We start from the raw sequence: 460,564 nt of genomic DNA, 5'->3' as shown, positions 1-460,564 counted from the left end.
AGGGGGGGGGGGGGGGGGGGGGCGCCGGAGGCCCCACGACCCTCCTTGTGCATGGGCGATGTCGTTAGCAGTCGGAGGGGGCTCAGATGACCACGATCACAAGGCTGTCGGTTCGCGACATCCGGTTTCCGACCTCACGGTCACTCGACGGCTCCGATGCGATGAACACCGCGCCGGACTACTCCGCCACCTACGTCACGCTCGAAACCGATGCGCCGCACGCGCTCACGGGCCACGGCCTCACCTTCACCATCGGACGCGGCAACGAGATCTGCGTGAGCGCGGCCCAAGCGCTTGCGCCGCTTGTCGTCGGCAGAACGCTTGAAGAGATCGCTGCGAACATGGGCGCGTTCTGGCGCGCGATTACCTCGGACAGCCAGTTGCGCTGGATCGGCCCGGACAAGGGCGCCATTCATCTGGCGACGGCGGCCGTCGTGAATGCGGCCTGGGACCTGTGGGCCAAAGCGCAAGGCAAGCCGGTGTGGAAGCTGCTGGCCGACATGAGCCCTGAAGAGCTCGTGCGTTGCCTCGACTTCCGCTATGTGACCGATGCGATCACTCCGCATGAAGCGATTGCCATGCTGCACCGCCACGCCCAGACCAAGGGCGAGCGCGAAAAGGAAATGCTGGCGCACGGCTATCCGGCCTACACGACTTCGGCCGGCTGGCTCGGCTACGACGACGACAAGATTCGCCGGCTCGCACGCGAAGGCGTCGCACAGGGCTGGACGCACTTCAAGCAGAAGGTGGGCGGCAATCTCGCAGAGGATATGCGCCGGGCCCGCATCCTGCGCGAAGAAATCGGCGCGGACCTGAAACTGATGATGGACGCCAATCAGGTGTGGGACGTCGATGAAGCGGTTGCGAACATGCGCTGCCTCGCGCAATTCGATCCATGGTGGATCGAGGAACCCACGAGTCCCGACGACATTCTCGGCCACGCGGCGATCCGGCAGCGGCTTCGCCCAATTGGCGTCGCCACGGGCGAGCATTGTCATAACCGCGTGATGTTCAAGCAGTTGCTGCAGGCGCATGCGATCGACTTCTGTCAGGTCGATAGCTGCCGTCTGGGCGGCCTGAACGAGGTGATCGTCGTCTTGCTGATGGCGGCGAAGTTCGGCGTACCCGTGTGTCCGCATGCGGGCGGGGTCGGTTTATGCGAGTACGTCCAGCATATTTCGCTGTTCGACTATATCTGCGTGTCGGCGTCGCTAGAAAACCGGGTGCTCGAATATGTGGACCATCTGCATGAGCATTTCGTCGATCCTGTCGTGATTCGCAACGGCCGTTACATGCCGCCGCAACGCCCCGGCTATAGCATCGAAATGCATGCAGCCTCGCTCGATCAATACGCCTTTCCCGAGGGGCCAGGCTGGCGGGTTTGAGACAGAATGTAGCGAGCCGCTGCGGTTTTGCCACAGCGGCGCGGCACCCTCCTTTACCGTTGGCAATCGCGCGCCGGCCGCCGGATAGCACGCCTCCACGTATGCGCATGCTTAGGCTTGCCAGGCATCCCCTCGTCGAGCGTCACGAATGCGCGTAGTAGCCGGGCTGGGCGATGTCGGTCAGCAGGTCCGGGCCAGCCGGCCGCCAGCCCAGCAGTTCGCGTGTGCGCTGGCTGGACGCGGGAATGTCCACGCCCACGAACATGCCGAACCAGCCAAAGTGCTCGCTGACTTCCTCGGGGCGCTTGCTCACGACCGGCACGTTCAGACAGCGGCCGATCACCTCGGCGATCTCCCTGAACGGCACACCCTCTTCGGCAATCCCGTGATAGCGCGCTCCGGCCTCGCCCTTTTCGAGCGCAAGACGGAACAGATGGGCGGCATCGAAACGATGCACGCCAGGCCAGCGGTTGAGTCCATCGCCCACGTAGGCCGACACGCCTTTCTCGCGAGCGATAGCGATGAGTCTGGGCACAAAGCCATGATCGCCTTCGCCATGCACCGACGGGGCAAGGCGCACCGCGCAGGCACGCAGGCCGCGCGTCGCGAGCGCAGTCACCATTTCCTCCGGCACGCGGGGAATGGCGGGGTTGGGAGCACGGACATCCGCCTCGGTCGAGACACGGCCCGGCGCCAGTAGCGCTACCCCGGAGGTGACGATCACCGGCCGGTTGGAGCCTTCGAGCGCGTCGCCGAGAGCCTCGAGGGCGCGCCGTTCCGTTGCGCAGTTCTCGGCGAATTTCGAAAAATCGTGGTTGAAGGCCGTATGGATCACGCCGTCCGCCGCCAGCGCGCCGCGGCGCAGGCCGTCGAGATCTTCGAGCGCGCCGCGCTGCACTTGCGCCCCCGCCGCCGCCAGCGCCGCGGCCCCCGCCTCCGAGCGCGCGAGACCGAGCACCTCGTGCCCCGCTTCGAGCAATTCCTTGACGACGGCAGAGCCGACGAAGCCGGTTGCACCGGTCACAAAAACTTTCATGGAAACTCTCCTGATCCGAAGTGGACAGGAGTGATTCTTGGCGCGTACTCTATCAGGGTAAAGTAGTGACGCTATACAGGTATACCGACTAACAGGCTACGCATGGCGGACGCAAACGAAAATCGGCTTGGCGCTTACCTCAAGGATCGCCGCACCAAACTGGACCCCGCGACCTTCGGCTTCGAGCTGACGCGCCGGCGCACACCCGGGCTGCGGCGCGAGGAAGTCGCGCAACGCGCCAATGTCAGCGCCACCTGGTACACGTGGCTCGAGCAGGGCCGCGGCGGAGCGCCGTCGGCCGAGGTGCTCGAGCGCATCGCCCGCGCGCTGCTGCTGACGGACGTCGAGCGCGAGCATCTGTTTCTGCTGGGCCTGGGCCGCCCGCCCGAGGTCCGCTATCAGGCAAGGGAGGGTGTGACGCCTCGACTACAGCGCATACTCGACGCACTCGATCCCAGCCCCGCCGTGATCAAGACCGCCACGTGGGACGTCGTCGCCTGGAACCGCGCAGCCGCCGCGGCGCTGATCGACTACGACGCGCTCGCGCCGCAGCAACGCAACCTCCTGCGCCTGGTCTTCTGCGACCCGCGCATGCGCGCCGCGCAGTTCGATTGGGAAAGCACCGCCCGCTTCGTGGTGGGGGCGTTCCGGGTGGATGCCGCGCGCGCCGGGGCCACCGGTCAGGTGGCCGCGCTGGTGGACGAGCTCTGCCAGGTCAGCCCCGAATTCGCGCGCATGTGGCGTGACCATGACGTCCACGCTCACGGCGAGGGAATCAAACACCTTAGGCATCCGATCGCGGGTACGATCGCGTTCGAATACTCGACCTTTGCTGTCGACGGCCGGCCCGATCTCAGTCTGGCGGTCTACAACCCGGCAACGCCGGCCGACATGGAGCGGGTCAGTTCGCTGATCCGGGCACGCTCCGAAACGCCCCGGCCGCTTCCTAATGGTGAGTCTTCGCTTTAGCCGCGGCGTTGATTCCCCCTGCGATGAAGGTTCGCGCGTGCTTCGCCAGATCCATGCCGTCGTCCCATAGGTTGCGCCAGATCGCCAGCGCGTTCGACAATTGCTCGTTCACCACGGTCGACGAAAAGCTCTCGAACGTGATCACGCCCTGGTAATCGATCATCGCCAGTGCATGGAAGAACTGCGAAAAGTCGATGGTGCCCGAGCCCAGATAGCCGCGGTTGCTTTCGCCGATATGGACATAACCCAAACGTTTTCCACAGGCGAGCACCGGCTGCATAAAGTCGGATTCCTCAATATTCATGTGATAAGTATCGAGATGCACGACCACGTTAGGCGCCCCCACCTCGTCCAGCATGGCCAGCGCTTGCGATGCGGTATTGAGCAGGTTGCTCTCGTAGCGGTTCACCACCTCGAGGCCGAGGGTGATATTTCTCTTGTGCGCGAAATCCGCCACCCGCTTCAGCGCATCGACCGCGTTGCGCCGCCCTTGTGCCGTGAGCGGTGCGGAATACTTCCCCATTGCCCCGTAGAGAATGCCGCCGAAATAATTGCCGCCGAGTTCGGCCGTAATGCCGATGCCCTCCTCCAGCAAGGACAGGCCGCGTGCAACAGAAGCGGGATCGTCGCTGGAGACGTCCGCATCGAAGGTCAGGCCGCGCGAACAACCGAGTTTCAGACCATGCTCCTGCAGGAGATCGCGCGTGAGCGCAAGATCCATGACCTTCGGCCCGTGCAAGGACAGTTCGACGAGATCGAAGCCCGCGGCTTTAGTCTGGCTGATCACCTTGCGGGTCGACTCCGGCGTCAGATCGCCGGACCATACCAATGCGTGAACGCCTAGCGTATTCATTGAGTGACTCCTCGTGATGCGGTCACGCGCGCGCGGACCATGGACTGAAAAGAACCGTGCGCCCAAGCCCAACGGATGAGCATGACGGCAAGCAGAAACACACCCCACAAAGCGGTCGCAAGGTGCTGGCTGGCGCCGAGCAGGTTGAGGCCGGAGGCGATCAACTGCAGGATGACCAGCGCAATCACCACTGGAACGACCCGTCCGAAGCCGCCGAACGGGTCGACGCGGCCGAGGAAGCATGCGAGCACCGAAATCAGCAGGAACGCCTCGCCATGGCCCACCCGCACCGAGTTGAAGCTGGCGAGCATCACCACGCCGGCGACGCCGCACATCAGGCCGGAGAGCATATAGATCCGGGTGACCGCGCGGGTGGTCGGGATACCTGAATAGCGGGTCGCCTCGAGATTCGAGCCGATCATGCGGGTGGCGAAGCCCAGCCGGGAGCGTGTCATGACCACATGCCAGAGAGCCGCGCAGCCGGCGAAAATCCACAGCGGCACCGGCACGCCCAACATGAGCCCGTTACCCATCGTCAGCACGGCTGGCGGAAAGCCTGAAATATCGCCGCCGTGGGTGAGGAATTCGCCTAGCCCACGCAGGAAGATCATCATCGAGAGTGAGACCAGAATCGGGCTTGCGCCGGTCCGCGCGATGATGGCGCCCATGATCCACCCGGAAACGGCGCCCGTGGCCAACGCCGCGGCGATTCCCAATACGACGGCGCCCGCGCCGGCGTTCACTCCGCCATGCGCATGCAGCACCCACGCCATCGCAAGGCCCGCGATATTGGCGGTAAAGGTCACCGCGAGGTTGAATCCGCCGGAGACCAGCGGCATCAGCATCGCCAGCGTGAAGAGCCCGAGTTCCGGCAGTTGAAAGGCCACCGAGACGAAGGTATCCGCAGAAAAAAAGCGCGGCGCCGCAAGACTCATGGCCACAATGACAAACACGAGGAATCCGAGCAGACCCGCAACGTCGGCAGGCACGTGCGGGACGAAGGAGCGTTGCGAGGAAGCAGGTTTCATGACGAGGCCTTTGCGCGTAGTGGCGTGAAGCGCGTTTCGACGAGCCTGGCGAAGCCACCGCTGGACAAGGTGATGGCGATCAGGATGATGGCGCCGATGATCATCTTGAAGGCGTAAGGCGAAATCCCGAGCAGGTTCAGTCCGTTGGCGGTGATCGCGGTCAGGAGAATGCCGAGAATCGCACCGAGGATCGTGCCGCGCCCGCCTCCGAGCCGCGCGCCGCCGAGCACCACCGCAGCGAGCACCTCGAGTTCGCGCCCATACAGCGCATTGGGCACGACTTCCTGGACATAGTGGGCCTGCATCAGCCCGGCGACGCCGGCCATCATGCCGAGCCAGCCGAACGCCACGTAATGCATGGTGCCGAGGTCGATGCCGACGCGGCGGGCCGCCTCCGGGTTGTCGCCCATCGCGTAGAGCTGCCTCCCGGTCGTCGTGCGCCGGAGCAAAAACCAGGTGGCGCAAACCATCACGGCCATCACCGCGACCGGCAGCGCAAGATCCGCCACGCCGCTCGCGGTCTTGATCTGGATCAGCGAGATCCGGTCCATCCACCAGTCGGGCAGGTCGTAGATCGACACGCCGCCCGTGAGGAACATCAGGCCGCCGAAAAAGATGTTGAAGGTGGCGATGGTCACCACGATCGAGACAATGCGGAAGCGGTAAATGAAGGTGGCGTTGATCGCTCCAAGCAGAAAGCCGAAGCCGGCCGCGGCAATGAAACCGGTCGCCCAGTTGCCGCCGCCAAGATGCATGACGCTCAGCGCGGTCAGGTACTGAACCACCGACGCCCCTACCGCAAACGAAATGTCGATCCCGCCCGCGATCAGCACGACCAGCAAGCCGACCGCGAAGATGATGTTCACGGCGCTCTGGTTGAGCAGATCGAACAGGTTGGGCAGCGTCAGGAACGTGGTGGTTGAAACGCTGAGGCCGATCACCATCACCGCGATGACGAGGATCAGCAGGGCCTCGGTCGAACCGATCCCCCATTTGCGCAAGTCAGGCATGGATGTCTCGCTCGATCTGGTCGATGGTTGCAGCACCCGGTACGTATTGCGCCACGAGACGGCCATTGCGCATGTGCAGGATACGGTCGGCGTTGAAATAGACTTCCGGGATTTCGTCGGAGATCAGCAGGATGGCCATGCCCTGTTCAGCAAGTTTGTGGATGATCGCAAAGATCCCCGCCCGGGCGCCCACGTCCACCCCTACCGTGGGCGAGTCGAGGATCAGCAGCTTCGGGTTGGTCGCGAGCCATTTGGCGAGCACAATGCGCTGCTGGTTGCCGCCCGAGAGGGTCGACACCGCGTCGTCGGGCTTACCGATCTTGACCGCCAGCCTGTCGATCCAGCCGCGAATCAGAGCGTCGCGCTTGCCCGGCGCAATCAGATGGGCGGCATCGAGCAGGTCGTCGAGTACCGCGGCCACGGTGTTGTCGCCAATCGACTGTTGCTGCACCAGCCCGAGCTGCAGGCGATCCTCGGAAACATAGGCGATGCCGGCGCGAATTGCATCGCGATTGGTGCGAAGCGCTATTTGCCTGCCGTCGAGCGTAATCCCACCCGCATCCGGCCGGGTCATGCCGAACAGCGAGAGCGCGAGTTCCGTTCGCCCTGCGCCAAGGCGGCCGGTCAGGCCAAGTATCTCCCCTCGCTTTACGCTGAACGACACGCTGTCATATTCGCCGCGCCGCGATAAACCATCAACCTGCAGCACGACGGGCGCAGCCGACAGATCCGTCGTGCGGACGGCATAGTCGAAAGTGCGCCCGGTCATGAGTTCGGTCAGGCGGGTTTGCGTCATCCCGGCGGTCGGGAAGGTGCCGACGAACTGCCCGTCGCGCAGCACCGTCACGCGGGTGCAAACATCGAGCACTTCCGCAAGGCGGTGGCTGACGAAAACGACAGCAATTCCATCCGCCGAGAGACGGCGGACAATCTTCAGGAGTGCTGCGGTCTCGGCGTGACTGAGCGAAGCGGTCGGCTCGTCCATGAATACCAGACGGGCCTCGGCAACCAGTGCGCGGGCGATCGCCACGACCTGGCGCTGCGCAATCGACAGCGAGCGCACCGGCCGGCTCAGATCGAGATCGACGCCCAGCCGCTCGAGGATGCGCCGAGCCGCGATTTTCATCTTGCCGTAGTCGACGAGGCGCGAGCGAGGACCGAGGTTCTGCTCGAAGGCAATATTCTCGGCAACCGTCATCTCGGGAAACAGCGCGAGGTCCTGCCAGATCACCTGAATGCCCAGCTCGCGCGCCTTTGCCGGGTCCAGCCCTTCGATCGACTTGCCGTCCATCAGCATCACGGCATCGGGCTCGGGCCGATAGACGCCGCTGATGACCTTGATCAGGGTGCTCTTGCCGCAGCCGTTTTCTCCCGCGAGACACAGCACCTCACCGGGCATGACGTCGAACTTCACCGCCTGCAGCGCCTTTACGCCGCCGAATATCTTGGAGATATTGTCGAGCTTGAGCAGCGCGGCGCGGCCGGTGTCGGAGACGAGCGCGACATCATCGCCCGCGCGGCCCCGCTCGGGCGCGAGGCGAACCGTGGAAGCTGATGGATTCATGAAAACACTCCGGTCCTGCGGGCAAGCAGGCTGATCTGACGCAGGCTTTATCGGCCGGTGAAGGGCCTGCTCGCAAGCCCCTCACGCATTGCCCGCTAACGTCGCGCTCAAAGACCCGACTTGGCGAGAGCGTCGACGGTATTGGCGTTGAGGTCCACAAGCTGGTCGACGATCAGGTTATGGCCATCGGGATGAACCACGCCCAGACCCGGGATATTCGTGCCGTCCTTGATCGGTTGCCCCTTCGCAACCATCACACCCAGGGTCACGAATACTTCGCCAGCCAGTTCCGGATTCCACATATAGCCGCCGGTCAGGATGCCGTCGTGCACCAGACGCCTACCCTGCCCCGGCGAGAACGGCCCAAGCACAAGGACCTTGCCCTGCTGGTGATTTTCCGCCACTGCGCGCGCCGCCCCAATCGGCCCCTGGCTGCCGAACGCAAGAATGCCCTTCAGGTCGGGATGGGCCCGCATCAGATCGAGCGCGGTCTTGCGCGAAGCGTCGACGTCCTCCGCCACGCCATAGCGGTCGCCCACCAGCTTCATGTCGGGATAATTGGCCTTGAGATAGGCGATGGCGGCGTCGGCCCATGCGTTATGCAGGGGAACCGTCAGAGAGCCGACAAAGACGGCGTACTCGCCCTTGCCCCCTAACGCGGTAGCGAGGCGTTTGGCATAGGCTTCGCCGAAACCCTTGACCGAGGCAAGCTCGAAGTCCCAGTCCGTATTCTGCTGCTTCGGCGATTCGTGCGTGATGACCTTGATGCCGGCCGCGCGGGCGCGCTGCAAGACGGGTTCCAGCACCTGGGCGTCGTTAGGCACCACGCCGATCACATCCACGTGCTGCGCGATCAGGTCTTCGATGGCGCGCACCTGCAACGCCGGGTCCGCACTGGTCGGACCGACCATGAAGGCCTTCACGCCTAATTGGTCGGCCTGCTTCTTGATCCCCGCCTCCATGGCGTTGAACCACGGGATTCCTCCGATCTTGACCACAACGCCGATCACCGGATGGTCCGGCGAGGCCAGCGCCGCGCCCGTGCTCATCGCAAATGCCATGACGCCTGCGCACAAGGCGCCTACCAAGCTCTTTGACATGTCTCCTCCGCTGGAACGCCGGCAGTCCGCGCCAATCGTCCAATCAGGTTTTGGGAATTTCGCTGTCCGCCCGGCGCTGTAATTTGCTGAATCCATTCAGCAACCGGGTGAGAGGAATGCTGAATCCATTCAGCAGATGCGTCAATTCAGTGGATACCCTAAGATGGCTTTGTGCGACGAAAGGACTACCTTCTGCGCAACATGAACGAAAGTGCTTTTCGGAGTGACCCGCAGATGGCCCGCACCAACACGAACCGCAAATCCACGATCTACGACATCGCGAAGGCGACAGGTTCCTCGATATCCGCGGTGAGCATGGTGCTGAACGGCACCTGGGCGCGCTACCGCATCAAGGAGGAAACGGCCAAGCGGATTCTCGCGAGCGCGGAACAGTTGGGCTACAACGTCAATATGAAGGCGCGCGGGCTGCGGCTGTCCCGCTCCGGGCTGGCCGGCATGATCCTGCCGCACTATCGCAACCGCTTCTTCGCGGGGCTTGTAGAGAACTTCGAGGACTACGCGAGAAGCCGGGGGCTGTGCCCCATCGTGGTCAGTACCCAGCGCGATCCGGCGGTGGAACTGAGCGTCACGGAGACGCTCATCTCGCAACAGGTCGAGCTGCTGTTCATCGCCGGCGTGCGCAATCCGTCGCCGCTCAATGCCCTGTGTGCATCGGCGGGGATTCCCTGCATCAATGTCGACCTGCCCGGCCCGGATGCACCGTCAGTCGTATCGGACAATCGCGGCGGCGCGCGTGCGCTGACCGACGTGCTGATGGAAAAGATGACGGCGCGCGGCGCCTCTGCCGATGAATTGCTGTTTCTTGGCGGCGTCGTCGACGAGTATGCGACGGACATGCGTATCGCCGGATACCGCGACGCGTTCGAGGCTCGCGGCATCAGCCCGGCGGCCGATGCTATCGAGTGCTTCGGCTATGACGCGTCGTCTGCGAGGCAGGCGCTTGCGCGGCGCTACGAGAGCCTGGGCCGGCTCCCCGCCGGCCTGCTGATGAATTCGATTACCGCGTTTGAAGGACTGGTTCAGTTCGCCTCGGGTTTGCCGCGCGACGCCTGGCAGTCAACCGTTGTCGGGTGCTTCGACTGGGATCCGTTTGCGGCGCACCTGCCGTTCGAGGTGACCATGATGCGTCAGGACGTACAGAAGATCATCGCGGAGGCTTTCGCATTGGCCGACGCACACGACACAACGGCTCATCCGCTCGTGATCGTACCGACGGGCTTCGGCCCCATGTCCGGCGAGGACGATCGAATCGTCGAACCCGGCGGCCCCGGCAACATCGAAGTATCGACTCGCGCACGCCCCTAGGCTGCTCGCTGTGCCTCCTGCGCACGATACCCGTTGCCCGGTGGAAACCTCAAGCGAGCAGACGTCATCGGCTTCCATGGTCCTAACATCTCGTTAAACTTGTGATAATGCGAACTTGCCTTGCCGCGCCGGCAAGACCGCCAGCCTTTCATTTCAGTGCTCACTATGCGAATTCTCCTTGTCGAAGACGACGATCTGATTGGCAGCGGCGTCGAGGCCGGGCTTCGTCACGCGGGCTTTACGGTCGACTGGGCTCAAGACGGCCACAAGGCGAAGCTCGCGCTGGAAACCACCGGCTACGCACTGGTCGTGCTGGATCTCGGACTGCCCCGGATCTCCGGCAACGAACTCCTGAGGTGGCTACGTGCCGGCGGCAAGGATGTGCCGGTCCTCGTACTCACCGCGAAGGGGACGGCTGCCGACAAGGTGGACGGCCTCCAGGCCGGCGCGGACGACTACCTTGGCAAACCTTTCGATCTGGCTGAACTGATCGCGCGCTGTCGTGCGCTGTTACGCCGCTCGCAGGGGCGCAGCGTCGAAGTGCTCCGGTATGGCGCTCTGACCGTCGATCCGGCCGCGCAGACCGTGTTGCGCAACAATGTCCGGATTCCGCTGACCGCACGCGAATGGGCGTTGCTGTTTCAGCTACTGACGCACCAGGGTGTGCCGCAATCGAGATCCCGCCTTGAAGAAAGCCTGTATGGATGGCAGGAGGAAGTCGAAAGCAACGCGATTGAAGTCCATATCTCCAACTTGCGTAAAAAGCTGGGCGCGGATCTGATCAAGACCGTCCGCGGCATGGGCTATGTGATGGAGCGGCCATGATGCCGGGATCGATACGCGGCCGGCTCGCGCTGCTGGTGCTCGCGAGCATCGCGCTGGTGTGGACGATCGCCCTCGTCTGGAGCTACCGTCAGGCGACGGGCGAGGTGGCGGAATGGGACGATGCGCGTCTCGTCCAGCTCGCGCAGTTCATTGTCCTGCTCGATCCAACCGACCTCTCGGTTCTGTCGAAAACGCGTATCGACGCCCGCAACGAATACAGCGGTCACCCAGGCCGCGCCACCGACACGGACGGCGACGAAGCGCCGCGCGAGGCGCTCTTCCAGGTCCGCGACAAAGACGGCCGGGTGCTCGCCAGCAGTGCCAAACTCGCGCCATTGGGCGCGTTCGGGCTGGACGCCGACGCAACGCCGGGTGCGCGCATCGTGACGCTTGGCGGCCAGCCGTGGCATAGCTATATGCTGCTGGACAGTGCGACGGGCCGGACCGTGCGCGTGCTCGAACCGAGCAATAGCCGCAGCGATCTGACCACCGAGGTCGCGAGCCGGATTGCGAAGCCGACCGCTCTGGCGTTACCGGTTCTGGCGTTGCTGGTCTGGATCAGCATCGGTCACAGCCTCGCGCCTCTGCAGGCGCTCTCGAAGGCAATCCGCACGAGAGACGCCAGCAAGCTCGAGCCGATCGGGATAGGGCCGACTCCGCTCGAAGTGCGCCCGCTCGTCGATGCCATCAATCAACTGCTGTCGCGACTGCAGCTTTCTATCGACCGCGAACGGGCCTTCACCGCAGACGCGGCTCACGAGCTGAAGACTCCGCTGGCGGCCATCAAGGTGCAGGCACAAGTGGCGCTCGTGGCGCAAGACGTTGCCCAGCAGCAGCTCGCCATGCAGCGCGTCGTACAAGGTGTCGATCGCAGCGCCCATCTCGCCGAGCAATTGCTCCTGCTGGCCCGGCTCGACGAACATCGCACGATACCGGCCCAGCCCGTGGCACTCGCGGCGCTCGCCCAGGACGCCATTACCGCCAACGCGTCCGATGCCCAGCGAAAAGGCATGAGTATCGCGCTGCTCGGCGATACGCACTCCGAAGTCATCGCCGAGCCGGTGCTGATGGACATTCTGCTCGACAACCTGATCGACAACGCGATCAAGTACTGCGCTGCAGGCGGCCGGGTCGAGGTTGCCATCCGGCGTGACGCGCATGCGGTCATGCTGACGGTTGGCGACAACGGTCCTGGGGTGGCGCCGGAAGACATCGCTCGTCTGACCGACCGCTTCTTTCGGGTGACGGGCAACGGTGCAAGCGGCAGCGGGCTGGGCCTTTCAATCGTCGCCCGCATCGCGCAGTACTTTGGCGCCAAACTGGACTTCAGTACAGGAATCGGCAACCGCGGGCTGGCGGTCCATGTTTCGTTTCCCCTCCCTGCGGTCGAGTCTGTCCCGATCGCGACGTCTGCCGGATGCTAGCGCGTGGCTCGTGAACGGCGCAGCAGCGCCTGAACTGCTCTCTTGCGGCTTGCGATGCCACTCACCGCTCAGGCGGTGCAGATCACCATATGCCGCCCAGCGCCTTCACCAGCAACACACTTGCGTCCATCCGGCGGCGCGCCAGATCGACCGCGGTGCGCTCGTTCGCCAACGCCGTACTCTGCGCGCTGACCACCTCCAGATAGCCCACGGTTCCGATCCGGTATTGGTCCAGTTCAAGCTTCAAGGTCTGTTTGGCCGACGCGACCGCCTGGTCCTGCGTGCTGGCTTCCTGCTGCAGGATGCGCAACGACGCGAGGTTGTCTTCGACTTCCTGGAACGCTGTCAGCACGGTTTGCCGATAGTCCGCCGCACTCGCGTCATATTGCGCCTGGGCCTTCTCGGTCAGCGCGTGCCGCCGGCCGCCGTCGAACAGCGTGCCGATCAGCGCCGGTCCGATGGTCCACATCCGCGACGGCGCAGCGAGCCAGTTCGCCAGCGTCGAACTCTCAATGCCGCCGGTGGCCGACAACACCAGATCAGGGTAAAACGCGGCCTGGGCGATGCCGATCTGGTCGTTGGCCGCGGCCGCACGGCGTTCCGCGGCGGCGATATCGGGCCGGCGTTGCAGCAGTTCGGAAGGCACGCCCACGGGGATGACCGGTGGCGTGAAGTCGGTCGTGGCCGGCGCTAACGAAAACGTCGACGCCGGGACGCCGGTCAGTGTGGCGATGGCGTGCTCGTACTGCGCGCGGGCGACGCCCAGGTCGATCTCCTGGGCTTCAGTCGACTGCAACTGCGTCTGGGCCTGCGTGACGTCGGCCTGCGACGACACGCCAACGGCAAAACGGCTCTGGGTCAGATCGAGCGTCTGGCGATAGTCCGCAATCGTCTGGTCGAGCAGGCGCTTCGAGGCATCGAGTCCGCGCAGGTTGAAGTAATCGACTGCGAGTTCGGCCTGCACGCCAAGCTGCACGCTGGCGAGATCGGCGGCGCTTGCCTGCGCACCGGCGCGCGCCGCGTCGTTCTCATGCGCGATTTTGCCCCACAGGTCCGGCTCCCAGCTCGCATCGAGCGCGACGGCATAGTCGTTGAACGACTTGCCGGCTGTCTGCTGATGGCCGATCACGTTTGCCGAGTCGTGTTCGCGGGTCGCGCTCGCTCCCACGCCGATCGTCGGCAGGTAAGCGGCGTGGGCGGACTGGACCATCGCGCGTGCCTCCTGAAGCTGCGCGACGGCCTTCTTGATCGTCTGGTTCGACACGTTCACGCTTGCTTCGAGCGTGTTCAGTTCAGGGTCGCCGAAACAGGTCCACCATGCGCCGCGCGGTTCGGAATCGGCGGGTGTGGCGCTGCTCCACCCTGAGGTGGTTTGCTGTGCCGTGGCCGCGGCCGGTTTGCCCGCGCTTGTCGCGAGCACGCCGGTGCTGGACGCCCCGCCGTTTTCCTTGAAAGCCGCAGGCACCGTCACCGAAGGCCGCACATAGTCCGGCCCGATCGAGCAACCCGCCACGCACAGCACCGTCGCCGCGCAGACGGCGCCAAGCAGCGGCGAGCGAAACGCGCGCCACGGCATCAGATCAGGCAGCCTGCGCTTCATGACTTGCTCCCTGCCCCGTTTGCCGTCGCCGTCGATGCACCGGCATTGCCGCTGGCTGAGACCTGCACGGCTTGACCGTTGGTAATCGAGTCGGATGGATTGAGGATCACCCGGTCGGTCGCGGCGAGCCCCGACTGCACTTCGATACGCGTGCCGAAGTCGCGCCCTGGCTTGATGGTCTTCAGGACTACTTTCCGCTGTGCGTCGACGGTGGCCACCTGCAACCCTTCCGGCCGGTATAGCAGTGTGTTCACCGGCAGCGACAAGCCCGGGGCAGCCGCGCGCAGCGATACGCGCACCTGGCCGAACGAACCCGGCAGCACCGAGCCGTCGGCATTAGGCACGTCCACTTCGATACGCAAGGTGCGCGTGACCGGATTGATCGCGCCGCTGTTGCGCGCCACCGTGCCCGGGACGCAGCGCCCCGGCAGTTGTGCGACCGCGAGGCAGGCCGGGGTGCCGTCGAGCGGCGTGCCCGCGTAAGCCTGCGGCACATCGGCGTACACGCGCAACACATTGGTCTGCGCCAGATCGAACATTTCCTTGGCAGGACCACCGGCGCTGCCCGCATCGATCAACGCACCCACGTCGACATTGCGTGCCGTCACCACGCCATCGAACGGCGCATAGACTTTTTCATACGATTGCAGTTGCGCAAGGCGTGCGACGTTCGATTGCGCCGCGGCGAGCGCCGCGTGTTTGGCCTGCGCGTCACTCTCCTTGGTGTCGGTTTCCTGCTGCGAAACCGCGTGTGTCGCCACCAGTTGCTGCCAGCGCGTTGCCGTCACCTGGGCCAACTGATCGTTTGCCTGCGCCTGCGCCGCATCCGCGCGCGCCTGGCGTAACTCGGCGTCCACTTCCGGCGCGTCGATCGTTGCCAGCAACTGGCCTGCTTTCACATGCGTGCCGATATCCGCGTACCAGGCCTTCAGATAGCCATTGGTGCGGGCGAAAATGGGCGTCTGCTGATAGGCCTCGATATTCGCCGGCAACACCAGCGCCTGGTCCGGCGGTGCGACCGTGGGCAGCGTGACCTGCACGGTCGGCTCGGCAAGCGCCGCGGTCTGCTGCCGCAAGGCGGCACGCGCATTAAGCCGCGGCACGATGCCCGCAGCGAGCGCCAGCGCCAGGCCCGCTGCAAGCGCCGCGAGGCGCACCGCACGATGCTTGCTGCGGAGCGCAGCCCGGTTCGCCGGGGCTTGAGGTGTGTCCGCCGCGTGAGGCGCGTCCGAAGTACCGGACACGTCCGAGGCTTGCGGTGCGGACTCGGGATATTGTTTAGACATGCGACGTACTCCGGTCATTTCAGAATATCGAGTTCGGGCTGCGGCGCACCATAGGGACGGCGCTTCGCAAGCCAGCCATGCACCAGTGCAAACACGACCGGCAAGAACATCAGCGTGGCGACCGTGCCGACCATCAGACCGCCGATCACGGCACGCCCCAACGGTGCGTTCTGCTCACCGCCGTCGCCCATGCCGAGCGCCATCGGCACCATGCCGATCACCATGGCCAGCGCAGTCATCAGCACCGGCCGGAAGCGTTCGACGCCCGCGGCGAGCGCCGCCTGCAGCGGCGCCATGCCTTGCGCAAGCCGCTCGCGTGCGAAGCTCACGACCAGAATGCTGTTCGCCGTCGCCACGCCGATACACATCATCGCGCCCGTCAGCGCGGGCACGCTCAGCGTGGTATGCGTGACGAACAGCATCCACACGATGCCGGCCATCGCCCCTGGCAAGCCGGCGATAATCACGAGCGGATCGAGCCACGACTGGAAATTCACCACCATCAGCAGGTACACCAGCAGCACGGCGAAGGCGATGCCCAAGGCGAGGCCGGCGAAGGAATCCTGCATGGTCTGCACCTGGCCGCGGATGACCACCCGTGCGCCGCGCGGCAGATCCGCTTTCGATGCATCGACGATGCGCGTCACGTCGGCCGCCACGCCACCCAGGTCGCGGCCCTGCACCGAGCCGAAGATATCGATCACCGGTTGCACGTTGTAGTGCGAGACGACCGCCTGCTGCGTGGTGCGCGAGAACGTGCCCAGCGAGCCGAGAATGCCGCTCACGCCGCCTGCATTGCTGCCCGAGCCGCCGGTGCCGGGAGTGAAGGTCGCGGCCAGCGGGATATTGGCGAGCGCCTGCAAGGAGTTGATGTCGTATTGCGGCGCCTGGGTCATCACCGGATAGCTCACGCCGTTCTGCGGATTGAGCCAGAAATTCGGCGAGGTCTGCGAACTGCCGGACAGCGCGATCAGCAGGCTGCGCGCGACATCCTGTTGCTGCAGGCCGGCTTGCAGTGCCTTGGTACGGTCCACGTCGACATCGATGGCCGGTTCGTCGTCCGGTTGCTGGATGCGCAGGTCGACCAGTCCCTCTACGCTGCGCAGCTTCGTCAGCAAGGTGTCGGCAAAGGCGCGGTTGTCGGCGAGGTTGTTGCCGACCACCTGAATGTCGATCGGCGCCGGCAGCCCGAAATTGAGGATCTGGCTGACCATGTCGGCGGGCAGGAACGAAAAGGTCACGGCCGGGAACTGCGCGTCGAGCTTCTGCCGCAGTTCGGCGACGTATTGCGCGGTCGGCTTGTGGTGCGCGTCGAGCGTAATCAGGATGTCGGCATCGGCCGATCCTATCGGTGCGGAACTGCTATACGACAGGTTGATGCCGCTGGTCGGCAGGCCGATGTTGTCGACGATGGTGGTCAGTTCGCCGGCTGGAATCACGGTGCGAATGCTGTTCTCGATTTCGTCGGCAAGTCGCGCGGTCTGTTCAATCCGCGTGCCGGTCTTGGCCCGCATATGCAGGCGGATCTGCCCGGAGTCGATCTGCGGAAAGAAATCGCGGCCCAGGAACGGCAGCAGCGCGAGCGAACCGAGACACACAATCAGAAACGCAGCCACAAAGCGGCGCGGCTTAGCGAGCGCGCGTTCCAGCACGCCCTGGTAGCGTGCGCGCAGCCCCTCGAAGCCGGCTTCGAAACCTTTCTGAAACCGCTCGAAGCGGTTCAGCGGCCGCACATACTGAATGCCCTCCTCGCCCGCCGGGCGCGAGTGGCGCAGCAGATACATGGCGAGCGTCGGCACCAGCGTGCGCGAGAGGAAATACGAGGCCAGCATCGCGAACACCACGGCTTCGGCGAGCGGCGTGAACAGATAGCGGGCCACGCCGGACAACAGCAGCATCGGCACGAACACGATGCAGATCGACAGCGTCGAGATCAAGGTCGGCACCGCGATCTCGCCGGAGCCGTCGAGAATCGCCTGCAGCAGCGGCTGCCCTCGCTCCAGATGGTGCGTGATGTTCTCGATCGCGACGGTGGCGTCGTCGACCAGAATCCCCACCGCGAGCGCCAGGCCGCCGAGCGTCATGATATTGATGGTCTGGCCGAGCACCGACAGCATGATCAGCGACGAGATCATCGCCAGCGGAATCGAAATGGCAATGATCAGCGTGGCGCGCCAGCTACCGAGGAACAGCAGGATCATCACCGCGGTCAGGCCGGCGGCGATCAGGCCTTCGCGCACCACGCCCTGCACGGCCGATTTGACGAAGATCGACTGGTCGGTGACGGTCTGGATATCGAGCGCCGTCGGCATCTGCGCACGAATCCGCGGCAACAGGCTCTTGATATTGGCGATGATGTCGAGCGTCGAGACATTGCCGCTCTTTTCCACTTCGAGCAAGGCGGCACGCTGGCCGTCGTGGCGCACGATGTTGGTCTGCGGTGCGTAGCCGTCGCGCACGGTGGCGACGTCGTGCACATAGGTGACGGTGCCGTCGGGCTGGGTGCGGATCGGCAGCGCATTGAGTTCGGCCACCGAGCGCGCCGCGCCGTTCATGTTCACGTTGTATTCGAAGGTGCCGATCTTGGCCGTGCCGCCCGGCAGCACCAGGTTCTGCGCGTTGACGGCGTTGACCACGTCCGAGGGCGTCAGATGCTTGGCCTGCAGCGCCTGCTGATCGATATCGACCATGATTTGCCGCACCTTGCCGCCGTACGGAATCGGCACGGCCGCGCCTTCGACCGTCGCCAGTTGCGTGCGGATAAAGTTGTTGCCGAGGTCGTACAGCGTCTGCTCAGGAAGTGTCTTGCTCGACAGCGCCAGTTCCATGATCGGCACCGTCGATGCGTTATACGTCAGCACCATCGGCGGCAGCGTACCGGGCGGCAAGATGCGCAGCAGCGACTGGGCGCTCGTCGAGGCTTCCGTCATGGCCCGGGTGATATCCGCGCCAGGATGGAAAAACACCTTGATGACCGCCACGCCGTTGAGCGACTGCGATTCGATATGCTCGATATCGCCGACATCCGAGGTCAGCGCACGCTCGTAAGGGGAGACGATGCGGTGCGCCAGATCCTCCGACGACATGCCGTTGTAGCTCCACACCACGCTGATCACGGGAATGTCGATGTTCGGAAAGATATCGACGGGCGTGCGCAGGATCATCAGCGGCCCGATGATCAGGAGCAGCACCGCCAGCACGATAAACGTGTAGGGGCGGCGAAGAGCGACTTTGACGATCCACATGAGAAGACCACGCCTGAAGGGGAACAATGGCGGCAGTCTATGAGCGCGGCCCTTGCGCCGGGATTGCGCACAGATGACAAACCCGTAATGAACCAGGGCGCCTCACGCAGGTATCATCGACGCATCGGCGAAGTACGAATTCATGGCAAACCGAGGCCAACCCCAGATAAGGCGACTGCGATGAAGATCCTCGTAATCGAAGACGAACCGAAGGCCGGCGATTACCTGAAGAAGGGCCTGGAAGAATCGGGCTTTGTGGTGGACGTGGCGCGCAACGGCGTGGACGGTCTGCATCTGGCGCTCGAGGAATCCCACGACGTGATCGTGCTCGACGTGATGCTGCCCGGCATGGACGGCTGGCAGGTGTTGCAGCAACTGCGCGGCCGCAAGGACACACCGGTGCTGTTCCTGACGGCGCGCGACGAAATCGAAGACCGCGTGCACGGCCTCGAACTCGGCGCCGACGACTACCTGATCAAGCCGTTCGCGTTCGTCGAACTGCTGGCCCGGGTGCGCACGCTGGCGCGCCGCGGCCAGGCGCGCGAGAGCGATACGCTGACGATCGGCGACCTCGAGATCAACGCAAGCCAGCGCAAGGTGCGGCGCGCCGGCCAGCGCATCGACCTCACGCCGCGCGAGTTCGCCCTGCTGCATCTGCTCGCGCGACGCAGCGGCGAAGTCCTGAGCCGCACGCAGATCGCCTCTTATGTGTGGGACATGAACTTCGATAGCGACACCAACGTCGTGGACGTGGCGATCCGCCGGCTACGCTCGAAGATCGACGACAACTATCCGGTCAAGCTCGTGCACACCGTGCGCGGGGTCGGCTACGTGCTCGAAGTAAAGGACGCGTGATGCGGCGGATTTCGCTGACCGCCAGGCTCGCGGCCTGGTTCGCCCTGATCACCGTGCTGGTGTTCGGCGCCGGCGGCGGCGTGCTGTACCGCGCGCTAGCCCAGCAAATCCGCACTCAGGACGACATCGACCTGGTGCTGACGGCGCGCCATCTGCGGCGGCTGGCAAGCGAGCTGGATTCGCCGCAAGGCATCGTCCTTCACGAGTCCCGGCTCGATAGCCTCGTACTCGGCAATCAGGCCTTCTTCCTGAGAATGCAAGACCCCAGCGGACGCGTCCTGCTCGAACGCAATCCCTCGCACTTTGCGATTGACGACTTAAGGGAAGTCAAACCGTCGAACCGGATTCTCGAGCATGACGTGCAGGAGTGGCATACCGCCGATGGCCTGACGATGCGCGGCGTCGCCACGGATATCGAGCTGACCGACGGCTCCGTGGTCGATGCGGTGGTCGGACGTGAAATGAGCGATCGCGAGGCGCTGCTGGCCCGTTACCGGAACACGCTCTACTTCACGACGCTCTGTGCGTTGCTGGCGGCAGCGGCGCTGGGCTACCTCGCCGTGCGCAGCTCGCTGCGTCCCCTGCGCGGCATTGTCCGCAGCGCCGCGCACGTGACGGTGGGCAAACTCGATACGCGCATTCCGTCCGGGCACGCGCCGCACGAACTCGAGGCGCTGATCGAGGCGCTGAATTCGATGCTCACGCGCCTCGAACTCGGCTTCCAGCGGCTCTCGCAATACACGTCCGATCTCGCGCACGACCTGCGTACGCCGCTTGGCAACATGCGCGGGGCAAGCGAAGTGGCGCTCGCGCGCTCACGCTCGGCCGACGAGTATCAGGCCGTGCTGGTGTCGAATATTGAAGAGTGCGAGCGTTTGTCGCGGATGGTGGAAAACGTGCTGTTTCTCGCTCGCGCCGACAATCCGCATTATGTGACGACCGCGGTCGACTTCCCGGTGCGCGACGAACTGCAGCGCGTGGCCGAATACTTCGAAGGCATCGCGGACGATGCGGGCATTGCGATTCAGGTCGAGGCGAGCGGCCAGTTGCATGCCGACGTCGACCTGTTCCGTCGCGCCGTCAGCAACCTGCTGGCGAACGCGCTGCGCTATACGGCGCGCGGCGCTGCCGTCTCCATCACGGCATACGAAGCGCCGGAGGGCGTCACCATCACGGTCGCCAATCCCGGCACGCCGATCGCGCCGGAACATTTGTCACGACTCTTCGACCGCTTCTATCGCGTCGACGAATCGCGCAGCAATTCCGCCGACTCGACCGGCCTTGGCCTCGCCATCGTGCGGACCATCATGGAACTGCACGGCGGCAGCGCCAGCGTCGAGAGCGACGCGGCGGCCACGCAGTTCCATCTGCACTTTCCATCACGCTGAGCATCCACGCCGGTCCCGTCAGTTCGATACCGTGCTGACGTGATCGTCCATGTGGGCGGCCTGATATTCCGCACGGTTGCGGGCGATGGTCTGCGGCGTCGGCGGGTAGTCGTTCTTCGAGATGGGGACCAGCCCTTGCTGTTCGGCCTGAATCAGTTCGGCGCGAACCTCGGCGCGCGTCTTGCCGGTGTTTTGCTGAGCGGCGGGAGCGGTCGCGGCGACACCAGCGACACCGGAATCCGCGCTCTGCGCGAACGCCGCTTGACCGAACGAGAACATCGCACCCATGACGGTGGCGAGTACGGCATAACGAATGGGTTTCATGACAGGCTCCTGAGTAAGGTTGTGCCGGCCCGGCGCTTACGACGCCTTTCGCCGGTTCCACGTAGCAGCGAGGCTACGAACCCATTCTCGGCCGCGGCGGTTTGCGCTGCGGTTACGCGTGCATGACGAATTTGTCATCTCGCGTCGGGATGCGGCGCGGAAAACGGCGCATCCCGCCTGGTCCGGATCTGCCGCTAGCAACGGGGAGCGCTTTCAGACCCGTTCGGCAAGATACCGCTACAATCCAGCACTTCGATTCGACAACGTGATTGCGCCATGAAATACCTTCTTGCATCGACACTCGTGGCAGTCATCGCGGCTGCAGGCACGGCCGCAAACGCCGCAACATCCGGGGGCGGCGATACACCCAAACAGGACTGCGCGATGGGATATGTCACCGGCGTCGGTGGATCGGCGCAGAGCGTTCGCGACTACCTTGCGAGCCCGGACCGCGACAAGTATCGCTACCTTGCCGACAACCCGATCCAGTGCCAGATCTCCGACGAGGGCCGTGCGTCCGCCTGTACCGGCATCACCAGCCTTCGGCATGAAAAAGTCAGCGTGTACGACGATAGTGACAGCACGACGACCACCGTGGTCGCCCGCGTGGAACTCGACCGCGGGACCTATCCGGTGATCATTGTCGTGCCGAAGCAGGATGTGCAATGCGGGGAGTGAATGGCCTGTGCGGATGTCCGCCTTGCTGGATGACCTCGCCGGTCACCACGTGATCCGCTGCAGCACCTTGTCCTTGAGCACGAAGCGATGGAACAGCGCCGCCCCGATGTGCATGCCGATCAGCGCAAGCAACACCCAGGCGAGCACGCCGTGAATATCGCCCATTGCATGGCCCACCGTCGACCCCGTCGATGCAAGCGCGGGCAGAGGTAGCGCGCCGAACAGATTCACCGCCCAGCCGCGCGACGAGGCATTGGCCCAGCCGAGCAGCGGAACCGCAAGCAGTGCGGCATACAGCAGGAAATGCGTGACCCGCGACACGATCCCGACCAGCGGCGGCAGGTCACTCGGAGGCGGCCGGTGCGTCAGCCGCCAGACGACGCGCAAGGCCATGGCCGCGATCAGCGCCGCACCGACCGCAAGATGCCAGGCAATGAGACCGAGCGGTTGCGTGTCGCGGTGCACGTCAGGCATCGTCCAGCCCAGCACGAACTGCACCGCGATCAAGACAACGATCAGCCAATGGAGAAGACGCGCGACGAGCCCATACCTCTCGTTGCCAGACTGTGCCGTACTGGACATGGTTACCTCCCGAAGATCTTAGTGGCGTGCATCTTGACCAGGCACCCTTAACTTTACCTTAAGGGACCCTGCCGCTTGCGAAACTTCGCCAGGTTGCGGCTCAACGCGCTCCTCGCTCAGAATCGTTTCGAAAAGCCGACCGTGAATCCGCGCGGCAGGATCTGCACAAAAAGCGGCGTTTGCCAGCGCGTGGTCAGATACCCCACTGCGGTACCGAGCGCCCAGCCGGCCAGCACGTCCGTTTGCCAGTGCGCCTGGCTCTTCATGCGCGCGACGGCATCGTAGGCCGGCAGCAATTCAAGCCCCCATACCCAGGGATTGCGGCCCCCGTAATTGACAATGAAAGGCGTGACGAAGCTCGCCTGAAGGGTAACCTCGCCGCTGGGGAAACTGTCCCCGCCGCTGAACCATTGATTCGGCCCCTTGCCGGCGGACGGCCGCTGGCGACCGAATGCGTACTTCAGTCCCTGCGCCGCCACGGCGGAGATCGCGGACGCATCTGCGGTCTGCCAGAACGTATGGCCCAACTCGTTGTCGTTGCCGAGCCAGAATGCGCCACCCACCTCGGTAGCCACTACGCCATATTCGAGTGCAAGCTGGACGCTACGGCTCCAGATACCGCTCTGATCGCGGCCCCACTCGTGATCGATGCCGAGGAAGCCGCTGCCCGCATGGGCGGTGGCAAGGCCGGTCCACAGCAGTACGGCGAGGCTGCCACGAGTAAACAAACGACGAAATCTGCCGGCTCCCGAACGCATGTGGACCTCGCCGAACGCTAGCGGCGGCTGGCGTCAAATAATCGACACCAACGCGAAAAGACGTCACGTGACAGGCATACAGCGCTACTGGGCGATCCTACCCTTCGAGCCTGAAGAAAACCTTAAGCTTGCCTTTGGTTTGCTGAAACTTGCAGATGGATCTGGTCAATACGTTCTGCAAATACTGAAGTACTTAGATTCTCATTGCGTTACGACGGCTCCGTTAATAACGCCTGCGATATTTTCGATGGAGAAGCTATTTCTAGCCTAGAGTTATTGAAAATCGCCGCGACTTGATCGCGACAGAATAGATCAGTACCCCATCGCACCATTCACGGGGCGTTCTGCTGTCGACGCGGTCGAACACCGTTGTTCCGTTTTGCGTCAATACTGCAAGGAGATTGCAAAATGAAAGTTACGTACGAGAGTTTTGGATTAGCCAACATCCTGCGCATCGTAGACGAACAAGGAACTCCGATTAAGATCTTGATCGACGGCAACGACGGCGGAATAGTTGGTGTCACTGCGTCAGGGCAAATTATTCATATCCCGCCTAATAGTCCTGTAGAAAACGACAAGGCCGTTGTTGAATATATGCGGACCGCCAGGAACGCGATGCTTCCTGGTGGTGAAGTCCCGTTTCTACAGCCTTGCGACCTGATCAACTCGCGGATCGCAGCGCTCGAAATGACGATGGCAAATATCAGGAGGGCTGGAGGCGATCCCTCATCTTTGGATGGGTCGCTTGTTGCGCTCCAGAAAGAAGCGCAACGCGAACATTGTTCAGCCGTCCGCATCCCTGTCAACCATCCCCAGACCCCGTAAGCCGGAGACGTTCAGCGACCGGGTCGCCGGTCGGTGGCGTGAAATTGCACACGCTCCGACATACGAGGGGAATGCATGCTCAATACGGTGTACGGCCGATACGCCTGCGATATTGCGCCATGCCAGCTCGCCGGACGGGCTCGGCGGCGAGCGTGGCTTTCATTGCCGCGGCGTGGCTCTCAGAGCCCTCATAGAACTTCGTGAGATCGGCCTTCATCGCGGCTCTTGATTCATCGTCAAGATAGACCATATGACCAGACGGGTAGTTTCTGATGGTCAGGTTATCCAGGGCTTGCAAGCTGGCAAGCGGCATGTTCCGGAAATTGAGTATCGTCTGGAAGAACGGCGTGACTGCGTCGAAGTAGCCATTTGCCGAAAACACCCTCAAATACGGATTGACCGACATTGCAGCCGCGAGATCGCCGGCTGTGTACAGGCTGGCGACACCCCCCTTCTCCGTTCCCGTCGGATCGATATGGCCGAAATCCCAGTTTTCGAACGCCTGGTCGTTCGAATCCAGGAATGGCGCGGTCGCCATGTATTTCAATTCTTCGTTAAGGTACACATTCCACATCGTGGTGTACACGCCTCCAATGGCTGTCATGGTCGGATCGTTATTGCCTGAATCGGGCGAGAGGTATTCGGCAATGCCCGTATTGGCACCCGTTACACGTCCGTCGTAGGAGCCCAGGGCAAGTCCCTTGTCGACAAGCAGGCTTGTAAGGAAGACAGGGCCATTCCCCGATGCTGGATCAAGCTGCCAATACTTGAGTACCACTGGCGGAATACCGAGGATTTCGCCCAAACGTTTCAGGACGTTCTCGTCAACTTCGGGAAACGAATTTATCGCGTTTCGATACTCATCCAGCGCAAACGCCTGGACTTCCTCCATGAAGGTCGGAAGATCGGCTGGAGGCGGCGACACCGTCACCTTTTTGTGACACCAGGTGTCGGCTGCGAACGTCGGCAGGATTCCGACCGGGTTGGCTCCCTGGACTGCGTCACCAGTCTGGGAATAGTCCAGCACCGACGACTGCAAGACGATTCCGTTCAGGTCCACACCATCTTCATGAAGCATCCACGTGAGAACGCAGGTGCGCGGTGTACCGTATGACTCCCCGAACAGATACTTCGGCGAATTCCACCGCTGGAACACAGTCAGGTAGCGCTTGACGAACTGCTTGATGCAGCTTGCGTCCTGATCGACGCCCCAGAAATCCTTGTTCGTTTTTGGCGCAATCGCTGTCGAATATCCCGTTCCGACCGGATCGATAAATACCAGGTCGCTCTGGTCGAGCAATGTCTGCGCATTGTCCTCCATGGAGTACGGGGCCGGCGGCGTGAAATCGGGCATGCTGGTCTTGATTCGCCTTGGTCCGAATGAACCGAGAAGCAGAAAAACCGAGGAAGATCCGGGGCCGCCGTTATAGAAAAAGGTAACGGGGCGGGTAGACGCATCCGAGTCATTCGCGGTGAAGGCCACATAGAATAGTTTGGCTGCAGCCTGCGCATTGTTGGTGTCTGTGGTGACAAGATGGCCGGCTCTCGCCGTATAGGCAATCGACTTGCCATTGATATTCAACGTGTGCTGAGTGATCGCCGCCGCCTCGCTGACATCGGTGATGGAATCGTCTCGCCCGTATCCATAGGGTGTCGTGTCGGTGAGCGGCTGATCGGCTGGAAGTTCATTGAGTGTCGTCGAGTTCATCGAAATCTCCGTATAGGTCGAGGATGCTGGTAATGCTCCTGCGGGTTCGTGCAGCGCTCAGTGCATCGAGAAGTGCCGGCCCTCTGCCAAATGCAATCGCGCCGGAAATAAGCAGTCACACTGCCCGTAGTCCCGGTCCGGGTACGTTTCAAACGCCCGGATAGCATTGCCATGCTTTGTGGGAAGGACATTATCGAAACGCCTATCCGCGCGTTGTAATTGCGCGGGGTAACGACAAATCAAGTGTATGTACTGATCGTGCGTTTGAACAAGGTGATGAACCGACAAACAATAGTGCGGTGCAGCGTCCGCCGTTAGGCGATGATTCATGGTATTGACCATAAATCACCTCCATAAGCAATGAGCCGGTTTCCAGATAAACCAGCAGCCGTAAAAAATACTTCACAATCCTGACAAAAATGCCACTGTTGTCAAAATCGAAATAGCGGCTCACGAAATTACGCTCAGCAATCAATCACTTTTCATCGGCAAGGCCCGCGCGGCGGAGTATCGATCGGCTCCTCGCAGGCGGGTGCGCCGACGAATGTCGCGGGTACTCGCTCAATCTACTTTGGTCACTAAGCCACAGCCTTCGCGTGATGGCGTACTCGACCTGCGCGTGCCGGAATCGCATCTGAGCGCACGCGCAGGTCCGCGTACTCAAGCGCCGGCCATGTTGCAGTCGCGCGGACATGGAAGTCTCGCAAGACTAGTAGGCGCGTTTGCTCCTTTAAAGAAGCGACCTGAACTTGACCTCCAGGTCGGCGAGCGTTTCGGGCGCCACCGTTGCGGCTCGTTCAACCAGCATGCGCGCGAGCTTCATCTCTTTCACCAGGCTGCTTACGGGCCCGAAATCGCTGGCCCCGACAAGCCGGCCGCTAGCGTCGAGATTGAAATGGATCTCGGCCGCGCCTGGAAGTGCCCTGGTCACGCATTGCTCTCCGAGCACCGGCTCGCCAGCCACCTGCAACTGTCGATGGTCTGTGTCAATTCAAGGTGACGGCCGATCAACCGCATTCTTAAGTGAGTTCCTGACGCAAGCCGGAAACATTCGTCCTGCTGACGATACCGTGGGCAACTACTGGATTGCGAGGTCGAACGGACTGTTCAGGCCACTCCCCGCCGAGGTGACACAAGCAGTCAGTTGACCGTTCGCCGCCATCGTGCACTGTGAAATCGTATTGCTGCTTCGGTTCAGAACGTAGACATAGCCACCGAATAGCGTGATTCCGGTCGGACCGTCGAAAATGGCGCCCACGCCGGAATCCACACAAGCGGTCAGGGCACCTCCGCTACCGATGGAACACTGCTGCACGGAATTCTGCGCGTACAGCGTTACATATGCGCTGGTTCCACCGAAAGCCACTTTCCCCACAGGCGTGCTAAAGGCAGTATTCAGGCAGGTCGATATCACACCGGCCACCACGGAACAGGTCGTGACATTCGAAGATACGCCGTTCGACATGTAGAGAGTCGAGTCGTTAAAGGACATCAGATTCACGGTATTCAGAAACGGGGTGACAACCGTGGCGATAGCACAACCGCTCAATGTTCCGTCGGAATCAGCGGTACACGTTTCGACGTCATTACCACCTTGATCCGCGAGGAACGCGACATTCCCGTCGAACACGATCGATGACAGTTCGTTCGACAGCGTTACCGCATTTGTGCAGCCGGACAAGCCCGAGGAGCCGACATTGCAGACGCTCACGCTGGCCGTGCCTGCCTCCGTAATGTACGCGCGCGCGCCGTCGATCGCGATACCCGCCGGGGTGTCGAACAGCGGCGAAGTGAACTGCGTGCAGTTGCCGGGGAGGCCTGTCGTGTCCAGCGCGCATTGCGTCACCAAGTTTGAGCCGGTGTCGGTGATGTAGGCCATATGAGGCACGGCGCTATAGGGGATGCTGAGCTGACCGGTACGAGCCTCTCCGTAGTTGTCGGTATACGCGTACTGAAGCACCAGGGTCGATGCAGAAGTGGTTGCGCTCGGCGCATAGTCGAGCGTCGCCTGGCACGTGCTGCCGCTGCTGACCTGCGCACAGGGCAGCGTGCTTCCGGCGAGCGTCCAACCCGTGGGCAGCGTCGACGTGATCTGGAGGTTCGTCGCGGCTCCGCCCGTGGCGCTGAAAACCACGCCCACGGCCGCGGTCGAGCCGATATAGGTGGCGCTCGCGCTCACCGGCGTCGCCGCCGCCGTCACGGCGGCCGGCATTACGGCGCTGTAAGCGATGGCGACCGAACCGGTACGCGCAGCGCCGGCGTCGTCCGTGTAGCTGAAGTCGAGCGTGAGCGTGCTCGACGCCGCAGCCGCGGTGGGCGCATAGGCAAGCTGCAGTTGGCAACTGCCGGCGCTCGTCACCGTTGCACACGGCAGCGCCGAGCCTTGCACGCTCCAGCCCGATGGCAGCGAGCCCGTATCCGTTACAAGCGCCAGATTGGTGAGCGGCGAGCCGTCGCCCGATGCGAATGTCACGCTTAGCGTGTTGGTCGTACCCACAATGCCCTGAACCGGGCCGGTGGGGGCGACACTCGTCGTCACCGAATTGGCGGCCGCCGACGAGTACGGAATCCCGACACTGCCTTGCTGCTGTTTGCCCTGGCTGTCCACGTAAGTGAAGCCGAGTGTCAGCGTGCCGGACGCGCCGGCCTTGCTGGGATCGTAGGTCAGCGTCAGGTCACACGCGTTCGCCGTATTGACGCTCGCGCACGAAAACGACGGCGACGCGACGCTCCATCCCGACGGCAAGGACGAAAGGCCCGTGGTAACCGTCAACGCTGTCGCGCTCCCGCCACTCGCCACACTGAACGCGACCTTGACGGCTGTGCTGTTGTTTAGAGGCACACTGCTGAGGGTGCTGGCGGTGACTGCCGTCGACACGCTGGACGCGGTCGGTGTCGTGCTGCCCGAACTGGTCGAAAGACTTACCCTACCGCACGCACCGAGCGCCAGGATCGAAATCAGACAAAGCAAACGATTCACGAGTGACATTTTTTCCCTCTTTTTTCTTTTTCACTGCATCGAAGTCGACACTAATACTCTCGCTTTCCGAATAAACCGCATGCTATCTGGCAGGCATTGACGCGCCTATGCTCCTCGAAAGCACGGAGGCCGGTCAGTCGGACCGTTGTGCACTATAGCCCCGCAGAATTACGCCGTTTTGAAAAACATGCAGTTTGACAGGATTTTCCGCCTGGCTTTCACCGCCGCCTAACCAACGGCTTCCAGGGGCACAGCGGTCATTCATTCCTTCGGGTGGCAAGGTTTTCAGACATTGCCGCTCCAACCCGCCACCAGACATTTGGGCAATGCGCATCTGCTCACGGCGAAAGGCAAGCGTTATACAAAGATGACATAAACGTAATGCGGGCGTCAGGATTGCGAAACCACCCTCCGTACAGAATAAACGTAACTCATCTCCTCACGGTTTGGTGGTGAGTCCCGAGGCTTCATTCGTAGCGAGTGACGCCGACCACAGTCTAGTTCAGGAGGCAATTCACCATGAAGACCTTAATCTATGCAGCGCTGGTTGCCGGCGCACTGGCCGCCCCGGCGCTTTCCTTTGCACAGGACGCTAATGCGCCGATAACACGTGCCGAAGTGCGGGCGGACCTCGTGCGCGTCGAACAGGCCGGGTATCGCCCGAATATCAACGATGTGCACTATCCGGCCGATATTCAGGCTGCGGACGCGCGTCTCGCAGCACAGGACCCGACGACGCAGCGTGACACGTCAGTCGGCGGAGTATCGATCGGCTCCTCGCAGGCGGGTATGCCGACGCATGCCGCAGGCACTCGCTCAATCTACTTTGGTCACTAAGCCGCAGCCATCCGGGTGATGGCGTATTCGACTTGCGCGTGCCGGATTCGCATCTGACGGCACGCGCGGGTCGGCTGCTTGGCGCGGCTTTCCGCGCCGTTTTGGAGATTGTGCGTGGCAAGCGAGCTATTGCTAGAAATATGAAATGTCCCGCATCTATCTCCGCTTCTGCTCCGAATCATCTCGGCACCACGCGCTCACTGCGCTCGAGGCGCTGGCATTGCGTGGGTTAACACCCACACTGAACACAGTGTCAACCTTTGTCAAATGACGCACTGCCTGAGGCGATTCAGTCAACGGCACGGCTTTGTTGTCCGTTGAGGGAGGACCGGCGAATCATCTGCCGTGCATCGTCGCTGCGGCGAGAGGCCCAGTGCATTCATCGATTTCTGTTTCGGAGTACGGTATGAAATATCCTCTCTTGGCATCGTTGGCCGTGAGCCTTGGCATTGGTCTGTCGGGTGCGGCCCACGCGGTCGATCTGAGCATCAACGTCGGCACGCCTGCCCCTATGGTCTCGGCACCCGTTGTCATTCAGCAAGGGTGGCACGGCGACCGGTATTGGGATGGCCACCGCTATTGGGAACGCCAGGAATGGGAAGCACACCAGCACGGTGCCCCGGTAGTAGTCGCCCAAGCACCGGTTGTTATTGGCTGGCATGGGGATAGGTATTACGACGGCCATCGTTACTGGGAACGAAATGAGTGGGAAGATCATAACCGCCACCATGACGATCACGACCACTGCCCTCCAGGACACGCCAAGAAGGGCGAGTGCTAACACAGCATCGCATAGCAGCCAAACCACTTTTACGGGCCGCGAGGCCCGTTCTTTTGTATACCAATCTCACCCAACCCTGAAAGAGTTGCGCTATACCGCAGGGTGGCGCAGTAAAAGCTGTCGGGACCCAACACGCAGCACTCGACATAAGTCTTCGCGGGATCAAGGCTCAACTGACGCCCGTGTCCCTCCCGCTGTCAAAACAAAATCTGCACATACAGGGTCGCGCCAGTACATGTCGCTCACTTTCATGTTCTTGTCGAACCGCACCTGATACTGACACGCCACAACCTCCCCCTTGCGACGAAAATCGAACAGGTAGTTCCAGACATGGCCGCCGACGAACCACTCGTGGAAATGAGGCGGTCCGAGCAGATCGAACATCTGGTCCTTCGTGAGGCCTGGCCCAACGTTGCGCAGGTTATCCAGTTTGACGAAAGTACCTCCCGCCGGCGTCGCCGATCGAGGGTCCGGAAACTTCGGTGATCCATCGGCCACGCAGCCGGCGATCAGTGAAAGCAAGCTGATACTCAGAGCAAGATCCCATCGGTTTTTCATGTTTGCTCTCTCATCGAACAGGCAGCAGCACGCGAGATGGCTCGCAGCGAGAAACGGAATAGCGTCATCTGTGGTTACCGCATGGACGCTCATTTAAATTTTCGTTATGCACGATTACCATTGATAACCCGCACCCACGACAGCGCCATAGTAGCCTTGCGTATTGGTCGATACCGCAGCCTTGTAGATCCAATGATTGTTATCCGAGATTGTGGAAACTCCGATCGCCTGTCCTGATTGGCCTCGATAAACGCTGCCGGCGACCGATACCATGCTTTTTCCCGGCCCCGAGGGTTGCGGCAACCCTGCGACAGCCATCGCAGTGGCGATTCCGGAATCCGCATCACGCTTGAGCTGTTGAATCTGACTATCTGTATACGCGTTTGCCTGTGCAACAGCGCTCCCCACTCCGGCGTTCAACTGCTCCACGTTGACGGCGTCGGTGAGTGCGGTACCCTCAGCGACGTTGGTGACTTGCCGCGTCGAATCGGCGGCCCCTACCGAGACGACATTACTGCGCCCCCCGTCGTTACTGCCGGCGCCGACGGCGACCGAGTTGGACCCTGACGACGTCGCCCCCTGACCCAGGGCCGTCGAGCTGTTGGCGGTTGCCTGCGAGTTGTTGCCTACAGCAGTGCTGCTGCTCCCCGAAGCAACGGCCCCCTGCCCACCCGCCGATGAATTGGATCCCGTTGATGAAGAAGACGTTGTTGTCCCAGTAGTGGACGAAGAGCCGCCACTGCCACCACTGCCGACATTCTTGTTATTGATCAGCGTGGTCAACTGCGTCTGAACTGCTTCGAGCTGGCTCACGTTGACTGCGTCGGTCCCCACACTGCCAGCCGCCACACCCGTAATCTGCCGATTGCCGATATTGACTTCCCCCGCCGAAGACTGCGGGCTGCTCAGACCATAAGCAATGTAGTTCGACAGTGCCCCGACGGTCGTCACCGACCCTGCTCCCAGTGCGACACTGTTCGCATAGGTTGCGGATGCTCCGGCGCCAAGCGCTACTGCGTCGGTCGCGCTGCTTTGTGCGCCGGAACCCAGCGCCACGCCGCCCGCAGCCGTTACGGCAGCATTCGCGCCCTGCGCGACAGACTGGGCGCCACTTGCGGTCGCACCGCTACCCAGCGCGATCGCGTCGGCCTGATTCGAACTTGCTGCCTCGCCGATCGCGACACCGCCCGGCGCGGTCGAATTGACAATGGCGCCATTGCCAATCCCCACACCGCTGTCGCCATTCACCACCGTGGTCGGTCCAACCGCAATCGACTGGCTGCCTACGGCCAGCGAATCCGCTGCGGTCGAATTGGCGTGAAAGTACTCGGTGGGCGTCACCGCGAACGAAGACAACGCGCCGGCAAGTTGCCGCACGGTGACCGCATCTTGCTGTTGCGTCCCGTCTGCGACATTGGTCAACTGGCGATACGAATTGGTGGTTCCGAACGACACCGCACCCAGCAGCGTCTCATTGGTGGTGTTATAGGGAATCACGTAACTGCCGCTCGTAATCGAACCTGAAGCGGGCGCAATCGCGCGGCTGGACACTGATCCCGAGCCTATTGCAATCGCGCCCGCTATAGACGCAGTTGCCTGTGCTCCCAATGCCATTGCATTGGCAGCCGTTGCCTGTGCACCGTTGCCCGCAGCGAAGCTGCCCGTTCCACTGGCTACCGCCTCGGGACCGACGGCGATACTGTTGGTACCCGTTGCCTGGCTATCGGCTTCCGTGGAGTCAGCATGGAAGTACTCGATGCCCGCGCCGTTGTTAATGCTGCTTAACGAGTTTTCGACGTTAGTCAGGCCAGTATTCAAACCGCCAAGCGCACCGCCAACGTTGTTGTAGGTGCTGCCTTGCACTGTGTAGCTCGGTGCCGATACGCCACTGCCCGGCGTGTATGTCGAGCCTCCGCCCAGTGCAGAAGCAAGCGTCGTCCCGGTCGCGTTGCCCGCGCTCGCCACAGAAAACAGTTGCGAGCCGTTGACGGCGTCGGTCGAGCTGCTCGACAGGACACCGGCAGCAACGTTCTGGAGTTGCCGCTCCGATCCGGCTGTGCCGATCGAAACGACAGAGGTAGGCGCGGTTGCCGCAGCCGTACCGCCCGTCATGTCGAACGTTCCGGTATGCGTTCCCGCTGCTGTGGCCCCGGCTCCCAGAGCGACATCATTCGCATTGCTGGCTTGCGCACCATTACCGACTGCAACCGAGGCCGCTCCGGCGGAAACCGCAACCGGACCGACTGCGATGCTGTTGGTACCGGTCGCCGTCGAATCCGCCAGAGTCGAGTTCGCATGGAAGTACTCGATCCCGCCGCCGCTCAGTGAGTTGCTGATGCTTGTCAGCGCACTGCCAACGTTGGTGTAGGTATTGCCTCCGACCACATAGCTCGGCGCACCAATAGCTCCGGTCGAACTGTTGTAAACCGCACCTCCGCCCAGCGCGCTCGCTGTCGCGCTACCCAAGTTGTTGACGCCGGTGGCGACCGAGAACAGTTGCGATCCGTTGATCGCATCGGTGCTGCCCGACGAGATCACCCCTGCCGCCACGTTCTGGATCTGGCGCTCGTTGCCCGCGCTGCCTACCGAGAGTACTCCCGAGGCTGTCTTCGCCACACCGGCTGCGGTGCCGCCGAACAGTGCGGTCGTGCCTGTGTCGGCTGCCGCCGTGGTCGAGCCGGTGCCCAGCGCCACATCGTTTGCATTGGTTGCCACAGCGTTAGCGCCTAACGCCACGCCGTTGCCGGCCGTCGCCTGCGCACCGTTGCCTGCAGCGAAGCTCCCCGTTCCGCTCGCTACCGCCGCAGGGCCAACGGCGACACTGTTGGTGCCGGTCGCCTGGCTATCCGCCAGGGTCGAGTCCGCATGGAAGTACTTGATGCCGCCGCCGCTCAGTGAGTTGTTGATGCTTGTGAGCGCACTGCCAACGTTGGTGTAGGTATTGCCCTCGATCGTATAGCTCGGCGCACTGATAGCTCCGGTCGAACTGTTGTAGGCCGCACCTCCGCCCAGCGCGCTCGCTGTCGCGCTGCCCAGGGTGTTGACGCCGGTTACGACCGAAAACAGTTGCGATCCGTTGATCGCGTTGGTGCTGCTCGACGAGATCACGCCTGCCGCGACATTCTGGATCTGACGCTCCTGCCCGGCCAGGCCGACCGACACCACGCCATTGGCCGCGCTCGCGATACCGGCCGCCGTGCCGCCGTACAGCGCAGTGGTGCCCGTACTTGGCGCTGCAGTTGTGCTTCCGGCACCCAGCGCCACGCTGTTGGCGTTGCTTGCGGTCGCGCCCGACCCAAGCGCCACCCCGCTCGTCGCCGCGCTCTGGACAATGGCGCCGTTACCGATCGCCACCGAACCGGCGACATTGGCCTGTGATGCATTACCGAGCGCAACCGACCCAAGTCCCGTCGCCACGTTCGTGTTACCCAACGCGACTGCGCCATTGCCGTTTGCGGTGTTGTCGGCGCCCATCGCCACTGCGCCATTACCGGTGGCCGTGTTCGGATCGCCAATCGCCACTGCGCCGTTGCCGCTTGCCGTCTGGCCTTGGCCGAGCGCTACTGCGCCCGTGCCGCTAGTGACTTGCGAGCTGTGTCCGCCGGCAATCGAGCCGGTGCCAGCCGCTGCGGCCACGGTGTTGCTGTCGCCGAGAGCAACGGTCGAGGCGGCAAGCGCCTGCGAAGCGTTGCCGATGGCCGTGGCGCCCGCCGCTGACGCCAGCGTCGAGGTGCCAAAAGTGGCCGAGTTGCTGCCGCTCGCCGTACTGCTAAAGCCAATGGCGGTTGCCTGCAAGCCGGAAGCCTGCGTACCCGAGCCTGGGACACCGGCCGTGCCGCCCACCCCGATAGCGACCGCTGCGGTACCGGACGCGCCGCTGTTGACGCCGATCGCGACGCCGGACGCGCCACTGGCCGAAGCACCCGATCCCAGCGCCACCCCGGCAGCAGCGGTACTGGTCGTAATCGCCTCATAGCCAATCGCGACCGAATATCCGCCGGTCGCAGTCGACTGCGTGCTCAACGCAGTCGAATGATCTCCCGAGGCAATGGCACTGGCGCCGAGCGCTGTGGCGTAAGCGTTGCTGGCGGTCGTCGACGGCCCGAGCGAAACGCTGAATGAACTGCTCGATATTGCATTGAAGCCAAGGGCTACCGCTTGATTCCCCGAAGCATTAGCGCCCGCGGCCAGTGCTATCGCTCCCGCGCCGGTTGCCTGTGCGAGATTGCCTATTGCCACGCCGTATATAAGGGAAGCCGTTGAGTCGGGACCCATCGCAATGGTGCTCGTCCCAGAGGCCGTCGAACTCAAGCCTAACGCGGACGCATACTGTCCGCTCGCAATGCTGCCACTGCCGATGGAAATCGAGTTGCCCCCTGACGCGGTGCCGCCGTCGACCGCATATTGGGCGTGGGCTTGCTGGCCGGACAGCCCAAGACAAACTGGCACGGTAAGGCCGAGGAGAATCCGGGATGTCCGGTGCAGCGCGGTCAGCGTGCTGTGCTCAATTTTCCGACCGTCACATACGGCGCCCGATGCGCCGGATTTCCCTTTGCCACACGATTTACCGAACTCCGATGCAGCCACAAAAACGCCCAATGCCTTATTCCATACCGTTCTGTAAATCCTGTTCATTGTTCAAATTCTCATAGAATGATTGATTCAGAACTGAGTCAGTTGAAATCAACGTGAAACGAATCGATCAACGTGTTGGAATAAGTGAACTCTGTGTCACAGAATAAAAAACCAGGATATCGCGGCGCCCCTCTGCACGGGATCCAGTTTATGCACGATGAATAATAATCAGCTATTCAAATTTATTAGGCGAAGCAAATCCCCCGAAATCCCATCATTCGGGTTTATTTTTCAAAATACCTAATTAGCCGACAATCTGTAATGTCAAGAAAATACAAATTCTTCAGATTGTTACGGCGGAGTAAACACTAGGAGATAGCGTTTGTTTTGTCTAGAGAATATTTGATGAACGTCAACGAGCCGGAATGCGCAAATGTGCATCTCGGTCCGGAACAACGAACTGCCCGTTGATGGGCGAGTCCGTTGTTCCGATGTCAGTTCGTCCTTACCACTGGTAGCTGACACCGCCGCCGTAGGTGGTCCCCGCGCTGCTCGTGCTCGCGCCGCCTCTCACCTTGATGTTGTTGCCAATGCGTGCGGTAAAACCGAGTGCGACAGCGCCGTAGCCCTGGTAGCCCCCCGAGCCGATGCCGACCGAGATCACCTTGCCGGCATCGACGTCCGGGATCATCGAAAGCGCGACGGCGCCCGCAACCCCCGAATACGCCTTGCGAGCGATAGAATTCACGCTGTCCTGCACACCTTGCAACTGCGACATGTTCACGGCGTCGGTCGGATCCACACCCGCCGCGACATTCGTGATCCGACGGTCGTTTCCGGACGAGCCCACCGAGACGGTATTCGCCTCGTTTGCAACCGAACCCTCACCCAAGGCAACCGAGTTCGCGGCGCTCGCAGTCGAGTTCGCGCCCACGGCTGTGCTGTTGGACCCAGACGCCGTGCTACTCGCACCGACAGCGGACGAGTTCGTGCCGGTTGCGCTCGACTGAGCACCCAGTGCCGTGCTGTTGGTGCCGGATGCCACGCCACTGGCGCCCACCACGGTACTGAAATTAGCCACGGCGGTTGCGCCTGATCCGTTAGCCGTGCTTCCAGTTCCCGTTGCCGTCGGCGCAGTTGCTGCCGTACCCGTGGTCGTCGCCGTGGTCGTCGCCGTACCTGTCCCCGCCCCAGAGGTCAGCGACGCGACTTCACTCGACAACGTATTGACCGCCGAATTCGTCGCAAACAACTGCGAACCGTTCACCGCATCCGTGCTGGTCGCCGAAATCTGCCCGGCCGCCACATTCGTGACCTGACGTTCCGCGCCAGGCGCGCCGACGCTCACCACGCTCGTTGGGTTGGCGCCCGCGAACGAATAGGTCGTGCTACCAATCGTTGTGCCGGAGGTCGGGTTTGCCGCCGCCGTCACGCTACCGGCACCGAGCGCCACATCGCCCGGATTCGTCGCGATCGCACCATGACCGAGCGCCGTTGCGTTTACCGCGTTCGCGAATGCCGCGTTGCCCAATGAGGTCGCCTGATTGCTCAACGCCTCCGCACCCGCACCGATGGCGACGGATTGTGCGCCTTCGGAACTCGATGTGTTGCCGATCGCCACGGCCGAATCGCCCGATGCCAGTGCGCCGCCTCCCAGCGCCACGCCTACACGGCCCGTCGCCGTCGCGCCTCCGCCCGCCGCGAGGGACTCGGTTCCGGTTGCCACGGTGCTCGTACCCAATGCCGTTCCGTCCGCGTTGGCCGTTGCCAGGATACCCAACGCAGTGTTGCCTGCCTGTACCGTAGAGAGGCGACCCGTGCTGCTTGACGCCCAGTTATCGACCAAAGAGGCCACGCTGGATACGGAGCCCGCATTCGCTCCAAAACCAATCGCGACACCACCGCCTGATAAGGTGGTCGAGGATTGACCGACTGCAACGGACGACGCCCCGGTCGCCACGCTTGTGTTGCCGATCGCCACCGAGCTGCCGCCGCTTGCCGTCGCTGCCACACCCACTGCCGTGGCGGCGCCGACTGAGCTCGCCCCGGCACCTACGGACACAGCACCTATACCGCTTGACGTCGCAGTCGAACCGATCGCTACTGCGGATGCCGCAGAGGCCGTTGCCTGAGCCCCGATCGCCGTCGTGTTGGCGCCGGTCGCATTCGACGCACCGCCATACGCCACGGCATTGGCGCCGTTCGCAGTGGAAGTGGCACCAACTGCAGTCGCGTTAGTGCCGGTTGCTGTGACGGTGTCGCCAACCGCTGTCGCTTGTCCGCCGTTGGCAGATGTATTTATACCGAACGCCTCGTCTTGACCCGTACCATCCGTCCCGGCGGTTGCGGGGAGTGTTCCGCCTGAGCTGGCGGGAGGCGACGTTGCAGCGCCCCCGACCGTTGCAGTTATCGCGCCGCTTTCGCCGCCGACAGCAAGGTTATCTGCATACGCCTGCCCGACCGGCAGCAGCATCAACGCCGCCAATATCGCAAGCGACGCCTTTGATTTCAGTGGGCTACCGGCCTGCCCCATTTCCGCTTGCCCGGGCTCGCCCTGCACGCCACGTTGCGTCTCACCTGCCGCTATCAGCGTGCCAAGACGGCGATTCCAAACCAACCTATATCGGCCCTTGTTCATTACGTTTTTCCCTTCACACTTATCTAGTCGACAATAAAAAGATTCATAGTTGGTCTCCGTCACGCTTTACCCGACGCTTTAGCCCGTTCGATGTCGCCTGGCTTTTCCCCAAGCCCGGTTCGATCCCGCCGTCCCGGTGCGGCTGGTCGTTGCACGGTTGTGATCGCGACACCGGACCGAATACCAGGTGCCGCGCGCACCCCAAAGCAATGGCGTTTTTGGTGAAGCACACAGGCAATATCGTCTGTCGAGGCGATGCGCCGGCCGCCACAGTCAAAGCCATGTGTTACCTACTGCCGAAATAGTAGGAATTGGAAACTTTATGTAATTAGTATGAGTAGCGTGACTGGCACATGCATTTGCCCGGGGGACGAAATGCTTTGCGTGAGGGAAAATTTTTGCTGTCCGCTTAGCGATAAATCGGGTTCAAAAGCGGAATACGCTGGGCTGCCTGTCGGCAAAATTGGAGATGGTTCGGGCCCGGGCTGCCGAGCCTGCTTGCGTGAGCGGCAGAAGACCGCTATGTGGGATCGACTGCACGAACTGCTGCTCTCGAAGTTCCGCGAGGCAGGATGCGGCTAACACTCCGAACCACATCGCCACAACACGCCACGCCCAAAAGAGACTCGCGCGAGCAGCTCGGCCCGTGACCCGGTTTCAGATACCCCTACGTTTTTCAAGCTCAAGTTGGTTGCCGGCGTGTCGATATACGGTCGGTGTACGTTCGCACATCTGGCGTCACGCCGACGCCTGTCCGCGGCGGCGCGCCTCGATCAGGCTTTGCCCGCTAGCTTCATAAAGGCATCCGCCAGAAACGAAGCAGCATTAAAAAGCATCAGATCGCAACATCCTTTCAGCCAGCGAAATGAGGGGTGTTCGTACCTTCCGTGCAATTCACGGCGGCTTCACCCTAACAATCGTTAACGATCAATGACTTACGCATCCTCGAATCGCGCGCAACCCGTGGCGCCGCTGGGCCTTGCTGCAAGCGGTTCTGCAAGCGATAACCGCCGGACTTCCCACGCTTACGTTTTGATAAACGATCAGGCAGAACGGGCCGCCAGCATCGTAGAGCAACGAAAGATAGAGAGGGCACCGTGCACAGGACGACATGCGATCGCTGCGGGGGCAATATTTTGTACAGCAGCGGCCGGCCATGCGTACGCGCAGGCGACACAGCCGGCGAGTGATACGCAAGCGACGGACGCCGTGGTACAAGCCGATGTGGCGCCTGGCGTCGCGCTGCCGGAGATTACGGTGAAAGGTGTGGCGAACCCGCCATCAGTCGGGCTCGTGGGTAAACGCACCGCGACAGGCACGAAGACCGACACGCCGATCAACGAGATTCCTCAAACGATCAACGTCGTCACTGCGCAGCAGATCGAAATGACCGGCTCGACCGACCTCAACCAGGCGCTGCGCTACGTGCCGGGCTTCGCATCGTCTGGATCCGACAACCGCACCGACTTGTATGCGACGCTACGCGGCTTTTCTCCCGCTTTGTTCGTCGACGGATTGCAGGCGCCGAATACGACGACCATCGCGGCCTGGCGTGTCGACCCGTATATGATCGACAGCCTCGCTGTGCTACGTGGACCAACGTCGGTGCTGTATGGGGCCGGAGATCCGGGCGCGCTCGTCGACGTGCAGACGAAGCAGGCCGACGGCGAGCGCGTGCGCGAGGTTGGCATGCAGGTCGGCAACTACGCGCGCAAGGAAACTACGTTCGACATCGGCGACAAGCTCGACTCCGACGGCGAGTATGCGTATCGCTTTGTCGGCGTCGCGCGCGACGGCAATGCGCTGAGCGGCCCGAACGCGGACCAGCGCGTCGCGCTTGCGCCGTCGCTGCGCTGGCGGCCGGATTCCGACACCTCGCTGACACTCACTGCGACCTACCTGCAGGACTGGAGCGATTTTGCGCACAACTTCCTGCCCGCGCAGGGCACCGTACTGCCGAACCCGAATGGGCAGTTGTCACAGGACGTCTACACGGGAGACCCGACATTCAATGACTACCGGAAGAAACAATGGTCGCTCGGCTACCAGCTCTCACACGACCTGAATTCGGTGTGGACGTTGCACCAGAACTTACGCTGGATGCACCTGTCGCTTGACGACGCGTCGGTCTTCGGCGGCGGCCTGGCCGAGGGCAGCACGACGGACATTACGCGTTACGCAGGGCTGTTCCAACTGAACTACAGCCGCTTCGACATCGACAACAACGCGCAGGCGCGTTTCGGCACGGGGCCGCTAGAGCATACGGTGCTGCTCGGCCTGCAGTACAACCGGCAGACGACGACCGACAGCGAGTGGCTCGCGCTGGCGCCGGACCTGAACCTCTACAACCCGGTCTACACGCCGGTCACGACTGCGATCTTCTCGGGCCCGACGTCGCTCGGCCACCCCGACCTGTACACGGCGATGAACACTTTCGGCGCGTACGCTCAGGATCAGGTCAAATGGAACCGCTGGACCTTGACGCTCGGTGGCCGTGAGGATTGGGTCAACATGCGTCAGGACGACCGCGAGGCCAGCACGCAGACGGAACAGGATGTCAGCGCGTTTTCGGGCCGCGTCGGCCTCACGTACCACGGCGACTACGGGCTATCGCCGTACGTCAGCTATTCGACATCGTTCAATCCGGTCATCGGCGTGAAGATGTTCGGCGGTGGATTGCCTGAGCCGACGCGCGGCAGGCAGACCGAGGCGGGCCTGCGCTGGCAGCCGCCCGGCAAGAACCTGATGTTGAGCGCAGTCGTCTACCAGATCAACCAGACGAACGTTGTGACACCGGCGCCGACGAATCTCGATCCCACCGGCACGTCCTCCGTGCAGACCGGCGAGGTACGTTCGCGCGGTATCGAGTTGAGCGCGCTCGGAAACGTGACGCGCGAGCTGTCGATTGTCGCGTCGTACATCTATCAGGACGTGAAGAACGTGCAGGCGAACGGCGCATCGCTGAACAAGTGGCCGGTCGATATTCCGCGCCCGCGCCAGATGGCGTCGCTGTGGGCCGACTGGAGATGGTATGCAGGAGCGCTCGAGGGTTTCGGGATCGGTGGCGGAATCCGCTACCAGAGCGCGTCGGCGGGTGCGCCGGACAACTCGCTGACGGTCGCAAGCTATACGCTGTACGACGCGGCGCTGCGCTATGACATCCGCAACTGGCGTTTCTCGCTGAACGTGGAAAACCTGTTCGACCGACACTACATCAGCGGTTGCCAGTCGTACTCGGTCTGCTTATTCGGCAACGAGCGAACCGTGCTTGGCAGCGCGAAATACACCTGGTGATAACGCATCTTGAATTTGACATTTTGATCAGGCGTGCGCAGCGAACACGCTCTTGCGATCGGGATGAGCGTAACCTTCGGCTTGCCCACGATTTATACATTTCTGGAATTGAATTGAAATATTGATCTGATATTCTTCGCGGCTTTACATGATCGAGACTCCGCAAGCCTCAACTTGCGCACTCTGCCGCCGATAACCAGCAAGAACGCCACTCGCCAGCTCCTTTTGCATACACAATGCCGCTCCGACATACCGCCCTCACGGACGCCCATCTTCTGGTGGTAGACGACCAGCCGGAACAGCTTCAATTGTTAATTGGCGTGTTGCGCAATGAGGGATACCGGATCAGCGTTGGATTCGACGGATCGCAGGCGTATCAACGAGCACTGGCAATTTCACCCGACCTGATCCTGATGGACGTGCGGATGCCGCGGCTGGATGGATTTGCCGCGTGCCGGCTTCTTGCAGCGGACCCCCGCACGAGTACGATTCCTGTCATATTTCTTACCGTGGCCGGTGAGCTTCACGAGCGCCTCGACGGTCTGACAATCGGCGGCGTCGACTACATCCTCAAACCGTTCGAACCGGCCGAGGTACTCGCACGGATTCGCGTTCACCTCGCCCGGGCGAACGGCAACCGGCATGTCGAAGAAGAAGAGGATGAGTCCGCTTCGGACATGACAGGCAACAATGTCATCGTTCGCGCGGCCATTCAGCATTTGTCGCAAAGGCTGAACAATCCGCCAACGGTCGAACAACTGGCCCGCCTTGTGGGTACCAATGAAAAACGACTGTCGCGCGCGTTTCGGGACAACCTTGGCCGGACCGTATTCGAGTATCTCCGGGACGAACGCTTGCGGATTGCGCAAAGGTTGTTGAGCAGCACGTCATTGAGTATCGCCAGCATCGCCGAAGAAATCGGTTTTTCCAGTGCGGCGAATTTCGCCACGGCGTTTCGCGAGCGATTCGACACGACTCCCTCGGCCTATCGGGAAGATCTTCGTTTTGGGAACCTGACTAACACCCAGGAACCCGTCCTCGATACCGAGTGACGTCAACATGACAACAGCCAGGTGGCGCCGTTTGCTGCTCTTATGTCTGAGCTGGTGGACAACTTACTCGTTGGCTGCCGGTCTTGACCCGCTTGGGAAACAAACCCAACCGATCCCCCCCCTGGGGCAGGTACAGACGTTCGAAGACATCTCGGGCAGGATGAGCCTGGACGACATACTCACATTGCCCGCAGCGAACCCACGCGGCTTCCTGCCCGTCCAGCGGGGTCGATTAAAGCCAGGTTTCACTCACTCCGCATGGTGGCTACGCGTGGCAGTGAGCAACCCAGGTTCAACCGCCCTCCCGCTCGTTCTCGAGTTCCCGAACGCGCGCCTTCAGCACGTAGACTTTTACATCGGACGCGACGGCCACTGGACACGCGACGGCACCGACCCCGCCGGCCCGGCAATCAGGCCATCTTCGTCCCGCTATCCCCTGGTGAATTTCACGCTCGCTCCCGGTGAACACCTTCTATTCCTCATCCGCGCGGCCAGCGACACCGCACTCACTCTCGAACCGAGGCTGTATTCAACAGAGGCCTATGACGCGTTGGAGAAACGTGCTGCGCTCTGGGACGGAGGATTGATCGGCGGAACGCTGGCACTGGCGTGGTGCGCGTTGCTCATCGCCTATTTTTCCCGCAGCGTCTCGTTTCTCGTGCTAGCGGGCCTTTGCGCCATGACAGCGCTATTTGACGCTGCGGATCGCGGGTATACAAAAATATATTTATGGCCGCACGCAACCGAGTGGAGTTCCAGAAGCGTGACGGTGTTCGGATGCTTTGCCGTGCTGCTGTTCATCGCCTTCATCTTGCGCATCGCACACCGCGAAAAGGCGAACCTGCCCGCCCGCTATGTATTGTTCGGGTTCGCGTTGCTGGAGTGCGTCGCAGCGACAGGAGCCGCTTTCGGCAATCTGTTCGTCTTCGCGCAACTCGGCTTGCATCTCAACGCGCTGTTCAGTGTTGTCACGGTGGTCGTTGCCGCAGGCCTCGCGCGTCAGTCGACACCCGCCGCGCGGATCATGCTGCTCACCATGGGCTTCTCGCTGTTCAACTTTGCGTTGCGTATGCTCGAAGAGCTCGGCTCCTTGCCGGCCGGCCTGGCGTGGCTGAAGTCCGATATTCATCCGAACCCGGTTATCGCAATCATTAATCTCGCCAACAATCTGATGGTGCTTGCGGCGTGGATCAACCACGTTGGCAAGCAGCGCATCGCGGCAAGAACTGAACTCGCGGACTGGCAAAGAACCGAACACGACCGGCTGCGAGACCAGGTTGCGCAGCGCACCCTGGAGCTGAACGAGGCCTTGCGCTACGCGGAAGAGAAAAACCAGCAACTGATCGAAACCTTGGGTTTTGTCAGTCACGACCTCCGTGCGCCACTCGCCACCATTACAGGTTACGCCAGACTGCTGCTGAATCAGGCGAATTCGAAACAGGAGAGCCTGATCCACTCAATCGAGCGCAGCGTGAACTATCAACTCGGTCTGATCGACGAGCTGGTCGGGTATGCGAAGGCCGAGTTGCAACCCCTGGAGATCGTGCCTGCCGCAACCGATCTGCCCGCCCTTCTCGATGACATTGCCGAATACGCGCTTGCACTCTGCCTGCAACTGAACAACCAGTTCCACTATCAGGCACTCACTTCGTTGCCCCGTCGACTGACGATCGACGGCCAGCGCTTGCAACAGGTTTTGCTCAATCTGCTGTCCAATGCGTCCAAGTTCACCCGCGACGGCGTCGTCATGATGACGGTGAGAGCACGTCAGCAGAATGATCGATGGCACATGGGTTTTGAAGTCTCCGACACCGGCATCGGTATCGACATCGAAAAGCAGTCGAAACTCTTTACGGCTTTTCGCCAGATTCAGTCCGTCAACGGCAGCACGGGTCTTGGTCTTTTCATTGCTCAGCGCATTGTCAACACAATGGGCGGCGATTTGCGCGTTTCAAGCGCGCCGCAGCGTGGCACCACATTTTCTTTCGAACTGATCGTTCCCACTGCTGAAGATCCCGATGCTTCGCTGTCGAACGTCGTACCGTATTCTTCCAACGGCTCTTCCCAGATCCGCCCGCGATTCAAACGCCGGCTCGCCGTTACCGTGCCTCCGGAGAGCGATCGCCGGGAACTGGCCGTTCTTGCGAAGGACGGACGCCTGACTGACATCGAGCGATGGATCGACGACATGATCGGGATTCACCCCTCATGCGCAGCGTTTCTGACTGAAATGCGGCGTTGCCTCGAAGCGCTGGATTTCGCAGGTATCGAGGCTCTTGCTCTTGCGCCGCACGAAACAGACTCGGGAGCGGTTGTTCGCTGAGTGCGGTTCAGGTGAGGGCCGACGACGCGACGGCATACTGGACATGGCGAACGTCGGCAGACTGAGTGAAACCGACGTCTGTCTAACAAGGCCGGCTCGGATTAACCCAAAATGATCGATTGAGGTCAGGAAATCGGCCGCTGCGCAGGTCACCGTGCTACGCGGGTATTTAGAGTTCCAGCACCAGATCTGACGTCGGGCGGCTGCAGCACAACAGGCGGAACCCCTTCGTAACCTCGCGCTCACGGATGCCGCCGTTGTGCTTCATGTCCACCGTGCCTTCGAGCACCCTCGTCTTGCATGTCCCACACACGCCCTGGCTGCAGGAGGAAGGAATCGCGACACCCGCTTTCTTCGCCGCTGACAGCACTGTTTCGGATGCGCTCATCGTGAAGGTTCTGGCGGAGCGGCAGAGGCGGACCGTGAAGGTCTCCAAGCCAACTTCGGATTGCGAAGCGATCGGCTCCGGCGCGGCGCCGGCGGCAATGTTGAAGCTTTCCTGGTGATAATGGGCCGGGTCATGGCCGCCTTCGCGCAGCAACGCGCGAACCGCGCTCATGTAGCCGGCGGGACCGCAGGTGAAGACTTCGCGCTCGCCGTAGTCCGGCAGCCATCCGGAAAGCAGCGAGAGACTGAGTCGCCCGGTCGCGCCGCCCCACCCCGGTTCGTCGCCGATGCTCTCGCAAACAAAAAACAGCCTCAGGCGTGGCGAGAGTGCTGCCAGTCGCTGCAGCTCCTCACGAAATACGACGTCGGCGGGTGTTCTAGCGCTGTGCACGAATGCGATATCCCTGTCGAGGCCCAGATCGATGCTGGCTCGCGTCATCGACATCAACGGCGTTACCCCCGATCCCGCAGAGAGATACAACAGCTTCGACGCCGGCGCCAAGGTCGGCGTGAACGCGCCCGATGGTCCGTATGCCTGGAGCCGGTTTCCCGGCACCATGTTGTCATGCAGCCAGTTCGACATCAGGCCGCCCGGCACGCGCTTGACGGTGATAGCCACGAGATAGGGGCGCGTGGGCGGCGATGCAATCGTGTAGCAACGCTCGACTGTCTTTCCCTGGATGGTCGCCGACACCGTCATGAACTGGCCGGGCTCGAAACGCACCGGCTCGCCATCTTCGGTGCGGAACTCGAAGGTGCGGACGTCGTGGGTTTCGTCGATCGTGCGGCAGCAGGTCAGCGTCTGCTGTTCGTTGCCCGGCCATGACCTTGCGCCGTGTTCCCACGTGGCGCTACTGGTGAGTCGGTCGAGCGCCCCGTGCGCCTCTGCGAAAAAACTTTCGACAGCATTTGTCACGATCGATCCGCTCAGAGGCCGTGGGCATTCAGTCTGGCCGCATACCAGCGTGAAAACTGGTCGACGTAGGCTTCCGTGAACGGCGAGAAGTACCCCGGTAGGTACGCCGGGTCCTGCGTACCCTCATGGGTAATTTCGACGAGGTGCTTGTCCTGCGTATTCGTCGCCACCCACACTTCGGTCAGGTCATTGATGTCGTAGTCGACACCCTCGAGCGCATCGGCGTGGACCAGCCACTTCGAGCGCACGAGCGTCTTGTCCGGCGCCAGCGGGATGATGTACGTAATGACCGCATGGTCGCTCATGACGTGCGTCCACGAGTTGTGCGTCCAGAGGTGCTGGTCGCCGAGGTCGCGGCGGGTGAGATTGCCGAACAGCTTCGCGCAGGCCACCTGGGTGCTGACGGTTTGCGACTCGCCAGCGCCGGCGATCACCAGTTGCTGCGTACGGAACTGGGTGACTGCGTCTTCGTCGAGCCACTCCACCGTTTCTCCGATGAATCCCTCGCTCTGCCAGCTCGCCTGACACGCAGCATTGCGCGCCTTGTAGGCATCGAGCGCGCAGAGGGATTCTTCGCTCAGGTTGTCCGGGCAAAAGCCGAAGTCTTCGGGAAGGAACGACGCCGTGAGCTCCGGATGCGTGGCCTGGCAGTGGTAGCACTCGCGGTTGTTTTCGATCACGAGCTTCCAGTTGCCGTGCTCGACGATTTCCTGCTCGAACGCAATCTTCGTGTTCTGGAGTGCGTAGGGAGCGAAGCGCGGTGTCATCGCCGCTTCCAGCTTCGCGATGTCCTCGGGTGCCTGCTCGTCGAGACAAGCGAAAATGTGCGTACCGACAATCTTCGTGTGAACCGGAATCAGGCTGCGGCAGCTCGGGTCAAAGTCCTTGCCCATATGATTCGTGTGGCGCAGGCTGCCATCCAGGTCGTAGGTCCACTGGTGGTAGGGGCACACCAGCATGCCCACGGTCGACTTGCCAGCCTCCTTCAGCCGCGCACCGCGATGCCGGCAGACGTTCCGATACGCCCGGATGTGCTCGTCGTCGTCGCGGACAATGAGGATCGACGCCTTGCCGATGTCGACGGTCGACACATCACCGGGCTCGGGAACGTCCGCCGTCACCCCGACGAGAATCCAGTGCTTGTGGAAGAACACCTCGACGTCTTTTTCGAAAACATCCTGGCGTCCGAAGAGTTCGCCGGGCATGCCGTGGCCGGGTTCGCGGCTGCGGATGAGTTCACCGTGAGTCTTGCTTCGCACTTCCGACATCGTCGCTCTCCAACACTGAAGGGTGCGGGACTTCGAGTGTTCCCGCCATGAACCGAGTATTGGATTGACGAAAAAGAGCGTCAACGCGCTTTATTTTCGCTCTGGCATTACTTTGGGTTATGCGAAAGCGCAAGGCCGAGAGCCCCGCCCTGCTTGGGCGTAGATGGCTTCACTCCTGAATGGCGTCGTTCCGAAGCTGCTCGATCAGGTCGCCGATGGCCGGCGTGATGGTCCGCCCATGTGGAACGACGACGTAGTACGAGTCGCTGACCTTGAGGGACGCCACCTCGACCCTGACGAGTTCTCCGGCGGAGAGCATGTCGTGCACCAGTCGTCCCCAGCCGAGCGCAATGCCCAGGCCCTGGCGCGCGGCCTCGATGGCGTCGGTGTAGAGACTGCAACGCAACGCGAAGTTGAGCCGGAGGGGCCTGAGTCCAACCGCATTGAGCCAGTCCTCCCACGTCATCCAGCCTTCCGAGGTCGAATCCGACTCGACGAGTGGAGCATCGACAAGTTCCTGCAGCGACTGCGGTGCGGGCTGCGTTCGCAGCCAGGCCGGCGAGCAGACGGGGAAAACCGCTTCGTCGAACAGCAAGGTGGCCGTGCCGTCGCCCCATCGGCCATTGCCGAAGCGTATCGCGACGTCGATCTCCTTGTGCCGTAGATCTGCCGTGAACATCTGCGTAGAGAGACGCAACTGAAGCTGCGGCTGCACCTGTTTGATCGCCGCCAGTCGAGGCAACAGCCGCAAGTGCGAGAACGCGGCGGTAGCGGCCAGCACGAGTTCCTGCTGCGCTGGGCCGCTGGCCAGCCGATCGAACACGCCGGCGATCTTCTGCATGGACTCCGCGACGACCAGATACAGCGTCTCGCCTTCGGCGGAAAGCTCGATCGACCGATGCAGGCGGTGGAACAGGCGACACCCGAGTGTGTCTTCGAGAAACTTGACCTGCCTGCTGACCGCGGCCTGAGTCACGCCCAGCTCATGCGCGGCCAGCGTGAAGCTGCCGGAACTCGACGAGCGCGGTCACTGAAGGGATGAGTCGGCGATAACCTTTGGGCAGTGTCGACATGTGCTTCATCAGGCATATGGAATGGATTCGCCGAGCACGATCTTGCGTCGGAACCGCATATTCAAAGCGTCGACTCTGTGTTCGTGACGACGAGTGCCGTGCATCCCGCCCGCGAGTGGGACCAGTGCGACGTGCCGGCCGGATACGTGACCACCTGCCCGAGTGCGATGTCGGTCCCATCCTGGTCGGTGTACACGCCGTCGAGGATGAAGAGCAGCTCGGTTGACGTGTGAGTGTGCAACAGCGAGCGCGCGCCGGGATCGAGGCGCATCCAGTATCCGCTCCATTGCCCGCTCTCGTCGTCGACGATCGGGATGATCCAGAACCCAGGATGCCGCTTTCCCTCGATCATCATAGGCTGCCAGTCGGCTTCCCGGATGGTGTGAATGAGGCGACCCGCGGGGGCTGCCGCCTGATCGGGTCCGAGTGCGTGGGTCACGGTTTTTTCTCCTTGAAATCAGTGGATCACGGTGTTTGCATCAGGCCTGCTTCAGGCTCGACCGTCACGCGAGCGGTGCGATATGCAATCGGCGACGTGCCAAAGCTTTTCTTGAACTCTCTGCCCAGGTGCGAAGCGTCCGAGAAGCCGCACGAGGTCGCAATATCGGCCACCGTTCGGTCCGAACTCGTGAGCAGCCAGCCCGCAATCCCGAGGCGCATTTGCCGCCAGTAGGCGACCGGTGGCTGTCCGATCTCTGTCGTAAACAGGCGTTCGAGCTGGCGCACCGACATATCCAGTCGTCCCGCCAGATCGCCCAGACTGTACGGCTGACCGATGTGCTGTTCCATCAACAGGATGGCCCTGCGGACTTTGGGGTGCGTCGCGGGTTTGAGACCCAGCGGATGAGGTTGCGGGGCGTTGCCCTTCTGGGCATCGTCGACCAGCAGGATGCGCAGCGCCTTCTGGACGATGCTGGCTTCGACATGACGGAGCAGTATCGCAGCCGCTACGTCGATCGAGGCCCGTCCTCCTGAACAGGTGATGCGGCGCCGGTCGATCACGAACAGCCGGTCCGCGACCAGATTCTCTTCGGCGGCGTTCGGGAATCGCTCGAGGAAGTCCCAGTAGTGAAACCAGCTCACGCAGATCCGGTATCCGTTCATGATGTCGGCGCGCATCAACGCGAACACGCCGGTGCAGATGCCGACCATCGTGGCGGAGCGCTCGGCCGCCGAGCGGATAAAGCGGATCGTCGCATCACTGGCGCTCGGGCCCGAGTGCAGGAGTCCGCCGACCACCACGACATAGTCGAACGACCCGACTTCGTCGAATGTGGCCCACGGTGTCACCTGGATGCCGCAACTGGCTCTGACCGGCACCATCGATTCGCCGACGACCATCCAGGAGCACCGGACCGGACGGCTCATGTCGCCTTCGTCGCTGGCCAGCCGCAACAGGTCGACGAAGCCGGAGAATGCGGTCAACGTGAAGTTCGGCAGCAGCACGATGCCAAAGGTGATCTTGCCTCCGGTATCCGCTTCGATATTAGATGGATTCCTAACCATAAAGTGTGGCGCCAGAACGCGGCAGCGTGAAACGTGAGGTCGGCAAGCTTCCTTTTGCGGTCCGGCATGGCGCGCGGCGAGCTACGAAGACACGCGTTCCTCGACTTCCTCGTGCCAGCTCGACATCATTTCCTTGACTTCGCCAAGGAGCCATTCGTAGAACAGCGGGTACTCGGGACGTTGTCTTGCATTCTTGTGGGTGACCAGGTAGTGGTAGCGGTCATGGAAAACCAGGCTTTCCCGCACAGGCCGCACGAGCACGCCCTGCTCGACCTGCCTGTGAACGAGGTGATGCCATCCGAGCAGCGTGCCTTCGCCCGCTTCGGCCTGCGAAACCAGCAGCCGATAGTCGTTGCTTTCGAGCTGCTCGTTTTCCGCGAAGCGCTCACTGGTATCGCCGGGCTGGAACCAGTTGCGCCACACGCGCCAGTCGACGTGCTCGCAGACCTGGGTGCGGCCGAGCGGAGAAAGGTTGAGCGTAGGATGCGAAAGCAGTCCCAGTGCGGAAATCTTGTGCCCCTGATAATGCTTCTCGAAGAACGATTTGCTGCAGACGGGGTACACCACGTCATGGAAGAGCGGCTCCACTTCGTATTCCGCCTCGCGCGGCGGGTTCTTCGTGATGATGACGTCCGGCTCGATGAGACGGTCCAGTTCCATGAAGTGGTCGGTGACCGTCACATGCAGCCTGAAGTCGGGGAATTGCCTGCGGAATGCCGGCAGCCGGGCGGCCAGCCAGAGCGCGGAGAAGGTGTGCGACACGCAGACGGTCAGCGCCTGGCGCCCCGAGCGCCTGACCGCCTCGACCGTCTCCGCGATATTCATGATGGAGAGATAGGAGGCGTTGTACAGGATCCGCCCGGCGTCGGTCAGCGTAATATGCCGCCCGGACCGGTCGAACAGCGAGACTTCGAGCGAGTCTTCCAGCTCCTTGATCTGCCGGCTGATGGCGGCCTGCGTGACGCACAGAACCTCGGCGGCCTGGGTGAAGTTCTCGTACCGCGCGGCGGTCACGAAGCATCTGAGCGCCCGGAGCGAAGGCATCTGGGCGAGCAGTCGGTCTGCGAAAACCTGCTTTCTTTGCATGATTCCCTACCCTTGTGTGGCCGCAAACCGAAGCTGGAACGCCTGTCGTTGCACGAGCAATCCGCGGCACCGGCTGAACACCGGATATAGCCGATCTATATTAACGCCAATACTTTTCGCGGGTTGCTGCAAATGCTTCCGACACCCCACCGGGTTGAGACCGCCCTGCCGCGCTGCCAGCGTCAATCGCCTTGCGCCGGTCACGCCGACGTCAGCCGGTTCCACACCTGGTCGAGTGCCGAGCCGACCTGCCCGAATAGCGCCGCGGACTCCATGTGCCGATGCATCAGTTCGTTGATGCCGCCTTCGGTCGTGCAAGCCTTCGCCAATGCCGAAAAGGCGTTGTCGTTGCCGTCGGCGAGATGAGCCAGCCCGACGAAGTATCCGGCGAGGAAGTCCCGGGCTTTCCCGTAGGGGATGCCTTTTCCCGTCAGCCACTGAGCCTGGGCCTCCACGAAATCATAGTAAGTCGACATGGTTGCGGTCACCGCCGAGAAGGCGTCGAACTGCCTTTCATCCGTGACTTCGACGACGACGCCCACGGCCGCAAACATCCGCGCGGCGGTCTGGTCCGGCGGATAAACGACCGTGCTGCCGTTGCATTGAGCAGCCGCAGGCAGCGGAATCGCTCGCGCGATAGTTGCGTCGGAGCCGATCAAGCTGCGCACCTCGTCCACCGTCAGGCCAGCCACGAAGCTGATGACCTTGTGGTGCCCGCGAAACGTCAGGTCCCGCAGCACCTCGGCGGCGACGGACGGTACGACTGCGACGCAGATAATGTCAGACGTATCGAGCACGTCCTGGTTGTCCTTACAGACACTGACGCGAGCGTCGAGTTGCGCGAGCGCCGTGGCCACGTCTCTATTGCGGGGCGAAAGCCGGATGCACTCGAAGTCAGCGTTCGAGCAGCAGAGCCCGGTTACCACGGCCTGGGTGATCCCGCCGGTACCTATGAAACCAATGCGCATGTGAGTCCATTCAATCCAGTTGCAGATAGAGCCGTCTCGTTGCTGCATCACTTCGATCCGGCCCGCGTGTTGCGACTCGACAGCCCATCAGTCTTCGAGCTTGATCCAGGTCGTCTTGAGTTCGCAATACTGGTCGTGCGCGTACACGGACTTGTCGCGACCACCGAAGCCGGACTGCCTGAAGCCACCGAAGGGAGTCGAGAGGTCGCCTTCGCCGAAGCAGTTCACCGTCACCGTACCCGCGCGGATGCGAGCCGCGATCTTGTGCGCCTGGCTGACGTTGTCGGTCCAGAGCGACGCGGCCAATCCATAGCAGGTATCGTTCGCGATACGGACCGCGTCTTCGACGTCTTCGTACTCGATGAAACAGAGGACCGGGCCGAACACCTCTTCCCGAGCGATGCTCATTTCAGGCGTGACTGCGTCGAAAATGGTCGGCTCGACGAACCAGCCGCCGGTTTCAGTGAGAGTGGCTCCGCCGCCGCAGACGACCCTGGCCCCCTCGTCCCTGGCCTTCGCGATATGCGACAGCACCTTCTCGTAGTGAGCAGCCTCGATCAACGCACCAAGCTTCACCTCCGGGTCCAGCGGGTCGCCGGTTTTCCATCCCTGCAGCACGGCTTGCACTTTCTCGAGCAGTTCAGCCTTTTTGCTGGACGGCACGATGATGCGCGACCCGGCGCTGCAGTTTTCGCCCATGTTCCAGAATGCCGCCGCGACGGCGTGCTCGGCCACCGCGTCCAGGTTTGCGACGTCGGGCAGCACGACCTGCGGATTCTTGCCGCCGCACTCGAGGACGACCCGCTTCAGGTTCGAATCCGCGGCGTAGCGCAGGAAGCGCTTGCCGGTCTCGGTCGAGCCGGTGAAGGCCACGAGGTCGACGTCGGGATGCAGTCCCAGCGCCTGCCCGGCACCTTCGCCGAAACCGGTGACCACGTTCAGCACGCCTGAGGGAAGACCGGCCTGGGCCGCCAGGTCCGCGATCCGCAGCGTGGAGAGCGAGGTCTGCTCGGCCGGCTTGATGATGACGCTGTTGCCGACCGAAAGGGCTGGTCCGATCTTCCATGCGAGCATCAGCGCTGGGAAATTCCAGGGCAGTACGCCTGCCACCACGCCGATCGGCTCGCGCGTGATCATGCTCACCACGCTTGCGCCGGAAGGAGACAGCGCGTCGTAGCGCTTGTCGGTGACTTCCGCATGCCAACGGATGCAGGCGGCCGACTCGGGAATGTCGAGGCCCATGCATTCGCCGATCGGCTTGCCCGCCTCGAGCGCTTCGAGCAACGCCAGTTCCTCGGCATGCTCGTCGATCAGTTGAGCCAACCGCAGCAGCACCGCCTTGCGTTGCGCCGGTGTCGCCTTCGACCACACCCCGCCGTCGAACGCTTGCCGAGCCGCGACGACCGCGCGGTCGACGTCTTCCTGTTCGCACTTCGCGACGTCCGCAAGGATCTTGCCGTTGGCCGGGTTCACGGTTGTGAACGTCGCGTTCGACGCAGCCGCACAACGCTGCCCGCCGATAAACGCGCGTCCGTCGAGCGAGATACCCTCGGCCCGCTGCTTCCATTCCTGATAAGTGCTCATGCTTGACCTCGAAAATTAGAGCTCGGCACCTGCCGAGAATTCTTTGACCCAGATGGCTGCTGAAACCGCAATGTCGGAGATCGGACGGGAGGGCAAACGGCGCGGCTGCGGATGACTCAGCGCCTGCTGGATGAGGTCGTTCGACTTGCCGACGGCGTACTCGGCAATCAGCTTGCCTGCCGACGACCCCCGGCTGAGCCCCAGTCCATTACAGCCGAGCGCCTGGAAAATGCCGTCGTCGCGCTGGCCGAACAAAGTACCACTGTTTGCCGACAGGCAAAGCGCCCCACCCCACGTGTACTCGAACTCGAGATCCTTCAACATCGGAAAGCGGCGCTCGAACGAGCGTTGATGCAACGACTTCGCTTTGGCCAGATCGGATTGAGAAACGCTGAGCCCAGGCCGGAACGCGAAATGATTGCGAACGCAGATACGGTTGGTGATCAGTCGCCGAACCGTCGAGCCGACCGGGTCCGCTGGTATCAGTGCCCAGGAGGGCAAGCCACCAAGCCGGGCCACCTCATCCTCGCGCATGACCCTTGTCATCGAACCAAAAGTGTAGACCGGCAACAGGCCATTGGCGTCCTTCCCGAAGGTCGCGGCGTATGAATTCGTGCACAGCACGACCTGCCGTACCTCGATTTGTCCGTTGGCAAACCTAAGCGTCTTGCCGAGGGGGCCTAGCTCGATATCCTTGACCGCGCTCAGCTCGAACACGGACACATTTTGCGGCAGCGCTGCGGCGAGACCTCGCATCAGTGCAGCCGGCTGCACTGTGCTGCAACCCGGTGTCAGCACGGCACTCCGGTAGAAAGCGCTGCCGGTGACGTTGCCGATGGCCCGCTCGTCCAGCCACTCGAACTGCTCGCCGATTCGCTTCAAGCCCGTCACGAAGTGTTCGAGCGCGGCCTCGCCGCGCTTGTTGACCGCGGCGTGATACTTGCCGTCGTCGCGCCAGTCGCAGTCGATCGCGTGCTCGATCACGGCCGAACGGACGTATTCGATTCCGTGCCGTTGCAGCCGGATGTCCGCCTTGTCCTCTTCGACACTTCGCGAGTAGCTTTCGCTGCTGATGTCGTGTGGCAGGTCGACGAAGAAGCCGGAATTGCGTCCCGCCGTGCCGCGTCCGATCCTGTCGGCGTCGACCAGCGCGATCGACGCGTCCGGCAGGAGCTCCGCCAGACGCCTGGCCGCACAGAGTCCCGTGATGCCGCCGCCGATGACGACCCAGTCGAACCGCAGGTTCGAGGCGACCTGAACCACGTCCGTCGGCGGTGGAAGGGTTTCCCACCATCCGTTCACGCCATCGGGGGCCGGGATGTGCCCGAAGTGCAATCTAGCGCTCATTCCGGTCACTGCCCCTTGCGCAGCAGCGGTTGCACGACCGACGCGAAGGCCTGCTTTTCCGCCGCCGTCAGCGTGCCGAGCGGCGCGCGCGCGACGCCGACCGGTACCCCGGCCAGCTCGCAACCGTAGCGTACGTACTGGATGAACTTGCCGCTGCGTTCGAGCAGCTCGAGCACCGGCAACAGTTGGGCCATCAACGCCCGTCCCTTGCCGAAGTCGCCTGCGACGCAGGTCGTGAGCAACTCGACGTGTGCCTCCGGCAGGAAGTTCGCTGCCGCGCCCACCCAGCTCCTCGCGCCCCAGGCGAAGAACTCCAGCGCCTGATCGTCCATCCCGCAGCTCAGCACCAGTCGGTCCTTGAATTCGGTCGCGAGGTAATGCAGGTGGCCGACGTCGCCGGTGCTTTCCTTCATGGCCTGGAAATTCGGCCGCTCGAGCAGCCTGGCGAGCACCGGGTCGCTGATTTCCGTGCCGGTTCTGGCAGGGAAGTTGTACAGCATGATGGGCAGATCCACCGCGTCGTCGACTTTCAGAAAGTGAGCAAGCAGCTCCTCCTGGGTCGGTTGCGCGTAGTAGGGTGTGGCCATCAGCAGTGCGGACATGCCCGCGCGTTTCGCCTCAAGACCGAGATGAATCACATCCTTCGTGGTCGTGGCGTTGATGCCCGCCGTCAGGTACGTCTTGCCGCCGACCGCTTCGGTCACGGTGTTGAACGTCCGCACGCGCTCGTCGAGCGTGAGCGCGTAGTACTCGCCGGTCGTGCCGCCGACGCCGAGCCCGGCGAGCCGTCCCACGAGTCCCGCCGCATGACTGGCCAGCAGCTTGTGGTCAATCTCGCCGTCCGTCGTGAACGGCGTTACCAGCGGGGCATGCACTCCTTCGAAGCTACTCATCATCGATCTCTTTGGGTTGGTTAGCTGTCAGCGCCTGGCTGCCAGCAAGGATGGTTGGGTTTCACGACGCCGGCGCGGCACGGCACGCGCTGACGGTCGGTCTAGACGAGCGCGTCGGCCGGCGCATAGATCGGGAACTGGCTGCACAGGTCGCGGACCCGGCCACGCACCGAGCGCTCGACTTCGCCGTCGCCTTCCGGATTGCGCTCGAGCGCACCGAGCACTTCGAGGATCATTTCCCCGACTTGCCTGAATTCCTTCTCGCCGAACCCGCGCGATGTGCCTGCGGGCGTGCCGAGACGGATGCCGGAGGTGACGGTCGGGTTTTCCGTATCGAACGGGATGCCGTTCTTATTGCACGTGATGCCCGCGCGTTCGAGCGCTTTCTCGGCCTGGGTGCCGGTCAGCCGCTTCGAGCGCAGGTCGACGAGCAGCAGATGGTTGTCGGTTCCGCCGGTCACGAGACGCAGCCCTCCGGCGAGCAGCACGTCGCCCAGTGCGACGGCGTTGCGGAGCACCCGGTCGATGTACGCGGCAAACTCCGGACGCAAGGCTTCGCCGAAGGCCACCGCCTTGCCCGCAATCACGTGCATCAGCGGGCCGCCTTGCAGTCCGGGGAACACCGCCGAATTGATCTTTTTGGCGAGCTCGCCGTGGTTCGTCAGGATGAAGCCGCCGCGCGGCCCGCGCAGCGTCTTGTGCGTCGTCGATGTGACGACGTCTGCGAACGCGAGCGGATTCTGATGCCGGCCTGCGGCGACGATGCCGGCAATGTGGGCCATATCCACCATCAGCAGTGCGCCGACGCTGTCCGCGATGCGCCGGAACGCAGCGAAATCGAGCGCACGCGGATAGGCCGAGTAGCCCGCGATGATCAGCTTCGGACGATGCTCGTCGGCCAGCCGTTGAACCTGTTCGTAGTCGATCCGGTAGGTGTCCGGATGCACGCCGTACTGGACAGCGTTGAACCACTTGCCCGACAGCGCGGGCCGCGCGCCGTGGGTCAGGTGGCCGCCGGCGTCCAGCGACATGCCCATGACCGTTTCGCCCGGCTTCACGAGGGCGAGCATCACGGCGCCGTTGGCCTGAGCGCCGGAGTGCGGCTGCACGTTCGCGTATTCCGCTTCGAACAGCGCCTTGACGCGATCGATCGCCAGCGCCTCGATGCGATCGACGTGCTCGCAGCCGCCGTAGTAACGCTTCGCTGGATAGCCTTCCGCATACTTGTTGGTCAGCACCGTGCCTTGCGCTTCCATGACCGCGGCCGAAACGATGTTTTCGGAAGCGATCAGCTCGATCTGGGTCTGCTGGCGGCGCAGCTCCAGCGCGATCTCAGAAGCGATCACGGGGTCACGGCTCTGAAGTGTCTCGGAAAAAAATCGTGCGTTTTCATTCACGTCTGCTACTCCGCAACTATTCGTATGAATTCGACCGCTTGCGACTTCGAATCGACTGAACGCCACGCCGCAGCGCGCAAGCTTCCAGTCGACCCGTCCAGCTACGCCCTGCCGCGGGAGGGATGTCTCTCCCGCTGAACGGGCGCGGACTCGCTTACTGCTGGAGCCACGACGTCACAAGGTCCGGGTGTCCGTCGACGAACTTCTTCGCCGCGCCTGCCCAGTCGTTCGTCGAATTGCCCTCGAACTCGATGGCTTCGACGTCGGCGAGGCTCAGCTTGAAGTGGTGGAAGAACACGTCAGCCCGCGGGAACTTGCCCGCAAACTGCTTCGACGCAAAGCCGTGCACCAGTTCTTCGCCGCCCAGCACGCCCTTCGGATCCTTCAGGTAGCGCATCTTCCACTTCTGCCACAGCCAATGCGGACTCCAGACCGTCACCACCACCCAGCTCTTCGACTGATAGGCGCGAGAAATCGACGCGAGCATGCCGGCTTCGCTCGACGACTGGAGGTTGTAGCCGTCGAGGCTGTATTCCTTGATCGCCTTTTCGGAGGCCTGCATCAGGCCGCCCCCCGGTTCGATGCCCTGAATCGTGCTGTTGAGCTTGCTCTTGACGTCGGGCTTGTTCAGATCCTGGATCGACGACAGCGCGCTTTCGGGCACGTAGTCGGGCACAGCCCAACCGTTGCGGCCGCCGCTGTAGATAATCCCGGTGTCTTCCATGTCGTTCTTGTAACGGGCGTAGTAGGTGGCGTGCGTCACCGGCAGCCAGCCGCCCACCATGATGTCGAGGTCGCCGCGCGCGACGCCCTGATACTGGATCCCGATGTCGGCCTGGACGAAATTGACCGGCTGCTGAAGCTTGTTCTCCAGCACGTATTTCGCTACGTTCGCGACGGCCAGCACGTCGGCCCAGTTGGTCACGGCAATCTTCAGAGGCTCGGCCGCGCTCGCCGAGACGGCGACGACGCAGGTCGCGACGGCCAGCATGGTTTTTCCGACCAGTCTGTGTATAAGACCGCTTTTCATGTAGTACTCCTGCAAGATCTATCTGCTTGTTGAAAATGACTCTTGAACCAGTCCGGTCTCCGAGCTACCCGTATTTCGCGCGTTAGGTGCTACCCACACGCCATGCTGAAACATCCAACCCTTCTCATACAGGGACCGGCCGCTCACCGGTCCGCTGTTCCGTCAGGCGCCGGCCTGGGTACTCGCACCTTGCTTGACGGATTTCACCGGCTTGCGGGGCTTCCTCGACCTGACACCAAAGCTTTCGGTCAGGCGGTCGAGTACGATCGCGAGCAGCACGACGCCGAGTCCGCCTTCGAAGCCGATCCCGATGTCGAGCCTCTGGATCCCGCTCAACACATACTCGCCCAGCCCGCCTGCGCCGATCATGGAAGCCACGACCACCATTGAAAGGGCCATCATGATGGTCTGGTTGATTCCGGCCATGATGGAAGGCAGTGCGTTCGGCAACTGGATCTTCCAGAGAAGTTGCGTGTCGGTGCTGCCGAAGGCTTTGCCGGCCTCGATGAGTTCCTCGCGGACCTGACGGATGCCGAGGGTCGTGAGGCGGACGACTGGCGGCATCGCGAACACGATCGTCGCGATGACGGCCGGCACGCGCCCGAGGCCGAACAGAATCACCGCTGGAATCAGATAGACGAACGCCGGCATCGTCTGCATGAAGTCGAGCAGCGAGCGCAACACCATCTCCGCGCGCTTGCTGCGCGCGCCCCAGATGCCCAGCGGAATCCCGATCACGAGACTGAAGAACGTCGCGGCCACGACCAGCGCGAGCGTCGTTACCGTCTGCGGCCAGAGCCTCATGTAATCGATCAGATACAGCGCGATCCCCACGAAGGCTGCGAAGACGATGCCCCGGCGCCATAACGCGACGGCCACCAGCAGCACCAGCATCGCGAGGAACGGGACGGCACCGAGGCCGTCTTCCAGCAACTTGACGAACGCGCCCAGTGCGGCCGAAAAGGCGTCGAATCCGCCGCGGAAATGCTCGAACAGGAAATTGACGGTTCTTTCGGCCCATTGCCCGATGAATGACGAGTTCATGCTGCTCTCCGTTCCAGCACCTGCTTGAGAATGGCTCGACAGGACACGACGCCGGCGAACCGGCCGCTGTCGTCGACGACCGGGACGTCGTATTCGCGGCCAAGCGCGACTGCCGCGAGTTCGTGCAGGTCGGCATCCGTCGTGACGGCGTGGAGGTCGGGATGCAGGACTTCGCGTAGCGAGCGGCTGCCGCTCCTGTGCAACCGTTCCAGCGTCACGCAGCCCGCGAACCGCCCGGACTCGTCGCAGACATACGCACAGTCGAGATTGGCGTCGATCATAGGATTGAGGTACTGCTGCGCCGACGTGCCGAGGTCGCAACAGAAGACCCCGGCTGCGGGCCTGCTCAACAGGCTCGACGCCTTCAGGAAGCGGGAAACGTCGACGTTGCGGAAGAAGTCGCGAACGTAGTCGTCGACCGGGGACTGGATGAGCTCGGCAGGCGTACCCACCTGGATCAGACGGCCGTCCTTCATGATGCCGATCCGGCCACCGATCTTGACGGCTTCCTCGATGTCGTGCGAGATGAAAACGATAGTGCGCTGCTCTTCCTTCTGCAGCCGCAGCAGCTCGTTTTGCATCTCGAAGCGGATCATCGGGTCCAGCGCGGAGAATGCCTCGTCCATCAGCAGCACGGCAGGGTTGACCGCCAGTGCGCGTGCGAGACCGACGCGCTGCTGCATGCCGCCGGAGAGCTCGCCTGGCAGCAGCTTCTCGTACGAACCGAGGCCGACCCGCGTGAGCGCGGCCCGCGCCGTCTCGTAGCGCTCAGCCTTTTTCTGTCCCGCCACTTCGAGGCCGTAGGCGATGTTGTCGAGCACCGTGCGGTTCGGGAGCAAGGCGAACGACTGGAACACCATCGCCATTTTCCGGCGGCGGACTTCGCGCAGCTCCGCCGTCGACATCGGCGCGATGTCCCGGCCTTCGAGAATCACGCTGCCGGAGGTCGGCTCGATCAGGCGATTGAGCAGCCGTACCAGCGTGGACTTGCCGGAGCCGGACAGTCCCATGATGACGAAGATCTCTCCGGAGCGCACGCTCAGGCTGACATCGTCGACGGCGACCATGTTGCCGGTCATGTCGAAGATCTCGTTCCGGCCGCGGCCCTGCTTCATCAGTTCGGCGGCGCGCTCCGGTCTGGGACCGAAGATCTTCGAAAGGTTTTTGACCTGGAGAATGTCCGCGGCGAACGTTGCCCCTACCGCCCTACCGTCGACGGCAGGTACCCGGGGGCCACGCGCCTGTGCGACGTCTTCCGGCGCAAAGGTCAGATTAGGTGTCATCTGGGTTTCCGACTGATTTCAAGAAATCGGCGTGCACGGCGTTCACCGCGCGTCGGCTGCGAAAGTCAGGGAGATGAGAAGGCGCTGGAGACATCGCGTGTCGAGTCCAATCCGGCGCCGGCCAGCATGCGAACATGCTCTAACGACCGCGGAAATTGCAGAAAACGCTGATAATCAGACAATTTCAGCAATATATGGCTATCTCTCCGTCATTTCCCGTAAATTCATGCTTGACTGGAAGCGTATCAAGACAAATAGAAGGTGCCAGATACATTTCCTTGGGCCTACCCCATACTTTTGGTAATGGTAGGTCGGTGCTGATCCGGGTGCCTGGAGCAAGCGCATTCGCTCAAAGGCCACCAGGCCTTGGGAGGCGGGGCTTCGAGGCTGGCGACTAACCACGCAGCCGTAGGCTTCGCGAGGCGGGTCGGCGACGTGGACCAGGGAATGTCCCAGTCTCGCGGCCCGGAAGGGACACGCGATCACGCCGAAACCGGCCAGTCGTGCTGTCACGTGAGGGTACGGACGACCGCTCCGGATGCCGACGCGAGATACATGCGAACGAGTTCGCGGATTTCAGCCAGGATCATGGCTTGCATCGCAGGCGCTTCGTTGGCGGTACTAATCACGCCCTTAAGCATGTGGAGCAGAACGACCGCCATGACCTTCGCCTTTGCCGGGCTGAGGCCGGAAACCGCCTTGCGCAGGATGTCCGCCACGCGCAAACGCGTGCGGTTCGAAGAAAACCTCGCATCGTCCAGCGTGAGCCTGACACAGACCGAGCTCGCCGCGATCGAATCTGCCATTGCGGCGCACGCCGTGGAAGGCAAGCGCTACGGCGACAACGAAATGTCGATGCTCAATCTATGACGAGCGCCTTGAGCCGGCGCGCGAATTCGACGGTGTCATCGGGTGTCACGCCATCGCGCGCGCCATCGACCGCCGATACACGCACGAACGAGTGAACGTGGCGCGCCGGCCGGCGGCGCGCCGCTTACCTGATCCCGCGTACGCGATACGGTCACCTCAGGCGATCGAGTAGCCGCCGTCGGCGACCAGCGAGTGGCCCGACACGTAGCTCGAGTCGTCCGATGCCAGGAACGCCACGATGGTGGCCATCTCCTCGGCCGAACCCCAGCGCCCCGCCGGCGTGCCGGCTGCGAACGACTGCTGCACTTCCGCCGAAGGCCAGATGCCCCGGTGATGAAAGGGCGTCTCGATCAGGCCCGGGCACAGCGCGTTCACGCGCACGCCGCGGCGGAACCATTCGATCGATGCGGTCTTCGTCATGCCGACCACCGCGTGCTTGCTCGCGATGTACACCGACGCGTTCTCGAAACCGATCACGCCGCCCATCGACGCGTTGTTGATGATGCTTCCTGATCCCTGCTTGAGCATGACCTCGGCTTCGTACTTCATCGCGTTCAGCACGCCGCGCACGTTGGGCTCGAACACCATGTCGAAGCGCTCGGCATCCTGTTCGAGGAGCGGCGCGAACACGCCCTCGGTGCCCGCGTTGTTGAAGGCGATGTCGAGTCGCCCGTAGGTCGATACCGTGAAGTCCACCAGCTTTCTGAGGTCTTCTTCCTTCGAAACATCTACCTTGATCGCCGCGGCATTGCCGTGCGCAGCGGTTATTTCCTGAACCACCTGCTCGAGTTCGTCCTGGCGACGGGCTGCGACCACCACCTTCGCGCCGCGGCGGGCCAGCTCCAGCGCCGTTGCGCGCCCAATGCCCGAACTTGCCCCGGTGACCAGCGCTACCTTGCCTTCGAGCTGACGTTGCGTTGTCGTGACTGCGTTCATGATTTCATCCTTCCTTTGCTGTGGCGTTGCCGCCGATGGGTTGAGTGAGCGCGCGGCCTATCGATCAATGTCGCCTCACGCTTGCAGCAAAGTATGGACAGAAAGAAGATGGATTTAAATGGAACAGTCAGGTATTTAAAATTCCTACCAAAGGAATTAATGAAGCTCCGCTTGACCGTAGATCCGGACATTATGAGAATAGGAAGCTGGAACGATAGAACCAGCGTCGTTCTTCCAGTTGGAATAATGGACACCTCTACGCGATGCTCAACCGACTCGAAATCCTGAAGATCTTTGCAGCAACGTCGGCTTCGCCGACATTTCGCGAAGCGGCGAGACGCCTCGGCGTTTCGCCCCAGGTTGTCACTCGCGCGGTGCGCGAACTGGAACAGTCACTGGGGGAAACGCTTTTCCACCGGAGTACCCGGCGCATCCAGATCACCGCATTCGGCCAGTCGTTCGCGCTCAAGGCGCAGGCGGCGCTGGGTGCGGTCGACGGTCTCTTCGACCCGCTGGCGCTCGGCTCGGACGAAGCGACCGGCACGGTCAGGATCACCGCGCCGAGTGGACTGGGACGGCACTACGTCCAGCCTCAACTGAACGATCTCATGACGCGCTACCCCGCTCTCGTCCTCGACCTGCGGCTGTCCGATACGCCGTCCGCTGTAGTCGACGAGCAAATCGATATCGGCGTGCGGGCCGGCATGATGGGTGACAACCGCTTCGTCGCGCGCGTGCTCGGACCACTGCCGATCTGGGTAGTCGGATCGCCCTCATTGATCGAGCGGATCGGGGAGCCCAAGAACCTGAAGGATCTGGAAGCGATGCCGGTCACAAGCCTGATCGACCGCACGAACGGCCGGCCCTGGCCATGGATTTTTCGAGGCGAGAGGCATTTCCTGCCGCATTCACCCGCGTTCGTGACAGACGACACGGAAGTTGAAATCGAGGCTGCGTGCGCCGGCATCGGCTTTAGCCAGTGCACGGAGTACCTCGTGAGGCCGCATATCGAAAGCGGCCGGCTGGTACGCATACTGCGGCGCCTCGAGCCCGAGCCGTGGAAGCTGCATGTGTATCGGCCGCAGCGGGGACCCGTGCCGAAACGGATACGACTGGTGTTCGACGAACTGGTTACGAAACTTCCGTACGCCACACAGCGTGATTGACGATCGCCACGACACGATCGGTTGTCATCGGATCAGACCTCGATCAGGATGCGGCCGGCTTCGATCTTCGCCGGATAGGTCTTGAGCTTCTCGCACACAGGTGCGCAAAGCGGACGGCCATCGCGGATGTCGAAGCGTCCATTGTGCTTCGGGCATTCGATCGTATGATCCATCACGAAGCCGTCGCTGAGATGCGCTTGCTCGTGCGTGCACAGTCCATCGCTCGCATAGACGTTATCGCTGACGCGATAGATCGCGTAGGTATGGCCGGCGTGATCGAAGCGCATGACGTCTTCATCTTCGATATCGTTCAGCGCAACTGCATCGATCCATTGTGGCATGGCGGTTGTCTCCGGGTTTTGTGCTGGTATCGGCTTCTTTCAGGCCTGCGTGGCGGCGGGTAGCGGACGAACGACGTGGTACGAAGGATCGCTCGTCTGCCGTACCAGTGCCGGAATGATCTCTGCATAGGCGGCAAGACTGCTGCGATACGGCGGCGGCATATCATGCTTCACCGTTTCGTGTAGCTGCGCCAGCGCATGGAACGGCACCATCGGAAACATGTGATGTTCGACGTGGTAGTTCATGTTCCAGTACAGAAACCGGAAAACCGGATTCATTAAAATGGTTCGGCAGTTCTGGCGGTGGTCAAGCACGTTTTCCGGCATCCCGGCATGCTGGGTAAGGCCAAAGTACAGATAGAGCCAGCCGCCGTACATGCTCGGCAGCCCGATGTAGAGAAGCGGCAGGATCGTACGGAAATAAAAGCTTGCTCCAATCACGGCGGCGTAAATGGCAAGAGAGACGCGCGCCTCGCGAAACACTTTTGGCCATTCCGAAGCCGGCACGAACGTTTTGTCATCCTCATTGATGCGGCCAAACGCGGCGGCTACCATCTTCGGTAATTCACTCCAGACATGCTTCAGCGCGAAGATATTCAGTACCAGACCCAGCCAATCAGTCGGGCGTGGCGCCGCGATTTCCGGATCGCGTCCAACCACCAGGGTGTCGGTGTGATGACGGGCGTGACTCCAGCGCCACACCGTCGCACGACGGAACACCTGAAACGACGCCATCTGATACAGCGCATTGTTCATCCAGCGCGTCTTGAAGGCGGTGCCGTGTCCTGCCTCGTGCCAGCGCGAATCGGCCGGGCTGCAGTAGAGCGTGCCATAAAGAAAAAACGCTGGAATCGCCCATAGCGAGTGCGCATGCCACGCAAACCCGGCAAGCGCACCGCTGCCGATAATGGCCGCATACCAGACGAGGGTGTCGCGAATCGCGCGGGCGTCGCTGCGTTGCATCAGTTGCTTCATCACCGGGCGCGGCACCGCACATTTGTACCACTGCGCATTGACGAGACCGGCAGCCCGCGCGCGCTCGCCTGCTCCGCCGACCAGCCGATACTCCTTGTGCCGCACAGTCGAAGAATCTTCGCGAGAGCGATCGTCCATGTTTGTCACGTGCGTCTCCGTCATATCCCGCTCTGCGTGATGCGGAACGTCTACGCGTCAAAAATAAGCGCTATTCGCCCGTCGCTCAACGGAAAGATTGACGATTTTTCGTCAATCTTCTAGCGTAGGAAAGCAGCAATAAAAAAGTGATGCACTGCACAAGGAGACAACCGTGATCAATGACGCAGCAACCGGTCGGCGTAAGCGCTCTGCGCGGTTCATCGAAATTGCGCAACTGGCCGGCGTCAGTGCGTCGACCGTCGACCGCGTCCTGAACGAGCGCGGCAGCGTATCGGATGCGGCACGCAAGCGCGTCGTGGCGGCTGCCCGGGAGTTGGCCGTGCCGCGCGTGTTGCCTGAAACCCGTCATGGACTCGTCCATGTCGACGTTCTGTTGCCCGATAGCCAGGCACCGTTCTTCAAGCGTCTGGATCAGGCGCTCCAACGCGCCATGCAGATGCTGGATCGCCGCGTTGTCGTGCATCGCATGGTGCTCCCGGCGGCCGACGACGACGTGATCGCGGCAGCCATTGCGCAGTCCCGTCGTCGACGCGCAGCGCTCATCATCACGACGCACGACACGGCCCCGGTGCGCGACGCACTCAGATCGGCGATCGCGCGCGGGGAACAGGTGATCACCATGGTCACGGACATTCCCGATACCGGAAGACTGCACTACGCGGGTATCGACAACCTGTGCGCGGGCCGCACCGCGGGGTATTACATCGGCCGGCTGGCGAGCCGCCCGGGACGCGTGTTGTTGCTATGCGCCCGCATGGACTACCGGGCGCATGTGGACCGCATGAGCGGCTGCCGGGCGCAGATCGAGGAAGCGTTCGCCCATCTGACATGCGAACAGGAGCCGATCGAAACGCAGGACGAGGACGACCGCTGTTATCGCGCCGTCACAAAGGCGCTCGGACAAGGCGACGTCAGCGCAATCTACAACAGCGGCTACGGCTCGGCTGGCGTAGAAGCGGCGCTGCGTAAATTCGGTGTGGCGAACGAGGTGGTGTGGGTCGGCCATGAAATGCTCAGTCTGCATCGTGACTACATCATGGCGGGGAGCATGGATATTGCCATCGACCAGGATCCGGACGGACAGGTCATCGCGGCCTTGCAGCATGTTCTCCATGCGTGCGGTATCGTCGATACCGCACCGCAAGCCGAACCGGTCGAGTTCCGCGTGTTCTGCTCGGCCAACGTGAGACATAGTCCCTACCTGAGCGATTGAAGACCGAACCGGTATGGCATCACGAAACCGCATCCGGGGCCGAGGATCGCCGGCAAGAGGCTTGCCACCTGCACTTTGCCCGCAACCCAGGCCTCAGCCAATGAGATCGGCACCTGTCGTAAGGACAATCTTTCCGAAGTGTGTGCCGGAATCGATCAACTCATGAGCGCCGCGAGCGTCGGCAAGCGCAAAGGTCTTGTAGACAACCGGCTTGATCTCGCCGCTCTCGATGTGCGGCCAGACCTGCCGCTCCAGTTCATTGATGATGGCCGCCTTGTCCGCGGATGTGCGCGATCGCAATGTCGAGCCCATATGCGTTAGACGCTTCGTCAACATCGGCACGATGTCGAGATCCTTCGCCGGCCCCTTGATCACGCCCACCTGGAGAATCCGTCCGTCCATGGCTGCGGCGTCGTAGTTTCTGGCCACGTAGTCGCCGGCAATGATGTCGAGGATCACGTCGACGCCTCTTCCATCGGTAGACCGCTTCGTTGCGGCGACGAAATCGTCCTCGCGGTAGTCAATCGCGACGTCTGCGCCTAGCGCCAGGCTGGACTCCCGATGCGCCTGCGAACCAACTGTCGTGATGATTTTCGCAGCGCCGAATGCCTTCGCCAGCATGGTCGCCGTGGTGCCGATACCTGACGCGCCGCCATGGATCAACACCGATTCGCCGGCAACCAGCTTGCCGCGCTGGAACAGGTTCAGCCATACCGTCATAAACGTTTCGGGCATGGCCCCCGCTTCTACCAACGTCAGGCCTTTGGGGATATGCATCGTGTTGCAGGCATGCGCGACTGCGTATTGCGCGTAGCCACCACCGGGAATCAATGCACACACCAGTTCGCCGATCCGGAATTGGGCCACGTCTGAGCCAACGGCAACCACTTGGCCCGCCACTTCCAGGCCTGGAATGTCCGAAGCGCCGGGGGGCGGATCGTATAGCCCTTTGCGCTGGAAAACGTCTGGGCCGTTTACAGCAGCCGCGTGGATGCGGATCAGAACCTGGTCGGCGGCGGGCATCGGCACCGGGCGCGTAGCCGGCACCAGCACCTCAGGACCGCCGGGCTGTTTGATCTCAATGGCCGTCATGGACGACGGCAGACGAAAAGTTGCAGCAGACATGGATACCACTCCTTCTATGGATGAGGCTCGACTGATCCGGGCGGATCATTGAACGAGGAACTCCTGGGTTCAGTATAGGCATCGACATTGATGAATAAGTGCAGCATTACTCACGCTGTGAGATGCAAATTTGCATCAGGAGGGCGGCACGATGAACTGGGATGACGCGCGCGTGTTTCTCGCGGTGGAGCGCGAAAAAACGCTCCGGGGAGCGGCCAGGACGCTCAATCTCGATCAGGCGACGGTCGGCAGGCGGATTGCGGCACTGGAGCACGCCCTGCGTGCAACGCTCTTCCTGCGCAGCTCCGAGGGTTACGCGTTGACGGCCGCGGGCGAGGCCGCGCTACGATCGGCAGAGAAAATGGAACACTCCGCGCACGAGCTCGTCAGACGAACTCAAGGTACGGATACACGGCTTGCGGGCGATGTAAGAGTCACCAGCACCGACTCGCTCGCGCTCGAATTCCTGCTGCCCGCCATCGAGCGCCTGCATGCTGCGCACCCCGACGTGCGCATCCTGCTGGACACGTCGACGCGCATGCTCAATCTGGCAAAGCGTGAAGCGGATATCGCGGTCCGCTCAGTCAGGCCGGAAAATCCCGATCTCGTCGCGCGGCGCCTGGCTCGCTGGCCCATGGCGCTCTTTGCATCGAATGCCTATCTCGAGCAGCACGGCAAGCCTACCGCTGGCTCCGCATTCGCGGGCCACGATCTTGTCGTCTATCAGGGAAACTGGACCGGTAATCGATCACCGACGCTTGCCGGCGAACCGGTACACGCGGGGCGCATCGTAGCGACCTTCAATTCCAGCCTCATGCTGCGTACCGCGGTAAAGGCCGGCCTCGGCATCGGTGAGCTTCCGATACATCTGGCTGAACACGACGGCCTCGTGCAGATATGGCCGGCACCCGCACGTGGGGCGGTCTACGAAATCTGGCTCGTCACGCATCAGGATCTTCGGCATACCGCACGCATTGCAGCAATGATTAACGGCATCGTCGCCGCATTCGAAGATCACACCACCCACACAACTTAGTCACGCACGGCCTGGCTACGCTCGAACAGCCGGCGGCTTTCCCGTCACAAGGAACCGTCGAGACGTCCCGAAAGGAAAAGGGCCAACTAAGCGCGGAGATCTCCGCCGATATACGCGGCAACCGGCCCTGTCAATGCGATGCCGTGCAATTCGTCCGGCGCTGCCAGGTGCGCCGCGATGATCTCACGATTATCAAGCCGCAGCTCGGGGATGTAATCGAGGTGCAGTTCAAAGAAATGCACCCGGTCTCTTCGCCCGTCCCAGGTGCCGCTGGCGCTGCCCGCGGGGAGTAATGAGTACGACGACAAACCGATCTCCTCCTCCATTTCGCGCTGCGCCGCTGCATCAGGCGTCTCCCCGGGCCGGACACTACCGCCGGGAAAATTCCACTCGGCCCGGTACGACGATTTCACCAGCAACAGCGCCCGCCCGACGTAGATGGCGACTAGCGCGCCCTCATGGCGAGGTCTTCGGAGGTGCCACCAGACGCGAGCGAACCGGAATCCGAGGCGAAGCGCCGTGCGCCAGACTGCGTCGATAAGCAAAGCCGGTCGCGCTCGCTCAAGGCTCGGCATGAGGCCTCTCCTTTTCTTTCATGGTCAAAGGATTTCGATCTACGTGGCGATCGATGCTTCACCTAGTGCAACACTGCCCAGGCAAGAGACAACGAAAAGGCAGCCAGAACGATCGACGCACAACGTTGTACTTGTCCCGGACTAATTCGCAACCGCTGGCCGCTGCCGATTTCTGCGCCGAACGCAATCCACGCAAGGCCAATCGGGACGAGCAGGAGCGTGAAGATTGCCATTGCTTCGAGATAGGCCGGCACACGCTCGAACGCGGTCACCGGAAAAATCGTGCCTGCGAACAGGATTGCTTTCGGATTGAGCAATGTCGCGGTGAAGATCACTCTCGCGCCGAGCGCCCCTTGTGCCACCGAAGGAAACGAGTTCGCTGCCTGCCACATGCGCACTGAGAGGAAGGCAAGATATAGGCTGCTCGCAATACGCAAGAGGACCGGCAGCCAGGTCAGCGAGTTCGACGTCTGCGAAAGAAGATATCCCCAGCCTGAAATCGACAGAAGGTAGCCAGCAAATTCGGCGCCGGTCAAATGGACCGAGCGCCTGATACCCCACCTCAGACCAGCGGTAGCGAGTAACGTGTTTGTTGGGCCAGGCATGACAAGCACGATCACACAACCAAACGCCATCAGAGTGGCACTTGAAGTTGAAAGCATAGGCTGATGACAGGAGCGCTGGGCGCAGATTATCGAAAAACAGGGAATTTCCGCATTGTCAGCGATCTGAACCGCAATGTCGAATGGCCGGTTGTGGCCAAACCCGGAAATTCGGCCAGCGCCCGTCAGTCACCAGCCCGGCCTCGACGCGCCCCTCCCTTGCCGACCCACCGCGGACCTTCGACTTTCTTCAAAGCGGACATCCGCGGGTCGCACGCATTCATTCAGCAGCGCTTCCAGCAGCAAGAGCTGGATGACGCATCCGAGATTCCCTAGCTGCGCTCACTCAGGATGACCCGGTCCGGATAGAGGCCGCTCTCTCTGGCGGTCTCTTCCACAGCCTGCGACGACGCGCAGTTGCCGATAAAGCCAATTTCGGTGCCACAGATGAACAGCCTGCCGACCCATAGGCCTTCTGGGTCGCGGTAGATGTGCAGCACAGTTGTGTCGTCGGCCCTTGGCGCAAATTCATCTTCCCGCCTATAGGTATCGTTCATGACGCAGTTCTCCCAGAAAACAAATGTCGCTCGCGGCAAGCGTCCGGAATCATCCCGAGGTGCGGCGGCGAAGTCCCTGTCGCCGGGCAGGCGCAAACGGTCCGGCTGTCGCGCGCAAGACGCGTGACGTGCACCACCATTCAGATCCGGCGCGGCTGGAATCAGAATCCTTGCCACGTAAAGGACTCACCCGATTGAACGTCGACGCCTATCGGACCAGCCTGTGAGTGGTGACTGAACACGATCGCGCGCGAGTGTGCCCCAGAGAACCTTAAGAACGTAAGAATTGCATCGCGCTGCTGCTTGCCACGATAAGGAGAAACCTTCATCTTCTGTTCGTCTGATCGCACGATTACCACGTCGTTATGTTTGATCAGTCTCTCGATTTCATCGAATCTGAACGATGTCACGTTGATCCTCCATTAGCGGCAACCCGCCGCATGAATGATCGCTATATCGGTCACCGGTTTAATCAGCTTGAGTAGCTGAAAGTTGCCGTAATGATGTCCTCCGAGGGAATATTTGGACGATCCCGATGGCTTTGTCACGTCCGCGATACGGTCGGCTGAAAGTGCGCTATCCCAATGCGGGGGCCGCCCTGCGCCTCGCATCCGTAGTCAGCAGCAACAACATGGCGGCGGCCAGCACGGCGAGCACGCACCAGTTCAGTGCCGGCATCCGCCAGTGGATGCCCAGGTCGAACAGGGCTCCGGCCACCAGGCTGCCGCACATGACGCCAATGTTTTGATAGAAGTGTTGGCGCGCCATCATTGGGCCGGTTTGCATGCCGTGCGCCTTTGCATAGCCAGACACAATCACGTCGAACGAGGGTACGTAGAAAATTTGCCCCAATGCCAAAAGCACGGCTGCGCTCATTACCAGCCAGGCCTGATTACCCGCCAGGGCCATCACGGCGAAGCTCGCCAGCAAACTGCCGTAGCCGAAAAGCAGGAATCCCAGGTGGCTGTCGGCGCTTTTGGCCATCCGTGTCACCCGCATCTGCAGCAGGAGCACCGTGAGCGACGAAATCCAGAAGGTCGTGGATACCGACATGCCCGGCACAAAGCGTGGAACGTACAGCGTCAACGCTACGGTCGGCTGGATAGTGAGGAACCAGAATACGAGGTTGGACAGCAACAACGAACTTAGCGTCGGCCGGCGCGTCTCCATGGAAGCGGTGATGGGTTCCGCAGCCGTCGTCGTTGAAGCTAGCTCTTGTGGCGCTTGCGGTTCCGACGGCGGGTTCGCAAGGATGTCGCCGATGGCCAGCCGCATGAACGTCGCATAGCCAATGAACATCACCAGGATCGCCGTGAATACTGCTGTCATGTGGCGTGCGGTGACGAGCGCACCGCTGAGGTAGCCGAACAACATGCCAAGCCGGATCGCCATCGAGAGACCGGCGAACAACCGCGCGCTGTCGAGGTCTTTAAGCTTGAGCAGATAGTTCTTTAACCCGGGAAAAGACAGGCCACTGCCGAGGCCGGCCGCCAATGCCACGGTAGCAAACGCCCATGGCGCATGCAGAAACGCCATGCAGAATAGCGCGACACCTTCCAGCATGATGGTCGAGACGATGGCCGCCGGGCGCTCCGTGAAGAATGGATGGCGGCTCGCGAAATGCGAGCCCATCGTTCGGCCGAGATTGGTCGCAAAGAGGATGGACGCCGCCCACACGCCGGAGAAGTGCTGCCCGACCTGCGACAGCATCAACGGTACATAGAAGGCCACGCCCCCGGCGCCAAGGGCGACGCCCAAATACATGAGCCGGGCATTGTAGATTGAACGTGTCTTGTGGCTCATATCGTTGCGTCCGTGAGATCAAATGTTGCCGCAATCGCTGTTTCGATCGCTGCGAGACCCTTCCCCCGTTTTCACGAGCAGAAGCGGTGGCCGGCTGATGGAGCGGACGTCACTCCCCGCCGGCCAACCTGATCCCGCGCCCCGGCGCCAAGTCCCGCAGAACTCGCTGAACTACGACGCCACGGCGCCATGCGCTTCAAGGCCCGTGCACCTGGCGGAAGAGGCCCATCGCCCAATCGCGCAGCCACCCGAGCGCAACCATCGGCTGCTTGAGGCGGCCGTCCTTGATCTTGCGTGAGTCTGCCGGCCCGTCTGCAAAACCATATTCAACGTCCGTCATTTCAGGCACCCAGTATTCGAACGGATGGAAAATCCGTGTCGATGCTACCGGCGTGCCCTCCCAGTTCGCACATCGATCGTTTATGTTGTCCACGTCTTTCGACCCGACGGGATGCCGGGTCGGGTATGTCGTCTGGATGGACTCGTTGTGAGGAGCGCGAATCGATGATTTCTTGTTCATAGTTATCTCCGTTAGTAAGACCGGAAACGGAGACAATACAAACAAAACAGGCCTCATCCGTTTCCGGATAGGCCTGTCGAGCAATGCTTACGATTTTATAATCTAGCGCGAACAGACCCTCCGCAGTACGTCCAGATGGACATACATGCCGCGTTGCTCTGCGAAGGAAGGGATGTGGTTCGTCAACATGGCGTCAAGTTTCCCTATGAACGCACGAACTGTCAATCAATATCATGTTGTGCTTGCGCGACATTGATACGAGTCGCCAAAGAAGCTAAGAGCGATAGCGAAGCTGATTATCGACTTCTACCGCCTTCTCCCGGATCGACGCGCCAACGTCTCATGCAAATAGCATGTATTAGCCGAGCATGGCTAAAGCCGTCGTTAAAACGGCGTGTTTGAATGCTTTGGGACGCCGCGGCAAGGAAGAGAAAGGACTCAGCGCATGGCTATAGGCGACGGTTTTGCTGATACCGCCGGCGAGCATCGTGAACATGATTTCGGGGTCTTGCTGCGGAATCGTCCCTGCGTCGATCGCATCAGCGAGCAACGGCACAAACACGTCATGAAACGGCCGTACCACTCGCTCAATCAGCAGGTTGAGGCGCTCCCCGGTTTCGGTTGTGGCAGTCGAAAAAAACATGCCCACGTCCGGCGTCAGAAACACCTGGTCGATCAGAATCGACACGGCGCTCTCGACGCGCGCTCGCAATCCCAGATCTGGCATGTCCCGCAACGCGGTGGTTTTCGCGATCATGGTTGCAGTTTCGTTGGCGATCTGGTCGACCACGGCGATCCACAACGCTTCCTTCGAACCGAAATGATGTGCGATCAGCGCGGGGTCGACACCCGACGCCTTGGCGATTTCGCGCACGCTGGTCGCCTCATAGCCGTTCCTTGCAAACGCTCCGCGTGCGCTGCGCAGCAATGCATCGGCGCCGCCTGCGTCGCTGCACGCCGGACGGCCACGTGAGCGACGGGGCGTGGGATTCGTCGTGGCGTGCTTGGCCTGGTCGTTAGGATGTTTCACAGCGGCGATAGATCGTACTCAGGGAAAGGTTGGAATTTTAACGGGTGTCGCACCGCGGGGGGCAGCGGCACCAGTTTGACATGAACCCATCCAGATCGTAGTATCGCATTAATTCATCACTCGTAGAATATTTACCCATGCGCCAGACTACCCGGATCGTCATCGTCGGCGGCGGTATCGCCGGACTTCTGCTTGCGACCAGGCTCGGCGACACGCTTGGCCGCAGTGGCGGCGCTCAGGTCACGTTGATCGACAAAAGTGCAACCCATATCTGGAAGCCCATGCTGCACACCATTGCGGCCGGCACTCGCGATGTCCAGCAACAGCAGGTCATCTATCTTGCCCACGCTCGCGACCACGGCTTCAACTATCAACCAGGCGAAATGGAAGGTCTGGATCGCAACGCGCGCGTCGTGAAGCTGGCTGAACTGCGTTCGCCGTCGGGTGAAGTCGTCGTCGGTCCGCGCACGGTCGAATACGATCTGCTGATTCTCGCGTTAGGCAGTCGCGCCAACGATTTCGGCACACCAGGCGTACACGAGCATTGCCATTTCATCGACAGCCAGGCACAGGCTGAAGTCTTCAACGAAGCCTTGCGCATCCGCATATTCCAGAGCGTTGTGACGAATAGCCCGTTGCGCGTGTCGATCGTCGGCGCCGGCGCGACCGGCGTCGAACTGGCGGCGGAATTGAGCCGTTTGCTCGAAGTGGCCGCGAGTTATGGCGATCCCGGCATCCGCTCACGTCTGAACCTCACCCTTTATGAAAGCGCGTCGCGCGTGCTGGCGGCGTTTCCGCCTACGGTGTCGGAGTCCAGCGAGGCACAGTTGCGCAATATCGGCTTCACGGTGCGAACGGGTACGCGAGTGATCGCCGCCGAACCGGATGGATTCCGGCTCGACGACGGCAGCAAGCAACCGGCCGATCTGATGGTGTGGGCGGCGGGTGTCAAGGCGCCCGATTTTCTCGGCAAACTGGATGGAATTGCGAACAATCGTTCCAATCAGATCGCCGTCAGACCAACCCTGCAGGCGCAGGACGACGACACACTATTCGCCCTCGGTGATTGCTCGACGTTGACGCTCGCCGGCAATGAACGCCCTCTCGCACCAACGGCGCAAGTCGCCACGCAACAGGCGCAGCATCTTGCGAAGCACTTGCCGGCCTGGCTCGATGGCGGCTCATTGCCCGATTTTGCCTTTCGCGACTTCGGCGCGCTCGTGTCGCTAAGCGACTACAACGCGTTTGGAACACTCGGGCAGTTCGGGTTCTTCCGTGGCGGGTTTATCAAAGGTCGATTCGCGCAGCTCAGTCACGCCATGCTCTACCGGCAGCATCAGCAGGCTTTGCACGGTTTCGGCAAGGCCCTGGCGCTGTGGAGCGCCGAGCGGCTCAACGGCCTCGTGCAGCCGAAGATACGGCTGAGCTGAAAGCCACCTCACTTGCGACGGGATCTACAGGAGCAATGCCATGGATCAACACGTGACGGCCGACACTGCATGGCAGCGCACGGTCGGCCAGCTCGATGCGGGATGCGCGCATCAGTTGACGGCTCGCGTCCGGCGTATAGTCGATTCGCACGTATCGAACAGTCCACCGGTCAGGAACGGTGACGTCGCCATTGCGCTGCTCGATCGAGCCAGTTCGCGAACGGTCACGGTATCGTGGAGCGACCCTCGAGGTTGCAAGTACGGCGAACAGGTTTGGCGCCTTGCTTTAGCCAAACGATCGGGTATATGTGCCCTGAGCGGACTAACCATCATTGCGGGCGATGCGATCTACCGCCCTGCGAAGGTCGAGCCGCCTCCATCCAACGCGGCTGCCATGATGCTTGCAACAATGGTCGAGCGTGCCTTTGCCGCTTCATGTTGCTAGTTTTCGCGGCTGGCAGCCCAGCAACCTGCGAGTACGCCAGGCGCCCATAACATGCACAGGCACCCGGCGCACGCCCTTTCGCGGCTAGCTTGGCCGCTCTGCTCTGCTCCGCGACGCAACAGACGCGCAGTACCGCCGCTTCAAAACCGATGCATCATGCCCGCGAGCACCGCGATCTGGTTCTTGCCTGTCGTGACCGGGATGCCCGAATACGCTGCGCCCGTTTGCGTGAACGACGCAAGCGAGCCGTTCTTGATGTAGGCGACGCCGGTGTACACGCCCGTCCGCAGCGACAGGTGATAGTCGTAGCGCGAGCCGATCGACGTCGAATTGCCCGCCGAATTGCCCTGCAGCTTGTACTGGCCGAAGCTCAGCATCAGGCTGCCGTTCTGCGTGAGCATATGCGGGAACAGCGCCGACACGTCGTAGTAGAAGTTGTTCGGGTCGGCATAGATGCTCGAGTTGACAGCCTTCACGTCGCCCGAGCCGCGATGCAGCATCGCCAGCGCGCCGACCTTCACGAAGTTGAAGTCGTACGACGCACCGAGAAATTCGAAATTCCCCACGCCCGTCTGCGAGCCTGCCGTGATCGACGACGTCTTGCCATAGACCATGCTCTCGTAGTCGGCCTCGAGGGCGAGCGGCCCCTTGGTGTAATTGACGCCCACCGACACGGTGTCCCCGAGCGTACGCGGCAGCGTGCTGTCGCCGTTGGCGCCGCGCGCATAGAGCGCCGAAACCGTTACGCCGCTGATGATCGGTGACACGTAGGCCACCGAGTTATTGACCCTCGTGCTGGTGAAGAAGTCGTAGTTGTTGCTCGCATGCCCCCAGTCCCAGTGCCCGAGATCGCCCATCGAGAAGCGGATGAGCCCATACGCGAGCGGCGTGTTGTGCAGACCCAGCGTGAGCGAACCGTATTTGCCCGACAGCCCGACCCATGCCTCACGGCCGAACATCTTGCTGGTTTGCGCATCCGCGCCCGTGTTGGTGTTGAAACCGTTTTCGAGCTTGAAGATCGCCTTGGTGCCGCCGCCGAGATCTTCCTCGCCGCGCAATCCCCATGACGACGTCTGCACGTTGCTGGCGTCGACCCGCGTCGTACTGACGCCGCCAGAGTGCGCCCACTGGATCGACGAATCGACGATGCCGTACAGCGCGATGCTCGACTGCGCGTTTGCCGTGAGAGGCAGTGCAATGAGGGGAGCCACGCAACAGGCGGCCTGAATATAGGGTTTCATGGGCAATGTGTTGTTGAATGATTTCGACATGAGTTCGTACGCACGCGACCGACGTTCACGCTTGCGACGACGCGATCTCCCTTGAGCACTTCGCGATTCACATCGCTTAGGGATGCTGCAGGTTATTGATCTGAAAAGAATCGGAAAACAACAGAAAATAATCTCTGCTCGCCGAAAATTTAGCGGGCCGGCTCGCCCGTTGAGCACGCACGTGCGAAGACCGCCCGCCATCCGCCGGAAATCGCGCGGCAACGATGAAATTCGTGATGAAGCAGGTTGCCGCAGTTAGTCGGCGTCGTCCGCAAAACGGTCGATGTGCGTGTGAGCTTGCGCAGCGACGTCCTCTTGCGCCTCGTCGCCGGCAAGTCCGTCGAGATGATCAGTCGCGTGGGCAGCGCCAATTTCGTCGTCGGCCGCGAAAGACCCATGGCGCGGCCGCGAATCCGGCGGCGTCGCCCCATGCCCATGATCGACACCCGCGCGCCAGTCTTCGAGCGCGCCGCGCAGCTCTTTCAGACACAGCTCGACCGCGCGGCTGAGCGGTTGCGATGACGACACGTAGCAAGCCAGCACCTGCGGTCTGATGTCGGGATCGTGCAGCGGCACGTAGACGACTTCCGGCCGCGCAGGATCGAGCCCCGTCAGCACACGGATCTGGCAGCCGATGCCCTGCCCCCGCGCCACCATCAGCGCGATGAATTCGAACGAATTGGTGGTAACGCTGAAATTCGGCTTGACCGCCACACGCGAAAAGATCGTGTTGAGCGTTTGCCGCAATCGCTGGTCGGTTGTGGGCAGAATGAAGGTCTCGTCGACCAGGTCGCTCACGCGCACGAACGGCTTGTCCGCCAGCCGGTGATCGCGCTGTACGGTGATACACGTGCGCAGACTGAACGACGCGACCTGCTTGAGCCCTTCTTGCCCTTCGAGCGCGTAGCCGATAATGATGTCGACCTCGCCGCGGAACAACGTTTCAGCCAGCAGATTCGAGCTGGCGATCACCACTTCGAACGTGATACGCGGGTAACGCGCACGAAACTCGCCGAGAAACGTCGCGAGGAATTCGCGCGCCACCGTCTCATTGATGCCGATGCGCACGTGCCCGGTATGTTCACCGGTCAGCGCCATGATCTCCGAGCGTGCGGCGTCCAGTTCCCACATCACGCGGCGCACGCGATACAGCAGCGTTTCACCCGCAGGGGTCAGCCGGACGCCGTTGCGGTCCCGCGCAAACAGCCGGGTGCCGAGTTCGTCCTCGAGCAGTTGCACCTGGCGGCGGATCGCGGAGGCCGCCACGTGCACCTTCTCTTCGGCGATCTGGAACGAGCCGTAGCGCGCCACTTCATAGAAGTAGCGCAGCGCCGACGTGTTGACAAAACCGGGCAGCAGTCCGAGAGGCATGAGCTTCGTTGTGTATCGAGGGCCATCTATGCAGCGTCGGCGGCCCCATGGACCGGCAACGCGCGAGTCAGCTCATCGTAACCGGCCAATAAATCGCGTGCATGTCGAGTAACGCATTGTGGCGTGCACGCGAACGAAACACGTCAGCCCATCCGTGGCGCTTCGGCGCCCTTGATCTGGATGCGGAAGCCCGAGCGCACGTTCGGGTAGTAGTCCCAGATCGCCTTGTGCTGCGTGCAGCGGTTGTCCCAGAACGCGATCGAATGCGGTTGCCACTGGAAGCGGACGTGATAATCCGGCTTCGTGCAGTGCCCGTACAGGAAGGCAAGGATCGCGTCGCTTTCGTCGCGCGGAATGCCCTCGATATGCGACGTCATGGCCGAATTCACGAACACCAGCTTGCGCCCCGAGACCGGATGCCGGACGACGACCGGATGCGTATTCACCGGCGCGTTCGGCCCGAACACCCCGCGGCCGTCGTGCACCGCCGACAGCCCTTCCAGATACGCCTTCATGCGCGGCGACAGACCTTCGTAAGCGGCGTACATGCTCGCGAACAGCGTGGCGCCACCGCCGTTCGGCGGCGTCGTGACGAGATGCAGGATGCTGCCCATCGGCGGCATGGCCGCGCAGGTCTGATCCGAATGCCACTTCTCGCCCGCCACCTTCTCCGACGTGTGGTCGAAGTGAAGGATACGGATCGCGGGATTTTCCGGCAACGGCTTGCTTTCCGTGGATGGCCCCGTGTGCAGATGCAGCTCGCCGAAATGGCGCGCCAGCACCTCGTGATGTTGCAGGTCGATCGGCTGGTCGCGAAAGAAGATCACGCCGAACTCGGTCAGCGCGCGGTGCAGTTCCGACACTTCGAGATCCGACAGTGGCCGGGTCAGATCGATGTTGCCGATCTCCGCGCCGATATGCGGCGTGACCGGCGTCACTTGAATTTTCGTGTACGACATCTGAACGTCCTTGATTGACTGTGAGTTGAACCGCTTTTCGAATCGGGCGGTGCGCTGCCCGGCTCCTTCTACGGGGACCCGGCTATTCATGAAGCGCACGCCGGCATGCGCCGGTGCCAGTCGGTGCTCGACTGATACGCGTGGGCGACACGCAGCACCGTCTCCTCCGCGCCATGCGCTCCCACCAGTTGCAGCGCGAGCGGCAAACCATGCGGACCGAAGCCGCAGCACATCGACAGCGCCGGGCTATCCGTCAGGTTGAACGGAATGCCGAAACTCGGACGCCGCAGAAAACCCCACCCGTCCGACGTATCGAACGGCGACGCTTCGCCCGGCTGGATCGGTGCGATCAGCACATCGCAGTGCGCCATCGTGGCGTCGAACGCGCTGTTCAGCGCGCGCGCTGCGGCCGTCGCCGCGACGTAATCCGCTGCGTCGAACGCCGCACCCGCGAGCACGGCGTCGAAAAACGCAGCGCCATAATGCGTCGGCCGGTCGCGCAGCCAGCGCTCGTGCAACGCGAACGCTTCGGCGAGCAGCACGGTGAAGCCCACCGCGTTCCAGTCGTCGAGCGCAGGCAGCGTCACGTCGCTCAACCTGCAACCGAGGCCCGCGAACACGCCGCATGCTGCGTCTAGCGCACTGCCGAACGCCTGAGCATCGACCGCCGCATCGTTCCAGAAATTGCGGACGACGCCGATCCGCATCCCGCGCAGGTCGGCGCCGAGCAACGGAAGGCCGTCGCTGTCGGTGGTCATGCGTGTCGCGCCTGGCTTCGCACACGCGGCGAACAGCAGCGCACAGTCCTCTGCGCTACGCGCGATCACGCCGAGCGTATCGAGCGATGGCGCGAGTGGGACAGTGCCGCCCAGATCAATCGACGCGCGCCCCGGCTTGAAGCCCGTCACGCCGCACAGCGCTGCGGGGCTGCGCACCGAACCAGCCGTGTCGCTGCCCAGCGCGCCGAACGTCATGCCGCTCGCGACGGCCGCCGCCGCGCCGCTCGACGAACCGCCCGCGAAGTGAGTGGTGCGCCACGGATTGCGGGCCGCACGGCATGGCTCATCCGACGGCGCCCCGAACGCGAATTCGTGCGTGGTGAGCTTGCCGAGGCACACCGCGCCCGCCTCGCGCCAACGCTGCACAGCCGGTGCATCGCAAAGCGGCAACGGGCCGTCGAGCTGCCAGGACTGCGCACGGGTCGGTACGCCGACCACGTCGATCACATCCTTGACCCCGACGGGCACGCCATGCAGCGGACCACGCCAGCGTCCCTGCGCGATCTCACGCTCGCACTCACGCGCCGCATGGCGCGCGATGTCGGGCGTGAACGCTGCGAACGCGTGCACGGCCTCGTCCGCTTGCGTCACCTGTTCGATGCATCGCTCGACCAGTTGCACCGGCGAAAGCCGCCCGCTGCGAATCGCGCGCGCGGCCTCGCCGATCGACGCGATCCCGCACGCGGCGGATGGCTCATTCGCCACGACGTGGCTCCGCGCCGATGCGCAAATCGAGGTGATCGGCGTGTGCGCGCCATTCCCGCAACCGCTGCCTGACGCGCGCGAGATACGGCGAAGCCGCCGCCAGGCGTTCGCTGCGCGCGACGTCGCAAACGATGCCGCGCGCAGCGAGCGTCGCGAACCACGCGGCCTCGCAGCGACGCGCGACTTCTTCGTCGGATGCTGCAGGCAGGGACGGCGGCGGCATGTTCATCGCGACTGCGCTTCCCACGCCGCGAATTCCGCGCGCGACGCGTCGGTTGGCGGATACAGGCCGATCACGCTGCGCCCGTTGGCGATCTGTTCCGCGGCAAAGCCGTCGTAGCGCGACTGCTCCGCCGCTTCCGCCGCAATGCGATGCGCCAGTTGGCGCGGGATCGCGACGACGCCTTCCGCATCGCCGACGATCACGTCGCCCGGATAGACCGCGACGTCGCCGCAACCGACCGGCACGTTCAGTTCGACCGCGTGCAGATAGCCGAAGCTCGGCGACGGCACCGGCATGCGCTGGAACGCGGGGAAATCCAGCGCCGCGATGTCGGGCGTGTCGCGAAAGCCGCCGTCGGTGACGATGCCGGCGCAGCCGCGCGCCTTCAGCCGGCCGATCAGCAGGTCGCCGCACGAACAACTGCGCGTCTCGGCGCGCGTGTCCATCACCAGCACGCCGCCCGGCGGGCAACGTTCGAATGCGGCCTGGTGCAGGTTGGCCGCGCCGCCGTAGCTCGCCATGCCGCCCACGTCTTCACGCGCCGGCACGAAGCGCACGGTGTAAGCGATGCCGACCATGCGCGGCTGGCTCTTCGACACCGGACCGATGCCCTGCGGCGACGCGCGTTTGATGCCGGCGCGATACAGACAGGTCGTGATGGTCGCGACGCTGGTCTGCGCGAGCAGCGCCAGATCGCCGGGCGACACGTCGACCAGCCCGGCGTCGGAGGATTGAGCGGAAAGAGCAGCACTCATAACGGAATGGCAATCAGCGTATCGATGCGCGACGAATCGAGAATCACGACGCGCGAGTGGAACAGGCAGCGCTCGCCCTGCACCACGATCTGGTCGACGTAGCGGCCGGACGCGAACAGCATCGCGCGGCCGTCGAGCATCGTGCGCACACAGGCGAAGCTCGTCGACAGGCGGATCGAGTCGTCGCCCGTTTCCAGCACACGGGAATCCGACAGGATGTGCCGGTAGCAATGCGGCTCGAACACGTTCGCCTGCTCGATCGCCTCGACGCGGTCGTACAGCATCGCCTGGTTGTCGCACAGCATGATCGACAGCGGCATGTTGGCGGCTTCGTTCTGGCGCGTGGTGATGCGATAGAGACCGTCTTGGGTGAAAAAGGTCGGCCACGCCGACAACGCGCCGTCGTCGATCGTGTCGGCGTATTCGGCGATCAACTGACGCGCGCGCGCGTGCAGCGCCACGTTCGTAGGGTTCTGTGTGCTCATGCTCGTCAAAATCCCATCAGGGCGCGATAACCGGTCCAGAAACCGCGCACACTGCCTTCGGACACGCGCGAGCCCGGAATCGGCTCGATGCCGTGGCCGCCCATCTCGACGATGGCAGCCTTGTTCAGACTGCCGGCGATCCCCTTCTGCACGAGGCCGCCGATCATCCCGTCTTCCATCGCGATGAGGCCGGCCGGCCCCATCATGTTGCATTGCTTCAGGCGCCCATTGATCTTCTTCTCATCGTCGTCGACGAAGCCGAACGCGATCCAGCGCAGCTCCGACTCATGCGTGCCGCGCGGCACAATCGTGCGTACTGCTAGCGAATTACGCAGTTGTTGCAGCACGAAGTTCGGGAAAATGGTCTGGATGGTCATCGACACACCGTCACCGAAGTCGTCCCATACCTCCATCATCGATTTGTCGCGCAGGCCGAAGCCGTATGCCGAGATCTCAGCCGAGCGCATCTGCCCCTGCGAATACACGGCATCGCCGTTGTCGGTGCTCATCCTGGAGTAGCTGATGTGTGACCAGCCGCGCGAGCCCATCGTGATGCCGCCTTCCATCGTCAGCCGATCCTGCTTCATCACGCCGTTGAACGCATGCAGGATCGACGCGTGATACGGATCCTTGACGTTCTCGATATAGAGCTTCCAGTTCGACGGCAGCAACTGGCTGTACTGGCCGAGAATGCGCAGCGGGCGTCCGCACACGCGGCGGATATTGGCGATCAGATCGGCGCCGACGTACTCCTCAAACGGCGGCGTCTCGTCGTTCAGCGTGCCGAACACGAGACCCGAGATCAGGTGCACGCGCAGCCGTTGCAGACCGTGATCGCGCTTGTCAAACGTCGAAGCCATGCCGCCCTTGCCGCGCACGCCGCGCTCGAATGCGACCGACGTCATGTTGCCTTCAAAGTCGAAGCACCAGTTGTGATAGATGCACATCAGGCGCTCGATGCGGCCTGACGGCTCATAGACGAGCGGCGTGCCCTTGTGCGAGCAGCGGTTCACGAGCGCACCGATCGAGCCGTCCTTGCGACGCACGAGAATCACCGGCACTTCGCCGAGCTGGGCGAGCACGTAGCAGCCGGGCTCCGGGATCTGCGCTTCGAGTCCGAGGAAATGCCAGATCGGACCGCGGAAGATCGCCTGCTGCTCGGCGGCGAACACGTTCGGATCCGAATACACGGTGTACGGAATCCGCCGCACACCTTCTTCCGGCCACTGGACCAGCTTCTCTTCGACAGGGACATTCAGGGACGCATTCATCGAGGCTTTGCTTGAGGTTGTTCGACCGGACGTCTGGCGCCGGCTCATCGTTGTTGCGGGTCTTGGCTGGTGCCGGCGCGCACGGCGCGTCCGGCATGCAGTCAGAGTAAGTGGCCGTTTTGGGGCGGTAAAGATCAATAATTGCGCGGCCCGCCGCGAAATTTCGATGCGCGTGCGCGGAGCCGATGCCACCTTCGGAACGGCCTCGCAGGCACATCAGCGGCGCCGCGCGGTGTGCAGGGTCCAGCGCGTCAGCCGCTTTTCGATCAGCACGCAGATCGCGTACGCGATGACGGCCATCAGCGCCGTTACGATCAGCCCCGCGAAAACGAGCCGCACGTCGAAGCGCGACGACGCCTCCTGCATCAGAAAGCCGATGCCGCTGTTGGCCGCAACCGTCTCCGACAGTACCGAGCCGACGAAGGCCAGCGTAATCGCGATTTTGAACGACGCGAACAGAAACGGCGTCATGTTCGGTATGCCTACTTTCCAGATGATCTGCATGCGGCTTGCGCCGAGCGAGCGCATCACGTCTTCCATCTCATGGTCGATCGACGCGAGCCCCGTGGCGACGTTCACGATGATCGGAAACACCGCGAGCGAGAACGCGAGGATCGTGGCGGGCACCGGGCCGATGCCGAACCACAGTACGAGCAGCGGCATCAGCGCGACTTTCGGCACCGCGTTGAACGCCACGAGCATCGGATATAGACCCTTGTACAGCGACGCCGACACGCCGATCGCCAACCCCACCAACACGCCGATCACGATCGCCGCCGCGAAGCCGAGCAGCGACGTGACGAGCGTCTGCCACGCGTTGGCCGCTATCGCCCCGCGATTCGCCGCAAACGATTGCAGCACCGAAGCCGGCGACGGCAGGATCAGCGCGCTGTTGGCGATCAGCGTCGATGCGCTCTGCCAGACCAGCAACAGCAGGACGAGCGCGAGCCAGGGCGTCGCCCGCTGCCAGTGTTTCTGTCGGGATGAGGTGATCATCCGCGCACCTCCACGATCTTCGCGCGCAGCGCACGGACGATTTCACCGAACTCCGGCTGATAGATCGTCGAGATGTCGCGCGGCCTGGGAAAGTCGATGGTCTGCTCCAGCACCACGCGCCCAGGACGGTTGCTCAGCACGATCACACGGTCGGCCAGAAACACGGCTTCGCGCAGGTCGTGCGTGACGAGGATCGCGCTGAAACGCCGCTTCATCCAAAGCTTCTGCGTGACGCCCCACAGTTCCTCGCGCGTGAACGCGTCGAGCGCGCCGAACGGTTCGTCGAGCATCAGCAGATCCGGTTCGTGCACAAGCGCGCGGCACACGTTTGCGCGTTGCTGCATCCCGCCGGACAGTTGACCCGGGTGGCGGTCGGCGAATTCCGTCAGCCCGACCGTCTCGAGCAGTTCGCGCGCACGCGCCTCGAACTGCGCCTTGTCGCGTCGCCAGTTGCGCCGGTGCTGCCCGACGATCTCGAACGGCAGCATCACGTTGCTGAGCGTAGTGCGCCACGGCAGCAATGTCGCGTTCTGGAACGCCATGCCCACGCCATTGACCGGCCCGGTGACGCGCTTGCCGTCGTACCTCACTTCGCCCGCGTCGGGTTGAATCAGGCCGGTCACGAGCTTCATCAGCGTCGATTTGCCGGAGCCGGACGGCCCGACGACCGCGACGAATTCACCGCGATTCACGCGCAGATCGAGTCCTTCGAGCGCGAGCGTGCGCCGCGGCCCTTCGCCATAGACCAGTCCTACCTTGCGCAGGTCGACATGCGCCTGCGGACCCGCCGCTGCACCGGCCATTCCGGAAGCTGCCGGCTTTTCAGGGGTCGTACTTCTCATGAACACGCCATTCCTCGCTTCGAAAATAACGATGGCGGCACGCGCCGGGGCCCGGCGCCCGCTGCGGCCGACACGTCGACGCCGCGTCGCCGGGACAACGTCAAGGCACCGTCAACTGTGCTTTCGGCGGCAGATAGCTGCTGTCCCACACGGCGCCCAGCGCGGGAGTCGGCACGCCCAGCGCACCCGACACTTCGTGCAGCACCGCGTCGTAGCGCGCCGGATCGACGTAGCTCAGTCCGTTCTGCTTCACACGCGGCGTGAGAATCGCGTAGCGCGTCGAGAAATCGAGCGCGAGCGCTTCGGACGGGTCGTCGAGCAGCGAGTTGTAGGTGTGCAGCGACGCGAGCGCGGCCTTCGGATCGCTGATCGACGCACGGATGCCGGAGGCGGCGCAGGAAAGGAACGCCTGCAGTTCCTTCGGATGCGCGCCGGCCCATTGCGGCTTGACGATGACCGAGCTGCCTGGCACGTCCACGCCGTATTTCGCGTACTCCATCGTGAACACCTTGTCCTGCTCGATACCGATGGCCTTCATCCCGCTCAGCACCGTGAACATGTGGCCGGCGGCCGCGTCGGCGCTACCCTGCACCAGGCTCGCCTCGCGCAGATTCGGCGTGACGCTGACCCAGCTCACCTTGCTCACGTCGATGCCGTTGGCTTTCGCGAAGGCGGGGAACAGCACGCGGCTCGCCTCACCCTGCGAATCGGCGAGACGCTTGCCCTCCAGATCCTTCGGCTTCGTGATGCCCGAGCTCTTGAGCACCGACACCGAAGTCGGCGAACGGTCGCTCACGACGAACACGATCTTCAATGCCGCATCCGGGTGCGCGGCGTCGTACGCAACGACGCTGCTGAAGTCCGCCACGCCGATGTCATACGCGCCGGCCGCGACCTTGCCGATCGAATCGCTCGAACCGAAACCACGGTCGATCTTCAGATCGAGTCCTTGTTTCGCGAAGCAGTTCTGTTGCGCGGCGATGGTCCAGATCGCCTGCGGGCCGTCGAAGGCCCAGTCCATCACGAACTTCACGGGCGTGGCCGCGCCGGCGGCCTGTGCCGCGGCTAGCAGGCCGGCGGCGGCGAGCGTCTTGCATCTGTCGACAGGCGTCATGTGCAGGGAAGGGTTTTAGTAAGAAGTGCGGCGAGCTTAGCGCGACATAAAAAATCAGGAAGGCGAGATTTTCGGCACGACGGCGCGCATTTTTAGATTCGTCTTCACGCGCGACTGCCGCTAAGCTGCTTCGCCATCGCCTGTCTGCGCGAGATATTTTTTTCCCGACGCAGCGTTTTTTTTGTGGAGCTACGATGACCCGTTCTTCTCTTGCGCCGGCGCTCTCGAACATCGCGCACGGCGTCTACACGATCTGCCCGACGCCCTTCACGGAAGCGCTCGAAGTCGACGTGGCGAGCATCGAAACGCTCGTCGATTTCCAGATTGCAGCAGGTGTCACCGGGCTCGCGGTGCTGGGCTTCCTTGGCGAGGCGCACAAGCTGTCGAAGGCGGAGCGCGCGCTCGTGGTCGAAAGCTTCGTGCGCAGCGCCGCTGGCCGCGTGCCGGTGTGGGTGGGTGTGCGCGACCTGGGCATTGCCGGCACCATCGAGCAAGCGCGCGAAGCAGAAGCGCTCGGCGCCTGCGCGGTGTTCGCGGCGCCGCTCGACGGCGCGTCGGACGCTGTGCTGTTCGACTTCTACAGCGCGCTCGCCCGCGCGGTGTCGATCCCGGTCGTCATCCACGACTTCCCCGATTCCTTCGGCACCGAGATCAAGGCGGAGGTCGTCGCGCGACTCGGCCGGGAAGGCGGCGTGCATATGATCAAGCTCGAAGAGCCGCCCGTCACGCCCAAGATCAGCCGCATCCTCGAGCAGGCCGAAGGCGCCGTCAAAGTGTTCGGCGGCCTTGGCGGCGTGTTCTTTCTGGAAGAACTCCAGCGCGGCGCGGTCGGCACGATGACGGGTTTCGCGTTTCCCGAGATTCTCGTCGCGATCTACGAGCGCTTTTCCGCCGGCGATGAAGCGGGCGCGGCCGCGCTGTTCGATCGCTACTGTCCGTTGATCCGCTACGAGTTCCAGCCGAAGATCGGCCTCGCGCTGCGCAAGTACGTGTACCAGCAGCGCGGCGCCATCGCGAATGCGGCAATCCGCTCGCCGGGCGCGACCATCGACGCGCGCACGCAGGCCGAGATCGAACGCGTAATCGAACGGGTGGGCCTGTCGCTCCGTGCAGCCGCGCCCGCCCCGCTGAGCGGAGCGTGACGCGATGAACCTTGGCATAACCGGCCGCCGCGCGCTCGTGTGCGGCGCGAGCAAAGGTCTCGGCTTCGCCTGCGCCAACGCGCTAGCCGCGGAAGGCGTGGAAGTGACGATCGTCGCGCGCACGGCCGCGCCGCTCGAGACAGCCGCGGATCAGATCCGCGCCCACAGCAGCGCGAAGGTCACCGCCGTCGCCTGCGACATCACGACGGCCGAAGGGCGCGCGCTGGCGCTGTCCGCCTGCGACGCCCCCGACATTCTGGTCACCAACACGGCGGGGCCGAAAACCGGCGATTTCCGCGAGTTTTCGCGCGACGACTGGATCGATGCCCTCGACGCCAATATGATTGCGCCGATCGAACTGATTCGCGCGACCGTCGATGCGATGATCGCGCGGCGTTTCGGGCGCATCGTCAACATCACCTCGGGCGCGGTGAAGGCGCCGATCGACGCGCTCGCACTGTCGAACGGCGCGCGTACCGGCTTGACAGGCTTCACGGCCGGCCTTGCGCGCAAGGTCGCGCAACACGGCGTAACCGTGAACAACCTGCTGCCCGGACCGTTCGCGACCAGTCGTCTCGAAGCGACGGCCGCCGGCGCTGCGCGCGCGTCTGGAAAGACGGTCGAGGCCGTGCTCGAGGAAAGGCGAGCCGCCAATCCTTCGCGGCGCTTCGGTGATCCGACGGAATTCGGTGCGATGTGCGCATTCATCGCGTCGACCCATGCGGGCTATCTGACCGGCCAGAACATCCTGCTTGACGGCGGCGCCTACCCCGGCACGTTCTGAAAGGCGGAGCCCGCAGCGTCCGCTTCCCTTTACGCCTCAGCCAGACCTCACGTTATTCCGCGCACGCCGCAGCTTCACGCGGTGCGCTTCTCCTCCTCAGGATGACTATGGAATTCGACCTCACCATCCGCAACGGTATCGTCGTCACGGCGACCGACACGATCAGCGCGGACATCGGCATTCGCGACGGACTGATCAACGCCGTCGCGCCGAACCTGCTGCCCGGCAAGCGCGACATCGACGCCGCGCATCGGCTCGTGATGCCGGGCGGCATCGACAGTCATTGCCATATCGAACAGCTATCCGGCATGGGCGTGATGTGCGCCGACGATTTCTACAGCGGCAGTGTGTCCGCGGCATTCGGCGGCACAACCACGATCATTCCGTTCGCCGCGCAGCATCGCGGCAAGCGGCTGCCCGACGTGATCGCCGACTACGCACAGCGTGCAAAAGAAAAGGCCGTCATCGACTATGGTTTCCACCTGATCGTCGCGAATCCCGACGCAGCGACGCTCGAATACGACCTGCCGCAGGCGATTCGCGACGGCATCACGTCGTTCAAGGTGTTCATGACCTACGACGCGCTGAAACTGGACGACTATCAGTTCCTCGACGTGCTCTCGGTCGCGCGTGAAGCGGGCGCGCTCGTGATGGTGCATGCGGAGAACAACGACATGATCCGCTGGCTCGCGCAGCGGCTGATCGCCGAGGGACGCAAGGCGCCGAAGTATCACGCCGCCGCGCATACGCCGATCGCCGAAACCGAGGCGGCGCATCGCGCCATCCAGCTCGCGCGGCTGATCGATACACCGCTTCTGATCGTGCATGTGTCGGGCGGCGAAACGGTCAAGCTGATCGACTCGGCACAGCAGTTCGGCCTGTCGATCCACGGCGAGACGTGCCCGCAATATCTTTTTCTCACCGCCGACAACCTCGACCTGCCGGGAATGGAGGGCGCGAAGTTCTGCTGCAGTCCGCCGCCGCGCGACAAGGCCGCACAGGACGCGCTGTGGAGCGGCCTGAAACACGGCACGCTCGCGATGTACTCATCCGATCACGCTCCGTACCGCTTCGACGAAAGCGGCAAACTGCCCTACGGCGAGGATACGACCTTCAAGCAGATGGCCAACGGCGTGCCCGGACTCGAAGCCCGTCTGCCGCTGCTCTTTTCCGAAGGCGTCGGACAGGCGCGCATCACGCTCAACGAGTTCGTTGCGCTGAGTTCTACGAACCACGCACGCACCTACGGCCTGTATCCGCGCAAGGGCGCCATTCAGGTCGGCAGCGACGCCGACCTGGCGATCTGGAATCCCGACATCGAGAAAACGCTGTCCACGTCGATGCTGCACGACAACGTCGGCTACACGCCCTACGAAGGACGCAAGGTGCGCGGCTGGCCGGAAATCGTCGTAAGCCGGGGGCGTGTAGTGGTGGAAAACGACACGCTGCAGGTCGAGCGCGGGTCCGGCCGTTATATTGCGCGCACTACGCCGGAGCCATTGCTGACGAAGCGCGATCCCGCCCATTCGGCCCACCTCGGCTTGCTCAGGACGTGGAACGCGAAGGCGGATGAGTGAGCACGTGAGCGACGCTTGAGCGATGCGTGAATGAGCGAGGACCTCGGCTCGCCGGCCCGGCGCTCAGAGGTCGACGACGAGCCGCTCGCCGATGCAGCCCGAACAGCACGGCATCATCGTGCGGTTCGCGGCGCGTTCCTCGTCGCTCAGGACCAGATCGCGATGATCCGGCGTGCCGTCGAGCACGCCGATCTCGCAGCTTCCACAAATGCCCTGGCGGCAACCGTACGGCAGGTCGATGCCGGCCGCGAGCAAGGCATCGAGCGCCGTCGTGCCGGGCACGACAACGATCACGCGCTCACTGCGCCGCAGTTCGAGTGTGTAGTGGCCGGCAGCTGCGGCACTGTCGCCCGACGTACCGGCCTCGGCTGGCGCCTGGAAGTATTCCCAGTGAACGGTTGCGGCGTCGCGTTGCGCCGTCGCCGAGCGAAACTGCGTCAGCATGCGTTCGGGCCCGCAGCAATAGAGATGATCGGCCGGCCCGGCGCCTGCCACGATAGCCGCGATGTCGAGCCGTGCGCTGCTGTTGGCTTCGGTTGCCGCGTCGGAAATCGCAAGGTGCACGCGCGAGCCGCCAATGTGATCGAGCTTCAGCAGGTCTTCGACGAACGCGCCGCTCTCGCGCCGACGCATTGCGTAGTACAGCCGCCACGGTCGTTCCAGACGCTCGAGCTTCTGGATCATGCTCCAGATCGGCGTGATGCCGATTCCTCCAGCGATGAAGATGCTGCATGGCGTGCGCTCGTTCAACTGAAACGTGTCGAACGGTCCGGCGATGGTCAGACGCTGCCCCACTTGCGCCTGCTCGCACAGATATCGCGAGCCGCCTGCTCCCGCAGATTGCAACGCCACGGCGATACGGAAATGCGCCGCGCCGGGCGCCTGGACAAGCGAATAGCAGCGTTCGAGCCCGTCGGGCAACTGCACGCGAATATGAGCGCCAGGTGCGGCCGGTGGAAGGCTGCTCTGCCCCGCTGGACTGAGTGTGAGCATTGTCACGCCGGCGGCGACGCGTTCGATTTCACTGATAAAAACTTCGAGAGACATGACAGAGCGCGCGCGCCGACTGGACATTCAGGTGACGCGCGCTGGTTCGGTTTGGATGTGCAAGCCTACCGACCTTCAGCAGATAAGAGCAAGGTGAAAAACTCGCGGGCCATGCGCGAATTTAGCGAGTGGTTAGGCGTCCTTGTGTCCTTGGCGCCGCAGGACGACATGCGTGGCCTTCTCCGACGCTACGAATTCAACGCATTCGTATCCCAGAGCCCGAAAGTCAACCCCTTCGAACAGCGATTCTCCCCGGCCGAGCAGGACCGGCGCGATAGCAATGTGCAGTTCATCAATGAGGCCCTCACGAAGATACTGCCGGATTGTGTCCGGCCCACCGCCGATCCGCACGTCCATTCCGGCAGCGGCCTCGCGTGCACGGTCGAGCGCCTCGCGAATGCCTCCTGTTATGAAGTGAAACGTCGTACCGCCTTCCATCTCGATGGGGGGACGAGCATGATGGGTCAAGATGAAGGCTGGAACGTGATACGGTGGATTGTCTCCCCACCAGCCTTTCCAGTTTGTGTCCGGCCAGTCCCCACGAATGGGTCCGAACATGTTCCTCCCAAGAATCCAGGCTCCAACATTCTGAAAGCCACGGGCGGCGAAATCATCGTCAACCCCGGTCGTACCGCCGTCCTTGCCGAACAAGGCCCGCTGGAACGTGCGTGTTGGGACTAGCCACTGGTGCAGTTCCGTCCCGCCAACGCCGAGCGGATTGTTGATGTCTTGATTCGGGCCTGCTCCGTATCCGTCGAGCGAGATGGTGAAGCCATTAACGCGAACTCGTGTCATCGTTTGCCTCCGTTTAGACGTCTAACGTAGTGTGGACAGCGAATCTGCATGGTTTACGAGTTGCGTGACAACTCTGTCGAAAGGGACAGTTACTGCCTCATCCTAACGCGCCTCGTGGGCATTGTCGATCCGCGGTTCGATCGCTGCTTTAGATGGAATTGACCGCTCGCTAGTCGCGTAGACAGACGTTGCAAACAGGCCGCACAGGGTGTGCGGCTGCCTGGAATTTCAATCAGTGAGCGGCCTTTGCTGCTCTTTGCCTGAAGACCATCAAACTGGTCAGGATGAAGCCTAGAAGCGCGATCGAAGCAGCATAACGGTTCATCGCCAGACCACCATGGTCGATTGGCTTGTCGAGGAAGTCACCCAGCGCCGCCCCGAGCGGACGAGTCAGAATGAACGCGGCCCAGAAGAGTATCGTCGATGAGATGTTGGTCCAATAGTGCGCAACAAGGAGCACCAGTAGTAGGCCACCGAAAACAATGGCCGCGCCGGTGTAGCCGAGCGCAACCGTGTCAGCAGTCCAGTCGCCCAGCGCGGTACCGAGCGTCTGGGAAAACATGATCGTCACCCAGTAAAACATCTCCGCTTTGGGCGAAGATACAGTCGTCACCGATACCGAACCCATCACCTTGTACCAGGTGAAGAGCGAGCCCAGCAGCAAAACGAGAAGGATCGTACTTCCGCCCGAGTAGCCGATCCCGAGAGACCGGTCGGCAAAGTCAGCAAGCGTCGTACCGACTGTCGTTGTGGCGACGATGGTTACCCAGTAAAGAAGCGGATTAAACCGGTTCGCCCGAATCTGGGCGCTGACAGCGGCGAAGAATATCACCGCGAAAATGATCGTGCCGACAAGGTAGCCCAGATTCATCGACATCGAGACTGCATCTCCGCCAGTCTCGCCTAGTGTCGTCGCTGCGATCTTGACGGTCCAGAAACCAAGCGTGACCTCAGGCACCTTGGTCATCGCCATGTGCTTCGTTGTGTCCATATTCGTTCCCTCATGTAGGCAGTCCAGGGGTCCCGTCACCGTCATGCAGGGACGCGGCGCTGAAAGCGCAAACTTCGCGTCTTCTTCACAATGTGGGATATCCCGTTAAGAAAAGTAAGCCAACGTTGGGTTTTAGTGTGCAGGACGCGTCCTTAAGAAAACCTTAGGCGCGACCGTGCTTTCTTGCGAAAGCGCACGCGGCGGCCTATAAACCTGGATCCGGCAGTTGGCGTCGCGCCACTACCGAGCATCGTTAGTCCGCTTGCAACTGGGAGCGGACATATCGATCTCATGTTCGCACCGATCTTGAACGACCCGTCATGGCCGAACCCGGAAGTTCCTCTACCACTGCCTGGCGCCGACATCTGAGTAACATCGAAATTCCGTAGCCGACCTGCTGCGGCCGGTCACGTTTCCCGAAAGCAACCGCTCAGCAGCGACGATACCCATTCAATTTTCAGCAGTTTCTCTCAAGATCGAGCACATCCGCCATCTGTGGTCCCGGTCATGATCGGCAAGTTGTTCGATCAGAAAATATACGTCCACCTCACTACCATCGTGACGAATCCCAGTACGCTCAAATGCAACGTCTGCGGCCATCTCTAGCTGATCTACAAGACTGGATCGGAGCTCGACGAATTCACGGATGGCCGCTTTTCGAAGGGAGCAGGCCTATGAACGCCGGGTCAGGCGTCACCCTCAATGTCGCTGCCTGGCCGACGACCAACCCATGCAAACGGCATACTCAACCCAAACCTTGCCATGCAGCGATCGACAGTACGCCAGAAGTCAGGTCCGTTCGAAATCAGCAAGTATTGTCAGCAGCCGCTCGGTAAAACGTTCGGGCTGTTCGAGACTTGGCAGATGAGCAACTGCGCCCAGCATCTCGAGCCGACCGTCCGGGAGCACTGCCGCGAGCTGTTCGCAGCGTGTCTGGATGTGGGGGATATCGAGGTTACCGCACAAGATCCTTACTGGAACGGTGATTTGATCGAGTCGCCCCCAGGCCGGCTCGGGCTCGACAGCGCAACCAAGTGGCGGCGTTGCCAAAGCGATCGCGTTCATAGTCAGGAACAGGTCGCGGACCGGTCCGCTCACGCGCCCCTCATCCGCCAGTGGCCCGTCTAGCCAGAGTGCTGCTTGCAGTCGATTCACCTCATCGAGATCGCCTGACTTTATCGCCAACTCAGTAGCATCGAGCAGTCGCTGCACGGCTGTAACTGATGTTGCGGCGGGTGCGCCGCTGACACCCGGTGCGACCAGCACCAGTGCCGCAATTCGCTCAGGCCGGGCGAGTGCGGCGTCGATGGCAATGCTGCCGCCCCTCGAGCAGCCAACCAGAATGGCCGGCTTGTCGCTGCCTGCCAGTTGGTCGAGCACGGCAAACAAATCATCTGTTTGGCTGTAGATCTCGTCGACCATGCCCGTCTCACCGAAGCCCCGGCGGTCGAATGCGATCACCCGATAACTGGTGGCGAGCGTATTCAGTTGGTGACGCCACATCCGACGGTCCGCGATGTTGGCATGCAGGAATACGATCGGTTGACCGTCGCCGGTCCATTCAGCCGCGATCCGCGCGGTACCGACAGTGACGGTTTCTAGCGAGGCCTCCATTACCCTGTTCTCCCATACGCGTTAAGCCACGATTGTCAACCACTCGCGTGTCGCTGTCGAGATATGCAGAGTGGCCGGTCCCTACCCTGACGGCGATCGGCAATACGCGGTTGCGGATTCAACCGGTCCTTCCGATCTGCAAATACCGGACCGTTCAAACTGACTGCCCCGGCGACCTGTCGCAGTTCTCCTTTGGGATTTCAAGCGATAGATTGTGTGCGCATCGAATTGATTGCTTTGATCAGTTCCGATACCACGAATGGCCGTTTCTCAAGCGTGTTTTCGATGTACGTCATCTGCGGATTGTCCGACCTAAACTCGGGCCAGGGCTCACCGCCCTCCGGCTTGGGAACCCCCGAAGTTGCAAACTCCACCCATGCCGATTGCATCTGTGCCGAGAGCTGTCCATCGAGTTCATCGTAGTACCCGTCTGTCGTCAGATTACGGAAGACGTAGCGGATCTCCCCTGTGTGCTTTGCCAATTCTTGCGACGCGGCGGCGCCGGGCGCTACCCGGTTGAAGTGATAGTAATAAATACGCCTACTCGATTGAGTCAGCCGACGTACGGCTTCGTACGCCGGTTCAGCAAAAATCGCAACTGTAAAGAGTTGGTCGATCGATTCATAGACGGTCGTCTGCAAACTGGACAGCGCAGCCGCCACGTCATCCCAGCGCGCACCTCCAAGCATGGTGGTCATGCCCGCGAGCATGGGCGGCGGATATACGCCGCCCGGTTTGAGGAAATAGCGCGCTTCGTTCTCCGTACTGCCCATGAGAACGGGAATCTCCTTGCGCTGAAGTGGATCGGCGCCGGGCAGAACTATTTCGCCATCGGCAAAGGGGCCCCATACAAGATGTGCCGGCGTGTGAACGCGACCAGGAGGCGGCGGAATACCGCACAGGTCGTACGACGCCTGCCCTACTACCGCCGAGGGGATTTGGCGTAACGCGTCGGGATCTGCGGTTCCGACGCGTTCAAATAGGCGCTCGGCCGCTTGTCGAGCGTGCTCCCATGAAAGCTCCGGAGCAAATGCCGCGCGCTCGCCGCCTCCGCTTTCCATGATGGCCTTGTGAAAAAGACCATCCGCCTGCGGCGACGCAAGCAGCATTCTCACCGCCACGGCTCCAGCCGACTGCCCGAAGATCGTTACGTTCGACGGATTGCCGCCGAAGCAGGCAATGTTCTTACGCACCCATTCCAGCGCGGCGATCCAGTCCAGCACCGCAAAATTGGCACCCAGTGCCGGGTGACTCAAGAACCCGAAAGCCCCCAGCCGATAGTTAATCGTTACCAGCACGACACCTTGCTCTGCGAATCTGGTGCCGTCATAGGCATCTTCCGATCCCGCGCCTCCCAGGTTTCCACCGCCGTGAATCCATACCATGACGGGTTTCCGAACTCGAGCGTCCAGCGAAGTGGTCCAGACGTTCAAGTACAGACAATCCTCGCTTCTTTGCGTCACTCGCAAATTGAAAACCGCACCTTGCGTTTGCATCGCACACGGCCCGAACTGCGTCGCGTCACGCGTACCTGGCCACTCAAGCGGTGGCGCAGGCGCACGCCAGCGGAGGTCGCCCACAGGTGGGGCCGCATAAGGAATGCCAAAGAACTTGTGAACTGAGTTCTCGGTCATCCCTCGAAGGCGGCCTTCCGCAACCTCGACATACTGATTCTCGACCATTGTGAAATCTCCTGGACGCACGCAACCATTGAAATCCACCGTCGCGCCGACTCAGGGCGACCGTGACCAGCCCTTCAGTTTTCCAAAAGCGGCCGTTGAACATACATCCATATGAAGCCCTAAAACTATCCCGATGGCACGTACAACACTGTACACGGCAAGGTATAGGCCATGGGTCTGATGCAGGTGCACAAACCGTCATGTGTCTGCACGCAATTACCCAAGTTCGTCTTCCGGCCGCATTTCTTCCTCGTCGAACATATCCGACTCGATAATAGGCAGTTCAACGGGGGGCAAACCGACCTGGAACAGTTCCATGGTTGACGTCGCCTTGATTTCGAGCCGCTCCCCTGGGTATACCTGCAACGCGGTCAAGTAAGTCAACGGCTGATCATCTACACGGCCCTCACCAGAAAGGATAACGAACAAACGCTGGGCGGAATCATCCACCGACGACCAGATGGCCTCGTCGCGCAGACGTAACATCTCAATCCAAACGCCGCGCTCCGAGAAGCTTCCCATGAATTTGTGATCGACTCCAGGCGACCCTTTTACCGACAGCCAGTTGAAGTGCTTCGGATCCGCAACTATCACCCTCCTGTATCGCGGATGTGGATACTTGAGCTTGACACCGAAGACTTGCTGCCAAATGGCATTGAGCCCCCACTCGCGCTTGCCGTCAGAGCGGACGTAGAAGGGACCGTCGAATTGCCCGGTCTGTTCGAGTTCCTTCCATGCCCGGCGCCTCTGTTCGATGCTCATGAAACCGTAGGCCGAGGAACCGCCGAACTGCAATGTCAGGGAGAGCCGACCGGCCGGAGTTCCCTCCGTAATCGGGTCTTCCTGAGGCCCATAGGCGAGCCCCTCAGGAAAGTAGCCAATCTGTCCCTCCTCGAGAACCAGGCCAGGCTGAACGTGATACGGTCCCGTCAATGGCAGACGAATTTGTTCAAAATTGTGGCGATGCCGAGGCATATGGAAGTCTGCATCCTGCCGCCCGAGGATGTACATGAAGTTTTCGGGTGAGGTCGGGTCGTCCCCCTTCAGCATGTGCTGAAAGGCAATAGCGCCGGTAGGATGGTCTTTCTTCCAGTTGTCCGGATCGAATAGCACGATCTTCATCTTATGCTCCTGTCGGGTTGTGTGTTGTCTCGCGCGCCTGGAAATCAAACGCCATACGATTTTTCCTCTACTTCGCTATTGGAAGACGCATTCCGTTTTGTTGAGGCATGCGACGACCGGCAGCGGATGCCACTTAAATTCAGGCGCGAATCCGCAGGCGCTGAATCGAGAATGCAAAGACGAGCCGTGAGGAAGCGTCATGGACACTCGTCGACGAGCGAGCCCGCGTTCGCCTTTATGAGTTTTCGAGAGATAGCATCGCGTCTTTATAGATGGATGTAAAATAGATTAATCTTACTAATTGATCATTAAATGTGATCGTTTTGCGCACTATGGATCTTCGCCATCTACGCTATTTTCTTGCCGTCGCCGAAGAAGAGCATTTTGGACGCGCGGCCAAACGCCTCCACATCGTGCAGCCCGCCTTGAGTATGCAGATCCGCTCCCTCGAGGAAGAACTGGGCGGGCCACTTTTTCAGCGCACCAGCAGACGCGTGGTACTGACTGAGGCTGGCAGCATTTTGCTCGCAGACGCGCGGCGTCTGCTTGCGCAAGCGGACCGGGTGCGTTTGGATGTCCAACGTTCGCTGAGGGGTGAAATCGGCAGTGTGCGAATCGGCTTTGTCGGAGCCACTGTCTACGGCGGTGAGCTGATAGATGACCTGCGTCGCTTCCGCCAGTTTTACCCGGACGTGGAAGTGCATCTCAAAGAAGTCGCGCCGCAACAACAAGCCGAAGCATTGCTTAATGGCGAATTGGACGTCACCTATGGCCTGAGCGCTTTCCTGCCCTCTGATTCGCGATTTCACGCTGAGAACCTGGGGCGGTGGCCCCTTGTCCTGGCACTGGCAGACAACCATCCGCTCGCTTCGAAGCGGCGCGTCTCGCCGCGGAACCTGCAGGCCGAGCGAGTCATCCTCCCCGCGACCGACAGGCACGAGGAGCGATCCGTAGCGCTGGTGCGCGCGATCCTCGGTGACGATGTTCGCATCATCGAAAGCGCATCAAGCACGAACGCCCTATTTGCCATGGTGGCAGCCGGGTTGGGAGTCGCGCTCATTCCCTCCGCATTCTCCAGGATGGCGGTGCCCGGAGTGACCATGCGGCCACTATCTGGCGTTTCCCATTTCGCAGATCTCGTCCGACTCAGTCGGGCCGACGAGACCAGCGGCGCAGTCCGTGCCTATATGGACTGTGCACACAGTGTAAAGGGGTCCCCCTGATTTTATAATGGGTGTCGACGATTCCGGCACTGATGTCGACCGACCACTGGTGGCCGCGGTGTGACGACCAACTTTTAGAGGAGACACTCCCAAAGACGCCCCTTCCTGCGCACGTGCGTCTGTTACCGCATGGCTAACCTCGCTTCAGTTCGACTAACTGGAGTTGTTCTTCGCCGACTGTTCGGTACCTGAAAGGCACGAAACCAAAAGCGGCGTAAAGCGCCAAAGCCGGTTCATTTCGCGTACCTGTCGAAACCGTTACTACATGAGCTCCCGCTGTGTCCAATAACGTCGACAACAGTCGTCGTGCAACGCCTCGCCGCTGATATTGAGGCAGCACGGTCAGCGAAGAAATAGACGGTACCGGCTGAACGCCAGACCATTCGACGCTCGCCACACCAACTAGCACATCATTCATGTACGCACCGAAAAATTCATCGGAGGAGCACCGAATATCCGCGGCGGTTCTCTTAAGTGGGGGAAACCACGTGGCCTCCAACAGCTTCGCTTCTTGCAAGTACGCAGCATACTGAACCACCTGAATTTCTTCGGCTATCTTCTCGTTGGTGTTATCTATGGTCGCAACAAGGATGGGCTGCATGGCACGATGAGAATTTAAAGGGTTATGGTTCTGTTCGACATGCGTCTGCCGGTGACGACAGACGCATGTCGGCGATCGGACGTCAGGCCTAACCGGGACCAACGATCTGGTAGGCCCCACTCGGCCGATCCCGCCGTAACTGCTAGCGCGCCCGAGCGCTACGTATCATCGCCGACAGGACATATCCGGCAATTCTCGGATTCTCCTTGATCCTCCGGGTGCTGTAACCATACCAGTCATGACCGTACGGCACATAGACGCGCACGCTAAATCCTTGTGCAAGCAACGCATCACGCAGCGGTTCGCACACACCCAGCAACATCTGGAACTCGAATCGTGACCTGTCGATTTGCTCGCGTTGCAGCCAATTGATCAGCACATCGATCAATTGTGCATCGTGCGTTGCAATGCCCACGAACGATCCCGCCTGTATTGCGCTCGAAACGTGCCGAACGAAGTGCGCGTTGATCGCGGCCCGATCCCTCGATGCACCATCGACGAGATGCTCGTTTGCCTCTGAATAAATGCCCTTGCAAATGCGCATGCGGCTCTTGCGTGCCTGCAGCGCAACGATGTCACCGTTTGTGCGAGTCAAATACGCTTGTAGCGCGATTCCGACTGGATACCCGTCCGCTTCGAACTTCAAGAACGCGTCGAGCGTTTTCTGGGTGCAACTGATGTCTTCCATGTCGATGCACGCGCTGATTCCGTGCAATGCTGCCGCTCGCAGAATCACCGAGACCCGCGCCACGCATGCGTCTTCGTCGAGATGCAACCCCAGCGCGGTCAATTTTATCGACAGCTCGGTGGTCTCATTTTGCGCGCCGAGCGCCTGGACGAGTTCGAGATATTCGCGAGTCATCGACTCTGCCTGATTCGAAGACGACGCAGTCTCGCCCAACACATCAACGGTTGTTCGGAAGCCTGCTGCGTGGAGCGCGTGGATGCGCGTGCGGGCATCGCAAAGCGTTTCGCCGGCGATATAGCGGCGGGAGATTTTACGAATCAGCGAACGGGGAACGAGCGGGATGGCGTGAGCCGCCATCGTATTGAAAATACGCATGTTGTGGTCTCATGAAAACGCAGTCGCACGGATCGGGATGCAATAAGTCGATTCGAGCGACATCTCCGGACTGTTATTCACAACAGGTCCGGGACGAATGCCAAGCCAGATGCAATCACTGCATCGACACAGGCTTTCAGTGCGTTTTCGAGGGAGGCCAGGCTGCTGCGTACATTGTTCGAGTGGAGTCTTTTGCAGTTCGCTACGGAGTGGGGCAAAGCCTGCTTTCGTATGTCAGTCAGGCATCGCGAATCGTAGCACGAACGAACGGTGGTCATGAGGCGATGGGCGCTGCATCGGGGTTGTAATTGTCAACGACTCGCGCCCTCCCCGCCGGATGTTTCAAATTGGCCGGTCGCTGCCTGATGGCGACCGGCAGCACACGACCCACGATCAGAGGAACGGCGACTGCCTCTGCAAGCGCTGATCGCTATTTCCACCGAACAGCGTCTCGCCGTTGATTACTTTACGGTTACAACAAAACCTTGAGAGCCGTCTCCTCCAATTACCACAGTATTTTGAAGGGTTCGATTAAGGAGTGCACCGGGGGAATCATTAATAAAGATCGGGAAGCCTCCGACATTCGGACCAACTTGGCTAAATCTAGCGGCGAGCCTTCCGTCTGACTCCATCAAAAAAATATCCCCTAGAGTAGGATTAGGAGGACAGCAAAGATATTTTTTATCGTTCACGTTGCCCGGCGAATTCAACTTCAACGTCACACTCTGAAAATCGTCGCTCGTAACGGGATTGTTTGTATCCCATTTTGAAGGAGTTGCGCTAAACAATAGTCTGCCAGTGTTGTCGACTGACAGATACAACGAGGGAAGCGTGGCATATCGGATCGTAATAGTGGTCATGAAATTCTCTCGAATTACGTTAGCTATACTACTAAAATCATAGAGGCGCCAACGAAAAATTCAGCGCCCATGCCCACTGCCTCAGGCCAGCGTAAACGTGCCGGTCCCGCTGCCAGAAAATTGTCCGTTGATGGTCGCGGCATATTGCGGCGGGTGAACCAAAACGGCCAGTAGGCGAGTCCCTTCAAGGAGAGCCAGACTGATTGAGCCGTTGCCAATTGACAATTGCAGCGACAACGGAATGCCGATCAGATTCTCCGCATCAGGGACCGTTCCTTGCAGGTAAACGCCGGAGATGTCGATATTGTCCCCCGAACCCGTGGCCTGGCCGACAAACCGCACCGGCACACCTTGCTGCGGGGCATTCGGTCCGATGTCCGCGGGTGACGCGGTGATATAGATGGTTTCGGAATGAGGCGCGCAGCCGCAACCACAACCTTCGAAGTTGAAGTATCCGCAGATATTCTGTTGACATCCGCATCCACACAAGGATTGCGGATGCACACTCTGATCGAAGGCCGCTTGCAGGGACGGCCTCTTACTGACCAGCGTTTGCCGGTCCTTGATTGCCGCGTCATAGGCTGCCTGCGATTGCTCACTGAGCGCATCGGCCTGCTCGGGCGTTATATTTCTAAGAGGTAAGTTCATTTCCAAAGTCCTTTAGATTTTTGCGGTATAGACCTGAAGACATTGCGCCTCGCTCGACCGGCGGGTGATTTGCGTTTGCGGCGCGATGTCTTCAGTAAAAGATTTGTCTTTCGGGGGAAAACTCATCTGGCCGAACCGAAGTCCGGCCTGGTCTTTGAGTTGCTGGTACCAGTGATGGAAAGCGCGATCCGCCCAAGCCATCACTTAAGGCGAAACATCAAGACCTCAGCTAACGATGATAAACGGGTCCCAGCAGAAAAAGCCGACAGTCTTCCCGTTCGAATTGTCGACCAGAACGAAGGACAGTGAGTATTGAATCTTTACATTCACTTTTTCGATTGTCGCAGAGACAGTGTTCGTCTGATTGACGAATTTACTGGGTGTCGTAGAAGGCGGATTCCCCAGACCCAAATACATATATCCCTCGGCGCTCACATAGTCCAGCGGACCCATCGCCGCGGAAGGGTTGAAGGTGCCGTTGTACAGATATACGGTGTAGTCTCCGTTGACGTCGAAGGTCGTGATTGCCCACTCCACCACATCGCGAGCCTTTGCATTGATTTGCAGTTCCGATTGCCCCTGGGTGTTATTGGCAACGGAGGCATTGGGCGCAACCATTGCGATGAAAACGTCTGATTGCGAATATGAACCGAGGGACGTGGGCGCGTCAATTTTTCCGGGACTCAAAACGTGATCCTGGACCTGTTGCGCCAATTTTCCACCATCTACCGCCACGAGAACATTGATCGTTGCCATGATGATTTCCTCACACCGTTTATTAGGGCCAATTAGAACTGGCAGATTTAACATTCAATACAGCACCCTATTAGCGAAATCACCCGCTGGATATTCGGATTCACAAATAAGGCAATGTGATTCTATGAGTCGACGCCCGTCAATCCAACTGGCAGAACTGACAGGTCAGGACGGCGTTCCGTACTAACCCTGATGCCGTCAGAATTGGGAGAAAATAGTACGCCAGCGCCCCGGTTAGCCCTGTGGCATATATATCGGCATGAGAACTGCTTCGCTCCCCTCCGATTGAAAATCGAGGTCGGCACAATTTCATTGATTCTTTTGATCGTACAGTGCAGTTATCGTACGCCCGTCAACTGAATGGCTTCCAGATCTGTTTCGAGCGTGTGTATTTTTTCTTGCAATTGCCTTTCACGCCCAAGAATTCGCCCGCGCAGCTTGTTGTTCTCGCTCTGCAACCCTCGAAAATTTAATGATGCCAATTGTTATAGATTTTGCGATTCGTATTTTTTGTCTGACCTGAATAATCCAGGCAGTGTCTTACGAGGATTGGTTCTGCATGACAAATGAGATTGTGAGAATTCCAGGCCTTCAGAGCTAACGCTCTATATCTCAAATGGCCCCGTTTGGCCGATGATCATCGGTATCCACACAGCATACGAGCACCTCGGCATCGTCCTTGCTGAGGCTCAAATAGACGTGCCCCACCGCACTGTCGAAATACAGGCTGTCACCGGGCATCAATTTAAACGACTTGTTGTTTTCGAAGCGCAATTCCAGTTTGCCGCTCAGCACGAAAACGAATTCTTCGCCTGAATGCCGGATGTATTCCGGGAAGTCCGACAGCGAGCGCGCGCGAATGTGTGCGCGCATCGGCACCATCCGCTTGCCGGTCAGGTTGTTGGCGAGCATGCCGTACTCATAGTTCGGCGTGTCGTAAATCTCCTGCTTTCCGTTGGCCGTAAAGGACGGTTTCATCGCGCCCGCTGCGTGCTTGCGGCGTCGCCCGAAGATCGCATCGAACTCCAGTTCGAGCGAGTGCGCGAGCGCCGCAAACTTGTCGTAGGTCAGTGCGATATCGCCGCGCTCGGCCTTCGAGATCGTCGACACGGCGATGCCCGAACGCTCCGACAACTCGGTCAGCGTCAGTCCACGCGCCTTGCGCGCCTGCCGCAAATGGCCGCCGACCAGTTTGTGATCGAGCGCGGGCGGCGCCTCGTGGGTGTCTGAGACCTGTTCTTCCATCAATGCCTTGACCATCTCGTTCCCATCCGCACTAAATTTTCTCAGATACGAGAATTTATTTTTTTCTCATATATGATAACTCACGTCGATTCCACCATCCTTGTGGGAACTCTATCGTGTCAACACTTGCTCTCCGGAAGTCTGGCCTGACGAAGACGCACGTCATCACTGCTACGACGATTGGCACGGCGCTCGAATTCTACGACTTTACGATCTACAGTTTCTTTGCGATCCAGATCGGGCAACTGTTCTTTCCGGGCGCGGGACCTGCTAACCAGTTCCTGCTGGCGATCGGTGTGTTCGGCGTGGGCTTCGTGGTGAGGCCGCTAGGCGGGATCGTGATCGGCGCCTATGCCGACCGCGCGGGCCGCAAGAGTGCGATGGTGTTGACCATCATGCTGATGGCGCTGAGTTGCGCGATGATCGCCTGTGCGCCGACCTACTCTGTCGCAGGCATCGCCGCACCGTTGATCGTGCTGGTCGCGCGGGTGATCCAGGGCTTTGCGGCCGGCGGCGAGTTCGGTCCCGGCACCACGTTGCTGGTCGAATACGCCACCGACAACACCCGCGCATTCTTCGCCAGTTGGAACTTCGCCGCCACGGCGGCGGGCCTCGTACTCGGCGCGCTCGTCGCCACGCTGGTCAACGTCTCGCTGTCCAGACAGGCGGTGCTCGACTGGGGCTGGCGCGTTCCGTTCCTGCTAGGCATCGTTGCCGCACCGGCAGGCATGCTGATCCGCAAACGCCTCGACGAAACGCTCACCAGCCACGGCACTGGAGAAGCCAGGCCGCACGGCGCGCTCAGGCAGGCGTTGACCACGCATCTGAATCTCACGATACTCGGCACCCTCGCCGAACTGGGCGGCTCGGTCTCCGTCTACATCACCGCATTCTTTCTTCCGAGCCATGCGGTGCGCGCGCTGCATCTGTCGCCCACGTCAGCGGTAACCTCGGGCATCGTCAGCTCGCTCGTGCTGTTCGCCGCCGCGCCGATAGCCGGGATCCTCGCCGACCGCTTCAGCCGCAAGCGCGTGCTGGTCGTCTCGCGGATCGTGATGCTGCTGCTCGTGTACCCCGCATTTGCGTTTCTCGGCGCCCACCCGTCGATAACCGTGCTCTGCATCGTCTCCGCATTGCTGTCCGTATTCGTCGCGGGGCAAATCGTACCTGTGCTCGTGATGATCCCCGAACTGTTTCCGCGGCACGTCCGTGCAACCGGAATTGCGTTGACGTATGTGGTCAGCGCGTCGTTTTTCGGCGGATTCTCGCCGTTTATCGCGACCTGGCTGGTGGCGCGAACCGGTAATCCGCTCATGCCCGCCTGGTACGTCGCCGCCGCGTGCGCCATTTCGCTGGTGCCGGTAATCTGGCTGCGGGACCGGACCGGCGAGGCGCTCGCCTGATACATCGAGGATGCAATGAGTCATGCTAACGAGTTGGTCGGCCGCAGTGCGGTCGAATTGCGCAGGATGATCGGCGCCAAAGAGATTTCGCCCGTCGAATTGCTTGATGCCTGCATTGCGCGGATCGAGGCGATCAATCCCGCCGTGAACGCAATCACGGCGACGGATTTTCCGGCGGCGAGAGAAGCCGCCAAACGCGCGGAAAAGCAAGTGCTCGATGGCGCACCGTTAGGCCTGCTTCACGGTTTGCCACTAGGCATCAAGGATCTCGAGAACACGGCAGGCCTTCTGACGACCTATGGCTCGCCGATGTCGCGCGGCAACGTCCCCGCGCACGACGTGGTGCTGGTAGAACGCCTGCGCGCCGCCGGTGGAATCGTTACGGCGAAGACCAATGTGCCCGAGCTTGGGGCGGGCGCGAACACGCGCAATCCGGTGTGGGGTGCGACCGGCAATCCGTTCAATACCACGCTGAACGCCGGCGGTTCCTCGGGCGGTTCTGCGGCTGCGCTCGCATGCGACATGCTGCCGGTCTGCACGGGTTCCGATACCGGCGGATCGCTGCGCATTCCCGCCGCCAAATGCGGGGTTGTGGGTTTCCGTCCGACGCCTGGTCTCGTGCCGAACTCGCGCAAGCTGGTTGGCTGGACGCCGATTTCAGTGGTCGGACCGCTGGGCCGCACTGTCGCTGAAGCGTGTCTGCAACTCGCGGCCACCGCCGGTGTGTCCGCCAGCGATCCGCTCAGTTTTCCCGTCGATCCGCTGAGTTTCGCGCTGCCCGCGGAGATCGATCTGGGCACGTTGCGGGTCGGCTGGACCGAAGACTTCAACAGTTGCGACGTCGACGACGAGATTCGCCAACTGTTTCGCGAACGCATCGCACTGATCGCCCCGTCGTTTCGCTCGTGCGAACAGGTGAGCTTCGATCTGGGCGACGTGCATCGCTGCTTCGACGTGATTCGCGCCGAGAGCTTCGTCGCCGGCCTGCACGATGCCTATATGCGCGACCCGAACCAGCTCGGCCCGAACACACGCTCGAACTATGAAATGGGTGCGAGCATGAGTCTCGCGGACAGCGCATGGGCACAGGCCGAACAGACGCGCATTTTCAAACGCTTCCAGCAAACCTTCGAACAGTACGACGTGATTCTTTCGCCGACCACACCGGTCTCACCGTTTCCGTGGCAGCAACTCTATGCCGCGCAGATCGGTGGACGTGAACAGGACAACTACTATCGCTGGCTCGCGCTGACCTACGTCGTCACGCTGACGACCCATCCGGCGGTGTCGCTGCCCTGCGGCGTCGATCATGCGGGCATGCCGTTCGGCTTGCAGATCGTCGGGCCGTTTCATGGCGACCGTAAGACACTCGCCGTCGCGCATGCGATGGAACGGGTCTTCGATCAGTCACCCGTGCTGCGCCGTCCACGTCCCGACCTGTCGACGCTCACGCAACCCAATGCGTCACTGAAGTCCATCGTGACTTCGCCTCCGCTGTTCAACGAGTCCGGCCCGAGCGGCGCCGGCATATCCACGGTGTGAATCCATGTCGAACGAAATCAAACGTCTGCAAACGAATGCCCGCATGAGCCAGGTGGTGATCGCCAACGGTTTCGTCCATCTGGCCGGTCAGGTTCCCGACACGGCAAACGTCTCCGTCACCGACCAGGCCAACGAAGTCCTCGCGCGGATCGACGCATTGCTCGAGTTGGCTGGAGTCGATCGCACGCGTCTCGTGTCGGCCAGTATCTGGCTTAGCGACCCGAAATACTTCGCCGAATTCAACGCGGTGTGGGACGCGTGGGTGCCCACAGGGCACGCCCCCACACGCGCCTGCGTGCAGGCGCTGCTAATGAAGCCGGGTTGCGACGTCGAAGTCGCAGTGACGGCGCTGGCGGCGTAGTCATCGGCCCGTAAGCTCATGAGCACAATGAAATTCGATGCCGTTGTACTCGGCGCGGGAATCGTCGGCGTATGCGTCGCGGTCCATCTTCAAAAACGCGGCTGCCAGGTTGCGCTGGTCGATCGCAAGCTGCCCGGCAACGAGACCTCGCTCGGCAACGCGGGGCTGATCCAGCGTGAAGGTGTGTATCCCTATGCATTTCCTCGCCAACTCGGCACGTTGATGCGATATGCACGCAACCAGTCGCCTGACGTTCGGTACCACGCCAATGCGATGCCCAAGGCCGCGCCGTTTCTCTGGCAATACTGGCGCCATTCTCATCCGGTCAAACACGCGGCGATCGCGAGATCCTATTCGACGCTGATCGAACATTGTGTGAGCGAGCACCATGCGCTGGCCGCCGATGCCGGCGCGAGCGCGTTATTGCGTCCGAGCGGCTGGATGAAGGTGTTTCGCACCGAAGCAGTCCGCGACAGCGAAACGCGGTTTGCCGAGCAGTGGCATCGCGAATACGGCGTCGAGTTCGAGTCGCTCGACCCGGCGCGCCTGCAACAGATGGAGCCCGATCTCGACCGTAGCTTGACCGGCGCATTGCGCTACACGGCCTCAGATTCAGTGAGCGATCCGAATGCGCTGGTCACGGCTTACGCAAAATACTTCGAACATCTTGGCGGACGCGTTTTCATCGGCGATGCGAATACGCTGCGCGATCATTGGCAGGTCGATACGAACGCCGGGACGATCGCGGCGTCTTCGGCGGTGGTCGCGCTGGGTCCGTGGTCCGATCAGGTCAGTTCGCGGCTAGGCTATCGCCTGCCGCTGGCTGCCAAGCGCGGGTATCACATGCACTATGGCTCACAACCAGGAACGCGCCTGAATCATCCGGTCCTCGATGTCGAAAACGGTTACATGCTGGCGCCGATGGCTAAAGGCATCCGCTTGACGACCGGCACCGAAATCGCGCGGCGCGACGCGCCGAAGACGCCGAACCAGCTCGCTGCCGTCGAACCGGTTGCACGTACGCTGTTCCCGTTGGCCGAACGTCTGGACGCCGAACCGTGGATGGGGCGACGCCCATGCACGCCCGACATGATGCCGATCATCGGACCGGCAGGAAATCATCAAGATTTGTGGTTCGCGTTTGGCCATGCGCACCACGGGCTCACGCTAGGTCCTGTGACCGGTCGGCTGATCGCCGAGATGATGACCGGCAAAGAGACGTTTGTGGATCCGCGGCCGTTCAGGGTGGACCGGTTTTAGCACTGAGCGGGCGGTGCAAGTCGAAGGCGCCAAGTCCGGTGAGTGTGAACGGTTCGCGATAACGCGGTTGAGGACGTCCGCGTCGACCCATTACTGCGTTACTGGTCATTGACCCCGATCAGCTCAGTCGTCGAGCGCAGCCAACTGCACGAGCGCACTAACGCCGTCGATGGCTTTCATCAACTCTGCAGGTGCGTCGTGCCGTGCCCGCAGATAGTCGGTTGCGTTATACGAGAGCCAGACGCGGCCGTCGCCGTCCTGCCACACCAGCACCTTCAGAGGCAGATCGAGTGCCGCAGTCGGCACAGCTTGCATCAGCGGCGTCCCAGCCATCGGATTACCGAACACAAGCAACTGCGCCGGCAGCATCGAAAGTCCCGCGCGCTGCGCATCGGCCGCGAAGTCAATGCGGGCGAACAAGATGATGTGCTTCGCGGCGATCAGTGCAGCGAGTTTGTCCGCCGCCTGCTCGACGGAGCGATTCGTGGGTACGGTGACGATGCCGTTATCGGCTGGATGAAGGTACATGGGTTCCTCCGAGGATCGCCGCGACGAGGGGGAATATAAAGGGAAAGTGAACGCGATGTATTGCATCGAGCACTTTTCAGGTACCTTTCGACGCGATTGCCTGTTTGCCCAACGAGTTTAGTCGCTAGCCGAAAAAAGCGCTTAAGCTCACTTCAGGCAGCGAGAAAGCCTGCCGTGCTTATCGGGTCCTTGCGGCACGCGTCCGCCCCTTCACAGGGGATTGCCCAACCGCATCTTGACGGAACTTGCCGAGCACACGCCTCGCCGCGTCCTTGCAGTCCTCGCCCGCTACCCTGTTCGTGATCTCATCGATCAGTGTACGCAGGTGATGCTTGGTCTGCGCCAAATGCTGTTCGAGCAATTCGATCTCACCTACCTTGCGCTGAAACGCCTGAATCAGTGCTTCGTGAGGCCACGCATCCAGATCGAGCGGCAAAACCGCGCGGATTTCTTCCAGAGAAAATCCCGCGCCCTGCGCGCGATTGATGATTTCCAGCCGGGTCAACGTCTCCGGATCATATTCACGGTATCCGTTGGTTTGCCGCTGTGCAGGCTGAAGCAAACCTTGCGCTTCGTAGAACCGGATTCGCGAGGCGGCAATGCCGCTCAATCTCGCAAGTTCGCCAATCTTCATTCACGGCTCCCCGCGCTTGACATTAAAGCTAACTTTAAGGTTAAGGTTGATCTGTCGTCAACCACGGATACGCCGATGAAGCTGTTCACTCCCCTTACCCTGCCCAATGGCGCCTCGATTTCGAACCGTCTGGCCAAAGCCGCCATGGAAGAGAACATGGCCGACGCGGACCATGCGCCGTCCGACGCGCTCCTGCGCCTGTACGACGCCTGGGCTCAAGGCGGGGCCGGCCTGATCCTGACCGGCAACGTCATGGTGGACAGCCGTGCGATGACCGGACCGAACGGCGTGGTGCTGGAGGACGACGCCCATCTAGATCGCTTTCGTCGTTGGACGCAGATCGCGCGTGCACATGGCGCGCATGTCTGGTTGCAGATCAATCACCCGGGCCGTCAGATGCAAGCCGCGCTCGGGCAGGCCACGCTTGCGCCATCCGCGGTGGCGCTAGAGTTGGGCGCTTTGTCCAAACAGTTTCCTGTGCCAAGAGAAATGACCGAGCAGGACATCGCCGAGGTGCGGCAGCGCTTCACGCGCAGCGCGCAGCTCGCGGAGCAAAGCGGCTTTACTGGTGTACAGATCCACGCGGCGCACGGCTATCTGCTCAGCCAGTTCCTTTCACCGCTATCGAACAAGCGACAGGACCAATGGGGCGGCTCTATCGAGAATCGCGCACGCCTGCTTGTCGAAATCGTCCGTTCCGTGCGAAGCGCTGTCGCGCCCGGATTCGTGGTTGCCGTCAAACTGAATTCGGCTGATTTCCAGCGCGGCGGTTTCAGTTCGGACGACGCGAAGCGTGTGGTCGAGATGCTCAATCCGCTCGGCGTCGATCTCGTGGAGCTTTCCGGCGGAAGCTACGAGGTCCCCGCCATGCAGGGACAGGCCCGCGATGGCCGCACGCTTGCACGTGAAGCCTATTTTCTTGAATTCGCGCGCGATATTCTGGCGGTCGCGCACATGCCCTTGATGGTCACGGGCGGCATTCGCCGCCGCGCGGTGGCCGAGGAGGTGATCGAGAGCGGCATCGCGATGGTCGGCATCGCAACGGCGTTATCCATCGATCCCAACCTGCCGCGCGCCTGGCAGGATGGCAAGGACAACGCGCCGGCGCTGCGGCCGATTGCGTGGAAAAACAAGGCGCTGGGCTCGCTGGCAAATATGGCCGTCGTCAAGTTTCAGCTCGGGCGGCTCAGCGAGGGACGCACGGCGAATCCGAACGTCTCGCCGCTCAAGGCTCTGATCTTGCAGCAACTCGCCGCCACGTGTCAGACGCGGCGTTACCGACGGTGGATGGTTTGGAAGACGCCACGTTAGCGCAACAGAATGAATGGCGGTTTGTGGTCGCACTGTGTCCGAAGACGGCTGGATTTACCCAGCAAAGGCTCGCTCTGTCCAGATTCGTGTTCTGCCGGTGACCAGCAAGTCAGCGGTCACAGCAGGCTGTTGTGACACAGCTGTGACGAGATGCGCCTTACTCTGCCCTTCCCCTTCGGAATTATCTAACCGCATGTTAACCGAGCCGATTTCGAGCACCATGAAAGCCTGCGAGCAGATCGAAAACCGGTTCCATCCGGGACGCAATCCATGATGTGCAGCCGGTAACGATATTGTTCCTTTAAGCTCCTTGTAGTTCGCTGTGCCAGCACTATACTTCGGACGGATCGTTCTCAATCACCCTTGGGAACGGCTCCACCCCAGCAGCGCGGAATTATTTCCCCAAAGAATTCAGTCAGGGAATCCCCGCTGTCAAATTCGGGGTTTCGGTTATAAAAATTTTCATAAGTTCTACTCCATTCCAACAGCCTCAACTGATCCGGTAATCGCCGCGTCCGTTGACGGTGACTCGTGCTGCTCAGCGTTCCAGGATCGAACCCCACGAACCTGGACAACCTGAGAAGACACGCTCACCTTCTGACGTACATGCCTCATGTATGTTTTCAGCGTGAAACCCTAAATTAGTCTGTTGTACGTATTACATTCGCCTCACTTCAACCAGAGGCGAACGGAATATCAAGGTTACCGATACCCTGGCGTATGCGCGGCCGTCGGAAGCAGATAGCTCGAAGGCCGCCGCCGAACCGTTGGACATCATCCGATGCCCACGTGTTTCTCACAGGAGGTTTTCAGCCATGGCAAAACATTTACTACGCGGCAGCGAGAGAATGCCGCTTGAAGGAGCACACTCCATCGGCAAGTCCCATCCGGCCGAGCGACTCGAAGTCAGCGTGCTTGTGCGGCGTCATTCGGGTGACGCGTTCAAGGAACGCGCAAAGAAGCTGGCCGCTGGCGACCGATCGGACCCTCGCCTCAGCCGCGAGGAGTTCGCGAAGCAATTCGGCGCCGCCCCGGCGGACATCGCTGTCATCCGGAAGTTCGCGAGCGGTCATGGCCTTGCTATCGTCGAAGAAAGTGCGGCGCGCCGGACCATCGTGCTGTCCGGCACCGTCGCCCAGTTCAACGACGCATTCGGCGTCGATCTGCAGCAATTCCAGTATGCGGGAGGCTCGTATCGCGGGCGAACCGGAACGATCCAGTTGCCGGACGAACTGGCTAGCATCGTCGAAGCGGTACTGGGGCTCGACAACCGGCCCCAGGCGCGGCCGCACATCCGAACCCTTGCAAAAAGCTCCGCGGCGGCGGCAACCTCGTTTACGCCCGACAAGATTGCCTCGATGTACGACTTTCCCGATGGAACCGGCCAGGGCCAGTGTATCGCCCTGATCGAACTCGGAGGCGGATATCGTCCAGCCGACCTCGCAGCATATTTCGGCAAGCTCAACCTTGCCACGCCCAACGTCTCGGCCATTTCGGTCGACCACGGCAAGAATCAGCCGAGCAGCGATCCGAACGGATCGGATGGCGAAGTCATGCTCGACATCGAGGTCGCCGGTGCGGTTGCGCCCGGCGCAAACATCGCTGTCTATTTCGCACCCAACACCGATGCGTCATTTCTAAACGCAGTGACGACCGCGATCCACGATACGACCAATAAGCCCTCGGTGATCTCAATCAGCTGGGGCGGTGCGGAAGTTAACTGGACGGAACAGACGATGACGGCGTTCGACGAGGCCTTCCAGGCAGCGGCTACGATGGGAATCACAGTGTGTGCCGCGTCCGGTGATGACGGCTCAAACGACGGTGTGAGCGACAACGCGGACCACGTCAACTTCCCCGCTTCGAGCCCTTACGTACTGGCATGCGGAGGAACCCATATACAAGTGTCCAATGGGACCATCAGCGAGGAAACCGTCTGGAACGACGGGGTGAATGGCGGAGCAAGCGGCGGCGGCGTCAGTACGTTTTTCCCTCTTCCGACCTGGCAAAATAACAAGCAGGTGACGCGGGCCGGCAACGCACAGAGCGCACTGACAATGAGAGGCGTTCCCGATGTTTCGGGCGACGCCGATCCCGAGACCGGCTATCAGATTCGCGTCGATGGTCAGGATACCGTTGTTGGCGGAACCAGCGCGGTAGCGCCACTATGGGCTGGCTTGATCGCACGGATCAACGACGGCAGGGCGACTTCTGTGGGTTATATCAATCCGCAGTTGTATCAGACCTTCAGCAGTCTTGACGACATCACCATCGGGAACAACGGGGATTTCTTTGCCTCCCCCGGTTGGGACGCGTGCACAGGCCTGGGAAGTCCGGACGGCCGGAAGGTGCAGGCAGCATTCTAGTGATACACGTCGACGCAGGTGGACTTTCTCTCATCGTGGGCGGTGGCGAATCGCCTCCGCCCACGATGCCTGGCGACAAGCACTATTCCCCCAAATGCTCTCGCAAAAACTCAATGAATCGTTGCGTCTTGGCCGGTAACAACCGCGTCTCGGTGATCGCATAGACGGGAATCGGCGGGGCCTGCCAGGCCGGCATCACCCGGCGCAACATTCCAGCGGCAACGTCATCGGCCACGATTTCCTCGGCCAGCACAGCGATCCCGTGATCGAGCGCAGCCAGCCTCCGGATCATGCCGACGCTGTTCAACAGGAACCGGCCGCCTACTGCGATCTCAACGGTTTCCTTTTCCCTGTGAAGAGTCCAGCCGTTGACCTCCGCCGGGCTCAGACGCAAGCACTCGTGTCGCATCAGATCGGCCGGCTCAGCGGGCTCGCCAAAGCGTTCGATATAACGCGGCGATGCGTAGAGATGCCGCGGCAAACGGGCGAGCTCTCGTGCAATCAGATTCGAGTTCGGCGGCTCGCCCATCCGGATCGCGACATCGAACGGCTCCGTAATCAGATCGACGCGGCGCGGTGTCAGGTCGAATTCGAAGCGGATGCCGGGATAGCGGTGTGCGAATTCCGCGAGCAGCGGTGCGAGAAAGATATTCGCAAAATCCACCGGCAATGACGCATGCAACACGCCAACGGGCTGAGCCACCATCTCGCCGAGTTGCTCGTGCACAAGCCGCGCCTCGTCCACGATGCGTCTCGAGCGCTCGAAATAGAGCTGGCCTGCTTCGGTCAGCTCGAGCTTGCGCGTAGTCCGATGCAGAAGGCGCAAGCCGATTGCCTTCTCCAGCGCATTGATCCGGCGTGAGAGCGTCGAGTTCGGCACCCCAATTGCCTCGGCTGCGCGACGAAAGCTTTTTGCCTTGACCACCTCGACAAACAAAGCCATGTCGTTCAGAAATTCCATCTCACTGCTCCATAAATGGCTCAATGATTTCCATTTTGCCATCTTTATCCCGCATACGGTTTACCGGATGATCACGACATCTGATGAACACATCACCACCGAGGAGCACAACATGAGCCAGCTTTTCACCCCTGTCCGCATTGGCGGCCTGTCCATGCCGAACCGTATGGTGATGGCCCCGATGACCCGCTCGCGCGCCGATGACGCAGGCGTTCCAGACGACGTCGTCGTCACCTACTACGCCCAGCGCAGCAGCGCGGGGCTGATCCTTACCGAGGGTGTGTTTCCTTCCGCGACCGGTAAGGGCTATGTGCGCACGCCCGGCATCCATAGCGATGCCCAGGTGGCTGCATGGAAGCGGGTGACTGAAGCCGTGCATGCCTGCGGAGGACGTATCTTCATGCAGTTGATGCACAGCGGGCGCATCTCGCACCCGTCGCTGCAGCCGAACGGCGCGCTGCCGGTGGCGCCGTCGGCCATCAAGCCGGCTGGACAGACCTGGACCGGCAACGGCATGGAAGAATTCGTGACGCCGCGAGCGCTGCGTCTCGATGAAATCGCCGGCGTGGTCGACGAGTACCGTATCGCTACGCGTCGCGCCATCGAAGCCGGCTTCGATGGCGTGGAGTTGCATGCTGCTTCGGGCTATCTGCCCGAACAGTTCCTCTCCTCCGGCAGCAACCATCGTGAGGACGAGTACGGCGGTTCCGTTGCAAAGCGCGCCCGTTTCGTTCTCGAAGTCCTGGACGCGATGGTGGCGGAGGCCGGTGGCGATCGCGTCGGCATCAAGATCTCGCCGGAAATGAACTTCAACGACATCTCCGACGCCGCGCCACAGGAAACCTACACGTACCTCGTTGAGCAGCTCCGCGGCCGCAATCTTGCCTATCTGCACGTCGCGCTGTTCGGTACCAGCGTGGACTACCACACACTGCTGCGGCCGCGTTTCGATGGCGCCTATCTGATCGGGGGAGGACTCAACCAGGCATCCGCTGAAAACCTGCTTGTCGAGGGACGCGCCGACGCCACGGTCTTCGGGGGTGCGTTCCTCGCCAACCCGGACCTGCCTGAGCGGTTCCGCCAGGGCGCGCCCCTCAACACCCCGGACAAGAACACGTTCTACTCGCCCGGAGCACAGGGCTATATCGATTACCCCGCGCTGAGTGCGGCCGGTAACGCCTAAGGACATGAGTCATGTCGACAGCCATCGTTCGCATGCAGCGCGCCAACCGGGGAAGCCATTTCCGCGCGTACCGCCTGCACGGTTCAGATCCCTTGCAGCTCGATCCCTTCATGGGCATCGACCATGCCTGGATGAGTGCGCCCACCTTCCCGCCGCATCCGCATGCCGGCTTCTCCGCGGTGACCTACCTGTTCCTCGACTCGGAGACGGGCATTGCCAACCGCGATTCGCAGGGCAACAACACGCTGATCGGGCCGGGCGGCCTGCATTGGACCGCTGCAGGGCGCGGCGTGGTCCATGAAGAGAATCCCGCAGTGCTGGGGAGTACTACCCATTTGCTGCAAATATTCGTCAATCTCCCTCGCGAACAGCAGAATGCGGCGCCGTTCGCACTGACACTGGCTCCGCAGGACGTGCCGATGGCGCGCCGCCCCGGCGTCCGGGTCCGCGTGCCTCTAGGCAGCTTCGAGGGCATGCGCTCCCCGCTGACTCCGCCGACCGAGGTCACCTTGCTGGACATCACGCTGGAGGCCGACGCTGAACTGACGCTGCCGGTGGCAGCGGGCCAGATCGCCTTCTTCATGCCGATCAACGGCCGCGCGGAGCTCAATGGCGAAGGTTTCAGTCTCGACGACCTCGGTGCCCCAATCGTGCCGAGCACGGCCGACGCGACGACGCACAAGCTGACCGCCGGAGCTGGCGGAGCCAAGGTCGCCGTGTTCATCGGCGAGCCGCTGCGCCAGCCCGTGCTGTCAAACGGACCCATGGCGTTTGCGAGCGAAGAAAGCCTGATGGCGGCAAGCGCCGCTTACAACCGTGGCGAGATGGGAAGGCTGTAACAGTCCGCCATGCAACCCTTACCTGCACCCCACCACTAGTTAGGAGCGACATCATGAAGGTTGAACGATTCACTGCCGATAACACCGCCTTGCTGCTGATCGACCACCAGGTTGGCACGATGCAACTGATCAAGAATATCGACCGGGAACTCGCAGCCAGGCAGTCGATTGCGCTGGCCAAGATGGCGAAGATCCTCAGCCTGCCGGTCGTAATAACGTCCAGTCAGGAAGACCGCGCCCAAGGCCCGATTCTTCCGGAAATCGCCGCGATCCTGCCTGAAGCGCATACCGCACGGGTCAAGCGTCCCGGCATCGTCAATGCCTGGGCCTATCCCGACTTCCGGAATGCAGTGCTCGCCACGGGGCGCAAGAACCTGATCATGGCAGGCGTGACCACCGACGTTTGCCTCATCTTCCCGGCGATTGACGCCGCGCTCGAAGGCTTTGCCGTGCAGGCAGTGCTGGACGCTTCCGGATCGCCCAGCGATCTTTCCGAAGAGTTTTCGCGTCAACGTATGCACGATGCGGGCGTGGTACTCACCGCCACCAACACGCTCATGGCGGAAATCGCGCAGGACTGGTCCACCCCGACCGGACAACAACTGATCACGTTGCTGTTCACTGATGTGTTCCCGGCCCTTGGCGCCGGCATTGCTTAAATCCGAAGACCTTCGACGGATTGAAGATGGCGTTATGTTTCGTTGACGCCGTCCGGCCACATGAGCGCGACGATGTTCTCAATTCCGGACCGCGCTATCAGACTCAGCGCGCCATGAAAACATGCAGCGTAAGTGGCGGCGGCCGCCACATCGTCCGATACAATCGGCCGGAAGAATGCCGGGGACAGCCGCATCGGCTGACCATCGCTACCTGATTTTCACGTTGGACCAAGGACCTCAGGCAATGAACCAGGAAGACAAGATGCCCTCCGTATCGACGACGTTTGCGACGCCCCTCGACTTGTACCAAGCAATCTCACGCGTATGGTCCGCAGACACGGCAAGTCCGACCAACGCCTGGTCACCATCGAATCCGGCACAGAATCATTGCAGCGTCACCTCACTCGTCGTGCACGATTATTTCGGTGGCGAGATTCTGACTACGCGGACGTCGGGCGGCACGCACTTCTACAACCTGATCGACGGGAAAAAATGGGATCTGACTGTGAGCCAGTTCGCCGAACCGGTGCCGTATGACGACACGCCTTCCACTCGCGAAGCGGCATTGGCGGATACCTCGCAGGAAAAATATGCGCTGCTCAAGTCGAGACTGGAAGGAAACAAATAGATAACGCCAAATGCGTTCGGGACGTAACGCTGCCTGGCGTTGCGCCTGCCCAACTGGGGACCATCGTCATCGCCCGCGTTTGCAACTTCGAGAAGATCGATTGCTGGCCGGCGACAAACTTCCGGGTTCCGTTGCCAGGAACGCCTCCCGACCGGAAACACAGCGCACAGTCCTAACGGCGACTACGGCATTCCATTCTCGCAATACGCTGCAAAACCGGGGCGATCGGCAAGGCGGTGGAAATAATCGGACACTGCGGGAAAGCCGGGATGCTCGAACGGCGTGCTGAACCAGCGATTCACGGACAAACCGATAGGAACGTCGGCGAGGCTGAACTGATCCCCGGCAACGAACGCGCCCGTGGCATGAAGTTGACGATCCAATATCCGCATGTGCCGAGTCCAGCTTGTGAGCGACGTCGCAATCTCATCCAGCGACTGATGCGCAGGAGATTTTCTGACCAAGCCGAGAAATGCGTAGCTCCAGGACCGGTTCAGGTCCGTTGCCTGCCAGTCCATCCACTGATCGATCCTTGCCCGCTTTATAGGCATGGTGGGATAAAGCGCTTCGCCGCCATAGCGGGAAGCCAGATAGCGGATGATCGAGTTAGACTCCCAAAGCACGAAGTCGCCGTCCTTGATGACGGGCACAAGGCCATTGGGATTCAACGATAGGAATTCGGGCGTGTCAGTTTGTCTAAATCCCGTGCCCCAGTCCTCCCGCACAAAGGGAATTTGCAACTCGGCACAAACCCAGAGCACTTTGCGGACGTTGATGGACGAGGCTTTTCCGAGGATCTTCAGCATGCGAGGCTCTGGTAATTGGCAATGCAGCCGGTCTAGGCAGGTAAAAAGCAACCACTTCCAGCGGTACACCGGTCGCACCTACGCTTCGGGGATTTCGATTGTCCCTTCAAGATATTGAATAGCCTGACCGGAGATGTACACCCGGTCGTCGTGTACGCGACAATGAAGCAATCCGCTACGACGGGACACTTGCATGGCCACGAGTTCCAGCTTGCCCAAACGCTCGGACCACAATGGTGCAAGCGCCGCGTGAATAGATCCGGTCACCGGATCTTCATCACCGCCATTGGCAGGCCAAAAGTAGCGGGATACAAAATCGTAGTTGTCGCCGCGCGCTGTCACTACGACATCGAGTGGACCCAGGGTCGACAACAGACTGAGTTCGGGTACGACGAATCGTACCTCGTGTTCGGTTCCGTAGATGACAACATAGGCTTGCTGGTTGATCAGTACTTCTTGAGGCCGTATCGAAAGCCCTTTGATCAGGTTTTCGGGTATTTCATTCAGTCTTTCAGGCCGGCGCTGCGGGAAGCTCATTTCGATCAAGCTGTCATGCGTCTGGCGAACGGCAAGCCGACCGACCGCTTTCGCGACAAACTCGATGATGTCCAAGCCATCCTGTTGCTTGAAGATCACATAGGCACTTGCCAGCGTGGCATGTCCGCAAAAAGCGATTTCCGTCAGCGGCGAAAACCAGCGGATGTCGAACGCGCCGTCAGCATTTTTGACGAAAAACGCTGTTTCGGACAGGTTGTTCTCAGCGGCTATTGCCTGCATCAAGTTATCGGGCAACCAGCGTTCGAGCGGCACTACCGCAGCGTAATTGCCTTTAAATACCTGATCCGTAAACGCGTCAATCTGATAGATCGGCAGTTTCATGAGATGTACCTGATCAAAGCGGGAAGTTAGTCGGCGATTTGCAGTGGTATTCGTTGAATACGATATCAGCACGTCAAGCTTGCAGACATGTACAGTTTTCGACGTTCGGCACAAAAAGCGACTGGTCAGCCAGAGCGGCGACACAGTGTGCCGGTTGCCAAATCGTTGGTCCTCTCAGCCCGCCCGCAAGAATTGTCGGCAATCCAGACCTCTGTGTCGGATGTCTCAAACTGGCCGGACCCGGGTCGACCCACCACAGCCCTTCGACATCACCCGCACTCAACCGCAGCTTTCAAGGATATAACGGTCGCTCGCAAAGTCTGGTGGGGCGGCGACTCGGAGCCCCCGCAGGGCCACTGACGACGAGCTCTTCAGACGTGTAGCGGCAAACGATCGGCGTGGCTCCATCCTGGCGTCACCAATCAGTCATGCGTTCGTGTTTCCATCTATTACGTTTCATTACCAGCCGTTCAGCATATGCTGGTCCCGCCCCCCGCGTACACGTTTCAGGAGAGAACCATGCCAAGCATTCGACCTGTTTGTGCATTAAGCCGTGTTGCAAGTTGCGCCGCGCTGGCGTTCACCGTGCTTGGTTTCGCCGCTGGCGCCGCCGCGCAAAGTTCAGCGCAACCGGTGGTCACGCCGGGTTTCACCCTGAGCGTCTTCGCGGCGGGTTCCGGCGGACTGTTCAGCGCACCGGACTCCCTGGCCGTGCTCGATGATCACGTCTGGGTCGGCTACGCAAACACCGGCGCACCGGATGGCTCGAACGGTGCGAAGAGCGAGATCGTCGAATACTCGCTGGACGGCACTATGGTGAAGAGTTACGAAGTAGCGGGACACAACGATGGCCTGAAGGTCAATCCGTACACTCGTGAGATCTGGGCGATGCAGAACGAGGATGCAAATCCGAACCTCGTCATCATCAACGCCGGGACGGGCCAGGCCTCTGCACCTTATTCGTTTGGCAAGACACTGCACGGCGGCGGTTACGATGACATTGTGTTCAAGGACGGCCAGACCTACTTCAGCGCGTCCAATCCCACCCTTAACGGCAGCGGCCAGAATACGGGGCCCGCGATTGTTCGCGTAGTGCACCTTGATGCAAACACCCACACGGTCGACGTCACGCCGGTATTGCGCGGCACACTGAACGCCAGCAACATCCCGTTTGGCACTGTGGCGACGCTCAACCTGACCGATCCGGATTCGATGACGCTGACGCCGTCGGGCGATGTCCTGCTCGATGACCAGGGAGATGGCCAGCTCGTCCTGTTGCGCTCTTCGGGCGATGAACCGCGAGTGCAATATCTTCCGCTTCTCGGTCAAGTGCAGGTTGACGACACGGTGTTCGCGACTGCGCGACGTGGCTACCTGCTGGTGTCCGACACGAAGGCAAACACGGTCTACAAGGTCAGCGCCAACGTCTGGCAGCGCGACGCAGCATTCTCGGCCTCTACGGGCGTAGCCACTGCCACGCCGCCAGTACCGGGATATGTGGGCCAACTGGATTTGCGGAGCGGGGCGCTCCTTCCGTTGGTGACCAACCTGGTCAGCCCACACGGCATGGCTTTCGTATCGACAGACAACAGCCAGCAGTAACGCGCTCGGCTGGCTTTGCTTGCTGAATGCTGCAATCGCCGCGCGCAAATTCTGCGGCGATTGCGTTAGCAGGCGCGTGTTTCCCGAACGCCGGCTTCGCTGCTTGCCGCATCCTCGGCCTTATGGAAAGCTCCGCATAAGGCCGAGGTTGTGACGACAGCATTCGATACTCGAATGGCCGTTGCGAGTGGCGGACGGGACATTCAAGCGTCAATTGGAAGTTACCGGTCAAAGGCTGCTCGTGGCCGTTCCTGCCTGATGGCGATCGGCAGCACTCGGCCCCGAAGGGACGCACGATGACGCCGAAACCGGCCAGTCGTACTGTCAATCGTGCGCTCTGCGTTAGTCTGAATTGTCTACGCTAATGCCTTCAGCCGGTGTTTCAAATCGCTTCAAACATTTGCTCCAGGACCGCATTCTGGGCATGGAGCAAAAATGCCTTCGCCTGAACGACGCGGCAGCTAGCATGCATCATCGCGCTTTCCGAAACTTCCTCGCCGCGAGAAACGGGTGGACACGGCAGGAACTCGGCGTCCGGTCTCCGTCTCTCCAAAATTTCAGTCGTGATTCGATAGCGGGACAATTCCTCGGGTTTGGCTTCCGTAGGCCAACAGTCCGTCACTAGAATATCGGTGTCCGAGAGTTCGGCGAGGTCGGTACTCGTGTAGAAACGAGACGTAGCTCCCGGCGATGCCGGCGCGTGCCATCTCTCCGGATAGACCTGGACAACCGTAATCGGCAGCGCCGCGGCAGCCTCGATCCAGGAGCCTAGAATATTCGACTCGGGGGATACGACGCCCACTTTGATCCCGTCGATCGTGCCATGCCGATGAAAGTAAAACGCGAGATCGCCAAGCGTTTCACAAGGATGGTTTTGCCGAGTGCGCGCATTGACGACGGGTCCTCGCGATAAATCCGCAAGCAAGCGTAGGACAGCAAGGTCTGGTGCACGCGTAACGATACCGTCGAACCAGTTGTCAAGGTATGCGGCGAGATCTCCCAGATCCTCACGGGTGTCCCAGCACAAGGGCGCGTGCACGCATAGACCGCCCATGGACTGAATGCCAAGATCGAACGCCGTCGTGTTTCGCCAGCCGGTATCGTTGACCACAAGGCCAATGCGCTTACCCGCCAGACTCTGAGGCATGCGCCGCTCTTTCCAGAAGCCGGCTAATTGCTGCGTGCGTTCGAGCAGTTTTACAAGCGTTGCCGAATCAAGATCGTTTAAGGCCAGAAAATCAGATTTTGTTTGAACCATGGCGTTTTGTAGAACAACGAGCTTACCTTCGTGTGAAGGCGATATCGGAAGAGCCGCTCACGCTTACTTGCGCGGCTTCGCGTTCCCCTCATACTTTTTCCAGTACTGAAACTCCTCTTCGTGCACCTCGAAATCAAGCTCCGAGACGCGCTGCAGAAGCCGCTCCTGCGCGTCAGCCACGGCCTTGTTGTAGATATTGGGGCCAATCTCTTCCAGGAAGAAACCGAGGAGCGCGCCAGCAGCGATGTTGCCGATAGGCTCCTCCATATTTTTCTCGAAGTACTTCTGAATGGATGCAATCGCATCGGCTCGAACTTCTTTGGTCAACTCAATTGTCATGGAAGCTACGTCCGGTAAAATTTCCGTGAAAGAAGCCCTATCCGATTGACGATTGCCGGCAATCTCAGCAATCGTGCGTACCAGTGCCGAATCTAACGGCCTGTGACACCGCGAAGGATTCGCTGGTGTCCATCTCCGACGCGGGCAAGAATAGTGAACCAGGATTATTCATCTCGATGATGGTCTTTATCTGCCGTTTGGTGCAACTGGCGGCACGTGTTCATTTATCGGAGCTGCCCGCCTCGGCACGCCGCAACACGCCCTCACGTGATTTGCTGGACCCATTGACTCCGCCATTCCGGTGCATCAAAGGGCTCCGAGAAATACTGGGTCTCGTGGACGACCTTGGTGTCGCGGAACTCCATAATGCTGACCGTGTACGTCGCTCGCCCCTGGTAGGAAATGATGTATTCCGTCACCCAAAGAGCGCCCTTTCCTTGAATTTTCCTTACGTTAAAACCCGATGGCTTGTCTGGATGATGGCCACGCAGCGCTTGCAAATTTGCCCGCCCGACAATTCGCTCGCCTGACTGGGGATAGTCACAGATCGCATTGTCATCATAGATGTCGTGTTCTGCATCAAGATCGCCTGCTGCCGACGCGCGCCAGTGGGCATCCAGGGCGTTACGGATTCTTGCTTCCTCCATCGGATGCCTCCGGATATGTTCGATGGTGTGCCTTGCACTATAGAACAAGAAGGTATGGCTGCGAGCGCGCTTGTACGGTTATGGGATTCATAACGGGGGCACGACTACTCCGCGCGCTGGCTTTTTCAGCGGAAGGAGGCTTCCGAGGCGGTCGTTCGGCGGCACTTTGCGCCCCGGACTAGCCGTTCACGAACGCTCAGAGCGGACGTTCCCAAGCGTAAGAAAATTCGGCGAGCCGAGAATCTGTGTAAGCTTGCGTGCGACGCACAGCAACGTAAGCGATCGATGAACGACGCCCCTCGGTCATCGAACGTGTAAGACCGTTCTGATATCCTTCGCCTCTCATTCTTGGTGGCCGGGAGTGGTGACATGCGTTGGATAGTGACCCTTGTGCTCGCAATCGTATGTACCTGTTCCGCGCTGGCTGCCCCGGCCGCCTTTAACGCGGGGGTAATCCGACTCACAGTGGTGGGCGAAGCTGCTCCTTTCGACACGGTTGTCTTTTACCCTACGCATGAGCGTGAGGTTCCATGGCAAGCCGGTCCGTTCACTGTCGATGCGACGCGCAATGCTCCGCCGGTACCGGATAACCGCTTCCCGGTTGTATTGATTTCACACGGACGAGGTGGCGGCCCCTTCAGCCACCGTGAACTGGCTACTGCTCTGGCTCGAGCCGGATTTATCGCCGTCTTGCCGACGCACGTTGGGGATGCTTCAGGCTATCCCCGAGCTCCGTCCCAAGCCCAGATCCTGATTGATCGCCCCCGGCAGGCAGAGGCCGCGCTCAATGCAGTCTTCGCAGATCCACGGTTTTCCGCGAGCGCCGATGTCAGCCGAATTGGCATGATCGGATACTCGGCCGGTGGCTACACCGCGCTGATTCTGGCGGGAGCGAAACCCGACTTTGCGTATGCCAGCGCGTACTGCGCAAATCACGATGATCCGGGATCGTGTCCGCATCCAGCAACCAGCAATAGTGGGCACGACACCCAAGGTGAAGCAGCCGTACCCGCTGACCTGATAGCGTGGCAACCGCCCGTTGATCGTCGCCTGAAGGCGTTGGTGCTGATGGATCCGCTAGCGATGATGTTTGAGGCACCTGGCCTGTCCGCTGTGCGCGTACCGACGATGCTCTATCGACCGCAGGACGACAGCTATCTTGGCTCTGCGAGAAACGCTCTTGCCGTTGTGTCAGGCTTGCCCACACCGCCCGCAGTCCACATCGTGCCAGGCAACCACTTCGTTTTCATTGATCCTTGTCCGGCCTCGGTCGCGGCCAGTGTGGCGCTGATCTGCCAGGATGCGCCCGGGATCGATCGTGTGGAAATTCATCGCCAGATCGACCATGAGGTCGTGGACTTCCTACGCGCAAATCTATAACTCAGCCAGATATTACCGGCGGAAATACACTTCTCACCGCCGCTGTCGACGATGACATGCTCGTCGGTTTCGAGCGTAAACAGGTCAGCGTGTCGGATGCATGCCATGACCGCCGGAGCAGGCAAAAATTTCCGAACCGACAACGTCGGTACGGCTATGGTCGTTTGGCATATAGTCTTTCGCCTGGGTTATACCCGGAAACACTACCTTGAGCCCTTCAGTGCGTGCTAAAAAGAGCCGATATCCCGGAGGCGCGACTGAAAGTCCGGTCCGGCGATTGGCGAATCCCACGCGGACTGTCGCACGGAATCCCGAGGTGAAAGTATGGAAAAAAAAGTGCTCGTCGCGGCAGCCGCCGCGCTGATGTCTTCGGTGGGCGCGCTGCATCCCGAATTCGCCCGTGCCGCTGATGCTACAGCCTCAGCCTACGAAGACTCGAACGTCGACGCATCTCTGGATCCCGGCGAAGAACGCGTCTCCGCCGATGGCGACAATCAGGCGCGCCTGAAAGACCTGCGCTACGCGTATTTCATCGGCTATAACGCGCGTGCCAGGGAAGACTCGAAATCCTATGCGACCTTGGGTGACGAGGTGAAGCATCCGCAGAAGCAGCTTGCCGTGGAGGTCATGCCCGCATCGCCGAAGCCGGTTGCCAGGAAGGTTGCGCCCCCAACGCGGGTCGTAGCGCAAGCCGCGCCGCCGAGGCAAGTATCCGCGCCGGCCGCACCCGCGAAGCAGGTATCCGCCCCAGTCACATCGCCGAAGCGGGTTGCTGCTGAGCGAGCCACGCCGTCCAGGCAGGTCGTTGCACAGACCGAACCGGTGCCGCTGAAGCGCGTTCCCGCGCGAGTCGCGCCCGTGCCGCAGAAGCATGTTTACGCGCAAGTCGAGTCTGTGCCGCCGAGGCGGGTCTCTGCGCCGGTCGCGTCGTTGAAGCAGGCTTCGGTGCAGGCCACACCGCTTAAGCGGGCTGAAGTGCAACCCGTGCCTCTGAAGCAGGTTTCTACGCGGGCTATGCCGTTGAAGCGGTTTGCCGCCGAGTCCGAGCCGCCGATACTGATTCCGACGCAAGCCGTGACGGCATTGCCGGAAGCAAAATCGGACAACGACGACGACGCGCAGGTGACGCAGAGCCGCGATTCGCAGAACGCTCAGCGGGCGGTGCCGCGGTATCGGCAGGCCGATGAGGAACCGCAATACGCCACGGAGCAAGGGACTCAAGCGGCGCAGAACCGGCAATCCCGGCAATACGCGGCGGCGCCGGCCTATAACCAGGCGTCAACTGAGTCTCAGGAGTCAGGGGGATACTCCGGGCGGGAATACGCGCCGCCGCCCCCGCCGCCTCGAACCGTTCAGGCTAATCAGTACGCGCCTGCGCAGTATCCGCCCGCTCAGTACCAACCGGCTTACGCGCAGTCCGCCTACGTACCTCGGCCGCCCGCTCAAGCCGCGGCGCAGCAGGTCGTCATAATGGCCCGCCCGCCTGCCTATCCGGCAGATAACCAGATGTACACGCCACCTGAACTGCGGCGGCCGTACCCTGCCGGTTACGGCAATTCGGCGCAGCCGGCCGGGTATCAGGGATGGGAGTAGGCGTACTCACTCGCATGCGCCGCCGGGCGGGCTGACTCACGTATTTCGGCTCTCGAGACCAATGGAGCGCCAACTGTATCTCTCACGCTGCGTCCACCATCGGTCGCGGCGTTGACACAAACAGTGCGGCCTGTCGGTTAGCGGTGGCGACCGCCTCACCCAACTTAACGCCGCTTGCCAACTGCGCAACCAGGTGACCGATGAACGTGTCACCGGCCCCATGCGATGAAATCACCCGGACTTTCTCGCCCTCAACTGTCCCACTGTCGTCCGCGTGGCCTCTCCACGCCGCTCCATGCGGGCCAGCAGTCACAACGACAGCGCAGCCAAATTGATCTGCGAGCCGCTTGCAACCATTCCAGGCCGATTCGAGATTCTCGACGGGGTCTGCGCCCATCATGGCCGCCTCCACTGCGTTCACGACCAGAATGCTCGTTTGCGCAAGCATGGCTTCGGAAAAAGCTCGCGCTGGAGCTGCGTTCAGAACAACCCGACCACCACGTTTTCGTATCAGCGCCGCCGCCGCCGCATTGATGGTCTCAGGAATCTCATTTTGCAGGACAAGGATCTGTGTCGCTTCCAGCGTGTGCAACCATGCCTTCAACATCTCTTGCGTCAACGAAGCGTTCACCTGAGAGGATACGACGGCAGCATAGTCGTCCGGGGTACGCACAACGATACTCATTCCGGACCGGGCACCCGGGATGCGCACCACGCCATTAGTGCCGATCCTCTGGCCTTCCAGATACGACAGCAGTGCGTCTCCAAAGGCATCGCTGCCCACGGCGCCTAGCATGGCGACGTTGGCGCCGGCGCGAGCACATGCAACGGCCTGGTTCAACCCTTTGCCGCCCGGTGTCTGGTACCAGTCACTTCCTATCAGCGTTTCACCTAGCGTTGGGAGCCGCGCAGCGCTCACCAACACGTCCATATGCAGACTGCCCAGAACAGCAACTGCTTCGCTCATACAACGCCTCGAATTCATATCTTGAACGGATCATCAAACGCAGGAATCCTCCCTGCTCCACCCGCTGCCTATCGCCGCCCGCGGGTCAGCCTGTCCACCATCATGGCAAGCAGAATCACCACACCGGTTGCAAGCAATTGATAGAACGCCTGAACGTTCATCAGCGTCAGCCCGTTACGCATGCCCCCCAGGATGATCGCCCCGAGCAAAGTGCCGATTACACCGCCCTTGCCCCCAAGAAGCGATGCACCGCCAATGGCCGCCGCCGCAATCGCGTCAAGCTCCCACAGGTTACCCAGGACCGGCTCTGCGGCGCCGAGCCTCGCCACCACGATCATCGCGCCCAACGAGGCCAGGCCGCCACTGATCGAATAAGCCAGGATCTTCGTGCGCTCGACCGGCACGCCTGCAACCCGTGCAGCTTCCTCGTTGCCGCCCACTGCGAAGATGTATTCGCCAAGCGGCATCTTGCGCAGCATCACCCACGCCAGAATCGCCACGACCGCGACGATAATAACGGACATCGGAAGGCCAAAGAATGTCGCCGACAAGGCATTGCGGAATGCATCCGGAATGCCAAGAACAGGATTTCCATCAGTGAAGATAAGTGCCGCAGCGCGATAGATGCTAAGCGTCCCGAGTGTCACGATGAATGGCTGCAACCCGCAATAGGCAACAATGACGCCGTTGATCGCACCACACACGGTTCCCACCAGCACGCCTGCAACGAACCCGACCGAAGGCGGCAGACCTTTCACCATCAATGTCGCCGCGACCACTGCGGAAAGCGCCGCGACCGGGCCGACCGACAGATCAATGCCGCCGCTGATGATAACAATCGTCATGCCGATAGCGACGCAGGCGTTAATCGCGCTCTGCTGAAGAATGTTGACGAAGTTCTGCGCGTTGAGAAACTCCGGAGCGATGAAGGCGAAGGCGGCGAAAATCAGCGCCAGGCCAATCAGCGTGCCAAGGTCACGGATCGAAACGGGCGATGTGGTAGTGGTAAAGACTCGAGCATTCATGGCATTTCCATCAAGACGGTTGCGAAGATGCATCGCGAGGAATGGCGAGCGTCATGATCGCCGCCTCGGAAAACTCCTCGCTCTTCAATTCCCCCGATATGCGGCCCGATTGCATGACCAGCAAACGGTCGGACAGCCGCATGACTTCGTCGAGCTCGGACGAAACGATGATCACACTTCGACCGTCGTTCACGATCTGCTCTATCAGTTGATAAATTTCCTGCTTCGCGCCCACATCGACGCCACGTGTAGGCTCGTCGAATATCAGAACGTCGGCGCCTGAATTCAGCCATCGGCAGATGATCGCCTTCTGCTGGTTGCCTCCGCTGAGAAGACGGATGGCGCGCGAGAGCTTCGGTGGCCGCAGGTTCACCTGCTGGGCGAGTGCCGTTGCGCGTCGATGTAATGCGCCGCGTCGCACCAGTCCGCCCCGCGTCCACCTGTCGAGTACCGGCAGGCAGATGTTCGAGAAGATCGATTGCATGGGAATGATGCCGTCCACCTTCCGCTCCTCCGGAACCAGCGCAATTCCCGCCTTGATCGCATCGCGCGCGGACCGCAGTTTGAGACGCCTGCCGTCCTTGTGAATCTCGCCCTGGTCCGCCCGCTCCACGCCGGCAAGCAGCCTCACCAGTTCGGTACGCCCGGCGCCAACCAGCCCCGCGATCCCCAGGATTTCGCCCTTGTGAAGCGTGAGCGAAACATCCCGTACCCGTTCTCCCCAGGACAACGACTGTGCGGAAAGCACCGTATCTGCACGGTCATATTGCCGCTTGGGCCATGACACCAGTTCCCGCCCGACCATCTTGTGAACCAGTTGTTGTTGCGTCACATCGGACAAGGCCAGTTCGTCGATGAATTTGCCGTCGCGCAACACGGTGGCCCTAGTGCATACCTCGAATATCTCGTCGAGCTTGTGCGAAACGTAAATGACCGCCACGCCCTGGTTGGACAGTTGTCGAATGATGCGGGCGAGCTTCTCGAACTCCGCAGGCGTGAGGCTCGAAGTGGGTTCATCCATCGCAATCACTCGAGCCTCGGCCAGTAAGGCTCTTGCGATCTCCACCATCTGCTTTTGCGCAACGCTCAATTGCCTGATTTTCGCGGTGAGCGGAATCGTGGCGTCCAGCGGCGCAAGGATCGTCCGCGCCTTGTCGACCATGGCGGCCCGATCGAGCAGACGACCCCGGCTCACGATCGGAGCACCCAGAAACAGATTCTGGACCACATCCAGTTCCGGAATGAGTTGCAGCTCCTGGTGGATCATCGCGATTCCGGCCCGCTTCGCGTCTTTCGGGAAATTGAGCGTCACCTGTTTTCCGTCGAGAACAATCTCCCCGCTGTCGGGGCTGATCACCCCCGAGATCACCTTCAGCAGGGTGCTCTTGCCCGCTCCGTTCTCGCCGACAAGCGCATGGACCTCTCCCTGAGCGACCCGCAGATGCACGTCGGTCAAAGCCTTGACGCCAGGATACTGTTTGTTGATACCGCTGAGCTGAAGTGCGTAGGAGGTGTTCATGGGCTCGACCAGTTGCTGACCATCCACGCGCCGTGGCGGACCGCCCGGCGCTCTGCCGCCTGACTCTTACTGCTTGGCGCTGTCCTCGATGAGGGCCTTGCGCTGCGCGTCTTCACCGCCAGTCTTGTAACGGGCATAGTTCGCCTTGGTCACCAGCGCTTGCGGTGTCGCCACCACACGGGGAACCTTCTGGCCGCCGAGAACACGCAGCGCCGTTTCGACTGCCACTTCACCGGTCAGCACGGGGAAAGAATCGACCGTGCCGGTCAACTCGCCGGCAAGGATCGACTTGTAGGCGTCGCTGGTTCCATCCGTGCCGATCACGGCGATCTGCTTCAGCTTGCCCGCGGCCTTGACTGCCTCGACCACCCCAAGCGCCATCGTGTCGTTGTTACAGTAAATGCCCACCAGATCCGGGTGTTGCTGCACGATGGTGGTGGCTGCGTCATACGAGGTTTGACGGTCCCAGTTACCGGGCACGCTCGCGACTACCGTGAATCTGGTCGACTCCTTGCTCAGCGTCGACTTGAAGCCATCCGTTCTTTGCACGGCCGCATACACGCCGGCCATGCCTTCGATGACGGCCACCTTGCCACCGGTCGGGCGATTCTGAATGAACCATCGCGCTGCACGCACGCCGTTGTCGCGCTGCACATTGCCGATGTAGTGTTCGGCCGAGGGAATCACGGCGTCGTTGACGTTGATGACCGGCACGTTTGCCTTGGCAGCCTCAGCGAGTACCGGCTGCAGGTTTGCATCGGTCTGCGGCGAGAGCAATAACTCGGCGTATCCGCGCGTTAGCATGTTCTCTGCAATTGCCAGTTGGCCAAGCTGATCGCCTTCGCCCTGCGCGGCCTGGACGTCGACCTGGATACCATTTTTGCTGCCACCGGCCTTGTAACCTTCGCCGAGAAGACGCCAGTACTCGTTGGTCATGGTCTTCGCGACGCCGCCGATCCGCGTGCCGGCCTTGGGCTTGGGTACCGGGCCCAGTTTCGCACTCAACTGCGACCATTCGATGCGATCCGGCTCGCGGTCCGGATCGAGCGGTTTCAACGTGTCCGCGCTTGCCGTGTGCATCAGTTGAAAAAACACCAACGACGCGACTACGCCCCAGTACTTGTTCATGTTGTCTCCTGCCATTATCGATTGTTGGAATCGCGGGCCCATTCCCTGAAGAATGGGCCCGCTCAGGCTCAGGCATAGGCCGCACCGAACAGCGCGGTTTGAACGATGCGCTGTGACGTGAGAGCATCCTGCTTTTGATTCGCAGCACGAAGCGCTTCGTCGCTGGCCAGTTTCTTTGCGATGCTCATCATCGCGTTGACGGTCTTGATGTTCGCCTCGGTCTCGGCGACCGGATCGAGCGAAATCGCGTCAGGGAAGGTGTCGAAGTAGATCACGCCGTCGTATCCATCGCGCACGAGTTGCGTGAGCAACTCGATTGTCTGGATAGTGTGGACGGAGCCGACCATCATGCCGTCATCGCGGTGGCCGTATGCGTCGTTCAGATGAAGGCCGGCGAGACGGCAGTGCTTGCTGACAAGGGCTGCCGTGCAGGCAGGCTGCTCGCCGGCATACAGCACGTGACCGAAGTCGAGCGTCATGGCCAGGTTTTTGAGGCCGAGTTCCTTGATCGCGAGCAGCGTCGTGCCGGCATTGTTCAGCACCGAGAATGCGCGCGGCTCGTTCGGCTTGTACTCGAGACTGAACGTGACATCTGGCGCGTACTCAGCAAGCTCACGAATGCCCTGGACCTGGAGATCCCACAGTTTCTGGTAATCGGCATGGAACGGATATTCGAATCCGTCCTGTCCGGGCCAGAAGGTCATCAGCGAGGCGCCGCATACGCGCAGGTCGTCCAGGCCACGCTTGGCGAGATCGATCGCGGATTGGCGAATCGCCGGATCGGGGTGAGTCAGCGAACCACACCGGAATTCGGGCTCGCTGTAGTAGCGCATCGCGAATCCGTTCAGCTTGAGCCCCAGGGCATCGAGCTGGGACGCCCGGGTGCGCGCGTCTGCATCACGGAAATGGTTCGGGTAGTTGAGGTCGACGTGTGTCAGACCTTTCACTGTCTTTGCGCGCTCCAACAGTTGAAGGACCGTCGGTTTGCCGGTCAGGCCGGGCCATTGCAAGTCTGGCCGTGTGCCAAAAGAGTTCAAACGTGCTGCGAATTTCATGCTCACTCCCGTCGTGTTGGATCGTGTCGCCATTCTCGTTACTTTACTTCATTCAAGTCAACAGTAAAGTTATGAGGGTTTACATCGATCTGACGGGGAGCGACACTCCGGTGCGGGATTCTCGTTGAACCCTCTTAACGCCGCTTGTGCGCCACTACGCCCATTGTTCTCGCCAGTCGATCCTCTGCAGTCGTGTAATCGCGCTGCGCAGTGGCGACAAACAGGGCGTCAATAATGTTGAGTTGAGCGATACGAGCGGCCGCGTTCTCGCCCATCAAGGGAGAGCCCTGCGCCGTTGAGCACAGCACCGCATCGGAAAGTGCGGCCAGCGGGGAATCAGGATAATTGGTCAGCGCGATGATCGACGCCTTGTTCGATTGCGCCACCTTGGCGGCCGCTATCAGGTCGGTCGTCTGGCCGGAATGAGAGACGATGAGAACGACATCTTTTTCCGTGAGCAGGGAGGCGGACATCAGCATCAGGTGAGTGTCGTCGTAGGCCGTAGAACGGACGCCGATGCGCAGAAACTTGTGCACCGCGTCACGGGCAATCTGCGCGGAGCCGCCAAGGCCGTAGAAATCGCGCTGTCGCGCGCCAGCCAGCAACGTTACCGCTTTATCGAAGGCGTGGATGTCGAGGATGGCCAGGGTTTCTTCAAGTGCCTTGATTGCAGTGCGAAAAACCTTGGTCAGGATCTCCTGAGAACTGTCCGTGGGCAACAGCTCCTTGTGCATTTCGTTGACCGGCAACCGGTTATACGCGGCCACCGATTGCCGCAGCTCACGGAAGCCCGAAAAGCCGAATTTTTTCGCCGTCTTGACGACCATGGCCTCGGACATCCCCACCCGGTCGGCCACATCCTTCAGCGGGGTGGTCTCGACAAAATCGGCATCGAGTATGGTTCGCAGGAAAGCGTTCTCGAGGGGCGTGAGCGCAGTGGCCAACATGCGCAGCCGCGGGCCGACCAGATGCGCTGGAATATCGTTGTTTTGCATGTTGGCGCTACCTGTAAAAGTGAATACTTCGCTCCGAATACCTTCCGGTGGTCGGTTCGTTTCTTTACTATAAATTGAATGAAAGTAAATTTTCCGGGGCGCGCCGGTCTCTGACCGGGCGCATCCGCACAGTTTACAGGCTGACGCGCCCGAACGGCTCCTGCCAGCAATCCAGCCCCCGGTCGCCTCAACCCAATCCAGCGCTGCGAATCATAGCTTCTTCGGCATACGCCTCGGCTGGAGTCAAATTACCTAACTCGACCGAAAACGTGGCAGACTCTCCGCCCGCAAGCTGCCGCACAAGCCCCTTGCGCTGTTCCGCCGTATAACCCTCTACCTCGCACGTAGCGGGCATGGCGAACCCCGCTACCTGGGCGCGGCTGTTATTCAGCAGCCAGCGGATCGCATGCGGAAACTCCTTCTGCCGGTAACGCATGCAAAACGCCGCGCCATCCACAGCTTTCAACATCAAGCGTGTCAGCCCATCTTCGTTCTCACGCAAGCCACGGAGATAAAAGACGAGTTCGGGATCAAACAGCGTGACATCTTCCAGCCGCTCAGTTTGAGAAGGGTTGCGTCCCATGTCCTCGAGTCGTTGCAGATACTCAGGGTTCGACCGGACAATCGCGGGGACCGCCGCACGGATAGCCGTGTGGGTCGCATCAAACGGGGCGGGCTGAATCAGATGACCGCCCGGCAAAAAAGCGAAATTCGCGTGGCACATGTACATCAGGTCCATCGGCTCCCGTCCCAGGTTGCGCACCACCATCCGCACCTCGAAACAGGCGGAATCCGGTCGCAAACGCACGGCCGGCTTCGCCAGATAGTGATCTCCGAAGCCACGCAGGTACTCGCACTCGCTGACCAGTTCCAGCCAGGGACCGCGTTCATCTTCGCCAATTATCAACTTCGCGTTCTCCATCGGCGCGCACGGCATTTCTCCGTGCAACGCATGGTCGTCCTCCGGGCCCGGATTACCGTTACGCAGAATGCCCGAGTGGTACAGGAAGCATCCGTAAGTGGCGAGCAGATCATGCGTCGGCCGTGGTGACCGGAACGGACTGCCCATCGTGAGATTGACGTCATCGAACCGGGCGCTCCAGATCATTTGCCCACAGTAAGGCAGCACCTCTACGAAGCCGCGTCCGTTCTTCAGGCGCACTGCAGGCACCCCGGTTTCAAAGCGAAACAGCTCGGCACTGAAAATATCGCTGCTCACCACGCTGCGGCCTCGATCACCGAACTGATCCGGACTGAGATGAACTTCGAAGGAATGCATGGTTGCGCCTCGATGGGTGGCCTCATGGCTCATGCCAGAGTCCCAACGATTTTCACTTAAAATCATTTTACAGTAAAGTTACCAAGGGCCGGTCGCGTGAGACATGCGTAGTTCCGCTTGCCTGGCCAGCCGACATCGGCCGCGCGGAAGTGGTGATTTTTTTGGCAAAAGCGCCGTCTAATATGGCATTCCACCATCCATTCGGGATCCGTCCCCACGGCTTTTCCCGACAGGGGCATCGACTCCAAGGGTTTTTCCTCACTTCACCATATAAAAACAATTGGTAAAGTTAAGTCTGGACAGGGATTTTGCAGTACCGCTGACCGAAGACCCGCCATTGCGTCCGGATATCTGCCGCGGCCGACGAAGTCAGCACATACAAGCGCTGCGCGTTTCCCGAAACATCTCTATAGATTAGGAACCCTCATGAATCGTCGACAATGCCTTTCGGTGCTGGGCGCTACGATGCTCGGCAGCAGTCTGTGGGAAATCCCGACCATCGGCCGGTCTGCCGAAACCAAAACGATGGTCACCGTAGTGAAGGAAGCCGGTGTGCCGTGGTTCAATATCCTCAACCAGGGTCTCAACGAGGCAGCCGCCAAATATTCGATCCAGTCGTCGATGACGGGTCCCGCAACGCCCGATCCCGCACAACAGGTCAAGCTGATCGAGGACTTGATCGCGCGCAAGGTTGACATCATTGGTCTCGTGCCGCTCGATACGCGCGTGACCGAGCAGGTCGTGCAACTCGCCCGCAAGTCGGGAATTGTCGTGATCACCCAGGAAGGCGCGACCCAGCAGGGTAAGACGTGGGACGTCGAACTGATGAGCGCGCAGGCTTACGGCGAAGCACAGATGAAGTCGTTGGCGCGTGAGATGGGTGGCGAAGGGGGTTATGCGATCCTGGTAGGAACGCTGACGACGACGGGTCACAACCAATGGGCAGATGCTGCGGTTGCCTATCAGAAGGCCCATTTCCCGAAGATGCATCAGGTCGCAGACCGCTTCCCGGGCGCCGATCTCATTGATGAGTCCACGCGCGTCGCGCAGGAGATTCTCCAGACTTACCCGGACATTCGCGGCATCGTCTCGATGGGTTCGAACGGTCCTATCGGGGTTGGCAATGTGTTGCGCCAGCGGGGGCTTCAGAAGCAGGTCGCACTGGTTGGCTCCGTGATTCCCTCCCAGGCAAAGCCGCTTATCGAAGCCGGCGTGATTCGCGAAGGCTTTCTGTGGAGCCCTCACGACGCCGGATACGCGATGGTCGCCGTGGCACACATGACGCTGGGCGGCGACAAGTTCGCCTCGGGTATGGACGTGCCTGGGCTCGGCAAGGCGACGGTCGACGAGACCAACCGCGTCGTGATGCTCGATCGCATTCTGACCATCAACAAGTCGACCATCGACGGTCTCATCAAACAGGGTCTGTGATCGACATGAGCCCGAACCCGTCTCCGGCTGTCCAAGGGGCCGTGCGAGAGCCTGCGAGCCTGCCGCGCGCAACACCGTTCATCCAGCTGGATAACGTCTCGAAACGCTATGGCGGCGTGCAGGCGTTATCGGCCGTCAGCCTGACGCTGCGGCGCGGCGAGGTCCACTGTCTTTGCGGACAGAACGGTTCGGGAAAGTCGACCCTGATCAAGATCATCGCGGGTGTCGAGCGTCCCGATGCCGACAGCCACATCACCATAGACGGGCAACGCCAGACCCATCTCACGCCGGCTATCAGCACCCGTCTGGGTGTGCAGGTCATCTACCAGGATCTGTCGTTGTTCCCTAACCTCACCGTCGAGGAAAATATCGGCGTCGCACAACACGCGGGGCGTTGGCACCCGGTGAATCGCAAAGCGATACGCGAAACTGCGCGTCAGGCGATGGATCAGCTCGGTATCGCCCTCGATCCTCAGGTTCGGGTAGCGGCACTCGGTATCGCCCAGCGCCAGCTCGTGGCCATCTGCCGGGCCATGGCGGCTCAGGCGCGCCTCGTGGTCATGGACGAACCCACTGCGTCGCTCACGCGCCATGAAGTCGACGCGTTGCTGTTGTTGACCCGGCAGCTTCAGGAGCGAGGGGTCACCGTACTCTTTGTCAGCCACCGGCTCGACGAAGTGATGGAGGTCGCAGAACAGGTGACCGTGTTACGCGACGGCGTCTCTCAAGGCTGCTACCCCGCCAGCGAGATGAATGACGAGCGCCTCACGATGCTGATGACCGGACAGGCCTATGGATACAAGCCTAGACAGATCGATCACAGCAATGCGCCCGTGGCCCTCGCGACCCAGGGACTCAGCCGCGCCGGCGAATACGAGGACATCACGCTTGAGGTTCATGCCGGTGAGATTCTGGGAGTGACGGGTTTGCTCGGCGCAGGACGCACCGAACTGGCGCTTTCCCTCTTCGGCATGACGCAGCCTGAGCGCGGGGAAATTCGCCTTGACGGCGCAACAGTCAGCCTCGCCAGCAACCGCGACGCCATCCGGCACGGCATCGCTTATCTGGCGGAAGACCGACTGAGCCTCGGCCTCGTTGTCGAGCAATCCATCGGCTCGAACATTATCGTCTCCGTGCTCGACAGTCTGACAAACAGACTCGGTCTGATCAGCACCAAGCGGCGCAACCAGGCGGTGAAGCAGGGAATCGAAAGTCTGCGCATCAAGACCCGAGATCCGGACAACGCCGTGTCCACGCTTTCAGGCGGCAATCAGCAGCGTGTCGTCCTTGCCAAATGGCTGGCCACGAGGCCTCGAGTTTTGATTCTCGACAGTCCAACCGTCGGCGTGGATATCGGTGCAAAAGATGGCATCTATGAAGTCATCCGGGAACTCGCCGCGCAAGGCATGGCGGTCGTCATGATTTCAGACGAGATACCCGAAGTGCTATTTCATAGCGATCGCATCCTTGTGATGCGGCAGGGTCGCATTGTCTCCGAACACATCGCCGGCACAACCAGCATCGATACCCTCGAGGAGGCCGTCCATGGCTGAGCGTTGGCGTCACCTGCGCGGCACGCCGGAAGCGCGACTCATTGGCGTAGTCGTTTTGATGAGCATCGTTTTGGCGATTGCGACTCCACGCTTCGCGACAGCGCAGAATCTGATGGATCTCGTCACGTCTACCGCATTCACCGGCATTCTGGCGACGGGCCTGCTGGTCGTGCTGGTCTCGGGCGGCGTCGACATATCTTTTGCTGCGACTGCCTCCATCACTCAGTACATCGGCCTGACGCTCGCCAATCATGGGATGGTCGGATGGACAGGCCTGATCCTCGTGTGTGTTCTGACCGGAGCATTGCTGGGACTGGTCAACGCCTTGCTGGTCAGTACGCTGCGGCTATCGAGCATCATTGTCACCATCGCGACTCAAAGCCTGTTCTACGGGTTATTGATGAGCATCACCAAAGGTCAGGACATCTACTCCCTGCCGGACTGGTTCAGCAACGGGCTGCACTGGGTCATTTACACGGATTCGCATGGCGCAGAGCAGGCCCTGAACCTCCAGATCGTCACGCTCGTGATCGTGATTGCTTTCACATGGTGGATGATGAGCCGCTCCAGCGTGGGTCGCCAGATCGTGGCCATGGGCGGCAATCCGGAGGCGGCGCGCCGCGTCGGTTTCAAGGTCTTCCAGCTCAATCTGATCGTCTACTGCTTGATGGGAATGGTAGCAGGGCTTGCTTCGCTGGTCCATGCGCAATACGTCCAGTCGGTATCTCCTTCGGCGCTCGTTGGTCGCGAACTGGACGTGCTGGCGGCGGTGGTTCTCGGAGGCGCAAGTCTGAATGGAGGGATCGGCAGCGTACCTGGGACCGCGCTGGGCGTCGTGCTCCTCGCCATCTTGCAAAATGGTCTAGCGTTGCTGGGCGTTTCGTCCTACTGGTCAGAACTCTGTACCGGCGTCGTGATCCTGTGCGCCGTCGCAACGATGGCACGACAACGTGCACAGCGCAAAGCCGTTCTTCAGGAGGCCGTCGCATGAGCCTGCTTCACACAAACCACGAGGCCCGAACGGTGAGCACTTCGAATCCGCTTGCCTCGAGCATCGCTGCCTTCCGTTCCACTGTCGGACCTACCAATTTCGGCCTGCTCGGCTTGCTCATCGCACTTTCGATTACCTTTGGTAGCGTCGCAGGACCACAGTTGTTTAGCGGAGCCAGCCTGCGGTCGATGGCCTTCCAGCTTCCCGAACTCGGCCTGCTCTCGCTGGCCATGCTGATTCCCCTGCTCTCAGGCGGACTCGATCTTTCCATCATCGCCACCGCCAACCTGAGCGCGCTCGCGATGGCGTGGATGTGTACGCATGCGCTGCCCGCGAACAGCGGCCTGAACTCGGCGCTGTGGGTGGTTGGCGCGCTGGCGGTGGGCCTGGCAGTTGCCGGGCTCATTGGTGCACTGAACGGTTGGCTCGTTGCTTACCTGCGCGTGTCACCCATTCTCGCGACACTGGGAAGCATGACCTTCGTGAAAGGCATTGCGGTCGGCCTCACGCACGGCGGTGTCATCTCCGGCTTTCCCGCGTCGGTTCGCTTCCTGGGACATGGTCTCGTGTTCTGCGTGCCTGCAGCGTTGCTGCTGTTCGTCGCCGTCGCGATACCGATCAGCATCATGCTGACACGTAGCCCGCTCGGCATACGCATCGCCATGATCGGTTCGAACGAACGCGCCACGAGCTATGCTGGCGTCGATACCAAGGGTGTGTTGATGCGCGTGTACATGCTCTCTTCGCTCCTGTCTGCACTCGCCGGTCTGGTGATGATGGCCCGCTTCGACTCCGCCAACGCGGCTTATGGCGAGAGTTACCTGCTAGTGACGATTCTGGCGGCGGTACTCGGCGGTGTGAGCCCAACCGGTGGCTTTGGTCGCGTGAGCGGACTGGTGCTTGCACTTGTGATCCTGCAGCTCATCTCGACTGCGGCCAGCATGATCGATCTGGGCCAGTTCATTACGCTGTCGATCTGGGGCGCTACGCTAATCGGTGTCGCGGGCGCAGGGGTACTGCGGACCTGGTGGGAAAAGCAAAAACTGCGTGGTTAGCCGCGGTGCATCTTTCCGCTGGCGCGCCGCGCGATCGGTCGCCAAAGCGTCTCTTTTGAGCGGAAGAAGACGAAGCGAAGCGACCGCTCGGCGATGGCAACGCTGCAGGATGGCTATTTTGTGATGAACGTCAGGCGCTGCTTTAAGGCGCCAGGTCCCGGGCTTCGTGAAGAATCCATTTTGCAAATGCCTGTAGTGGCTCTTCACTCAACTCGATCGGCTCAGGAAGAACGAGGCAGAAGTTTTTGGTAATCGCTTCGCCGTCCGGCCAAGGCGCGACCAAACGGCCCTGTTCAAGCTCTGCCCCGATGTAAAGACGCGGCACCAATGCAACGCCCAAGCCGGCTAGCGCCGCCTCGATCAGCATGGAATGGAGATCGTAACGTGCGCCAACCGCCGAATTGGTCAGCACGATGCCGGCCTCTTGTGCATAAAGCTGCCACGCGTCCGGATTTTGTCTCCTGTGAAGGCGTGGCAGCTCATCTAGCGACGTGTTCGCATCGGCGTCTGCGAGGAGCGCCGGACTACAGACGGGTACAAGCACCTCCTCCAGCAGGTGATGTAGATGCATACCCGCCCATGCTGGATGCTCAAAATGAATTGCTGCGTCGAAACCGCTACCAGCAAGAAGGAAGGGTTCCATACGTTCGGCGATATGCACGGTAATGTTCGGATGCATGTTTTGAAAGCATTTCAGTCGAGGGATCAGCCAGCGGGTGGCAAAGGTCGGAATTGCGGCGATATCAATGCTCGCGCCCTCGATGGGTTGACCCATCAGATATAGGCTGTCCCGTTCCAGCCGATCCAGAATCTCGCGAACCTGCACCGCGTATCGCGTGCCATTGGGCGCGAGCCTTACCCGATTTCCAACGCGCTCGAACAGCACGACACCCAAAAACGCCTCCAATCGACCGATCTGACGACTGATGGCGCCCTCGGTCAGCGCTAACTCCTCGGCCGCGCGGGCGAAGCTGCCGTGTCGAGCCGCGGCCTCAAATGCCAGGAGCGCGGAATTGCTTGGAATCTTACGTCGCATTGGAGTCTCGCCGATTGGTACGCGTTCGATGCCAGCTTGAGTAAACATCACTGAAGGCTGACTTTATATCGATATATACGCGGGAAATGCCAGATTAGCATTACGTTACCGCAATGAGCATGAATCGTTTGCTGCAATACGCTCATCCGTCACGAAAGGACAATCTGATGATCTACACCGTGGAATGCAGCTTCGCCGATCCCAACAGCGAAGCCGAATGGAACGACTTCTACAGCCTTGAAAAACTGCCTGCCCTAATCTCGGTGACTGGCTTTCACACGTCGCAGCGCTTCAAGTCGTTAAGCGAGGGTTGCCCGGTCTACCTGGCCGTCCACACGATTGACGGTCTCGATGTCCTGACGGGAGAGGAATATCGCCAGAAAGGCGGCGGCAATTTCGCGAGGTGGCAGCAACACATCACCGACTGGCACCGAAATCTCTATAGCGATATCGGCCTTGCGCCGGCGGTCAATGCAGACGAACTCCTCGTGCTGTGTGTAAGCGGCCCCGAACCTCTGATCCAGATGGGCCTCACGCCGTTGGCCATGCGAGCGGTTGCGCTGGAGAAGTTTCCGGAACGCCGTTGGCTCGCAAGACTGCCCCGGCGAAACGCTCAGCTTGTCGAGAGCATGTCTGAACGCGTTCACCTCTACTCGCCGATGATGGAACAACTGACAAGCTCCCGGACTGTTTCGACTGAACAGGAAAAATAGGTCCGCGATGCCCAATGTCACTTTCTATATTCCTGCGGGGAAAACGCCGTCTGATGAGAGACTTGCCGAGCTTTCCCGCGACTGCGTCAAACTTTGTACGGGTGTCCTTGAAGCGGCACTCGAAAACGTTCATGTCATCTATGTCGACGTTCGGCATGGGCACGGACATCCCGTCTTCGTGGAAATCCAATATCGTCCTGAAACGTTTCGCACTCCACATGTAATGAACCGGTTCATGGAAGCCTTGGATGACGCCATCGTGCGCCACACGGGTCTCACGGCGCGCATCCGTTGTTTTGGTTATGCCGCGTCGAACATTCACGCCCGCAATTAGGAAGTCTTCTGGAGAAGAATGGTGTCCACCTTTAGCTTTCCAAGTCAGCGAATCGGGGATTTCACGATCACCGCAATCAGCGACGGCTACCTCACCGCCAGCCTGGACTTCCTCTCGAATATCGACCCGTCGGATGCCTCCAGAATACAAAACGACGCAGGGCAGAAGGAGCCTTCCGCCGTGCATATCAACTGCTACCTGGTACGCGGAGCGGGCCGCACAATTCTCATCGACGGTGGGGCTGGAGGCATCAGGCAATGGGGCGGCCGCCTGAGGACCAATTTATCGCTCGTTGGCGTCGAACCATCCGAGATCGACACAATCCTGCTCACACACGCCCATCCCGACCATGTCGGAGGGCTGGTCGACACAGCCGGACAACTTACCTTCCCAAATGCGGAGCTTGTTGCTCATCAGCGAGAGGTCGCATTCTGGCAGGATGACGGAAATGTAAGTCGTGCCAGCGAGCGAGCCCGCGGTAACTTCCTGATAGCGCGTCAAATGTTCGACGGCTACCGCGACAAGCTCCGCACTTTCGATGAGGGGGAAGTGCTTCCCGGCATCAGAGCGATGCCGCTGCCGGGACACACAGATGGACACTCCGGATATCTTCTCGAGTCCCGTGATCAGGGCTTGCTTGTTTGGGGAGACATTGTTCATTTCCCTCACATTCAGATTAAACGGCCAGACGTATCGATTGCATTCGATCAGGACCCCTCCCTGGCAGCCACCACACGATCACGGCTTCTGGACCTGGCCAGTTCGGAGGGACTTTTGATCGCCGGTATGCATCTGGGGGAACTCGGCTTCGCGCGAATCAAGCGAACGAGCGGGAGCTACGGTCTGCTTTACGAGACTGAAGCATGAGGCCGCGCACAGCAGCATCCACGGCTGATGCCACTCCGGCGTTCTGCACTGGAGCAACTACGAACACTGCGATGCCGTGACAACGGCTTTGGCCGCTTCGGCCGATGAAGGAGTGTTTGCCTTTGTCAATCGGATGGCCGGTTACGGGGTGAAGCCGACGCTTGAACGTCCGAGGGACGACGCATGCGAACGGCGGCTCCTGGCCGCGCGCCGCCTCATGCAGTCCGTATATTTCGCATCTGGGCCACGTGGCCTCGATCGGCAGCACGCGACCCGGAAGCGACGTTCGATTTTCCGGGAAGCGGCCATTCAAGCGATACGAAATCGCGTCCCGGCAACTCAAAGCAAGTCGATACAGGCAACTTTAGGCTTATTAGCTTTTCCAGGCTGCAGCCAATTCATGAGCAAAGTCGCTATAAGAACGGGGCGCATGACCAAGCAACCCTGTTAGTTTCTCGATCTCGGCCGTGCTCGCGATAGCCCCATCTGTCTGATAACGGCGCATCATGATTGCGATATCGTAGGCGCGTGAATTCGGGATGAACACCCTGAGACGATGTTCGAACATTTCGAGATCGTCGTCGCCATAGGCGATCGGACGGCCCAATCGCTCGGACCACAATGCGGCAATGGCCGGCCCCGTCAACACGTCAGGCCCGACGAGCGCGTACGTTTCGCGCGGTAACGGCGTTGCGGATTGCTCACGGCGGAGAAGCTCCTTCGCTGCTGCCTCGCCGATGTCGCGTGTATCGACCAGCGACAGGCCCGTTCGACCAAGCGGCATCCCGTACACGCCGTAAGTCAGCAGCGCGTCCTTCTGTTGCGCATCGTTCTGGAAGAAATAACACGGCCGAAGGATGGTAGCCGGCAGGTTGTAGACCTCGATCATGCGTTCGATCACGACTTTGCTCGCAAAATGCGGCACGTCGGCGTAATGCTCGCCCTTGAATACCGACAGGTAGACGACCCCCTTGATCTTGGCGTCACGGGCAACGTTCAAGGTCAGCATTGCCTTGCTCAGTTCATCGGTCGTATTGCCGACCACCAGGAAAAGCGTGCTCACGCCGTTCATGGCGGCACGGATGCTGTCCACGTCGTCGAGATTGCCCTGGACGGCAGTCATGCCGGCCGGAAGCTTCGCCTTGTCAGGGGAGCGAGTCAGGGCGCGAACATCTGCACCGCCTCCATCCAGAAAATGAAGCACCTGGCTTCCAACCGTGCCGGTGGCTCCGGTGACGAGGATGGTCATGTCTATCTCCTTGCTGTTGCGGGGTTGCTGATCGTCTCTGTCCGTTACCGCGGCCGCAGGGCCTCAATGCGGGCTTCTCCCGCCCTCAGCGTGACAACCGAGGTGTGGACGGAGTAAGGTCCGAGGACAAGATCGTGCGAGTGCGGGACAGCCGACCCAAATAAGAAGACCGCGCCGGACGGGCCAGCCTGAATCGAGATAGAGACCTCGCCTCGCTCGAATACCGCAAGCTCGCCGGCATCAATGTTTTCGGCTGCCGTGAGGCCGCCTTGGGCGACACTCACAAACGCTACGGATTGCCCAGTTGCGGGTTGGAAGTTCCACGTCTCGCTCGGAGCAAGCGTCACGAGAAGGCAGGTGATGCCATCCGGAGCCTGCGCCGGGCTCTTCGCACCGCCATATTTCCCGACCAGGACGCGTGCGGGTCCGACCGTTGGCGTGAAGGAAGCTTCGATGAACTGCGACAACGAAGGCCCATTTTCTAGTTCCGGCGAGAGGGCTATCCAGAGTTGGAAGGCTTGAACGGACGGCGAATCGCCCGCGCTCGCCTCATCACCGTGCCAGATGCCGCCACCGGCCCGCATCCATTCAAGGCCGCCGTAGGCAAGCATGCCCTCGCCCGCATCGGGATCACGGAAGCGCATGTTGCCTTTCGTCACGATCGAAACGGTAGCGATTCCGGAGTGCGGATGCCTAGGGAACCTGGGAAGATTCGCGGTATCCGTCTCGACCAGATCGAGAAAGACGAACGGCTTTAGCACCTGACCCAGATCGGAAGGACTCATCAGCCGGGCGACTGGCCCGTGCGATTGGCCGCGAGTCTTGCCGAGAATGGCGCGAGGAAGCGGTGAACGTCCCGAGTCCTGCGTCTGAGTGATTTGTGACATGGCATGCTCCTCGAATACCTGCATTCTGAACTGAGGATTTCCATCAAAGAAGCCACTTATATTTGATCTGAACCATCACTATAATTAATGGATGATTGAAAGCGTCTCGATCGACCAATTGCGGATGTTTGTCGCCGCCGCCGATGCCGGCAGTTTTTCGGCTGCCGCCCGGCGGCTCAATCGCGCGCAATCCGCAATCAGCCAGGCCATCGCCGCCCTGGAAACATCGTTGGGCATCTCGCTGTTCGACCGATCCGAACGCTTTCCCAAACTCACATCCGAGGGTTCCAAGCTGCTGGCGACGGCACGAAGCATCGTACGGGATACCGACGGCCTCAAAGCGCATGCCCGCAACCTTGCGGGCGGACTGGAACCCGAACTTGCGATTGTTCTGGACACGCTGTTCCCCCAATCGCTCCTGACCACGATCGCTCAAGGATGGGCCGCCAAGTTTCCGGAAACGCCGTTGCGCGTTCATTTCGAGGCCTTGGGCGCCGTCGCGCAAGCAGTGCTCGGCCGAGGAAGCAGCATCGGTGTGATCGGAACGCTCCAGACGGTTCCGCCGGACCTCTCCAGAGAGTGGGTGTTCGATCTGCCTCTGGTCACGGTCGTGGCGCCCTCACACCCCTTGGCCAGTGCGAAAAGCGCGATCAAGCCGGAGCTTGCGGAGAGGCATGTCCAGATCGTGCTAACGGACCGATCGACACTCAGCGCCGGCCAGGAGTTCGGCGTGTTCGGCCGACAGGCCTGGCGCGTCACCGAGCTTTCGACAAAGCATGCGTTCCTGTGCGCAGGACTCGGCTGGGGAAACATGCCGTATCCGTCTGTCGCCGACGATATCGCTGCGAGACGGCTCGTGACGATTGAGCTCGAGGGCATCCCCTCAGGCTATGGATTGCCCATGTCGGTGGTCTACCGCTCGGACAGCCCGCCGGGATTGGCAGGCCGCTGGATGATCGATCAGATGCGGTCGATCGTGCTCGCGCATCACGTTGGCAGGTCATCCCGGAAATCCCGGAAACAATGAAGCCCACCGTGAGACGCGGCGGGCTTACGTGATGCAAGACTCGCGGCTGTGCCGAGAATCGTGCTGAACTGCGAGCGGATTAGCTGGCGCTGTCGGGAGTAAACGCCGCGACGATGCGTGACCCATCGAAATACTCGCGGTAAAGGGCGATCTTTCCGTTCTCGGCTCGCATATACAGGATGTAGTCCTGGTTATAGATCTTGCCGGTCGCAATCACGGTTGCCATCGCGGCGAATTCAGCGATGACGGCATTCTCACCCTCGACACGATATATCTTCTTCACCTCGATATTGAAATCGCTGAACTGCGAGAAAAATCCGCCGACGCTCTGAGCAATTGCGTCGATGCCTTTCAGGACGTTCGGGACGTGCGAGGGCGCATAGGGCATTTCCAACACTGCATCGGAGGCGAACAGATTGCGCCAAGCCTGCGGGTCAGCCTTGATGGTACGGAAATGCTCGTTGAGGAGTTCGAGAGCGTTCATAGTTTCTTTTTCCAGTTAAGCCAAAGTGGACGTTGAACGGGCCGAGCTGAGCAAGCTGGCGAGTTGATCGCGTCGCAGCCAGGCAATGGCAGCGCTCAGCACTAGCAGGACGAAGGCCGGGGCCGGATTGCCACCGATCCGAAGCAGATGGACGCAAATGGCGCATGCCATCGTGGTCGCCAGTAGCACGCCGCCAAACGGCGCTGATCGAGGGATCAGAACCATGATCCCGCCAGCCACCTCGACGAGGCCCGTCACGTAGCGGAACCATTGGCCGATGCCGATGTGGTCGAAAATCTGAACCATCATCGGCGCGCTGGCGAGCTTCGCGCTGCCAGCGCCGATGAAGGCGGCCGCGACCAGAATCTGTAGCGTCCAGAGGGCGATGGTTTTGCCGCGAGTGCGGCCTTGTGAGGTTGTGGTCATAGAAACTCCGTAAGGTTGCGGAGCATTCTCTAATCACTTCAAGTATCGAGGAAGCCTTTAATATTTGATTTAATCCATCATATTTCATGATGGACCTCCTTCCGTGGATGAAAGGAATTCAGTCAAATATTTGCCTTAGTCTCCCTTCGCGCATCACGAAGCCATGGCGGGTACTTTCTGATTGGTTTACGCAAGGTTGAATCGCTGCCAGCGCGTCAAGCGAAAGCGCGTGCGCCTGATGTTCTGCCGGCGATTGTCGCCGAGCTAGACGGTTGAGTCGAACGTCTCTTCTTGGCCGCGCGCCGCCTCATGCAGACGTCATGACGACCTCCATCCTTGCATCACTGCGAGCGACAACCCGCGCCCCGTTTGAGTCGCTCAGAACTCGTGTCCTACTGTCCGCTCCCGCGGGAGCATGAGACGTTCGTCGACGCCCCATTGTCCCAGCACTCCTTCACAGCCCCATTGGAGACGGCGCCTGCGACCTGGGAGAGAGACTCTGTTTCGACAGGTTCGATGATGGCAACGAGACCAGTCTCTGATCGGGCATGGCGTTCAAATAAGGCTAGAAGTTCAGGGCGCAGTCCGTCGCCGCGTTGGGCTGCGAGCGCATGAAACGAGAGAAATGGCAGCATGGTTGAACTCCTTTCAATGAGAGACAGGCGAGCGCTACGCCGATGACGCAATTGGTGCTCCGGGCGCCCGCAAGATGCATGTGGTTCGAGCGCACCGACCTTCGTCCGCCAGCCTCGGTTACTGTGCGATCGCATGGGCAGGTTATGTCAGCAGGTCAGCACAGGCACTCCGATTCTTGCTGTCTATTTCATCGCTACGCCCCCTGGCGCCGTCGCTTACGAACGACGCGCGTAGTGACCATCGTCACCACACACCGCGTGTCGGTTTATCGAGTATTGCAGCAAGAAACGGGGGGCGGCTGACTGCCTGGACCACTATCGTTCAGACAGAGGGCAGCGATTTCGCTTCCCTCTTTCAACCACAGTCAATGAGGAATTCACCATGTCCAGGGAAGATGACAACAAGGCCGTCGTGGGCCGCTGGTTCACCAATTTCTGGGGCAAGACATGCAACCTCGACATCGTCGACGAACTTGCTGCTCCTGACATGCTTCTTCAATACTCGCTGCACGAGGCGCGCCGTGGCCGCGAGGACATCAAGGCATTCATGACCGATTTCCGCCGAGCGTTTCCGGATCTCAACTTCTGGGGCGCCGCTGATCTCATCGCCGAGGGGGACTATGTAGTCGGCCGCTGGGAGGGTGGCGGCACACATACCGGTCCGGCATTCAACGACTTCCTCATTGGATCGTTGCCGGCCGCGACCGGCCGGAAAATGCACTTCACCGGCACGACCGTGCTACGGCTCAATGGTGGCAAGATCGTCGAAGAAATCGGGCTGGACGACGGCGTGACCGCGCTGCAACAACTTGGACTCCTCAAGGCAGCGTGATCGAAGGCGCAGTGCTTCCACAGTTTTCCAGCAATGCTGTGTGCATCTAACGCCACAACAGGCCAAGCGTCACCGGTCCGTTGTGGCGTTATCCGTCCATTGAGCGACCGGCTCAATAATGACCAGCGTACCGTAGCTACCCGGCAAAACCGCGTGCGGCGTACCCGCTGGTGCAAGGTACATCTGGCCGGCTTCCACAATCACGTTCTCGTGTTCGACCTGCAAAAGCAGCGTTCCATCGACTACGAGCAACCCTTCGTTGTAGTCGTGTATTTCTTCTTCATATGGCCGCTCATCCATTCGCAGGACTTTTATTTTTGTTGTTCCAACCTGACCGACAACTGAAGACATCCGGGAACGTGCGCCGCAAGGCCACCACCCTGAATCACAACCAACCCGGCGACCCCGCGAAGCTCGCCACCGCCATGCTCAAACTGGTTGACGCGCAAACGCCTCCGCTCCGGCTGCCGCTTGGCACCGACACGCTGAAGGCAATCGCTGAAAAGAACGCCTATGTCGAGCAGGAAACCGAAACCTGGAAGGCACTCTCGGCATCGACCGACTTTCCTGCCTGATGTAAGCAGATCTCCCAGCTCCCCCGCGGCTTCGCATCCCACGCGCCGCCTTCGCATCCCCGCGCGAATGGCGGCTAGCAAACGCCTACATTAGGGTCGATCGAGCCGGCAAGGCTGGACCGCCGCGCGGCGGTCCGACCCGGCGCCCTTCCCACCCACCCTGTGCAAGCACGATGAAACTGCTGCGGATACTGACGGGCGTCCACGCGGGAGCGCAATTGCAGCTCACGCCGGGGACGCACCGCATCGGCGCGGACGACGATGCCGACATCCGCCTCGCCGACTGGCGCGGTGCGGATACGTTGCTGCACGTCGACGCAAGCGGCGTGGTGAGCGCGCAGCGTCTGGCCGTGGGAAGCGCACCGGCACCGGTGGATACGCCGGACACGAACGACACGGCATCCGTTCAGGCCACCGCAGCCGCGCCCGCCGCGCCGGAAGAAGTGGTGCTGCTGGTCGATTTCGTCCCCATGCAGTTCGACGACACGATCCTGTGCGTAGGTGCCGACGACGCCGTCTGGCCCTCCGACCTCGATCTGCTCTCCACCCTGCTCACACGGCCGGCCGAGGCGCGCTTCGCCGCCGAGCGCAAAAAGCGCCACCGCTATGTCGGCGCGGTAGCGGCCTGCTTCGCGCTCGGCGTCGTGATCGTGGCCGTCTCGCTGCTGACGACGACCCAGATGAGCCGCGCCGCTCTGCCGCGCAATGCCGACGATCGCGCGCAACGTGTCAGCGAGGCGCTCGCCGCGGCCCATGTGAGCGGCCTGCACGCGCATGCGCTCGGCAGCACCGTGGTCGTAACGGGCATGGTCGCCACGCCGGCCGACGACCAGGCTGTGCGCACCCTGCTCGACCGCATCTCGCAGAACGGGATTTCGCGCAACTACGACGTCGCGCAGAACGATGCCCGCAGCATCGAAGACTCGCTCGGCATCGCCGGCGTGCATGTCGAATACCAGGGTGGCGGCACCTTCGCCGTGACCGGCAAGGTAAGCAGCCGTGCCGACCTCGATGCGGCGCTGGCGCGCGTGCGCGCCGATCTCGATGCCAACGTCAGGAGCGTCGTGGTACAGGCAAGCGAAACCGCGGGCACAACCGATACGCCGATCAATGCGTCGTATTCCGAAATGATTTCCTCCGATGATGTCAAATATGCGGAAACGCCCGATGGCGTCAAGCATATCTACGCCGTCGATCCGCCGGCCAGCGCATCCGAGAGCGACGCGGCCAGTGCAGCCAATGCAGCAAGCGCGCCAAACGGAACCGCCAACACCGCCGCGAGCGCGAACGGCAACGTAAATGCCGCCAACGCCGCAGCCACGAACAACGCCAACCACGCGCCGGGCGCAACCAGCACCTCCAGCGTCGACAACGACACCGTCAGCCGCAGCGCCGACGCAGGTGTGCCGTTGCCCGATCCATCCACCTTACCGACCAGTCTGCCCGCAGCCACACCGGCGCCGCAGCGGCCACGCGGACCGGCCGGCTGACGAGTGCAACCCAAACGCAACCCGGCGAGCCGCGTCCCGCAACTCACAACGCGCCATCCTTAACCCAGGAGATCGATATGTACGAGCAACTCGAACCTTACGGCAGCGACTTCAACGACTTGCCGAAGACGCTGGCCGACCCGGCAGGCGCCCCGCGCATCGAAGCGATCCGTCACGCGCTCGACAGGACCGCGCAGCAGATCAGCGAAGCCCAGGGCGCCAACGACCTCGACCGCAACAATCTCGCGAAGCTCTATCGCGGCTTCCTGGCCGCTTCGCGCGTGCTCGGTCGACTTCAGGAAAAACAGGGCGCAGCGCTCAGTTGACGCGGCGTCCTGCCGGCGCAGGAAAAGCACGCTTTTTCCCGCTGCCGGTCAACGCGCTTGCTTCGACGGCACGCAGTCAAAAACGCCGGCGAAGCGGCAGGTCTCGATATAGGCCACCCCTTTCGTTCCACACACACTGGAGGTTCTCATGTCCGTAGGCAGCGCAGGCTCGATGATGGAAGGTCTCACCAACGAAATGAACCAGATGACGGAAATGTCCGCTCAGATGCAAGTCGAGCAAAGCATGTACGCATCGGTTTCCGATATCGCGAAGAGCGGTGCCAGCAACGTCAAGAGCGCCGCGCAAGGCGGCTAAGCGGCCTTAGCCTGGCTGGCCGTTCGCCGCGCGCTCGCGCGTGGTGGCGGCTGCCGATGCGGCCGGTCTATGCACCATGCATGCGCCGGCCGTTTTTTGCCGCGCGTTTTCGAGGTCGATGCATGAGCAGCGAGCGCTATACCAACCTGATCGTAGATCTGTGCGCGACCGTCGGTCTCGGCGACGTCGACCATGTGCTGCGCACGCGCTCGATCGAGGTCGAAGGTTTCGATGTGCGGCTCGACTATTTCGAGCGCGACATCGATGCGATGTACGCGAATTTTCATTTCGGCACGGTAACGGCCGGCCGCACGCTCGTCGTGTTCAGGCTGATGCTGGAAGCCAATCTGCTGATCTATGCGCAGGACCAGGCGCAACTGGGACTCGATACCGACACCGGCGGCGTCGTGCTGGTGCTGCGCCTGCCGTTCGCCGACGGCCTGAGCGGCGAGGCGCTCGCCGATCTGCTCGCGCATTATGCCGAACACGGCCGCTACTGGCGGCAGAACATCGTCGAATCGAACGACGAAATGTTCGAGGGCATCGCGTCCGGCGAGTTCTTCTGGTTAAGGGCGTGATGCCTGCTGAGTCTTGAGCCGCGGCCTAAAGGCCACGGCGGGCCACGGCGTACCGCTGCGCAGACATCAACACCGCCCGCGCCGCAACCTCATCCCTTGGCCGCGTTCTCGACGTTCTGGGCGCCCTGCTCCGCGATCTTGGCAATCTCGCTGGCTTCGGCCTCCTCGACCTGCATGATCGAACCGAGCACGCTCATCCCCGCCGAGGCGAGTCCGGCGCCGGCCTGGGCCAGATTCGCCACGCCGCCCGATAAGCCCGAGGCATCCTGCAGCAGACCGCCGAGACGGCCGCTGCCCGCGCTATTCAGGCGCGCCGAGGCGTTGTGCAGCATGTTGCCCAGACGTCCGCTCATCCCCGGCCTGGAACCGGGACCGGCAGGGCCGGAACCCGTGCTTGCGCCCTGGGTAGCCGACGGCTTGGCGGAGAACGAGGCGCGTGTGCCCCCGCCGGTCTTCGCGCCACCGCTGCTCAGCGCGTTCAGGCCATGCAGCGCGGCGCCGCCTTGCGGGCCGGCCTGCGCGCCGGTATCGACAGCGGCGCCTTGGCCGGGCGCCGAGGAGGATGGCGTGGAATGGTCCGAGAGCGGCGTAACGCCGCCGTGACCGCCGATCGACGGGGATTTCGTCATGGTGCAGGGCTCCTGGTTTGGCTGCGCCTCAGCCCGGACCCGCCGATCACGCACGAGCATGGGACAACACGCATCCTGCACGACCATACTGCGGCCCACTCGCCAAACGTGCTCCATGCGCGAAAGCGCGTCGTGACGAGCGAAGCCATGCGCGACATCGATAACCGCCTGATCGCACAAAAGTGCTGCGCGCCCGCTTCCTCGCGCTTCGCACCCGCGCTCGCCGGTTCGCTAAACGCCATCTGGCGGACATGCCATGCCGGCACACTAGCGGGCAGTCTCGTCAACCGGACTCGAATCATGCGTTTCGCACCGCTCGAAAGAATGGAAACACCGCATCTGGTGTTGCGCCCGCTGACCCCGGCGGATGCCCCGGCGCTCTTCGACCAGATGCTCGGCGACGCCGGCACGATGCGCGACCTGCCGGTGCCGCGCCATCGAAGCGTCGAGGAATCCGCCGCATTTGTCGACGAAGCGCTGCGCGGCTGGCAGGACGGCACGCTGATCCGCTATGCGCTCGAATGCCGGGAAACCGGCCGGCTCACCGCGCTGATCGAACTGAAGCCGGCGCTGCCGCGCATCGAGGTGGGCGTGATCATCAGCCGGCATGGCGGCGCGCGACGCCGCCGCGCCGGTGTGCTCGCGCTGCAGGATCTGCTCGACTGGCTGATCCAGCAACCGGGCGTGTATCGGCTGTTTGCCTGTTGCGCCGTCGATGGCGCCGCGCACAGCAGCATGGAGCGCCTTGGCTTCGTACAGGAAGCACTCCTGAGGAATCACGAACCGCGTCCCAATCGCGGCCTCGTGGCCGACGACAGTTATCTGTACGCGCTCACGCGTGCCGTGCCCGCGCTGCCCGAGCCGCCCAACGAGGGTGTCGCATGGCTGCGCACGACCATGCAGTGGAGCCTCGAAAACGCATAAGCGCCGTACCGCAGAAAAGGTCTGCTGTCCCGATACATGAAGAAGTGTTCCAACTTCAAGCAATTGTTCAGCTCTCAGGCGATAATGCAAAGGTCTGACGAATGCCGTAGCCCGGCATCTCGTTGCTCCCGCCGGCGGCTATCCCCGCCGGCTGACCGACCACACAACAAACTACGCCGGAGATGCCCCGATGTCCTTGCCGCGGCTAACGGGACAGATGATCGCCTTTTCGCGCTTCTGGCTCGCGCGTGAGGTCGGCCTTCTGATTGCCGACGGCGCCGTGATCGAACTGGGCACGCGCCCCTTCGCGGTGCTGGCCGCCCTGCTCGACGCCGGCGGCCGCGTGTTGTCGACCGCGCAACTGCGCGAGATCGTCTGGCCCGGCACGAATGTCGACGCGAACACCGTGCAGGCGCAGATATCCGCCATCCGGCGCGCGCTCGACGACGACCGGGACCTGATCGTCACCGTGCCGGGCCGCGGCTACCGCTTCGCCGGCGAGATACGGGTGGTCGACACGCCGGAGACGGGGCTCGAAGCGGGCACGGGCAACGTCGGCAGCATCGCGGCGTCGCTCGCCACCTCGTTCATGCCGGGCGGATCGTCCGGCGCGGCGGCGGCATCCCGCCACGCAGCCAGCGCAAGCCTCACGCGCACGCCGTCCACTTCGCTCGGACCGCCCGCTCATTTGCCGTCCGCACTGCCGCTCGGCACGGTGCGTTCCTCCATTGGGCGCGGCGCACGGCCGGATAGCCAGCATGCCGCGCCGTTAGCCGTGCCGTTGGCCACCACGCCGCTGCCGACCAGCGCAGTGGCCTCGCTACGCTCCCATTCCGTCGACCCGTCGCCGTTCGTCGGCCGTCATGCCGAGCTATCGGAATTGCTCGCTCTGGTGCCCACCCGCCGCATCGTCACGCTGACGGGCGCCTCCGGCATCGGCAAAACGCGTCTTGCCACCGAAGCCGCCAGCCGGCTCGCCTCGCATTTCCCGGACGGCGTCGTGTGCGCGGCGCTGGCCTCGCTGGCGCAGCCCGAGCGTGTCGTCAATGCGATTGCCGCTGCGCTCGGCCAGGAGCCGAACGCCCGCTTCGCCGATGCCGAAGGATTCGCAGAGCCGGGCCGCCTCGCTGCCCTGATCGGCGCGCGGCGCCTGCTGCTGATCGTCGATCATTGCGACCATCTGAGCGAAGCCGCAGGTGCGACCATCGAAGCGCTGGTCGCCGCCACGCGCGGGCTGCATGTAATTGCCACCTGCGAGACGCCGCTCTTTATCGACGGCGAATCGACCGTCGCCGTGGCGCCGCTGCGCGTGCCGCCCGAACCCCTCGCAGGCGTGCCATCGGCGCCGTCGATGCTCGACTACGACGCGTTGCACCTGCTGCTCACGCGACTCGTGCATTGCCTGAAAACGCCGGGCAGCAACACTGCACCGCCCGATCCACAGCGGCTCGCGCCGCACGCGCTCGCGGCCGCTTCGCTGCTGTGCCGCCGGATCGACGGCGTGCCCTATGCAGTCGAACTGGCCGCCGCGACAATCGCCGCACAGGTGCGCGCGGGCACGCCGGTCGAAACCGCGCTCGCCGCCTTCGCCACGGAACTCGACGCGATGATGACGCGCCGCACCGGTGCGCGCCGCATCGTGCTGCCGCGCGCCGCCATGGTCCATGCGATGCTCGACATGTCCTACGCGGCGCTCGACGGCCCCACCCGCACGACGCTGCGCCGGCTCGGCGTATTCGCCAATGCGTTCGCCCACGAAGCCGCGCTCGATGTGCTCGGTGCGTTCGATCCCGACTACGAATCGGGACCACCGGATGCCGCTGTGCTCGAAGGCCAGCTTCGCGCGCTGGTGGCCGCGGGCCTCGTCAACGAAGTCGATTGCGACGGCGCCCTGCGCCTGCGGCTGCCGCAGGCGGTGCGCCGCTTTGCCCTGGATGCGCTCGAGCGAACCCGCGAAAGCGCCGACGCCGCCGCCCACCATGCCCAGTTCGTAGCGCGCGACATGGCGCGGCGCTTCGGCGCGGGACTCGCGAGCGGCGGCCTGCACAGCCGTCACGATATCGATGCCCTGCGCGCCGCGCTCGAATGGGCCGTCTCGGCGGACAAGGTCGAGCTATGCGCCGATCTGCTCGACAACACCGCGCCCGTCTGGGTTGCGCTGTCGCTGGTGGACGAATACGTCGACTGGGTTCGCGCGGCGCTGGCCCGGGTGGACAACGCGTCGATGCGGCGCATCCGCGACGAGATGCGCCTGCGCGCCGTGCTTGCGCGGGCGCTGACGCTGCGCCGCGGAGCACCGGAAGAGATCGTCGCCAGTTGGCAGCGCACCTACGAACTGGCGAATATCTGCGCGGATACGCCCTACCGTCTGCGGGCGCTGTTCAGCCTCGCGATGGGTGCGCTCGAAACCGGCGAGGTCCTGCGCGGCCGCGAGATCAGCCAGGCGTTCAGCGAGATCGCCGCCGCCACGCAATGGACGGCGGTGAGCATCAATGCACGCCGCATCGAAGGCATCATGCAGGCCTATGCTGGGGAGTTCGATGCGGCGATCCGGCTGCTGTCGCCGGTCGTCGGACTGAGCGACGACGCCATGGACGAGTCGATCGACGAAGAGGCCTGCCACGAAGCCAATGCCATGGCGACGGGCTATGGGCTGTCGCTGCATCTGGTCGCGCGCGCCGTGCTGGCCGTGGCTCAATGGCTCGCCGGCGAGCCAAATACGGCCGCGCCGCTGCGCGGCACGTTTCGCGACCCGGCCGACGAAAGCGAGCCGGTTGCCTGCTGCATCGCGCTTGGCTTTGCCTGCGCGCTGGCCGCGCTCGACGACGATATCGCGCTTGCCGAATCGTGCGCAGCCGCGCTCGTGACCCGCGCCCGCGTGGCGGGGCTGCGGCGCTGGCTGCGCGCGGGGCTCGACTTCCAGCTCTGGCTCGACGCCCGCCGCGGCGATCAGCAGGCGGCGCGGCGCGTGATCGGTGGCGCGCTCAAGCGCATCGCCCGCGAACGCATCTATCTGCTCGACGTCACCTTTATCGCCACGCTGCTGCCACGCATCGCGCTGAAGGACGAACCGGAACTGACGGCATCGCTGGCGGCCACGCTGCTCGGCGCCGTGATGCGCAGCGAACGTACTGGCGAGCTCTGGTATGTGCCGGAGCTGCTGCGCCTGGGCGCGCTGGTCCAGCTTGCGCAGGGCGAAACCGCGCAAGCGGTGCGGCCGCTTCTTCAGGAGGCGCTGCAACGGGCCCGCCAGCAAGGCGCGCAGCGGCTCGCTCTGCGGATTACGGTGGATCTCGAGGCGCTGGACGCCGCGCCGGGCATGCCGGCCGGCTTGCGGGTGGGCGGGTCGTCGGGCGGCTCGCCTGACGTGTCGTTGGCCGCGTCAGGCGGAAGCGCAGCGGCCCAGGCAGTAGGCAGTCCCGCAATCGCCGCGGACAGCGGTTCAGCCATAACGACGGGGCTACTGCGGGTTCGCTGACAGAGCTTCGGGTTCGCGCCGGGTTCTATCTGGGCAAGATGAGTCAAGCGAACCATAGCGACATCATGATTGCTTAAATCTCCTAAGCGTCCTCATTCATTCGTTGGCGACATCCGGCATGATCTGCCCCATCTCCATCGCCTGGTTGGACGTTTCCAGACGATCACTCGACGTAGTTCTTCAGAATGCGCAGATCCGTCACCGAGTACGCCATACCCAGCCGATAACCGCGGCCAACGCGCAACGGCGCAATCAGATGCATGTCCTCGCCGTGGACTTCCGGAAGCGTCAGTTGCGCCGCCCCGTTCCAGACATCGACGATGGCGAGGTTGTCCGTGAGCGACATGGTCAGTTCGTCGACCGGCGGCTTGTCCTGACGGCCGGCGGCGAGCTGCGGAAAGTAACGGCGCATGGTAGTTGGCCGGTTGAAAACGGTCGTCGGGTCAGCGACAGGTTCCTCGAGCTGGATACGGGCGGTCGCCAGCCGTTCGCCGTGCGCGGACACACTGGCGCCGAAGCGGCTTCCTTTGGCGAGCGGAGCCGCCGCTGCGCTCGGCGCGGAGAAACTGCGGGTCTGATAGACGCTCGCGAGTTTCTTGGGAAAGCCCTGGGCCCATCCGCGGGCGATGGCGGCATCGTTATCGACGAAGATGTACGGGCAGTAGTTGATCGGCACGCCGTCGAAGACCGCCTCGACCAGAACGAAGGCCTCGCGGTATTGATAGCGGGCGGGGTCCGTCAATTCATCGTTGGAACCCGTGAACTGCCAGTCCAGAAACCAGAAGAAGGCACGCCCCGCGGACTTCTCGTCCACGGTGACACCGGGCGGCAGCAGTGCCGCAACCGCTTTCGGGTCGGTCCAGTATTCGATGGCGAGACAATCGCTCGAATAGTGCCACGGCGGCATCGTCACCAGTGCGGACTGTCCTTGCGGAGTAATGGGAACTGAAAACGCTTTAAGCATCTCGTTCGTCCTCGATGGGGGCGACCAGCGGTCGCTGTGCATGGGGTGCCGCCGCTCCTGGGAATCGACGCGCATCACCTGACGACGGCCTTTCGAGGCACGTATCGGCCGGACGCCCTGCCCGTCCGGTACGTCGCCATGAACCATTATTCACGAGCGGGTTAGCGCGTCCTATCCCCCGATCGGGGGTCGAAGCAAGCGTTTGAAAGCAGCGCGTATTGCGTCTTCCAACTCGGTAGATCCGAGGTTTTCGCAGTCGTTTCGCCGGTATAGAATCGGCTAAATGTTAAAAACTACGCTATCGTCTGCCGAAGACACCAAGGCTCACCATGACCCGGCGGTTTATAGCGTTGCCGTGAAGCACTCCACGCCTGACTGAGTGCGCCGAGGCGACCGTCGCTCTTCACATAGGATTGCAAGAATGAATGGCCCGCGCGGTCGGAGACAAAAGTGAGCGAATTCCCGCCTTTCCGGCTCGACCGGGCCAACCAGTGTGTCTGGCAAGCGACGCCGGACGGGCAGCAGCACAGGCTCAACCTCAGGCCCCGTGCGTACGACATGCTTCAGTATCTGGTCGACAACGCCGGCCGCCTTGTGACGCACGACGAGTTCCTCGATGCGCTCTGGCAAGACGTCATGGTGCAACCGGAAGTGCTGAAGGGGCACATGCTGTCCATCCGCGCCGCGCTCGGCGACGATCCAGCCAACCCACGATTCATCGAAACACTGCGCGGCCGCGGCTATCGTTTCATCGCCCCGCTGCAGACGCGCACGCAGCTCAATGCCACGGATGACGCCGGTACGCCGGCCCACGGCAGCTTCGTCGGACGCACGCCGCAGTTGAACAAGCTCAAGACGCTCTTCGACGAGGCCTGCGCAGGCGAGTCGCGGATCGTGTTTGTCGCCGGCGAACCGGGCATCGGCAAGACCACGCTCGTCAACCAGTTCCTCGAATCGCTCGACGGCCGTGGCAACGTGCTGACTGCGCTCGGCCGCTGCGTGGAGGGTTACGGCGGCACCGAGCCGTATTACCCCGTGCTCGAAGCCCTCGCTCAACTGATGCGCGGCGCTGCCGGGGCCTCCATCATGCGCAGTCTGATCTCGATCGCCCCGACCTGGGCCGCGCAGCTTCCCGGTTCGGTGCCGGCGCGGCATCGCGCGCAACTGCAGCGGCAACTGGTCGGTGCGGTCAGTGGCCGCATGCTGCGCGAAATCTGCGAATTCTTCGCTGCTCTCTCCGCGCAAACACCGCTCGCCCTCGTCTTCGAGGACCTTCATTGGTCGGATTATTCGACCGTCGACATGCTCTCCGCCCTCGCCCGTCACCGCACCCATGCGCGCCTGATGGTCGTGGCCACCTATCGCCCCGAAGATGCGGAGCTCGTGCAGCATCCCCTGTGCCGGCTGAACCACGAACTCGGGCTGCAGAAGCTCTGTCACGACATCGTCCTCCAGCCGCTGACCGAAAGCGCTATCGCCGAATACCTTGAAGGCAAGGCGCAAAACGCTCGCGAGAACGGCCTGGCGCAGCTCGTCTGCGAGCACTCCGGCGGCAATCCGCTCTTCATGGTGGCGACGCTCGATCATCTGGTCGCGCAGGGCATCGCCCAATCCACGCCGCAGGGATGGAAGCTGCATCTGTCGCCATCGGAGGTGCGGCTCGAAGTGCCGCGGACGCTGAGCCAGGTCATCGAGCATCGCATCCGGCGGCTGACGGGCGATCAACAACACGTGCTGGAAGCCGCGAGTGTGGCGGGACTCCACTTCGACGCCACGCTCGTCGCGCCAGTGGCGCAGTTGAGCCAGGAAAGTGTCGAGGATCTCTGCGAAGCGCTGTGCCGCCAGGAGAGCTTCGTGCGCCGTGAGGCGTCCGCGCCGCTCGAACGCACGATCGCGGCACGCACCTACGCGTTCCGCCATACGATGTACCGGCAAACCTTCTATGAGCGCCAGGGCGCGCTGCGTACCACGCATGCGCATCTGCGGATCGCCGAGGAACTCGAAGCGCGCTGCGCCCGCGAAGCGCATGGCAGCGTCGCGGCCGAACTGGCCCAGCACTTCGCGGCAGCCAAGCAATGGTCGCGCGCGCTGGGTTATCTGCGCATCGCGATCCAGACCGCGAAAAAGCGCCTTGCGTACAACGACGCACTCGCCATTCTCGATCGCGCCATGATGCTGGCCGCCAATTTACCGGACGAAGCACGGGCGGCGGCAGAGGCCGAGTTTCTCGAGGGACGTGCTTCGGTCTTTACCGCCGCGCATGACCGGCGTGCGCTCGAAACCTGCGAACAACTGGCCAGGCGCGCCGCGCAGCTCGGCCTGCTCGATATACAGAGCCGCGCGCTGCTGAGCCTCGCTTACGCGTATAGCTGGCGCGATCAACTGCGCAGCAGCCGGATCATCGACGAAGCGCTGACGCTCAGCGAACGGCAGACCAATCTGCAGCAGCAGGCGCGCACCCGCATCAGTTGTTATGTCTGGAGAATGTGGGTGCGCGGTTGGCGTGCCGACGATATCCGTCAGTGCGAAGCTGCGCTCGAGCCCTTGTGCAACGGCGACGATCCGTTCACGACCGCCTGGTCGCAGTGCGAATACAGCATGGTGCTGATGGTGTCCGCGCACTATCAGCAAGCCCACGACACCATTCTCGCGAACTACCGGTTCCTCGTCGACAACGACGAGAACCGGCCCGAGTTCAACATGGCGCGTGCCACCTGGATGGTCAACCTCGGCGTGCCCTGGGCGCTGCTGTATCTGGGCGAGCTTGGGCGCGCACAGCAGGAGTTCGACCGGGCAATTGCGATGTTCGCCAGCAACGGCAATCAGTACGGCGCCGACACGCTCACGCTGTACCGCTGCTGGGTGCAATTCCATGCGCTGGACTTCGACGCGATGCTCCAGTCCTGCAGCCAGGTTCTCGCGGAGACGCTGGCCGGTACCGCCGTGCGTCGCTCGCCCCTTCCCGCGGAGCAGCGGCTCGCCATTCTCCTGAAGGGGCTGGCCTACCTTGGCCTCGGCGACACCCGCAGTGCGCGCGTTCATCTGCTCGACGTCATGCAGCGCATGGATAACGAACCAGTGATTTTCGACTGGTACTGGCGGCTGGCGCTCGAATGGGGGCTCGCAAGCGTCGCGCTGATACGAGGCGATCTCGACGAAGCGATGACGCATGCCGCGCGTCTGGTCAAGCTTGCGAGCGCCACGGAGGAGCGCACCTGGCAGGGTCTGTCGTGGGAGATCCGGGCGCGCGTCGCGCTGCAATCCGGCGCGGTGACGGATGCTGTGCAGTACGTAGAAAAAGCGCTGGTTGCCACGCAGCAATTCCAGACACCGCTGGCGGACTGGCGCATCCATCGCACGGCGAGCGAGGCCTATCGCTTGAGCGGCGATGCGCAAACGGCTGCGCATCATGCCGAACTCGCGGTTACCAAAAAAGCGGCGCTCGCGGCGAGCTTGCCTGACGGGCATCGTCTGCGCGCCACGCTCGACGCCGGGGATTAGGGCCTTTTCATGCTTATAACAGGCCCTACTAGCCCTCAACCAGCTCCGTGAGACGCAGGCCAAAGCCGGCCTCCCTCGGGATCGAACCGGCAAGCTGCGCGCGCGATTCGACGTAACGCTGCTGCGCGGCTGCCATCCGTTGCGTATCGCCGCGCGCTTCATACAGCCGCGCCGCGGTGCGCTGCAGACGCCAGTCGGCGAGCGGCGTCTCGAAGCCTTCGGTGACCGAAAACGCGGCCTCCAGTTGAGTCCCGGCATGCTCCAGATCGCCCGCATGCAGGGACACTCTCGCCATCGTTTCCCACGCGAGCGCCTGCCAGGTCCGCTCATCGGTAGCGAGCGCGCGTTCGAGGAAGCGGCGGGCACGATACTGCGCGGCGGCGTGGTCGTCGTGCGCAATCGCGAGATCCGCCCAGCCCCATTCGAGCGCCAGCCGCCAGTACCAGTCGAACATGATCGGCTCGTGCTCCATCTGCTGTTCGGCTTCGGCGAAACGCGCTGCGGCAGCCGCGTTTTCGCCGAGTCCGGCGTGAGCCAGTCCGGCGAGTATGGTCCAGACGCGCTGCTGCGGCGGCAGGAAGGCCGCGCGCTCACGGGCCTCGCTGCCGGCCCCCGGCCGCTCCGCCGCTTGCCTGAATTGCCGGTCGAGTTCGAGCACGGTCTCGAAGTCCATCGTATGGACCAGCAGCCAGCCGCGATAGACCTGCAATGTGCGAGCCGCAAAGTAGTTGCCGTTGTCGTGAAACTGCCGGATGCCATGATCGAACTCGTCGAGCGAGCGGCCCAGTTCGCCGAGCGACAGATACGCCCACGGCACGCCCAGGCGCATCATCCACATGGCACGCGCGATATCGAAACCCGGATGACCGACGGCATGGTCGTACAGCACCTGGTAGCTTGCTTGCGTGGTCTGCAGCGCCTTGCGGTACTGCGTCGACACCATCATCAGCATGCAGTGTTCCATTTGCGCTTTGGCGATGGAAACCGGATCGCCTGTCTCACGCAGGGTAACGAGCGCATCCTTGCATTGCTGCGAGCCGGACGCGCTCCAGCCTTGGGTCCAGATACGCCGCACATGGCACGCGATCTGCGTCGCTGCAGCGACGCGCCGGTCCGGATAGGACGCGCCAAGCCTCAGCGCATCGTCGAGGCATTCCACCGAGCGAACCTGATCGTCCCAGCTCAGAACGTACGAGAGACCGAGCAGCGCGCGCAGTTGCACTTCGATCTTGCCAAGTTGCGTAGCCTGTTCGTGCAGCGCCCGGTATGCGTTGAGCGCTTGCCGATCATGGGCGGCCGCGTACAGCGCCGCGCGCGCTTCGGCAAACTCGATGCGCCGCAATGCGCGTAATTCAGCGGGTAAGCGCGCGAGCAGCGTATCGGCCTGATCGAGCATGGCGAGCGCTTCGCGATAGGCACAGCGAACCTTGGCGGTCTGCAAGGCGATGCGCAGATAGTCGAGCGCCTTGTCCCATTGCTGTGCATCGGCAAAATGCCAGCAGAGCTGCGCGGCGAGACTGCCGCGCTGTTCCGCGGCAAACAGCTTCTCGAGATGCTCGCCAATCAGCCGGTGCGACCTGGAGCGCCGCGTCAGTCCCTGGCGGTCATAGAAAACGCTGCGAACCAGTGCATGCGTAAAGCTGAACGACTGCGCGCTCGCGCCATCGGCCAGGCTCCAGATGCTGGCGCGGCGAACGAACTGGCCGTGACGGGCGAGGCCGTCACACAGATCCTCGAACGCCTCGACGGTCATCGCAGCCGCTTCGGCCGTTGTCGCCGACGCAAACGTCAATCCCGCCACGCTCGCCGCCTCGAGCGCGCGCTGGACCTCGGGAGCCAGCCGCCGGATCCGCATTTCGATGACCTGCGCGATCGTGCGCGGAAGCGCCTCGCGCAACCGTGCGGCGCTCGCCGTCTGATGCCAGCCGTCGGATGTTTTGGCCACCAGCCCCTGCTCGCAAAGATGGTCGAGAATGGCCTGCATGAACAGCGGATTGCCGCCTGAGCGTTCGGCGAGCAGATGCGCCAGCTCCTCGTCGAGCGGGTTCAGGCTCGCGCCGTGCATGAGCCACGCGCCGATCGAATCGGGCTCGAGCGGCGTCAGCTCAATGACTTCACACGCGCCGCGAATGAGGAGCGTGTGGCTTAGCTTCATCACGGGATGCTGGACGGAAGCGGCGTCGTCGCTGCGGTAAGTGACAACCAGCATCAGCCGCAGCGAGCCCTCGAGCTGGGCAAGCGCGCAGAGCATGTCGATGGTCGAAAGATCCGCCCACTGCAGATCGTCCAGCACGAGCAACAGCGGACGATCGCGCGCCAGCGCCTGCAGCAGGTCGCAGATTTCGCGCAGCATGCGCTCACGCTGCGCGCCGATCGTCTGTGCGAACAACGACTCACGGAGGGCCGCCGGCACCAACGCCGGCATCAGGACGGCCCAGGTGGGCGCAATCGAGACGAGGGCCGCCCTGACCTGTTCGCCGCCTGGCCCACGGCAGAGACGGCCGAGCGCTTCGAGCACCGGATAGTACGGCTCGGCGCCGCCGTAGCCTTCGACACACCCTCCTCCCAATACCCGCGTGTGTCCATGTGGCGCCTCGGCAAGGAACTCGTCGACGAGCGCCGTCTTGCCGATACCCGCCTCGCCCGTGATGAACACGATTTGCCGCGCGCCCGCCTGCGCACGTCGCTGTGCGGCCAGCAATACCTCGAGTTGCGGCGCGCGTCCCACGAAACGTTCCGCTCTGCGCGCAAACAAGCCTGACGGACCGCCTGCGGCACGACCATCGACCGGCGCGATGAAACGATAACCGCGCGCACGGAGCGTTTCGACGTAGCGCGGTTGTTCCGCATCGTCGCCAAGGGCACGGCGGATCGCCGCGACGTGTCCCTTGAGCACTTCGGGCTGCACATGCACGTCGGGCCATACCGCTTCGAGCAGTACATCCGGGGACATCAACTGCTGTGGATGCTCCACAAGATGACGCAACACAGCGAAGGTTTTAGGCGGAAGATCGATCCGGGTAGCGGATTGCGCGGGGCTCAGGCGCCACAGGCACTGATTCGACAAATCGAGCTGAAAACCGGAAAACTGGAGCGACGTGCGGATGCGAAAGTTGGGATTCAAACCGGAAAACTCCTCGGCATCTGGATCAAACCAAGGCGGGTAGCGAGCGTGACCGCCTCGGTCCGGTTTCTGACCGACAGCTTCGTATAGAGATGCTTGGCATGCGATTTTACGGTTTCGGGTGCGATGCAAAGCTCGACCGCGATCTGCTTGTTGGACAGCCCTCGCCCCATCAGGTCGACAATCAGGCGCTCGCGCTCGCTGAGTCCCGCGGCTGCGTTCGGACGGCGTGCCGCGAATGGTTCAATGGCTTCTTCGCGCCCACCACGTTGCCGGTGCACCAGCAGCAGCCTCGCATACGGCAACAGTTCGAGCGCGTCGCCCGCTGGAACGATCCGCCGTTGCACGATCGCCTCGATCAGTTCGGCGACGCGCACGCTGCAATCGACGAGCGTTTGATGCAGGCCGACGGATGGCGCGAGCTTGAGCAGATTGACCAGCACCTCGACCGCTTCGCCGCGTTGCCCGCTCACGAGCAGGGCCTCGACAAGCAATAGCGCGACGGGCACCGCCGCATAGAGAGCGCCGCGCCGTACCGTGTCGAAATGAACCTGCCGCAACGCGGCAATATCGACGGTGCCAGACGGGCCTGCCAAAGCGATGCGTGTCCGTGCGAGCGTATGAAAACGCGCGATTTCGAAGGCGGCATGCCTGCCCTGGTTGCCGCTCATGCCGATGGCTCGCTGTTCACGTGCGAGTCCTGCGAGGCGCTCCAGACATTGCACAGCCTGCTCGATGCGCCCACAGTCCGCCTCGATCTCGACCTGGTGCGCGAGGCTCGCGGCCTGCAGCCGCGGCCAGCCACGCCGCTCGCCGAGCGCCTCGGCCTCGCTGAGCACCACCAGCGCCCTTCTGGGTTGCCCGCGGCTTGCGGCAATGCGCGCGAGCAGCAGATGCGTCCGTAGCGCGCCTTCGAGCGTGCAGCATTGGCGGATGTCGGCCATGCGCGCGGCGATCAGCGCCTCGGCTTCGTCCACCTGCCCCTGCTCGTAGAGTACTTGCGCGATGATGGAGACGGGAAACGCATCGGCCGGAACCTGGGTGCCGAGCAAGCGCCGGCCGGTCTCGAGCGCGTCGGCCGCCAACAGGCGCGCGGCGTTGAAACGCATCTGATCGAAAGCGACAGCGGCATCCAAGGCCAGATCGAACAGCGCGGAGACAGCCTGCATCGGGCTCGGGCGGTCGTCCAGCTTGACGCGCTCCACCGCGTAGAAGCTCTCCACGTCGCCGCGCCGCCAGTAGACGCTGCGGCACACGGTCGACGCGACGTGCGCAGTCCGCGCACTCGCGCCTTGCCCGAGCGTGGACAAGGCGACGGGCAAGGCGGCCACTTCATCGTCCTGCAACACGAGCGCCACCGCCCGCAGCGCGGCAATCTCGCAGTGGAGTGCTTTCGTCACGGTTACCGACAACCGGTTCGCCTGCTGTTCGAGCAGGTCTGCGACGGCCAGCGCCTCGCGGGAATCGAAGCGCATGACAGCCTGCCACGCCCGTTCGATATCGAGCCTGATTTTCGCAAAGCCGGCGCCGACCTGGGCGCCGCTAGCCCGAGCCATCCGCAGAGCAACCGCAGCGCCGCCGGCGAACGGGAACGGTCCAGGCGCACCCGGACGCCGCACGCCCGGCTCGGGAGGAACACGCGGGATCGCCGCCCCTCTGGGTGCCTGGTCGGATTTCAAAAAGCTTTCGATCGCAACGAAATCGTTCATGTCAGGCTCCGTCTGGACACCGGGTCGTTGCAACCGCACAACGAGGGAAGATGTCGCCCAGACTAAACCGGGCACCGCTACGAAGCGTGATGATTCGGTTATTTTTCGGTAATGGTCGGGTCGTGACCAGGTCTATACGGGACTTCGCGGGACTTCGACGGACAACCCAGGCGGAGAAGAACGGCAGACGCCGCTATTCATCTGCAGGAATGCCTGCTGTCACGGAACGTCCCGCCCGGCGGCATGGCTGGGCGAATCGTCGGGCGACCTGGCGCCGCGCATCCGCGCTCGCCAGGCGTTGGGCGGCTCGCCGATCATGCGCTTGAAGACCGCGGTGAAATGCGCATGCGAGCTGAAGCCGCAACTGAGCGCCACGTTGAGCACGCTGAACTCCGATGAGCGCAGCAGCATCTGCGCATGTTCGAGCCGCCGTCTTAGCAGGTAAGTGTGTGGCGAATAGCCGGTGGTCGAGCGAAACTGAGCGGCGAAGTGCATCCGCGTCAGTCCGGTGCTGGCCGCCACTTCGGCAAGTCCGATCGGATTGGCGAGATTGGCTTCGATGAAATCGATCGCCCGGCGCAGGCGCCACCTCGGCAGCGACGCGCCCCGCGAAGCCGGCCACGCCGGCGCGGCATCCGTGCGCCGCGCCAGCAGACGGGCAACGATCGCATCGCAAATGCTGTCCGCGTACATGCGGCCGAACGTATCGGCGAGCGGATTCGCGTCCTGAAGCGCGAGCGCCAGCCGTTCGATCGCGACATCGCGAAAGATGTGCGGATCCTGGTCCGAGAGATCGGGCCGCACGAGCTGCCCCTCGGCTTCGTCATAACGCCGCGACAACAGGTCCGGTGAAATGAACAAATGCATCACGCGGCACGGCGACGAATAAATGGCCTTGACGCTTTCGCCGGGTTTGGTGATCTGGATCGAACCGGGCATCACGGGCCCATCGCAGAGGATCTTGCCGTCGTGCTGGAATTTCAGCGTGGTGGCAGTCAGGGCGATGCCGACCGTATAGAAGCGCGCGTCGCCGACGCTCGACACTTCGCGCAATTCGTGCGATTCGCCCGCATCCTCGCTCCAGCTCCCGGCGAGAATGCGCTCCGCGGCAGCCCCATCGACTGCGGAAAACGGCGGGCAGCGCCAACGCTCCTCAACCCGCACGATCGAACTGGCGCTCGCACACAAGGGGGCGCGGAACCCGCTCACAGCATCCGGACAGGCCGCTGGGAAAACGCTGGCCGCGTCCTGTGTCTGTCTCGCCATGGTGTCACTCCGTCTTGATTGGTGAGCATCATGCGCGAGACTACCGCTTCTCCGGTATCCCCCCAATGGGTGAAACGGCACCAGGCGAGCGCGCCTGCTTCCCCTCAGGCTTTGAGGCTGCGGCGTGGCTTGATGGCGCCCGCGGGATGATTCTTCGCAATGGTCGAGCGCAGCGCCGAGTAGGCCGGCGCGACCATCGGATAGTCGGCGGGCAGGCCCCATTTAGTCCGGTATTGGTCGGGCGTCATCCCGTAGCGGTGCTGGAGATGGCGTTTGAGCGACTTCAGTTTGCGGCCGTCCTCCAGGCAGACCAGGTAGTCGGGCTGGATCGATTCGTCGATCGGCACCGCCGCCCCGGCATGCGGACGCGCTTCCTCGCACGGGTCGAGCAGCGCGGCCAGCGCGGCGTGGGTACTCGAAATGAAGGCGGGCAGATCGGCCGCCGGCAGCGGATTGCACGAGACGAAGCTCGCCACGATCTCGGCGGTCAGTTCGATCAGATCGGGGCGCTCCGTCACAGGCGGCCTCGCGAGCTCATAGGCCCTGCGTTACTGGGTGGATTGCCCGAAAGCAGCGGGCGGATTCGCGCGGCGCCATAAGCTTGTCTCACTCTCAGGTGGGATACCCGATCAAAGTAGCGGCGTGCCCTGTACGGGTCAATCCCCCGAATGGGGGCGAACCCGGGCGCCGGGTTAGAGATGCATGCCATGGAGCGCCTGCATGCCGCGGGCAAGCCATGCAGCAAGGCCGTGCGGGGTCGGCGGCAGGTCCTTGGGCGGCTCCATCAACGCCTGTCCGCGCTGCTCGCGCTCCGCGAGCTTGGCGGCGAGTACATGCGTGAGTTCGGGATGCCGCTTGAGTAACGAGGCGATCGCCGCTCCGGGCAGTTCATAGACAATCGCGTAGGTCTTCGCCGAGAGATCTGCGCCGACCGCCACACCCGCGATGGGTCCGCTTTCGCCGAAATATTCGCACGGTGAGAAGCGCATGACGTCCACGGTCTCGCCATCATGCCGGGTTGCCGCATTGATCACGCCGTAGCCGATCAGCGTAATCGCGGCCGGCACTTCGCCGGCCCGCAGCAGCATCTCGCCCGGCGCAAGCTCGCGAACCTGCAGCGCGCTCGCGAGCTGTTCCTTTTGTTCGCGCGAGAGCAGGCCGAAGATGCCGATGCTGTCGATCAGACGGCGTCCGACCGAGCGCTCGCCCGAAGCGTCGGCGTCATCGGCTGCAGTGCGGAACAGCGACAGGGCTTCGAGGTGCCGATGCGCCGCATCGAAGAAGACGTTGAGCGTGTCCTCGGTACTGTGGCCGCCCGAGACGAAGAACGACACTTCATAATCGGTTGCCTGCCAGCCGACCGACTTCGTGACCACACTTGCGGGCCGCGCGGCGTCGATGCCGATGCACGAATCGATCGCCAGCCGCAACGCCGACACCACCGACGACGGGCGGTGCGCCGGGTCCGCCTGAAACCGCACCACGGTGGCATGCGCGCCGGCCGGGACACTCGCGTTGACGACCTTCGACTTCGCGATCGCCGAGTTAGGCACGACGATCAGGTCGTAGTTGCCCTTGAGCACGTGCGTGGCACGCCACGTCACTTCGCGCACCGAGCCTTCCGAGCCGTCGTCGAGCACGATGTGGTCGCCGACGCGATATGGCGTGGTCGTATTGATCACGAGGCCGGAAAACAGGTCGGCAAGCGTGCTCTGCAACGCCAGGCCCAGCACGATCGCGACTGCGCCCGAAGTGGCCAGCACCCCTTTGAGCGGAATATCGAACACATCGGTGACGATGGCGACCGCGGCCGTCAGGTATGCCACGACTTCTGCGACGTCGAGCGTAAAGCGCTCCTGGCGCGTACGGTCGTTGATCGTGTAGTAGAGCCGCACCACCGTCATGGTGGTGGATGCCGCCAGCAGCCACCAGACAATCTGCACCGCGCCGCGTGCGAAGCGGTACTCGGCGGAGGCGTCGGGATCGGGCGTCTGCGTCGGCGTCATATGCGCGTGCAGCATCGCAACCGTCAGCGCGGCGAACGCGAGGCAGCGCAATACGGTACGCGGCCCCATGAAGCGCATGCGCGCGCCTACCAGCAGCACGACAAGATTGAGCGCGACCGCGGCGACCGGAAGCAGCAACGGCTCGAGCGGTTGCGGCAACATCTAGTGCGCCTCGCTCGCTGCCAGCGGCGGCACGGGTGGCCGGGTCGGCAGGTCGTCGCTGCGATAGCCGCCGCCCAGCGCCCTCGTCAGGACGATTTCCGCCTCGAGCTCGTCGCCGCTCAGTTGCAGCAGCGCGATCTGCCCTTCGATGACGGGCGCCCTCGCCTGCATGGCGGCCGTGCGGTCGGCAAGGCCGCGCTGATACTGCGCCTCGGTGCTATCGCTCGTGACGCGGATGGCGTCGATCCGCTCGCGCTGCAATTGCGCGCGATGGTCGAGATCGTCGATCTCGCTGCCGGTTTGCGCGACCTCGCGGACCGCGTTGAGCACTGCTTCGTTGTACTGCTCGATCAGCGTGTTGCTGGCGGTCCGCGCGCCATGCAGGCTCGCGTTCAGACGGCCGCCGTCGAAGATCGGCAGATAGAGCCCCGGAATGATGTTGATCTGCTCGGCCGAATGGGTGAACAGGTCGCGCATGCGCAGCGCGTTGAAGCCGAAGAACACGGTGATGTCGAAGCTCGGGTAGAACGCTGCCCTGGACGCATCGATCCGGTCGAACGAGGCCTCGACGAGCCAGCGCATGGCCTGCAAGTCGGGCCGGCGGCTGAGAAGCTCGAAGGACAGCGTGGACGGCAGGCCGACCGAGGGCGCCGGCAATGCCACCGGCGCGATTGGCGGCAGATCGTCCGCGCCTGCGCCCAGCAACGCCCGCAAGGCCTCGCGGGTCTGAACGATCTGTTCCTGTGCCGAAGCGATCTGCTGGTCGAGCGCGAGCAGTTGCGAGCGCGCCTTGGCCGATTGCGTCAGCGCCTCCAGCCCCCGCTCGTGGCGCGCGGTTCGAGTATCCAGTTCGAACGCGTCGACGGCGCGTAATTGCTGTAGCAGGTCAAGGCTCGCGTAGACGATCTGGATCTGGTAGTAAAGCTGCGCGACGCCTGTCGACACCTCCAGCTCCGCCTGCGCCGCCTCGGCGCGCCGCGCGTTCTGCTCGCCGAGCGCCGCACGCACGAGGTCGCGTTGCTTGCCCCACAGATCGACATCGTAGTGGGCGTCCACGCCGACCAGCCCGGTCCAGTACCAGGGGCCATACGCGCCGATCGCAGGATCGTGCGTGGCATAGGCGCTGAGGAATCCGTGGCCGGACACGTGCTCGCGATCGGCAGCGGCAACCCCCGAAACCTGCAGATCGGAGCCGGCGCGGGCCAGTTCGACCTGGGCATGTGCCTGCGAGACGTGCTCACGCGCGATTGCCAGCGTCGGTGCGTGCTTGAGCGCGCGGTCGATCAGCGCTTCAAGCTGCGGGTCGTGATAGTGCTCCCACCAGCGCGCAGACGGCCAGCCTTCGCTGGCGAGGTGGATATCGTCGGCAAGACGGATCTGTTCGGGTGGGATCAGGGCCGCGGGCGGACTGTCGTGATGAATCATCGCGCAGGCTGCGAGGCCTGAACAGATCGGCAGCAGCGCGAGCCAGCGGCGGACCAGGCGCACCACTGACCGGCGCTTAGCTGCACCGGTCGCGGTTTGCGTCAACGGACAATGATCGGCGCGCATCACACTATCCTTGTACGGCATCGGCCGGTCGCACCGAAGTCAGTTCGTCTGTCGACCATTGCGGCAAGCCCAAAAGCGCCGTGTCGATACGCGTGGCCCACTCCAGCAGCGCAGCGGCGCGCTCGCCGCCCTCCGCGCTTCGCGCCGCACCCGCCAGCTTCTTCATATCCAGCGGCAGCGGCGGCACCGCGAGCGGCGGCTCGCTCGACAACTGCTGCGCATATCGCTCGAGCGACTCGCCGAGGTTGCGCTGCAATGCATCGCACGCTTGCCTCAAATCCGCTCCAGTTGCCCCGGCGCGTTGAATATCGAACATCGCCTCGTCATGGAAGGCGTTGCTCGCCAGCAGAATCGAGCGGCTCTGCGCGAGTACCGTTTGCGCTAGCAGCGTGACGCGCGCGGCCTCACCTTCGCGCCAGTCGGGTTCGAGCGCGACCCGTGCGAGCATCGCTTCGCAATCGGCCAGCATGGCCCAGGCAGTCGACGACTGCGGCGACGGCGCCGCCGCGGCGCCGGCGTCAATCGCCTGTGCATGGCCGCGCGCGACGCCCGCAATAGCACGAAGGACCTTGGATAGTTGCTGGCGCAGCGCGTCGGCCTCGCCTTCCGGCCACACCGACATCTGGATGAAAGTCGCCACACCCACGCCGAGCAGAATCCCCACCAGCCGGTCGCGAATTTCCGTGAGATCGGACGGCGGCGCGAACTGCTCCAGCAAGGCCAGTGCAAACGTGAACATGATCTGCACGCCGGCATAGCTGATCCGCTCGGAACCGGCCGACACCCATGCCCCCAGCGCGATCACGGGCAAGCTCATCAGCAGCAGCCCCGTCACGCTTTCCAGTTGCGGAATGACGAACGCAACCATGAACAGCGCGAGACCACTGGCAACCAGCGCGCCGCAGATACGCAGCAGACCGTGCCGGCTCGATGCCCCGAGACTGGGCAGCGCAACGATAAGGCAGGTCAGCATGATCGTGTGAATGCCGGGCCAGTTGACCGCGTTGTAGAACACATAGCAGATCAGTACCGACAGCAGCGTGCGCAGCGCGAAGCGGGCGTAGCGCGGGTTGGCGAAGGTATCCGCGGGCAGCAGCGCAGCCGGAGCGGGTGGCGGCGTGTTTGCGTGGGCCGCCTGGGTGCTGGTTGCGTCGGCGAGCGCGTCGATGACTCGCTGCATCGCAACGACTGCGGGAAGCGACGCCGCGTCGTCATCCCGCTGCGTCGCGGCGCGGCGCGGCAACGGCAGGTCTTCGGCAATGGCGAGATCCAGCGCCGCGACTTCGCGCTGAACACCGCGGATCGCGGCCATCCCGGCTTCGCCCGGCGCTTGCGCGGCGGCGGGCAGTGTGGCCGCCGCTTCGTAGAGCCGCGACACGGCGGTGACGCAGGCCAGCAGCGCCGCGGCCGCAGGTTCGCTGTAGCGCTTGCGCATCGTCGAGAAGCGCAGCAGTTTCTGCAACGACAACGCGCCCTGCTGCAGATCGTTTGGATTCAGCACGGGCAGCGCAGCGGCGTCGGTTGGATCGGCCAATGCGGCAAGACGCGCCTGCACCGCGGCGAGTTGCCGGTGCATCGCTGCCCGCAGTTGCTGCTCGGGCTCGGCGGGCAACAGAAGCGTATTGATGATCAGCGCCACGACAACCGGATAGTTGACCGCCGACCATACCCACAGGCAACTGCGCACCAGTGCTTCCGCGTTATCGGTCAGATCGGCAAAGCTCTGCGCATAGATCACAATCAGCGCGATGAGAAAGAAAACCAGGCCGAACTTCGTGACGGCCCTTAGCAGATAAGCACAGCAGAAAAATACCGCGCTCGCGACGGCGATGCGCAACAGCGGATAGTCGAAGGTCAACATATAAAGCACGATCACACCGGCAATCGCGCAGGTCGAACCAATCACGAGGTTCAGCGCGATCACGCGCGACAACACCACGTTCGATTGCGTGACGAAGAACACGGCAATCAACGAAACGGCCAACTCGGGCACCTGCAGCGTCATCGACGCGACCATCACAATGGCGCTGCCCAGCACGCACCGCATCGTCACATTGCCGCGTCCGGGAAACGCCGCCAGTTCGCGCTGCAGGAACGCCGCGAAACGCGCCAGCGGGCGCGGCAAGGCGAGTTCGCGCCGCAGGCTCGCGGGCGTGCTCATAGCTGTGCTCCGCTCGCGGCGACCGTATCGTGCTCGCGAGGATGCAACACCGCCACCGCCGATGTGCCGAGCCTGAACAGCCGCGGATCGGGATGGTCGACCAGGATCTTCACCGGAAAACGCTGCGCGACGTGAACCCAGTTGATGCTGCGCTGAATGTTCGGCAGGCCGTTCGCCGTGGCGCCGCCATCCTGCGGATCGACGCCATAGCCGACCGAGTCCACCGAGCCGCTAAAGCGAATCCCGGTGTCGCTCATCAGGTACAGCGTCGCGCGCGTGCCGGGCCCGATAGTGCCGAGTTCGTTCTCGCGGAAATTCGCAATCACGTACCAGTGCCGCGTATCGATCAGCGTGAAGACCGGCTTTTGCGCGGAGACGAACTGCCCGACCTGGGTGCGCAGGTCCACGACGCGCCCGTCGAATGGCGCGCGCACCGTCGCGTACTCGAGATTGAGCTGCGCCGTGGCGATTTCGGCCTGCAACACCGCCCGTTGCGCCACCAGCGCATCGACGCCGCTGACCGCCGCCTCTGCCTCGCGCGCCTGCGCCTCGGCCGTGGCCAGTTCCGCGAGCGCCGAGCGCTGCGCGGTTCGCGCGCGGTCGAGGTCGTCAGCGGAAACATATCCCTTGCCGATCAGCGGCTCCATTCTCGCGAGCGTATCGCTGGCCTGTTTCGCCGCCGCCTGGGCGCGCGCGACGGCCGACTTCGCGGCCGTCGCACCGTAGCTCTGCGCGTTCACACTGCGCTGCGTCAGCGGAATCTGCGCATCGAGCTGCACGAGCGCGGCCCGTGCCCGCATCAACGCGTATTGATACTGACGTGGATCGATTTCAAACAGCAGATCGCCCTGCTTGACGGACTGATTGTCGCGCACGGCCAGGTTGACGATCTTGCCGCTCACTTCGGGCGACACGCCGATCGTGTCCGCGTAGGCATAAGCGTCGTCGGTCCGCGGCGCCGTGTCGACGCTCCAGATCACCGCAATCGACGCGACCACTGCCAGCACGATCAGCAGGATCGCCGGCCAGGTTCGGGGTTGAGGCTTCGTTGTAACGGAGCTGTTTGCCGCGGTCGTGTTAGAACTCATGTTCGCACCGTCTGTCACAGGTTGAAGCCAACGGCCCAGAGCACAATCGCAAAGAGCAAGGTCAGCGCGGGATAGACGATCGCTGGCGGCGTCAGCCAGTTGCCGACGCCACGGCGGTACGACAACACGTGCACGACAGCCGTCAGCACCGTGCCCCCCACCACGCAGAACAGCCAGTCCGGGAAATACGCGCCGAGAACCCCGACCGAAGGCGATCCCGAGCACGCCGTCAGCAGCGCGCACATCAACAGGCTCAACGCCGCTTCACACCGGCGCGCCGTCCCCTTCCGCATGGGTGCGGGTTCGGCTGAGCCGACAGTGGAGGCGCGCCTGAGCGCGTGCGGGACGCTCGTGGCCGAGCGCATGCGTAAACCGGAACGTGTAGTCAGCATCAGCGCGTCAGGTTCACTTTCGCCAGATCGATCAGAGACTGGCCACGGCCGTCCATCACCGACTTCATCATGAACAGACCGAAATGCCAGGCTTCGTCGATGGTGGTTTTCGGCGGCATGATGAGCTCCTGGCGCGCGCTGACGACGTCGACGAGCGCCGGCCCCTTGTGCGCGAAGGCCGCGGCCAGGCCCGCTTCGAGGTCCTGCGGCTTCTCGACGCGAATGCCCTTGACGCCGATCGCCTCAGCCATGTTCGCGAAGTTGGGATTGGTCAGGTCGCAACCGGTGTCGAGGAAACCCGACGCGCGCATTTCGATTTCGACGAAGCCAAGCGTGCCGTTGTTCAGGACAATGACTTTCACCGGCAAGCCGGCCTGAACCAGCGTGAGGAATTCGCCCATCATCATGGCAAAGCCGCCGTCGCCGGACATCGACACCACCTGGCGCCCCGGAAACGCGGCCTGCGCGCCGATCGCATGCAGCATCGCGTTGGCCATCGAGCCGTGGTTGAACGAGCCGATCAGCCTGCGCTTGCCGTTCAGCTTCAGATAGCGCGCGGTCCACGCGATCGGCGTACCGACGTCGCAGGTGAAAATCGCGTCGTCCGCGGCGAGCTGGCTGACGAGGCGCGTGACGTACTGCGGATGAATCGTCGTGCTCGACGGATTGCTTTCGGCCAGCGCATCCAGATCCTTGCGGGCGGTGGCGTAGTGTTCGAGCGCGCTGTCGAGATGCGACGTATCGGTCTTTTCGTTGAGCACCGGCAGCAACGCGGCGAGTGTGTCCTTCACGGTGCCGAGCAGACCGAGATCGAGCGAGCAGCGGTTGCCGAGCGCTTCGGGGCGCACGTCGATCTGGGCCACCTTGGCGTTCTCCGGATAGAACTGCCGGTACGGAAAATCCGTGCCCAGCAGCAACAGCATGTCGCACGCCTTCATCGCGGCGTAGCCCGAGGCGAAGCCAACCATGCCTGTCATGCCGACGTCGTATGGGTTGTCGTACTCGAGGTACTCCTTGCCGCGCAGCGAATGCACGATCGGCGCCTTGAGCCGTTTGGCCAACTCCACGACCTCGTCGTGGGCACCGGCGCAACCGGCGCCGCACATCAGCGTGACCCGCGACGCCGCATGCAGCATGCCGGCGAGGCAGGCGATGTCGTCGTCGTTCGGGCGCAGCACCGGCGCGGCCGTGGGCACGATCCATTGCGGCACTTCGGCGATCGAGGGCGACAGCGCCACGTTGCCCGGAATCACGACGACTGCCACGCCGCGGCGCGCCACTGCGACCCGCATCGCGCGAGTCAGGATTTGCGGCAGTTGCGCGGCGTTCGACACCAGCTCGACATAGTGGCTGCACTCCTTGAAGAGAGTCTCGGGATGCGTGGCCTGGAAATAGTCGATACCGATTTCGCTGCTCGGAATATGCGCGGCGATCGCCAGCACCGGCACGCCGCTGCGTTGGCAATCGAACAGCCCGTTGATCAGGTGCAGATTGCCCGGTCCGCAACTGCCCGCGCACACCGCGAGCTGACCGGTCAGGTGCGCTTCGGCACCGGCGGCGAATGCCGCGCCCTCTTCGTGGCGGACGTGAATCCAGTCTATCTTGCCGGAGCGGCGCAGCGAATCCGAGACGCCGTTCAGCGAATCGCCGACGACGCCGAAGATGCGTTTGACGCCGGCATGTTCGAGCGTCGCCACCAGATAGTCAGCTGCGGTAGTCATGCAGTACCTCCGTCCGGATAGATGAATGCAGATACGCGATGGGCTGGGCACCCAGACCGGCGTGCCGCGTGCGTGAGGTGATAGTGCCGCGCCTCGTCTGGCGACGCTGTTCAAATCGCACGGGCCGCTAGCGATTCAGCACGGTGTGGAGTTCTGCTGCAATGCAAGCAAACTGGTAAGTTCCGAAACGATCGGCTCGATTGCGTCAGTAGAATGCATATCCGATGCCGCGCGAATCAACCTCATAGGAGAAGAAGATTAAATCGCAAGCTCGATTATTTTTAGTTTCGCTCCGGCACATCCAGCACGAAATCATTTATTAGTCGAGTTATGGGTCAAACCTCGCTGGGGTTTTTCGCTCCAGTCGCGCTCGCGCACCGGCGCGGCCTTCGAGGCCAACGCCGGCAACTGCTGTCCGTCTCTGTTCTGCAACCTCTCCTTATGAGCGCCAGACTTCTTTTAACCGGCCGAACTCCGCAGGTCGTGTATAGGACCGGTACAGCTCCCCCACGGTGCCAAAAGCCAGTGCAGGCTTGAGCGTTGCGCCGGGCAGCGCCTGGGTAATCCAGTCGTAGGCATTCATATCGCGCTGCTCGGCGTGCACGGCGTCGGTCAGCGCGATCAACGCCTTATCGGCCGAGTGACTGCCGAGGTCCACGAAGCAACTCTCGAACGGGTGTTTCGCTGTGATCATGGGGCGCAAATCGGTGGCTCGGTTGCTCACATCTATCTCCTACGCGGGTTATCCCCTCCCATGTATCAGATAGATGTGACAAAGGATCGAATCGTCCGCAGGAATTCGCCGCCGCACTGAAGTACGGAGCCGCCACGTCCACGGGCGGGATCGGGCAGGCGCAGCGAGCGTTTGCCCGAAACCACACGTTGCACATGCCATATAAAATGCATATCGCATGTAAATGCTACCTGCCGGTCAACTATATTGCTGACTGAAACGAAACATTTTCCGTTTCAGCCGACCGATAATCCGTCAAGGAGATCGCCTCACCTCACCGGGCGATTTTCCAACGAATCATTAAAAATCAAAAAATTAAATCGTCTAGACCTGAAGCGCATATAAAATCGCGAGTCGAAATCCGGCCAGTCTGCGAATTTTAAGCAAAATGAATAACAGAAAGCGCCCGATCCGGCGAATCACCAGCGGAAAATCGGCGGCGAAAGCCATGTTGTTGCCGCCCACGTTACAGTCGTTTCGCGCCCAGTCGTTGCGCAGCCATCTCGCACTGGAGGCATTACGCAGCGGAGCGGGGAACGGCCATCTGCTCAGCGAACTGATCCAGGTGCTGTACCTTGCCTGGTATCTGCAGGAAGCGGGCTTCGGCTCGGCCGATTCCGCGCTCTATGCCCGCGCGGAGCAGGCGCTCGAACGCAGCGCGGCGCGCGGCAAGGCGGACGACACCTGGGGGCTGGACAACGACGAGGCGCTCGCGCTGCAACGCTTGCTGGCGCTGCACGACGAGCAGCTCCTCCTGACCCCGGTCAACGCGATGCGGGACGTGCACAAGCGCCTCGCCCGCTTTGCGCAAAGCGACCGCGCGGCGCCATGGCCCGGACTGACCGGGACGGAATGAGCTCGCGCGACGATTCGTCGAATCCCAGCGTCGTATCACGCTCGCCCACGTAGAAAGCCACGCCAAAGACGCGCCACATTCACAGCAAGGTCACGTTAAAAAAATGGCCCTGCTATCTTTCGATAACGGGGCCTAGTCCCATGTCAAGGAGTAGTCATGGAGGAGACAGGCCGATCTTAGTCTCGCCCCCGCCCCTCGCCAACCAACGGTTTGCGCTTTGCTTATCGAGCGCCGCGTCAGGTGCATTACACGCGGGGTCTGCATGGATAACCCTGCCGGCGTATATCGTTAGAACGAAAAGTCGCTTCGTGCTGCTACCATCGGTCACTAAGATGGCGGTTGAGATCCAGTTTGCCCCGGCAAGCTCGCGCGCAGCTACGCGCCACGCCCCGGCAGCCGCTACCGAAGGAGCATTTCGTTGACCAGTTTCGATCATCATCGCCGCCCGCTCGTCATCGGCATTGGCGGCACGACGCGTGCGGCATCCTCGACAGAGCGCGCACTCGGTTTCGCCCTGCGCGGCGCCGAAGCCGCCGGCGCCCGCACCCGCCTGTTCGGCGGCACCTTCCTGCATAGCCTGCCGCACTACGCCCCGGAAGATCCGCAACGCACCGACGCACAACTCGAACTGATCGAAGCCGTGCGCCAGGCCGACGCGTTGATCATCGCCACACCGGGTTATCACGGCGGCGTCTCCGGTCTCGTCAAGAACGCGCTCGACACGCTGGAAGAACTGCGGGCCGATGAGCGCCCGTACCTCGACGGCCGCGCGGTCGGCTGTATCGTCACGGCCTACGGCTGGCAAGCCGCCGGTTCGGTGCTGACCTCGCTGCGTTCGATCGTGCACGCGTTGCGTGGCTGGCCCACCCCGTTCGGCGCCGGCATCAATACACTCGAGACGCGCTTCGAAACCGTGGATAGCTGCTCCGACCCGAAGGTCGCCGGCCAGCTCGCCACGGTCGGCCAGCAGGCCGCGCAGTTCGCCTTCGCGTTCAATACGCACCTCACGCCCACGCATTTGCCCGCCGCGCCGGACGCCCGTACGCCGGAAGCCCGCAGCACCGCCAAGGTGCTGACGCTCGCGAGCTAAGCACCCCTCTCCCACGCGTTGAAGCGTCGCCGCGCCACACTGTGTGGCGCGGCGTTGCGTTGCGCTGCGTGGTCCAAGCAACAGACAGGTCTGGCGACCCGCCGGATAGTGAATCAAACGCATCCGGGGCCGCTTCAGCCGAATCCGCGAAGACCGTTCCAGGTCCGCCGTGATTTGCTTGCGACGAATGATTGGTTCACGCGCGAGGCCGCCCGGCCTACGCTTGTCCCTGCCTGCCCGCCATCCGGCCGGCACCATGCGTGGGGTTCCTTTCGCAACGCATGCGGACACGTTCATCGCTCTCACCATGAATCGACAATCTATCCAGTACAAGGGCTATCAGGTCGCTCCGGTCGCACAACGGCTGCCTAACGGGCTGTTTGCCGCCAACCTGACCATCGGCAAGACCGCTACCGATGCGAGCCGGACCCTCTCGTTCGACGCGCTCGACTATTTCTTCGACGAAGAGCATGCCGTCGCCTACGCGTTCCGCTGGGGACGCATGTGGGTCGACAGCCATCAGTAACAGCACATTCATTCCATGCTCCAGGCCCCGGCCCGCCGGGGCGCGAGCGATCTCGAAGCAAGCCCGGCCGTCATGCGAGCCGGCGACGCGCTTTAAAAGGCTGTGACAGAATAGGTAGCGCATGTGGCGGCGGCTGGTACGCTACGCGCTGCGCGCCACAACGGCGCGCGCCACCTGACTGGGCACCCGAGGAGATCTCCCGCATGACATGGACCGTCGACGAACAGTTGGCCCTGACGGCATCGGAAGCCGTGATCGCGATCCAGACCGGCCGGCTGAAAGCCACGGACTACGTCGCCACCCTGCTCGCGCGCGCGGCGGCGCTGAGTACGCTGAACGCCCTCACGGCCCTCAACATGGAAGGCGCACTCGCCGACGCCCAGCGGATCGACGCGATGACGCCGCAAGCGCGCGCGGCCTTGCCGCTCGCCGGGCTGCCGATCGTCGTCAAGGACAACATCAATACGCGCGGGTTACTCACCTCGGCGGCCACACCCGCGCTAGAAAACTTCGTGCCGCTCAATAACGCCCCGACGGTGCAGCGCCTGCTCGACGCTGGCGCGATCGTGCTCGGCAAGGCCAACATGCACGAACTGGCGTTCGGCATCACCAGCACGAACCTCGCCACACATGCCGGGACGGTGCGTAATCCGTACGACCCGGGGCTGATTCCGGGCGGCTCGTCGGGCGGCACCGCAGCGGCGATTGCCGCGCGCATCGCGCCGGCCGGACTAGGCACCGACACCGGCGGCTCCGTGCGCATTCCCGCCGCCTTGACCGGCACGGCCGGCCTGCGTCCGTCAGTCGGCGACGGCGGCGCCGAGCGGCGCTATCACGATCCCGACGCCGTGGTGCCGATCAGCCATACCCGCGATACCGTCGGGCCGATGGCGCGCAGCGTCGCGGACCTCGCGTTGCTGGACGGCGTCGTGACCGGCGCCGGGCCGTTGCCCCTGGTATCGCTGAACGGGCTGCGCGTGGGCCTGCCTGCGCCGCTCTGGGACGATCTGGAGTACGCCCTCGAAGACGTCGTGCGCGACGCGCTGAGCCGCCTCCAGGCCGCCGGCGTGGCGCTCGTGCCGGTGGAGATGAGCGGGCTGCTCGATCTGACCGCCAAGGTCGGCACAACCGCGATTCACGAGGCCCATGAAGACGTGCCCGCATGGCTCGCCGCCAACCAGGCGCCGGTCCACACGCTCGCGGAAATTGCCGCGCGCATTGCCAGCCCGGACGTGCGCGGCATCTACGACGCCATCCTCGCCGACCCTTACGCCGGCGAATACCAGACCGCGCTAACGGTCTGGCGGCCGCAGCTTCAGCAACTGTACGCGCAGACTTTCGCCGCCAACCGGCTCGATGCGCTGCTGTTCCCCACCACGCGTCTTGCCGCCGTGCCGATCGACGAGCTGGCCTGCTCGTCGGCGGTATCGATCAACGGCGGTGCGCCGATCGACGAAATGAGCGCCTTCCTGCGCAACACCGATCCGGCGAGCAACGCCGGCATTCCCGGCCTCTCGCTACCGGCCGGCATGACGGCCGAAGGGCTGCCGGTCGGACTCGAACTGGACGGGCCGCTCGGCAGCGACCGGCGGCTTCTGGCGATAGGTGTGGCGTTCGAGCAATTGCTCGGCGCACTGCCGGGGCCGACACTATGAGGGGCGCGCGCAAGGCATCACAAGCAACAGCCCGGCGTGGCGGGTTCGGGTTCGGCAGGACCGCCGCCCTCGTCGCGGTCGCAATCGTGGCGAGCAGTTGCGCGCAGCTTGCGGCCGCCGATCCGGATGCGCTGTGGAAGATCGTCGGCGGCCAGTGCGTGCCCGAGGCACGCGCCAGCGGCCGGCCGGGACAATGCACCAGCGTGAACCTGGCTGGACACTACGCGATTCTGAAGGACATCAGCGGCCGCAGTCAGCATCTGCTGATTCCGACCGAGCGCGTTACCGGCATCGAAAGTCCGAGCCTGCTCGACGCCGACGCGCCCGACTATTGGGCCGACGGTTGGAGTTCGCGCAATACAGTGGAAGCGTCGCTCAAGCAGCCGCTCAAGGCGGATCAGTTCGGATTGGAAATCAATTCTGAATTCCGCCGCTCGCAGCAGCAACTGCATATTCATATGGACTGCATGCGCACCGATATCATCGATGCGCTCGCCACCTACCGGCAGGCGCCAGTCGGCCAATGGCAGTGGCAAAGCGTCGACGGCGTGCGCTACCGGATCATGCGCGTCACCAGCCTGACGCAGGAGAACGATCCGTTTCGGATCGTCGCGCGTGACCATCAGGATGCCCAGGCGATGGCCACGCAGACGATTCTCGTGACCGGCGCCGGGCCGTCTGCCGATCAGGACGGCTGGCTCGTGCTCAATAGCGGCATGGACGTGCAGGACGGCACCGGCACCGCGGAAGGCCTGCTCGATCACGCGTGCCGACTCGCGCCGGGCTAAGCGCGATTTGGCAGAAGCTTTGCGCAACAAAATGGTTCGTCGCCGGCATGGCGGCCCGTAGGATCGCCTCTAACGCGTCCGATGGCGCCTTTATGCCCCTCTTCTGCCGATGGCGTTCTACCTCGACGATACGCAACGCAAAACCCTGGTTCGCCTAAGCACGAGTTGGACATGGCGCACCGAATGGCCGACCTGGGTGCTGATCGTCACGATTTACGGCAGTTGGTTCGGCGTCGCGAGCCACGCGCGCAATCTTGGCTTGCCGCTCACCACCGCGCTGCTGGGGCTGTTGAGCGCGTGGTACATGTCGTTGCAACACGAGTTGCTGCACGGCCACCCGACCCGCTCGCGCCTCCTGAACGGCCTGCTCGGTTTCGCGCCGCTCGCGGTCTGGTTTCCCTATGGCATCTATCGCGATCTGCATTTGCGGCATCACGACGATGTCAACCTGACCCGTCCCGAGCACGATCCGGAAAGTTACTTCGTGTCGGTCGAGGTGTGGCAACGCGCCGGCGCCGCGACCCGTGCGCTGCTGCGCTTGCGCAATACGTTCGCCGGCAGGCTGTTGGTGGGGCCGGCCTTTGCGATTGCCGCGACTGCGAGCGATGCCGTGCGCAAAGTCGCTCGCGACGACTGGCGCGATGTGCCAGTGTGGCTGGCTCATGGCGTGTCCGTCATCGCTTTCGCGTGGTGGCTGCAAGCGGTCTGCGCGATTCCGGCGTGGCTGTTCGTGCTGGGTGTCGGCTATACCGCACTGTCGTTGAGTTCGGTCCGCTCGTTTCATGAACATCGGACCGCCGATGCGGTCGAGCATCGCACCGTTCTGAATGAAGCCGGCTGGTTCTGGCGGCTGCTGTTTCTGAACAACAACTACCATCTCGTCCATCACGACTTGCCTCATGTCCCGTGGTTTGCGCTCCGGCAAGTCTATGAAGGGTTCCGCCAGCAGTACATCGAGCGCTCCGGGGGCTTTCTGGTGAGCGGTTACGGTGCATGGCTGAAGACCTATGCATTCGCTTCGGTCGCCCATCCGATACATGGCAATCTGCCGAGGAACATCCAGAGGAATCCGAATGCTTCCACCAGCTTTGCGCGTAAATTGCGGGCGAAATTGATGGCTGTTATCCGTCGAGGAGAACGCCATGAAGCTCACTCGCCCGCGACTGCCGAACACCGAACCGCGAGCCAGAACCTCTCGGCCCGGTGAGCGCACGCTGCATCAATCGTCCGCTTGCGCGTTCCCCCACAACCGCACCGAGATTGCGGCCAGCCCCGTCGCCGTCGCCAGCACGGTCACCGCAGTCCAGCCCCACTGCGCGAGCAGCATGCTACCGACGCCCGCGCCCGTCGCCATGCCGATGAACATGCCGACGAACAGCACAGCGTTGAGTCGGCTGCGGGCGAGCGGGTCGATGCCGTAGATGATCGTCTGGTGCGCGATCAGCGTGACCTGGAAGCCCAGATCGAAGCCCAGCGCGCAGAGCGCCAGCAGAACCAGTTGTGCTTTCGGCGTCAGCAGCGGTGCAAGGCCCATCGCCGCGAACGACAGCGTGGCGAGCGTTGCGCCGAGCCGCGTCACCAGTTCCGGGCCACGGCGGTCGGCAAGCCGGCCGGCAAGCGGCGCCGCAAGCGCGCCAGCCGCACCGGCGAGGCCGAACGCGCCGGCCGCCGCGCTGCCGAGGTGAAACGGCGCGCCGCGCAGCAGCATCGCGAGCGTCGACCAGAATGCGCTGAAGCCGATCGCCAATACGCCCTGCGCCAGCGCCGCGCGGCGCAGCGCGCGATGGCGCCGAAAGAGCTGCCCGAGCGAACCAAGCAACGCACCGTATGGCGTGGCAGTCGTCGGCGTGAAGCGCGGCACGCCTCGCCATAACGCGACGCCAAGCACCGTCACGCTTGCCGCCGCCACCGCGAACGTCGCGCGCCAGCCGATTAAGCCTGCAAGGCAGCCGCTCACGACACGCGACAGCAGAATCCCCAGCAGCAATCCGGTCATCACCGTGCCGACGACCTTGCCGCGATGCGCCTCGGGCGCGAGCGTCGCGGCGGCAGGCACGATGTCCTGGGCCATCGTCGCAGCAATGCCTGTCACGAAGCTCGCGACGAGCAGCAACCCGACCGACGGCGCGATCGCCGTCAGCAATAGCGCCGTGACGAGCGACGCCGCCTTGACCAGAATCACCCGGCGCCGGTCGAAGCGGTCGCCGAGCGGCGCGAGAAACAGGAGACCGAGCGCGTAGCCAAGCTGCGTCAGGGTCGGCACGAGCCCGACGAGGCGCGCGGAAGCGCCGGTATCGGCACTCAGCACGCCAAGCATCGGCTGGCTGTAATACAGCGGAGCAACGCCGAGGCCCGCGCCCGCTGCGAGCAGCAGGACGAGGCGCGGCGTCAGCACGGCGTGCACCACCGCAGCCGTGGTCGCGCACACGGCGGCGGGCTCGCGGAGACCCGGGCTCGCATCATGCGTCATAGACATTGAAGTCTCCCCAAATTCGATCAGTGACGCGAGTGTGTCGCGTTACTGAGCTTAGTGGTAGTGTCATGGGACGAACATTTGCTATACGCTTGACGCATGACCAGCATCCGTACACCCTCACCCCGCTCCGCCCGCCCCGCCACTAGCCGGCGCGCCGGACTCCCCGCCACCGGCACCGGCGACCGCCTGCAACTGATGGAAACGTTCGTGCGCATCGTCGAGGCAGGCAGCCTGTCGGCGGCGGCCGCGCAACTGGGCGCGACCCAGCCGACCGTCAGCCGCCGGCTCCAGGCGTTGGAGCAGTCGCTCGGCGTGCGGCTGTTGCAGCGTTCGACGCACGTGATGCGCCTGACCGTCGACGGCGAGCGCTGCTTCGAACGGGCCAAGGAACTGCTGGCGAACTGGGCGTCGTTCGAGGCGGATCTGCGCGGCGCGCAGGAAGAACCGGAAGGTCGGCTACGGATCACGGCGCCGCATGCGTTCGGCCAGGAGAAGTTCGTCGGCCCGCTGGCGAGCTTCGTCCAGCGCTATCCGCGTGTCACCGTCGAATGGCTGCTGCAGGACGAGGTGCGCGATTTCATCGCTGCCGGAATCGACTGCGCGATCCAGGCGGGCGAGCCGACCGATCCGTCAGTGGTGGCGATCAAGATCGCAGAAGTGCCGCGCATCGTCGTGGCGTCACCGTCCGTGCTCGACGGCGCGCCGCCACCCGAGCACGCCGCCGAACTCGCCGCGCTGCCTTGGCTCGCCTTGCGTACCTACTACCGCAACGAGGTGCGCCTGACTCACGAGCTCACCGGCGAGACGGTGCGCTTCCCGATCCGCCCACGCATCAGCACGGACAATCTGTATGCGCTTCGCAGCGCGGCGCTGCTTGGACTCGGGCTCGGCATCGGCTCAGCATGGATGTTGGCGGATGCCATCGAAAGCGGTCGTCTGATCCACCTTGCACCGCACTGGCGTGCTGCATCGCTGCCGCTCTATCTGACCTATCCGCATGCACAGTTTTATCCATCGCGACTCGTGCGCTTTGTCGAGATGATGCGCGAGGCTGTGCCGGCGATCGTCGGGTTGTAAGCATCGCGCTCGTTCCGGGTCGCTCTGATAAGCAGAACTTGAGGTCTGAAACCTGCCAAGCAAACGCGGCAACGCTTGAGCTGGCACTGCAGAACGCCCCGGACACGCCAGGCTGCCCGCAAGCTGACAACGTCCGAGCCATTCACCCCACCACGCAGATTCACCCCGATATGCCAGAATCGCACGCATGAACCGGATCGCCGCCCTCCCCATGTACAACGTGTCCGCAGCCCTGGCCGCCGAATGGCGCGCCTGGCTGCGCGACGTCCTGAACCTGGTCGACCCGCACGCCTCCATCGTCGCGCCGGGCGACGATCTGCACGCGTTCTGGCGCCGCCCTGACCTGCTGATCTCGCAGACCTGCGGTTATCCGCTCGTCAACAGCTTGCAGCACCATGTCCAACTGATCGCGACGCCGCAATTCGACGCCCCGGGCTGCACGGGCGCGGCCTATGCGAGCGTGCTGGTTACAAGAGCCGATGCGCCGTTCGGCACGCTTGCCGCCTGCCGCGGCGCACGCGCGGCCTACAACCAGGACGATTCCAATAGCGGCATGAACGTGTTTCGTCACGCGGTCGCGCCGCTAGCGCAGGATGGACGATTTTTCGGCGAGGTGATACGCACCGGTTCGCATCTCGGCTCATTGCGAGCCGTGGCCGACAACCTTGCCGATGTCGCGTCGATCGATTGCGTCACCTTTGCGTTCGTGCGTGACGAACTGCCCGAGCTCGCGCAACGGGTGCGCGAAATCGGCAGGACTGCATCGTCGCCGGGTTTGCCGCTGATTGCCGCGCATGACGTGCCACACGATCTGATCGAGTCATTGCGCGCGGCGTTGGATGCGGCGCCGGCCGCACACCCGGAACGGGCGGCACGACTGCGCCTGAAGGGGTTTTCGAGCTTGTCGTTCGACGACTATGCCCGCATCGCAGAACTGGAAAACGAGGCGCGAGCCTTGGGCTATCCGCGCCTCGCCTGAACTGAACTGAAGCAAACCGACACAGCTTTGCTCACTCAACCGACGTCGAGCACCAACAGTTGTGCGCCGTCGGTCACCTGATCGCCCACCGCATAGAGCACTTCCGACACCGTGCCGGCCGCCGGTGCGCCGATGGTGTGCTCCATCTTCATGGCTTCCATGACGATCAAGGGCGTGCCTTTCTCGACCACGGTTCCCGGCTCCACCAGCACGGCGATCACCTTGCCGGGCATCGGCGCGGTGAGGCGCCCTTCGCCATGCTCCGCATCCGCGGCATGGGCAAGCAGGTTTTGCCATTCGAAGGCCAGCGCAGCGCCCAGGCAGAACACATGAAACACGTCGCCGTCGACAAACACCCGTCCCGTCACGTGCGAATCGCCGAGCGTCGCGCCGAATTCATGCGCACCGGCGCCGCGCCACCAGCTAAAGCCATCGCGCTGGCCACCGAATTCCAGCGTCTGCGCTGCGCCATCGCGAGCGAAGATGGCCGCAAACGCGGATTCGTCTTCGAGGTTGCGCCACGTGAGCGTTTGCGTATAGCCGCCGTTGAGCCGCCAATGCGACAACGCATCCCACGGCGACGCGCCATGCGCCGTGCCGCCTTCGCGCGTGAGCAAGGCCGCACAGGCCAGCGCCAGCGCTTCGCGGAACGGCTTCTGCATTGGCGCAAACAACGCAGCGTGATGCCGCTCGATCAACCCGGTATCGAGATCGCCGCTCGAAAACGGCTCGCTCGTCACGATGCGCTGCAGGAATTCGACGTTGGTATGCGGGCCGACCACCTCGCAGGCGCGCAAGGCACGGCTCATCCGCGCCAGCGCTTCGGCGCGCGTCGCGCCGTGAACGATCAGCTTGGCGATCATCGGATCGTAGAACGGCGTAATCGTATCGCCTTCGCGCACGCCGCTATCGATGCGTACCGCAGCGCGCAAACCCGGCACCCCGGCCGCACCGACCGTGAACTCGACGCCTTGCGGCATGCGCAGATGCTTGAGCGTGCCCGTCGACGGCAGGAAGCCGCGCGCCGGATGTTCGGCATAGATACGCGCCTCGATCGCATGCCCTTCGAGTTTCAGTTGTGCCTGCGTGAGCGGCAACGGCTCGCCGCAAGCCACGCGCAACTGCCATTCCACCAGATCGAGCCCCGTCACCATTTCGGTGACCGGATGCTCGACCTGCAAGCGCGTGTTCATCTCCATGAAGTAGAAGTCGCTGGCGCCGGTCATGATGAACTCGACCGTGCCCGCGCCGACGTAATTCACCGCGCGCGCCGCAGCTACTGCCGCCTCGCCCATCTCACGACGCAACTCGGCGGACAGCCCCGGCGCGGGCGCTTCTTCCAGCACCTTCTGATGGCGGCGCTGGACCGAGCAATCGCGGTCGTACAGATACACCGCGCCGCCATGCTGGTCCGCAAACACCTGCACCTCGACGTGGCGCGGCCGGCTCAGATACTTTTCGATCAGCACACGGTCGTTGCCGAAGCTGCTCGCCGCTTCGCGCTTGCAAGAAGCCAGCGCCGCGGCGAAGTCTTCGCTGCGCTCGACCACGCGCATGCCCTTGCCGCCACCGCCCGCACTCGCCTTCAGCAACACCGGATAGCCCATCGCATCCGCTTCGCGTTGCAATAGCTGCCCGTCCTGAGCGTCGCCGTGATAGCCAGGCACGAGGGGTACGGCTGCGGCGTGCATCAGCGCCTTGGCGGCCGCTTTCGAGCCCATCGCCGCAATCGCTTCGACCGGCGGTCCGATAAAGACGATGCCCGCCGCTTCGCAGGCCTGCGCGAAATCTTCGTTCTCCGACAGGAAGCCGTAGCCCGGATGCACCGCCTGCGCGCCGGTGGCCTGCGCCGCCGCAATGATGCGTTCGTAGCGCAGATAGCTCTCGGCCGCCGTCGAGCCGCCGATATGCACCGCTTCATCGCATGCCGCGACGTGCTTGGCGTTAGCGTCCGCGTCGGAATAGACCGCCACGCTCGCAATGCCGAGCCGCTTGCAGGTTGCCGCGACCCGGCAGGCAATCTCGCCGCGGTTGGCGATCAGAATCTTGTTGAACATGAGGTGTCTCGCTGGAGTGTCCGGTGGAGGACTGTTGTTCTGCGGCTGGTCATGACCGGCGGCGTCAGTTGCGCCAGGCGGGCGTACGCTTTTCGAGGAACGACGCCACGCCTTCGCGGCCTTCCGCGCTCGCGCGCACGTGCGCGATACGCGCGGCCGTGTCGGTAATCAGCGCCTCGTCCAGTTCGCGCCCCGCGATATCCTGCACGAGCTGCTTGCATGCGCGCACGGCATGCGGGCCGTTGGCACAGAGCGTTTCAACCAGTTGCTGCACGGTCGCATCCAGCTTGTCTTCGCTCACCGCTTCGCTGACGAGGCCAAGGCGCAGCGCCGTGGCGCAGTCGAACAGTTCGGCGGTCGTGAAATAGCGGCGCGAAGCCTGCTCGCCGAGCGCACGAATCACGTAGGGCGCAATCGTCGCGGGAATCAGGCCGAGGCGCGCCTCGGAGAGACAGAAGCGCGCCGTATCCAGCGCGACCACGATGTCGCAGGCGCAGATCAGGCCCATGCCGCCGGCGTAGGCGTCGCCATTGACGCGCGCAATCACCGGCTTGTTGCAGCGGTAGATCGCCGACAACATCGCAGCGAGGCGCAGCGCGTCGGCACGGTTCTCCTCGTCGGAGTAACCGGCCATCTTCTTCATCCAGTTCAGGTCCGCGCCCGCGCAAAACGCCTTGCCGTTCGCCGCCAGCACGACCGCACGCACGTCGTCGCGCCCGTTCAGCGCCTCGAACGCCGCGGTCACTTCGGCAATCATCGTTTCGTTGAACGCGTTGCGCACGTCCGGTCGGTTCAGCGTAACCGTCGCCACCTGGCCGGCCACCGTCAGGCTCAAAGTTTCGTATTGCATATCGATCGGCTCCTTCGCTTCACGCCTGCCGCGTTACATTCTGAACACGCCGAAACGTGTGTCTTCGATCGGTGCGTTCATCGCGGCGGACAGCCCCAGGCCGAGCACATCGCGAGTCTGCGCCGGATCGATCACACCGTCGTCCCACAGACGCGCACTCGCATAATACGGATGCCCCTGGTGCTCGTATTGGTCGCGAATCGGCTGCTTGAATGCTTCTTCCTGCTCGGCGCTCCACGTGCCGCCCTTGGCTTCGATACCGTCGCGCTTGACCGTAGCCAGCACCGACGCAGCCTGCTCGCCGCCCATCACCGAGATGCGCGCGTTCGGCCACATCCACAGGAAGCGCGGTGAATAGGCGCGGCCGCACATGCCGTAGTTACCCGCGCCGAACGAGCCGCCGATAATGACCGTGAATTTCGGCACCTTGGCCGTGGCCACCGCGGTCACCATCTTGGCGCCGTTACGGGCGATGCCTTCGTTTTCGTACTTTCGGCCCACCATAAAGCCGGTAATGTTCTGCAGGAACACCAGCGGAATCTTGCGCTGGCAGCACAGTTCGATAAAGTGCGCGCCCTTCAGGGCCGACTCGGAAAACAGAATGCCGTTGTTGGCGATGATGCCGACCGGATGACCCCAGATATGCGCGAAACCGGTGACCAGCGTGGTGCCGTAGCGGGCCTTGAATTCGTCGAAGGCGGAATCGTCGACGATGCGCGCGATCACCTCGCGGATATCGAACGGCTTGCGCGTATCGACCGGAATCACACCGTAGATGCTCTTCGGCTCGTAGCGCGGCGGCTTCGGTTCCTGCAGCGCGACCGGCGTCTGCTTCACGCGGTTCAGGTTGCCGACGATGCTGCGCGCAATGCCGAGCGCATGCGCATCGTTTTGCGCCAGATGATCGACCACGCCCGACAGGCGCGTATGCACGTCGCCGCCACCGAGGTCTTCCGCGCTCACGACTTCGCCGGTTGCGGCCTTCACGAGCGGCGGCCCACCGAGAAAAATCGTCCCCTGGTTCTTCACGATGATCGACTCGTCGCTCATCGCCGGCACATAGGCGCCGCCCGCCGTGCACGAGCCCATGACCACCGCGATCTGCGGAATGCCGGCTGCGGACAGGTTCGCCTGGTTGTAGAAGATGCGCCCGAAGTGGTCGCGATCGGGGAACACGTCATCCTGATTCGGCAGGTTCGCGCCGCCCGAATCGACCAGGTACACGCACGGCAGATGGTTCTCGGCAGCAATCTCCTGGGCGCGCACGTGCTTCTTCACGGTGACCGGATAGTAGGTGCCGCCCTTCACGGTAGCGTCGTTGCAGACAATCACGCACTCCTGCCCGGCGATGCGGCCAATCCCGGTGATCACGCCGGCACCCGGCGCGTCGTCGTGATACATGCCGAACGCCGCCAGTTGCGACAGTTCCAGGAACGGTGTGCCCGGATCGAGCAGCTGGGCGATCCGCTCGCGCGGCAGCAGCTTGCCGCGACTCACATGCTTGTCGCGCGCGGCCTGGCCGCCGCCTAGGGCGAGCTTCTCGACTTTGGCGTGCAGGTCGGCAACCAGTGCCTCGAGCGCAGCCGCGTTATTGCGGAAATCGTCCGAGCGCGGATTCAGCTTTGTTTCGATGATCGGCATTGCGTGGCTCTCCAGTGCGCCGCTGTTCTATGCACCGCCTGGCAGCACCAGGCGGCTCGAATGGCACGAGTCGATCAGGCCGTTTCCGCAAACAGTTCGCGGCCAATCAGCATGCGGCGGATTTCGCTGGTGCCTGCGCCGATTTCATAAAGCTTTGCATCGCGCCACAGGCGGCCCACCGGATATTCGTTGATATAACCGTTGCCGCCGAGAATCTGAATCGCTTCGCCGGCCATCCACGTGGCCTTTTCCGCGGTATAGAGAATCACGCCCGCGCAGTCCTTGCGCATCTGGCGCACGTGCTCGGAGCCCAGCGTGTCGAGCTGACGGCCAACCGCATACAGATACGCGCGGCAAGCCTGCAGCGTGGTGTAGAGGTCGGCCACCTTGCCTTGAATGAGCTGGAACTCGCCGATCGACTGGCCGAACTGCTTGCGGTCGTGGATATAGGGGACCACCGAGTCCATCACCGCGACCATGATGCCGGTCGGGCCGCCGGCCAGCACCGCGCGCTCGTAGTCGAGGCCGCTCATCAGCACCTTCACGCCGCCGTTCAACTGGCCGAGGATGTTTTCTTCCGGCACTTCGACGTTTTCGAACACCAGTTCGCCCGTATGCGAGCCGCGCATGCCGAGCTTGTCGAGCTTCTGCGCCACGGAAAAGCCCTTCATGCCCTTTTCGACGATGAATGCGGTAATGCCGCGCGGACCGGCTTCGAGATCGGTTTTCGCGTAGACCACCAGCGTGTCGCAATCCGGGCCATTGGTGATCCACATCTTGGTGCCGTTCAGCACGTAGCGGTCGCCCTTCCGGTCCGCGCGCAGCTTCATGCTGACGACGTCCGAGCCGGCGTTCGGCTCGCTCATGGCGAGCGCGCCCACGTGTTCTCCCGACACCAGCTTCGGCAAATACTTCTGCTTTTGCGCCTCGGTGCCGTTACGGTGAATCTGGTTCACGCACAGGTTCGAATGCGCGCCGTATGAGAGGCCGACCGAAGCCGACGCCCGCGAAATCTCCTCCATCGCGATCATATGCGCCGTGTAGCCCATATTGGCGCCGCCGTATTCCTCCGAGACCGTCATGCCCAGCACGCCCAGGTCGCCAAACTTCTTCCACAGGTCCATCGGAAACTGGTCGGTGCGGTCGATCTCGGCGGCGCGCGGCGCGATTTCCTTTGCCGCAAACCCTGCGAGGCTGTCGCGCAGCATTTCGATCTCTTCACCAAGCGGGAATTGCAAACCGGGCAGGTTACTCATTGCAGTGTCTCCAGGAATTCGTCGGCCTTGTAGGCGGTAAGCGGTGCTTGCGGGCGCGGCCGCACAAGGCGAATTTCACGCTAGATTTCCGTATACGTCAATAGGTATTTTGAGTGATACTCAGAAACGCATGGAGCGGCTTTACGCCTTATTCCATCATGCTAAACTCGCCCTATCCAGTCTCAACCGGAAAACAAATCTGACCTTTACTCATATGACGGCCACATCCAGTGCCCCAAGCAAGGCCGAAGCCCCCGCTTCGCGCCGCCAGCCGGCGGGACGCAAGTCGCAACAGCGCGTGAAGGAAATCCTTCAGGCCGGGCGTGACGTGTTCTCGGAAAAGGGCTACGAGCGGGCCACCACCGCTGAGATTGCGCAGCGCCTCGGCATTTCCGAGGCGACGGTGTTCAGCTATTTCCGCGGCAAGCGCGAACTGTGTGCGCGGGTGATCGGCGACTGGTATGACGAAATCATCGAGGCGATCGAAACCGGCTTGCCGCGCGACGGCAGCGTGCGCCAGCAATTCGCCTTTATCGTCAGGATGCACTTGCGTCTGATGCTGGTGAACGGCACGGATCTGTGCGCGCTGGTGCTGTCCGAGGGACGCGCGCGGCATCACGAACTCGGCGAAGCGTTGACGGATTTGCAGCGGCGCTACACGGCGCCGCTGATGCGCGTTCTCGCGCACGGGCGGGAAACCGGCCAGATTCGCGCGGACGTGCCGCTACGGCTGTTGCGCTCCATGGTGTTCGGGCCGATGGAGCATGTGCTGTGGGATGCAACGCTCGCCAATCGCCACATCGATATCGAAGCCACCGCCGATAGCCTGATCGAGGTGCTGTGGGCGGCGCTGCAGCCGCCCGACACCGCTCTCGCTGCGCTGGTGCAGTTCAGGCATGAGGTGGCCGAAGCGCATCGCCGCCTGGAACAGGCCGAGGCGGCGCAACGCGCGCCTCAAACCGCGGCCACGCCCACATAGTTCTCCGCCATCGCCGTCGCCGCCGCCCGCGAGGTGGTGACGTGCTCGAGTTCCGCCACCTGAAGCTGCTGTTCGAACGGCGAGGCATCGTCGAGCCGGTGCATCATGCGCGTCATCCAGTAGGAGAAATGCTCGGCGCGCCAGATGCGCTTGAGCGCCGTCGCGCTGTAGCTGTCGAGCAGGTCGGTGCGGTTCTCCGCGTAGAACGCCTGAAGCGCGGCGGTCAGCACGCGCACGTCGGCCACCGCCAGGTTCAGGCCCTTGGCGCCGGTCGGCGGCACGATGTGGGCCGCGTCGCCGGCCAGAAAGAGCCGGCCGTGCTGCATCGTGGTCGAGACAAAACTGCGCATGCCGACAATGTTCTTCTGAAAGATCTTGCCGTCCACGACTTTCTGCCCATCCGCGGAATCGACCCGTGCATGCAGTTCGGCCCAGATGCGATCGTCGGACCAGTTCGCGACGGATTCCTTCGGGTCGCACTGGAAATACATCCGCTGCACGTTCGCTGAGCGCGTGCTGACGAGCGCAAAGCCGCGTTCGTGGCGGGCGTAGATCAATTCGTCGGAAGACGGCGGCCCTTCGCAAAGAATGCCGAACCAACCAAACGGGTAGACACGCTCGTAATCCTTGCGCAACGCAGCGGGAATCGACGCGCGCGACACGCCTTGCGAACCATCGCAGCCGATCACGAAGTCGCACTGCAGTTCGCGCGCTTCGCCGCCGTGGATAAAACGGATTGAAGGGGTAGCCGTATCGATGCCATGAATCGAAGTATCGGAGACGCTGAACAGCAGTTGAGCGCCCGCCTCCATGCGCGCGGCGACCAGATCCTTGATGACTTCGTGTTGCGCGTACACCGTGATCGAATGGCCCGTCAGCCCGGTGAGATCGATGCGTCGGCGCTTGCCCTCGAACGCCAGCTCGAAGCCATGATGCAGCGCGCCCTCCGCCTTCATGCGGGCGCCGACCCCCGCCTCGCTGAGCAGATCCATCGTGCCTTGTTCCAGCACGCCGGCCCGGATGGTGGATTCGATCTGTTCACGCGTGCGCGATTCCAGCACGACCGAGTCGATGCCGCGCAGATGAAGTAGATGGGAAAGCAGCAGGCCCGCTGGCCCGGCGCCGATGATGCCGACTTGAGTGCGCATGAGTGTCTCCTGTATGCGGCGCTTGATTTGTTCAGGCAGTGTGCCGACGAACGCCCCTATCTCGCAACGCGATATGACGGATAACAACTATCTATTTTTGAGATAAACCTCGATGTGCTGTGGATGACGCCCAGCATGCTGGCGAGCGCAAGGGCAGCCCTATAGAGGTTGCGTTAGCCCATGCACCACCGCAACGAGGACAACCGCAGATGGCAACGCGCACGGAAGCGCAAATCAGCGTGAGGATCGGTGGCTGGACGTATGCCCCGTGGCGCGGGATGTTCTATCCCGAGGATTTGACGCAAAAGCTCGCGGTGTGGGACGCACCAGTGCTTGCGGCGATGTGCGTCCTGTCGGCGCAATACCCGAGGTATGGATGCCGCCGTATCCAGCTCTCTCTGGAGCGGCAAGATGAAATAGCCCTTTCTGGCAAGGGGTCGATTTTGATTCGAATCAATGTGGCTTCAAGTTGAAGCAAACGATAATTGCGCCGAAGCAACGGCCGTTTGAAGCGATCCATTCGCATCCACACCCATCCCGCTTCTGATCCCGAGAAGAAAACGAAGGACGAGGCCATCACCGTGCACGCTCCATGACGCCGCCTGAACGTTTGCCGACTGATGAAAGCTTCCGCTTACTCGTCGATGCGGTCAATGACTACGCGATCTTCATGCTCGATCCATCGGGACGCGTCGTGACCTGGAATGCCGGCGCACAAAAGATGAAAGGCTATGAGGCCGAGGAAATCATCGGCCAGCATATCTCCATCTTTCACACGTCTGCAGACCTCGCTGCGAGCGAGCCCGAGACCACACTCACGTTTGCAGCAGCCAAAGGCCGGGCCGAAAACGAGGGCTGGCGGCGCCGCAAGGACGGCTCGACGTTCTGGGCCAATGTCGTCATTACCGCGATCCGCGATGAAGCGGGCGCGCTGCGCGGTTTCGCCAAGGTCACTCAGGATCTGACCGAGCGCAGGCGCCTCGCCGAGCTCGAGAATATCAACCGGTTGACAGCGAATATCCAGGTCGCGCGTGAAGAAGAGCAGGCCCGTATCGCGCATGAGCTTCACGACGATCTCGGGCAACAGCTCACCGCGCTCAAGATGGTGCTCGCCGAACTGGCAAGCGATCTCCGCGGCGGCCGGACAAGCTCCGCGCGCATTCCATCTCACATCGAAGACATGAGCCATTTGATCGACGTGAGCGTGGCGTCACTGCGGCGGATCGCAACCGGACTGCGGCCTATCGCTCTGGAGACGTTGGGCTTTGCTTCCGCACTCGAATGGCTTATCGACGATTTTGCGCAACGCTATGCCATCGATGTCGAAGCCAGCATTCGGACAGCCCACATTACATTGAGCGAGGCCGCCGAAGCAGCCCTCTTCCATGTGGTCCAGGAAGCGTTGACCAACGTGGCCCGCCATGCGCGAGCGGACAAGGTGACCATCGAGTTCGGCAGACACGGCGAGACCTGTGTGTTGCACATCGCCGATAACGGTCACGGCGCGGCACAGGCCGCATTGTCGAAGCAAACGTCGTTCGGCTTGCTTGGAATGGGCGAGCGCGTGCGTCGCCTGAACGGCACGCTGTCGATCGACACGACACCCGGCGGCGGCTTTCGCATTGCGATCAGCATTCCACTCGACGCCCAGCCATCGGCGTAACGCGCCGGACACGCACATCGGGTCCGGTTCCATCCTGTCGCGGCGATCGGCGACGCGCGTGCGCCGCTACGCCTGGCCGGCGAGCTTGTGCAGCTTTGCGGCGTCAAGCACAGCGATCAGGCGCGGTCCCTTCCGGCGAATCATGCCCTGCGCTTCGAGCATCTGCAGCGCGCGGCTGACCGATTCGACCGACAAACCCACGTAGTCGGCGATATCGTGCCGGGCCATCGGCAACGTCAGTTCTCCTGCGCTTCGCCCAAACGGCACGTAGGCGTGTTCAATCCATAGTAAAAAACTGGCAAGACGCGCTGCCGCATCGTTCCTCGTGACGTTGACCGCGTGATGCTGCGAGCGCCGCAGTTCGTGGCACAGCTTGCAGAGCAGGCCGATATCCAGCCCAGGGTCGCGTTCGAGAATAGCCGCGAGGGCATCGACCGGAATCCTGAACGCCGTAACCGGCGTCAACGACTGTGCGGTGGCAACGTAAGCACCGTTTTCGCTGAGACCCACCAGATCGCGCGGGAACAGGAACGCTGTGATCCGCTTGTCGCCGTTCGCGAGAAGCTGATAGGTCTCCGCCACGCCGCTCACAATGTTGTACACGAAGCGCGCCTCGCCACCTTCCGGATAGAGCACGGTGTGGCGCCGGACACTGACGAGCTGCGACACGGCGAGAAGCGCATCCTGTTCGGACTTCGACAGCAGTTCCACTTCAGCGCCGTCGCCGTCCTTGCGAAACGGCGCAGCATAAATGGTTGGCCGATAGCGCGGCGTCTCGGAGCGTTCTTCTTTCATCATGGTTTTGTTTGCAGACGTCAATGGGACGGGATTTATCCGGAACGCGGTGCAGTCGCTCCATTGCTGCCGGTCGTGCCATGCCATCGTATGCGCGACGCTTCAGACACGCTTGATATGGATCACAAAACGACCACATGCACCGAAGCCGCCCCGTCCGCTCGACCACGGCGACTCCACCAACGGCTAGCCGAAACGCGCGGCTGTTTCCGCCATCGTTGCTTGATCCAACTCAATCGAAATGCCGCCGCCACGCGTATGTTGGGCCAACGCCCGCCCCATATGTCAGGGCGGTCCGCTCGCAGTCCGATTGCGGCGCACATGAAAAGGAAAGCAACGTGCAAAACTCCGACCCAATTCACGCACAAGCGCGGCGCACGGACCTCGGCAGCAACGCCGCAGAGGACGGCAGGTTCTATCTCGTCGGCGGCGGCATCGCCTCGATGGCGGCAGCCGCCTTCCTGATCCGTGACGGACATGTGCGCGGCTGCGACATCGTCATTCTCGAAGCGCTCGACAAACCCGGCGGCAGCCTGGACGGCGCGGGCAGCGCGGAGAGCGGCTACGTCGTACGCGGCGGCCGCATGCTCGAGAGCAAATATCTGTGCACCTATGACCTCTTCTCGTCGATTCCGACGCTGGACGACAGCAAGAGCGTGACGCAGGAAATCTTCGACTGGAACGAGACCATCCAGACCTCGTCGAGGTCGCGGCTCGTGAGAGACGGCAAACGCGAAGACGCACCCGCTTACGGACTCGCCGACCGGCATTTGATGACGCTGGGCCGTCTGTCGATCGAAGCGGAATTCATGCTCGGCGACAGCCGGATCGCCGATCACTTCGACGCGTCTTTCTTCGAGACCAATTTCTGGCTGATGTGGTGCACGACGTTCGCGTTCCAGCCATGGCATAGCGCCGTCGAATTCCGCCGGTATCTGCTGCGTTTCGCCCATATGTCAGCGGGCTTCAACCAGTTGCGCGGCATCATGCGCACGGTCTACAACCAGTACGACTCGATGGTCCGGCCGCTACGCCGCTGGCTAAACGAGCACGGCGTCCTGTTCCGGCCGGACACCCGCGTCGTGGATCTCCGGTTCGACGAAACCGGCGCACTGAAGCGCGTGAGCGGCATCGTTTGCGAGAGCGCGCAGCGACGCTTCGAGGTGCCGGTCCGCCCCGCCGACAAGGTGATCGTCACGCTCGGCTCGATGACAGCCGCGTCTACCTTGGGCGGAATGGACCGTCCCGCGCCGCTGGATACGGTCGACGCCACGGGCGCCTGGAGCCTGTGGAAAAACATCGCGGCAGGCCGGCCCGAATTCGGCCAGCCGTCGGTCTTCGCCGATCATGTCGACGCGTCGAAGTGGCTCTCGTTCACCGTGACACTGCGAGACCCGACGCTGTTCCGGCTGATTCGCGACCTCACCGGCAATGTGCCCGGCGAAGGCGGCTTGATCACGTTTCCCGGGTCAAGCTGGCTCATGTCGATCGTGTTGCCGCATCAGCCGCATTTCATCGGTCAGCCGGCGGACGTCCAGGTGTTGTGGGGCTATGGCTTGCGTGTCGACCAGGCTGGAGACTTCGTCGACAAACCGATGTCCGCCTGTACCGGCCGTGAAATCCTCACCGAGCTGCTCGGTCATTTGAAGGTGGAGGAACCGGCGCACCGGATCCTCGCGCACGCCAACTGCATTCCGTGCATGATGCCGTTCATTACCAGCCAGTTCCTGCCGCGCCGCCGCGGCGACCGGCCTGCCGTGGCGCCCGAAGGGTGGCGCAACCTCGCCTTCATCGGGCAGTTCTGCGAGTTGCCCGACGACGTCGTGTTCACGGTCGAATACTCGGTGCGCTCGGCCCAGAATGCCGTTTACGCGCTGCTCGGACTCGAGCGGGCCGCGCCGGATGTCTACAAGGGGCAGCATGACCCTCGGGTCGTCTATCAGGCGTTCTCCGCGCTACGGGACCACTAGCGACCGGCGCGTAGCCACGCTGCCTTCGCGAAAGTCGTGTAGGAAACCACCTACACGACTTTCTCACTCCCCTACTTGAAGCTCGTTCGTCGCCGATTTTATTTTGAGATGGCGCGGCCGATACTTCGAGCCATGAACTCAAGCCCGCCACTGCCAGCCTTGCGCGTCTTCCTCGTCGAGGACACGATTTCGATCAGAACACGGATGGCGGCGCGCTTCGCCGCGATCGAAGGCGTCGAGATCGTGGGCGTTGCCGAGGAACCCGGCCCAGCGCTCGACGGCATCGGCACGACCGACGCCGATGTCGTGGTCATGGATCTGCACCTGACCGGCGGCACCGGCATGGAACTGCTGCGTGGTCTCGCGCAAAGCAGGTCTGCGGTAATCACGATCGTGCTGACCAATCATTCGGGCAACGGGTTCCGCCAGGCGTGCCTCGCCAACGGCGCACAGTATTTCTTCGACAAAACGAGCGAATTCGAGCTTGCCTGCAACACGATCAAGCGGATTGCCCACGCGCGCTGCGCACGTGGTCTCCATTCTCTGGGAGCACATCATGTCTGAAGTTGCCGACTATTCCGAAACCCGGACCCGCGCGCGAGCCCCGTTGTCCTCGCCTGCAACCGCCTCTCCTGTGACGCCCGCACTGAAGCGCACCGGCGCCAATTGCTCGAGTTGCGCGATGCACGCCTTCTGCATACCGGAAGGTCTGACGCCGGCCGAGACCGAGCGGATCGAGGCGCTGATCTGCCCTTCGCGGACGATAAAAAGCGGTGAATCGCTGTTCCGCGCAGACGACTCGTTCCAGAGCATCTACGCGGTTCGCGCGGGTTCCTTCAAAACGGTCGTGATGCATCGCGACGGCCGCGAACACGTCACCGGTTTCCATCTGGCCGGCGACGTACTCGGTCTCGACGGCATCTGCTCAGGGCGGCATAGCTGCGACGCGCTCGCCATCGAGGACAGCAAGGTCTGCATCATCCCGTTCCATCTTCTCGAGGTCATGTGCCGCGACGTCAAGGCGGTGCAGCAGCATGTGCATCGACTGATGGGCAGCGAGATCGTGCGTGAGGCGACCCTCATGATGCTGCTCGGCACGATGTCCGCCGACCAGCGGGTCGCCACGTTTCTGCTGAACATGTCGGGCAAGCTCAAGTCGCGCGGCTACTCGCCGGCCGAGTTTCATCTGCGCATGACGCGCGAGGAGATCGGCAGCTACCTCGGCCTGAAACTCGAAACCGTCAGCCGCATGTTATCGAAGCTCCAGAAAGACGGACTCATCGATACCCACGGCAAGCAGATCAGAATTCTCGATATGAATGGTCTCGCCCGCGTGTAGGTCCGGGCAGTGCGCGCGGCTGCGCAAGCCATTCCCGGGGTAAAGCGCGTTGAAGATCACAGCGGGCCTCAGGCGGCGATAGCTGGCATATAGATCAGCAGTCCGATTCAGTTTTCTTCTTTATGACGAGATTCATTTTAATCATGGATCTGCGATTCAAAAAAACTCCAAAAATCCAATAAAAAATCAGCGGCCTTTATTACCAATCATTTCAAATTCCAATACAAAAGACCGCTCCCCTTCATTCGTTGATCCAGATCATTTAAGCCGGGTATCGACAGACTTAGAGTAGGTCCAGATTCACCGGCGCCGGCTGAAACAGCGCCCGCCTGGCCGGACAGGCCATCCAGACAGTGCGCAGCCTCGTTGAAGCAATCGTTCCGCTTTTGCGCTTGCGCACGTCCAAAGCCCGTGCCGTTCGACAATCAACCGTTTTATCGCCCCGTATTGGAGAGGCCATCATGAATTTACCGCTGAAGGGAATCAAGGTTATCGACTTTACCGGTGTACAAGCCGGTCCCGCCTGCACCCAGTTATTGGCATGGTTCGGCGCCGAAGTTCTGAAGGTAGAGCGCCCCGGCGTGGGTGACGTCACACGACGTCAATTGCGGGACATTCCGGATCTCGATGCGCTCTATTTCACCATGCTCAACAGCAACAAGAAGTCGCTGGAACTCAACACGAAAACCCCCGAAGGCAAGGCGATCATGGAGCAACTGATCCGGGACGCCGACGTGCTGGTCGAAAATTTCGGACCCGGTGCGATGGATCGGATGGGCTTCACCTGGGAACACATCCAGGCACTCAACCCGCGCCTCATCTTCGGTTCGGTGAAGGGCTTCAACGAGAACTCGCCGTATTCCGACATCAAGGTCTATGAGAACGTCGCGCAATGCGCGGGCGGCGCCGCATCGACGACCGGCTTCTGGGACGGCCCGCCGACCATCAGCGCGGCCGCGCTCGGCGACAGCAACACCGGCATGCACCTCGCAATCGGCATCCTGACCGCCTTGATCGGGCGCGAAAAAACCGGCAAGGGCCAGAAGGTATCCGTGTCGATGCAGGACGCCGTGCTGAACCTGTGCCGCGTCAAGCTGCGCGACCAGCAACGGCTCGAACGGGTCGGCTATCTGGAGGAATACCCGCAGTATCCGAACGGCACCTTCAGCGACGTCGTCCCGCGTGGCGGCAATGCGGGCGGCGGCGGGCAACCCGGCTGGGTCCTCAAGTGCAAGGGCTGGGAGACCGATCCGAACGCGTACATCTACTTCACGATCCAGGAACAGGACTGGGGGCCGACCTGCCAGGCGATAGGCAAGCCGGAATGGAGCAACGATCCGGCCTACGCCACCGCCCATGCGCGTCAGTCGCACATCTTCGAGATTTTCGCCGATATCGAGAAGTGGCTTGCCGACAAAACCAAATTCGAGGCAGTCGAGATCCTGCGCAAGTTCGACGTGCCCTGCTCGCCGGTGCTGAGCATGAAGGAAATTGCCAATGACGCGGCCTTGCGCGCCAGCGGCACCGTCGTTGAAGTTCAGCAAAAGAAGCGCGGCACCTACCTCACCGTCGGCAGCCCCATCAAGTTCTCCGACTTCACGCCCGAGATCGTCGGCTCGCCGCTGCTCGGCGAGCACACCGACGAGGTACTCGCGGGCCTCGGCTACAGCCAGGCACAGGTCGACAAGCTGCGCGAAGCGAAGGTCGTCTAAGCGTCCCTGCACCGCACGCAACCATGCAACCCTCGCAAGGTACTCAACGATGACTATCGAATCCGCACCGCCCGTCTTGACCGACGGTTTTCATCTTGTCGTCGATGCGCTGAAGCTCAACGGGATCGACACGATCTACGGCGTAGTCGGCATTCCGATCACCGACCTCGCCCGCCTCGCGCAAGCCGAGGGCATACGGTACGTCGGCTTCCGGCATGAGCAGTCGGCCGGCAATGCCGCCGCGATCGCAGGCTATCTGACGCAAAAGCCTGGGATCTGCCTCACCGTCTCCGCGCCAGGCTTCCTCAACGGCATGGTCGCGCTGGCGAACGCGACAACGAACTGTTTCCCGATGATCCTGATCAGCGGGTCCAGCGACCGGGCCATCGTCGATCTGCAGCAAGGCGACTACGAGGAACTCGACCAGATGAATGCGGCGAAGCCGTACGCGAAGGCCGCGTTCCGCGTCAACCGGCCCGAGGACATCGGCATCGCCATTGCCCGTGCGATCCGCGCCGCGGTGTCCGGGCGCCCTGGCGGCGTTTATCTCGATCTGCCCGCCGAGGTGCTGCGCGCGGCCCTCGACGAGCAGACGGCTGCGCGTTCGCTGGTACGGGTGGTCGACGCAGCGCCCCGGCAGATTCCATCGCGCGAATCGGTGAACCGCGCACTCGAGCTGCTCGAGCACGCGCAACGGCCGCTTGTGATTCTCGGCAAGGGCGCCGCCTATGCGCAGGCCGACGACGCAATCCGCGCCTTCATCGAGACGACCGGCATACCGTTTCTGCCGATGTCGATGGCAAAGGGCCTGCTACCCGACGATCATCCGCAATCGGCAGCCGCGGCCCGCTCGCTGGTGCTTGCCCAGGCGGACGTCGTGGTGCTGATCGGCGCGCGGCTGAACTGGCTGCTGGGGCACGGCAAGGCGCCGCAGTGGTCGGCGGCGGCGCGTTTCATCCAGCTCGATATCAGTCCGACGGAAATCGACAGCAATCAGCCGATTGCAGCGCCGGTGGTCGGCGATATCGGTTCGTCCGTCGCGGCGCTGCTGGCCGGCACGACACCCGGCCAGATCCGGCCGGACGCCGCGTGGCTCGATGCGATCGCCGCCAACAAACAGCACAACGCCGAACGCATGGCCGCGCATCTCGCGGCCGCCCCCAACCCGATGGACTTCTATAGCGCACTGCGCGCGATCCGCGACGTGCTCGCCGAGCGGCCGGAGGTGTATGTCGTCAACGAAGGCGCGAACACGCTCGACTTCGGCCGCAACATCATCGACATGCGCGTGCCGCGCAAGCGTCTCGACGCCGGCACCTGGGGCGTGATGGGCATCGGCATGGGCTATGCAATCGGCGCGGCGACCGTCAGCGGCAAGCCGGTCGTGGCGATCGAAGGCGATAGCGCATTCGGTTTCAGCGGCATGGAGATCGAGACGATCTGCCGCTACCGGCTGCCGGTCGTGATCGTCGTCTTCAACAACGGCGGCATCTACCGCGGTGACGACGTCAACCGCAGCGGCGGCGCCGACGTCGCGCCGACCGTGCTGATGAAAAGCGCACGCTACGAGAAGCTGATCGAGGCGTTCGGCGGCGCCGGCCACTACGTCACCGATCCGCAGAGCCTCGCGAAGGCGCTCGGCGAAGCGATCGCGTCAGGGCAGCCGGCGCTGATCAACTGCGTGATCGATCCGGCCACCGGCACCGAAAGCGGCCATCTGAAGAAGCTCAATCCGCAAAGTGCCGCGAGCCACGCCGGCGAACCACAACGCAACGACTCCACGAGGTAGCCAGGCATGTCATCCACGCACAACGAAAAACGCCGCGGACCGTTCTCCGGTCTGCTCGTTCTCGATCTGACGCATGTTCTCAATGGCCCATTCGGCACGACGATCCTGACCGACCTCGGGGCGCGCGTGATCAAGATCGAGCCGCCCGGTCACGGCGACGACACGCGCACCTATGGCCCGTTCGTCGGCGACCAGTCGCTCTACTTCAGCTTCGTGAACCGGGGTAAGGAGAGCGTCGTGCTGAATCTGAAAGAGCCGGCCGACCGCGAGATTTTCCTGAACATGGTCCGGCAGGCCGACGTGCTGGCCGAGAACTTCCGGCCCGGCACGATGCAACACCTCGGCTTCTCATACGAGGAACTCGCGGAGATCAACCCGCGCCTGATCTATGCGTCGTCATCCGGCTTTGGCCAGACCGGCCCGCTTGCCGCGTTCCCCGCCTATGACACGATCGTCCAGGCGATGAGCGGCATCATGGACGAGACGGGCTTTGCCGACGGCCCACCGACCCGGGTCGGCACCTCGTTGTCGGATCTGTGCGGCGGCGTATTCATGTTTAGCGGCATCGCGAGCGCGCTTTACGCACGCGAAAAAACCGGCAAAGGGGCACATGTCGACGTCGCGATGTTCGATGCGACGCTGGCGTTCCTCGAACACGGCTTCATGTCGTATGTCGCGACCGGCGCAGCGCCGGCCAGGATCGGCAATCGTCATCCGTTCATGGCGCCGTTCGACGTCTTCGAAGCATCGGACAAGTCCTTTGTCATCTGCTGCGGCAACGACCACCTGTTCAGGCAGTTGTGCGCCGCCATCGAGCGCCCCGAAATCGCCAGCGATGCGCGCTTTCTCTCCAACGCCGGCCGGGTCGCGCATCAGGCCGAGCTGAAAAGCGACTTGCAGGCAACCTTGAGCACACAGACCGCGGAACACTGGCTCCAGGTGATTCACGAGGCCGGCGTGCCGGTGGCGCCCTTGCTGAATGTTGCGGAAGCCGCGCAACTCCCGCAAACCCGGGCGCGCAACATGCTGATCGAGGCCGGCGGCCTGCAGATGCCCGGCAACCCGGTGAAGATCAGCGGCTACGACGATCCGCCGGTGCGCGCCGGCGCACCGGCGCTCGACCAGCACGGCGAGGCGTTGCGCAAGGAGTTCGCGACGGCCTTGCAGGCGCACGATCGCATCTCTCGCGCCGTGCGCGAGGCAAAGGATGCGTTATGAATGCCGCGCTCCAGGCGTCCCCGGAACGCTCGCTATCGGCCCTCCTTCGACGCATCGCGGCACTGTCGATCATCGCGGGCTATGTGGAAGTCATCGGCTTCATGGACGTCGGTGGAATTTATCCGGGCATCATGACCGGCAATACCGTGCAACTCGGTTTGACGCTCGCCAAGGCCCAGTGGGCGCGATTCGGCACGATCGGCTTCGCGGTCGGCATGTTCTTCATCGGCGGCATCATCTCCAGTCTGATCAAGCGACACCTGCGCTGGCCGCCGATCGAACTGATGCTGATGGCCGCCATCCTGCTCGTCGCCAGCGCCGTTCGCCTGTACACGCCCTGGCGGACCGGCATCGAATTGCCGCTGCTCGCCTTGGCGATGGCGATGCAGGGCGAAACGCTCTCCCGGTTCGGCGGCGTCTCGCTGCAGACGATTGTCGTGACGAACAACATGGTGAAATTCTCCGACGCGCTGGTCGGCCGTTATCTGTCGCGACCCGGCTCGACGCCGTCGACCGCCAAGGTCCCCGAACTGAAGGAGGTCCTGATGCCGGGACTCGCATGGCTCACTTACAGCATCGGTGCAGGCGCCGGCGCTACCGCCGCAAGCTGGTTTCGGCTGCCGCTTCTCGTCCCCGCCGTCATGCTGGCGTTGCTGGTGGGCGATCTGGCGCTGACGCGGCGCGGCGGCGCCAGCACGGCAAGCTGATCACGCTTTGCAGCGATGAAGCGGCATGTGCGCGGCTTCATCCTGTTTTAAAGCAATCACCGGGGAACCACACCATGAACGACCAATTCGTACTGGCAGAAGCGATCATCGAACAGACCTCCGACGCTGTCATTTACGCGGACAGTTCGGGAACGATCGCACGCTGGAACCGGGCCGCCGAAAGCCTGTTCGGCTACAGCGCGAACGAAGCCATCGGCCACAGCCTCGATCTGATCATCCCTGAGCATCTTCGTAGCGCACACTGGCGCGGTTTCGAGCTCGCAATGGCGAACGGCACGACGAAACTGCAGGGACGTGCGACGTTGACCCGTGCGACACACAAAGGCGGACGCAAGCTGTACGTCGAAATGACGTTCGCACTGGTGAAGTCCCCGGACGGCAAGCCGCTCGGCTCGGTGGCGATCGCACGGGATGTCACCGAGCGCGTCGAACGGGAACGTGTTGCCCAACGCGGCAGCATGAGCGGCGAGCCCAATCAGGATGTAGCGAGGCCGGCGTCGCAACATTCGATCAAGGCGGAACAGGAGCAGCAGGCCATGATGTACAGACGGATACTCGTGGCAATCGACGGCAGTCGATGTGCTCAACTCGCGCTGGACGAAGCGCTGAAAATCGCACAGTCCTCGGCTGCGTTTGTCGACGCCGTGTATGTGGTTCGGCACGCCATGCCGCTCGAGGATCTGAATGTCGGGTCCGGTGACGAGCCGCTGCTCGACGAAGCCGGCGTTCGGGCCGGTAACGAAGCGCTGGCGCGGGCGCGTCGGCGCTTCGACGAGCTGGGGCTCCACGGTGACACACGACTGATCGACGCGTCCGGCGAGAACATCGCGGAGGCACTTGCCCGTGCTGCGAAGGAATACGAAGCAGATCTGGTCGTGATGGGCACCCACGGTCGCCGTGGCATTCGGCGCGTGCTTGTCGGCAGCGTGGCGGAGTCCTTCGTCAAGATCGCGGCTGTGCCGGTACTGCTGGTCCGGCACGGGGCCGATGGCGGCCAGACGGCAGTGCAGACCTGACCTGCAACCTTGTGCAGCGCCGGCGGTTTCTAGCACGACATTGCGTTGCGCTTGTGACTGCGACCGCGAAATACCGGGCGTAGAGCGAAAGGTCGCTGGAATTGATCTGAATCATTGGCCGGTCGCGATCCTGAGAACAAGATTTCGACGTCGCCTCGACCTGGAGCCTGCTATGCCAGCAGACCGTTCGTCTCTTTCCGTCCGGGGTTTTCACCCTGCCTTCGTTGTCGCCTGGATATTCTGTCTGGTCTTCTATTTCGGACAGTACGCATTGCGCTCAGCACCGGGCGTCATGGTGTCCGAGCTAACCCAGGCATTCACGCTCTCCGCGCTCGGTGTCAGTTCGCTGGTCGGCCTGTATTACTACACCTACTCCCTGTTCTCACTTGTCGCCGGTGCGTCGCTCGATCGCTATGGCGCAAAGTATGTCATTCCGCTCGGCGTGATCATGCTGGCAAGCGGTGCGGCACTGTTCGGGGTGGGCCTCGTCGATGTCGCAGGAGCCGGCAGGCTGCTGCAGGGCGCAGGCGGGGCGTTCGCCTTTACGGGCGCGGTGTACCTGGCCACGCACGGTTTTCCACCCCGCTATCTGGCCACCGCCGTCGGCTTCACGCAATGCTTCGGCATGCTGGGCGGATCGGCGGGCCAGTTCCTCGTGGCGCCGTTGATTCACGGCGGCATCACCTGGCAGCAATTCTGGCTCTTTGCAGGCGCGGCAGGCGTTGTGGTTGCGGTGCTCATCCTGTTCATGACACCCCGCGATCGCGATGCGCGCACAGAAAACGAAGCGTCGATCTGGTCGGTATTGACACCCTACAAGACCGTCTTGAGCAACCCTCAATCGTATTTATGCGGCTTCACGGCAGGACTATTGTTCCTGCCCACGACCGTCGGCGACATGATCTGGGGCGTCGCCTTTTTGCGCGACGGCTGGCACGTCGATTACGCGCACGCCGTCAATCGGGCGTCGATGGTGCCGCTCGGCTGGGTGATCGGTTGCCCGGTGCTCGGCTACATCGCCGACCGCATCGGCCGGCGCAAGCCGGTTCTCATCGCCGGAGCGCTCGTGATGCTGGCCTCGACCGTGGCCATTCTCTACCTGCCGCCCAATAGCGCGCCGCCTTACCTGCTGGGCATGGTGCTCGGATTTGGCTCGGGCGCCGCGATGATTCCCTACACGGTCATAAAGGAAGTCAATCCCGACCATGTAAAGGGCAGCGCGACGGGTGCGATCAACTTTCTGGTGTTTACGTTCAGTGCACTGATGGCCCCCACCTACGGCTGGCTGCTGACAAAAATCTCGGGCGGGGCAGCGCTCGCCCTGCCGGTCTTCCAGAAGGCCGGCAGCGTCGGTATTGCGGGCATTGCCGTGGCGATCCTCCTGGCGCTGTTTCTGCAAGAAACGGGCAGCGCAGTCAAGCGCCGGCCGGACGCGCGCATCGATCCCCCGTTACCCACGCCGAACCCGACCGTGGAGCATTGAGATGAGCCATCCAAAGCCCGCCGATATGACGCCGACGGTCGACCTGATGCGCGGCACAGGCACCGGGCCCTCGCGTTCTCAACGTCCTGTCTACGTGGACCTGTTGCCGCCGTGCAATGCGGCCTGCCCCGCGGGCGAAAACATCCAGGCGTGGCTCGCCCATGCACAGGCCGGCGACTTCCACGCGGCGTGGGAAACGCTGATCCGCGACAATCCGATGCCGGCCGTGCACGGCCGCGTCTGCTACCACCCGTGCGAGTCGCATTGCAACCGCGGCGAGCTGGATAGCGCGATCAACATCCATGCCGTCGAGCGCTTTCTCGGCGACCTGGCGATCGCCGGCGGCTGGAGCGTGCCACCCGATGCGCCGCCCTCCGGCAAGCGCGTGCTGATTGTCGGAGCGGGTCCAGGCGGCCTGTCGGCCGCCTGGCATCTGGCGCGTCGTGGCCATAGCGTCGAAATCCACGAGGCAGGCCCGTTGCCCGGCGGCATGCTGCATTTCGGCATTCCAGCCTATCGCCTGCCGCGCGAGGTACTGATGCGCGAAATCGCGCGCATCGAACAGATCGGCGTGAAAATCGTGTTGAATCACAAGGTGAAGGATCTGCTTACGGAGAAACAGGCGGGAAAATTCGACGCCGTCTTCGTGGCAATCGGCGCGCACCTTTCCAGGCACGTCGACATCCCGGCACGCGATGCGGTCAAGGTTCTCGATGCCGTGTCGTTGCTGCACGACGTTGAAACCGGGGAAGCGCCATTGCTCGGGCGCCGGGTGATCGTGTACGGCGGCGGCAATACGGCAATGGACGCGGCGCGCACGGCAAAGCGACTGGGCGCATCCGACGCGATGATCGTCTACCGGCGCGATCGCGCGCACATGAGCGCGCATGCGTTCGAAGCGGACGAAGCACTCGCCGAAGGCGTGAACATCCAGTGGTTGACAAGCATCAAGGCCATCGACGGCGCCAACCTGAGTGTGGAGAGAATGCGTATCGACGAGCACGGCCGGCCGCAGCCGACCGGACAGATCGATACCTTGCAGGCCGACTCCGTGGTACTCGCGCTCGGCCAGGACACCGACAGCGGATTTCTCCGCAACATTCCAGCCATCCGGTTTCAGGACGACGGCACGATGATCGTCGGGCCCGACATGATGACGGGCGAACCGGGCATCTTCGGCGGTGGCGATCTCGTGCCCGGTGAGCGCAGCGTAACCGTGGCCACCGGCCACGGCAAAAAGGCGGCGGCACACATCGACGCATGGCTGCGCAACGAACCGCGCAGGTCTGCGCCGAAGCATCCCGTGGTCGGTTTCGACATGCTCAAGCTGCCTATCTACAGCGATGCCGAACCCAGCCGTCAGGCGGAACTCGCGGTTTTGCAGCGCGCGCAGTCGTTCGACGAGGTGCTGGCCGGACTCAGCGAGCGCGAGGCCGTGCACGAGGCCAAACGCTGTCTGTCATGCGGCAACTGCTTCGAATGCGACAACTGCTACGCGGCCTGTCCCGAGACGGCGATCGAGCGGCTCGGAGCGGGCCGGCGCTACCGCATCGACTACGACCGTTGCACGGGTTGCGCGGTCTGCTTCGATCAATGTCCGTGTCATGCCATTGAGATGTTTCCAGAACCGTCGCGTACCGTCCCGTCGGATGCGCGCTAACCGTTTCACCGACAAGGAACAGCAAAGTGGGCAATCGAACGACCATGGATGGCAACACGGCTGTGGCCCATGTCGCCTATCGCGTCAACGAAGTCTGCGCGATCTTCCCGATCACCCCGTCGTCGACGATGGCGGAACTGGCCGACGAATGGGCCGCGAGACGCATCCCCAACATCTGGGGCAACGTGCCGGTCGTGCAGGAAATGCAGAGCGAGGGCGGCGCAGCCGGCGCCGTTCATGGCGCGTTGCAGTCCGGCGCGCTCACCACGACGTTCACCGCATCGCAGGGCCTCTTGTTGATGTTGCCGAACATGTTCAAGATCGCCGGAGAATTGACGGCCACGGTCTTTCACGTCGCGGCGCGCTCGCTGGCAACCTCTGCGTTGTCGATTTTCGGCGACCACTCCGATGTCATGACGGCGCGCACCACGGGCTTCGCTCTGCTCGCTTCGGCGTCGGTTCAGGAAGCGCATGATGCAGCCCTGATCGCCCAGGCGGCGACGCTCGAGGCACGCATCCCGTTCCTGCATTTTTTCGACGGCTTTCGCACCTCGCACGAACTCAACACGCTGGACCTGCTGCCGGACGAGCAGATCCGCGCGATGATCGACGATTCGCTGGTACGCGCGCATCGCGAGCGCGCGCTCAGTCCCGAGCACCCGTTCGTTCGCGGCACGGCGCACAATCCGGATACGTATTTTCAGGCCCGCGAGGCCGCCAACCCCTACTACGCGAGGGTGCCGGAAATCGTCGACGCCGTGATGGCGCGTTTCGCGGCGCTGACTGGCCGCCGCTATCGGCTGTTCGAATACGAAGGGGCGCCGGACGCCGAGCGTGTCGTCATCGCGATGGGTTCGGGTGCAGAGACGGTTCGCGAGACCGTCAAGGCGCTATGCAAAACGGGCGAGAAAATTGGCGCGCTTCAGGTGCGGCTCTACAGGCCGTTCTCAGCCACGCATTTTCTCGCCTGCCTGCCGTCGTCCGTGCGTTCCATCGGCGTGATCGAACAGACGAAAGAGTCTGGCGCGCCGGGCGAGCCGCTCTATCTGGATGTGGTTTCCACGCTTGCGAACGCCTGGTCGAGCGAGAGACCCGGCACGATGCCGCGTGTGATCGGCGGGCGCTACGGCATCTCGTCAAAAGACTTTTCGCCGGCCATGGCCCGTGCGGTATTCGACGAATTGAGCCGGCTCAACCCCAAAAACAGCTTTACCGTCGGCATCGACGACGACCTGTCCCATACCAGCCTCGCTTACGACCCAGGCTTCTCGATCGAACCGGCGGGCGTCAAAACCGCGGTGTTCTACGGACTGGGAGCCGACGGTACCGTCGGCGCCAACAAGAACACCGTGAAAATCATCGCCGAAGACGCCGGGCTCTACGCGCAGGGCTACTTCGTCTACGACTCGCATAAATCCGGTGCGCAAACAGCGTCGCATCTACGCTTCGGGAGCGAGCCGATTCGCTCACCCTATCTGATCGGGTCGGCCTCATTCGTTGCCTGTCACCAGTTCGGCTTCCTCGAGCGGCAGGATATGCTGCGCCTCGCCGCCCCGGGGGCCGTATTCCTGCTGAACAGCCCGTACGGACCGGAACAGGTCTGGGACCAGCTTCCCCGCTCAGTGCAGCAGACGCTGATCGACAAGCGGCTGCGCTTCTTCGTGATCGATGCCACGGAGGTGGCGCGCAACGCCGGCCTCGGCAACCGCACGAACACGGTCCTGCAGACCTGCTTCTTTGCCATTTCAGGTGTACTGCCGCGCGAGCAGGCACTCCATCACATCAAGGAATCGATCAGCAAGACGTACGCGCGCAAGGGCAACGAAACGGTCGAGAAAAACGACGCCGCAGTCGACGTGGCGTTGAGCTGTCTGCACGAAGTGCCAGTCCCCCTCATGGCGAGCAGCCCTCGCGAGCCGACGCCGCTCGTGCCGGCCGGAGCACCGGCATTCGTTCAGCGCGTGACGGCCAAGATGTTCGCCGGTCTGGGCGACACGATCCCAGTCAGCGCGATGCCCGCCGACGGTACCTTTCCGTCGGGTACCGCCGCTTTCGAGAAGCGCAATATCTCGGATCTCGTCGCCCAGTGGGACCCGCAAACCTGCATTCAGTGCGGTCAATGCGCATTCGTCTGTCCCCACAGCGTGATCCGCTCGCGTTACTACACGGAAGACAGGCTGAGCGGCGCGCCGGCGTCGTTCAAGTCAGCGCCGGTCAACGCCCGTGGTTACCCGGAGGCGCGCTTTACGCTCGAGGTGTATCTGGAGGACTGTACCGGGTGCGGCCTGTGTGTCGAGGCATGCCCTGCGCACGACCCACAACGTGCCGATGTCAAGGCGATCAATCTGACTGAGAAAACGCCGATCCTTGACGCGGCACGTGCAGACATCGCTTTTTTTGAAACGCTACCCGTCAACGATCGCTCACGCGTCGACTTTGAAAACGTGCGCGGAGTCCAGTTCCTGCAGCCATTGTTCGAATTCCCCGGTGCCTGCGCGGGTTGCGGAGAAACCCCTTATCTCAAGCTGCTGTCGCAATTGTTCGGCGATCGTGCGCAGATCGCGAACGCAACGGGATGCTCGTCAATTTACGGCGGCAATCTGCCGGTGACCCCATGGACACTGAACCATGAAGGCCGGGGGCCGGCATGGTCGAACTCGCTGTTCGAAGACAATGCCGAATTCGGCCTCGGATTCCGGCTGGCCGCGGACAAGCACCTCGGCATGGCGCAAACCCTGTTGCGCACGCTAGCGCCGCAGGTCGGCGAGGCGCTGGTGCAGTCGATTCTCGACGCGCCGCAGACTGAAGAGTCGCAGATCCGCGCGCAGCGTCAACGCGTTGCCGAATTGAAGACCAAGCTGCGCCGCATCGAAACGGACGCGGCGCGCGATCTGCTGTCCCTGATCGATCACCTCGTGCACCGCAGCATCTGGATCGTGGGTGGTGACGGCTGGGCATACGATATCGATTACGGCGGCCTCGATCACGTGCTGGCAACAGGACGCAACGTCAATGTGCTGGTGCTCGATACCGAAGTCTATTCGAACACCGGTGGTCAGGCGTCCAAAGCCACGCCGCTTGGGGCCGTTGCCAAGTTCGCCGCGGCCGGCAAGCGGGTGGCGCGCAAGGATCTCGCGCTTCAGGCGATTGCGTACGGGAACATCTATGTGGCGCAGATTGCGATGGGCGCGAATCCACAACAGACGTTGCTGGCATTTCGTGAAGCTGAAGCGTACGACGGCCCATCGCTGATTCTCGCCTACAGTCACTGCATCGCCCACGGCATCGACATGCGTCACGGTATGAAACAGCAGGATCTGGCGGTAGCCAGTGGCTTCTGGCCACTGCTGCGCTTTAACCCGGCCCTGCGCGAAGTGGGCCTGAATCCCTTCTGCCTCGATTCACCGCGTCCGAGCATCCCGCTCAAAGACTATGCCTATAACGAAATTCGCTATAGCGGGCTCGCGCAGTCCGATCCTGATGAGGCACGCACTTTGCTCGACGCTGAGCAGCGCGCGATCCTCGCGAAATATCAGGAATATGAGTCGCTTTCTGAAATTGACGGTACGCAATTTCATCCACCTGTACAGACAGGCCGAGCGAACCGCCTGCCCTGAACGCTCACCCTGCACCGGCCTCGCCTTGATCCAGGTCAAGGTGGGCCCAACAGGTCGCCGATACAGTCAGCGCATCTCAAAAATCGACTGACAGGCAACTCAGATTCAACTATGTCCGATCACACGCTGGATGTCGAAATTGGACGACTGGTTTCGGGTCCCATGCTTGAATGCCCGCCAGACACGGCCGTGACGGACGCAGCCAGACTCATGGCGGAGCATCGCTGCAGCGCGATTGTCGTGATGGAGGGCGAACACGCCGTCGGTATCTGGACCGAGCGGGATGCGCTGGCCGCCGGTGACGATGCCGCTATCCTGTCGCAACCGATCAGCTCGCTGATGAGTCATCCTGTCCAGTCGCTGCCTGCGCATACTCGCCTGGGCGACGCGGCTGTGCATTTCAAGAGCCAGAGCATCCGTCATTGCCTCGTGGCCGACGAAACCGGCCGCTCAGTGGGGATTTTGACGCAGACCGACCTTGTGATGAGCCAGGGCGCGGAGTTCTTTCTGAGAGTCAAGTCGATCGAATCAGCGAATGCGTTGATGCCGGTTGTCGCGGATTCGAACGTGCCTATGCACGAGATAAGGCAGCTCATGCGCGAGCGGCATCTCAGTGCAATTGTGATCAGATACCCTATAGGAGAGTACGGCATTCTTACCGAGCGCGACATGGTCCGCCTTATCGCGGCCGGGACGCTCGAGGGCACCGCAGGCGCCTACGCCAGTTACCCGCTTCGCTCGCTTGCGCAGTCGCGCAGTCTTTTTTCGGCGCGTCAATATCTGATCGATCACGGGATTCGGCATATCGGCGTGCTGGACGACGCGGAGCGGCTAATCGGTCTGTTAAGCCTGTCAGATATTCTAAGCAGCATCGAGTACGAATACGTCCACGAACTGCAGATCGCGCTGCGTCAGCGCGACGAGGCGCTATTCAAATCCCGCTACAACCTGCGCCTTGCCGATCGGGTATTTGAATCCACGCTCGACGGCGTGATGGTCACCGACCTGCACGGCAATATCGAACGGGTCAACCCCGCCTTTACCCGTCTGACGGGTTTTTCGCAATCCGAAGTGATTGGCCGAAACGCCCGGGTGCTGAGCTCGGGCCGCCAGCCTCCCGAGTTCTATCAGAACCTCTGGGCAAGCCTGCGCGAGACAGGACACTGGAAAGGTGAAATATGGAATCGCCGCAAGAATGGCGAACTGTATCTCGAGTATCTTGCAATCTCCGGCATCTACGACCAGGACGACAGGTGCTCGCATTATGCCGCGATCTTCTCCGACATTACGCAACGCCGCGTCACCGAGGAGCGCCTGAGCTATCTCGCCACGCACGACGCACTCACTTCGTTGCCCAATCGCACCCTGTTCAGCGAGCGCATGAGTCAGGCGATTGCCCGCGCCCGACGTGCTGAAAAGAGGGTGGCGGTCATGTTCGTCGATCTCGATCGCTTCAAACTGATCAACGATACGTTGGGACACGGGATCGGCGATGAAACGCTCAAGGTCATTGCCGGGCGTCTCAAACAGACTGTGCGTGAAACCGATACCGTCGCGCGCCTGGGTGGAGACGAATTCACGATCCTGCTGGAGGACATCCGCGACATTCGCGATGTCGGCCAGATCGCCCAGGCGCTGTTGAACTCCATAGGCGGCGTGATCGAAATCGGCGGCCAGCCGGTATTCGTGACGCCGAGTATCGGCATCAGCATGTATCCGGACGACGGAACCGACGCGAGGCAACTGCTGATGCAGGCGGACCGGGCAATGTATGAAGCCAAGGACGCCGGCAAGAACTGTTTCCAGTTCTTTGCCGCACAGATGACCTCCTCCGCCATGGCGCGGATCGTGCTGGAGAGCGAACTGCACAACGCGCTGCTTAACGGCGAGTTCCAGTTGCACTACCAGCCCGAGTACGACGTGCAAACAGGCGCGGTCACGAACGTGGAAGCGCTGATTCGCTGGCAGCATCCGAGCCGCGGCCTGATCCGCGCCGACCAGTTCATCCCGGTTGTCGAGGAATCCGCGTTGATCGTGCCGATTGGCGCATGGGTTCTGCGCGAGGCTTGCCGTCAGGCGCGTGCATGGCTCGAAGAGGGGTTCGATTTTGGGCGGATCGCCGTCAACCTCTCGGGCAAGCAATGCCGCCAGGACGGCTTTCTGCAGGACCTGGCGAACATCCTGAGCGAGACCGGCCTGCCGGCCCACCGTCTTCAGTTTGAACTGGTGGAAAGCATGGCGATGACGGCCGGGCACGGCACGATCGAAACTCTCCTTCAGGAAATGGCAGGGCGCGGCATCAGTCTGGCAGTCGACGACTTCGGTACCGGCTATTCTTCCTTCCGGTATTTGCAGGCATTGCCGGTCGACACGCTGAAGGTCGATCGCTCCTTCCTCGCCGGCATAGGATCGGACGGAGCCGACGGCACGATCGTGCGGGCGATCGTGGCGATGGCGAAGTCACTCGGCATCATGGTTGTCGCCGAAGGCGTCGAGACCGCTTCTCAGTTGGCATTCCTACGCCAGATCGGCTGCGACCGGGCCCAAGGCTACCTGCTAGCAGCCCCGTCATCGGCCGAAGCGATGCCGCGCGTGGCGCTTGCCATCTGATCCGGCCAGCACAGACTGCCCCTCCCTACCCACTTACCCGCTTTGCGCCCCACTCGCGACACGATCCAGACATGCAAGCAAGCTCTCCAGTCACCGACGACGAATACGTATTGTCCGAGCAGGACGTCATCATCACCTGTACCGACGTTGCGGGCCACATCGTGTACGCCAACGATGCCTTCATCAGGAGCAGCAGCTACCGGCGCGAGGAGGTGACGGGCGAGCCGCAAAGCATCGCCCAGCATCCCGGCATGCCCGCCGAAGTCTTCCGGGACATGTGGGCCACCATTGGCGAGAACCAGCCTTGGGCCGGTGTGGTGAAAGAGCGCCGTAAGGACGGCGGCTACTACTGGGTGGTGGCGAACGTCACGCCGGTTTTCGAGTCCGGGCGGAAAGTGGGCTACATGTCCGTGCGCACGAAACCCTCGCAGGAACAGGTCGCGCAAGCCGAGCGCCTGTACGCCAAGCTGCGCGTCAGCGGACGCAACAGCCTGCGTCTCGCCGCCGGCGAACCGGTTCGCACGGGCATTCGCGGCCTGGCCGACTGGCTGCTGCGCCTGCCGGTCATTCTACGTCTGTAGCTCATCATGGCCGCCCTGATCGCCGTGTTGCTGCTGCAGGCACTCGGTACGCAGCGGATCTTGCTGCCGGGCCTCCCCGCACTCTGGCAGACGTGGCTTCTGGCGGGTCTGGGCACGAGCCTCGCCATGGCAAGCGGCATCTATCTCTCGCTGAAGATTCTCTCTCCGCTGCGAGCCCTCAATGCCAGTGCGATCGGCGTATTGTGCGGCCACGTCAAGCAGCGTTTTCCGGAACAGGGCGATGCGCAGACCCGAGCGCTGGGTCGCATGCTCAATCAGATGAATGCCAAGCTGGTAGGTATCCTGATCGACGCGAAGATTTCGATCGACGTGATTCGCGACGCGGCCAACGCGTTCGCCGACGGAAATGCCGAGCTTGCCAACCGCACCGACGAGCAGGCGAGCGCAATCGAGCAAACCACCGCAAGCCTGGCTGAAATCACCGAGACGGCGGAACAGAACGCACTGGGCGCGCAACGCGCCAACCTCACGGGCCGCGAAACCGCGGAATCCGCGGAAGCGGCGGCACAGGAAGTGCACCGGACCGTCGGGGTGATGGTTCAGGTGTGCGACCATTCGCGCAAGATCAGTGACATCACTTCGGTCATCGACGGTATCGCATTCCAGACGAATATCATCGCGCTCAACGCGTCAGTGGAAGCGGCGCGCGCCGGGCAGTACGGGCGCGGCTTTGCCGTCGTGGCAGCCGAAGTGCGCAGTCTCGCACAGAGGGCCGCTGATGCCGCGAAGGAAATCAAGACCTTGATCGAGACTTCGCTCGATACGGTAACGGTCGCCTCCCAGGCGTCGACCCGCGCCGGCGAGACCATGAACGCCGTCGAGCAGGCTGTGACACGGCTGACCCATACGGTGCACGACATCGCGCTTGCCAGCCAGGGGCAAAGCGCGCAGATCGCACAGATCAACGAGGCAGTCGGACAGGTCGCCGGATTGACGCAGCGAAACGCGATTCTGGTGCAAAGCTCCGCGGCCGCCTCGCTAGAACTGCAACAGCAGACGCAATTGCTCGAAACCGCGCTAAGCGTGTTTCAGATCGGCGACAGCCAGGCAGCCGACACGTCGCATCGCACCCGCTCCGCGACGTTGGATCGCAACAACCCGTTGCAACTTCAGAACGTGTCGTAGCCCTCGCTATTGCCTACGGTAGCGCGGGCGCGAGGAGCTGTCGCAGCAGCGGCCGGCCGGGCAAACGCCCCGGATCTGCCCGGCGCATTTTGCCTATGAGCGGTTGGCACGGACGGCAATCGGCCTGACGTGCTTCCGAGTCGCCATTTGCTGCCCGCACGATGTCGCTGAGTGCAGATCCTGGGTCCATCCACAGGGACGAATTGCAGTTCGCCCGGATAGCGACGAACCGCGTCGGTCATACGACTTAGCCGCTTGCCGTCATGACGTCATGACGTCAGGCGCCGGCGGCCTTCAGGCGCAGCATGGTTCGCGGATGAACATTGAACTGGTTTGCCACCTCGGCAGCCGACTGATAGCGCAGTAGTTCCAATGCCTGCACACGCTGCGTCGGCGAAAGCGCCCGCCGTCTGCCCAGCTTGCTGCCGCGGGCGCGGGCTGCCGCTATGCCCGCCCGGGTCCGCTCGCTGATCAGATTCCGTTCGAACTCCGCGAGCGCGGCCATCATGTGGAAGATGAGGACGCCCCCAGACGAACTCGTATTGATGGATTCGTTCAACGAAACGAACTCGATGCCTCGCCGCTCAAGGTGAGTAATCAGGTCGACCAGTTTGCTCAACGACCGCCCAAGTCTGTCCAGACGCCACACGATAAGCGTGTCGCCCTCCTTTGCTTCAGACAGTGCGGCATCCAGCCCGCGCCGGCAGAACTCCGTGCCTGATACCCCGTGATCAGTGAAGAACTTTTTGCAGCCGGCCTCACGCAATGCGTCGAGTTGCAGAGCCAGGCTTTGTTCGTGAGTGGAAACGCGTGCATAACCGATTTTCATGGTGTTTTTTTCCGGGAAAGGATGGTCCCTTGCCTAACTGATGGTGAATGAAACGGCCTGTTCTGTTGTTCTTCCAGCAACGCCGACACCATCCAGTTGACAAAAAAGGTCCTTTCTGTCTTCCGGCAAATTCAATGGCTCGGGGCTTGGCCTTCGGCCGCCCTGACAAGATTACCTATTCGTCTGACCATATTGGCAAAAATGACCCATTTTGTGCTGTGGAGTCTGGGGACGGACTGAAGGAATTGTAAAAAATTGTGCGAAATGCAACGGGCGACCGCGTGCTGTTGCCCGTATCCGGAGGCGGAATGTCAGCAATCGAAAGCTTGACCAGAAGTGCCGAACCACGGCGGGATGGCTGCGATGCTGGGTGATCTGGCCACCGACGGGCGCCATGATGCAGAAGCGCCGGAGTCCCCTGACGGCAAGATCGCCCAGGAGGTTTTCGTCGCCATTGAGGAAGATCGGCTGTTCTTCCGGCATGAGGTGATTTGCGCTATCGACGTCCCCGCAAACATCCTTTATCGCGAGACTCTGGTGCGGATGAAGGTCGATGACGAGGTCCTGCCACCAGGCCGTTTCATTCCGGCGCTGGAAAGACTTTCGCTGATGCGCCCGTTCGACTGCTTTGTCCTTCGCCGCACGCTCGATGCGCTCCGGGCGACGCCCGGCGCGCATCTTGGCTGCAACGTCTCGGCACAGAGTGCGCGAGACGATCACTGGTGGAAACCGCTCTTTCTCGAGCTGGCGGCCGAGCCCGATCTGGCGGCCCGGTTGGTCGTGGAAATCACGGAGTCGACTCCGGTCTCGCCGGTTGATGGACGCGCCTTTGTCCGGCGTCTGAAGGGTCTGGGCGTCCGGGTTGCCATCGACGACTTCGGCACTGGCTTTTCCGCCGACGCAGCGCGTATGTGCGAGCCCGACATCATCAAGGTAGACCGCTCATTTCTGCGGCGCATTCGGCAAGGCACCTCTACCACGGCCGAATTAAACCGCCTGGTCAGGATGGGACGCTGTATCGCGCCGCGCCTCGTCATCGAGGGTGTCGAAACGGCCGACGATGTCCAGATCGCTCGCGATGCCGGTGCGCACTGGATTCAAGGGTATTACCTCGACGCTCCCGATGCGCCGGCTGCAAAACCGGTCGATTCGTGACGCTGGCTTTCTCTCAGCTCCGGTACGCCCTCGGAACGGCCGGAGCTTTTGGCTGGTTCAACCCAGCCTTTTTTATTCGTGGAATGAGCGCCTCGTGGCACGTGAGACGTCATCTCGGCCCCTGGTTTGATGGATATGAAAACTGAAGCACAGTATTTCGTCGCAGGTCTTCTTTTCTGTTTATCTGCGGCCAGCCATGCCGATGACGAAGCCACCTTCTCCTATCTGATCCCTTCAGAGACGAGAATCGAGACGAGAATCGCGAATTCAGAACACGCTGAGTCTGTCGCCTTCCCCGGCCGTGGATGTGTCGAAGCGGGCGCGTTTCTGCTACCGGCGCCGTTCGGAGATGCCGGAATGCATGAGTTTGTTCACGCAAACGGTACACCGACGACTTGCGCGTTCCACACCCGGAACCTGAGCGTATCCGAAGTGAGTTTCCCGGGAGGCGGATTGTCCACCTCTTCGCCCGCAACAGATCCCTCTCCACCCGAAGCCAGCCGGGAAACCGAAAGTGTCGCCGCCGCGCCAAAGCCGGTGGCATCTTTGCCTGGAATGTCCATGCCTGAGAGGACGGAGCGGGCCGCCCCTGAAAGCCGTTCCCATCCGATAAGCAAGCGCGCCGAACATGCGAACCAAACAGGGGACTCGCCCCGCTACCGCTGGGCTTTGTTCGTATCCGTCCTGGTGCTGGCACTCGCTCTGCTGACGTTGCTCGGCGCGCTCGGCATGCTCCTTTACTGTCGATGGTTTAGCGAACGCGCGATCCTCGCTCGCGCAGTCAATCGTGGCTTGAGGCGTAAGGAGTTCCACCTCGAATATCAGCCTGTCTTCTATACCAGTACCCGCAAATGCATTGGGCTGGAAGTGGCGTTGCGCTGGAAAAACGTTGCGTACGGTCTCCGGGGGGAAGCGTGGTATATGGACAACCTGGTCGATCGCCGTTCAACCAGGAAGATCGTTGCTTTCACTCTTTCCACCGCCGAAAAAGAACTGAGCCGTCTCGCCGATGAACGCAAGCTGTATCTGATGGTTAACTTGTGGAAAACGTGCCTCGAAAACGAAGACTGCCTTTCCCTCATCGTCGCAACGGTGAAGTCTTTCACAACCAGTCGGCTGGTGTTCCAGGTCAAAGCCGAGGATCTGTCCCAGCAACTGGGCAGCGTCGCGCGCCTGCGCGAGGATAAGGTTCGCATTGCCGTGTCGGCGGTAAGGGCCGGGACGTCGATAACCGCGTCCGCGCTACCCGTCGATTTCGAGTTCATCAAGGTGGATCGGGATGTGATGGGACTGGACGAATCAGAGCGCCTGCGGACGCTCCACGCGATAGCTGCCGCAGGCCGCCAGCTTGACGTCGCGGTCATCGCGGATGGGGTGGAAGGAAGCGGCCAATACAAGGCCATCGAGCGTGCACGAATCGATCTGGCACAAGGCTTTTTCCTGGGCAAGGCGATCCCCGCAGGTCAGCTTCCTGCCTTTTTCGAGAAGCTCGACTGGTGGCAGGGAAAATACCTTGCGACCGCGAGAGCAGCCGAGCCGGCGTGAGATTGCAATTGCCCTGAATCCCGAACAACTGCGCGCGCTGGTGAGCGGGCGCGACCCACCCAGCCGCAGTCATTCGCTCGACGGCTCAACGCGGTACTTCCAGCGAAGCGCTTTCACTGCAGCATTCAAGCCGTATCCCATTCAGGCGCCCACGCGACCTGGCTTTTCCGCCCATCGGGCCTTGCCAGCGCGGCGATGCGACGCATCTCGCCGTCATCCAAGGCAAAGTCGAACACGTCGAGGTTCTCGCCTATCCGCTGCGGGTTCGCGGACTTGGGCACCGCGGCGACGCCCGGCTGCTGAACCAGCCAGCGCAACAGGATCTGCGACGGCGTCTTGCCGTGCCGTGCCGCGATCTGCGCGATCAACGGATCGTCGAGCAGCCGGCCGCTGCCGAGCGGCGTGTGCGCGACGAAAGTCAGCCCGTGTTTCGCGCAGGCTGCGAGCACCTTGTCCTGGTTCAGGTACGGGTGGTACTCGCACTGATTCACCGACAGCGGCACCGGCGACAGCGCGACCGCCCGTTCAAGCCATGCGACCGGAAAGTTGGATACGCCGAGGCGGCGCGCGAGGCCCTGCCGGTGCGCGTCCGCCATCGCACAGAGCGTCTCCTCCAGCGGGATGTCGGGATTCGGCCAGTGGATCAGCAGCAGATCGACATAGTCGAGCTTGAGCTCCGACAAGCTGCGCTCGACCGAGCGCCGGAACGCGGGTGCATGCAGCTCGGTCCACCAGACCTTGGTGGTCACGAACAGCGCGTCGCGCGCGATGCCGCTCTGGCGGATGCCCTCGCCCACCGCCGCTTCGTTCTGATAGCGAGCCGCCGTGTCGATGTGCCGGTAGCCCTTGTCGATCGCCGTGCGCACCGCGCGCACGCCTTCATCGTGTTGCGCTTGCCACGTCCCCAGCCCAATCGCGGGAACCTGCAGGGTCCGCGTGCTCGCCGTCACCGTGTGCGTGTCAGTCATGATGTCCTCAGTGTGTCCCGTTTGTGGCAGCGACGCGCGGCAACACAGCGTCGAATGCCGCCTGGAAGCGCCTGACGATCTCGTCCGCCTCGTGCCGCGTGGTAATCAGCGGCGGCGCGAAGCCGACGATGTCGGCGCCAAGCGCGCGCACCAGCAGGCCGTGGTCGCGCGCCGCCGCCACCACGCTCGCATTGATGCGGCGCTCCGCCGGGAACGGCGTGCGCGTCGCGGGATCCTGCATTAGCTGGATCGCCATCAGCATGCCGACGCCGCGGATGTCGCCCACCAGCGGATGATCGCCAAAGGCCGCGCGCAGGCGCTCGAGCAGGTAGCCGCCGACCTCGCCCGCGTTCTCGACCAGCCGCTCCCGCTCCATGATGTCGAGGTTCGCCAGCCCGGCGACCGCGCCGAGCGGATGGCCCGAATAGGTCCAGCCGTGACCCATCATGCCGTGCTCGCGCGACCCGCTCATCAGCACGTCCCAGAACGCTGCGCCGACCACCACCGCCGACAGCGGCGCATACGCGCTCGTCAGCCCCTTCGCGAACGTCACCAGATCGGGCTCGATGCCGAAGCGCTCGCAGCCGGTGCGCGCGCCCAGGCGGCCAAAGCCGCAGACGACCTCGTCGGCGATCAGCAGGATGTCATGGCGGCGCAGCACCGCCTGCACCGCCGGCCAGTAGCCGGCCGGCGGCGGCACGATCCCGCCGGTGCCGTTCATCGGCTCGGCGATGAACGCGGCGATCGTATCCGGGCCTTCGCGCTGGATCAGCGCCTCCAGCTCGGCGACGCAGTGCGCGGTGAACTCCGCTTCGCTCATGCCGGGTTCGGCATTGCGGTAGTAGTCGGGACACAGCGTGCGCAGCACGCGGTCGAACGGCGCATCGAAGTTCGCGTGATAGACGGGCAGCCCCGTCAGCGCGCCGGTGACGATGCCGGAGCCGTGATACGCGCGGTCGCGCGCGATGATCTTCTTCTTGTTCCTGCGGCCGAGGATGTTGTTGTAATACCAGACCAGCTTGATCTGCGTTTCATTCGCGTCGGAGCCGGACATGCCGTAGAACACCTTGACCATGCCGGGCGGCGCCCAGCGCTCGATCAGCCGTTGCGACAGCTCGATCACCGGCTCGTTACTGCTGCCGACATAGGTGTGATAGAACGACAGCCGGCGGCACTGCTCGGCCATGCGGTCCGCGATCTCGTCACGGCCGTACCCCACGTTCACGCAATACAGGCCCGAAAAGCCGTCGATGTACTCGCGTCCCTCGCTGTCGGTCAGATGAATGCCACGGCCTTCGCGGATGATCAGGCCTTTCAGCGCGCCGGTTGCGTGGTCGTACGCATGCGTGCCGGGATGGAAGAAGTGACGGCGATCCGCCTGTTCAAGCGAAGTCATGTGCAATCCTGTTCTGCGGTCGAACTGCCCGGGATCCGTGGCGCGGCAAGCGTCCGGACTGCGATGCCGGAGCGCTACGCGGCCTCGGCGCTCGGTGCGCCGCCCGCCGGTGAAACGATCAATAGATGATGTTGGGGGCCAGTGTCTCGCCCGTCATGAAGCGCCGGTGCGACAGGTGCTTCAGATCTTCGCACACGTTACCGGTGGCGATCGCATCGGCCAGCATACGCCCCGCGCCGAGCGAACTGCTGAAACCATGCCCGCTGAAGCCGGTGCACAGATAAACGTTCGCATGCTGCGTGCATTCCGATACCACAGGGATGCCGTCGGGCGTGTTGTCGATCGCGCCGCCCCACGCGATGTCCACCATCGACGGGTCGAACTCCGGGAAGATTTTATAGGCCTCGTCATAAGCGGAACGCACGAGCGACAGATCCGGCGCCGGATCGAGGATGCGGTTGCGCTCGAACGGCGAGCGCCCGAGATGCAGATAGCTGAACTCGTTCCACAACTGGCGGAAGAATTCGCCGCCGAAGCGAACCTTGATGCTGTTGCGGCGGCTCGCGTAGAGCCCCTTGAAACGCATGCCGTAGCGCAGGCTGTTCGGCACGACGTGCACGGTGCCGCGTCCACTTTTCGCGAGCGTATATCCGCCGTCGGCGCGCTCACGCAGTGCGAATTCCGGCGTCTTCAACGGTCCATTGAACGGCAGCCGGATTTCGCTGCGCGACTTCGACGCCGACGAGTAAACGTTCAGCGTAGGCAGCACGATTTTCCGCTTCAGACAGAACAGCGACGACCACGCGCCCGCCGCGATCACGACTGCATCGGCGCGCACCAGTCCGCGCTCGGTCTGGATGCCGGCGATGCGCCCTGCTTCGAAGTACAGATCGTTGACCGCGCAGTTCTGCAGGATCGGCACGCCCTGCGCCGCGGCGCTGCGCGCGAGCAGCGGAATCGCGCAGGACGGGTCCGCGTAGCCGTCGTTGAAGGTGCGCACGCCGCCGATCCACGGCGCCCCGCGACCCGAATACACGGCGTTGGCCTGCTCGCGCGTCAGCATCTCGGCGGCCACGCCGGAGCGCTGCGCAAACTCGAACCATGCCTGCCATCCCGCGAGTTCCGCCTCGCTTTGCGTGACAAACGTGATGCCGGTCTTGCGGAAGCCCACATCGGCGCCGATCTCTTCAGACAATGCCGTCCAGCGATCGACGCTCAGCTTCGCCATGCCGAGTTCGCGCAGATCCCGACCCAACGTACGGCACCAGCCCCAATTGCGGCTGCTCTGCTCCGCCGCCACGCGGCCTTTCTCGAACACCGCGACCCGCTTGCCCAAGCGGTTCAGTTCATAGGCGGTCGCCACGCCGGCCGCGCCGCCGCCGATGACGGCGACATCCAGATGGGTCGGCAGCGACACATCTGTGTCGATTTGCAATAACGGTTGTCTCACGGTTCAGCCAGGTCTCAGGAGTCGGTGCACAGGTGAAATCGGAGTTTAAGAAGCAAACCACCCGATGACAAATTCGCCAGTATTGGGAGGCCATGCGTTTTTGATATGCCGTCAAGGCGCGCCGGAATCTCGCTCGGCGCGCAGCGACGTTTGATCAGGTTCCGGCAGGTGCAGGGACGCCAATTTTCTCGACAAATGCGCATATAATCCTCGGCCATGCCAATTTGATATGCCCTCGCCGATGCTGAACTTTCGTGAAGTGCAGGCCTTTCGGGCGGTCATGCTGTCGGGCTCGATGACGCAGGCGGCCAAGGATCTGCACACGTCGCAATCCAATATCAGCCGTGTCATCGGCCAGCTCGAACGGCGCATCGGCGTCAAGCTGTTTGAGCGGCAGATCGGCAAGCTGCTGCCGACACTCGAAGGCCAGGTGTTCTTCCGCGACGTCGAACACACGTTCGCCAGCCTGCGAGGGCTCGAAGAGAAAGCCGAATCGATCCGCAAGCGCGGCAGCGGGCGCCTGCGCGTCGCAGCGGTGCCGTCGATGGCAATGGTCGCGGTACCCGACGCGATCCACGTCTTCGCGCAACAGTATCCCGATGTGGACGTCACACTGCAGGTCGCCGATTCGCTGACCGTATGCCAGTGGCTCGCAACCGGCTATGCGGACGTCGGCATCGCGTCGGAAATCTTCAATGCGACCAGCGTCGCCTCCGAAGTCGCGCGCAAGAGTCATGGTGTATGCATCACGCCGCTCGACCACCGTCTCGCCGCCCGCGGCGACGCGATCACGCCGAAAGACCTGATCGGCGAACGTTTCCTGTCGCTGAAATCAAGCGACGTGATGCGCAAGCGCATCGACGACGCCTGCCAGATCAATGGCGAAGAAAAGCGCATCCTCGCGTACGAATCGCACTTCGCCGCCGCGATCTGCCGGATGGTCGCGCGCGGCATGGGCGTCAGCGTGATGAACCAGCTCGTCGCGCGCGAGTACGCGGGGCAGATCGCGATCCTGCCGTTTTCGCCGCGCATCGAGTTCGCCACGTACGTCGTCTATCCGCTCAACACGCCGATGAACATGCTCGCGAAATCGTTCGCCGATGCGTTCCGCACCAGCAGCCGCTGAGCGGCCCACCGCCGGCCCATATCAGCCAGCGATCGCCCCATATCAAATGCGTATTTGACGCATCGAATTGTCCTTCGTAGCCTCATGACGTCTGTGCGCCGCCGCTGATGACATTCGCCGCGCTCGTGACCGCGCGGCCCCATTCTTCGATGCGGCCCGGATCGAACCGCGATTCGGGCATCGAGAAACAGACGCCCGCGACCGCAACACCGTTGGCATCGAACACCGGCGCGCCGATCGCGTAGATGGCGTGGCGATACTGTCCGAGGTTGATCGAATAGCCGCGTTCGCGAATCCGCGCCAGTTCTTCGCGGATCAGCACCGGATCGTTGATCGTTTTTTCGCCGTACCTTGGCAGCTCGCTGCCGAGGATCGTATCGACCTGCGCGTCGTTCATGAACGCGAGCACCGCGAGGCCGTTGGCGGTGGCGTGAAACGGCGACACGTTGCCGATCGAATAGGCGGTGCGCACGTACTGCTTGCACTCCACCTGCTCGATCAAAACCATCGCCGTCGTGCTGTCCGGAATCGACAGATGAACAGTCTCGTTGACAAGCGTACACAGGTCCTGCATCGGCTGGCGCGCGGCCCGCTGCAACGCACCGCCCTTCAGCGCATTCGGCCGCACGCCGACCACGCGGGCACCGATTTCCCAGCGCGTGACCTCACTGCCCGCCTGGCGCAGCCAGCCCGCTTCCTGGAACGTCATCAACACGCGCTGCACGCTCGATTTGGGCATTTTCAGAAGCTTCGACAGCTCGCTGACGCCGATGGGCTGGTGCTCCGACACCGTTTCGATGATCTCGATGCTTTTGAGGAGGCTGTTCAATTTTGATCCCTTGCGGTCAAAAAGCTCGCATGATAATTTGTACCGCATTGAAGCACGTTGTGCCGTATTGTGGCACAAGAAAGAAGACCGTGCAAACGCCTGTTTGTCATTACGCCTTGTTGTGATCGCTCATCAGGATGGAAAAGCATGCAGACCATCGCCTCAAAGACACGCCCCTGCCTGCCCAGGCTGTTTCGCGCCGGCGCCTTCGCGCTCGCCTGTCTGTCGCTTTCGCAGGTCGCCTTCAGCGCCGACCTGACCGTCACCGCATTCGGCGGCACGTGGGAGAAGGCTTACCGCAAGTGCTTCGTCGAACCGTTCGAGAAGAAAACCGGCAAGAGCGTCGACGTCACGCTCGGCAATCCGCTGCAATGGGTGAACCAGGTGGCGGCGAATCCGGCCAGGCCGCCGATCGACGTGATGGTGAGTACGCCTGAAGCGACGCACATCGCGGTCGAGCGCAAACTGCTCGATCCGATCTCGCCGAAAGACGTACCGAACATGGCGCAGCTCGATCCGCGTCTGGTGCAGTACGGCCACGGCTACGGTTTTCCGATCACGTATGGCGATTTCGGCCTGATGTACAGCACAAAGCGCGTGAAGAACCCGCCGAAGTCGTGGAAGGAGTTCGTCGATGGCGTGGTCGCCGGTAAATATCAGGCCGGCATTCCGGACATCAACTACGTCGCGACGCCCGCCGGTCTGATCACGCTGCTCAACCAGATCTACGGCGGCTCGCCAACCAACATCCAGCCCGCGCTCGATCAGGTCAAGCGCATGCGCGACAGCAAGAACGTCACGTTCTTCAGCGAGCCGAACGCGCCGCTCAACGCGATCCGCAACGGCGACATCGACATCGCGATGTACTACGACGGCCGCGCGTGGAACGAGCACGACACCAGCAATCCGGATATCGCGTGGATCAATCCCGCGCCGGGTTCCGTCGCGTTTCCGAACATGGCCGTGAAGGTGAAGAACGGCTCGCCGCTCGGTCTGCAGTTCCTCGACGAGCTGGCTTCGGCGCAGGGCCAGGCGTGCTTCGCCAACACGATGCAGTACACCGCGTCAAACACCACGGTGACGTACGACGCGAAGGTGAAGCCTCGCATCGCGACCGTCGACAAATCGATCTGGGTCAACTTCGACGACATCGGCAAGTACGTGCCGCAGTGGATCGAAGCCTGGAACAAGCAGATCGGGCAATGACGTCATCCGGCCGTCTGCCTCGATTGACAAGACCTGGCAGCGCGGAGGCAACACTGACGCAGCGCAGACCCAGGTGGTCTGCAAGGCTTACCTAAAGGGAAGGCAATGGGCTTGAGAATTGGAGTGGATATCGGCGGTTCGTTCACGGACTTCGCGGTGCTGGACGATGCAACGCGCACGACGCGAACGCTGAAGGTGTTTTCGCGGCCGGATTCGCCGGGCAGCGAAGTGATCGACGGCATGCAAGGCCTGCGCGAGCGCTTCGGCATCGATCCGCATGAGGTCGTGTATTTCACGCACGGGACGACGGTCGGCGTGAACTCGGTCGTGCAGCGCAAGGGCTTGCGCCTCGCGCTGATCACGACGCGCCATTTCGAGGACGTGCTCGACATCGCGCGCCTGAAGATCCCCGACATGTATCACCTGATGTCGCGGCGCCCGGAACCGCTCGTCACGCGTGACCGCGTGTTCGGCGTCGACGGCCGCATGCGTCCCGACGGCAGCGAGGAAACCCAAATTGATGAAGCAAGCGTGCTCGCCGCGCTCGCTGCGTTGCAGGCCGCGCAATGCGAAGGCGTGGTGATCTCGCTGCTGCATTCGTATCGCAATCCGGCGCACGAGCAGCAGGTGAAGGCGATCATCGAGAAAGCGGCGCCCGGATTTTTCGTCTCGTGCTCGCACGAGGTGTGGCCGATCATCCGCGAATACGAGCGCACCGTGACCGCGACGATCGGCGGCTACGTGCAGCCACGCGTGTCTCAATACCTGACGCGCCTGCAGGCCGCGCTGGCCGAAAGCGGCGTCGGCGCGGACCTGAAAGTGACGAAGTCGAACGGTGGCGTGATGAGCGCCGAGAACGGCAAGAGCAATTGCGTGCAGATGATCCTGTCCGGCACGGCCGCCGGCGTGATCGGCGCATCGTATCTGGCCGGCATGTGCAAGATCAAGGACTGCATGAGTCTCGACATCGGCGGCACCACCGCCGATGTCGCGCTGATCGTCGACGGCAAGCCGCAGTATGCGACCGGCGAATATATCGGCGACTTCCAGATTCACATTCCTTCGGTTTCCGTATCGTCGATCGGCGACGGCGGCGGCTCGATCGCGTGGGTCGATGACTTCGGCGTGCTGAAGGTCGGACCGGAAAGCGCCGGCTCGAACCCGGGCCCGGTCTGCTACGGACGCGGCGGCACACGTCCGACGATCACCGATGCGTTCGCCGTGATCGGCGTGCTCGGCCGCGCATCGCTCGGCTACAACGCGGTGCAGGTCGACGTCGACGCGAGCCGCCGCGCGATCGAACCGCTCGCCGCGCGCCTTGGCATCGACGTGCATCAGACGGCGGCCGCGATCATCGACGTCGCGGTCTCCGGCATGTATGGCGGCGTGAGCCGCATCGTGTCGCGCTTCGGCATCGATCCGCGCGCGTTCTCGCTGATGCCGTTCGGCGGCGCGGGTCCGATGCTCGGCGGTTTCTTCGCGCGTGCGCTGAACATGCGCCATCTGGTCGTGCCGACCACGCCGGGCGTGCTGAGCGCACTGGGCGGACTGATCGCCGATACCAAAAACGACTTCGTGCGCACCACCTATTACCCGCTCGACGCCGCCTCGCTCGACAAGCTCGCCGGCGATCTCGCCAAGCTCGAAGCGCAAGCGCGCGAATGGATCAGCCACGAAACGGGCTCGGATGCGGGCGCGGAAATCACGGTGTCGGCCGACATGCGCTATCGCGGCCAGTCGTTCGAAGTCGATACGCCGCTCGATCCGCAATCGATCCGTAGCGGCGACATCGCGACGATCGCCGCGGCGTTCCATCGCGAGCATCACCGTCTGTATGGCCATAGCGACGAGCGCTCGGCGCTGCAGGTCGTCGCGCTGCGCCTCGTGATCAGCCTGCCGACGCCGAAGCCGGAAATGCCGAAGATCGAAGTCGGCGCAGGCGCGCCGCGCGTCGAGGCGATGATCGACGTCTATCTGGACGGCGCATGGCGCACGGTGCCGCTGTACCGCCGCGCCGTGCTGCTCGCCGGCCATCGCTTCGACGGCCCCGCGGTCGTCACGCAGGACGACACGACCACCTGCGTGCTGCCGGGCTTCGAAGCCGTCGTCGACGAATACGGCAACCTGCTGCTGTCGGCCCAATAAGCGCGCAGTGAGATACGAAGGATATACAGCATGACATTCAACCGATCCGTTCTGCAGATCTTCGCGAACTACTGCGTCGCAGCCGCCGAGAGCATGGCTCACACGCTGATGCGCACCGCCCACTCGGCCTTCGTCAAGGAAACCGAGGATTTCTCGTGCACGATCATGACGCCCGAAGGGCTCACGTTCGCGTCGCCGAAAACGCTCGGCGCGACCTGGTATCCGGGCCTCGATTTTGGCTCCGTGATCGAGGCAATCGATCACTACGAACCGGGCGACATCGGCATGACCAACGATGCGTACAGCGGCTACGTCGCCACCCACACGCCCGACGTGATGATGTGGAAGCCCGTGTTCTTCAACGGCGAGATCGTCTGCTACGTCGGCGGCCATATCCATAACACCGACATGGGCGGCGCCGTGCCGGCCTCGCTGTCGCGCACGCTGACCGAGATCTATCAGGAAGGCATCCGCTGGGCGCCGACCAAGATCATGCGCGCCGGCGTGCTCGACGAAACGCTGCTCGACCATATGGCGATCAACGTGCGCGCGGCCGAGCAGAATCGCGGCGACCTCAAAGCGCAGATCGCGATGCTGATGACCGGCGAGCGGCGCGTGCTGGAAATCATCGAGCGCTTTGGCATCGACGATTTCAAGGCCGGCATGTACGCGATGATCGACTACTCGGAAGAGCAGGCGCGCAGGATCGTCGCCGGCATGCCGGACGGCGAATATTTCTTCGCCGAGTTCGCCGACGAGGATTCGGTCAACGGCAAGCCGCTGCGCGTCGCGCTGAACCTGAAGGTGGAAGGCGAATCGCTGCTGTTCGATTTCACCGGCAGCGATCCGCAACTGAACTCGTCGCTGAACATGCCGACCGGCGGCAAGGAGCGGCACGTGCTCGCGCTGGTAGGCCTGAACTACGTGCTGTATTCGCTGCACCCCGACCTGCTGCTGAACGCGGGCATGCTGAAGGTCGCGCGCTGCATCCTGCCCGAAGGCACGATCATGAACTGCGTGCCGCCGGCCGCGGTCGGCATGCGCAGTCTGACCTGCAAGGTCGCGCAGAACGTCACGTTCGGTGCATTCTCGATGGTCTGCCCGGACCGTCTGCCCGCCTGCCCGGCGGGCGGCATGTCGATTCTGAACGTGCGCACCGTCGATAGCGACGGCCGCACGGTAATCGCGGCGATCGGGCCGGTCGGCGGCGGCGCGGGCGGCATGATCAGCGACGACGGCTCAGATGCATCGGGCGCGAACGTGGCATTCCTGCGCAACACGCCGGTCGAAATCAACGAAGCCGAAGTGCCGATCCGCATTCTCAAGTACGGCATGGTGCCGGGCAGCGCGGGCGCGGGCCGCTATCGCGGCGGCCTCGGCACGATCATGGAATTCCGCGTGTTCTCACCGGGCACACTGGTGACGGCGCGCAACCGCGACCGCTCGCGCTTTGCCTCATGGGGCGTGCTCGGCGGCAAGGCGGGCGCGGTGTCGCGCTTCACGCGCAATCCGGGCACCGCGCAGGAAGAAAACCTCGGCGTCACCGATCTCGTCGTGTGCGGCCCCGGCGACGTGATCCGTCTCGAAGGCTGTGGTGGCGGCGGCTATGGCAACCCGTACGAACGCGATCCGCAGAGGGTCGCGACCGACGTGAAGCGCGGCTATCTGAGCGAGGCCGATGCGCTGGCGCTGTATGGCGTCGTGCTGCGCGCGGGCGATGTGGATACGGAGGCGACCACCGCGCGGCGCACCGAGCTCGCGGCCGACGCGCCGGGCACGCCGGCCGCGCACTTCGAATACGGTGCGGCCCGCACCGCCTACGAGGCGCGCTGGACGCGCGAGCGCTATGCGGTGCTCACGGGGATCCTCGCCGCCGCGCCGGTCGTCTGGCGGCACTTCCTGAAGCACAAGATCTTCGACGCGTTCGATGCATGGGAAGCCGAAGGCCGTCTGAAACCGGGCGGGCAAGCGATCAGCGACATCTTCCGCGAGGTCGCGAACCAGTATCCGCAGCTACTCGAAGCACAGCGCGCAGCGTAGCGTGATGCGCGGAACCGCAGCGCTCGTCATTCGACGGACGCCGCCGCGGCGCCGCGCGACAGGGATTGCAGGCGCGGGACCGGCCGCTCCGGTTCCGCTGGAATGCGGAGCGCCCCATCGTCTCCGGTCACACACGTCTATGAAGGTGCAAGCGATGTTCCAATCCGCCAATCCGTTCTCCGGCGCCGCGGTGGGCGCCGAAGCGCCGGCCATGCCGCTGCGCTCGCAGCCCCTGTCGCTCGACGGCGTCAGCAAACGCTTCGGTGCGGTCACCGCGCTGGAACAACTGTCGCTCGAGGTGCGCGCGGGCGAGCTCGTCGCGCTGCTCGGTCCTTCCGGTTGCGGCAAGACCACGACGCTGCGGCTGATCGCCGGTTTCGAGTTTCCCGATACCGGCGCGATCCGCATTGCCGGACGCGAGGTGACGAATCTGCCGCCGAACCGGCGCGGGCTCGGCATGGTGTTCCAGAACTACAGTCTGTTTCCGCATCTGACGGTTGCCGAGAACATCGCGTTCGGGCTGCGTATGGCGGGGGTGCCGAAGCGCGATCGCGGCGCGCACGTCACGCGGATGCTCGATCTGATCCGGCTGCCCGGTTTCGGCGAGCGCCGCATCGCGCAGATGTCCGGCGGCCAGCAGCAGCGCGTCGCGCTGGCGCGCGCGATCGTCACGAATCCGTCGGTGCTGTTGCTCGACGAGCCGCTCGGCGCGCTCGACAAGAATCTGCGCGAGAACATGCAGTTCGAGCTCAAGTCGCTGCAAAGCAAGCTCGGCATCACGAGCGTGATGGTCACGCACGATCAGGAAGAAGCGCTGACGATGAGCGACCGCGTCGTCGTGATGAATCACGGCCGCATCCTGCAATCGGGCACGCCGAACGAAGTCTACGACCGGCCGCGCACGCGCTTCGTCGCGGAGTTTCTCGGCGCGGCCAACATCCTGCCGTTCGCGCTCGTGCACAGCGAGCGGAACTGGCTCGATGTGTCGCTCGGCGCGGCGCGTGGCGACAGGTCGGTGACGTGCCGCGTCGCGCATGCGCTGAGCCGCACGCTCGCGGCCGGCATGACCGGCGACATCGCGGTGCGGCCCGAGAAGCTGCGCCTTGGCGACGCCCGCCCCGACGACATCCGCTTCGACGGCGTCGTGGCCGCACGCGTGTTCCGCGGCTCGCAGCACGCGTACCGGATCGACGTGCCGACGCTCAGCCAGACCGTCAGCGTCTATCAGCAGGCCGCCTCGGCAAGCGCGCTCGAGCCGGGGCATGCGGTCACCGTGTCGATCAGCCCCAACGACCTCGTCGTGCTCGAAGCCGAGCCGGGCGAAGGAGAGGCGCGATGAGCACGCTCGCCACCGTTCCCCGCGTGGCGCGCCGCCCGCGCCTGTGGATTTCGCCGTATGCCGTGCTGTGCGCGCCGGCGCTCTTCGTGCTGGCGATCTTCTTCGGCATGCCGCTCTACGAAAACGCGATGCGCAGCCTCGGCATCTCGGCGATCCCCGGCGCGCATTCAGCGTTCACGTTCGCGTACTACCACAAGCTGTTCACCGATCCGTACTACATCGGCATCCTGATCGAGACGCTGAAGATGAGCGTATTGACCACGTTCTGGTGTCTGATCGTCGGATACCCGGTCGCGTATTTCATGGTGCGCCGCTCGGGACGTTTCGCCGCTCCGCTGATGTTCGTGCTGATCATGCCGTTGCTGACGTCGATCATCATGCGCACGTTCGGCTGGAACGTGCTGCTGTCGCGGCACGGCCTCGTCAATGAGGCGCTGCTCGCGCTCGGCCTCATCGCGCAGCCGCTGCGGATGACGCAGAGCGCGACCATCGTCTATGTCGGCAACGTCCACGTGATGGTGTCGTTCATGGTGCTGTCGATCATTCCGGTGCTGCGCTCGGTCGACCAGCGTCTGGAAGAATCCGCCCGCGTGCTGGGCGCCGGTGCGCTGCGCGCGTTCCTGCTGGTCACGTTGCCGCTTTCGGTCGAAGGCATCGTCACGGGTTGCCTGATCGTGTTCATGATCATCAACGGCAGTTTCATCGGCGCGTTGCTGCTCGGCGGCGGCAGTGTCGTGACGCTGCCGTTGCTGATTTTCCAGCAATTCAGCCAGTCGCAGGACATGGGGCTCGCGAGCGCGATGGGCAACCTGTTGCTGATCGTCGTGCTGGTCTGTCTGTACGCGCAAGGGCGGTTCAGCGGCCGCCGCGAGGAGGCACGCCAATGAGCACGCCCATCAGCACGCTCGCCCCGCCGTCGCATGGCGGCTCGCGTCTGCCCGAACGACTCGGCAACGGCATGATCGCGCTGTATATCGCGCTGTTCGTCGTGTTTCTGCTTGCGCCGATCGTGATCGTCGTGCTCGCCTCGTTCACGCCGGGCGAATCGGTCGCGGTGCCGGTCGATGGTTTGTCGCTGCGCTGGTATCGGCGTTTCATCGAATACAAGCCGTTCACCGACTCGCTGATCACGAGCCTGATTCTCGCCGGCACGGCGACCGCGCTCGCGATCCTGCTCGCGGTGCCCGCCGCGCTCGGGCTCGCAAACGCGCGCTCGCGCATCGCCAATGCGGCGATGTCGTTCCTGCTGTCGCCGATCGCCGTGCCGCCGCTGGTGATCGGCTTGTCTTCGCTGTATTACCTGTCGGAGCTCGGCATCGGCAATTCGTTTGTCGCGCTGCTGATCACGCATACGTGCGTGTCGGTGCCGTACGTGCTGCGCACCACGATCGCCGCGTGCAAGAACCTGAACCCCGGATACGGCGAGGCGGCGTCCGTGCTCGGCGCGAGCATCTGGCGACGCTTCTGGCACGTCACGCTGCCGCTGATTTCGCCGGGCATTTTCGCGGGCGCACTGTTTTCCGCGCTGATCTCGCTCGACAACCTAGGCGTATCGTACTTCTTCGGCAGCGCCAATACGACGACGCTGCCGGTCGTGATGCTCTCATACCTGCAGAATCAGTTTGATCCTTCGATCGCGGCCATCAGCACGGTGCAGATGGTCATCGCCATCGCGTTCCTGCTTGCGGTCGAGAAAATCTATGGCTTGCGATCGATGAACGGCTGACGGCGCAATCAATCGCTATGGCGGTTGCGTTAAGCTATGCACCATCACAACGATGGACAACCGCATATGGCAACGCACACGGAACCGCAAATCAGGGTGGGGATTGGTGGCTGGACGTATGCCCCGTGGCGCGGGGTGTTCTATCCCGAGGATTTGACGCAAAAGCGCGAGCTCGAATACGCGAGCCGTCAACTGACCAGCATCGAAATCAACGGCACGTTCTACGGCCTGCAAAAGCCGGAGAGCTACATGAAGTGGCACGACGAGACGCCCGACGATTTCGTGTTCGCCCTCAAGGCGCCGCGTTACGCGACCAACCGGCGCGTGCTGGCCGAAGCCGGCGACAGCATCGAGCGCTTCTTCGCCAGCGGCCTCACGCATCTGAAGCACAAGCTCGGACCGGTGAACTGGCAATTCGCGACGACCAAGCAATTCGACGCCGAAGACTTCGAGGCATTTCTGGCATTGCTGCCGAAGGAACTGGATGGACGCACGCTTCGGCACGCGGTCGAAGTGCGTCATCCGAGTTTTCGCAGCGAGGCCTTCGTCGCACTGGCGCGCAAATACGGTGTCGCGATTGTGCTGGCGAGCGATAGCGACTATCCGCGGATCGCCAGTCTGACCGCGCCGTTCGTCTACGTCCGCATCATGGGAACCACCGAAGCCCATGCGCAGGGGTATGCCGGGAAAGCACTCGACGCATGGGCGAAGCGCGCTCGCCAGCTTGCTGACGGCACCGTCCCTGACGATCTGGAACCGGTCGAAGCGCGCGCCGCCGCCAACGGCAGGCGCGAGGTGTACCTGTACGTGATCAGCGGCTTCAAGGAACGCAATCCGCTCGCGGCCAAGGCGCTAATCGAACGGCTTTGATCGGGGTTGTGACGCGCGATGCCTGATTACATCGCCGCCAGCCGGCGCAGCCTGCTGAAACCCGGCGCAGCGGGCACGCTGCAGGATGCCCAGCCCACGGTCGTGAGGCGGCCATCCGACGCGCGGCGGACCCAGACTTCCAGTTCGGCTTTGTGCCGGCCATCCGCTTGCGGTGCGAACCCGGTGATGACTGCGGTGATGGTGATCGGATCGAATACCTGCAATGGCGCGACGAATTTCAGCTTGAACCAGCCATCGATGAACCATGCGGCGCCGAACGCGCGCGCCATCGCGTCGCCGATCAGCCCTGCCTGCTGCTGTCCCTGCACGATGAGTGTCGGCAACTCGCCGGATCGCGCGATCCGCAGATCGTTGTGAATGTTGTGGACGTACTCGCCGATCCGCGAAAACACCGCGGCCTGCTCCGCCGTGACGATCTTCGTCACAGGCCGCAGTACGTCGCCGACGCGCGCGTCGCGCGTCACCACGTCGATCACGCGTGCGTCAGCGGGCACCTCACCGGTCACCCGCTTTTCCTGCGCCTGTTCGCTGCCGCGCCCGCCGATCTTGCCGGGCACCGTGCGCAGGATTTCGACGCCCCGATGCCGCACGATGCTGCGCCCATCTTCGCCACGCGCCTGCGCCTCCATCACGACGTAGCCCTGACCGCGGCGTTCGTAAGCCTCGACGTAGGCGCCGGACATCGTCACCTTCTCCCCCAGCCTGACGGGACTATCGAACCACATCTGCTCCTCGGTATGGAGCCCGACCGTCTTGCTCGCGCGATAGCGCGTCGTGAACAACTGCACGAGGTCGTTGCCAAGCAGACATGGCTGACCGATACGGGCACCGTCGAACGGACTCGATCCCTCGGCCAGATACCACGGATGATAGTCATCCTGCGTAAACGAAAAGCGCTTGATCTTGTGATCGTCGACGGTGATGGTGACGGGCCCTAGCGCCTCGGGAATCTCGAGGTTCTCGAACAGCGGCTCCTTGAGCCCGGCTTCCAGGTCGTCGACGCCGACGGCGAGCCGCGGATCGGTCAGATCGCGCCACGGCGCCGGCTGTTGCATGACGTTCATTTGCTGCACCTCACTGTAAAGCAACGGTCCGTGGCCGTTTCATTTACGCCGGGCTCGCTTTTTGGGCGCGGGGCCCGTTGAGCCACGCACAACGAGGCGCATAGGAAACAGCATCTGCTTCGCCTTCTTGTGCTTTTTCTTGATCCGGTCCATCAGTAACGTGGCCGCAGCGGCGCCCATTTCACGACGCTGCAGCGCGATTGTCGTGAGATTGATCGGCGCATACGATGCCAGTTCGATATCGTCGAGGCCGACGACGGACAACTGATCCGGTATCACGATGTTCGCTTCATGCGCGGCGTTCATCACGCCGATCGCGCTCATGTCGTTCGCGGCAAGGATGGCCGTCGGCCGGTTTCGCATCGCCAGAAACTCTTTCGCGGCACAATATCCGCCTTCGACGTGATAGTTGCCCTGCACGATCAATTCAGGATCGTCGTCGATGCCCAATCTCGCGACCGCTTCCTGGAATGCGATCATCCGCTCATCCGCCGTGCTCGACTCCCGAGGACCACGTATCAGTCCAATCCGCATGTGGCCCAGCTTGACGAGATGCTCGACAGCAGCCGAAATTCCCTCGTTATTGTCGGCACCGACATAGTCGTCCTGACGCTGGCGCGAGCGACGCTGAAGCAGAACGAACGGGGTGCCCGAATCCAGCAGTTCTCGCACGAGAGGCGGGTCGCTGTACTGGGAAAGCAGCACCAGGCCGTCGACCCGACGGTCGAGTAGCACCTTCATCTGCGCGACCTGCTTGTCCAGCATGCCATCCGTGTTGCAAACCAGCAGGCTGCATGATTCGCGCTCGGCGACGTCTTCGACGCCGCGCAGAAAATCCGGCGACGACGGGTTCGATATGTCGGCGAGCAGAACACCGAGCGTGAAGGTGCGCTGCATCCGCAATGCGCGGGCGACCACCGAGACGCGGTAACCCATGCGGTCCGCGATTTCCTGGATCCTGACGCGCGTTGATTCCTTGACGATTTCCTTTCCTGCCAACGCGTTCGACACGGTAGACAACGCTACGCCGGCTTCGCGCGCCACATCGTGAATGGAGACTTTAGCTTTCGAGCCAGTCGCTTTTTTTGTCACGGGACATTCCAGACTGCCGTGCGACACGTCGTCCCACGGCTGGTTGCAGATGCAGCTATTGTACTCAATCCCGATACCGATAAAAACGTTTTCGTCGCTTCATTTCGCCTCCATTCGGCTTACGGGATTCAGTCGTGAGCCGTGATCCGGGTGATATCCGCGTACCTTGTTTCGGGAGCGAGATAGGCACACACCCCTCCGATCAGCACGCATACGATGGTGGTCGCGGCGAGCGGCCACGGATCGCCGTGCGACCAGACGAGCAGCGCTGCCGACGCCATCGGCCACAAGCCAATCACGATGCTCGGAACCTGTGCCGCCAGCGAGATGCCAGTGTAGCGAACGCGAGTGCCGAACAGCTCGGAGAAGAAACTCGGCTCCACCGCGTAAGTCGCCCCGACGCCGAGCGTGTACGCGACGAAGTACAGCGCGTACACCAGCGGAATATTGCCCACTCGTAACGCCCAGAAGAACGGGAAGATCGTGATCACGCCGGCCGCCGCACCGAGCATGAAGGTCCAGCGCCGGCCAATGCGGTCCGACAGGCGGCCGAAGTAGAAGAACGCATAGATACCGCCGGCGGCGGCCAGGGTTCCCGCCCACAGGACGTGGGTGTCGGGTGTGCTCGTGTAGTGCGTCGCGTACGCCAGGCCGATCGTCAGCGTCATATAGCCGAACACACCCTCGCCGAGACGCATGCCCATCGCCAGAAGCAACGGCCTGAAGAAACGGAGAAACACCAGCGCGATCGGCAGCTTCGAATCCTCGTCACTCAACTCGCCCGCCGACCGCTTCGCTTCGATCTGGCGCTGCGCCACCTGAAATGCAGGCGTTTCGGTCAAACGCAGCCGGATAAAAAGACCCACGATGACCAGAACGATGCTGAGCAGGAATGGCACGCGCCATCCCCATGCCACCAGATCGTCGCGGGAGAGCCGGGAGACCAGCGCAAAAACGCCTGTGGCGGCCACCAGACCGATCGCGTTGCCGACCTGCGGCACGCTCCCGTACATCCCACGCTTTCCCTGCGGCGCATATTCGACCGCGACGAGCGACGCACCGCCCCATTCGCCACCTACGCCGAAACCTTGCAACAGGCGCAGGATGACCAGCAGCACCGGCGCCCAAACGCCAATCGACTGCGTGGTAGGCAGGCAACCGATCAAGAAAGTGGCGATACCCATCATCATGAAGGTGATGACGAGCGCCTTCTTGCGACCGAGCCGGTCGCCAATATCGCCGAAGACGATGCCGCCGAGCGGGCGCACGACGAAGCCGACACCGAGGATCGCGAATGCCTTGATAGCGCCCATCATCCGCGAGTTTTCGGGGAAGAACAGATCGCCGAACACCAGCGTCGATGCGGTTGCGAAGATGAAATAGTCGTACCATTCGACCGCCGTTCCGACCAGACTCGCGAACACAGCCCGCTTGAGCAAGGCAGCGCGTTCGGTCTCCGTCATCGGCTGCGCCGCCGGATCCGGCGCATGGTCGGGTTCATTGGTCCGGAATCCTATCGAGGTACTGCCCGATTTCATCGTGTCTTCCCCCCAAGTTATTGACTATGCGTGCCACAAGCGCGCGGAAACACCGCCGTCTACCAGCAGCGTCGTGCCGTTGACGAATGAAGCGTCTTCGCTCGCAAGAAACGCAATCGCGCTGGCCACTTCGTCCGGCCGGCCCAGCCGCCCGAGCGGCTGAAACGCCCTCATGCGGTCCAGCGCCTGATCCGGGTCCGGCGCCGTCTCCAGCCAGTTCTGCAACATCGACGTATGGATGACGCCGGGAGCCACCGCATTTACGCGGATACCACTGGACGCGAGCTCGACAGCCGCGCTGCGCGTAAAGCCCGACAAGCCGGCCTTCGACGTCGCGTAAGCAGTGAAATCTTCGATCGTCGCGCCGGAGTGAAAAGACGAAACGTTGATGACCGACGCACCGGGACTCTTTAGCAAATGCGGATGCGCGGCCTTCAGGAACAGCCACGAGGCGCGCAGGTTGACGTCCTGCACGCGGCCCCACTCCTGCAGCGTCATGTCCGTAAGCGGGCGTAGCAGTGAAATCCCGCCATTGTTGACCACGGTATCGAGACCACCGAATCGATCGACTGCGAGCCGTACCGCGGCGGTGGCCGTGCTCTCTTGCGCAATGTCGGCAAGCAGGAATGCCGCCTGGCCGCCCAGTTCGTCAGCGACGGCCTGCCCTGTCCGCGCAATATCCAGCAGTACTACGTTGTAGCCGTCCCGCGCGAAGCGCCGGGCGGTGGCCGCGCCGATGCCGTTCGCCGCGCCCGTGACGATTGCCGTTCTTGTCATCGACGTGCCTCTGTGCGATTCATCGAGGATGACCCGAGCAGAATACCCTTCGGGTCGACGTGACGACGCAGGCAATCCAGCTCTTCCACGCTGGGTAGCGGCGTGAGGGGAACGTCTGCCGTCTCGATGTCGAATCCGGTATGGGATTGCAACGCCCGCTCGGACTCCGAGTGAACCGAACGGACGCGCATGCGTCCCTGCTCCTTGTCGAAGTCGAAAATGCAGCGCGGCGTGACCACCCACTCCGGGCCGCCCCGCCGCAAGCCGAGCTTCGCCCGCCCGGCGAGCCCCCCCGGATAGCCGACGCCCGACACGTAATCGACCTTGCCGACGAAATTGCGCGCTTCGTGGTGCGGCATCATCACGTACTCGCGGCCGAAGAGCGTCATATGCTCGGGCTGAAGGATCGGCCCGACGAGACGCACCTTGGGCCGCCGGTAATCGCCGATGCAAACGCTGTTGATGTTGCCGACGCAATCGACCTGCACAGCCGAGCTAAAGCCGAAGTCGATGTCCCCGCGCTTGATCGCCCAGGGACCGGGGTAGCCCATCATCTGCGCCTCGCACGGCAGATCGCGCAGCACCGCATCGAACTCGGAGTCCGGCATGGTGTCGAGCGTGGTGAAATCCGGGTTGTGCGACCAGCCCGCGAGCAGAATGGTCAGGTTCGGCGCGTGCATCTGGCGCGCGAGCGTCATCGCGGCAAGCGGTATCGACGTGCCGTACAGGGCAGCCGCGCCGCCCGTCACGAGCCCCGTGAAGCCGACCTCGCCATCCTTGAACGAGCGGGCAAGGTTGACGGTCAGCAGCTCAGCCAGCGTATAGGTAGGCGCGGCGCTCATAGTGAGTCGGTCTCCAGCAGGGATCCCAGTCGGTGCGCGCCGATGAGATCGAGATAGGCTTGGTGCCCGGCAGGCGCGTAGACGTATCGATCCAGATAGTCCTTCAGGCTCTCGGGACTTTTTCCGGCCGCGGCGTACTCGCTAAAATGCAGATCGTCGATCCGGTAGCGCCCCAGCACAGGACACGGGTGAGCGCCGAATGGCGCCTCCACCACCATCGTCACCTTGTACGAAGGCAACAGGTTCTGATCCGCGTGGCGCTTCACATACTGTTTGGGCACGATGTTTTCGACGGTCACGATGACCGTGTCGCAGCCGCGCGCCATGATCGTGTCGAGGTTTTGCGGCAACAGGTGCCGGCGCGGGAACAGCACGTTACCCTGCTCATCGGCCGCGATCGCGTGAATCACCACGACTTCGGGATCGGCCGGCGGTACGGCATACAGCATCCGTCCGGTCAACGGACACTCGAACGGTTTGATCGCCGGATTGTGCCGGAGGATGTCGGTACCGCCCAGATAGTCGCAAGGCCAGAACGTCATCGCTTCCTGACTGGCGCGAAAGCGGTCGAAGCTCAGAATCTCGGGATAGTCGACCACCGAAATCGCACCGGCCTCGACCGCCCGACGAAAATTCGGCGCGAGACCGAAGCGCTCCAGCCCCACGTACGAGGTCTCGACCTGACGCACGCAGCCGGCGCCGACCAGCATATCGACTTCGTTGCCGTTGACTGTACCGACGATCGTCAAGTCTTTGCGTTGCGCGCGAATCAGCTCGCGCACCAAAGCCATCGGATGTTGATAGATCGCGAACCCACCGAGCGCCAGCCGGGTTCCGTCTGGAATGAGCTTTACCGCTTCTTCCAGGGTGCCTACCCTGGACGTTTTCTTGTCCACAACCACTCCGTCAGATGGGGGTAACGATATACCGCCGGGCCTTGTCTTTCCCGGCCAGTCTGATTCCGCTCAAGGGGCCACTCACGTCGTCTTCCGGCTATAGGCCAGCACGGCGAGGAGCAGGATTGCCCCTTTGACCGCTGGCTGAACGAGCGGCGAAATACCGACGAGATTCATCATATTGTCGACAAGCGCGAGGATCAGCACGCCAACGAACCCGGATAACAGGTTACCCTGCCCGCCGGTCAGACTGACACCGCCGATCGAGATCGCGGCAATCGAGTCCAGCGGCAACCATACGCCGGTATGCGGATCCCCATAGCCGACCCGCATCGCGAACAGCAGCCCCGCGACGGCGGCGACAGTAGAGCCGGTGGCATAGGCCGCCAGACTCACCCGCTCGACCGGGATGCCGGCAAGCCGCGCAGCGCGGCGATTGCCGCCGATTGCGAAGGTAAAGCCGCCGATAGAGGTGCGCAGATACAGCGTCCCAAGGACGAGAACCGCAAGCGCGGCCCAGAACGCGAGCGGAAGCCCCGCGAACTTTTCGCCATAGAAATTCATCATCGCGTGTGGAATGTGGTGGCCGCCGGCCGACGTATCGATGGTGCCGCCACGACTCCATAGTTTGGCGACCGAATAGCCGATCTGCATCGTACCGAGCGTCACGACGAACGCGGGCAGACGGACGAACGTGACGAGCAGGCCGTTCACCAGACCGAACACGCAGCCGGACAGTAGCGCGGCAAGACAGGCCAGCACCGGACCGGCATCGAGCGCGCTCACGAACACAACGCTCGACAGCGCGATGACTGCGCCGACGCTGAGATCGATCCCGCCCGTCGCGATGATGAAGAACTGCGCTGTCACCAGAACCAGCAGAATCGACTCCTGCTGGACAACGTCGAGCAGGTTGGACGGCCTCAGCAAAATGCCGCCGGAAGCGATCGCGCCGACCAGGACGACGGCGAGGAGAATGCAGGCGAGCCGCAACGTATCGCCGTGCGCGCCGCTCGAAGCCACGGAAAAGCGCGCCGTTCCGGCCTGCTGGCCGGCGCGTGCACCTGGATTGGCATTGGACGTCGTCATGCCTGCACCCTGCCCTTCGACTTGAACTGATTGAACTGGCTCAGCGCCAACGCCAGCAAAACGATGGTGCCTTTGACCGCGCCCTGCAGATCCGGCGTCAGGCCAGACAGATTGATCGCGCTGTCCAGCACTCCCAGCAGAAGCACGCCGGCGACGAGCCCTGTCACGCGTCCGATACCGCCAAACAGGCTTGCGCCCCCGATGATGACAGCCGAGATGCTGACCAGTTCGTAACCCGTGCCGGCCAGCGGATGACCGGTACCCATCCGCGATGCCATCAACACGCCGGCAAGACCGCCGAGGAAGCCCGATAGTCCATACACGACGAGCTTGACGCGCACGATCCGCAGGCCGGTGAGACGCGCATTCTCTTCATGGCCGCCCACGGCGTAGATCGCGCGACCCAGCGGCCATCCGGCGAGAAAGACGGCAAATCCGACTGCGCATGCGAGGAAAAACAGAAACGACACCGGCACGTCGAACAGGCGCAGACTGGAAAGCGACATCAGCGTTGCGTCGCCTAACGGAACGGGTTGAGCGCCCGTCATCGTCAGCGACAGTCCGCGCGCGAGGCTCATGGTTCCCAAGGTGGCCACGAAAGGCGGAATGCGCGTGAACGACACGATGAAACCGTTCAGGAGTCCGATCGCGATGCCGGCCAACGCGGCTGCCGCAATACCTGCGTGATAGCCAAGCGATGCGCTGACCATCGCGCAGACGACCGCTCCCAGACCGATAATCGATCCCTGGGACAGGTCGATTCCGCCGGTCACCACGATGCAGAACTGACCGAGCGCAATCAGACCGATGACCGAGTACTGGAAAGCGATCGCCGACAGGTTGAAGCGCGAAAGAAACGGCGGCTCGAACCAGGCGGAACACGCGAAAAGCACGACAAGCGCGAGCACCGTGCCGTGCTCCCCCAAACCACGCAGCTTCGTGAAGGATGATCGATGGTTCAGATGGTTCATATTCCGGCCCGTTCCTGCGCAACCTGGCGCCCCTGCGCGTCCGGCGTCTGGAAGGCCAGTGCCATCACCGACTCTTCGGTCGCCTGCGCTGCGCTCAGTTCCCCGGTGATGCGTCCTTTGGCCATCACGTAAATGCGATCCGACTGCGACAGAACTTCGGGCAGATCCGACGAAATCAGCAGCACGCCCAGTCCATTGGCCGCGAGCGCGCGAATGATGTCGTAAATCTCGCTTCGCGCACCGACATCGACGCCCCGCGTAGGTTCGTCGAGAATCAGGAGCTTCACGCCTGCCGCCAGCCAGCGGCTCAACACGACCTTCTGCTGATTGCCTCCGCTGAGCCTCGCCACCAGCGCCGCCGGGTTGCGCGGCTTGACCCCAGTGGCGGCAATTTGCGCCCCCACCGCCCTGCGCACCTGCGACCAGCGTACGAGACCACCGCGCGACAGCTTGCGAGCCAGCGTATAACCGACGTTTTCCCCGATGCTGCGGGTCAGCACGAGCCCGTCGAGCTTGCGGTCCTCCGGGACCATGCCGATGCCGAGCCGCACTGCATCGAACGGCGTACGCGGCGCGACTTCGCGACCGCTCAGGCGAATCGTGCCCTGCCGCGCAATGTCCGCGCCGAATATCAGGCGCGCCACTTCCGTCCTGCCTGCGCCCACGAGGCCCGCCATACCGACGATCTCGCCCTCGCGGACGTACAACGAGACGTCCGTCACCGCCGCACCATCGCCGAGCTGGCTCACTTCGAGGAGGACCGGTGCGTCGATCCGGGCCGCCCCTCGCTCCGTGCGGACCACATCGCGGCCCACCATGTCGCGCACGAGGCGATCGTGGCTATAGTCGGCGATCGGGCCTGAACTGGCGACGCTGCCATCGCGCAGCACGGTCACGCGATCGCCGATCTCGAAGACCTCTTCCATGTGATGTGAAATGAAGATGATCGCGATGCCGCGTTCACGCATGCGCCGGATCAACACGAAAAGCGCCCGCGTCTCCGCGCCGGTGAACACGGCGGTCGGTTCGTCCAGGATCAGGACCCGGCAGTCGTTGGTCAGCGACTTCGCAATCGCGATCATCTGTTGCTGCGCAATCCCCAGTTCTCGAACCGGCCGGTCCAGATCCGCGCTCACATGCATCGAATCGAGAATCTCGTTCGCGCGGGCCTTCATCCTCCTTCTGTCGATCATGCCGAACATCCCCTGCGGCGCGCGGCCCAGCAGGATGTTCTCCGCGCCGTTCAGGTTTGGGATCAGATCGAGCTCCTGATAGATCGTCGCGATGCCGAGTTGCCGGGCGGCGGCCGGCGTGAGGCGCTGAAAGCCCGAGCCGCGTGCGCGCAGATCGAGCCCGTCGAACCTGATCTCGCCTGAATCCGCATGATGGGCGCCGGACAGGATCCGGATCAGCGTCGACTTGCCTGCGCCGTTCTCACCCATGAGGCAATGCACCTCACCGGGGTTGAAATCGCAGGAGATGCCCTTGAGCACCTTGACCGGTCCATATGCCTTGCTGACGTCGCGCAGCGACAGTACAGGTGTGATCGTATTCATGCCGGAGCTCAGAATTTCAAGCCTTTTGCCTTGATCGAATTCAGATACGCGACGGCCTGATCCTTCTTGTCCGCGTCGAACACCTGAATCTTGAGGCCCTGCTCCGGCTGCACAACCTGTCCGGCGAGGAGCTTCTTCACGTTGTCGACCACGGCATCGCCGAAGTAAGGCGGCGTTTGCGTCTCGCGTGCGATTTCTCCGCGCGCGACGGCTTCGATGGCCTGGATCTGACCGCCTTCGCCTACGATATTGCCGAGCAGTTCGGTGCGGCCGGCCGCCTTGATGACCTGGATCGCGCCCATCGTCTCGTCGCTGTAATCCGACCACACGACATCGATCGATCCTTTCGGATAGCGTTGCAGCAGATCCTGCATGGTCTTGATGCCGCCTTCCTTGGTGAACTGGGCATTCGGCGAAGCAATGACCTTGATGTCCGGATAGCTCTTCATCACTTCGTCCCAGCCCGCTCGCGCATCCGCCACCGTCGACGCGCCCGGAATGCCCGCGAGCCGCACGACATTGCCCTTCGGCTTGCCGTATTTCGCCTTCAACAGTTCGACCGTCTTCTCCGCGAGCAACTTGCCCGAGGCGGCATGGCTCTGCACGATCGCGACTTTATACTCACCGCTACCAGGCGCCACCGACAGCTTGCGGTCGATGACGAGCATCGGAACCCCTGCGTCGTTCGCCATCTGTACGGCCGGCGCCAACGCCACCGATTCGATCGGCGACACGACGATGACGCTCGGCGACTGTGCGAGCAGGTTCTGGATGTCTGAGAGCTGCTTGGCAGGATCGTTGTCGGCAGACGTGCTGACCAGCTTCCAGCCGGTTGCCTTCATGTGTTCTTCCATGTCGTGCTGGCAGGTCTCTTTCCAATCGTTGCTCAGGTCGGACTGCGCGAACGCGACCGTGACCGGTTTAGCTGCGAACGCCGGCGCAGACGTTCCAATCACCCAGCACACACCTGCTGCCGAAAGCAGTGCAGTCGCCAATTTCCCGCTCGATAACATGTTCATCTCCATTCATCTTTTATATGTATGCCGAACTATCCCGTCTGGACGGTAGTTGTCGGCTTTCGCGCATTGAGAACGCATTGAGGTTGCAATCCGATCCCGGCGAATGACCGGGACTGGATCACGCCTTGGTCAAGCTCCTTTCTCCGTCGGCGACGGCAATTTCGAACACCCGTAGGCCTTCCCGGGTGAGCCGGCACGGGAACTTCGTTCCCAGCCGATCCTCGTGCACCGGCACGACGCGTCTGGGATCGCCTCCGGCGAGTTGCAGCATCCGGTCGATCGAAAGCAGGATTTCGGTGTGATTGCCGACAGCCAGTCCGACCGGCAGGTATTCGGGGTCGTCCGGGTTGCGCCCGACCAGGTTCTCGAAGCAGTACACGTTGTCGCCCGCGAAGATCCAGCTATCCTCGCTGTCGCGCTTCCCGTCGTTTCTCACCCGGACGAACATCGAGCCCCAGGTGTGCGTGTCGAACGCCGCGTGCAAATCGATGCCCGGCAGCACGTCCTCCATATCGCCGCTCACGCATTTGAGGCGCCCCTGACGAGCCAGGTCGACGGCGCGAAGAATGTCCGCCGGATCTGTCGCGGTCATCAGGAAACGAAAGCGGCGGTCGAGCGCCATCGCCCATACCCACTTCGACAGCTCACGCTCCTGGATGTAGAACGTCGCGTTTGGAAACGCTTCGATGCCGCCCATATGGTCGTAATGTGCATGCGTGAGAAATACGTGTGTGACGTCCTCCGGCGTGACACCGCATTCGCTGAGCACATCGCGCGGCGAGCGCCAGTTGACGATATCGAACTGTTCCGCAAGCACTGCGCCGTAGTCCTTGCGGTTAAAGCCCACGTCGATCATCGCCACGACACCCGGACCCTTGATCAGAACGTAGCCGAAGGGTATGCGTCGCGTCCCTTCGTTGTGTGCAGCGTAGATCTGCACACTCACTGGAACCGCTTCGATGTAGCTGTATTCCAGAACCCAGATCGAATACATTGCCATGGCTTACTCCACGTTCCGGATACGCGCGTGACAGGCACACGCTTCCGAGGCGGAAACCAGTTCGAGTCCAGGCAGGCATGCTGCCGCGAACCGGAGTTCCCGCAGACATTCCTGCAGCCGACCGTAGATGCCGGCGATCTCTTGCGTGTGCTGCGCTGCCTGGCCGGAACCCGACGAACGCATGGACGACAGCGCGGCGCTCAATGCGTCCGCCGCTTCGGACAGATGTGCGTGCCCGTGCCTCACTTCAGCCGGCACCCTGAGCGCGGACAGGCGCTCCCGCACCTCATGCTCGCTTTCCTGCACCACCGCAAGCATCGGATGGCCGGCGGCCGCCGCACTGCCGCTCGCGAGCAGCACCAGAATGGCCGCAATTTGCGATGCCGTATCGCGCAACAGATCGAACGTCGACTGCACGTGCAGCAGGTACGCGATCAGCGCATCATTCAGTTTGGCGTCGCGCTCAGGTGCAAAGCGTGCGGCAGGCTTCTTGCCGCGCTTCATGGCATCGACTGCATGACGCGCCAATCCTTCTGGCATCTCCTGGGCAGACAGGATTTCCGCAGACATTGTCTGTGCTCCATATCGTATGAGTGACGCATCTGTCCGGGTTTTGATGGACGTGTCATCACTGCTGTCTCCGTTGCGTGGCAACGCCGGCTTGCACTTTGTTTTTGTCTGACAGGATGACCACGTCGCGTGACGATCCGGCATCCTGACCGTTGATGAAATCTAGCATAAAAACGTTATTATAGAAACGTTTTTATTTCCGGGTGTTCCCTGGTGTGTACGACCGTTTGGGGTTCGCAGATTTCGCTGCACTGCACAGATTCCGATGGTTCCCCCGATCGACATGAGCCGGAAACCAGAAAGCAGCAAGATCAGTGCTTACCCTGAAATAAAAACGTTTTTATAATAACGTTTTTATGCTAGATTGAAAACGTGACCCAGTCGACCGTCATTGCAGCCTGGATGCCACGACCGCTCCGTGCGGAACGCCATTGCGTGGCGCGAGGCTATCGGGCGCCGCCCGAGGCCCGCCGAACGGGGGTTTCGTGCGGCACGCCAAGGGCATAGGTGCGGCATCCGGTCTAAAAACAACGTGCAAACACGCTTTGCGGTGCTGTCGAGCAACGACGCAGGCGGATATCGCCAGGCACCGTAGGGCAATCATGGAGAAAGTCTTGATGCAGTCCAATCAGACGGAAGTCGCAGCGCTTCAAAAGAAAACCGTGGCGCATGCGTTTGCTGCGGCCCTCAAGCGTCACGGTGTCGAGGTCATATTTGGTCAGGCAATCCCAGCCGCGCTTTTCCTGGTGACGCCCGAATATGGGATTCGCCAGATCGGCTACCGCACCGAAAACGCGGGTGCCTACATGGCCGATGCGTATGCCCGTCTGACGCACAAGGTGCCGGTCGTCACCGCGCAGAACGGACCCGCGGCCACCCTGCTCGTGGCTGGGCTGGCCGAAGCGTACAAGGCGTCCGTGCCGATCGTGGCGATCGTGCAGGACGTGCACCGCAAGCAGACGGACAAGAACGCCTTTCAGGAACTCGACCACCTCGACCTGTTCAAGGGCGCGGCAAAATGGGTGCGCCGCGTGACCGAGGCGGAGCGCGTCGAAGACTACGTCGATATGGCGTTCACGGCGGCTGCATCCGGGCGCCCCGGCCCGGCCGTGCTGATCGTTCCGATCGACCTGCTGGTCGAACCCGCCGCCGACACGGTCCGCAAGCATGCCAGCAATCTCGGCACCTTCCCGCTCGACCGCAGCGTGGCCGCGCCCGCGATGATCGAAGCCGCAGCCGACCTTCTGGCCGGCGCGAAAGCCCCGCTGATCATTGCGGGCGGCGGCGTGCACACGTCGGACGCCACCGCGGAACTCGCGCAGCTTCAGGAGCTGGCCTCTCTTCCCGTCGCCACCACCGCGATGGGCAAAGGGGCGGTCGACGAAACCCATCCTCTTTCGGTAGGCGTGGTGGGCTATTTCATGGGAACACGCAGCCGCACGCGGCATCTTCGGCCGCTGGTCGAAGATGCGGACGTCATCGTGCTGGTCGGCAATCGCACCAATCAGAACGGTACGGATAGCTGGAGCCTGTATCCCAGCGGCGCCCGATACATCCATATCGACATCGACGGCCAGGAGATCGGCCGCAACTACGACGCGCTGCGCCTCGTCGGCGACGCCAGGCTTTGCCTCGCGGCGCTGACGCAAGCGCTGCAGCGGCGCGACCTCGCGAAGCGCGTGTCGCGGCGCGACGCAATCGTCGAGACGATTGCCGAGGGCCGCGCCAAATGGCAATCGGACATGCGCGCCGCGGTCGATCTGAATGCGACCCCGGTTCGCCCTGAGCGCCTGATGGCCGATCTCGACAGCATCCTGACGCCGGAAACCATCGTCGTGGCGGACGCGAGCTATTCGTCGATCTGGGTCGCCAACTTCCTGACGGCGCGCGGCCTGGGAACCCGGTTCGTGACGCCTCGCGGCCTCGCGGGTCTTGGCTGGGGGCTTCCCTTCGCGCTTGGCGCCAAGACGGCGCGTCCCGATGCGCCGGTTTTCGCGCTCGTCGGCGACGGCGGTTTCGCGCACGTCTGGTCGGAACTGGAGACGGCAAAGCGCTCCGGCCTGAATCTGGTGCTGGTGGTGCTTAATAACCAGATTCTCGGCTACGAGAAGCATGCGGAAAAAGTCTTCTTCAACAACTACTCGAATGCCTGCGATTTCGAAGCGGTCGATCATGCCGCGATCGCGCGCGCCTGCGGTTGCCATGGCGTGCGCGTCGAACATCCCGACGAATTCCTTCCGGCACTGAAAGCAGGCTTTGCGGCCGAAGGCGTGACGGTCATCGACGTGATCACCGACCAGACCGCCTATCCGCCGGTAACCGTCTTCGAACAGCAGGCCAACCTGCGTTATTGATCAACGAGTGCGGCGCTGCCCGGATCTCAGATGAGCGCAGCGCCGTTGTGGAGGCAAACTTGAAGAAATTATTGAACCGCCCCGACGCGTATGCCGACGAGGCGCTTGCCGGTCTGTGCGCGGCACACCCCGGCATCTATCGTCAGCTCGGCGAAGCCGGCCGCGTGATCGCGCGCGCGAAGCCGCAACGCGAAGGAAAGGTCGGCGTGGTGTCGGGCGGAGGCTCCGGGCATCTGCCGACGTTTGCGGGCTTCGTCGGCGAAGGTTTGCTGGACGCCTGCTCGGTCGGCAACGTCTTCGCCGGTCCGGCCGTGCACGACTGCATGGCCGCCGCCACGGCCGCCAACGGCGGCAACGGTGTGCTGTTTCTCTACGGCAACTACGGCGGCGACAGGATGAACTTCAACATGGCCGCTGAAATGCTGGAACTCGAAGGTATCGCCACGAAGACGGTCCTCGTCGCCGACGACGTAGGCAGCGCATCGAAAGCCGAGCGCGAGAAACGCCGCGGCGTCGCGGGCCTGATCTATCCGTACAAGGCGGCCGGCGCAAAAGCGGAGCAAGCGGGGGCGACGCTGGAAAGCGTCACCGCTGTCGCGCAGAAAGCGGCCGACGCCACTGTGACGATCGGCGTCGCATTGACGCCGTGCACCGTTCCCGAGGCAGGACGCCCCACCTTCTCGATCGACGATGGCGAGATGGAACTCGGCATGGGCATTCACGGCGAACCCGGCATCCATCGCGGTCCGCTGATGAGCGCCGACGCAACGGCCGATGCGATGCTGGAACAGCTGCTCGACGATAGCCGCATCGGCAAGGGGGAACGCGTGTCGATTCTCGTCAACTCGCTCGGCGCGACGCCGCTCGAGGAACTCTACATCCTCTATCGACGCGTAGCCGCTACGCTCGGCAAGCGGGGCATCGAGATCGTCCTGCCGCGTGTGGGCCGTTACGCGACATCGATGGAGATGGCCGGCGCGTCGCTTTCTTTGTGCCGGCTCGACAGCGAGCTCGAAACGCTGCTGCGCGCACCGGCTGTCTGTCCGTTCTGGAGTGCCGTATGACGCCGATCAGCGTTGACGAGATCGCGGCCGCGCTGCTTCGCTGCGCCGACAAGGTCGACGATTTCGCGCCCGAACTCAATCGACTCGACGGCCAACTCGGCGACGGCGACCTCGGCGCGACGCTGCAGAAATGCGCGGCACAGATCAAGACCGCCCTCGCGTCGCCCGCAGGCTCCCTGGACAGCTTGTTCCGCGCCTGCGCGAGCGCCTGTACGCGCGCGTCGGGTTCGAGCTTTGGTACATTGTTAGGAGTCGCATTCGTGGCATGCGCGAAACAGACCGCCGGCCAGACAGCGCTCTCGCCCGATGCCTTGCCCGGTCTGCTCAAAAACGTGCTGGACGCGCTGATTGTTCGCGGCGGCGCGTCGCTCGGGGACAAGACGGTGCTGGACCCGCTTGCCGCCGTTCAGGCCGCGGTGACGGGACTTGCCGATCGCGCGAGTCAGTATCGCGCGTCCGTCGAAGCGGTCGATGCGACACTGGAAACGTACCGCGGCAAGCCGAACCGGATAGGCCGTGCCCGAATGTTCGCCGAGCGTTCGATCGGCCTGGACGATCCGGGCATGGTCGCGTTCAAACATCTGTTGCACGCCGTCGCGGCATAAAATCAAATCAACGATCTCGGAGACATCAGTAATGGCTGGCTCGCTGGAAGGAATCAGGGTACTGGATCTGTCGCGCTACATAGCAGGCCCCATGTGTGCGATGCAGTTGGCGGACATGGGTGCCGACGTGATCAAGGTGGAACGCACGGGAATGGGCGAGGACACGCGCCTGAACCTGCCGCAGATCAATGGCGAAAGCCTCTATTTCATGACGTTCAACCGCAACAAGCGGAGCGTCGCGCTCGATTTCCGCGCTCCCGAAGATCAGGAAAAACTTCGCCGGCTCGCCAGCAAGGCGGATGTGCTGATCGAAAATTTCCGGCCCGGCACGATGGAGAAGATGGGCTGCGGCTGGGAAGAACTGCATGCGCTGAACCCTCGCCTCGTGATGGTGCGGATATCCGGATTCGGTCAGAGCGGCCCGCTCGCCAACCGCGCCTGCTTCGATGCCATCGCCCAGGCGATGAGCGGGCTGATGAGCATGACCGGTCAAGCCGACGGCCCGCCCACGCTGGCGGGGACGTTTATGGTCGACTATTCGTCCGCGCTGTACGCAACAATCGGCACGCTCGGAGCATTGCATGCCCGTCAGACCACCGGCAAAGGGCAACTCGTCGAAGCAACCTTGCTCGAAAGCGCCATCAGTCTTCTCGTCACGGCCATTCCCGAGCAGGCGCAACTCGGCACGACGATGTCCCGGTGCGGAAACCTCGACCGCTATACCGCGCCGGTGAACAGCTACCTGGCGTCGGACGGCGGATGGGTCTACCTCGCGGCAGGGACCGACGCGTTGTTTCCGCGCCTCGTCGCCGCGATGCAACAGCCCAGCCTGCTCGACGATGCTCGGTTTGCGACCGCACATGCGCGGCTCGCCAACGGGCCCGCCATCGACGTGGTGGTCGCGCAGTGGGTCAAGAGCAGGACTGCCGACGAAGTGGTCGACGCGATGGATGCAGCGGCCGTGCCTTGCGCCAAGGTCGCGACGCTCGACGAGGTCGTCCAGAATCCGCAACTGCTGGCGCGCGAGCAGATCGTCGACATCGACCATCCTGTTGCCGGGCACTACACGACGCACGGCGTCACGGTAAAGCTCTCCGATACCCCCAGCTCGATCCGTCGGCCGCCGCCGACGTTGGGACAGCACAGCGCGGAGGTGCTGCGCGAGTGGGGGGTGGAGTGAGCGTGCCGCCACGAACGACGGAGGTGACTTTTCTCTGGTGGGGTCAGTCGATGACGAGCATTTCCCGAGGCGCGCGCGTCGTCAGGAGATCCGCGCCGTCATGAGTGATAGCGATATTCTCCTCGTGGACAATCATCTTGCCTGGCGCGTATTCCATGCCCGGTTCGATTGTGATGACCATGCCCGCCTCGAGGACGGCTTCGTCGTCTGCGCTGTTCGAAGGCGGCTCCGTCAACTGCAGGCCGAGTCCGTGGCCGAGGCGCCCCACGTTGTTGCCGCGCATGCCGGCAGGTTCCAGGATATCCATCATGGTGCGCCACAGGTCGCGGACCCGCGTGCCGGGGCGAGCTGCGCGAATGCCTGCTTCGGTGGCCAGCCAGACGGCTTCGTGTGCTTTCGCGGCCGCATCCGCAATCTTTCCAACCGCGTAGTTGCGATCGAAGTCGCAGAAGTAGCCGTGCGTGGTTGCGCCGACGTCGACGATCAGCACGTCGCCCTCGCCCAGCTCACGCGCCTTGGGCCGCGAGATGATTTCGGGGTAGCCGCCCTCGCCCGACGCACAGGCCATGAACGGCACGGCATGGGCGCCTCGTTTGAGGATGTCGATGGTCAATTCGCGGCACACTTCCACTTCGGTCATGCCCTTTCGGGTGAAACCCGGCAGCGCCTCGAACGCACGGCTGACGATCTGGCCTGACGTGCGGATCATCTCTATCTCGGCTTGCGACTTGATGTTCCGGACTTCCCAGATACACGGGGAGCCGTCGACGAACTGGCATGTAGCAAGGTTCTTTTGCACCTGCAAGAAGTCGGTCACCGGCATTCGAAGCACGGATTCACGGCCCAGTTCGAAGCCGACGCGCCCGAAGCGCCGCGGCAATTCCTGCAATGTCGACGACAGAAGGGACACACCTTCGTCCTGAGGACGCGGCGCGGGCCACGTGCGAATGCTGCCAACCGCGTAGGTCGCGATAACGGGTTCGCCTATCTCGGGGATAACCGCGATTGTTTCGCCGCCGGCGGGGATCACCAGAAACCACGGCCGTGCCGGGCTTTCCCAGAACTGCGTGTCGTAACCCGTGAAATAACGATAGTTGGGGGGCGCGGTGATCACGAGCGCATCCAGTTCATGACTGCGCATGCTTTTCTGCACACGCTCGATACGGTTCGCAAATTCGAGCGCGGAGAAGGGAAGAACGTTCATGCTAACCTCACTTGGTAGTTCATATGTGTCATATGCGACTGGCAGGAGCGGTACGCCGGAGCGTCACGCGCTCATTTCAATCTGATAACCCTTGAGAAACCGCGCCACGCGCGATTCTCGACCCAACTTCGCATACTCGTCAGGCGCCATGTCGTGGACGACGTGTCCGCCCTCCATGAACACGATCCGGTCGGAAATGCGCATGGCGAAGTCGATCTCGTGCGTCACCACGACCATGGTCATGCCCTCGCGCGCAAGGCTCTCGATGACCTTCAGCACTTCACCGACGAGCTCCGGATCCAGCGCCGAAGTCGGCTCGTCGAAGAGGACGATCGCGGGCTCCATCGCCAGCGCACGTGCGATGGCCACGCGTTGCTGCTGGCCGCCCGAGAGCTGATGAGGATACTTGTTCGCATGCGCGTGAAGCCCTACCTTGTCGAGCAGCTTCAAACCCCGCGCCTTGCGCTCCGCTTTGGTCAGCCGGTCGTGATAAGCAGGCGCGAGCGTCAGGTTTTCCAGCACCGTACGATGCGGGAACAAGTTGAAGTTCTGGAAAACCATCCCGACGTTCAGAATCCCTTGCCGGTAGTGCGAGTGCGGGAACCGGCCGTGTGCACTGTCCGGCGACCGCAGGAAGGGTTCGCCATTCAGATGCACTTCGCCGTCGTCGAGCGCTTCGAGGCCGTTGAGCGTGCGAATCAGCGACGTCTTGCCGGACCCCGAAGGACCGATGATGGAGACGACTTCCCCCGTGTTGACTCTCAGATCGACGCCCTTGAGCACGTGGTGATCGCCATACTTCTTGTGGATGCCGATTCCTTCGATTGCCGGCCGGCTCTCGCGGCGTTCGCGCAGCACGGCATCCATGGTCACGACGCTGCGTTCGGAACCGGCGTGCTCCTCCGACATCCGCGCGGTGCGGCGGGTGAAATCGATACGCTTCTCGACATAACCAAGCAGATAGCCGAACGCGGTCACGACGACGACGTAGTAGAACGCCACGGCGAGCATCGTCTCAAGTACCTTGAAATTCTGCGTGTACAGACGTTCGCCGACCAACAGGATCTCACCGAGCGAAATCACGGAGACGAGCGACGTCAGCTTGACGATCGTGATGTATTCGTTGATGAGCGTGGGGAGCGCGACCCGGAATGCCTGCGGCAATACGATCAGCCGATGCATGCCAAGGTAGCCGATACCCAGCGCCCGCCCAGCCTCGATCTGCCCCTTCGCGACGGCAGCGAGTCCGCCACGGTGAATCTCCGCCACATAGGCCGTCTCGCTGAGCGACAACGCGATCAACCCCGCGTAGAGCGGATTCGACAGCACGCCGCCGGTCCACGGCAGCACTTGCGGCAGGTTGTAGACGAAGATCAGCAGCACGAGCAGCGGCAAGCTGCGAAAGAACCAGACGTACGCGCGACACGCGGCGCGTACGGGGAAGCTGGAAGATTGCTTGCCCAGAGCAAAGAAAAACCCCAACACAATGCTGATGACCCAGCTCAGAACGCTCAGTTCCACTACCAGCCAGGTCGCCTCCCAGAACGCCTTGTACGACAGAAGTGAGAGGGCATACCGCCAGTCAAAATCCATGTCTTCGCTCCGGTTCGGGACTGCCGCATGTGCACGGCAGGCCCGTTTGCCACACACGTATCACTGCGCCGTGCCCATTGCCCGCGCCACGTCCTGCGCCGTGGGTTCGGACAGGTTGTACTTCTTCAGCAAGGCCTGATACTCACCGTCCTTCTTCATGGTGGCGAATACATCGGCGACTTGCTGCCTGATGCCGTCGTTACCCTTTTTGAACGCGATACCGCAGACGACAGGATTCATCGTGCCCGTCGAGGTGATGACAAGCCGTCCGTGCAACTTGTCCGCGATCATCTTCGCCACACCCGAGTCGTCGTACTGCGCGTCCACGGCATTCGACAACAAGGCCTGTGCCGCTTCGGACGACGTATCGTATTCATGCACGTCGATCACGCCTTTGCCGGCGGACTTGCACGCTTTGTCCGACACGTCGTGCAGGAGCGGCACCCAGGCGGCGCCCTTCAGCGACCCGACTCGCTTGCCGCACAGGTCCGCCATGCTCGTCGGCTTGAAGCCGCTCGACGCGTTGGCGAGCAACGATCCGCCCGTCATGAAATACGGAATGAAGTCCAGGGTTTTAGCGCGTTCCGGCGTGACATACAGCGCCGAGACGATCACGTCGTAGCGGTTGCCCGTCAATCCGAGAATCAGGTTGGCGAATCGTGTATCGACGAATGCCGGTTTGAGCTTGAGGTGCGCGGACATCTTCGCCACGAACTCCGGATCGAAGCCCATCGGGGTCGTTCCGTCCAACGATTCGTAGGGCGGATACGTCATGTCGCTGCCGACCGTGAGCGTACCCGGCGTGAGCGTTGCCGCCGAAGCGCAGACGCTGGCAACGGAACAGAGCAGCGAGATCATCAGCGCGCGCGTCGCCGATCGGAGGTTGAATGATTTCATGGCGTGTGTTCTCAAGATAGGTAAGTAAAGACAGCATGGGGTTGTCGGGCTGGATGCTCGTGTTCGCTCACAAGTCGATCAGTTCTCCGAGGGTTTCGAGCAAGACCGTGGCGCCTGCAGCCAGATGCTCGGGGCTCGAAAACTCGCGCGGGTTATGGCTTATGCCTTCGCGGCTCGGCACGAAAATCATCGCGGTCGGGCAGACTCTCGCCATCATCTGCGCGTCGTGGCTCGCGCCCGACACCATGCGCAAGGAGGCAAGCGATTGCCGCGCCGCCACGTTCTCGATCCGCTCGCACAGAGACGCGCTGAATCGCACAGCCGCATGACGTGCGGTACAGACGGCGCTCACGTCGAAGCCCTTGGCACGAAGCGCCGCAATCGCATCGCTCAGGGCGGCCTCGGCGCGCGCGAGCGTGCGATCGTCGGGGTCGCGCATGTCGAGGGTGAAGGTCGCCTTGCCGGGCACGACGTTGATGGCGCCCGGCTCGACCGAAAAGGTGCCGACCGTCGCAACGGCGGGCACGCGCATCTCTGTCGAGCGTTTCATGACGTCGCCAATCATATTCATCGCCGCAGCCGCCGCATCGTGGCGCAATGTCATTGGCGTCGTTCCGGCGTGATTGGCCCGCCCCGCCACGCCGATCGTCCACCACGAGTAGCCTTGCACGCCTTCCACGATGCCGATCGGAATACCCTCGACGTCGAGCACCGGCCCCTGTTCGATATGCAATTCGACGAATACGCCCGGCAGCAGCGCCCACGGCGCGTGCTCGCCGGCGTAGCCGATACGCCGCAATTCTTCGCCGAATTGCTGGCCGTCGGTCGATACCAGCCGCAGCGCGTCGTCGATGCTCATTTCCTTGGCCATGACGCGCGAGCCGAGCAGATCGGGCATGTAGCGCACGCCCTCCTCGTTCGTGAACGCCGAAACGACTAGCGAGCGCCGTGGCTTCACGCCCGCCTTGCGGATCGCATCCAGCGCTTCGATGCCCGCGACCACGCCGTAGCAGCCGTCCAGGGCGCCGGCGCGCCTCACCGTATCGATGTGGGAGCCCGTCATGACCGGCTCGTCGTCGCTTTCGCCGCGCAACACGCAGTGAATGTTGCCGATCGCATCGACACAGACCTCCGCGCCGGTCTCGCGCATCCATGCCGAAACGAGGTCCCGGCCGATGCGGTCTTCTTCGGTCAGCGCGAGGCGCGAACGTCCCTCGCCTTCGACGCCGCCGATCCGGCCGAGCGCCTCGAGGCGCGCGACGAGACGAGAATCGTCAATCTTCACTGGACTGTCTCCTCGCCGCCGATCAGCGCGCGATAAGCAGCGGCGTCCGTAGCGCCTTCGGTGTTGAACAGGAGAACGATCGACTGCTCGTCGAGACCCAACGCGTCGCGCGCCTCATCGGAACGCAAAGCCTGCAGCAATCCTGCGAGCCCGGCGCCGCCGCTTTCGCCGCTGACGATACGCGGATCGCCCTGGCGCGGTTTGGCGAGCATCCTCATCGCCTCGATTGCAGCCGACTCCTCAATCGTGATGAATGCATGCGCCGTACGCTGCAAAATGCGCCACGCAATGGCCGAAGGCTCGTAGCACTCCAGCATGGCCATCACGGTCGGCTGATTGGCATCGATGCGCGTGGCGGCACCCACGACGGCACTTTCGAAAAGGCAGGCCGCCCGCTCAGGCTCCACAACCACCACGCGGGGCGCACGATCGCCGAGCTTCAACCGAAGGAAGGCCGCCACGGCCGCGGCGTAACCGCCGACGCCGGCCTGAAGAAACACATGCGTGGGCTGCACGCCCGCGCCGAAGGTCTGCTGGAGCGCCTCCTCGGCCATCACGAGATAACCCTGCATGACCCGCGAGGGAATTTCCTCGTATCCCGGCCAGGACGTGTCGGACACGACTTGCCAGCCGTGTTCGGCCGCGGCCGAGTTCAACGCGGCGATAGAGTCATCGTAATTGCCCGCGGTGCGGGTCACCGACGCGCCCTCGGCTTCGATCGCCGCGATTCGCGCGCCGCTCACGCCGGCGTGAACGAAGACCTCGCTTCGCGCGCCGGACAGACGCGCGCCCGCCGCGACCGCCCGCCCATGATTGCCGTCCGTCGCACACGCGAAAGTCATCCCGCTTGCGATCTCCCTTACGGCAGGGTCGTTCAGTTGTTCCGGCTGAACTTCGCGACCGAGGCGCCGGCGGGCTTCCGCGATGACCAGACGGATGACTGCATGCGTTCCGCCCAATGCCTTGAAGCTGCCGAGCCGCGAGCGGGTGCTTTCGTCCTTGATGAGAATGCCGCCAGCCCGCAGCGCGCCCGAGAGCGCAGGCAGGGAATGCAAGCGGGTCTCCTGATAAGGCACGTGGCTCAGAAAGCGCCGGACTTCTTCGACGACGCGCGGATGGAAGTTCGCCTCGTCCGAGGCGTCCAGGGTAGCGCCGAAGAGAGCCGACGTATTGGTATGAACACGCATTTTGCTGGAATCCGAGTGGCAACGATGAAAGTTTATTTCTCATGGAAGCTGTTTTATTATTAAGTTTGACGCCCAATACGAGAAAAATTCTCATGTCATCCACTCCGGCAGTCGAACTCGACAGCTTTGATCTGAAGATCCTGGAGATCGTGCAGAGAGACAATCAGACGCCGCACCGGATGATTGCGAACGCAATTAACCTTTCTGTGCCGTCAATCGCGAGACGGTTGCAGCGGCTACGTGCGCAAGGCGTGATTGCAGCCGATAAGAGCGTGCTCAAGCCGGAGGCAGTCGGCGCACTGGTGACGCTGATCGTGCACGTAGCGGCCGAGAGCGAAGCAATCGAGCTGCTGGACTCGATGAAAACTCGATTCAGGTCGTGTCCGCAGGTGCAGCAGTGCTATTACGTGACAGGAGATGTCGACTTCATCCTCATCATGTCGACGCGCGACATGGCGGAGTACACAGCCCTGACCCGAGCATTATTTTTCGCGGAAGGCAACGTTAAGCACTTCAGAACGTTCGTGGCGATGGAACGGGTGAAGAGTTCGCTCGACGTGCCGATTGAGCAGAAGCTCAAGGGATAGGGCTGCCGATGTGGCCAGGCTGGCCCGATGCTGGCGGAACACGCGACGCGACCTATCGGCCGAGGTCATACCGCCTGATGTGCTGAGCGGTTCGCAGTGCAAGCGCCGCTACGGTCAACGACGGGTTGACAGCGGCTGATGTCACGAGGCAACTGGCATCCGCTACAAACAGATTCGGATGGTCGTATGCCCGCCCGTACGGGTCGAGAGGTGCAGTTGCCGCGTCGTCGCCAATCCGGATGGTTCCGCATTGGTGTGACGTGGTGCTCCGGTCAAAGGCGCGGGAAACCGTGAGCCGGAATCCAGCCTCCTTCAGGCAGGCGCTCATGCGCTCCTTGAGCATACGGTGCGACTTCATGTTCGAGCGTCGCCAGTTCAAAACCACGCGGGAACCGTCGAGAAAGACCCTGCTCTCCGGGTCCGGAAGATCTTCGCTCATCAAAAGAATATCGGCAGTATGGTTGGCCGCCCTTTGCAGCAAGCCCTCAGGGAGGTGACGCAGTTTTCCCTTGAGGATCTGTCCCGACACGCGGCCAAGTAACTGCACATGCCCCAAAGGTGGTCCACCTCGTTGGTCATCGAGGTAGAAGTCGTTGACGCCGAAGGTCTTTTGATAAACGGAGTCGTTGTTAAACCCTGGATCGTAGGCCAGCAGTGCCGTGAGGTTGTGGTTCATGAAATGGCGCCCCACCATTCCCGACCCGTTAGCCAGCCCGTCTTTGCCGGATGCCAGCAGAATCTTGGTGGACCGAACAGCGCCGGCGGCAAGCACATACAAGCCACCTGTAATCCGCTTGACCTCATTGTTTTGCCTGTACTCGACGCTCGCGATCTTTTGAGACCCAGCGTCTCGAATCAGGCGTAATACCTCTGCCCCGCTTTCGAGCTTCACGTTGGGATGCTGCAATGCTGGAAGCAAGGCGCATGTTTCCGCGTCCATCTTCCCCGATCGGGCATCCGGAAACGCATCCCAAGGCGTCGCGCCGTGAGCGAGCCATGTGTCGATATCGACGGCGAGCGGAAGCGAAAACGGCTGGAGCCCGACTTTCCTCAGTCTTTCGCGCAGGTTCGCAATCGACGGCTCATCCGCGACGGGAGGAAAGAGGTAGGGCCTATCATGCTGCGGCTCAGTCGGGTCCTCGCCCAGTTGGCCGCGTACCTTGAAAAGATCTTCCGCGACCTGATACCACGGTGCGATCTCCTCGTAGGTGAAGGGCCAGCGCGGAGCACTCCCCTCGAGGTGGTCGACGCCAAGAAAGTCGTTCGCGCGATAGCGCATCAGCACAGCGCCGTAGAATTTCGTATTGCCGCCGTGATAATAGTAGTTGCCCGGTACGAATTCACGCCTCTTGACGTCATACCACCTCTCAGCCGGAAGAAACACACCTTGCTGAAAGATCGCCCTGGCGTCGCGGTTCGCCGGAGCCACAGGCAGTTGTTGTCCGTACTCCAGAATGACAATCCTCGCGCCCGTCGACGCCAGGGCGTGCGCCATGCACGCCCCGCCCATGCCGGAGCCTATGATTACAACATCCGCGTATTCGGTCATTCACAGTCCTGAGGTCATGCCTGGGAGCCAACCTCGACACGAGGTCGGAGTCCGCATAGTTACATTTTGATCGCGACCTTCGATCCACTACGGCCCGATTCCAATGCGGCGATGGCTGCCGCAAGCGAGCGGATTCCGTCAACGCCCGATGCGGCCGGCTCCCCTTGCCCGGCAACCGCATCGGCAAACAAGGTCAGGCCGCGCTCATAGAGATTGTTCCGCTCGACCTCGAGCGTTTCGGACCCCGCCGCCGTTCTCAGAACGACTTCGCCGATCGGCTCTTGCGTCATGACGTCGGTCGCGAGCAGCGAACCCTCTGTGCCGTGTATCTCCAGGCCAGTCGACGCGTACTTTGTGGTGAAGGCGTCATGTGTCTGGGCGATAAGACCGCTTTCGAACTCGAAGATCGTCATGGCGCCATCCTCTACCTCGCCTTGACCCAGGCCCGCCTGTTGTGTCATGCAGACCACGCTGCTGGGTTCGTCGGCCAGAAGAAAGCGCAAGGTGTCGATATCGTGCGTCGTGATGTCGAGGATGACGCCCGCCCCCGCTTCCGGCCTGTTGAGCCGCCACCCCTGCAGATTCACCGGCAGGTACCGCGCATGGAAGACACGCGCGAACAGAGGCTTGCCGATCCGGCCATCCGCGATCGCCTTCCTCATCGCGCGGTGCGTGCCAGCGTTACGCAGGTGGTGATTCGTGGCGAACACCAACCCGGAGCGTTCTGCCGCCTCGACCATTTCTCTCGCGTCAGCAATCGATGTCGCCAGCGGCTTCTCGCAGAGAACGTGCTTGCACGCTTCCAGCGCAGCGAGCGCCTGCGGGGTATGAAGCTCGTTGGTGGTGGAGACGTATACCGCGTCGATCTCCTCGCGCAGCAGCGCGGCAATATCCGTTGTGTGATGCGGGATGCCGTTTGCTGCGGCGAAGTCCTTGCCGCGCTGTGCGTCGGAGGACATCACGGCCACCACCTCGCCACCGGTGTTTCGCATCGCGGGGATCATCCAGAGTTTCGCAATCGTCGTTGCGCCAATCAATCCCCATCTGATTCTATTCATCACATTTCTCCATTCGCAGTGAAACAGCGATAGCCTGTAACTTCACGAGATTCTGGTTTCGGTCGCTGCGTCGAAGAGGATCGCCTGGTTCATGTCGAACCAGAACGTCGCTGGGGATCCGGCCTGCAGCGACGTTTCGCGATCCAGCCGCGCCGTCATTTCGAGCCCTTGCCACTTGATGACCGCCAGCGTATCGGGACCGGTCGGCTCCAGAACTTCGACGGTGGCCGACACGGACTGCCAGTTCGAGACGTCGGCGTCCGCCGGACGTTGCCACGAAATTGCCTCCGGTCGAAGACCCACCAGGACATTTTGCGGCAGGATCTTGCCGGGCGGGTAGCCATCGGGAAGTCGCAAAGCCACGTCGCCAAGACCACTGCGGCCCGTGTGGCCAACCACAATTTTGCGCTCGCCAGCGTGGAAGCGGGCCGGGAACAGGTTGATCGATGGGGAGCCGATGAACGACGCAACGAAAGTGTTCGCGGGCGTGTCGTACACCTCTTTCGGCGTTCCTATCTGTTGAACCACACCCTTGCGCATCACGGCAATGCGGGTCGCCAACGACATCGCCTCGACCTGATCGTGGGTCACATAGACGATGGTCGCAGCAAGCCGTTGATGAAGTTTCTTCAGCTCGGTTCGCATTTCAACGCGAAGTTTGGCATCGAGGTTGGAGAGCGGCTCGTCGAACAGGAAAACCTTCGGCTTGCGAACCAAAGCGCGCCCCATCGCGACGCGCTGTCGCTGCCCGCCGGAGAGATGCGCGGGTTTGCGGTCCAGATATTCGGTCAGTTGAAGCTGCTCGGCGACCCGTTCGATCGCGTCGTTCCTTTCCCTCGCCGGCACCCCGCGCATTTCAAGCCCGAAGCCCATGTTTCGACGAACCGTCATGTTCGGATAGAGCGCATAGGACTGGAAAACCATTGCGATGTCGCGGTCCTTTGGACGTGCGGTCGTGATGTCGCGACCACCGAGCATAAGGCGTCCACTGGATATATCGGCAATTCCGGCGATCGTACCCAGCAGGGTGGACTTCCCGCAACCGGAGGGCCCGACGAGAACCAGAAACTCTCCACTGCCGATGGAGATATTGATGTCTTTCAGCACGTCCTGTGATCCATAGGACTTGCTTGCATGGTGAATTTCGAGCGAATACATGAGTTACCCCTTGACGGCGCCGGCCAACAGGCCGCGAATGAAATGGCGGCCTGCCAGGACGTAGACGAGAAGCGTAGGAATGCCGGCTATCAGCGCGGCCGCCATGTGGACGTTGTATTCCCTCACTCCGGTCGAGCTGTTGACGAGGTTGTTCAACGCAACCGTGACAGGTTGGCTTCCACTCGCCGAAAACGTGGCTCCGAACAGAAACTCGTTCCAGATATTGGTGAATTGCCAGATCACCGTGACCACCACCACCGGCACCGAGTTGGGAATCAGGATTCTCCAGAAGATGCTAAAAAATCCTGCGCCATCCAGTGTGGCCGAGCGGATCAGTTCCTGCGGGAACGAGGCGAAACTGTTCCGGAAGAACAAGGTAGTGAAGGCAAGCCCGTAGACCGTGTTGACAAGAACCAGACCCAGTGTGGAGGACGCCAGCCCAAGTACGCCGAGGGTTCGTGCCATCGGCAGCAGGACAATCTGGAACGGGATGAAGCAGCCGAACAGGATGAAGGCAAACACGATGTTTGCCCCGCGGAATCGCCACAACGACAATGCATAGCCGTTGAAGGCGCCGACGCAGGTCGAAATCGCCACCGCGGGAATGACCATCTTGATGGAGTTCAGGAAATAAGGGGCCATCCCGTCGCATGCCATGCCGATGCAGGCGCCGGACCACGCCTTCAACCAGGGGCCGAACGTCGGATGCGACGGCAGGGCCATCATGTTTCCACTGCGGATTTCGTCGAGGCTCTTGAACGAAGTGACGAGCATGACGAAGAGCGGCACGAGGTAAATAAAAGCAAACGCGGCTAGCGCGGCGAAAAGAACCACGCGGCCTGCCCTGATTCCCGGCGCCTGCCGCTCAAGCGCGATTCTGTTCACGATTGTCTCCTCCAGCGAGTTCGGAATAAAGATAGGGGACCATGATCGCGGCCATCGTGATCAGCATCATCATGGCACTGGCGGCACCGACGCCAATCTGGTTGCGCGAGAACGTCGCGGAATACATGAATGTGGACGGCAGCTCAGTGGAATACCCCGGACCACCGTTGGTCAACGCAACGACAAGGTCGAAGCTCTTGATCGCAAGATGCGTCATCAAGACCAGCACGGTGACAAATGCCGGCCGCATCATCGGCACAATGATCCTCAAGTACACCTTGGGAAGACTCGCGCCGTCAATTCGCGCCGCGTTGACGATCTCGTCGCTCACGCCCCGCAACGCGGCGAGGAAGGTCGCCATCACGAACCCCGACGACTGCCAGACAGCGGCAATGACCAAGGTGTAGATGGCGTATTTCGGGTCGATGATCCAGTCGAATGTGAATCCCGTGAATCCGAGTTCGCGTACCAGCTTCTCGATCCCGAAGCCGGGATCGAGAATCCATTTCCATGCGGTGCCGGTGACGATGAACGATATCGCCATCGGATACAGGTATACCGTCCGCAGCACGCCCTCGATACGGATCTTCTGGTCGAGCAGGATCGCAAGCAGCAAGCCGATCACCGTCGAAAGTCCGACGAACAGCGGACCGAAGATGGCGATGTTTTCGATCGCTACGTACCACCGCGGTGTTGACCAAAGGCGCACGTAGTTGTAAAGACCGACGAAGCTATAGTCGGGGGTCATCCTCGAAGCGCTGAACGACAGATATCCGTTCCAGACAATGAAGCCATAGACGAATACCAGTGAGACAGCAACCGTCGGCGCGAGAACTATCTGCGGCAACCAGCGTCGCACGCGTTCGGCGAACGCCCTCACGCCCAACCCGCCGGACGGACTCGCATGCACCGGCTCACTCGCCAGGCTGTGCTTTTGATCGTTTGCTGTTTGCATTTGTCCCGCCCATTTTGTGTCCGGAGTTACATCGCGTTCTGGACAGCGTCGACCAGTTGCTTGACGGCATCCTGCGAACTCATGTTCGAATTGAAAAAGTGAGTCACCACGTCGAGGTAGGCGCCCACGACGGCCGGCGGTGCTGCATGGTTGAACGTCATGCTTGGCATGAAGCCGCCGTTCGAGAGCGCAATCTTCCGGTCGTCGATCGACTTCTGGCCGCATGCATCGATCCCTTGGACCGGCGCGTCAAGCCGTGCAGGAATGGTTCCTTTGATCAGGCTGTAGCTGGCCTCGACCTTCGGGTCCGTGACGACGGACGCGAGCAGCAACTGCGTTTTGCGATCGGCATTCTTGCCGGCAAACATGGCGAACTGGTTGCTGAGAAACACGACGTCGCCTTGCGTCCCAGGATAGGAAACGCAGGTGATGTCTTTACCTGGCGTGAGCCCGGCGCTAATGAACTCCCCCTTCGCCCAGTCGCCGATGATCTGCATGCCGGCCTTGCCCTGGCTTACCATGGTCGAAGCGAGGTTCCAGTCGCGATTGGTAAAGTCGGGATCCACGAGTCCACGGATCTGGCGCAGCTCGTCAAAAGCCTTGACCATCGTGTCGCTGCCGAGCGCCTTCGGATCGAGATCGACGAACGCCTTGCGATAGAAGGCTGGCCCGCCGACCGCCAGCACCGCACTGTCGAAAATCACACCCTGCTGCCACGGCTGACCGCCGATCGCAAGAGGCACGACACCCGCCGCCCTGAATTTCTTGCCGAGGTCGATCAGGTCCTGGAACGTCACCGGCGGCTTACCGCCAACCTTCTGCATCAACTTCGTGTTGATCCATACCCAGTTGGAGCGGTGCATATCCAGAGGCGCCCCGACATAGTGCCCCTGGTACTTCGCGAACGCCTGAAGCTCCTTGGGAAAAACAGCATCCCAGTTTTGCTTCTTCGCAACCTCGTCCAGGTTCACGAGCGCGCCGGTCTTCGCCCAATCGGTGACGGCGAGACCCAGCAACTGGACGGCGCCCGGCGGGTCGCCAGCCGTAACGCGTGCACGCAGCGCGGTCATTGCAGCGTCCCCGCCGCCTCCGGCAACGGGCGCGTCTTTCCACGCGCCGCCTTCGGCCTGCAGTTCTTTTTTCACCACCGCGAGCGCGGCCGCCTCACTACTGGAGGTGTACCAGTGTTCGACCTCGATGGAACCCGCGCGAGCGACCGGCGTCATGCCAAGAAGCGCGACTGAGAGCGAGGTAGCGATCAAGGTGTTCCTGAAGGTTTTCATGTCTCCGTCCTTTATGTCTGAGCCGAGTGCCTCGGCCTTATCGAGCGGTCGCAGCCGCCAGGGAAGCGCAACCACCATAAACGTTTAGTTCTTGCCCGCTGGCAATGATCGTCTTTGCGGCGTCGATGCCTTTTTAATGCTCCGCGGTCAGCCCAGGACCCTTGCGAGGCGCGGCGGCATCACACACTTGCCCAGGATCGTGAAGCTCGAGGCGCCGCTTGCGGCTGGGATATTGTTGGCAAGCCGGTTCACATGGGCATACGCCAGCGTGGCGAATTTCACGGCTTCCTTGAACTGTGGAGGGATCCCGAACGCATCGGAGCTCACCAGTTCCAGTCCGCCCGGAAGATGGGCCACGATGCGCTTCATGAGGTAACCGTTGCGGACACCGCCGCCGCTCGCGATCACCTGCCGGATACTGTCGAGCCCCGGCACATGCTTTTCGATGGAGCGCGCAATCGACACGGCCGTGAATTCGGTCAGCGTGCACAGCAGGTCTTCTGCGGACAGGCCGCGGTTGTCGTCGATAACCTGATGGGCGTACTCGGCCCCGAAGTCACGCCGCCAGGCGCTGCGAGGCGGCGGCCGGTCGAAGAAGTCATGGGTCAGCAGAAGCGACAGGAGATCCCGCGCAACCTGGCCTTGCGAGGCCACCTCGCCCCCCGCGTCATACGGCCGCTTGAGAAGCTCGCGGCACGCGTGGTCGATCATGACGTTGCCCGGCCCTGTGTCGAACGCCATCATTTTCGAACGGTCAGCATAAGCAAGCTGGCAGTTCGCGATGCCGCCGATGTTCAGCGTCAGAACAGGTCCGATATCGCGGAACGCGACGAAGTCCAGATACTGCATCAACGGCGCGCCCGATCCGCCGAGCGCATGTTCCGACGGCCGGAACTGGGTCACCGTCGGCACGTTGCACACGCTCGCCACAATGGCCGGCTCGCCGATCTGGAGGCCACACGGAAACGGGCCGTTCTGCCAGCGCGCAACGAGATCGTCGCTGCCGGCAAAGTCCTTGAGCCGCAGATGGTCCGCCGGTTCCTGATAGATAGTCTGGCCGTCGTAGCCGATCACTTCGACATCCTCAGGTTTGAGCGACAGTTCGCGCATCAGCTCCCGCGCGCAGGACGCGTAGACCGCGCCAGCGGTGTAGTTCAGCCGGCACAATTCAAAGATCGTGAGGTCGTTGTCGAACGCTTTCAGGACATCCCTGGCAACGGCCTCGGGCCAGTCGTAGCTGCGGCCCGCTACGAACTTCGGCCGCCCCGGATTGCCGTCGCCGGACAATTCCAGTTCGACAACGACGGCATCGACGCCATCGAAGGAAGAGCCACTGTTCAAACCAATCGCAAGTGACATAAACGTTTAGTCTCCAATCGAACGTTAGCGCATTCCGATGCGCGAATTGACTTTATCTGAGGGGATGCCCTTCGCTTCCAGCGAAGCGGTTGCATCCACAGGAGTGGCGAATCCGCAGGGTAGGCTTGAGAACGAGTTCCTCCCCCGCGCCCTGATTCGCCTGTTTCAGCGCCCGGATCAGGAAAGCCCCGGCAGCCCTGCCGATTGCTGAGATATCCTGATCGACTACCGTGATCGGTGGATCGATCATCTCGGCCCATTCGAATTCGTCGAACGCGACGACCGCGATATCGGTGGGCACCTTGATATTCAGTTGATGCACCGCTTCGAGCGTGCCGTGCAGAAGCACTGTGTTCGACGCATACAGCGCCTCCGGCCAACGAAGCCGTGGGATGCTGATGAGGTACTGCGTTACCGCCTCTCTCGCAGTTGCACTCGAATTGCGGCCTTCGATGACATCGACCGTCGACCCCGTCGCCCTGGCTGCGGCCTCAAAGCCCGCTTGCCGCGGCTGCCGCGTACTCCACGTTTTCGTGTGCCCGACAAATGCCCAACGCTTGTAACCATGGCCCGCGAGATGCAAGCCAATGTCCATGCTTCCCTGGAAACTGTTGCTCGATACTGAGGAATACTGTTCAAAGCCCGCGGGAACCGGGCAGTCAACGAATATGAGTGGCAAGCCCCACTCGGAGAGTGCAGCCATGTTGGCTTCGCTCAGATTGTAGGTAACCACGACCGCAGCGACGCGCTGCGCCAACAGGGATGCAACGAACCGATCCTCTCGCGTTTGCGAGTATTCGCCGGCAAGTATCGTATCCATGGTCACGCAATCGAAACCCTCGACCTCAATGGCGGCCTCGAGGCTGCTAACCAGCACGGAATAATACTGATTGGCAATATTGGCAGTGAGTACGGCGACGACATTGCTTTTCGAGCCCTTCAGACTACGGGCATGCTGATTGGGCACGTAACCCAGCGACGCGGCAGCACTCAGCACGCGCTTGCGGGTTTCAGCGGAAACCCCCCTGCCTCCGTTGAGCGCGCGCGACGCCGTGAAGGTCGACACATTGGCTGCCGCACTGACGTCATGCAAAGTCGGGCGTTGCTGTTGCTCCCGTTGTTGCTTCATTACCAACCCTTGTAACCTAAACGTTTATTAAGAGTGCCACGAGTTTCACCGGGTTCACACCAGGGAAATCCCGATCGACGGGCAACGTTCACTTCCTACAGAAGATGCCACCGGGTTGATACAGCACCGCGTCGAAACCGGTGCGCCGAGCGGATCGACGGTCGCCGCGATCGGGTTGTCCGTCGCGACGCCGAACCGTTCACATCAGGTAATACAGCAGCAACATGTTGACGACGAGCACCATCATTGCCGTGGGCGCCTGCGCCTTGATCACGCCGTACCGGTCGGGCAACTCGAGCAACGCTGCCGGGATCAGGTTGAAATGGGCGGCCATGGGCGTCACCAGCACGCCCGTGTAAGCGGAAAACATGCCGAGCGCCGCGACGACCGCCGGATCGCCATGAAACGTGCCGATCAGCACCGGCACCCCAACGCCGCCCGCCATCAGCGGAAACGACGCAAAACCGCCGCCCATGATCACGGAGAAGAGCGCCATGCCGAGGCAATAGATCGCCACGGCGATCCAGCGCACGTCCACCGCCGCGTAGTGCTCGGCGAGCGAGGCAATCGCCTTGCCCACGCCCGTGTGCTGAAACATCGCGCCGAGCATCGCCAGCATCTGCGGCAGCACGAGCGTCCAGCCGATCATGTCGGTCAATTCGCGCGACTGGCGCACCGCCTGCGTAACGCTTTCGCGCGTGAGCCAGCACGCGATGCCGAGCGCCACGACGCAGCCAACGCCGAGTGCCGCGAGCGCACTGTTGGCCGGATCCAGCACGAAGAACGAGCCGATCTTCGTCTTGCTGAACACAAGCGAACCGATCAGCGTGATGGCCGGAATCGCCAGCGCCGGAATCAGCAGCTTCGGTCCGAGGCGAATCGCGGCGGCCTCGCGTACACTCCCCGGCAAGCGCCGCGCCGAGCCGTGGCGCAGCCCGCCGCATGCGGCGATCGCCGTCAGCAGCAACACCTGCGAACCGGCCAGTGCCGGCGGCATCCGGTCGCCGGCGATGAACAGCACGCCGAGATCGGCCCAGAAGAGCGCCGCCCACAGGCGCCGCGGATGCGCGGCGTCGCGCACGATCATCGCCGCTGCGGCGAGGAGCAGCGCACCGGCGAGCCAGTACAGGTATTGAGCCGAAACGATCATGTGCTTTGCTCCCCGAGTTCCGCAGCCGACTCGGCAACCGTGCCGGCGCGCTTGTCCAGTTTGCGTGCGAGCCAACTGTCGAGCCGGTACAGGCGGAAGCCGTGGATTGCAAAGACGCAGAGCGCGGTCGGAATGCCCGCTGCCGCAAGCCGCGTAGCGCTCACCTCGATGCCCACGCCCTCCAGGAAGTTTTGCATGAACAGCACCACGCCGAACGCGACGAACACGTCTTCGCCAAAGAACAGACCGATGTTATCCGCCGATGCGGCAAACGCCCGCAGCCGATAGCGCGCATCGCCGATCGGTCCGTGACGCTCCTGCGCGATGCCCTCGGCCATCGGCGCGATCATCGGGCGGACCATCTGGGCGTGGCCGCCGAGGCTCACCAGTCCCAGCGCCGCCGACAGTTCCCGGACGAACAGATATAGCACCAGCAGGCGCCCCGCCGTGGCCGCGCGGATCCGGACGATCACGCGCTGCGCATACTCGCGCAGGCCGTGCCGCTCCAGCAGGCCGATCACCGGAAGAGGCAGCAGCGTGATCAGCGGCAGGTTGCGCGCCTTAACGAAGCCAGTGCCCAACTGGGCGAGCAGGTCGTGCAGCGGCATCCTCGCCGCGACGCCGGTGGCAATCGCCCCGACCGTGACGACCAGCATCGGGTTGAAGCGGCAGGCGAAACCGAGTGCAACAACCACAACCCCGATCAGAGGCCAGAAATCGACCGCGGAATTCATAGCTCACTCCTTTGAAGAGACAGGGACCAGGCAAGCGTCAGGAGCGGGCGGCAGCCCCGTATTCGCTCAGAATCGCCGCGCGGGACACCTTGCCGTCCAGCACGTCGCGTTCGAGATCGTCGAGCCGGCGGCCTTCCGGCTCGCCGTATCCGCCTCCGCCGCAGGTCTCGATCCGGATGCTCTCGCCGGCCACGAGCCGCATTGCCGCCGGCTTCGAGTCGAGCACCGTCTCGCTTCCATCCGCGGCGCGCTTCAGGAGCCGCGCGCGACGGCCCGGGCGGCCGCCCGCGACGCCCTCCGGCAAGCCGACCCGATGGCTGTCGGAGCGCGCGGAAAACATCAGACCGTCGGCGAGCGCCGTGATTTGCCGCGCGATGCCCAAGCCGCCGCGCGTGCGTCCGGCGCCGCCCGAGTCCGCGATCAGCGCATATTCGTCGACGAGGAGCGGATATTCGTTTTCCATCGCTTCGACCGGCAGGTTCGACGAGTTCGTCATGTGGACGTGCACGCCGTCCATCCCGTCCGTATCGAGCCGCGCGCCGGCCCCGCCGCCGATGCTCTCCAGATAGACGAACTCGCCGGGGCGCGTGTTGAGCCGCCCCGAAAACACGATCACCGGACACACGTCGTTGCTCGCGGCCATCACCCTGCCGGCCGGCAGTACGCCGCGGAACGCGCCGAAAATCGCGCCGGCCACCTTTTGCGCGGTGATCGAGCGCGCGCCGACCGCCGCCGGCGGTGCCGGATTGACGATGGTGCCGAGCGGCGCTTCGATGTCGATCGGCTCGAACAAGCCGGCATTGGCCGGCAACTCGGGATCGAGCAACGCCTTCACCGCGTAATAGACGCAGGCGTTCAGCGCGCTGGTCGGCAGGTTCATCGCGCCGCGCGCCTCGCGGCCGGAACCGGCAAAGCTGAAATGCAGGCGGCGCCCGCTGACCGTGACCGCGACGCGGATCTCCACTGGCTCGCCGCCGAGGCCGTCGTCGTCGAGCCAGTTCGTGAACACATAGCTTCCCTGCGCCAGTTGCGCGATACGGTTCTCCAGCCGCAGCCGCGTATAGCGGATGACGTCGTCCACCGCTTGCAGCACGCTCGCGAGGCCCATCTGCGCGATTAGCGCCTCGACCGCGTCGACGCCGCGCTGGTTCGACGCAATCTGCACGCGCAGGTCGAGGTTGCGCTCGTCCGGGTCGCGTGTGTTGCTGCAGATGAGGCTCAGCACCTCGTCGTCGATCGAGCCCGCGCGCGCAATGCGCAGGGCCGGGATGCGGATGCCCTCTTCGAAGACCGTCCTTGCGTCGCCGGAAATAGACCCCGGCACCCTGCCACCGACGTCCGAGTGATGCGCGATGTTGGCAGCGAAGAAGACCGGTACGCCGTCGTGGAACACCGGCGTCACGATGTTGATGTCCGGCAGATGGCTACCCTTCGAAAGATAGGGATCGTTACAGACGAACACGTCGCCCTGCTGGATCGACGGCGCGGGAAACCGCGCGAGCACGGCCTCCACAGCGCCGTTGAGCGAGCCCAGATGCAGCGGAATCTGCGTGCCCTGCGCAACCAGCCGGCCGCGCACGTCGAACAGTGCGACGGAGCAGTCCTTGCGCTCCTTGATGTTGGTGGAGAACGATGCGCGGACCAAGGTGTTGTTCATGTCCTCGGTAATCGACAGCAGCCGGTTCATGAACACTTCCATCTCGATGGGATCGTGCAGCTTGGCTTCGTCTCGCGTAGTCTCGGTGCCCAGTTTCATTTGCAATGCTTACCTTTCAGGAAATGCGGATGATCAGATTGCCGAAGTCGTCGACCGTCAGCCGGTGCGCAGGGCCGATCACGGTCGTCGAGCTCATTTCCTCGACGACGGCCGGTCCTGTAATGACCGCGCCGCTGCCGAGCCGCATCCGGTCGAACACAGGCGTATCGATCCAGCCGTGCGCGCCGCCGTGATAGACGGAGCGGCTGCCCGTCTTCGCCACGTCGGCCTCGCCGGCGGACAGACGGGCCAGCGGCGCCTTCGCGACCTGCCCTACCGCCTTGAGCCGGCAGTTGATCACTTCGATCGCGCGGCCCGGCACGTTGTAGCCGTACTCGCGCAGATGCTCCGCCGCAAAGCGCTCCTCGAACGTGGCGAAGTCGTCCGAGCAAACCGTATTCATCGGCACCGGCACTTCGAAGTTCTGTCCGGTATAGCGCGCATCGAGCACGCGATACAGTTCGCGCCGCTCGGCGCCGACGCCTTCGCGATCGAACCATGCCGACGCCTGTTTCTCCAGCACGTCGACGCTCTCGACAATACGATGCCAGTTTTTCGAATCGACAATCGCAATCTGGCTGCGAACAAAATCGAACGACACGTCCGAAAGCAGGATGCCGCGCGCGCACATCGTGCCCGGCTCCTGCGGGACGATCACGACCGGTATGCCGCACTCCTGCGCGACGTCGAGCGCGTGAAGCGGCCCCGCGCCGCCATACGCATAGAGCGCGAACTCCGACAGCCCGTAGCCACGCTCGGTCGAAACGGAGCGGATGGCGCGGCTCATGTTCGCGTTGGCGATGCGCAGAATCCCTTCGGCCGCTTCCTCCAGCGTGAGCCCGAGTGGCCCGCCCACCTTGTCCATCATCACGCCGCGCGCGCCTTCGCAATCGACGCGCATGCGCCCGTTCAACAGTGAAACCGGATTCAGGCGCTGCAGCGCGACCTCGGCGTCGGTAATGGTCGGCTCGGTGCCGCCTCGCGCATACGCAACGGGGCCGGGCACCGCCCCCGCGCTGTGCGGGCCGACTTTCAGCGAACCGGCATCGTCGAGCCACGCGACGCTGCCGCCGCCTGCGCCGATCACGTGGATGTCGACCATCGGCGTCCTGACCGGATAGCCCGCCACCTGGCGATTCGAGGTGAAAAGGGGCTCGCCACGATAGATCAGCGAGACGTCGGTACTGGTGCCGCCGACGTCGAACGTGACCAGGTTCGGAAAACCGATCGCCCGGCCCACCGCCGCCGCGCCCACCACGCCGGCGGCTGGACCCGACAGGCAGGTTCGCACCGGATAGTGACGCACGGTGTCGATCGACATCAGCCCGCCGTTCGAATGGATCGTGAACGGTTCATCCCGAATGCCGAGCGCGGCGATACGCTCGACGAAGCGCTCCAGATAGCGCGCCATCTTCGGCCCGACCGCAGCGTTGAGCACCGTCGTCGACAGGCGTTCGAACTCGCGGAATTCGGGCAATACATCGCTCGACAGACTCAGGTAGGCACCGGGCAGCACCTCGCGGACGATGTCCCTCGCCCGGCGCTCGTGAGCCGGGTTCCGGTAAGCGTGAAGAAAACAGATCGTGACCGCTTCGATGCCCGCGTCGCGAAACTGCTCCGCAGCGGCGCGCACGGCGTCTTCGTCGAGCGGCACCCGTACCTCGCCGGATGCGTCGATCCGCTCGCGCACTTCGATGCGGTGCCTGCGCGGCACCAGCGCCGGCGGCTTGCCGACGCCGTAGTCGTACAGGTGAGGACGCACCTGGCGGCCGATCTCGAGCACGTCCCGAAAGCCATGGGTCGTGATCAGCCCGGTCGCCGCGCCTTTGCGCTCGATGACGAGATTGGTGGCGACCGTCGTGCCGTGACCGATGTGCGCGACCTCCGATGCCGCGATGCGATGCATGTCCAGCAGCCCCGCGATGCCATGCCCGATCGCCTCAGATGGATCGTGCGGCGTAGACGGCACCTTGTGAAACGCGACCTGTGCGTCGGTTTCGTTGACGAGCGCAAAGTCGGTGAAAGTGCCGCCGACATCGATTCCAATTCGATACATGAAAAATTCCCAGATTCGCCGCCGGTAGCCGGCAGTCTTGTGAGCCCTGCGAAACACTCTGGAAACAGGGGGAGAATATTGCCCTATTGCCCGCGCTGTTTCGGTCCACTATGCTTTCGCCAGTCCGCAGCGCATCGAGCGGTCATGCCGCCGTGCACCGCATGCGCGACCGACCGAGCCATCGTATGTGGCCAATTTGAGGACGTCGAATAAGGTCGCGTTATGTTTCAATCAATCGCGTTTATGGTTCCATGAAGACAGCAGACCTCAATCTCCTGTTCCATCTGGATGCACTCCTCACCTGCCAGAACCTGTCGCGCGCAGCAACGCAGATGGGCGTCACGCAGCCCGCCATGAGTGCCGCGCTCAGCCGTCTGAGGCGCATCTTCAACGATCCGCTGCTGATCACCGGTCACGGAGCGGTCGAGCCGACCGAGCGCGCCCTCGCGATCCACCGGGAATTCGCACCGCTGCTCGAAGGCTGGCGGCGCGCCACCGCGCCGCGCGACATCCTGGACGAGAGTGCGCCGGCGCGCGCTTTCACGCTGTATGCGAGCGACTACCTGCAGTTCTCGTGGCTGCCGGAGCTTGCGCACGCGCTCGAACGCGATGCGCCTGCCGTGCGGCTGCGCATCGTGCCGGCACGGCTGCATCACGGGCTTGGCATGCTCGCGTCGAATCACGCGGAGTTCGTGGCCGGCTATTACCCTGCCCCATCGAACGATCTGCGGGCCCGCCAGCTATTCCAGGAGCCGGCTGTGTGCCTGATCCGGCGCGGTCATCCATGCCTCGAAGGCGAATGGGACCTCGACGCATGGCTCGCATGCCGTCATATCGACCTCGCGGTCCACACGCGGCACTACAGCGAGACCCTCGACCAGAACCTGCAACACATCAACCGGCAGCGCATCATCGGAATGACGCTCGCGAGCTACCTGGCGGCGCCGTACGTCGTGGCGAAAACCGACCTGATCGCGACGCTGCCGGCCAGCGTCGGCCGGCATTTCTCAGAGCATCTCGACGTCGTGACGCTGCCGCCGCCTCTGGAACTGCCGCCGATACAGGTGTCGCTCTACTGGCACGAGCGCTATCAGACCGATCCCGCGCACGCGTGGCTGCGCCGTTTTATCGGCGAGCATCTGCCTGCCGTCGCCGAGTGAAGCGCAGCCGCTAGCGGGCGAGGCGAATGCGGCGCCTAGAAACTGTGGCGGATACCGACCCGCACCACCACCTGACTCGGCGTATTCGAGGCCGTGATATTCGTGTTCGCCGCCACCGCCGCCTCGCCCAGCGAATTCACCCCGCTCGCATGCTGATACACCCCGTTCACGTACAGCAGCGTGCGCTTCGACAGGAAATAGTTCGTCCCGAGATTCACCTGACGGTAACGCGCCCCGCTCGCCCAGGTGTAGCTGTACGCCGCCCCCAGCAGCAGTTGCGGTGTCACCAGGTACGTGTAGTTCCCCTCCACCGTGTCGAAGTGCGCATTGCCCCCCAGCGGCGTGGTCGTCGTTGGCACCACATCGCTGAACTGCACATTCGTATACAGCAGACCGAAATTCGAGCCCCCCAACTGGTACTTCGCCCCCGCCCCCGCGATCTGGATTGACGCCGCCGACGCATACCCGTCGAAAATCGGGCTGGTTAGCGGATTCGTAAACGCCTTGCCCGCCACCGGCGCCGCCGCCGCGCTCCATACCGCCGTCGCCGGATTGTTCACCTTCAGGTATGCCGCCGCCAGCCCCAGCGGTCCGTTGGCGTATGTCAGCGAGAAGTTCACCGCCTCGTCGCGGCCCATCGCCCCCGCCACGTTGCCGAACGCGTACGCCGCGCCGATCCGCAGCCCACCCAGCGTTGGCGACAGGTACTTCACCGCATTGTCCAGGTTGAAGTCGCCCCACACGTTGTCCACGTCCCCGGCGTGCGCACCCAGCCCTCCCGCGAACTTGCCCGACGCCGCCATCGGCACCAGGCTCTCGAACAGCAGGTCGTACTGCCGGCCCAGGCGCACCTCGCCGTACTGCGCGCTGCCCAGCCCCACGTAGGCCATCCGGCCGAACAGCGCACCGTTGTTGCCGAGCGCCCCGTTGCTCGGGTTGAAGCCGTTTTCCAGCTTGAAGAACGCCCTCATCCCGCCGCCCAGGTCCTCGTTGCCCGTCAGCCCCCACTTGCTGCTGCCAAGCCCCCCCCTGCGACATCGCCACCGACGACTTCCCGCCCTGGTTATTCGTATACTGAAAGCCCTCGTCGACCACGCCGTATAGCGTCACCGAACTCTGCGCGTGCGCCGCGCCCGCCAGCGCTCCACAAGCCACCACTGTCATGACCTTCTTCATTGACTTCCCCTCTATCTGAAACGGCTGTTAAAAATTCCAAACCTGTCAATTAGTCCTGCAAATTAAAATAGAAGGAGTCGGACATATCGAACCGCGATATGTCCTGCCCTTTGCCGATGTCTTATTTGATGCGGGTGTTTTCCAGCGAATAGCCCGACTGAAAACTGAGGAACGCGGGCATGTTGGTAAATCCCGTCACGGTGCTGCGAACCGCATAGCTCTGGTCGCGCCACATGAGAAAGAGAACCGGCGACAGGTCAAGCGCCCGGTCGACGAACTGCTGGTAGATCGCCGCACGCTTGACCGGATCGACGCTCGCGCGTCCGTCGTCGAGAAGCCGGTTGATTTCCGGATCGTCGAAATAAGCGGAATTCTCTTCGCGAACCAGAATCTTGCCGCCGTAATACAGGTTGCTTAGCCAGTCGGGATCGGTCACTTCGCCGACGTTGCCGATGAGCGCGAGGTCGTAGTCGCCGCTCGACACCTTGCTCATGCGCGTCGTCCAATCGGGCATATCGAGCTTGAGCCTGATGCCGATCTGCGCGAGCTGGGCCTGCAGCACCACCGCGATCTTCGAGTAGAAACTGTATTGCGAAGTGGCGACGAGCCGCGCCTCGAATCCATTCGGGTAGCCGGCTTGCGCCATGAGCTGCTTCGCCCGCGCGATATCGACCTTGTAGAAGTTCTTCTTTGCGTCCGAATAGCCGGGATAACCCTGCGGAATCGCCAAGCCCCAGATCGGCGTGCCCACGCCATCGAACGCGGTCTTCACGAGGGCGTCGCGATCCACGGTGTACGCGATCGCGCGCCGCACGTCCGCATTCGCGAACGGCTTGCAATGCATGTTGAAGACGATCCCCATGAACGGCCCGAGCGTGCGTTCGAGCCGAACGTCCGGGTCCTTCTGCAGCTCGGCGAGCGAGCGCGACGGCACGTAGTCGATGATGTCCACGTCGCCCGACTTGATCGCGTTCACGCGCGTATTCTCGTCGCTGTAGAAGTTGTAGACGATCTCATCCACGTACGGCTTGCCCTTCTTGTAATAGCCGTCGAACTTCTGCACGACCAGCTCGCGCCCGCGCGTCCAGCGCACGAACTTGAACGGCCCGGCGCCGATCGGCGTTGCCGTGCCCGCGTCGTCCTTGTGCTTCGCGAGCCACGCGGCGGGCACGATCACCGCCTCGGGCAGCGCGAGGTAGTGGATAAACGACACCGACGGCTGTTTGAGCACGAACCGTATCGTCTTCGGATCGACAACGTCGATGTGGTCGACGATCAGAAACTGGTTGCGAAACGACGCCGTGCTATTGGGCGCCATGATGTGGTCGAAGGTGGCCTTGACGTCGGTGGACGTGACCGTCGAGCCGTCATGGAACTTCGCGTCGCGCAGGTGGAACGTCAACGTCTTGCCGTCCGGGCTCAGCTCGTAGCTCTGGGCCAGCTCGGGCGACAACTTGCCGTCGACGCCATAGTTGACCAGCCCGCGAAAGATCGCCAGCTTCACCGTGCGGAACGTGGTGCCGGTCATGATGAACGGGTCCATCGTGCTCGGCTCGCCGGACAGTCCGAAGTAAAGCGTGTTGCCGGCGGCCTGTGCCGGGCTTGCGCAGCCAAGCCCCAACGACAAAACCATCAGCGCGACGTATAGCAGTCTTTTCATTGCACTTTCTTCCTGGTAGCGGGGTTAGGGACGTTCATGACTTGTTGAGCCGCGGGTCCAGCAGATCGCGCAGACCGTCGCCGATGAGGTTGATCGACAGCACGGTGAGCGCGAGACACAGCGACGGCCAGAAGAGGTACATCGGGTGTTGCGAGAGGTAATCCTGCGCGGTGCCGATCATCTGCCCCCACGACGGTTCGGGCGGCACGATGCCGAGTCCGAGGAAACTCAGGCCGGATTCGAGCAGGATGGCTTCGGCGACCGTCAACGTGGCCTGCACGACGAGCGGCGACAGCACGTTTGGCAGCACCACGACGCCCACCACGCGCGGCCACGTTGCGCCCATCGCGAGCTCGGCCTGGACGTATTCCTCTTGCACGACGCGCGCCACCGCCGACTGCGAGACGCGTGCGAAATGCGGCACGTAGACGATACCGATCACGATCGCAAGCGTGACGATGCCGCTCGGCCAGAAGCCCACCGCAAGCAATGCCAGCAGGATCGGCGGGAAGCACAGCAGAATGTCGACGCCGCGCATGACGGGAAATGCCAGCGGCGGCGGGCCGTAGCCGCCCGCCACGCCGAGCGCGGTGCCAAGCAACGCGGCGAACAGCGTCGCGCCCAGCGACACGAGGACGGTCGGCCGGATGCCGGCCAGCAGACGGCTCAGCAGATCGCGCCCGAGCTCGTCGGTGCCGAGCCAGTGCAGCGCCGACGATCCCTGATTCACGGCGCTCTGGTCGATCAGGTACGGGTCGCATGGCGCCAGCATGCGGCCGAAGATCGCGACCAGCACGACGAGCGCAACGACGACGAGGCTCGCGCAGGTCGCCGGACGGCGGCACAGTTGCAGCAGGATGCGTTGACTCATGTCCGTTTGCGCCGAATGCGCGGATCGAGCAGGCCATATACGAGATCCACGCCAAGGTTGATCAGGATGTACAGCGCGGCAACGGTCAGGATGCCGCCCTGCACCACCGGGTAATTGCGCTTCGAAACGGCGTCGACGAGCAGCGTGCTCAGGCCCGGCCAGTTGAACATCGCCTCGACCAGCACGGTGCCGCCCATCAGGTTGCCGAGTTGCAGCCCGACGATCGTGACGATCGGAATCGCCGCGTTGCGCAGCACGTGCCGCCAGACGATGCGGCGCTCGGGCGTGCCCTTCGCGCGCAGCGTGCGGACGAAATCGCGGCTCAGGATGTCGAGCATCGACGAACGCGTCATCCGCGCAATCGACGCGGACAAGCCGAAGCCGAGCGTGAACGCCGGCAGGACGAGGCGGCGGAAATGCTCGAACGGATTGCGAGCAAAGTCCATGTACCCGCTCGACGGCAGCCAGTGCAGATGCAGGCTGAACAGCACAACGAAAAGCGCGCCGAGGATGTACACCGGCACCGACATGCCGACGGTCGATACCGATGTCGAGACCGCGTCGATCGGCGTGCCGCGCCGCAACGCCGAGACGATACCGAGCGGCACGCCGATGACGATCGCGACGAGGATCGCGGCCAACGCAAGTTCGAGCGTATTCGGCAGGCTGCTGCGGATGTAGTCGATGACCGGATAGCCGTCGAAAACCGACTGACCGAGCTCGAGATGCAGCGTGCCGCGAAGCCAGTGCGCGTACTGCGTCAGCACCGGCTGATCGAGACCGAGCTTGCTGCGCATCGCCGCGATCGCCTCCGGCGACGGGTTGCTGTCTGTGCCGAGCAGCAGCCTCACCGGATCGCCCGGCATGACGTACATCAGTGAGAACACGAGCGTCGCAATGACGTAAAGCTGCACGAGCGCGGTAAACAGCTTGCGCGCGGCCAGCGTAGCGAACCAGGCGAGCTTGCCGTTCATGACTGGAGCGCCTGCGTGAAGGGAACTGGCCGCACCGCGCGCGGCACCGCTCCGAGCAGCATCTTCGTGTAGTCGTGCGCGGGCGCGGCGAAGATCGCGTCGGCCGATCCGCTTTCGACGATCCGGCCGCCCTGCATCACGGCGATCGTGTCGCTCACGTGCTCGACGACCGACAGGTCGTGCGAAATGAACAGGTAGGTCAGGTCGAACTCGTGCTGCAAGTCCTTCAGGAGATTCAGCACCTGCGCCTGCACGGAGACGTCCAGCGCCGACACCGCCTCGTCGCAGATGACGAGCGCCGGATGCAACGCCAGCGCGCGGGCGATCGCGATACGCTGGCGCTGGCCGCCGGAAAACTCATGTGGATAACGTACGAGTGCGCTTCGCGGCAAACCCACGCAATCGATCATCCGCGCGACGACGCGTGCACGCTCTGTTGCGCGACCGTTGACGACGAGCGGCTCCGCGATCAACTCCTCGACGGTTTGCCGCGGGTTCAGCGAACCGTACGGATCCTGGAACACCATCGCCATATCGCGGCGCGCCTGACGCAACGCCGGGCCGGAGAGGCCGGCCAGGTCCTGTCCGTTGAAGACGATGTTGCCCGAGTCGGGCGCCGTGAGCCGCATGATCAAGCGCGACAGCGTCGACTTCCCGCAGCCGGATTCACCGACGAGACCCATCGTCGTGCGAAACGGAATGTCGAAACTGACGTCGTCGACCGCGCGCAACCCGCGGCTCGGCGAAAACGCGCCGTCACGCACCACATAGGTCTTGCGCAGATCGCGCACGGACAGCAACGGCGAATGCGTGTCGGCCCTGCGCGGCATCGCATCGTGCAGGGACTGCGGCCCGGCCGGCACCGCATGCAGCCGCAAGGGGGCGTCCGTGTGCGCAGCCGTCGCTTCGGCTGCTTCGTCGTTCGCTGCGTCGAGCACGCTCCCCACCGACGGCAGCCGCTCGCGGCGGTCGCCGAGCAACGGCATCGCGGCAATCAGCGCACGCGTGTAGTCGCTCTTCGGCGCCGCGAACAGTTCGACCGTCGTTGCCTCTTCCATCTTGACGCCGCGATACATCACGACGACGCGATCGGCCACTTCGTAGATCACGCCGAGATCGTGCGTGATCAGGAGGATCGCGGCGCCGACCTCGCGGTTCAGGTCGCGCAGGATATCCAGCACCTGCTTCTGCACGGTGACGTCGAGTGCGGTCGTCGGCTCGTCCGCGATGATGATCTGCGGCCTGCACGCAACCGCCATCGCAATCATCACGCGCTGGCACTGCCCGCCCGAAAGCTCGTGCGGGTAGGACCTCATGCAGCGCACGGGATCGGCGATGCGTTCCTTGCGCAGCAACTCGACGCCGCGCCGGTACGCTCCGGCGCGACTCACGTCCTCGTGCAGACGGATCGCGTCGACGATCTGATCCCCGCAGGTAAACACCGGATCGAGCGACGACAGCGGGTCCTGAAAGACCATCGACATGCGGCTGCCGCGCATCCTGCGCAGCGACTGAGCGTCGAGCGAAAGCAGATCAGTGCCGCCGACCCTGATCGAGCCGTCGGTCACTTTCGCGTTCGGCGGCAGCAATCCCATGATGCCGAGCGACAGCAGTGTCTTGCCGCTGCCGCTTTCGCCGACGAGCCCGACGATCTCGCCGGGCCGCACCGAGAGCGACATGTTCTGCACGGTTGGGCGCAAGCCCTGCTTCGTCTCGAACGCAATGCACAGGTTATCGACTTCGAGCATGGAGTATCCCCGGTAGCCGTTCAATGAGCCGGCGTCGCGCCGGTCCGGTGGACGCGGCGGCACATCGCCAGGATGACGCATCGTGATCGATTCAATCTCAGCGCATCAATAACAGATCACGATCTATCTCAATGAGGCGGACACTATCACGGAGAATTCGGTTTCAAAAATGTTTCAACTGCTCGATAAATGGCATTTATAGCGGTATTTTTGTCGCAATGTGTTCTTGCCAGGCAAAACCCTGAAACAATCTCGATCACACTCTCCCATAAGAAATCTCAATTCACTCAAAATCGATCACGATAACGAGCGAGCACGATGACCGACACCGCCAACCCGACAGAAGCAACATGAGCCGAATCATTCCGGACCCCATCGCGCCGAATGCGGCTCTCCTGCCGCGCGAGGCGGACGTCGTCGTCATCGGCGGCGGTATCGTCGGCGTCAGCACGGCGCTGTTCCTCGCGCAGCGCAAGGTGCGCGTCGTGCTGTGCGAGAAAGGCCTGATCGGCGCGGAGCAGTCGTCGCGCAACTGGGGCTGGGTTCGCCAGATGGGCCGCGACACGGTCGAGATTCCGCTCTCGGTCGAAAGCCTGCGCCTGTGGCGAGCACTGCAACCGCGCTTCGGCATCGACACGGGTTTCCGGGAAACCGGCATCACCTATCTGTGCCGCACCGAGTCGGAGATGCACGAGTATCGCGAGTGGCTCGGCTCCGCGAAACGCTTCGACATCGACACGAGAATGCTTGGGAGAGCTGAGCTTCCTCATTACCTGCCGGGCGTTTCGGGAGATTTCGTCGGTGGGATGTATACCGCGTCGGACGGCCGTGCAGAGCCGCTGATGGCCGCGCCCGCGATCGCGCGGGCAGCGCGGGCGGCCGGCGCGCACATTGCCACGCGCTGCGCGGTACGCGGCATCGAGCGCGAGGCGGGCCGCGTGAGCGGTGTCGTCACCGAGCACGGCGAGATCCGCTGCGCGTCGGTCGTGCTGGCGGGCGGCGCGTGGTCGCGTCTCTTCGCGGGCTCGTTCGGCGTGCCGTTACCGCAGCTCAAGGTGCTCGGCAGCGCGGCGCGCATCGCCCCGCTCGAGGGGCTCACCGGCATGCCGGTCGGCGGAGACCACTTCGCGTTCCGCCAGCGGCTCGACGGTAGTTTCACCGTCGCGATGCGCAACTCGACGCTCGTGCCGATCGTGCCGGACAGCTTCCGGCTCTTCTCCGATTTCTGGCCGCGGCTGCGGCAGAATCGCCGCGAACTGCGCCTGCGCATCGGCAAGCGCTTCATCGACGAATGGCGCATGCAGCGGCGCTGGGCGCTCGACGCGATCTCACCGTTCGAGCAGATGCGCATTCTCGACCCGGCGCCGTCCGAATCGACCATCCGCGCCGGCCTCGCGCATCTTGCGCAGGCGTTCCCGGCGTTCGCCCGCGCCCGCGTGCTGCAAACCTGGGGCGGACTGATCGACGTGACGCCCGACGCGATCCCGATCATCGGCCCGCTCGCGACGCTGCCCGGCTTCTTCATCGCCACCGGTTTTTCCGGCCACGGCTTCGGCCTCGGTCCCGGCGCCGGACAGATGATGGCGCAGATCGTGACGAACGAGACGCCGACGGTCGACCCCGCGCCGTTTCGCTTCGAACGGTTCGACCGTTTCCCGGCTGCCTCGCTGCAGGCGGCCTGACTTCCGACACAGGATCTGACAATATGGCTTGGCGAATAGGTGTTGATTCGGGTGGTACGTTCACGGACGTCTGCATGTTCGACGATGCGACTGGCCGCCTCAATATCTGGAAGGTGCCCTCGACACCGGCGGACCCGTCGCTCGGCATCTCCGACGGGGTAGTCGAAGGCCTGAAGACGGTCGGCGCCAAGGCCGGCGAGATCGGCTTTCTCGGCCACGGCACGACGGTCGCGACCAACGCGCTGATCGAGCTGCGCGGCGTGAAGACCGGGCTCGTCGTCACGGACGGCTTTCGCGACCTGCTCGAAATCGGCCGGCAAAAGCGCCCAAGCCTCTACGACATGAACGCCGAAAAGCCCGAGGCGCTCGTCACGCGCGATCTGCGCATCGAGGTCCGGGAGCGTCTGCGCGCGAACGGCGAAGTCGAACTGGCTCTCGACGAAGATGGCATCCGCGCCGCCGTGAAGAAATTCGCGGCGGCCGACGTCAAGGCGGTCGCGATCTGCTTCGTCTACGGTTTTCTCAACACAGCGCACGAACAGCGCGCGCTGGAGATCGTGCGCGAGACGCTGCCCGGCGTGTTCATCAGCGCATCGCACCAGGTCGCGCCGGAGTTCCGCGAGTACGAGCGCCTGTCGACCACCGTGGTCAACGCGTATCTCGGCCCGATCATGCAGCGCTACATCCAGCGCCTGCAAACCCGCTTCGACGAACTCGGCCTGCGCGTCGCGCCGCAACTCACGCAGTCGAACGGCGGCGTGATCGGCTTCGAAACCGCTGCCGGGCTGCCGGTGCGTACCGTGTTGTCGGGACCGAGCACCGGCGTCGTCGCCGCGCAGGAGATCGGCCGGCTGGCCGGCTACGAGAACCTCATTACGTTCGACGTCGGCGGCACGAGCAGCGACGTCGCGCTGCTGCAAGGCGGCCAATGCGCGCTGACCGGCGAGGCGAACGTGCACGGCTACCCGATCAAGGCGCCGATGCTCGACATCCATACGGTCGGTGCCGGCGGCGGCTCGATCGCCTACGTCGACAGCGGCGGCCTGCTGAAGGTCGGCCCGCGCAGCGCGGGCGCCGACCCCGGCCCGGTGTGCTATGGCCGCGGCAATGTCGAGCCGACCGTCACCGATGCGAACATCGTGTTGCAGACGCTGAACCCGGTCGAGATTCTCGGCGGCCGGATGAAGGTGCGCCGCGATCTCGCGCTCGACGCCATGCAGCGCCTGGCGGACCAACTCGGCATCGGCGTGATGGAAACCGCGCAGGGCATCGTCTCGGTGGTCACGGCGAACATGGCGAAGGCGATCCGCGTGATCAGCGTACAGCGCGGCCACGATCCGCGCGACTACGCACTGATGGCGTTTGGCGGCGCCGGTCCGCTGCACGCGGCACGGCTCGCACAGGAACTCGACATGACGCGCATCGTCGTACCGCTCACGCCGGGCGCGCTGTGCGCGCTCGGCCTGCTGCTCACCGACCTGCGCGCCGACTTCGCGCTGAGCCGCGCGCTGCGTCTCGTGCCGGAATCGCTCGACGCGCTCGAACAGGGCTTCAAGGCGCTCGACGCCCAGGCACACGGCTGGTTCACGCGCGAAGGCATCGAGGCGGACCAACAGTCGACGGCCCGCACGGCCGACATGCGCTATCTCGGTCAGAACTACGAACTGTCGGTACCGGTTCCGGCGGGTCCCATCACCGAAGCGACGCTCGCGCAACTCGCTGTAGGCTTCGAGCAGGTGCACCGCCAACGTTTCGGCTTCGCCGCCGAAGGCGAAACGATCCAGTTCGTCACGCTGCGCGTCGAAGCCGCCGGCCGCGTGCGCAAGGCGCAGTTCGCCGCCATGCCTTCGGCGGGCGCCGATGCGAGCGCCGCGCTGATCGGCCGACGCGAAGTGTATATGGCCGAAGCCGGCGCATTCGTCGATTGCCCGATCTACTCGCGCGAGAAGCTAGCCGCCGGCAACACGTTCAGGGGACCGGCCATCGTCGAACAGATGGACGCCACCACCGTCGTCTTGCCGAACATGACCGCCACGGTCGATCCGTACCTGAACCTGATCCTGGAGATCGAAAAATGAGTGCGCATCCGTATATCGATCCGATTACCGTCGAAGTGATTGGCAGCGCACTCGCGTCGATCACGGAAGAAATGGGCGAAGCGCTCGTGCGTGCGAGCTATTCGACGAACATCAAGGAACGCCGCGACTGCTCGACGGCGCTGTTCGACCGCGCCGGCAACACGCTGTGCCAGGCCGAGCATATCCCGATGCACCTGGGGAGCTTCCTCGAAACGATCCCGCACATCACGCGGCGCTTTACCGCCGACCAGATCCACCCCGGCGACGTGTTCATCGGCAACGACGCCTACCATGGCGGCGGCACGCACCTGCCCGACATCGTGCTCGCAGAGCCGATCTTCTACGACGGTCAACTGGTCGCGTGGGCGATCAACACGGCGCACCACTCCGACTTCGCAGACCGCGGCCACGCGCACATCTATCAGGAAGGCCTGCGCATTCCCCCCGTCAAGCTGTATCGCGAAGGCGTACTGCAAAACGATGTCCAGGAGCTGATCCTGCTGAACTGCCAGGTGCCGCACGAGCGCGTGTCCGATCTGCGCGCGCAGATGTCGGCGAACCGGGTGGGCGTGCTGCGCATGCAGGCGCTCTGCACGAAATACGGCGCCGCGCGCGTGCAACAGGCCGGCGACGCGCTGCAGGACTACGCCGAGCGCAAAATGCGCGCGGGCATCGCAGCGATTCCCGACGGCACCTACCGTTTCAGCGACCGCTTCGACAGCCTGCAATTCGACGGTGACGTCGAGCTGAGCCTGGCCATCACGGTCGAGGGCGACGAAATGCGGCTCGTGTTCGACGCGCCGCCGCAAATGCGCAACGGGTTGAACGTCATCTATACCGGGCTGCTCGCCACCTGCTACTACGCGGTGAAATCGGTCGTCGATCCGACCGTCCTGCCCAATGCCGGGCTCGCGCGACCGATCAGCGTCGAGGCGCCGAAAGGCTCGCTGCTCAACTGCAGCCATCCGGCCGCGGTCAACAGCCGCCTGTCGGCGTGCCAGCGCGTGGCGGACATGGTCTATGGCGCGCTCGCGCAGGCGCTGCCGCACAAGGTCATGGCGGCCGGCAACGGCTGCTGCGCGGCGGCGATTTTCAGCGGCACGCAGCACGACGGCAGCCTGTGGGTCTACCTCGAAACGATCGGCGGCGGTGGCGGCGCGCGCCCCGCATCGGACGGGCTCAGCGGCATCCACGTCCATCTGACCAACACGTCGAATCTCCCGGTCGAGGCGCTCGAACTCGAATACCCTCTCACAGTGCTGCGCTACGAACTCGTCAACGATTCGGCCGGCGCGGGTGCCTGGCGCGGCGGCATGGGACTGCGCCGCGTCTACCGGGTCGAGTCGGCCTGCCGGATCGGCGTCGAGACCTCGCGCCTGCTGTCCCAGCCGTGGGGCCTCGAAGGCGGCGGCGCGGCGCAGGGCTCCGCGTGTGTCGTCAACGGCGAGCCGATGTCCGCCAAAACCACGCCGCTCAAACCCGGCGACATCGTCGAGATCGTGACGCCCGGCGGCGGCGGCTTTGGCGCGCCCTCGGGCCGCCCGCACGAGCGGGTCCGGCGCGACCTGCTCGAAGAACGCATTACCCCTGAGTTCGCCCGCCGCACTTACGGCGACCTCGCCATGCAACCGGGCTAACGCACGCCCGATCACATCAGAAGGAATCCCAACGATGGAAGCCTTACAGGTCACCAAGCTGAAGTCCGGCAGCCTCTACGAAGACAAGCTCAGCTACTCGCGCGCGGTCGTGGTGGACAACTGGATACTCGTCGCCAATACGGCCGGCCGCAACTACCGCACCCGCGAAATCTCGCATGACGCCGCCGAGCAGACCCGGCAATGCTTCGCGAACATCGAGGGCGCGCTGAAAGCCGTCGAAGCCAGTCTTGCAGACGTCGTGCGCACGCGCGTTGCGGTGCCGTACCTGGAGCACAAGGACGCGATCATGGGCGTCGTGGCGGAGAAGTTTCGCGGCATCGATCCGGCCAGCACGATCACCGCCACGCCGCTCGCCGGCCCCGAGTATCTGGTCGAGATCGAGATCACCGCTTATCGCGGCGCCGGCGCGGCGAAGGCGGCCTATCTGAAGATCAGCCTTTGAGCGTCGCCGCAGCAGCCCGGCTGGCCCGTGCCCGCTCGCCGCGCAGCCGGGCACTCGTGTATCTTCGCGGGACCGAGACTGAATGAAGATACCCGAGGAGCAGAAAAAGATGCCGAAAACGCCCAGCGATCCGACCAACGGCGGCAAAACCGCGCCGGAAGACATGATCCAGGCCGAGCGACAGCAGCGCATGGCGGACTGGTTCGAGCGCAACGTCGGCGGGTCCAACCAGGAACTGGCGCGAATCTTCAACGCATCCGTTTCCACGATCCGGCGCGACCTCGACGCACTGGCCGCGCGCGGCGTCGTGCGGCGCACTCACGGTGGCGCGGTGCGCATCCGGCAACGCGCGACTTACGAGCCGTCGATCGACGAAGCCCGCGGCACCGCCGCCGAGGAAAAGCAGGCGATCGCGCTCGAAGCGGCCAAGCGCCTGGCGGATGGACAGAGCATCCTGATCGACACCGGCTCGACCATGCATCATTTCGCGCAGGCGGTCGCCGAGCTGAAAATCTCGCTGACGGTCGTGACGAGCGACCTGCTCGTCGCCAACCTCCTGACCGACAAGTCGCACGTCAAGCTGATCGTGCCGGGCGGCCAGTGCCGCGCGCGCGCCTATACGCTGCTTGGCGAACCGGGCCTGTCGTTCCTGCACGACATTCGCGTGGACCAGTTCTTCCTGTCCGCGCAGGCAGTCGACGATCAGTGCGTGTCCGATACGTTCCTCGAACTGGTCACGCTCAAGCGCGCGATGATCCGCGCGGCCAGCCAGACAACGCTGCTGATCGACAGCAGCCGCTTTGCTGGGCGCGCGATCCACAGCATTGCCGAACTGGACGACATTCACGAGATCATCACCGACGACGGACTCGCGGACAGCGAATACCAGCAATACCGGCAACTGCGGGTGAAGATCACGCGCGTTCCGACGAACGATGCCGCCAGCCCGCCTTCCGGCGGCGGCGCATTTCCCGACCCCACATGAAAATCCGCCAGATCGACATCTACCTCGCCCGCAGCGGCAAGCTTCGGCCCATCGTCGTCGAACTGCTCACCGACGCAGGCGTGAGCGGCATCGGCGAAGCGGGCGTGGCTTACGGCCGCGGCAGCCACGCCGCCGCCGGCATGCTGAAGGACCTCGCGCCCGCCCTGCTTGGCTGGGATGCGTCGCGCATCGAGGCGTTCAGCACCTACGTCTATGACCACACGTTCTGGGGCAAAGGCGGCGGCACGATTGTCTATGCCGCGCTGAGCGCCATCGAACAGGCGCTGTGGGACATCAAGGGCAAGGTCTGCGGCGTGCCCGTCTATGAGCTACTCGGCGGCGCGGCCCGCGAGCGGATCCGCTGCTACGCGAACGGCTGGTACGAAGCCGCGCAGACACCCGACGAATTCGCGCGGGCGACCGAGCGGCCGCTGCGCGACGGCTATACGGCATTGAAGTTTTATCCGCTCGGCGAAATGGTCGGCGCCGACATGCGCCACGTCAGCCAGCGCATGGTCGAGCGCGACCGGCTGAATCTGGCCGTCGCCCGGGTCAAGGCCGTACGTCAGGCCATCGGCCCGGACGTCGAGCTGATGCTCGACCTGAGCGGCGGCCTCACGCCCGCCGAATCGGTACGGTTATGCCAGCGCTTCGAGGAGTACGACATTCTGTTCGTCGAAGAGCCGACCGATCCGTCCGACGCACAGGCCATGGCCTACGTCGCCTCGCGCACCTCGATCCCCGTCGCGGCGGGCGAGCGCCACTACGCGAGGCACGGTGCGCGGCCGCTGCTCGAAGCGCGCGCCGTCGACATCGTGCAGCCTGACCCCGGCAATGCCGGCGGCATCATGGAAACCAAGAAGATCGCGGCCATGGCCGAAGCATGGGGCATGCGCGCCGCGCCGCACGTCTGCGGCAGTCCGCTCGTGACGCAGGTCGCGCTGCATCTGTCGGCCAACCTTCCTAACTTCGTCATCCAGGAGCTTTACCCCTATTTCCGCTTTCACGAGGGCTACGTGGATACGGTCCTCGAAGCGCCGGAAGCAGCGGTCACGAATGGCTATCTGGCGCTGCCCGAAGGTCCGGGCCTCGGCGTGACGCTGAATCGCGAGGCGATGGCGCCGTTCCTCTGGGATCGCATCGCCCAATAAGAGGCCGGCCCGCCTCGTGGCGATCGCCACACGATTGCCGGCGGCCACCCGTTCGGGTGGTGCGCGTCCGCTCCCGTCCTGTCATTCTGAATGCGCTCGCCGGCATCTCGCCGGCGAGCGCATCGCACCTATATGGGCGCGAAACACGAGCGGATCGTGTTCCAACCGGCAGGAGCAATCACATGGAAACCTCAACCTCCAGCGGAAATCCATTGCAGGACCTTTCCGAAAACCTGGCGGGCATCGTCGAGCGCGTGGGGCAGCGCGTCGTCGCGGTGCACGGTCGGCACCGCATTCCTTCAAGTGGCGTAATCTGGCGGCATGGCGTCGTCGTCACGGCGGCGCACACACTCAGGCATGAAGATGGGATCAGCGTCACGCTGGCCGATGGCCGCAGCGTCGCCGCAGTTCTGGCGGGGCAGGACACGGGCACCGATCTCGCCGTGCTCAAACTGGACGGCGTGGACCTCGACCCGGTCGAAGCCGGCGATGCCCGCTCGCTCAAGGCAGGCCATCTGGTACTCGCGGTCGCGCGCGCCGACGGGCTCGGCGCGAGTGCGGATTTCGGCGTGGTCGGCGCCGTCAGCGGTCCCTGGCGCACGTGGCGGGGCGGACAACTGGACGCGTTCGTGCGGCTCGACGGCGGCCTGCGCCCGGGTTTCTCGGGCGCGGCCCTCGTGGATATGCGCGCACAGGTGATGGGCATCTGCACCTCGGCACTCGCACGCGGCGCGGGCATCCTGATTCCCGCGACGACCGTGGCGCGCGTCACCGACGAACTGCTGGCCAAGGGACACGTCTCACGCGGCTACCTCGGCGTCGGCACGCAGCCGGTGAACCTGTCGGAGGCATGGGTGAAGAAAATGAGCCTGTCGTCCGAGAGCGGCTTGCTGATCGTTTCGCTCGCGGCGAACGGTCCCGCGGAAAAGGCCGGCGTGCTGATCGGCGATGTGCTGGTCGAACTGGATGGCAAGCCATGTGGAGACGTCGACGACCTGCACGCCGCGCTCAGTTCCGAGCGCATTGGAGAGCCGTTGAACATCGTACTGATTCGCGGCGGGGAGCGTCACGAGTGTGCCGTCATTCTCGGCGAACGCCCGCAACGCAATTCGTGCCGGTGAGGTTAGCGCAACGTTAATGCAACCAGTCAAGCGTCGGGTGGACAGATGGCACAGATGAGTCCGGTCCGGGTCGCCGTTATCGCCGACGCATCGCAGATGCGCGCGTGCCTGCAGGCGCTGGCCGATGTAGATCAAGCGCCGCCGGCGCTCGTCCTGTTGATCGACGAGACGGACAGCGACTGGGTCCATGAAGCGCTGCCCGGCAACGTCACGGCGATCCTCTCGCGAGACGCCTCACCAGACGAAATCGTCGCCGCGCTCGAAGCCGCAGCCGCGGATCTTTGCGTGCTGCCGCCGGAGATCCTCACAAGGCTGCTGACCGGGCGCAAGCCGCCGCGCCCGCCGACGGCCACAGGGCGCATCGAAGCGCTAACCCCGCGCGAGATCGAAGTGCTGGCGATGCTCGCCGAAGGACTCGGCAACAAGGAGATCGCACGCCAGCTCGCCATCTCCGAGAACACCGTGAAATTCCACCTCTCCTCGATTTTCGGCAAGCTGGGCGCAACGAGCCGCACCGAAGCGGTGATGCTCGGCATGCGGCACGGATTCATCATGGTGTAGCGGGTCTCGCGGTGGATCGCTCAAGAAGCTGCTACGCGCAGCGGCTCCATCAGCTCATCAGCGCGTGAAAGAAACAGCTTCAGCACCGGCGACGTATTCGCCTTGCTATAGCCGATCACCAGCTCGATGGTCGGCGCTTCGCCTTCGAGCGGGCGGCTCACCACCGACCACGGCAGCAGGTTATTCGCATACTCCGGCATCAGCGCGAGACCGCGCGTGGAAGCCACCAGCGACATGGCCATCGCCAGGTTGTCCACGCCGTGCTCCGGCTTGATGTCGATTGCGTTGTCGCGCAGATACTGCAAGATCACCTGGTGCAGCACGGCGGCCTTGTTGCTCGCCATGATGAAGGGCTCGCCCGCGAAGTCTTCGGGACGGATCGCGGCGCGCCCGGCAAGGCGGTGGTCGCTCGGCATCAGCACGACGAGTTTCTCGCGGCTGACCACGCGGTAGTCGAGATCGTAGCCCGGTTCGGCGCGCAGAAACGCCAGGTCGAGCTTGCCGCGTGCGAGCGAATCGGCGAGATCCGGCGAATAGTGGCTCGACACGGTCACGTCGATCTTCGGCAACTCCTCGCGCAGCACCTGCATGGCGCGCGGCAGCCAGGTCATCTCCTCGCCGGTCAGGAAACCCAACGCAAAGACCTGCTTGCTGGGCTGCGACGCGCGGCGCGCGGCTTCAGTGGCCGCTTCCACCTGGGACAGCGCGAGCCGCGCATGGTCGAGAAAGGCCTTGCCCGATGCCGTCAACTCGACGCCGCGCGCACTGCGATTGAACAGTTCGGCGCCCACCTCGTCCTCCAGATCGCGGATCTGACGGCTTAACGACGGCTGCGACGTAAACAGGCGGCGTTCGGCGGCGACCGTCAAGCTGCCGGTCTCGGCGACCGCGATGAAATACCGCAAATGGCGAAGCTCCATGGGCCCTCGACGGCGATCCATGCCTCACAGGCATGCCGGCCAGCCTACAAAGTCTTTTGGCTTTGTGCAAGCCCTCGTTAGATTATGTGCAGGGCGGCAAAACGAGCGCGGCCGTTTTGGGCAGCGCCCGCCGGCATCGGTGCAGCTATTGTTTTTCTCGCCTCCGACGCGGCCCGATGGATTATCGGCGACACGCTGTACATCAAGCGCGAAACGAAGCTTTAGCTCGATGCACGACGTCCGCACAACGCAGGCGCCATTGAGTACAACCAGCGGCAGCCGGGCACCCCACGTTGCGATCGGCATACCCATCCTTTACGACTCGCTTCTCTTTTTTATTCGTTCTCCGTCGCAATTTCAATTCCCAGTCTGATCCCGGCTCCGCCTTTTCGCACCCGTTGATCCACGAAGCCGATCGCGTGCCGGCGCATAACGCGAGGCACTTCACACATTCATCCCCGATTGGAATGAACCCTATCCGATTCGCGGTCTTCTCCAGACCAGACCAAGTCGATAAATTCTCCATCAACGAATCGGCACTGTGTCGAACGTCCCAGTCCTTACTCGCTACCCAAGGAAAGATCATGGCTAACTTGTTCACTCCCACGAAGGTCGGTGCCTACCCTCTCTCGCATCGCGTCGTTCTGGCGCCGATGACCCGCTTGCGCACCATCCAGCCCGGCGACATCCCCAGCCCGATGATGGCCGACTTCTACGGCCAGCGCGCCTCGCAAGGCGGTCTCGAGATCGTCGAGGGCGTCAGCATTTCTATCACGGCACGCTCCTACCTCGGCGCAGCCAGCTTCTTTCACGACGGCCAGACGGAAGGCTGGAAGGCCATCGCCAATGCGGTTCATGCCAAAGGCGGCCGCGTCTTCATGCAACTGATTCACGGCGGCCGTCAAAGCCACGTCGAAATGACAGGCGGCGTCGCACCGCTGGCTCCCTCCGTCGTGCCGTTCGACGGCGTGGCGCTGACCAAGGACGGGTTCGTCCCTGCCTCGCCGCACCGCGCGCTGGAAATCGAAGAGATCCCCGGCATCATCGAAGAGTTTCGCGTCGCCGCGCAGCGTGCGCTCGACGCCGGCTTCGACGGCGTGGAATTGCACGGTGCGAATGGCTACCTGGTGGACCAGTTCATCCAGGACGGCACCAACAAGCGGACGGACGCTTATGGCGGCCCGCTCGAAAACCGGGTGCGCTTCCTGCGCGAAGCGGTCGAAGCACTGATCTCGGTGTTCGGCGCTGAGCGCGTGGGCGTACGCATCTCGCCCTCGGGCGAATGGGGTGGCATCTCCGATAGCAATCCGGAGGCGACCTTCAGCTACGTGGCGAAAGTGCTCGACAGGTACGGTCTCGCTTACCTGCATGTGATCGAGCCGCGCATCAAGGGCGACGAGACGCTGCACGAAGGCCACGCGCCGGTGGCGGTGAAGTATCTGCGCCGGCACTTCAGCGGCCCGATCATCGCAGCAGGCGGTTTCGATGGCGCCAGCGCCGAAGCGATCGTCGCATCGGGCGACGCCGACCTCGTCGCGTTTGGCCGTCACTTTACGTCGAACCCCGACCTGCCCTACCGGCTGAAGCACAACCTGCCGCTCACACCGTACGTGCGCGCCGCATTCTGGGGCGGCGACGAAACGAACTATTCGGATTTCCCCGCTTACGAAGCAACCGAGGCGGTGTGACCCTGCGCGATCAGGGATACCCTGTACGCGTTACACCGTCATCATCATCCTTTCACATCCGAGGTGTGTATGTCACGTTCCATCCAGTTTGCCAAAGCCGGCGGCCCGGAGGTGCTCGAATTCCTCGAGCACGAAGTTCGCGCTCCCGGTCCGCATGAAGTTCGCATTAACGTGAAGGCCATCGGCATCAACCGTGCGGAAGCCATGTGGCGAATCGACGACTACATCGAGCGCGTCAAGTTTCCCGCGGGCCTCGGCTACGAAGCAGCGGGCATCGTCGATGCCGTCGGTCCCGATGTCAGCGGGATTGCGGTCGGCGATAAAGTCAACCTGATCCCGTCGTTCTCGATGAATCACTATTCGACCTACGGCGAGGTCATCATCGCGCCGGAGCATGCGGTCGTGAAGCATCCGGAGGCCCTGTCGTACGAGCAGGCCGCGTCGGTCTGGATGATGTTCGTCACGGCGTACGGCGCGCTCGTCGAGGATGCGAAGGTCACGAAGGGCGATTTCGTCGTCATTCCCGCGGCCTCCAGCAGCGTAGGCCTTGCGGCGATCCAGATCGCCAACTACGCCGGTGCGACGACGATCGCCCTCACGCGCACCTCGGCCAAGCGCCAGCCATTGCTCGAAGCCGGCGCCGCGCATGTGATCTCGACGGAAGAAACCGACCTGGTAGACGAAGTGAAGCGCATCACCGGCGGCAATGGCGCACGCGTCGTATTCGACCCGGTCGGCGGTCCGACCTTGACAAAGCTGATCGAGGTGCTGTCGTTCAACGGCATCCTGTATATCTATGGCGCGCTCAGCAGCGAAGCCACGCCGCTGCCGATCCTCGACATGATCGCCAGGATGGTCACCGTGAAGGCGCACAACATCTGGCTGACGAGCGGCGATGAAGGCCGTCGCAAAGCCGCGGTGGAATACGTCCTGAAGGGTTTCGAGAACGGCGCGCTCAAGCCGGTTATCGACCGCAGCTTCAAGTTCGACGAGATGGTGGAAGTGCACCGCTACCTGGAGCAGAACGGCCAGTTCGGCAAGATCGTCGTCACCGTTTGAGCCAAAGGGGGCGCAACCGCGCCCCCTTCATTGTTAGCCGAACCCAAACGGTGTTTTCAGGGAACGCACATTTATCTCGCCTGGGCCAGTCGATAAGATCCGCTCAGGGTGTCGCCAACGACACCGGCCATCCGCCACTCGTCACCCGCCCCCGTTGTGCCGCGCGCCGTCACGACGGGCGTTCGCGTCTTCGCGACGCGCCGCGGGGAGCACTGCAACAAGCTGTCGCGGCGTGCCGCGACAGGTCCGTGCGGCCTCGAGGACGGAACTAAATAGAGGATTCGACGTGAACGTTACAGGACCCGAGCCAGACTTCGCAGCCACACGAAAGACGTCCACAACGCGCAATCGGCACCCGAAGGTCAATGAGGTGCAGCGTAACGATGCCGTCGAACGCGCCTTTGCGCCCGCAGGCGAAACCGAAGCACTGAAGGTAACGGCGCTCGCGCCTCCCCGTGTTGCGGACCCGTGGGCGGTCGTCATTGCCGGACTGAAAGAAAGCGCAGCACCCGCGCATGACGAGATCGACGCAAGCATTTTGAAAGACACCACGAGCGCGAGGGATGCTCAGAAGACATCGCGCAATCCCGTCTCCCGTCCCGGACGCGACTGCGCCAATCAGGCGCGCCGAGGCGCGGCGGCGGATCGTGCGCGTGCCCCATCGGCTAGCGCGAAGAGCGCGGTGGTGACGTTCGTCGAGCGTTTCAGCGCCAAGTCCGTTTCGATTACATGGCGCGACTCCACCGCCGCCAACTATTGCGAGCAACTGTGGATTCGCAGGATCGCGCGTTCGCAGGGCATTTGCGCAATCACCGGCAACAGCATCGTGCGCGGCGATGCGGTCTATGGACCTGCGGGACGCACGGCGGCACGACCGACCAACGCTGCGCAAATGGTGCTCGCCGAAGCGATCGAAGAGCTCGAAGCCGCCGCATAATGCAGCGCAATGCAGTAAATCGGCCGGTTCGGCTTAGTCTTGCTCAACGCGAGAGGCTTGGCTGAACCGGCCACCTTGGCTAGCCGGCGAGGCAATGCTCGACAAACGTCGCAAACTGCCGTGCCTTCGTGCTGGCAAGGCGTCCGGTCGGATAGACGGCCGACAGGCCGATCGCGGGCAGCGTCCAGTCGTCCATCACCGAAACCACCTTGCCCGACTTCAACTCGGGCGTGAATGCCCATTCCGACACGATGGCAAGCCCGATGTCGGCGATCACGGCTGCCCGTACCCCTTCCGTCGCCGTGATCTTCACCTGCCCCTGCATCTTGACGGAGACCTCCGCGGTCTCCTTGCGGAATTTCCACTCTTCGCCGCCACCGCCGTCGCGCGTGTAGATGACGGCCCGATGTGCGAGCAGATCAGCCGGCTCTTGCGGAATGCCATAACGCTTGAAATACTCAGGTGTACCGATGACACGGCGGCGCGCCTCGGCCAGCCTGCGCGCAGTCATGTTGGAATCGACCAGCGCGCCCATGCGCAGCGCAAGGTCGATGCCCTCCTCGACGAGATCGATATTGCGATCGTCCAGCACCAGTTCGAGTTCAAGGCTGCGGTGCTGCTCCAGAAATTCCGGCAACCGCGGAACGATATGCAAGCGCGCAAAGCACACGGCAGCCGAGACACGCAATTTGCCCGTCAGACCGGCGGCCGTTCCGCGCGCGGCCAGCACGGCCTCATCGGTTTCTTCGACTGCCCGTTTGGCGCGCTGGTAGAAGCTGGTGCCCGCCTCGGTCGGCGTAAGCGCGCGTGTAGAACGCAGCAACAGTTTGACCCCGAGCCACTCCTCGAGCTGCGAAATCGCTTTTGACACCGCCGGCTGGCCGACATCGAAATGCCTTGCCGCCGCAGAAAACGAGCCGGTATCGACCACGCGAATGAAAATCTCAATCGCCGCCAGACGGTCCATCCTGATTCTCCGTGGAATAAGTGATATGCGATTCTGCACCTTCTGTTCGCCTGCTGGAATGAATAAATTGACTTCAACAAGCTAGTTGCCAGTTTCCGGAGGTTTTCATGCCAGTCCTGCGTATGCAACCAGACTCGGCCCTTCCGCCCGCGGACACCGTCGTCGAGATCACCATCAACGCCTCATCGCAAGCGGCATCACAGGCGCTGCGCGCCGGTTCGCGTGCGCCATTGTTCACGCTCGCCGACGCCGGCGGACAGCAAGTAGCGCTCGAGGATCTGCTAAACACGGGGCCAGTCGTGCTGCACTTTATCCGCGGCGCCTGGTGCTCGTTCAGCGAAGCGGCACTGGCCGAATTCGCGTCCACTTCCAAGGACATGGCGGCGCTCGGCGCGAACGCGGTGGCCATCGCGCCGCCCTTGCGGGACGCGAGGCAAACTGCCCAGTTGCCCATGCGCGTGTTGCGGGACGTCGATATGAAGGTAGCGCGCGCCTACGGGCTCGCGTTCGAGCTCCCAGTACGCCTGCGCGCGCGATATGAAGCACTGGGTTATGAACCGCCGTTGACAGGAAACGCCGGTACATGGCTCGTGCCGATACCGGCCACCTACCTGCTGGATCGCGACAGCATCGTCATATTGGCCTTCGTCGACGTGGACTACCGCAAGCACTTCAAGCCGAATTCGTTGCTCACCGCGCTGCGAGCGCTGCAGGCGAGGCTTACGTGATGCGCTGAAAAGGGCGTTGCAAAGTCCGGCGTCCAGCGCCAGCCCATGCGCACGGCCATATACCTTCATTTACCCGACACTGCGCCGCACCTTGGAGTATTGGGCGCTCCAGCGCGAACAATCCGGCGCGGCACCGCTTAGGCATGCCTGCGAAGCATGGTCACCAGCCCATAAAGTCTTTTTCGTTTGCCCCGCCCACCACTAGATTAGCTTCCATGGCAGCGACGCGAACGCAGACGAATCAGGCGCCGCGGCTTCGGCCTCAATTGCGGACGTGCACCCCGCACGCCACCCGCCCAGCAGTTCTCAACCTCACAGGAGATTGACCATGACTCACCTCACCGGCAAGACCGCCCTCGTTACCGGCGCATCCCGCGGCATTGGCCGCGCCAGTGCCCTCGCACTCGCCAAACTGGGCGCGCAAGTCCTGATTCATTACAGCAGCGGAGAAAAGGAAGCAGACGCGGTAGTCGCGGAAATCCGCGCGGCCGGCGGCAAGGCACAGAAAGTCGGCGCGAACCTGCGTGCGGCCGACGGCCCACATACGCTTGCGGCACAAGTGCGCGGCATCGTCGGCGGACGTCTGGATATCCTCGTGGCCAACGCCGGTATCGCGAAGGCGGCGAGCATCGAAGACACCACAGTCGAAGATTTCGACGACCTGTTCGCAGTAAACGTGCGGGCGCCCTACTTCCTCGTGCAGCAGTTGCTGCCGATACTCGGCGAAGGCAGCAGCGTCGTGCTGCTGTCGTCACTCGCGGCGCATGCCGCCGTGGGCGTCCTGTCGGCCTATGCGGGCACCAAAGGCGCGGTCGATACGCTGGTCAAGCATTTTGCTGCGGCACTCGGCGAACGCGGCATCCGCGTGAATGCCGTTGCGCCCGGCGTAGTCGCCACCGACATGTCGTCGAGCTTCACCAAGACCGATGCCGGCCGCGACATTACGCTCGGCATGCAGGCATTGAAGCGCATTGCCCAACCGGACGACATTGCCGGCGCGGTCGCCTTCCTCGCCTCCGACGACGCGCGCTGGGTAACCGGCGACACCCTGCACGTCGACGGCGGCTCGAAGCTCTAATGCGTCACCATTCCTGCGCAAAATCTTCAAAGGACCGATCATGGCGGCAGGCGGCTTCGATCACGATGGCGCAGACGAGCGCGCCTATATCGACTTCTCCCCGTTTGCCGCCTGAGCGGCAGCGGGTCGCAACACCGGCCTCGCCTCGCTTGAGCGCGGGGCGAATCACCCCAAGGAGCGTTTCCATGTCCAGCAACGTCAATCAGGCAGGCAAAACCGTCAAGGTTCCGGGTCCCGATCATCCGATCACCATCGAGCCGAACCCGGCGCGCATCGTGGTCACGCTTGGCGACAAGGTGATCGCCGATACACGCGAAGCGCTGACGCTGCGCGAGGCCGCCTATCCCGCCGTCCTCTACATCCCCCGCAAGGACGTGGACATGACGCTACTCGAACGCACCGAGCACGCCACCTATTGCCCGTACAAGGGTGATTGTGCGTACTTCTCGATTCCTTCCGGCGGTGCACGCTCGGTCAATGCGGTCTGGACCTACGAGAAACCGTATGCGGCGGTCGCCCAGATCGAGGCTCACCTCGCCTTCTACCCGGACCGGGTCGATTCCATCGAGGTGCATGCCTGAGTCTTCACAACCTGTTCAGCCCAGTGCGAGCGGCCGGCCATGCGAACCGTTCGCGCTAACTGATTGATCAAGGATATTCCATGACAACTCCACCTGTCGTACTGATCACCGGCGCGCTGACCGGCATTGGCCACGCCACCGCCTTTGCGTTTGCGCGTGAGAAGGCCAGCATCGTCGTCTCGGGACGGCGCGCCGAAGAAGGTCGGCAACTCGCCGAAGCGTTGCGCGGCGTCGGCGCGCAAGCCGAATTCGTGCAAGCGGATGTGCGCTTCGAAGACGATCTGCGCAAGCTGGTCGACGCCACCGTCGAGCGCTTCGGCCGGCTCGACATCGCGGTGAACGCCGCCGGCACCGAGGGCGAATCCGGCCCGGTGCTGGAGCAGACGTCCGAAAGCTATGCCGCTGTGTTCGACAGCAATGTGCTCGGCACGCTGCTCGCGATGAAACACGAACTGCGCGTCATGACGACACAAGGCAACGGCAGCATCGTCAACATCTCGTCGACGATGGGCGCGCGCGGCGCGCCCGGCATGGCGTTATATGTCGCCAGCAAGCACGCGGTGGAAGGTCTGACGAAGTCGGCAGCGCTCGAAGCCGCGGCGTTCGGTGTACGCGTCAATGCAGTGGCGCCGGGTCCTATTGAAACCGCCATGCTCGACCGGCTTACAGCGAATGCGGACCGTAAGGCCGGCATGCTGGCTGCGGTGCCGCTCAAGCGCGCCGGCACGCCGGAGGAAATCGCCGCGGCGATCGTCTTTGTCGGGTCGGAGCAGGCCAGCTTTATGACCGGTGAAGTGCTTAGAGTCAATGGCGGTAAAACCGCCGCTTGACACTGATCGGTTTCGTCGAGCTATCAGGGATAGGAGCGGAGAAATTCAGTTTATTTAGTTATCCGCCTTATTCTTTATCGCGCAACAGTCGTCTAGCTGCCCAAGAGAGAGGCCCATGCTTTACGAAATCCGCACTTACACGTTCAAGCCGCTGCACGGCGCCGATTGGCTCGCGCTATACAAGAGCGAAGGCCTGCCGCTGCAGCAGGAGTTTCTCGGCACGCTGGTCGGCTTCTTCACGACCGAGATCGGCGATATCAGTCAGATCGTCCATATCTGGGCCTATCAAAGTCTCGACGACCGGTTCGCGCGCCGCGACCGGATGGCCGCTGACAGCCGCTGGCAGGAGTTCGGCCGCAAGGTCAAAGCGCTCGATATTTTCGTGAGCATGGAATCGCGCATCATGCGGCCAACCGATTTTTCGCCGCTGCAGTAAAGCGTCTATAAACCGGCGTGCGCTTCGATCTCGCGCGCTTCACAGCGAAGGTGAATACGATGTCCACTCCCGTTTTCGACGAGCTTCCCGCACCGCTCCAGAGCGTGCAAACGCGTCCTCTGTTCGTGATGCGCCTCGATGTCAAACCGATTGTGATGGTCGGCGCGACGCCAGGGCCGTTGCGGCGCATCGGTATCGTACCGTCCGGCACGTTCGCCGGCGAGCGGTTATCGGGCAAGGTGCTCGACGGCGGCAGCGACTGGCAGACCGTACGCACCGATGGCAGTACCACGCTCGACGTCCGTCTGATTCTGCAAACCGACGACGGCACCCACATCACGATGGCCTACCGCGGTATCCGCCACGGCCCGGCCGAGGTCATCCAGCGATTGGAGAAAGGCGAAGAGGTCGATCCGGCGAGTTACTACTTCCGCATCAATCCGGTTTTCGAAGCCCCGGCCGGCAAGTACGAGTGGCTGAATCGCGTGATCACGGTCGGTTCGGGGCACCGGTTTGCGAGTGGGCCGGTTTACAGCGTGTTCGAGATGCTGTGAGCGAACTGTGGTGCAGCCCTGCAACTGGTCCAGCTATACCGGTCCACTGAGCAACATAGCCAGGATTGCCAACGCCGCTCGCGCTTGCTAAAGGCCGCTGCCCGTCTCATTTCAAACTACCCGCTTGATACGCGTATGCCGTCCAGGTCATGAGTAAAATCAGCATCAGCGATGCAGTCAACGCTAACGCCATCAATCGGAAGCGCGCGCTTCCGGTTGATCGTCGAAAAATCAAGACTGATAGGGCACCCCATGCAAGCGGCATGGCCATATATGCCAGCACTGAGCCTGCCCGAAACCACGAAGAGCATGACTCTCTGCATAGGTCGATGCGCAGAGCCACCTCTATGGCATGAGGAATCAGGTCTATCAAAAAACCCAATAGACAACCGATCACGAAGGTCGCAAATGAAGCAATCACTTGATTTCCCAGAACAGAATTTCTTTTGACCTTCTGAGATCGGAATAGATGGGAATCCATGGATCGTTAATGCGAAGTGTAAAGCGCATAAACGTTTCTGCGGTTCCTATTACACCGTTGTTTGTTAGCCGTGAACCGTTCCAGAGGTCAATGTGTCCACCGCTTGCTTGCGCTGCGTTTTCCCCCGCGCGGGACCAGTATCGCGAGAACAGGATGATACCTGTGCGTCCTTTGACCTTCGTTTCCCAGTCTGCCCCGGTAATATTCTCTGCTTTGGGCAGACCGGCAACCGGACGCAAATTTAGCCATGCGCCCAGCTCGTCGGCACGTGTGGCCGTGGCTTTGCCGTCAAGCAATATTCGCCCAATCGTCGGCGCGCCGGAAAGCGGTTTTATGAGCTTTTCCGAAAATGACTTCATTTCGATGCCCACCCGGTGGAGCGTCACGCTCATACGTATCGCACACTGATCCTTATACGCTGGGTTGTCGTAGGGATTACCCGTCGCGTAGTTATCCCACAGTTCCTGAAAGGTCAGCACCTTCAGTTCCACCACCTTGACGGAACCGGGTGTCGAGTTGGTTCTGACTACAGTCGGTTTGTTTGGCATTGTCAGTTCCCCTGTTTCTTCGCAAGCGCATCGTCGCCCCAATAGACCGTGTAGTCGTTGGCACTATCAGTTGCGATGCGGGGTAACTTGCCACTCGCGTCTGTGCGACCGTAAGAGGTCCTGCCGTCAAACGTCTCAATGAGATACGGGTAGTCCTCCAGGACCAACCCGGCAGCAACGGACCGGACCTGTTCGTCAAAACTTCCGATTCCAGATGACGAAGCAGGTGTGTCCGAACTGGCCGCACGGCATGCATCACCGGTATCGTCTACGATCCGCCATTTATGAACAGCGTAGGTCGCGATAATCTGCGGGGGGCGCGCACACTGGCAATGAACCCTATCGCCGCCCACGGCCTGACGCCTGCATCCGGATGTCAGGTCAAGAAATCGCATGGAATCACGGAGACTCGCGCCGTGAACGATCACGCCCGTGCTCTTGCACGCGTTACACCATGCGTGATCGCCTATAAAAACCATCTGGCGATACTTGCCATCCGTGCCCTGTATGTTGAAACAGTGACCTGACGCGGAAACATAGCTGCCTTCTGCGCTGTCAAGCGGATCACCTTCGACAACACCATAGAAAATTGCCATCTACTCAGACTCCCGCGGGGTTGAAATACTTATTTCCGCGAGCTTAACTTTTTAGTGCTGGAAGCTATGTTAGAAAAGTCTGAAAGCGATCAAATGGCATTGACGCACATCAATGTTAGCGTCGCGAGGACCTGAAGCGCCCCGGGATTCGTGGAGGCTGGTTGGTTTCAGTTAATGCGGTTTCGGCAGCATTGATTTTAAGTTGCCGATAGTAGTTTGCCTCAGCTTCGGCGGGCGGGATATGGCCGAGTGGTTCCATCAGCCGATTGTGCTTGAACCATCCCACCCATTCCAAGGTCACGGAAAGTACTTCCAGCTTCCTTCCGACACCACCTCAACGGTGCCGCTGTCCACCTTGATGGCCGTCTGGTCGTCGATTGCATACGCGGGGCCGCCAATGCCATCTGCCCAGCGTTCGGCATTCGCCAGTGTGTTCTCGGGCATGAACTCGTTGTTTAGATGCGGAAAGATTGAGAAGTCGACTATGCCCAAGGTACGGTCGTTCCCATTGGGTGACCTCCAGTTCACGAAGTCCTCACCGATGCGTGGCGTCATGACCATGCTCCCAGCGCTGACGCCAACCCAGACTGTATCCGGCAGTGATGGAAGAAGTGCTGCCAGCCCGGATTGCCTCATCCAGTGGGACAGGTAACACGCATCACCACCGTCTACGAGCAACACGTTTGCTTCTCTCACCCACGGTTCCCACCGCTCGTTTCCGATGCTAGGAAGCGCGGTGAGTTCCAGGAGGCCGACTGACTTCCAACCCAGGTCGCTCATAGGCGCGGGCGACTTCCCCGCAACAAAGCGCCATGCCGACGCGGGCGTGCACATTGGGTGGCCGTATTCCGCCGTGGGGATGCATAAGGCATTGCACTCGGCAAGAGGCCTGCCGAGGAGACCTGCGAGTGCGCTGTGAATGCTGGCATTCGTGACGCCGCCGGAGGTGAGGAGCAGCTTCATGTTCCCTGAGTGTGTCCCGCGAGGCTTAACGCTTGAGCTAAGCGGCGGCTGCCGCAATGCCGAAGTCTACTGCAACCGACCCGCAGCCGTCCGCTCGAGCGAATAGTCAGGTTGCAACTGCTACCCGCCAAACACACTAACCATCTGCGCATTAAACCCATTCACGAGTTCATGCTCACCCGGCCCCGGATTGCCGCGGAACAGTTTCGCCCCTTCCACCAGAATCTCATCCGCATCGGTGCCGAGGACGGCCATGGTTTCGCCTATGAATGCGTCCAGCGGCATCGCCTGTTCTGCCTCGCGGCTGTTCATCAGGTCGGTGCGCACCCAGGGCGGCGCGATTTCGAGGACCCGCACCTTGGTATCGCGCAACATGAAGCGCTGAGACAGAATGTACGAATGCAGCGCCGCCTTGGTCGACGAATACACCGCTGTCGGCGCCAGTGGAACGAACGCCAGTACCGAGCTGGTATAGGCCACCACCGCATTGTCCTTCGACTTGAGATGATCGATCAGCGCCGAGGTCATGCGGATCGGTCCGAGCAGATTCGTCGTGACGGTGGCGACGAGCAGCGCGTCGTCGATCCGCCCCGCCGCGGTGTCCGGCTGCATGATGCCGGCGTTGTTGATCAGCACGTTGAGATCCGGATAGTCCTTGATCAGTTGCGCTGCCGCGCGCTCGATGCTCGCCGGATCGGTCATATCCAGCTCGATGGCCGCCATGCCCGGGTTTGCCGCCACCACCTCGTCGAGATAGCCGCGGCGGCGTCCGCTGATGATCACTTTGTTGCCGCGCCGGTGCAACGCCTCGGCCAGTCCGCGGCCAATGCCCGTACCGCCGCCCGTGATAAAGATCGTGTTTCCGCTGAGTTTCATGATGATGTCCTTGGAGATGCCGTTGTGTTGGAGATTCCAGCAGTCAATCCGTCAGGCGTTACGCCGGAAACCGGTCGCCGAACATCGGCAGGCCGCTCACGGATTGCGCCTGAGTTGCTTCGTCCTGCAGAACGTCCCAGTGTTCGGCGAGCTTGCCGTCTTCGAAACGCACCACGTCGGCCGCGATCCACGCCGCCGGCCTGCCGGTGCCGGAGAAGCGGCCATGTGCAATGACGTAGTCGCCTTCGGCCACGATCAGTTGGTTCTCGTAGCGCAACGTGTCAGGCAGCGTGCGAATCAGGTCGAACAGGCCGGCGCGTCCCGGTGCGATGTGCGCGCTATGCTGGATGTAGCGGTCCGACCAGAAGCGTTCGGCAGCCACATAGTCGCGCTGGTTGAAAAGCGTGTCAAAAGCCTCGAGGACGAGGGCCTTGTTTTGCTCAGGCGTAGTTTTGCTCATGTCAGTCTCATTGAAAGCGCCGAGTCGACGTTGGCAATCTGCGCGCCGCGGAAGACCGGTTTGAAGTGAAGGAACGAGCCCTCGCCCATCGGCTTCGCGAGCGGCGTGCCGGCTGAGTGGGATCGCGTTATGAAACGAAGATAAAGGCGGCCCGCTCGCGGCGGTAGCCGTTGGTTTTTGCTATCTCTTATGTATGAGATGCATAGATGCCGGGGCGGCGGGTTTAGTTGGCATTGCCACAGGCGACACAGACGACGCAGCCGCCAGCGGCCTGCGCGGCGCGGCCGCTGGATTGCCACTGCTGCGCCAGGAAAGCAGACAGAAAGCTTTTAGAAAGCACTCAGGCAAAGCCCGCGTGCTGTTCGCGCCGGAACTCGGCGCTCAGATGCTCGACCACGGCGCGTCCTGCCGCACGCGTCGCCCGGCCCATCGGGAAATAGGCGTGCACGGGAATATCCTCGGTCCTCCAGTCGACCAGCAGCCGCACCAGCGAACCGTCGCTCAGTTCGCGGCGGCACGCCCACTCGCTCGTCGAAGTGATGCCGATGCCTGCGACGGCCGCGGCGACCGCCCCTTCGTTCTCGTTGGTCGAGAAATGCGGCTCGAGGCCGACCACCACCTCCTCGCCGCCGGCGCGCGCAAACTTCCAGCCGCTCGCGACCACCGAGGCCGGTCCGTCGACAATGCGATGGCGCACCAGGTCCTCCGGTGCCGCGGGCGCACCATGGCGTTCCACGTAGCCGCGCGAGGCGACGATAACGCGTGGAATCTGGGTAATCAATATGGCGGTGGCGCTCGAATCGACCAGGCGCCCGAGCCGGATCGCCACATCCACCGCTTCCCTGACGAAATCCCGCGGCCGGTCGTCGAGCAACATCTGCAAACGGAGTTCGGAATGCCGTTCGAGAAACGGCGCAAGACGCGGAATGATCTCGCGGATCGCCACGCTACTGGGCATGCTCATGCGCAACATGCCGCGCAATTCGCTGCCTTCGCGCACGCTCTGCTCCGCGTCCTCAAGCGCGATGAGGATCGGGTCGAGCCGCGAGAGAAACTCGGCGCCCGCATCGGTCAGCATGACGGCACGGGTGGTGCGCGTGAGCAGCCGCGCGCCCAGCTCGCTTTCGAGCTCCGCGATGATGCGCGATACCTGCGATTGCGACAGCCCGCATTCGCGCGCCGCAGCCGAGAAGCTGCCGAGCCGCGCTACGCGGGTATAGAGCTTGAGGGAGAGAATGTCCTTCACGGTGCGCGCGGGTGGTATCGGGGCGAATGGGCCTGAGCAAGGCTATACGATTGATGCGTGTTGCGCAAATAAGCGCAGAGAGCCGCCGGGCATGAAAACACGCCAAACACGCCCACCACTGCGCCCCGGCAACCGCGCACCGCAGCCCGCGCACAAAAACCGCTTGCCGGATTTATTGGCAACGGCTACCTTTACGCCGTTCTACACGCTGTCGCGGGAGAGACTGTCACGCTTGCCAAGGCTGTGACGGCGCCGACGGAGCAACCGCCCCGGAAACTCTCAGGCACAAGGACCGCCCAGCGGGAACATCTGGAGAGCGGCGCTTCACGCGCCCACCGAAGGGGATTTCCGTCCGCCCGGCAGCGGGATGCGCACGGAAAGAAACTCTCAGGTACAGGGACAGATGGGGCATGGAAGCCGGAAACGGCCGTGCTCACTTACTCTGGACCATCACATGTCACGCATCGCCATCATCGGCGCCGGCATCACCGGCGTCACGACCGCTTACGCCCTTGCGCAACGCGGCTTTAACGTTACCGTGTTCGAACGCCACCGCTATGCGGCGATGGAAACCTCGTTCGCCAACGGCGGCCAGTTGTCGGCCAGCAACGCGGAAGTCTGGAACAGCACCGCCACGGTTCTCAAAGGCCTGCGCTGGATGCTGACGCGCGACGCGCCGCTGCTGCTCAATCCGCTGCCGAGCTGGCACAAGTACTCGTGGATGGGCGAGTTTCTGCGGCAGATTCCGCACTATCGCGCCAACACCATCGAAACCGTGCGCCTCGCGATTGCCGCGCGGCAGCATCTGTTTGCGATGGCGGCGCGCGAGAACATCGAGTTCGACCACGAGCAGCGCGGCATCCTGCATGTGTACAAGACCCGCAAGGAGTTCGACACGGCGGCCAAGGTGAACGCCCTGCTCAAGGAAGGCGGGCTCGACCGCGAAGCGGTGAGCGCGGCTGAGATTCGCCGCATCGAACCCGCGCTCGAAGGCGCCTTCCACGGCGGCTTCTTCACGCCGTCCGATTCCACCGGCGATATTCACAAGTTCACGCGCGGTCTCGCGCAAGCTTGCGAGCGTCATGGCGTCAATTTCCTCTACGACACGGAGATCGCTTCGGTTACGCGTGACGCAAGCGGAGCGTTCAGCATCGCCGCCACTCAGGCCGGCGAGTCGTTTCAGCAGAGCTTTGCGCAGATCGTGGTCTGCGCCGGGGTCAAGAGCCGCGAATTCGCTTCGATGCTCGGCGACCACGTCAATATCTACCCGGTCAAAGGCTACTCGATCACGGTCTGTCTCGACGATGCCGCGAGCCAGCAAGGCGCGCCCTGGGTGAGCCTGCTCGACGACAGCGCCAAGATCGTCACCAGCCGCCTCGGCGCCGACCGCTTCCGCGTGGCCGGAACGGCCGAGATCAACGGCTTCAATCGCGATATTCGCGCGGAACGGATTGTCCCGTTGACCGAATGGACGCGCCGCTACTTCCCGCAGGTGAACACCTCGCGAGTCATACCCTGGGCGGGCTTGCGACCCATGCTGCCGAGCATGTTGCCGAAAGTGGGCAAAGGACGCTTGCCCGGCGTGTTCTACAACACCGGCCACGGGCATCTTGGCTGGACGCTGTCCGCCGCCACGGCTGCGGGCGTCGCGGATGTGATCGAGCAAGCCAGCCTGCGGGCCGCCTAGCCGCTTCAGGTTTCAGGTTTTACGGCGCCCTCAAAAAGTCGCTTGCATTCCCGCCTCAATGTGTGCAACATGCATATATGCACACTGCACACATTGAGGCATTGTCATGACGCAGCGCACAGAAAACCTGCTTGGCGTGCTCGCCCTGCTGGTGACGGATGAGATGAACGCACAAAACACCGTGCCCGCCCTCGCCGGCCCCACGGCGCGCGCCATGCTCAATGCGGTCGGCCAATACCCCGATTCATCCATTGAAGTGCTGCGCGATGCGGTGGATCTCTCGCATCCGGCTGCTGTCCGCGCGGTATCGGGACTGGTCGAGGCGGGCCTGATCGAAAAGAAGCCGGGTGCCGATAAGCGTGCCGTGGCGCTCGTGCTCACCGCCGCCGGCAAGCGCGAAGTGAAGCGCCTGCAAACGGCGCGCGAACGGATGCTGCAACGCGTGGTTGGCCGTCTCGACGAAAGCGAACGCGTCGTGCTCGAAGACCTGTTGATCAAGATCCTCTGGCACGAAACCCGCAACCCGGCACATTCCATGCAACTGTGCCGCCTGTGTGACGACGGCCCTTGCATCAAGGCGGGTTGTCCGGTCGAATGCCGCGAACTGGGTTTGCCCATGCCGCCGCGGAGCGGCACATGAGCCCCGCGACGCCCGTGCGCTGGCGTGCCATTGCGGCGCTGACCGCCGTGTCGGCGCTCACGCAGACCGGCCAGTTCGGTATTGGCTTCACGGTGTTGCCCGTGTGGCTGGCCCACCAAGGGCTCGATGCCCCGCGCGCCGGCCTGTTTTCCGCGGCTCAGTGGGCAGGCATGTTCGCCGGGCTGCTGGCGGCCCCGCGGCTCACCGAACGCTTCGGGGCAAAGCGGACGGTGGCCATCGCGCTAGCGGCGACGGTCCTCGCCTTCGCCAGCATCCGCGAGCTGACATGGCCGTTATGGATCGTGCCCGGTCTGCTGATCGGACTCGGCATCGGACTGCGCTGGATAGCGAACGAGACCTGGCTTTACCGGCTGGTCCCGGCGCACGCCAGCGGACGCGTGGTCGGCGTGCACGAGACGTTGATCGCAGTCGCGGGGATCATTGGTCCTGCTCTTGCTGCCTGGCACGGGATCGACGGCCCGGTCGTCTTTGCGGCAGGCGCGGCGTTTACGCTCGTCGCGGCCATTCCGCTTTGGCTGGCCGGTTCCGATGCGGCGGATAGCGCCACCGAACCGGCCAATCAGGTTGCACGTCCCGCCGACACCGATGAATCCACGGACACTGCCGATGCGATACAAGCCATGCAGCCGGCCCGATGCCCCGCCAGCAAAGCGGCAACCGCTATCGATCCGGTGGTCGCCCTCGGCATGGTAGTCGTCATAGTGGGCGGTCTCGATGACGGTGCGCTGTTCGGTCTGTTTCCGCTCTTTGCCGATGGACGCGGCATGAGCGTCACACAAACTGCCACGTTGCTCACATGGTTCGGCGTCGGCGCCATGGTCCTGCAGTTTCCGGTCGGCTGGCTGGCCGATCGCACCGGCCTGGCCACGGCGGTCATCGTCTGTGCTGCCGCCAGCGTGCTCGCCATTGTTTCGTTTGGACTCGCAGGGCCGGCCTCGTGGTTGCTCAGCGCGAGTGCGTTGATGTTAGGTGGACTGAATAGCGCCTTCCTCACGCTTGGCGTCTACGCCGCGGCCTGCAGTGACAGGACCGCGCTGATCCGCAATATGCGGCTGATCTCGTTGACGTTCTGCGCAAGCTCCATCGCCGGTCCCCTGTTAGCCGGCCTTGCGATGAAAGCGCTCGGCAGCGACATGCTGATCTGGCAACTGGCGCTGACGAGCGGCGCGCTCGCCGTGTACACACTCGGTCTGCTCGACGGCCGGCGTCAGCCGCGCGGAGCGTCCTCCGCAAACTAACGCCGGCTTCCCGCACCTTCAGAACATCAGCGTGCGCCGGCTACCTTGCGTTGCCGCCACAGACACAGCACGTCGCAAGCGATATGCGCCGCCGCGATTGCGGTGATTTCGCTCTGGTCATAGGCCGGCGCCACTTCCACCACATCCGCACCGATCAGGTTGACGCCGCCCAGACTGCGCACAATCGCCAGCCCTTGTGCCGACGACAGGCCGCCCGCCACCGGCGTGCCTGTGCCCGGCGCGAAGGCCGGATCGAGGCAGTCGATATCGAAGGTCAGATACGCAGGACGTGCGCCGACAATCGACATGATCCGTTCTACCGCGGCGCGCGTGCCATGTTCATGCACCCATGCGGCATCGAGAATATTGATGCCCATGAAATCGTCGTTCCATGTGCGGATGCCGATCTGCACCGAGGTCTTCGGATCGATCAGGCCGTCTTTCACCGCCTTGTAGAACATCGAACCGTGGTTCAGGCTGTCCGGACTGTCGTCGGCCCAGGTATCGCAGTGGGCGTCGAAATGGATCAGCGACAACGGCTTGCCATACTTCTCGGCATGCGCAATCAGCAGCGGATACGTAATGTAGTGATCGCCGCCCAGCGTCAGCATCTTCGCATCCGAACGCAGAATCGTGCGGGCATGCTCGACGATCGCCGGCTTGATGGTCAGTGGATTGTGCGCATCGAACCAGCAGTCGCCATAGTCGGTCACGGCGAGATCGTCGAACGGATTGAAGCCCCACGGATAAGGATGCAATTCGGACAACTGCACGCTCGCCGCCCGCACCGCGGCGGGACCGAGGCGCGCGCCGGAGCGGAAGGTGGTGGCCAGATCGAGCGGAATGCCCGAAATCGCTACGTCGACACCGTCGAGCTCGCGCGTGTACTTGCGTCGCATGAACGACAGCACGCCCGCGTAGGTGTTTTCGATCGAGGAACCATAGAGGGACGGACGGCGGATTGCACCGTCGCCATAGAGGAGTTCAGTCATGGGATGACCTGATAAAACATGCCGGCAACACGCGCGATTTTCCTGAGGTTGTGCGCGTCTCGCCCGGCTTCGGATTCATTGGGAACGCGACGGTGCCGCAGTGGCGCACCGCCGCGCTGGCTTGCGAATCCTTTAGCGCAGCCGCACCAGCGTAGACTTCAGCTCGGTGTACTTCTCCAGTGCGTGCAACGACTTGTCACGGCCGTTGCCCGATTGCTTGTAGCCGCCGAACGGGAAGTTCATGTCTCCCCCTTCGTCGTAGCAGTTGACCCACACGGTGCCGGCGCGCAGGCTGCGCGCCATTTCGTGGGCCGTCGTCAGGTTCGCGGTCCAGACCGCCGCGGCGAGGCCGTAGTCGCTGTCATTGGCAATCCTGATGGCCTCTTCGACCGTATCGAAAGTGATCACCGACAGCACCGGCCCGAAAATTTCTTCGCGGGCGATTTTAGCATTCGGCGCGGTGTCGAAAATGGTCGGCTCGATGTAGTAGCCGCCGCTCTCCTCTTTCACGCGCCCGCCGCCGAGCAGCAGTTTCGCTTCCGCACGCCCGGCTTCGATATAGCTCAGCACGCGCTCCAGTTGCACGTGGTCGACAATCGCGCCCATCGAGGTGTTCGGGTCGAGCGGATTGCCCGGCGTATAGCTGCGCGCCGCGGCGATCAGCTTGTCGAGGAACACATCCTTGATGTCGCGATGCACGAGCAGACGCGAACCCGCCGTACACATCTCGCCCATGTTGTAGAAGATCGCGCCCGCGGCTGCGTTGGCCGCACGGTCGAGGTCCGCGCAGTCGGGCATCACGATATTCGGCGACTTGCCGCCCAGTTCGAGCCAGACGCGCTTCAGGTTCGACTGGCCGGCGTACTGCATGATCAGCTTGCCGACATTGGTCGAACCCGTAAAGGCGAGGCAATCCACATCCGCATGCAGCGCCAGCAGCTTGCCCGGCTCGCCGGCGCCCGGCACGACGTTGAACACGCCCGCCGGAATCCCGGCCTCGTAAGCCAGTTGCGCGATACGGATGGCCGTGAGCGGCGACTTCTCGGAAGGCTTCAAAACCACGCTGTTGCCCGCCGCCAGTGCCGGGCCGAATTTCCACGACGCCATCAGGATCGGGAAATTCCACGGCACCACGGCTGCCACCACGCCAATCGGCTCGCGCGTGACCAGCCCCACCAGATGATGGTCGGCCGGCACTACTTCGCCGCCGATCTTGTCGATCGCTTCGGCAAACCATTCGACGCAATACGCGGCGCCGGGCACGTCCACCGAGGTGGTGTCGCCGATCGGCTTGCCGGCATCGAGCGTTTCGAGCAGCGACAGCTCGTCGAGATGCTCGCGCATCAAACCGGCCCAGCGCAGCAGGATCGCTTTACGCTTGCGCGGATTCAGGCCGGACCAGACACGCACATCGAACGCACGGCGCGCGGCGGCCACCGCGGCGTTGACGTCCTCGGCGGCGCTATCGGCCACCTTGGCGAGCAGCTTGCCGTCGATCGGGCTCAGGCAATCGAAGGTGCGTCCGCTTGCGGCATGGCGATATTCGCCGTCGATAAACGCGCGGCCTTCGATCGAAAGCGTTGCGGCTTTGTCTTGCCAGTAAGCCAGGTTCTTTTCCATCAGGATGCCTCAATGTTGTGCGTTCGACGTCCAACGCGAGAGCTGCCGTTGCAGCCAGCGCCGACGTCGCAACGGCGTTGACGCGGAATGTCTAGAAGCTCGGTGGCGAATTCGCCGAGACGATTTCGCAGACTTGTTCCGCGCTGGGATTGCGAAAACGATGTGGTAAGCGGCTTTCGAAGTAATAGCTGTCGCCGGGGTCGAGCAGCCACGTGCAACCCTCCACGGTCAATTCGATCTGACCGCTGACGATCACGCCGCCCTCGTGTCCTGTATGCACGAGCATTTCCGGGCCCGTGTCCGCGAGTGGCTGGTACACCTCGCGCAGGATGCCCATATTGCGATCCTTCACGCCCGCGCCGGCGAGATAGAACTCGATCGACTCGTTGCCGAGGTTAGGCATGTCGGCACGGCGCGAGACCACGGAACGATCGGCCTCCACTTCGAAGGTAAAGAACTCGGCAAGGCTCATCGGAATGCATTCGAGCAGCTTCTTGAGCGAACCGACCGAGGGACTCACACGATTTTGTTCGATCAGCGAAATAGTGCCGTTGGTGACGCCCGCCCGTTTGGCCAGCTCGCGCTGAGACAGGCCGTTCTTCTTACGGATGTACTGCAGACGGGTCGCAACTTCGATGGACATCACGGCACTCTCAGAGTGGATGAACCGGGTTGAAGAAACCAGCAAACGGAGCAAGTGGCCGCGCAAGGACAGCGCGAGTGTTGAATATTCTAATCACTTTATTCCCGCCGCTGCTGGGGAAAACCCTGAAAGGAATTCGAAATACTGACTATCGCAACATGCGTACCCAACCCCCGGGTTTCGTCCTATTGCCTCGGGTAAGCCCTAATAAATCTTTTATAAAAATGATTTGACGGCATTTTTGGCTCGTATATGCTGATTCACAGGCGATCGTCATGCCACCGTCACAGACCTCGAACGAGTGATTTGCGGCGCAGCGAAGCAGGTTCGCTAAGGCATCCGGCGATCATCCAGCGTCACGTTTCTTTAAACGCGCTGTGCGTTTGCTGAGCGAGGCGTTCAATACTTTCAACGCCGCTAGTCGAGTGTAATCGTGAGAGTCCGAGGCCCTTTGGTTAGGTGGGAACGCAGTCAGGCGAGACGTCTTCGTCCTGAAGGCGCCATCGCCGACGGCAGCAACGGCAGCCTTGCGTTTCGCCGCTTTCTGTCCGTCTTCACGATCCTGTCCCGCCGTTCTGTCCGACGCCACAATTCCGTCTCTGCGCGCGCTTTTATCGCTGTACGCACGGACGAAGTCGCCTCGCTGCTGCCGTAGCGCCTCCCCCAAATTCGCCGTTCGCTTCACCCGTTTGCCTGAGCGCGCCTGACCGGCGTCTGCGCTTAAGCACGCGCGCTAGCGCCTGTCACATGGGCATGTTGTGCTGGCAGCGCCACGCAAGCGGCTGGATCGAACGGCTTGAGTCATCGCAAGGCGCGGCAGGTCCGCTCACGACCCCCGCCTGCACTTCTGGCGGCTTTGCGCCCTGCGCATGGCTGCGGAATCGTGCCGCGCCTGTTTTAACGTTGTTCGTGCCGCGTCCAGCGGGGAACACACACGTCCATTGAATTAGTCATGCGAACCAGACCGCTAGTCGGCATCAGCGCCGACAGAACGATGATGGGAGTGCATCCGTCGCATACGGTCGGCGAGAAATACATCGCCGCCGTGGTCGACGGCTCACAGGCGCTGGCGATGCTGCTGCCCGCGCTCGGCAACCGTCAGGCGAGCGCCGAGATTCTGGCGACAGTCGACGGCTTGCTGTTCACCGGCAGCTATTCGAATGTCGAGCCGCACCACTACGGCGGCGACGCCAGCGCGCCGGGCACGCTGCACGACGCCGCCCGCGATGCGACGACGCTGCCGCTGCTGCGGGCCGCCGTCGACGCCGGCGTGCCGGTGCTGGCCGTCTGCCGCGGCTTTCAGGAAATGAACGTGGTGTTCGGCGGGACGCTGCACCAAAGCGTTCACACGGTGGCCGGCTTGAACGACCACCGTGAGAACAAGGAAGACGAACTGGACGTGCAATATGCACCGTCGCATTCGATCGCGCTGACCCAAGGCGGCCTGTTGCAGCGCCTTGCAGCGGGAGCGAATGAGGCACGGGTGAATTCCCTGCACGGACAAGGCGTCGAGCGGCTGGGCAACGGCCTCGTGGCCGAAGCCACCGCGCCGGACGGATTGATCGAAGCGGTGAGCGTCAAGCACGCACGCGCCTTCGCTCTGGGTGTGCAGTGGCACCCCGAGTGGAAGCACGCGAGCGACGCGCTTTCCACCGCGATCTTCCGGGCGTTCGGCGATGCATGCCGCGATCGAATGCGCACCAGGGCCGGCTACGGCGCGGCATCCGCCGCCACCCAAGCCTGAAGTGGCCCGCGCAAAAACTGAGAGAACAATCATGCAAGACATCGACGAATTTCTGAAGAAACACCGCATCACCGAGATCGAAGCAATCATTCCCGACATGGCCGGGATCGCGCGCGGCAAGATCATTCCGCGCAACAAGTTCGAATCCGGCGAATCCATGCGCCTGCCGCAAGCGGTGATGATCCAGACCGTCACAGGTGACTATCCGGAGGACGGCACCCTGACCGGCGTCACCGATCCCGACATGGTCTGCGTTCCCGATGCCTCGACCATCCGCATCATTCCGTGGGCGGTCGACCCCACCGCCCAGGTGATTCACGATTGCGTGCACTTCGACGGCACGCCGGTGGCAATCTCGCCGCGCCGCGTGCTGCGCCGCGTGCTCGAACTGTACAAGGCCAAAGGCTGGACGCCGGTCATCGCACCGGAACTCGAGTTCTACCTGGTCGACATGAACAAGGACCCTGACCTGCCGCTGCAGCCGCCGATCGGCCGGACCGGGCGCCCGGAAACCGGCCGTCAGGCGTATTCGATCGAAGCGGTCAATGAATTTGATCCCCTCTTCGAAGACATCTACGAGTACTGCGATATTCAGGAGCTCGAAGTCGACACGCTGATTCACGAAGTCGGCGCCGCGCAGATGGAAATCAACTTCATGCACGGCGATCCGCTCAAGCTTGCCGACAGCGTGTTCCTGTTCAAGCGCACGGTGCGCGAGGCCGCTTTGCGTCACAAGATGTACGCGACTTTCATGGCCAAGCCGATGGAAGGCGAACCGGGTTCGGCGATGCACATGCATCAGAGCCTGGTCGACGGGGAAACCGGCCAGAACCTGTTCACCGGCCCGGACGGCAAGCCGACTGAACTGTTCGACGGTTATATCGCGGGGCTGCAGAAATACACCCCCGCGCTGATGCCGATCTTCGCACCGTACATCAATTCGTATCGCCGCCTGTCACGCTTCATGGCAGCGCCGATCAACGTGGCGTGGGGTTATGACAACCGCACGGTGGGCTTCCGTATTCCGCATTCGGGACCGGCCGCGCGCCGCATCGAAAACCGTATTCCGGGCGTGGACTGCAATCCTTACCTCGCGATTGCCGCGACGCTCGCGGCCGGCTATCTCGGCATGACGCAGAGCCTGCGCCCGACCGAGCCGCTGATCAGCGACGGCTACGAATTGCCCTATCAACTGCCGCGCAATCTCGAAGAGGGCCTGACGCTGATGGGCGCCTGCGAGCCGATCGCCGAAGTGCTCGGCGAGAAGTTCGTCAAGGCTTATCTGGCCCTGAAGGAAACCGAATACGAAGCGTTCTTCCGCGTGATCAGTTCGTGGGAACGCCGGCATTTGCTGTTGCACGTTTAAGGCGCGGCAAAGCAAACAGAACATTGGAGGCAACATGAGCTACAGAACAGAAGAAGTCGCGTACGTGCAGCCGGCCCAGCCCGCTGCAGCCGCGCAGGTTTCGCAACAACGCAGCACCGCCGAATATCGCGCGCTCGACGCGGCGCACCACATTCATCCGTTCTCGGACATGGGTTCGCTCAACAAGGCCGGCAGCCGCGTGATCGTCAAGGCCAAAGGCGTGTATCTGTGGGATTCCGACGGCAACCAGATCATCGACGGCATGGCCGGCCTGTGGTGCGTGAATGTCGGCTACGGCCGCAAGGAACTCGCCGACGCCGCCTACCGGCAGATGATGGAACTGCCCTACTACAACACCTTCTTCAAGACCACGCACCCGCCGGTGATCGAACTGTCCGCCCTGCTCGCGGAACTGGCGCCGGCGCCGTTCAACCATTTCTTCTATTGCAACAGCGGCTCCGAAGGTAACGACACCGTCCTGCGCATCGTCCATCAGTATTGGGCGACGCAGGGCAAGCAGGCGAAGAAGGTCGTGATCTCGCGCAAGAACGGCTATCACGGCTCGACGATTGCCGGCGGCACGCTCGGCGGCATGGGCTACATGCATGAGCAGATGCCGTCGAAGGTCGAGAACATCGTTCATATCGACCAGCCGTATTACTTCGGCGAAGCCGAGGGCAATCTGACGCCGGAAGAGTTCGGCCTCGCCCGCGCGCAGCAACTCGAAGCGAAGATCCTCGAGATCGGCGCGGAGAATGTCGCCGCGTTCATCGGTGAGCCTTTCCAGGGGGCCGGCGGCGTCATCTTCCCGCCGTCGACCTACTGGCCGGAAATCCAGCGCATCTGCCGCAAGTACGACATCCTGCTGGTTGCCGACGAAGTGATCGGCGGCTTCGGGCGCACCGGCGAGTGGTTCGCCCATCAGCACTTCGGCTTCGAGCCCGACCTCATCACGCTCGCCAAGGGTTTGACGAGCGGCTATATCCCGATGGGCGCGGTCGGCCTGCATGACCGCGTCGCTCGCGCGATCATCGAAAACGGCGACTTCAATCACGGCCTCACCTACTCCGGCCATCCGGTCGCGGCAGCGGTGGCGGTGGCCAACCTCAAGCTCCTGCGCGATGAAAAAATCGTCGAGCGCGTCAAGACGGATACCGGCCCGTACTTCCAGAAGAAGCTGCGCGAGACCTTCGCGAACCATCCGATCGTCGGCGATATCGCTGGCACCGGGCTGGTGGCGGGCCTGCAACTTGCCGAGGAACCGAAGACGCGCAAGCGCTTTGCCAATGGCGGCGATGTCGGCACGATCTGCCGCGACTTCTGCTTCAACGGCAACCTGATCATGCGCGCCACCGGTGACCGGATGCTGCTGTCGCCGCCGCTGGTGATCACGAAGCAGGAAATCGACGAGATCGTCTCGAAGGCGAAGAAAGCCATCGATGCGACCGCACAACAACTCGGAATTTCGTAACGGCAGTTCTTTTCCGGCACGAGCGCACCACGACACGCGCTCATGCCGGAACTTCAACTTCAAGGGAAAAAAAGCCATGAGCGCTAGTCATACTGGACGTCATCTTCGTCATGCGGTCGCGGGGGCCGCGCTTCTCGCCGTCACGAGCTTTACTGCGCTGTCGGTCTCACCGGCGCTTGCGGCCGACACCGAACTCAACGTGTACAACTGGTCGGACTATATCGCCAAGGATACGATTCCGAACTTCGAGAAGCAGGACGGCATTCATGTGAAATACGACAACTACGACAGCGACGATACGTTGCAGGCCAAGCTGCTGGCAGGCAGCTCCGGCTACGACATCGTGGTGCCGACGTCCAACTACATGGCCAAGCAGATTCAGGCCGGTGTCTACCAGAAACTCGATAAATCGAAGCTGCCGAACCTGGCGAATCTCGACCCGGTTCTGATGAAGATGATTACCGACGCCGATCCCGGCAACCAGTACGGCGTGCCCTGGGCCTACGGCACCGACGGTGTGGGCTACAACGTGCAGGCCGTGCAAAAGGCGCTCGGCGCCGACGCCCCGGTCGATAGCTGGGCGCTGGTGTTCGACCCGGCCAACCTCTCGAAGCTGAAGGGCTGCGGCGTGTCGTTCCTCGACCAGGCCGTGGACGTCTTCGCAGCGGTACTGCAATACATGCATAAGGATCCGAACAGCACGAACCCGGCCGACTACCAGGCTGCGTTCGAAGTACTGAAGAAAGTCCGCCCGTACATCACCCAGTTCAACTCCTCCGGCTACATCAACGACCTCGCCAATAACGACGTGTGCGTCGCGGTGGCATGGTCCGGCGACGTCGGCATCGCAAGCCGCCGTGCCGCTGAAGCGAAGCGTGCCTACACCGTCAAGTTCTCCAACGTCAAGGAAGGCGGCCTGCTGTGGTTCGACGTGATGGTGATCCCGAAGGATGCACCGCACCCCGAAGCCGCGCTCAAGTGGATCAACTACATCGAAGATCCGAAGGTCAACGCCGCGATCACCAACGAGGTGTTCTACCCGACCGCCAACAAGGCTGCACGCCAGTTCGTGACGCCGGGCGTCGCTCAGGACACCACCGTTTATCCGGGTGACGAAGTACTGAGCAAGATGACGCTGATGAAGCCGATGCCGAGCGACATCCTGCGCCTTGAAAACCGCCTTTGGGCTCAGCTCAAAACCGGCCATTGATTTTTTAATACCGCAAACAAGCGTATATAACCGCGGAGCAGGGATCGCTCGATCCCTCTCCGCCTGATTCGGCAATAAGGCAGTCAGCCTGCGCCTTGCACGCGCAGTCCCATGTTTCCTGATCGCAGCAGACCTTCGTGAGCCGCTTCAGCGCCCCGCACGGGGACGCTTACGCCCGCGATCCGCAAGGAATGGTTACACCATGAACACGACGACCTCATCAAATAGCGCCGCCCAGGTGGCCCGCAATGCGGCGAGACCCGCTGTTACGACCAAAAGCAAAACGGACGAATTCGTTCGCATTGAAAACGTCGTAAAGAAATTCGGCGACAGCACCGCTGTCGACAACGTCAATCTGACTATCGCGAAGAATGAACTGTTCGCGCTGCTCGGCAGTTCAGGCTGCGGCAAGTCAACGCTCCTGCGCATGCTCGCCGGGCTGGAAACGGCCACCTCGGGACGCATCTTCGTCGACGGCGAAGACCTTGCGGCCATGCCGCCGTACAAGCGCCCGGTCAACATGATGTTCCAGTCGTATGCGCTGTTTCCGCACATGAGCGTCGAGGCGAACATCGCCTTCGGTCTCAAGCAGGAAGGCACACCCAAGAACGAGATCAAGGAACGCGTCGCCGATGCCCTGCATCTCGTGCAGATGAGCAAGTTCGCGGGCCGTAAGCCGCACCAGCTCTCCGGCGGCCAGCAGCAGCGTGTCGCACTGGCCCGCTCGCTCGTCAAGCGCCCGAAGCTGCTGCTGCTCGACGAGCCGATGTCCGCGCTCGACAAGAAGATCCGCCAGAAGACCCAGTTGGAACTGGTCAACATCATCGAGAAGGTCGACGTGACCTGCGTGATGGTCACGCACGATCAGGAAGAAGCGATGACCATGGCCGGGCGCCTCGCCGTGATGAGCGAAGGACGCATCGTGCAGATCGGCACTCCTTCGCAGGTCTACGAGTTTCCGAACAGCCGCTTCTCGGCCGAGTTCATCGGCTCGACCAATATGTTCGAAGGCGTGGTGGTGGAGGACGAACCCGATCACATCTTCGTCGAGAGCGAAGACCTCGAAGCACGCATGTATGTGAGCCACGGCATTACCGGGCCGCTCGGCATGCCGGTGGGCATCTCCGTGCGCCCGGAACGCGTAAAGGTATCGCTCGAGAAGCCGGCGACGCCGCACAACTGGGCGCGCGGCGTGGTCTCGGATGTCGCCTACATGGGCAGCTATTCGCTCTACCACGTGCGCCTGCCGAGCGGCAAGACGGTGGTGTCGAACCTGTCCAGCTCGCACCTGATGAGCGAAGGTGCGCCCGCCTATAACGACGACGTGTTCGTCTACTGGTCGCCCGCTAGCGGCGTAGTGGTGACGCAATGAGTACGCCCGCTCCGACCTCATCCCCGGCGCTCGACGCGCCGTCCGGCAGCCGTTTGATCGGCGCGCTGAAAAAGCGCCTCGCTACCCTGCTGCCGTCGGGCCGCACCACGGTGATCGGCGTGCCGTTCCTGTGGCTCACGCTGTTTTTCGCGCTGCCGTTCGTGCTGGTGCTGAAGATCAGTTTCGCCGATCTGCGCCTGGGCATCCCGCCGTACACGGACCTCGTGAGCGCCAAGGACGGCGTCGTGCACCTTGCGATCCAGCTCGGTCACTATGCGTTCCTGCTGCAGGACGACCTGTATATCGCCACCTACATCAGCTCGCTGAAGATGGCGGCGATCTCGACCTTCTTCTGCCTGTTGATCGGCTATCCGGTTGCGTACTACATCGCCCGCTCGGAACCGGCCAAACGCAACCTGCTGATGATGGGCGTGATGCTGCCGTTCTGGACGTCGTTCCTGATTCGCGTCTATGCATGGATCGGCATTCTCAAGGATGACGGCCTGCTCAATCACACGTTGATGGCCATCGGCATGATCCATTCGCCGTTGCGGCTATACCACACCGATATTGGCGTCTATATCGGCATGGTCTATTCGTATCTGCCGTTCATGGTGATGCCGTTGTATGCGCACCTGGTGAAGATGGACCTGACGCTGCTCGAAGCCGCCTACGATCTCGGCGCCAAACCGTGGACCGCCTTCACGCGCATCACCTTGCCGTTGTCGAAGAACGGGATTATCGCCGGCAGCCTGCTGGTGTTCATCCCCGCGGTGGGCGAATACGTGATTCCCGAACTGCTCGGCGGCGCCGACACACTGATGATCGGCCGCGTCATGTGGGACGAGTTCTTCAACGATATGGACTGGCCAATGGCATCCGCCGTGACGGTCGCAATGGTTCTGCTGCTGCTCGTGCCGATGGCCGTGTTCCAGTACTACCAGGTCAAGGAGCTGGAGGGTACGAAATGATCAAGCCAAACAGGAAGCTGTCCAACACGGTCCTGACGTTCGGGTTTCTGTTCCTCTATATCCCGATCATCAGTCTTGTCGTGTATTCGTTCAACGAGTCGAAGCTCGTCACCGTGTGGTCCGGCTTCTCGCTGAAATGGTACGGCGCCTTGCTGCAGGACGACGAACTGCTCAGCGCGGCCTGGCTGTCGCTGAAGATCGGCTTGCTGACCGCCTGTGCGTCCGTGGTGATCGGCACGTGGGCGGGGTTCGTGCTGGCGCGCTTTGGCCGCTTCCGCGGCTTCACGCTGTTCGCCGGGATGATCAACGCGCCGCTGGTGATTCCCGAAGTGATTCAGGGCATCTCGCTGCTGCTGCTGTTCGTCGCGCTCGAACAGATGCTCGGCTGGCCGAAGGGCCGTGGCCTGCTGACGATCTGGATCGGTCACGTGATGCTGTGCGTGTCCTATGTGGCGATTATCGTGCAGTCGCGCGTCAAGGAGCTCAACAAGTCGCTCGAAGAAGCCGCGCTCGATCTCGGCGCAACGCCCTTCAAGGTGTTCTTCCTGATCACGCTGCCGCTGATCTCGCAGGCGCTGATGTCGGGCTGGCTGCTCTCGTTCACGCTGTCGTTCGACGATCTGGTGCTGTCCGCGTTTCTCTCCGGTCCTGGCTCCACCACGCTGCCGCTCGTCGTGTTTTCGCGCGTGCGCCTCGGCCTGAACCCGGAAATGAATGCACTAGCAACGATCTTCATCACGGTTGTGACGATCGGCGTGATCGCGGTGAACCGCTGGATGCAGGTCCGCGAACGCAAGCGCACCCGTGACACGCAAATGGCTTTCGCCGCCGCGGAAGCCGCCGATGCCGCCCCGGTCCCGCAACCCGCTACGGTGCGCAAGTCGCTCGGCGCCGTCCAGATTTAAGCAGTTCCTGGCAATACGACCAACAAGGAGAATATGCATGAGAAAGAAACTCATCTGCCTGCTAGTGGCGGGGAGTCTGCCAGGCATCGCCACGGCGGACACCACCAGCGATGAGATCAAGGCGCTGCAGGCGCAACTGAACTCGTTGCAAAAAGAAGTGAAACAGTTGCGGGCGGAGGTGGCGGCCAAACCCAAGGCGGTAGCCGCCGCTCCGGCGGCAGCGGCGCCTGCGGTGGTCGCGGCGCCGGTGGATATTTCGTCGCCGGACTACGGCAAGGCGCAGGCCACGCTGACCAACGATCAGGTCGACGCGATGAAGCAGCAGATCGCCAACCAGCAGTTGAAGGTCGATTCGCTGGTGGATGCACAGAACACCGGTCCGATTGCAGGTCTTTCGGTGACGGGCTATATCGATCCGACCTACGTCTATAACCGCGATCTGAGCACTTCGTCGTTCCTGTTCGCCAACCACGAAAGCAGCTACAACTACTTCAACAGCACGTTCGGCGACGTCTACCTCGACATCAAGAAGACCTTCGGTGTCGGCCCGATGGCGCCGTCGGCTGAAATTACCCTGATGCCGAACCGCGGCAACGGTATCACGCTGCTGCAGAACGAGCACGGCAGCACCGGGCTGGACATCCTGAATACGGCTGTCATCACGGTGCCGGTCACGGCGACGACGACTTTCGTCGCGGGCTTGATGCCGAGCTTCGGCGGCTATGAAGTGCAGCAGTCGAACCAGATGCTGACGCTCACGCACAACCTGCTGTATGACTTCTCGGATCCGGGCAGCTACATAGGCGCGGGCGTGAACTACACGGCCGACGGCAGCAACTGGGCATGGAAGTTCATACTGGGCAACGAGCAATACCGCACGTACGGCTCCTCGATCCAGACCGGCACCAACGCGTTGGGCGACCCGATTACCAGCAGCAACAAGATCCCGACCTTTACGGCTCGCGTCGACTATACGTGGTCCAGCGCGCTGGATATCGGTGGTTCGGTCAATATTGGGCGCCAAACGCTGGCCCAAGGCACAGACTCGGCGGGCAACCCGCTGCCGGGTGTCTACGGTCCGGGTGGTGTGGCGTCCAGCGCATTCGGCACCTTCCTGTTCGGCGAAGCCGATGCGTCCTACACACTCGCCGACGTCCAGTACAACGCGGAAGTGGACTACGGCCAGCAGCAGAACGCCGCATTCAACGGCGGCCAGGCACAGTGGTACGGCATCTCGCTGCTCGCGCACCGCAAGTTCACCTTGCCGTCGGTGGGCCGCATGGGCGTGACTGCGCGCTATGACGTGCTTGCCGACACCAAGAACGGCGGCGGCGGCGGTGGCGTCGTGCTGAACTCGAACGGCATGGATACGACCAACGGCTTCGGCATCGGTGCAAGCTGCCTGGCCAACTCGAAGGCGAACGGCGGCCTTGGCTTCGAGTGCAAGGGCGCGGTCCACCAGGACGTCGCGCTGGACCTGTTGTTCTATCCGACCCAGCAGATCACCGTCAAGGTCGAATACCGCCACGACTGGGCGACCCAGGACGTGTTCCTGCATAACAGCGGCTCGTACAGCAAGTCCAACGACATGCTGGCCACGCAGTTCATCTACGCGTTCTAACCTGTACCGCCGAAGTACGGCGCCACGCAGCACGGCGTCGCACTTCGGCATCTCGTCTGTTTTCTGCCTATGCTCCGGTTCGCGAACCAGCCCCACGCCGCCTCGTACTATGCGGCCACACTCAACGATACAACCCGTCACGCCCCCCTCGATGGCCCTTTGAAGGTGGATGTCTGCGTGATCGGCGCCGGCCTTACCGGCATCTCGACAGCACTGAACCTCGCCGAACGCGGCTATTCCGTCGCGGTGCTCGAAGCCTCGAAGGTCGGCTGGGCCGCAAGCGGACGTAATGGCGGCCAGTTGATCGGCGGTTTTGCGTGCGATATGGACACGTTCGGCAAGCATATGCCCGCCGCAGACGTCAAACGTGTGTGGGAGATGGGGCTCGAGACGCTGGAGATCGTCAAGGATCGCGTCGCACGTCACCAGATAGACTGCGACCTGCAATTCGGTTACTTCCACGCCGCCAACAAACCGCGGGATGTCACTGCGTTGCGGCAATGGCGCGATGAAGCGCAAAGCCGCTTTGGCTACGACCGTTTCCGCTATATCGAGCGGGATGGCTTGGGCCATTATGTGCAGTCGACCCGCTATCTGGGCGGCCTGTTCGACCCGGACAGCGGTCATTTGCATCCGCTCAATTACACGCTGGGGCTCGCTCGCGCCGCAAGCGCCGCGGGCGTACGGATTTTCGAAGACAGTTGTGTGACCCGCATCCGCAACGCCGGCGGCGCGAGCAACGGCAATGGCGGGCACGTAGTAGAAACCGCTCGCGGCCAGGTACAGGCGCAATTCGTCGCGCTCGCCTGCAACACCTGGCTCGGTGCGCTGGCACCGGACGTCGCGCGCAAGATCATGCCGGTCGGCACCTATGTGATCGCCACCGAGCCGCTCGATCCGGCACGCGCGCAGGCCTTGATGCCGGCACAGGCGGCCATCTGCGATAGCCGCTTCGTGCTCGATTATTTCCGGCCCGCCCCCGATCACCGCGTGCTGTGGGGCGGCAAGGTCAGCTACTCGACGTTCGCGCCGCGCAATCTCGGCGAAGCGATGCGCCGCGATATGCTGAAGACTTTCCCGCAACTGGCCGACGTCAAGGTCGATTACGCGTGGGGTGGTTTCGTCGACATCACGATGAATCGCGCGCCGCATTTCGGACGCCTCGCGCCGACGGTGTATTTCGCGCAGGGCTTCTCGGGGCACGGCGTCAACACCACGGGGCTCGCCGGCAAGCTGATCGCCGAGGCGATCGACGGCCAGGCCTCGCGTTTCGACCTGTTCGACAAGATTCGCCACCGCGATTTTCCGGGCGGCGCTACACTGCGCACCCCTGCCCTCGTCCTCGCGATGGCCTGGTATCGAATGAAGGATTTGCTTTAATGACCGAGAGTCTCGACCGCCGCGCCGATGCGCTGATCCAAAACTCCTATTACGAAGCGAGCGCCGCGCGCCCGCTCGTCGACGATCCGATGCTGGAAGGCACGCTCGAAGCCGACGTGTGCGTGATCGGCGCGGGCTTCGCTGGGCTTTCGGTGGCGCTCGAATGCCGGGCGCGCGGCTTGTCGGTGGTGGTGCTCGAAGCGCACCGACCGGGCTGGGGCGCATCGGGTCGCAATGGCGGCCAGACGCTGGTGGGCTTCGCCAAAGACGAGATCATCGAAAAGCAACTCGGCCTCGACGGGGCGCGGGCGGCCTGGGCGATGTCGGTGGAAGGCGTCGCGCTGGTGCGCGAGCGCATCGGGCAATACGGAATCGATTGCGATTTCACGCCCGGTTATCTGACCGTCGCGACCAAACCGAAACGCGTGCCCGATCTGCGGGCGTGGATGGATCAGGCGTCGTCGCGGATGGGCTACACGAAGCTCTCATGGCTCGATACCGATGAGATCCGCGCTCGCGTCGCTTCGCAGCGCTATCTGGCGGGCGTCTACGATCCGTTCTCCGGGCATCTGCATCCGCTCAAGTACTGTCTCGGTCTCGCGGACGCCGCGCGGCGCGAAGGCGCGCAGTTGTTTGCCCATTCGCCGGTGCTCGAAATCGTGCGTGGTGCGCGGCCGGCGGTGCGCACGGCGAACGGTGAAGTGCGCTGCCGCTTCGTGGTTGCGTGCGGCAACGCGACCATCGGCAATGTGCTGCCCGCGGCAATCGCGGCACGCATTGCACCGATCGCCTCGTATATCGTCGCCACCGAATCGCTTGGCGAAGCGCGGGCTTCTGCGCTCATCGCCGGACGCGAAGCGGTGTGCGACAACAATTTCTTCCTCGATTACTTCCGTGTTTCGGCCGATCACCGGGTGCTGTTCGGCGGACGCGCCAGTTCGACCGGCGCAGCGCCCGCCCAGTTGTCGGAGCAGATTCGCAAGCGGATGGTGGACGTGTTTCCGCAAGTGGCCGATGCCCGCGTCGAATTCGCATGGGGCGGGTCCGTGGACGTCACGCGCAATCGCGCGCCCGATTTCGGCTCGATCGATCCGAATTATTTCTACGTGCAGGGGTTTTCCGGGCACGGGGTGGCGTTGACCGGGATTGCGGGGCGCGTGGTTGCGCAGGCGATTGCTGGAGAAACGGCGGCGTTCGATCTGTTCGCGAAGCTGCGTCATGCGCGCTTTCCGGGGGGAGCGGCGTTGCGTGGGCCGGCGCTTGAGTTGGGGATGTTGTATCACCGCATCCTGGAGTTGTTGTAACGCCCATGCGGTAATCGGCTCACCGGATTCCTTCACCCGAGAGGTATCTTGGGAAGCAAATGCAACTTACCCGCGAGTCGCAGCGACAACCTTGATTTCGACGATCAGCTCGGGACGTGCGAGCGCCGCGATGCCGAGGATCGTCCACGCCGGAAAGTCTGAGCGGATATAGCGCTCCTTCACTTCGCGAAACGCCGCGAGTTGCGAAGCGACATCGACGTGATAAGAAACCAGTTCGACCACGTCCGTGAAGTCGAGACCCAGATGCTTGAGCACCGCTTCGATACGCTTGAACGCGACGTCGATTTGTTCCTTCGGATCTTCCGGGATCGTTCCATCGGCACGCAGACCGATTTGACCGGCGATGAACACCAGACCGTTTGCCGTCACGGCAGGCGAGTATTGGAACAGGTCGAAAATACGATTGCTTCCGAAAGTCGCATCGTCTTCGGGAAGACGCAGACGCTCGATCTGGCTCATGACAGTCCTTCAATCAGCTTGTTTAGCACGGGGAATGTGAATCCAACGTGCCCCCACTCTACCTGACCGGTCAGTCTGTCGTCTGTATAGCTCAACGAGTCTGTTTAGCTGTTCCCCAATTCGCATCTCCGGCTTAGGAAGCGCAAGGACACCACACACCCACCCCCCGCGTTTACCCTGATGCACCACTTTATCGACTATTTATCGATAATTTCTCGTGTTAGATTTCCTCGCCGCGATTGATGCTATCTGGATAGCGCACGCGGTCAGCCGACGCGCGTCGTGACCTGCGCGCATCGCCGCCACACAGCGAGACGGGAGGAAACATGCTGGTTCTGATAGGAATACCGATCGTCGTGATCGGCTTCGCGCTGCGCTTCAACGCATTGCTGGTGGTGACGATCGCGGGCATTGCCACGGGTCTGGCAGGCGGCCTGCACACGGTCGAGATCATCAGCGGGTTCGGCAAGGCTTTCGCCGAGAACCGCTATATGGGCCTGATCTGGCTGACCTTGCCCGTCATCGCCCTGCTCGAACGCAATGGCCTGAAAGAACAGGCGCGGCACCTGATCTCCCGCTTGCAGGCGGCCACCACCGGCCGCGTGCTGATGCTGTATTTCGTGATCCGCCAGATCACCGCCGCCCTCGGGTTGACTTCGCTTGGCGGTCACGCCCAGATGGTGCGTCCGCTGATTGCGCCAATGGCGGAAGCCGCCGCCGCCAACCGCTACGGCGAGCTGCCCGACGAAGTGCGGCAACAGATTCGCGCGAACGCCTCCGCCGTCGACAACATCGCCGTGTTCTTCGGCGAAGACATCTTCATCGCCATCCAGTCGATTCTGCTCATCAAAGGCTTTCTCGAGCAGAACGGCGTGGTGGTCGAACCACTGCATGTTTCCGTGTGGGCGATTCCGACCGCGGTCGCCGCGCTGCTGATCCATTGCGCCCGCCTGCTGCTGCTCGACCGCAATCTGTCGTATCGAATGAGCGCCCAGCGCCGGAGCCTCGCGCGATGACAATCAAGCTCGAAACCGTCTACGTCCTCGCCGGCCTGATGTTCGCCGCGTTCGCCCTGTTCAGCTTGCAGGACCGCTCGAATCCGCGCCGTATCGTCAATTTTCTGTTCTGGGGCATCTACGCCCTCACGTTCATGTTCGGCGGCGAGCTGCCGCACTTCGTCACCGGCTGTCTCGCCATCGCGCTCGCGTTGATCGCCGGGTCGGGCAAGCTCGGCAAAGGCAAGCCCGACAGCGCGAGCGATGCGGCCGCCAGCCGCCGCGAAGCCCATGCGCAGCGCTTCGGCAACAAGCTGTTTATTCCGGCGCTGCTGATTCCATTCGTCACCCTGGTGGGCACCTTCACGCTCAAGTATGTGCCGTTCGTCGATCCGAAGAGCGTAACCCTCATTTCGCTTGTGCTGGGCACGCTCGTCGCGTTCGGCGTGGCGCTTCTGATGTTGCGCGATGCGCCGGTCCACGCGCTCAAGGACGCCCGGCACACGATGGACGCGGTCGGCTGGGCCGCCATCCTGCCGCAGATGCTGGCCGCGCTCGGCGCACTGTTCGCGGTGGCCGGTGTGGGCCACGTCGTCTCCGAACTCGTCAAGGCGTGGATTCCGCTCGATTCGGCATTCGCGGTGGTTGCCGCGTATACGTTCGGCATGGCCCTCTTCACCATGATCATGGGTAATGCGTTCGCCGCGTTTCCGGTCATGACGGCGGGCATCGGCCTGCCGCTGATCGTCCATCAATTCCACGGCAATCCGGCGATCCTCGGTGCGATCGGCATGCTGTCCGGTTTCTGCGGTACGCTGATGACGCCGATGGCGGCCAACTTCAACATCGTGCCCGCTGCCCTGCTGGAACTGAAGGATCAGAATGGCGTCATCAAGGCGCAATGGCCCACTGCGTTGCTGCTGTTGATCGTCAACACGATACTGATGTATCTCTTCGTATTCCGCTTTTGACCTGCCCCCGACGAGGCGCCGATGACTGCTAAACTCACTTCCGCTATCGCATCGAAATTTGCCAATCTGGCACTGGATCACCTCACCCGCGAGTATCCGAACAAGCTGACCCACTCGCTTGCCGGTCCGCAGGACGTTCAGGGACCGCGGGCACTGCACCCGATCTTTTACGGCAGCTACGACTGGCATTCGTGCGTGCACGGCTACTGGCTGCTTCTGCATCTGCTCGAGCGTTTCCCCGCGCTGCCCGAAGCCGCACGCATCGTCGCCGTGGTGGATGAGCATTTCACCGAGGCCAACGTGGCCGGCGAACGCGCGTATCTCGACCTGCCGCACAATCGCGGCTTCGAGCGGCCGTACGGCTGGGGCTGGTTGCTGGCGCTGTCGGCACAGATCGACAAGCTGGAACTGCCGCAGGCCGCCCGCTGGAGTAAAACCTTCGCACCGCTAACCGAAACATTCGTCGAGCGTTTCGAAGAGTTTCTGCCAAAGGCCACTTATCCGCTGCGAGTGGGCACGCATTTCAACATGGCGTTCGCACTCGCCTTGACGCTCGATTTCGCACGGCAAACCTCGCGCGATTCCCTGGCGGCGCTGGTGGTCGAAACGGCGCACCGCTGGTATCTGAATGACGTCGCCTGCCAGGCATGGGAACCGGCGGGAGATGAATTCCTCTCCCCGTCGCTGATGGAAGCCGAGTTGATGCGCCGCGTGCTGCCGGCCGAGCCGTTCATCGCATGGTTCGGCGCGTTCCTGCCGGAGCTTGCGGCACGCCGGCCGGCCACGCTGTTCGAGCCGGTTACCGTGACTGATCGGACCGACGGCAAGATCGCTCACCTCGACGGCCTGAATCTCAGCCGTGCCTGGTGCCAGCGCTCGCTCGCCCGCGCGCTGCCGGCCGACGATGCGCGTCGCGCGCTGCTCATCGAGGCGGCCGAGCGCCATCTCGACAGCGCGCTTGCACATGTCGCCGGGGACTATATGGGCGAACACTGGCTTGCAACGTTCGCGACGCTCGCGCTCGAAGCGTGACGACAACCCGCTCATTGATCGGGAGATTTCCTCGTCGCGAAAATTCACCGCGGGAAAGCAACCTGCAAGCAAGCTGAGTCACGACGCTCGCCGGCGTGTTTGTAAACACTAGACACAAATGTTCCGGAACTTGGCTCCGACGCTTCTTTCTTAGGAATATCGAGGGAGAACGTCATGTTGCGCGTCATTGCGGCGCTCGGGATCGTGGCAGCTCTGGCCGGCTGCGCCGTCGCGCCAGGTTATGGGTATCCGTACTACGGGCAGGCCTACTACGCGGACCCCGGTTATCCGTACGGCTATCCATATGGATACGACTACGGCTACGTGCCCGCCTACGGTTCAATCAGTATCTGGGACGGCGGCGGTTGCTGTTACTACCACGGGTATGGCGGCCACTACTGGCACGGCGGCAGTGGCTGGCATGGTGGCAATGGCTGGCATGGCGGCGGCGGTAACTGGCACGGTGGCGGTGGCCATGGCGGCGGTCAGTGGCAAGGCGGGGGAAGCAGCGGTGGACATGGCCACTAGCTTGCTTGCACCCCAGCCGTCACTGCGAACCCGCGCCTCAGGTTTTGCACTTCCTTGACATTGATGTCACAGCAGCGGCGATAAGATAGGGGGCCGTTCAACAACAAGGTCCGTCCGACCAGGGAAGCCCCATGAAGAAAGTTCTGTTTGCGCTCACGTTCGCCGCTGTCACCGTCGGTGTCGTCACGCCCGCCTATGCCGACTATCACCATCCGGTGTGCCACAAGGTGAAGGTCCATCATCATTGGGAAAAGCGCTGCCACTAAGACCCGTCAATCTTCATCGAGGCGCCCTGACTTGCCGCGCAGGCTCGCTGCCCGAGTGCCTTACAGCGAGCTAAACCGATATCAGCCACCCACAAAAAAATGGCCGCAGATTGCTCTGCGGCCATTTCCATATGCGCGGCTTCTACTCGCCGCGTTCTCTTCTGTGCGCCCACTCCGGCGCGGCCCCGTTTAGATCCCCGTACTTATGATTAGCAACACTTGGTTACGTTTGGTTACAGTCTACCTATTTCGCGGCCGGTTTCCATCATGGTTTTCCTTGATGACGATGGCCTGTTCCACGCTCCGCCGCGCCCCGCCTGCAACCGGCCAGCGTCTGCGCCCAGCGCGCCGCACCCTGTCAACATAGGGAGCTTGCCATACGATAAATATGATCTAAAGTATTAATCAGACAAAACAATGATGGATCTATTCCAAGTACAAACCATCACGGGGGCAGGACATGCTTACACTGATCGATCAGGACATCGCGCACATCGCGCGGGTCATGAAGCCGTCTTTATGCGGGGATTTCGGCGGCCCCATTCTGCCACCCGAGTACTGGCGCAAACGTCTGTACCAGTTGCTCGACGCTCACCACGTCACCAAAACCCAGCTCAGCTCCATCGACGATTTGCTGCTGCAACTCGACGAGCTGGATGCGGCCATTCTGCACGGCAAGGCAACTGTCGATATCTAGCGCGGCCATCTGCCCGTTAACGCAACGCGGCGGTGTGCTACGCGTCGCCGTCACGCTCGTCCCGCTTCGGCTGCGAGGTCGAATCCTCGTCGACGCGCAGCAAGCGGCCGGCGTTCGCAATCACGATAAACGTGCCGACGTTATGCAGGATCGCAACCCACACCGCCCCCAGCCAACCCATCGCCGCGAGCGCGATAATCTCCACGGTCCAGAGCAGCCCGATCACCGCATTGATGGTCGCGGTGCGGCCGCAGCGCCGGCCAAGGCGGATACAGGTCGGAATACGCCGTAGATCGTCGCCGAGCAGCACGATATCGGCAGACGCCACGGCAATATCGATGCCCCGTTCGCCCATCGCAATACTGGTTGCGCCGGCCTTGATCGCGAGCACGTAGCGTCGGGCAGCGGGTTGTAGAGGCCCGAGGCGCACGGTATCATCCATGCCGAACGCCTACGGTCACGCAGGCACGAACGGCCACCGAGGGTGGCCGTTGGTTTTTCTGCCGCCGGGTGCCGGGCGGTGCATATCCGATGCCCCCGCCCGCGCAAATTCAGGTCAAGCGCACCCACTTTCTCTTTGCCATCATGGATATCAACAAACAACTCGCCGCCCTCACCACGTCCGAACTGCAGACGGCCGGCGCCAGTCAGGCGACCGCGATTGCCGTGAGCGTGCTGCTGCGCCACCTGCAATCGCCCGAGCTTTCAAAACTGCTGTCGAGCGCCTTCGAAAACCATCAGGCCGTCATGTTGCAAACGCCGTGGCCCGAGCAAATGCTGCAGTCGTTCGACGCGACGCGGCGCTTTCTCGAAGGCGCCGCCAAACCGCCCGCCGGCGACTAAGCCGCGCGCGGCGCGGCTCCGGCTCAAGACTGACGCGCCAACACGCCGGCACGGGGCCGCACGCGCAGCTTGCCGGTCATGCGCCGCTGCAACGCGGCACGATGCTCTGCATGCATGACCAGCTTTTCGATCGTGACCCGCGCCACCGCGCGGCGGGTCCGGCGCACCAGATGGGTCAGACGCTTCTCGGTTGCCGGACGGCGCGCCCACATGAATGCCGCGATCCAGCCGATCACGGTCCAGCCGAGCAGCACATTCACCATCGTGATGGCGAAAGCGTCGTCGCGATTGCGCGCGTCGGCTTCGATCGAGGGGATCATATAAAGGGTAAATGCGCCGAGAACGGCCACACCCTCGAGTATCTGCACCATGACATCACCTCACTTTTCTACTGCTGTATTCCATTGCTTGGGGACGCGCTGTTCAACCACCTCGACAGCGCGATAGTGGAGAGAAGTTTAGGGGAACCCTATCGAAAGTCTATGCCGATAGATTGAAATCACAGTTGTGAGATCGCTAACAATCGCCCCCGAATCACCCTCCAGATAGCCCCAACGCCCCGCGCCGCTCAGTCCCGATCAGGCGCGCCGAGCGGGAACAGCGGGCGGTACGGACGCGCTTCGTCGACGGCGCGCGCAAAGGACGGCCGCGCCAGCAGCCGTTGCCGGTAGGCCAGCACATTCGCAAACGACGGGTCGATCCGATGCGTCCAGTCCGCGTAGAACAGGAACGGCGCCGCCGCGCAATCGGCGAGGCTAAAGCGCTCGCCCGCGGCCCACTCGCGCCCGGCCATCGTCTTGTCCAGCCAGGCGTAAGCGGTATCGAGCATTGCGCGGGCGGCGGCGACCCCGCGCGGATCGCGCTCGTGTTCGGCGCGCAGGCTATCGTCCACCACCTTTTGCTGCGGCGTCGAAATGTAGTTGTCGAAGAAGCGGTCCATGCTGCGCACCTCGAGCGCGGCGCGCGGGTCCGCCGGCAGCAGCGAGACCGGCCCCGGATGGTACAAGCCCAGATACTCGACGATCACGGTCGCCTCGACCACCGTACGGCCGGCGTCCACGTCGACCAGCACCGGAAACTTCCTGAATGGCCACAACGCGGTGAGCTCCGCCATCAATTGCGGGTTGTCGTAGGCGATCTGGCGGAATTCGAACGGCGTATGGTTTTCGTACAGCGCGGTGATGACCTTCTGGCAGTACGACGAAAAGGGATGAGCGTAGAGCTTCAGTGTCATGGCGGCCACCTGGGTTCGTGAAGGAAAGCTGCCGGGCGCTGACGGCCTGCGAGCATGCTTTACCCTACGACGAATCGCGGCGCCGAAAATCGACAAGGCGCGAAAGTTCACGCGTATTTCAATCTGTCGGCAAAACGAGGCGCACCCACAGACCGCCATCGGGATGATTGCCCAGCTTGAGACTCGCGCCGCAACTGCGCGCGAGCCTCGCCACCACGGCGAGACCAAGACCCCAGTGCTGGCTGCTGCCCTCGGTGGCGTTCAGGCGTACGAAGGGCGTGGTGGCGCTCGCCATTTCGCTCGCGCGAATGCCAGCGCCGTGATCGCGCACGCTGAGAAGCCAGCCGCGCGCATCGCGTGAAGTCCTGATCTCGATGGGCGGCTCGCCATGTTCGAGCGCGTTGTCGACCAGATTGGACATCAGGCGTTCGAGCAGCGGGCGCGGCATCACGAACTGCGGCCCGGCCTTCAGATCGCAGGCGAACAAGGCGCCGTCCATGCTGCCGATCATCGAGAAGCGGTCGCGCAAGAAGCCATCGACGGAAACGACCTGCTCTACGCCGTTGCCGCGTCCCGCCACCTGGAGCAGTTGCTGGGCGATGTCCGAAAACGAATCGATGTCTTCGACGAAGGCCACCCGCATATGCCACTCGTTGACTTCGAGGGCGCGGCTGCGCAGCCGCGCCGCCTGATGCTCCATATGCCGGGCGAGTCCCGCAAGCGCCGCCGCCTGTTCTTCGAGCGCCTCGTTGCGGCGCCGCGACATTTCATTGAACGCGCGCACGACGCGACGCAACTCGTTCGGCCCTTCTTCGCGCACGGTCGCGGCGACGCGACGGCTACACGCCATGTGAGCCGCTTCGGCCGTTTCGCGAGCCGCGTGAGCCACATTGCGCAACGGGCGCTGCATGCTCCACAGACCGAGGCACGCGAGCGCAAGAATCACCAGCGACAGGCCCCACTCCGCGAAAGCGAAGCGGGAATCCATCGGCCATGGCTCAGGAAGTGCATCGGACCATGCCGGATTGTCGCGAGCCCTGTCGGACGTGTACGGCGCCCACGTGTCGGCGGCATTGAACAAGCCGGCGGAACCCGGCGCCTCGTACGCTGCCGGGCGAAAGTCGACAATTCTCGGCCGCGCCGCGAGGTTGGGCTTCATCACGGCGGGCACCAGCGGAACAGGCGCCACCGGCACCGCGGCAAGCGGCTCGGAGACCGTATCCAGCCTGTCGTCGGGACCAAGACGTTCGGTGAAGACGGCAGTCTGCAGCGCGCTTGCGTCGTTGCTTGCCGCAGGCGCGGATACCAGCAGCATGACGCCTGCCCGTACCGAGACCAGCACCACCATCACCAGCAAAATGGTTCTTACAAACAAGGTATTCAACGATTCCTCTTCGTTGTCAGTCGGAAGTTGCACCGCCCGCAGCGGGCAGCGAACTTCGGGCAAGTCAAATAGTCGCCGTCATGGGTAAAGAATCCGCCATGGCGTCCGTTAACCTTTAGAAAGACGGGAATGGGAACACGCGAGCCTGCGAGGCAAACTTGCACGGCGATAATCCCTCACGCCGGCGACATTAGAACCTACGATTAAGGCCCCTTGGGCGACAAGTCCTTACACAATCTTTCCATCCCTTTCAGGATGCGTCTTGCATAAAGCCGCCATAATACTTTGGCAACGTCCGCAGACGCCACTCGCGGCTAGTTGCGCGACTAGTTATTGACGGTTCGGGATTCGGGGCGACCTCGCTCCTTACGTTTCCGTTCCATTTTCTGGTAACCGCGATGATGCGGAAATAGCCGCGTAATTTTCGCAATGACGCCGGCCGGCAGCCCCTGGCGACTTCCCTCACCGTTGCCGCACGTTCATTTCCGGCTCCTGCTATCCGTTGCTGTTGAAATCGCACCCAAACGGTTGATGGCCGGCAATCACGCACCAGCGTGCGCCAGCCCGTATATGTTTAGCATTGCGAATACTAAATTCACCCTCGAATTCCATGAATGAATCGAGGACAAGAGAACATCGGTCTTTCCGATGATAGACATTGGACGGCCTGTCCGTCGCTCAGCGGCCTGCCTCGCGGCGGCCCTGCTCTTCAACGGTGTAGATAGCCTCCGGCATGGCCTCGAGTCGGGCCTTGGGTATCGGATCGCCGCTTTCGTCGGAGAAGCCGTAGGTGCCTTCGTCGATCTTCCGCAGCGCGCGCTGGATATCGCCAATGCGCTGGTCGTTCACGTTACGCAACGACTGGTTGATCTCGTCCTGTGCCATTCCTTGCGCGTCGTCCTCGAGCTCCTGTGCTTCGTCGCCGCGCTGCTCCCGCGACGCCCGTTCGTCCGCAATGGCATTTTCCTTGCTGCCCAGCAGTTCCCGGCGCAGCACTTCGAGGCGCGTGCGTTGCTGCGCGATAAACGCCTCGCTCAAGTTCCCCTGTTGATCCGGCATGGTTCTCTCCCTTACCTAGAATCGTCGACGTTGTCCACGTAATGATCTACCGCGACTTTGCATTCGTCCATCTCCAGCAAAAGATACGAATCCTTGTGATTTCCTCATACGAGTGCGAGGCTTCACGCTGAATGGATCGGTTTTCAATAGCCACGGCGTTGCGGCGCTCGCGCGCAACGCCCTCGTGCCGCGTGGCCGAAATTGCGGCATGATGGCTCAAGGTGTAAGACATGCACGTCAGGTTACAACCGGATGTCAGTCGCGAACGTTAAAGGAGAGTGCGATGCCGGCAAGCACTGTTTCGTATCGCGGCTTTGAGATCGTCGTGCGCGCTGAGACCAACACGCTCGGCGCCCGGGTCGCCAATGTCAGCCTGAAAGACAGCGCGGGAAAGGTCGTCGAACTTCGCCCCATGACCGTTCAGCCCGAATGGCTGACAGAACAGGAAGCGGTTAGAGACGCGGTCGAATGGGGTCGCCGGTTCATCGATCGTGAATTCAACGCGCCGCAGCCCCACTCCTGGGTTGCCGAACGCTCCCGTGCGGAAGTCTGGTTCCGTGACACGGAAGAAAAGCGAGCTACGCTTCCAGCTTTTCCATCAAAAAGTCCACGAAACTGCGCACCCGCGACGACAGATGCCGAGCGTGCGGATACAGCAGGATGAACGGCCGCGAGCACCCGCCATAGGGTTTGAGCAGTTCCTCGAGCGTGCCATCCGCGAGCTCCTTCTCGACCACGAACCGATAAGTCTGGAACAGGCCCGCCCCATGACGCGCCAGCGTCACACCAGCCAGCACGTCGCCCGATGAGCCATAGCCGCCGCGCGTCTCTATCTCCACCGCCTCGCCCTCGCGCATGAACGCCCACGGGATATTGCGGCCGCTGCTCGGCAACTCGAACTGGATACAGTCGTGGTTGATCAGATCGTCCGGCGCATCCGGCTTGCCGGCTTTGCGCAGATACGCGGGCGACGCCACGACAACGAGTTCCGCGTCCTCGAGCTTGCGCGCAATCAGACCGGAATCGCGCGGCGCGCGCCCGCGAATCGCCAGGTCGAAGCCTTCTTCTGCGAAGTCGATGTTGCGGTTACTGAGGTGCGTTTCGACGCTGACCTGCGGGTAGCGCGCACGAAACTCCGCCAACAGCGGCAGCACGCGGTAATGGCCGTACGGCGTCGGCATGCTGATTCTCAGGACGCCGGCCGGCGTGACCTGTTGCCCCGTCGCTTCCCGCTCGGCGTCCGCGAGTTGTCTCAGGGCCATCTGGCATTGCTCGAAGTACCGCCGTCCCAGATCGGTCAGGCGGATCTGCCGCGTGGTCCGCACGAACAGCCTGACACCGAGGCGCTTTTCCAGGCGCGCCACCGAACGGCTGACCGCGGCAGGCGTGACGCTAGCCGCGGTCGCAGCGGTCGTGAAACTTCCCAGCTCGGCGGCAAGGCAGAACAGTTCGATGCTGCCTAGAAGAAGGTCGTCAAATTGACGCTGCATGGTCGCTCCATGGCGCCTGCCACAACGCAGGCGAGCATCGCATGGTACGACAACCCTCCTCCCTGCGCGAAGCGGACCTGCGAACGCCCCCCGCCGGAATCCCCCAACGTTGCCGCACCCGATTTGTTCCGCCGGGTCACAGGTGTTTGTCCACGGCGGGTATTCGAACCTGACGCCGACGCGCCTAGAGTAAGCCCCTATCGGAGCCGCAGGCCCGATCGGCAAGACAGCCGATTCAACTTATTCTGAGGTTTATCATGAGCGATTCACACAAGGTCGTTGTCGTTACAGGTGCGTCACAAGGCATTGGCGCAGAGGTGGTCAAAGCGTTCCGTCAACGCGACTACCGCGTCGTTGCCACCGCACGCAGCATCAAGCCGTCGGAAGACCCCAACATCCTGACCATCGCGGGCGATATCGGCGATCCCGAGACCGCTCGCCGCGTGATCAGCGAAGGCGTGGCGCGTTTCGGCCGCATCGATACCCTGGTCAACAACGCCGGCATCTTCATCGCGAAGCCTTTCACCTCCTACACCGCCGAAGACTACGCCGCCATCACCGGCGTAAATCTCGCCGGCTTCTTCTACATCACGCAACTTGCCGTCGCCGAAATGGAGAAGCGTTCGAGCGGTCACGTCGTCAGCATCAGCACTACGCTGGCCGACCAGGCGATCGACGGCGTGCCTTCGGTACTCGCCTCGCTGACCAAGGGCGGCCTGAACGCGGCTACCCGGTCGCTCGCGATCGAATACGCCAAACGCGGCATTCGCGCCAACGCGGTCGCGCCGGGCATCATCAAGTCGCCGATGCACGCGGAGGAAACGCATGCGGCACTCGGCGCGCTCCATCCGATGGGCCACATGGGCGAGATGAGCGATATCGTGCAAGCCATCCTGTATCTGGATTCCGCACCTTTCGTCACGGGCGAGATCCTGCATGTCGACGGCGGCCAGAGCGCCGGCCACTGAGCATAAGCGGGCGCCGCCAGGCGGTGCCTTGTTCGTCACCCACTATCAAGGAGAACACCATGCCGATCGTCACGATTCAGGTGACCCGCGAGGGCACCAAACCGGGCAACGACTCCGTCACCGCGGAAGAGAAAGCGCAACTGATCAAAGGCGTGAGCCACCTGCTGCTCGACGTCCTGAACAAACCGCTCGAAGCGACCTTTGTCGTGATCGAAGAGGTCGAGACGGAGAACTGGGGTTGGGGCGGCCTGCCGACCGACGAGTATCGCAAGCAGCGTGGCTTGAAATAGGCGCGCTGCGGCGCCTGCGCGGTAGACTTCGGGAGGCAATCAGGCCACCGACGATCTCACGCAAATGGACCGAATCGACGCGATGAAGGTGTTCGTCGCCACGCTGGACGAAGGCAGTCTGGCAGGCGCAGCCCGCCGGCTTGGCCGCTCGCCGGCGGCGGTGAGCCGGGCGATCGCCTTCCTCGAAGAGCACACCGGAGCGGCCCTGCTGCACCGGACCACGCGCACCATCAAGCTGAGCGAAGCAGGCGAACGCTATGCGTCCGCCTGCCGGCGCATCCTGACCGAGCTCGAGGAAGCCGATCTGCTGGTCGCGGACGAAAAGTCCGCGCCGCGGGGTCTGCTGACCGTGACCGCACCGGTCTCCGCCGGCGAGGATGTGCTGCGCCAGATCCTGGACGATTTCATCGAACGCTATCCGGATGTCTCGGTACGCCTGCAATTGCTCGACCGCCCGGTCAGCCTGATCGACGAGGGCATCGACGTGGCGCTGCGCATCGCGCATCTGCCCGACTCGACCTTGATCGCGATACCCGTCGGCGAAGTCCGGCGGGTCGTCGCCGCTTCGCCGCGCTACCTCGCGAAGCACCCGCGCATCGACGAGCCGGCCGATCTCGCCCAGCACCAGATCATCTCGATGACGCATTTCGGCCTGGATTCGTGGAGCTTTCCGCCGGCGGGCCATTCGACGATTCCGCTCGTGGTGCAATTCACGCCGCGTTTCATCGTCAACACGATCCGCGCCGCGGTCGCCTCGGCGGTGGCCGGCCACGGCGTCACGCGCCTGTTCTCCTACCACGTGGCCCAGCAGATCAAGGAAGGCACGCTCAAGATCGTCTTGCGCGATAGCGAACATGCACCGCTCCCCGTCCATCTCCTGACACCGCAAGGGCGCCTTTCGGTCCCGAAAGTACGCGCTTTTGTCGATTTCGCGGCCCCGCGCCTGCGCCGCCATTTCAAGCAGTTGCAACTGATTACCGGCACTGATTGAATCGGCCGGCGGAAGAATGTCTTCCGTAACGAGGCGATTCTCTCCTGAATCGGTTCAATCTAGACTGACTCCATCAAAAACAGGTACCTGGCTGGCGCCTGGTGTAGCGGAGGCAGCATGGATTACGCAGCGTTGGGCAAATCAGAAGCGCCGAGCTTCAACGTGTGGCGGGGCACCGTGGCAGGCGCCAGCGCGAGTCTGGTCGGCATCGGGCTGGCGCGTTTCGCTTATACGCCGCTGCTTCCGGCCATCATCGGCGCACACTGGTTCGAGGCCTCGACGGCGGCCTATCTCGGCGCGGCGAATCTGGGCGGCTATCTTGCCGGGGCGCTCGCCGCGCGCTTGCTGGTCAAATGGTCGTCGCCCGCCACCGTCTTGCGGGCCATGATGCTGCTGGCGGCCATCGCCTTCATCGCCTGTGCGTTCCCCGTGTCGTTTCTGTGGTTCTTCTTGTGGCGCTTCGCCTCGGGGTTGTCCGGCGGCGCGCTGATGGTGCTCGCCGCACCGACGATTCTGGCGCACGTCGCGCCGTCCCGGCGCGGCTTCGCGGGCGGCGCCATCTTCACCGGCATCGGTCTGGGGATTGCGGCGTCGGGGACGATCGTGCCGCTGCTGCTGCGCCAGGGGCTGACCCAGACGTGGCTCGGACTGGGCGTGGTGTCGCTGCTGTTGACCGCCGTCGCATGGAGTGGCTGGCCGCAACAGGACCCGTCGACGCCCCCGCCCGCCCCTTCCCACGCTGCCCATCGCAGCGCGCATCCGGCACCGGCGCTGCGCGCGCTGTACGTGGAGTACGCGTTGAACGCGGCCGGTCTGGTTCCGCACATGATCTTTCTGGTGGACTTCGTCGCCCGCGGGCTCGGCAAGGGCGTTGACGCCGGCGCGCAGTACTGGGTGTTGTATGGCCTCGGCGCCATCGTCGGTCCGCTGCTCACCGGCCACTTGGCCGACCGTGCCGGTTTCGGCCCGGCGCTGCGCGCCGCCTATGTCATGCAGATCGTCGCGGTTGCGCTTCCGGCGCTCGGGCTCGGGCCCGCCGGGTTGATGGTGTCGAGCGTGGTGGTGGGCGCGTTTACGCCGGGCATCGTGCCGCTCGTATTAGGCCGCGTGAATGAACTCCTGGTACACCATCCTGCCGCGCAGAAAGGCGCCTGGAGCAAGGCCACCACCAGTTTCGCCGTGCTGCAAGCCGTCGCGGCGTATGGGCTGTCTTTCCTGTTTTCGGCGAGCGGCGGCAACTACCTGATGCTGTTCGCGATCGGCGCCGCTTCGCTGACACTCGCTCTGGCTGTCGACCTGTTTGCTGCGCTGAGGAAGAAATGAATCAACCTGCTCACTCCCTGTTGCGTCCCGCTCACCAGCGGACCTCGGCCGGTTACGCCGAACGCAATGAGAACCACTGGAAACGCAATCTCGCGGTCTGTGTGTTCGGTTCGTTCACCACGCTCGTCAGCCTGAGCATGCTGCTGCCGTTCCTGCCGTTGTATGTCCGGCAACTCGGCGTCGAATCGCAGTCGGCAGTCATTCAATGGTCCGGGGTCGCATTCGGGGCGACGTTTCTCGGGACGGCGGTCACTGCGCCGCTGTGGGGACGTCTGGCCGATCGCTACGGCCGCAAGCCGATGCTCGTGCGCGCGGCGATCGGCATGGCCGTGGTGATGTCGTTAATCGGCGTCGTCCATTCGGTCCATGAACTGGTCGCGCTTCGTCTGATCGCCGGCCTGGTAGGCGGCTACTCGTCGGCCTCCACCGTGATGGTCGGCTCGCAGGCGCCGCGTGAGCGGGCCGGCTGGGCGTTGGGGATCCTGTCGACCGGCGCGCTCGCGGGCAACCTGGTTGGACCGTTGATCGGCGGGCTGTTGCCGGAGTGGATCGGGATTCGCGGCACGTTCTTCGCCGGCGGGGCGATGATCTCGGTGGCGGCGTTGCTCACGATCTTCGTCGTGAAGGAAGACTTCGATCCGGCCGACCACGCGAGGCATCGAGCCGCCGGCCAGAGCGCAGCCCCAATCCGGCGGGCGAACTACGCGGTGGTAGCGGCGCTTCTTGTAACGGCGATGATGGTTCTGCTCGCGAATATGTCGATCGAGCCGATCATCACGGTGTATATCGGCGCTCTCGGCGTTCCGGCCGCACACCTGGCTCGCATCGCGGGCGTGGTCATGGCGTGCTCCGCGTTAGGCAGCATGTTGACGGCGGCCCGGCTGGGCGCGCTGGCGGACCGCATCGGTAGCTGGAATGTCATCATCGGCTGTCTGGTGCTCACCGGCCTCGTAATGATCCCGCAGGCCTTCGTCGTAGCGTGGTGGCAGCTTGCTGGATTGCGCGTGCTGATGGGGATGACCCTCGCTGGACTCCTGCCGTCCATCGCCAAGCTGGCCAGACAATCGGTCGACGAAAGCAAGACCGGGCAAATGCTCGGCTATCTGCAGTCCGCGCAATTCTGCGGTCAAGTCGTCGGCCCTGTGATCGGTGGCGCGATTGGAGTGTCGCTTGGACTGCATTCGGTGTTCTTCGTCACGGGCACGCTGCTGGTCGCATGCGCGGGACTCGCGCTGTGGGCGAGGAAAACCTGAGTTGAGCCGCACCTCCATGATTCATATATTCTTCGACCTAGTAGCCAGTCAATAATATATTGGACAGTTACCCCGGCGCATCGCATCCTTAAGTGCCCACGAAACTCCGGCGCCGCCCGGCGGCCTTTGGACGACTGCATCGACAAGGGCGCAAGGCGCGGCCATCCGCATCCCCTGTGAAGAAGAACAATGAGCGAGACTCCAACCGCGTACGCGACTGCGACTGCCGGCGTGAACCACCCGATGCGCATCTGGCAGCTCGTATCGATGATGGCGGCCACGTCACTGGGCTACTTCGTCGTGCAACTCGATGTCTCGATCGTCAACCTCAGCTTGCCCGCGATACAACAGTACTTTCAGATCGACGTGGCGATGCTGCAGTGGATCGTCAATACCTACACGCTGTCGTTTTCCGTTGTGCTGCTCTCGGCGGGCGTGCTCGGCGACCGCTACGGCAGCAAAAATTTTCTGCTCCTCGGCTACGCGGTCTTTTGCGTCGCATCGCTCGCCTGCGGCATGGCGCCCACGGTGCCCACCATGCTGGCGGCCCGCTTCGTTCAGGGCATCGGCGCAGCGATCATCGTGCCGAATTCGCTTGCGCTCATCAACTGGTCGCTTCGGGACAACAAGAGTCTCAGGCTGACGCTGGTGTCCATCTGGATGGCGTTTGGCGGCGCCGCGCTGACCTGCGGTCCGATTTTCGGCGGCATCATCAATTCCGTTGCGAACTGGCGCTACATTTTTTTCATCAACCTGCCGGTCTGTGCACTGGGCATGGTTCTCACGGCGAAATACGTGAGGGCTACGCCACTGCGCAAGGCGAGGAAGCAGGACTGGATCGGCCAGGTGCTGATTCTCTGCTTCGCCACCACGCTTCTGGTTCTTATCATCAATTACGCCGGCCTGTCGCGCGAGGCGAAACTGGCGCTCATGGCGGGGGCAGCGGCGGCGTTCGTCTTGTTCATCCGGCTTGAGAACCGCTTGCACGACCCGGCGATTCCACTGGAGATTTTCCGCAACATCGGACTGCAGAAGGCATTGCTGATTGCCGTGATGGTGAATTTCGTCTACTTCGGCATGGTGTTCTTTTCGAGCCTGTATTTCAGGCACTATCTGAAGATGACGGTGTTGCAGGCCGGCCTCGCCTTCATACCGATCACGCTGCCGCTGATCGTCTCCAACCTGTTGAGCGCCAGGATCAGCAAGACGCACGGCCCGCAGCGCGCCATCGCGATCGGCTTCGCGCTGATGATTCCCGGCTTGCTGTACCTCGCCCTCCCCGCGCTGCGCAACGGCTACGCCTCGATGCTGCCGGCCTTCGCGCTGACGACCTTCGGAACCGGCTTGATTACGCCGACGATCACTGCCATCGCGATGAATTCGATCGGCCCGGAACGCGGCGGCATGATCTCGGCCGTGGTGAATTTCTTCCGGCAGATAGCCGGTGCGTTCGGCGTGGCCGTGTTTGGGATTTTCATGACCTCGGCCGATGGCGAGGCGGCCTATCGGCGCTTTGGCGTGGCGCTGGTTTCCGTGGCGCTTGTCCTGCTGTTCTCGATTGTCATGTTCGCGCGCCTGGAACGAAACAGATCCGCTTAGTGCATTAGCCTCGATGCTACTGCACCTGCCTCGCCGCACTGGCGCATCCGGAAAGACGCGCGCTCCGCCCGATAGAGCAAAGCCACGACGTGAATGCCAGCCCAGCTTATCCCGTGCGAAGGCTCTTAGAACTTGTGCCTTATGCCAGTTATCGCGACGAGCTGGTTGCCGGTCGAAGATGCAGAGAACCCCGTGATGTCCGCGACCGCCGTCTTGCCGGTCGAGTCCGTACCGCTCGCATGCTGGTAGATGCCCGAGATATAGACATCGGTTCGTTTCGACAGGAAATAGTCGGCACCCAGGTTGACCTGCTGATACGTCGCGTCGTTCACGCCATAGCCCTTCGTGTAGTCGTAAGCAACACCTAGCGTCAACGCCGGCGTCACCAGATACTTGAAGTTCGCTTCGGCGTTGTGGAACGCTGCCGTGCCGTGGTAATGCAGCGAGTCGAGCGACGCGAACGCACCCAGTCCGCGGAACTGCGTATTGGTGTACATCGCGCCTAGGGTCGCGTTGCCGATCCGGTACGCCGCGCCCGCCGCGATGATCTGCTGGGTTTGCGCGGACGCATAGCCCGAATAGACATTGCTGGCCGTCATGTTCGACGCGGTGGTGCTCGACGTGCTGTTGTTGCCGAAGAACGAGAAGTTCGGGTCGCGCGCATTCAGGTACGCAAGACCCAGCGACAGCGGTCCGTTGTCGTACCCCGCGCCGAGCGACCAGATCTGGTTCGTGCCGAGGTGCCCGGCGGCGCCGCCAAGGCTGTACACGCCTCCGAACTTCAAGCCCGCGTAATCGATGCTGCGGAACTTGATCGCGTTGTTCACGCGGTTCGTGTTTTGCAGATTGTCCAGATCGCCGGGATGCGCACCGTAGCCGGTCGCCCACTGCGCCGCGGATTCGAACCGCGCCGCGAAGTCCACCACCTCATCGTATTGGCGTCCTAGCGTGAGCGCGCCGAAGCGATCCGACGCCAGCCCGACATACGCCTGCCGGCCGAATTCGTCGCCGCCTTGCAGCAGCTTGCCGTTGGTCACGTTGTAGCCGTTCTCCAGCACGAAAACGGCCTTGATGCCCCCGCCCAGGTCCTCGGCGCCACGCAGCCCCCAGCGGCTGCCCTGCATGTTTCCGCTCGACAGCTCGTAGAGCCTGCTGCCGCCGGAATTGCTGTTGAAGGCGACACCAGCATCGACGATACCGTACAGCGTCACACTACTCTGTGCATGAGCAGTACTAAGGAATAACATTGACGCCGCGACGGCAAGCAGGCTCTTTCTCACATTGATCTCCAGGGTTGAATGGAATCGGGCGCTTCGCGTGTGGTTCGCGAAGTCAGCGTCGATGCACTCTAGCGTCGCAATTTCCCTGGCGTGTTCGAAATCAAACAAGCGGGCTTTGCGCGTGGCGCAAAGCTCGACCGTGCGTTAGCGTGTCGGCGGGTTACGCCGGCTGCGGGTGCCGTGCCTGGGTGCGCTGCAGATCGGCGATCAGGTGATCGAGGCAGAGGGTGGCGAGTCCGGCGAGCGGCCGCGTCGCGGATGTCTTGACCTGCAGGCGGCGCTGCTGCAGCAGCGCGCTCGCGAACGGCACCGCGACGAGCCCGTCCGCGTCGAGCCGGTTCGCGACCGACATGAAGCCCGACAGCATGATCGCGCCGGGAATGACCTGGGTGAAGCGGTACAGCGACGCGACATAGTGGCTCGTGATCGGCGTCACGACGTCGATGCCCTCGACGTTGCAAGCGATGTCGAACAATTGCCGGATCGTCGTGCCGGTGTCCTGCAGCAGCACCGGATACGGATGCAGATCGGACAGCACGAGCGACGGCCGGACGGCGAGCGGATGATCGCGCGACATCAGCGCCATCACCGGCGCGGGCAGCGTGAGGCGCGCCACCACGTCGGGTTCCGGCTTCAGACTGAACGACAGCGCGATCGCCGCGTCGCCGTCCACCAGCATGCGGCTCGCGCGGTCCGACGACGTCACTTCGATCTCGATCACCGCGTCCGGATGCTGCGCGTAGAACGGGCCGAGCGAATTCGGCAGGAAATCGAGCGCGAAGCCCTCGGTGCAGGCGATCCGCAGGTTGCGCTCGCGCCGCGTCTGGTCGCCCTGGATCGCGCTCATCACCGCCTGCCCATCGGCGAGGCTGCTTTGCGCATAGCGCAACAGCATGCGGCCCGCGTCGGAGAGCACCATGCCGCGCGCGTGCCGCTCGAACAGCGGTGCGCCGACGTCGCCCTCGAGCTTCGCGATGTGGCGGCTCAGCGCCGAGACGGTCGCGCCCAGCTTGTCGGTCGCCGCGGTCAGCGACCCGCTCTGCGCCACCACCGAGAAGTAGTACAGCGACGAATCGAGCAGATTGCGCATGGCGTGTCTCACCCGGGGTTTGCGATTTTCGCAAATATACGTTGTTTGATTGCGAATACAAAAAACTTTCGCTGCCGGTAGTCTGGACGTCATCGATGCTCCGACCTCTCTACATGACCCGCTCCACAGCCCTCTTGCACGCCTCCCGCCACTTCGAAAGCGGCGCCTTTCACACCGCGTTGAGCCGCCGCATCGGCCTGCGCACGGAGAGCCAGAATCCGCAGGCCGGGGCAGCGCTGCGCCGCTATCTGTGCGACGAAATCGCGCCCGCGCTGCACGCGCTGGGCTTCACGACCGAGATCGTGGACAACCCGGTGGCGGGCATGCCGCCGCTGCTGCTCGGCGAGCGCATCGAGGCCGCCGGCCTGCCGACGGCGCTGATCTACGGCCACGGCGACGTAGTAAACGGCGACGAGCCTAACTGGAGCGACGGCCGCTCACCGTGGGAGCTACGGGTCGAAGGCGACCGCTGGTACGGCCGCGGCACCGCCGACAACAAGGGACAACATTCGATCAACCTCGCGGCGCTCGCCTCGGTGCTCGCCACGCGCGGCGCGCTCGGCTTCAATGCGAAGGTGATCGTCGAAATGGGCGAGGAAGTGGGCTCTCCCGGGCTCGATGCGGTGTGCGCCCGCTATGCGGAGCGCCTGCGCGCGGATCTGCTGATCGCGTCGGATGGTCCACGCCAGCGTGCCGCCGCACCGACGATGTTCCTCGGCTCGCGCGGCGCGCTGCATTTCCGGCTGCGCGTCGCGAACGCGTTCGGCGCACGTCATTCCGGCAACTGGGGCGGCGTGCTCGCCAATCCCGCGACGGTGCTGGCGAATGCGCTTGCGAGCCTCGTCGACGGCCAGGGCCGGATCCGCGTCAACAGACTGCTGCCGCCGCCGATTCCGCCGCGCGTGCGCGAACTGGTCGCAAAGCTCGAAGTGGGTGCCGATGAAGGCGACCCGCCGCTGTCGAAGGGCTGGGGCGAGCCGGGTCTCAGCGATGCGGAACGCGTCTACGCCTGGAACACGCTCGAAGTGCTCGCGATGCAGGCGGGCAATGTCGGCCGGCCGATGAGCGCCATTCCCGCCTATGCGGAGGCCATCTGCCAGTTGCGCTTCGTGGTCGGCACCGACTGGCTGAACGCGCGCGAGCTGCTCATTGCGCATCTGCGCCGCGAAGGCTTCGACAACGTCGACGTGACGATCGAGGCCTCAGGCAGCGCGACGCGGCTCGACCCCGATCATCCGTGGTCGCGCTGGGCCGAGGCCTCGATCGCGGCGACCACCGGCAAGCCGGTGACGATCCTGCCGAACCTCGGCGGCACGATCCCCAACGAATGTTTCGCGACGACGCTGGGCCTCGCGACCATCTGGGTGCCGCATTCGTATCCGAACTGCCGTCAGCACGCGCCCGACGAGCATCTGCTCGGCAGCGTCGCGCACGAAGCGCTGCAGATGATGGCCGGCCTCTTCTGGGATCTCGGCGAATCGGGACGCGCGGTGCACGACGCGCTTCGAACCTCTGCCGTGCGCTGATTTCCCCACTGCCCGCCTCGGCCCGCCGCCGCTTTCCTCCGGACCTCACGCCATGCAATCCATCGTCACCGATCGACCGTCCGCCCGCCAGGACAACCGGCCGCTCAAGCGCCTGATCGTCGCCAGCAGCATCGGCAATGCGCTCGAATGGTTCGATTTCGCCGCGTATGGCTTTTTCGCGGTCACGCTGTCGAAGCTGTTTTTCCCGACCCACGACGATACGGTGTCGCTGCTGCTGACGTTCGGCACGTTCGGCATTTCATACGTGTTCCGTCCGCTCGGCGCGCTGGTGCTCGGCCGCTACGCGGACCGCCGCGGCCGCAAGGCCGCCCTGCTCGCCGCGCTGTGGCTCACCACGCTCGGCACGCTGGTCTGCGCGCTGATTCCCACCTACGCGAGCATCGGTCTCGCCGCTCCGGTCGGCCTGATGCTCGCGCGCGTGCTGATCGCGTTTTCGACGGGCGGCGAGTTCGGCAGCGGCACCGCGCTGATGATTGAACAGCCGTCCGCGCGCAAGTCGTTTCTGGGTAGCTGGCAGTTTTCCAGTCAGGGGATGTCCACGGTGCTCGCGTCGTTTGCGGGGCTCGCGTTGAGCACCCAGCTCACGCCCGCGCAGATCGAGACATGGGGCTGGCGCATGCCGTTCGTGTTCGGCCTGCTGGTGGCGCCGGTTGGTCTTTACATCCGCCGGCATATCGACGACACGCTGCAGCCGTCCGCAGCGCAGCACGCCGCGCCGGTGCGCGACCTGCTCGCGCGACACCTGGGGCGCGTCGCGCTCGCGGCGGGCATCATGGCGGTCTCGACGGCCGCGAGCTATCTGATGATTCTCTACATGCCGACGTATGCGGTGAAGCAGTTGCATCTGCCTGCGTCGACCGGATTCGCCGCGACTGTTCTGACCGGCGCGATCCTGATGGTGTTCACGCCGCTGATGGGCCACCTCGCGGACCGCTACGGCCGCAGCCGGATGATGACGCTCTCGGCAGTCGTCACGCTGCTGACAATCTATCCGTGCTTCCGCTGGCTGATCGGCGCGCCGTCGTTCGGGGTACTGATGACGATCATGGTGCTGGCCGGCGCGTTGAAGGCGATCTACTTCGGGCCGCTCGCGGCGGTGCTGTCGTCCCTCTTTCCGACCACGGTGCGCAGCACCGGCCTCGGCTTCAGTTACAACATCGGCGTGATGGCGTTCGGCGGCTTCACGCCGTGGCTCGTCACAGCCATGATCAACTGGACCCGCGACCCCGTCTCGCCGGCGCTCTACCTGATGGGCTGTGCGGTGTTGAGCCTCGGTTGCATCGGCATCTATCACCGCTTCATCGACAAACACCTCTAGTTCCCGGACGCGATTTCCGGACGAGACCGCAACCATGACTTCCTCTTCTCTCGCCGCCGGCGACGACTTCAGCGGCTGGCTGATGTATCACTCTGTCGGCGTGTTTCCGGGCCAGCAGGCAGCGGTGACGGAGGCGCTCGCGCGCTTCACGGCCGACTGGTATGCGCCCGACGAGCGCCGCTGGGGCGTCGGGCTCGCCGCGCGCGACGCGCTGCTGGCGAACTGGGCGACGCTGATCGGCGCCGACGCCGCGCACGTGTTCGGCGCACAGAACGTGACCGACGTGTTCGCGCGCTTTCTCGACGGCCTCGACGACGCCGCGCTGGCTGGGCGCACCGTGCTGGTCGCCGCGGACTGCTTTCCGAGCCTGCATTTCCTGCTCAACGGCGTGGCCGCGCGGCGCGGCTTCACGCTGAAGACGGTGCCCGTGCGCGAAGGCGAAGCGTATGTGCGCGACGAAGACTTCATCGGCGCCTGGAGCGCGGATGTCGGGCTCGCGCTGGTTACGTGGGTCTCGTCGCTGACCTCGAAGCGGGTCGACCTCGCCGCGCTCGCCGCCCACGCGCGCAGCGCCGGCAGCCTCGTTGCGGTCGACATCACGCAGGGCGCCGGCATCCTGCCGTTCGATCTGCGCGAGACGCCATTCGATTGCGTCTGCGGCTCCACGCTCAAGTGGCTGTGCGGCGCGCCCGGCACGGGCCTCGGCTATATCGCGCCGCATCTGCTGGCCACCGGCATGCAGCCTGGCGTGCGCGGCTGGTTCAGCCAGGCGGATCCGTTCAACTGGAACCTCGACACTTTCGCGTACGCACCGGACGCGCGCCGCTTCGACACGGGTACGCCGTCGCTGCTGCCGTTCGTCGCGTCGAAACCCGGCTTCGACTGGCTGCTCGCGCAGCCGCCGGGCAAGCTGCGCGCGCACAACCTCGCGCTGTGCCATCATCTGATCGAAATCGCCGACGGTCTCGGCTACACGCTGCTGTCGCCACGCGACGACGCGGCGCGCGGCGGCAGCGTCATGGTGCAGACGCCCGCGCATCTCGATCCGCAACAGGTAGTCGCCGCGCTGGCCGCGCAGCGTATCCTGATCGATGCGCGCGGCCGCACGTTGCGGCTGTCGCCTGGCGCCGGCACCACCGTGGCCGGTATCGAGCGCGTCGCCGCGCATCTGCCGCGATGACGACGCCGCGCGACGTGCGTTCGAAGGCGCCACGCCGCGAAGGCGTGTCGTGCGTGCTGACCGGGCCGCCGTGGCAGGCATGGTGAAACGCAATTGCACCCTTCCTGTTCCACAGCGACAGCAACCCACGGATACCTTTTCATGACCACCCCGCTTCCGTTCCAGCCGCTCACCGGCGTTCGCGGCTTCCTCGTGCCGATGTCATGCACCGATCTCGCCGCGACGACGCAGTTCTTTATCGAGCGGCTGGGTTTTCGCATCGACGCGATCTTCCCCGCCGACAGTCCCCGCACGGCGATCCTGTCGGGCCTCAACCTGACGCTGCGGCTGGGCGTCGGCCTGCCCGACGGCGTGACGAAACTCGACGTGCTGTGCGACGACGAACTGCAACTCGGCGAAGCGCAGCGCACGCTGATCGCCCCGAATGGCGTCGAAATTCGCCTGATCGCGGCCGAACCGCGCATGCAAGAGCCCGTCAACCGGCAGGAACTGGTGCTGTCCCGAGCGCAGGACGGCGCCACGTGGAGCGTCGGCCGGGCGGGGCTGCGTTATCGCGACCTGCTGCCGAACCGCCACGGCGGTGCCTTCATCGCGTCGCACATCCGCATTCTCGAAGGCGGCCCGGTGCCCGACTACGTGCACTTCCACAAGATCCGCTTCCAGATGATCTTCTGCCGCAAAGGCTGGGTGCGCGTCGTCTACGAAGGCCAGGGCGAGCCGTTCGTACTGAACGCCGGCGACTGCGTGCTGCAGCCGCCGTGCATCCGGCACCGCGTGCTGGAGAGTTCGGCAGGCGCGGAGGTGGTCGAGATCGGTAGTCCGGCCGAGCACATCACCATGGCCGATCACAGCACGACGCTGCCGACTCCGACGCTCGAACCAGAGCGCGATTTCGACGGACAGCGGTTCTTGCGCTACGAAAGGCGGCACGCGAGCTGGACGCCGTGGCGGATCAACGGCTTCGTCGCGTCCGATACGGGGATCGGCGGCGCGACCGCCGGTCTGGCCGGCGTGCGCGTGGTGCGGCCGGAACGGGCGGCGGCGCTCGAGCAGCAGAAGCACGTGTCGGAGTTCTGCTTCTTCTTCGTGCTGTCCGGACAACTGACGGTGATGCAAGGCGAGAACGCGTACCCGCTCACGACGGACGACAGCATCACGATTCCGGGAGAGATGTCGTACGGCTTTGCCGAATGCAGCCCCGACCTCGAACTGCTTGAAGTCACGCTCCCCGCCGAGCTTGCCGTCCTCTCGCAGTCGTAAGCGTCGCACTACTCACATTCGAACAAAACTTCTCAACCTCGCCTGAGGCCTGCTCCTAGAACGTATAAGCCAGCTTGCCGAATGCCGTGCGGCCCAACGTGTTGTACCCGTATGCCGTCACGTACTGACGGTCGAACAGGTTCGACAGATTCGCCGACAAGGTGAGATGCGCATTGACCTTGTACGCGGCACGCAGGCCGAGCGTCGTGTACGACGGCAGATAGATTGCATTGGCCTGGTCGTCGTAGGTCGATCCGCCGTAAAGCAGCGAGACGCCCGTGCTCAGCGCATGCAGATGAAACTCGTCCCACGTGTGGTCGACGCTGAGGCTGACAGTCTGACGCGGGCGGCGATTGAGCCAGCTCTGGTCGGTGACGTCCTGTGGATTGAGAATGCCGAGCGCCGCGCTGACAGCCGTGGATTGGCCGAGGGTGCCCTTGTACGAGAGATCGAGACCCTGGATGTGCGCCCGGCCGATGTTCACGGGCAGGAAAGTGACCGAGTTGTAGTTGATGAGGTCGTGCACGCGCGTGTCATACAAAGCAGCCGTGAAGGTGCCGAACGACGTAGCGGCATCCAGTGCGGCTTCGACCGTATCGCTGCGCTCGGGCAGCAGGTTCGGGTTCGCATACCCCGGGTAATACAGGTCGTCGAACGTCGGCAGACGGAATGCATTGCCGTACGAGAGGCGTGCCGTATAGACCGGGGTAATCGCATAAGCGAGCGCGAGATTGCCGGTATTGACCGACTGGCCCTGGACAATCTCGTGGCGGCCGGCCAGGAACACCGTCAAATCACCGAGCGTAGCCGATTGATGCAGCGAAACGGCCGAATCGTTGCGTGTCGGCACACCGGTGGGGATATCGAACGGCAGGAAGGCTTGCTCGCGGGAGAAATCGTAGGCGAGCTTGGTCTCGCCGGACAGCGGCAGACCGAAGAGCGTCAGGCCTTTTTCCTGATGAGTCAGCGAGGTCGATGTGCTGAAGCGCGTCGAGTCGATCTCATCGCTCGGGATAGCGGGGTTGTTCGCGTAGACGAACTGACGATCCGTCGCGTAGCCGACCGACTGGTCGAACTGGGTAAACGGCGTGATATCCAGATGGAACGCCAGACCCGTCGTCAACTGATGATCGAGCTGCCGGTCGTTGCCGCCTGCGTTGTCGTAAGAGAGATCGGACCGGTGATACAGCATGAAGGTGGAGATCGACCAGTTGTCGTGCGCATAACCGAGCCGCGCATCCACGTCCTGCGCATGATAAGGATTCCGACCGTCTTCGTGCCCGTAGGCATTCGGCCGGGTCGCATCGATCCCCGCCGTGTTGTAGTCATGCAGGCCTACTGAGTAAGTAAGGCCGGACAATGCAGAAAGCGGACCGGTGGCAGGAATACTGCCGGAGGTGCGCACTTGCGTATCGAAGGTCTTGTTCGAGCCGCCGCCCACGGAGACCGTAGTCTGGTTCGGCTGATTCGAGGCATGGTTCGTGAAGAGCTGCACGACGCCGCCCACCGCATCGGCGCCGAACGACGCGGCCGCAGGGCCTGAAATCACTTCGACGCGATCGAACGCGGAGGTCGGAAGATCAGCCCATTCGGCTACGCCCGTGGTTGCGGAACCAACCCGGATGCCGTCGATAAAGACCGCGACCTGATTTGCCGACGAACCACGGATGCTGACGGAGGCGGAAGAACCGGGGCCGCCGTTTTGCGAAATCGTGACCCCGGGCAGCGTCGCGAGGGCCTGCGTGATGCTCGGGTCGGCCGGCGACAGACGGTCCAGATCCGCACGGGTCAGAACCTGGGTCGAGGCATAACGCTGGTCGAACGACTGCGGCAAGTGCTGCGTGTCGCCGGTGACGAGGATATTCGGCAAAGTGGTGACAGCCGATGCCTGGTCCGGTTGTTGTAAGGACGAATCGTCCGCATGCGCCATCTGCCAGCCCGACACGGTCAGGGCAGATGTCATGATCAAGTGACGCAACTTCATACTGGGGAATATCTCCTGGGGATTACGCGCCCCAAAGTCGGAAAGGAGGGATACGACGCCGAGGTCTGACTTCCGGTCCGTGCTGAAACCGGTCACAGTGGCGCGACCGCGCTGGATTTACACCAGCTTCCACGAGTCGTACGCGCGCATTTTACTTCTGAATCCACGCACGCCCAAAACCCCGTCTGGAATAACTCACGGACGGGGTATCAAGCGCTACGCGAAACGTTCAGGCGGCGGCTGTGTGGTTGCGCTCCACCTCAAGCCTCTGCCGCAAGGTACGCGCCGCCGCGATCATGTTGCTCAAGGCGGCTTCCACCTCCGCGCTGGGCACGCGCGGCGAATGGGCGTCGTAGACGCCCGGGCCGATTCCGTTCGGATGTTGGAAGAGTCCGGCGTCGACTGATCAGGCTCCCGCGCGTGGCGCGATATTGCCCTGGCGCAGCAGCTCGCCGGCACGAGCGGCCCCCACCGCTTCGCTGAAACGGAAACCTTGCGCACTCGTCGCCCGGTTCGTTGCAGCCAGTAGCGCCCGCTGTTGCTCGGTCTCCACGCCTTGGGCAATGACCCCGATCCCGATACTGTGCGCAAAGCTGACGATGGCGCGGATCGTCGCTGCACTCGCGGGGTCGCTGGTAGAGCGGTGGATGAGGGATTGCGCGATCTTCAGATGGTTCACGCGATAAGCCTTGACGTACTCGAACGAGGCGAACTCGCTACCGAAATCGTCAATGGCGATCTTCGCGCCGAGCGCGTGTAGCTGCGGGAGTATGTCGCTGCGTGCCCACGACAACCTGGCCAGCGTCGCCTCAGTCACGTCGAATTCCAGAGCGGAGGGGGCGAGATGCCACTTCGCGGCGGTTTCGGCGACATCGCGCACAAACGCTTGAGCGCTCCTGAGTTCGAACAGAGACAGATTGATCGCGATCATCAGCGGGGCCACCCCCTCGTCGCGCCAGGCTCTCATTTGCCGGCACGCCTCGTCCAGCACCCAGTGCCCAAGCGCCGCCATGGTGCCGTCCCTCTCGGCGATCGGGATAAACACACCGGGAGCAATGAGACCTCGCGCCGGATGATGCCAGCGAACCAGGCCTTCCATCCCGAGAATGTTTCCCGAAGATAACTCGACCTCGGGCTGGTACTGGAGCTCCACCTCGCCGCGCTCAAGCGCGCCGCTCAGATCGTCTGCGAGTGCGACACGTTCGAGCACCTGCTGGTCGAGTTCGTCAGAATGAAAGCGATAGCGGTTGCCGCCCTCACGCTTCGCACGGTAGAGCGCCAACTCGGCCTGCGTCAGCATGTCGTCCGCGCCACTGTCGCTCTCTACGTACGCGCGGATGCCAAGGCTCACGGAGATACGCACATCGTGGCCATTGAGCAGATAGGGAGCCGCCAGCGCCGTTTGGAGCTGCGCAGCCAGTGCCCCGGCGTCCGCCGGCTCGGCCAGCTCGCCCTGCAGCACGGCAAACGTGTTACCGCCTAACCTGGCAACCGAGCGGGCACCCGGCCCGCATTCGTGAATGCAGTTCCTGAGACGCGCCGACACTTCCCGAAGCAACAGGTCGCCGATCGGGTCACCCAGTCTCTCGTTGATCAGCTTGAAGCGGTCGAGATCGACGAGGAGAATCGCAAACGGCATGGCGCCATGTCGGGCCGCGGCGAACGCCTGGCGCACCTGCGCGAGGAAGCCGGCGCGAGTCGCCAAACCCGTAAGCGCATCGACGTCGGCGAGCTGCGCGATCTTTTCCTCCGCTGCCTTGCGCTCGGTAATGTCGACGATGATTCCTTCAACTTCGATTAGCCGTCCATCCTTGTCGCGGACCGGGATGTAGCGATTCTCGACGCAACGGCAAGCGCCGTCGGCAGTGCGCAAGCGGAACTCGATTGAGACGCCTCCGGCATCCTTTTCCAGCACTCGCGCGAGTGCCGCATCGACCTTGGCCTGGTCCTCCGGGTCGACAAGCTCGTTGGCCCAGGCTGGCGAGGCGAGCAAGGCTGCGCGGTCGTGGCCGAACCGGGTGATGTCATGCGATATGTAGATGAGCGGAAACGAAGGCTCGCCACGCAGACGGTACGGGATGACCGGACTGTTCCGGACGATGAGGTTGGCTTCGGCAAGCGCCTTGATTCTTTCCTCCGCGGCCTCTTCCAGGCCGCTCGTCCTGAGGGCCGCCGCGTTCAGCGTCTGCGACTTCGTGGCCGGCACGCCGGCGCTCTGGCGGTTCCACAGCAACGATCCCGCCCTGGCAGGCGTGGTCGCAGTGTGTCTGTGAGGTCTCACACCCTTGGGGAGCCAGTGCGGTTCCATGTGAGGCCCGGCGTGTGGCCAGGACCGCGACCAGGCTTGTCCGTGGTGAAGTTTTGATTGAAAACGCATGCCAGGTTCTCCCCGCAACGAGCCCAATCTCGTCAGACGATTGAAGTATAGTCACACGCGTCCATCTGACAAACTTCAGTAACCGGGAACCTGATGCGCGCCCGGCGGCGAACCAGCGCTCCTTTGCCGGCGCGTCTCGAGCCGATTTGAGCGAGCGATCGACCTCGGTTGCCTTTGCGGTATCGCCGATTCGCATACCTTAGGGAAATCCCTGATGACGTAGGCGCCCGCCTGAACGCTCGTCGAGCGCACTGGCTACGTGATCGCGCGCACCACCGCAGCAATCGACCATGCGAGGCTATCCGTAGATAGCGTTGCGCATGGTAAATTCCAACGTCAGGAACAGAAACATCGAAAGTTCGGGTGACCTGAATACGCCCGTCCGTTCCCCTCGCTCAGGCTAAACGCAGGAGACATAAGGTGGATCGATGCTCGACTTGAACCAGCCTATTGCCCGGCGGCGGCTGTGCGTCGCGCTTTGTAGCTGCGTCGCTGTCGCCGGCTGCATGGTCGGTCCCGACTACCGCACTCCCCCTGCGCCAGCCGCCGATACCTACACTCCCTCGCCGCTGCCCGAGCAGACCGCCTCGTCTCCGGGAAGCGCCGGCGTACCGCAGCGCTTTGTACCGGGACAGGATATTCCCGCTGCATGGTGGGCGCTCTTTCATTGCGAGCCGCTCGATACGCTGATCCGCGAGGCGCTTGCCGGCAGTCCGAACATCACCGCGGCGCAAGCCGCGTTGCGGCAGGCGCGCGAAAACTTCTCGGCACAAGCCGGCGGCACCCTTCTGCCCAGCGTCGATGCGCAACTTGGCGCCACGCGCGAAAAACTGAACGGCATCGCGTTCGGCCAGCCCGGCGTCGTCGATGAGTTCAATCTCTACAACGCATCGGTGAACGTGTCGTACAAACTCGACGTGTTCGGCGGCACGCGGCGCGAACTCGAAGCATTGCACGCGCAAGTCGATTATCAGCGCTTCCAGTTGCAGGCCGCCTATCTCGCGATGTCGGCCAACATTGTGACCGCGGCCGTCAAGGAAGCCTCGCTGCGCGCACAGATCGAGGCAACCGAACGGATCGCCGCAGAAGAAGACGAGCAACTGGGCCTGCTCGCCAAACAGTTCGATCTGGGAGGCGTGGGCCGGACCGCGGTGCTCGCGCAACAGACCCTGTTGGCGCAGACCCGTGCAACGTTGCCGCCACTGCAACAACAGCTCGACCAGGTGCGTCACCAGCTCGCCGTGCTGGCCGGCAAACTGCCCAGCGACTCCGCGTTGCCCGAATTCAGGCTCGAGATGTTTTCGTTGCCCGAGGCGCTGCCCGTGAGTCTCCCGTCGGCACTGGTGCGGCAGCGGCCCGACATCCTCGCCGCCGACGCGGTGCTGCATCAGGCCAGCGCGCAAATCGGCGTGGCGACCGCAGCCCTGTATCCGCAGATCACGCTGTCCGCCAGCTACGGCGCCGAGGCGCTGACGCCGGCACAGGTCTTCAAGGCCGGCAGCACGATATGGAGCCTCGGCGCCGGCCTGCTGCAGCCGGTCTTCCACGGCGGACAACTCACTGCGCAGAAGCGCGCCGCCGAGGCGGCGTACGAACAGGCCGGCGCGCAATATCGTGAAACGGTGCTGCTGGCGTTCCAGAACGTCGCGGACTCGCTGCGCGCGCTCGATCACGACGCGACCGGCCTCAAAGCGCAGACGGATGCCTGGCGCGCCGCAAGCGACTCGCTGGAGCTGACGCGCGGGCAATATCGCGTCGGCGGAGTGAGCTACCTGTCGCTTCTCGATGCCCAACGCCAGTACCAGCAAACGGTGGTAAGCCTCGCACAGGCACAGGCATCGCGCTACGCCGACACCGCGGCCCTGTTCCAGTCGCTCGGCGGCGGCTGGTGGAACGCCGCTGTGCCGGACGCCGCCGCAACGGCACATTGACCTGGCCCAGCAGGACACTCGCTGCACCGCTCTTTGCAACACGCGCAGTCAGAAACGAAGCAATGCAACGTCCGGCGCTTCACCCAATGCCGTGCAAGGACATCACGATGAGCGAAAGAAAACCAATGACAAAGCGGATGGTGATCATGCTGATCTGTGTCGGCCTGCTGCTGGCCGCACTTGTCGGCTTCAACCTGTTCCGCGCGCATATGTTCGCCAAGTTCATGGCGGGCAACTCGGAGCCACCTGCCACCGTCTCGGCGGCAGTCGCCAACTATCAATCGTGGCAACCGCAGCTTGCGGCAGTCGGCAGCCTGCGCGCCGTGCGCGGCGTCGATGTCACCACGGAAGTCGCGGGTCTCGTGCGCGAGGTGGCGTTCAGCTCCGGACAGGAAGCGAAAGCCGGGCAGGTTCTTGTCAGGCTCAATGCCGACAGCGACGTGGCACTGCTCCAGTCGCTACAGGCGGCAGCAGAACTCGCGCAAACCGTCTATCAGCGCGACAAGGCGCAGTACGACATCAAGGCGATCGCCAAGGCGCAACTCGACGCGGACGCCGCAGACCTGAAGGGCAAGAAGGCGCAAGTCGCGCAACAGGCCGCGCTCGTCGAAAAGAAAACCATCCGCGCGCCGTTTACGGGACGGCTCGGCATCACCACGGTCAATCCGGGACAGTACATCAATCCGGGCGATGCGATCGTCACGCTGCAAGCGATCGATCCGATCTACGCCGATTTCTCCCTGCCGCAGCAGCAGCTCGGCCAGCTCGCGATCGGCCAGAGCATCGTGGTGGACACCAATGCGTACAGCGGGCAAACGTTCGTGGGCAAGGTCCAGTCGATCAGCCCAAGAGTCGACAGCGCCACGCGCAACGTGCAGATCGAAGCCACCGTGGACAATCGCGAGCGCAAGCTGCTGCCGGGCATGTACGCGAACGTGAAGGTCGACGCCGGCACCGAACAGCGTTACCTGACGCTGCCGCAAACGGCCATCACCTACAACCCCTACGGCGCGACCGTGTTCGTCGTCAAGCCAGGCAAACAACCCAACGCGCAGGGCAAGACGCTGCCGGTCGCGCAGCAGGTGTTCGTCACGCCGGGCCCGACCCGCGGCGATCAGGTTGCGATCCTCAAAGGTGTCGACGCCGGCACGCAGGTCGTGACAAGCGGGCAGCTCAAGCTCAAGAACGGCACGCCGCTCGTCATCGACAACAGCGTGCAGCCGGCGGACAACCCCAACCCGGCGCCTCAGGAACAATAGAGAGACCTCGCGATGACCTTCACCGATCTCTTTATCCGGCGGCCCGTCCTTGCATCGGTCGTCAGCCTGCTGATCTTCGTGCTCGGACTGCGCGCGCTGGCCACCCTGAAAGTCAGCCAGTATCCGCAGACCGAAAACGCCGTCGTGACCATCAGCACGGCTTACTATGGTGCGAACGCCGACACCATCGCCGGCTTCATCACGCAGCCGCTCGAAGCGGCGATCGCCCAGGCGCAAGGCATCGACTACCTGTCCTCGACGAGCAGCACCGGCGTGTCGACCATTACCGCGACGCTGCGCCTGAACTATGACGCGAACCGCGCGCTGACCGAGATCAACACGCAGATCGGCTCGGTGCGCAACCAGTTGCCGCCGCAGGCGCAGCAGCCGGTGCTGACGGTCGAGACCGGGCAGACCACCGATGCGATGTATATGGGTTTTTACAGCGATGTGCTGCCGAGCAACAACGTCACGGACTACCTGCTGCGCGTCATCAAGCCCAAGCTCGATTCGATCGAAGGTGTGCAGACGGCCGAAATCCTAGGCGGCCGGCAGTTCGCGTTGCGCGCTTGGCTCGATGCGGCGCGGCTCGCCGCGCACGGCGTGACGGCGACCGACGTGTTCACGGCGCTCGGCAACAACAACTACCTTGCGACGCTCGGCACGACCAAGGGGCAGATGGTCAGCGTCGACCTGAACGCGGGCACGGACCTGCATACGGTAGACGACTTCAAGCAACTCGTCATCAAACAGAAGGACGGCGCGATCGTGCGGCTCGAAGATGTCGCGAACGTCGTACTCGGCGCCGACAGCTACGACTTCAACGTGGCGTTCAGCGGCAAGCGGTCGGTGTTCATCGGCATCAAGGTCGCGCCGGACGCCAATATCCTCGACGTGGCCAAGCGCGTGAGGGCCGTTTTTCCGGGGTTGCAGGCGCAGTTCCCGATCGGCATGACGGGAGAGATCGTTTATGACGCGACCGACTTCGTCAACACGGCAATCACCGAAGTCATCAAGACGCTGGTCGAGGCGCTGCTGATCGTCACCGCGGTGATTTTCCTGTTCCTCGGCAGCTTTCGCGCGGTCATCGTGCCGCTGATCGCGATGCCGTTGTCGCTCATCGGCACGTTCTTCGTGATGCAGGTGCTCGGCTATTCGATCAATCTGCTGACACTGCTCGCACTCGTGCTCGCGATCGGGCTCGTGGTGGACGATGCGATCATCGTCGTCGAAAACGTCGATCGCCATATGAAGGAAGAAGGCAAGGCGCCATTCGATGCCGCGCTGATCGCCGCGCGCGAGCTCGGCGGGCCGATCCTCGCCATGACCGTCGTGCTGATTGCCGTGTATGCGCCGATCGGCTTTCAGGGCGGCCTGACCGGCGCCCTCTTCACCGAGTTCGCCTTCTCGCTGGCCGGCGCGGTGACGGTGTCCGGTGTGATCGCGCTGACGTTGTCGCCGATGATGTGCTCGCGCTTCTTTCGCGCGGAGCAGGAGTCCGGGCGCTTCGCACGCTTCGTCGACCGCCAGTTCGAACGCGTCCATCGTGGCTACGGCCGCCTGTTGCACGCGACGCTCGACACCTGGCCCGTGTTTACCGTGATGGGCGCGTTGCTGCTCGGCGGCACGGTTTACCTGTTCATGACGTCGAAATCGGAGCTCGCGCCGCAGGAGGATCAGGGCATCGTCCTGTCGCAGATCCAGGGGCCGCCGAACGCGACCATCCAGCAGATGCAGATGTATGCGGACCAGGTATTCGATATCTCCAAAGCGCTTCCTGAATACGCGCAGATGTTCCAGCTCACCGGCGCGCCGACCCTGAACCAGGGGATCGGCGGCGTGCTGTTCAAGACATGGGATCAGCGCAGCAAGGGCGCGACCGCTTTGCAGCAGGAATTGCAGCAGAAGTGGAATCAGATTGCCGGTGCACGCGTCGCGGCGTTTCAGTTTCCACCGCTGCCGGGCTCGCAGGGTTTGCCTGTGCAGTTCGTCATCAGCACGACCGAACCGTTCGAAAATCTCAACGAAATATCGCAGGCAGTCCTGCAAAAAGCCCGCGAGAGCGGCATGTTTTTCTTCGTCGACAGCGACCTCAAGCTCGACAAGCCGGAAGCCACGCTCGTCGTCGACCGCGACAAGGTCGCCTCGCTCGGGCTTTCGCAGAGCGACGTCGGGCAAGCGCTCGGTTCGGCGCTCGGCGGAGGCTATGTCAACTACTTCTCGATCGCCGGGCGCTCGTACAAGGTGATTCCGCAGGTATTGCAGACCGACCGCCTGAATCCTTCGCAGGTGCTCGATTACTACCTGCGCACGCCGGACGGCAGTGTGATTCCGGCTTCGACGATTGCGCATCTCGAACAACACGTCGTGCCGGAATCGATCAACCACTTCCAGCAGCTCAACTCGGCGACGATCTCCGGCGTGATCGTACCTGGCGTATCGCAAGGCGAGGTGCTCGACTTTCTGCGCAAGGCGACCGCACAGGTCGCGCCGGCGGGGTATTCGGCGGACTACTCGGGGCAATCGCGACAGTTCGTTCAGGAGTCCGGTGGGTTCGTCATCACGCTGCTGCTCGCCACGATCATTGTGTTCCTCGCACTCGCGGCCCAATTCGAAAGTTTCCGTGACCCGATCGTGATCCTGATTTCGGTGCCGATGGCGCTCTTCGGTGCGCTCATCTTCATCAACATCGGCCTGACGACGCTGAACATCTACACGCAAGTCGGGCTCGTCACGCTGATGGGTCTCGTCAGCAAGCACGGCATCCTGATCGTCCAGTTCGCCAACGAACTGCAACACGCCGGCCGATCGAAGCGCGAAGCGCTGGAAGAAGCGGCGGGTGTGCGGCTGCGCCCGATCCTGATGACGACGGCGGCGATGGTGCTCGGCGTCGTGCCGCTCGTGATCGCCACGGGCGCGGGCGCGGCGGGCCGCAATGCGATGGGGCTCGTGATCTTCACGGGGCTGTCGATCGGCACCCTCTTTACGTTGTTCGTCGTGCCTGCGATGTATATGTTTCTCGCCGCCGACCATCATCGGGAAGCTGGAGCGCCGGAGGCGGGTTAGCGTATTCCTGGGTAATCCCCACCCCTTCCACGAAAGCAGATTGAAAGCATATTAAGACTTCACGCAAATGCACATGATTGTCATTTGCATTTTTATTGACGAAGCTATGCACGATAGGTACGATGCCGTGCTTCGTGGAGAGTCGTGAGCCTGCGCCGGGCACACCGAGTACTCGCCGAGCAAAGCGCATTGCCGTTTCGAAACGGCTTAACGACTTTGGACCCGAGGATGTCTGTGAACCCGATGCCGCAAGCGGCAACTCATAGCCGCAACCATTCAGGCCACCCCCGCTCCACCGTTGAACAACACGATCGCCTTGGCGAGCGCGGCGCATCCAGGTCGAACGGCACGCGCATAACGGATCGCTACGACGGCCTCACGCGCTTTTTACACTGGGTGTTCGCAACCGTCATCATCTACGCGAGCGTCGTGGGTTATGCACTTGCGCACACCGCCGGCGGAGTCGTACACGACTTCCTGTCGCGACTGAATATGTCGCTCTCCACCGTGCTGATCCTGCTCTTTCCGCTGCGGCTAGGCTGGAAGTTCGCCCGCGCCGAACCACGCGCACTGCCGGTTGCCTCCGGCTGGCAACGTTCGCTCGCCTCCGGCGTCCACAACCTGATTTACCTCACGATCTTTACCGTGCTGGCGAGCGGCTTTCTGATGGTCCCGAACGGCTATTCGTTCTTCGGCCTGATCGAGATTCACACGCCGTTTGCCAAAGGCGCGCTCACCGACCACATGTTCGCCGTGCACCGCGCCAGTTGCGCGCTGCTGGCGGGGTTGATCGTGCTGCACGTTCTTGCCGTCGTCAAACACCAGTTGATCGCGCGTATCAACGTGCTCGGGAGAATGCTTTAACGCCCGGAAACACCACCGAAGCGCTCAACCCCACGCCGCGAGGCCCATCGTCCAACGCCACTTCCGCCAGATGCGCCCGTGCGATTTCACGGACGATGGATAACCCGAGCCCGCTGCCCTCCTCGCCGGAGACGCGAAAGAAAGGCTCAAACACACGGTCGCGAAGCTCGGGAGCAATACCCGGCCCCTCGTCGGTAATGCTCAGGGCCACGCGTTCTTCAGTCGAACGAATCTCGAGCGCGACATGCCCGCCGGCCGGGGTATAGCGAATCGCGTTATCGAGCAGGTTGAACAGCAGCACTGACAGCAGCGGCTCATTGCCCATCACCTGCGCAGGCTCATCGAGTCGGACCGACAGTTCGACACCGCGACGCTGCGCGAGCAACGCAAGCTGTTCGATGGTCCCGGTGGCAACCGCACGCAGATCGACGGGCGCACCTTCAAAGTCGGCATAATCCGCCGCTTCCGCTTGAGCGAGCAGCAACAACTGGTTGGTCAGCGCCACCAGCGAAAGATTGCTGCGGTGCATGGCCAGCAACGTCTCTTTCAGTTGAGCGAGGTCGTCCTGGCGCCGCGCATATTGCAGTTGCGTGCCGAGCAAGGTGAGCGGCGTGCGCAGTTGATGTGCGGCATCCGCAATGAAGCGCCGCTGCATGGCGGTCTTGCGCTCGATGATGTCGAGGCACTGGTTGAACGCGCTGACGATCGGCCGCAATTCGTTGCGCAACGGATCGGCCCGTACCCGCAGCGAGACATCCGGCACGCGCACCAGCATGTCTTTCGCAAGCCGCATCAGGGGGCGCAGCTCGAACGTCAGTCCGACACAGACCAGCACCACGGCAATCGCCACGATGCCCGCAAAATGCAGCATCTGCGGCCGCCATAGGGCGGTGGCCGCCGCATCGCGCTGCATCAGCGTCCGTCCCACCGACACCACGATGCGCCGCGTCACGCCCGAGTCGTACATGGGCCGGATCAGCGACACCGCGCGAATCGGATGTCCACTCACGGTTGCGTCATACCAGAGCGGCGCCTCGCCGGGCACGCGCAGCGGGAAATCCGAGGTGCCCGCGATCGTCGCACCGCCCACTTCGCGAATGCTGAAAAAGACCTCGTCGCCGGCCGGCGTACTCAGAATTTCGATCGCGCTAGGCGAGATCTCCGCGTGCAGGTAGCCGTTCTCCCATTGGATATCGCCCGCCATCACGCGCGCCGAGGACAGCAATGCTTCGTCCTGCAGCAGGCTCGCCGTACGCTGCGCGTTATCGCGGGCGATCAGTCCCGCCGCGATGACATACACCGTCATCGGCAGCAGCATCCACAGCAGCAGCCTCAGCCGCAGGCTATTCGTCATCGGCGCCGTCTTCCAGCAGATAGCCGAGGCCACGCAGCGTGATGATGGTCGCGGTGCTCTTTTCCAGCTTCTTGCGCAGCCGCGACACGTAAATCTCGATGGCGTCTTCGCTGGTCAGCGTGTCCGCGTTGCTGAGCGAATCCGCCAGCATGGTCTTGGCCACGGTCTTCTTGGCGCGCAGGATCAGCGCCTCGAGCACGGCGTGCTCGCGCGGCGTCAAGGTCAGCGGCTCGCCTTCGACCGCGAACTGGCAGCGGTCCATGTCGTAGGTGAGATTGCCGCATTTGAGCCGGTTCGAGCGCGACGACGACTGCCGCCGCGCCAGCACCTTCACACGCGCAACCAGTTCGCGCGCATCGAAGGGCTTGACGATGTAGTCGTCGGCGCCGGCGCCGAGACACACCACCTTTTCGTCGACCGCGCCGGTCGCCGTCAGGATCAGCACCGGTGTCGCGTCGCCGCGCTCGCGCATGCGCCGCAAGACGCTTTTGCCGGATAGATGCGGCAGATTCAGATCGAGCAGCACGACGTCGTACGGCACGACGCGCAACGCGGTTTCGGCAGCCTCGCCGTCGCTCACGCGATCGAGCGTGAAGCCGTCGTCCTGCAGAATTCGCGCAAGCCAGTGCGCCAGTTGATCGTTATCCTCGACGAGCAGTAGCCTCATCGCATCTATCCCCAAAGCGTTCATGCCGTCTTGTAGTGCTCCCGCGCCTGCGTTGAACGGTACAGGACGAAGGTTGCGGTCACTCCGCACAGCGCGGCAAACGACATCCATGCGCCCGGCGAAGCCTTATCGCCCGTAGTATGAATCAGCCAGGTCGAAATGGCCGGCGTAAATCCGCCGATCACCGTAGCGAGACTGTACGCCATCGAGAACCCGGTGGTCCGCACATGCGCCGGCATCAATTCGGTCAGCGCGACGATCATGGCGCCGTTGTACCACGCGTAGAGCAGCGACAGCCACAGTTCGACCAGCAGCAGACGGCCGAACGACGGTTGCGCGACCATCCATTGCATGGCCGGATACGCGGTGAGAATCGCGAGCACGGTGCAGGCCAGCAGCACCGGACGGCGGCCGATCCGGTCGGACACGGCGCCTGCGATCGGCAGCCAGATAAAGTTCGAAACGCCGACGCACACCGTGACCAGCAGCGAGTCCAGCGACGACAGCTTCAGCACGACTTTACCGAAGGTCGGCGTGTAGGCCGTAATCAGATAGAACGAGGCCGTCGTCATGATGACGAGCCCCATGCCGGCGAAGATGAGCCCCGCATGCTGCACCATCGAGCGGGCGATCTCGCCCATGCCCGGACGATGGCGGCGCGCCGCGAACTCCTCGGTCTCCTGCAGCGAGCGGCGCACGTAAAACAGGAACGGCACGATCAGGCAGCCGACGATAAACGGGATGCGCCAGCCCCAGACGTTCATCTCGGAGGCGGGAATCAGGCGGTTCAGCAGCACGCCGAGCGACGCCGCAAACACCACGGCCACCTGCTGGCTCGCCGACTGCCACGAGCAATAGAAGCCACGGTTGCCTTTGGTCGCGATCTCCGAGAGATACACGGACACGCCACCCAGTTCGACCCCGGCTGAAAAGCCCTGCAATAAGCGGCCAAACAGGACGATGGCGGGTGCGACGAGGCCGATCTGCGCATAGCCCGGCACAAACGCCACGCACGCGGTGCCCAGCGCCATCAGCATCAGCGACAGGATCAAGCCCTTGCGGCGGCCGTGATGGTCGATGTATGCGCCCAGTACGAGCGCGCCGATCGGACGCATCAGGAAGCCGGCGCCGAATACCGACAACGCCAGCATCAGCGAGGCAAATTCGTTGCCGGTCGGAAAGAACGTGGCCGCAATTGCAGCCGCGTAATAGCCGTACACGGTGAAATCGTACATCTCGAGAAAGTTGCCGCTCGTGACGCGAAACACCGAGCGCAGGCGCGATTCTCTTGAGACGTCCGGTGCGGCCGCAGCCGCCGGTTGGCTCGACGAAGATAAGGATGACATAGTGACCTCAATGGTGAGGGACGAACCCGTCCCCGGTGGCTCTCGAGGCCACCGGACAAGGCTTCGTTACAGGTGAAAACGTGACGGATCAGCCGATCGTCATCACGGACTTGCCCAGTTGACGACGCGACTCCAGCGCTTCATGCGCGGCTTCGACGTTGTCGAGCGTATAGCGGCCGCTGATTTCGATCTGCAGCGTACCGTCCTGCAATGCCGCGAAAATCTCGTCGGCACGGCGCTGCACGGTGGCGGCATCCGCAAGATGATCCGCAAGACGTGGGCGCGTGAGAAACAACGAGCCGGCCTCACCCAGTTCGATTGGATCGAGGTCGTTCAGGGAGCCGGATACCGAGCCGTAGTTCACCACGAGGCCCCGGGTCCTGGTGGCCCGGAAGCTGTCTCGCAGGGTCGCGCGGCCGACGGCGTCGAACACGACGTCGACGCCGCGTCCGTGAGTCGCCTCGCGCACCTGCTCGGCAAAGCGACCCTCGTCATACAGCATCACGTGATCGGCGCCGTAGCGGCGCGCCACCTCGGCCTTCGCTGCGCTGCTGGTGGTGGCGTAGACCGTCACGCCGCGCCGCTTCGCAAGCTGCACGAGCAACTGCCCGATGCCGCCCGACGCAGCGTGCACGAGGCAGGTGCTGCCGGCGCTCAACTGCGCGACATCCTCCAGCAGATAGTGTGCAGTCGATCCCTGGAAGATCGCCGCTGCGGCGAGATCGAACGGAATCGCCGCCGGAATGTGCGCGACGCGCGCCGCGGGCACAACGGCATATTCGGCATAGGCGCCCCAGGAGATGCACCACGCGACCCGGTCGCCGCGCCGGAACGAAGTCACGTTCGCGCCCGCCGCGACCACCTCGCCCGCGCCCTCCATCCCCAGCGTGCAGGGCAACCTGACCGGATAGGTGCGCGAGCTTTTGTACTTGCCTTGCCGCGTATGCACATCCATGAAGTTGATGCCCGCGTAGCCAACCCGGATCAGCACGTCATCGGGACCGGGCGCCGGGATGTCGAGATCGACTCGCTGCAGTACTTCCGGTCCTCCGTACTGTTCGATGCGTATGGCCTTCATAGGTCTTGTCCCCTTTCTTGATGCATGTTCGTGCGTGACCCTTTGCCCGCGCCGCTCGTCAGCGAGCCGGCATGGCATTCGCCTCGTCGGCAAAGCGGTTGGTGTAGGTCCGCGCCAGGTCGACGTGACGCGGCAGGATCGTCGGGTCGACTGCGGCGAGCACGGACAGCACCGTCTGCGGCGCGCCGTCGGGCATCCTGCCGTCGCGCGAGAACGAGGGAATCGATGCCGCGAGCGCCTCGCGGTACAGCGGCTCGTTCGGCTCGACGAAGTTCTTCGGCAAGACAGCCATGATCTCGCTGGCGCTGTGCGTTGCGATGAAGGCAAGCGCACGTGTCATGGCACGCACGAGGTGCCGGGTCTCGTCCGGGTGGCTCGCAACCCATCTGCGCTGCGCATAAATACAGGAGCTGGCATACGGGCCGCCGAGCGCCGAACGCGTGCCCTCGACACTGCGCATGTCCACCAGCACCCGGGCGGCACCGGCGGCGAGCAGCTTCGATGCGGTCGGCTCTTCGACCATGCCTGCGTCGATCGAGCCTTTCATCATCGCGTCGAGGAAGCCGTTGTCCGGACCGAGCGGCACCACCGTATACGCGTTCGCAGCGAGGCCTGCCTGCTGCGCCAGATAGCGGCTCAGAAAATAGGTCGAAGCGCCGAACCCCGTCACGCCGAGTTTTCGGCCGCGGGCGTCCTCCATGCTCCGCATCGGCTGCGCAACCCTGGTCGACGCGAGTTCCGCGAGCCCTGCGGACTGGCCCAGTACGACGATCGCTTCGACTTCCAGGCCGCGGCTCTGCAAATCGATCGTATGGTCGTAGAAGCCCACTGCGCCCTGGATGGCGCCGGCGATCAGCTCGGTCGCGGTATCGACGCCGGCTGGTTCGGAAAGGATCTCGACATCGAGGCCTTCGTCGTGGAAGTAGCCGAGACGCGACGCCAGCGTGACCGGCAGATAGACGATCTTCGACGCGCCACCCGTCATCAGCGTCAGCGTCCCGGCATCGGCTTGAGGCGTCCAGAAGAGGATCGCACAGGCGCTCGAGACGAGCGCCATGATGCGGACGAAGGGTGGCATATGTGGGTGTCTCCTGTCGGCCAGAGTTGGCGCTTTAGCTGTCGATCAGAGTTAGCGCTTTAGCGCTTACTCTGATCCCATGCAAAGCTCTTACTCTGGTGCTGTGCTTGCCGTGGAGTATAAAAAACCGACGCCTTCTGCCTGCTTTCCATCTCGATCCAATGTTGTGAGTGTTTACCCTCGCCTTACACCCTTCTTCCGCTAGCGCCTTATTTATACCCGGATATTATTGACTTTATTTTTACCCGGATATAAATTACACCCCACCCTGACTCAGAAACAACCATCGTGGCTGCGTTAAACCTGAACGCCGGCGCCATCGCGCCGGTAGCGGACGAAGCGGACCTTGCCGATCTCCGCGTGACTGGAACGATTCCTCGCGAGCTGAACGGCGTGCTGCTGCGCAATGGCCCTAATCCACTGCGCGGCCTGTTCGCGGGAAACGACGTGCTGGACTGGTGGCCGGAAGACGCGATGCTGCATGCCATCGCGTTTAAAGAAGGGCATGTCACACGCTATCGCAACCGCTGGGCCCGCACCCAACGGTGGGCGCGCGTGCACCAACCCGGCCTTGCGCCGTCTCTGCTCGACACGAATCCGAACGTCAACGTGCTCCAGCATGCCGGCGAAATACTGGCGCTGGCTGAAGGCGGCCCTCCGCTCGCGATCAGCGCCGAACTCGAAACGCTCGGCGCGCCGCGTCGTCATCCGGGACTGGCCGGTGGCATGACCGCGCATCCCAAAGTCGATCCCTAGACGGGCGAACTCATGACCTTTCGAGCCGATTGGAAAAAGCCCTGGTTACGCTACGGGGTGACGGACGCGACAGGCAGGCAAAGCGCCAGCATCGAAATCGAACTGGCAGCCGCGTCGATGATGCACGACATGGCGATTACCGCGAGCCGCAGCATCCTGCTGGATCTCAACGTTGCTTACGATTTCTCGATGCTATCGCGCGGCTTTCGCATGCCATTGCGCTGGCATGACGAGCGCGCGGCACGCATCGGCGTCATCGACCGTCATGGTGACAACCTGCGCTGGTTCGATATCGCGCCGTGCTTTATCCAGCACGTGGTGAATGCCTACGATGCTGACGAGTCGACTGTCGTGCTGGACGTGGTGCGATATTCCCACTTCTTCCGGCTCGCGGGCCACGCGGCAGGTTTCGAGGACAACCCGCTCGGCGTGCTGTGGCGTTATGTCATCCATCTCGATAGAGGAACCGTAACCGAGCAGCAAAGGGATGATGCCGGCATCGAGCTGCCCCGGATTAATGAAAGCCGCACGGGTCGTTATTACCGTTTTTTCTACGCGGCGCAACAGCCGGCCAACACCGAGATTCGCGGCGTGGTTCGCTACGACCTCGAGCAAGGCTCGGTGCAGCAATATTCGGTTCCCGAAGGCGATCAGAACAGCGAACCGGTGTTTGTGGCCCGCCCTGCTGCTTCTACTGAAGACGATGGCTGGCTGCTCGTCTGCGTCTACCGGCAGGCGACCGATACGAGCGATGTGGTCATCCTCGATGCGCGCAATCTCGAAGGCGACCCGCTTGCAACGGTCCACCTGCCCCGCCGGATTCCCGCGGGATTTCACGGCGCCTGGGTAGCGCAGGACGGCTAAAGCGCAATAAGGGTGCGGGAGTTGGGGTCGGAAGTCGCTTAGGTAAGCAAACCACCGGCCCCGTTCCTCAGACATTACAAATAGAAAATTTCGGCCGGTAAGCTACCCCATCCATATGGCAATCCGGTGACTATTTTTTACTGCGCTTCGATGCCACATCGAAGTGTCGAAAGATTTAACGATCCGCTAAAGTATCGGCTCAACAGGCCGTTTACCGTTTACGTGGGCGGGCTACGCTCTGTTGGCAACTGCTTCGATTTCGCTCAACACGTGCACGATGGCGGCGGCGGCGCGCTCAGGACCATTGCAACAGTTGGCCAGCCGTATCGGTGTCCTATCAAAGGGTATTTATGAAAAGGGATGACGTCCTTGAGATCGCGAACCGTCTGAAGAACGAGGGTCGCGCAATCTCTCCTGTCACCGTTTGTCTGGAAGCATATGGCCAGTCCTTGCCGGAAATTGCGGAAACGCTCCAGCAATGGCGCGACGAAAGAATGACTCCCGTGGATGCGGGACTCGCGACCCTGCCGACACCTGAGGACTTCGGCGATGTGATGCGCGACGCCATCGAGCGTTGCTGGGCCGTCGCTCAAAAAGGAGTGCGCGGACAGGTCGATGCGGAAATGCGCGCACTCAGAGAGCGAACCGAACAGGCCGAGCGCGAAACCGGCATGCTGTATATCGATTTGACGCGCACGCTTCACGAACTGGAAGCGTACAAGCGCAAACTGGCGGAGTTCCAGCACTCGCCGGCCGGCGCGACGCGCTTGATCTCCGCGGTTGAAGAGAATCCCGTGCCTGCCATTGCTGAGAATTCCGCGGCAGCAGCCAGTGATGCGCCGGCTGAAGCAGAAAGCCATCTGTCAGCATTCGACGAGCCGGCGCCGCTCGTCGAGGAACACGCGCAGGAACACTTGCACGAAGCACCGCTCGACAACGACGCTTTGCACGAACACGCGGTATCGGAAGAGGCGGCGCTGGAAGACGTGATGCAAGAGCATGCTGCGTCGGAACATGCGGCGCCGGAAAACCAGATGCAAGAGCATGCTTTGCCGGAACATGCGGACCCGGAACATGCGGCTCAAGAACACGCGGTATCGGAGCATGCAGCGCCGGAACATTCCGTGTTGGAGCATGCAGCGCCAGAACACTCCGTGTCGGAGCACGCGCTACAAGATTCCACGCCTGACGCCCTGGCGTTCGGCGAGACCGAATCCGTGCATGCCGACATGTCGTTCGACGAACCTGCGCAGGCGCCCGCGTTCGAGCCGCACCTTCCCGTCGAATCCACCGAAGACTTTGCAGGTTTCGACCTGCAAGATCCGCTTGCCGCCGAGCCGGAGATCGCAAACGTGCCTAACGAACAACTGGCTTTGGTCGAGGCACGTGCTTCAGCAGCCGAGGCTCGCGTGCAGGAACTCGAAGCAGAGTTGGCGATCGCCGCTCAAGCCGCCCATATGCCGGTTGCCGATCCCAGCGCAGCCCACGCGGCACAGGAAGAAGCCGCACAACGTATCGCTGAAGTGGAGCAGGCATTCGCCCAGGAACGCCAGGCGTTGCAGACGAAGCTCGACGAGGCCATTCTGCATTGCGCACAATGGAAGCAACGTGCCGAGCAACTACGCGCCGACTTTACGCCGCTCAAGGAGCATGCTGCCTGGGTGAACGCGCAGTCGGTCGGCCGCAGCACGCTGTGTAGCAGACTGATTGTCGAATTGGCCCGGGTGAGTCCGGGTAATCCGTTGCTGCGTAAAGAAGTTCAGCAGCAAATCGTCGATCAGGCCGCGCAAACTCACGCGGGGTAATTGCGGCTTTCTGCAGCACTGAACGAGTTCATGAGATGGGCGCCCAAAGCGGGCGCCCATTTTTTATGTGACGCGGATTCATCGCAGGGGCCACTGACGCACGGCAAGAAGATCGTCAACATCGCGCTCGATCACGGATATGCCAGCCGGAGCACGTTTGCCGCGATGTTCAAACGGCACTTCGGCATTGCCGATCCGCGTTCCATAGCTGACGTTACGCCTGGCGCTGAACCACCCGGCCATCGGCGAGATCGATCTGCTCGCCGATCTTGAGCGCCTGAATCTGTTGAACCTGTTGTGCGGAAAAGCGGTGCTCGGGATCGAGAAACACGTGCATCGGATACACAAAGGTGCCTGGCTTCCAATAGCGGCGATCGAAGGTCACGGCAAACTTTTTCTCGACCTGCCGAACCGGATCGAGTGCGGCCAGCTTCGCGCGAAATTTGACAACATCTCCGCGGACCAGATCGCGTTGCGACGTCACAAGCTCCGCGATTTCGCTTGATGCACCGCTATCCGTCGTGAACCTTTCTGCATTGGCGACCGCGGCCTCGCCTGCCTCAACCAGCCCCTTCAACCAACGCTTCGTATCGGACAGCGCACTGTCTATCGTCGTATTTCCCATTTCTACCACCCGCTCAAGTTACCACCAGTCATGTCTCTGATTGTCGATCATTAGCCCTTCGATGTCGAATCCGCACAAGGCGCGCAGTGCGACCGACCACGAACCTGATCGTCACAAACCCTTTAGAAAGCCAGCCAGAATTTGACGACTCTGGCCAAGGACGTCCATGCGCGTATCGATCAGTTCGACCTGGCGATGCAGGATTGCGCGTAGTTCGGCGCATGGTTCGAAGGTTGGTTGCTCGCTGCGCACACATGGGAGCACCTGGCGAATGGTGTCGAGCGTCAGTCCCGCCGAACTCAGCAGGCGAATACGCGTGAGCGTTTCTTGCGCCGCCGCGTCGTAGTCGCGATAGCCGGCGCTGGTTCGCGCCGGTGCGAGCAGCCCCTCGGACTCGTAGTAACGCAACATGCGAACACTGACGCCACTTCGCCGCGACAGCTCACCTATTTTCATACGCGCCCCTTGACTCTAACAGTGCTGTCAGAGTTTAACCTAAGCAATATGACGTATGAAAACCGGAGAAAAACCGCATGCGAGCATACCGACTTACCCGGCGTAACGACGTGGTCGTGCCGGTACTATCCGAGGCAGCCATGCCGGTGCCGGGGGCTGACGAGGTTTGTGTCGAAGTGGCCGCTGCCAGCTTGAACTATCGCGACCTGCTGGTGCTGGAGAACGCGTTACAAGGCGGCTACGAGGGCCGCATTCCTTTGTCCGACGCGGCGGGACGCATTAACGCAATTGGCGAGCGAGTCACGAAGTGGCGCGTAGGCGACCGGGTTGTCGCCTCGTTCTTCCGGGACTGGCATACGGGTCCCTTTAAGTCCCGCTATATGTCCTCGGCGCTTGGCGGCAGCGTCACGGACGGTGTGCTCGCAGAAAGCGTCGTACTCCCGCAGGCGTCGGTAGTAGCGATACCGGAGCATCTTTCAATGGAGGAGGCGGCGACCCTGCCCTGCGCGGCTGTCACCGCATGGCACGCGCTCGTTGCGCGCGGCGGCCTGGGTCGAGGCGACACGCTGCTGGTACAGGGAACAGGAGGCGTGGCGCTATTCGCGTTGCAATTCGCACTCGCGAAGGGAGCCCGCGTTGTCGTGTTGTCGTCGTCGGATGCGAAACTGGAGCGCGCGAGACAACTCGGAGCGTCCGTTCTGATCAACTACCGGACCACACCGGAGTGGGACAAAGCGGTCATCGAGCAGACCGATGGAGAGGGCGCGACCCATGTGCTCGAACTCGGTGGCCCCGATACGTACGAACGCTCCCTGCGATCGCTGGCCGCCGGCGGCAAGATCGCACAAATTGGCGTACTGACCGGGTTCGGGCCAACCCCGAACCTTGCACGCTTGCAGAGCTTGAACGCGGATATCCTCGGCATCACTGTCGGATCGGTGGAGCATTTCTCCGCGATGAACGCCTTCATCGAAGAACAACGCCTCACGCCCATTCTCGATCGCGTCTTCGAGTTCGAGGATGCCGTCAGCGCCTATGAGCATCTCCGAACCGGGCAGCACTTCGGCAAGGTCGTCGTGCGGGTCTGACGGCTATTTGCGCTGCGCGAGCGTGCATCCCAGCTCGCGCCTTCACACCTGGTCGACACGGTCCTGTGCGGCGTCACGGTCTGTCGTCTGCCTCAGCGGCTCGCCGAACTGCAGCGCGGCAAGTTGGGCGTAGAGCGGCGAACTCTGCAGCAACTCGGAGTGACGTCCCTGCGCGACGATGCGCCCCTGTTCCAGCACGACGATCCGGTCGGCCTGCTGTACGGTCGCCAGGCGATGCGCGATGACCAGCGTGGTGCGGTTCTGCGCAGCGTTGTCGAGCGCGGTTTGCACAAGGCGCTCGCTGGCGGCGTCGAGCGCGCTGGTGGCCTCGTCGAGCAGCAGGATGGGCGGGTTCTTCAGGATCGCGCGGGCAATCGCAATGCGCTGACGTTGCCCGCCGGACAGCCGCACGCCCCGCTCGCCTAGAAACGTGTCGTAGCCTTGCGGCAGTGCTTCGATAAAGTCCGCTGCGGCAGCCATTTCAGCGGCTTGCCTGACCTGTGCGAGCGGCGCATCGGGCGCGCCGTAGCGGATGTTGTCGAGCACGCTGCCCGAAAAAATCACCGATTCCTGCAGCACCACGCCAATTTCGCGGCGCAAATCGGCAAGCGCCACCTGCCGCGTCGGAACGCCGTTGATCAGAATGTTGCCCGCCTGTGGGTCGTAAAAGCGCAGCAGCAGTTGAAACAGCGTGGTCTTGCCCGCACCGGACGGTCCGACCAGCGCAACATGCTCCCCTGCGCGCACATGCAGCGACAGGCCCGAGAGCGCCGCAATACCCGGGCGCGACGGATACGAGAAGCTCACATCGTCGAAACGGATCCCCTCGCCGCGTGCCGGCAGCGCGACAGTCGGCTCGGCCTGCACCACCGGCGAGCGCGCCGCCAGCAGTTGCAGCAAGCGCTCGGTAGCGCCCGCAGCGCGCTGCAAGTCGCCCCACACCTCCGCGAGTGCGCCGACCGCGCCGGCGGTGAACACCGCATAGAGAATGAACTGGGACAGTTGGCCCGCCGTCATGCGCCCGTCCATGACCTGCTGCGCGCCGAGCCACAGAACGAACACAATCGCGGCGAACACCAGCACGATCACCACTGCGGTCAGCCAGGCGCGGGCCCGGATCCGCGTGAGCGCCGTGTCGAAGGCCGTCTCGACCGCACCGGCAAAGCGCCGCGCCTCGAAGGGCTCCTGGGTGAACGACTGCACCGTCGGCATGGCATTGAGCACCTCGCCCGCCAGCGCGCTCGCATTCGCCACCTTGTCCTGGCTGGCGCGCGAGAGCCGCCGCACACGTCGTCCAAAGATGACGATAGGCGCCACCACCACGACCAGCGTGGCGATGATGATGCTCGACAGGACCGGGCTCGTCACCGCCAGCATCGCCACCCCACCCGTCAGCAGAAGGACATTGCGCAGACCCAGCGACAGGCTGGTCCCCACCACCGCCTGGATCAGAGTGGTGTCGGCCGTCAGCCGTGACAGCACCTCGCCGGTCTGGGTGGTCTCGAAGAACTGCGGACTCATGCCCAGCACGTGATCGTAGACGGCACGCCGCAAGTCGGCCGTGACCCGCTCGCCGAGCCACGATACCAGGTAAAAGCGCATCGCGGTGGCGCCGGCCAGCAGCAGCGATACGACGAATAGCGCGAGGAAATAGCGGTCGATGTGCGCGCGCTCGCCAGTGGCAAAACCACGATCGATCAGGTATTTGAACGTGACCGGCAGCGCCAGGGTCGCGCCTGCCGAGCTTACCAGCGCGAGAAACGCGAGTGCCCAGCGCCCTGCGTACGGCCGCAGGAAAGGAAACAGGGCAAACAGCGGAGCGATACGCGACGAACGCGGGACGGCATCTGACATGGGGATTTCCCGGCGGCTAGAGGATCATCCCGATTGTGCCAGTCCTGCGGGTTCGAAGGCGGAATACCGACGATGCCGGCACTCGCGCGGAGCAGCAGATCAGATATTCTCGATCGGCACCGGCTCAATCTTGTCGGCAGGTTCGAAGCCGAACACCTTGCCGTAAAAATACAGCTCGGCTTCCAGCGAATGCGTGATGTTCTCGGCGCGCTTGAAGCCATGCCCTTCGCCCTCGTAAAGCACGTGAGCAACCGGCAAATCCTTTGCACGCACAACCTGATAGATCGATTCGGCCTGGTTCGGCGGCACGACCTTGTCCTCCGAGCCCTGGAACAGAATCATCGCGCTCGACATCTGCTCCACGAAATGGATGGGCGAACGAGCCCGGTAGAGAGCCTGCTCTTCCGGATACTGGCCGACCAGTCTCAGCATGTAGCGCGATTCGAATTTGTGCGTGTCCTTCAGCAACGCTTCGAGGTCGCCTACCCCGTAATAGCTGGCACCCGCCTTGAAAAAATCGTGGAAGGCCAACGCGCACAGCACCAGATAGCCGCCCGCGCTGCCGCCACGAACGGCTAGTGCCTCCCCGTTTACGCGTCCCTGCCCGATCAGGTAACGGGCGGCATTGATTGCATCGTTGACGTCGGTGATGCCCCATTGTCCATCGAGCCGCTGCCGATACGCGCGGCCGTACCCGCTGCTGCCGCCATAATCGACGTCGACGACGGCAAAACCGCGACTGGTCCAGTACTGGATTGGCCACCTGAAGCCGGAATGGGTCGCCGAGGTCGGACCGCCGTGGGCAATCACGATGAGCGGCGGCAACGTGCCCGCCGGCCCTTCGAAGTCGGGGTTAGCCGGCGGATAGAAGAAAGCATGCGCGTGCAGACCGCCTTCGGTTGGAAAGCGGATCGGTTCGGCGACCGAAACGTAGCGCGCATCGACGTCGGTGCTTTGCGAGCTGCGCAGGACACGACAGGCACGAGTGGGCAGATCGAGTGCGATGATCGCTTCGCCGGCGGCCGGCGAACTGCCGATGAAGAGCGCCTGTTCACCATCGACCTGCAGGTCGCGCATCGTGCTGTAGGGCGTGGGGATTTCGTCGAACGCGCCGCTTGTCGGGTCGCACACCGCCAGATGCGTGGCGCCATCCTGCTCGTAAAGACAGACGATGCGGCCGTCTGCCGTGAAACCATAGGTTGTCGTCCCGAAGACCCACTGCGGCTTGCCGAATTCGGCCTCCTTCGGGTGAACCGCTTCGAGCGCGTCATCGATCTGCGTTGCGCCGGACGAATCGGCGCGCAATCGATACAGATTCCACCATCCGCTTCGGTCCGATACCACGTACAGATCGCCGGCCGGTGACCATGCCGGCTGGAACAGCGACTCGGCCTGGCCGCCCGCGACCCGGCGCGGCGTTCCGAGTGCGCCGTCGGCCGCGATTTGCGACACCCACAACTCTGTGCCGTCCCACGGCATGTTGGGATGATCCCAGGTCAGCCAGGCGAGCTGCGTGCCGTCAGGGCTTATGCATGGAGAAGAAAAGAAATCGTGGCCATCCGCAATCACTTCGGTCGCGCCGGTTGCCAGATCGACGCTGACCAGCGTATTGACCGGTTCATGGCCGCCTTCACGGTGGTCTTCGCACACGCCGATCAGACGTCCGCGGGCCGGATCGGCAATCAGATCCGCATAGCGCAGGCCGTCGGTCTGGGTCACCGCCTTCGGCTGGCCGGAGGCATCGAGCGTGTAGACGTGTTGATCGTTGAAGTTGCTGAAGAAGATGCCAGCCGTCGTAACCGCAAGGGCGCCGCCGCCGTACTCATGGACACGCGTTGCCGCATCGAACGGCGCGGCGGTCAGTTCTTCCACTTCACAGTCCGCACGAAGCCGGACGATCGCGTTTCTGCCTTTTTCCTGCGGACGTCCCTCAGTCCAGTAAATGCCCTCGGCGCCGAGACGGATCTGCCCCAGCCGTATTGTTGCCCCTGCAACCAACTGAGCGGTCACCGGCGATTTCCAACTGCCAAACGCCGCGGAGTGGGGTGATCCTGTTTTCGGGGAAGTGGCTGAAGAATTGGAATTCATGACTGAGCGGAAGGTAGGAGAAAGTGGGGAACGGCTGGTCAAACTGTTAGTTGTTCAGTTTCTTGCGGTCCGCCGCCCATCGAATCAATCGCGCATGGCGGTGCCGAAACAGAAACATCAATATACCCATCATCACGTGTCGCCAACCCGGTATCCATGCACCCGGTCGACGCAGTTCGAAGGTTAGCCGGTCATGAACCTCGCTGCCTCCGCCTGTGTCGCGGATCGTGCGTTCGTGCACCCACGTGCGAATTCCCAGCATGCTCGAGATTTCCTTGAACCGGTACTCGGGCCCGATCTCAGCCAGTGTAATGTCGTCAAAATCCACTGGTAGCACGCCAAGCGCAAGGAACCAGCTTCGGCCAAGGTACTGTCCACAAGGCAACTGGTCGATGGTCTTGCCCCGCAATTTGCCCGGGATCGTCATCCGCAGCCACGGGAATAGTTCGTCGTTGATGCCTTCCGGCGTTGTCACGTGGCGCCATGCGGCGGCTGCGCTTACGGGTAGCGTGGACTTTTGTTCGAAGGTCGATTTCATGCTGATTTCAGCGCTCCCCGGATACAGCGCCAGATGAATACCCAGTTGCGCAAGCCGCGAGCCCCGATCGTGGAAGCATCATGCGGCGCTACCGGAAGTTTCGACAACCGGGAACGGCAAATAACCGCCCCCGGGGCGCGCTCTCAGGCTGCCGCCAGGACGTCGATGCGCAACGCCTCTCCGCCCGCAGCGACCTCGAGCAGGCGGTCGACATTCGGATGCGCACCCGGACGATTACGCGCGTCGGCCGTGTGCTCGGCAAACACTGCGAGCCCGTGCTCGGCCGCCTTCGCGTCCAACGTGCCGAAGGCCTGCTGCAAGTAGTGGTACACCGCCAGCGAACCCTGCTTACCCGGCTTGTTCTCGATGCTTGCGACAACGGCGCCCTTGCCGTCGACCAGATCGATACGTTCGATGCCGTCGATGGCAGGCAACTGGGCGAGGTTATCCTTGAATACGTTGCTCGGTTGAATCACTGAAAACACTCCTTCTTTTCTGAAAATTTCGTGGCGGCCCGTATCTTATCCGATAGGGTGCTGCGCACGTCATGCCGCTCGCGCCCCATCGTGATGCAACCTTGAGCGTATCTTTCGTGCAGTCCACGCTTCGCGGCCCGGTCTTAGCCAGACACGATCGGATCTATTTCGCTATCCGTCAGGCCGAATCGCGACATGCGACGCCGATGATCGACCGAGCCGAGATACAGCCGCAACTGCCCGTTAAAAGCGTCGAGCAGTTCGTGGTTACCCCGCTTAAACGAGAATGCGCCCTTCGGCGGCGAACCGCCGTCGTTGCCCGCCATCGGATGAGACACCGCATCGACGCGTTCGCGGCCAATCCGGTCCGCAAGGATGCGGTTTCCCAGCGCCGTACTGGCATAAGCATCGATTCGGCCCGTTAGCAGCGCCTCGATGGCCGCAGCCTGCTGATCGAACAGCAAGATTTGAGCGTCGCGCACCCCTGCCGCCTGCGCGGCCTGGTGCTGTACCTGGCCGGCGATAATACCGAGGCGCGCCTCGCCGCATTGCGCAACCCCGCGGTAGCTGTTCAGTTCCAGTGGATTTCCCGACCGAACGAGAAAGCCGTCGCCGATCGCCCACACAGGCAGGCTGAAGTCCACTTGAGTCATACGCTGCGGCGTAATGAAAAGCGGAACGTTTATATCCCACCGTCCGCTTTCCACACCGGGCAGTAGCTCCGCGAAGGTCGTCAGTTCATATTCGACGTGCGTGACGCCAATTTCCCGCAGAACCGTCCCGGCCAGTTCGATGTCTGCGCCCGCAGCCAGATTGTCCGCCTCGGTCCAGCCGAACGGTGGTTCTTCGATATACGCGACCTTCACCTTCACAGCGCCTCCCACGACACCAGGTTTTTAACGTGATCCTTCTCAAAGGCTAAGCGCGTCCACGCCACGCCCATATTCCGCTGGTTGTGAAGCGTGAAATCGATCCAACGAATCGATCACGACCGCCCATGCCAAACGGGCAGATCGTGATCGTGTTGCAACGCAGTGTCAACCGGCTATCTCAAACTCCCGCCGGTGACAATTTCTTCGCGCTACAGATGAAGCGCCTTCAGTTCGACTTGACCCAGACACCGCCGCTGCTCGGCGTATTACCCTGGGTCCACCATTGGGCGCAGTATTTCACGTTAAGGTACATCACACAGGATCCTCCGGAATAGGCCATCGTCGAGGACCATGTCGGAACAGCTCCCGATACGAGAACCCATACCGCCGACTGCCCCGGTATGTCGCCCTGTGTCCACCATTGAGCCTTATACGTCGCGCCCTGATACGTAACGGTCATGCCTGCCGTATAAACCTGGCTGGCCGACCACGCCGCACCGGAAGCCGGCGTGCCGCCGCCCGAAGAGCCGCCGCCATACGATGGATCCCGCGTCACGCCCGATCCCCAATGACCATTGAGCTGCCCGAAGATCGCCGCAAACGCATACGGCGTCTGCTGGATACCCGAACAACTCGGCGACACGTAAGCACCGTTGCTGGGACAGGCCTGATCGCGACCCAACGACCAGTTGCTCAACAGACCGAAGGCGTCGCTATTCGCGACGTTCAGCAGCGACTGCGCGTCGGCAAGCGTGAAGGTCTCACCCTGCACGTCGTTCATGCCGATCATCGGCGTCACGCCGACCATCTGCCAAAGCTGCGCATTCGTCTTCGTCTGCCCCACCGCCTTGTATGCGGTATCGAGTTGCGAGTACAGCGACGATGCGGCCTGTATCGCGGCCTGCCCCATCTCGATCGACGCACCGCCGTAGTCCATCGCCATCACGTTGACGGCATCGAATACGACATGGTTGGCGATGGCGGCATTGAGAACGTTTACACCGTCCTGGGTCAGACCGGTCGGCATGACCGGCAGCGTAAGCGTGACGTGCAACGGCGTGCCCTTAGCGGCCATCGCAGACTGGAGCACTTGAACCGCCTGGAAATTACGCGTGACCGACGCGGTATCCTGCTGCGACGCACCTTCGATATCGAAGTCGATGTGCGTGACCGCATAGCTGTCGATCACCGTCTGGTATGCGCTCTGCAAGGTCGAAGCACTGGTGCAAGCCTGCATCAGCGGCAAGCCGTTGGCGCCACCGAACGAGATGGCGACGTCACCGCCCTTGGCCCGATAGTTCGTGACCGAAGTCGAAAGAGAGGTAAGCAGGTCGGACGTGTTGCCCGGCCCGATATTCTGGACACCACCCCACGATGGAACGCACTGGTTATTGCCGGACACGACAAAGGCCATGGTGAACTGCTGGATACCTTGCTGGACGCCGATCACGTCGAGCAACGGTGTCGGCCATGCCGTCACGTCCACATAGGGTACATAGACGCCGGAAGCGAAAGCACTGCTCGCGGCACTCAAACAAATGGCCGAAGCGGCCAGGATCCTCGATGACATCCGTCTCATTTCTTCTCCGTTTTTAAATGGGGACGCCGAACGCTTGCAGTGACCCATGCGGGCGACGGCCCCGGGTTGACAGCAAGGACATTATTGGCAAACGTTTGCCCGTTTTGAAAGGAGATTTCGCAATACGCGAAGAAAAAATACGTTCAGTACAACGATATGTATGAGACACCACTAAAGGATGCGCAATGAGTGATCGCTAAAACGTTTAGAGCAGCCCGAGCGGATTCGCGATCACACTCGAACGCCGCCCTCCGGACCGAAGAAAATCACCCAGGTTCGGAAATCGTCGCTAAAGGTCTCGAAGCGGTGCGCTACGTGAGCCGGAACAAACAGCAGATCACCCGCGCTGAACGGGTAGACCTGATCCGCGCGGCGGAACGTCCCGGATCCGGAGGCAACGATGTATAGCTCGTCACGCGTGTGCGGCGTCTGCGTATCGACGCCTCGCGGTGCATAGAGCTCGACCGACACATCGCCACGCGCGAACAACTCGGCAAACGGTAGCGGGAGTTCACTCAACGAGCGCGACGCTTCAACCTCGGCAATGCGCAGTACGTCGTTCGGAATGGCTGCCATACAACTTCCTCCGCTGTGAGTTCGGTTAGCGGCTGATTTTAGTCAGTTCGCTGCGCACCGGCCTATACAGTCGCGCTTGAAATATCCAGGCCAGAACCCGCCCACCGGCACGAATGACCGACCCAGGCGGCTAAAGAGGCAAAAAGGACGCTTCGCGCCGGAAAAACCTGGCCACGGACGCCGCATGACAAGTGAAGCTTGTCAGTTGACTCCATTAAATCCAGGCGTTATCGTTCGGGCATGTCAACGGAGTCTTCATCCATTGCGGCCCTGTCGATGGACACGTCCTGACCTCGTGAAGGTCGGAGCGAATCCATGCGATCCGTCCAATCCGATTGACAACAAAAGCATCCCGCTCCTCCATGCATTTAGGATTGCAAATGAGGATGTCGAGGGCTGTAGAAAACCAACAGTTGCGCCACCTCCCGACGGAAGCGAAATCTCATGAAGTTTTTGACAGCTCCACGCGATGCCCTGATTCACCCTCTACAGATCGTCTGCGGCATCGTGGAGCGGCGCAGCACCCTGCCCATTCTCTCCAGCGTGCTCGTGGCGACCGAAGGAAAACAACTGCACGTCCAAAGCACCGACCTGGAGCTGGAGCTAAGCGCGACGGAGACGATAGATTCAAGCGCGTCCAACACGGCCTTGACAGTCAACGCGCGCAAGCTTCTGGATGTCGTGCGGGCAATGCCCGACGCGCAGCTTGGCCTCTCGCTAACCGGCAACCGCCTCATCATCGAGGGGCCGGGCAGCCGGATCTCGTTACATGCGGGACGTTCGGAAGATTTTCCGCAGCTCAAGCGCAGCGCGGAGCCTGAGCTATCGTTTTCCGTCGAGGCAGGAAAGCTGAAACGCCTTTTGCATATGGTGCATTTCGCCATGGCGGATAACGACATTCGCTACTACATGAACGGCGCCCTGTTGATTAGCGGCCCCGAACTAACCGCGGTGGCAATCGATGGCCACCGGCTCGCGACCGCCCGCATTCCCGCCGAAAGCAGCCACGCCCCTCAGGAAATGATCGTCCCGAGGAAAGCGATCATCGAGCTCATTCGCCTGCTCCCGGAAGACGATTCGACGGTGCGGATTACCACGGCGGCGGGATATGCAAGTTTCGCATTTGGCAAGATCTTCTTCACATGCAAGCTGATTTCGGGCCGATACCCTGACTTCAAGCGCGCGATCCCGTCCGGGTTCGAGGCGGAGTTCACGCTTGAACGGCAAGCGTTTCATGCATGCCTGCAGCGCGCGGCCGTACTCACTACGGAGAAATTCAGGAGCATTCAATGCACCGCAGGACATGGCCGGCTGCAAGTCAGCCTCAACAACCTTGACGATGAAGAATCGTTTGAAGAGCTTGAGATCGCCTACGACGGCGCACCGGTGGACCTTAGCTTCAACATCCGCTACTTGCTCGATGCAATGGCAACACTTCGGGCCGACACCCTCCACTTTCGTTTCAGTGCAACCAATCTGAGTGCATTGATCGTCGCACCGGGCGACGAAGCGTTCAGATACGTGGTGATGGCATTGCGGAAGTGACGAACCCATCCGCTTCCAGCACCCGCTGAACGGCCGGCCGGCTCCGTACACGCTCATACCAGGCCTGCAGATGGCGATGCGCGCTGAAGTCGATATCCGCGTTGTACACCGACTGCATCCAGCTTGCCTTACCCCACCCTGTCAGCGCAAACAGATAAGCGTCGGCAATCGTAAAGCGGTGGCCCATCAGAAACGGCTTGTCGGCTAGCTGCCGATCGATCCACTGATACCGGCTCTCGAGCTTTGGCCTCGCCATGTCGACATACTTACCCGCTGCGACGGCGTAGAGCAAAGGGATAAAACCTTTATGAATCTCCGAAGTCAGGAAGTTAAGCCATTCAAGAAGCCGGTAGCGCTCCATGGTTCCATGCGCCGGCGTCAATTCCGTTTCGGGGCATTGGTCGGCGAGGTATTGCGCAATGACCGGTCCTTCACGTAAAAACGTGCCGTCGTCGAGTTGCAAAAGCGGCACGTAACCCAAAGGGGCGACATCCAGATAGCTTGTGCCATCTTCGACCCGATGCTTTCGCGCATCGACCTTGATCGTCTGCGCATGCAATCCGGTTTCGTGCAGAACGATGCAAATTGCTTGAGAGCAACTGCCGGGTGCGTGATAGAGCTTCATGCCTTCTCCTGTTTCAGATAACTAACCGGCGCCATACGTTTTCATGGCAAGGCGGCTAATATCACGCAGTTGGATTCAAAAGAGAAGAAGGCAGATTTTTGTGGCGAAGTTAAAAAAAGTATACTTGGCAGGGACTGAACGATGAAGAAAAGTGCGACAGGGTGCTCCGTTGAGGAGGCAATGCGCCTGCTTGGCGGTCGCTGGCGATTGCTGCTGGTCTCATACCTGCTCGATGGCCCAAAACGTTTCAATGATCTGCGCAGGGACGTGCCGGGTATTTCACAGCGCATGCTTACGCTGGATCTGCGGGCGCTCGAAGAGGCCGGCTTGATAGATCGCACGGTTTTCCCCGAAGTGCCGGTCAAAGTCGAGTACCGGCTGACCGACGACGGTCAGCGTTTGCGGCCTGTCGTGGACGTCATGCGGGACTTTGGTCTATGGCTTAAGAGCCGTGTTGAGGAAGAGATTGAAGTACAGGCCGAGGCACCATAAATTTGATGCCTGGCGGTTACCGCGCTTTGCCGCGCGTCCCCTTCCTTGCGCTCCCGGTACGAGACGCGTCTTTACCCGTCGGCAGGTCGCCGCTATTCATCTGCTCCATCCAGGACAAGGCATCGACATAAGACAGGAATTGCTGCAGATACCCGGGCGACAATTCGCGCATCAACGAAAGCGACCGGTGGACGAGGCTGCTCGAGTTGAGCGGACCCGCGTTCCCCGGCACCTGCTCAAGAGACTGCCGCAACTGCCGGCCGGTATGGAATCTGGACCAGACTTCCCTGAAGTATTCGAGCGCTTCGAGTTCGGGATAGGAAGGTGACCGGGGTCCGGCATCACCTTCCGCACGATCCTTTCCCCCTGCAGAGGCAGACACAAACGCGCGCGCCTCGTGGCCGGCAATGTAATCGTTCAGCCCTGCAAGCGCCCCACGAGCGGGCTCTTGTTGCACATCCAGGTTACCGGATTCGCCGACACCCGATAGCGCACGCTCCAGATCGCCGGCATACGCTGCAAGCAGCCCCGACAGCCTGTCGTCGAGAACACGTCGTGCCGCTCCGCTATGCTCAGCCGCGCGCCGGTCGAGCGCCTCGATAAAACGAAAGCGAACAGGATCGAGGCGATCGGCGCCGCGCTCACGCCATGCATCAAGCTGTGCCCGCACGCTGCCTGTCATGTTGCGACCGCCGTCATTCACGGGGCTTCACCGTCGCGTTAGACGGTCTCGGAACCGGCGCAATCTCCACGCGCCGGTTCCGTGCGCGTCCGGCCTCGTCAACATTCGAACTCACGGGTTGTTGTGAACCGAACGCCGCCGCAAATACTGAGGAGGACGGAACACCGTCCTCGATCAACGCCCGCGTCACCGTCAACGCACGCTGGGCCGACAGCTCCCAGTTGTCGGCAAAACGGCGGTTAGCTTTAGCTTCGCGCACTTGCCGGTCGTCGGTAAAGCCGCTCACCATCAGGATCTGGTCGTTGGCGCGCAGATAAGCGGACAGCGGCCCAGCCAGGCTCTTCAGGACGTCGCGGCCTTCCGGCTGCAACTGATCGGAGTTCAACGCAAACAACACACTGCCGTTGATGCCGATGCGCCCGTTGATCAGCGTCACCCGACCCGCTGCCAGCGGCCCTGCCAGCGCCTCTTCCAGGGTCTTGCGGCGCTGCGTTTCCATCTGCCGCTGCTTGACCTCCTGCGCGAGCCTCGCCGAGAGTTCGAGCTGCAGCCCGATCACGCAGACCAGGATCAACACGAAAGCGCCCAGCAACGCCGACATCAGGTCGGCGAAGACCGGCCAGATCGGAGCCGGCGCTTGCGCGCCGCCGTCGATTTCCTCGCTCATGCTGCTTCGACTCCGGGAGACGCCCGTTCGCCCGCGAGCTGCTGAAGCTCTTCAACAATCTGCTTCTGCGACATCATGCTCAGATCGATCACTTCGCGCGCCTGCGCCACGTAGTAGGCAAGCTGCTCGTCACTGCGCGCAAGCGACTTGTCGAGCGCGGCTTCGATACGCTGCAAGTGAGCCACCAGCTTCTCGTTCGATTCGCCGAACGCTTGCACGGACACGCCGAATGCATCCCCCAGGCTCGCCACCTCGACGGCGCTGCCGGTCACCTGCGCGGCAACGGCGCCGAGCTTTCCGGTTTCCTGCTCGACCTTGTCGGCGAACTGCGTGCCGACGCGCTGCAACAGGTCGGCCGAGGTGGCGACCAACGCATCGACGGCCACGCGCTGTTCGGTGGAGGCGTGATTGACGGCATCGAGGAGCGTTTCCAGCGTGGCCAGCAAGCGGCCACGCTCTTCCAGCATTGCGGTATCGCGGACCATGCTGTCGGAAAGTTTCTGGCGCAGTTCGGCGACCACCTCGGCCGCGGCCTTCGGAGCTTCCGAAGCGGCCTGCACGAGCCGGGAGATCTCGGCGATCGTGTCGCTGGCATGCGCCTGCGTCTGGGACGCGATGTCGCGCGCGGTCTGCGCCAGCGTATCGCAGATCTCCTGATGGCGGCTCGCGGTGCGCGTGCCGGCCTGCTCCCACTCCTTGCTCAAGGTCGCGGCGATCGAAGCAAGGGCCTCGATCCACGCCGCCAGCCGTTGCTGGTCGTGCGAGGCCCATTCCGTCTGCAAGCCCGCATGCGAGTCGTCGACGCTGCGTAACAGCTTCGCCGAGTGCTGCTCGAAAGTCGCGGCAGCCGCAGCCAGAGCCTGCTCGTTGTGCGCGGCCAGCCTGGCGCCGACGCTTTCCTGGCGCGCGAGCGCTTCGTTCCATGCCTGCGACACACTGCTCGTGCTGGTTTCCAGCCGCGCAGACACGCCGTCCAGCAGTCCAGCCGAGCGCTGTTCGAAGGTCGCGGTAAACCGCTCCAGCGAACTGCGCAGGTGCTCGGCCAGCGCCTCGCTGGAACGCTGGTGGTCCGCCAGGGCTTTGCTCCAGATATCCGCCACGGTTGTGGCGGAAGCCGCGAAGCCCGTCGACAGGCCATCCAGTTGCCGTTGCACGGCCTCGCCGACAGTGCCCTGCAACGCCGCCGATTCGCGTGCGAGCCCAGCCAGCGTAGCCTCCATGACCGGCAGCAACGCCGCGCCGGCGGTGCGGGCGCTTTCGGCGACGCTCTCCTTCAACGACTGCTCCACGGATGCAGCGAGGCGCGTATAGGCAGCCTCGGTCTTGCCGTGGAAAGCGTCCTGGCTCGCGATCTGCCGCTCGCTCAAGGCATGACTCTGTTGCTCGATGGTCGCCATCATCGTCTGCAGGCGATCGACCAGCGTGGGCATCATCTCGGCTTGCCGCTGCAGGAGCTTGAAGCTTTCCTCGCGCTGATGAGCCTGCGAGTAGATCCGCAAGGTGGTGGCGATCTTGACGTCGAGCAACTGCGCGGCATGAATGCGCTCGCGGCGGCACAACGCTGACAGCAGCCCGAGCATGGCGGAGGTGGCCACGCCCGCAATCGAGGTGCCGAACGCGAACCCCAGGCCCTTGACCGGCGCCGCCAGCGATGCGCGGATAGCGTCCAGGTCAGTCGCACTCTCCAGCGCGAGGCCCGTGCCCCTCAACGTCGCGACCATGCCGAGCAGCGTGCCCAGCATGCCCAGCAGCACCAGCAAACCGACCAGGTACGGCGTCAGCGCCGGTCCCGGCAAAGCCACACGCTCCCCCTCGACGCGCAGACGCACCGGATTGCGCAGGGTGGGATGCAGCGCGTCAAGCCACGCAGCCAAACCAGGCGGCGGCCCGGACAGACCAGCGACGGCGCGTCCCAGCGTGTCCGTCGCCTCGCTGTAGCGGCGCAATTCGAACGCGCCCGCCACGTAGCAGGCGCCGATCAGCAGGGTGACGGCCAGCGCCAGAGGATTCGAGCCGAGGTAGCCCGCACCGATCCAGCACACAGCGGCGAGACCCGCCAGGAAAACCACAAAGTTGATCAGATACTTGGACATAGCGTCCCGGTTAGCGGGTACGAAGGGCCGCGAGCAACCCTTCGACCGGTTGAAAACGAACATCCAGTTCGGCCAGCAACACGCTCTGCATATCTTTGCGGAACGTGTCCAGCCAGGCGCCCGGCGTGACGGCGACGGCCTCATCCCTAGCCTCGGCATCGGCGAGCGCCGCCTGCTCTGCCTCGCGCAAACGCTCGAAATGACCCGCGAGCATCCCCGGCACCGAGGCCAGCAGACTCCGCTCGCGCGGGCTCAGCGCCCGCTCCATCACGGCGTCCACGACGGCGAGACGGGCCATGCTCGGCGTTTTGGCGGCCAGCATGGCCCGCAGGCGGCCACGCAGGTTGCCGATGCTGGTCTCCATGGCCTGCTGCAGGGAGAGATAGCGCTGGCGGAACACCGCGTAGTCGACCGTTATCTCCGTGGATGCGCCAGCAGGAGGCGCGTGCGGCGGCCCGCGCCGGCTGGCCCGGCTAGACGCGCTGTCGCCGGCGATGCTATTCACCAGCGAGGCGCGCACGCGCGCGCACTCGTCCTCTTCAGAGCTGCCGAAGGTCCGCGCACCCGGGGCGACCGCCGGCGGAGCGCCGTTCAGTGCCGCGGACAGCCCGATCGCGTCGGTCCAGCCGAGCCATTGGCTCAGCCGGTCCGAAAGCGATTGACTGGATTCGGCAACGTCGAGGTCTGTCAAGCGAGCAAGTAAGCGAATAAGCGCCGGACCACTGAGAGCTGTGCGCTGTGGGACTTGCACCATACCGCCAGAGTCAAAAAAGGCAGCAGTTTACACGTAGATGGGATGGATGCCGACGGTTGTGGGTTTCAGGGGTGGGTTGGCGGGGGATTTTGTGGCTGCTCCAGGACCTTCTTCAGTTGTCTGCATGGCTTCCCATACCCCGCCCGGAATGACAGTGATGCACCCGGGCCGCCGGAAATCCATCCCATCCTGGAACGCGCCACCGCCGAACAAAAGACGTGATAAGGCGGGTTAGCCGAGGCGTTATTGCGCGACGTAGCCGCCGTCGACTGCAATGGACTGTCCGGTCAGATAGCGCGCCTTGTCGCTCCCAAGGAACACGATGGTTTGGGCGATCTCCTCCGGGGTGGCGGCGCGCCGCGCCGGTATCGTGGCAAGGAAGCCCGCTTTGCCCTCCTCGCTGCCGCCGACGAAACGGTTAAGCATTTCAGTGGCCACGGGGCCCGGCGCCACGGCGTTGACGCGTACGCCGGCAGCCGCGCCTTCGAGGGCCGCGCTCTTCGTCAGACCTTCGACAGCGTGCTTGCTGGCTACGTACACCGACGCGCCGGCAATCCCGACCTGCCCGGCGACCGACGAGAGGTTGACGATCGAGCCCGAGCCCTGTGCAAGCATCGCGCGCATCTCGTGCTTGATGGACAGCAGCGTGCCCAGCACGTTGACCGCGAACGTGTCTTCGTAATTGGCAGACGACTGCTCGGCGATCGGGGCCAACTGGCCTTCGGTGCCGGCGTTGTTGACCGCCACGTCGATGCGCCCGAAGCGCTCGACGGTCTGCTCGACAACGCTGCGGATTTCCGCTTCGAAACGCACGTCGGCACGCAGGAATTCAGCTTCAGCGCCGAGGGCGCGCAGTTCGGCGGCGAGCGCCTGACCAGCCTCATCGCGACGGCCGCTGACAACGATGCGGTTTCCTTCGCGGGCAAAAGCGATAGCCGTGGCACGGCCGATTCCGGTCAATGCGCCGGTAACGAGAACGACGGGTTGGTTCATGTCAATGCTCCTTCGATTGGGTTGCGCTTCATTGCGCTTGCCATGACTGCACTTTGACTGATTCCAAATGGTTGATATAGATGGTGCCCGGTCATATCATTAAGTCCTATCAGGAATATACGAGACGTAAATGGACAAACTGCAGGCCATGAAGACGTTCGTGCGGGTCGTAGAAGCAGGGAGTTTTTCGGCGGTCGCGCACGAGTCCGACACGACCCAGAGCGCCGTGAGCAAACAGGTCGCGGCGCTGGAGCGTGAGCTTGGGGCGAGATTGCTCACGCGCACGACGCGCTCACTCGCACTGACCGAAGACGGCGAGCGCTACTTCGAGCAGGTGCGGCGCCTCGTGGCGGAAATTGCGGAGGCCGAGGGCACCTTGCAACGCGGCGAGCAGGACCTGACAGGGTGGCTGCGAGTCGCGGCGTCAGTGGGCTTCGGGCGCCTCAAACTCATGCCGGTGATCCAGTCGTTTCTGGCCGCGCATCGCAGCGTGAAGATCGACCTGCGGCTTCACGACGGCTTCATCGACCTGGTTGAACAGGGCATCGACGTGGCGGTGCGGATCGGCGACTTGCCGGACAGCAGCCTGATCGCGAGGCGTGTGGGGACAAGCTACCGGATGCTCGTCGCCCATCGCAGCTACCTGCGCTCATTGCCCAAGGGGACAAAAGCACCCGCCGTTCCTGAAGAGCTGTCCCAACACAACTGCATCGTCTACACGGAACTGGCCATGCGCAATAACTGGAACTTTACGGCGGGCCCGGGCGCGGCGGAACCCGCAGGAACGACGCGCGTCGTGCGTGTCGAAGGCAACCTGCAAACCAACAGCAGCGAAGTCATGAGAGCCTCGGTCCTGGCTGGAATGGGCATTGGCTATTCACCGATGTGGCTTTTCGATCAGGAACTCGCGAGCGGCGAAGTTCGCCAACTCCTGCCGGAATGGACGCCGCCCGCCATTCCCATCCATGTGGTGAGCCCTCGTGAGCGAAGGCATTCGGCCAAGGTCAAAGCCTTCGTCGAATATGTCGGCAAGGAGATGGCCCGCGGATCGATTGCGGGCGTGCCTGATCAGCAGCGGCCTTAAGCGAACGGATACCAGCAACCGAACCGGTCCGTGAATCGGCCGGTTGAATCCTCAGCCGGACAGACCCGCGTTTTCCCCATCCGTCTTTATCCGACTAGGACCGGCCCTCGCGCGTCGTTAGCATTGGAAATGCAGTTCGCAGAATGACAAGTTCGATCGCAAGGGGGAGGTCATGTCGCGGAGGCTCCTAACCTTGGCGTTGGAGCGGAGTCCGGCATGTTGACCGGACCGCTTCCCATCACGGACCGCGCTCCGGAGTCGTTCCAGTTTCGGCACGAAGTCAGGGCGTTCACGGATCTCGATTCGTTCAGAATGCTCCGGCAGGAATGGGATAACCTCGCGGCCGCGGCGAACAATTATTCATTCTGTCTGACGTATGTCTACTGCGAGCTGGCCGCCGAAGTGGCACTGGCAAACGGTGCGCATGTTGCCGTGGCCATGGTGTACGACCGCCGTGAATTACGTGCCCTTTGGCCGCTAGCGATTTACCGCAGGGGCCTGCTGCGGATCGCCAGACCCTTGAGTTGCGGAAGCGACGAAGAATACGGCGCCCCGCTCGTGCATGCGCGAGCAGGTAGCACGGTTATCGCCGCAGTGCTTCACGCTGCAATGAACGTTTGCGCAGACACGCTCGAGATCCGTTTCGTGAGAAGCGATAGCGCACTGCAAGAAGCAATCGGGCCACTCAGGCAGTCGTGGTTGCTGCCCTTCATTCCGAAACGATTGCATGAGCTTCCGGGTTACTCAATCGGCTTGCGAGAATTTGAGCAATGGGATGATTTTGTGGCCACGCTGTCGAAGTCGCTGCGCGCCGACTTGCGACGCCATCTCAGATGGTTGAGTGCGAAGGGCCAACTGGAGTTCGGATGGTGCAAGAGCGCCGATGACGCAGAGGCGGTGCTGACGTGGCTATTCGCGACGAAGCGGCGCTGGGCGATCTCCCGGGGGGTGAAGACAAAGTACCTGATGAACGAACAGGTACGGGATTTTTTCATCGCGCTGGCGCAGCGGACCGATCTGTCGACCATTCCTCTCGTCACCTTTCTGAAGCTCGACGGCAGGCCCGTCGCAGCGTCGGTGAATCTGGTTGGCCCGCATTCCTTCGAGGGATTCATCATGACCTACGACGAAGCGCTCAGCGGCGGTTCGCCAGGCAATCTTCTACAGGAATTCTGCGTAAAGTGGTCGCACGCGAATGGGCGCGATTTTGATTTCCGACCGCTTTACGCCTCCTACAAAGCACATTGGGCAAATCACGAAACGCTGCATGATACGCACACGCTTTTTCTCAGCGCGCGTGGCCGGCTGGCGGAATTTAAGCTGCTATCGGGTTACATAACCCGCGCGCTGCGTGGAGTCAGAAAGACCATTGCATCGTTAGGCCCGCGATAACGCAATGCTGGCGACATAGCAGACTAACGAAGTGGTGCCGTCGCGCCTATGACATCGCACCGCAACCGGTACGCCTGCATCAAGACGCAGCGCGTCGCTCCGAACGCTAGCTCAGCCGTTCCCCTGCTCCTTGATCCGCTTGCGGTGCGCGGCAACCTTGGCACGGTTACCGCAGATCGCCATGCTGCACCACCGGCGCGCGTGGCCTCGCGTGTGATCGGCAAACATCAAGGTGCATCGGGGGCCTTCGCAAGCTTTCACGTACGTGAAATCCTCGTCACAGACGAGTCTGGCCAGCGCTTCGGCAATCGGCATCAACAACGACTCAACTGACTGCCACTGCCGGTTCGCACGCAACTCGAAAGTCGTTACGCCATCCTCAGCATTCGTGACGATTTCGCCGTGCTGCGCATCCTGCGCGAGCAGTTGATTCAAAGGTTCGAGTTCGCGCAGATCTTTCGCGACCAACGCCCGCCCTTTCCGCTTTCTGACAAAACCCCTGAACCACTCGCGCAGCTCGCGGGCCCGCCCGGCCACCTCGTTGAGTTCGGCCTGCGTGCACCGGCCCCGTATTGCCTCGAGCACGCCTGAAGGAACGAGCCCCGCCTGGTCCAGCCAGGCCAACAAGCCCTCCCCGTCGCTGATCCAGTCGACTTCCTCATCCACAGGCGTCGCCACTGAATTCAGAAAATCCAGTCCGGTTGCATCAGCAACGAATATTGCAGGGATCTGAAGGTAGTCCATTTCTTGTGACGAATCTAAAGTGACGATGCCTACATCGTAACCACTAAAAATATACTTGACAAGTTACAACATACGTTTGTAACCTTTAAAAACACATCAATCAGGTTACCAAGATAAGCGACGTGTAAGCATCCGAAGCACTCCCCAATTCCTTCAAAGGAGCGAGAAATGGCAACTGACACTGTGAGCGCGCTGCTTGTGCACGGCGCGTGGGCGGACGGCTCGAGTTGGAGCAAAGTCATAGAGCGTCTGGAGGTTTATGGCATAAGGGCAATCGCGGCGCCGTTACCGCTCACCTCGCTGCGTGAAGATACGGCCGCATTGGATAGAGCGCTCGAACGAATCGACGGACCGGTGGTACTCGCCGGGCATGCTTATGCAGGCGCGGTGATCGGGTCGACGCGCGCAGAAAACGTCAAGGCGTTGGTCTACGTGGCCGCGCTCGCGCCCGACGAAGGCGAAACGGTCGCCGACGTGTTCTACCGCGGCGAAACGCACCCACTGGCGCCGAAACTGGCGCCGGACCAGCATGGCCTGATCTGGCTACCGGACGATGCGTTCGCTGCGGCTTTCGCGCAGCACGCGACACCTCAGGAGTTGACGGTGCTCGGCGCGGTTCAGCGGCCCATTTCCGTGACATGCATCGGTGAAGCAGTCGGGCGACCGCTGTGGAAAGACCTTCCGAGCTGGTTCCTGATTGCCGAGCAGGACCGGATGATCAACCCCGACACCCAGCATTTCATGGCACAGCGAATGAACGCCCGGGTGCATGCATACCCGGTCGATCACACGCCAGGCGTGACTGATCCAGATGCGGTGACGCATGTGATCGTCGAAGCGGCACACGCGATCCGGGCTCACTAAAGATGCTGGCGGCCTGTCATTTCAGCAGGCGCATATCCTCTGCCCTCTGCGGCAGTTCGTTTGATACATCAGGAAGAAAACTCATGTCCTCTATTGCTTATCGTTACGCCGACGTAGACGGCGTCAAGGTGTTCTATCGTGAAGCGGGAAACTCAGACGCTCCGAAACTGCTGCTCCTGCACGGCTTTCCGAGTTCGAGCCACATGTTTCGCGATCTGATTCCGAGGTTAGCCGAACGTTTTCATATCGTCGCACCGGACCTGCCCGGCTTTGGGCAATCGGACATGCCGAGCCGCGATGTGTTTACCTACACTTTCGACAACCTCGCCAAGGTTATCGGGCGTTTCACCGAAGTCATCGGCTTCGATCGCTTTGCGATGTACGTGTTCGATTACGGCGCACCCACGGGCTTTCGACTTGCACTCGCGCATCCCGAGCGGATCGCTGCGATCATCTCGCAGAACGGCAACGCTTACGAAGAAGGATTGAGCGAGGGCTGGAATCCGATCCGCGCCTATTGGCACGATCCTTCGAGCGCGAATCGCGAGGCGCTTCGTGCGCTGCTGACGCACGAGACCACCGTATGGCAGTACACGCACGGCGTCCCGGATACGGCGCGGGTGTCGCCTGACGGCTATTCGCTGGACGAGTTCTACCTGGGCCGCCCAGGCGCCGATGAGATCCAACTCGACCTGTTCCGCGACTATAGGAGCAACGTTGCGCTGTATCCAGCGTTTCAGGAGTACTTCCGAACCTACCAACCGCCCCTTCTTGCTGCCTGGGGGAAAAACGATCCGTTCTTTCTGCCCGCCGGAGCCGAAGCATTCCGGCGCGACTTGCCGGCTGCGGTGGTGCGCTTCTTCGACACTGGGCACTTCGCACTGGAAACCCATGCCGCCGAAATCGCCGCGGCGATGGGCGAATTCCTGAATCGCTGAGATGGCCTACGCCCGCTGAGATCGCATCGGAGCCATTCACTTACTGCTCAAGGAGAAAGGAAATGTCCAGTAAAGTTGCCATCGTCACTGGCGCGAGCCAGGGGATCGGCCGTTCAACCGCTATCAGACTCGCACGCGATTTCGACGCGGTTGCGCTAGTTGCGCGCAACCGCGAGAACCTCGAGCAGACCGCGGTCGACGTAAAGAAGGCGGGTGCCGAGGCTCTTGCAATCGACCTCGATCTGTCCGAGCCCGAGGCGGCGCAGCAGGTCGTCGAGCAAACTCTCGCCAGCTTTGGCCAGATCGACGCATTGCTCAACATCGCGGGTGCGGTGCCGCAGATCGACGTCTTCGACATGAGCGACGAGCAATGGGACCAGGGCCTCGTGCTGAAGCTGCACGGCGCGCGGCGCTTGACGGTGGCGGCGTGGCCGTCGCTGAAGAAAACCTCGGGATCGGTGGTGCTGATGTCCGGCAACTCGGCGCTGTTTCCCAAAGCGCCGTACGCAGCCGTCGGCACGATCAACGCGGCGATCGTGGCGCTCGCCAAAGCCTTTTCGGACCGGGGGATCGCAGACGGCGTGCAGGTCAACAGTGTGCTGCCGGGCCCGGTGATGACCGGCCGACGGCAATCCTACCTCGAACATTGGGCGCCGCTGCACAACATGACTGTCGAAGAAGCAACGGCGAAGTTTCCACTCGAAGCAGGCATCGCGAGGTACGGCACACCCGAGGAAATCGCCGAGCTGATGGCGTTCATCGTATCGCCGGCAGCGCACTGGATGACAGGCTCGACGCTGAGGATGGACGGCGGCGAAGTCAAGTCGATCTGAAGGGCACGGCCAGCGCATCGGAGATGCCGTGCGCCAGCTATTGCGGCACGGCCGTCAACTGCCGCAACTGTTCGAGCAGTTTCACGGCGGGGCTCGGCAGAATGCCGTGACGGCGGCGGAACGCCGTGAGCGTGCGCCGGCCCACCACGCCGGGCAATTCGAGCGTATCGAAGACGCCCGCCTTGCTTTCCGTCCCGTACATCGTCGAGGCCATCCAGCTCAGGAAACCCGAGCGCGCCACGAGACTCTTCAGCACCGTAATCGAGCGCGTCTCGACCACCACGTTCGGCAAGCCGAGCCCATGCTCGGCGAACACCTGCTGCATGTGCTCGAACGGCGCGGTGCCGCGCGGCGGAATCGCCCATTTCTCGTCCAGCGTGTCGGCAAGCGTAAGCGCCGGCTTGCCGCGCAACGGATGATCGAGCGCCGCCACGACATAGCTGTAATCTTCCCAGCGGCAGTCGCCGATCGCGGCGATCTCGTCGGTGTCGGGCACGGCCATGCTGAGCGCCAGGTCGATCTCGCGCCGCACGAGCGCATCTGCCAGACGATCCCAGACGCCTTCGATGATTTCGACCCGCAATTTAGGCCACTTTTCGAGCACACCGCTCACGGCGAGCGGCAACACGAGACTCGCAATGCTGCCGACCGCGCCGCAGCGGATCGTGCCGCGCGCGAGCCCGCGCATCGCGTCGATCTCCTCGCGGGCCTGTTCGGCCTCGCGCTGCAGCAGGATCGCGTGAGGCAGCAGCGCCTCGCCGACCGCGGTCAGATGCATGCCGCGCGAATGGCGCTCGAACAGCGGCGCGCCGACCTGATCCTCGAGCCGGCGAATCGCCCGGCTCAGCGCGGGCTGAGTGACATGCAGCGTCTCGGCCGCGCGGCCGAGGCTGCCCGCCGCGACAATCGTGGCAAAGGCATGGAGCTGCTGGAGATTGAAAGTCATGCCCAAAGGTAATGTCTTTTTGCCGAATTGGCAATTTCGGATTACCCCGAGCCTCGTGATAATGCCCTATCGACACAACGCGCTCAGGTAACAGGAGGTCATCGATGGCAGGCAGCGCGCCCCAGCAGGACACACAGAACCGCATCGCACAGGGCACGACCGTGCGCGATGCGGTAATCGACTTCGCCCGCCGGGTCGGCATGACGTCGGTCTTCGCGAATCCCGGCTCGACCGAATTGCCGATGTTCCGGGACTTCCCGGCCGATTTCCGTTATGTGCTCGGTCTGCAGGAGGCCGTCGTGGTCGGCATGGCCGACGGCTACGCGCAGGCAAGCGGCAATGCGGCGCTCGTCAACCTGCACTCGGCGGCGGGCGTCGGCAACGCGATGGGCAACATCTTCACGGCGTTCCGCAACCGTACGCCGCTCGTCATCACGGCCGGCCAGCAGGCGCGTTCGATTCTGCCGTTCGAACCGTTCCTCGCGGCGTCCCAGGCAACCGAACTGCCGAAGCCCTATGTGAAATGGAGCATCGAACCTGCACGCGCGCAGGACGTGCCGCTCGCCATCGCGCGGGCCTATGCGATCGCGATGCAGGAGCCGCGCGGTCCAGTGTTCGTCTCGATTCCCGTCGACGACTGGGACCAGCCCGCCGAGCTTTTGCCGGAGCGCGCCGTCGCGCACGTCACGCGGCCCGATCCGGAGATGCTCGCGCGCATCGGCGCGCTGCTCGACGCGTGCGAACGGCCCGCGTTCGTGGTGGGCGGAGCAGTCGACCGTGCCGGCGCCGTCGAGGACGTCGTGCGTCTGGCCGAGCGTCATCGTGCGCGCGTATTCGTTGCGCCGATGAGCGGGCGCTGTAGCTTCCCCGAGACGCATCGCCTGTTCGCCGGCTTCCTGCCCGCGATGCGCGAGCGCATCGTCGAACTGCTGGGCGGCCACGATCTCGTCTTCGCGCTCGGCGCGCCCGCCTTCACCTATCACGTCGAGGGCTACGGCCCGCACGTGCCGCCCGGCGCGCAACTGTGCCAGCTCATCGACGATCCAGGCACGGCTGCCTGGACGCCGCAAGGCGTGGCCGCCGTCGGTAACGTGCGGCTCGGCGTGCGCGATCTGCTCGAGCGCCCCGCGCCGCGCGAACGCGCGCTGCCCGCGCCGCAGCCGCTGCCGCCGCGGGCGCTGCCGCCGGCCGCGCCAGGTGAGCGCATGTCGGTTGCGTTTGCGCTGCAAACGCTTGCAGAGACTCGCCGCGCCGAAGACATCGTCGTCGAGGAAGCACCAAGCGCGCGACCGGTCATGCAAACCTATCTGCCGATCGAGCGCGCAGGCGGCTTTCTCACGATGGATAGCGGCGGCCTCGGCTACGGCATGCCGGCGGCAGTCGGCGTTGCGCTCGCGCGCCGCGGCGAACGCGTGATCGCGCTGATCGGCGACGGCTCCAGCATGTACTCGATCCAGGCGATCTGGAGCGCGGCGCAATTTCGCCTGCCCATTACATACGTCATCCTGAACAATACGCGCTACGCGGCCCTGCAAGACTTCGCGCCGGTGTTCGGCTTCGGCCCCGAGGATCCGGTTCAGGGTACCGACCTGCCCGGCCTCGACTTCGTGACGATCGCCAGCGGCATGGGCTGCCCCGGCGTACGCGTGAACGAAGCCGCGCAGTTGCAGGACGCGCTGCGCAGCGCACTCGCGAGCGGAGGTCCTGCGCTCGTCGAAGTGCTCGTTGCATAACCGCATCACCCTTAGCAGACAATCGAGCTCTGCATGGGATAGGAGACAAACGATGAAGACAGTGTCGATGTTGATCGACGGTGAACAGGTGGCCGCGCGCAACGGCGCGACGTTCGAGCGCCGCAACCCGCTCGATGGAACCGTCGCCTCCCGGGCGCCTGCCGCGACGATCGAAGACGCCCAGGCGGCCGTGGATGCCGCCGCGCGAGCGTTCCCCGCATGGTCGGCGCTCGGACCAGGCGAGCGCCGCGCTTTGCTCACGAAGGCTGCGCACGCGCTCGAAGCAAAGGCCGACGCGTTTGCCGCCGCGATGGCGGCCGAGACCGGCGCCTCGGGCCTTTGGGCCGGCTTCAATGTGCATCTCGCCGCGCAAGGCCTGCTCGAGGCGGCCGCGATGACGACGCAGATCGGCGGCGAGCTGATTCCCTCCGACGTACCCGGCAGTCTGGCGATGGGCGTGCGCCAGCCGGCGGGCGTCGTGCTTGGCATCGCACCGTGGAATGCGCCAGTGATCCTCGCGGTGCGCGCAATCGCATTGCCACTCGCCTGCGGCAACACCGTCGTGCTCAAGGGCTCCGAGATCTGTCCGGCGACGCACGGTCTGATCGTCGAAGCGATCCAGGAAGCCGGCCTGCCGCGCGGCACGGTGAACTTCGTGACGAACGCCCCCGCGGATGCGGCGACGATCGTCGAAACGATGATCGCGCATTCGAAGGTGCGGCGCGTGAACTTCACCGGCTCGACACGCGTGGGCCGCCTGATCGCGGAGCAATGCGCGCGCCATCTCAAGCCCGCGGTGCTCGAACTTGGCGGCAAGGCGCCGTTCGTCGTGCTCGATGACGCCGACCTCGACGCGGCCGTCAACGCAGCCGTGTTCGGCGCGTTCGCAAACTCGGGGCAGATCTGCATGTCGACCGAGCGCATCGTCGTCGACGAGCTTATCGCCGATGCGTTCGTCGACCGCCTTGGCGCAAGGGCTCGCGCCCTGCCGCTCGGCGATCCGCGCAAGGGGCCGGTGGTGCTCGGCTCCGTGGTCGACATGAGCACCGTCGAGCGCTGCAATGCGCTGATCGACGACGCGCTCGCGAAGGGCGCGACGCTCGTGTGCGGCGGCAAGGCCGACAGTACGCTGATGCCCGCGACGCTGCTCGATCATGTCACGCCCGCGATGCGCATCTACCACGACGAGTCGTTCGGCCCCGTCAAGGCCATCGTGCGCGTGCGCGGCGAAGAAGCCTCGATTGCCTGCGCGAACGACAACCCGTACGGACTCTCGTCGGCCGTATTCAGCCGCGACAGCGCGCGGGCCCTGAACGTGGCGCGGCGCATCGAATCCGGCATCTGCCACATCAACGGGCCAACCGTGCACGACGAAGCGCAGATGCCGTTCGGCGGCGTCAAGGACAGCGGCTTCGGCCGCTTCGGCGGCAAGGCGGGCATTGCAGAGTTCACCGAATTGCGCTGGATCACGCTGCAGACGACGCCTCGCCAGTATCCGTTCTGATTGACCGCACGCGCGCAGGTCATGCCGAAACGACATGACTTTTGCGCGAATCGGAAATTCAGTTCGTGCGCGCGAGCGCCGATACTCGCACAACGATTACAAATGCATGCGCGCACGACGCGCAGCAAGGAGACAACCGATGAGCCACACTCCCTCTGCGCCGGCTGCCGGCGCTGCGCCGCTCGATGGCGCCGGCAGCCCTGCAGTCACGTACGGCGGTACGGCCGTCGATATCGGCCATGCGCTCGATGAAGGTCCCTACGCGCTGCTACAGCGGATCGCGGCGGTGCTCGCGGCGCTTGCGATCGTGGTCGACGGCTTTGACAGCCAGTTGATCGGCTTCGCGATTCCCGTGCTGATCAAGGAGTGGCACATCACGCGCAACGCGTTCGCACCCGTGGTGGCGGCAGGACTGACCGGCATGGGGATCGGCAGCGCCTTCGCAGGGCTGTTCGCCGACCGCTTCGGCCGTCGCTGGGCTGTGATCGGCAGCGTGCTCGTATTCGGCGCGGCCACCTGTGCGATCGGCCTAGCGCCGAACATCGCCGCCATCGCGGCGCTGCGCTTCGTCGCGGGCCTCGGCATCGGCGGCGCTTTGCCCACTTCGACGACGATCACCGCTGAGTTCACTCCCGCGCGCAGCCGCACCTTCGCCGTCACGGCGACAATCGTGTGCGTGCCGCTCGGCGGCATGTTGGCCGGGCTATTCGCGGGTCAGGTGGTGCCCACGTACGGCTGGCGCGGACTGTTCTTCGCGGGCGGCGTGTTGCCGTTGCTGCTCGCCGTGGTGCTGCTCGCGGCCTTGCCCGAGTCGCCGCGCTTTCTCGCGCGCCGCCCAAAGCGCTGGCCCGATCTCGTGCGATTGCTCGCCCGCATGGGACGCATGGTTCCGCCCGATGCAGCCTTCACCGACGTGCGCGAACAAAGCGCCGAAAAGCACGTCGGCTTCACCGCCCTGTTTCGCGACGGCCGTGCACGCGACACGGCGGCGATCTGGGCAGCGTTCTTCATGTGCCTGCTCGCCGTGTACAGCGCGTTCAGCTGGCTGCCGACCATGCTCACGAGCGAAGGGCTGTCCGTATCGCTCGCGGGATACGGGCTCTCCGCCTACAACCTCGGCGGCGTGATCGGCGCGCTCGCCTGCGCACTCGCCATTTCACGCAGTGGCTCGCGCTGGCCTCTGCTGCTGTGTTGTGCGGGCGGCGCGCTCAGCGCGTGGATCATGCTCGGAGTCGGCGCGACGCAGCACACCGCACTGCTGATCGTCGGTCTCGGGCTGCACGGCCTGTTCGTCAACGCGGTCCAGTCGACGATGTACGCGTTGTGCGCCTATGTCTATCCGACCGGTGTACGCGCAACCGGCACCGCGTCGGCGCTCGCGTTCGGCCGCGTCGGCGCGATCCTCAGCGCGTTCGCTGGTGCACTCGTGATCACGGCGGCCCGTGCGTCAGGCTATCTGCTGATGCTTGGCGCCGCAATGACGTTCGTGCTGCTCGCGCTCGCCATGGTCCGGCGGCACATTCCGGGCGGCACGAAAGCATCCCGCCGCTAAATACCGCGGCGCCCCCGGACGAAGGCGCCAGTACCTTCGCCGGGAAACAGCCGCCGCACGTTCGATGTTTCTGTGACTTTGCAGGTTTCGCGCATATCCGGCAAGCCACGCTACATGATTAGGATTGCTACTGTATTACCTATTTCCAGATCCATCCCGAAACGAATCGATAACACGACCGGACGATGCCGTTGCATCGTAACCGGCACAACAGGAGAACACGGAGATCATGAAACTTCGGATTGCAGCAGGGCTCGCGCTCGCGGGCATGGGCGGCACGGCGTGGGCGCAGAGCAGCGTTACGCTGTATGGCATCGTCGATACCGGCATCGAGTACGTCTCGCACGCGAATGCAGCCGGCGACAGCGTGGTGCGCATGCCCGGCGTCACCGGCGAAATGCCCTCACGCTGGGGCGTGCGCGGCAACGAAGGGCTCGGCGGCGGCTTCTCGACGATCTTCACTCTCGAAAGCGGCTTCAACATGCGCAGCGGCACCCTGAACCAGGGCGGCCGCCTGTTCGGGCGCCAGGCATGGGTGGGCCTCAATAGTCCGTACGGCAGCCTCACATTCGGCCGCCAATACACGATGACGTATTGGGCCCTCTCCGACGCCGATCTGCTAGGCCCCGACATCTACGGCGGCACCGCGTCGTTCGACCAGTATTTGCCGAGCGCGCGCAGCGACAACACGATCGTCTACAAGGGCAGCTATGCCGGGTTCACGCTCGGCGCGACATGGTCGTTCGGCCGCGATTCCACCGGCACCGGCAACTCGCAGGGCCAGGGCACCTGCGTAGGCTCCGTGCCGGGAAGCGCGCAGACCTGCCGCGAATGGTCGGCGATGCTGCGCTACGACCGCAATGGCTACGGCGTGGCCGCGGCCTACGACGAGCAGCATGGTGGCCCAGGTGCGGCGGCCGACCTCTACGACGGCACGCCGACCTTCGCGCTGACAAACCCCGGCGACACCGACGTGCGCCTGCAATTGAACGGCTATGGGCACATCGGGAATCTGCGCTTTGGCGGCGGCTGGCTTGGCCGCCGTGTGGACACGGTCTCGCCCGCGACACCCAACGTGCATTCGGACCAGTTCTATCTCACGGGATCGTATCCGGTCACTCCGGCGTTCATTGTCGATGGCGGCGTGTATCACATCGTCAACAGCCAGGACGATACGCGCGGCACGATCGCAGCGCTGCGCACGACGTATCTGTTGTCGAAGCGCTCGGCGGTCTATCTGCAAGGCGCGTATCTGTGGAATAGCGCGAAGGCTGCGTATACGGTGAGCCAGGGCGGCGGTGGCACCACACCCGGGCCGGGCATGGGCCAGCTCGGTGTGATGGCGGGGATCAGACATAGTTTCTGAACAGAGGCGCGATCGAATGGCCGCGACTGGGCCGAACATTTCTTCGGCCCTACTGGTTACCGCAACGCTTTGTTGTCAGGGATCGGAGCTGTAACCGGGCGGCGTCACAATCATTTGATGCGATGGCCAGGCGGTTTCCAACCCATCAACGTCTCTGCGCTCCATTCCGCTGCGGCAAGTCTGGAGACAAAGAAATCGACCAGCGCGCTAACCTTCGCTGGCCGTGCGCGAGCCGTAGGGGTAACGAAATACAAACCGCCTTCGGGCAATCGCCAACCAGTCAGAATCGGTTCGAGTTGTTTGTCCACGAAATACCGTGTTGCGACAAACTCGGGAAGCTCCGCGATGGCAAGTCCCGTGAGAAGCATGGGCAGTAACGCTTCCACGCTGGTTACCCGCAATGCTCCGGCCGGTGTGATCGTACATTCCTCGCCACTTTGGTGGGTAAAGTGCCAGACGTCGCGCTTGCTCCTGTTGGCGTAGGTCACGCATTGGTGGGCGCCAAGATCGCGTGGGTGCTGCGGTCGGCCATAGCGAGACAGATAGGCCGGAGATGCCACGACAAACCGACGCACAGGTGCAATCAGACGTGCCGCGAGCGACGAGTCTTCCATGATGGCGATACGGAGCGCGGCGTCGAAGCCCTCCCCGATCAGATCCGCATGGGTATCCGTGAGATGAAGATCCACGGAAATATCCGGGTAGGTCTGGAAGAATTCGGGCAGCAGCGGGGCAACCCAGCAAGCGCCAAAGGAGAGCGGTGCAGCGAGCTTGACGAGGCCGCGCGGTCGGCTCGATGTCTCACGTGCGAAATCTTCAACCTCCTCGGCGTCGGCGTAGATCTTCGCCGCTCGCTCGGCAAGCGTATGGCCGTAGTCCGTGAGGGCAAGTCTTCGGGAAGTACGGTTAAAAAGTCTCCCTCCCAGCCGCTCTTCCAGGCGGGTGACCGCCCGGGAAACCGTGGCAACAGAGACGCCCATTGTCGCCGCCGCGGCTGCAAACGAACCTTCTTCGGCGACCTTCGCGAACATCGCGAACCCTTCAAAGTCCGGCAGTCTTGACATCGACAATCCTGCAATGATGGTTTTCAATCATTTCCATTTCGAAAAGTAGCACGCTGCCGTAGATTTGTCTCATTGCACAGGGAATAGAGACAGTTGCGCAACGCGACGTGGCTCAGTCCACAAACCATCACGAAGGAAAACCCCAATGAACGACCGTATTCATGAACTGCTTTATCGCAACCTTCAGGAAGTCTTCGGCGAAGGTGACGCAGAGCGTCGGCGCGCAGCCATCAAGGAACTCTATACCGAAGATTGTGTGCTCTACGCGCCTCCGGGTGAATTCGTCGGGCATGACGCTCTCGACAAATTCGCCGGAGATCTTCGAGCGACGCACCCGCACTTTGCCTATACGGCGCACGGCGAAGCTCAGGCCCTCCACAATGCCGGCCGCCTTGCCTGGGGTTCCGGTCCGCGTGGCGAGGCGCCCGACTATACGGGCTTGGATGTCATCATCGTTCGCGACGGGAAGATTGAAGCACTCTACGTCTTTCTGGATTCCACACCGTCATAGCCGCGCAGTGATCTCCCTGGCTTTCCGGTGCACGACCATCGTGATAAACACCTGATTTTTCACCGCGGAATCTACACACAACATAAATAGGAGTTCCAAATGGCTAAAGTTCTGGTTCTGTATTACTCATCGTATGGGCATGTCGAAGCGCTCGCGGATGCTGTTGCCGAAGGTGCACGCTCGACCGGTGCCACAGTTGACGTCAAGCGCGTGCCGGAAACCGTGCCTGAGGAAGTGGCCAAGGGCGCCTACTTCAAACTCGACCAGCAAGCGCCGGTCGCCACGGTCGCCGAGCTCGCCCACTACGACGCGATCATCGTCGGTACGCCGACTCGTTTCGGGCGCATCACCTCCCAGATGGCCGCGTTTCTGGATCAGGCCGGCGGTCTGTGGATGAGCGGCGCGCTCAATGGCAAGGTTGGCGGCGCCTTCACGTCGAGCGCCAGCCAGCATGGAGGACAGGAAACCACGCTGTTCTCGATCATCACCAACCTGCTGCACTTCGGCATGACTATCGTCGGACTACCGTACAGCCACCAGGGGCAGATGACACTGGATGAGATTGTCGGCGGCGCCCCCTATGGCGCCACCACCATTGCCGGCGGACAAGGTCAGCGTCAGCCGAGCGCCATCGAGCTTGCCGGCGCACGTCATCAGGGCGAACTGATCGCCAAGACCGCAAATAAGCTGTTCGGTTAGCGTCGAATGTAATTCGCTTCGCAGACGCATTGACGGGATGGCCAGACGGAGCCCCTGACGGCCATCCCAAACCGGGGATGCCCAAATCGATGCTTCAAGCCGTAGCGCTGGAGCGAGGTGGGGCCGGCGGGTCGTTGCGGCTATGATGCACTCGCTCAGAAGCACTAACTGAATCTCGATCAGATCCCCGCATGCGTTTAGTGATGCGCGTGGCTGCTGTGACTTTGTCGTGACGCGCCGCTATTTGAACTTGACGAGATCCTTGAATATCAGTTGACCCCAGCTATTTCCGCGCGCGTGCACAAGCAGTCCACCTTCCGAAAGCCCGCCGAGGTTGATTGGCGCGAAACCGAGTTTTTCCGCAAGCGCACCAACCTCCGCTGCGGCACCGTCATCGTCGCTCGCCAAGAACACGACTCTTCTGCCACCGTGTATGGCCGGGTCTTGGTCAAGGACGGCAGCGACCAAATGGTTGAAGCCTTTCACCAGCCTGGCTCCGGTGAACGCCTTCGCGACGAAAACTGAGGACGGGAGACCGTCCAGTTCCTCAAGCGGGGCTAACGTGTTCATCGCGTCGATGATGGTCTTTCCTTTCCAATTCGGCAGCGCTTTCGCGACCTCCGGGTGCGACTCGAAACGGACAGCTAAAAAGATGGTGTCTGCCTTGACAGCTTCCGCCAGGGTTTTGGGAATGATTCCGGGTCCGATCGCGGCGGTATCGGACGCAAAGCTTTCCGGGTCGCGCGTGGTTGCAACGGATACTTCGACACCGCTGCGGGCAAACGCCTTGGCAAGCGCGTAGCCGATCTTGCCGAAGCCGATAATTGCGTAGCTCATATGTTCTCCTTTGGTTTTTCGGCGCGATCAGAGCTTGTAGCCGCCGCTCGCTTCAATCGTCTGACCGGTCACCCAGTGACCGTCATCGGAGGCCAGAAACGCCACGACAGCGGCGATTTCCGAAGGCTCGCCAAAGCGTCCCAGTGCGATTTCGGCCTCGACCGCCTTGACGAGTTCGGGATTCTCCCGGATGGCGGCGTTCACGTCCGTTCGCGTGTAGCCCGGCGCTACGGCGTTCGCGGTAATTCCGCGCGGCCCCAACTCGGACGCGAGCGCATGGGTCAGGTTGTTGATGGCCGCTTTGGCCATCGAATAGACGGGCGCGGCTGTTACGGGCTTCGTGGCGGCAGCGGATGAGATGTTGATGATGCGTCCACCATCAGCGAGACGATCCAGCGCGGCCTGAACGATGAAGAAGGGCGCGCGGGCGTAGACCGCGATCAGGGCGTTCCAACTCTCCGGCGTCGCGTCCTTGAAGCCGACCCAGCCGGAATTGCCGGCGTTGTTGACCAGAATATCGAGAGCTTTGCTTCCCTTCCGCTTGGTGAACTCGTCGTCGAGTCTCTCGAACAAGGCCGGGACTGTCGCCGGGTCAACGAGGTCCGCGTGGATCGCGAACGCAGTGCCTCCCGCTTTCTCTATAGCCGCGACCGCTTCGTCTGCGCCGGATTTGCTGGCGTTGTAGGTCAGCGCGACCGTCGCACCATCCTTTGCAAGACGTTCAGCGATGGCACGGCCAATGCCCCGCGATGCCCCGGTAACGAGAGCGGTTTTTCCTTTAAGAGATTGTTCCATTTGATTGTCCTCAGATTTGCGCCAGGCCGCCGTCGACGGCGACCTCGCTGGCGGTCATGAAGCTGCTGTCCTGCGACGCGAGGAAGGCGGCCACCGCCCCGATCTCCGCCGGATCGGCCATGCGCTGGAGCGGAGTCATCGAGCCGAAGGCTTTCACGCCTTCCTCGCCCAGCGCTTCCTTCGCAAGTTCGGTCGCCGTCGGCCCGGGCGACAGCACGTTTACCCGGATGCCGGTGCCCTTCAGGTCTTCCGCCCAGGTCTTCGCGAAGTTGCGCACTGCCGCCTTGCTGGCGCTGTAGGCGCTGAATGCCGGGGCGCCCGTGGTGCCGGCGCTCGATCCGGTCAGGATGATCGAACCACCCGGACCCATCAGCGGCAGCGCCTTCTGGACCGTGAAGATCGTGCCCTTCACATTGGTGTCGAAGGTTTCGTCAATGTGCTCGGCGGTGATCTTGCCGAGCGGAAGCTGGCTTCCCGCCCCGGCATTGGCGAAGACGATGTCGAGGGTTCCGCGCTCGGCCTTCACCGCCGCGTAGAGCCGGTCGAGGTCAGTCAGATCGGAGACCGAGCCCTTCACCGCACGGGCATTAGGCCCGAGGTCGGCCAAAGCCACGTCGAGTGCTTCCTGCCGGCGTCCGAAGATGAAGACGAAAGCGCCTTCCTCGATGAAGCGCTTTGCCGCGGCAAGGCCGATGCCGGTAGCGCCGCCGGTGACCACGGCGGTCTTTCCATTCAGTCTGTTCATTTCATGTGCTCTTTCATTGGAGTTGCGCGGAAGCTGGAGAAATGCCAGACAGCGCTGTATGATATGGATCACCGATCCACATAAAGACTATATGGATCACCGATCCACTTGTCAACATCTCCTATGCGAGCCGACGCTCAAAAAAATCGCAGCCAAATCCTCACGATCGCGCGTGACGTCGTCACCGATCATGGTGCCAACGCATCGATGCGCGATATTGCTCGCCGGGCCAACGTCGGGTTGGCCACACTGCTTCGTCATTTCCCGACGCGAGAAGCCCTATTCGAAGCGTTGCTGTGTACCCATCTGGATCCACTGACGCAGAAGGCAGCCGAGCTCGAAACATCGACTTCGGCTGACGAAGCACTTCTCATCTGGTTTCGGGAATTGGTGGTATTCACCCAAAGCTACAGGGGTGTTGTCGCCATGATGGCGGCAGCCCACACGAACCCGGATTCCGCGCTTTATGCTTCGTGCGCAGCGGTGCACTCAGCAGGCGCGCGCCTACTGCTCCGTGCTCAGGGCGAGGGAACGGCGCGCGCCGATATGAATGGGGACGATCTGTTCGCCCTGATAACGGCCCTCGGCTGGGCGGTCGACCAACCCTCATTCGCGCCGCGAGCGGATCATCTCGTTCACATCATTACGAGCGCCATCCTGACAAGTCGGCCGGGCAACGATGCCAAGAAGGCAACGCGGCGAATCAAATTGCCGACGGATACTTCCTGCCAGGGAAGCCTTGGGGATTCGAACTAGATGGCGGAAAGCTGGCTGGAGCCGACACTCGAATGGCCATTAGTGCACTTGAGCGATTGGCCGCTTCTGGCCGAACCCGGAAGTTCGGCCAGCGCCCGTCAGTCGCCTGCCCGACCTCGACGCGAACTTCCCTTGTCGAATCATGACCGCCTTTTGGGTGTCAATTTCGAACGTCCAAACCTGAATGAGTTACGGTCAATTCCGCTTGGCTGGTCAGGACCATAGCAGAGCGGATTGGCGCCAACGGCGATCAATTCACCTGCAAGTTTCCGCCAGCGCCAAGGCCCCCTTCACGCTTTGCGCTTTATATTGCTTCACCGATGCAACGAGATTACGTGATCGGTTCGCAACCATTCGCCGGTCAAGGCATGCCCAATGAGCTGCGCCACGACGAGGAAGCAGACCGGCTCGCTTCACGTCGTCGAATTTGCGCTGGCATGACATCTCCATTGTCACGTTTGCAAGAAAAGTGATTTCATAACTTAGGTATTTACCCTAATCCGCTACCTTCCTAGACTGTGTTCACCGGCTGCACACAAACCTGTTTGCAGTGCCCTGCAAAACAATCTCTGGAGGTAGTGATCATGAACTCGCTTATCAAGGCTGTTGCTATTGCTGTCGCTTTGTCCGCTCCTGTCGTTTCGTTTGCGCAATCGAATCAACCCGTGACGCGCGCCGAAGTTCGTAGTCAACTGGTCCAGCTCGAGAAGGCGGGTTACAACCCCGCAGTCGCTGACAATGCCAGCTATCCAGCGGACATCCAGGCTGCGGAAGCGCGCGTTGCCGTACAGAATGGATCGACGAGCGGCGTTGGTGGTGTGGTGAGCGGCTCGTCGGAATCCGGCGCTCCCTCGGTCTCGGTATTTACCGGCTCGCGCTCGCTTTACTCTGCTCACTAACCAGTCTGACGGGCGAGTCGTTAGCGATTCGCCCGGTTGCTAACATCGGCCGTTCGACCCTGAAGTGACAACCGCGCGGCTATCTACACAGCGACCCACCTGACAGCCTCTTCGAGCGGCGCGCGATTCGTTCGATACGAATTGGCAGGATGCCCTTCATCGGCATAACCGAACGATATTGCACAGACCATTTTTCGATCCTCGCCCAAGCTCAATTCTCGCCGGACGACCTTCGCATACGACGACAGTGCGGCTTGGGGGATTGTTGCTACACCGCTCGCATGCGCGGCAAGCAAAAAATTGTTGACGTAACATCCACAGTCGATTGCCCCGTAGACCCCTAACGCCTCGTCCGTGGTGATAATTGCCACATGCGGAGCGCCAAACAATCGAAAATTCTCCAGTGTCTGCCGGGTGTAGGCGGGCTTATCGCCTCGCTCAATTCCTAACGCGCTGTAGAGTTGAAATCCGCTCTCGCGTCGTCGGTCTAGATAGACGCCGCGGTATTCGCGCGGAAATACAAAGTCAGGTTCCGGCGGCTCTTCGTTCGACGCGTGTTCGTACAGGATGCGTTTGAGTCGCTCAGTACCCTCACCTTCCGTGATTGCGACATGCCATGACTGACTGTTGCACCAGGAGGCTGTCCGTTGAGCTGACGTGAGAATTTCCTCAATGACGTCTCGGGGAACTGGCTCCGGCCGAAATGCGCGACAACTATATCTCTCGTCGAGGAGTCGTCGCACTACCTCAAGATCGTGCCTGTTGCGCGCGCCGGCAGGTAGTTCTTCTGGTTCAGAGGAATGCATGGAGACTCCCGATTTTGCTGGAATTGCTTCGATAGACTCATGATTGAAAATCATCTAGCGGGCCGCCCACCGCCTCCCTGACGGGCGACGGGGTTAAAGTGAGTTTGACAAAACCGCTTTAACCGGAAGAAGGCCATCATGAACTATAGCGGCATTGACCTGCATTCGAACAACAGCGTAGTGAGTGTGATCGACGAAACGGACCGCGTGGTCGCTGAAAAGCGGCTGCCGAACGACCTGGCAAGGATTCTGGCATTCCTTGCCCCGTGGCAAGCCAAGCTCAGACCGTCGCGGCCTGCGCGACGCCGAGAAACTGGCACAGTTCGGACGTGCGCGGCTGGTTGAACAACTCGTCCGGCGCACCGGTCTCGTGTACGCGTCCCTGATGCATGAACACGACGCGATCGCAAACGTCGCGCGCGAAACGCATTTCGTGCGTGACCATCATCAACGTCATTCCGTCGTCGGCAAGCCGGCGTACTACCGCGAGCACCTCGTTCACGAGCTCTGGATCGAGTGCCGAGGTGATCTCGTCGCAAAGCAGCGCATCCGGTTCCATGCTCAGCGCCCGGGCAATCGCAACGCGCTGCTGCTGACCGCCCGATAGTTGATCAGGATAACTGTCGAATTTCGCCTCGAGTCCGACTTTCTCAAGGTTCGCACGGGCGATACGCCGCGCGTCGGCCTCGCGCACACCCTTCACGATCATCGGTGCGGCCATGACATTACGTCCGACCGTCATATGCGGAAACAGGTTGAACTGCTGAAAGATCATACCGACCCTTAGCCGCAGCTTGCGCAACGCCGCGTCGTCGTCGGACACACGGACATCGCCAACGTGAATCGCACCGCCGTCGATCCGCTCGAGCCCGTTCACGCACCGCAGCAACGTGCTCTTGCCAGATCCGCTCTTGCCGATGATCGCAATAACCTCGCCCTTGTCGACGCGCAGGTCGATTCCCTTCAGCACTTCGAGCGCACCATAGCGCTTCCTGACATCTTCAATGGTGATGAGCGACATGGAGCTTCCTCTCGAGAACATGGCTGCAGACCGATAGCGGCCAGCACAGCGCGAAATACATCAATGCGACCAGTCCGAACGTAGTGAATGGCTGGAACGTGGCGTTCGTAATGACGCTGCCGGCCTTCGCCAGTTCGACAAAGCCGATAATCGACGTGACGGCTGTCCCCTTGACGATCTGAACGAGAAAGCCGACTGTCGGGGGCACCGCAATCCGCAATGCCTGAGGCAGGATAATGTGCCGCATCTGCTGTGACCGGCTCATCGCCAGGCTTGCCGACGCTTCCCATTGTCCGTGCGGCACCGCTTCGACGCAGCCGCGCCAGATTTCCGCGAGAAACGCGCTCGACCAGCAGGTGAGCCCAACGAGCGCAGCGACCCATGCAGGCACCTCAACACCGAAGAGCGCCAGGCCAAAGAAGATCATGAACAACTGCATCAGCAGCGGCGTTCCCTGGAACAGTTCGATCCATCCGCGCGCGACGGCGCGCGCAAGCGGCCGTTGCGACACACGCAGCGTCATCATCAGCAGACCGACCGCACCTCCGGCGAGGAACGCGGCGATCGACAACACAATCGTCCAGCGCAGCGCGAGCAGCAAGCCACGTACGACGTCCCACAGCGTGAAAGTCATCATTGCGATACTCCTTCCGCCGCCACGACGATCGGCGCCGCAGCGGCCGGGTTCAGCTTCCGGGCGACCACGTAGCGATCGCCGATCACGCGCAGCACCGCACGCAGCGCAACCGCAAGCCCGAAATAGATCAGCGTCGTCACCGTGTAGGTTTCGAATGCACGGAAATTGCGCGCCTGAATGAAGTTCGCCGCATACGACAGCTCCTCGACCGAAATCTGCGAGCACACTGCCGAGCCGAGCATCACGATGACGAGCTGGCTCGATATCGCCGGCCAGACCTTGCGCAACGCCGGGCGCAGGATCACGTGGCGAAACGTCTGCCAGCGCGTCATCGCGAGACTGAGCGCTGCTTCCGTCTGCCCCTTCGGCACGCTCGCGATCCCGGCGCGCAGAATCTCGGTGCAGTACGCGCCGAGGTTCAGCATCGTGGCGAGCAATGCAGCCGAGGTCGACGAAATGTGAATGCCGAAGCTGGGCAGTCCGAAGAACACGAAGAACAACTGGATCAGGAACGGAGTGTTGCGGAACAGTTCGACGTACGCGTCGATAGCGAAGCGCAGCGAGCGCGCCCCCTGCGTCTTGCCCCATGCGCACGCGACGGCGAGTGCCAGCCCCGCTACACCGCCGACGGCGATCAGCTCCACCGTCAGCGCAACGCCCTTCGCCAGCATCGGCCCGTAGTCGAGAATCGACAGGAAATCGAACTGGTAAGTCATGGTTGTATCCGCTAGCCGACGCGCGGAGCGTCGAAGTAATCGGCGCGGACCGCAGCACCGATCATGTTGACGATGAGCCGGCCCGCGGTGATCGATGTGATGTTGTTCACGTCGGCCGACGGCGTGATCTCGACGATATCCATGCCGACCACGCGGCCTTTCTTGACCAGGCCGTGGATCAACTGACGCATCTGTACGTAGGTGATCCCTCCAAGCGCAGGGCCGGCAACGCCCGGCGCGATTGACGGATCGAGGCCATCCGCATCGATCGTCAGGTAATAGCGCCCGCCCGCGGGGATCCGGTCGAGCACGGATTGCATGCCCACTTCGTGCACTTCGTATGCCGGGATCAGATGCGAACCGTATGCCACTGCCGCGTCGTAATCTGCCTGCCGGCCGCTGCCCTGAGCGCGGAGCCCGATCTGGAAAATCTCCCCGATGTGTTCCATTTCGGACGCACGGCGGATCGTGCTCGACAAGCCTTCGCGTACGCCGTTGATCTCATCGCGCCAGTCGAGGTGTGCATCGATATGCACGAGCGTGATCGGTCCCTGGTCGTCGAACGCGCGCAGCACCGGAATCGGGATCGCATGGTCGCCGCCGAGGATGATCGGCATCGCGCCCGCCTTCAGGATCTTGCGCACCGCCTGCTCGGAGCGTGGACCGTGTGTGCTCAGGTCGCGCGGGTCAGCCGGCACGTTACCGCAATCGACGACCTTCAACGCACGGTTGTCGTAGATCGGACCGCCGACATCGAAATCGTAGTGGTGCAGCGCCCGGCAGATCCGGTCGCTCATCGCCCGCACCGCGTCGGGCGCCTTGCTCTGGTCGTTGCTGATATGGTCGGCGATATACGCCTGGCCAAACGGAATCCCGAGAATTGCAACGTGCGCGTCGAGTTCGTCGAGATTCGTGCAGATCGGCGACCACAGGAAGCTTTGATGTTTTTTTGAAGGTGGAACGGTCAGCGGAAAATCCATCATTGTCTCCAGTCAACAGGGAAAACAGCCACGCGTTGTGGCCGGCAATTTCAGCAATCCGGATACGCGGGTCAACAGTGACGTTCAGCAAGGATCCGGATGCTTTCGAGGTTATGGCGTCAGTGACGCGAGCGTGTCGATGCGCTCGACTTCTCGCAGGGCCGACAACCAGGTTGCGGCGGTTGCGGTGTCGTGCACCGAAGTCGCGCACGACATGAACTTGTGATCGAACTCGGCATCGCTCATTGGCGACGCGGCCGTGCCGACCGCTGCTGCACGGAAGCGTTCGATAGTCCGCCCGTCGCGCATTTCGACGCGCAGCCACGCACCTTCCGGCGCGTCTGCCAGCAGTGCCGGATCGGTCCAACGGTTCGACGTGTGCATTCGCACGCGTTGCATCGCAGCGAACAACTCCGGCGCGGCCAACCCGGCTGGCTCGAACCCGGCAAGCGTCACGTCGCCGTGCACGAGCGTCGCCGCCAGCGCATACGGCAGACTGAACTGCGCTTGCTGACGCGTGGCGGGCCGCGTATAGATCAGGTTCTTCGCGACGATCGGCGGTACATCGCAGACAATCCGTTCAATCTGCTGCACATCGAGGCCCTCGCCAATCAGATCGCGCAACGCGTCGACAGCCGCATGCGACGACAGGCAGACCGGAATCCGCTTCACGTCGAGTCCCGGCGACAGCAGCCGCCAGGTCTGGCCGAGGGTGTCGAATGGGGCGGTGGAATACGCGTCGGCTCCCGTCAGCATCGCGAGCCCGTTCGGGCCGTCGAGCGCGCTATCTGGCCCGACGCAGCCCTCGCGCGCGAGCAATGCGGCACCCACACCGGCTTGTGCGGCATGTCCCACCATCAATGCCTTCGCATCGGTACCAAAACCCGCCTTCGTGCCGCCGGTCCCCGCAATTGCGAGCCCGAGCGCCGACGCGGTAGTGTCCGCATCGAGTCCGAACGCGTGACAGGCGGCCGCACAGGCGCCAATCGTGCCGTAAAGACCTGTAGTCCACCAACCGCGCTGATAGGGTGCGAGGCCCATTGCGTGGGCAACGGCGAATTCGACCTCGGCGCCGGCGACATAGGATGCGAGGTAACTACTTCCCGAGCGGCCCGCTGCCTGTGCGGCGGCCCAGGCCGCCGGAATAACGACCGCCGATGCATGCACAAAGCCCGCGTAGCAGTTGTCGTCAAAGTCGAGTGCGTGTGCAGCGACGCCGTTCGCGAACGCGGCGGCGGGCGCCTTCAACGCCAGTGTGCTGCCCCAGACGGCGGCGTCTCCTTTAGCGAACATCTCGCCCGCGAAGCGTCGGGCATGCGACCCAACTTCGGTTCGACTGCCGGCGAGCGCGACGCCGATCGTGTCGATCGTCGCGCGGATCGCAACCTTCGCGACGACCGGCGGAAGATCGGCGGGCGTCAGCGCAGCAATCCACGTGGCAAGCCGGCGAATCGCGGTTTCCGTTGCGCTCACGCGAACCCTCCCGACACGGTACGGACGCCGCCGCTCCCCAGTATGGAGCAACGCATCGTGTGACTCGTCATTCGGGGAGATCGCCTGCTGGCGCTCCAAGCCATTTCATCGCGATCCGGTTGATCGTGCCGTCGGCTTTCGCGTCGCGGATGATCTGGTTCAGTTTCGCCACAAGCTCCGGCTCCCCTTTCGGCACGCCGATATAGCACGGCGAATTCGACAGGATCGCCTTCAGGTTGACATCCAGATCCGGGTGCACCTTCTTCATTGTCGCGACCACGGTCGTGCCGACTGCCATCATCTGCGTCTGACCAGATAGGAATGCCTGGATTGTCGAATTGTTATCTTCGAAGCGGCGAATCACGGCCCCGGGCGCCATCGTCGTGATTTCCTGATCCTGCATCGAGCCGCGTGTGACGGATACGGTCTTGCCCGCCATGTCTGCAAAGCTTTTGACCGGGAGCTCGGTCTTACCGAACACGGCGTCATAGAACGGCGCGTACGCAATCGAGTAGTCGATCACCTTCTCACGCTCGGGTGTCTTGCCGAGCGAGGAGATCGTGATGTCGGCCTTACCCGTCTGCAGGTACGCTACGCGCGTCGGCGCGGTGACAGGTACAAGCTGCAACTGCACGCCGAGCTTTTGCGCAACGAGCTTTGCCGTATCGACGTCGATCCCTTCCGGCTGCATATCTGGTCCGACGAAGCCATACGGCGCATAGTCGGTCGGAATCGCGACGCGAATCACCTTGCTCGACTCGATCCGCTGCAACGCATCAGCCGCGTTCGCGGAACCGATTCCTGTCATCAGAAGGCATACGCCCACCACCACAGCCCACTTTTTGCCGTTCATCTTCATGTTTTACACCTCAATCTATTTAGGTTTGCAAACTATATTTTCTGGACCTGTTCCCATTCACAAGACGCACCATATCGGTCAGTTCATTCGACGTCCCACCATTCACCAAGTCCGATCAATTTCTCCTCCGCGCTCGACACCAGCGATTCGACGTCGATCCCGGATTCCGCAGACAACAGCATGACGAGGATCTCGCTGACAAGCATCGCGGGCACAATCGTGTCGAAGAATGACGACGTCTTGTTGCGCACGAGGATCGTCTCCTTCGCGAGCCGGCCCACTGGCGACATCGGGCTGTCGGTGATCGCAATGATTGCAACGCCACACTGGTGAAGATGGCTGGCGATGCTGATCGTCTTTTTTGCGTAACGCGACATACTGCAGACGATTGCGACATCCTTCTGCGACGCCTGATGAAGCACCGCCATCACGCCGCTCTCGCCCGCGCCGTCGATCAGCCGCACGTTACCGGCAAAATACGAAGCGACGTGCTCGAACTGATAGCCAACCGCGAACGACGAACGAAGTCCGAGACAGTAGATCTGGCGCGCCTTCGCAAGCCGGCGCGCGGCACGGACGATCATCGCGACGTTCTCCGGATGGCACAGTGCCCGGATGTGCTCGATCACTTCGCTTGCGAGATCCTGCACATGCGCATGCCCGCCGATCCGCCGGTTCAACTGCACCATCTGCTGCGCGCGGCCGCTGTACGCATAGCCTTGCGAACGCATCGCTTCAACGAACACTGCCTTCAACGACTCGTAGCCGGGCAAGCCGATCCGCTTCGCGAGCCTCGTCATCGTCGCCGGCGGTACATTCGCAAGCCGCGCGAGGTCGCGCATCGACACGACCGCAACTTCGTTCGGGTTCTCGAGGACGTAGTTTGCCGCGACGCGCTCCTGCTTCGGCAGCAGTTCGTAACGTTCCTTCAGCAACTCACAAAGTGCGTCCCGGTCCATATCGATTCACCGTTGATCCTGAATCGAAGATACACCACATGGCTCATTTTCAAAATTCGACGAATCAAATGAATCAACGAAAAGTGCTTTGCCGACAAGGCCTTGTGTGAAGACGCGTGTTTCTCAAGGCGCGGCCCCGCCAGGGATGAAACACTTGAAACAAAGGATGTGCCGCCCGTTTCAAATCGTCGGAGATCACCCGCGCGGATGCGCGTCGTCGAATACCGCCCCGCCGAGCCGGTTTTATAAGCCGGTACTTTGGGCGACTTACATCAGCAGGGCCTCGGCCATACCGCTCAGCGCACAGATCACAACGACCGCAAGTGGCGGAACCTTCCAGCGCGTCAACAGGAAAAAGCCAATCGTCGCAATGGCAAAGTCGACGCCGGAGCGTATCGCGCTGGTCCAGACAGGCGAGTAAAGCGCGGTCGCCAGCAGTCCGACAACGGCCGCATTCACGCCGGCAAGGACCGCGGCCATCGAGGGGCGTGCGCGCAGCGCCTGCCAGTAGGGCAACGCCGCCAGCACAAGCAGCAGTCCAGGCAGAAAGATACCGACGGTGGCCAGCAGCGCACCTGTCCAATGATTCGGCGCCTGGGCCATCATCCAGCCAAGAAAAGCGGCGAACGTGAAGAGGGGACCAGGGACTGCCTGTGCGGCGCCGTAGCCGGCGAGAAAATCGCTTGAAGAGACCCAGCCCGTTGTAACCGCGTGCTGCTGCAAGAGCGGCAGCACCACGTGACCACCGCCGAAGACGAGTGCGCCGGATCGGTAGAAACCGTCGAAAACTTTGACGGCCTGGCTGCCGTTGAATTGCGCCATGGCCGGAAGCCCAAAGAGCAGGACGCAGAAAAGCGTTAGCGCGACAGCGCCCGCAACACGTGACACACGGAATTCGTGAGCATGTTGTGTCACACCAGTGGCGCGGGTTGGCGACGCTGTCCGACAAAAGATGAATCCTAGTGCTGCGCCGAGTGCGATCACAATGAGTTGTGCATAGACAGTCGTCAGAATGCTGAGCACTGCGATAGCAACGAGTGCGATGGCGGCCCGGCGATGATCCGGGCACAATCGTCGGGCCATATCCCACACGGCTTGGGACACGACAGCGACGGCGACGAGTTTGAGACCGTGAATCAGTCCGCCGCCGACCGGTCCGGTGAGGCTTGGGGCAACGGCTGCGAAGGCGAGCAGGAGCAGGACGGAGGGCAATGTGAACCCGCACCAGGCGGCGAGCCCACCCAGCCACCCTGCCCTGAGGAGGCCAATCGAGAATCCCACCTGGCTACTCGCAGGGCCGGGAAGGAACTGGCATAGCCCGACCAGATCGGTAAACGTCTCGTCATCCAGCCAGCGACGCCGCTCGACGAATTCGCGGCGAAAGTAGCCAATGTGAGCGATGGGACCGCCGAAACAGGTCAGCCCCAGCCTGAGAAAGACCGCCAGAACTTCGGCCGCGGCGCCGGTCCGGGCTGGGCGCGATGAGGTCATACCTGTTGTCATGGGATCGTGATTTTCTGTGAGTGAGACGAACCGCGAGGGACCGATCGATTGCCCGATAGCGGACACTGAGCGGAGCTGACTTCGCATCGCCTGGGAGCTAGAACGAGCCTGCCACGCTGGCGGCTAGTCTGTTGTCCGCCGTTTTGTTTGGGTATCTGGCAATCGATGTGATCGCCCAAGGATATCGCACGCTGCTGTGAAGGCGCTATATTAGGCCAGCAGCACGCATGACACTTATCGCAATGAACTGAGCCGGTAGAGTGAGCATCACACTAGAACAGCCTGCGGGCATCCGCCAGCATGTGACCTCACGCAGACATTGATGTCTGCATCACCCATCGATCGGCCCTGATCCGGGAGAAAAGGCGGACGTCGTGAAATGCATCCTTCCAGTAACCCCATTGCCGCATCACACCTTCCTCAGCAAACCCCAAGTTTCTTAGAAGACGGATCGAGGCGTGATTCTCGAGGCTCGTTACCGCCTGGATACGGTTGATATTCCAGTGGTCATATGCATGCGTAATCGCCGCGGTTAGGGCTTCGCGCATCAAACCCTGTCGCCATGAATCACGTTCCAATTCGAAGCTGATACTTGCCGAACTGAACTTGGAATCGAATCTAAACCCGCATGAGCCAATGAAACGCATGCTGCGTGTCGATACGATGGCCCAGCGCACACTTAGTCCTTCCGCCAGCTCTTTAACCATAGCGGAGACAAGCAGTCGGGCCTCATCGATGTTGTTTAGCGGTGCTATGTCATAGAAGCGCATCACTTCGCGATCAGACCAGATTTCGAATATCCGTTGGGCGTCGGACATATCGACTGGGCGAAGCTGAACCCGGGATGCCTTGGAGACGTAGACTTCGGTAAAGAGTGGGGACATGGGTTTGTCGCACGTTGACTGGCTTCGACGAAATGGGACCGGCAGAGTGCGGCAAGCTTTCGGCGCCCGGAAAAAAACACCCGTCAAAGTCATAGTCCATGACTTGCAGCGGCATGATCACGAAGCTATTGAAGCGCGCGCCTGCGGGTCTGTGAAGCGGAATTCAGACAGTCCCTTTTAGAGTTACGCAGGTAAAACCCGGCAGAACTGGACGACTGAATAAAGCATAGCAGCCAGGTGCGCCGAGCTGATCGGCGCCTCAGCGCGGATGCTTACTGTATTTTACGAAAACCGCTATATGTAATTTCTCGTAACCCGAGGCGCGTAACGATATTGTCAGGTCCCCGCTAATGGGCAGTGTGGTGATGGAGTCGGAGTGCTAAAAGAACCTCTTGCTGCCCGATCCCTTCGTCAAGCCATTTGTAATTTTTTCGCCGGAGATTCAAGGCCCGTTGTTTGACATAGCGCGGAACGCATGTTGCCAAGGCAAATCGGCTAACCGGCCTTTTGTTCGTCATGGCGTGCATAGGTTACTGTCCCAGCGACAACGAACCGAAGCGGCAAATGGCAACGCCTACGCCAATCGCAGACCCCACAACACATCAAGTACGTGTTGCGTGGAACGCTCGACGTACCCCGCACGATGGGCAATGCCGAGCCGGCGCCACAACGCCGGGCGCAGCGGACGCATGACAATGCGCTGGTCGGGTAATGGCGTCGTGGCCTCATGGGGCAACAGCGCCGCGCCGTAACCTGCCGCCACCAGACTCTTGATCGCGTCGTTGTAGTTGAGCTGAATGCGCGGCGCAGGATGGTGCCCCGCGGTCGCGAACCACTCCGCCGTCAGACGCGAGAGACGCGTGGTCGCGTCATTGAGAATGAGAGGTTGGGCGGCGAGCCATTCAGGCGTGACGCGAGCCGGACACCGCCAATGCGCCGGCACAAAGGCCATCACGGGATCGCGGCGCCAAGGCTTGATCACGAGTCCGGCCACCGGGGGCTGAGGCAGTGCGACCAGCCCAACATCCAGCGTTCCATCCGCGAGTCGGGACAGCGTTTCATGCGAAGTGAGTACTGCAACCTGAATGTCGATAGCGGGATGGTGCTGGCGCAGCACCTCGAGCGCTTGCGGCAACAGGTGCGCGAACGCGCCGGTCGACGCACCGAGCCGCGCGCGGCCTTCGAGCCCCTGCACCTGGCGTTGAATATCGTCTAACGCCTGCTCCGCATCGGCCAGCAGTCGACGCGCGCGCTCCACCAGCACCTCTCCTATCGCCGACGGCTTTACATGTCCGCGCTTGCGTGACAGGAGTGGAGCCCCAATGCGGTCTTCGAGCTCAGCGATGTGGAGGCTGACCGTTGGCGGCGCCAGGTGCAACGCACGCGCCGCTTCGGCAAATGAGCCACGGTCGGCAATGGCGACCAGAGTGCGCAAGCGGTCCAGGCTGATCTCTCGCATGTCGACGTCCAGATTCAGAAAAACTGAATGTTCACGTTATGAAATTCAACTTTCTCTATTCTAGCGGTCCATGGAACATAGCGGCTCGTTCTAACCGTTACAACCGATAGTCAGCGGAGTATCCACGTATGAGCTCACCCGTTGTTTTCATCGACGGCGACCAAGGCACCACCGGGTTGCAAATCCACGAACGGCTGCGCAACCGGACCGACCTTAGACTGTTGACGCTTGCCGCTGCGGAACGCAAAGATCCGCGGCGTCGCGCAGAAGCCATCAACGCCTGCGACATCGCCATCCTCTGTTTGCCTGATGCCGCCGCGCGCGAGGCAGTGGACGCGATTGTCAATCCTGCCGTCAGGGTAATCGACGCCAGTTCCGCCCATCGCACACAGCCGGACTGGACATACGGCTTTCCGGAAATGACGCCGGGACAGGCTGAGCGCATTGCGAACGCACGTCGGGTCACCAACCCCGGTTGCTATCCGACAGGTGCAATTGGCTTGCTCCGTCCCCTCTTGCAGGCTGGGCTCATACCAGGCCACTACCCTGTCAGCATTCATGCGGTGTCCGGCTACTCCGGACGCGGGCGTGCCGGCGTGGATGAACATGAGCGGCCGGGCGCCGTCAACGCGCCTTCATACCAGGTATATGGTCTGGAACTCGCACACAAGCACACCCCGGAGATCCAGCAGCACGCCGGGCTCGCGCAGCGTCCGATCTTCGTCCCTGCGTATGGTGCGTTCCGCCAGGGCATCGTGCTGACGGTGCCCCTGGCGTTGCGGCTGCTGGCACCCGGCGTGGACGGCGCCACGTTACACGCATGTCTCGCACGCCACTATGCCGAGACGGCCCACGTACGTGTCTTGCCGCTGCACGAATCGTCCGTCTTAAAGCACCTGGATCCGCAAGTGCTGAACGGTACGAACGACATGCGCTTAAGCGTATTTCCTAACGTGGAACACGGGCACGTCCTGCTGTCCGCGGTTTTCGACAATCTCGGCAAAGGCGCATCCGGCGCTGCGGTTCAGAACCTGAACCTGATGCTCACGCAGCAATAGTGGCCGATGGCTTGAGCCAACGTTCGGCACGCAAAGACATCAGGAGCCTTCCTGAAACTGCAATCCAACGATGCCTGCGATAACCAGGCCAAGGCACACCAGGCGACCGAGCGAGGTCGACTCGTGGAACCAGATCAATCCAACCACGGCGGTGCCTGCGGCACCGATGCCGGCCCAGACGGCATATGCTGTACCCAGCGGCAGGATTTTGAGCGTGAAACTCATCAACCAGACGCTCATTATTGCTGCCACAATCGACAGTGCACCTGGCACCAACTTTGTATAACCATCGGACAGTTTCATGGCCACGGAGAAAACGATCTCCAGCAGTCCCGAAGCCAGGACCACGGTCCATGCAGCAAACGAATTGGTGATCGGAATCATTCGTTGTCTTCCTTCGGATTGGGAAGCCTGTATGTGCATTTTGCCGAGAATACCATCACGTCGCTACGCTGACAGCCAGGTGCTAGGATCCATTGCTGCTGAGATTTAGCAAAACGATTCCGGATATGGCGGTACCTATTCCGATTGCCTTAATTGCGCTAAATGCCTCGCCAAACCAGACGATCCCGATCACCGCCGTCAACGCGGCGCTGCTTCCCGCCCAGGCCGCATAAGCCATACCCATTTCGATTCGCTTCGTCGCAATAGCCATCAGCCAGACGGCTGTCGCGTAGCACATGGCCGTGGCGACGGAAGGAAGTAAGCGGGTGAAACCGGAGGACAGGTTGAGAGTGGCTGTACCGAGCGATTCAGCAGCAACGCTCGCAGCAAGAATGAGCCATGCGGCCTGAGTGGTGAGCATACGCGTACCTCGCCAGCACAACGTTTATACCGAACGTTAGTGCGAGCAGAGACAGGTAGCGGTACCCCAAACGCTTTGAAAATATCACGCTTCAAAATGAAGATCAATTGTCAATGATGTACGACGCGTCGTCGAGTGTCTCCGGTTCCCCCCAATAACCAGAACCTGATGTCCGAAAACCGCCAGCCAAGGGAGTCTCGATTGGTTAAACTTGAACCGAATGTCAGCCAATCGCACCACAGGCCGTAGCGCAGGCTGCGCCACGACGCGTGGTTATCCACGGCCACCTCTACGCTGGAATTTCGCATGAACGACACCTCTGCTTTTCGCCCGGCACTTGAGCACGCGCTGAACCACTCCTTGGCGCATCTGGAAAACCTGGAGCACAGTCCTGTCGCAGCCCGCGCAAGTTTGCATACGCTACGCGAACGTTTGCTGAAGCCGCTCAACAGCGAGGGCATGCCCGCGGATCAGGTGATCGACGAACTGGTCGCCGACACCGCCGGCGGCATCATGGGCAGTGCCGGCGGCCGGTTTTTCGGTTGGGTGATCGGCGGATCATTGCCCGCCGCCCTGGCGGCGGACTGGTTGACCAGCGCCTGGGATCAAAACGCTGCATCTTACGCATGCGGCCCCGCGCAAGCGGTGATTGAAGAAGCGTGCGGCGACTGGTTAAAAGACTTGCTTGGTTTGCCCAGGCACGCCAGCTTTGCGTTGACCAGCGGTTGCCAGATGGCGCACGTTACCGCGCTGGCGGCAGCGCGAAACGCATTGCTCGAGAAGCGGGGTTGGCAAGTCGAACGGGACGGCCTGTTCGGCGCACCGAAGATCCGTATCCTGAGCAGCGATCAGTTTCACGGCAGCATCACGCGCGCAACGCGCTTGCTGGGCATGGGAACAGCTTCGGTAACGGGACTGCCGACCAATCAGGCCGGTCAACTCGATGCGGCAACGCTAGAGTCGGCGCTAAAGAACGCCCCGGATACGCTCACGATTGTCTTGCTGCAGGCAGGCGACCTCAATATCGGCGCGTACGACTGTTTCGCCGACCTGATTCCACTCGCGCATCGCTATGGCGCATGGGTGCATGTCGACGGGGCCTTTGGCCTGTGGGCTAACGCCAGTGCGCGTTACAAGCATCTGCTGGCGGGTGTCGAGCATGCCGATTCGTGGTCAACCGATGGACACAAATGGCTAAACGTGCCGTACGACAGCGGTTTTGTTTTCGTTGCGCATCCGGAGGCGCATCGTAAAGCGATGTCCTACGAAGCAAGCTACATATCGCACAACGATCAGGTTCGCGAACAAAAGGACTGGAATCCAGATTGGTCGAGACGCGGGCGAGGCGTGGCAACGTATGCCGCACTGCGACAACTGGGCCGGCGCGGCGTCGCCGCTTTGATCGATGGTTGTTGCGACGCAGCGCATAGCCTCGTGACCGGCATCTCCGCCCTGCCCGGTGCCGAATTGATGTGGGAGCCGCAAATCAATCAGGGGCTGGTGCGTTTTATCGATCCCCAGCCGGGCGCCACGGAGAGTGACCACGACCAATGGACCGATGCGGTCACGAGTGCGGTTCTGGCCAGCGGCGAAGCGCTATTCAGCAACACCACCTGGCGCGGGAAGCGTTGCATGCGAGTGTCTGTATGCAACTGGCAAACCAACGCGCAGGATGTGGCGCGTGCGGTTGCAGCGGTAGCGCAGGCATTGCGAGGTCAGCCAACGGCCGGCGGCGCAGCCCAGATCGGTTAGAGATTTCGCCTGGCGCACCGATTGATTCCGTTTGCCTAAACACGCTGCGCGAGGGCCGTAGTAAAAAAGTCCGTCGCGCGGCGCACGCGTGCCGGTACAAACCGACGTTTTGGCCAGATGAGGCTTACGTCTCTGACGTCGCTTATAAATTCGTCGAGAACCGTGATCACGTCCGGATGTAGAAGCTCATCGGCAAGAGAAACTTTGGCAAACAGACCAATGCCAACGCCAGCCAGAACACCCGCCCGGATCGTTTCGACACTGTTGGAAGAAAGATTTCCGCGAACGGTCACGCTGAATCGACCTTCCGGACCTACAAACGGCCAGTTCGCTGACTCCGTTAGGCCTCCATATAGAAGGCAATTGTGATCGACGAGCTCGGCGGGGGTCTTGGGTATTCCGCGTTGCTCGAAGTAGCGACGGGAGCCGACGCATACGAGCGGGGTGCTCGCCACGCGCCTGACCACCGCGTCAGGATCGTTGACGGGCCCCACTCGGATCGCCAGATCAATCCGATCTTCCACCATATCCCGCACGAAGTCCGAAAGAACGAGATCTACCTGAAGCCCGGGATTGAGCGACAACAGATCGGGGATGAGTGGAAGAATGTGCAGGCGGCCGAAAGTCGAGGCCGTGGCAATCCTGATCAGACCGGAGGCATTCAGCGTGCTGCTGGTCAGTTCGCTGTCCGCTTCATCCATCTCGTCAACCAGCGGTTTGGTCCGATCGTAGTATCTCTGCCCCTGGTCCGTTAGGGTCACGCTGCGTGTGCTTCGGTTAAACAGCATCACGCCAAGGCGCTTTTCCAGCGCTCCGATGGCCTTACTGATGGCGGACTGCGACTCCCCGGTTCTGCGCGCCGCGGCGGAAAAACCGCCTGCTTCAACGACGGCGATGAACGCGTTCAATTCGTGAAACCGATCCATCGCATTCCCCTGGAGAATCAATCGTATGGGAAGTTGCACTATTACTAACGACTTTGGCATGCCCTGGCCGTCTGAGCAATTCCTTTTAAGAATAGATCTTATGAAAAATCCGCCGATTATCATTACCGGCAACTGCAATTACGATCTTCCTGTCACTCACGAACAGACGGAAGGTTTCCATGTCCACTCTCGCAGGCAAGATTGCCGTCATTAGCGGCGGAACGACCGGTATCGGTTTGGCGACCGCCCAGCGGTTTGTCGCCGAAGGCGCTCATGTCTTTATCTTCGGCCGTCGGCAGGCACAGCTCGACGAGGCCGCCGGGCTGATCGGACGCAACGTCACCGCCATCCAGGCTGACGCCGCGAACCTCGATGACCTCGACCGCGTCGCGGCGGCGGTCAGAGACGAAAAAGGCGCCGTCGACATCATCGTGTCGAACGCGGGCTATACGGAGCAGGCTTCGATCGACACCATTACGCCCGAGCATTTCGACAAGGCATTCAATCTGATGGCCCGCGGACCCGTCTTCCTGGTGCAGAAGCTGCTGCCGATGATGACAGGTGGTGGGTCGATCATTCTGGTGTCGTCGGCCATGCACGTCATGGGCATTCCTGGCCACACCGCCTACGCGGCGACCAAAGCCGCGTTGCGTTCTTATGCCCGCACCTGGGCCGCGGAATTCAAGGATCGCGGCATTCGCGTCAACATGCTCAGCCCTGGCGTAACCGACACCCCGATTCTCGACGCTCAGTCGGCGACACGCGAGGATCTGGTGAAGATGTACCAGAGCATGGTCCCGCTCGGCCGGCTCGCCCGGGCCGAGGAGATTGCCAGCGCGGCGCTCTTCCTGGCCTCCGACCAGAGTTCCTATGTGACGGGTGCGGGTCTCCGCCCCTCTCGCTTACGCCACCTCGCCGCTGCGGCGCACGACGGCCTCGGGCTGCTGCCGCGCCAGATGCCGCAGCAGCTTCGTCACCATTGCGGCGACAGTGAGCGCGAGGATCACGAAGAACACCGCAAGCGGCGTCAGGACCTGCACCGACACGAAGCCGGCGAGCCCCATCATCGCCGACGACACAAGCAGCAGCGCGCACCCGAGGATCGCGCTCGTCAGGCCGGCGATATGCGGGAACAGCGAATTGCCCTTGGCCATCAGCGTGGGATACATCGCGCCGGCGCAGAACCCCATGACGAGCACCGGCGTGGCGAGCGTCCAGACGCGCAGGCCGACCGTCAGCGCAAGCACCAGCATCGCGATCGACGCAGCGGCCATCACGCGCGCGCCGATCCGCAGCCGCTGCTCTGCGCCCGGCAGGCGCGGGCCGTGCACACGGTTCGACAGGCCGCCCAGGAAGTACATCATCCCGATGCCGAGGGCGAGGTAGCCGAAATAGGTCGGCGGCTTGTGCAACGTGTTCTGTACCATGAACGGTCCGATGATGTTGAACACGAGCAGGATGCTGTAGCACAGCCCTTGCGCAAGAAAGCAGCTCTGGAACACCGGGCTCGAGAGGACCTTGCCTGCGTTCGTCAACAGTGTGCGCGGCGCGAGGTGCACGGGCCGCTGCAAGGTCTCGCGATAGCGCCACAGCACGCCCCACATCGTAAGCGAATAGACGAGCAGGAAGACAAGACAGGCCTGCCAGCCAAACCACGTTTGCAGGTGGGCGCCGATCACCGGCGCCACAATCGGCGCGAGCCCCCACGCGGTCGCCATGTAGGTGAACGCATGTATGAGCGCCTGTCCGGAAAACGAATCCGTGATGATCGCCTTGGCGAGCAGGTTGGTGGTGGCGATACCGAAACCCTGCAGACAACGTGCGAGGAGGAATGTCTCAAGATTCGGCGCGGCGAGCGACAGCAGGCAGCCGATCGTGAAGATGACGAGCCCGAAAGCCAGGACGCGCTTGCGCCCGTACGCATCGGCTACCGGTCCGAAGATGAGCTGGCCGAGCGCATAAGCCGCCATGTAGCCGGACACGCTCGACTGGATCGCCTGAGGCGACGTTGCGAAGAAACGTGCCATCGCGGGTAGCGCGGGCACGTAAATGTCGATCGCCATCTGCCCGGAAGAGGCGAACAGGCAGATCAGGAACAGCAGGAAGCGCGGCGAGTTCGGTGCGCGCGCGGGAGTGACGGCACGGTCGGGGAGATTGTGGTTCATTAGAGCATCGAAGAGGCGGATTCTGGTGACGCGGCATCATTCGGTGCGTGTGTCGAACGCAGCGTGTGTGGATGGCGCCATCGCCACGTATTGTGCCTGTTGTCGCCGCTCTCTGCCGCTCGCGTGTCAGGTTGACCGGCAGTATCGATGTAATGGTTCTGACACAGCAATGCGCTAGCGACGGGACAAACCGCCGGCGCATCGCTGTGCAGCCGCGAACCGTTACTGTTTCAGAAGCTTCACGATGGTCAGCGTGCCATCCACATTTTCAACGCGCACCTTAACCTTTTCGCCCGCCCTCGCCTGTTTGAGCATCGACGCGTCCTTGGCCTTGTAGGCCATCGTCATCGCCGACATGCCGATGTTTTTCAGGTCACCGTGCTGGAGCGTCACCATGCCGGTCGACGGATCGACCTTCCTGACGACCGCATCGGTTAGCTCGGCCTTGTCCGGCGCCGCGGCCTCCATTGCACCGTTGTTCATCTTCATGCCCGCCATATCGTCCGCCGCCAGCGCCGCGCCGGCGAGCGTAAGACCGGCACAGAGCACAGCCGTCAGGGTTATCGACTTCTTCATTGGTTTTCTCCAGAGTGAGTTTGCGGCACGAGCGTGCCAGTGGGTACTACGTGAGGTTGAAGCGATTCTTGCGTGCTTGCCTTCGTGCGCGCGACGCGGCGGCGTTGCAGCAACAGCCAGGCGGCCGGAATGATGAGCATCGACAGGAGCGGCGCGGTCACCATGCCGCCCACCATCGGCGCAGCGATGCGCTGCATGACTTCAGAGCCGGAACCGTGGCCCAGCATGATCGGAATGAGGCCCGCCAGGACGACCGCGACCGTCATCGCCTTGGGTCTCACACGCAGCACCGCGCCTTCGCGGATGGCGTCGACCAGGGTCGCTTCGGTAAACGGTTCCCCTCTGACGAGTCGCTGATTGAGCGCGCCTTTGAGATACAAGAGCATTACGACTCCGAATTCGGCCGCCACTCCCGACAACGCGATGAATCCCACCGCCGTGGCAACGGACACCGCGTGCCCCAGGATCCAGATCAGCCAGAACCCGCCGACCAGCGCGAACGGCACGGTCGACATCAGCAGCAGCGCGTCGGCCGCCGAGTTGAACGTCAGGAAAAGCAGCACAAAAATGACGACGAGCGTCACCGGAATTACCGTGCGCAGCTTCGCAGCAGCCCGCTCCAGATACTCGAACTGACCCGACCACGTGATCGAATAGCCGGGCGGCAGGACAACATGTTGCGCAACCGCGCTTTGCATTGCCTTCACTGCCGATTGCAAGTCGGTATCGCGAATGTCGACGTAGACATACCCCGACAATCGCGCATTCTCGCTGCGGATCATCGGCGGGCCATCGGAGATCCTGATCGTGGCAACGTCGCCCAGCGTAATCTGCGCGCCGCGGTCCGTTACAACCGGCAACTGACGCAGGTTGTCGACCGAGTCGCGGATCTCCCGTGGATAGCGGATATTGATCGGAAAGCGCTCGCGGCCCGCGATCACCTCGCCAACGTTATCGCCACCCACCGCAGTCGACACGACGGACTGAATGGCGGTCACCGACAGACCATAGCGGGCAGCCGCCAGGCGGTCGATGTCGACGTCGATGTAGTGACCGCCGTTCAGGCGTTCCGCCAATGCGGACGTGACGCCCGGAACGTTCTTCAGGACGGACTCGACCTGCGTCGCAATCCTGTCGATCTGTCCGAGATCCGCGCCGGAGATTTTCACCCCGACAGGTGTCTTGATCCCGGTGGATAGCATGTCCAGACGATTGCGAATCGGCGGCACCCAGACGTTCGAGAGGCCCGGAATCTTCACGCGTGCGTCCAGTTCATCCACCAGCTTCTCCGGCGTCATGCCCGGCCGCCATTCGCTGCGCGGCTTGAACTGGATGGTCGTCTCGAACATCTCGAACGGTGCGGGATCGGTCGCGGTGTCGGCGCGTCCCGATTTGCCGAACACGGTCTTCACCTCCGGAACCGTTTTGATGAGGCGATCCGTTTGCTGCAGCAATTCGGCAGCCTTGTCTGCCGAGATGCCGGGCAGCGCGGTCGGCATGTAGAGCAGATCGCCTTCGTCCAGAGGCGGCATGAATTCACCGCCGAGCCGCGACAAGGGAAGCAGCGTGAGGGCAAGCACAATGACCGCCAGTCCGATCGCAGCCCACGGACGCCGCAGTGTCGCTTCGAGCAGCGGACGGTATAGCCGGATCAGCACGCGGTTGATCGGATTGGCGCTCTCATGAGGAATGCGCCCGCGGATCAGATAACCCATCAACACCGGCACGAGCGTCACCGACAATCCGGCGGCGGCGGCAATCGTGTAGGTCTTAGTGAACGCGAGCGGAGCGAACAGCTTCCCTTCCTGGCCTTCGAGCGAGAACACCGGAATGAACGACAGCGTAATGATGAGCAGCGAAAAGAACAACGCCGGTCCGACCTCGGCTGCGGACTGCGCGATCAGTTCCCACCGCTGGGCGACCGTGATCGGCGTATCGGGGTGCGTGTGATCGTACGCTTCCAGATGCTTGTGGGCGTTCTCGATCATGACAATGGCTGCATCGATCATCGCGCCTATCGCGATCGCAATGCCGCCCAACGACATCAGATTTGCATTGACGCCCTGATAACGCATCACGATGAACGCGGCCAGCACCCCGAGCGGCAGCGACAGGATCGCAACGAACGCACTGCGCAGGTGAAACAGGAACACCGCGCAGACCAGGCCGACGATGATGAACTCCTCGATGAGCTTGTCCTTGAGGTTGTCGACGGCTCGTTCGATGAGCTGCGAACGGTCATACGTGGTCACGACCTCCACGCCCGACGGCAGAGACTTTTTCAGCTCGGCGAGCTTCGCCTTGACCGCTTCGATGGTCGTCAGCGCGTTCTTTCCAGAGCGCATGACGATCACACCGCCGGCGACTTCGCCTTCACCGTTCAGCTCGGCAATCCCACGGCGCATTTCAGGTCCAACCTGGATGCGGGCGACGTCGCCAAGCAATACGGGGGTTCCTGTGTCGTTCGTGCGCAGCACAATGTTGCGGAAGTCATCGAGTGAATGCAGATAGCCTGACGACCTGACCATGTACTCGGACTCGGCGAGCTCGACCACCGAACCGCCGGACTCCTGATTAGCCTTGCCGATGGCATCCACAACAGCATCTTGCGTGATGCCGTAGGCGCGCAGCTTGTCCGGGTCGAGTACGACCTGATATTGCTGGACCATGCCGCCGATGCTGGCCACCTCCGATACGTCCGGCACCGCTTTCAGCTCGAATTTGAGAAACCAGTCGTTCAGGGCGCGGAGTTGCCCGAGATCGTGTTGACCGGTGCGGTCGACCAGTGCGTATTCGTAGACCCAGCCCACGCCCGTAGCATCAGGCCCGAGTGAGACTGTCGCGCCCGAAGGCAAACGGCTCTGCACCTGGTTCAGGTATTCGAGCACGCGCGAACGGGCCCAGTACTGGTCCGTCTTGTCATCGAACAGCACGTACACGAACGCATCGCCGAACGACGAATAGGCGCGAATGGTCGTCGCGCCTGGCACACCCAGCAGGGTCGTCGTGAGCGGATACGTCACCTGGTCCTCGACGACCTGCGGCGCCTTGCCGGGATACGAGGCCTTGATGATGACCTGCGTATCGGACAGATCCGGCAGCGCATCGAGCGGTGTTTGCGTCACCGAATACACGCCCCACGCGGTGACGAGCACCGTCGCAAGCAGCACGAGGAAGCGGTTGTCAATCGACCAGCGAATCATGCGCGCAATCATTTCGTGCCTCCGACCGGTTCGACCTGCGTCAACTGGTAGCCGTCATCGGACTGCCTGAAGACGAAATGCACGGACTCGCCCACCTTGACGTCCGGGAAGGCGCCCGGAGACGGTTTGCCGAAGGTCATGGTCATCGCCCCCCAGCCCAGCGCCGGCACCGGTTGATGCGAGAACGTGATGTCGCCCGCGGTGACTTTTTCGACCCTGCCGGTTGTCTGGTAGGTTTGCGCGGCAGCGGGCGTGGCAGCAGAAGCAGGCGCCGAGGCCGATGCCCCAGGTGCCGCGCTTCCTTCGAGTTTCGGCAGCACGGACGTCAGGCTCGCTTCCGAATCGATCAGGAACTGTCCCGATGCGACGACCTGCTGACCCTCGGTCAGCCCGCTCGTCACTTCGGTGTTGTCTCCGCTATCGTTACCGACCGCGACCTGGACAGGCTGCAGCCGGCCGTCGCTATTCCTGACGATGACGATCGACCGCTTGCCGGTCGTGATGACCGCTTCGGACGGCACAAGCAACCGCGAGACCGGCTTCGCCCCACTGACACGTGCGCGCATCAGCATCCCGGGAGTGAGCTTCAGGCCGGCGTTATCGATTTCGAGGCGTGCCTGCAGCGTCCGGCTGTCCGGACTGATGCCCGGCAGGATTTCGCGGATGTGGCCGCTAAAGTGTTGCGAGGCGTCGCCGGCGAACGTCGCGTCGACCACCATGCCGGGCTGCACCTGCAACGCGAGCGACTCCGGTATCTCGACGATCAACCAAAGTTTCGACAGGCCCGCGATCTTGGCAAGCGTTTGTCCCGGCGACACCATCGCACCGTCGCGAACATTGAGTTCTGTCAGCACGCCGGCTTGCTGGGCGAATAGCGTGACGTGGGTCTGCGCCTTGCCGGTTCGATCGAGGCTCGCGATCAGCCCGTCCGGAATCGACAGTGCCTGCATGCGCTCACGGGCGGCGGCAAGCAGGCCGGCATCCATACCCCCGCGCCTGAGCGCCAGGTACTCTTCCTGGGGCGCCAGCCAGTCGGGCACGAAGAGCGACGCAATCGGCGCCCCTTTCGCCACACGTTGCATCGGGGCGCTTGCATAGAGGTGGTCGATATAACCCGTCACCCGCGACTGGACGACATCTGCCATCGACTCGTCGAACTGGATGGTGCCGATCGCATCGAAGCCTTCAGCGGTGTCCTGCCGGACCACCGTCGCATAGCGGATGCCGAGATTCTGTTGCAGCGTGGAGTCGACCTTGATACCGCTTGAACCGCCTTCATCCGCGAAGACGGGCTGCAGTTGCATGTCCATGAAGGGCGATTTACCGGGCTTGTCGAAATGCTGGTTGGGCACCATCGGATCGTGCCAATAGAGCACTTTGCGGCCAGTCTTTGGGTCGACCTTGTCCCCGGACACGGATGGAGTCGCGGCCGCGGCTGACGCCATGGGTGCGTCTGTTGCAGCACGATGGGTGCCGACTACATAGCCCGCGCCCAGCAGCGCGGCTGCGGTGAACACTGCCGTCACGGCGCGTACGATCAGTTTCTGGTTCATGTGTTCCTCTTTACTGGCCGGAGGTCATGTCGGGCGGCAGAACCTGATATTCCAGTTGCGCCCAGACGAGGGAAGCTTCCCGTTCAAGGTTCAACACCTGAAGGTCCGCTTCGAGTTGCATGTGTCGCGCGTCCAACGCATCGGCGAGCGTGCCGGCACCCGACCGGTAGGCGGCATTGGCCAGTTGCACTTTTTGCTCAGCGGCGGGAAGAACGGTTTGCCTTGCATTGGCCAGACGTTCCCGGCCACTGGCGAGCTTTGCCGTCAGACTCTGGATATCGGCGGCGACCTGCCGCTCGGTGTCTTCGTAAGTGAGCCGCGCCTGCGTACCCATCTCGGACTTTTGCTCGACGTCGCGGTCTTCGACGTTCCCGCGGTGGATCGGCAAAGGAATGGAGACACCTACCGACACGTAGTCCGGGAACCTTCCGCCGCTTTTGAAGTAGGTCAGCCCCCATGTCCAGTTCGGACTCCTATTGCTGCGGGTCACTTCCGTGTCGGCGTCGGCTAGCGAGATGGCTGCGTGGGCTGCAATCAACGAAGGCTGGACCTGAGCGAGTTGCTCGACGCTTAAACTGGACACTTGTGACTCAAGTTCCGGCGGCGTGCCGGCTACTTCGATCACATTGCCTGCTCCCGTCCAGCGCGACAGCGTGATCAACGCGGTCTTCTCGTCCTGCTGGGCACTGATCAGTTCGTCACGCGCATTCCCAAGCGTCAGGTTGGCCTGGGCGACATCAATCGCCGTCCCTTTTGCGCCACGGTACGACGCCTGTTTTGCGGTGAGTTCCTGGCTCAGATGGTCAACCAGCGCCTGGCTCAGGGAGACAGCTTTTTTTGCATAGATGGCGTTGAGCCAGGCCACAGCCGCTTGCTGACGAACCTCGGCCACCTTTTCGAGGTACGTTGATTTGTCGCGCTCGACGGCACGATCGGCAAGCGTGGTCTGCCGCCGGCGCTTTTCCGCAGACACCCATTCCTGCTGGATGCCAATGCCGCGCATCGTGAAATTGTCCTGCCCGATGGTGAAGGCATTGGGTCCATTGATGGGCAGATCCTGGACACTCAGATTCAGCGTGGGATTGGGCAGTTGCCCGGCTTTTACGACAACGTCTGAACTTCCCCGAACCGAGGCTTGCGCAGCCTGGATCGAGGACGAGTGACTGGTTGCGATTTGCAGCGCCTCGTCTAGCGTCAAACCCGCGTCCAGGGCGTGCGCCGCGCGGTCAGCCAGCAGGCCGAACGCGAAAAAGACGGCGCATGAGCGAACCCAGGCGCGCCGCGATGCCGGCGTGCCGATGATGGAAAGCATGTTCTAACCTCGAATGGTCGAGCCGCGTATGGCCGCGCGAGCGGACACACGAACTCACGTCCCGAAGCAGGACGACATCACCGCGCCAAAGCGGTGCACCAGAACGATGGAGTTAGAGGGACTGCGGTGGACGCCAGAGGCCATCCGGCGCGCGGATGGAGAGCGACTGCGCGTAGTGGAAGCTGACGGGGACAAACGGCCCGGCGGGCCGGGTCACGGTGGGAGTGGCAACGGGGTGATAGAGACTGCCCATCTGACACTGGGCACTCACCTTGCACAGCGATACCTTCGACTTGCCGTGTTCGTTGGAAGTCGGGCTCATCGAAGCGCAGCCGGGCATGTCAGCCGGCATGGCGGCGGTGTCGCCGGCCATCGCGGATTCCATCGGACACGCTCCAGTCGTACCGCTGGCTGCCAGCCCGCTCAGGGGCAGCATCGCACACAGCAGCAAGACGAGAAGTGTCCGCAAGATTTTCATCGCAGCAAGTATAGCGTAGCCATTTCAATCTGGTTGACGGCTTGTGACCCGGTGAGTGGTCAACCGCGCATGCGTTGAACGAAGCAACGCGGCGAAGCGACGTAGACGAAGATGCGGCCGTCATTTCAACAATACTTGAAATATAGAAATGAATAGTTTATTGTTCCGGACATGGACTCAGATCTCGTTGTACGCGCCTTGGGCGCGCTCGCCCATGAATCGCGCCTTGCGATCTTCCGCATGCTGGTCGTCGCAGGTCCGGACGGTATGGCTGCCGGTGAAATCGCTCAGCAGCTAGGGCTTTCCCCTTCCAGCCTCTCGTTCCACCTGAAGGATCTGTCACATGCAGACCTCGTGACGCCGCGGCAGGAGGGGCGATTCGTTATCTACACGGCGAACTTCGACGCCATGACTGGCCTGATCGGTTTCCTGACGGAGAACTGCTGCGCGGGCGCGACCTGTGCCGCAAGCGATCTCCCGAACTGTTGCGGAGACAAACCATGAAGCGCATGCACATCCATGTCGCGGTAGAGAATCTGAGCGAAAGCATCCGGTTCTATCGCGCGATGTTCGGCAACGCAGAGCCCACCGTCCTCAAAAGCGACTACTGCAAGTGGGAACTGACAAACCCGGCTGTCAACTTTGCGATTTCACAGCGCGGTGCGAAGCCAGGTGTGGATCACATCGGCATTCAGGTTGAAACCAACGCGGAGCTGGCCGAAATGAAAGCGCGCTTCGCCGCTGCGGAACTGCCGGTACAGGCCCAGACGGACACAACCTGCTGCTATTCCCGCTCGGACAAAGCGTGGGCGACTGATCCGCAGGGCATCGCCTGGGAAACGTTCCGGACCTTCGAATCCGCGCCGGTCTACGGCCAATCGCGCGAGCAATCGCAATCTTCGGCTGCATGCTGTGCGCCGCTCGAAACTGCCGTCACATTCGGGAGCCGCGGATGAGCGACAAAACCTGGTCGATCCTCATTCTCTGCACGGGCAACAGCTCGCGCAGCGTCATGGCCGAAGCGTTATTCAACGTGCTGGGGAAAGGCAAGTTTCGGGCGTATAGCGCGGGCAGTCACCCCTCCGGGGCGGTGAACCCGTTCGCCATCGAGCGCTGCGAAGCGCTCGGTTACGACACTGCCAAGCTGCGCAGCAAGAGCTGGGACGAGTTCGCGACGCCGAACGCCCCGCACATGGACTTCGTCATCACGGTCTGCGACCAGGCGGCGGGTGAAGTGTGTCCGATCTGGCCGGGCCACCCGATGACGGCGCATTGGGGTTTCGAGGACCCGGCAGCTTTCGAGGGTAGCGACGACGACAAGCGCAAGGTCTTCGACAAGGTCTATCGGCAGATCATGAATCGCGTGAGCCAGTTTGTGAATCTGCCGCTGCACGTACTGGACCACAATGCGATTCAGTACGAAATGCGCGCCATCGGCGAGAAGCCTGCAGAGGAATCCAGTGAGCAGCACTGATACAGCGCTCGGCGGCACACGGCCTGCGATCGGGTTTTTCGAGCGCTACCTGACGGTCTGGGTTGCGCTCTGCATCGTGGGCGGCATCCTGCTCGGGCAAGCACTTCCCCCGCTCTTCCAGGCAATCGGCCGTATGGAAGTGGCGCAGGTCAATCTTCCGGTCGGAGTACTGATCTGGGTGATGATCATTCCGATGCTGGTCAAGATCGACTTTGCCGCGCTGACCCAGGTCAAAAGCCAGTGGCGCGGTATAGGGGTGACGCTGTTCGTCAACTGGTTCGTCAAACCGTTCTCGATGGCGCTGCTAGGGTGGGTCTTCATCCGCCATCTGTTTGCGCCGTGGCTTCCCGCCAACCAGCTCGACAGCTACATTGCCGGCCTGATCCTGCTTGCCGCGGCCCCCTGCACCGCGATGGTCTTCGTGTGGTCGCAACTCTGCAAGGGCGATCCCTATTTCACGTTATCGCAAGTGGCGCTCAACGACTCGATCATGATCGTGGCCTTCGCACCGCTCGTCGCGCTCCTGCTCGGTCTGTCGGCCATCACGGTACCGTGGGATACGCTGATCACTTCGGTTGTGCTGTACATCGTCATTCCGGTCATCCTTGCCCAATTGCTGCGCCGGCGCCTGCTGGCCAGAGGTGACGCGCACTTCCGGCAGGTGGTCGCACGTCTCGGTCCGTATTCGATCAGCGCACTGCTCGCGACACTCGTACTGCTGTTTGCCTTTCAGGGGCAGGCGATCGTCAAGGAACCGCTCGTTATCGCCATGCTCGCGGTGCCGATCCTGATACAGGTGTTTTTCAATTCGGGGCTCGCGTACCTGTTGAATCGGCGGCTCGGCGTCGCGCACTGTGTTGCGGGGCCGTCCAGTCTGATCGGCGCCAGCAATTTCTTCGAGCTGGCGGTCGCCACGGCAATCAGCCTGTTCGGCTTTCATTCGGGTGCGGCTCTGGCCACGGTGGTCGGCGTGCTGATCGAAGTGCCGGTCATGCTGTTCGTTGTCGGCGTGGTCAACCGCTCGCAACACTGGTACGAAGCGAAACACGGCATCGAGGGGCAACAGGTATGAGCGTCACGATTTATCACAATCCCGCTTGCGGCACGTCGCGCAACACGCTGGCCATGATCCGCAATGCCGGAATCGAACCTGAAATCATCGAGTATCTGCAAACCCCGCCTGACCGGGAGACACTGAAGGACCTGATTGCTCGCGCCGGCCTGACGGTACGCGCTGCGCTACGTGAAAAGGGTACGCCCTACGCCGAGCTTGGTCTGAGCGATACGTCCTTGAGCGACGAGCAGTTACTCGATGCAGTGATGGAGCATCCCATCCTGATTAACCGGCCGTTTGTCGTCACACCGCTTGGCGTGCGCCTGTGCCGGCCGTCAGAGGTAGTGCTCGACATCCTGCCCGCTGGGCAGAAAGGCTCATTCACGAAAGAGGACGGAGAGCAAGTCGTCGACAGTGAAGGACGGAGGCTCCTTTAATGACGCAGGATATTCCCAACGTCAGCGCACCCCACCTCGACTCGCCGGATTTGCAGAAGCTCGAACCGCGTACGGTTTCGCAACACGCTCCGCGGATCCTTTTGCTGTTTGGCTCGTTACGCGCCACCTCATACAGCCGGCTTCTCATCCTGGAAGCCGAGCGCATCCTGCGCCATTTCGGCGCGGAAACACGGGTCTTCGATCCGCACGGCCTGCCGCTCGTGGACAGCGTGCCCGCCGATCATCCGAAGGTAGTAGAACTGCGCACACTCTCGGAGTGGTCGGAGGGACAGGTATGGTGCAGCCCGGAGCGTCACGGAACCCTGACGGCCGTGTTCAAGAACCAGATCGACTGGCTGCCGCTTGAAAGCGGTGGCGTTCGCCCGACGCAAGGCCGCACGCTCGCGGTAATGCAGGTGTGCGGTGGATCGCAATCGTTCAATGCCGTGAATTCACTGCGGATTCTCGGCCGATGGATGCGCATGGTGACCATCCCGAACCAGTCGTCGGTGGCGAAGACCTGGCAGGAATTCGACGCAAACGGGCGGATGAAACCATCGGCTTATTACGATCGCGTCGTCGACGTGATGGAAGAACTGTACAAGTTCACGCTGCTCGTGCGTGACCGCTCGGAATACCTGACCGATCGCTACAGTGAGCGAAAGGAAGCACACCCGGAGCTTGCAACGACACTGGCGGCCACCGCCATGGATCAGGAAACGGTGACCGCCAATGCAGACACTGACGACAGAGAAACGGAGTGACGGCCGCAGCGGTCGCGGCACTGTCGCAACCTGGGCGCTCGCAGTCGCGCAGCTCGTCTCCTGGGGATCGATCTATTACGCGTTTTCGCTTTTTGTCGTTCCGATGGAAGACGCGATGGGATGGAGCCGGACGGCGACAAACGCGGCCCTCTCGGTAGGCCTCCTGATTTCTGGACTAACGGCTTATCCGGTCGGAACCTGGATCGATCACGGCCACGGCCGGCGCGTCATGGTCTGCGGGACCGTCCTGGCCGCGGCGATGTTGGCGCTGTGGTCACAAGCGCAGAGCCTTGTGACGCTGTTCGTCGTCTGGATCGGCCTCGGTGTCGCGATGGCCGCGACACTATACGATCCGGTTTTCGCGGTGATTACGCGGGACTTTCCAGGCAGCTTTCGCACAAAGATCACGTTAATCACGCTGGTGGCCGGCTTTGCCAGCACCGTCTTTATCCCGCTAACTCAGGTTCTGGTCGATTGGCTCCAATGGCGAGATGCACTTCTCGCGCTTGCCGGGTTCAATCTGGCGATCTGCCTGCCCATCCATGTTTGCGCAATCGGCCGCGATGCGCCTCGCGAAGACGATCCGGATTACAAGACCGCGCGGAAAGCCACCAACGCAGCAGCAACCAGGCGTGCTCTACGAACCCCGACATTCTGGGCGCTTGCTATCTGCTTCACGGCCTACTATGCGACATTTGCGGCGCTAACCTTCCACCTGGTGCCGCTCATGGCGGAACGGCGGGTGTCGCCCGCGCTGATCGTGACGACGATGGCCGTCATTGGTCCGGCGCAGGTACTCGCGCGTGTGCTGTGGTTCACGGTCGGCCGCAAGGTTCGTCCGTCGACTGTGGGCATCGTGATTACAACGGCGTTTCCTGCATCTGTGGTTGTTCTCATGTGCGCCGGCACGTCACCGGCGTTGCTGATCCTGTTCGCAGTCGTCTATGGCGGCGCAAACGGCATGATGACGATCCTCCGTGGGACGATCGTGCAGGACATTATGTGGACCGAGGGTTATGGGGCCGTGAGCGGACTGCTCTCGATGCCCTCGAACATTGCCAAGGGCGTCGCTCCGATTTCGGCTGCCGCGATCTGGACGGCCGACGGAAACTATGTGCCTGTCGAATGGACCGTGCTGCTGGTGTCGCTGGTTTCGGCTGCTGCGTTTATCCTCGCGATACGTCTCCCCTTCAGCAAAAAGGTCAACGAGCATCAAGTCAATTTCGAGTGAGCATGCTGCCATGCAGATAAGAATGGCCGACGACGCCGACCTGGGCGAAATCCAAAACCTGTTGGACGCGAATGGCTTACCTGTAGAAGATGTTTCGAGGACGCTCATCGAGGGATTCCTGGTTGCCGAAGACGCAAGCGGATCGGTTGTCGCTAGCGGCGGACTCGAGCGGCTCGGCTCGAGCGCGCTCTTGCGATCGCTCGTCGTCACGTCAGAATTGCGCGGGACAGGCATCGCGCGGGATTTGGTCGCACAGCTCGAAGACAACGCACGCTCACTTGGCCACCAGGAAATCTGGCTGCTGACAACCACTGCGGAACGCTTTTTCGAACGAGCGGGCTATGAGAGGGTAAGCCGCGACGAGGCGCCCAGCGAAGTGCGGTTGTGCAGGCAATTCGCGGCTCTGTGCCCGTCGACCGCCACGTGCATGCGCAAGCGCCTCCTCTAGAAATGTCCGCTTGAACGGACCGTAAATGGGTGCGGTTACACCTAAATGCGCGCCCTACAATGCGTCGAGTGGGATCTTCAGATAACGCGCGCCGTTGTCTTCGGGTCCAGGCAATAAGCCTGCCCGGATGTTGACCTGGACCGCCGGAAGAATGAGCGTAGGCATATCGAGCGTCCGGTCACGTGCGGTGCGCATCGCGACGAACGCATCTTCGGAGTTCCCGTCATGCAGATGAATATTGCCTTTGCGCTGTTCAGCCACGGTGGTTTGCCACTGCGGTTGACGCGACTGCGGCGGATAGTCGTGACACATATAAAGCCGAGTCTCGTCAGGTAGCGACAGCAGTTTGCGTGCCGAGCGATACAGCGTATGTGGGTCACCACCCGGAAAGTCGCACCGTGCGCTACCTACGTCCGGCATGAACATCGTGTCGCCGACAAAAACCGCGTCTCCGATCTGGTACGCCACGTCAGCCGGTGTATGTCCAGGCACGTGTATGGCGTGCGCACTCAGCGCGCCGATCTGAAACGTCTCGCCGGCTGCGAACAGATGATCGAACTGCTGACCATCGCCCGGCACGTCGTCACCCAGGTTGAAAACGCGCTTGAAAACGCCCTGCACCGCACGAATGCTTTCGCCGATGGCAATCCTGCCGCCCAGTTGCGCCTTCAGGTATTGCGCTGCCGAAAGATGGTCCGCATGGGCATGCGTTTCCAGCAGCCATTCGACACGCAACGCATGCGCCTGAACAAATTCCACGACCTTGTCGGCTGATCGGGTCGAGGTACGGCCAGCTTTGGGGTCGTAGTCAAGCACCGAATCGATGACGGCACACGCCGAGCCATCGCCGGCGTGAACCACATAGGTGACGGTACAGGTGGTCCGATCAAAGAACGCTTCTACCAGCGGCTTCATCGCACGCTCCAATCAATACATTGAAAAACAATATATATTCTCATATACTATTGGTCAACATATTATCAACCAGCAGGACACTGATCGATGAACACGCCGTTGTCTCCCGCCGCGCTCGACTCGCTGCGGCAATCCGCGACGAAATGCTGTGCCCTTCTCAAAGCCATGGCGCAGGAAGACCGTCTGCTGTTACTGTGCCAGTTGATCGAAGGCGAACATAACGTCGGAGAACTGGAAGAGGCGGTCGGCCTTCATCAACCGAGCCTTTCGCAACATCTTGGCGTGCTGCGGGAAGAAGGTCTCGTCAGTGCGCGGCGCGAGGGAAAGTACATGTACTACAGCCTCGCGAGCGTCGAAGTCCTAAGCATTATGCAAACGCTATCGAGCCTCTATTGCGGCAAAGTCAAAGGACGCCTGAAATGAGCATCGACCTCGCCCACTTCACGCCGTTTCCCGCGCTTGCCGGCGGCTTGTTGATCGGCTTTGCGGTAGCGCTGCTTGTGCTCGGCAACGGTCGCATCGCCGGCATCAGTGGGATTCTTGGTGGCCTGCTCGATACGACATCCAGTGATCGTGCCTGGCGTGCCGCATTCGTGCTTGGACTTTTCGCCGCGCCGTGGATATTCAAGCTTTTCACGGCGCTGCCGCCCGTCACGATTGCGGCATCGCCGCCGGTGCTCGTTGTGGCCGGCCTGCTCGTCGGCGTCGGCACCCGCTATGCGTCCGGGTGCACCAGCGGTCACGGTGTCTGCGGCCTCTCACGAGGCTCGGTCCGCTCGCTTGCCGCTACTGCGACGTTCATGGCTGTGGGCTTTTTCACCGTTTTCATTACCCGCCATCTGCTGGGGCTTTGACATGCTGATTTTCAACGCGCTGCTGGCCGGGCTGATATTCGGCACAGGCCTGATCGTTTCCGGCATGGCCAACCCTGCGAAGGTGCTGGGCTTTCTCGATATCGCCGGTAACTGGGATCCGTCACTGGTGTTCGTTATGGCCAGCGCAATCGCCATCGGCAGCATCAGCTTCGCGATTGCACACAGGCTCAAGCACAGTCTGTTTGGCGCGCCAATGTTACTGCCGAGCGCAACGCGGATTGACCGCCGCCTGCTTGCTGGCAGCGCCATGTTCGGTGCCGGCTGGGGATTGGCGGGGTTTTGCCCGGGACCGGCTCTCGTGAGCGCCGGCAGCGGTGAGCTTAAGGCGATTCTGTTCGTCATCGCCATGCTCGTGGGTATGAAAATTTTCTCTCTGGCCGAACAGCGCTTTACCCAAACCAACTGATCGTCACCTCGCACACATTCGTGTGCACGGCCGCCCAATGAGTCGAACGCAAGACGTTCCGGCCGCTGTCTCATGTCGGCCCAAGACCGGACGGCTGATCGAACTCCGACACAATCACGCGTTGACTCCGGAGCGTCTCCCGGATGCTAGATCGCGGCCGCCTGGCCTACAGCGGCCGCGAAGGTTGAGTCAAAACCTAGACATACCGCGCTTGGTTCAAATCGGAGATGAGTGTCGGACCTGTCGGATGCCAGCCCAGACGCGCCTGCGTCTGAGCACTCGATGCCGGCATATCAAGCATGACGAACATCGCCATCCATCCGAAGTACGCCTGCACTTCCTCGCGCGCGATCGAGACGACCGGCACTTTCAGGCCGCGCCCCAGCGCCTCCGCGATCTCGCGGGAGCTGACGCCCTCTTCGCCGACCGCGTGATAGCGCGCACCGCGCTCGCCCTTCTCGATTGCGAGCCGGTACAGCCGCACGACGTCCGACAGATGTCCCGCGGGCCAGCGGTTACGGCCTTCTTCCACGTAGGCGCACACGCCTTTCTCACGCGCGATCTGGATGAGCGGCGTGATGAGGCCCTGCTTGAGAGGGGTATGCACTTGCGGCAAGCGCATCACCGACACGTTGATGCCCGCCTCCAGCAGTGCATTGCTGGCCAGCTCCGAGCCGATGCGCGGATTCGGGTGCGTGGTGTTGAACACATCCTCGGTGGCCGGTTGCCCGTCGTTGCGGCTGCCGACACCCGTGCCCGACGTGACGAGAAGCGGACGATCGGAGCCGGCCAGCGCCGCGCCGAGTGCCGCGATCGCGCGCTTGTCCTTCTCGCAGTTCTCCACGAAGTGCGAGAAATCGTGGTCGAAGGCGAGGTGAATGACGGCGTCCGCCTTCGCGGCGCCGCTGCGCAGGCTGTCGGTATCTTCGAGTGTGCCGTGATGGACTTCGGCACCCGCCGCAGTCAGGGCCTGCGCGCCCGCGTCCGATCGCGTCATGCCGATCACCTGGTGACCGGCTGCGATGAGTTCGGGCACCAGAGCCGAGCCGATAAAGCCGGTTGCGCCCGTCAGAAAGATACGCATAGTGAGGTTTCCTGGGTAGTTACCCACCCACTATGCGATCATCCGCCACCCTGTTGAAGTAGTGACTTTATACCGGTAAACGGATTAACAGGCTGATCATGCCGGCGAGCGCCGCCCAAACCTTGGGTGATTTCCTGCGCAGTCGCCGCACGCGGCTCGATCCGAATTGCGGCTATTGACCAGCCGGCGACGCTACGCTCGGGGTTGCCAGCGTGTTGTGACTCCCGGGAAGGTTGGTGAGGGACGTCGAGCTATTGCTCGTGCTGTTCGGCAGGCCCGAATTCGTCGACCCGGCGCTCATGCCGCTGTCCGAGTTGGTGGCGCTAGGCGCACCGTAGCCGCTCGTTGCATTGGCGGCCGGCGACACTACGCTCGGAGTCGCCAGCGTGTTGTTTTGTGCATAAGCGCCGCCCGACAGCGCGAGTGCGGCGACAGCCGCGATTAGTGTGCTAGTTACCTTGTTCATGACCCGTTCCTCCTAGATTGGACTGAAATTTCGGCGCAAACGATCTATTCGTATCTCTATGTCTCAATCAGGCTAGCGACGCGCGATAAGGCTTCTCAGGCCGATATCGCACAGTATTGACGGCATACAGTGCGCCGAGAGCGCGGGATTGAGTCATAGCAGCCGATACCAAGTTTAGGAAAGCGGTCGCTGATAATTAAGCGCGTTGTTCGCAACGGTGAGTTGCGATTTTCGGAATCGCCCCGAATGGGTCCTGGTCCCCAATCCGAGGCCGGCGTGGTTCGGCATGCGCGGTGCATGCTACGTGCCCCGCGAGGACAGTGCGCGACCCTGAACTTGCTTCATTCAGCGCCGACACCGAGCGCGGCCGCGAGTGCGGTGCGCCCATCGGCTCCCGTCGAACCGACTATCACGAGCAGGGCGATGAAAATCGCGGGCAACGCGTCGAGCTTCGACTGCGCGCGTGCTGCGTCGTCTTTCAACAATACGCCGAACACATCGCCATCCACAGCACAAACGACGGACACCCTGCCCCGGATGATCATCATGTCGAGCCGCATCCAGTCGATCCGTTGCATGAGGTCCCAGGTCATATCCGACTGGCGCACGATCTCATCCCAGCCGGCCTTCAACTGCGCGATTTCGTAGCGACAAACCTCGCGACCTGTGTCGTCGATCCACGCCCAACCTTCCGTCGAAAAATGCGGGACCCAATGCCCCGTCGTCAGCACCCACGGCGCATGTTGCTCCAGCCAGCTATGTGTCACGTCAGACGCGTGATCGGCCATCGATAGCCGCACCGACGGTCGATCATTCGCGTCCGTCACGACGCGTCTCCTTCATCGGACCATACCCAGTGAGTCGCTCCCCAACTGCTGCCCTTGACGACCGGCATGATCTCTCCCTGCTGAAAATGCCGGCGGCTTCCCGCTTTCGCGGGCGTCTGCCACCAGCCCGCCTCGGGACATGGACTGCCACCCGGCACGCTATGGCGTACGGGATCGCGCTTCACCGGTTGCGGGACAATGCTAGGCGGTTCGGGAATCGGTGAAGCATCCGGGAGGTCGAAGCGAGCCACCCACGACCGGGCATTCGTCGTATTCGCGCTCGGCAGATCTGGAACATAGGTATGCAAACTATCGGGTTTTGGGTCGCGCAGCACGCGCAGGATGCTATTCACGAACACATAGGGTTCGGGTAGTCCTTCCTCGGGCGCGCCGAGACGCGGAAAGTCCCCAGCGCGGATTAACAGGCAGGAACCCGCGCGCTCGATATGAATGTCTGGACGATCGAGCGCTTTGCGTATGGCGGCCTCGCCGCCGAGGCGCTCAATGAACAGTTCGCCCAGGACCGTGTACCAGTTCACACCCTTGATAAATCCCCATCGCCCAACCTTCGCACCGGGATGCAAATAGTCATAAGACGCGGTCATCTCTTCCTTTGACTCGCCTTCGTACGACGTCGCTTGATAGTCCTGTTTTTGCAAATGCGCGGTGCTGTCTATTTCCAAACCGCTAAAGCGCTCGGCAAGCGCCCATTCTTGTGGTGCGTAGCGGTGATAGCTGTACGGGAGAATTGGAGCCAATCCACCATAACCGCCACGTACTACGAGCCTCTCGCATACATAGCGCAAAAAACTCTCATACTGCACGATACCTTCGTCAGTCCCAACCAACTCCATTGGCACGTTGAACTTGAGATATGACAGGCCCGACTCTTTGCCTTTAGGTACTCTGAGGCGCCCATCGGGTGAGACATAGTCTTCGGGTAGCGCGACTCCCGTTAATGACTGAATGCTATAGTCAGCGGCGGTATCTTGATCGGTTGCGCTGGAGCGAATCACGCTAACCTGGAGATACGACGGCGTATCAAGTATGGCCCGCCGGATCTTCTCCACGCCGGCAGCGGTTCGCTTGGTGAACTTCCCGAGATCTTTGTCTTTGCCCCCCTTCAAGTAGGCCCCGAACATTTCATCGAACCGGTCGAAGCACTCAATAATTGCCTGACGCACGTCGGGTTGCGACCCACGTTCAAAGTAGACCGTGCCTATCACACCAGGCAACACACCCAGGCGATTGTCAGGAAGCCGCAGGCTCAATTCCTCCTTGTAGCGAGCGAGTGCCTGCAGAGGAGTCGATACGGTTTTCGAATCGCGAACGGTCATGACAGGTCGGCGTCAATCGGACGCGCAATCGGTCATCGATAACCACTGCAACCGTTGCTTGTTCGGGGCCGTCACGAGGCGTCCTCTTTGTCCGACCACACCCAGTGTGTCGCTCCCCAACTGCTGCCCTTAACGACCGGCATGATCTCTCCCTGCTCAAAGTACCGGCGGCTTCCCGCCTTCGCGGGCGTCTGCCACCATCCCGCTTCGGGACATGGACTGCCACCCGGCACGCTATGGTGTACGGGATCGCGCTTCACCGGTTGCGGGACAATGTTAGGCGGTTCGGGAATCGGTGAAGCATCCGGGAGGTCGAAGCGAGCCACCCACGACCGGGCATTCGTCGTATTCGCGCTCGGCAGATCTGGAACATAGGTATGCAAACTATCGGGTTTTGGATCGCGCAGCACGCGCAGGACGCTATTCACGAACACATAGGGTTCCGGTAGTCCTTCCTCGGGCGCGCCGAGACGCGGAAAGTCCCCTGCGCGGATTAACAGGCAGGAACCTGCGCGCTCGATATGAATGTCTGGACGATCGAGCGCTTCGCGTATGGCAGCCTCGCCGCCCAGGCGCTCAATGAACAGTTCGCCCAGGATCGTGTACCAGTTCACACCCTTGATAAATCCCCATCGCCCAACCTTCGCACCGGGATGCAGGTAATCGTAGACCGCCGTCAGATCGTCTTTAGACTCGCCTTCGTAAGAGACCGGATCGTAGCTCTCGTTCATCATGTGCGCAGTGCTGTCTATTTCCAGACCGCTAAAACGCTCGGCAAGCGCCCATTCTTGCGGCATATAGCGGTGATAGCTGTAGGCAAGTACCGGAGACAATCCGCCATAACCGCCGCGTACTACCAGCCTCTCGCATATGTAGCGAAAAAAGCTCTCGTACTGCGCGATACCTTCGTCTGTCTCAACCAGTTCCATTGGAACGTTGAACTTGAGGTAGGACAGGCCCGACTCCTTACCTTTGGGCACCCTTAGCCGCCCAGTCGGGGAAACGTATTCTTGCGGCAATGCAAGTCCGGTTAGCGTCTGAATACTGTATTGCGCCGCAGTATCCTGATCGGTAGCGCTGGAGCGGATCACGCTGACCTGCAGGTATGACGGCGTATCGAGAATCGCCCGCCGTATCTTGTTCACACCCGCCGCGGTACGTTTGGTGAACTTGCCGAGGTCCTCGTCCTTGCCTCCCTTCAGATGCGTCCCAAACATTTCGTCGAAGCGGTCGAAGCACTCGAGGATAGCCTGACGCACTTCCGGCTGAGAACCGCGCTCAAAGTAAACCGTGCCTATCACACCGGGCAACACCCCCAGGCGATTGTCTGGAAGCCGCAGGCTCAATTCCTCCTTGTAGCGGGCTAATGCCTGCGGGGGGGTCAATACGGTTTTCGAATCGCGAACGGTCATAATTCAATAGCTGTCTGTTGATCTCTGGAATGCTATACAAGATTATCCGGCCGATGCGACTGCGGTAACGCCGAGCGCTAGCGCCAATCCCGCCAGCGCTTCCGCGCCCGCCGTAGCGATAATCGCAACCAGTGCAGTGAAAATGGCAACCAGCGCGGGCGCCAGCAGAATGACGATCGCAACGGCGGCGACCACCACGACGATGGCAGCCAGTACCTTGAGCGTCGTGATGCCAACCTGCGCCCAATCGATCTGCTTGAGCAAATTCCACGTCATATCGGTAGTGCGCACGATCTCATCCCAACCGGCCTTGAGTTGCGCGGTAGTATAGCGATAGATCTCCTGCCCTTTTTCGTCGAGCCACACCCACGCATCGGATGCCTTGTCTGCCATCCAGTGACCCGCCGTGAATATCCAAGGCGCGTGCTGATGCAGAAAGGCGTTTGTTTCCGCGGACACGTACGTGTAGCCGTTGTGAATGGCATCCCATACCGGCGCGACTGCGGCGCCAGCCTCTTGAGCTTGCTGTTCGGCCCACGACCACCAGTTCTCATACCACGCGGGATCCGCGATGGGCGCAGTCGAGCGGATCGGAACGCGCTTGCGCTCCTCCTCCGTGGCGGGCTGCGGAGCAGGTGCGTTGGCCAGAGCCCGCTGTCGGGCCTTTTCGAGCTCGCCGTTGCAATCGCTCACATCGATAACCGTCATGCGGTTTTTGAAGTCGCCTGCGATTATCCGATAGGCCTGTTCTTGTCCGGTGCCCCACGCATCCCCCGGAAACTTGACCTCGACCAGCCGGAGCATGTTGTCGACGTGCGATGCCCCGTCTTCGTCGACAGTCCCGCGCCCTGGCCATCGGTTCAGCGGATTTTTAACGATAATCACATCGGGACGGCGTAACAACCCAGGTTTCATGCCTGGCGGAAATGGGTTCAGACTATGACGCCGTCCCGGGCCTTGTGTTTTGTCAGCACTCAAGTACGGTATCGGAGCCGCCATCCCTCCCGATGCAAAATACGGCGCCATATCAAAGCTCACTTCCGCTTTGTACTGCCAATAAAAACTGGCGATTGCTTCATCGATTCGAATCGCCGTCGTCATCGCCACCTGTTTTAGCAAATTGACCGTCGTCGTGCCATCGGGCAGGCGGATGTAGACGACCTTCGGCATCTGCAGTGCATATTCGATTTTTTCCTGCAGATAACCTTTGTTGCCCGGCGGAATCGGCGCGTATTGAACGTCTTCGTTGATCGTCGTGCAGGTCGAGCCCGCCGGTTGAAGTGTCGCTCCCATCTCATCAATCCCCTGCCCTGTTCAGGCGCTGTCTGCGTCGTCCAGATAATCGGCCCGGATGTCCGGTTGCCCGCCGCCCGCGAATTTCCACGGCTGCACCGGGGCCGGGTCCGGCTTGAGCGCCTGCAGATGCACGTCCTGTGCGTTCGGCGTATACACCGGCACGGTTTCGCCCTGATCGTTGGTATAACCAGGCAGAGTACGGCCCGATGCTGTCTTCAACTGGTAGGCGTGATGCACCAGACGGGAGCCGTCCGCTTCGTTTTGCAATACGTATTGCGCCTGGTAAGGCGGCTTGAATGTCGGCAGTGTATACGGCTGACTGGTGGGACCAGAAAAGTTATGCTGGCTCCCCTTCACATCGATCTTTCCCGGCGCGTGAATCTCGATGTTGCCGCCTGACAAGCGGATATACGCACCGCCCGAGGTCAGCAGGATGTCCTGTTGCGCAGCGAACTCAACGTTCTCCGTCGCCGAGAGAAGCTTGAGTGTCTTTTGCGACGTAACCTCGACGCTGTCGGACCGCGCCTGGATCTCGACTTTGCCCTTCGCGGCGAACAGTTTCATTCCCGCGTTCTGGACGAACAGGCTGATCCTCGCGGTTACGCTGGCGATGAGGGATTTTCCGGTCGCGATGTTCGTGCTCTGGCCGCTGACCAGGTTGATGTGCTGGTCGGCCGAGACGTGGGCGGACTTTTGCGTCGACATCGCAAGCCCCGAAGGCGTCGCAAACAGCATGATCGGTTCCTTGAACGCATTTGCGTTGCCGGTCCCGCCGCCTGCGGTATTGCCGCCACTGCCTGAGGCGCCCGTGACGCTGTTCTGCGTCGCGTCCGTGAATGACTTGAGAGCGTCCTGCCCGTCCTTGAGGCTTTCTGCCTGATGCATCTCGCTTGCCTGCGACAGCGCTTCGATCACACTCTCCGAGTTCACCAGTCGGCTTCCCGCATTACGTGCGTCGAGCGGCTGGCTGGCCGCGCCGGTCGTCGGATACGTCGAGATGTAAAGACCTTGCCCGGCCCTGAGTGCACCGTAGGCATCTGACTTCAGGTCAAACCCGCTCCCCAGATACTCGCCGCGCGAGTTACCCGTCTGGTTGATGAGATACCCCAGATGCAACTGCGAATTCGCGCTCGTGCTGAAGAGCTGCACGCGGTTCTGCCCGGTCGCATCGTCCATCACCATCTGGTTGTAGCCGCTACCCTGGTATTCTTTCGACTTGTACCCCGAGAGGATGCCGTTCGAATTCCAGTCTGGCGTGGCCGAGCCGTTGTAAACCCGGCCTGTGACTATTGGCTTGTCGCAGTCCCCGTCGAGGAACGAAACGATCACTTCCTCGCCGATACGCGGCACATGCACCCCGCCGTAGCTACCTCCGGCCTGCGACTGGGCCACGCGCATCCAGCATGAAGCATTCTGGTCCCCGGGATTGAGACGGTCCCAGTGCATCTGTACCTTGATGCGGTTCAGCGAATCCGTGTAGACCTCTTCATCGGCGGGCCCCACCACGGTCCCTGTCTGCAGATGCATTTTCGGTTTGTGATGCTCGAACGAACTGCGGAACGGCACCGACTTGCGCTGCGCTTCCAGCGTCACCATGAAGAAGCCTTCGCTGCCGTCGCTGCCCTTGATCGTCAGCGAACCGCTCGAACCGTACTGGGCGCGCGCGGCAGCCAATACGCCGTTCAGGCTATGCGGGAAATCGGTCGTGCCGCTCGAAGCGGGCAGGTTGTTCTCGATCGTCCACTTCACACTGACCACCGCAAACTGCCGTTCCGCCTCGTTGCCGCTGCTATGGTCCGGGTGATCGTCGAGCTCGAACCAGCGGCCTATGTCGATACCGCGCACCGCGCCGATTCCGTGAAAACGCTTGGCGCGCGACTCCCACTCTTCCATCCGGATCTTCGAAAGGTGATCGCCGCGCGCCTGGTCGCCGTAGGTGTAGGCGCCGGTGTACTCGTACACCTCGGTCTGCACCGGCAGCTTGCCTTGCGTCGTCAAGGTCGGCACGCTGGTGCCCTTCGGGTTGGATGGGGTCGACGGAGACTTGTAGTCGAACGTGCGAGTTGTCAGCGTCGTGCTCTGCAGCGTACGTGTGCCGCTCCACTGCACCAGCGCGTCGGTTTCGCTGTTCGTGCCGGCCCGGTAGAAAGTCACCGTCTGCGGTGAGAGCGCCTGAAGCCCATCGAGGTTATCGGTCACCACGAGCGTGTGCGACCTGCCGTCCGCACCCTGCTCGAAATATCCGTACAGTCCTTCGGTTTCCATCAGCCGGTGGCAGAAATTCCAATCGTCTTCGTACTGCACACAAAACGAGCGCTGCGGCAACGTGTTGCGCAAGGCAAAACGGAATGCGCCCTGCGCCTGCGGGTGCATGTTGAAGACATCGGTGAGGATGTCGTCCGCTGACTTGTCCTGCCAGATCCGGGCGTCTTTCCTGAACTGCAGGAAATGCATCCAGGAGGCGAAGCCGAGCTGGTAGGTCGTCAATGCACTATCGGAGCCGAGGCGGCGGGCGGTGTGGACGTAACCGTGATGGGGAGCATACGACTCGTCGGTCTGCTGGATCCACAGCGTCACCGGCTGGGCAATCAGCGTCTTGAGTTCGATATCGCCGCTGGTGGAAACCGCGTCGAGCGTGAACTCATAGTGACGGCCGAGGCGGGAGTGCCCCACCATTCGCTGCGGCAGCAGGACGTTTGTGCCCAACGGGCTGTCCAGTTTCAGCAACCGGCCAGTTTGCGACACGCCGCCTGTAATCGTGCTGATTAGATCCTGCGCTCCCATGCCGCCCCGCGTTCACGTTTAATATGCGCCCGGTGCTATCGCGGCGATTTTACAAAACATCTTGCGGCGAAAGCAAATTAATATCTAATTCAAAACGTCAAGCCGACATAAATTTTAAACATAACGAATTAATGCGTTTTGCATTTCGGCAAATACTTCCTGTTTTACCGGTTAGTCTGAATTTTCCGGAAATATCAACCCGGCTGCGAAAGAGCACGCCATACGAGCGTTAGCAGCCGCTGGGCGGTCTGACGATCGATCGAGCCGGCTTTATCTATATCGCTATCTTCGACGCGGCAAAATCGGATCAGTCTTGCGCAATCTGGCGCCAGGCAATGCGCGCCCGCCGGCACTTCACTAGCAGACCGAGCTCGGCGTTTTTACGCGGCCTCGACCCATTGGCGACATTCAGACAAGGCCGCCGGCCACGGCTGTTTCGCGTGCATAGCGGCCGTTCAGTTTAGATGCCGATAAGTCGTTCAGGACTTCACATCTTTTCCACGAGACGGCCCGCGTTAGCGGAGATCAGCGCGAAGCTCCCGTACTCCCCGTCCCAGGCGTTGGCGCAAAAGCGTCCCCAGCGTCGCGCCGTCGACGTAGCCGACCTCGGCCGCGATGGCATCAAGGTCGAGGTCGCTGCCCAAGACAAGATATCTCGCCCGTTCAACCCGCAGGTCCTGGAAGTAGGAAAGCGGCGATTTCCCGAGCACAGCCTGGCAACGCCGTTGCAGTGTCCGAGGGCTCATAGCCATCGCACCGGCTGCATCGTCTAGCGAGAAACCTTCCTTGAGGTGGTCTCGCGCCCACCGCTCGAAGCGCTGAATGACAGGATCTGCCTGCGCCAAATGGTTGGGGATGATGTAAGGCGCTTGCGAGGAACGGAAGTCGGCGAGCAGGTAGCGCGAGACGACGGCTGCCAGCTCCGGGCTGGCCTTGCGCACTAGCCAGAGGGCGAGATCGAGATGGCCCATGGCGGCCCCGGCGGTAACGATTCTGCCCGACGGCACGAGCATCCGGGTCTCGTCGAGCAGAATATTGGGGTACCGCTGCCGAAACAGCGGAGCGAGCCACCAGGTTGTCGTGGCTTCCCCCTGATCGAGAAGCCCGGCTTCCGCCAGCAGGAATGTCCCGATACAGGATGCCGCAATATGCGCGCCTTCGGCATGCCATTTCCGTAGCTGCTCCAGCGCCTGACTCACATCCCGCCGCCCAAGGGCCGGGATCAACGTCTCCGGACTTCCGGTATTGAGCGCCGGAATGACCACCCAGTCCGGCTTCGAATCCGGCGCTATCGCCTGCACGGGTATTGCCAGTCCTTGACCGGACTTGACCTTCTTTCTCACGCCGACGATCGACACCTCGAAAGAGAGCGCGCCCCCCATCTGTTGGGCCGCAAATTTGTTTGCGAGCCCTAGCGCGTCAAGCAGCACGGTCAGCCCTGTATCGAAAACACCATCGAGGGCGAGAACAAAAATTCTCATGACGTAAACGACCCTAAAGTTGTCGTTTGCGACTGTACCGTTCTTAGGATCGAAAGGCTACACTTTTTTCATCGAGCCGGTGACGCAAATGACAGCAAAGTTGTCGTTTACGACTGTTCGATTTTTGTGGCGCAGAGTCGATACTTAGCGCTCCAATCCGTCACGAACACGCAAAAGGAGTTCACTCATGAAAGTTTTAGCCGTTGCAACGATTGTTAAGCCGCTTTCCGACGAACAGAAGATGCAGATCATGCCGAACGAAGTGCCCGCTACGCTCAAGCTCTATCTCGACGGCAAGATCGAGCAGTGGTGGTTCCGCCAGGATAAGCCCGGCGTGATCTTCCTCATGAACGTCGAGTCGATCGAAGAGGCCAAGGCGGCGGTGGGCGCCCTGCCGCTGACGTCTGACGGGTACGCGCAGTACGAGTTCATGCACGTCGGCCCGCTCGCCCCGCTGCGTCTGCTGATCCAGGGCAAGTAAGTGCAGGCGGCGCCGTCAATGAGTATTCCTGTCTTCATCGACGGCGCCAGCGAAGCAAGCGGCAGCGTCTCCGAATTTGTCGAGCGCATGCTTCCCAAGCTGACGCTGCGCAAAATCGCCGAAGCGCCTGGCGTTGCGATTTCGGTCAATGCCGGGGCTTCTCTCGTCTATTCGTTGCGCACGCTCGACGCCGTAGAACGGAGAATCTCATGAGAAAGGATCGCTAGAAATGACCAAGACGAAAATCACCTTCGCCTCCGGCCTCGTTGCATTGTTCATCGGCTTGACCGGTATAGGCACAGGACACGCGCAGTCCGCCGGTTCGCCGACGCCTACTACACGCATCCTTGCCATCGGCACCGTCAATCCCGGTGTCGATCTCGGAGCCGTGCACGCGATCCTCCCAAAGGAGGTTCAGGAGACCGTAAAGCTCTACCTGGACGGCAAGATCGATCAATGGTATTCGCTTCAGGGACGTGTCGGTGTGGCGTTCATATTGAACGTTACGGATCCCGCAGCCGCCCGTGAGATGCTCGAAAAACTACCCTTGGGCCAAGCTCATCTCATGAACTTCGAGTTACTTCCTCTTGCTCCACTTGAGCCGCTTCGTCAGTTGCAGGGAATGACACCAGGTTCCAGTTAGGCCGAACGCAACACAAGCTCGCTCAGAACCGTCTCCAGTTCGACCTGACCGCGGACGACCGCATCGGGATGAGTTTCGAAATCGATCCAGCCTTCGTTGAATCCATCCAGCATCCGCATCCGTGGCAGCGGATGCTTCATGCCCTGCGAACGGAACAGCGCTTCCCAGCTCTGCCTGTCGACAACCTCCGCGCGCACCGGGCGATCGAGCACGCGCGCAAAAGCCGACGCGAGGTCGTTGGGGCTCACTCGACGCGGGCCTTCGAGCTCGACGATGCGCACGCCGCTCCATGTTTGCCGGAGCAGTTCGGCCGCAACGCGGCCTACGTCGGCGGTGGCGACCATCGGCACGGGCGTGTCGAGCGGCTGCAGGTAACTGGCGATGACGCCGTCTTCACGTGCGGACGTGACATCCCATGCGGCGTTTTCCATGAACCAGCCGGGCCGCAGGAACGTCACCGGCATCGGCATCTCGCGCAGTGCCTGCTCCATCAGCGTGCGTTGAGTGAGCAGATTGCTCTCGCCAGCCTGTGCGCCGATCGTGGACAAGCAAACCACTTTTTCAGGCCGCGCCTTCAGAATCGCCGTCGACACGGCGTCGATCACGGCGCGCGCTTCGGGAAACCCCGGCGCCGGATCGAACTCCGAAGGAGGCAGGATGAAAACGCCCGTCGCGTCTTCGAACGCGGCGGCGAGCGACGAAGCGTCTTCCATGCGGGCCGTTGCAAGTTCGCAGCCGCGCTCCGCCCACGAGCTTGCCCGCGCGGCGTCGCGCACGATTGCACGTACCGGCTGACCAGACGCTAAAAGCTCGCGGGCCAGTGCGCCGCCGACCTTACCGGTAATTCCTGTGATTGCGTACATTGCTCGTTCTCCATGCGTGGATATGTAGGGTGATGCGGCGAGGCGAAGTGTCTCGGTGAGGTGCATTCTGGGGAAACGCCAGTCGAAACAAAATGACATGGGTGGCACTAGATAAGTGACAGTAAGTCACCAATGAGGCATGATTGGGATCGGCATCCAGCGTTGCCGTCCGATCCGGCGTTGCTGTGTTGGCCTGCAATTGATCGCTTGCGGTCAATCACCCGGATTAACCTGCGCCATCATGAGATCCAGTAGCGAAAAGCTGTCCGGCGGCATTAGCGTGTTTGCCGCCGTAGTCGATGCAGGGACGTTTGCAGCCGCTTCGGAAGTGATGGGCATGTCGCCGCCGGGCGTCAGTCGGGCCATCGCAAGGCTCGAAAAGAGGCTGAAGATCCGGCTCTTCAACCGAACGACGCGCTCCGTGTCCCTGACAGAAGAAGGACGCCGCTTCTACGAGCAGGTGATGCCCCACCTCGCCGGGTTGGAGGAAGCAGCCGCTGCCGCGGCAGGTGGCGCGTCGGCTGTGCGTGGAAAGCTGAGAATCAATCTGGATCCGGTCTTCTACCGGACAATTCTCGGGCAGCAGCTTGACCGGTTCATGGACGCGCACCCCGACCTTGAAATCGAGTTCATCGCGCGAGACAGTCTTGGCGATCTCGTCATGGACGGCTTCGACCTCGCCCTGAGATTCGGCGAGCCCAAAGCATCCACTTTGATCGCGCGAAAGCTGCTCGATAGCGGCATTGTTACGGTCGCTGCGCCGGCGTACGTCGCTCGCTGGGGGCGCCCGGCAAAACCGGAAGACATCGCAAGCCGAAACCACAGATGCCTTGAATTTCGTAACCCGGATACGGGCAAGCCGTTCACCTGGGAATTTCATCGCAAGCGCAAACGCATTGTGATCGACACCCGGGGGCGCCTCACAGTCAACGATCCTGGCGCGCTTCTCAATGCATGTCTCGCCGGTTCCGGGATTGCGCAGATGCTTCTCCTCGGTGCCGAGCATCTGATTGCTGACGGCCACTTGATCAATCTCTTTCCCGATTGGGCGGACGAGCGGTATCCCTTGTACGCCTACTATCCATCGCGGCATCAACTGCCGGCAAAGACGAGAGCTTTTCTTGATTTCGTTGTCCAGCTGACGAGCGAAAACTAGCGCGTCGACGCGAGCCAGGTAGAGTTATTGCAGATGGAACGCCTTTCTTGCGCGCCCTGTTCACCTCTACTGCACCAACCTTGGTGGGGTGTAAGCGCCGTAATTCGTTCCAACTCCGCCCGAGTTCGGTGTCTCGCAATGGCTCATGTCATTTGACATCTGCACGAGAACGTACGGCTGAGAACCGTTCTTCGCATCCAGAATGTGCAGGCAAGCGAACGCGATGACGGTCTGAAACCCACTGGTCGTCGGGTCGCTCACGATCGGCGCGGTCACCCACGCGCATTGCCCATTGCCCGCCGAACTACAGGCAGCCGTGCTTTTAAAGAGCGTGTCCTCCGTGCCGGTCTGGATCCACGTGCCCGGTGAAGCCCCGATGGAGAAGGTGGTGCTGTTGCCACTCGTCAACAAGCCCTTGGCATAGCTGGCACTGTTGTCATTGACATTGAACGTCGTCCACTGCCCAGAACTACAGCTACCGTAATGGTAAGCCGAGCCGATCTGGAAGATGTACGGCTGTCCAGCAACCTGGTTCGGCCACGCGAAGCCGGATACCACGCCGCTGTTGGGGGCGTTCTTCGGCGCATTGGTCGACGAATTCCAATAGTTGTTATATAAGCACTGGGACATCGCCAACGGAAACAACCCGCCTGGACCCACATTGCCCGGCGTGGAAAGCACTGCTGTCGCTACTGCACTGGCTTTCAGGATACTGGCGCCAAACACCCCGCTCAGAAACACCGGCACCGCCCCGTTCGCGTTCGACCCGTCTTTGCGGATGGTCACCTGAATCGCAGGCAGATCGTTCGCTCCCGGTGTGAACGGCAGTGCTTCCAGGCCGTAGGGCGTCCCCGTGACATTCCAGTAGCCGGCTGCTACCGTACCGGCTTTCACGTAGGCACCCTGGACCCGATTGGTCGTAGTGGAGGTCGAAAACGCTGTGGCCGTCGCTTCGGCTGTCGTCCAGTCCGGCTGGGTGGCGGCGGTGTTGTTGCACTCGGTGCGCGGCTTCAGGCACCCCGCGCCCGCCATCGCTGCCGCATCTGCTGCGTTCTGAAGCTCATTGCGTGCGACCAACAGATTGCCGATGTCAATGGCGAGCGCTGCGATCCCCAGCAGGACGATCAACATTAGCGCCGTCGTGATGGCAACCGCCCCGTGCTGTTTCTTTCTGTTCCCCGTGCGCATGATGCCCCCTATTCGTTGTTCATCACGGTCGTGGCAGACAGCGTGACTGAACCCGTCATGGCGGGAATCATCTTGCCCAATCCCGCGTACTGATAGGAGACCGACACTGAAAGCGGTTGGCCGAAGGTACCGCCTGCGCCCGTGGTGGTGACCACCGGCGTATTCTGCTTGCCGAACGTGAGCAGGTAAGTCGACGTGTAGTTCGTCACGACGGTCTGAATATCCGTTGCAGTGGGCTTCGGGCTCTTCAGCACAATTCCGGCTCGTGCCCCTTCCCGGCTCGCGTTGGTGATCACCGCTTTGTCGTAGAGGACGATACCGAACTGGACGATCCCGAAAACTGCCGTGAGCAAGACAGGCAGCACAATGGCAAATTCCACTGCCGCCATGCCTTTTAGTTTCCTTCGGCATCCTTTTTTCTTAATGACAGACGTTTTGTGACTGCCTGCTTTCATTTTGGTTTTCATGTTTTCCCCGGTGCGATTTGTCTATATAAATTCGCAACGCGCTCACCTTCGCGCGGCCCGACCAAGATCCGCGCGAGTTATTTAGTTTTTGCTGCGCATTCATCGACGGGCATGCCGGAAGGGTGAGCAGAAAGCGTGCCATTCCCTCTGGAGCAACATGTATCCTCAGTTGTCGCAACAGGATTCTCGCGATCGGATCCTGTGCTGTTCAAAGTGTCTCAGTTCTGCGACGAATCGGTAAGCGCAAGGTGAGCAGCGAAGTCGGGGCGAGTGGCTTTGGATGCTATTGCGTACCTGTCCGCTTGTGCTCAACCCGGTTCTCCGATCGCAGCACAGGCATCGTTTAAGGCATGCAAGTTGTGCGGCAGCGAGCGCCAATCGCAGCGGAGAGATGGAGTCTGCCGCGTGGCGCTGCTTACACGGCACCCAAGGGGCGGAAGTCTCTCGGGTATAGGGTTACCCCGCAGCAAAACTCTTTGGATCGCGCCCTTGCCGTCCGAGGTGTTTCTATTCTGAGACGGGATTGCTGGAGCACCTCTTTCAGATCGGAGTCGAGCCCCCCGCTGGCATAAAGAATCGACCATGCCAGCAGGCAAGCTCGATGGCGTTCATGGCGATGTGGACTGGTTCTGAAGATGAGAAGGTGCACGCAGATTCCCCTGGTCTTCGAGGTCGAGAAGCGCCGCTTTACGATCAACACCTCCGGCGTAGCCTGTGAGTTCGCCTGATGTCGAGACGACCCGGTGGCACGGAACGATCACCGAAACCGGATTACGACCGACCGCACTGCCGATCGCGCGTGCGTAGGCGGTGCTCAAACCAACGTGCGCTGCCACATCGCTATACGAGACCACGCTTCCGTAGGGAATGGCAGCAAGCGCTGTCCAGACCCGCTGCTGAAACGCCGTGCCACGCAAAGCGATCGGAACAGTGAACACTCTTCTTTCGCCCGCGAAGAACTCCTCGATTTGTTGCTGGGCATGGAGGACGAGTGAGGGGGCTTTGCTCTGGATTCGCGTAACCGGAATTGACGGAAAGTATTTCTGTCCGGTGAAAAACAGCCCAGTCAAGAAATCATCCTCTACGCGCAAAACCATATCGCCCAACGGACTCGGAGTCAGATAACCTGGTGTCATTGATATTGCTCGTCGAGTTGGTCCCAAATGCGGACGGCCGCGTAAGCGCGCCACGGTTGCCATTGTTCGGCAAGCTGGTCGAGTTCGAATGGACTAGCGCCACCGCGCAGCTTACGCAGCAGCGGGTCGTCCTCAGGAAAGGCATTGGGCCAACCCAGCGAGCGCATGGCGATGTACTGAACAGCCCACTCCCCGATCCCTTTAATGCCGCGCAATGTGGAAAGCGTTGTTTCCAAAGGTGCAGCCGGTTCGAGAGTCATCCGTCCCGACGACACCTCTTTTGCGACAGTAATGATGGCTTCGGCGCGGAGTCGCGTGACGCCGATATTCTCGAGCGCAGAGACTGGCAAGCGAGCAAAGGCGAATGCGCAAGGAAATACCGTGGTCAATTCCAACGGGGCTGTCGTCTGCGTTCCAAAGTGCTCTGCAATGCGCGACAGGATCGGTCGCGCATCGGACAACGATATCTGCTGGCCGACTATGGCGCGCACGGCGATCTCGAAGCCGTCGAGGGCACCAGGTACGCGTTTGCCAGGCGATACGGCGGCCAGATCGCCCAGATGTGCGTCGATCAGGTCGGGGCGTGCGGCCAGATCAAATAGCCGCCTGACACGCACGAGAACCTGCCCGACAACCGGCGCGAGAGCCATCGGGAGTGTCACTTCAAGCGCGTATCGCTGGGGGGCGTGCCGTACGCTGATCCAGCCGAAGATGTCGCGCCCGCCTTCTTTTAATGCGATCGTGCGCGAATAGGTGCCGTCGCCAATATGCTCGACGGTTTTGATGTGCCGACGGGCGAGAAAGCTGAGAATTCCGGACCAGCAAAACGGTGGTCGATAGCCGAGTGCAAAGGTCATGCTTTCTGCAGGAGGCGCTTCGGTTGTCTTGCGAAACCGAAGCGGATTCAGTCCGTATCGCTTCAGAAAGAGATCATTGAAACGCCTGACGCTCCCGAAACCGGATGCCAGGGCGATCGTGTTGACGGGCAAGCGTGTATCTGTCAACAGCCGTTTGGCCATCAGCAGTCTTTGTGTTTGGGCAAACTCGATCAGGGATACACCGAACTCGGCTTCGAAAATCCGCCGTAGATGCCGGTCTGTCACGCCGACGCGAGCAGCCAGATCGGTGACGCTACCCGAATTCAGGAAGCCCTCTTCAACGAGCACCGCAGCGGCCTGAGCGAGTCGGCTCGAAACATCCAGCAGGCCATTTCCAGGGGCTAGTTCAGGACGGCACCGCAAGCAAGGGCGGAATCCGGCTCTTTCAGCCGCAGCGGCGTTAACGAAAAAATGGCAGTTCTGGCGCTTTGGCGTGCGGACAGGGCAGACCGGACGGCAGTAGATCCCAGTAGACGAAACGCCGACGAAAAACCAGCCGTCAAAACGGCGGTCCCTTGAGAGCATCGTTTGGTAGCAGGTGTCTGGATCGAGGCGCATGCCCAGACTTTAAAGCAAACGCGGCGTGCACTCTGGCCAGATTCGGACATAAGTATTCGTGCCGAAATCCGGGGGCAACAACGGAAGAGCCGGTCATCAGGTCGATCGACCACGGTACCGATCACGTTTTCCGAATTGTCGACAAATCTGGCTATCTCGG

The 460,564-nt window shown here is 62.4% G+C and carries 410 protein-coding genes, 10 pseudogenes and 2 riboswitches; of the genes and pseudogenes, 186 read left to right on the top strand and 234 right to left on the bottom strand.

Annotated elements, in window-relative coordinates; all coding sequences use genetic code 11:
- Positions 1-86 precede the first annotated feature (86 nt).
- Positions 87-1,385 carry an L-fuconate dehydratase gene (locus AC1ECK_RS02600; RefSeq protein WP_480315544.1) on the top strand — a complete coding sequence of 433 codons (1,299 nt, stop codon included), beginning with the start codon at positions 87-89 and terminating at the stop codon, positions 1,383-1,385.
- Between the two features lie 142 nt (positions 1,386-1,527).
- On the opposite strand, the gene AC1ECK_RS02595 is transcribed toward AC1ECK_RS02600, so the two are convergent.
- Complete coding sequence (locus tag AC1ECK_RS02595) at positions 1,528-2,421, bottom strand: SDR family oxidoreductase (protein ID WP_480315542.1); 894 nt, start codon at positions 2,419-2,421, stop codon at positions 1,528-1,530.
- 102 nt (positions 2,422-2,523) lie between these two features.
- On the opposite strand from AC1ECK_RS02595, the gene AC1ECK_RS02590 reads away from it, so the two are divergent.
- Positions 2,524-3,390 carry a helix-turn-helix transcriptional regulator gene (locus AC1ECK_RS02590; RefSeq protein WP_480315540.1) on the top strand — a complete coding sequence of 289 codons (867 nt, stop codon included), beginning with the start codon at positions 2,524-2,526 and terminating at the stop codon, positions 3,388-3,390.
- On the opposite strand, the gene AC1ECK_RS02585 is transcribed toward AC1ECK_RS02590, so the two are convergent.
- From AC1ECK_RS02585 to AC1ECK_RS02565, 5 genes are all read right to left on the bottom strand, one after another.
- A complete protein-coding gene (locus AC1ECK_RS02585) occupies positions 3,368-4,243 on the bottom strand; it encodes a sugar phosphate isomerase/epimerase family protein (protein ID WP_480315538.1) in 876 nt (291 codons plus the stop codon). The genes AC1ECK_RS02590 and AC1ECK_RS02585 overlap by 23 nt on opposite strands.
- Positions 4,240-5,271 carry an ABC transporter permease gene (locus AC1ECK_RS02580; protein ID WP_480315536.1) on the bottom strand — a complete coding sequence of 344 codons (1,032 nt, stop codon included), beginning with the start codon at positions 5,269-5,271 and terminating at the stop codon, positions 4,240-4,242. The genes AC1ECK_RS02585 and AC1ECK_RS02580 overlap by 4 nt, the downstream gene beginning before the upstream one ends.
- The gene (locus AC1ECK_RS02575; RefSeq protein ID WP_480315534.1) at positions 5,268-6,281 is read right to left on the bottom strand and encodes an ABC transporter permease; all 1,014 of its coding nucleotides are present in this window, start codon (positions 6,279-6,281) and stop codon (positions 5,268-5,270) included. The genes AC1ECK_RS02580 and AC1ECK_RS02575 overlap by 4 nt, the downstream gene beginning before the upstream one ends.
- Entirely contained in the window at positions 6,274-7,845 is a 1,572-nt protein-coding gene (locus AC1ECK_RS02570) for a sugar ABC transporter ATP-binding protein (RefSeq protein WP_480315532.1), read from the bottom strand. Before AC1ECK_RS02570 ends, AC1ECK_RS02575 begins: the two co-directional genes overlap by 8 nt.
- Before the next feature lie 107 nt (positions 7,846-7,952).
- A complete protein-coding gene (locus AC1ECK_RS02565; RefSeq protein ID WP_480315530.1) occupies positions 7,953-8,945 on the bottom strand; it encodes a substrate-binding domain-containing protein in 993 nt (330 codons plus the stop codon).
- 234 nt (positions 8,946-9,179) lie between these two features.
- Here AC1ECK_RS02565 and AC1ECK_RS02560 point away from each other — a divergent pair, with 234 nt between their 5' ends.
- The 3 genes from AC1ECK_RS02560 to AC1ECK_RS02550 all read left to right on the top strand — a co-directional run bounded on the left by AC1ECK_RS02560 (position 9,180) and on the right by AC1ECK_RS02550 (position 12,520).
- A complete protein-coding gene (locus AC1ECK_RS02560) occupies positions 9,180-10,271 on the top strand; it encodes a LacI family DNA-binding transcriptional regulator (RefSeq protein ID WP_480315528.1) in 1,092 nt (363 codons plus the stop codon).
- 165 nt (positions 10,272-10,436) lie between these two features.
- Positions 10,437-11,096, top strand: coding sequence for a response regulator transcription factor (locus tag AC1ECK_RS02555; RefSeq protein WP_480315526.1), 660 nt, complete (start codon positions 10,437-10,439; stop codon positions 11,094-11,096).
- Entirely contained in the window at positions 11,093-12,520 is a 1,428-nt protein-coding gene (locus AC1ECK_RS02550) for an ATP-binding protein (RefSeq protein ID WP_480315524.1), read from the top strand. The genes AC1ECK_RS02555 and AC1ECK_RS02550 overlap by 4 nt, the downstream gene beginning before the upstream one ends.
- Positions 12,521-12,602: 82 nt before the next feature.
- Here the strand turns inward: AC1ECK_RS02550 and AC1ECK_RS02545 are convergent, their stop codons facing one another.
- Genes AC1ECK_RS02545 through AC1ECK_RS02535 form a run of 3 tightly spaced genes read right to left on the bottom strand, consistent with a single transcriptional unit; the run spans position 12,603 to position 18,651 of the window.
- Positions 12,603-14,120 (bottom strand): efflux transporter outer membrane subunit, encoded by a 1,518-nt coding sequence (locus AC1ECK_RS02545; RefSeq protein WP_480315522.1) that lies wholly within the window; start codon positions 14,118-14,120, stop codon positions 12,603-12,605.
- The gene (locus AC1ECK_RS02540) at positions 14,117-15,406 is read right to left on the bottom strand and encodes an efflux RND transporter periplasmic adaptor subunit (protein WP_480315520.1); all 1,290 of its coding nucleotides are present in this window, start codon (positions 15,404-15,406) and stop codon (positions 14,117-14,119) included. The genes AC1ECK_RS02545 and AC1ECK_RS02540 overlap by 4 nt, the downstream gene beginning before the upstream one ends.
- A 14-nt stretch (positions 15,407-15,420) precedes the next feature.
- Complete coding sequence (locus tag AC1ECK_RS02535; protein WP_480315518.1) at positions 15,421-18,651, bottom strand: efflux RND transporter permease subunit; 3,231 nt, start codon at positions 18,649-18,651, stop codon at positions 15,421-15,423.
- A 180-nt stretch (positions 18,652-18,831) separates the two neighbouring features.
- Between AC1ECK_RS02535 and AC1ECK_RS02530 the strand changes: the two genes are divergently transcribed.
- A complete protein-coding gene (locus AC1ECK_RS02530) occupies positions 18,832-19,506 on the top strand; it encodes a heavy metal response regulator transcription factor (RefSeq protein ID WP_480315516.1) in 675 nt (224 codons plus the stop codon).
- On the top strand, positions 19,506-20,894 hold the full coding sequence (locus AC1ECK_RS02525) for a heavy metal sensor histidine kinase (RefSeq protein WP_480315514.1): 1,389 nt from the start codon (positions 19,506-19,508) through the stop codon (positions 20,892-20,894). The genes AC1ECK_RS02530 and AC1ECK_RS02525 overlap by 1 nt, the downstream gene beginning before the upstream one ends.
- 18 nt (positions 20,895-20,912) lie before the next feature.
- Here AC1ECK_RS02525 and AC1ECK_RS02520 read toward each other — a convergent pair whose 3' ends face one another.
- A complete protein-coding gene (locus AC1ECK_RS02520; protein WP_480315512.1) occupies positions 20,913-21,218 on the bottom strand; it encodes a DUF4148 domain-containing protein in 306 nt (101 codons plus the stop codon).
- Between the two features lie 276 nt (positions 21,219-21,494).
- On the opposite strand from AC1ECK_RS02520, the gene AC1ECK_RS02515 reads away from it, so the two are divergent.
- Positions 21,495-21,896 carry a hypothetical protein gene (locus AC1ECK_RS02515; protein ID WP_480315510.1) on the top strand — a complete coding sequence of 134 codons (402 nt, stop codon included), beginning with the start codon at positions 21,495-21,497 and terminating at the stop codon, positions 21,894-21,896.
- A 42-nt stretch (positions 21,897-21,938) separates the two neighbouring features.
- On the opposite strand, the gene AC1ECK_RS02510 is transcribed toward AC1ECK_RS02515, so the two are convergent.
- Positions 21,939-22,478, bottom strand: coding sequence for a cytochrome b (locus AC1ECK_RS02510; protein ID WP_480315508.1), 540 nt, complete (start codon positions 22,476-22,478; stop codon positions 21,939-21,941).
- 116 nt (positions 22,479-22,594) lie between these two features.
- On the bottom strand, positions 22,595-23,206 hold the full coding sequence (locus AC1ECK_RS02505) for a phosphatase PAP2 family protein (RefSeq protein WP_480315506.1): 612 nt from the start codon (positions 23,204-23,206) through the stop codon (positions 22,595-22,597).
- A gap of 438 nt (positions 23,207-23,644) precedes the next feature.
- On the opposite strand from AC1ECK_RS02505, the gene AC1ECK_RS02500 reads away from it, so the two are divergent.
- Positions 23,645-24,061, top strand: coding sequence for a hypothetical protein (locus AC1ECK_RS02500; protein ID WP_480315504.1), 417 nt, complete (start codon positions 23,645-23,647; stop codon positions 24,059-24,061).
- Positions 24,062-24,140: 79 nt separating this feature from the next.
- Here AC1ECK_RS02500 and AC1ECK_RS02495 read toward each other — a convergent pair whose 3' ends face one another.
- The 3 genes from AC1ECK_RS02495 to AC1ECK_RS02485 form a co-directional block, all read right to left on the bottom strand.
- Positions 24,141-25,769, bottom strand: coding sequence for a S10 family peptidase (locus AC1ECK_RS02495; protein WP_480315502.1), 1,629 nt, complete (start codon positions 25,767-25,769; stop codon positions 24,141-24,143).
- A gap of 730 nt (positions 25,770-26,499) precedes the next feature.
- Positions 26,500-26,733, bottom strand: a complete 234-nt coding sequence (locus tag AC1ECK_RS02490) for a hypothetical protein (RefSeq protein WP_480315500.1) — start codon at positions 26,731-26,733, stop codon at positions 26,500-26,502.
- Between the two features lie 114 nt (positions 26,734-26,847).
- Positions 26,848-28,758 (bottom strand): hypothetical protein, encoded by a 1,911-nt coding sequence (locus AC1ECK_RS02485; RefSeq protein WP_480315498.1) that lies wholly within the window; start codon positions 28,756-28,758, stop codon positions 26,848-26,850.
- A gap of 510 nt (positions 28,759-29,268) precedes the next feature.
- Here AC1ECK_RS02485 and AC1ECK_RS02480 point away from each other — a divergent pair.
- Positions 29,269-29,586, top strand: a complete 318-nt coding sequence (locus tag AC1ECK_RS02480) for a DUF4148 domain-containing protein (protein WP_480315496.1) — start codon at positions 29,269-29,271, stop codon at positions 29,584-29,586.
- A gap of 406 nt (positions 29,587-29,992) precedes the next feature.
- Entirely contained in the window at positions 29,993-30,367 is a 375-nt protein-coding gene (locus AC1ECK_RS02475) for a hypothetical protein (RefSeq protein WP_480315494.1), read from the top strand.
- Between the two features lie 162 nt (positions 30,368-30,529).
- On the opposite strand, the gene AC1ECK_RS02470 is transcribed toward AC1ECK_RS02475, so the two are convergent.
- The 5 genes and pseudogenes from AC1ECK_RS02470 to AC1ECK_RS02450 form a co-directional block, all read right to left on the bottom strand.
- Positions 30,530-31,018 (bottom strand): outer membrane protein assembly factor BamE, encoded by a 489-nt coding sequence (locus AC1ECK_RS02470; protein ID WP_480315492.1) that lies wholly within the window; start codon positions 31,016-31,018, stop codon positions 30,530-30,532.
- Positions 31,019-31,039: 21 nt separating this feature from the next.
- Positions 31,040-35,374, bottom strand: coding sequence for a beta strand repeat-containing protein (locus AC1ECK_RS02465; protein ID WP_480315576.1), 4,335 nt, complete (start codon positions 35,372-35,374; stop codon positions 31,040-31,042).
- 87 nt (positions 35,375-35,461) lie between these two features.
- A pseudogene (locus AC1ECK_RS02460) lies at positions 35,462-35,560 on the bottom strand (ESPR domain-containing protein); the annotation flags it as partial.
- A 445-nt stretch (positions 35,561-36,005) separates the two neighbouring features.
- On the bottom strand, positions 36,006-37,511 hold the full coding sequence (locus AC1ECK_RS02455; RefSeq protein ID WP_480315574.1) for a YadA family autotransporter adhesin: 1,506 nt from the start codon (positions 37,509-37,511) through the stop codon (positions 36,006-36,008).
- A gap of 87 nt (positions 37,512-37,598) precedes the next feature.
- Positions 37,599-38,138: pseudogene (locus AC1ECK_RS02450) on the bottom strand (ESPR-type extended signal peptide-containing protein); the annotation flags it as partial.
- 1,083 nt (positions 38,139-39,221) lie between these two features.
- Here AC1ECK_RS02450 and AC1ECK_RS02445 point away from each other — a divergent pair.
- The 3 genes from AC1ECK_RS02445 to AC1ECK_RS02435 all read left to right on the top strand — a co-directional run bounded on the left by AC1ECK_RS02445 (position 39,222) and on the right by AC1ECK_RS02435 (position 44,807).
- Positions 39,222-41,432: a TonB-dependent siderophore receptor gene (locus tag AC1ECK_RS02445; protein ID WP_480315572.1), complete on the top strand. Its 2,211-nt coding sequence runs from the start codon at positions 39,222-39,224 to the stop codon at positions 41,430-41,432.
- Between the two features lie 236 nt (positions 41,433-41,668).
- Positions 41,669-42,484, top strand: a complete 816-nt coding sequence (locus AC1ECK_RS02440) for a response regulator (protein WP_480315490.1) — start codon at positions 41,669-41,671, stop codon at positions 42,482-42,484.
- 7 nt (positions 42,485-42,491) lie between these two features.
- Positions 42,492-44,807 carry a sensor histidine kinase gene (locus tag AC1ECK_RS02435; RefSeq protein WP_480315488.1) on the top strand — a complete coding sequence of 772 codons (2,316 nt, stop codon included), beginning with the start codon at positions 42,492-42,494 and terminating at the stop codon, positions 44,805-44,807.
- Positions 44,808-44,976: 169 nt separating this feature from the next.
- Here AC1ECK_RS02435 and AC1ECK_RS02430 read toward each other — a convergent pair whose 3' ends face one another.
- The 15 genes and pseudogenes from AC1ECK_RS02430 to AC1ECK_RS02360 form a co-directional block, all read right to left on the bottom strand.
- Positions 44,977-46,110, bottom strand: a complete 1,134-nt coding sequence (locus tag AC1ECK_RS02430) for an FAD-binding oxidoreductase (RefSeq protein WP_480315486.1) — start codon at positions 46,108-46,110, stop codon at positions 44,977-44,979.
- Between the two features lie 11 nt (positions 46,111-46,121).
- Positions 46,122-47,378 (bottom strand): aromatic ring-hydroxylating oxygenase subunit alpha, encoded by a 1,257-nt coding sequence (locus AC1ECK_RS02425; RefSeq protein WP_480315484.1) that lies wholly within the window; start codon positions 47,376-47,378, stop codon positions 46,122-46,124.
- A gap of 169 nt (positions 47,379-47,547) precedes the next feature.
- Positions 47,548-48,451: pseudogene (locus tag AC1ECK_RS02420) on the bottom strand (LysR substrate-binding domain-containing protein).
- A gap of 61 nt (positions 48,452-48,512) precedes the next feature.
- Complete coding sequence (locus tag AC1ECK_RS02415; RefSeq protein WP_480315482.1) at positions 48,513-48,890, bottom strand: cupin domain-containing protein; 378 nt, start codon at positions 48,888-48,890, stop codon at positions 48,513-48,515.
- 26 nt (positions 48,891-48,916) lie between these two features.
- Positions 48,917-49,957 carry a GlxA family transcriptional regulator gene (locus tag AC1ECK_RS02410; RefSeq protein ID WP_480315481.1) on the bottom strand — a complete coding sequence of 347 codons (1,041 nt, stop codon included), beginning with the start codon at positions 49,955-49,957 and terminating at the stop codon, positions 48,917-48,919.
- Between the two features lie 81 nt (positions 49,958-50,038).
- Positions 50,039-51,043 carry a LysR substrate-binding domain-containing protein gene (locus AC1ECK_RS02405; RefSeq protein ID WP_480315479.1) on the bottom strand — a complete coding sequence of 335 codons (1,005 nt, stop codon included), beginning with the start codon at positions 51,041-51,043 and terminating at the stop codon, positions 50,039-50,041.
- 200 nt (positions 51,044-51,243) lie between these two features.
- Positions 51,244-52,011 (bottom strand): pyrroline-5-carboxylate reductase, encoded by a 768-nt coding sequence (locus AC1ECK_RS02400; protein WP_480315477.1) that lies wholly within the window; start codon positions 52,009-52,011, stop codon positions 51,244-51,246.
- A gap of 87 nt (positions 52,012-52,098) precedes the next feature.
- Positions 52,099-53,595 (bottom strand): aldehyde dehydrogenase, encoded by a 1,497-nt coding sequence (locus AC1ECK_RS02395; RefSeq protein ID WP_480315475.1) that lies wholly within the window; start codon positions 53,593-53,595, stop codon positions 52,099-52,101.
- A 15-nt stretch (positions 53,596-53,610) separates the two neighbouring features.
- Positions 53,611-54,942: an NAD(P)/FAD-dependent oxidoreductase gene (locus AC1ECK_RS02390; RefSeq protein WP_480315473.1), complete on the bottom strand. Its 1,332-nt coding sequence runs from the start codon at positions 54,940-54,942 to the stop codon at positions 53,611-53,613.
- A 5-nt stretch (positions 54,943-54,947) separates the two neighbouring features.
- Positions 54,948-55,835: a dihydrodipicolinate synthase family protein gene (locus AC1ECK_RS02385; protein WP_480315471.1), complete on the bottom strand. Its 888-nt coding sequence runs from the start codon at positions 55,833-55,835 to the stop codon at positions 54,948-54,950.
- Between the two features lie 101 nt (positions 55,836-55,936).
- Positions 55,937-57,232, bottom strand: coding sequence for a serine hydroxymethyltransferase (gene glyA, locus AC1ECK_RS02380; RefSeq protein ID WP_480315469.1), 1,296 nt, complete (start codon positions 57,230-57,232; stop codon positions 55,937-55,939).
- A 154-nt stretch (positions 57,233-57,386) separates the two neighbouring features.
- Entirely contained in the window at positions 57,387-58,262 is an 876-nt protein-coding gene (locus tag AC1ECK_RS02375) for a glycine betaine ABC transporter substrate-binding protein (protein ID WP_480315467.1), read from the bottom strand.
- Between the two features lie 162 nt (positions 58,263-58,424).
- Positions 58,425-59,306 carry an ABC transporter permease gene (locus AC1ECK_RS02370; RefSeq protein WP_480315465.1) on the bottom strand — a complete coding sequence of 294 codons (882 nt, stop codon included), beginning with the start codon at positions 59,304-59,306 and terminating at the stop codon, positions 58,425-58,427.
- Positions 59,303-60,589 (bottom strand): quaternary amine ABC transporter ATP-binding protein, encoded by a 1,287-nt coding sequence (locus tag AC1ECK_RS02365; RefSeq protein WP_480315463.1) that lies wholly within the window; start codon positions 60,587-60,589, stop codon positions 59,303-59,305. Before AC1ECK_RS02365 ends, AC1ECK_RS02370 begins: the two co-directional genes overlap by 4 nt.
- A gap of 509 nt (positions 60,590-61,098) precedes the next feature.
- Positions 61,099-61,251, bottom strand: a complete 153-nt coding sequence (locus tag AC1ECK_RS02360; protein ID WP_480315461.1) for a hypothetical protein — start codon at positions 61,249-61,251, stop codon at positions 61,099-61,101.
- Between AC1ECK_RS02360 and AC1ECK_RS02355 the strand changes: the two genes are divergently transcribed.
- Entirely contained in the window at positions 61,250-61,459 is a 210-nt protein-coding gene (locus AC1ECK_RS02355; RefSeq protein WP_480315459.1) for a hypothetical protein, read from the top strand. The genes AC1ECK_RS02360 and AC1ECK_RS02355 overlap by 2 nt on opposite strands.
- Positions 61,460-61,615: 156 nt before the next feature.
- Here the strand turns inward: AC1ECK_RS02355 and AC1ECK_RS02350 are convergent, their stop codons facing one another.
- Positions 61,616-62,395 carry an SDR family NAD(P)-dependent oxidoreductase gene (locus AC1ECK_RS02350; protein WP_480315457.1) on the bottom strand — a complete coding sequence of 260 codons (780 nt, stop codon included), beginning with the start codon at positions 62,393-62,395 and terminating at the stop codon, positions 61,616-61,618.
- 263 nt (positions 62,396-62,658) lie between these two features.
- Here AC1ECK_RS02350 and AC1ECK_RS02345 point away from each other — a divergent pair, with 263 nt between their 5' ends.
- Positions 62,659-63,561, top strand: a complete 903-nt coding sequence (locus tag AC1ECK_RS02345; RefSeq protein ID WP_480315455.1) for a LysR family transcriptional regulator — start codon at positions 62,659-62,661, stop codon at positions 63,559-63,561.
- 32 nt (positions 63,562-63,593) lie between these two features.
- On the opposite strand, the gene AC1ECK_RS02340 is transcribed toward AC1ECK_RS02345, so the two are convergent.
- Both AC1ECK_RS02340 and AC1ECK_RS02335 read right to left on the bottom strand, forming a co-directional pair.
- Positions 63,594-63,902: a non-heme iron oxygenase ferredoxin subunit gene (locus AC1ECK_RS02340; RefSeq protein WP_480315453.1), complete on the bottom strand. Its 309-nt coding sequence runs from the start codon at positions 63,900-63,902 to the stop codon at positions 63,594-63,596.
- Positions 63,903-63,941: 39 nt separating this feature from the next.
- Positions 63,942-65,015: a fatty acid desaturase family protein gene (locus AC1ECK_RS02335; RefSeq protein ID WP_480315451.1), complete on the bottom strand. Its 1,074-nt coding sequence runs from the start codon at positions 65,013-65,015 to the stop codon at positions 63,942-63,944.
- A gap of 172 nt (positions 65,016-65,187) precedes the next feature.
- On the opposite strand from AC1ECK_RS02335, the gene AC1ECK_RS02330 reads away from it, so the two are divergent.
- Positions 65,188-66,249, top strand: a complete 1,062-nt coding sequence (locus AC1ECK_RS02330) for a LacI family DNA-binding transcriptional regulator (protein ID WP_480315449.1) — start codon at positions 65,188-65,190, stop codon at positions 66,247-66,249.
- Positions 66,250-66,342: 93 nt separating this feature from the next.
- Here the strand turns inward: AC1ECK_RS02330 and AC1ECK_RS02325 are convergent, their stop codons facing one another.
- Complete coding sequence (locus AC1ECK_RS02325) at positions 66,343-67,374, bottom strand: NAD(P)H-quinone oxidoreductase (RefSeq protein WP_480315447.1); 1,032 nt, start codon at positions 67,372-67,374, stop codon at positions 66,343-66,345.
- Positions 67,375-67,525: 151 nt separating this feature from the next.
- Here AC1ECK_RS02325 and AC1ECK_RS02320 point away from each other — a divergent pair, with 151 nt between their 5' ends.
- Positions 67,526-68,410, top strand: a complete 885-nt coding sequence (locus tag AC1ECK_RS02320; protein ID WP_480315445.1) for a LysR family transcriptional regulator — start codon at positions 67,526-67,528, stop codon at positions 68,408-68,410.
- Positions 68,411-68,496: 86 nt separating this feature from the next.
- Here AC1ECK_RS02320 and AC1ECK_RS02315 read toward each other — a convergent pair whose 3' ends face one another.
- Both AC1ECK_RS02315 and AC1ECK_RS02310 read right to left on the bottom strand, forming a co-directional pair.
- A complete protein-coding gene (locus tag AC1ECK_RS02315; protein ID WP_480315443.1) occupies positions 68,497-68,985 on the bottom strand; it encodes an NUDIX domain-containing protein in 489 nt (162 codons plus the stop codon).
- A gap of 62 nt (positions 68,986-69,047) precedes the next feature.
- Positions 69,048-69,590 (bottom strand): LysE family translocator, encoded by a 543-nt coding sequence (locus AC1ECK_RS02310; RefSeq protein WP_480315570.1) that lies wholly within the window; start codon positions 69,588-69,590, stop codon positions 69,048-69,050.
- 63 nt (positions 69,591-69,653) lie between these two features.
- Here AC1ECK_RS02310 and AC1ECK_RS02305 point away from each other — a divergent pair, with 63 nt between their 5' ends.
- Positions 69,654-69,923, top strand: a complete 270-nt coding sequence (locus AC1ECK_RS02305) for a hypothetical protein (RefSeq protein WP_480315441.1) — start codon at positions 69,654-69,656, stop codon at positions 69,921-69,923.
- Here the strand turns inward: AC1ECK_RS02305 and AC1ECK_RS02300 are convergent.
- The 4 genes from AC1ECK_RS02300 to AC1ECK_RS02285 all read right to left on the bottom strand — a co-directional run bounded on the left by AC1ECK_RS02300 (position 69,920) and on the right by AC1ECK_RS02285 (position 73,497).
- Positions 69,920-70,144 carry a hypothetical protein gene (locus AC1ECK_RS02300; protein ID WP_480315439.1) on the bottom strand — a complete coding sequence of 75 codons (225 nt, stop codon included), beginning with the start codon at positions 70,142-70,144 and terminating at the stop codon, positions 69,920-69,922. The two genes, AC1ECK_RS02305 and AC1ECK_RS02300, sit on opposite strands and share 4 nt — an antisense overlap.
- 576 nt (positions 70,145-70,720) lie before the next feature.
- Positions 70,721-71,947: an MFS transporter gene (locus AC1ECK_RS02295; RefSeq protein ID WP_480315437.1), complete on the bottom strand. Its 1,227-nt coding sequence runs from the start codon at positions 71,945-71,947 to the stop codon at positions 70,721-70,723.
- Between the two features lie 196 nt (positions 71,948-72,143).
- Positions 72,144-72,467: a hypothetical protein gene (locus AC1ECK_RS02290; RefSeq protein ID WP_480315435.1), complete on the bottom strand. Its 324-nt coding sequence runs from the start codon at positions 72,465-72,467 to the stop codon at positions 72,144-72,146.
- Between the two features lie 358 nt (positions 72,468-72,825).
- Positions 72,826-73,497 (bottom strand): TetR/AcrR family transcriptional regulator, encoded by a 672-nt coding sequence (locus AC1ECK_RS02285; protein ID WP_480315433.1) that lies wholly within the window; start codon positions 73,495-73,497, stop codon positions 72,826-72,828.
- Positions 73,498-73,634: 137 nt separating this feature from the next.
- On the opposite strand from AC1ECK_RS02285, the gene AC1ECK_RS02280 reads away from it, so the two are divergent.
- Together AC1ECK_RS02280 and AC1ECK_RS02275 are read left to right on the top strand one after the other, a co-directional pair.
- Complete coding sequence (locus AC1ECK_RS02280) at positions 73,635-74,927, top strand: NAD(P)/FAD-dependent oxidoreductase (RefSeq protein WP_480315431.1); 1,293 nt, start codon at positions 73,635-73,637, stop codon at positions 74,925-74,927.
- 40 nt (positions 74,928-74,967) lie between these two features.
- Positions 74,968-75,372 (top strand): DUF3331 domain-containing protein, encoded by a 405-nt coding sequence (locus tag AC1ECK_RS02275; protein WP_480315429.1) that lies wholly within the window; start codon positions 74,968-74,970, stop codon positions 75,370-75,372.
- Between the two features lie 140 nt (positions 75,373-75,512).
- On the opposite strand, the gene AC1ECK_RS02270 is transcribed toward AC1ECK_RS02275, so the two are convergent.
- The 11 genes from AC1ECK_RS02270 to AC1ECK_RS02220 all read right to left on the bottom strand — a co-directional run bounded on the left by AC1ECK_RS02270 (position 75,513) and on the right by AC1ECK_RS02220 (position 86,143).
- Positions 75,513-76,613 carry a porin gene (locus tag AC1ECK_RS02270; RefSeq protein ID WP_480315427.1) on the bottom strand — a complete coding sequence of 367 codons (1,101 nt, stop codon included), beginning with the start codon at positions 76,611-76,613 and terminating at the stop codon, positions 75,513-75,515.
- Positions 76,614-76,898: 285 nt separating this feature from the next.
- On the bottom strand, positions 76,899-78,014 hold the full coding sequence (locus tag AC1ECK_RS02265) for a LysR family transcriptional regulator (protein WP_480315426.1): 1,116 nt from the start codon (positions 78,012-78,014) through the stop codon (positions 76,899-76,901).
- A gap of 143 nt (positions 78,015-78,157) precedes the next feature.
- A complete protein-coding gene (locus AC1ECK_RS02260; protein WP_480315424.1) occupies positions 78,158-78,973 on the bottom strand; it encodes a TauD/TfdA dioxygenase family protein in 816 nt (271 codons plus the stop codon).
- 86 nt (positions 78,974-79,059) lie between these two features.
- Positions 79,060-80,457, bottom strand: a complete 1,398-nt coding sequence (locus AC1ECK_RS02255) for an amidase (protein WP_480315422.1) — start codon at positions 80,455-80,457, stop codon at positions 79,060-79,062.
- Positions 80,447-80,680: a hypothetical protein gene (locus AC1ECK_RS02250; protein WP_480315420.1), complete on the bottom strand. Its 234-nt coding sequence runs from the start codon at positions 80,678-80,680 to the stop codon at positions 80,447-80,449. The genes AC1ECK_RS02255 and AC1ECK_RS02250 overlap by 11 nt, the downstream gene beginning before the upstream one ends.
- A gap of 2 nt (positions 80,681-80,682) precedes the next feature.
- Entirely contained in the window at positions 80,683-81,435 is a 753-nt protein-coding gene (locus AC1ECK_RS02245) for an RraA family protein (RefSeq protein ID WP_480315418.1), read from the bottom strand.
- The gene (locus AC1ECK_RS02240; protein ID WP_480315416.1) at positions 81,432-81,920 is read right to left on the bottom strand and encodes an aromatic-ring-hydroxylating dioxygenase subunit beta; all 489 of its coding nucleotides are present in this window, start codon (positions 81,918-81,920) and stop codon (positions 81,432-81,434) included. The genes AC1ECK_RS02245 and AC1ECK_RS02240 overlap by 4 nt, the downstream gene beginning before the upstream one ends.
- A gap of 5 nt (positions 81,921-81,925) precedes the next feature.
- Positions 81,926-83,191 (bottom strand): aromatic ring-hydroxylating oxygenase subunit alpha, encoded by a 1,266-nt coding sequence (locus AC1ECK_RS02235; protein WP_480315414.1) that lies wholly within the window; start codon positions 83,189-83,191, stop codon positions 81,926-81,928.
- 216 nt (positions 83,192-83,407) lie between these two features.
- Positions 83,408-84,187: an ABC transporter permease gene (locus AC1ECK_RS02230; protein WP_480315412.1), complete on the bottom strand. Its 780-nt coding sequence runs from the start codon at positions 84,185-84,187 to the stop codon at positions 83,408-83,410.
- A complete protein-coding gene (locus AC1ECK_RS02225) occupies positions 84,184-85,029 on the bottom strand; it encodes an ABC transporter ATP-binding protein (RefSeq protein ID WP_480315410.1) in 846 nt (281 codons plus the stop codon). Before AC1ECK_RS02225 ends, AC1ECK_RS02230 begins: the two co-directional genes overlap by 4 nt.
- Positions 85,030-85,129: 100 nt before the next feature.
- Entirely contained in the window at positions 85,130-86,143 is a 1,014-nt protein-coding gene (locus AC1ECK_RS02220; RefSeq protein WP_480315408.1) for an ABC transporter substrate-binding protein, read from the bottom strand.
- Between the two features lie 194 nt (positions 86,144-86,337).
- Here AC1ECK_RS02220 and AC1ECK_RS02215 point away from each other — a divergent pair, with 194 nt between their 5' ends.
- The 3 genes from AC1ECK_RS02215 (at position 86,338) to hydA (ending at position 89,646) form a co-directional block, all read left to right on the top strand.
- Entirely contained in the window at positions 86,338-87,285 is a 948-nt protein-coding gene (locus tag AC1ECK_RS02215; protein ID WP_480315406.1) for a dihydrodipicolinate synthase family protein, read from the top strand.
- A gap of 4 nt (positions 87,286-87,289) precedes the next feature.
- Entirely contained in the window at positions 87,290-88,069 is a 780-nt protein-coding gene (locus AC1ECK_RS02210) for an SDR family NAD(P)-dependent oxidoreductase (RefSeq protein WP_480315404.1), read from the top strand.
- A gap of 107 nt (positions 88,070-88,176) precedes the next feature.
- Positions 88,177-89,646: a dihydropyrimidinase gene (gene hydA / locus AC1ECK_RS02205; RefSeq protein WP_480315402.1), complete on the top strand. Its 1,470-nt coding sequence runs from the start codon at positions 88,177-88,179 to the stop codon at positions 89,644-89,646.
- Between the two features lie 63 nt (positions 89,647-89,709).
- On the opposite strand, the gene AC1ECK_RS02200 is transcribed toward hydA, so the two are convergent.
- The 6 genes from AC1ECK_RS02200 to AC1ECK_RS02175 all read right to left on the bottom strand — a co-directional run bounded on the left by AC1ECK_RS02200 (position 89,710) and on the right by AC1ECK_RS02175 (position 96,897).
- Positions 89,710-90,693 (bottom strand): PDR/VanB family oxidoreductase, encoded by a 984-nt coding sequence (locus AC1ECK_RS02200; RefSeq protein WP_480315400.1) that lies wholly within the window; start codon positions 90,691-90,693, stop codon positions 89,710-89,712.
- A gap of 132 nt (positions 90,694-90,825) precedes the next feature.
- The gene (locus tag AC1ECK_RS02195) at positions 90,826-91,488 is read right to left on the bottom strand and encodes a dihydrofolate reductase family protein (RefSeq protein WP_480315398.1); all 663 of its coding nucleotides are present in this window, start codon (positions 91,486-91,488) and stop codon (positions 90,826-90,828) included.
- Positions 91,489-91,720: 232 nt separating this feature from the next.
- Complete coding sequence (locus AC1ECK_RS02190; RefSeq protein WP_480315396.1) at positions 91,721-92,479, bottom strand: COG4705 family protein; 759 nt, start codon at positions 92,477-92,479, stop codon at positions 91,721-91,723.
- A gap of 789 nt (positions 92,480-93,268) precedes the next feature.
- Positions 93,269-94,093, bottom strand: a complete 825-nt coding sequence (locus AC1ECK_RS02185) for an alpha/beta fold hydrolase (RefSeq protein ID WP_480315394.1) — start codon at positions 94,091-94,093, stop codon at positions 93,269-93,271.
- Between the two features lie 200 nt (positions 94,094-94,293).
- Positions 94,294-95,775 (bottom strand): carboxylesterase/lipase family protein, encoded by a 1,482-nt coding sequence (locus tag AC1ECK_RS02180; protein WP_480315392.1) that lies wholly within the window; start codon positions 95,773-95,775, stop codon positions 94,294-94,296.
- Positions 95,776-95,991: 216 nt separating this feature from the next.
- Positions 95,992-96,897 (bottom strand): hypothetical protein, encoded by a 906-nt coding sequence (locus tag AC1ECK_RS02175; protein ID WP_480315390.1) that lies wholly within the window; start codon positions 96,895-96,897, stop codon positions 95,992-95,994.
- A gap of 332 nt (positions 96,898-97,229) precedes the next feature.
- On the opposite strand from AC1ECK_RS02175, the gene AC1ECK_RS02170 reads away from it, so the two are divergent.
- Positions 97,230-98,120, top strand: coding sequence for a LysR substrate-binding domain-containing protein (locus tag AC1ECK_RS02170; RefSeq protein ID WP_480315388.1), 891 nt, complete (start codon positions 97,230-97,232; stop codon positions 98,118-98,120).
- Between the two features lie 133 nt (positions 98,121-98,253).
- Here AC1ECK_RS02170 and AC1ECK_RS02165 read toward each other — a convergent pair whose 3' ends face one another.
- The 6 genes from AC1ECK_RS02165 to AC1ECK_RS02140 form a co-directional block, all read right to left on the bottom strand.
- The gene (locus tag AC1ECK_RS02165) at positions 98,254-98,721 is read right to left on the bottom strand and encodes a GNAT family N-acetyltransferase (protein ID WP_480315385.1); all 468 of its coding nucleotides are present in this window, start codon (positions 98,719-98,721) and stop codon (positions 98,254-98,256) included.
- Positions 98,722-98,863: 142 nt separating this feature from the next.
- Positions 98,864-99,784, bottom strand: a complete 921-nt coding sequence (locus tag AC1ECK_RS02160) for a proline dehydrogenase family protein (protein ID WP_480315383.1) — start codon at positions 99,782-99,784, stop codon at positions 98,864-98,866.
- Positions 99,785-100,245: 461 nt separating this feature from the next.
- Positions 100,246-100,644, bottom strand: a complete 399-nt coding sequence (locus AC1ECK_RS02155) for a hypothetical protein (protein WP_480315381.1) — start codon at positions 100,642-100,644, stop codon at positions 100,246-100,248.
- Between the two features lie 81 nt (positions 100,645-100,725).
- A complete protein-coding gene (locus AC1ECK_RS02150) occupies positions 100,726-101,292 on the bottom strand; it encodes a hypothetical protein (RefSeq protein WP_480315379.1) in 567 nt (188 codons plus the stop codon).
- A gap of 225 nt (positions 101,293-101,517) precedes the next feature.
- A complete protein-coding gene (locus AC1ECK_RS02145) occupies positions 101,518-102,048 on the bottom strand; it encodes an AidA/PixA family protein (protein ID WP_480315377.1) in 531 nt (176 codons plus the stop codon).
- Between the two features lie 612 nt (positions 102,049-102,660).
- The gene (locus tag AC1ECK_RS02140) at positions 102,661-103,308 is read right to left on the bottom strand and encodes a helix-turn-helix domain-containing protein (protein ID WP_480315375.1); all 648 of its coding nucleotides are present in this window, start codon (positions 103,306-103,308) and stop codon (positions 102,661-102,663) included.
- A gap of 101 nt (positions 103,309-103,409) precedes the next feature.
- Here AC1ECK_RS02140 and AC1ECK_RS02135 point away from each other — a divergent pair, with 101 nt between their 5' ends.
- From AC1ECK_RS02135 to AC1ECK_RS02120, 4 genes are read left to right on the top strand one after another with little or no spacing between them, the layout of a single operon-like run.
- Complete coding sequence (locus AC1ECK_RS02135) at positions 103,410-104,696, top strand: MFS transporter (RefSeq protein ID WP_480315373.1); 1,287 nt, start codon at positions 103,410-103,412, stop codon at positions 104,694-104,696.
- Between the two features lie 15 nt (positions 104,697-104,711).
- The gene (locus AC1ECK_RS02130) at positions 104,712-106,238 is read left to right on the top strand and encodes an amidase (protein ID WP_480315371.1); all 1,527 of its coding nucleotides are present in this window, start codon (positions 104,712-104,714) and stop codon (positions 106,236-106,238) included.
- A gap of 4 nt (positions 106,239-106,242) precedes the next feature.
- On the top strand, positions 106,243-106,599 hold the full coding sequence (locus AC1ECK_RS02125; RefSeq protein ID WP_480315369.1) for a RidA family protein: 357 nt from the start codon (positions 106,243-106,245) through the stop codon (positions 106,597-106,599).
- 27 nt (positions 106,600-106,626) lie between these two features.
- A complete protein-coding gene (locus AC1ECK_RS02120) occupies positions 106,627-107,859 on the top strand; it encodes an NAD(P)/FAD-dependent oxidoreductase (RefSeq protein WP_480315568.1) in 1,233 nt (410 codons plus the stop codon).
- A 123-nt stretch (positions 107,860-107,982) separates the two neighbouring features.
- Here the strand turns inward: AC1ECK_RS02120 and AC1ECK_RS02115 are convergent, their stop codons facing one another.
- Both AC1ECK_RS02115 and AC1ECK_RS02110 read right to left on the bottom strand, forming a co-directional pair.
- Entirely contained in the window at positions 107,983-108,387 is a 405-nt protein-coding gene (locus AC1ECK_RS02115; protein ID WP_480315367.1) for a DUF302 domain-containing protein, read from the bottom strand.
- 178 nt (positions 108,388-108,565) lie between these two features.
- Positions 108,566-109,021 (bottom strand): MerR family transcriptional regulator, encoded by a 456-nt coding sequence (locus AC1ECK_RS02110; RefSeq protein WP_480315364.1) that lies wholly within the window; start codon positions 109,019-109,021, stop codon positions 108,566-108,568.
- Between the two features lie 75 nt (positions 109,022-109,096).
- Between AC1ECK_RS02110 and AC1ECK_RS02105 the strand changes: the two genes are divergently transcribed.
- Positions 109,097-110,332: an NADH:flavin oxidoreductase/NADH oxidase family protein gene (locus tag AC1ECK_RS02105; protein WP_480315566.1), complete on the top strand. Its 1,236-nt coding sequence runs from the start codon at positions 109,097-109,099 to the stop codon at positions 110,330-110,332.
- Between the two features lie 815 nt (positions 110,333-111,147).
- A complete protein-coding gene (locus AC1ECK_RS02100; protein ID WP_480315564.1) occupies positions 111,148-112,698 on the top strand; it encodes a S53 family peptidase in 1,551 nt (516 codons plus the stop codon).
- Positions 112,699-112,780: 82 nt separating this feature from the next.
- Here AC1ECK_RS02100 and AC1ECK_RS02095 read toward each other — a convergent pair whose 3' ends face one another.
- The gene (locus AC1ECK_RS02095) at positions 112,781-113,659 is read right to left on the bottom strand and encodes a LysR family transcriptional regulator (RefSeq protein WP_480315362.1); all 879 of its coding nucleotides are present in this window, start codon (positions 113,657-113,659) and stop codon (positions 112,781-112,783) included.
- A gap of 112 nt (positions 113,660-113,771) precedes the next feature.
- Between AC1ECK_RS02095 and AC1ECK_RS02090 the strand changes: the two genes are divergently transcribed.
- The 4 genes from AC1ECK_RS02090 (at position 113,772) to AC1ECK_RS02075 (ending at position 116,968) form a co-directional block, all read left to right on the top strand.
- On the top strand, positions 113,772-114,842 hold the full coding sequence (locus AC1ECK_RS02090) for an alkene reductase (RefSeq protein ID WP_480315360.1): 1,071 nt from the start codon (positions 113,772-113,774) through the stop codon (positions 114,840-114,842).
- 11 nt (positions 114,843-114,853) lie between these two features.
- Positions 114,854-115,681 (top strand): pirin family protein, encoded by an 828-nt coding sequence (locus tag AC1ECK_RS02085; RefSeq protein WP_480315358.1) that lies wholly within the window; start codon positions 114,854-114,856, stop codon positions 115,679-115,681.
- Between the two features lie 53 nt (positions 115,682-115,734).
- On the top strand, positions 115,735-116,340 hold the full coding sequence (locus AC1ECK_RS02080; RefSeq protein WP_480315356.1) for an isochorismatase family protein: 606 nt from the start codon (positions 115,735-115,737) through the stop codon (positions 116,338-116,340).
- Positions 116,341-116,584: 244 nt separating this feature from the next.
- Positions 116,585-116,968: a YunG family protein gene (locus tag AC1ECK_RS02075; RefSeq protein ID WP_480315354.1), complete on the top strand. Its 384-nt coding sequence runs from the start codon at positions 116,585-116,587 to the stop codon at positions 116,966-116,968.
- Between the two features lie 182 nt (positions 116,969-117,150).
- Here the strand turns inward: AC1ECK_RS02075 and AC1ECK_RS02070 are convergent, their stop codons facing one another.
- Positions 117,151-117,774 carry a glutathione S-transferase family protein gene (locus tag AC1ECK_RS02070; RefSeq protein ID WP_480315352.1) on the bottom strand — a complete coding sequence of 208 codons (624 nt, stop codon included), beginning with the start codon at positions 117,772-117,774 and terminating at the stop codon, positions 117,151-117,153.
- A 78-nt stretch (positions 117,775-117,852) separates the two neighbouring features.
- Entirely contained in the window at positions 117,853-118,653 is an 801-nt protein-coding gene (locus tag AC1ECK_RS02065; protein ID WP_480315350.1) for a PhzF family phenazine biosynthesis protein, read from the bottom strand.
- A 585-nt stretch (positions 118,654-119,238) separates the two neighbouring features.
- Between AC1ECK_RS02065 and AC1ECK_RS02060 the strand changes: the two genes are divergently transcribed.
- Positions 119,239-120,255 carry a hypothetical protein gene (locus AC1ECK_RS02060; RefSeq protein WP_480315348.1) on the top strand — a complete coding sequence of 339 codons (1,017 nt, stop codon included), beginning with the start codon at positions 119,239-119,241 and terminating at the stop codon, positions 120,253-120,255.
- Between the two features lie 382 nt (positions 120,256-120,637).
- On the opposite strand, the gene AC1ECK_RS02055 is transcribed toward AC1ECK_RS02060, so the two are convergent.
- The 3 genes from AC1ECK_RS02055 to AC1ECK_RS02045 form a co-directional block, all read right to left on the bottom strand.
- Entirely contained in the window at positions 120,638-121,513 is an 876-nt protein-coding gene (locus AC1ECK_RS02055) for a hypothetical protein (RefSeq protein WP_480315346.1), read from the bottom strand.
- 63 nt (positions 121,514-121,576) lie between these two features.
- Positions 121,577-121,852: a DUF2164 domain-containing protein gene (locus AC1ECK_RS02050; protein WP_480315344.1), complete on the bottom strand. Its 276-nt coding sequence runs from the start codon at positions 121,850-121,852 to the stop codon at positions 121,577-121,579.
- A 263-nt stretch (positions 121,853-122,115) separates the two neighbouring features.
- Positions 122,116-122,499, bottom strand: coding sequence for a nuclear transport factor 2-like protein (locus AC1ECK_RS02045; RefSeq protein ID WP_480315342.1), 384 nt, complete (start codon positions 122,497-122,499; stop codon positions 122,116-122,118).
- Positions 122,500-122,868: 369 nt separating this feature from the next.
- Here AC1ECK_RS02045 and AC1ECK_RS02040 point away from each other — a divergent pair, with 369 nt between their 5' ends.
- Positions 122,869-123,879 carry an alpha/beta hydrolase family protein gene (locus AC1ECK_RS02040; RefSeq protein ID WP_480315340.1) on the top strand — a complete coding sequence of 337 codons (1,011 nt, stop codon included), beginning with the start codon at positions 122,869-122,871 and terminating at the stop codon, positions 123,877-123,879.
- 324 nt (positions 123,880-124,203) lie between these two features.
- Entirely contained in the window at positions 124,204-125,472 is a 1,269-nt protein-coding gene (locus AC1ECK_RS02035) for a hypothetical protein (RefSeq protein ID WP_480315338.1), read from the top strand.
- Positions 125,473-125,554: 82 nt separating this feature from the next.
- Here AC1ECK_RS02035 and AC1ECK_RS02030 read toward each other — a convergent pair whose 3' ends face one another.
- The 7 genes from AC1ECK_RS02030 to AC1ECK_RS02000 form a co-directional block, all read right to left on the bottom strand.
- Positions 125,555-126,439, bottom strand: coding sequence for a ribokinase (locus AC1ECK_RS02030; RefSeq protein WP_480315336.1), 885 nt, complete (start codon positions 126,437-126,439; stop codon positions 125,555-125,557).
- 68 nt (positions 126,440-126,507) lie between these two features.
- Positions 126,508-127,464: an ABC transporter permease gene (locus AC1ECK_RS02025; protein ID WP_480315334.1), complete on the bottom strand. Its 957-nt coding sequence runs from the start codon at positions 127,462-127,464 to the stop codon at positions 126,508-126,510.
- Between the two features lie 10 nt (positions 127,465-127,474).
- Positions 127,475-128,983, bottom strand: a complete 1,509-nt coding sequence (locus AC1ECK_RS02020) for a sugar ABC transporter ATP-binding protein (RefSeq protein ID WP_480315332.1) — start codon at positions 128,981-128,983, stop codon at positions 127,475-127,477.
- Between the two features lie 66 nt (positions 128,984-129,049).
- On the bottom strand, positions 129,050-130,111 hold the full coding sequence (locus AC1ECK_RS02015) for a sugar ABC transporter substrate-binding protein (protein WP_480315330.1): 1,062 nt from the start codon (positions 130,109-130,111) through the stop codon (positions 129,050-129,052).
- A gap of 68 nt (positions 130,112-130,179) precedes the next feature.
- Positions 130,180-131,058 (bottom strand): sugar phosphate isomerase/epimerase family protein, encoded by an 879-nt coding sequence (locus tag AC1ECK_RS02010; RefSeq protein WP_480315328.1) that lies wholly within the window; start codon positions 131,056-131,058, stop codon positions 130,180-130,182.
- Between the two features lie 242 nt (positions 131,059-131,300).
- Positions 131,301-132,161: a MurR/RpiR family transcriptional regulator gene (locus tag AC1ECK_RS02005; protein ID WP_480315326.1), complete on the bottom strand. Its 861-nt coding sequence runs from the start codon at positions 132,159-132,161 to the stop codon at positions 131,301-131,303.
- A gap of 187 nt (positions 132,162-132,348) precedes the next feature.
- Positions 132,349-133,440, bottom strand: coding sequence for a DUF4432 family protein (locus AC1ECK_RS02000; RefSeq protein WP_480315324.1), 1,092 nt, complete (start codon positions 133,438-133,440; stop codon positions 132,349-132,351).
- 426 nt (positions 133,441-133,866) lie between these two features.
- On the opposite strand from AC1ECK_RS02000, the gene AC1ECK_RS01995 reads away from it, so the two are divergent.
- Genes AC1ECK_RS01995 through AC1ECK_RS01980 form a run of 4 tightly spaced genes read left to right on the top strand, consistent with a single transcriptional unit; the run spans position 133,867 to position 138,470 of the window.
- Positions 133,867-134,871 (top strand): substrate-binding domain-containing protein, encoded by a 1,005-nt coding sequence (locus AC1ECK_RS01995; RefSeq protein ID WP_480315322.1) that lies wholly within the window; start codon positions 133,867-133,869, stop codon positions 134,869-134,871.
- A 5-nt stretch (positions 134,872-134,876) separates the two neighbouring features.
- On the top strand, positions 134,877-136,424 hold the full coding sequence (locus tag AC1ECK_RS01990; protein WP_480315320.1) for a sugar ABC transporter ATP-binding protein: 1,548 nt from the start codon (positions 134,877-134,879) through the stop codon (positions 136,422-136,424).
- Positions 136,417-137,415, top strand: a complete 999-nt coding sequence (locus AC1ECK_RS01985; RefSeq protein WP_480315318.1) for an ABC transporter permease — start codon at positions 136,417-136,419, stop codon at positions 137,413-137,415. The genes AC1ECK_RS01990 and AC1ECK_RS01985 overlap by 8 nt, the downstream gene beginning before the upstream one ends.
- Before the next feature lie 32 nt (positions 137,416-137,447).
- Entirely contained in the window at positions 137,448-138,470 is a 1,023-nt protein-coding gene (locus AC1ECK_RS01980; protein WP_480315316.1) for an ABC transporter permease, read from the top strand.
- Between the two features lie 142 nt (positions 138,471-138,612).
- Here AC1ECK_RS01980 and AC1ECK_RS01975 read toward each other — a convergent pair whose 3' ends face one another.
- Entirely contained in the window at positions 138,613-139,506 is an 894-nt protein-coding gene (locus AC1ECK_RS01975) for a LysR substrate-binding domain-containing protein (protein WP_480315314.1), read from the bottom strand.
- A 167-nt stretch (positions 139,507-139,673) separates the two neighbouring features.
- Here AC1ECK_RS01975 and AC1ECK_RS01970 point away from each other — a divergent pair, with 167 nt between their 5' ends.
- From AC1ECK_RS01970 to AC1ECK_RS01960, 3 genes are read left to right on the top strand one after another with little or no spacing between them, the layout of a single operon-like run.
- Positions 139,674-140,219, top strand: a complete 546-nt coding sequence (locus AC1ECK_RS01970) for a sugar ABC transporter (protein WP_480315562.1) — start codon at positions 139,674-139,676, stop codon at positions 140,217-140,219.
- Between the two features lie 7 nt (positions 140,220-140,226).
- Complete coding sequence (locus AC1ECK_RS01965; protein ID WP_480315312.1) at positions 140,227-140,553, top strand: hypothetical protein; 327 nt, start codon at positions 140,227-140,229, stop codon at positions 140,551-140,553.
- An 18-nt stretch (positions 140,554-140,571) separates the two neighbouring features.
- Complete coding sequence (locus tag AC1ECK_RS01960; protein ID WP_480315310.1) at positions 140,572-141,420, top strand: MBL fold metallo-hydrolase; 849 nt, start codon at positions 140,572-140,574, stop codon at positions 141,418-141,420.
- 373 nt (positions 141,421-141,793) lie between these two features.
- Here AC1ECK_RS01960 and AC1ECK_RS01955 read toward each other — a convergent pair whose 3' ends face one another.
- Both AC1ECK_RS01955 and AC1ECK_RS01950 read right to left on the bottom strand, forming a co-directional pair.
- Positions 141,794-142,669: an NmrA family NAD(P)-binding protein gene (locus AC1ECK_RS01955; protein ID WP_480315308.1), complete on the bottom strand. Its 876-nt coding sequence runs from the start codon at positions 142,667-142,669 to the stop codon at positions 141,794-141,796.
- A 44-nt stretch (positions 142,670-142,713) separates the two neighbouring features.
- Positions 142,714-143,556, bottom strand: coding sequence for a pirin family protein (locus tag AC1ECK_RS01950; protein ID WP_480315306.1), 843 nt, complete (start codon positions 143,554-143,556; stop codon positions 142,714-142,716).
- Between the two features lie 91 nt (positions 143,557-143,647).
- Between AC1ECK_RS01950 and AC1ECK_RS01945 the strand changes: the two genes are divergently transcribed.
- Positions 143,648-144,583, top strand: coding sequence for a LysR family transcriptional regulator (locus AC1ECK_RS01945; protein WP_480315304.1), 936 nt, complete (start codon positions 143,648-143,650; stop codon positions 144,581-144,583).
- Between the two features lie 79 nt (positions 144,584-144,662).
- Here the strand turns inward: AC1ECK_RS01945 and AC1ECK_RS01940 are convergent, their stop codons facing one another.
- Positions 144,663-145,067 (bottom strand): nuclear transport factor 2 family protein, encoded by a 405-nt coding sequence (locus tag AC1ECK_RS01940; protein WP_480315302.1) that lies wholly within the window; start codon positions 145,065-145,067, stop codon positions 144,663-144,665.
- A gap of 15 nt (positions 145,068-145,082) precedes the next feature.
- Positions 145,083-145,493 (bottom strand): DoxX family protein, encoded by a 411-nt coding sequence (locus tag AC1ECK_RS01935; protein ID WP_480315300.1) that lies wholly within the window; start codon positions 145,491-145,493, stop codon positions 145,083-145,085.
- 1,017 nt (positions 145,494-146,510) lie between these two features.
- Between AC1ECK_RS01935 and AC1ECK_RS01930 the strand changes: the two genes are divergently transcribed.
- Positions 146,511-146,960 (top strand): ester cyclase, encoded by a 450-nt coding sequence (locus AC1ECK_RS01930; RefSeq protein ID WP_480315298.1) that lies wholly within the window; start codon positions 146,511-146,513, stop codon positions 146,958-146,960.
- Between the two features lie 69 nt (positions 146,961-147,029).
- Here AC1ECK_RS01930 and AC1ECK_RS01925 read toward each other — a convergent pair whose 3' ends face one another.
- The gene (locus AC1ECK_RS01925; protein ID WP_480315296.1) at positions 147,030-147,311 is read right to left on the bottom strand and encodes a cupin domain-containing protein; all 282 of its coding nucleotides are present in this window, start codon (positions 147,309-147,311) and stop codon (positions 147,030-147,032) included.
- Between AC1ECK_RS01925 and AC1ECK_RS01920 the strand changes: the two are divergent.
- The 5 genes and pseudogenes from AC1ECK_RS01920 to AC1ECK_RS01900 form a co-directional block, all read left to right on the top strand.
- Positions 147,305-147,535, top strand: a pseudogene (locus tag AC1ECK_RS01920) (short-chain dehydrogenase/reductase); the annotation flags it as partial. The gene AC1ECK_RS01925 and the pseudogene AC1ECK_RS01920 sit on opposite strands and share 7 nt — an antisense overlap.
- A 173-nt stretch (positions 147,536-147,708) precedes the next feature.
- Entirely contained in the window at positions 147,709-149,025 is a 1,317-nt protein-coding gene (locus tag AC1ECK_RS01915) for a type III secretion protein (protein WP_480315294.1), read from the top strand.
- 77 nt (positions 149,026-149,102) lie between these two features.
- On the top strand, positions 149,103-149,351 hold the full coding sequence (locus AC1ECK_RS01910; RefSeq protein ID WP_480315291.1) for a type III secretion protein: 249 nt from the start codon (positions 149,103-149,105) through the stop codon (positions 149,349-149,351).
- 148 nt (positions 149,352-149,499) lie between these two features.
- Entirely contained in the window at positions 149,500-149,667 is a 168-nt protein-coding gene (locus tag AC1ECK_RS01905; protein WP_480315289.1) for a hypothetical protein, read from the top strand.
- A 122-nt stretch (positions 149,668-149,789) separates the two neighbouring features.
- Positions 149,790-150,245 carry a CesT family type III secretion system chaperone gene (locus AC1ECK_RS01900; protein ID WP_480315287.1) on the top strand — a complete coding sequence of 152 codons (456 nt, stop codon included), beginning with the start codon at positions 149,790-149,792 and terminating at the stop codon, positions 150,243-150,245.
- 89 nt (positions 150,246-150,334) lie between these two features.
- Here the strand turns inward: AC1ECK_RS01900 and AC1ECK_RS01895 are convergent, their stop codons facing one another.
- Positions 150,335-150,874, bottom strand: a complete 540-nt coding sequence (locus AC1ECK_RS01895; protein ID WP_480315285.1) for a hypothetical protein — start codon at positions 150,872-150,874, stop codon at positions 150,335-150,337.
- Positions 150,875-151,021: 147 nt separating this feature from the next.
- On the opposite strand from AC1ECK_RS01895, the gene AC1ECK_RS01890 reads away from it, so the two are divergent.
- Together AC1ECK_RS01890 and AC1ECK_RS01885 are read left to right on the top strand one after the other, a co-directional pair.
- The gene (locus AC1ECK_RS01890; protein ID WP_480315283.1) at positions 151,022-151,798 is read left to right on the top strand and encodes a GNAT family N-acetyltransferase; all 777 of its coding nucleotides are present in this window, start codon (positions 151,022-151,024) and stop codon (positions 151,796-151,798) included.
- A 190-nt stretch (positions 151,799-151,988) separates the two neighbouring features.
- Positions 151,989-155,276, top strand: coding sequence for an ATP-binding protein (locus AC1ECK_RS01885; protein WP_480315280.1), 3,288 nt, complete (start codon positions 151,989-151,991; stop codon positions 155,274-155,276).
- Between the two features lie 163 nt (positions 155,277-155,439).
- Here the strand turns inward: AC1ECK_RS01885 and AC1ECK_RS01880 are convergent, their stop codons facing one another.
- A complete protein-coding gene (locus tag AC1ECK_RS01880) occupies positions 155,440-156,240 on the bottom strand; it encodes an acetoacetate decarboxylase family protein (RefSeq protein WP_480315278.1) in 801 nt (266 codons plus the stop codon).
- A gap of 450 nt (positions 156,241-156,690) precedes the next feature.
- Here AC1ECK_RS01880 and AC1ECK_RS01875 point away from each other — a divergent pair, with 450 nt between their 5' ends.
- On the top strand, positions 156,691-159,741 hold the full coding sequence (locus AC1ECK_RS01875; RefSeq protein ID WP_480315276.1) for an AAA family ATPase: 3,051 nt from the start codon (positions 156,691-156,693) through the stop codon (positions 159,739-159,741).
- 28 nt (positions 159,742-159,769) lie between these two features.
- Here AC1ECK_RS01875 and AC1ECK_RS01870 read toward each other — a convergent pair whose 3' ends face one another.
- The 11 genes from AC1ECK_RS01870 to AC1ECK_RS01820 form a co-directional block, all read right to left on the bottom strand.
- Entirely contained in the window at positions 159,770-162,865 is a 3,096-nt protein-coding gene (locus AC1ECK_RS01870; protein WP_480315274.1) for an ATP-binding protein, read from the bottom strand.
- Positions 162,862-164,574, bottom strand: coding sequence for a LuxR C-terminal-related transcriptional regulator (locus tag AC1ECK_RS01865; protein WP_480315272.1), 1,713 nt, complete (start codon positions 164,572-164,574; stop codon positions 162,862-162,864). The genes AC1ECK_RS01870 and AC1ECK_RS01865 overlap by 4 nt, the downstream gene beginning before the upstream one ends.
- Positions 164,575-164,793: 219 nt before the next feature.
- Positions 164,794-165,840 carry a helix-turn-helix domain-containing protein gene (locus tag AC1ECK_RS01860; protein ID WP_480315270.1) on the bottom strand — a complete coding sequence of 349 codons (1,047 nt, stop codon included), beginning with the start codon at positions 165,838-165,840 and terminating at the stop codon, positions 164,794-164,796.
- 104 nt (positions 165,841-165,944) lie between these two features.
- Entirely contained in the window at positions 165,945-166,358 is a 414-nt protein-coding gene (locus AC1ECK_RS01855) for a Ros/MucR family transcriptional regulator (protein WP_480315268.1), read from the bottom strand.
- A 174-nt stretch (positions 166,359-166,532) separates the two neighbouring features.
- Positions 166,533-168,008 carry a mechanosensitive ion channel family protein gene (locus AC1ECK_RS01850; protein WP_480315266.1) on the bottom strand — a complete coding sequence of 492 codons (1,476 nt, stop codon included), beginning with the start codon at positions 168,006-168,008 and terminating at the stop codon, positions 166,533-166,535.
- Positions 168,009-169,559 (bottom strand): MdtP family multidrug efflux transporter outer membrane subunit, encoded by a 1,551-nt coding sequence (locus AC1ECK_RS01845; protein ID WP_480315264.1) that lies wholly within the window; start codon positions 169,557-169,559, stop codon positions 168,009-168,011.
- Between the two features lie 4 nt (positions 169,560-169,563).
- Positions 169,564-171,720, bottom strand: coding sequence for an FUSC family protein (locus tag AC1ECK_RS01840; RefSeq protein ID WP_480315262.1), 2,157 nt, complete (start codon positions 171,718-171,720; stop codon positions 169,564-169,566).
- Positions 171,717-172,808: a multidrug transporter subunit MdtN gene (gene mdtN / locus AC1ECK_RS01835; protein ID WP_480315260.1), complete on the bottom strand. Its 1,092-nt coding sequence runs from the start codon at positions 172,806-172,808 to the stop codon at positions 171,717-171,719. The genes AC1ECK_RS01840 and mdtN overlap by 4 nt, the downstream gene beginning before the upstream one ends.
- A 14-nt stretch (positions 172,809-172,822) precedes the next feature.
- A complete protein-coding gene (locus AC1ECK_RS01830) occupies positions 172,823-173,101 on the bottom strand; it encodes a YtcA family lipoprotein (RefSeq protein ID WP_480315258.1) in 279 nt (92 codons plus the stop codon).
- Between the two features lie 98 nt (positions 173,102-173,199).
- Positions 173,200-174,921 carry a ubiquinone-dependent pyruvate dehydrogenase gene (poxB, locus tag AC1ECK_RS01825; RefSeq protein WP_480315256.1) on the bottom strand — a complete coding sequence of 574 codons (1,722 nt, stop codon included), beginning with the start codon at positions 174,919-174,921 and terminating at the stop codon, positions 173,200-173,202.
- Between the two features lie 439 nt (positions 174,922-175,360).
- Positions 175,361-175,645 carry a hypothetical protein gene (locus AC1ECK_RS01820; protein WP_480315254.1) on the bottom strand — a complete coding sequence of 95 codons (285 nt, stop codon included), beginning with the start codon at positions 175,643-175,645 and terminating at the stop codon, positions 175,361-175,363.
- Positions 175,646-176,102: 457 nt separating this feature from the next.
- Here AC1ECK_RS01820 and AC1ECK_RS01815 point away from each other — a divergent pair, with 457 nt between their 5' ends.
- From AC1ECK_RS01815 to AC1ECK_RS01790, 6 genes are all read left to right on the top strand, one after another.
- A complete protein-coding gene (locus tag AC1ECK_RS01815) occupies positions 176,103-176,510 on the top strand; it encodes a hypothetical protein (protein ID WP_480315252.1) in 408 nt (135 codons plus the stop codon).
- Between the two features lie 418 nt (positions 176,511-176,928).
- A complete protein-coding gene (locus AC1ECK_RS01810) occupies positions 176,929-177,600 on the top strand; it encodes an NADPH-dependent FMN reductase (protein WP_480315250.1) in 672 nt (223 codons plus the stop codon).
- 307 nt (positions 177,601-177,907) lie between these two features.
- Positions 177,908-178,126 carry a transcriptional regulator gene (locus tag AC1ECK_RS01805; protein WP_480315248.1) on the top strand — a complete coding sequence of 73 codons (219 nt, stop codon included), beginning with the start codon at positions 177,908-177,910 and terminating at the stop codon, positions 178,124-178,126.
- 203 nt (positions 178,127-178,329) lie between these two features.
- Entirely contained in the window at positions 178,330-179,781 is a 1,452-nt protein-coding gene (gene iaaH / locus AC1ECK_RS01800) for an indoleacetamide hydrolase (protein ID WP_480315246.1), read from the top strand.
- Between the two features lie 86 nt (positions 179,782-179,867).
- Positions 179,868-180,569 carry a CDP-diacylglycerol diphosphatase gene (locus AC1ECK_RS01795; RefSeq protein WP_480315244.1) on the top strand — a complete coding sequence of 234 codons (702 nt, stop codon included), beginning with the start codon at positions 179,868-179,870 and terminating at the stop codon, positions 180,567-180,569.
- Positions 180,570-180,678: 109 nt separating this feature from the next.
- Complete coding sequence (locus tag AC1ECK_RS01790; RefSeq protein WP_480315242.1) at positions 180,679-181,776, top strand: fatty acid desaturase; 1,098 nt, start codon at positions 180,679-180,681, stop codon at positions 181,774-181,776.
- Between the two features lie 12 nt (positions 181,777-181,788).
- On the opposite strand, the gene AC1ECK_RS01785 is transcribed toward AC1ECK_RS01790, so the two are convergent.
- Positions 181,789-183,045 (bottom strand): MFS transporter, encoded by a 1,257-nt coding sequence (locus tag AC1ECK_RS01785; RefSeq protein ID WP_480315240.1) that lies wholly within the window; start codon positions 183,043-183,045, stop codon positions 181,789-181,791.
- A gap of 96 nt (positions 183,046-183,141) precedes the next feature.
- On the opposite strand from AC1ECK_RS01785, the gene AC1ECK_RS01780 reads away from it, so the two are divergent.
- Positions 183,142-184,122 carry a LysR family transcriptional regulator gene (locus AC1ECK_RS01780; protein ID WP_480315238.1) on the top strand — a complete coding sequence of 327 codons (981 nt, stop codon included), beginning with the start codon at positions 183,142-183,144 and terminating at the stop codon, positions 184,120-184,122.
- 187 nt (positions 184,123-184,309) lie between these two features.
- Positions 184,310-185,101 (top strand): phosphate/phosphite/phosphonate ABC transporter substrate-binding protein, encoded by a 792-nt coding sequence (locus tag AC1ECK_RS01775; protein WP_480315236.1) that lies wholly within the window; start codon positions 184,310-184,312, stop codon positions 185,099-185,101.
- A gap of 35 nt (positions 185,102-185,136) precedes the next feature.
- On the opposite strand, the gene AC1ECK_RS01770 is transcribed toward AC1ECK_RS01775, so the two are convergent.
- The 4 genes from AC1ECK_RS01770 to AC1ECK_RS01755 all read right to left on the bottom strand — a co-directional run bounded on the left by AC1ECK_RS01770 (position 185,137) and on the right by AC1ECK_RS01755 (position 190,905).
- Positions 185,137-187,158 carry an acetyl/propionyl/methylcrotonyl-CoA carboxylase subunit alpha gene (locus tag AC1ECK_RS01770; RefSeq protein WP_480315234.1) on the bottom strand — a complete coding sequence of 674 codons (2,022 nt, stop codon included), beginning with the start codon at positions 187,156-187,158 and terminating at the stop codon, positions 185,137-185,139.
- A gap of 64 nt (positions 187,159-187,222) precedes the next feature.
- Complete coding sequence (locus AC1ECK_RS01765; RefSeq protein ID WP_480315232.1) at positions 187,223-188,008, bottom strand: enoyl-CoA hydratase/isomerase family protein; 786 nt, start codon at positions 188,006-188,008, stop codon at positions 187,223-187,225.
- Between the two features lie 33 nt (positions 188,009-188,041).
- Entirely contained in the window at positions 188,042-189,649 is a 1,608-nt protein-coding gene (locus AC1ECK_RS01760) for a carboxyl transferase domain-containing protein (protein ID WP_480315230.1), read from the bottom strand.
- 74 nt (positions 189,650-189,723) lie between these two features.
- A complete protein-coding gene (locus AC1ECK_RS01755) occupies positions 189,724-190,905 on the bottom strand; it encodes an isovaleryl-CoA dehydrogenase (protein WP_480315228.1) in 1,182 nt (393 codons plus the stop codon).
- 214 nt (positions 190,906-191,119) lie between these two features.
- Here AC1ECK_RS01755 and AC1ECK_RS01750 point away from each other — a divergent pair, with 214 nt between their 5' ends.
- Positions 191,120-191,884: a TetR/AcrR family transcriptional regulator gene (locus AC1ECK_RS01750; protein WP_480315226.1), complete on the top strand. Its 765-nt coding sequence runs from the start codon at positions 191,120-191,122 to the stop codon at positions 191,882-191,884.
- Here AC1ECK_RS01750 and AC1ECK_RS01745 read toward each other — a convergent pair.
- A complete protein-coding gene (locus AC1ECK_RS01745; protein ID WP_480315224.1) occupies positions 191,860-193,032 on the bottom strand; it encodes a 4-hydroxybenzoate 3-monooxygenase in 1,173 nt (390 codons plus the stop codon). The genes AC1ECK_RS01750 and AC1ECK_RS01745 overlap by 25 nt on opposite strands.
- Positions 193,033-193,241: 209 nt before the next feature.
- On the opposite strand from AC1ECK_RS01745, the gene AC1ECK_RS01740 reads away from it, so the two are divergent.
- Both AC1ECK_RS01740 and AC1ECK_RS01735 read left to right on the top strand, forming a co-directional pair.
- Complete coding sequence (locus tag AC1ECK_RS01740; RefSeq protein WP_480315578.1) at positions 193,242-193,505, top strand: hypothetical protein; 264 nt, start codon at positions 193,242-193,244, stop codon at positions 193,503-193,505.
- Between the two features lie 119 nt (positions 193,506-193,624).
- On the top strand, positions 193,625-194,695 hold the full coding sequence (locus AC1ECK_RS01735; RefSeq protein WP_480315222.1) for a PAS domain-containing sensor histidine kinase: 1,071 nt from the start codon (positions 193,625-193,627) through the stop codon (positions 194,693-194,695).
- 66 nt (positions 194,696-194,761) lie between these two features.
- Here the strand turns inward: AC1ECK_RS01735 and AC1ECK_RS01730 are convergent, their stop codons facing one another.
- Complete coding sequence (locus AC1ECK_RS01730; protein ID WP_480315220.1) at positions 194,762-195,493, bottom strand: Crp/Fnr family transcriptional regulator; 732 nt, start codon at positions 195,491-195,493, stop codon at positions 194,762-194,764.
- Positions 195,494-195,828: 335 nt separating this feature from the next.
- On the opposite strand from AC1ECK_RS01730, the gene AC1ECK_RS01725 reads away from it, so the two are divergent.
- From AC1ECK_RS01725 to AC1ECK_RS01660, 14 genes are all read left to right on the top strand, one after another.
- Entirely contained in the window at positions 195,829-197,460 is a 1,632-nt protein-coding gene (locus tag AC1ECK_RS01725; RefSeq protein ID WP_480315218.1) for an oleate hydratase, read from the top strand.
- A 132-nt stretch (positions 197,461-197,592) separates the two neighbouring features.
- A complete protein-coding gene (locus AC1ECK_RS01720; RefSeq protein WP_480315216.1) occupies positions 197,593-198,024 on the top strand; it encodes a response regulator in 432 nt (143 codons plus the stop codon).
- Positions 198,017-198,799 (top strand): helix-turn-helix domain-containing protein, encoded by a 783-nt coding sequence (locus tag AC1ECK_RS01715; RefSeq protein ID WP_480315214.1) that lies wholly within the window; start codon positions 198,017-198,019, stop codon positions 198,797-198,799. Before AC1ECK_RS01720 ends, AC1ECK_RS01715 begins: the two co-directional genes overlap by 8 nt.
- A gap of 461 nt (positions 198,800-199,260) precedes the next feature.
- Positions 199,261-200,511, top strand: coding sequence for a formyl-CoA transferase (gene frc, locus AC1ECK_RS01710; RefSeq protein ID WP_480315212.1), 1,251 nt, complete (start codon positions 199,261-199,263; stop codon positions 200,509-200,511).
- 49 nt (positions 200,512-200,560) lie between these two features.
- A complete protein-coding gene (gene oxc / locus AC1ECK_RS01705; RefSeq protein WP_480315210.1) occupies positions 200,561-202,300 on the top strand; it encodes an oxalyl-CoA decarboxylase in 1,740 nt (579 codons plus the stop codon).
- Positions 202,301-202,306: 6 nt separating this feature from the next.
- Positions 202,307-203,518, top strand: a complete 1,212-nt coding sequence (gene yfdE, locus AC1ECK_RS01700) for a CoA:oxalate CoA-transferase (RefSeq protein ID WP_480315208.1) — start codon at positions 202,307-202,309, stop codon at positions 203,516-203,518.
- On the top strand, positions 203,515-204,225 hold the full coding sequence (locus AC1ECK_RS01695) for a YoaK family protein (protein WP_480315206.1): 711 nt from the start codon (positions 203,515-203,517) through the stop codon (positions 204,223-204,225). Before yfdE ends, AC1ECK_RS01695 begins: the two co-directional genes overlap by 4 nt.
- Before the next feature lie 74 nt (positions 204,226-204,299).
- Positions 204,300-205,262 (top strand): universal stress protein, encoded by a 963-nt coding sequence (locus AC1ECK_RS01690; RefSeq protein WP_480315204.1) that lies wholly within the window; start codon positions 204,300-204,302, stop codon positions 205,260-205,262.
- Between the two features lie 172 nt (positions 205,263-205,434).
- On the top strand, positions 205,435-206,745 hold the full coding sequence (locus tag AC1ECK_RS01685) for an MFS transporter (protein WP_480315202.1): 1,311 nt from the start codon (positions 205,435-205,437) through the stop codon (positions 206,743-206,745).
- Position 206,746: 1 nt separating this feature from the next.
- Positions 206,747-208,405 carry an NAD(P)-binding protein gene (locus tag AC1ECK_RS01680; protein ID WP_480315200.1) on the top strand — a complete coding sequence of 553 codons (1,659 nt, stop codon included), beginning with the start codon at positions 206,747-206,749 and terminating at the stop codon, positions 208,403-208,405.
- Between the two features lie 44 nt (positions 208,406-208,449).
- On the top strand, positions 208,450-212,022 hold the full coding sequence (gene nifJ / locus AC1ECK_RS01675) for a pyruvate:ferredoxin (flavodoxin) oxidoreductase (RefSeq protein ID WP_480315199.1): 3,573 nt from the start codon (positions 208,450-208,452) through the stop codon (positions 212,020-212,022).
- Between the two features lie 111 nt (positions 212,023-212,133).
- Positions 212,134-214,632, top strand: coding sequence for an EAL domain-containing protein (locus AC1ECK_RS01670; protein ID WP_480315198.1), 2,499 nt, complete (start codon positions 212,134-212,136; stop codon positions 214,630-214,632).
- A 71-nt stretch (positions 214,633-214,703) separates the two neighbouring features.
- Positions 214,704-215,213: a PAS domain-containing protein gene (locus AC1ECK_RS01665; protein ID WP_480315197.1), complete on the top strand. Its 510-nt coding sequence runs from the start codon at positions 214,704-214,706 to the stop codon at positions 215,211-215,213.
- Positions 215,214-215,219: 6 nt separating this feature from the next.
- Positions 215,220-216,359: a methyl-accepting chemotaxis protein gene (locus AC1ECK_RS01660; RefSeq protein WP_480315196.1), complete on the top strand. Its 1,140-nt coding sequence runs from the start codon at positions 215,220-215,222 to the stop codon at positions 216,357-216,359.
- A gap of 277 nt (positions 216,360-216,636) precedes the next feature.
- Here AC1ECK_RS01660 and AC1ECK_RS01655 read toward each other — a convergent pair whose 3' ends face one another.
- A complete protein-coding gene (locus AC1ECK_RS01655; RefSeq protein WP_480315195.1) occupies positions 216,637-217,188 on the bottom strand; it encodes a recombinase family protein in 552 nt (183 codons plus the stop codon).
- Positions 217,189-217,551: 363 nt separating this feature from the next.
- Between AC1ECK_RS01655 and AC1ECK_RS01650 the strand changes: the two genes are divergently transcribed.
- The gene (locus tag AC1ECK_RS01650) at positions 217,552-218,343 is read left to right on the top strand and encodes an EAL domain-containing protein (RefSeq protein WP_480315194.1); all 792 of its coding nucleotides are present in this window, start codon (positions 217,552-217,554) and stop codon (positions 218,341-218,343) included.
- Positions 218,344-218,478: 135 nt separating this feature from the next.
- On the top strand, positions 218,479-219,888 hold the full coding sequence (locus tag AC1ECK_RS01645) for an EAL domain-containing protein (RefSeq protein WP_480315193.1): 1,410 nt from the start codon (positions 218,479-218,481) through the stop codon (positions 219,886-219,888).
- 125 nt (positions 219,889-220,013) lie between these two features.
- Here the strand turns inward: AC1ECK_RS01645 and AC1ECK_RS01640 are convergent, their stop codons facing one another.
- The 3 genes from AC1ECK_RS01640 to AC1ECK_RS01630 form a co-directional block, all read right to left on the bottom strand.
- Positions 220,014-220,856: an aldo/keto reductase gene (locus AC1ECK_RS01640; RefSeq protein WP_480315192.1), complete on the bottom strand. Its 843-nt coding sequence runs from the start codon at positions 220,854-220,856 to the stop codon at positions 220,014-220,016.
- Positions 220,857-220,863: 7 nt separating this feature from the next.
- Entirely contained in the window at positions 220,864-222,252 is a 1,389-nt protein-coding gene (locus AC1ECK_RS01635; protein WP_480315191.1) for an aminotransferase, read from the bottom strand.
- Positions 222,253-222,370: 118 nt separating this feature from the next.
- Positions 222,371-223,702, bottom strand: a complete 1,332-nt coding sequence (locus AC1ECK_RS01630; RefSeq protein WP_480315190.1) for an NAD(P)/FAD-dependent oxidoreductase — start codon at positions 223,700-223,702, stop codon at positions 222,371-222,373.
- Positions 223,703-223,943: 241 nt separating this feature from the next.
- Here AC1ECK_RS01630 and AC1ECK_RS01625 point away from each other — a divergent pair, with 241 nt between their 5' ends.
- Entirely contained in the window at positions 223,944-224,828 is an 885-nt protein-coding gene (locus AC1ECK_RS01625) for a LysR substrate-binding domain-containing protein (protein WP_480315189.1), read from the top strand.
- Between the two features lie 82 nt (positions 224,829-224,910).
- Here AC1ECK_RS01625 and AC1ECK_RS01620 read toward each other — a convergent pair whose 3' ends face one another.
- The gene (locus AC1ECK_RS01620; protein WP_480315188.1) at positions 224,911-225,657 is read right to left on the bottom strand and encodes an IclR family transcriptional regulator; all 747 of its coding nucleotides are present in this window, start codon (positions 225,655-225,657) and stop codon (positions 224,911-224,913) included.
- A 147-nt stretch (positions 225,658-225,804) separates the two neighbouring features.
- Here AC1ECK_RS01620 and AC1ECK_RS01615 point away from each other — a divergent pair, with 147 nt between their 5' ends.
- The 7 genes from AC1ECK_RS01615 (at position 225,805) to AC1ECK_RS01585 (ending at position 234,983) form a co-directional block, all read left to right on the top strand.
- Complete coding sequence (locus AC1ECK_RS01615) at positions 225,805-226,863, top strand: extracellular solute-binding protein (protein WP_480315187.1); 1,059 nt, start codon at positions 225,805-225,807, stop codon at positions 226,861-226,863.
- Positions 226,864-226,968: 105 nt separating this feature from the next.
- Entirely contained in the window at positions 226,969-229,008 is a 2,040-nt protein-coding gene (locus AC1ECK_RS01610; protein ID WP_480315186.1) for a hydantoinase/oxoprolinase family protein, read from the top strand.
- Between the two features lie 30 nt (positions 229,009-229,038).
- Complete coding sequence (locus AC1ECK_RS01605) at positions 229,039-231,048, top strand: hydantoinase B/oxoprolinase family protein (RefSeq protein WP_480315185.1); 2,010 nt, start codon at positions 229,039-229,041, stop codon at positions 231,046-231,048.
- A gap of 154 nt (positions 231,049-231,202) precedes the next feature.
- Positions 231,203-232,387, top strand: a complete 1,185-nt coding sequence (locus AC1ECK_RS01600) for an ABC transporter ATP-binding protein (protein WP_480315184.1) — start codon at positions 231,203-231,205, stop codon at positions 232,385-232,387.
- Positions 232,384-233,274: an ABC transporter permease gene (locus AC1ECK_RS01595; protein ID WP_480315183.1), complete on the top strand. Its 891-nt coding sequence runs from the start codon at positions 232,384-232,386 to the stop codon at positions 233,272-233,274. Before AC1ECK_RS01600 ends, AC1ECK_RS01595 begins: the two co-directional genes overlap by 4 nt.
- A complete protein-coding gene (locus AC1ECK_RS01590; RefSeq protein ID WP_480315182.1) occupies positions 233,271-234,113 on the top strand; it encodes an ABC transporter permease in 843 nt (280 codons plus the stop codon). The genes AC1ECK_RS01595 and AC1ECK_RS01590 overlap by 4 nt, the downstream gene beginning before the upstream one ends.
- Positions 234,114-234,179: 66 nt before the next feature.
- Positions 234,180-234,983 (top strand): DUF72 domain-containing protein, encoded by an 804-nt coding sequence (locus AC1ECK_RS01585; RefSeq protein ID WP_480315181.1) that lies wholly within the window; start codon positions 234,180-234,182, stop codon positions 234,981-234,983.
- 26 nt (positions 234,984-235,009) lie between these two features.
- On the opposite strand, the gene AC1ECK_RS01580 is transcribed toward AC1ECK_RS01585, so the two are convergent.
- The 12 genes from AC1ECK_RS01580 to AC1ECK_RS01525 all read right to left on the bottom strand — a co-directional run bounded on the left by AC1ECK_RS01580 (position 235,010) and on the right by AC1ECK_RS01525 (position 247,418).
- Positions 235,010-236,068 carry a hypothetical protein gene (locus AC1ECK_RS01580; protein ID WP_480315180.1) on the bottom strand — a complete coding sequence of 353 codons (1,059 nt, stop codon included), beginning with the start codon at positions 236,066-236,068 and terminating at the stop codon, positions 235,010-235,012.
- 39 nt (positions 236,069-236,107) lie between these two features.
- Positions 236,108-237,160: a LacI family DNA-binding transcriptional regulator gene (locus AC1ECK_RS01575; protein WP_480315179.1), complete on the bottom strand. Its 1,053-nt coding sequence runs from the start codon at positions 237,158-237,160 to the stop codon at positions 236,108-236,110.
- A 128-nt stretch (positions 237,161-237,288) separates the two neighbouring features.
- Positions 237,289-238,698, bottom strand: a complete 1,410-nt coding sequence (locus AC1ECK_RS01570; RefSeq protein ID WP_480315178.1) for an MFS transporter — start codon at positions 238,696-238,698, stop codon at positions 237,289-237,291.
- A 24-nt stretch (positions 238,699-238,722) separates the two neighbouring features.
- Complete coding sequence (locus AC1ECK_RS01565) at positions 238,723-239,475, bottom strand: SDR family NAD(P)-dependent oxidoreductase (RefSeq protein ID WP_480315177.1); 753 nt, start codon at positions 239,473-239,475, stop codon at positions 238,723-238,725.
- Positions 239,472-240,317, bottom strand: coding sequence for a hypothetical protein (locus tag AC1ECK_RS01560; RefSeq protein WP_480315176.1), 846 nt, complete (start codon positions 240,315-240,317; stop codon positions 239,472-239,474). Before AC1ECK_RS01560 ends, AC1ECK_RS01565 begins: the two co-directional genes overlap by 4 nt.
- Positions 240,314-241,213, bottom strand: coding sequence for a CoA transferase subunit A (locus AC1ECK_RS01555; protein ID WP_480315175.1), 900 nt, complete (start codon positions 241,211-241,213; stop codon positions 240,314-240,316). Before AC1ECK_RS01555 ends, AC1ECK_RS01560 begins: the two co-directional genes overlap by 4 nt.
- Before the next feature lie 81 nt (positions 241,214-241,294).
- Entirely contained in the window at positions 241,295-242,302 is a 1,008-nt protein-coding gene (locus tag AC1ECK_RS01550; protein ID WP_480315174.1) for an ABC transporter permease, read from the bottom strand.
- Positions 242,299-243,273 (bottom strand): ABC transporter permease, encoded by a 975-nt coding sequence (locus AC1ECK_RS01545; RefSeq protein ID WP_480315173.1) that lies wholly within the window; start codon positions 243,271-243,273, stop codon positions 242,299-242,301. Before AC1ECK_RS01545 ends, AC1ECK_RS01550 begins: the two co-directional genes overlap by 4 nt.
- Positions 243,270-244,829, bottom strand: a complete 1,560-nt coding sequence (locus AC1ECK_RS01540) for a sugar ABC transporter ATP-binding protein (protein ID WP_480315172.1) — start codon at positions 244,827-244,829, stop codon at positions 243,270-243,272. The genes AC1ECK_RS01545 and AC1ECK_RS01540 overlap by 4 nt, the downstream gene beginning before the upstream one ends.
- Before the next feature lie 8 nt (positions 244,830-244,837).
- Positions 244,838-245,785 carry a substrate-binding domain-containing protein gene (locus tag AC1ECK_RS01535; RefSeq protein ID WP_480315171.1) on the bottom strand — a complete coding sequence of 316 codons (948 nt, stop codon included), beginning with the start codon at positions 245,783-245,785 and terminating at the stop codon, positions 244,838-244,840.
- 181 nt (positions 245,786-245,966) lie between these two features.
- Positions 245,967-246,848: an N-acyl homoserine lactonase family protein gene (locus AC1ECK_RS01530; RefSeq protein ID WP_480315170.1), complete on the bottom strand. Its 882-nt coding sequence runs from the start codon at positions 246,846-246,848 to the stop codon at positions 245,967-245,969.
- 3 nt (positions 246,849-246,851) lie between these two features.
- Positions 246,852-247,418, bottom strand: a complete 567-nt coding sequence (locus tag AC1ECK_RS01525; RefSeq protein ID WP_480315169.1) for a hypothetical protein — start codon at positions 247,416-247,418, stop codon at positions 246,852-246,854.
- 617 nt (positions 247,419-248,035) lie between these two features.
- On the opposite strand from AC1ECK_RS01525, the gene AC1ECK_RS01520 reads away from it, so the two are divergent.
- The 4 genes from AC1ECK_RS01520 to AC1ECK_RS01505 are packed head-to-tail and all read left to right on the top strand — an operon-like array spanning position 248,036 to position 252,621.
- Positions 248,036-249,772, top strand: coding sequence for an acetolactate synthase catalytic subunit (locus AC1ECK_RS01520; RefSeq protein WP_480315560.1), 1,737 nt, complete (start codon positions 248,036-248,038; stop codon positions 249,770-249,772).
- A 59-nt stretch (positions 249,773-249,831) separates the two neighbouring features.
- The gene (locus AC1ECK_RS01515; protein WP_480315168.1) at positions 249,832-250,836 is read left to right on the top strand and encodes a dihydroxyacetone kinase subunit DhaK; all 1,005 of its coding nucleotides are present in this window, start codon (positions 249,832-249,834) and stop codon (positions 250,834-250,836) included.
- Positions 250,833-251,441, top strand: a complete 609-nt coding sequence (locus AC1ECK_RS01510) for a DAK2 domain-containing protein (RefSeq protein ID WP_480315167.1) — start codon at positions 250,833-250,835, stop codon at positions 251,439-251,441. Before AC1ECK_RS01515 ends, AC1ECK_RS01510 begins: the two co-directional genes overlap by 4 nt.
- A gap of 31 nt (positions 251,442-251,472) precedes the next feature.
- Positions 251,473-252,621: a CaiB/BaiF CoA transferase family protein gene (locus tag AC1ECK_RS01505; protein ID WP_480315166.1), complete on the top strand. Its 1,149-nt coding sequence runs from the start codon at positions 251,473-251,475 to the stop codon at positions 252,619-252,621.
- Between the two features lie 43 nt (positions 252,622-252,664).
- Here AC1ECK_RS01505 and AC1ECK_RS01500 read toward each other — a convergent pair whose 3' ends face one another.
- The 5 genes from AC1ECK_RS01500 to AC1ECK_RS01480 all read right to left on the bottom strand — a co-directional run bounded on the left by AC1ECK_RS01500 (position 252,665) and on the right by AC1ECK_RS01480 (position 258,787).
- On the bottom strand, positions 252,665-253,825 hold the full coding sequence (locus tag AC1ECK_RS01500; protein ID WP_480315165.1) for a M24 family metallopeptidase: 1,161 nt from the start codon (positions 253,823-253,825) through the stop codon (positions 252,665-252,667).
- Between the two features lie 63 nt (positions 253,826-253,888).
- On the bottom strand, positions 253,889-255,418 hold the full coding sequence (locus tag AC1ECK_RS01495; RefSeq protein ID WP_480315164.1) for an amino acid ABC transporter permease/ATP-binding protein: 1,530 nt from the start codon (positions 255,416-255,418) through the stop codon (positions 253,889-253,891).
- 60 nt (positions 255,419-255,478) lie between these two features.
- On the bottom strand, positions 255,479-256,315 hold the full coding sequence (locus AC1ECK_RS01490) for an ABC transporter substrate-binding protein (protein WP_480315163.1): 837 nt from the start codon (positions 256,313-256,315) through the stop codon (positions 255,479-255,481).
- A 67-nt stretch (positions 256,316-256,382) separates the two neighbouring features.
- Positions 256,383-257,600, bottom strand: a complete 1,218-nt coding sequence (locus tag AC1ECK_RS01485; protein WP_480315162.1) for a M20 family metallo-hydrolase — start codon at positions 257,598-257,600, stop codon at positions 256,383-256,385.
- Entirely contained in the window at positions 257,597-258,787 is a 1,191-nt protein-coding gene (locus tag AC1ECK_RS01480; RefSeq protein WP_480315161.1) for a diaminopropionate ammonia-lyase, read from the bottom strand. Before AC1ECK_RS01480 ends, AC1ECK_RS01485 begins: the two co-directional genes overlap by 4 nt.
- Before the next feature lie 41 nt (positions 258,788-258,828).
- Between AC1ECK_RS01480 and AC1ECK_RS01475 the strand changes: the two genes are divergently transcribed.
- Positions 258,829-259,374 (top strand): Lrp/AsnC family transcriptional regulator, encoded by a 546-nt coding sequence (locus AC1ECK_RS01475; RefSeq protein WP_480315160.1) that lies wholly within the window; start codon positions 258,829-258,831, stop codon positions 259,372-259,374.
- A gap of 52 nt (positions 259,375-259,426) precedes the next feature.
- On the opposite strand, the gene AC1ECK_RS01470 is transcribed toward AC1ECK_RS01475, so the two are convergent.
- The 12 genes from AC1ECK_RS01470 to AC1ECK_RS01415 form a co-directional block, all read right to left on the bottom strand.
- A complete protein-coding gene (locus tag AC1ECK_RS01470; protein ID WP_480315159.1) occupies positions 259,427-260,923 on the bottom strand; it encodes a GMC oxidoreductase in 1,497 nt (498 codons plus the stop codon).
- A 59-nt stretch (positions 260,924-260,982) separates the two neighbouring features.
- Positions 260,983-261,981, bottom strand: a complete 999-nt coding sequence (locus AC1ECK_RS01465) for a Gfo/Idh/MocA family protein (protein WP_480315158.1) — start codon at positions 261,979-261,981, stop codon at positions 260,983-260,985.
- Between the two features lie 42 nt (positions 261,982-262,023).
- Positions 262,024-263,139, bottom strand: a complete 1,116-nt coding sequence (locus tag AC1ECK_RS01460) for an ABC transporter ATP-binding protein (RefSeq protein WP_480315157.1) — start codon at positions 263,137-263,139, stop codon at positions 262,024-262,026.
- A gap of 3 nt (positions 263,140-263,142) precedes the next feature.
- Complete coding sequence (locus AC1ECK_RS01455) at positions 263,143-263,988, bottom strand: carbohydrate ABC transporter permease (protein WP_480315558.1); 846 nt, start codon at positions 263,986-263,988, stop codon at positions 263,143-263,145.
- Between the two features lie 16 nt (positions 263,989-264,004).
- Entirely contained in the window at positions 264,005-264,979 is a 975-nt protein-coding gene (locus AC1ECK_RS01450; protein WP_480315156.1) for a carbohydrate ABC transporter permease, read from the bottom strand.
- Between the two features lie 26 nt (positions 264,980-265,005).
- Positions 265,006-266,262 (bottom strand): ABC transporter substrate-binding protein, encoded by a 1,257-nt coding sequence (locus tag AC1ECK_RS01445; protein WP_480315155.1) that lies wholly within the window; start codon positions 266,260-266,262, stop codon positions 265,006-265,008.
- Between the two features lie 147 nt (positions 266,263-266,409).
- Positions 266,410-267,621: an anhydro-N-acetylmuramic acid kinase gene (locus tag AC1ECK_RS01440; RefSeq protein ID WP_480315154.1), complete on the bottom strand. Its 1,212-nt coding sequence runs from the start codon at positions 267,619-267,621 to the stop codon at positions 266,410-266,412.
- Between the two features lie 52 nt (positions 267,622-267,673).
- Positions 267,674-268,750, bottom strand: coding sequence for a LacI family DNA-binding transcriptional regulator (locus AC1ECK_RS01435; protein WP_480315153.1), 1,077 nt, complete (start codon positions 268,748-268,750; stop codon positions 267,674-267,676).
- Between the two features lie 199 nt (positions 268,751-268,949).
- The gene (locus AC1ECK_RS01430; RefSeq protein ID WP_480315152.1) at positions 268,950-269,900 is read right to left on the bottom strand and encodes a DUF979 domain-containing protein; all 951 of its coding nucleotides are present in this window, start codon (positions 269,898-269,900) and stop codon (positions 268,950-268,952) included.
- Positions 269,897-270,634, bottom strand: coding sequence for a DUF969 domain-containing protein (locus AC1ECK_RS01425; protein WP_480315150.1), 738 nt, complete (start codon positions 270,632-270,634; stop codon positions 269,897-269,899). The genes AC1ECK_RS01430 and AC1ECK_RS01425 overlap by 4 nt, the downstream gene beginning before the upstream one ends.
- Positions 270,635-270,671: 37 nt before the next feature.
- A complete protein-coding gene (locus AC1ECK_RS01420; protein ID WP_480315148.1) occupies positions 270,672-272,390 on the bottom strand; it encodes a hydantoinase B/oxoprolinase family protein in 1,719 nt (572 codons plus the stop codon).
- A gap of 16 nt (positions 272,391-272,406) precedes the next feature.
- Positions 272,407-274,446, bottom strand: coding sequence for a hydantoinase/oxoprolinase family protein (locus AC1ECK_RS01415; RefSeq protein WP_480315146.1), 2,040 nt, complete (start codon positions 274,444-274,446; stop codon positions 272,407-272,409).
- A gap of 251 nt (positions 274,447-274,697) precedes the next feature.
- On the opposite strand from AC1ECK_RS01415, the gene AC1ECK_RS01410 reads away from it, so the two are divergent.
- A complete protein-coding gene (locus AC1ECK_RS01410) occupies positions 274,698-275,606 on the top strand; it encodes a LysR family transcriptional regulator (protein WP_480315144.1) in 909 nt (302 codons plus the stop codon).
- Between the two features lie 35 nt (positions 275,607-275,641).
- Here the strand turns inward: AC1ECK_RS01410 and AC1ECK_RS01405 are convergent, their stop codons facing one another.
- The 6 genes and pseudogenes from AC1ECK_RS01405 to AC1ECK_RS01380 form a co-directional block, all read right to left on the bottom strand.
- The gene (locus tag AC1ECK_RS01405) at positions 275,642-276,577 is read right to left on the bottom strand and encodes a porin (protein ID WP_480315142.1); all 936 of its coding nucleotides are present in this window, start codon (positions 276,575-276,577) and stop codon (positions 275,642-275,644) included.
- A gap of 121 nt (positions 276,578-276,698) precedes the next feature.
- Positions 276,699-276,770, bottom strand: a pseudogene (locus AC1ECK_RS01400) (hypothetical protein); the annotation flags it as partial.
- 133 nt (positions 276,771-276,903) lie between these two features.
- Positions 276,904-278,442, bottom strand: coding sequence for an ABC transporter substrate-binding protein (locus tag AC1ECK_RS01395; RefSeq protein WP_480315140.1), 1,539 nt, complete (start codon positions 278,440-278,442; stop codon positions 276,904-276,906).
- A gap of 34 nt (positions 278,443-278,476) precedes the next feature.
- Positions 278,477-279,313 (bottom strand): ABC transporter permease, encoded by an 837-nt coding sequence (locus AC1ECK_RS01390; protein WP_480315138.1) that lies wholly within the window; start codon positions 279,311-279,313, stop codon positions 278,477-278,479.
- Positions 279,310-280,287, bottom strand: a complete 978-nt coding sequence (locus tag AC1ECK_RS01385) for an ABC transporter permease (RefSeq protein WP_480315136.1) — start codon at positions 280,285-280,287, stop codon at positions 279,310-279,312. The genes AC1ECK_RS01390 and AC1ECK_RS01385 overlap by 4 nt, the downstream gene beginning before the upstream one ends.
- Positions 280,284-282,035 carry an ABC transporter ATP-binding protein gene (locus AC1ECK_RS01380; protein WP_480315134.1) on the bottom strand — a complete coding sequence of 584 codons (1,752 nt, stop codon included), beginning with the start codon at positions 282,033-282,035 and terminating at the stop codon, positions 280,284-280,286. Before AC1ECK_RS01380 ends, AC1ECK_RS01385 begins: the two co-directional genes overlap by 4 nt.
- A 350-nt stretch (positions 282,036-282,385) precedes the next feature.
- On the opposite strand from AC1ECK_RS01380, the gene AC1ECK_RS01375 reads away from it, so the two are divergent.
- From AC1ECK_RS01375 to AC1ECK_RS01340, 8 genes are all read left to right on the top strand, one after another.
- Entirely contained in the window at positions 282,386-283,717 is a 1,332-nt protein-coding gene (locus AC1ECK_RS01375; RefSeq protein WP_480315133.1) for an NAD(P)/FAD-dependent oxidoreductase, read from the top strand.
- A gap of 23 nt (positions 283,718-283,740) precedes the next feature.
- Entirely contained in the window at positions 283,741-285,795 is a 2,055-nt protein-coding gene (locus AC1ECK_RS01370; protein ID WP_480315131.1) for a hydantoinase/oxoprolinase family protein, read from the top strand.
- Positions 285,792-287,432, top strand: a complete 1,641-nt coding sequence (locus tag AC1ECK_RS01365) for a hydantoinase B/oxoprolinase family protein (RefSeq protein ID WP_480315129.1) — start codon at positions 285,792-285,794, stop codon at positions 287,430-287,432. The genes AC1ECK_RS01370 and AC1ECK_RS01365 overlap by 4 nt, the downstream gene beginning before the upstream one ends.
- Positions 287,433-287,466: 34 nt before the next feature.
- The gene (locus AC1ECK_RS01360) at positions 287,467-287,895 is read left to right on the top strand and encodes a RidA family protein (protein ID WP_480315127.1); all 429 of its coding nucleotides are present in this window, start codon (positions 287,467-287,469) and stop codon (positions 287,893-287,895) included.
- A gap of 82 nt (positions 287,896-287,977) precedes the next feature.
- Positions 287,978-288,880 (top strand): DeoR/GlpR family DNA-binding transcription regulator, encoded by a 903-nt coding sequence (locus AC1ECK_RS01355; RefSeq protein WP_480315125.1) that lies wholly within the window; start codon positions 287,978-287,980, stop codon positions 288,878-288,880.
- On the top strand, positions 288,877-290,031 hold the full coding sequence (locus AC1ECK_RS01350; RefSeq protein ID WP_480315123.1) for a mandelate racemase/muconate lactonizing enzyme family protein: 1,155 nt from the start codon (positions 288,877-288,879) through the stop codon (positions 290,029-290,031). Before AC1ECK_RS01355 ends, AC1ECK_RS01350 begins: the two co-directional genes overlap by 4 nt.
- Before the next feature lie 182 nt (positions 290,032-290,213).
- Positions 290,214-291,152 (top strand): S1C family serine protease, encoded by a 939-nt coding sequence (locus tag AC1ECK_RS01345; RefSeq protein ID WP_480315121.1) that lies wholly within the window; start codon positions 290,214-290,216, stop codon positions 291,150-291,152.
- A 45-nt stretch (positions 291,153-291,197) separates the two neighbouring features.
- Complete coding sequence (locus AC1ECK_RS01340) at positions 291,198-291,713, top strand: response regulator transcription factor (protein WP_480315119.1); 516 nt, start codon at positions 291,198-291,200, stop codon at positions 291,711-291,713.
- Positions 291,714-291,733: 20 nt separating this feature from the next.
- On the opposite strand, the gene AC1ECK_RS01335 is transcribed toward AC1ECK_RS01340, so the two are convergent.
- Complete coding sequence (locus AC1ECK_RS01335) at positions 291,734-292,633, bottom strand: LysR family transcriptional regulator (protein ID WP_480315118.1); 900 nt, start codon at positions 292,631-292,633, stop codon at positions 291,734-291,736.
- Positions 292,634-293,217: 584 nt separating this feature from the next.
- Here AC1ECK_RS01335 and AC1ECK_RS01330 point away from each other — a divergent pair.
- The 3 genes from AC1ECK_RS01330 to AC1ECK_RS01320 all read left to right on the top strand — a co-directional run bounded on the left by AC1ECK_RS01330 (position 293,218) and on the right by AC1ECK_RS01320 (position 296,317).
- Positions 293,218-294,321, top strand: coding sequence for an alkene reductase (locus AC1ECK_RS01330; protein WP_480315117.1), 1,104 nt, complete (start codon positions 293,218-293,220; stop codon positions 294,319-294,321).
- Positions 294,322-294,390: 69 nt separating this feature from the next.
- Entirely contained in the window at positions 294,391-295,380 is a 990-nt protein-coding gene (locus AC1ECK_RS01325) for a zinc-dependent alcohol dehydrogenase family protein (RefSeq protein WP_480315116.1), read from the top strand.
- Positions 295,381-295,750: 370 nt separating this feature from the next.
- The gene (locus AC1ECK_RS01320; RefSeq protein ID WP_480315115.1) at positions 295,751-296,317 is read left to right on the top strand and encodes a DUF3331 domain-containing protein; all 567 of its coding nucleotides are present in this window, start codon (positions 295,751-295,753) and stop codon (positions 296,315-296,317) included.
- A gap of 79 nt (positions 296,318-296,396) precedes the next feature.
- Here AC1ECK_RS01320 and AC1ECK_RS01315 read toward each other — a convergent pair whose 3' ends face one another.
- Positions 296,397-297,284: a LysR family transcriptional regulator gene (locus tag AC1ECK_RS01315; protein ID WP_480315114.1), complete on the bottom strand. Its 888-nt coding sequence runs from the start codon at positions 297,282-297,284 to the stop codon at positions 296,397-296,399.
- Positions 297,285-297,391: 107 nt separating this feature from the next.
- Between AC1ECK_RS01315 and AC1ECK_RS01310 the strand changes: the two genes are divergently transcribed.
- Both AC1ECK_RS01310 and AC1ECK_RS01305 read left to right on the top strand, forming a co-directional pair.
- Positions 297,392-298,012, top strand: a complete 621-nt coding sequence (locus AC1ECK_RS01310; protein ID WP_480315113.1) for a peroxiredoxin-like family protein — start codon at positions 297,392-297,394, stop codon at positions 298,010-298,012.
- A 328-nt stretch (positions 298,013-298,340) separates the two neighbouring features.
- A complete protein-coding gene (locus AC1ECK_RS01305; protein WP_480315112.1) occupies positions 298,341-299,090 on the top strand; it encodes an SDR family NAD(P)-dependent oxidoreductase in 750 nt (249 codons plus the stop codon).
- A gap of 4 nt (positions 299,091-299,094) precedes the next feature.
- Here AC1ECK_RS01305 and AC1ECK_RS01300 read toward each other — a convergent pair whose 3' ends face one another.
- Positions 299,095-299,277 (bottom strand): hypothetical protein, encoded by a 183-nt coding sequence (locus tag AC1ECK_RS01300; RefSeq protein ID WP_480315110.1) that lies wholly within the window; start codon positions 299,275-299,277, stop codon positions 299,095-299,097.
- On the opposite strand from AC1ECK_RS01300, the gene AC1ECK_RS01295 reads away from it, so the two are divergent.
- From AC1ECK_RS01295 to AC1ECK_RS01280, 4 genes are all read left to right on the top strand, one after another.
- On the top strand, positions 299,276-299,671 hold the full coding sequence (locus AC1ECK_RS01295; protein ID WP_480315108.1) for a DUF427 domain-containing protein: 396 nt from the start codon (positions 299,276-299,278) through the stop codon (positions 299,669-299,671). The genes AC1ECK_RS01300 and AC1ECK_RS01295 overlap by 2 nt on opposite strands.
- 80 nt (positions 299,672-299,751) lie before the next feature.
- Entirely contained in the window at positions 299,752-300,501 is a 750-nt protein-coding gene (locus tag AC1ECK_RS01290) for an SDR family NAD(P)-dependent oxidoreductase (RefSeq protein WP_480315106.1), read from the top strand.
- 115 nt (positions 300,502-300,616) lie between these two features.
- Positions 300,617-300,937 (top strand): NIPSNAP family protein, encoded by a 321-nt coding sequence (locus AC1ECK_RS01285; protein ID WP_480315104.1) that lies wholly within the window; start codon positions 300,617-300,619, stop codon positions 300,935-300,937.
- A gap of 59 nt (positions 300,938-300,996) precedes the next feature.
- Positions 300,997-301,491: a DUF3237 domain-containing protein gene (locus AC1ECK_RS01280; RefSeq protein ID WP_480315102.1), complete on the top strand. Its 495-nt coding sequence runs from the start codon at positions 300,997-300,999 to the stop codon at positions 301,489-301,491.
- A gap of 417 nt (positions 301,492-301,908) precedes the next feature.
- On the opposite strand, the gene AC1ECK_RS01275 is transcribed toward AC1ECK_RS01280, so the two are convergent.
- The 7 genes and pseudogenes from AC1ECK_RS01275 to AC1ECK_RS01245 all read right to left on the bottom strand — a co-directional run bounded on the left by AC1ECK_RS01275 (position 301,909) and on the right by AC1ECK_RS01245 (position 306,661).
- A complete protein-coding gene (locus AC1ECK_RS01275; RefSeq protein ID WP_480315100.1) occupies positions 301,909-302,520 on the bottom strand; it encodes a type VI secretion system amidase effector protein Tae4 in 612 nt (203 codons plus the stop codon).
- A 2-nt stretch (positions 302,521-302,522) separates the two neighbouring features.
- Positions 302,523-303,116: a PAAR domain-containing protein gene (locus tag AC1ECK_RS01270; RefSeq protein WP_480315098.1), complete on the bottom strand. Its 594-nt coding sequence runs from the start codon at positions 303,114-303,116 to the stop codon at positions 302,523-302,525.
- A 115-nt stretch (positions 303,117-303,231) separates the two neighbouring features.
- A pseudogene (locus tag AC1ECK_RS01265) lies at positions 303,232-303,414 on the bottom strand (hypothetical protein); the annotation flags it as partial.
- Entirely contained in the window at positions 303,414-304,079 is a 666-nt protein-coding gene (locus tag AC1ECK_RS01260) for a Type 1 glutamine amidotransferase-like domain-containing protein (RefSeq protein WP_480315096.1), read from the bottom strand. The gene AC1ECK_RS01260 and the pseudogene AC1ECK_RS01265, both read right to left, overlap by 1 nt.
- Positions 304,080-304,199: 120 nt before the next feature.
- Positions 304,200-304,955 (bottom strand): SDR family oxidoreductase, encoded by a 756-nt coding sequence (locus AC1ECK_RS01255; RefSeq protein WP_480315094.1) that lies wholly within the window; start codon positions 304,953-304,955, stop codon positions 304,200-304,202.
- Positions 304,956-305,013: 58 nt separating this feature from the next.
- Positions 305,014-305,415: a nuclear transport factor 2 family protein gene (locus AC1ECK_RS01250; RefSeq protein ID WP_480315092.1), complete on the bottom strand. Its 402-nt coding sequence runs from the start codon at positions 305,413-305,415 to the stop codon at positions 305,014-305,016.
- A gap of 340 nt (positions 305,416-305,755) precedes the next feature.
- Positions 305,756-306,661 (bottom strand): LysR family transcriptional regulator, encoded by a 906-nt coding sequence (locus tag AC1ECK_RS01245; protein ID WP_480315090.1) that lies wholly within the window; start codon positions 306,659-306,661, stop codon positions 305,756-305,758.
- A gap of 299 nt (positions 306,662-306,960) precedes the next feature.
- Positions 306,961-307,074, top strand: a riboswitch (glycine riboswitch).
- A 41-nt stretch (positions 307,075-307,115) separates the two neighbouring features.
- On the opposite strand from AC1ECK_RS01245, the gene AC1ECK_RS01240 reads away from it, so the two are divergent.
- The 3 genes from AC1ECK_RS01240 (at position 307,116) to AC1ECK_RS01230 (ending at position 310,247) form a co-directional block, all read left to right on the top strand.
- A complete protein-coding gene (locus AC1ECK_RS01240) occupies positions 307,116-308,348 on the top strand; it encodes a D-amino acid dehydrogenase (protein ID WP_480315088.1) in 1,233 nt (410 codons plus the stop codon).
- Positions 308,349-308,454: 106 nt separating this feature from the next.
- Positions 308,455-308,988 carry a MarR family winged helix-turn-helix transcriptional regulator gene (locus AC1ECK_RS01235; protein WP_480315086.1) on the top strand — a complete coding sequence of 178 codons (534 nt, stop codon included), beginning with the start codon at positions 308,455-308,457 and terminating at the stop codon, positions 308,986-308,988.
- Positions 308,985-310,247, top strand: a complete 1,263-nt coding sequence (locus AC1ECK_RS01230) for an MFS transporter (protein ID WP_480315084.1) — start codon at positions 308,985-308,987, stop codon at positions 310,245-310,247. The genes AC1ECK_RS01235 and AC1ECK_RS01230 overlap by 4 nt, the downstream gene beginning before the upstream one ends.
- 26 nt (positions 310,248-310,273) lie before the next feature.
- Here the strand turns inward: AC1ECK_RS01230 and speB are convergent, their stop codons facing one another.
- The 3 genes from speB to AC1ECK_RS01215 form a co-directional block, all read right to left on the bottom strand.
- Positions 310,274-311,239, bottom strand: a complete 966-nt coding sequence (speB, locus tag AC1ECK_RS01225) for an agmatinase (protein WP_480315082.1) — start codon at positions 311,237-311,239, stop codon at positions 310,274-310,276.
- Positions 311,240-311,371: 132 nt separating this feature from the next.
- A complete protein-coding gene (locus AC1ECK_RS01220) occupies positions 311,372-312,859 on the bottom strand; it encodes an aldehyde dehydrogenase (protein ID WP_480315080.1) in 1,488 nt (495 codons plus the stop codon).
- Between the two features lie 91 nt (positions 312,860-312,950).
- Positions 312,951-313,502 (bottom strand): cupin domain-containing protein, encoded by a 552-nt coding sequence (locus AC1ECK_RS01215; protein ID WP_480315079.1) that lies wholly within the window; start codon positions 313,500-313,502, stop codon positions 312,951-312,953.
- 433 nt (positions 313,503-313,935) lie between these two features.
- Between AC1ECK_RS01215 and AC1ECK_RS01210 the strand changes: the two genes are divergently transcribed.
- From AC1ECK_RS01210 to AC1ECK_RS01160, 11 genes are all read left to right on the top strand, one after another.
- On the top strand, positions 313,936-314,157 hold the full coding sequence (locus AC1ECK_RS01210) for a hypothetical protein (RefSeq protein ID WP_429282338.1): 222 nt from the start codon (positions 313,936-313,938) through the stop codon (positions 314,155-314,157).
- Positions 314,158-314,454: 297 nt separating this feature from the next.
- A complete protein-coding gene (locus AC1ECK_RS01205; protein ID WP_480315076.1) occupies positions 314,455-315,246 on the top strand; it encodes a gamma-glutamyl-gamma-aminobutyrate hydrolase family protein in 792 nt (263 codons plus the stop codon).
- A 31-nt stretch (positions 315,247-315,277) separates the two neighbouring features.
- Complete coding sequence (locus AC1ECK_RS01200) at positions 315,278-316,612, top strand: glutamine synthetase family protein (RefSeq protein WP_480315075.1); 1,335 nt, start codon at positions 315,278-315,280, stop codon at positions 316,610-316,612.
- A gap of 34 nt (positions 316,613-316,646) precedes the next feature.
- Positions 316,647-318,083 carry an aspartate aminotransferase family protein gene (locus tag AC1ECK_RS01195; protein ID WP_480315073.1) on the top strand — a complete coding sequence of 479 codons (1,437 nt, stop codon included), beginning with the start codon at positions 316,647-316,649 and terminating at the stop codon, positions 318,081-318,083.
- A gap of 76 nt (positions 318,084-318,159) precedes the next feature.
- Positions 318,160-319,293, top strand: coding sequence for a polyamine ABC transporter substrate-binding protein (locus tag AC1ECK_RS01190; protein ID WP_480315071.1), 1,134 nt, complete (start codon positions 318,160-318,162; stop codon positions 319,291-319,293).
- A gap of 202 nt (positions 319,294-319,495) precedes the next feature.
- Entirely contained in the window at positions 319,496-320,665 is a 1,170-nt protein-coding gene (locus tag AC1ECK_RS01185; RefSeq protein WP_480315069.1) for an ABC transporter ATP-binding protein, read from the top strand.
- Positions 320,662-321,636 carry an ABC transporter permease subunit gene (locus AC1ECK_RS01180; protein WP_480315067.1) on the top strand — a complete coding sequence of 325 codons (975 nt, stop codon included), beginning with the start codon at positions 320,662-320,664 and terminating at the stop codon, positions 321,634-321,636. Before AC1ECK_RS01185 ends, AC1ECK_RS01180 begins: the two co-directional genes overlap by 4 nt.
- Positions 321,633-322,541 (top strand): ABC transporter permease subunit, encoded by a 909-nt coding sequence (locus tag AC1ECK_RS01175; protein ID WP_480315065.1) that lies wholly within the window; start codon positions 321,633-321,635, stop codon positions 322,539-322,541. The genes AC1ECK_RS01180 and AC1ECK_RS01175 overlap by 4 nt, the downstream gene beginning before the upstream one ends.
- 37 nt (positions 322,542-322,578) lie before the next feature.
- Positions 322,579-324,162, top strand: coding sequence for a DUF3138 family protein (locus AC1ECK_RS01170; RefSeq protein ID WP_480315063.1), 1,584 nt, complete (start codon positions 322,579-322,581; stop codon positions 324,160-324,162).
- A gap of 69 nt (positions 324,163-324,231) precedes the next feature.
- The gene (locus AC1ECK_RS01165) at positions 324,232-325,542 is read left to right on the top strand and encodes an NAD(P)/FAD-dependent oxidoreductase (protein WP_480315061.1); all 1,311 of its coding nucleotides are present in this window, start codon (positions 324,232-324,234) and stop codon (positions 325,540-325,542) included.
- Positions 325,542-326,846 (top strand): NAD(P)/FAD-dependent oxidoreductase, encoded by a 1,305-nt coding sequence (locus AC1ECK_RS01160; RefSeq protein WP_480315059.1) that lies wholly within the window; start codon positions 325,542-325,544, stop codon positions 326,844-326,846. Before AC1ECK_RS01165 ends, AC1ECK_RS01160 begins: the two co-directional genes overlap by 1 nt.
- A gap of 66 nt (positions 326,847-326,912) precedes the next feature.
- Here the strand turns inward: AC1ECK_RS01160 and AC1ECK_RS01155 are convergent, their stop codons facing one another.
- On the bottom strand, positions 326,913-327,326 hold the full coding sequence (locus tag AC1ECK_RS01155) for a RidA family protein (protein WP_480315057.1): 414 nt from the start codon (positions 327,324-327,326) through the stop codon (positions 326,913-326,915).
- A 326-nt stretch (positions 327,327-327,652) separates the two neighbouring features.
- Between AC1ECK_RS01155 and AC1ECK_RS01150 the strand changes: the two genes are divergently transcribed.
- From AC1ECK_RS01150 to AC1ECK_RS01125, 6 genes are all read left to right on the top strand, one after another.
- The gene (locus AC1ECK_RS01150; protein WP_480315055.1) at positions 327,653-328,342 is read left to right on the top strand and encodes a DUF969 domain-containing protein; all 690 of its coding nucleotides are present in this window, start codon (positions 327,653-327,655) and stop codon (positions 328,340-328,342) included.
- Entirely contained in the window at positions 328,339-329,292 is a 954-nt protein-coding gene (locus tag AC1ECK_RS01145; protein WP_480315053.1) for a DUF979 domain-containing protein, read from the top strand. Before AC1ECK_RS01150 ends, AC1ECK_RS01145 begins: the two co-directional genes overlap by 4 nt.
- 21 nt (positions 329,293-329,313) lie before the next feature.
- A complete protein-coding gene (locus AC1ECK_RS01140) occupies positions 329,314-330,324 on the top strand; it encodes a DUF2891 domain-containing protein (RefSeq protein WP_480315052.1) in 1,011 nt (336 codons plus the stop codon).
- A gap of 174 nt (positions 330,325-330,498) precedes the next feature.
- On the top strand, positions 330,499-330,852 hold the full coding sequence (locus AC1ECK_RS01135) for a hypothetical protein (protein ID WP_480315050.1): 354 nt from the start codon (positions 330,499-330,501) through the stop codon (positions 330,850-330,852).
- A 131-nt stretch (positions 330,853-330,983) separates the two neighbouring features.
- Positions 330,984-331,118, top strand: a complete 135-nt coding sequence (locus AC1ECK_RS01130; protein ID WP_480315048.1) for a hypothetical protein — start codon at positions 330,984-330,986, stop codon at positions 331,116-331,118.
- 460 nt (positions 331,119-331,578) lie between these two features.
- Entirely contained in the window at positions 331,579-331,815 is a 237-nt protein-coding gene (locus tag AC1ECK_RS01125) for a hypothetical protein (RefSeq protein ID WP_480315046.1), read from the top strand.
- A gap of 37 nt (positions 331,816-331,852) precedes the next feature.
- Here the strand turns inward: AC1ECK_RS01125 and AC1ECK_RS01120 are convergent, their stop codons facing one another.
- Positions 331,853-332,257 (bottom strand): hypothetical protein, encoded by a 405-nt coding sequence (locus tag AC1ECK_RS01120; protein WP_480315045.1) that lies wholly within the window; start codon positions 332,255-332,257, stop codon positions 331,853-331,855.
- 143 nt (positions 332,258-332,400) lie between these two features.
- On the opposite strand from AC1ECK_RS01120, the gene AC1ECK_RS01115 reads away from it, so the two are divergent.
- Complete coding sequence (locus tag AC1ECK_RS01115) at positions 332,401-332,658, top strand: hypothetical protein (RefSeq protein ID WP_480315556.1); 258 nt, start codon at positions 332,401-332,403, stop codon at positions 332,656-332,658.
- 23 nt (positions 332,659-332,681) lie between these two features.
- On the opposite strand, the gene AC1ECK_RS01110 is transcribed toward AC1ECK_RS01115, so the two are convergent.
- The 4 genes from AC1ECK_RS01110 to AC1ECK_RS01095 all read right to left on the bottom strand — a co-directional run bounded on the left by AC1ECK_RS01110 (position 332,682) and on the right by AC1ECK_RS01095 (position 336,335).
- Complete coding sequence (locus AC1ECK_RS01110) at positions 332,682-333,029, bottom strand: superinfection immunity protein (protein WP_480315044.1); 348 nt, start codon at positions 333,027-333,029, stop codon at positions 332,682-332,684.
- A gap of 197 nt (positions 333,030-333,226) precedes the next feature.
- Complete coding sequence (locus tag AC1ECK_RS01105; protein WP_480315042.1) at positions 333,227-333,892, bottom strand: glutathione S-transferase family protein; 666 nt, start codon at positions 333,890-333,892, stop codon at positions 333,227-333,229.
- A 118-nt stretch (positions 333,893-334,010) separates the two neighbouring features.
- Positions 334,011-335,276 carry an ATP-binding protein gene (locus tag AC1ECK_RS01100; RefSeq protein WP_480315040.1) on the bottom strand — a complete coding sequence of 422 codons (1,266 nt, stop codon included), beginning with the start codon at positions 335,274-335,276 and terminating at the stop codon, positions 334,011-334,013.
- 678 nt (positions 335,277-335,954) lie between these two features.
- Positions 335,955-336,335, bottom strand: coding sequence for a TraR/DksA family transcriptional regulator (locus AC1ECK_RS01095; protein ID WP_480315038.1), 381 nt, complete (start codon positions 336,333-336,335; stop codon positions 335,955-335,957).
- Between the two features lie 283 nt (positions 336,336-336,618).
- Between AC1ECK_RS01095 and AC1ECK_RS01090 the strand changes: the two genes are divergently transcribed.
- Positions 336,619-336,999 carry a DUF6566 family protein gene (locus AC1ECK_RS01090; RefSeq protein ID WP_480315036.1) on the top strand — a complete coding sequence of 127 codons (381 nt, stop codon included), beginning with the start codon at positions 336,619-336,621 and terminating at the stop codon, positions 336,997-336,999.
- On the opposite strand, the gene AC1ECK_RS01085 is transcribed toward AC1ECK_RS01090, so the two are convergent.
- Positions 336,914-337,825: a LysR family transcriptional regulator gene (locus tag AC1ECK_RS01085; protein ID WP_480315034.1), complete on the bottom strand. Its 912-nt coding sequence runs from the start codon at positions 337,823-337,825 to the stop codon at positions 336,914-336,916. The two genes, AC1ECK_RS01090 and AC1ECK_RS01085, sit on opposite strands and share 86 nt — an antisense overlap.
- 257 nt (positions 337,826-338,082) lie before the next feature.
- Here AC1ECK_RS01085 and AC1ECK_RS01080 point away from each other — a divergent pair, with 257 nt between their 5' ends.
- From AC1ECK_RS01080 to AC1ECK_RS01055, 6 genes are all read left to right on the top strand, one after another.
- On the top strand, positions 338,083-338,793 hold the full coding sequence (locus AC1ECK_RS01080; RefSeq protein ID WP_480315033.1) for an SDR family NAD(P)-dependent oxidoreductase: 711 nt from the start codon (positions 338,083-338,085) through the stop codon (positions 338,791-338,793).
- Between the two features lie 59 nt (positions 338,794-338,852).
- The gene (locus AC1ECK_RS01075; RefSeq protein WP_480315031.1) at positions 338,853-339,083 is read left to right on the top strand and encodes a tautomerase family protein; all 231 of its coding nucleotides are present in this window, start codon (positions 338,853-338,855) and stop codon (positions 339,081-339,083) included.
- Positions 339,084-339,147: 64 nt separating this feature from the next.
- Entirely contained in the window at positions 339,148-340,074 is a 927-nt protein-coding gene (locus AC1ECK_RS01070; RefSeq protein WP_480315029.1) for a LysR family transcriptional regulator, read from the top strand.
- A 117-nt stretch (positions 340,075-340,191) separates the two neighbouring features.
- Positions 340,192-341,397 carry a YbfB/YjiJ family MFS transporter gene (locus AC1ECK_RS01065; RefSeq protein ID WP_480315027.1) on the top strand — a complete coding sequence of 402 codons (1,206 nt, stop codon included), beginning with the start codon at positions 340,192-340,194 and terminating at the stop codon, positions 341,395-341,397.
- Positions 341,394-342,650 carry an MFS transporter gene (locus AC1ECK_RS01060; RefSeq protein ID WP_480315025.1) on the top strand — a complete coding sequence of 419 codons (1,257 nt, stop codon included), beginning with the start codon at positions 341,394-341,396 and terminating at the stop codon, positions 342,648-342,650. Before AC1ECK_RS01065 ends, AC1ECK_RS01060 begins: the two co-directional genes overlap by 4 nt.
- Before the next feature lie 189 nt (positions 342,651-342,839).
- Positions 342,840-344,249, top strand: coding sequence for an MFS transporter (locus tag AC1ECK_RS01055; RefSeq protein WP_480315023.1), 1,410 nt, complete (start codon positions 342,840-342,842; stop codon positions 344,247-344,249).
- 125 nt (positions 344,250-344,374) lie between these two features.
- On the opposite strand, the gene AC1ECK_RS01050 is transcribed toward AC1ECK_RS01055, so the two are convergent.
- Positions 344,375-345,529, bottom strand: coding sequence for a porin (locus AC1ECK_RS01050; protein WP_480315021.1), 1,155 nt, complete (start codon positions 345,527-345,529; stop codon positions 344,375-344,377).
- 160 nt (positions 345,530-345,689) lie between these two features.
- Complete coding sequence (locus AC1ECK_RS01045; protein WP_480315019.1) at positions 345,690-346,619, bottom strand: LysR family transcriptional regulator; 930 nt, start codon at positions 346,617-346,619, stop codon at positions 345,690-345,692.
- Positions 346,620-346,732: 113 nt separating this feature from the next.
- On the opposite strand from AC1ECK_RS01045, the gene AC1ECK_RS01040 reads away from it, so the two are divergent.
- From AC1ECK_RS01040 to AC1ECK_RS01025, 4 genes are all read left to right on the top strand, one after another.
- Positions 346,733-348,145, top strand: coding sequence for a M20 family metallopeptidase (locus AC1ECK_RS01040; RefSeq protein WP_480315017.1), 1,413 nt, complete (start codon positions 346,733-346,735; stop codon positions 348,143-348,145).
- Between the two features lie 52 nt (positions 348,146-348,197).
- The gene (locus AC1ECK_RS01035) at positions 348,198-349,484 is read left to right on the top strand and encodes an MFS transporter (protein ID WP_480315015.1); all 1,287 of its coding nucleotides are present in this window, start codon (positions 348,198-348,200) and stop codon (positions 349,482-349,484) included.
- Between the two features lie 34 nt (positions 349,485-349,518).
- The gene (locus tag AC1ECK_RS01030; protein WP_480315013.1) at positions 349,519-350,664 is read left to right on the top strand and encodes an aminotransferase class V-fold PLP-dependent enzyme; all 1,146 of its coding nucleotides are present in this window, start codon (positions 349,519-349,521) and stop codon (positions 350,662-350,664) included.
- Positions 350,665-350,805: 141 nt separating this feature from the next.
- Positions 350,806-351,924 (top strand): cupin, encoded by a 1,119-nt coding sequence (locus tag AC1ECK_RS01025; RefSeq protein ID WP_480315012.1) that lies wholly within the window; start codon positions 350,806-350,808, stop codon positions 351,922-351,924.
- A 55-nt stretch (positions 351,925-351,979) separates the two neighbouring features.
- On the opposite strand, the gene AC1ECK_RS01020 is transcribed toward AC1ECK_RS01025, so the two are convergent.
- The 3 genes and pseudogenes from AC1ECK_RS01020 to AC1ECK_RS01010 all read right to left on the bottom strand — a co-directional run bounded on the left by AC1ECK_RS01020 (position 351,980) and on the right by AC1ECK_RS01010 (position 356,141).
- Positions 351,980-353,908, bottom strand: a complete 1,929-nt coding sequence (locus tag AC1ECK_RS01020; protein ID WP_480315010.1) for a TonB-dependent receptor domain-containing protein — start codon at positions 353,906-353,908, stop codon at positions 351,980-351,982.
- Positions 353,909-353,959: 51 nt separating this feature from the next.
- Positions 353,960-354,049: riboswitch (adenosylcobalamin (AdoCbl) riboswitch) on the bottom strand.
- Between the two features lie 88 nt (positions 354,050-354,137).
- Positions 354,138-354,281 (bottom strand): annotated as a pseudogene (locus AC1ECK_RS01015) (hypothetical protein); the annotation flags it as partial.
- Positions 354,282-354,314: 33 nt separating this feature from the next.
- Positions 354,315-356,141 (bottom strand): putative bifunctional diguanylate cyclase/phosphodiesterase, encoded by a 1,827-nt coding sequence (locus tag AC1ECK_RS01010; RefSeq protein WP_480315008.1) that lies wholly within the window; start codon positions 356,139-356,141, stop codon positions 354,315-354,317.
- Between the two features lie 572 nt (positions 356,142-356,713).
- Between AC1ECK_RS01010 and AC1ECK_RS01005 the strand changes: the two genes are divergently transcribed.
- The 4 genes from AC1ECK_RS01005 to AC1ECK_RS00990 all read left to right on the top strand — a co-directional run bounded on the left by AC1ECK_RS01005 (position 356,714) and on the right by AC1ECK_RS00990 (position 363,405).
- Positions 356,714-358,216, top strand: coding sequence for an efflux transporter outer membrane subunit (locus AC1ECK_RS01005; protein ID WP_480315006.1), 1,503 nt, complete (start codon positions 356,714-356,716; stop codon positions 358,214-358,216).
- A gap of 107 nt (positions 358,217-358,323) precedes the next feature.
- Positions 358,324-359,475, top strand: coding sequence for an efflux RND transporter periplasmic adaptor subunit (locus tag AC1ECK_RS01000; protein WP_480315004.1), 1,152 nt, complete (start codon positions 358,324-358,326; stop codon positions 359,473-359,475).
- 12 nt (positions 359,476-359,487) lie between these two features.
- Positions 359,488-362,541 carry an efflux RND transporter permease subunit gene (locus AC1ECK_RS00995; protein WP_480315002.1) on the top strand — a complete coding sequence of 1,018 codons (3,054 nt, stop codon included), beginning with the start codon at positions 359,488-359,490 and terminating at the stop codon, positions 362,539-362,541.
- Positions 362,542-362,769: 228 nt separating this feature from the next.
- A complete protein-coding gene (locus AC1ECK_RS00990; protein WP_480315000.1) occupies positions 362,770-363,405 on the top strand; it encodes a cytochrome b in 636 nt (211 codons plus the stop codon).
- Here the strand turns inward: AC1ECK_RS00990 and AC1ECK_RS00985 are convergent.
- From AC1ECK_RS00985 to AC1ECK_RS00965, 5 genes are all read right to left on the bottom strand, one after another.
- Positions 363,380-364,759, bottom strand: a complete 1,380-nt coding sequence (locus AC1ECK_RS00985; protein ID WP_480314998.1) for a sensor histidine kinase — start codon at positions 364,757-364,759, stop codon at positions 363,380-363,382. The two genes, AC1ECK_RS00990 and AC1ECK_RS00985, sit on opposite strands and share 26 nt — an antisense overlap.
- Positions 364,749-365,426, bottom strand: a complete 678-nt coding sequence (locus AC1ECK_RS00980; RefSeq protein ID WP_480314996.1) for a response regulator — start codon at positions 365,424-365,426, stop codon at positions 364,749-364,751. The genes AC1ECK_RS00985 and AC1ECK_RS00980 overlap by 11 nt, the downstream gene beginning before the upstream one ends.
- Before the next feature lie 20 nt (positions 365,427-365,446).
- The gene (tcuC, locus tag AC1ECK_RS00975; protein ID WP_480314994.1) at positions 365,447-366,772 is read right to left on the bottom strand and encodes a tricarballylate/proton symporter TcuC; all 1,326 of its coding nucleotides are present in this window, start codon (positions 366,770-366,772) and stop codon (positions 365,447-365,449) included.
- A gap of 88 nt (positions 366,773-366,860) precedes the next feature.
- Positions 366,861-367,850 carry a quinone oxidoreductase family protein gene (locus AC1ECK_RS00970; RefSeq protein ID WP_480314992.1) on the bottom strand — a complete coding sequence of 330 codons (990 nt, stop codon included), beginning with the start codon at positions 367,848-367,850 and terminating at the stop codon, positions 366,861-366,863.
- A 58-nt stretch (positions 367,851-367,908) separates the two neighbouring features.
- Positions 367,909-368,928 carry an ABC transporter substrate-binding protein gene (locus AC1ECK_RS00965; protein ID WP_480314990.1) on the bottom strand — a complete coding sequence of 340 codons (1,020 nt, stop codon included), beginning with the start codon at positions 368,926-368,928 and terminating at the stop codon, positions 367,909-367,911.
- A gap of 288 nt (positions 368,929-369,216) precedes the next feature.
- On the opposite strand from AC1ECK_RS00965, the pseudogene AC1ECK_RS00960 reads away from it, so the two are divergent.
- A pseudogene (locus AC1ECK_RS00960) lies at positions 369,217-370,548 on the top strand (carotenoid oxygenase family protein).
- Positions 370,549-370,898: 350 nt separating this feature from the next.
- Positions 370,899-372,353: a DNA-binding protein gene (locus AC1ECK_RS00955; RefSeq protein ID WP_480314988.1), complete on the top strand. Its 1,455-nt coding sequence runs from the start codon at positions 370,899-370,901 to the stop codon at positions 372,351-372,353.
- A gap of 214 nt (positions 372,354-372,567) precedes the next feature.
- On the opposite strand, the gene AC1ECK_RS00950 is transcribed toward AC1ECK_RS00955, so the two are convergent.
- Positions 372,568-372,978 carry a hypothetical protein gene (locus tag AC1ECK_RS00950; RefSeq protein ID WP_480314986.1) on the bottom strand — a complete coding sequence of 137 codons (411 nt, stop codon included), beginning with the start codon at positions 372,976-372,978 and terminating at the stop codon, positions 372,568-372,570.
- 111 nt (positions 372,979-373,089) lie between these two features.
- Positions 373,090-373,434 carry a MerR family transcriptional regulator gene (locus AC1ECK_RS00945; RefSeq protein WP_480314984.1) on the bottom strand — a complete coding sequence of 115 codons (345 nt, stop codon included), beginning with the start codon at positions 373,432-373,434 and terminating at the stop codon, positions 373,090-373,092.
- Positions 373,435-373,511: 77 nt separating this feature from the next.
- Between AC1ECK_RS00945 and AC1ECK_RS00940 the strand changes: the two genes are divergently transcribed.
- Positions 373,512-374,522, top strand: coding sequence for a zinc-dependent alcohol dehydrogenase family protein (locus AC1ECK_RS00940; RefSeq protein WP_480314982.1), 1,011 nt, complete (start codon positions 373,512-373,514; stop codon positions 374,520-374,522).
- A gap of 42 nt (positions 374,523-374,564) precedes the next feature.
- On the opposite strand, the gene AC1ECK_RS00935 is transcribed toward AC1ECK_RS00940, so the two are convergent.
- The 7 genes from AC1ECK_RS00935 to AC1ECK_RS00905 form a co-directional block, all read right to left on the bottom strand.
- Positions 374,565-376,376 (bottom strand): ABC transporter transmembrane domain-containing protein, encoded by a 1,812-nt coding sequence (locus AC1ECK_RS00935; protein WP_480314980.1) that lies wholly within the window; start codon positions 376,374-376,376, stop codon positions 374,565-374,567.
- Positions 376,377-376,475: 99 nt separating this feature from the next.
- A complete protein-coding gene (locus tag AC1ECK_RS00930; RefSeq protein ID WP_480314978.1) occupies positions 376,476-378,386 on the bottom strand; it encodes a S9 family peptidase in 1,911 nt (636 codons plus the stop codon).
- A 124-nt stretch (positions 378,387-378,510) separates the two neighbouring features.
- A complete protein-coding gene (locus AC1ECK_RS00925; RefSeq protein WP_480314976.1) occupies positions 378,511-379,002 on the bottom strand; it encodes a hypothetical protein in 492 nt (163 codons plus the stop codon).
- Positions 379,003-379,145: 143 nt separating this feature from the next.
- Entirely contained in the window at positions 379,146-379,478 is a 333-nt protein-coding gene (locus AC1ECK_RS00920) for a DUF2322 family protein (RefSeq protein WP_480314974.1), read from the bottom strand.
- A 143-nt stretch (positions 379,479-379,621) separates the two neighbouring features.
- Positions 379,622-380,350 (bottom strand): transporter substrate-binding domain-containing protein, encoded by a 729-nt coding sequence (locus AC1ECK_RS00915; RefSeq protein WP_480314972.1) that lies wholly within the window; start codon positions 380,348-380,350, stop codon positions 379,622-379,624.
- A 226-nt stretch (positions 380,351-380,576) separates the two neighbouring features.
- Positions 380,577-381,920 (bottom strand): chitinase, encoded by a 1,344-nt coding sequence (locus AC1ECK_RS00910; protein ID WP_480314970.1) that lies wholly within the window; start codon positions 381,918-381,920, stop codon positions 380,577-380,579.
- A gap of 240 nt (positions 381,921-382,160) precedes the next feature.
- The gene (locus tag AC1ECK_RS00905; protein WP_480314968.1) at positions 382,161-382,505 is read right to left on the bottom strand and encodes a cupin domain-containing protein; all 345 of its coding nucleotides are present in this window, start codon (positions 382,503-382,505) and stop codon (positions 382,161-382,163) included.
- 444 nt (positions 382,506-382,949) lie between these two features.
- On the opposite strand from AC1ECK_RS00905, the gene dnaN reads away from it, so the two are divergent.
- On the top strand, positions 382,950-384,050 hold the full coding sequence (gene dnaN / locus AC1ECK_RS00900; protein ID WP_480314966.1) for a DNA polymerase III subunit beta: 1,101 nt from the start codon (positions 382,950-382,952) through the stop codon (positions 384,048-384,050).
- On the opposite strand, the gene gstA is transcribed toward dnaN, so the two are convergent.
- Complete coding sequence (gene gstA, locus AC1ECK_RS00895; RefSeq protein ID WP_480314964.1) at positions 384,019-384,675, bottom strand: glutathione transferase GstA; 657 nt, start codon at positions 384,673-384,675, stop codon at positions 384,019-384,021. The genes dnaN and gstA overlap by 32 nt on opposite strands.
- A gap of 141 nt (positions 384,676-384,816) precedes the next feature.
- On the opposite strand from gstA, the gene AC1ECK_RS00890 reads away from it, so the two are divergent.
- Entirely contained in the window at positions 384,817-385,167 is a 351-nt protein-coding gene (locus AC1ECK_RS00890; protein ID WP_480314962.1) for a winged helix-turn-helix transcriptional regulator, read from the top strand.
- A 16-nt stretch (positions 385,168-385,183) separates the two neighbouring features.
- Here AC1ECK_RS00890 and AC1ECK_RS00885 read toward each other — a convergent pair whose 3' ends face one another.
- The 5 genes from AC1ECK_RS00885 to AC1ECK_RS00865 form a co-directional block, all read right to left on the bottom strand.
- Positions 385,184-385,870 carry a DUF2894 domain-containing protein gene (locus AC1ECK_RS00885; RefSeq protein WP_480314960.1) on the bottom strand — a complete coding sequence of 229 codons (687 nt, stop codon included), beginning with the start codon at positions 385,868-385,870 and terminating at the stop codon, positions 385,184-385,186.
- Positions 385,863-386,516: an OmpA family protein gene (locus AC1ECK_RS00880; protein ID WP_480314958.1), complete on the bottom strand. Its 654-nt coding sequence runs from the start codon at positions 386,514-386,516 to the stop codon at positions 385,863-385,865. The genes AC1ECK_RS00885 and AC1ECK_RS00880 overlap by 8 nt, the downstream gene beginning before the upstream one ends.
- Positions 386,513-388,609 carry a DUF802 domain-containing protein gene (locus tag AC1ECK_RS00875; protein ID WP_480314956.1) on the bottom strand — a complete coding sequence of 699 codons (2,097 nt, stop codon included), beginning with the start codon at positions 388,607-388,609 and terminating at the stop codon, positions 386,513-386,515. The genes AC1ECK_RS00880 and AC1ECK_RS00875 overlap by 4 nt, the downstream gene beginning before the upstream one ends.
- A gap of 10 nt (positions 388,610-388,619) precedes the next feature.
- The gene (locus AC1ECK_RS00870; RefSeq protein ID WP_480314955.1) at positions 388,620-389,363 is read right to left on the bottom strand and encodes a DUF3348 domain-containing protein; all 744 of its coding nucleotides are present in this window, start codon (positions 389,361-389,363) and stop codon (positions 388,620-388,622) included.
- Positions 389,364-389,606: 243 nt separating this feature from the next.
- Complete coding sequence (locus AC1ECK_RS00865) at positions 389,607-390,356, bottom strand: SDR family NAD(P)-dependent oxidoreductase (protein WP_480314953.1); 750 nt, start codon at positions 390,354-390,356, stop codon at positions 389,607-389,609.
- A 130-nt stretch (positions 390,357-390,486) separates the two neighbouring features.
- Here AC1ECK_RS00865 and AC1ECK_RS00860 point away from each other — a divergent pair, with 130 nt between their 5' ends.
- Together AC1ECK_RS00860 and AC1ECK_RS00855 are read left to right on the top strand one after the other, a co-directional pair.
- Positions 390,487-391,440: a LysR family transcriptional regulator gene (locus tag AC1ECK_RS00860; RefSeq protein WP_480314951.1), complete on the top strand. Its 954-nt coding sequence runs from the start codon at positions 390,487-390,489 to the stop codon at positions 391,438-391,440.
- Between the two features lie 216 nt (positions 391,441-391,656).
- Positions 391,657-392,832, top strand: a complete 1,176-nt coding sequence (locus AC1ECK_RS00855; protein WP_480314949.1) for a GNAT family N-acetyltransferase — start codon at positions 391,657-391,659, stop codon at positions 392,830-392,832.
- Between the two features lie 111 nt (positions 392,833-392,943).
- Here AC1ECK_RS00855 and AC1ECK_RS00850 read toward each other — a convergent pair whose 3' ends face one another.
- On the bottom strand, positions 392,944-393,576 hold the full coding sequence (locus tag AC1ECK_RS00850; RefSeq protein WP_480314947.1) for a CGNR zinc finger domain-containing protein: 633 nt from the start codon (positions 393,574-393,576) through the stop codon (positions 392,944-392,946).
- 168 nt (positions 393,577-393,744) lie between these two features.
- Here AC1ECK_RS00850 and AC1ECK_RS00845 point away from each other — a divergent pair, with 168 nt between their 5' ends.
- The 3 genes from AC1ECK_RS00845 to AC1ECK_RS00835 all read left to right on the top strand — a co-directional run bounded on the left by AC1ECK_RS00845 (position 393,745) and on the right by AC1ECK_RS00835 (position 396,211).
- On the top strand, positions 393,745-394,440 hold the full coding sequence (locus AC1ECK_RS00845) for an alpha/beta fold hydrolase (RefSeq protein ID WP_480314945.1): 696 nt from the start codon (positions 393,745-393,747) through the stop codon (positions 394,438-394,440).
- Positions 394,441-394,523: 83 nt separating this feature from the next.
- Positions 394,524-395,378, top strand: a complete 855-nt coding sequence (locus AC1ECK_RS00840; protein ID WP_480314943.1) for an alpha/beta fold hydrolase — start codon at positions 394,524-394,526, stop codon at positions 395,376-395,378.
- Positions 395,379-395,440: 62 nt separating this feature from the next.
- A complete protein-coding gene (locus tag AC1ECK_RS00835) occupies positions 395,441-396,211 on the top strand; it encodes an SDR family oxidoreductase (RefSeq protein WP_480314941.1) in 771 nt (256 codons plus the stop codon).
- A 37-nt stretch (positions 396,212-396,248) separates the two neighbouring features.
- Here the strand turns inward: AC1ECK_RS00835 and AC1ECK_RS00830 are convergent, their stop codons facing one another.
- Positions 396,249-397,157, bottom strand: a complete 909-nt coding sequence (locus AC1ECK_RS00830) for a LysR family transcriptional regulator (protein ID WP_480314939.1) — start codon at positions 397,155-397,157, stop codon at positions 396,249-396,251.
- A 104-nt stretch (positions 397,158-397,261) separates the two neighbouring features.
- On the opposite strand from AC1ECK_RS00830, the gene mdlC reads away from it, so the two are divergent.
- From mdlC to AC1ECK_RS00810, 4 genes are all read left to right on the top strand, one after another.
- Positions 397,262-398,890 (top strand): benzoylformate decarboxylase, encoded by a 1,629-nt coding sequence (gene mdlC, locus AC1ECK_RS00825; RefSeq protein ID WP_480314937.1) that lies wholly within the window; start codon positions 397,262-397,264, stop codon positions 398,888-398,890.
- A 52-nt stretch (positions 398,891-398,942) separates the two neighbouring features.
- Positions 398,943-400,394, top strand: coding sequence for an aldehyde dehydrogenase (locus AC1ECK_RS00820; RefSeq protein ID WP_480314935.1), 1,452 nt, complete (start codon positions 398,943-398,945; stop codon positions 400,392-400,394).
- Positions 400,395-400,533: 139 nt separating this feature from the next.
- The gene (locus tag AC1ECK_RS00815; protein WP_480314933.1) at positions 400,534-401,946 is read left to right on the top strand and encodes an MFS transporter; all 1,413 of its coding nucleotides are present in this window, start codon (positions 400,534-400,536) and stop codon (positions 401,944-401,946) included.
- Positions 401,947-402,175: 229 nt separating this feature from the next.
- Positions 402,176-403,312: a porin gene (locus AC1ECK_RS00810; RefSeq protein WP_480314931.1), complete on the top strand. Its 1,137-nt coding sequence runs from the start codon at positions 402,176-402,178 to the stop codon at positions 403,310-403,312.
- 110 nt (positions 403,313-403,422) lie between these two features.
- Here AC1ECK_RS00810 and AC1ECK_RS00805 read toward each other — a convergent pair whose 3' ends face one another.
- Positions 403,423-404,376, bottom strand: coding sequence for a LysR family transcriptional regulator (locus AC1ECK_RS00805; RefSeq protein WP_480315554.1), 954 nt, complete (start codon positions 404,374-404,376; stop codon positions 403,423-403,425).
- Between the two features lie 145 nt (positions 404,377-404,521).
- Between AC1ECK_RS00805 and AC1ECK_RS00800 the strand changes: the two genes are divergently transcribed.
- A complete protein-coding gene (locus tag AC1ECK_RS00800) occupies positions 404,522-404,887 on the top strand; it encodes a nuclear transport factor 2 family protein (RefSeq protein WP_480314929.1) in 366 nt (121 codons plus the stop codon).
- 99 nt (positions 404,888-404,986) lie between these two features.
- Complete coding sequence (gene wrbA, locus AC1ECK_RS00795; RefSeq protein WP_480314927.1) at positions 404,987-405,586, top strand: NAD(P)H:quinone oxidoreductase; 600 nt, start codon at positions 404,987-404,989, stop codon at positions 405,584-405,586.
- 240 nt (positions 405,587-405,826) lie between these two features.
- Here the strand turns inward: wrbA and AC1ECK_RS00790 are convergent, their stop codons facing one another.
- From AC1ECK_RS00790 to AC1ECK_RS00780, 3 genes are read right to left on the bottom strand one after another with little or no spacing between them, the layout of a single operon-like run.
- The gene (locus tag AC1ECK_RS00790) at positions 405,827-406,423 is read right to left on the bottom strand and encodes an NADPH-dependent F420 reductase (protein WP_480314925.1); all 597 of its coding nucleotides are present in this window, start codon (positions 406,421-406,423) and stop codon (positions 405,827-405,829) included.
- Positions 406,424-406,450: 27 nt separating this feature from the next.
- On the bottom strand, positions 406,451-407,218 hold the full coding sequence (locus AC1ECK_RS00785) for an SDR family NAD(P)-dependent oxidoreductase (protein WP_480314923.1): 768 nt from the start codon (positions 407,216-407,218) through the stop codon (positions 406,451-406,453).
- Positions 407,219-407,228: 10 nt separating this feature from the next.
- The gene (locus AC1ECK_RS00780; protein ID WP_480314921.1) at positions 407,229-407,963 is read right to left on the bottom strand and encodes an SDR family NAD(P)-dependent oxidoreductase; all 735 of its coding nucleotides are present in this window, start codon (positions 407,961-407,963) and stop codon (positions 407,229-407,231) included.
- A 123-nt stretch (positions 407,964-408,086) separates the two neighbouring features.
- Between AC1ECK_RS00780 and AC1ECK_RS00775 the strand changes: the two genes are divergently transcribed.
- Both AC1ECK_RS00775 and AC1ECK_RS00770 read left to right on the top strand, forming a co-directional pair.
- Complete coding sequence (locus AC1ECK_RS00775) at positions 408,087-408,719, top strand: TetR/AcrR family transcriptional regulator (RefSeq protein ID WP_480314919.1); 633 nt, start codon at positions 408,087-408,089, stop codon at positions 408,717-408,719.
- 584 nt (positions 408,720-409,303) lie between these two features.
- Positions 409,304-409,618 carry a DUF4148 domain-containing protein gene (locus AC1ECK_RS00770; RefSeq protein ID WP_480314917.1) on the top strand — a complete coding sequence of 105 codons (315 nt, stop codon included), beginning with the start codon at positions 409,304-409,306 and terminating at the stop codon, positions 409,616-409,618.
- A gap of 83 nt (positions 409,619-409,701) precedes the next feature.
- On the opposite strand, the gene AC1ECK_RS00765 is transcribed toward AC1ECK_RS00770, so the two are convergent.
- The gene (locus AC1ECK_RS00765; protein ID WP_480314915.1) at positions 409,702-410,424 is read right to left on the bottom strand and encodes a nitroreductase; all 723 of its coding nucleotides are present in this window, start codon (positions 410,422-410,424) and stop codon (positions 409,702-409,704) included.
- Positions 410,425-410,562: 138 nt separating this feature from the next.
- On the opposite strand from AC1ECK_RS00765, the pseudogene AC1ECK_RS00760 reads away from it, so the two are divergent.
- A pseudogene (locus AC1ECK_RS00760) lies at positions 410,563-410,706 on the top strand (IS110 family RNA-guided transposase); the annotation flags it as partial.
- Here AC1ECK_RS00760 and AC1ECK_RS00755 read toward each other — a convergent pair.
- From AC1ECK_RS00755 to AC1ECK_RS00710, 10 genes are all read right to left on the bottom strand, one after another.
- Positions 410,705-411,445: an amino acid ABC transporter ATP-binding protein gene (locus AC1ECK_RS00755; RefSeq protein WP_480314913.1), complete on the bottom strand. Its 741-nt coding sequence runs from the start codon at positions 411,443-411,445 to the stop codon at positions 410,705-410,707. The pseudogene AC1ECK_RS00760 and the gene AC1ECK_RS00755 sit on opposite strands and share 2 nt — an antisense overlap.
- On the bottom strand, positions 411,426-412,082 hold the full coding sequence (locus AC1ECK_RS00750) for an amino acid ABC transporter permease (RefSeq protein ID WP_480314911.1): 657 nt from the start codon (positions 412,080-412,082) through the stop codon (positions 411,426-411,428). The genes AC1ECK_RS00755 and AC1ECK_RS00750 overlap by 20 nt, the downstream gene beginning before the upstream one ends.
- Complete coding sequence (locus AC1ECK_RS00745; RefSeq protein WP_480314909.1) at positions 412,079-412,798, bottom strand: amino acid ABC transporter permease; 720 nt, start codon at positions 412,796-412,798, stop codon at positions 412,079-412,081. The genes AC1ECK_RS00750 and AC1ECK_RS00745 overlap by 4 nt, the downstream gene beginning before the upstream one ends.
- Positions 412,799-412,809: 11 nt before the next feature.
- Positions 412,810-413,781 (bottom strand): agmatinase, encoded by a 972-nt coding sequence (locus tag AC1ECK_RS00740; RefSeq protein WP_480314907.1) that lies wholly within the window; start codon positions 413,779-413,781, stop codon positions 412,810-412,812.
- A 108-nt stretch (positions 413,782-413,889) separates the two neighbouring features.
- Complete coding sequence (locus AC1ECK_RS00735) at positions 413,890-415,251, bottom strand: MmgE/PrpD family protein (protein ID WP_480314905.1); 1,362 nt, start codon at positions 415,249-415,251, stop codon at positions 413,890-413,892.
- Positions 415,252-415,318: 67 nt separating this feature from the next.
- Complete coding sequence (locus tag AC1ECK_RS00730; protein ID WP_480315552.1) at positions 415,319-416,104, bottom strand: transporter substrate-binding domain-containing protein; 786 nt, start codon at positions 416,102-416,104, stop codon at positions 415,319-415,321.
- Positions 416,105-416,193: 89 nt separating this feature from the next.
- The gene (locus AC1ECK_RS00725) at positions 416,194-417,069 is read right to left on the bottom strand and encodes a MurR/RpiR family transcriptional regulator (RefSeq protein WP_480314903.1); all 876 of its coding nucleotides are present in this window, start codon (positions 417,067-417,069) and stop codon (positions 416,194-416,196) included.
- Between the two features lie 267 nt (positions 417,070-417,336).
- The gene (chrA, locus tag AC1ECK_RS00720) at positions 417,337-418,572 is read right to left on the bottom strand and encodes a chromate efflux transporter (RefSeq protein ID WP_480314901.1); all 1,236 of its coding nucleotides are present in this window, start codon (positions 418,570-418,572) and stop codon (positions 417,337-417,339) included.
- A gap of 308 nt (positions 418,573-418,880) precedes the next feature.
- Entirely contained in the window at positions 418,881-419,456 is a 576-nt protein-coding gene (locus AC1ECK_RS00715) for a GNAT family N-acetyltransferase (protein WP_480314899.1), read from the bottom strand.
- A 574-nt stretch (positions 419,457-420,030) separates the two neighbouring features.
- Positions 420,031-420,915, bottom strand: a complete 885-nt coding sequence (locus AC1ECK_RS00710) for a LysR family transcriptional regulator (protein WP_480314897.1) — start codon at positions 420,913-420,915, stop codon at positions 420,031-420,033.
- A 128-nt stretch (positions 420,916-421,043) separates the two neighbouring features.
- On the opposite strand from AC1ECK_RS00710, the gene argC reads away from it, so the two are divergent.
- Positions 421,044-421,973: an N-acetyl-gamma-glutamyl-phosphate reductase gene (gene argC, locus AC1ECK_RS00705; RefSeq protein WP_480314895.1), complete on the top strand. Its 930-nt coding sequence runs from the start codon at positions 421,044-421,046 to the stop codon at positions 421,971-421,973.
- 39 nt (positions 421,974-422,012) lie between these two features.
- On the opposite strand, the gene AC1ECK_RS00700 is transcribed toward argC, so the two are convergent.
- Both AC1ECK_RS00700 and AC1ECK_RS00695 read right to left on the bottom strand, forming a co-directional pair.
- The gene (locus AC1ECK_RS00700) at positions 422,013-422,357 is read right to left on the bottom strand and encodes a DMT family transporter (protein WP_480314893.1); all 345 of its coding nucleotides are present in this window, start codon (positions 422,355-422,357) and stop codon (positions 422,013-422,015) included.
- A gap of 82 nt (positions 422,358-422,439) precedes the next feature.
- Complete coding sequence (locus tag AC1ECK_RS00695) at positions 422,440-422,778, bottom strand: DMT family transporter (RefSeq protein WP_480314891.1); 339 nt, start codon at positions 422,776-422,778, stop codon at positions 422,440-422,442.
- 306 nt (positions 422,779-423,084) lie between these two features.
- Between AC1ECK_RS00695 and AC1ECK_RS00690 the strand changes: the two genes are divergently transcribed.
- Positions 423,085-424,530, top strand: a complete 1,446-nt coding sequence (locus tag AC1ECK_RS00690; RefSeq protein WP_480314889.1) for a pyridoxal phosphate-dependent decarboxylase family protein — start codon at positions 423,085-423,087, stop codon at positions 424,528-424,530.
- A gap of 35 nt (positions 424,531-424,565) precedes the next feature.
- On the opposite strand, the gene AC1ECK_RS00685 is transcribed toward AC1ECK_RS00690, so the two are convergent.
- Positions 424,566-425,456 carry a LysR family transcriptional regulator gene (locus AC1ECK_RS00685; protein ID WP_480314887.1) on the bottom strand — a complete coding sequence of 297 codons (891 nt, stop codon included), beginning with the start codon at positions 425,454-425,456 and terminating at the stop codon, positions 424,566-424,568.
- 179 nt (positions 425,457-425,635) lie between these two features.
- Between AC1ECK_RS00685 and AC1ECK_RS00680 the strand changes: the two are divergent.
- Positions 425,636-426,346: pseudogene (locus AC1ECK_RS00680) on the top strand (SDR family NAD(P)-dependent oxidoreductase); the annotation flags it as partial.
- 12 nt (positions 426,347-426,358) lie between these two features.
- Here the strand turns inward: AC1ECK_RS00680 and AC1ECK_RS00675 are convergent.
- The 6 genes from AC1ECK_RS00675 to AC1ECK_RS00650 all read right to left on the bottom strand — a co-directional run bounded on the left by AC1ECK_RS00675 (position 426,359) and on the right by AC1ECK_RS00650 (position 434,743).
- A complete protein-coding gene (locus AC1ECK_RS00675) occupies positions 426,359-427,621 on the bottom strand; it encodes a multidrug effflux MFS transporter (protein ID WP_480314885.1) in 1,263 nt (420 codons plus the stop codon).
- 222 nt (positions 427,622-427,843) lie between these two features.
- Complete coding sequence (locus AC1ECK_RS00670) at positions 427,844-428,197, bottom strand: copper-binding protein (RefSeq protein ID WP_480314884.1); 354 nt, start codon at positions 428,195-428,197, stop codon at positions 427,844-427,846.
- Entirely contained in the window at positions 428,194-431,412 is a 3,219-nt protein-coding gene (locus AC1ECK_RS00665; RefSeq protein WP_480314882.1) for an efflux RND transporter permease subunit, read from the bottom strand. Before AC1ECK_RS00665 ends, AC1ECK_RS00670 begins: the two co-directional genes overlap by 4 nt.
- Positions 431,409-432,953 carry an efflux RND transporter periplasmic adaptor subunit gene (locus AC1ECK_RS00660; protein WP_480314880.1) on the bottom strand — a complete coding sequence of 515 codons (1,545 nt, stop codon included), beginning with the start codon at positions 432,951-432,953 and terminating at the stop codon, positions 431,409-431,411. Before AC1ECK_RS00660 ends, AC1ECK_RS00665 begins: the two co-directional genes overlap by 4 nt.
- 10 nt (positions 432,954-432,963) lie before the next feature.
- Entirely contained in the window at positions 432,964-434,265 is a 1,302-nt protein-coding gene (locus AC1ECK_RS00655) for a TolC family protein (protein ID WP_480314878.1), read from the bottom strand.
- 112 nt (positions 434,266-434,377) lie between these two features.
- Positions 434,378-434,743, bottom strand: coding sequence for a hypothetical protein (locus tag AC1ECK_RS00650; protein ID WP_480314876.1), 366 nt, complete (start codon positions 434,741-434,743; stop codon positions 434,378-434,380).
- A gap of 171 nt (positions 434,744-434,914) precedes the next feature.
- Here AC1ECK_RS00650 and AC1ECK_RS00645 point away from each other — a divergent pair, with 171 nt between their 5' ends.
- From AC1ECK_RS00645 to arsN2, 8 genes are read left to right on the top strand one after another with little or no spacing between them, the layout of a single operon-like run.
- Complete coding sequence (locus tag AC1ECK_RS00645) at positions 434,915-435,247, top strand: ArsR/SmtB family transcription factor (protein WP_480314874.1); 333 nt, start codon at positions 434,915-434,917, stop codon at positions 435,245-435,247.
- Positions 435,244-435,699 (top strand): ArsI/CadI family heavy metal resistance metalloenzyme, encoded by a 456-nt coding sequence (locus AC1ECK_RS00640; RefSeq protein WP_480314872.1) that lies wholly within the window; start codon positions 435,244-435,246, stop codon positions 435,697-435,699. Before AC1ECK_RS00645 ends, AC1ECK_RS00640 begins: the two co-directional genes overlap by 4 nt.
- Positions 435,696-436,217: an arsenate reductase ArsC gene (locus AC1ECK_RS00635; protein ID WP_480314870.1), complete on the top strand. Its 522-nt coding sequence runs from the start codon at positions 435,696-435,698 to the stop codon at positions 436,215-436,217. The genes AC1ECK_RS00640 and AC1ECK_RS00635 overlap by 4 nt, the downstream gene beginning before the upstream one ends.
- On the top strand, positions 436,204-437,289 hold the full coding sequence (arsB, locus tag AC1ECK_RS00630) for an ACR3 family arsenite efflux transporter (RefSeq protein ID WP_480314868.1): 1,086 nt from the start codon (positions 436,204-436,206) through the stop codon (positions 437,287-437,289). Before AC1ECK_RS00635 ends, arsB begins: the two co-directional genes overlap by 14 nt.
- On the top strand, positions 437,286-437,708 hold the full coding sequence (arsC, locus tag AC1ECK_RS00625) for an arsenate reductase (glutaredoxin) (protein ID WP_480314867.1): 423 nt from the start codon (positions 437,286-437,288) through the stop codon (positions 437,706-437,708). Before arsB ends, arsC begins: the two co-directional genes overlap by 4 nt.
- Positions 437,708-438,472, top strand: a complete 765-nt coding sequence (gene arsH, locus AC1ECK_RS00620) for an arsenical resistance protein ArsH (protein ID WP_480314865.1) — start codon at positions 437,708-437,710, stop codon at positions 438,470-438,472. Before arsC ends, arsH begins: the two co-directional genes overlap by 1 nt.
- On the top strand, positions 438,441-439,703 hold the full coding sequence (locus tag AC1ECK_RS00615) for an MFS transporter (RefSeq protein WP_480314863.1): 1,263 nt from the start codon (positions 438,441-438,443) through the stop codon (positions 439,701-439,703). Before arsH ends, AC1ECK_RS00615 begins: the two co-directional genes overlap by 32 nt.
- 22 nt (positions 439,704-439,725) lie before the next feature.
- Positions 439,726-440,151: an arsenic resistance N-acetyltransferase ArsN2 gene (gene arsN2, locus AC1ECK_RS00610; RefSeq protein ID WP_480314861.1), complete on the top strand. Its 426-nt coding sequence runs from the start codon at positions 439,726-439,728 to the stop codon at positions 440,149-440,151.
- Positions 440,152-440,205: 54 nt separating this feature from the next.
- On the opposite strand, the gene AC1ECK_RS00605 is transcribed toward arsN2, so the two are convergent.
- Positions 440,206-441,066, bottom strand: coding sequence for an MBL fold metallo-hydrolase (locus AC1ECK_RS00605; RefSeq protein WP_480314859.1), 861 nt, complete (start codon positions 441,064-441,066; stop codon positions 440,206-440,208).
- A gap of 87 nt (positions 441,067-441,153) precedes the next feature.
- On the opposite strand from AC1ECK_RS00605, the gene AC1ECK_RS00600 reads away from it, so the two are divergent.
- The 3 genes from AC1ECK_RS00600 to AC1ECK_RS00590 are packed head-to-tail and all read left to right on the top strand — an operon-like array spanning position 441,154 to position 442,347.
- Positions 441,154-441,489 carry an ArsR/SmtB family transcription factor gene (locus AC1ECK_RS00600; RefSeq protein WP_480314857.1) on the top strand — a complete coding sequence of 112 codons (336 nt, stop codon included), beginning with the start codon at positions 441,154-441,156 and terminating at the stop codon, positions 441,487-441,489.
- A complete protein-coding gene (locus AC1ECK_RS00595; RefSeq protein ID WP_480314855.1) occupies positions 441,486-441,920 on the top strand; it encodes a YeeE/YedE family protein in 435 nt (144 codons plus the stop codon). The genes AC1ECK_RS00600 and AC1ECK_RS00595 overlap by 4 nt, the downstream gene beginning before the upstream one ends.
- Before the next feature lies 1 nt (position 441,921).
- On the top strand, positions 441,922-442,347 hold the full coding sequence (locus tag AC1ECK_RS00590) for a DUF6691 family protein (protein ID WP_480314854.1): 426 nt from the start codon (positions 441,922-441,924) through the stop codon (positions 442,345-442,347).
- A 196-nt stretch (positions 442,348-442,543) separates the two neighbouring features.
- Here the strand turns inward: AC1ECK_RS00590 and AC1ECK_RS00585 are convergent, their stop codons facing one another.
- The 8 genes from AC1ECK_RS00585 to AC1ECK_RS00550 form a co-directional block, all read right to left on the bottom strand.
- Entirely contained in the window at positions 442,544-443,431 is an 888-nt protein-coding gene (locus AC1ECK_RS00585; RefSeq protein ID WP_480314852.1) for an SDR family oxidoreductase, read from the bottom strand.
- Between the two features lie 172 nt (positions 443,432-443,603).
- Positions 443,604-443,897, bottom strand: a complete 294-nt coding sequence (locus AC1ECK_RS00580; RefSeq protein WP_480314850.1) for a hypothetical protein — start codon at positions 443,895-443,897, stop codon at positions 443,604-443,606.
- Between the two features lie 341 nt (positions 443,898-444,238).
- Positions 444,239-444,724 (bottom strand): hypothetical protein, encoded by a 486-nt coding sequence (locus tag AC1ECK_RS00575; protein ID WP_480314848.1) that lies wholly within the window; start codon positions 444,722-444,724, stop codon positions 444,239-444,241.
- Positions 444,721-446,061, bottom strand: coding sequence for a type VI immunity family protein (locus AC1ECK_RS00570; RefSeq protein ID WP_480314846.1), 1,341 nt, complete (start codon positions 446,059-446,061; stop codon positions 444,721-444,723). Before AC1ECK_RS00570 ends, AC1ECK_RS00575 begins: the two co-directional genes overlap by 4 nt.
- A gap of 71 nt (positions 446,062-446,132) precedes the next feature.
- Positions 446,133-447,473 (bottom strand): type VI immunity family protein, encoded by a 1,341-nt coding sequence (locus AC1ECK_RS00565; protein ID WP_480314845.1) that lies wholly within the window; start codon positions 447,471-447,473, stop codon positions 446,133-446,135.
- 42 nt (positions 447,474-447,515) lie between these two features.
- On the bottom strand, positions 447,516-448,766 hold the full coding sequence (locus tag AC1ECK_RS00560) for a VRR-NUC domain-containing protein (RefSeq protein WP_480314843.1): 1,251 nt from the start codon (positions 448,764-448,766) through the stop codon (positions 447,516-447,518).
- Between the two features lie 21 nt (positions 448,767-448,787).
- On the bottom strand, positions 448,788-451,553 hold the full coding sequence (locus AC1ECK_RS00555; protein WP_480314841.1) for a type VI secretion system Vgr family protein: 2,766 nt from the start codon (positions 451,551-451,553) through the stop codon (positions 448,788-448,790).
- Positions 451,554-452,068: 515 nt separating this feature from the next.
- A complete protein-coding gene (locus AC1ECK_RS00550; RefSeq protein WP_480314839.1) occupies positions 452,069-453,034 on the bottom strand; it encodes a GlxA family transcriptional regulator in 966 nt (321 codons plus the stop codon).
- Positions 453,035-453,221: 187 nt separating this feature from the next.
- On the opposite strand from AC1ECK_RS00550, the gene AC1ECK_RS00545 reads away from it, so the two are divergent.
- Genes AC1ECK_RS00545 through AC1ECK_RS00535 form a run of 3 tightly spaced genes read left to right on the top strand, consistent with a single transcriptional unit; the run spans position 453,222 to position 454,158 of the window.
- The gene (locus AC1ECK_RS00545; RefSeq protein WP_480314837.1) at positions 453,222-453,515 is read left to right on the top strand and encodes a hypothetical protein; all 294 of its coding nucleotides are present in this window, start codon (positions 453,222-453,224) and stop codon (positions 453,513-453,515) included.
- An 18-nt stretch (positions 453,516-453,533) separates the two neighbouring features.
- A complete protein-coding gene (locus tag AC1ECK_RS00540) occupies positions 453,534-453,728 on the top strand; it encodes a hypothetical protein (protein WP_480314836.1) in 195 nt (64 codons plus the stop codon).
- A 16-nt stretch (positions 453,729-453,744) separates the two neighbouring features.
- Positions 453,745-454,158 (top strand): hypothetical protein, encoded by a 414-nt coding sequence (locus AC1ECK_RS00535; RefSeq protein WP_480314834.1) that lies wholly within the window; start codon positions 453,745-453,747, stop codon positions 454,156-454,158.
- Here AC1ECK_RS00535 and AC1ECK_RS00530 read toward each other — a convergent pair.
- A complete protein-coding gene (locus AC1ECK_RS00530; RefSeq protein WP_480314832.1) occupies positions 454,155-455,021 on the bottom strand; it encodes an NmrA family NAD(P)-binding protein in 867 nt (288 codons plus the stop codon). The genes AC1ECK_RS00535 and AC1ECK_RS00530 overlap by 4 nt on opposite strands.
- Positions 455,022-455,262: 241 nt before the next feature.
- Between AC1ECK_RS00530 and AC1ECK_RS00525 the strand changes: the two genes are divergently transcribed.
- The gene (locus tag AC1ECK_RS00525; RefSeq protein ID WP_480315550.1) at positions 455,263-456,177 is read left to right on the top strand and encodes a LysR family transcriptional regulator; all 915 of its coding nucleotides are present in this window, start codon (positions 455,263-455,265) and stop codon (positions 456,175-456,177) included.
- A gap of 66 nt (positions 456,178-456,243) precedes the next feature.
- On the opposite strand, the gene AC1ECK_RS00520 is transcribed toward AC1ECK_RS00525, so the two are convergent.
- The 4 genes from AC1ECK_RS00520 to AC1ECK_RS00505 all read right to left on the bottom strand — a co-directional run bounded on the left by AC1ECK_RS00520 (position 456,244) and on the right by AC1ECK_RS00505 (position 460,404).
- Positions 456,244-457,365, bottom strand: coding sequence for a TadG family pilus assembly protein (locus AC1ECK_RS00520; RefSeq protein ID WP_480314830.1), 1,122 nt, complete (start codon positions 457,363-457,365; stop codon positions 456,244-456,246).
- An 8-nt stretch (positions 457,366-457,373) separates the two neighbouring features.
- The gene (locus AC1ECK_RS00515; RefSeq protein ID WP_480314828.1) at positions 457,374-457,754 is read right to left on the bottom strand and encodes a TadE family protein; all 381 of its coding nucleotides are present in this window, start codon (positions 457,752-457,754) and stop codon (positions 457,374-457,376) included.
- Positions 457,755-458,440: 686 nt separating this feature from the next.
- The gene (locus tag AC1ECK_RS00510; RefSeq protein ID WP_480314826.1) at positions 458,441-458,968 is read right to left on the bottom strand and encodes a methylated-DNA--[protein]-cysteine S-methyltransferase; all 528 of its coding nucleotides are present in this window, start codon (positions 458,966-458,968) and stop codon (positions 458,441-458,443) included.
- Positions 458,965-460,404: an AlkA N-terminal domain-containing protein gene (locus AC1ECK_RS00505; protein WP_480314824.1), complete on the bottom strand. Its 1,440-nt coding sequence runs from the start codon at positions 460,402-460,404 to the stop codon at positions 458,965-458,967. Before AC1ECK_RS00505 ends, AC1ECK_RS00510 begins: the two co-directional genes overlap by 4 nt.
- Positions 460,405-460,564 lie beyond the last annotated feature (160 nt).

The organism is Paraburkholderia sp. SSBN10T (assembly GCF_056619545.1).
This window is presented reverse-complemented; position numbering and strand designations above follow the sequence as displayed.

Bases quoted from the DNA above. Each gene is read 5' to 3' on its own strand.
- AC1ECK_RS02600 (WP_480315544.1), top strand. From the start codon at position 87: ATGACCACGATCACAAGGCTGTCGGTTCGCGACATCCGGTTTCCGACC.
- AC1ECK_RS02595 (WP_480315542.1), bottom strand. From the start codon at position 2,421: ATGAAAGTTTTTGTGACCGGTGCAACCGGCTTCGTCGGCTCTGCCGTC.
- AC1ECK_RS02590 (WP_480315540.1), top strand. From the start codon at position 2,524: ATGGCGGACGCAAACGAAAATCGGCTTGGCGCTTACCTCAAGGATCGC.
- AC1ECK_RS02585 (WP_480315538.1), bottom strand. From the start codon at position 4,243: ATGAATACGCTAGGCGTTCACGCATTGGTATGGTCCGGCGATCTGACG.
- AC1ECK_RS02580 (WP_480315536.1), bottom strand. From the start codon at position 5,271: ATGAAACCTGCTTCCTCGCAACGCTCCTTCGTCCCGCACGTGCCTGCC.
- AC1ECK_RS02575 (WP_480315534.1), bottom strand. From the start codon at position 6,281: ATGCCTGACTTGCGCAAATGGGGGATCGGTTCGACCGAGGCCCTGCTG.
- AC1ECK_RS02570 (WP_480315532.1), bottom strand. From the start codon at position 7,845: ATGAATCCATCAGCTTCCACGGTTCGCCTCGCGCCCGAGCGGGGCCGC.
- AC1ECK_RS02565 (WP_480315530.1), bottom strand. From the start codon at position 8,945: ATGTCAAAGAGCTTGGTAGGCGCCTTGTGCGCAGGCGTCATGGCATTT.
- AC1ECK_RS02560 (WP_480315528.1), top strand. From the start codon at position 9,180: ATGGCCCGCACCAACACGAACCGCAAATCCACGATCTACGACATCGCG.
- AC1ECK_RS02555 (WP_480315526.1), top strand. From the start codon at position 10,437: ATGCGAATTCTCCTTGTCGAAGACGACGATCTGATTGGCAGCGGCGTC.
- AC1ECK_RS02550 (WP_480315524.1), top strand. From the start codon at position 11,093: ATGATGCCGGGATCGATACGCGGCCGGCTCGCGCTGCTGGTGCTCGCG.
- AC1ECK_RS02545 (WP_480315522.1), bottom strand. From the start codon at position 14,120: ATGAAGCGCAGGCTGCCTGATCTGATGCCGTGGCGCGCGTTTCGCTCG.
- AC1ECK_RS02540 (WP_480315520.1), bottom strand. From the start codon at position 15,406: ATGTCTAAACAATATCCCGAGTCCGCACCGCAAGCCTCGGACGTGTCC.
- AC1ECK_RS02535 (WP_480315518.1), bottom strand. From the start codon at position 18,651: ATGTGGATCGTCAAAGTCGCTCTTCGCCGCCCCTACACGTTTATCGTG.
- AC1ECK_RS02530 (WP_480315516.1), top strand. From the start codon at position 18,832: ATGAAGATCCTCGTAATCGAAGACGAACCGAAGGCCGGCGATTACCTG.
- AC1ECK_RS02525 (WP_480315514.1), top strand. From the start codon at position 19,506: ATGCGGCGGATTTCGCTGACCGCCAGGCTCGCGGCCTGGTTCGCCCTG.
- AC1ECK_RS02520 (WP_480315512.1), bottom strand. From the start codon at position 21,218: ATGAAACCCATTCGTTATGCCGTACTCGCCACCGTCATGGGTGCGATG.
- AC1ECK_RS02515 (WP_480315510.1), top strand. From the start codon at position 21,495: ATGAAATACCTTCTTGCATCGACACTCGTGGCAGTCATCGCGGCTGCA.
- AC1ECK_RS02510 (WP_480315508.1), bottom strand. From the start codon at position 22,478: ATGTCCAGTACGGCACAGTCTGGCAACGAGAGGTATGGGCTCGTCGCG.
- AC1ECK_RS02500 (WP_480315504.1), top strand. From the start codon at position 23,645: ATGAAAGTTACGTACGAGAGTTTTGGATTAGCCAACATCCTGCGCATC.
- AC1ECK_RS02495 (WP_480315502.1), bottom strand. From the start codon at position 25,769: ATGAACTCGACGACACTCAATGAACTTCCAGCCGATCAGCCGCTCACC.
- AC1ECK_RS02485 (WP_480315498.1), bottom strand. From the start codon at position 28,758: ATGTCACTCGTGAATCGTTTGCTTTGTCTGATTTCGATCCTGGCGCTC.
- AC1ECK_RS02480 (WP_480315496.1), top strand. From the start codon at position 29,269: ATGAAGACCTTAATCTATGCAGCGCTGGTTGCCGGCGCACTGGCCGCC.
- AC1ECK_RS02475 (WP_480315494.1), top strand. From the start codon at position 29,993: ATGAAATATCCTCTCTTGGCATCGTTGGCCGTGAGCCTTGGCATTGGT.
- AC1ECK_RS02470 (WP_480315492.1), bottom strand. From the start codon at position 31,018: ATGAGCGTCCATGCGGTAACCACAGATGACGCTATTCCGTTTCTCGCT.
- AC1ECK_RS02440 (WP_480315490.1), top strand. From the start codon at position 41,669: ATGCCGCTCCGACATACCGCCCTCACGGACGCCCATCTTCTGGTGGTA.
- AC1ECK_RS02435 (WP_480315488.1), top strand. From the start codon at position 42,492: ATGACAACAGCCAGGTGGCGCCGTTTGCTGCTCTTATGTCTGAGCTGG.
- AC1ECK_RS02425 (WP_480315484.1), bottom strand. From the start codon at position 47,378: ATGTCGGAAGTGCGAAGCAAGACTCACGGTGAACTCATCCGCAGCCGC.
- AC1ECK_RS02410 (WP_480315481.1), bottom strand. From the start codon at position 49,957: ATGGTTAGGAATCCATCTAATATCGAAGCGGATACCGGAGGCAAGATC.
- AC1ECK_RS02405 (WP_480315479.1), bottom strand. From the start codon at position 51,043: ATGCAAAGAAAGCAGGTTTTCGCAGACCGACTGCTCGCCCAGATGCCT.
- AC1ECK_RS02400 (WP_480315477.1), bottom strand. From the start codon at position 52,011: ATGCGCATTGGTTTCATAGGTACCGGCGGGATCACCCAGGCCGTGGTA.
- AC1ECK_RS02395 (WP_480315475.1), bottom strand. From the start codon at position 53,595: ATGAGCACTTATCAGGAATGGAAGCAGCGGGCCGAGGGTATCTCGCTC.
- AC1ECK_RS02390 (WP_480315473.1), bottom strand. From the start codon at position 54,942: ATGAGCGCTAGATTGCACTTCGGGCACATCCCGGCCCCCGATGGCGTG.
- AC1ECK_RS02385 (WP_480315471.1), bottom strand. From the start codon at position 55,835: ATGAGTAGCTTCGAAGGAGTGCATGCCCCGCTGGTAACGCCGTTCACG.
- AC1ECK_RS02375 (WP_480315467.1), bottom strand. From the start codon at position 58,262: ATGAAAAGCGGTCTTATACACAGACTGGTCGGAAAAACCATGCTGGCC.
- AC1ECK_RS02370 (WP_480315465.1), bottom strand. From the start codon at position 59,306: ATGAACTCGTCATTCATCGGGCAATGGGCCGAAAGAACCGTCAATTTC.
- AC1ECK_RS02365 (WP_480315463.1), bottom strand. From the start codon at position 60,589: ATGACACCTAATCTGACCTTTGCGCCGGAAGACGTCGCACAGGCGCGT.
- AC1ECK_RS02355 (WP_480315459.1), top strand. From the start codon at position 61,250: ATGACCTTCGCCTTTGCCGGGCTGAGGCCGGAAACCGCCTTGCGCAGG.
- AC1ECK_RS02360 (WP_480315461.1), bottom strand. From the start codon at position 61,251: ATGGCGGTCGTTCTGCTCCACATGCTTAAGGGCGTGATTAGTACCGCC.
- AC1ECK_RS02350 (WP_480315457.1), bottom strand. From the start codon at position 62,395: ATGAACGCAGTCACGACAACGCAACGTCAGCTCGAAGGCAAGGTAGCG.
- AC1ECK_RS02345 (WP_480315455.1), top strand. From the start codon at position 62,659: ATGCTCAACCGACTCGAAATCCTGAAGATCTTTGCAGCAACGTCGGCT.
- AC1ECK_RS02340 (WP_480315453.1), bottom strand. From the start codon at position 63,902: ATGCCACAATGGATCGATGCAGTTGCGCTGAACGATATCGAAGATGAA.
- AC1ECK_RS02335 (WP_480315451.1), bottom strand. From the start codon at position 65,015: ATGGACGATCGCTCTCGCGAAGATTCTTCGACTGTGCGGCACAAGGAG.
- AC1ECK_RS02325 (WP_480315447.1), bottom strand. From the start codon at position 67,374: ATGTCTGCTGCAACTTTTCGTCTGCCGTCGTCCATGACGGCCATTGAG.
- AC1ECK_RS02320 (WP_480315445.1), top strand. From the start codon at position 67,526: ATGAACTGGGATGACGCGCGCGTGTTTCTCGCGGTGGAGCGCGAAAAA.
- AC1ECK_RS02315 (WP_480315443.1), bottom strand. From the start codon at position 68,985: ATGCCGAGCCTTGAGCGAGCGCGACCGGCTTTGCTTATCGACGCAGTC.
- AC1ECK_RS02310 (WP_480315570.1), bottom strand. From the start codon at position 69,590: ATGCCTGGCCCAACAAACACGTTACTCGCTACCGCTGGTCTGAGGTGG.
- AC1ECK_RS02305 (WP_480315441.1), top strand. From the start codon at position 69,654: ATGACAGGAGCGCTGGGCGCAGATTATCGAAAAACAGGGAATTTCCGC.
- AC1ECK_RS02300 (WP_480315439.1), bottom strand. From the start codon at position 70,144: ATGAACGATACCTATAGGCGGGAAGATGAATTTGCGCCAAGGGCCGAC.
- AC1ECK_RS02295 (WP_480315437.1), bottom strand. From the start codon at position 71,947: ATGAGCCACAAGACACGTTCAATCTACAATGCCCGGCTCATGTATTTG.
- AC1ECK_RS02290 (WP_480315435.1), bottom strand. From the start codon at position 72,467: ATGAACAAGAAATCATCGATTCGCGCTCCTCACAACGAGTCCATCCAG.
- AC1ECK_RS02280 (WP_480315431.1), top strand. From the start codon at position 73,635: ATGCGCCAGACTACCCGGATCGTCATCGTCGGCGGCGGTATCGCCGGA.
- AC1ECK_RS02275 (WP_480315429.1), top strand. From the start codon at position 74,968: ATGGATCAACACGTGACGGCCGACACTGCATGGCAGCGCACGGTCGGC.
- AC1ECK_RS02270 (WP_480315427.1), bottom strand. From the start codon at position 76,613: ATGAAACCCTATATTCAGGCCGCCTGTTGCGTGGCTCCCCTCATTGCA.
- AC1ECK_RS02265 (WP_480315426.1), bottom strand. From the start codon at position 78,014: ATGCCTCTCGGACTGCTGCCCGGTTTTGTCAACACGTCGGCGCTGCGC.
- AC1ECK_RS02260 (WP_480315424.1), bottom strand. From the start codon at position 78,973: ATGTCGTACACGAAAATTCAAGTGACGCCGGTCACGCCGCATATCGGC.
- AC1ECK_RS02250 (WP_480315420.1), bottom strand. From the start codon at position 80,680: ATGCCGCCGCCGTCCCTGCCTGCAGCATCCGACGAAGAAGTCGCGCGT.
- AC1ECK_RS02245 (WP_480315418.1), bottom strand. From the start codon at position 81,435: ATGAGTGCTGCTCTTTCCGCTCAATCCTCCGACGCCGGGCTGGTCGAC.
- AC1ECK_RS02240 (WP_480315416.1), bottom strand. From the start codon at position 81,920: ATGAGCACACAGAACCCTACGAACGTGGCGCTGCACGCGCGCGCGCGT.
- AC1ECK_RS02235 (WP_480315414.1), bottom strand. From the start codon at position 83,191: ATGAATGCGTCCCTGAATGTCCCTGTCGAAGAGAAGCTGGTCCAGTGG.
- AC1ECK_RS02230 (WP_480315412.1), bottom strand. From the start codon at position 84,187: ATGATCACCTCATCCCGACAGAAACACTGGCAGCGGGCGACGCCCTGG.
- AC1ECK_RS02225 (WP_480315410.1), bottom strand. From the start codon at position 85,029: ATGAGAAGTACGACCCCTGAAAAGCCGGCAGCTTCCGGAATGGCCGGT.
- AC1ECK_RS02220 (WP_480315408.1), bottom strand. From the start codon at position 86,143: ATGACGCCTGTCGACAGATGCAAGACGCTCGCCGCCGCCGGCCTGCTA.
- AC1ECK_RS02215 (WP_480315406.1), top strand. From the start codon at position 86,338: ATGACCCGTTCTTCTCTTGCGCCGGCGCTCTCGAACATCGCGCACGGC.
- AC1ECK_RS02210 (WP_480315404.1), top strand. From the start codon at position 87,290: ATGAACCTTGGCATAACCGGCCGCCGCGCGCTCGTGTGCGGCGCGAGC.
- hydA (WP_480315402.1), top strand. From the start codon at position 88,177: ATGGAATTCGACCTCACCATCCGCAACGGTATCGTCGTCACGGCGACC.
- AC1ECK_RS02200 (WP_480315400.1), bottom strand. From the start codon at position 90,693: ATGTCTCTCGAAGTTTTTATCAGTGAAATCGAACGCGTCGCCGCCGGC.
- AC1ECK_RS02195 (WP_480315398.1), bottom strand. From the start codon at position 91,488: ATGACACGAGTTCGCGTTAATGGCTTCACCATCTCGCTCGACGGATAC.
- AC1ECK_RS02190 (WP_480315396.1), bottom strand. From the start codon at position 92,479: ATGGACACAACGAAGCACATGGCGATGACCAAGGTGCCTGAGGTCACG.
- AC1ECK_RS02185 (WP_480315394.1), bottom strand. From the start codon at position 94,093: ATGGAGGCCTCGCTAGAAACCGTCACTGTCGGTACCGCGCGGATCGCG.
- AC1ECK_RS02180 (WP_480315392.1), bottom strand. From the start codon at position 95,775: ATGGTCGAGAATCAGTATGTCGAGGTTGCGGAAGGCCGCCTTCGAGGG.
- AC1ECK_RS02175 (WP_480315390.1), bottom strand. From the start codon at position 96,897: ATGAAGATCGTGCTATTCGATCCGGACAACTGGAAGAAAGACCATCCT.
- AC1ECK_RS02170 (WP_480315388.1), top strand. From the start codon at position 97,230: ATGGATCTTCGCCATCTACGCTATTTTCTTGCCGTCGCCGAAGAAGAG.
- AC1ECK_RS02165 (WP_480315385.1), bottom strand. From the start codon at position 98,721: ATGCAGCCCATCCTTGTTGCGACCATAGATAACACCAACGAGAAGATA.
- AC1ECK_RS02160 (WP_480315383.1), bottom strand. From the start codon at position 99,784: ATGCGTATTTTCAATACGATGGCGGCTCACGCCATCCCGCTCGTTCCC.
- AC1ECK_RS02155 (WP_480315381.1), bottom strand. From the start codon at position 100,644: ATGACCACTATTACGATCCGATATGCCACGCTTCCCTCGTTGTATCTG.
- AC1ECK_RS02150 (WP_480315379.1), bottom strand. From the start codon at position 101,292: ATGAACTTACCTCTTAGAAATATAACGCCCGAGCAGGCCGATGCGCTC.
- AC1ECK_RS02145 (WP_480315377.1), bottom strand. From the start codon at position 102,048: ATGGCAACGATCAATGTTCTCGTGGCGGTAGATGGTGGAAAATTGGCG.
- AC1ECK_RS02140 (WP_480315375.1), bottom strand. From the start codon at position 103,308: ATGGTCAAGGCATTGATGGAAGAACAGGTCTCAGACACCCACGAGGCG.
- AC1ECK_RS02130 (WP_480315371.1), top strand. From the start codon at position 104,712: ATGAGTCATGCTAACGAGTTGGTCGGCCGCAGTGCGGTCGAATTGCGC.
- AC1ECK_RS02125 (WP_480315369.1), top strand. From the start codon at position 106,243: ATGTCGAACGAAATCAAACGTCTGCAAACGAATGCCCGCATGAGCCAG.
- AC1ECK_RS02120 (WP_480315568.1), top strand. From the start codon at position 106,627: ATGAAATTCGATGCCGTTGTACTCGGCGCGGGAATCGTCGGCGTATGC.
- AC1ECK_RS02115 (WP_480315367.1), bottom strand. From the start codon at position 108,387: ATGTACCTTCATCCAGCCGATAACGGCATCGTCACCGTACCCACGAAT.
- AC1ECK_RS02110 (WP_480315364.1), bottom strand. From the start codon at position 109,021: ATGAAGATTGGCGAACTTGCGAGATTGAGCGGCATTGCCGCCTCGCGA.
- AC1ECK_RS02105 (WP_480315566.1), top strand. From the start codon at position 109,097: ATGAAGCTGTTCACTCCCCTTACCCTGCCCAATGGCGCCTCGATTTCG.
- AC1ECK_RS02100 (WP_480315564.1), top strand. From the start codon at position 111,148: ATGGCAAAACATTTACTACGCGGCAGCGAGAGAATGCCGCTTGAAGGA.
- AC1ECK_RS02095 (WP_480315362.1), bottom strand. From the start codon at position 113,659: ATGGAATTTCTGAACGACATGGCTTTGTTTGTCGAGGTGGTCAAGGCA.
- AC1ECK_RS02090 (WP_480315360.1), top strand. From the start codon at position 113,772: ATGAGCCAGCTTTTCACCCCTGTCCGCATTGGCGGCCTGTCCATGCCG.
- AC1ECK_RS02085 (WP_480315358.1), top strand. From the start codon at position 114,854: ATGTCGACAGCCATCGTTCGCATGCAGCGCGCCAACCGGGGAAGCCAT.
- AC1ECK_RS02080 (WP_480315356.1), top strand. From the start codon at position 115,735: ATGAAGGTTGAACGATTCACTGCCGATAACACCGCCTTGCTGCTGATC.
- AC1ECK_RS02075 (WP_480315354.1), top strand. From the start codon at position 116,585: ATGAACCAGGAAGACAAGATGCCCTCCGTATCGACGACGTTTGCGACG.
- AC1ECK_RS02070 (WP_480315352.1), bottom strand. From the start codon at position 117,774: ATGCTGAAGATCCTCGGAAAAGCCTCGTCCATCAACGTCCGCAAAGTG.
- AC1ECK_RS02065 (WP_480315350.1), bottom strand. From the start codon at position 118,653: ATGAAACTGCCGATCTATCAGATTGACGCGTTTACGGATCAGGTATTT.
- AC1ECK_RS02055 (WP_480315346.1), bottom strand. From the start codon at position 121,513: ATGGTTCAAACAAAATCTGATTTTCTGGCCTTAAACGATCTTGATTCG.
- AC1ECK_RS02050 (WP_480315344.1), bottom strand. From the start codon at position 121,852: ATGACAATTGAGTTGACCAAAGAAGTTCGAGCCGATGCGATTGCATCC.
- AC1ECK_RS02045 (WP_480315342.1), bottom strand. From the start codon at position 122,499: ATGGAGGAAGCAAGAATCCGTAACGCCCTGGATGCCCACTGGCGCGCG.
- AC1ECK_RS02040 (WP_480315340.1), top strand. From the start codon at position 122,869: ATGCGTTGGATAGTGACCCTTGTGCTCGCAATCGTATGTACCTGTTCC.
- AC1ECK_RS02035 (WP_480315338.1), top strand. From the start codon at position 124,204: ATGGAAAAAAAAGTGCTCGTCGCGGCAGCCGCCGCGCTGATGTCTTCG.
- AC1ECK_RS02030 (WP_480315336.1), bottom strand. From the start codon at position 126,439: ATGAGCGAAGCAGTTGCTGTTCTGGGCAGTCTGCATATGGACGTGTTG.
- AC1ECK_RS02025 (WP_480315334.1), bottom strand. From the start codon at position 127,464: ATGAATGCTCGAGTCTTTACCACTACCACATCGCCCGTTTCGATCCGT.
- AC1ECK_RS02020 (WP_480315332.1), bottom strand. From the start codon at position 128,983: ATGAACACCTCCTACGCACTTCAGCTCAGCGGTATCAACAAACAGTAT.
- AC1ECK_RS02015 (WP_480315330.1), bottom strand. From the start codon at position 130,111: ATGAACAAGTACTGGGGCGTAGTCGCGTCGTTGGTGTTTTTTCAACTG.
- AC1ECK_RS02005 (WP_480315326.1), bottom strand. From the start codon at position 132,161: ATGCAAAACAACGATATTCCAGCGCATCTGGTCGGCCCGCGGCTGCGC.
- AC1ECK_RS02000 (WP_480315324.1), bottom strand. From the start codon at position 133,440: ATGCATTCCTTCGAAGTTCATCTCAGTCCGGATCAGTTCGGTGATCGA.
- AC1ECK_RS01995 (WP_480315322.1), top strand. From the start codon at position 133,867: ATGAATCGTCGACAATGCCTTTCGGTGCTGGGCGCTACGATGCTCGGC.
- AC1ECK_RS01990 (WP_480315320.1), top strand. From the start codon at position 134,877: ATGAGCCCGAACCCGTCTCCGGCTGTCCAAGGGGCCGTGCGAGAGCCT.
- AC1ECK_RS01985 (WP_480315318.1), top strand. From the start codon at position 136,417: ATGGCTGAGCGTTGGCGTCACCTGCGCGGCACGCCGGAAGCGCGACTC.
- AC1ECK_RS01975 (WP_480315314.1), bottom strand. From the start codon at position 139,506: ATGCGACGTAAGATTCCAAGCAATTCCGCGCTCCTGGCATTTGAGGCC.
- AC1ECK_RS01970 (WP_480315562.1), top strand. From the start codon at position 139,674: ATGATCTACACCGTGGAATGCAGCTTCGCCGATCCCAACAGCGAAGCC.
- AC1ECK_RS01965 (WP_480315312.1), top strand. From the start codon at position 140,227: ATGCCCAATGTCACTTTCTATATTCCTGCGGGGAAAACGCCGTCTGAT.
- AC1ECK_RS01960 (WP_480315310.1), top strand. From the start codon at position 140,572: ATGGTGTCCACCTTTAGCTTTCCAAGTCAGCGAATCGGGGATTTCACG.
- AC1ECK_RS01955 (WP_480315308.1), bottom strand. From the start codon at position 142,669: ATGACCATCCTCGTCACCGGAGCCACCGGCACGGTTGGAAGCCAGGTG.
- AC1ECK_RS01950 (WP_480315306.1), bottom strand. From the start codon at position 143,556: ATGTCACAAATCACTCAGACGCAGGACTCGGGACGTTCACCGCTTCCT.
- AC1ECK_RS01945 (WP_480315304.1), top strand. From the start codon at position 143,648: ATGATTGAAAGCGTCTCGATCGACCAATTGCGGATGTTTGTCGCCGCC.
- AC1ECK_RS01940 (WP_480315302.1), bottom strand. From the start codon at position 145,067: ATGAACGCTCTCGAACTCCTCAACGAGCATTTCCGTACCATCAAGGCT.
- AC1ECK_RS01935 (WP_480315300.1), bottom strand. From the start codon at position 145,493: ATGACCACAACCTCACAAGGCCGCACTCGCGGCAAAACCATCGCCCTC.
- AC1ECK_RS01930 (WP_480315298.1), top strand. From the start codon at position 146,511: ATGTCCAGGGAAGATGACAACAAGGCCGTCGTGGGCCGCTGGTTCACC.
- AC1ECK_RS01925 (WP_480315296.1), bottom strand. From the start codon at position 147,311: ATGTCTTCAGTTGTCGGTCAGGTTGGAACAACAAAAATAAAAGTCCTG.
- AC1ECK_RS01915 (WP_480315294.1), top strand. From the start codon at position 147,709: ATGAAACTGCTGCGGATACTGACGGGCGTCCACGCGGGAGCGCAATTG.
- AC1ECK_RS01910 (WP_480315291.1), top strand. From the start codon at position 149,103: ATGTACGAGCAACTCGAACCTTACGGCAGCGACTTCAACGACTTGCCG.
- AC1ECK_RS01905 (WP_480315289.1), top strand. From the start codon at position 149,500: ATGTCCGTAGGCAGCGCAGGCTCGATGATGGAAGGTCTCACCAACGAA.
- AC1ECK_RS01900 (WP_480315287.1), top strand. From the start codon at position 149,790: ATGAGCAGCGAGCGCTATACCAACCTGATCGTAGATCTGTGCGCGACC.
- AC1ECK_RS01895 (WP_480315285.1), bottom strand. From the start codon at position 150,874: ATGACGAAATCCCCGTCGATCGGCGGTCACGGCGGCGTTACGCCGCTC.
- AC1ECK_RS01890 (WP_480315283.1), top strand. From the start codon at position 151,022: ATGCGCGACATCGATAACCGCCTGATCGCACAAAAGTGCTGCGCGCCC.
- AC1ECK_RS01885 (WP_480315280.1), top strand. From the start codon at position 151,989: ATGTCCTTGCCGCGGCTAACGGGACAGATGATCGCCTTTTCGCGCTTC.
- AC1ECK_RS01880 (WP_480315278.1), bottom strand. From the start codon at position 156,240: ATGCTTAAAGCGTTTTCAGTTCCCATTACTCCGCAAGGACAGTCCGCA.
- AC1ECK_RS01865 (WP_480315272.1), bottom strand. From the start codon at position 164,574: ATGAACGATTTCGTTGCGATCGAAAGCTTTTTGAAATCCGACCAGGCA.
- AC1ECK_RS01860 (WP_480315270.1), bottom strand. From the start codon at position 165,840: ATGGCGAGACAGACACAGGACGCGGCCAGCGTTTTCCCAGCGGCCTGT.
- AC1ECK_RS01850 (WP_480315266.1), bottom strand. From the start codon at position 168,008: ATGTTGCCGCAACCGCTCGAGCCGTTGCTGCTTCCGGTCGCCGCGGTC.
- AC1ECK_RS01845 (WP_480315264.1), bottom strand. From the start codon at position 169,559: ATGCGCGCCGATCATTGTCCGTTGACGCAAACCGCGACCGGTGCAGCT.
- AC1ECK_RS01840 (WP_480315262.1), bottom strand. From the start codon at position 171,720: ATGAGCACGCCCGCGAGCCTGCGGCGCGAACTCGCCTTGCCGCGCCCG.
- mdtN (WP_480315260.1), bottom strand. From the start codon at position 172,808: ATGAGTTCTAACACGACCGCGGCAAACAGCTCCGTTACAACGAAGCCT.
- AC1ECK_RS01830 (WP_480315258.1), bottom strand. From the start codon at position 173,101: ATGCGGAAGGGGACGGCGCGCCGGTGTGAAGCGGCGTTGAGCCTGTTG.
- poxB (WP_480315256.1), bottom strand. From the start codon at position 174,921: ATGACTACCGCAGCTGACTATCTGGTGGCGACGCTCGAACATGCCGGC.
- AC1ECK_RS01815 (WP_480315252.1), top strand. From the start codon at position 176,103: ATGTTGTTGCCGCCCACGTTACAGTCGTTTCGCGCCCAGTCGTTGCGC.
- AC1ECK_RS01805 (WP_480315248.1), top strand. From the start codon at position 177,908: ATGAATCGACAATCTATCCAGTACAAGGGCTATCAGGTCGCTCCGGTC.
- iaaH (WP_480315246.1), top strand. From the start codon at position 178,330: ATGACATGGACCGTCGACGAACAGTTGGCCCTGACGGCATCGGAAGCC.
- AC1ECK_RS01790 (WP_480315242.1), top strand. From the start codon at position 180,679: ATGGCGTTCTACCTCGACGATACGCAACGCAAAACCCTGGTTCGCCTA.
- AC1ECK_RS01785 (WP_480315240.1), bottom strand. From the start codon at position 183,045: ATGTCTATGACGCATGATGCGAGCCCGGGTCTCCGCGAGCCCGCCGCC.
- AC1ECK_RS01780 (WP_480315238.1), top strand. From the start codon at position 183,142: ATGACCAGCATCCGTACACCCTCACCCCGCTCCGCCCGCCCCGCCACT.
- AC1ECK_RS01775 (WP_480315236.1), top strand. From the start codon at position 184,310: ATGAACCGGATCGCCGCCCTCCCCATGTACAACGTGTCCGCAGCCCTG.
- AC1ECK_RS01770 (WP_480315234.1), bottom strand. From the start codon at position 187,158: ATGTTCAACAAGATTCTGATCGCCAACCGCGGCGAGATTGCCTGCCGG.
- AC1ECK_RS01765 (WP_480315232.1), bottom strand. From the start codon at position 188,008: ATGCAATACGAAACTTTGAGCCTGACGGTGGCCGGCCAGGTGGCGACG.
- AC1ECK_RS01760 (WP_480315230.1), bottom strand. From the start codon at position 189,649: ATGCCGATCATCGAAACAAAGCTGAATCCGCGCTCGGACGATTTCCGC.
- AC1ECK_RS01755 (WP_480315228.1), bottom strand. From the start codon at position 190,905: ATGAGTAACCTGCCCGGTTTGCAATTCCCGCTTGGTGAAGAGATCGAA.
- AC1ECK_RS01750 (WP_480315226.1), top strand. From the start codon at position 191,120: ATGACGGCCACATCCAGTGCCCCAAGCAAGGCCGAAGCCCCCGCTTCG.
- AC1ECK_RS01745 (WP_480315224.1), bottom strand. From the start codon at position 193,032: ATGCGCACTCAAGTCGGCATCATCGGCGCCGGGCCAGCGGGCCTGCTG.
- AC1ECK_RS01740 (WP_480315578.1), top strand. From the start codon at position 193,242: ATGGCAACGCGCACGGAAGCGCAAATCAGCGTGAGGATCGGTGGCTGG.
- AC1ECK_RS01735 (WP_480315222.1), top strand. From the start codon at position 193,625: ATGACGCCGCCTGAACGTTTGCCGACTGATGAAAGCTTCCGCTTACTC.
- AC1ECK_RS01730 (WP_480315220.1), bottom strand. From the start codon at position 195,493: ATGATGAAAGAAGAACGCTCCGAGACGCCGCGCTATCGGCCAACCATT.
- AC1ECK_RS01720 (WP_480315216.1), top strand. From the start codon at position 197,593: ATGAACTCAAGCCCGCCACTGCCAGCCTTGCGCGTCTTCCTCGTCGAG.
- AC1ECK_RS01715 (WP_480315214.1), top strand. From the start codon at position 198,017: ATGTCTGAAGTTGCCGACTATTCCGAAACCCGGACCCGCGCGCGAGCC.
- frc (WP_480315212.1), top strand. From the start codon at position 199,261: ATGAATTTACCGCTGAAGGGAATCAAGGTTATCGACTTTACCGGTGTA.
- oxc (WP_480315210.1), top strand. From the start codon at position 200,561: ATGACTATCGAATCCGCACCGCCCGTCTTGACCGACGGTTTTCATCTT.
- yfdE (WP_480315208.1), top strand. From the start codon at position 202,307: ATGTCATCCACGCACAACGAAAAACGCCGCGGACCGTTCTCCGGTCTG.
- AC1ECK_RS01695 (WP_480315206.1), top strand. From the start codon at position 203,515: ATGAATGCCGCGCTCCAGGCGTCCCCGGAACGCTCGCTATCGGCCCTC.
- AC1ECK_RS01690 (WP_480315204.1), top strand. From the start codon at position 204,300: ATGAACGACCAATTCGTACTGGCAGAAGCGATCATCGAACAGACCTCC.
- AC1ECK_RS01685 (WP_480315202.1), top strand. From the start codon at position 205,435: ATGCCAGCAGACCGTTCGTCTCTTTCCGTCCGGGGTTTTCACCCTGCC.
- AC1ECK_RS01680 (WP_480315200.1), top strand. From the start codon at position 206,747: ATGAGCCATCCAAAGCCCGCCGATATGACGCCGACGGTCGACCTGATG.
- nifJ (WP_480315199.1), top strand. From the start codon at position 208,450: ATGGATGGCAACACGGCTGTGGCCCATGTCGCCTATCGCGTCAACGAA.
- AC1ECK_RS01670 (WP_480315198.1), top strand. From the start codon at position 212,134: ATGTCCGATCACACGCTGGATGTCGAAATTGGACGACTGGTTTCGGGT.
- AC1ECK_RS01665 (WP_480315197.1), top strand. From the start codon at position 214,704: ATGCAAGCAAGCTCTCCAGTCACCGACGACGAATACGTATTGTCCGAG.
- AC1ECK_RS01660 (WP_480315196.1), top strand. From the start codon at position 215,220: ATGGCCGCCCTGATCGCCGTGTTGCTGCTGCAGGCACTCGGTACGCAG.
- AC1ECK_RS01655 (WP_480315195.1), bottom strand. From the start codon at position 217,188: ATGAAAATCGGTTATGCACGCGTTTCCACTCACGAACAAAGCCTGGCT.
- AC1ECK_RS01650 (WP_480315194.1), top strand. From the start codon at position 217,552: ATGCTGGGTGATCTGGCCACCGACGGGCGCCATGATGCAGAAGCGCCG.
- AC1ECK_RS01645 (WP_480315193.1), top strand. From the start codon at position 218,479: ATGAAAACTGAAGCACAGTATTTCGTCGCAGGTCTTCTTTTCTGTTTA.
- AC1ECK_RS01640 (WP_480315192.1), bottom strand. From the start codon at position 220,856: ATGACTGACACGCACACGGTGACGGCGAGCACGCGGACCCTGCAGGTT.
- AC1ECK_RS01635 (WP_480315191.1), bottom strand. From the start codon at position 222,252: ATGACTTCGCTTGAACAGGCGGATCGCCGTCACTTCTTCCATCCCGGC.
- AC1ECK_RS01625 (WP_480315189.1), top strand. From the start codon at position 223,944: ATGCTGAACTTTCGTGAAGTGCAGGCCTTTCGGGCGGTCATGCTGTCG.
- AC1ECK_RS01615 (WP_480315187.1), top strand. From the start codon at position 225,805: ATGCAGACCATCGCCTCAAAGACACGCCCCTGCCTGCCCAGGCTGTTT.
- AC1ECK_RS01610 (WP_480315186.1), top strand. From the start codon at position 226,969: ATGGGCTTGAGAATTGGAGTGGATATCGGCGGTTCGTTCACGGACTTC.
- AC1ECK_RS01605 (WP_480315185.1), top strand. From the start codon at position 229,039: ATGACATTCAACCGATCCGTTCTGCAGATCTTCGCGAACTACTGCGTC.
- AC1ECK_RS01600 (WP_480315184.1), top strand. From the start codon at position 231,203: ATGTTCCAATCCGCCAATCCGTTCTCCGGCGCCGCGGTGGGCGCCGAA.
- AC1ECK_RS01595 (WP_480315183.1), top strand. From the start codon at position 232,384: ATGAGCACGCTCGCCACCGTTCCCCGCGTGGCGCGCCGCCCGCGCCTG.
- AC1ECK_RS01590 (WP_480315182.1), top strand. From the start codon at position 233,271: ATGAGCACGCCCATCAGCACGCTCGCCCCGCCGTCGCATGGCGGCTCG.
- AC1ECK_RS01585 (WP_480315181.1), top strand. From the start codon at position 234,180: ATGGCAACGCACACGGAACCGCAAATCAGGGTGGGGATTGGTGGCTGG.
- AC1ECK_RS01580 (WP_480315180.1), bottom strand. From the start codon at position 236,068: ATGAACGTCATGCAACAGCCGGCGCCGTGGCGCGATCTGACCGATCCG.
- AC1ECK_RS01570 (WP_480315178.1), bottom strand. From the start codon at position 238,698: ATGAAATCGGGCAGTACCTCGATAGGATTCCGGACCAATGAACCCGAC.
- AC1ECK_RS01565 (WP_480315177.1), bottom strand. From the start codon at position 239,475: ATGACAAGAACGGCAATCGTCACGGGCGCGGCGAACGGCATCGGCGCG.
- AC1ECK_RS01560 (WP_480315176.1), bottom strand. From the start codon at position 240,317: ATGAGCGCCGCGCCTACCTATACGCTGGCTGAGCTGCTGACCGTCAAC.
- AC1ECK_RS01550 (WP_480315174.1), bottom strand. From the start codon at position 242,302: ATGACGACGTCCAATGCCAATCCAGGTGCACGCGCCGGCCAGCAGGCC.
- AC1ECK_RS01545 (WP_480315173.1), bottom strand. From the start codon at position 243,273: ATGAACCATCTGAACCATCGATCATCCTTCACGAAGCTGCGTGGTTTG.
- AC1ECK_RS01540 (WP_480315172.1), bottom strand. From the start codon at position 244,829: ATGAATACGATCACACCTGTACTGTCGCTGCGCGACGTCAGCAAGGCA.
- AC1ECK_RS01530 (WP_480315170.1), bottom strand. From the start codon at position 246,848: ATGGCAATGTATTCGATCTGGGTTCTGGAATACAGCTACATCGAAGCG.
- AC1ECK_RS01525 (WP_480315169.1), bottom strand. From the start codon at position 247,418: ATGTCTGCGGAAATCCTGTCTGCCCAGGAGATGCCAGAAGGATTGGCG.
- AC1ECK_RS01520 (WP_480315560.1), top strand. From the start codon at position 248,036: ATGCAGTCCAATCAGACGGAAGTCGCAGCGCTTCAAAAGAAAACCGTG.
- AC1ECK_RS01510 (WP_480315167.1), top strand. From the start codon at position 250,833: ATGACGCCGATCAGCGTTGACGAGATCGCGGCCGCGCTGCTTCGCTGC.
- AC1ECK_RS01505 (WP_480315166.1), top strand. From the start codon at position 251,473: ATGGCTGGCTCGCTGGAAGGAATCAGGGTACTGGATCTGTCGCGCTAC.
- AC1ECK_RS01500 (WP_480315165.1), bottom strand. From the start codon at position 253,825: ATGAACGTTCTTCCCTTCTCCGCGCTCGAATTTGCGAACCGTATCGAG.
- AC1ECK_RS01495 (WP_480315164.1), bottom strand. From the start codon at position 255,418: ATGGATTTTGACTGGCGGTATGCCCTCTCACTTCTGTCGTACAAGGCG.
- AC1ECK_RS01490 (WP_480315163.1), bottom strand. From the start codon at position 256,315: ATGAAATCATTCAACCTCCGATCGGCGACGCGCGCGCTGATGATCTCG.
- AC1ECK_RS01480 (WP_480315161.1), bottom strand. From the start codon at position 258,787: ATGCGTGTTCATACCAATACGTCGGCTCTCTTCGGCGCTACCCTGGAC.
- AC1ECK_RS01475 (WP_480315160.1), top strand. From the start codon at position 258,829: ATGGAAGCTGTTTTATTATTAAGTTTGACGCCCAATACGAGAAAAATT.
- AC1ECK_RS01470 (WP_480315159.1), bottom strand. From the start codon at position 260,923: ATGACCGAATACGCGGATGTTGTAATCATAGGCTCCGGCATGGGCGGG.
- AC1ECK_RS01465 (WP_480315158.1), bottom strand. From the start codon at position 261,981: ATGAATAGAATCAGATGGGGATTGATTGGCGCAACGACGATTGCGAAA.
- AC1ECK_RS01460 (WP_480315157.1), bottom strand. From the start codon at position 263,139: ATGTATTCGCTCGAAATTCACCATGCAAGCAAGTCCTATGGATCACAG.
- AC1ECK_RS01450 (WP_480315156.1), bottom strand. From the start codon at position 264,979: ATGCAAACAGCAAACGATCAAAAGCACAGCCTGGCGAGTGAGCCGGTG.
- AC1ECK_RS01445 (WP_480315155.1), bottom strand. From the start codon at position 266,262: ATGAAAACCTTCAGGAACACCTTGATCGCTACCTCGCTCTCAGTCGCG.
- AC1ECK_RS01440 (WP_480315154.1), bottom strand. From the start codon at position 267,621: ATGTCACTTGCGATTGGTTTGAACAGTGGCTCTTCCTTCGATGGCGTC.
- AC1ECK_RS01435 (WP_480315153.1), bottom strand. From the start codon at position 268,750: ATGAAGCAACAACGGGAGCAACAGCAACGCCCGACTTTGCATGACGTC.
- AC1ECK_RS01430 (WP_480315152.1), bottom strand. From the start codon at position 269,900: ATGATCGTTTCGGCTCAATACCTGTACTGGCTCGCCGGTGCGCTGCTC.
- AC1ECK_RS01425 (WP_480315150.1), bottom strand. From the start codon at position 270,634: ATGAATTCCGCGGTCGATTTCTGGCCTCTGATCGGGGTTGTGGTTGTT.
- AC1ECK_RS01420 (WP_480315148.1), bottom strand. From the start codon at position 272,390: ATGAAACTGGGCACCGAGACTACGCGAGACGAAGCCAAGCTGCACGAT.
- AC1ECK_RS01415 (WP_480315146.1), bottom strand. From the start codon at position 274,446: ATGTATCGAATTGGAATCGATGTCGGCGGCACTTTCACCGACTTTGCG.
- AC1ECK_RS01410 (WP_480315144.1), top strand. From the start codon at position 274,698: ATGAAGACAGCAGACCTCAATCTCCTGTTCCATCTGGATGCACTCCTC.
- AC1ECK_RS01405 (WP_480315142.1), bottom strand. From the start codon at position 276,577: ATGAGGGCGTTCTTCAAGCTGGAAAACGGCTTCAACCCGAGCAACGGG.
- AC1ECK_RS01395 (WP_480315140.1), bottom strand. From the start codon at position 278,442: ATGAAAAGACTGCTATACGTCGCGCTGATGGTTTTGTCGTTGGGGCTT.
- AC1ECK_RS01390 (WP_480315138.1), bottom strand. From the start codon at position 279,313: ATGAGTCAACGCATCCTGCTGCAACTGTGCCGCCGTCCGGCGACCTGC.
- AC1ECK_RS01385 (WP_480315136.1), bottom strand. From the start codon at position 280,287: ATGAACGGCAAGCTCGCCTGGTTCGCTACGCTGGCCGCGCGCAAGCTG.
- AC1ECK_RS01380 (WP_480315134.1), bottom strand. From the start codon at position 282,035: ATGCTCGAAGTCGATAACCTGTGCATTGCGTTCGAGACGAAGCAGGGC.
- AC1ECK_RS01375 (WP_480315133.1), top strand. From the start codon at position 282,386: ATGAGCCGAATCATTCCGGACCCCATCGCGCCGAATGCGGCTCTCCTG.
- AC1ECK_RS01370 (WP_480315131.1), top strand. From the start codon at position 283,741: ATGGCTTGGCGAATAGGTGTTGATTCGGGTGGTACGTTCACGGACGTC.
- AC1ECK_RS01365 (WP_480315129.1), top strand. From the start codon at position 285,792: ATGAGTGCGCATCCGTATATCGATCCGATTACCGTCGAAGTGATTGGC.
- AC1ECK_RS01360 (WP_480315127.1), top strand. From the start codon at position 287,467: ATGGAAGCCTTACAGGTCACCAAGCTGAAGTCCGGCAGCCTCTACGAA.
- AC1ECK_RS01355 (WP_480315125.1), top strand. From the start codon at position 287,978: ATGAAGATACCCGAGGAGCAGAAAAAGATGCCGAAAACGCCCAGCGAT.
- AC1ECK_RS01350 (WP_480315123.1), top strand. From the start codon at position 288,877: ATGAAAATCCGCCAGATCGACATCTACCTCGCCCGCAGCGGCAAGCTT.
- AC1ECK_RS01345 (WP_480315121.1), top strand. From the start codon at position 290,214: ATGGAAACCTCAACCTCCAGCGGAAATCCATTGCAGGACCTTTCCGAA.
- AC1ECK_RS01340 (WP_480315119.1), top strand. From the start codon at position 291,198: ATGGCACAGATGAGTCCGGTCCGGGTCGCCGTTATCGCCGACGCATCG.
- AC1ECK_RS01335 (WP_480315118.1), bottom strand. From the start codon at position 292,633: ATGGAGCTTCGCCATTTGCGGTATTTCATCGCGGTCGCCGAGACCGGC.
- AC1ECK_RS01330 (WP_480315117.1), top strand. From the start codon at position 293,218: ATGGCTAACTTGTTCACTCCCACGAAGGTCGGTGCCTACCCTCTCTCG.
- AC1ECK_RS01325 (WP_480315116.1), top strand. From the start codon at position 294,391: ATGTCACGTTCCATCCAGTTTGCCAAAGCCGGCGGCCCGGAGGTGCTC.
- AC1ECK_RS01315 (WP_480315114.1), bottom strand. From the start codon at position 297,284: ATGGACCGTCTGGCGGCGATTGAGATTTTCATTCGCGTGGTCGATACC.
- AC1ECK_RS01310 (WP_480315113.1), top strand. From the start codon at position 297,392: ATGCCAGTCCTGCGTATGCAACCAGACTCGGCCCTTCCGCCCGCGGAC.
- AC1ECK_RS01305 (WP_480315112.1), top strand. From the start codon at position 298,341: ATGACTCACCTCACCGGCAAGACCGCCCTCGTTACCGGCGCATCCCGC.
- AC1ECK_RS01295 (WP_480315108.1), top strand. From the start codon at position 299,276: ATGTCCAGCAACGTCAATCAGGCAGGCAAAACCGTCAAGGTTCCGGGT.
- AC1ECK_RS01300 (WP_480315110.1), bottom strand. From the start codon at position 299,277: ATGGAAACGCTCCTTGGGGTGATTCGCCCCGCGCTCAAGCGAGGCGAG.
- AC1ECK_RS01290 (WP_480315106.1), top strand. From the start codon at position 299,752: ATGACAACTCCACCTGTCGTACTGATCACCGGCGCGCTGACCGGCATT.
- AC1ECK_RS01285 (WP_480315104.1), top strand. From the start codon at position 300,617: ATGCTTTACGAAATCCGCACTTACACGTTCAAGCCGCTGCACGGCGCC.
- AC1ECK_RS01280 (WP_480315102.1), top strand. From the start codon at position 300,997: ATGTCCACTCCCGTTTTCGACGAGCTTCCCGCACCGCTCCAGAGCGTG.
- AC1ECK_RS01275 (WP_480315100.1), bottom strand. From the start codon at position 302,520: ATGCCAAACAAACCGACTGTAGTCAGAACCAACTCGACACCCGGTTCC.
- AC1ECK_RS01270 (WP_480315098.1), bottom strand. From the start codon at position 303,116: ATGGCAATTTTCTATGGTGTTGTCGAAGGTGATCCGCTTGACAGCGCA.
- AC1ECK_RS01260 (WP_480315096.1), bottom strand. From the start codon at position 304,079: ATGAAGCTGCTCCTCACCTCCGGCGGCGTCACGAATGCCAGCATTCAC.
- AC1ECK_RS01255 (WP_480315094.1), bottom strand. From the start codon at position 304,955: ATGAAACTCAGCGGAAACACGATCTTTATCACGGGCGGCGGTACGGGC.
- AC1ECK_RS01250 (WP_480315092.1), bottom strand. From the start codon at position 305,415: ATGAGCAAAACTACGCCTGAGCAAAACAAGGCCCTCGTCCTCGAGGCT.
- AC1ECK_RS01240 (WP_480315088.1), top strand. From the start codon at position 307,116: ATGTCACGCATCGCCATCATCGGCGCCGGCATCACCGGCGTCACGACC.
- AC1ECK_RS01235 (WP_480315086.1), top strand. From the start codon at position 308,455: ATGACGCAGCGCACAGAAAACCTGCTTGGCGTGCTCGCCCTGCTGGTG.
- AC1ECK_RS01230 (WP_480315084.1), top strand. From the start codon at position 308,985: ATGAGCCCCGCGACGCCCGTGCGCTGGCGTGCCATTGCGGCGCTGACC.
- speB (WP_480315082.1), bottom strand. From the start codon at position 311,239: ATGACTGAACTCCTCTATGGCGACGGTGCAATCCGCCGTCCGTCCCTC.
- AC1ECK_RS01220 (WP_480315080.1), bottom strand. From the start codon at position 312,859: ATGGAAAAGAACCTGGCTTACTGGCAAGACAAAGCCGCAACGCTTTCG.
- AC1ECK_RS01215 (WP_480315079.1), bottom strand. From the start codon at position 313,502: ATGTCCATCGAAGTTGCGACCCGTCTGCAGTACATCCGTAAGAAGAAC.
- AC1ECK_RS01205 (WP_480315076.1), top strand. From the start codon at position 314,455: ATGCGAACCAGACCGCTAGTCGGCATCAGCGCCGACAGAACGATGATG.
- AC1ECK_RS01200 (WP_480315075.1), top strand. From the start codon at position 315,278: ATGCAAGACATCGACGAATTTCTGAAGAAACACCGCATCACCGAGATC.
- AC1ECK_RS01195 (WP_480315073.1), top strand. From the start codon at position 316,647: ATGAGCTACAGAACAGAAGAAGTCGCGTACGTGCAGCCGGCCCAGCCC.
- AC1ECK_RS01190 (WP_480315071.1), top strand. From the start codon at position 318,160: ATGAGCGCTAGTCATACTGGACGTCATCTTCGTCATGCGGTCGCGGGG.
- AC1ECK_RS01185 (WP_480315069.1), top strand. From the start codon at position 319,496: ATGAACACGACGACCTCATCAAATAGCGCCGCCCAGGTGGCCCGCAAT.
- AC1ECK_RS01180 (WP_480315067.1), top strand. From the start codon at position 320,662: ATGAGTACGCCCGCTCCGACCTCATCCCCGGCGCTCGACGCGCCGTCC.
- AC1ECK_RS01175 (WP_480315065.1), top strand. From the start codon at position 321,633: ATGATCAAGCCAAACAGGAAGCTGTCCAACACGGTCCTGACGTTCGGG.
- AC1ECK_RS01170 (WP_480315063.1), top strand. From the start codon at position 322,579: ATGAGAAAGAAACTCATCTGCCTGCTAGTGGCGGGGAGTCTGCCAGGC.
- AC1ECK_RS01165 (WP_480315061.1), top strand. From the start codon at position 324,232: ATGCTCCGGTTCGCGAACCAGCCCCACGCCGCCTCGTACTATGCGGCC.
- AC1ECK_RS01160 (WP_480315059.1), top strand. From the start codon at position 325,542: ATGACCGAGAGTCTCGACCGCCGCGCCGATGCGCTGATCCAAAACTCC.
- AC1ECK_RS01155 (WP_480315057.1), bottom strand. From the start codon at position 327,326: ATGAGCCAGATCGAGCGTCTGCGTCTTCCCGAAGACGATGCGACTTTC.
- AC1ECK_RS01150 (WP_480315055.1), top strand. From the start codon at position 327,653: ATGCTGGTTCTGATAGGAATACCGATCGTCGTGATCGGCTTCGCGCTG.
- AC1ECK_RS01145 (WP_480315053.1), top strand. From the start codon at position 328,339: ATGACAATCAAGCTCGAAACCGTCTACGTCCTCGCCGGCCTGATGTTC.
- AC1ECK_RS01140 (WP_480315052.1), top strand. From the start codon at position 329,314: ATGACTGCTAAACTCACTTCCGCTATCGCATCGAAATTTGCCAATCTG.
- AC1ECK_RS01135 (WP_480315050.1), top strand. From the start codon at position 330,499: ATGTTGCGCGTCATTGCGGCGCTCGGGATCGTGGCAGCTCTGGCCGGC.
- AC1ECK_RS01130 (WP_480315048.1), top strand. From the start codon at position 330,984: ATGAAGAAAGTTCTGTTTGCGCTCACGTTCGCCGCTGTCACCGTCGGT.
- AC1ECK_RS01125 (WP_480315046.1), top strand. From the start codon at position 331,579: ATGCTTACACTGATCGATCAGGACATCGCGCACATCGCGCGGGTCATG.
- AC1ECK_RS01120 (WP_480315045.1), bottom strand. From the start codon at position 332,257: ATGGATGATACCGTGCGCCTCGGGCCTCTACAACCCGCTGCCCGACGC.
- AC1ECK_RS01115 (WP_480315556.1), top strand. From the start codon at position 332,401: ATGGATATCAACAAACAACTCGCCGCCCTCACCACGTCCGAACTGCAG.
- AC1ECK_RS01110 (WP_480315044.1), bottom strand. From the start codon at position 333,029: ATGGTGCAGATACTCGAGGGTGTGGCCGTTCTCGGCGCATTTACCCTT.
- AC1ECK_RS01105 (WP_480315042.1), bottom strand. From the start codon at position 333,892: ATGACACTGAAGCTCTACGCTCATCCCTTTTCGTCGTACTGCCAGAAG.
- AC1ECK_RS01095 (WP_480315038.1), bottom strand. From the start codon at position 336,335: ATGCCGGATCAACAGGGGAACTTGAGCGAGGCGTTTATCGCGCAGCAA.
- AC1ECK_RS01090 (WP_480315036.1), top strand. From the start codon at position 336,619: ATGCCGGCAAGCACTGTTTCGTATCGCGGCTTTGAGATCGTCGTGCGC.
- AC1ECK_RS01085 (WP_480315034.1), bottom strand. From the start codon at position 337,825: ATGCAGCGTCAATTTGACGACCTTCTTCTAGGCAGCATCGAACTGTTC.
- AC1ECK_RS01080 (WP_480315033.1), top strand. From the start codon at position 338,083: ATGAGCGATTCACACAAGGTCGTTGTCGTTACAGGTGCGTCACAAGGC.
- AC1ECK_RS01075 (WP_480315031.1), top strand. From the start codon at position 338,853: ATGCCGATCGTCACGATTCAGGTGACCCGCGAGGGCACCAAACCGGGC.
- AC1ECK_RS01070 (WP_480315029.1), top strand. From the start codon at position 339,148: ATGGACCGAATCGACGCGATGAAGGTGTTCGTCGCCACGCTGGACGAA.
- AC1ECK_RS01065 (WP_480315027.1), top strand. From the start codon at position 340,192: ATGGATTACGCAGCGTTGGGCAAATCAGAAGCGCCGAGCTTCAACGTG.
- AC1ECK_RS01060 (WP_480315025.1), top strand. From the start codon at position 341,394: ATGAATCAACCTGCTCACTCCCTGTTGCGTCCCGCTCACCAGCGGACC.
- AC1ECK_RS01055 (WP_480315023.1), top strand. From the start codon at position 342,840: ATGAGCGAGACTCCAACCGCGTACGCGACTGCGACTGCCGGCGTGAAC.
- AC1ECK_RS01045 (WP_480315019.1), bottom strand. From the start codon at position 346,619: ATGCGCAATCTGCTCGATTCGTCGCTGTACTACTTCTCGGTGGTGGCG.
- AC1ECK_RS01040 (WP_480315017.1), top strand. From the start codon at position 346,733: ATGACCCGCTCCACAGCCCTCTTGCACGCCTCCCGCCACTTCGAAAGC.
- AC1ECK_RS01035 (WP_480315015.1), top strand. From the start codon at position 348,198: ATGCAATCCATCGTCACCGATCGACCGTCCGCCCGCCAGGACAACCGG.
- AC1ECK_RS01030 (WP_480315013.1), top strand. From the start codon at position 349,519: ATGACTTCCTCTTCTCTCGCCGCCGGCGACGACTTCAGCGGCTGGCTG.
- AC1ECK_RS01025 (WP_480315012.1), top strand. From the start codon at position 350,806: ATGACCACCCCGCTTCCGTTCCAGCCGCTCACCGGCGTTCGCGGCTTC.
- AC1ECK_RS01020 (WP_480315010.1), bottom strand. From the start codon at position 353,908: ATGAAGTTGCGTCACTTGATCATGACATCTGCCCTGACCGTGTCGGGC.
- AC1ECK_RS01005 (WP_480315006.1), top strand. From the start codon at position 356,714: ATGCTCGACTTGAACCAGCCTATTGCCCGGCGGCGGCTGTGCGTCGCG.
- AC1ECK_RS01000 (WP_480315004.1), top strand. From the start codon at position 358,324: ATGAGCGAAAGAAAACCAATGACAAAGCGGATGGTGATCATGCTGATC.
- AC1ECK_RS00995 (WP_480315002.1), top strand. From the start codon at position 359,488: ATGACCTTCACCGATCTCTTTATCCGGCGGCCCGTCCTTGCATCGGTC.
- AC1ECK_RS00990 (WP_480315000.1), top strand. From the start codon at position 362,770: ATGTCTGTGAACCCGATGCCGCAAGCGGCAACTCATAGCCGCAACCAT.
- AC1ECK_RS00985 (WP_480314998.1), bottom strand. From the start codon at position 364,759: ATGACGAATAGCCTGCGGCTGAGGCTGCTGCTGTGGATGCTGCTGCCG.
- AC1ECK_RS00980 (WP_480314996.1), bottom strand. From the start codon at position 365,426: ATGAGGCTACTGCTCGTCGAGGATAACGATCAACTGGCGCACTGGCTT.
- tcuC (WP_480314994.1), bottom strand. From the start codon at position 366,772: ATGTCATCCTTATCTTCGTCGAGCCAACCGGCGGCTGCGGCCGCACCG.
- AC1ECK_RS00970 (WP_480314992.1), bottom strand. From the start codon at position 367,850: ATGAAGGCCATACGCATCGAACAGTACGGAGGACCGGAAGTACTGCAG.
- AC1ECK_RS00965 (WP_480314990.1), bottom strand. From the start codon at position 368,928: ATGCCACCCTTCGTCCGCATCATGGCGCTCGTCTCGAGCGCCTGTGCG.
- AC1ECK_RS00955 (WP_480314988.1), top strand. From the start codon at position 370,899: ATGAAAAGGGATGACGTCCTTGAGATCGCGAACCGTCTGAAGAACGAG.
- AC1ECK_RS00950 (WP_480314986.1), bottom strand. From the start codon at position 372,978: ATGGGAAATACGACGATAGACAGTGCGCTGTCCGATACGAAGCGTTGG.
- AC1ECK_RS00945 (WP_480314984.1), bottom strand. From the start codon at position 373,434: ATGAAAATAGGTGAGCTGTCGCGGCGAAGTGGCGTCAGTGTTCGCATG.
- AC1ECK_RS00940 (WP_480314982.1), top strand. From the start codon at position 373,512: ATGCGAGCATACCGACTTACCCGGCGTAACGACGTGGTCGTGCCGGTA.
- AC1ECK_RS00935 (WP_480314980.1), bottom strand. From the start codon at position 376,376: ATGTCAGATGCCGTCCCGCGTTCGTCGCGTATCGCTCCGCTGTTTGCC.
- AC1ECK_RS00925 (WP_480314976.1), bottom strand. From the start codon at position 379,002: ATGAAATCGACCTTCGAACAAAAGTCCACGCTACCCGTAAGCGCAGCC.
- AC1ECK_RS00910 (WP_480314970.1), bottom strand. From the start codon at position 381,920: ATGTCATCGAGGATCCTGGCCGCTTCGGCCATTTGTTTGAGTGCCGCG.
- AC1ECK_RS00905 (WP_480314968.1), bottom strand. From the start codon at position 382,505: ATGGCAGCCATTCCGAACGACGTACTGCGCATTGCCGAGGTTGAAGCG.
- dnaN (WP_480314966.1), top strand. From the start codon at position 382,950: ATGAAGTTTTTGACAGCTCCACGCGATGCCCTGATTCACCCTCTACAG.
- gstA (WP_480314964.1), bottom strand. From the start codon at position 384,675: ATGAAGCTCTATCACGCACCCGGCAGTTGCTCTCAAGCAATTTGCATC.
- AC1ECK_RS00890 (WP_480314962.1), top strand. From the start codon at position 384,817: ATGAAGAAAAGTGCGACAGGGTGCTCCGTTGAGGAGGCAATGCGCCTG.
- AC1ECK_RS00880 (WP_480314958.1), bottom strand. From the start codon at position 386,516: ATGAGCGAGGAAATCGACGGCGGCGCGCAAGCGCCGGCTCCGATCTGG.
- AC1ECK_RS00875 (WP_480314956.1), bottom strand. From the start codon at position 388,609: ATGTCCAAGTATCTGATCAACTTTGTGGTTTTCCTGGCGGGTCTCGCC.
- AC1ECK_RS00870 (WP_480314955.1), bottom strand. From the start codon at position 389,363: ATGGTGCAAGTCCCACAGCGCACAGCTCTCAGTGGTCCGGCGCTTATT.
- AC1ECK_RS00865 (WP_480314953.1), bottom strand. From the start codon at position 390,356: ATGAACCAACCCGTCGTTCTCGTTACCGGCGCATTGACCGGAATCGGC.
- AC1ECK_RS00860 (WP_480314951.1), top strand. From the start codon at position 390,487: ATGGACAAACTGCAGGCCATGAAGACGTTCGTGCGGGTCGTAGAAGCA.
- AC1ECK_RS00855 (WP_480314949.1), top strand. From the start codon at position 391,657: ATGTTGACCGGACCGCTTCCCATCACGGACCGCGCTCCGGAGTCGTTC.
- AC1ECK_RS00850 (WP_480314947.1), bottom strand. From the start codon at position 393,576: ATGGACTACCTTCAGATCCCTGCAATATTCGTTGCTGATGCAACCGGA.
- AC1ECK_RS00845 (WP_480314945.1), top strand. From the start codon at position 393,745: ATGGCAACTGACACTGTGAGCGCGCTGCTTGTGCACGGCGCGTGGGCG.
- AC1ECK_RS00840 (WP_480314943.1), top strand. From the start codon at position 394,524: ATGTCCTCTATTGCTTATCGTTACGCCGACGTAGACGGCGTCAAGGTG.
- AC1ECK_RS00835 (WP_480314941.1), top strand. From the start codon at position 395,441: ATGTCCAGTAAAGTTGCCATCGTCACTGGCGCGAGCCAGGGGATCGGC.
- AC1ECK_RS00830 (WP_480314939.1), bottom strand. From the start codon at position 397,157: ATGACTTTCAATCTCCAGCAGCTCCATGCCTTTGCCACGATTGTCGCG.
- mdlC (WP_480314937.1), top strand. From the start codon at position 397,262: ATGGCAGGCAGCGCGCCCCAGCAGGACACACAGAACCGCATCGCACAG.
- AC1ECK_RS00820 (WP_480314935.1), top strand. From the start codon at position 398,943: ATGAAGACAGTGTCGATGTTGATCGACGGTGAACAGGTGGCCGCGCGC.
- AC1ECK_RS00815 (WP_480314933.1), top strand. From the start codon at position 400,534: ATGAGCCACACTCCCTCTGCGCCGGCTGCCGGCGCTGCGCCGCTCGAT.
- AC1ECK_RS00810 (WP_480314931.1), top strand. From the start codon at position 402,176: ATGAAACTTCGGATTGCAGCAGGGCTCGCGCTCGCGGGCATGGGCGGC.
- AC1ECK_RS00805 (WP_480315554.1), bottom strand. From the start codon at position 404,376: ATGTCAAGACTGCCGGACTTTGAAGGGTTCGCGATGTTCGCGAAGGTC.
- AC1ECK_RS00800 (WP_480314929.1), top strand. From the start codon at position 404,522: ATGAACGACCGTATTCATGAACTGCTTTATCGCAACCTTCAGGAAGTC.
- wrbA (WP_480314927.1), top strand. From the start codon at position 404,987: ATGGCTAAAGTTCTGGTTCTGTATTACTCATCGTATGGGCATGTCGAA.
- AC1ECK_RS00790 (WP_480314925.1), bottom strand. From the start codon at position 406,423: ATGAGCTACGCAATTATCGGCTTCGGCAAGATCGGCTACGCGCTTGCC.
- AC1ECK_RS00785 (WP_480314923.1), bottom strand. From the start codon at position 407,218: ATGGAACAATCTCTTAAAGGAAAAACCGCTCTCGTTACCGGGGCATCG.
- AC1ECK_RS00780 (WP_480314921.1), bottom strand. From the start codon at position 407,963: ATGAACAGACTGAATGGAAAGACCGCCGTGGTCACCGGCGGCGCTACC.
- AC1ECK_RS00775 (WP_480314919.1), top strand. From the start codon at position 408,087: ATGCGAGCCGACGCTCAAAAAAATCGCAGCCAAATCCTCACGATCGCG.
- AC1ECK_RS00770 (WP_480314917.1), top strand. From the start codon at position 409,304: ATGAACTCGCTTATCAAGGCTGTTGCTATTGCTGTCGCTTTGTCCGCT.
- AC1ECK_RS00765 (WP_480314915.1), bottom strand. From the start codon at position 410,424: ATGCATTCCTCTGAACCAGAAGAACTACCTGCCGGCGCGCGCAACAGG.
- AC1ECK_RS00755 (WP_480314913.1), bottom strand. From the start codon at position 411,445: ATGTCGCTCATCACCATTGAAGATGTCAGGAAGCGCTATGGTGCGCTC.
- AC1ECK_RS00750 (WP_480314911.1), bottom strand. From the start codon at position 412,082: ATGATGACTTTCACGCTGTGGGACGTCGTACGTGGCTTGCTGCTCGCG.
- AC1ECK_RS00745 (WP_480314909.1), bottom strand. From the start codon at position 412,798: ATGACTTACCAGTTCGATTTCCTGTCGATTCTCGACTACGGGCCGATG.
- AC1ECK_RS00740 (WP_480314907.1), bottom strand. From the start codon at position 413,781: ATGATGGATTTTCCGCTGACCGTTCCACCTTCAAAAAAACATCAAAGC.
- AC1ECK_RS00730 (WP_480315552.1), bottom strand. From the start codon at position 416,104: ATGAACGGCAAAAAGTGGGCTGTGGTGGTGGGCGTATGCCTTCTGATG.
- AC1ECK_RS00725 (WP_480314903.1), bottom strand. From the start codon at position 417,069: ATGGACCGGGACGCACTTTGTGAGTTGCTGAAGGAACGTTACGAACTG.
- chrA (WP_480314901.1), bottom strand. From the start codon at position 418,572: ATGACAACAGGTATGACCTCATCGCGCCCAGCCCGGACCGGCGCCGCG.
- AC1ECK_RS00715 (WP_480314899.1), bottom strand. From the start codon at position 419,456: ATGTCCCCACTCTTTACCGAAGTCTACGTCTCCAAGGCATCCCGGGTT.
- AC1ECK_RS00710 (WP_480314897.1), bottom strand. From the start codon at position 420,915: ATGCGAGAGATCAGCCTGGACCGCTTGCGCACTCTGGTCGCCATTGCC.
- argC (WP_480314895.1), top strand. From the start codon at position 421,044: ATGAGCTCACCCGTTGTTTTCATCGACGGCGACCAAGGCACCACCGGG.
- AC1ECK_RS00700 (WP_480314893.1), bottom strand. From the start codon at position 422,357: ATGATTCCGATCACCAATTCGTTTGCTGCATGGACCGTGGTCCTGGCT.
- AC1ECK_RS00695 (WP_480314891.1), bottom strand. From the start codon at position 422,778: ATGCTCACCACTCAGGCCGCATGGCTCATTCTTGCTGCGAGCGTTGCT.
- AC1ECK_RS00690 (WP_480314889.1), top strand. From the start codon at position 423,085: ATGAACGACACCTCTGCTTTTCGCCCGGCACTTGAGCACGCGCTGAAC.
- AC1ECK_RS00685 (WP_480314887.1), bottom strand. From the start codon at position 425,456: ATGGATCGGTTTCACGAATTGAACGCGTTCATCGCCGTCGTTGAAGCA.
- AC1ECK_RS00675 (WP_480314885.1), bottom strand. From the start codon at position 427,621: ATGAACCACAATCTCCCCGACCGTGCCGTCACTCCCGCGCGCGCACCG.
- AC1ECK_RS00670 (WP_480314884.1), bottom strand. From the start codon at position 428,197: ATGAAGAAGTCGATAACCCTGACGGCTGTGCTCTGTGCCGGTCTTACG.
- AC1ECK_RS00665 (WP_480314882.1), bottom strand. From the start codon at position 431,412: ATGATTGCGCGCATGATTCGCTGGTCGATTGACAACCGCTTCCTCGTG.
- AC1ECK_RS00660 (WP_480314880.1), bottom strand. From the start codon at position 432,953: ATGAACCAGAAACTGATCGTACGCGCCGTGACGGCAGTGTTCACCGCA.
- AC1ECK_RS00655 (WP_480314878.1), bottom strand. From the start codon at position 434,265: ATGCTTTCCATCATCGGCACGCCGGCATCGCGGCGCGCCTGGGTTCGC.
- AC1ECK_RS00650 (WP_480314876.1), bottom strand. From the start codon at position 434,743: ATGAAAATCTTGCGGACACTTCTCGTCTTGCTGCTGTGTGCGATGCTG.
- AC1ECK_RS00645 (WP_480314874.1), top strand. From the start codon at position 434,915: ATGGACTCAGATCTCGTTGTACGCGCCTTGGGCGCGCTCGCCCATGAA.
- AC1ECK_RS00640 (WP_480314872.1), top strand. From the start codon at position 435,244: ATGAAGCGCATGCACATCCATGTCGCGGTAGAGAATCTGAGCGAAAGC.
- AC1ECK_RS00635 (WP_480314870.1), top strand. From the start codon at position 435,696: ATGAGCGACAAAACCTGGTCGATCCTCATTCTCTGCACGGGCAACAGC.
- arsC (WP_480314867.1), top strand. From the start codon at position 437,286: ATGAGCGTCACGATTTATCACAATCCCGCTTGCGGCACGTCGCGCAAC.
- arsH (WP_480314865.1), top strand. From the start codon at position 437,708: ATGACGCAGGATATTCCCAACGTCAGCGCACCCCACCTCGACTCGCCG.
- AC1ECK_RS00615 (WP_480314863.1), top strand. From the start codon at position 438,441: ATGCAGACACTGACGACAGAGAAACGGAGTGACGGCCGCAGCGGTCGC.
- arsN2 (WP_480314861.1), top strand. From the start codon at position 439,726: ATGGCCGACGACGCCGACCTGGGCGAAATCCAAAACCTGTTGGACGCG.
- AC1ECK_RS00605 (WP_480314859.1), bottom strand. From the start codon at position 441,066: ATGAAGCCGCTGGTAGAAGCGTTCTTTGATCGGACCACCTGTACCGTC.
- AC1ECK_RS00600 (WP_480314857.1), top strand. From the start codon at position 441,154: ATGAACACGCCGTTGTCTCCCGCCGCGCTCGACTCGCTGCGGCAATCC.
- AC1ECK_RS00595 (WP_480314855.1), top strand. From the start codon at position 441,486: ATGAGCATCGACCTCGCCCACTTCACGCCGTTTCCCGCGCTTGCCGGC.
- AC1ECK_RS00590 (WP_480314854.1), top strand. From the start codon at position 441,922: ATGCTGATTTTCAACGCGCTGCTGGCCGGGCTGATATTCGGCACAGGC.
- AC1ECK_RS00585 (WP_480314852.1), bottom strand. From the start codon at position 443,431: ATGCGTATCTTTCTGACGGGCGCAACCGGCTTTATCGGCTCGGCTCTG.
- AC1ECK_RS00580 (WP_480314850.1), bottom strand. From the start codon at position 443,897: ATGAACAAGGTAACTAGCACACTAATCGCGGCTGTCGCCGCACTCGCG.
- AC1ECK_RS00570 (WP_480314846.1), bottom strand. From the start codon at position 446,061: ATGACCGTTCGCGATTCGAAAACCGTATCGACTCCTCTGCAGGCACTC.
- AC1ECK_RS00565 (WP_480314845.1), bottom strand. From the start codon at position 447,473: ATGACCGTTCGCGATTCGAAAACCGTATTGACCCCCCCGCAGGCATTA.
- AC1ECK_RS00560 (WP_480314843.1), bottom strand. From the start codon at position 448,766: ATGGGAGCGACACTTCAACCGGCGGGCTCGACCTGCACGACGATCAAC.
- AC1ECK_RS00555 (WP_480314841.1), bottom strand. From the start codon at position 451,553: ATGGGAGCGCAGGATCTAATCAGCACGATTACAGGCGGCGTGTCGCAA.
- AC1ECK_RS00550 (WP_480314839.1), bottom strand. From the start codon at position 453,034: ATGAGAATTTTTGTTCTCGCCCTCGATGGTGTTTTCGATACAGGGCTG.
- AC1ECK_RS00545 (WP_480314837.1), top strand. From the start codon at position 453,222: ATGAAAGTTTTAGCCGTTGCAACGATTGTTAAGCCGCTTTCCGACGAA.
- AC1ECK_RS00540 (WP_480314836.1), top strand. From the start codon at position 453,534: ATGAGTATTCCTGTCTTCATCGACGGCGCCAGCGAAGCAAGCGGCAGC.
- AC1ECK_RS00535 (WP_480314834.1), top strand. From the start codon at position 453,745: ATGACCAAGACGAAAATCACCTTCGCCTCCGGCCTCGTTGCATTGTTC.
- AC1ECK_RS00530 (WP_480314832.1), bottom strand. From the start codon at position 455,021: ATGTACGCAATCACAGGAATTACCGGTAAGGTCGGCGGCGCACTGGCC.
- AC1ECK_RS00525 (WP_480315550.1), top strand. From the start codon at position 455,263: ATGAGATCCAGTAGCGAAAAGCTGTCCGGCGGCATTAGCGTGTTTGCC.
- AC1ECK_RS00520 (WP_480314830.1), bottom strand. From the start codon at position 457,365: ATGCGCACGGGGAACAGAAAGAAACAGCACGGGGCGGTTGCCATCACG.
- AC1ECK_RS00515 (WP_480314828.1), bottom strand. From the start codon at position 457,754: ATGGCGGCAGTGGAATTTGCCATTGTGCTGCCTGTCTTGCTCACGGCA.
- AC1ECK_RS00510 (WP_480314826.1), bottom strand. From the start codon at position 458,968: ATGACACCAGGTTATCTGACTCCGAGTCCGTTGGGCGATATGGTTTTG.
- AC1ECK_RS00505 (WP_480314824.1), bottom strand. From the start codon at position 460,404: ATGCGCCTCGATCCAGACACCTGCTACCAAACGATGCTCTCAAGGGAC.